Source organism: Streptomyces sp. NPDC087859, assembly GCF_044742595.1.
Classification (GTDB): Bacteria; Actinomycetota; Actinomycetes; order Streptomycetales; family Streptomycetaceae; genus Streptomyces; species Streptomyces canus_F.
The window spans coordinates 112,573-570,420 of sequence record NZ_JBIUUU010000001.1 but is presented as its reverse complement, the minus strand read 5'-3'; the positions used below and the strand labels follow the sequence as shown (position 1 = coordinate 570,420).

414 protein-coding genes, 7 pseudogenes and 2 riboswitches (1 of these 423 only partly in view) are annotated in these 457,848 nt (G+C 70.3%); of the genes and pseudogenes, 226 read left to right on the top strand and 195 right to left on the bottom strand.

The annotated features are described in order from the left end of the window. Positions 1-18 precede the first annotated feature (18 nt). Positions 19-573 (bottom strand): hypothetical protein, encoded by a 555-nt coding sequence (locus ACIOHP_RS02610; protein WP_401882656.1) that lies wholly within the window; start codon positions 571-573, stop codon positions 19-21. Between the two features lie 108 nt (positions 574-681). Here ACIOHP_RS02610 and tsaB point away from each other — a divergent pair, with 108 nt between their 5' ends. The 4 genes from tsaB to ACIOHP_RS02590 are packed head-to-tail and all read left to right on the top strand — an operon-like array spanning position 682 to position 3,185. Then, on the top strand, positions 682-1,338 hold the full coding sequence (tsaB, locus tag ACIOHP_RS02605; RefSeq protein ID WP_361550740.1) for a tRNA (adenosine(37)-N6)-threonylcarbamoyltransferase complex dimerization subunit type 1 TsaB: 657 nt from the start codon (positions 682-684) through the stop codon (positions 1,336-1,338). A gap of 17 nt (positions 1,339-1,355) precedes the next feature. Next, on the top strand, positions 1,356-1,853 hold the full coding sequence (gene rimI, locus ACIOHP_RS02600; protein WP_361551069.1) for a ribosomal protein S18-alanine N-acetyltransferase: 498 nt from the start codon (positions 1,356-1,358) through the stop codon (positions 1,851-1,853). Next, entirely contained in the window at positions 1,846-2,931 is a 1,086-nt protein-coding gene (gene tsaD, locus ACIOHP_RS02595; protein WP_401882653.1) for a tRNA (adenosine(37)-N6)-threonylcarbamoyltransferase complex transferase subunit TsaD, read from the top strand. The genes rimI and tsaD overlap by 8 nt, the downstream gene beginning before the upstream one ends. After that, the gene (locus tag ACIOHP_RS02590; protein WP_401882651.1) at positions 2,928-3,185 is read left to right on the top strand and encodes a hypothetical protein; all 258 of its coding nucleotides are present in this window, start codon (positions 2,928-2,930) and stop codon (positions 3,183-3,185) included. Before tsaD ends, ACIOHP_RS02590 begins: the two co-directional genes overlap by 4 nt. Before the next feature lie 25 nt (positions 3,186-3,210). On the opposite strand, the gene ACIOHP_RS02585 is transcribed toward ACIOHP_RS02590, so the two are convergent. Beyond that, positions 3,211-3,732: a hypothetical protein gene (locus ACIOHP_RS02585; protein ID WP_401882648.1), complete on the bottom strand. Its 522-nt coding sequence runs from the start codon at positions 3,730-3,732 to the stop codon at positions 3,211-3,213. A 25-nt stretch (positions 3,733-3,757) separates the two neighbouring features. Beyond that, a complete protein-coding gene (locus tag ACIOHP_RS02580) occupies positions 3,758-6,070 on the bottom strand; it encodes a glycoside hydrolase family 3 N-terminal domain-containing protein (RefSeq protein ID WP_401882646.1) in 2,313 nt (770 codons plus the stop codon). A gap of 146 nt (positions 6,071-6,216) precedes the next feature. Between ACIOHP_RS02580 and ACIOHP_RS02575 the strand changes: the two genes are divergently transcribed. From ACIOHP_RS02575 to ACIOHP_RS02550, 6 genes are all read left to right on the top strand, one after another. Continuing rightward, positions 6,217-7,287: a LacI family DNA-binding transcriptional regulator gene (locus ACIOHP_RS02575; protein WP_361480958.1), complete on the top strand. Its 1,071-nt coding sequence runs from the start codon at positions 6,217-6,219 to the stop codon at positions 7,285-7,287. An 82-nt stretch (positions 7,288-7,369) separates the two neighbouring features. Next, positions 7,370-8,731, top strand: a complete 1,362-nt coding sequence (locus ACIOHP_RS02570; RefSeq protein ID WP_361550757.1) for an endo-1,4-beta-xylanase — start codon at positions 7,370-7,372, stop codon at positions 8,729-8,731. 73 nt (positions 8,732-8,804) lie between these two features. Next, the gene (locus tag ACIOHP_RS02565; protein WP_401882642.1) at positions 8,805-9,848 is read left to right on the top strand and encodes an LCP family protein; all 1,044 of its coding nucleotides are present in this window, start codon (positions 8,805-8,807) and stop codon (positions 9,846-9,848) included. Positions 9,849-9,950: 102 nt separating this feature from the next. Next, positions 9,951-11,336, top strand: a complete 1,386-nt coding sequence (locus ACIOHP_RS02560) for an FG-GAP-like repeat-containing protein (protein ID WP_401882639.1) — start codon at positions 9,951-9,953, stop codon at positions 11,334-11,336. A 156-nt stretch (positions 11,337-11,492) separates the two neighbouring features. Next, positions 11,493-11,849, top strand: a complete 357-nt coding sequence (locus ACIOHP_RS02555) for a YciI family protein (protein ID WP_307026991.1) — start codon at positions 11,493-11,495, stop codon at positions 11,847-11,849. 125 nt (positions 11,850-11,974) lie between these two features. Further along, positions 11,975-13,186 (top strand): RNA polymerase sigma factor, encoded by a 1,212-nt coding sequence (locus tag ACIOHP_RS02550; protein WP_401883127.1) that lies wholly within the window; start codon positions 11,975-11,977, stop codon positions 13,184-13,186. Positions 13,187-13,237: 51 nt separating this feature from the next. Here the strand turns inward: ACIOHP_RS02550 and ACIOHP_RS02545 are convergent, their stop codons facing one another. Then, a complete protein-coding gene (locus ACIOHP_RS02545; protein ID WP_401882636.1) occupies positions 13,238-14,422 on the bottom strand; it encodes a methyltransferase domain-containing protein in 1,185 nt (394 codons plus the stop codon). Positions 14,423-14,548: 126 nt separating this feature from the next. Between ACIOHP_RS02545 and ACIOHP_RS02540 the strand changes: the two genes are divergently transcribed. The 4 genes from ACIOHP_RS02540 (at position 14,549) to groL (ending at position 18,492) form a co-directional block, all read left to right on the top strand. Then, positions 14,549-15,436 carry a polysaccharide deacetylase family protein gene (locus tag ACIOHP_RS02540; protein WP_401882634.1) on the top strand — a complete coding sequence of 296 codons (888 nt, stop codon included), beginning with the start codon at positions 14,549-14,551 and terminating at the stop codon, positions 15,434-15,436. Continuing rightward, positions 15,433-16,167 (top strand): polysaccharide deacetylase family protein, encoded by a 735-nt coding sequence (locus ACIOHP_RS02535; RefSeq protein ID WP_401882631.1) that lies wholly within the window; start codon positions 15,433-15,435, stop codon positions 16,165-16,167. The genes ACIOHP_RS02540 and ACIOHP_RS02535 overlap by 4 nt, the downstream gene beginning before the upstream one ends. 261 nt (positions 16,168-16,428) lie before the next feature. Beyond that, the gene (gene groES, locus ACIOHP_RS02530) at positions 16,429-16,737 is read left to right on the top strand and encodes a co-chaperone GroES (protein ID WP_003998759.1); all 309 of its coding nucleotides are present in this window, start codon (positions 16,429-16,431) and stop codon (positions 16,735-16,737) included. A 129-nt stretch (positions 16,738-16,866) separates the two neighbouring features. Continuing rightward, positions 16,867-18,492, top strand: a complete 1,626-nt coding sequence (gene groL / locus ACIOHP_RS02525) for a chaperonin GroEL (protein ID WP_351679633.1) — start codon at positions 16,867-16,869, stop codon at positions 18,490-18,492. 57 nt (positions 18,493-18,549) lie between these two features. Here groL and ACIOHP_RS02520 read toward each other — a convergent pair whose 3' ends face one another. Further along, positions 18,550-19,257: an ester cyclase gene (locus ACIOHP_RS02520; RefSeq protein ID WP_361550779.1), complete on the bottom strand. Its 708-nt coding sequence runs from the start codon at positions 19,255-19,257 to the stop codon at positions 18,550-18,552. A 71-nt stretch (positions 19,258-19,328) separates the two neighbouring features. Between ACIOHP_RS02520 and ACIOHP_RS02515 the strand changes: the two genes are divergently transcribed. After that, positions 19,329-22,814, top strand: coding sequence for a hypothetical protein (locus ACIOHP_RS02515; protein WP_401882627.1), 3,486 nt, complete (start codon positions 19,329-19,331; stop codon positions 22,812-22,814). 18 nt (positions 22,815-22,832) lie between these two features. On the opposite strand, the gene ACIOHP_RS02510 is transcribed toward ACIOHP_RS02515, so the two are convergent. Then, positions 22,833-23,606, bottom strand: a complete 774-nt coding sequence (locus tag ACIOHP_RS02510) for an SDR family NAD(P)-dependent oxidoreductase (protein ID WP_401882624.1) — start codon at positions 23,604-23,606, stop codon at positions 22,833-22,835. A 50-nt stretch (positions 23,607-23,656) separates the two neighbouring features. Further along, positions 23,657-24,325, bottom strand: coding sequence for an MOSC domain-containing protein (locus ACIOHP_RS02505; protein WP_361550785.1), 669 nt, complete (start codon positions 24,323-24,325; stop codon positions 23,657-23,659). Between the two features lie 80 nt (positions 24,326-24,405). Between ACIOHP_RS02505 and ACIOHP_RS02500 the strand changes: the two genes are divergently transcribed. Next, a complete protein-coding gene (locus tag ACIOHP_RS02500) occupies positions 24,406-25,305 on the top strand; it encodes a LysR family transcriptional regulator (RefSeq protein WP_361550788.1) in 900 nt (299 codons plus the stop codon). Between the two features lie 43 nt (positions 25,306-25,348). Here the strand turns inward: ACIOHP_RS02500 and ACIOHP_RS02495 are convergent, their stop codons facing one another. Beyond that, on the bottom strand, positions 25,349-25,678 hold the full coding sequence (locus ACIOHP_RS02495; protein WP_046261616.1) for a WhiB family transcriptional regulator: 330 nt from the start codon (positions 25,676-25,678) through the stop codon (positions 25,349-25,351). A 382-nt stretch (positions 25,679-26,060) separates the two neighbouring features. Between ACIOHP_RS02495 and ACIOHP_RS02490 the strand changes: the two genes are divergently transcribed. The 4 genes from ACIOHP_RS02490 (at position 26,061) to ACIOHP_RS02475 (ending at position 30,478) form a co-directional block, all read left to right on the top strand. Further along, a complete protein-coding gene (locus tag ACIOHP_RS02490) occupies positions 26,061-26,672 on the top strand; it encodes a response regulator transcription factor (protein WP_003948568.1) in 612 nt (203 codons plus the stop codon). A gap of 305 nt (positions 26,673-26,977) precedes the next feature. Continuing rightward, on the top strand, positions 26,978-27,553 hold the full coding sequence (locus tag ACIOHP_RS02485; protein ID WP_059192858.1) for a sigma-70 family RNA polymerase sigma factor: 576 nt from the start codon (positions 26,978-26,980) through the stop codon (positions 27,551-27,553). 177 nt (positions 27,554-27,730) lie between these two features. Then, positions 27,731-29,236, top strand: coding sequence for an IMP dehydrogenase (guaB, locus tag ACIOHP_RS02480; RefSeq protein ID WP_361550792.1), 1,506 nt, complete (start codon positions 27,731-27,733; stop codon positions 29,234-29,236). A gap of 117 nt (positions 29,237-29,353) precedes the next feature. Next, the gene (locus tag ACIOHP_RS02475) at positions 29,354-30,478 is read left to right on the top strand and encodes a GuaB3 family IMP dehydrogenase-related protein (protein ID WP_327718868.1); all 1,125 of its coding nucleotides are present in this window, start codon (positions 29,354-29,356) and stop codon (positions 30,476-30,478) included. A gap of 55 nt (positions 30,479-30,533) precedes the next feature. Here ACIOHP_RS02475 and ACIOHP_RS02470 read toward each other — a convergent pair whose 3' ends face one another. Continuing rightward, positions 30,534-31,745, bottom strand: coding sequence for a nucleotide sugar dehydrogenase (locus ACIOHP_RS02470; protein ID WP_361550794.1), 1,212 nt, complete (start codon positions 31,743-31,745; stop codon positions 30,534-30,536). A gap of 296 nt (positions 31,746-32,041) precedes the next feature. On the opposite strand from ACIOHP_RS02470, the gene ACIOHP_RS02465 reads away from it, so the two are divergent. Continuing rightward, positions 32,042-33,748, top strand: a complete 1,707-nt coding sequence (locus tag ACIOHP_RS02465; protein WP_361550797.1) for a glycerol-3-phosphate dehydrogenase/oxidase — start codon at positions 32,042-32,044, stop codon at positions 33,746-33,748. 84 nt (positions 33,749-33,832) lie between these two features. Here the strand turns inward: ACIOHP_RS02465 and ACIOHP_RS02460 are convergent, their stop codons facing one another. After that, the gene (locus tag ACIOHP_RS02460; RefSeq protein WP_401882616.1) at positions 33,833-34,876 is read right to left on the bottom strand and encodes a serine hydrolase domain-containing protein; all 1,044 of its coding nucleotides are present in this window, start codon (positions 34,874-34,876) and stop codon (positions 33,833-33,835) included. Positions 34,877-35,177: 301 nt separating this feature from the next. On the opposite strand from ACIOHP_RS02460, the gene ACIOHP_RS02455 reads away from it, so the two are divergent. From ACIOHP_RS02455 to ACIOHP_RS02445, 3 genes are all read left to right on the top strand, one after another. Further along, entirely contained in the window at positions 35,178-37,283 is a 2,106-nt protein-coding gene (locus tag ACIOHP_RS02455) for a serine/threonine-protein kinase (protein ID WP_401882613.1), read from the top strand. A 162-nt stretch (positions 37,284-37,445) separates the two neighbouring features. Then, a complete protein-coding gene (locus ACIOHP_RS02450; RefSeq protein ID WP_401882610.1) occupies positions 37,446-40,136 on the top strand; it encodes a protein kinase in 2,691 nt (896 codons plus the stop codon). A gap of 153 nt (positions 40,137-40,289) precedes the next feature. After that, entirely contained in the window at positions 40,290-41,924 is a 1,635-nt protein-coding gene (locus ACIOHP_RS02445) for a protein kinase (RefSeq protein ID WP_401882607.1), read from the top strand. Positions 41,925-42,142: 218 nt separating this feature from the next. Here ACIOHP_RS02445 and ACIOHP_RS02440 read toward each other — a convergent pair whose 3' ends face one another. Continuing rightward, positions 42,143-42,559 (bottom strand): hypothetical protein, encoded by a 417-nt coding sequence (locus ACIOHP_RS02440; protein ID WP_401882604.1) that lies wholly within the window; start codon positions 42,557-42,559, stop codon positions 42,143-42,145. 252 nt (positions 42,560-42,811) lie between these two features. Here ACIOHP_RS02440 and ACIOHP_RS02435 point away from each other — a divergent pair, with 252 nt between their 5' ends. The 5 genes from ACIOHP_RS02435 to ACIOHP_RS02415 all read left to right on the top strand — a co-directional run bounded on the left by ACIOHP_RS02435 (position 42,812) and on the right by ACIOHP_RS02415 (position 50,897). Further along, positions 42,812-43,903, top strand: coding sequence for a serine/threonine-protein kinase (locus ACIOHP_RS02435; protein WP_401882601.1), 1,092 nt, complete (start codon positions 42,812-42,814; stop codon positions 43,901-43,903). A gap of 81 nt (positions 43,904-43,984) precedes the next feature. After that, on the top strand, positions 43,985-45,637 hold the full coding sequence (locus ACIOHP_RS02430; RefSeq protein ID WP_401882599.1) for a serine/threonine-protein kinase: 1,653 nt from the start codon (positions 43,985-43,987) through the stop codon (positions 45,635-45,637). A 42-nt stretch (positions 45,638-45,679) separates the two neighbouring features. After that, positions 45,680-47,317 (top strand): serine/threonine-protein kinase, encoded by a 1,638-nt coding sequence (locus ACIOHP_RS02425; protein ID WP_401882596.1) that lies wholly within the window; start codon positions 45,680-45,682, stop codon positions 47,315-47,317. Between the two features lie 137 nt (positions 47,318-47,454). Next, on the top strand, positions 47,455-49,065 hold the full coding sequence (locus ACIOHP_RS02420) for a succinic semialdehyde dehydrogenase (protein ID WP_401882593.1): 1,611 nt from the start codon (positions 47,455-47,457) through the stop codon (positions 49,063-49,065). Positions 49,066-49,118: 53 nt separating this feature from the next. Beyond that, positions 49,119-50,897 carry a GMC family oxidoreductase gene (locus ACIOHP_RS02415; protein WP_361550821.1) on the top strand — a complete coding sequence of 593 codons (1,779 nt, stop codon included), beginning with the start codon at positions 49,119-49,121 and terminating at the stop codon, positions 50,895-50,897. Between the two features lie 94 nt (positions 50,898-50,991). Here the strand turns inward: ACIOHP_RS02415 and ACIOHP_RS02410 are convergent, their stop codons facing one another. Then, positions 50,992-52,026, bottom strand: a complete 1,035-nt coding sequence (locus ACIOHP_RS02410; RefSeq protein ID WP_401882589.1) for an LPXTG cell wall anchor domain-containing protein — start codon at positions 52,024-52,026, stop codon at positions 50,992-50,994. Between the two features lie 217 nt (positions 52,027-52,243). Here ACIOHP_RS02410 and ACIOHP_RS02405 point away from each other — a divergent pair, with 217 nt between their 5' ends. Then, positions 52,244-53,350, top strand: coding sequence for a hypothetical protein (locus ACIOHP_RS02405; protein ID WP_401882586.1), 1,107 nt, complete (start codon positions 52,244-52,246; stop codon positions 53,348-53,350). A gap of 593 nt (positions 53,351-53,943) precedes the next feature. On the opposite strand, the gene ACIOHP_RS02400 is transcribed toward ACIOHP_RS02405, so the two are convergent. Continuing rightward, positions 53,944-54,225, bottom strand: coding sequence for a chorismate mutase (locus tag ACIOHP_RS02400; protein ID WP_046261633.1), 282 nt, complete (start codon positions 54,223-54,225; stop codon positions 53,944-53,946). 325 nt (positions 54,226-54,550) lie between these two features. Between ACIOHP_RS02400 and guaA the strand changes: the two genes are divergently transcribed. Next, a complete protein-coding gene (gene guaA, locus ACIOHP_RS02395; RefSeq protein WP_361550830.1) occupies positions 54,551-56,128 on the top strand; it encodes a glutamine-hydrolyzing GMP synthase in 1,578 nt (525 codons plus the stop codon). Positions 56,129-56,148: 20 nt separating this feature from the next. Here the strand turns inward: guaA and ACIOHP_RS02390 are convergent, their stop codons facing one another. Then, complete coding sequence (locus tag ACIOHP_RS02390; RefSeq protein WP_401882583.1) at positions 56,149-56,622, bottom strand: pyridoxamine 5'-phosphate oxidase family protein; 474 nt, start codon at positions 56,620-56,622, stop codon at positions 56,149-56,151. 162 nt (positions 56,623-56,784) lie between these two features. Between ACIOHP_RS02390 and ACIOHP_RS02385 the strand changes: the two genes are divergently transcribed. Then, a complete protein-coding gene (locus tag ACIOHP_RS02385) occupies positions 56,785-57,588 on the top strand; it encodes a class II aldolase/adducin family protein (RefSeq protein WP_401882581.1) in 804 nt (267 codons plus the stop codon). Positions 57,589-57,606: 18 nt separating this feature from the next. On the opposite strand, the gene ACIOHP_RS02380 is transcribed toward ACIOHP_RS02385, so the two are convergent. Next, positions 57,607-58,497 (bottom strand): DUF4429 domain-containing protein, encoded by an 891-nt coding sequence (locus ACIOHP_RS02380; RefSeq protein WP_401882578.1) that lies wholly within the window; start codon positions 58,495-58,497, stop codon positions 57,607-57,609. Positions 58,498-58,684: 187 nt separating this feature from the next. Here ACIOHP_RS02380 and ACIOHP_RS02375 point away from each other — a divergent pair, with 187 nt between their 5' ends. Both ACIOHP_RS02375 and ACIOHP_RS02370 read left to right on the top strand, forming a co-directional pair. Then, the gene (locus tag ACIOHP_RS02375; RefSeq protein WP_327718893.1) at positions 58,685-59,962 is read left to right on the top strand and encodes a hypothetical protein; all 1,278 of its coding nucleotides are present in this window, start codon (positions 58,685-58,687) and stop codon (positions 59,960-59,962) included. A 188-nt stretch (positions 59,963-60,150) separates the two neighbouring features. Continuing rightward, positions 60,151-60,678, top strand: a complete 528-nt coding sequence (locus ACIOHP_RS02370; RefSeq protein ID WP_361550843.1) for a DoxX family membrane protein — start codon at positions 60,151-60,153, stop codon at positions 60,676-60,678. A gap of 48 nt (positions 60,679-60,726) precedes the next feature. Here the strand turns inward: ACIOHP_RS02370 and ACIOHP_RS02365 are convergent, their stop codons facing one another. Together ACIOHP_RS02365 and ACIOHP_RS02360 are read right to left on the bottom strand one after the other, a co-directional pair. Continuing rightward, the gene (locus ACIOHP_RS02365; protein WP_401882574.1) at positions 60,727-60,972 is read right to left on the bottom strand and encodes a hypothetical protein; all 246 of its coding nucleotides are present in this window, start codon (positions 60,970-60,972) and stop codon (positions 60,727-60,729) included. Beyond that, entirely contained in the window at positions 60,959-62,440 is a 1,482-nt protein-coding gene (locus ACIOHP_RS02360; RefSeq protein WP_401882572.1) for a PspC domain-containing protein, read from the bottom strand. Before ACIOHP_RS02360 ends, ACIOHP_RS02365 begins: the two co-directional genes overlap by 14 nt. A 189-nt stretch (positions 62,441-62,629) precedes the next feature. On the opposite strand from ACIOHP_RS02360, the gene ACIOHP_RS02355 reads away from it, so the two are divergent. The 3 genes from ACIOHP_RS02355 (at position 62,630) to ACIOHP_RS02345 (ending at position 65,493) form a co-directional block, all read left to right on the top strand. Beyond that, positions 62,630-63,922 carry an ATP-binding protein gene (locus ACIOHP_RS02355; protein ID WP_307026931.1) on the top strand — a complete coding sequence of 431 codons (1,293 nt, stop codon included), beginning with the start codon at positions 62,630-62,632 and terminating at the stop codon, positions 63,920-63,922. Further along, positions 63,919-64,629, top strand: coding sequence for a response regulator transcription factor (locus ACIOHP_RS02350; RefSeq protein ID WP_361480853.1), 711 nt, complete (start codon positions 63,919-63,921; stop codon positions 64,627-64,629). Before ACIOHP_RS02355 ends, ACIOHP_RS02350 begins: the two co-directional genes overlap by 4 nt. A gap of 189 nt (positions 64,630-64,818) precedes the next feature. Further along, entirely contained in the window at positions 64,819-65,493 is a 675-nt protein-coding gene (locus ACIOHP_RS02345) for a DUF4232 domain-containing protein (RefSeq protein ID WP_401882569.1), read from the top strand. A gap of 10 nt (positions 65,494-65,503) precedes the next feature. Here ACIOHP_RS02345 and ACIOHP_RS02340 read toward each other — a convergent pair whose 3' ends face one another. Then, positions 65,504-66,553, bottom strand: coding sequence for an NlpC/P60 family protein (locus tag ACIOHP_RS02340; protein ID WP_401882566.1), 1,050 nt, complete (start codon positions 66,551-66,553; stop codon positions 65,504-65,506). Positions 66,554-66,997: 444 nt separating this feature from the next. Here ACIOHP_RS02340 and ACIOHP_RS02335 point away from each other — a divergent pair, with 444 nt between their 5' ends. Beyond that, positions 66,998-67,351, top strand: a complete 354-nt coding sequence (locus ACIOHP_RS02335; protein WP_307026923.1) for a hypothetical protein — start codon at positions 66,998-67,000, stop codon at positions 67,349-67,351. Here ACIOHP_RS02335 and ACIOHP_RS02330 read toward each other — a convergent pair. After that, positions 67,329-68,312, bottom strand: a complete 984-nt coding sequence (locus tag ACIOHP_RS02330) for a tellurite resistance/C4-dicarboxylate transporter family protein (RefSeq protein WP_401882563.1) — start codon at positions 68,310-68,312, stop codon at positions 67,329-67,331. The genes ACIOHP_RS02335 and ACIOHP_RS02330 overlap by 23 nt on opposite strands. 261 nt (positions 68,313-68,573) lie before the next feature. Here ACIOHP_RS02330 and ACIOHP_RS02325 point away from each other — a divergent pair, with 261 nt between their 5' ends. Next, entirely contained in the window at positions 68,574-69,170 is a 597-nt protein-coding gene (locus tag ACIOHP_RS02325) for a hypothetical protein (RefSeq protein WP_401882560.1), read from the top strand. A gap of 20 nt (positions 69,171-69,190) precedes the next feature. On the opposite strand, the gene ACIOHP_RS02320 is transcribed toward ACIOHP_RS02325, so the two are convergent. After that, complete coding sequence (locus ACIOHP_RS02320) at positions 69,191-70,354, bottom strand: NlpC/P60 family protein (RefSeq protein ID WP_361550869.1); 1,164 nt, start codon at positions 70,352-70,354, stop codon at positions 69,191-69,193. Positions 70,355-70,361: 7 nt separating this feature from the next. Beyond that, a riboswitch (cyclic di-AMP (ydaO/yuaA leader) is annotated at positions 70,362-70,530 on the bottom strand. 284 nt (positions 70,531-70,814) lie between these two features. Between ACIOHP_RS02320 and pcrA the strand changes: the two genes are divergently transcribed. Next, positions 70,815-73,316, top strand: a complete 2,502-nt coding sequence (gene pcrA / locus ACIOHP_RS02315; RefSeq protein ID WP_401882556.1) for a DNA helicase PcrA — start codon at positions 70,815-70,817, stop codon at positions 73,314-73,316. A gap of 81 nt (positions 73,317-73,397) precedes the next feature. Here the strand turns inward: pcrA and ACIOHP_RS02310 are convergent, their stop codons facing one another. Then, on the bottom strand, positions 73,398-74,825 hold the full coding sequence (locus ACIOHP_RS02310) for a peptidoglycan DD-metalloendopeptidase family protein (protein WP_401883125.1): 1,428 nt from the start codon (positions 74,823-74,825) through the stop codon (positions 73,398-73,400). A 225-nt stretch (positions 74,826-75,050) separates the two neighbouring features. Further along, complete coding sequence (locus ACIOHP_RS02305) at positions 75,051-75,917, bottom strand: lipase family alpha/beta hydrolase (protein WP_401882553.1); 867 nt, start codon at positions 75,915-75,917, stop codon at positions 75,051-75,053. 581 nt (positions 75,918-76,498) lie between these two features. On the opposite strand from ACIOHP_RS02305, the gene ACIOHP_RS02300 reads away from it, so the two are divergent. Further along, the gene (locus ACIOHP_RS02300) at positions 76,499-76,915 is read left to right on the top strand and encodes a cobalamin B12-binding domain-containing protein (protein ID WP_401882551.1); all 417 of its coding nucleotides are present in this window, start codon (positions 76,499-76,501) and stop codon (positions 76,913-76,915) included. A gap of 47 nt (positions 76,916-76,962) precedes the next feature. On the opposite strand, the gene ACIOHP_RS02295 is transcribed toward ACIOHP_RS02300, so the two are convergent. Next, positions 76,963-78,585: a DUF5691 domain-containing protein gene (locus tag ACIOHP_RS02295; RefSeq protein WP_361550878.1), complete on the bottom strand. Its 1,623-nt coding sequence runs from the start codon at positions 78,583-78,585 to the stop codon at positions 76,963-76,965. Positions 78,586-79,033: 448 nt separating this feature from the next. Beyond that, complete coding sequence (locus ACIOHP_RS02290) at positions 79,034-80,383, bottom strand: SWIM zinc finger family protein (RefSeq protein ID WP_401882547.1); 1,350 nt, start codon at positions 80,381-80,383, stop codon at positions 79,034-79,036. Between the two features lie 146 nt (positions 80,384-80,529). Here ACIOHP_RS02290 and ACIOHP_RS02285 point away from each other — a divergent pair, with 146 nt between their 5' ends. From ACIOHP_RS02285 to sucD, 7 genes are all read left to right on the top strand, one after another. Beyond that, positions 80,530-81,669 (top strand): AAA family ATPase, encoded by a 1,140-nt coding sequence (locus tag ACIOHP_RS02285; protein ID WP_361550887.1) that lies wholly within the window; start codon positions 80,530-80,532, stop codon positions 81,667-81,669. Between the two features lie 246 nt (positions 81,670-81,915). After that, positions 81,916-84,462, top strand: coding sequence for a DUF5682 family protein (locus ACIOHP_RS02280; protein ID WP_401882544.1), 2,547 nt, complete (start codon positions 81,916-81,918; stop codon positions 84,460-84,462). Between the two features lie 499 nt (positions 84,463-84,961). Beyond that, positions 84,962-86,128 carry a VWA domain-containing protein gene (locus ACIOHP_RS02275; protein WP_361551081.1) on the top strand — a complete coding sequence of 389 codons (1,167 nt, stop codon included), beginning with the start codon at positions 84,962-84,964 and terminating at the stop codon, positions 86,126-86,128. A gap of 259 nt (positions 86,129-86,387) precedes the next feature. Further along, positions 86,388-87,335, top strand: a complete 948-nt coding sequence (locus ACIOHP_RS02270) for a hypothetical protein (protein ID WP_401882541.1) — start codon at positions 86,388-86,390, stop codon at positions 87,333-87,335. A 294-nt stretch (positions 87,336-87,629) separates the two neighbouring features. Next, entirely contained in the window at positions 87,630-89,594 is a 1,965-nt protein-coding gene (locus tag ACIOHP_RS02265; RefSeq protein WP_401882539.1) for a hypothetical protein, read from the top strand. A gap of 465 nt (positions 89,595-90,059) precedes the next feature. Continuing rightward, on the top strand, positions 90,060-91,238 hold the full coding sequence (gene sucC, locus ACIOHP_RS02260) for an ADP-forming succinate--CoA ligase subunit beta (RefSeq protein WP_361550900.1): 1,179 nt from the start codon (positions 90,060-90,062) through the stop codon (positions 91,236-91,238). 21 nt (positions 91,239-91,259) lie between these two features. Continuing rightward, a complete protein-coding gene (gene sucD / locus ACIOHP_RS02255; protein ID WP_067438133.1) occupies positions 91,260-92,144 on the top strand; it encodes a succinate--CoA ligase subunit alpha in 885 nt (294 codons plus the stop codon). Positions 92,145-92,351: 207 nt separating this feature from the next. On the opposite strand, the gene ACIOHP_RS02250 is transcribed toward sucD, so the two are convergent. Then, positions 92,352-93,407 carry a helix-turn-helix domain-containing protein gene (locus ACIOHP_RS02250; RefSeq protein WP_401882536.1) on the bottom strand — a complete coding sequence of 352 codons (1,056 nt, stop codon included), beginning with the start codon at positions 93,405-93,407 and terminating at the stop codon, positions 92,352-92,354. 96 nt (positions 93,408-93,503) lie between these two features. Between ACIOHP_RS02250 and ACIOHP_RS02245 the strand changes: the two genes are divergently transcribed. After that, positions 93,504-95,525 (top strand): DUF6350 family protein, encoded by a 2,022-nt coding sequence (locus tag ACIOHP_RS02245; RefSeq protein WP_401882534.1) that lies wholly within the window; start codon positions 93,504-93,506, stop codon positions 95,523-95,525. A 31-nt stretch (positions 95,526-95,556) separates the two neighbouring features. On the opposite strand, the gene ACIOHP_RS02240 is transcribed toward ACIOHP_RS02245, so the two are convergent. Continuing rightward, positions 95,557-96,324 (bottom strand): hypothetical protein, encoded by a 768-nt coding sequence (locus ACIOHP_RS02240; protein WP_361550909.1) that lies wholly within the window; start codon positions 96,322-96,324, stop codon positions 95,557-95,559. A gap of 283 nt (positions 96,325-96,607) precedes the next feature. Here ACIOHP_RS02240 and purN point away from each other — a divergent pair, with 283 nt between their 5' ends. From purN to ACIOHP_RS02225, 3 genes are all read left to right on the top strand, one after another. After that, positions 96,608-97,237, top strand: a complete 630-nt coding sequence (gene purN / locus ACIOHP_RS02235; protein WP_361550912.1) for a phosphoribosylglycinamide formyltransferase — start codon at positions 96,608-96,610, stop codon at positions 97,235-97,237. Next, the gene (gene purH, locus ACIOHP_RS02230) at positions 97,234-98,799 is read left to right on the top strand and encodes a bifunctional phosphoribosylaminoimidazolecarboxamide formyltransferase/IMP cyclohydrolase (RefSeq protein ID WP_307026895.1); all 1,566 of its coding nucleotides are present in this window, start codon (positions 97,234-97,236) and stop codon (positions 98,797-98,799) included. The genes purN and purH overlap by 4 nt, the downstream gene beginning before the upstream one ends. Before the next feature lie 84 nt (positions 98,800-98,883). After that, a complete protein-coding gene (locus tag ACIOHP_RS02225) occupies positions 98,884-99,627 on the top strand; it encodes an AAA family ATPase (RefSeq protein WP_401882531.1) in 744 nt (247 codons plus the stop codon). Positions 99,628-99,656: 29 nt separating this feature from the next. On the opposite strand, the gene ACIOHP_RS02220 is transcribed toward ACIOHP_RS02225, so the two are convergent. The 7 genes and pseudogenes from ACIOHP_RS02220 to ACIOHP_RS02190 all read right to left on the bottom strand — a co-directional run bounded on the left by ACIOHP_RS02220 (position 99,657) and on the right by ACIOHP_RS02190 (position 107,401). Further along, on the bottom strand, positions 99,657-101,456 hold the full coding sequence (locus ACIOHP_RS02220; RefSeq protein WP_401882528.1) for a protein kinase: 1,800 nt from the start codon (positions 101,454-101,456) through the stop codon (positions 99,657-99,659). 398 nt (positions 101,457-101,854) lie between these two features. Beyond that, positions 101,855-102,905, bottom strand: a pseudogene (locus ACIOHP_RS02215) (protein kinase); the annotation flags it as partial. Continuing rightward, positions 102,902-103,642: an FHA domain-containing protein gene (locus ACIOHP_RS02210; RefSeq protein ID WP_401882525.1), complete on the bottom strand. Its 741-nt coding sequence runs from the start codon at positions 103,640-103,642 to the stop codon at positions 102,902-102,904. The pseudogene ACIOHP_RS02215 and the gene ACIOHP_RS02210, both read right to left, overlap by 4 nt. 133 nt (positions 103,643-103,775) lie before the next feature. Continuing rightward, positions 103,776-104,267 (bottom strand): hypothetical protein, encoded by a 492-nt coding sequence (locus ACIOHP_RS02205; RefSeq protein ID WP_401882522.1) that lies wholly within the window; start codon positions 104,265-104,267, stop codon positions 103,776-103,778. Between the two features lie 89 nt (positions 104,268-104,356). Next, positions 104,357-105,856: a protein kinase gene (locus tag ACIOHP_RS02200; RefSeq protein ID WP_401882519.1), complete on the bottom strand. Its 1,500-nt coding sequence runs from the start codon at positions 105,854-105,856 to the stop codon at positions 104,357-104,359. Beyond that, on the bottom strand, positions 105,853-106,599 hold the full coding sequence (locus ACIOHP_RS02195; protein ID WP_361550922.1) for an FHA domain-containing protein: 747 nt from the start codon (positions 106,597-106,599) through the stop codon (positions 105,853-105,855). Before ACIOHP_RS02195 ends, ACIOHP_RS02200 begins: the two co-directional genes overlap by 4 nt. Before the next feature lie 160 nt (positions 106,600-106,759). Continuing rightward, entirely contained in the window at positions 106,760-107,401 is a 642-nt protein-coding gene (locus tag ACIOHP_RS02190; RefSeq protein WP_361550925.1) for a hypothetical protein, read from the bottom strand. Positions 107,402-107,663: 262 nt separating this feature from the next. Here ACIOHP_RS02190 and ACIOHP_RS02185 point away from each other — a divergent pair, with 262 nt between their 5' ends. From ACIOHP_RS02185 to ACIOHP_RS02160, 6 genes are all read left to right on the top strand, one after another. Next, positions 107,664-108,518, top strand: coding sequence for a bifunctional methylenetetrahydrofolate dehydrogenase/methenyltetrahydrofolate cyclohydrolase (locus ACIOHP_RS02185; protein ID WP_266888854.1), 855 nt, complete (start codon positions 107,664-107,666; stop codon positions 108,516-108,518). Beyond that, positions 108,508-109,002, top strand: coding sequence for a DUF3017 domain-containing protein (locus ACIOHP_RS02180; protein WP_401882515.1), 495 nt, complete (start codon positions 108,508-108,510; stop codon positions 109,000-109,002). Before ACIOHP_RS02185 ends, ACIOHP_RS02180 begins: the two co-directional genes overlap by 11 nt. Positions 109,003-109,216: 214 nt before the next feature. Next, positions 109,217-109,690, top strand: a complete 474-nt coding sequence (locus ACIOHP_RS02175; protein WP_361550929.1) for a helix-turn-helix transcriptional regulator — start codon at positions 109,217-109,219, stop codon at positions 109,688-109,690. Positions 109,691-110,030: 340 nt separating this feature from the next. Continuing rightward, positions 110,031-111,179 (top strand): DUF2690 domain-containing protein, encoded by a 1,149-nt coding sequence (locus ACIOHP_RS02170; protein WP_401882512.1) that lies wholly within the window; start codon positions 110,031-110,033, stop codon positions 111,177-111,179. A 336-nt stretch (positions 111,180-111,515) separates the two neighbouring features. Beyond that, positions 111,516-112,505, top strand: a complete 990-nt coding sequence (locus tag ACIOHP_RS02165) for a malate dehydrogenase (RefSeq protein WP_361550935.1) — start codon at positions 111,516-111,518, stop codon at positions 112,503-112,505. A 143-nt stretch (positions 112,506-112,648) separates the two neighbouring features. Next, positions 112,649-113,626, top strand: a complete 978-nt coding sequence (locus tag ACIOHP_RS02160; protein ID WP_401882510.1) for a hypothetical protein — start codon at positions 112,649-112,651, stop codon at positions 113,624-113,626. Positions 113,627-113,631: 5 nt separating this feature from the next. On the opposite strand, the gene ACIOHP_RS02155 is transcribed toward ACIOHP_RS02160, so the two are convergent. Then, on the bottom strand, positions 113,632-114,540 hold the full coding sequence (locus ACIOHP_RS02155; RefSeq protein WP_401882507.1) for a GNAT family N-acetyltransferase: 909 nt from the start codon (positions 114,538-114,540) through the stop codon (positions 113,632-113,634). Positions 114,541-114,584: 44 nt separating this feature from the next. After that, complete coding sequence (locus ACIOHP_RS02150) at positions 114,585-115,334, bottom strand: hypothetical protein (protein WP_401882504.1); 750 nt, start codon at positions 115,332-115,334, stop codon at positions 114,585-114,587. Between the two features lie 187 nt (positions 115,335-115,521). Here ACIOHP_RS02150 and ACIOHP_RS02145 point away from each other — a divergent pair, with 187 nt between their 5' ends. The 6 genes from ACIOHP_RS02145 to ACIOHP_RS02120 all read left to right on the top strand — a co-directional run bounded on the left by ACIOHP_RS02145 (position 115,522) and on the right by ACIOHP_RS02120 (position 123,022). Further along, positions 115,522-117,030, top strand: coding sequence for an aldehyde dehydrogenase family protein (locus tag ACIOHP_RS02145; protein WP_361550947.1), 1,509 nt, complete (start codon positions 115,522-115,524; stop codon positions 117,028-117,030). Positions 117,031-117,065: 35 nt separating this feature from the next. Further along, on the top strand, positions 117,066-118,589 hold the full coding sequence (locus tag ACIOHP_RS02140) for a GMC family oxidoreductase (RefSeq protein ID WP_401882501.1): 1,524 nt from the start codon (positions 117,066-117,068) through the stop codon (positions 118,587-118,589). Beyond that, on the top strand, positions 118,589-119,668 hold the full coding sequence (locus ACIOHP_RS02135) for a glycine betaine/L-proline ABC transporter ATP-binding protein (RefSeq protein ID WP_401882498.1): 1,080 nt from the start codon (positions 118,589-118,591) through the stop codon (positions 119,666-119,668). Before ACIOHP_RS02140 ends, ACIOHP_RS02135 begins: the two co-directional genes overlap by 1 nt. Then, positions 119,668-121,602 carry an ABC transporter permease gene (locus ACIOHP_RS02130; RefSeq protein ID WP_401882495.1) on the top strand — a complete coding sequence of 645 codons (1,935 nt, stop codon included), beginning with the start codon at positions 119,668-119,670 and terminating at the stop codon, positions 121,600-121,602. Before ACIOHP_RS02135 ends, ACIOHP_RS02130 begins: the two co-directional genes overlap by 1 nt. Position 121,603: 1 nt before the next feature. Continuing rightward, the gene (locus ACIOHP_RS02125) at positions 121,604-122,560 is read left to right on the top strand and encodes an ABC transporter substrate-binding protein (protein WP_401882492.1); all 957 of its coding nucleotides are present in this window, start codon (positions 121,604-121,606) and stop codon (positions 122,558-122,560) included. A gap of 87 nt (positions 122,561-122,647) precedes the next feature. Then, positions 122,648-123,022: a hypothetical protein gene (locus ACIOHP_RS02120; RefSeq protein ID WP_401882489.1), complete on the top strand. Its 375-nt coding sequence runs from the start codon at positions 122,648-122,650 to the stop codon at positions 123,020-123,022. A gap of 33 nt (positions 123,023-123,055) precedes the next feature. Here ACIOHP_RS02120 and ACIOHP_RS02115 read toward each other — a convergent pair whose 3' ends face one another. The 3 genes from ACIOHP_RS02115 to ACIOHP_RS02105 are packed head-to-tail and all read right to left on the bottom strand — an operon-like array spanning position 123,056 to position 124,721. Further along, the gene (locus ACIOHP_RS02115) at positions 123,056-123,772 is read right to left on the bottom strand and encodes an isocitrate lyase/phosphoenolpyruvate mutase family protein (protein WP_401882486.1); all 717 of its coding nucleotides are present in this window, start codon (positions 123,770-123,772) and stop codon (positions 123,056-123,058) included. After that, a complete protein-coding gene (locus ACIOHP_RS02110) occupies positions 123,769-124,215 on the bottom strand; it encodes a carboxymuconolactone decarboxylase family protein (protein WP_401882483.1) in 447 nt (148 codons plus the stop codon). The genes ACIOHP_RS02115 and ACIOHP_RS02110 overlap by 4 nt, the downstream gene beginning before the upstream one ends. Further along, positions 124,212-124,721, bottom strand: a complete 510-nt coding sequence (locus ACIOHP_RS02105; RefSeq protein ID WP_401882480.1) for a carboxymuconolactone decarboxylase family protein — start codon at positions 124,719-124,721, stop codon at positions 124,212-124,214. Before ACIOHP_RS02105 ends, ACIOHP_RS02110 begins: the two co-directional genes overlap by 4 nt. A gap of 47 nt (positions 124,722-124,768) precedes the next feature. Here ACIOHP_RS02105 and ACIOHP_RS02100 point away from each other — a divergent pair, with 47 nt between their 5' ends. Beyond that, complete coding sequence (locus tag ACIOHP_RS02100; RefSeq protein WP_401882478.1) at positions 124,769-126,154, top strand: PLP-dependent aminotransferase family protein; 1,386 nt, start codon at positions 124,769-124,771, stop codon at positions 126,152-126,154. Between the two features lie 94 nt (positions 126,155-126,248). Here the strand turns inward: ACIOHP_RS02100 and ACIOHP_RS02095 are convergent, their stop codons facing one another. Further along, positions 126,249-127,082, bottom strand: a complete 834-nt coding sequence (locus ACIOHP_RS02095; RefSeq protein WP_401883122.1) for a DMT family transporter — start codon at positions 127,080-127,082, stop codon at positions 126,249-126,251. Between the two features lie 139 nt (positions 127,083-127,221). Here ACIOHP_RS02095 and ACIOHP_RS02090 point away from each other — a divergent pair, with 139 nt between their 5' ends. The 4 genes from ACIOHP_RS02090 to ACIOHP_RS02075 all read left to right on the top strand — a co-directional run bounded on the left by ACIOHP_RS02090 (position 127,222) and on the right by ACIOHP_RS02075 (position 131,366). Then, positions 127,222-127,581: a hypothetical protein gene (locus ACIOHP_RS02090; RefSeq protein WP_401882475.1), complete on the top strand. Its 360-nt coding sequence runs from the start codon at positions 127,222-127,224 to the stop codon at positions 127,579-127,581. 31 nt (positions 127,582-127,612) lie between these two features. Beyond that, positions 127,613-128,797, top strand: a complete 1,185-nt coding sequence (locus ACIOHP_RS02085) for a glutathionylspermidine synthase family protein (RefSeq protein WP_401882472.1) — start codon at positions 127,613-127,615, stop codon at positions 128,795-128,797. A 44-nt stretch (positions 128,798-128,841) separates the two neighbouring features. Next, positions 128,842-129,657: a methyltransferase domain-containing protein gene (locus ACIOHP_RS02080; protein ID WP_401882469.1), complete on the top strand. Its 816-nt coding sequence runs from the start codon at positions 128,842-128,844 to the stop codon at positions 129,655-129,657. A 126-nt stretch (positions 129,658-129,783) separates the two neighbouring features. Then, positions 129,784-129,873, top strand: a riboswitch (ZMP/ZTP riboswitch). A gap of 41 nt (positions 129,874-129,914) precedes the next feature. Next, a complete protein-coding gene (locus ACIOHP_RS02075) occupies positions 129,915-131,366 on the top strand; it encodes a glycine hydroxymethyltransferase (protein WP_401882466.1) in 1,452 nt (483 codons plus the stop codon). Between the two features lie 190 nt (positions 131,367-131,556). Here ACIOHP_RS02075 and ACIOHP_RS02070 read toward each other — a convergent pair whose 3' ends face one another. The 3 genes from ACIOHP_RS02070 to ACIOHP_RS02060 form a co-directional block, all read right to left on the bottom strand. After that, complete coding sequence (locus ACIOHP_RS02070; protein WP_401882464.1) at positions 131,557-132,291, bottom strand: hypothetical protein; 735 nt, start codon at positions 132,289-132,291, stop codon at positions 131,557-131,559. A gap of 117 nt (positions 132,292-132,408) precedes the next feature. After that, positions 132,409-133,413: a hypothetical protein gene (locus tag ACIOHP_RS02065; protein ID WP_401882461.1), complete on the bottom strand. Its 1,005-nt coding sequence runs from the start codon at positions 133,411-133,413 to the stop codon at positions 132,409-132,411. After that, positions 133,400-133,960 (bottom strand): RNA polymerase sigma factor, encoded by a 561-nt coding sequence (locus ACIOHP_RS02060; protein ID WP_267015047.1) that lies wholly within the window; start codon positions 133,958-133,960, stop codon positions 133,400-133,402. The genes ACIOHP_RS02065 and ACIOHP_RS02060 overlap by 14 nt, the downstream gene beginning before the upstream one ends. Positions 133,961-134,091: 131 nt before the next feature. Between ACIOHP_RS02060 and trpS the strand changes: the two genes are divergently transcribed. Together trpS and ACIOHP_RS02050 are read left to right on the top strand one after the other, a co-directional pair. Next, positions 134,092-135,105: a tryptophan--tRNA ligase gene (gene trpS, locus ACIOHP_RS02055; RefSeq protein ID WP_361550996.1), complete on the top strand. Its 1,014-nt coding sequence runs from the start codon at positions 134,092-134,094 to the stop codon at positions 135,103-135,105. Between the two features lie 138 nt (positions 135,106-135,243). Then, positions 135,244-135,819: a 2'-5' RNA ligase family protein gene (locus ACIOHP_RS02050; protein WP_401882457.1), complete on the top strand. Its 576-nt coding sequence runs from the start codon at positions 135,244-135,246 to the stop codon at positions 135,817-135,819. Positions 135,820-135,913: 94 nt separating this feature from the next. Here the strand turns inward: ACIOHP_RS02050 and ACIOHP_RS02045 are convergent, their stop codons facing one another. Both ACIOHP_RS02045 and ACIOHP_RS02040 read right to left on the bottom strand, forming a co-directional pair. Beyond that, on the bottom strand, positions 135,914-136,669 hold the full coding sequence (locus tag ACIOHP_RS02045) for a decaprenylphospho-beta-D-erythro-pentofuranosid-2-ulose 2-reductase (RefSeq protein ID WP_361551002.1): 756 nt from the start codon (positions 136,667-136,669) through the stop codon (positions 135,914-135,916). Between the two features lie 51 nt (positions 136,670-136,720). Then, positions 136,721-138,070, bottom strand: coding sequence for an FAD-binding protein (locus ACIOHP_RS02040; RefSeq protein WP_401882454.1), 1,350 nt, complete (start codon positions 138,068-138,070; stop codon positions 136,721-136,723). Positions 138,071-138,213: 143 nt separating this feature from the next. Here ACIOHP_RS02040 and ACIOHP_RS02035 point away from each other — a divergent pair, with 143 nt between their 5' ends. From ACIOHP_RS02035 to ACIOHP_RS02025, 3 genes are all read left to right on the top strand, one after another. Continuing rightward, positions 138,214-138,750, top strand: a complete 537-nt coding sequence (locus ACIOHP_RS02035; protein ID WP_401882452.1) for a phosphatase PAP2 family protein — start codon at positions 138,214-138,216, stop codon at positions 138,748-138,750. Continuing rightward, positions 138,743-139,720, top strand: a complete 978-nt coding sequence (locus tag ACIOHP_RS02030; protein ID WP_401882449.1) for a decaprenyl-phosphate phosphoribosyltransferase — start codon at positions 138,743-138,745, stop codon at positions 139,718-139,720. The genes ACIOHP_RS02035 and ACIOHP_RS02030 overlap by 8 nt, the downstream gene beginning before the upstream one ends. Before the next feature lie 103 nt (positions 139,721-139,823). Further along, a complete protein-coding gene (locus ACIOHP_RS02025) occupies positions 139,824-140,729 on the top strand; it encodes a YihY/virulence factor BrkB family protein (protein WP_401882446.1) in 906 nt (301 codons plus the stop codon). Here the strand turns inward: ACIOHP_RS02025 and ACIOHP_RS02020 are convergent. Then, a complete protein-coding gene (locus ACIOHP_RS02020; RefSeq protein ID WP_401882443.1) occupies positions 140,683-141,990 on the bottom strand; it encodes a D-alanyl-D-alanine carboxypeptidase family protein in 1,308 nt (435 codons plus the stop codon). The genes ACIOHP_RS02025 and ACIOHP_RS02020 overlap by 47 nt on opposite strands. Before the next feature lie 91 nt (positions 141,991-142,081). On the opposite strand from ACIOHP_RS02020, the gene ACIOHP_RS02015 reads away from it, so the two are divergent. The 4 genes from ACIOHP_RS02015 (at position 142,082) to ACIOHP_RS02000 (ending at position 145,946) form a co-directional block, all read left to right on the top strand. After that, complete coding sequence (locus tag ACIOHP_RS02015; protein ID WP_266888822.1) at positions 142,082-142,324, top strand: SCO4848 family membrane protein; 243 nt, start codon at positions 142,082-142,084, stop codon at positions 142,322-142,324. Positions 142,325-142,348: 24 nt separating this feature from the next. Then, positions 142,349-143,695, top strand: a complete 1,347-nt coding sequence (locus tag ACIOHP_RS02010; RefSeq protein WP_401882440.1) for a metallophosphoesterase — start codon at positions 142,349-142,351, stop codon at positions 143,693-143,695. A gap of 196 nt (positions 143,696-143,891) precedes the next feature. Further along, positions 143,892-145,448 (top strand): ABC transporter substrate-binding protein, encoded by a 1,557-nt coding sequence (locus ACIOHP_RS02005; RefSeq protein ID WP_401882437.1) that lies wholly within the window; start codon positions 143,892-143,894, stop codon positions 145,446-145,448. Positions 145,449-145,544: 96 nt separating this feature from the next. After that, positions 145,545-145,946, top strand: a complete 402-nt coding sequence (locus ACIOHP_RS02000) for an ATP-binding protein (RefSeq protein ID WP_361551027.1) — start codon at positions 145,545-145,547, stop codon at positions 145,944-145,946. Here ACIOHP_RS02000 and ACIOHP_RS01995 read toward each other — a convergent pair whose 3' ends face one another. Beyond that, a complete protein-coding gene (locus ACIOHP_RS01995; protein ID WP_401882434.1) occupies positions 145,947-147,377 on the bottom strand; it encodes an ATP-binding protein in 1,431 nt (476 codons plus the stop codon). After that, entirely contained in the window at positions 147,374-148,063 is a 690-nt protein-coding gene (locus ACIOHP_RS01990) for a response regulator transcription factor (protein ID WP_361480666.1), read from the bottom strand. Before ACIOHP_RS01990 ends, ACIOHP_RS01995 begins: the two co-directional genes overlap by 4 nt. Before the next feature lie 168 nt (positions 148,064-148,231). Here ACIOHP_RS01990 and ACIOHP_RS01985 point away from each other — a divergent pair, with 168 nt between their 5' ends. Continuing rightward, a complete protein-coding gene (locus ACIOHP_RS01985) occupies positions 148,232-150,640 on the top strand; it encodes an MMPL family transporter (protein WP_401883119.1) in 2,409 nt (802 codons plus the stop codon). A gap of 10 nt (positions 150,641-150,650) precedes the next feature. Here ACIOHP_RS01985 and ACIOHP_RS01980 read toward each other — a convergent pair whose 3' ends face one another. Further along, complete coding sequence (locus ACIOHP_RS01980; protein WP_361480663.1) at positions 150,651-151,373, bottom strand: TetR family transcriptional regulator; 723 nt, start codon at positions 151,371-151,373, stop codon at positions 150,651-150,653. A gap of 32 nt (positions 151,374-151,405) precedes the next feature. Further along, entirely contained in the window at positions 151,406-151,816 is a 411-nt protein-coding gene (locus ACIOHP_RS01975) for a VOC family protein (protein ID WP_361480660.1), read from the bottom strand. A gap of 131 nt (positions 151,817-151,947) precedes the next feature. On the opposite strand from ACIOHP_RS01975, the gene ACIOHP_RS01970 reads away from it, so the two are divergent. Genes ACIOHP_RS01970 through ACIOHP_RS01960 form a run of 3 tightly spaced genes read left to right on the top strand, consistent with a single transcriptional unit; the run spans position 151,948 to position 155,305 of the window. Next, on the top strand, positions 151,948-152,382 hold the full coding sequence (locus tag ACIOHP_RS01970; protein ID WP_361551039.1) for a hypothetical protein: 435 nt from the start codon (positions 151,948-151,950) through the stop codon (positions 152,380-152,382). 41 nt (positions 152,383-152,423) lie between these two features. Continuing rightward, positions 152,424-152,816: a hypothetical protein gene (locus tag ACIOHP_RS01965; RefSeq protein ID WP_361551042.1), complete on the top strand. Its 393-nt coding sequence runs from the start codon at positions 152,424-152,426 to the stop codon at positions 152,814-152,816. Further along, entirely contained in the window at positions 152,816-155,305 is a 2,490-nt protein-coding gene (locus tag ACIOHP_RS01960; RefSeq protein ID WP_401882430.1) for a DUF4132 domain-containing protein, read from the top strand. Before ACIOHP_RS01965 ends, ACIOHP_RS01960 begins: the two co-directional genes overlap by 1 nt. Positions 155,306-155,314: 9 nt before the next feature. On the opposite strand, the gene ACIOHP_RS01955 is transcribed toward ACIOHP_RS01960, so the two are convergent. From ACIOHP_RS01955 to ACIOHP_RS01920, 8 genes are all read right to left on the bottom strand, one after another. Further along, positions 155,315-156,595: a M48 family metallopeptidase gene (locus ACIOHP_RS01955; protein WP_401882427.1), complete on the bottom strand. Its 1,281-nt coding sequence runs from the start codon at positions 156,593-156,595 to the stop codon at positions 155,315-155,317. Positions 156,596-156,713: 118 nt separating this feature from the next. After that, positions 156,714-157,487, bottom strand: coding sequence for a hypothetical protein (locus tag ACIOHP_RS01950; protein WP_401882424.1), 774 nt, complete (start codon positions 157,485-157,487; stop codon positions 156,714-156,716). A gap of 61 nt (positions 157,488-157,548) precedes the next feature. Continuing rightward, positions 157,549-158,157 carry a Uma2 family endonuclease gene (locus ACIOHP_RS01945; protein WP_401882421.1) on the bottom strand — a complete coding sequence of 203 codons (609 nt, stop codon included), beginning with the start codon at positions 158,155-158,157 and terminating at the stop codon, positions 157,549-157,551. A gap of 167 nt (positions 158,158-158,324) precedes the next feature. After that, a complete protein-coding gene (locus ACIOHP_RS01940) occupies positions 158,325-159,104 on the bottom strand; it encodes a succinate dehydrogenase iron-sulfur subunit (RefSeq protein ID WP_307026789.1) in 780 nt (259 codons plus the stop codon). Beyond that, positions 159,104-160,858, bottom strand: a complete 1,755-nt coding sequence (sdhA, locus tag ACIOHP_RS01935; RefSeq protein WP_361551056.1) for a succinate dehydrogenase flavoprotein subunit — start codon at positions 160,856-160,858, stop codon at positions 159,104-159,106. Before sdhA ends, ACIOHP_RS01940 begins: the two co-directional genes overlap by 1 nt. Positions 160,859-160,880: 22 nt before the next feature. Beyond that, positions 160,881-161,363, bottom strand: a complete 483-nt coding sequence (locus tag ACIOHP_RS01930; RefSeq protein ID WP_361480633.1) for a succinate dehydrogenase hydrophobic membrane anchor subunit — start codon at positions 161,361-161,363, stop codon at positions 160,881-160,883. A gap of 5 nt (positions 161,364-161,368) precedes the next feature. After that, the gene (gene sdhC / locus ACIOHP_RS01925; RefSeq protein WP_361480630.1) at positions 161,369-161,749 is read right to left on the bottom strand and encodes a succinate dehydrogenase, cytochrome b556 subunit; all 381 of its coding nucleotides are present in this window, start codon (positions 161,747-161,749) and stop codon (positions 161,369-161,371) included. Positions 161,750-161,998: 249 nt separating this feature from the next. After that, the gene (locus ACIOHP_RS01920) at positions 161,999-162,538 is read right to left on the bottom strand and encodes a 2-oxo-4-hydroxy-4-carboxy-5-ureidoimidazoline decarboxylase (protein ID WP_401882416.1); all 540 of its coding nucleotides are present in this window, start codon (positions 162,536-162,538) and stop codon (positions 161,999-162,001) included. A 209-nt stretch (positions 162,539-162,747) separates the two neighbouring features. Between ACIOHP_RS01920 and ACIOHP_RS01915 the strand changes: the two genes are divergently transcribed. The 4 genes from ACIOHP_RS01915 (at position 162,748) to ACIOHP_RS01900 (ending at position 166,951) form a co-directional block, all read left to right on the top strand. Further along, positions 162,748-164,370 (top strand): glycoside hydrolase family 20 protein, encoded by a 1,623-nt coding sequence (locus ACIOHP_RS01915; RefSeq protein WP_401882414.1) that lies wholly within the window; start codon positions 162,748-162,750, stop codon positions 164,368-164,370. Positions 164,371-164,488: 118 nt separating this feature from the next. Next, positions 164,489-165,175, top strand: a complete 687-nt coding sequence (locus ACIOHP_RS01910; RefSeq protein ID WP_401882411.1) for a DUF4328 domain-containing protein — start codon at positions 164,489-164,491, stop codon at positions 165,173-165,175. A gap of 649 nt (positions 165,176-165,824) precedes the next feature. Next, a complete protein-coding gene (locus tag ACIOHP_RS01905; protein ID WP_401882408.1) occupies positions 165,825-166,328 on the top strand; it encodes a hypothetical protein in 504 nt (167 codons plus the stop codon). A 74-nt stretch (positions 166,329-166,402) separates the two neighbouring features. Beyond that, complete coding sequence (locus ACIOHP_RS01900) at positions 166,403-166,951, top strand: hypothetical protein (protein WP_361548302.1); 549 nt, start codon at positions 166,403-166,405, stop codon at positions 166,949-166,951. Positions 166,952-167,043: 92 nt separating this feature from the next. Here ACIOHP_RS01900 and ACIOHP_RS01895 read toward each other — a convergent pair whose 3' ends face one another. Then, positions 167,044-167,529: a DUF1877 family protein gene (locus tag ACIOHP_RS01895; RefSeq protein WP_361480615.1), complete on the bottom strand. Its 486-nt coding sequence runs from the start codon at positions 167,527-167,529 to the stop codon at positions 167,044-167,046. Between the two features lie 224 nt (positions 167,530-167,753). Here ACIOHP_RS01895 and ACIOHP_RS01890 point away from each other — a divergent pair, with 224 nt between their 5' ends. Next, positions 167,754-168,101, top strand: coding sequence for a hypothetical protein (locus ACIOHP_RS01890; protein ID WP_401883116.1), 348 nt, complete (start codon positions 167,754-167,756; stop codon positions 168,099-168,101). 87 nt (positions 168,102-168,188) lie between these two features. On the opposite strand, the gene ACIOHP_RS01885 is transcribed toward ACIOHP_RS01890, so the two are convergent. Continuing rightward, positions 168,189-170,852 carry an N-acetylmuramoyl-L-alanine amidase gene (locus tag ACIOHP_RS01885; protein WP_401882405.1) on the bottom strand — a complete coding sequence of 888 codons (2,664 nt, stop codon included), beginning with the start codon at positions 170,850-170,852 and terminating at the stop codon, positions 168,189-168,191. 243 nt (positions 170,853-171,095) lie between these two features. On the opposite strand from ACIOHP_RS01885, the gene ACIOHP_RS01880 reads away from it, so the two are divergent. From ACIOHP_RS01880 to ACIOHP_RS01855, 6 genes are all read left to right on the top strand, one after another. Beyond that, a complete protein-coding gene (locus tag ACIOHP_RS01880) occupies positions 171,096-171,530 on the top strand; it encodes a hypothetical protein (protein WP_307026764.1) in 435 nt (144 codons plus the stop codon). Then, positions 171,527-172,747 (top strand): DUF4241 domain-containing protein, encoded by a 1,221-nt coding sequence (locus ACIOHP_RS01875; protein WP_401882401.1) that lies wholly within the window; start codon positions 171,527-171,529, stop codon positions 172,745-172,747. Before ACIOHP_RS01880 ends, ACIOHP_RS01875 begins: the two co-directional genes overlap by 4 nt. A gap of 181 nt (positions 172,748-172,928) precedes the next feature. After that, positions 172,929-173,546, top strand: a complete 618-nt coding sequence (locus ACIOHP_RS01870; protein ID WP_361548314.1) for an RNA polymerase sigma factor — start codon at positions 172,929-172,931, stop codon at positions 173,544-173,546. Positions 173,547-173,597: 51 nt separating this feature from the next. Further along, positions 173,598-174,305, top strand: a complete 708-nt coding sequence (locus tag ACIOHP_RS01865; protein WP_401882398.1) for a hypothetical protein — start codon at positions 173,598-173,600, stop codon at positions 174,303-174,305. Positions 174,306-174,601: 296 nt separating this feature from the next. Then, positions 174,602-175,264, top strand: coding sequence for an RNA polymerase sigma factor (locus ACIOHP_RS01860; protein ID WP_361548320.1), 663 nt, complete (start codon positions 174,602-174,604; stop codon positions 175,262-175,264). Then, a complete protein-coding gene (locus ACIOHP_RS01855) occupies positions 175,264-176,277 on the top strand; it encodes a hypothetical protein (RefSeq protein WP_361548323.1) in 1,014 nt (337 codons plus the stop codon). The genes ACIOHP_RS01860 and ACIOHP_RS01855 overlap by 1 nt, the downstream gene beginning before the upstream one ends. 189 nt (positions 176,278-176,466) lie before the next feature. Here the strand turns inward: ACIOHP_RS01855 and ACIOHP_RS01850 are convergent, their stop codons facing one another. Continuing rightward, positions 176,467-177,288 (bottom strand): L,D-transpeptidase family protein, encoded by an 822-nt coding sequence (locus tag ACIOHP_RS01850; RefSeq protein ID WP_401882394.1) that lies wholly within the window; start codon positions 177,286-177,288, stop codon positions 176,467-176,469. A 124-nt stretch (positions 177,289-177,412) separates the two neighbouring features. Here ACIOHP_RS01850 and ACIOHP_RS01845 point away from each other — a divergent pair, with 124 nt between their 5' ends. Beyond that, positions 177,413-178,993, top strand: a complete 1,581-nt coding sequence (locus tag ACIOHP_RS01845; protein ID WP_401882391.1) for a methylmalonyl-CoA mutase — start codon at positions 177,413-177,415, stop codon at positions 178,991-178,993. An 18-nt stretch (positions 178,994-179,011) separates the two neighbouring features. Beyond that, a complete protein-coding gene (gene leuE / locus ACIOHP_RS01840) occupies positions 179,012-179,656 on the top strand; it encodes a leucine efflux protein LeuE (protein ID WP_401882388.1) in 645 nt (214 codons plus the stop codon). 47 nt (positions 179,657-179,703) lie between these two features. Here the strand turns inward: leuE and ACIOHP_RS01835 are convergent, their stop codons facing one another. Further along, complete coding sequence (locus tag ACIOHP_RS01835) at positions 179,704-181,107, bottom strand: FAD-dependent oxidoreductase (RefSeq protein ID WP_401883113.1); 1,404 nt, start codon at positions 181,105-181,107, stop codon at positions 179,704-179,706. Positions 181,108-181,192: 85 nt separating this feature from the next. Between ACIOHP_RS01835 and ACIOHP_RS01830 the strand changes: the two genes are divergently transcribed. Next, positions 181,193-181,834 carry a TetR/AcrR family transcriptional regulator C-terminal domain-containing protein gene (locus ACIOHP_RS01830; RefSeq protein ID WP_401882385.1) on the top strand — a complete coding sequence of 214 codons (642 nt, stop codon included), beginning with the start codon at positions 181,193-181,195 and terminating at the stop codon, positions 181,832-181,834. Between the two features lie 50 nt (positions 181,835-181,884). On the opposite strand, the gene ACIOHP_RS01825 is transcribed toward ACIOHP_RS01830, so the two are convergent. Beyond that, positions 181,885-182,772 carry a class I SAM-dependent methyltransferase gene (locus ACIOHP_RS01825; protein WP_401882382.1) on the bottom strand — a complete coding sequence of 296 codons (888 nt, stop codon included), beginning with the start codon at positions 182,770-182,772 and terminating at the stop codon, positions 181,885-181,887. 64 nt (positions 182,773-182,836) lie between these two features. Beyond that, complete coding sequence (locus ACIOHP_RS01820; RefSeq protein WP_401882379.1) at positions 182,837-183,955, bottom strand: acyltransferase family protein; 1,119 nt, start codon at positions 183,953-183,955, stop codon at positions 182,837-182,839. A gap of 219 nt (positions 183,956-184,174) precedes the next feature. Between ACIOHP_RS01820 and ACIOHP_RS01815 the strand changes: the two genes are divergently transcribed. Both ACIOHP_RS01815 and ACIOHP_RS01810 read left to right on the top strand, forming a co-directional pair. Beyond that, positions 184,175-185,638 (top strand): glycosyltransferase family 29 protein, encoded by a 1,464-nt coding sequence (locus ACIOHP_RS01815; RefSeq protein WP_401882376.1) that lies wholly within the window; start codon positions 184,175-184,177, stop codon positions 185,636-185,638. Further along, on the top strand, positions 185,635-187,956 hold the full coding sequence (locus tag ACIOHP_RS01810) for a glycosyltransferase (protein ID WP_401882374.1): 2,322 nt from the start codon (positions 185,635-185,637) through the stop codon (positions 187,954-187,956). The genes ACIOHP_RS01815 and ACIOHP_RS01810 overlap by 4 nt, the downstream gene beginning before the upstream one ends. Before the next feature lie 37 nt (positions 187,957-187,993). Here ACIOHP_RS01810 and ACIOHP_RS01805 read toward each other — a convergent pair whose 3' ends face one another. The 4 genes from ACIOHP_RS01805 to ACIOHP_RS01790 form a co-directional block, all read right to left on the bottom strand. After that, positions 187,994-188,302 carry a DUF6193 family natural product biosynthesis protein gene (locus ACIOHP_RS01805; protein ID WP_401882372.1) on the bottom strand — a complete coding sequence of 103 codons (309 nt, stop codon included), beginning with the start codon at positions 188,300-188,302 and terminating at the stop codon, positions 187,994-187,996. Between the two features lie 19 nt (positions 188,303-188,321). Beyond that, the gene (locus ACIOHP_RS01800; protein ID WP_401882369.1) at positions 188,322-189,299 is read right to left on the bottom strand and encodes a hypothetical protein; all 978 of its coding nucleotides are present in this window, start codon (positions 189,297-189,299) and stop codon (positions 188,322-188,324) included. 138 nt (positions 189,300-189,437) lie between these two features. Further along, the gene (locus ACIOHP_RS01795) at positions 189,438-190,781 is read right to left on the bottom strand and encodes an alpha-2,8-polysialyltransferase family protein (RefSeq protein WP_401882366.1); all 1,344 of its coding nucleotides are present in this window, start codon (positions 190,779-190,781) and stop codon (positions 189,438-189,440) included. Beyond that, positions 190,781-191,767: a glycosyltransferase family 2 protein gene (locus tag ACIOHP_RS01790; protein WP_361548355.1), complete on the bottom strand. Its 987-nt coding sequence runs from the start codon at positions 191,765-191,767 to the stop codon at positions 190,781-190,783. Before ACIOHP_RS01790 ends, ACIOHP_RS01795 begins: the two co-directional genes overlap by 1 nt. A 198-nt stretch (positions 191,768-191,965) precedes the next feature. Here ACIOHP_RS01790 and ACIOHP_RS01785 point away from each other — a divergent pair, with 198 nt between their 5' ends. The 4 genes from ACIOHP_RS01785 (at position 191,966) to ACIOHP_RS01770 (ending at position 196,720) form a co-directional block, all read left to right on the top strand. Then, the gene (locus ACIOHP_RS01785; protein WP_361548358.1) at positions 191,966-193,288 is read left to right on the top strand and encodes a DUF6716 putative glycosyltransferase; all 1,323 of its coding nucleotides are present in this window, start codon (positions 191,966-191,968) and stop codon (positions 193,286-193,288) included. A 131-nt stretch (positions 193,289-193,419) separates the two neighbouring features. Further along, positions 193,420-194,634, top strand: a complete 1,215-nt coding sequence (locus ACIOHP_RS01780; RefSeq protein WP_401882363.1) for a cytidylyltransferase domain-containing protein — start codon at positions 193,420-193,422, stop codon at positions 194,632-194,634. A gap of 14 nt (positions 194,635-194,648) precedes the next feature. Beyond that, the gene (locus ACIOHP_RS01775) at positions 194,649-195,590 is read left to right on the top strand and encodes an N-acetylneuraminate synthase family protein (RefSeq protein WP_266521501.1); all 942 of its coding nucleotides are present in this window, start codon (positions 194,649-194,651) and stop codon (positions 195,588-195,590) included. 59 nt (positions 195,591-195,649) lie between these two features. Beyond that, a complete protein-coding gene (locus ACIOHP_RS01770; RefSeq protein ID WP_401882359.1) occupies positions 195,650-196,720 on the top strand; it encodes a hypothetical protein in 1,071 nt (356 codons plus the stop codon). A gap of 26 nt (positions 196,721-196,746) precedes the next feature. Here ACIOHP_RS01770 and ACIOHP_RS01765 read toward each other — a convergent pair whose 3' ends face one another. Together ACIOHP_RS01765 and ACIOHP_RS01760 are read right to left on the bottom strand one after the other, a co-directional pair. Next, complete coding sequence (locus tag ACIOHP_RS01765) at positions 196,747-197,424, bottom strand: class I SAM-dependent methyltransferase (protein WP_361548366.1); 678 nt, start codon at positions 197,422-197,424, stop codon at positions 196,747-196,749. 10 nt (positions 197,425-197,434) lie between these two features. Beyond that, on the bottom strand, positions 197,435-197,707 hold the full coding sequence (locus tag ACIOHP_RS01760) for a hypothetical protein (RefSeq protein ID WP_401882356.1): 273 nt from the start codon (positions 197,705-197,707) through the stop codon (positions 197,435-197,437). Positions 197,708-198,109: 402 nt separating this feature from the next. Between ACIOHP_RS01760 and ACIOHP_RS01755 the strand changes: the two genes are divergently transcribed. The 8 genes from ACIOHP_RS01755 to ACIOHP_RS01720 all read left to right on the top strand — a co-directional run bounded on the left by ACIOHP_RS01755 (position 198,110) and on the right by ACIOHP_RS01720 (position 207,942). Further along, complete coding sequence (locus ACIOHP_RS01755; protein WP_361548372.1) at positions 198,110-199,330, top strand: M20 family metallopeptidase; 1,221 nt, start codon at positions 198,110-198,112, stop codon at positions 199,328-199,330. Positions 199,331-199,615: 285 nt separating this feature from the next. Then, entirely contained in the window at positions 199,616-200,656 is a 1,041-nt protein-coding gene (locus ACIOHP_RS01750; protein WP_361548375.1) for a BMP family ABC transporter substrate-binding protein, read from the top strand. A 231-nt stretch (positions 200,657-200,887) separates the two neighbouring features. Further along, the gene (locus tag ACIOHP_RS01745; RefSeq protein ID WP_401882353.1) at positions 200,888-201,937 is read left to right on the top strand and encodes a BMP family protein; all 1,050 of its coding nucleotides are present in this window, start codon (positions 200,888-200,890) and stop codon (positions 201,935-201,937) included. Between the two features lie 214 nt (positions 201,938-202,151). Next, entirely contained in the window at positions 202,152-203,798 is a 1,647-nt protein-coding gene (locus tag ACIOHP_RS01740; RefSeq protein WP_401883110.1) for an ABC transporter ATP-binding protein, read from the top strand. Beyond that, positions 203,795-204,913 (top strand): ABC transporter permease, encoded by a 1,119-nt coding sequence (locus ACIOHP_RS01735; protein WP_361548381.1) that lies wholly within the window; start codon positions 203,795-203,797, stop codon positions 204,911-204,913. The genes ACIOHP_RS01740 and ACIOHP_RS01735 overlap by 4 nt, the downstream gene beginning before the upstream one ends. Next, positions 204,913-206,172, top strand: coding sequence for an ABC transporter permease (locus ACIOHP_RS01730; RefSeq protein ID WP_361548383.1), 1,260 nt, complete (start codon positions 204,913-204,915; stop codon positions 206,170-206,172). The genes ACIOHP_RS01735 and ACIOHP_RS01730 overlap by 1 nt, the downstream gene beginning before the upstream one ends. Continuing rightward, the gene (locus ACIOHP_RS01725) at positions 206,169-206,567 is read left to right on the top strand and encodes a cytidine deaminase (RefSeq protein WP_307026713.1); all 399 of its coding nucleotides are present in this window, start codon (positions 206,169-206,171) and stop codon (positions 206,565-206,567) included. The genes ACIOHP_RS01730 and ACIOHP_RS01725 overlap by 4 nt, the downstream gene beginning before the upstream one ends. Positions 206,568-206,649: 82 nt before the next feature. Next, the gene (locus ACIOHP_RS01720) at positions 206,650-207,942 is read left to right on the top strand and encodes a thymidine phosphorylase (RefSeq protein WP_401882348.1); all 1,293 of its coding nucleotides are present in this window, start codon (positions 206,650-206,652) and stop codon (positions 207,940-207,942) included. 63 nt (positions 207,943-208,005) lie between these two features. Here the strand turns inward: ACIOHP_RS01720 and ACIOHP_RS01715 are convergent, their stop codons facing one another. After that, positions 208,006-208,926 carry an AEC family transporter gene (locus ACIOHP_RS01715; protein ID WP_401882345.1) on the bottom strand — a complete coding sequence of 307 codons (921 nt, stop codon included), beginning with the start codon at positions 208,924-208,926 and terminating at the stop codon, positions 208,006-208,008. Between the two features lie 143 nt (positions 208,927-209,069). On the opposite strand from ACIOHP_RS01715, the pseudogene ACIOHP_RS01710 reads away from it, so the two are divergent. Then, a pseudogene (locus ACIOHP_RS01710) lies at positions 209,070-209,309 on the top strand (hypothetical protein); the annotation flags it as partial. Between the two features lie 30 nt (positions 209,310-209,339). Here ACIOHP_RS01710 and ACIOHP_RS01705 read toward each other — a convergent pair. Both ACIOHP_RS01705 and ACIOHP_RS01700 read right to left on the bottom strand, forming a co-directional pair. Continuing rightward, entirely contained in the window at positions 209,340-210,362 is a 1,023-nt protein-coding gene (locus tag ACIOHP_RS01705) for a sigma-70 family RNA polymerase sigma factor (RefSeq protein ID WP_384172424.1), read from the bottom strand. A gap of 392 nt (positions 210,363-210,754) precedes the next feature. Then, positions 210,755-212,020 (bottom strand): MFS transporter, encoded by a 1,266-nt coding sequence (locus ACIOHP_RS01700; protein WP_401882341.1) that lies wholly within the window; start codon positions 212,018-212,020, stop codon positions 210,755-210,757. 63 nt (positions 212,021-212,083) lie between these two features. Here ACIOHP_RS01700 and ACIOHP_RS01695 point away from each other — a divergent pair, with 63 nt between their 5' ends. Beyond that, positions 212,084-213,046, top strand: a complete 963-nt coding sequence (locus ACIOHP_RS01695; protein WP_361480514.1) for a LysR family transcriptional regulator — start codon at positions 212,084-212,086, stop codon at positions 213,044-213,046. Here the strand turns inward: ACIOHP_RS01695 and ACIOHP_RS01690 are convergent. From ACIOHP_RS01690 to ACIOHP_RS01660, 7 genes are all read right to left on the bottom strand, one after another. Continuing rightward, positions 213,000-213,908, bottom strand: coding sequence for an anchored repeat-type ABC transporter permease subunit (locus ACIOHP_RS01690; RefSeq protein WP_401882338.1), 909 nt, complete (start codon positions 213,906-213,908; stop codon positions 213,000-213,002). The two genes, ACIOHP_RS01695 and ACIOHP_RS01690, sit on opposite strands and share 47 nt — an antisense overlap. Beyond that, a complete protein-coding gene (locus ACIOHP_RS01685) occupies positions 213,905-214,648 on the bottom strand; it encodes an anchored repeat-type ABC transporter ATP-binding subunit (RefSeq protein ID WP_401882335.1) in 744 nt (247 codons plus the stop codon). Before ACIOHP_RS01685 ends, ACIOHP_RS01690 begins: the two co-directional genes overlap by 4 nt. Then, positions 214,615-216,000, bottom strand: coding sequence for a choice-of-anchor M domain-containing protein (locus ACIOHP_RS01680; RefSeq protein ID WP_401882332.1), 1,386 nt, complete (start codon positions 215,998-216,000; stop codon positions 214,615-214,617). Before ACIOHP_RS01680 ends, ACIOHP_RS01685 begins: the two co-directional genes overlap by 34 nt. Next, positions 215,997-217,523, bottom strand: a complete 1,527-nt coding sequence (locus ACIOHP_RS01675) for an anchored repeat ABC transporter, substrate-binding protein (protein ID WP_401882329.1) — start codon at positions 217,521-217,523, stop codon at positions 215,997-215,999. The genes ACIOHP_RS01680 and ACIOHP_RS01675 overlap by 4 nt, the downstream gene beginning before the upstream one ends. Further along, positions 217,520-219,163, bottom strand: coding sequence for a choice-of-anchor M domain-containing protein (locus ACIOHP_RS01670; protein WP_401882326.1), 1,644 nt, complete (start codon positions 219,161-219,163; stop codon positions 217,520-217,522). Before ACIOHP_RS01670 ends, ACIOHP_RS01675 begins: the two co-directional genes overlap by 4 nt. Beyond that, positions 219,160-219,804: a choice-of-anchor M domain-containing protein gene (locus ACIOHP_RS01665; RefSeq protein ID WP_401882323.1), complete on the bottom strand. Its 645-nt coding sequence runs from the start codon at positions 219,802-219,804 to the stop codon at positions 219,160-219,162. Before ACIOHP_RS01665 ends, ACIOHP_RS01670 begins: the two co-directional genes overlap by 4 nt. 152 nt (positions 219,805-219,956) lie before the next feature. Continuing rightward, a complete protein-coding gene (locus ACIOHP_RS01660; protein WP_401882321.1) occupies positions 219,957-220,718 on the bottom strand; it encodes an alpha/beta hydrolase in 762 nt (253 codons plus the stop codon). Between the two features lie 113 nt (positions 220,719-220,831). Here ACIOHP_RS01660 and ACIOHP_RS01655 point away from each other — a divergent pair, with 113 nt between their 5' ends. Beyond that, positions 220,832-221,995 (top strand): adenosine deaminase, encoded by a 1,164-nt coding sequence (locus ACIOHP_RS01655; protein ID WP_361548416.1) that lies wholly within the window; start codon positions 220,832-220,834, stop codon positions 221,993-221,995. A 138-nt stretch (positions 221,996-222,133) separates the two neighbouring features. Continuing rightward, positions 222,134-222,493, top strand: a complete 360-nt coding sequence (locus ACIOHP_RS01650; protein WP_361480490.1) for an ATP-binding protein — start codon at positions 222,134-222,136, stop codon at positions 222,491-222,493. 72 nt (positions 222,494-222,565) lie between these two features. Here the strand turns inward: ACIOHP_RS01650 and ACIOHP_RS01645 are convergent, their stop codons facing one another. From ACIOHP_RS01645 to afsQ1, 5 genes are all read right to left on the bottom strand, one after another. Then, on the bottom strand, positions 222,566-222,775 hold the full coding sequence (locus tag ACIOHP_RS01645; protein WP_361548419.1) for a PspC domain-containing protein: 210 nt from the start codon (positions 222,773-222,775) through the stop codon (positions 222,566-222,568). A 90-nt stretch (positions 222,776-222,865) separates the two neighbouring features. Then, entirely contained in the window at positions 222,866-223,417 is a 552-nt protein-coding gene (locus tag ACIOHP_RS01640) for a VanZ family protein (protein ID WP_361548422.1), read from the bottom strand. 71 nt (positions 223,418-223,488) lie between these two features. After that, positions 223,489-224,133 (bottom strand): hypothetical protein, encoded by a 645-nt coding sequence (locus ACIOHP_RS01635; protein WP_401882316.1) that lies wholly within the window; start codon positions 224,131-224,133, stop codon positions 223,489-223,491. Beyond that, entirely contained in the window at positions 224,130-225,680 is a 1,551-nt protein-coding gene (locus ACIOHP_RS01630; protein WP_401882313.1) for an ATP-binding protein, read from the bottom strand. The genes ACIOHP_RS01635 and ACIOHP_RS01630 overlap by 4 nt, the downstream gene beginning before the upstream one ends. Then, positions 225,677-226,354 (bottom strand): two-component system response regulator AfsQ1, encoded by a 678-nt coding sequence (gene afsQ1 / locus ACIOHP_RS01625; protein ID WP_037718821.1) that lies wholly within the window; start codon positions 226,352-226,354, stop codon positions 225,677-225,679. The genes ACIOHP_RS01630 and afsQ1 overlap by 4 nt, the downstream gene beginning before the upstream one ends. Positions 226,355-226,585: 231 nt before the next feature. Between afsQ1 and ACIOHP_RS01620 the strand changes: the two genes are divergently transcribed. Then, complete coding sequence (locus tag ACIOHP_RS01620) at positions 226,586-227,329, top strand: SigE family RNA polymerase sigma factor (protein ID WP_361548432.1); 744 nt, start codon at positions 226,586-226,588, stop codon at positions 227,327-227,329. A gap of 161 nt (positions 227,330-227,490) precedes the next feature. Here ACIOHP_RS01620 and ACIOHP_RS01615 read toward each other — a convergent pair whose 3' ends face one another. Together ACIOHP_RS01615 and ACIOHP_RS01610 are read right to left on the bottom strand one after the other, a co-directional pair. Continuing rightward, positions 227,491-227,820 carry a DUF6281 family protein gene (locus ACIOHP_RS01615; protein WP_401882309.1) on the bottom strand — a complete coding sequence of 110 codons (330 nt, stop codon included), beginning with the start codon at positions 227,818-227,820 and terminating at the stop codon, positions 227,491-227,493. 31 nt (positions 227,821-227,851) lie between these two features. After that, positions 227,852-228,559 carry a uridine kinase gene (locus tag ACIOHP_RS01610; protein ID WP_401882306.1) on the bottom strand — a complete coding sequence of 236 codons (708 nt, stop codon included), beginning with the start codon at positions 228,557-228,559 and terminating at the stop codon, positions 227,852-227,854. 152 nt (positions 228,560-228,711) lie between these two features. Between ACIOHP_RS01610 and ACIOHP_RS01605 the strand changes: the two genes are divergently transcribed. Beyond that, positions 228,712-229,119: a hypothetical protein gene (locus tag ACIOHP_RS01605; RefSeq protein WP_351680017.1), complete on the top strand. Its 408-nt coding sequence runs from the start codon at positions 228,712-228,714 to the stop codon at positions 229,117-229,119. Positions 229,120-229,186: 67 nt separating this feature from the next. On the opposite strand, the gene ACIOHP_RS01600 is transcribed toward ACIOHP_RS01605, so the two are convergent. From ACIOHP_RS01600 to deoC, 3 genes are read right to left on the bottom strand one after another with little or no spacing between them, the layout of a single operon-like run. Beyond that, entirely contained in the window at positions 229,187-230,098 is a 912-nt protein-coding gene (locus tag ACIOHP_RS01600; RefSeq protein WP_361548438.1) for an aldehyde dehydrogenase family protein, read from the bottom strand. Then, positions 230,091-231,527, bottom strand: a complete 1,437-nt coding sequence (locus tag ACIOHP_RS01595; RefSeq protein WP_361548441.1) for an aldehyde dehydrogenase family protein — start codon at positions 231,525-231,527, stop codon at positions 230,091-230,093. The genes ACIOHP_RS01600 and ACIOHP_RS01595 overlap by 8 nt, the downstream gene beginning before the upstream one ends. 5 nt (positions 231,528-231,532) lie before the next feature. Beyond that, positions 231,533-232,492 carry a deoxyribose-phosphate aldolase gene (deoC, locus tag ACIOHP_RS01590; protein ID WP_361548444.1) on the bottom strand — a complete coding sequence of 320 codons (960 nt, stop codon included), beginning with the start codon at positions 232,490-232,492 and terminating at the stop codon, positions 231,533-231,535. Positions 232,493-232,683: 191 nt separating this feature from the next. Here deoC and ACIOHP_RS01585 point away from each other — a divergent pair, with 191 nt between their 5' ends. Next, the gene (locus tag ACIOHP_RS01585) at positions 232,684-233,313 is read left to right on the top strand and encodes a PH domain-containing protein (protein WP_361548447.1); all 630 of its coding nucleotides are present in this window, start codon (positions 232,684-232,686) and stop codon (positions 233,311-233,313) included. Between the two features lie 116 nt (positions 233,314-233,429). Beyond that, positions 233,430-235,091 carry a hypothetical protein gene (locus tag ACIOHP_RS01580; RefSeq protein ID WP_401882302.1) on the top strand — a complete coding sequence of 554 codons (1,662 nt, stop codon included), beginning with the start codon at positions 233,430-233,432 and terminating at the stop codon, positions 235,089-235,091. A gap of 31 nt (positions 235,092-235,122) precedes the next feature. On the opposite strand, the gene ACIOHP_RS01575 is transcribed toward ACIOHP_RS01580, so the two are convergent. The 4 genes from ACIOHP_RS01575 to ACIOHP_RS01560 form a co-directional block, all read right to left on the bottom strand. Continuing rightward, a complete protein-coding gene (locus tag ACIOHP_RS01575; protein WP_401882299.1) occupies positions 235,123-236,304 on the bottom strand; it encodes a hypothetical protein in 1,182 nt (393 codons plus the stop codon). A gap of 141 nt (positions 236,305-236,445) precedes the next feature. Further along, on the bottom strand, positions 236,446-238,077 hold the full coding sequence (locus ACIOHP_RS01570; RefSeq protein WP_401882296.1) for a phospho-sugar mutase: 1,632 nt from the start codon (positions 238,075-238,077) through the stop codon (positions 236,446-236,448). A gap of 216 nt (positions 238,078-238,293) precedes the next feature. After that, entirely contained in the window at positions 238,294-239,118 is an 825-nt protein-coding gene (locus tag ACIOHP_RS01565; RefSeq protein ID WP_307026632.1) for a purine-nucleoside phosphorylase, read from the bottom strand. A gap of 112 nt (positions 239,119-239,230) precedes the next feature. Further along, positions 239,231-239,668: a gamma-glutamylcyclotransferase gene (locus ACIOHP_RS01560; protein ID WP_361548456.1), complete on the bottom strand. Its 438-nt coding sequence runs from the start codon at positions 239,666-239,668 to the stop codon at positions 239,231-239,233. A 106-nt stretch (positions 239,669-239,774) separates the two neighbouring features. On the opposite strand from ACIOHP_RS01560, the gene ACIOHP_RS01555 reads away from it, so the two are divergent. Both ACIOHP_RS01555 and ACIOHP_RS01550 read left to right on the top strand, forming a co-directional pair. Continuing rightward, positions 239,775-241,223 (top strand): NAD(P)H-quinone dehydrogenase, encoded by a 1,449-nt coding sequence (locus tag ACIOHP_RS01555; RefSeq protein WP_361480443.1) that lies wholly within the window; start codon positions 239,775-239,777, stop codon positions 241,221-241,223. Positions 241,224-241,437: 214 nt separating this feature from the next. Further along, positions 241,438-242,355 (top strand): DeoR/GlpR family DNA-binding transcription regulator, encoded by a 918-nt coding sequence (locus tag ACIOHP_RS01550; RefSeq protein WP_389962714.1) that lies wholly within the window; start codon positions 241,438-241,440, stop codon positions 242,353-242,355. A gap of 126 nt (positions 242,356-242,481) precedes the next feature. On the opposite strand, the gene ACIOHP_RS01545 is transcribed toward ACIOHP_RS01550, so the two are convergent. Together ACIOHP_RS01545 and ACIOHP_RS01540 are read right to left on the bottom strand one after the other, a co-directional pair. Then, on the bottom strand, positions 242,482-243,063 hold the full coding sequence (locus ACIOHP_RS01545) for a TetR family transcriptional regulator (RefSeq protein WP_361548459.1): 582 nt from the start codon (positions 243,061-243,063) through the stop codon (positions 242,482-242,484). 128 nt (positions 243,064-243,191) lie between these two features. Then, complete coding sequence (locus ACIOHP_RS01540) at positions 243,192-244,964, bottom strand: biotin carboxylase N-terminal domain-containing protein (RefSeq protein WP_361548462.1); 1,773 nt, start codon at positions 244,962-244,964, stop codon at positions 243,192-243,194. A 363-nt stretch (positions 244,965-245,327) separates the two neighbouring features. Here ACIOHP_RS01540 and ACIOHP_RS01535 point away from each other — a divergent pair, with 363 nt between their 5' ends. Beyond that, entirely contained in the window at positions 245,328-245,846 is a 519-nt protein-coding gene (locus tag ACIOHP_RS01535) for a hypothetical protein (protein WP_401882290.1), read from the top strand. Here the strand turns inward: ACIOHP_RS01535 and ACIOHP_RS01530 are convergent. Together ACIOHP_RS01530 and mmpB are read right to left on the bottom strand one after the other, a co-directional pair. Next, a complete protein-coding gene (locus ACIOHP_RS01530; protein WP_401882287.1) occupies positions 245,815-246,435 on the bottom strand; it encodes a Maf family protein in 621 nt (206 codons plus the stop codon). The genes ACIOHP_RS01535 and ACIOHP_RS01530 overlap by 32 nt on opposite strands. A gap of 22 nt (positions 246,436-246,457) precedes the next feature. Then, positions 246,458-246,586, bottom strand: coding sequence for a morphogenic membrane protein MmpB (mmpB, locus tag ACIOHP_RS01525; protein WP_327719049.1), 129 nt, complete (start codon positions 246,584-246,586; stop codon positions 246,458-246,460). Between the two features lie 127 nt (positions 246,587-246,713). Between mmpB and ACIOHP_RS01520 the strand changes: the two genes are divergently transcribed. Then, on the top strand, positions 246,714-247,820 hold the full coding sequence (locus ACIOHP_RS01520) for an SGNH/GDSL hydrolase family protein (protein ID WP_401882284.1): 1,107 nt from the start codon (positions 246,714-246,716) through the stop codon (positions 247,818-247,820). On the opposite strand, the gene ACIOHP_RS01515 is transcribed toward ACIOHP_RS01520, so the two are convergent. Then, positions 247,817-248,026: an acyl-CoA carboxylase epsilon subunit gene (locus ACIOHP_RS01515; protein ID WP_361548474.1), complete on the bottom strand. Its 210-nt coding sequence runs from the start codon at positions 248,024-248,026 to the stop codon at positions 247,817-247,819. The two genes, ACIOHP_RS01520 and ACIOHP_RS01515, sit on opposite strands and share 4 nt — an antisense overlap. A gap of 10 nt (positions 248,027-248,036) precedes the next feature. Further along, on the bottom strand, positions 248,037-249,632 hold the full coding sequence (locus tag ACIOHP_RS01510) for an acyl-CoA carboxylase subunit beta (RefSeq protein WP_401882281.1): 1,596 nt from the start codon (positions 249,630-249,632) through the stop codon (positions 248,037-248,039). A gap of 110 nt (positions 249,633-249,742) precedes the next feature. Here ACIOHP_RS01510 and ACIOHP_RS01505 point away from each other — a divergent pair, with 110 nt between their 5' ends. Beyond that, positions 249,743-250,612 carry a biotin--[acetyl-CoA-carboxylase] ligase gene (locus tag ACIOHP_RS01505; protein ID WP_401882278.1) on the top strand — a complete coding sequence of 290 codons (870 nt, stop codon included), beginning with the start codon at positions 249,743-249,745 and terminating at the stop codon, positions 250,610-250,612. Positions 250,613-250,716: 104 nt separating this feature from the next. Further along, complete coding sequence (locus ACIOHP_RS01500; protein WP_327719054.1) at positions 250,717-251,832, top strand: adenylate/guanylate cyclase domain-containing protein; 1,116 nt, start codon at positions 250,717-250,719, stop codon at positions 251,830-251,832. Between the two features lie 7 nt (positions 251,833-251,839). On the opposite strand, the gene ACIOHP_RS01495 is transcribed toward ACIOHP_RS01500, so the two are convergent. Next, positions 251,840-252,472, bottom strand: coding sequence for a hypothetical protein (locus ACIOHP_RS01495; protein WP_361548484.1), 633 nt, complete (start codon positions 252,470-252,472; stop codon positions 251,840-251,842). Positions 252,473-252,690: 218 nt separating this feature from the next. Between ACIOHP_RS01495 and ACIOHP_RS01490 the strand changes: the two genes are divergently transcribed. The 3 genes from ACIOHP_RS01490 to hutH all read left to right on the top strand — a co-directional run bounded on the left by ACIOHP_RS01490 (position 252,691) and on the right by hutH (position 256,492). Further along, positions 252,691-253,485: an enoyl-CoA hydratase/isomerase family protein gene (locus ACIOHP_RS01490; protein ID WP_401882274.1), complete on the top strand. Its 795-nt coding sequence runs from the start codon at positions 252,691-252,693 to the stop codon at positions 253,483-253,485. 240 nt (positions 253,486-253,725) lie between these two features. Further along, positions 253,726-254,874, top strand: a complete 1,149-nt coding sequence (locus tag ACIOHP_RS01485; protein WP_361480411.1) for a sensor domain-containing diguanylate cyclase — start codon at positions 253,726-253,728, stop codon at positions 254,872-254,874. Between the two features lie 79 nt (positions 254,875-254,953). Next, positions 254,954-256,492, top strand: coding sequence for a histidine ammonia-lyase (gene hutH / locus ACIOHP_RS01480; protein ID WP_361548753.1), 1,539 nt, complete (start codon positions 254,954-254,956; stop codon positions 256,490-256,492). A 48-nt stretch (positions 256,493-256,540) separates the two neighbouring features. Here hutH and ACIOHP_RS01475 read toward each other — a convergent pair whose 3' ends face one another. Both ACIOHP_RS01475 and ACIOHP_RS01470 read right to left on the bottom strand, forming a co-directional pair. Then, a complete protein-coding gene (locus tag ACIOHP_RS01475) occupies positions 256,541-257,341 on the bottom strand; it encodes a hypothetical protein (protein ID WP_361548494.1) in 801 nt (266 codons plus the stop codon). A gap of 42 nt (positions 257,342-257,383) precedes the next feature. Continuing rightward, positions 257,384-257,662, bottom strand: coding sequence for an LPXTG cell wall anchor domain-containing protein (locus ACIOHP_RS01470; RefSeq protein ID WP_307037232.1), 279 nt, complete (start codon positions 257,660-257,662; stop codon positions 257,384-257,386). Between the two features lie 131 nt (positions 257,663-257,793). Between ACIOHP_RS01470 and ACIOHP_RS01465 the strand changes: the two genes are divergently transcribed. From ACIOHP_RS01465 to ACIOHP_RS01435, 7 genes are all read left to right on the top strand, one after another. Further along, positions 257,794-258,147: a hypothetical protein gene (locus ACIOHP_RS01465; RefSeq protein WP_361548497.1), complete on the top strand. Its 354-nt coding sequence runs from the start codon at positions 257,794-257,796 to the stop codon at positions 258,145-258,147. A gap of 206 nt (positions 258,148-258,353) precedes the next feature. After that, positions 258,354-259,616 (top strand): Ig-like domain-containing protein, encoded by a 1,263-nt coding sequence (locus tag ACIOHP_RS01460; RefSeq protein WP_401882269.1) that lies wholly within the window; start codon positions 258,354-258,356, stop codon positions 259,614-259,616. Positions 259,617-259,752: 136 nt separating this feature from the next. Then, positions 259,753-261,228: an ABC transporter permease gene (locus ACIOHP_RS01455; protein WP_401882266.1), complete on the top strand. Its 1,476-nt coding sequence runs from the start codon at positions 259,753-259,755 to the stop codon at positions 261,226-261,228. A 130-nt stretch (positions 261,229-261,358) separates the two neighbouring features. After that, on the top strand, positions 261,359-262,042 hold the full coding sequence (locus tag ACIOHP_RS01450; RefSeq protein ID WP_327719062.1) for an ABC transporter ATP-binding protein: 684 nt from the start codon (positions 261,359-261,361) through the stop codon (positions 262,040-262,042). 236 nt (positions 262,043-262,278) lie between these two features. After that, positions 262,279-265,527, top strand: a complete 3,249-nt coding sequence (locus ACIOHP_RS01445) for a S8 family peptidase (RefSeq protein ID WP_401883106.1) — start codon at positions 262,279-262,281, stop codon at positions 265,525-265,527. A gap of 78 nt (positions 265,528-265,605) precedes the next feature. Beyond that, the gene (locus tag ACIOHP_RS01440; RefSeq protein WP_361480394.1) at positions 265,606-266,376 is read left to right on the top strand and encodes an antibiotic biosynthesis monooxygenase; all 771 of its coding nucleotides are present in this window, start codon (positions 265,606-265,608) and stop codon (positions 266,374-266,376) included. Between the two features lie 14 nt (positions 266,377-266,390). After that, on the top strand, positions 266,391-266,903 hold the full coding sequence (locus ACIOHP_RS01435) for a hypothetical protein (RefSeq protein ID WP_361548507.1): 513 nt from the start codon (positions 266,391-266,393) through the stop codon (positions 266,901-266,903). Positions 266,904-266,912: 9 nt separating this feature from the next. Here the strand turns inward: ACIOHP_RS01435 and ACIOHP_RS01430 are convergent, their stop codons facing one another. Next, complete coding sequence (locus ACIOHP_RS01430) at positions 266,913-267,833, bottom strand: helix-turn-helix transcriptional regulator (protein ID WP_361548510.1); 921 nt, start codon at positions 267,831-267,833, stop codon at positions 266,913-266,915. Positions 267,834-268,002: 169 nt separating this feature from the next. Between ACIOHP_RS01430 and ACIOHP_RS01425 the strand changes: the two genes are divergently transcribed. Beyond that, positions 268,003-269,043, top strand: coding sequence for an NAD(P)-dependent alcohol dehydrogenase (locus tag ACIOHP_RS01425; protein WP_307026586.1), 1,041 nt, complete (start codon positions 268,003-268,005; stop codon positions 269,041-269,043). A gap of 48 nt (positions 269,044-269,091) precedes the next feature. Here ACIOHP_RS01425 and ACIOHP_RS01420 read toward each other — a convergent pair whose 3' ends face one another. Genes ACIOHP_RS01420 through ACIOHP_RS01410 form a run of 3 tightly spaced genes read right to left on the bottom strand, consistent with a single transcriptional unit; the run spans position 269,092 to position 272,143 of the window. Beyond that, the gene (locus ACIOHP_RS01420) at positions 269,092-270,111 is read right to left on the bottom strand and encodes a FecCD family ABC transporter permease (RefSeq protein ID WP_401882260.1); all 1,020 of its coding nucleotides are present in this window, start codon (positions 270,109-270,111) and stop codon (positions 269,092-269,094) included. Then, complete coding sequence (locus tag ACIOHP_RS01415) at positions 270,108-271,094, bottom strand: FecCD family ABC transporter permease (protein WP_401882257.1); 987 nt, start codon at positions 271,092-271,094, stop codon at positions 270,108-270,110. The genes ACIOHP_RS01420 and ACIOHP_RS01415 overlap by 4 nt, the downstream gene beginning before the upstream one ends. Next, positions 271,091-272,143 (bottom strand): ABC transporter substrate-binding protein, encoded by a 1,053-nt coding sequence (locus tag ACIOHP_RS01410; RefSeq protein WP_401882254.1) that lies wholly within the window; start codon positions 272,141-272,143, stop codon positions 271,091-271,093. Before ACIOHP_RS01410 ends, ACIOHP_RS01415 begins: the two co-directional genes overlap by 4 nt. Positions 272,144-272,330: 187 nt before the next feature. On the opposite strand from ACIOHP_RS01410, the gene ACIOHP_RS01405 reads away from it, so the two are divergent. Further along, positions 272,331-273,101 carry an SDR family oxidoreductase gene (locus ACIOHP_RS01405; RefSeq protein ID WP_401882251.1) on the top strand — a complete coding sequence of 257 codons (771 nt, stop codon included), beginning with the start codon at positions 272,331-272,333 and terminating at the stop codon, positions 273,099-273,101. A gap of 1 nt (position 273,102) precedes the next feature. Here ACIOHP_RS01405 and ACIOHP_RS01400 read toward each other — a convergent pair whose 3' ends face one another. Further along, entirely contained in the window at positions 273,103-273,747 is a 645-nt protein-coding gene (locus ACIOHP_RS01400) for a hypothetical protein (RefSeq protein WP_401882248.1), read from the bottom strand. Continuing rightward, on the bottom strand, positions 273,744-274,223 hold the full coding sequence (locus ACIOHP_RS01395; RefSeq protein ID WP_361548531.1) for a GNAT family N-acetyltransferase: 480 nt from the start codon (positions 274,221-274,223) through the stop codon (positions 273,744-273,746). Before ACIOHP_RS01395 ends, ACIOHP_RS01400 begins: the two co-directional genes overlap by 4 nt. Positions 274,224-274,418: 195 nt before the next feature. On the opposite strand from ACIOHP_RS01395, the gene ACIOHP_RS01390 reads away from it, so the two are divergent. Beyond that, positions 274,419-275,090: a hypothetical protein gene (locus ACIOHP_RS01390; RefSeq protein ID WP_401882245.1), complete on the top strand. Its 672-nt coding sequence runs from the start codon at positions 274,419-274,421 to the stop codon at positions 275,088-275,090. A gap of 19 nt (positions 275,091-275,109) precedes the next feature. Here the strand turns inward: ACIOHP_RS01390 and ACIOHP_RS01385 are convergent, their stop codons facing one another. Further along, on the bottom strand, positions 275,110-275,997 hold the full coding sequence (locus ACIOHP_RS01385) for a DUF3152 domain-containing protein (protein ID WP_401882242.1): 888 nt from the start codon (positions 275,995-275,997) through the stop codon (positions 275,110-275,112). 139 nt (positions 275,998-276,136) lie between these two features. On the opposite strand from ACIOHP_RS01385, the gene ACIOHP_RS01380 reads away from it, so the two are divergent. From ACIOHP_RS01380 to ACIOHP_RS01370, 3 genes are all read left to right on the top strand, one after another. Beyond that, positions 276,137-276,835 (top strand): response regulator, encoded by a 699-nt coding sequence (locus tag ACIOHP_RS01380; RefSeq protein WP_401882239.1) that lies wholly within the window; start codon positions 276,137-276,139, stop codon positions 276,833-276,835. 107 nt (positions 276,836-276,942) lie between these two features. After that, complete coding sequence (locus tag ACIOHP_RS01375; RefSeq protein ID WP_401883104.1) at positions 276,943-278,415, top strand: sensor histidine kinase; 1,473 nt, start codon at positions 276,943-276,945, stop codon at positions 278,413-278,415. Beyond that, complete coding sequence (locus tag ACIOHP_RS01370; RefSeq protein WP_401882236.1) at positions 278,412-278,972, top strand: hypothetical protein; 561 nt, start codon at positions 278,412-278,414, stop codon at positions 278,970-278,972. The genes ACIOHP_RS01375 and ACIOHP_RS01370 overlap by 4 nt, the downstream gene beginning before the upstream one ends. Positions 278,973-278,990: 18 nt before the next feature. On the opposite strand, the gene ACIOHP_RS01365 is transcribed toward ACIOHP_RS01370, so the two are convergent. From ACIOHP_RS01365 to ACIOHP_RS01345, 5 genes and pseudogenes are all read right to left on the bottom strand, one after another. Continuing rightward, positions 278,991-279,524, bottom strand: a complete 534-nt coding sequence (locus tag ACIOHP_RS01365; protein ID WP_401883102.1) for a DUF4291 domain-containing protein — start codon at positions 279,522-279,524, stop codon at positions 278,991-278,993. Then, positions 279,484-280,056: a hypothetical protein gene (locus ACIOHP_RS01360; protein WP_401883145.1), complete on the bottom strand. Its 573-nt coding sequence runs from the start codon at positions 280,054-280,056 to the stop codon at positions 279,484-279,486. Before ACIOHP_RS01360 ends, ACIOHP_RS01365 begins: the two co-directional genes overlap by 41 nt. Positions 280,057-280,430: 374 nt before the next feature. Next, positions 280,431-281,225, bottom strand: coding sequence for a hypothetical protein (locus ACIOHP_RS01355; protein ID WP_401882233.1), 795 nt, complete (start codon positions 281,223-281,225; stop codon positions 280,431-280,433). Between the two features lie 306 nt (positions 281,226-281,531). Next, the gene (locus ACIOHP_RS01350; RefSeq protein ID WP_401882230.1) at positions 281,532-283,004 is read right to left on the bottom strand and encodes a hypothetical protein; all 1,473 of its coding nucleotides are present in this window, start codon (positions 283,002-283,004) and stop codon (positions 281,532-281,534) included. 132 nt (positions 283,005-283,136) lie between these two features. Beyond that, positions 283,137-283,277 (bottom strand): annotated as a pseudogene (locus tag ACIOHP_RS01345) (DUF4291 family protein); the annotation flags it as partial. A 212-nt stretch (positions 283,278-283,489) separates the two neighbouring features. Between ACIOHP_RS01345 and msrA (ACIOHP_RS01340) the strand changes: the two are divergent. Beyond that, a complete protein-coding gene (gene msrA, locus ACIOHP_RS01340) occupies positions 283,490-284,002 on the top strand; it encodes a peptide-methionine (S)-S-oxide reductase MsrA (protein ID WP_351680108.1) in 513 nt (170 codons plus the stop codon). A gap of 68 nt (positions 284,003-284,070) precedes the next feature. Here msrA (ACIOHP_RS01340) and ACIOHP_RS01335 read toward each other — a convergent pair whose 3' ends face one another. From ACIOHP_RS01335 to ACIOHP_RS01320, 4 genes and pseudogenes are all read right to left on the bottom strand, one after another. After that, positions 284,071-285,069 (bottom strand): MerR family transcriptional regulator, encoded by a 999-nt coding sequence (locus ACIOHP_RS01335; RefSeq protein ID WP_401882227.1) that lies wholly within the window; start codon positions 285,067-285,069, stop codon positions 284,071-284,073. 3 nt (positions 285,070-285,072) lie between these two features. After that, positions 285,073-285,738, bottom strand: a complete 666-nt coding sequence (locus ACIOHP_RS01330) for a HEAT repeat domain-containing protein (protein ID WP_401883099.1) — start codon at positions 285,736-285,738, stop codon at positions 285,073-285,075. Between the two features lie 75 nt (positions 285,739-285,813). Continuing rightward, complete coding sequence (locus tag ACIOHP_RS01325) at positions 285,814-286,935, bottom strand: AI-2E family transporter (RefSeq protein WP_401882224.1); 1,122 nt, start codon at positions 286,933-286,935, stop codon at positions 285,814-285,816. A gap of 84 nt (positions 286,936-287,019) precedes the next feature. Next, positions 287,020-287,121, bottom strand: a pseudogene (locus ACIOHP_RS01320) (peptide-methionine (S)-S-oxide reductase); the annotation flags it as partial. Between the two features lie 49 nt (positions 287,122-287,170). On the opposite strand from ACIOHP_RS01320, the gene ACIOHP_RS01315 reads away from it, so the two are divergent. After that, positions 287,171-288,655: a recombinase family protein gene (locus tag ACIOHP_RS01315; RefSeq protein ID WP_401882221.1), complete on the top strand. Its 1,485-nt coding sequence runs from the start codon at positions 287,171-287,173 to the stop codon at positions 288,653-288,655. Here the strand turns inward: ACIOHP_RS01315 and ACIOHP_RS01310 are convergent. From ACIOHP_RS01310 to ACIOHP_RS01290, 5 genes are all read right to left on the bottom strand, one after another. Further along, positions 288,652-290,451: an NACHT domain-containing protein gene (locus ACIOHP_RS01310; RefSeq protein WP_401883096.1), complete on the bottom strand. Its 1,800-nt coding sequence runs from the start codon at positions 290,449-290,451 to the stop codon at positions 288,652-288,654. The genes ACIOHP_RS01315 and ACIOHP_RS01310 overlap by 4 nt on opposite strands. Before the next feature lie 711 nt (positions 290,452-291,162). Beyond that, positions 291,163-292,521, bottom strand: coding sequence for a replication initiator (locus ACIOHP_RS01305; RefSeq protein WP_401883094.1), 1,359 nt, complete (start codon positions 292,519-292,521; stop codon positions 291,163-291,165). 295 nt (positions 292,522-292,816) lie between these two features. Continuing rightward, complete coding sequence (locus tag ACIOHP_RS01300) at positions 292,817-293,014, bottom strand: hypothetical protein (RefSeq protein ID WP_401882219.1); 198 nt, start codon at positions 293,012-293,014, stop codon at positions 292,817-292,819. Continuing rightward, positions 293,011-294,312: an FtsK/SpoIIIE domain-containing protein gene (locus ACIOHP_RS01295; RefSeq protein ID WP_401883091.1), complete on the bottom strand. Its 1,302-nt coding sequence runs from the start codon at positions 294,310-294,312 to the stop codon at positions 293,011-293,013. The genes ACIOHP_RS01300 and ACIOHP_RS01295 overlap by 4 nt, the downstream gene beginning before the upstream one ends. Further along, positions 294,312-294,659 (bottom strand): hypothetical protein, encoded by a 348-nt coding sequence (locus tag ACIOHP_RS01290; RefSeq protein ID WP_388629130.1) that lies wholly within the window; start codon positions 294,657-294,659, stop codon positions 294,312-294,314. Before ACIOHP_RS01290 ends, ACIOHP_RS01295 begins: the two co-directional genes overlap by 1 nt. Positions 294,660-294,824: 165 nt before the next feature. Between ACIOHP_RS01290 and ACIOHP_RS01285 the strand changes: the two genes are divergently transcribed. After that, positions 294,825-295,604, top strand: coding sequence for a GntR family transcriptional regulator (locus tag ACIOHP_RS01285; RefSeq protein WP_401882215.1), 780 nt, complete (start codon positions 294,825-294,827; stop codon positions 295,602-295,604). A 407-nt stretch (positions 295,605-296,011) separates the two neighbouring features. Here ACIOHP_RS01285 and ACIOHP_RS01280 read toward each other — a convergent pair whose 3' ends face one another. Then, the gene (locus ACIOHP_RS01280; RefSeq protein WP_388629135.1) at positions 296,012-296,317 is read right to left on the bottom strand and encodes a hypothetical protein; all 306 of its coding nucleotides are present in this window, start codon (positions 296,315-296,317) and stop codon (positions 296,012-296,014) included. A gap of 309 nt (positions 296,318-296,626) precedes the next feature. Next, entirely contained in the window at positions 296,627-297,181 is a 555-nt protein-coding gene (locus ACIOHP_RS01275) for an ATP-binding protein (RefSeq protein ID WP_401882211.1), read from the bottom strand. A gap of 207 nt (positions 297,182-297,388) precedes the next feature. Here ACIOHP_RS01275 and ACIOHP_RS01270 point away from each other — a divergent pair, with 207 nt between their 5' ends. Then, complete coding sequence (locus ACIOHP_RS01270) at positions 297,389-298,762, top strand: sporulation protein (protein ID WP_401882209.1); 1,374 nt, start codon at positions 297,389-297,391, stop codon at positions 298,760-298,762. A 3-nt stretch (positions 298,763-298,765) separates the two neighbouring features. On the opposite strand, the gene ACIOHP_RS01265 is transcribed toward ACIOHP_RS01270, so the two are convergent. From ACIOHP_RS01265 to ACIOHP_RS01240, 6 genes are all read right to left on the bottom strand, one after another. Beyond that, entirely contained in the window at positions 298,766-299,680 is a 915-nt protein-coding gene (locus ACIOHP_RS01265; RefSeq protein ID WP_401882206.1) for a phosphotransferase enzyme family protein, read from the bottom strand. 223 nt (positions 299,681-299,903) lie between these two features. Beyond that, a complete protein-coding gene (locus ACIOHP_RS01260; RefSeq protein ID WP_401882203.1) occupies positions 299,904-300,479 on the bottom strand; it encodes a hypothetical protein in 576 nt (191 codons plus the stop codon). Then, on the bottom strand, positions 300,476-302,032 hold the full coding sequence (locus ACIOHP_RS01255; protein ID WP_401882200.1) for a reverse transcriptase domain-containing protein: 1,557 nt from the start codon (positions 302,030-302,032) through the stop codon (positions 300,476-300,478). Before ACIOHP_RS01255 ends, ACIOHP_RS01260 begins: the two co-directional genes overlap by 4 nt. A 299-nt stretch (positions 302,033-302,331) precedes the next feature. After that, the gene (locus ACIOHP_RS01250) at positions 302,332-303,591 is read right to left on the bottom strand and encodes a hypothetical protein (protein ID WP_401882197.1); all 1,260 of its coding nucleotides are present in this window, start codon (positions 303,589-303,591) and stop codon (positions 302,332-302,334) included. 408 nt (positions 303,592-303,999) lie between these two features. Next, on the bottom strand, positions 304,000-304,758 hold the full coding sequence (gene msrA, locus ACIOHP_RS01245; protein ID WP_401882194.1) for a peptide-methionine (S)-S-oxide reductase MsrA: 759 nt from the start codon (positions 304,756-304,758) through the stop codon (positions 304,000-304,002). A 125-nt stretch (positions 304,759-304,883) separates the two neighbouring features. Continuing rightward, complete coding sequence (locus tag ACIOHP_RS01240; protein WP_361548559.1) at positions 304,884-306,002, bottom strand: hypothetical protein; 1,119 nt, start codon at positions 306,000-306,002, stop codon at positions 304,884-304,886. Between the two features lie 183 nt (positions 306,003-306,185). On the opposite strand from ACIOHP_RS01240, the gene ACIOHP_RS01235 reads away from it, so the two are divergent. Beyond that, the gene (locus tag ACIOHP_RS01235; RefSeq protein WP_361548562.1) at positions 306,186-307,340 is read left to right on the top strand and encodes a cystathionine gamma-synthase; all 1,155 of its coding nucleotides are present in this window, start codon (positions 306,186-306,188) and stop codon (positions 307,338-307,340) included. Positions 307,341-307,377: 37 nt separating this feature from the next. Here the strand turns inward: ACIOHP_RS01235 and ACIOHP_RS01230 are convergent, their stop codons facing one another. The 3 genes from ACIOHP_RS01230 to ACIOHP_RS01220 all read right to left on the bottom strand — a co-directional run bounded on the left by ACIOHP_RS01230 (position 307,378) and on the right by ACIOHP_RS01220 (position 308,857). Next, positions 307,378-307,626: a hypothetical protein gene (locus tag ACIOHP_RS01230; protein ID WP_351680126.1), complete on the bottom strand. Its 249-nt coding sequence runs from the start codon at positions 307,624-307,626 to the stop codon at positions 307,378-307,380. 31 nt (positions 307,627-307,657) lie between these two features. After that, positions 307,658-308,161 (bottom strand): sigma factor-like helix-turn-helix DNA-binding protein, encoded by a 504-nt coding sequence (locus ACIOHP_RS01225; RefSeq protein ID WP_361480333.1) that lies wholly within the window; start codon positions 308,159-308,161, stop codon positions 307,658-307,660. 189 nt (positions 308,162-308,350) lie between these two features. Further along, a complete protein-coding gene (locus ACIOHP_RS01220) occupies positions 308,351-308,857 on the bottom strand; it encodes a MarR family winged helix-turn-helix transcriptional regulator (RefSeq protein WP_307037223.1) in 507 nt (168 codons plus the stop codon). A gap of 163 nt (positions 308,858-309,020) precedes the next feature. Here ACIOHP_RS01220 and ilvA point away from each other — a divergent pair, with 163 nt between their 5' ends. From ilvA to ACIOHP_RS01205, 3 genes are all read left to right on the top strand, one after another. Then, positions 309,021-310,259: a threonine ammonia-lyase gene (gene ilvA / locus ACIOHP_RS01215; protein WP_361548567.1), complete on the top strand. Its 1,239-nt coding sequence runs from the start codon at positions 309,021-309,023 to the stop codon at positions 310,257-310,259. Between the two features lie 194 nt (positions 310,260-310,453). Further along, positions 310,454-311,473 carry an ATP-binding cassette domain-containing protein gene (locus ACIOHP_RS01210; protein WP_401882189.1) on the top strand — a complete coding sequence of 340 codons (1,020 nt, stop codon included), beginning with the start codon at positions 310,454-310,456 and terminating at the stop codon, positions 311,471-311,473. Further along, entirely contained in the window at positions 311,470-312,315 is an 846-nt protein-coding gene (locus ACIOHP_RS01205; RefSeq protein ID WP_361548573.1) for an ABC transporter permease, read from the top strand. The genes ACIOHP_RS01210 and ACIOHP_RS01205 overlap by 4 nt, the downstream gene beginning before the upstream one ends. 80 nt (positions 312,316-312,395) lie before the next feature. Here ACIOHP_RS01205 and greA read toward each other — a convergent pair whose 3' ends face one another. Both greA and ACIOHP_RS01195 read right to left on the bottom strand, forming a co-directional pair. Further along, a complete protein-coding gene (gene greA, locus ACIOHP_RS01200) occupies positions 312,396-312,896 on the bottom strand; it encodes a transcription elongation factor GreA (RefSeq protein WP_401882186.1) in 501 nt (166 codons plus the stop codon). A 168-nt stretch (positions 312,897-313,064) separates the two neighbouring features. Then, entirely contained in the window at positions 313,065-313,463 is a 399-nt protein-coding gene (locus ACIOHP_RS01195) for a DUF4307 domain-containing protein (protein WP_361548579.1), read from the bottom strand. A gap of 127 nt (positions 313,464-313,590) precedes the next feature. Between ACIOHP_RS01195 and mca the strand changes: the two genes are divergently transcribed. Together mca and ACIOHP_RS01185 are read left to right on the top strand one after the other, a co-directional pair. Further along, positions 313,591-314,451, top strand: a complete 861-nt coding sequence (gene mca, locus ACIOHP_RS01190; RefSeq protein WP_361481339.1) for a mycothiol conjugate amidase Mca — start codon at positions 313,591-313,593, stop codon at positions 314,449-314,451. Then, entirely contained in the window at positions 314,444-314,692 is a 249-nt protein-coding gene (locus tag ACIOHP_RS01185; RefSeq protein ID WP_361548582.1) for a hypothetical protein, read from the top strand. Before mca ends, ACIOHP_RS01185 begins: the two co-directional genes overlap by 8 nt. Positions 314,693-314,720: 28 nt before the next feature. On the opposite strand, the gene ACIOHP_RS01180 is transcribed toward ACIOHP_RS01185, so the two are convergent. Then, a complete protein-coding gene (locus ACIOHP_RS01180) occupies positions 314,721-317,921 on the bottom strand; it encodes a tetratricopeptide repeat protein (RefSeq protein WP_401882182.1) in 3,201 nt (1,066 codons plus the stop codon). Between the two features lie 32 nt (positions 317,922-317,953). Next, positions 317,954-318,352 (bottom strand): hypothetical protein, encoded by a 399-nt coding sequence (locus ACIOHP_RS01175; protein ID WP_361548588.1) that lies wholly within the window; start codon positions 318,350-318,352, stop codon positions 317,954-317,956. Positions 318,353-318,442: 90 nt separating this feature from the next. On the opposite strand from ACIOHP_RS01175, the gene ACIOHP_RS01170 reads away from it, so the two are divergent. From ACIOHP_RS01170 to ACIOHP_RS01145, 6 genes are all read left to right on the top strand, one after another. Then, complete coding sequence (locus ACIOHP_RS01170; RefSeq protein WP_401882179.1) at positions 318,443-319,033, top strand: ArsR/SmtB family transcription factor; 591 nt, start codon at positions 318,443-318,445, stop codon at positions 319,031-319,033. After that, positions 319,014-321,044 carry a thioredoxin domain-containing protein gene (locus tag ACIOHP_RS01165; RefSeq protein ID WP_401882176.1) on the top strand — a complete coding sequence of 677 codons (2,031 nt, stop codon included), beginning with the start codon at positions 319,014-319,016 and terminating at the stop codon, positions 321,042-321,044. Before ACIOHP_RS01170 ends, ACIOHP_RS01165 begins: the two co-directional genes overlap by 20 nt. A gap of 183 nt (positions 321,045-321,227) precedes the next feature. Next, positions 321,228-322,496 carry a glycosyltransferase gene (locus ACIOHP_RS01160; protein WP_361548597.1) on the top strand — a complete coding sequence of 423 codons (1,269 nt, stop codon included), beginning with the start codon at positions 321,228-321,230 and terminating at the stop codon, positions 322,494-322,496. Then, positions 322,493-324,112: a phospholipid carrier-dependent glycosyltransferase gene (locus ACIOHP_RS01155; protein WP_401882174.1), complete on the top strand. Its 1,620-nt coding sequence runs from the start codon at positions 322,493-322,495 to the stop codon at positions 324,110-324,112. The genes ACIOHP_RS01160 and ACIOHP_RS01155 overlap by 4 nt, the downstream gene beginning before the upstream one ends. Beyond that, entirely contained in the window at positions 324,109-325,272 is a 1,164-nt protein-coding gene (locus ACIOHP_RS01150; protein ID WP_401882171.1) for a glycosyltransferase, read from the top strand. The genes ACIOHP_RS01155 and ACIOHP_RS01150 overlap by 4 nt, the downstream gene beginning before the upstream one ends. Further along, the gene (locus ACIOHP_RS01145) at positions 325,269-327,668 is read left to right on the top strand and encodes a galactose oxidase-like domain-containing protein (protein ID WP_401882168.1); all 2,400 of its coding nucleotides are present in this window, start codon (positions 325,269-325,271) and stop codon (positions 327,666-327,668) included. The genes ACIOHP_RS01150 and ACIOHP_RS01145 overlap by 4 nt, the downstream gene beginning before the upstream one ends. Here the strand turns inward: ACIOHP_RS01145 and ACIOHP_RS01140 are convergent. The 6 genes and pseudogenes from ACIOHP_RS01140 to ACIOHP_RS01115 form a co-directional block, all read right to left on the bottom strand. Next, positions 327,655-328,386: a Mut7-C RNAse domain-containing protein gene (locus ACIOHP_RS01140; protein ID WP_267014979.1), complete on the bottom strand. Its 732-nt coding sequence runs from the start codon at positions 328,384-328,386 to the stop codon at positions 327,655-327,657. The two genes, ACIOHP_RS01145 and ACIOHP_RS01140, sit on opposite strands and share 14 nt — an antisense overlap. A gap of 33 nt (positions 328,387-328,419) precedes the next feature. Then, the gene (locus tag ACIOHP_RS01135) at positions 328,420-329,049 is read right to left on the bottom strand and encodes a TetR/AcrR family transcriptional regulator (RefSeq protein WP_401882164.1); all 630 of its coding nucleotides are present in this window, start codon (positions 329,047-329,049) and stop codon (positions 328,420-328,422) included. Positions 329,050-329,053: 4 nt separating this feature from the next. Beyond that, complete coding sequence (locus tag ACIOHP_RS01130; protein WP_401882161.1) at positions 329,054-329,326, bottom strand: hypothetical protein; 273 nt, start codon at positions 329,324-329,326, stop codon at positions 329,054-329,056. Continuing rightward, positions 329,326-330,142 (bottom strand): annotated as a pseudogene (locus ACIOHP_RS01125) (MFS transporter). Before ACIOHP_RS01125 ends, ACIOHP_RS01130 begins: the two are co-directional and overlap by 1 nt. Before the next feature lie 48 nt (positions 330,143-330,190). Then, entirely contained in the window at positions 330,191-330,361 is a 171-nt protein-coding gene (locus ACIOHP_RS01120) for a hypothetical protein (RefSeq protein ID WP_401882158.1), read from the bottom strand. 89 nt (positions 330,362-330,450) lie between these two features. Then, positions 330,451-331,164, bottom strand: coding sequence for a hemolysin III family protein (locus tag ACIOHP_RS01115; RefSeq protein WP_361480289.1), 714 nt, complete (start codon positions 331,162-331,164; stop codon positions 330,451-330,453). Between the two features lie 329 nt (positions 331,165-331,493). Between ACIOHP_RS01115 and ACIOHP_RS01110 the strand changes: the two genes are divergently transcribed. The 7 genes from ACIOHP_RS01110 to ACIOHP_RS01080 all read left to right on the top strand — a co-directional run bounded on the left by ACIOHP_RS01110 (position 331,494) and on the right by ACIOHP_RS01080 (position 338,793). Beyond that, the gene (locus tag ACIOHP_RS01110) at positions 331,494-333,317 is read left to right on the top strand and encodes a phosphoenolpyruvate carboxykinase (GTP) (protein WP_401882154.1); all 1,824 of its coding nucleotides are present in this window, start codon (positions 331,494-331,496) and stop codon (positions 333,315-333,317) included. A 253-nt stretch (positions 333,318-333,570) separates the two neighbouring features. After that, positions 333,571-334,557, top strand: coding sequence for a serine/threonine-protein kinase (locus tag ACIOHP_RS01105; RefSeq protein ID WP_361548623.1), 987 nt, complete (start codon positions 333,571-333,573; stop codon positions 334,555-334,557). An 85-nt stretch (positions 334,558-334,642) separates the two neighbouring features. After that, entirely contained in the window at positions 334,643-334,999 is a 357-nt protein-coding gene (locus ACIOHP_RS01100; protein WP_307026517.1) for a hypothetical protein, read from the top strand. Positions 335,000-335,114: 115 nt separating this feature from the next. Then, positions 335,115-336,032: a hypothetical protein gene (locus ACIOHP_RS01095; protein WP_401882150.1), complete on the top strand. Its 918-nt coding sequence runs from the start codon at positions 335,115-335,117 to the stop codon at positions 336,030-336,032. A 26-nt stretch (positions 336,033-336,058) separates the two neighbouring features. Beyond that, positions 336,059-336,820 carry a hypothetical protein gene (locus tag ACIOHP_RS01090; RefSeq protein WP_361480277.1) on the top strand — a complete coding sequence of 254 codons (762 nt, stop codon included), beginning with the start codon at positions 336,059-336,061 and terminating at the stop codon, positions 336,818-336,820. A gap of 3 nt (positions 336,821-336,823) precedes the next feature. Continuing rightward, positions 336,824-337,615 (top strand): PP2C family serine/threonine-protein phosphatase, encoded by a 792-nt coding sequence (locus ACIOHP_RS01085; RefSeq protein ID WP_401882148.1) that lies wholly within the window; start codon positions 336,824-336,826, stop codon positions 337,613-337,615. Then, complete coding sequence (locus ACIOHP_RS01080) at positions 337,612-338,793, top strand: hypothetical protein (RefSeq protein ID WP_401882145.1); 1,182 nt, start codon at positions 337,612-337,614, stop codon at positions 338,791-338,793. The genes ACIOHP_RS01085 and ACIOHP_RS01080 overlap by 4 nt, the downstream gene beginning before the upstream one ends. On the opposite strand, the gene ACIOHP_RS01075 is transcribed toward ACIOHP_RS01080, so the two are convergent. From ACIOHP_RS01075 to ACIOHP_RS01050, 6 genes are all read right to left on the bottom strand, one after another. Beyond that, positions 338,790-339,383 (bottom strand): hypothetical protein, encoded by a 594-nt coding sequence (locus ACIOHP_RS01075; RefSeq protein WP_361548635.1) that lies wholly within the window; start codon positions 339,381-339,383, stop codon positions 338,790-338,792. The two genes, ACIOHP_RS01080 and ACIOHP_RS01075, sit on opposite strands and share 4 nt — an antisense overlap. Then, a complete protein-coding gene (locus ACIOHP_RS01070; RefSeq protein ID WP_401882142.1) occupies positions 339,370-340,929 on the bottom strand; it encodes a substrate-binding domain-containing protein in 1,560 nt (519 codons plus the stop codon). The genes ACIOHP_RS01075 and ACIOHP_RS01070 overlap by 14 nt, the downstream gene beginning before the upstream one ends. Further along, positions 340,926-342,140, bottom strand: a complete 1,215-nt coding sequence (locus ACIOHP_RS01065) for a toxic anion resistance protein (RefSeq protein ID WP_401882139.1) — start codon at positions 342,138-342,140, stop codon at positions 340,926-340,928. Before ACIOHP_RS01065 ends, ACIOHP_RS01070 begins: the two co-directional genes overlap by 4 nt. A gap of 13 nt (positions 342,141-342,153) precedes the next feature. Then, complete coding sequence (locus ACIOHP_RS01060) at positions 342,154-343,218, bottom strand: hypothetical protein (protein WP_401882136.1); 1,065 nt, start codon at positions 343,216-343,218, stop codon at positions 342,154-342,156. Between the two features lie 246 nt (positions 343,219-343,464). Next, entirely contained in the window at positions 343,465-343,884 is a 420-nt protein-coding gene (locus ACIOHP_RS01055; protein ID WP_401882133.1) for a hypothetical protein, read from the bottom strand. A gap of 76 nt (positions 343,885-343,960) precedes the next feature. Then, on the bottom strand, positions 343,961-345,172 hold the full coding sequence (locus ACIOHP_RS01050; RefSeq protein WP_361548645.1) for a pyridoxal phosphate-dependent aminotransferase: 1,212 nt from the start codon (positions 345,170-345,172) through the stop codon (positions 343,961-343,963). Between the two features lie 126 nt (positions 345,173-345,298). Here ACIOHP_RS01050 and ACIOHP_RS01045 point away from each other — a divergent pair, with 126 nt between their 5' ends. Next, positions 345,299-345,928: a hypothetical protein gene (locus ACIOHP_RS01045; protein ID WP_401882130.1), complete on the top strand. Its 630-nt coding sequence runs from the start codon at positions 345,299-345,301 to the stop codon at positions 345,926-345,928. A gap of 177 nt (positions 345,929-346,105) precedes the next feature. Then, positions 346,106-347,038 carry a serine protease gene (locus ACIOHP_RS01040; protein WP_401882128.1) on the top strand — a complete coding sequence of 311 codons (933 nt, stop codon included), beginning with the start codon at positions 346,106-346,108 and terminating at the stop codon, positions 347,036-347,038. 28 nt (positions 347,039-347,066) lie between these two features. On the opposite strand, the gene ACIOHP_RS01035 is transcribed toward ACIOHP_RS01040, so the two are convergent. Further along, positions 347,067-348,692 (bottom strand): amidohydrolase family protein, encoded by a 1,626-nt coding sequence (locus tag ACIOHP_RS01035; protein ID WP_401882125.1) that lies wholly within the window; start codon positions 348,690-348,692, stop codon positions 347,067-347,069. Positions 348,693-348,706: 14 nt separating this feature from the next. Further along, entirely contained in the window at positions 348,707-349,984 is a 1,278-nt protein-coding gene (locus tag ACIOHP_RS01030) for an amino acid deaminase (protein ID WP_401882122.1), read from the bottom strand. 92 nt (positions 349,985-350,076) lie between these two features. On the opposite strand from ACIOHP_RS01030, the gene ACIOHP_RS01025 reads away from it, so the two are divergent. The 5 genes from ACIOHP_RS01025 (at position 350,077) to ACIOHP_RS01005 (ending at position 354,857) form a co-directional block, all read left to right on the top strand. Then, entirely contained in the window at positions 350,077-351,390 is a 1,314-nt protein-coding gene (locus ACIOHP_RS01025; RefSeq protein WP_401882119.1) for a sugar kinase, read from the top strand. Then, positions 351,387-352,151 (top strand): IclR family transcriptional regulator, encoded by a 765-nt coding sequence (locus ACIOHP_RS01020; RefSeq protein WP_266888636.1) that lies wholly within the window; start codon positions 351,387-351,389, stop codon positions 352,149-352,151. Before ACIOHP_RS01025 ends, ACIOHP_RS01020 begins: the two co-directional genes overlap by 4 nt. Next, the gene (locus ACIOHP_RS01015; RefSeq protein WP_401882116.1) at positions 352,148-352,567 is read left to right on the top strand and encodes a RidA family protein; all 420 of its coding nucleotides are present in this window, start codon (positions 352,148-352,150) and stop codon (positions 352,565-352,567) included. Before ACIOHP_RS01020 ends, ACIOHP_RS01015 begins: the two co-directional genes overlap by 4 nt. Before the next feature lie 113 nt (positions 352,568-352,680). Further along, positions 352,681-354,153 (top strand): GntP family permease, encoded by a 1,473-nt coding sequence (locus ACIOHP_RS01010; protein ID WP_401882113.1) that lies wholly within the window; start codon positions 352,681-352,683, stop codon positions 354,151-354,153. A gap of 164 nt (positions 354,154-354,317) precedes the next feature. Beyond that, a complete protein-coding gene (locus ACIOHP_RS01005) occupies positions 354,318-354,857 on the top strand; it encodes a hypothetical protein (protein WP_401882111.1) in 540 nt (179 codons plus the stop codon). Positions 354,858-354,930: 73 nt separating this feature from the next. Here ACIOHP_RS01005 and ACIOHP_RS01000 read toward each other — a convergent pair whose 3' ends face one another. Further along, on the bottom strand, positions 354,931-356,280 hold the full coding sequence (locus ACIOHP_RS01000) for a M14 family metallopeptidase (protein ID WP_401882108.1): 1,350 nt from the start codon (positions 356,278-356,280) through the stop codon (positions 354,931-354,933). Between the two features lie 244 nt (positions 356,281-356,524). On the opposite strand from ACIOHP_RS01000, the gene ACIOHP_RS00995 reads away from it, so the two are divergent. Beyond that, a complete protein-coding gene (locus ACIOHP_RS00995; protein ID WP_401882105.1) occupies positions 356,525-357,010 on the top strand; it encodes an ATP-binding protein in 486 nt (161 codons plus the stop codon). Positions 357,011-357,179: 169 nt separating this feature from the next. Continuing rightward, entirely contained in the window at positions 357,180-358,505 is a 1,326-nt protein-coding gene (locus ACIOHP_RS00990; RefSeq protein WP_401882103.1) for an Nramp family divalent metal transporter, read from the top strand. Here ACIOHP_RS00990 and ACIOHP_RS00985 read toward each other — a convergent pair. Next, positions 358,481-359,752: a hypothetical protein gene (locus ACIOHP_RS00985; RefSeq protein WP_401882100.1), complete on the bottom strand. Its 1,272-nt coding sequence runs from the start codon at positions 359,750-359,752 to the stop codon at positions 358,481-358,483. The two genes, ACIOHP_RS00990 and ACIOHP_RS00985, sit on opposite strands and share 25 nt — an antisense overlap. An 84-nt stretch (positions 359,753-359,836) precedes the next feature. After that, positions 359,837-360,346: a SigE family RNA polymerase sigma factor gene (locus ACIOHP_RS00980; protein WP_307026465.1), complete on the bottom strand. Its 510-nt coding sequence runs from the start codon at positions 360,344-360,346 to the stop codon at positions 359,837-359,839. Positions 360,347-360,639: 293 nt separating this feature from the next. Between ACIOHP_RS00980 and ACIOHP_RS00975 the strand changes: the two genes are divergently transcribed. The 3 genes from ACIOHP_RS00975 (at position 360,640) to ACIOHP_RS00965 (ending at position 362,847) form a co-directional block, all read left to right on the top strand. Further along, on the top strand, positions 360,640-361,800 hold the full coding sequence (locus tag ACIOHP_RS00975) for an RNA-guided endonuclease InsQ/TnpB family protein (RefSeq protein ID WP_401883087.1): 1,161 nt from the start codon (positions 360,640-360,642) through the stop codon (positions 361,798-361,800). A gap of 207 nt (positions 361,801-362,007) precedes the next feature. Beyond that, the gene (locus ACIOHP_RS00970) at positions 362,008-362,298 is read left to right on the top strand and encodes a hypothetical protein (protein WP_401882098.1); all 291 of its coding nucleotides are present in this window, start codon (positions 362,008-362,010) and stop codon (positions 362,296-362,298) included. 3 nt (positions 362,299-362,301) lie between these two features. Then, a complete protein-coding gene (locus ACIOHP_RS00965; RefSeq protein ID WP_401882096.1) occupies positions 362,302-362,847 on the top strand; it encodes a hypothetical protein in 546 nt (181 codons plus the stop codon). Positions 362,848-362,889: 42 nt separating this feature from the next. Here the strand turns inward: ACIOHP_RS00965 and ACIOHP_RS00960 are convergent, their stop codons facing one another. Continuing rightward, the gene (locus ACIOHP_RS00960) at positions 362,890-364,578 is read right to left on the bottom strand and encodes a chitinase (protein ID WP_401882094.1); all 1,689 of its coding nucleotides are present in this window, start codon (positions 364,576-364,578) and stop codon (positions 362,890-362,892) included. Positions 364,579-364,870: 292 nt separating this feature from the next. On the opposite strand from ACIOHP_RS00960, the gene ACIOHP_RS00955 reads away from it, so the two are divergent. The 14 genes from ACIOHP_RS00955 to ACIOHP_RS00890 all read left to right on the top strand — a co-directional run bounded on the left by ACIOHP_RS00955 (position 364,871) and on the right by ACIOHP_RS00890 (position 376,252). After that, on the top strand, positions 364,871-365,722 hold the full coding sequence (locus tag ACIOHP_RS00955; RefSeq protein ID WP_361548679.1) for a hypothetical protein: 852 nt from the start codon (positions 364,871-364,873) through the stop codon (positions 365,720-365,722). Positions 365,723-365,762: 40 nt separating this feature from the next. Next, positions 365,763-366,470: a Flp pilus assembly protein CpaB gene (cpaB, locus tag ACIOHP_RS00950; RefSeq protein WP_361480207.1), complete on the top strand. Its 708-nt coding sequence runs from the start codon at positions 365,763-365,765 to the stop codon at positions 366,468-366,470. Between the two features lie 7 nt (positions 366,471-366,477). Next, entirely contained in the window at positions 366,478-367,731 is a 1,254-nt protein-coding gene (locus ACIOHP_RS00945) for an AAA family ATPase (protein ID WP_361548683.1), read from the top strand. A gap of 14 nt (positions 367,732-367,745) precedes the next feature. Beyond that, entirely contained in the window at positions 367,746-368,132 is a 387-nt protein-coding gene (locus ACIOHP_RS00940; RefSeq protein WP_401883084.1) for a TadE/TadG family type IV pilus assembly protein, read from the top strand. Between the two features lies 1 nt (position 368,133). Beyond that, entirely contained in the window at positions 368,134-368,499 is a 366-nt protein-coding gene (locus ACIOHP_RS00935; protein WP_361548685.1) for a TadE/TadG family type IV pilus assembly protein, read from the top strand. A 62-nt stretch (positions 368,500-368,561) separates the two neighbouring features. Next, positions 368,562-369,899 carry a CpaF family protein gene (locus tag ACIOHP_RS00930; protein WP_327719136.1) on the top strand — a complete coding sequence of 446 codons (1,338 nt, stop codon included), beginning with the start codon at positions 368,562-368,564 and terminating at the stop codon, positions 369,897-369,899. Positions 369,900-369,909: 10 nt separating this feature from the next. After that, complete coding sequence (locus tag ACIOHP_RS00925) at positions 369,910-370,854, top strand: type II secretion system F family protein (protein WP_401882090.1); 945 nt, start codon at positions 369,910-369,912, stop codon at positions 370,852-370,854. A gap of 14 nt (positions 370,855-370,868) precedes the next feature. After that, a complete protein-coding gene (locus ACIOHP_RS00920; protein ID WP_361548690.1) occupies positions 370,869-371,756 on the top strand; it encodes a DUF5936 domain-containing protein in 888 nt (295 codons plus the stop codon). Positions 371,757-371,772: 16 nt separating this feature from the next. Further along, complete coding sequence (locus tag ACIOHP_RS00915; protein WP_401882088.1) at positions 371,773-373,260, top strand: histidine kinase; 1,488 nt, start codon at positions 371,773-371,775, stop codon at positions 373,258-373,260. A gap of 64 nt (positions 373,261-373,324) precedes the next feature. Further along, entirely contained in the window at positions 373,325-374,131 is an 807-nt protein-coding gene (locus ACIOHP_RS00910) for a response regulator (protein ID WP_401882085.1), read from the top strand. A gap of 119 nt (positions 374,132-374,250) precedes the next feature. Continuing rightward, positions 374,251-374,403, top strand: coding sequence for a hypothetical protein (locus ACIOHP_RS00905; RefSeq protein ID WP_365391909.1), 153 nt, complete (start codon positions 374,251-374,253; stop codon positions 374,401-374,403). Next, positions 374,400-374,999, top strand: coding sequence for a pilus assembly protein TadG-related protein (locus tag ACIOHP_RS00900; protein ID WP_401882082.1), 600 nt, complete (start codon positions 374,400-374,402; stop codon positions 374,997-374,999). Before ACIOHP_RS00905 ends, ACIOHP_RS00900 begins: the two co-directional genes overlap by 4 nt. Before the next feature lie 34 nt (positions 375,000-375,033). Beyond that, positions 375,034-375,612, top strand: a complete 579-nt coding sequence (locus ACIOHP_RS00895) for a hypothetical protein (RefSeq protein ID WP_401882079.1) — start codon at positions 375,034-375,036, stop codon at positions 375,610-375,612. Positions 375,613-375,619: 7 nt separating this feature from the next. Continuing rightward, positions 375,620-376,252, top strand: a complete 633-nt coding sequence (locus ACIOHP_RS00890; protein ID WP_361548697.1) for an OmpA family protein — start codon at positions 375,620-375,622, stop codon at positions 376,250-376,252. Positions 376,253-376,313: 61 nt separating this feature from the next. Here the strand turns inward: ACIOHP_RS00890 and ACIOHP_RS00885 are convergent, their stop codons facing one another. Together ACIOHP_RS00885 and ACIOHP_RS00880 are read right to left on the bottom strand one after the other, a co-directional pair. After that, positions 376,314-376,787: a carboxymuconolactone decarboxylase family protein gene (locus ACIOHP_RS00885; protein ID WP_361548699.1), complete on the bottom strand. Its 474-nt coding sequence runs from the start codon at positions 376,785-376,787 to the stop codon at positions 376,314-376,316. A gap of 376 nt (positions 376,788-377,163) precedes the next feature. Continuing rightward, the gene (locus ACIOHP_RS00880; protein WP_401882074.1) at positions 377,164-377,529 is read right to left on the bottom strand and encodes a DUF192 domain-containing protein; all 366 of its coding nucleotides are present in this window, start codon (positions 377,527-377,529) and stop codon (positions 377,164-377,166) included. 298 nt (positions 377,530-377,827) lie between these two features. Here ACIOHP_RS00880 and ACIOHP_RS00875 point away from each other — a divergent pair, with 298 nt between their 5' ends. Together ACIOHP_RS00875 and ACIOHP_RS00870 are read left to right on the top strand one after the other, a co-directional pair. Beyond that, positions 377,828-378,481, top strand: coding sequence for a hypothetical protein (locus ACIOHP_RS00875; protein WP_401882071.1), 654 nt, complete (start codon positions 377,828-377,830; stop codon positions 378,479-378,481). 8 nt (positions 378,482-378,489) lie between these two features. Beyond that, on the top strand, positions 378,490-379,521 hold the full coding sequence (locus ACIOHP_RS00870; protein ID WP_401882069.1) for a hypothetical protein: 1,032 nt from the start codon (positions 378,490-378,492) through the stop codon (positions 379,519-379,521). 80 nt (positions 379,522-379,601) lie between these two features. Here ACIOHP_RS00870 and ACIOHP_RS00865 read toward each other — a convergent pair whose 3' ends face one another. The 5 genes from ACIOHP_RS00865 to ACIOHP_RS00845 are packed head-to-tail and all read right to left on the bottom strand — an operon-like array spanning position 379,602 to position 382,993. Further along, positions 379,602-380,255, bottom strand: a complete 654-nt coding sequence (locus tag ACIOHP_RS00865; protein ID WP_401882066.1) for a hypothetical protein — start codon at positions 380,253-380,255, stop codon at positions 379,602-379,604. Next, positions 380,252-380,899 carry a hypothetical protein gene (locus ACIOHP_RS00860; RefSeq protein WP_401882063.1) on the bottom strand — a complete coding sequence of 216 codons (648 nt, stop codon included), beginning with the start codon at positions 380,897-380,899 and terminating at the stop codon, positions 380,252-380,254. The genes ACIOHP_RS00865 and ACIOHP_RS00860 overlap by 4 nt, the downstream gene beginning before the upstream one ends. After that, positions 380,896-381,384 carry a hypothetical protein gene (locus tag ACIOHP_RS00855; RefSeq protein WP_401882061.1) on the bottom strand — a complete coding sequence of 163 codons (489 nt, stop codon included), beginning with the start codon at positions 381,382-381,384 and terminating at the stop codon, positions 380,896-380,898. The genes ACIOHP_RS00860 and ACIOHP_RS00855 overlap by 4 nt, the downstream gene beginning before the upstream one ends. Then, the gene (locus ACIOHP_RS00850; RefSeq protein ID WP_401882059.1) at positions 381,362-382,675 is read right to left on the bottom strand and encodes a putative T7SS-secreted protein; all 1,314 of its coding nucleotides are present in this window, start codon (positions 382,673-382,675) and stop codon (positions 381,362-381,364) included. Before ACIOHP_RS00850 ends, ACIOHP_RS00855 begins: the two co-directional genes overlap by 23 nt. Positions 382,676-382,678: 3 nt before the next feature. Continuing rightward, positions 382,679-382,993, bottom strand: coding sequence for a hypothetical protein (locus ACIOHP_RS00845; RefSeq protein ID WP_401882056.1), 315 nt, complete (start codon positions 382,991-382,993; stop codon positions 382,679-382,681). Between the two features lie 569 nt (positions 382,994-383,562). Between ACIOHP_RS00845 and ACIOHP_RS00840 the strand changes: the two genes are divergently transcribed. Both ACIOHP_RS00840 and ACIOHP_RS00835 read left to right on the top strand, forming a co-directional pair. Then, positions 383,563-384,435 carry an LLM class flavin-dependent oxidoreductase gene (locus ACIOHP_RS00840; RefSeq protein WP_401882053.1) on the top strand — a complete coding sequence of 291 codons (873 nt, stop codon included), beginning with the start codon at positions 383,563-383,565 and terminating at the stop codon, positions 384,433-384,435. Between the two features lie 145 nt (positions 384,436-384,580). Next, entirely contained in the window at positions 384,581-385,387 is an 807-nt protein-coding gene (locus ACIOHP_RS00835) for a class I SAM-dependent methyltransferase (RefSeq protein ID WP_401882050.1), read from the top strand. Here ACIOHP_RS00835 and ACIOHP_RS00830 read toward each other — a convergent pair. Then, the gene (locus tag ACIOHP_RS00830) at positions 385,378-386,538 is read right to left on the bottom strand and encodes a winged helix DNA-binding domain-containing protein (RefSeq protein WP_401882047.1); all 1,161 of its coding nucleotides are present in this window, start codon (positions 386,536-386,538) and stop codon (positions 385,378-385,380) included. The two genes, ACIOHP_RS00835 and ACIOHP_RS00830, sit on opposite strands and share 10 nt — an antisense overlap. A gap of 741 nt (positions 386,539-387,279) precedes the next feature. Between ACIOHP_RS00830 and ACIOHP_RS00825 the strand changes: the two genes are divergently transcribed. The 7 genes from ACIOHP_RS00825 (at position 387,280) to ACIOHP_RS00795 (ending at position 394,206) form a co-directional block, all read left to right on the top strand. Then, positions 387,280-388,053 (top strand): isoprenyl transferase, encoded by a 774-nt coding sequence (locus ACIOHP_RS00825; RefSeq protein ID WP_307026412.1) that lies wholly within the window; start codon positions 387,280-387,282, stop codon positions 388,051-388,053. Positions 388,054-388,374: 321 nt separating this feature from the next. Continuing rightward, the gene (locus ACIOHP_RS00820; RefSeq protein ID WP_351680323.1) at positions 388,375-389,700 is read left to right on the top strand and encodes a PhoH family protein; all 1,326 of its coding nucleotides are present in this window, start codon (positions 388,375-388,377) and stop codon (positions 389,698-389,700) included. Positions 389,701-390,101: 401 nt separating this feature from the next. Then, entirely contained in the window at positions 390,102-390,806 is a 705-nt protein-coding gene (locus ACIOHP_RS00815; RefSeq protein ID WP_361548721.1) for a transglycosylase SLT domain-containing protein, read from the top strand. A 152-nt stretch (positions 390,807-390,958) separates the two neighbouring features. Beyond that, the gene (locus ACIOHP_RS00810; RefSeq protein WP_401882043.1) at positions 390,959-392,284 is read left to right on the top strand and encodes an AI-2E family transporter; all 1,326 of its coding nucleotides are present in this window, start codon (positions 390,959-390,961) and stop codon (positions 392,282-392,284) included. Positions 392,285-392,453: 169 nt separating this feature from the next. Next, positions 392,454-393,308, top strand: a complete 855-nt coding sequence (locus tag ACIOHP_RS00805) for a MarR family transcriptional regulator (RefSeq protein ID WP_401882040.1) — start codon at positions 392,454-392,456, stop codon at positions 393,306-393,308. Between the two features lie 78 nt (positions 393,309-393,386). After that, positions 393,387-393,773, top strand: a complete 387-nt coding sequence (locus ACIOHP_RS00800; RefSeq protein ID WP_046262351.1) for a roadblock/LC7 domain-containing protein — start codon at positions 393,387-393,389, stop codon at positions 393,771-393,773. A gap of 4 nt (positions 393,774-393,777) precedes the next feature. After that, positions 393,778-394,206: a hypothetical protein gene (locus ACIOHP_RS00795; RefSeq protein ID WP_401882037.1), complete on the top strand. Its 429-nt coding sequence runs from the start codon at positions 393,778-393,780 to the stop codon at positions 394,204-394,206. A 51-nt stretch (positions 394,207-394,257) separates the two neighbouring features. Here the strand turns inward: ACIOHP_RS00795 and ACIOHP_RS00790 are convergent, their stop codons facing one another. From ACIOHP_RS00790 to ACIOHP_RS00770, 5 genes are all read right to left on the bottom strand, one after another. Further along, positions 394,258-396,582 (bottom strand): ABC transporter permease, encoded by a 2,325-nt coding sequence (locus ACIOHP_RS00790; RefSeq protein ID WP_401882034.1) that lies wholly within the window; start codon positions 396,580-396,582, stop codon positions 394,258-394,260. After that, positions 396,579-397,265 carry an ABC transporter ATP-binding protein gene (locus ACIOHP_RS00785; RefSeq protein ID WP_361480118.1) on the bottom strand — a complete coding sequence of 229 codons (687 nt, stop codon included), beginning with the start codon at positions 397,263-397,265 and terminating at the stop codon, positions 396,579-396,581. The genes ACIOHP_RS00790 and ACIOHP_RS00785 overlap by 4 nt, the downstream gene beginning before the upstream one ends. After that, entirely contained in the window at positions 397,262-397,786 is a 525-nt protein-coding gene (locus ACIOHP_RS00780) for a PadR family transcriptional regulator (RefSeq protein ID WP_361548730.1), read from the bottom strand. Before ACIOHP_RS00780 ends, ACIOHP_RS00785 begins: the two co-directional genes overlap by 4 nt. A 116-nt stretch (positions 397,787-397,902) precedes the next feature. After that, positions 397,903-398,136: a hypothetical protein gene (locus ACIOHP_RS00775; protein ID WP_384158985.1), complete on the bottom strand. Its 234-nt coding sequence runs from the start codon at positions 398,134-398,136 to the stop codon at positions 397,903-397,905. Beyond that, a complete protein-coding gene (locus ACIOHP_RS00770) occupies positions 398,133-399,065 on the bottom strand; it encodes an SPFH domain-containing protein (RefSeq protein ID WP_046262357.1) in 933 nt (310 codons plus the stop codon). The genes ACIOHP_RS00775 and ACIOHP_RS00770 overlap by 4 nt, the downstream gene beginning before the upstream one ends. A gap of 259 nt (positions 399,066-399,324) precedes the next feature. Here ACIOHP_RS00770 and ACIOHP_RS00765 point away from each other — a divergent pair, with 259 nt between their 5' ends. Further along, entirely contained in the window at positions 399,325-401,631 is a 2,307-nt protein-coding gene (locus tag ACIOHP_RS00765; protein WP_401882029.1) for a transglycosylase domain-containing protein, read from the top strand. 46 nt (positions 401,632-401,677) lie between these two features. On the opposite strand, the gene ACIOHP_RS00760 is transcribed toward ACIOHP_RS00765, so the two are convergent. The 4 genes from ACIOHP_RS00760 to ACIOHP_RS00745 form a co-directional block, all read right to left on the bottom strand. Beyond that, positions 401,678-403,723: a SpoIIE family protein phosphatase gene (locus tag ACIOHP_RS00760; protein WP_401882026.1), complete on the bottom strand. Its 2,046-nt coding sequence runs from the start codon at positions 403,721-403,723 to the stop codon at positions 401,678-401,680. A gap of 295 nt (positions 403,724-404,018) precedes the next feature. Beyond that, on the bottom strand, positions 404,019-404,711 hold the full coding sequence (locus tag ACIOHP_RS00755) for a DUF402 domain-containing protein (RefSeq protein WP_361548737.1): 693 nt from the start codon (positions 404,709-404,711) through the stop codon (positions 404,019-404,021). A 72-nt stretch (positions 404,712-404,783) separates the two neighbouring features. Further along, positions 404,784-406,169, bottom strand: a complete 1,386-nt coding sequence (locus tag ACIOHP_RS00750) for a class II fumarate hydratase (protein ID WP_361548739.1) — start codon at positions 406,167-406,169, stop codon at positions 404,784-404,786. 345 nt (positions 406,170-406,514) lie between these two features. After that, a complete protein-coding gene (locus ACIOHP_RS00745) occupies positions 406,515-408,182 on the bottom strand; it encodes a fumarate hydratase (protein WP_266822505.1) in 1,668 nt (555 codons plus the stop codon). 155 nt (positions 408,183-408,337) lie between these two features. On the opposite strand from ACIOHP_RS00745, the gene ACIOHP_RS00740 reads away from it, so the two are divergent. After that, positions 408,338-409,021 carry a DUF1707 domain-containing protein gene (locus tag ACIOHP_RS00740; RefSeq protein WP_401882022.1) on the top strand — a complete coding sequence of 228 codons (684 nt, stop codon included), beginning with the start codon at positions 408,338-408,340 and terminating at the stop codon, positions 409,019-409,021. Between the two features lie 163 nt (positions 409,022-409,184). Then, on the top strand, positions 409,185-409,559 hold the full coding sequence (locus tag ACIOHP_RS00735; RefSeq protein WP_307026377.1) for a WhiB family transcriptional regulator: 375 nt from the start codon (positions 409,185-409,187) through the stop codon (positions 409,557-409,559). Positions 409,560-409,716: 157 nt separating this feature from the next. Here ACIOHP_RS00735 and glpX read toward each other — a convergent pair whose 3' ends face one another. Beyond that, positions 409,717-410,751 carry a class II fructose-bisphosphatase gene (gene glpX / locus ACIOHP_RS00730; protein ID WP_401882019.1) on the bottom strand — a complete coding sequence of 345 codons (1,035 nt, stop codon included), beginning with the start codon at positions 410,749-410,751 and terminating at the stop codon, positions 409,717-409,719. Between the two features lie 127 nt (positions 410,752-410,878). On the opposite strand from glpX, the gene ACIOHP_RS00725 reads away from it, so the two are divergent. After that, positions 410,879-411,403: a DUF4245 domain-containing protein gene (locus tag ACIOHP_RS00725; RefSeq protein WP_401882016.1), complete on the top strand. Its 525-nt coding sequence runs from the start codon at positions 410,879-410,881 to the stop codon at positions 411,401-411,403. Between the two features lie 102 nt (positions 411,404-411,505). Here ACIOHP_RS00725 and ACIOHP_RS00720 read toward each other — a convergent pair whose 3' ends face one another. From ACIOHP_RS00720 to ACIOHP_RS00705, 4 genes are all read right to left on the bottom strand, one after another. After that, entirely contained in the window at positions 411,506-412,096 is a 591-nt protein-coding gene (locus ACIOHP_RS00720; protein WP_361480088.1) for a malonic semialdehyde reductase, read from the bottom strand. Positions 412,097-412,230: 134 nt separating this feature from the next. After that, positions 412,231-412,464 (bottom strand): exodeoxyribonuclease VII small subunit, encoded by a 234-nt coding sequence (locus ACIOHP_RS00715; protein ID WP_307026367.1) that lies wholly within the window; start codon positions 412,462-412,464, stop codon positions 412,231-412,233. A gap of 9 nt (positions 412,465-412,473) precedes the next feature. After that, the gene (gene xseA, locus ACIOHP_RS00710; RefSeq protein WP_401882012.1) at positions 412,474-413,682 is read right to left on the bottom strand and encodes an exodeoxyribonuclease VII large subunit; all 1,209 of its coding nucleotides are present in this window, start codon (positions 413,680-413,682) and stop codon (positions 412,474-412,476) included. A 48-nt stretch (positions 413,683-413,730) separates the two neighbouring features. Continuing rightward, on the bottom strand, positions 413,731-415,101 hold the full coding sequence (locus ACIOHP_RS00705; protein WP_401882010.1) for an APC family permease: 1,371 nt from the start codon (positions 415,099-415,101) through the stop codon (positions 413,731-413,733). Between the two features lie 116 nt (positions 415,102-415,217). Between ACIOHP_RS00705 and ACIOHP_RS00700 the strand changes: the two genes are divergently transcribed. Beyond that, a complete protein-coding gene (locus ACIOHP_RS00700) occupies positions 415,218-416,228 on the top strand; it encodes a 4-hydroxy-3-methylbut-2-enyl diphosphate reductase (protein ID WP_361542784.1) in 1,011 nt (336 codons plus the stop codon). A 29-nt stretch (positions 416,229-416,257) separates the two neighbouring features. After that, on the top strand, positions 416,258-417,001 hold the full coding sequence (ppgK, locus tag ACIOHP_RS00695; protein WP_401882007.1) for a polyphosphate--glucose phosphotransferase: 744 nt from the start codon (positions 416,258-416,260) through the stop codon (positions 416,999-417,001). Position 417,002: 1 nt separating this feature from the next. Here the strand turns inward: ppgK and ACIOHP_RS00690 are convergent, their stop codons facing one another. Continuing rightward, entirely contained in the window at positions 417,003-417,533 is a 531-nt protein-coding gene (locus ACIOHP_RS00690) for a DUF6542 domain-containing protein (RefSeq protein ID WP_401882005.1), read from the bottom strand. Between the two features lie 168 nt (positions 417,534-417,701). Here ACIOHP_RS00690 and ychF point away from each other — a divergent pair, with 168 nt between their 5' ends. Next, the gene (gene ychF / locus ACIOHP_RS00685) at positions 417,702-418,790 is read left to right on the top strand and encodes a redox-regulated ATPase YchF (protein WP_361542775.1); all 1,089 of its coding nucleotides are present in this window, start codon (positions 417,702-417,704) and stop codon (positions 418,788-418,790) included. A 75-nt stretch (positions 418,791-418,865) separates the two neighbouring features. On the opposite strand, the pseudogene ACIOHP_RS00680 reads toward ychF, so the two are convergent. From ACIOHP_RS00680 to ACIOHP_RS00670, 3 genes and pseudogenes are all read right to left on the bottom strand, one after another. Further along, positions 418,866-419,431 (bottom strand): annotated as a pseudogene (locus ACIOHP_RS00680) (Uma2 family endonuclease); the annotation flags it as partial. Positions 419,432-419,515: 84 nt separating this feature from the next. After that, positions 419,516-420,424, bottom strand: coding sequence for a phytoene/squalene synthase family protein (locus ACIOHP_RS00675; RefSeq protein WP_401882002.1), 909 nt, complete (start codon positions 420,422-420,424; stop codon positions 419,516-419,518). 46 nt (positions 420,425-420,470) lie between these two features. After that, positions 420,471-421,376 carry a LysR family transcriptional regulator gene (locus ACIOHP_RS00670; RefSeq protein ID WP_401881999.1) on the bottom strand — a complete coding sequence of 302 codons (906 nt, stop codon included), beginning with the start codon at positions 421,374-421,376 and terminating at the stop codon, positions 420,471-420,473. An 82-nt stretch (positions 421,377-421,458) separates the two neighbouring features. Between ACIOHP_RS00670 and ACIOHP_RS00665 the strand changes: the two genes are divergently transcribed. Continuing rightward, the gene (locus ACIOHP_RS00665) at positions 421,459-422,289 is read left to right on the top strand and encodes an oxidoreductase (RefSeq protein WP_361542763.1); all 831 of its coding nucleotides are present in this window, start codon (positions 421,459-421,461) and stop codon (positions 422,287-422,289) included. A 16-nt stretch (positions 422,290-422,305) separates the two neighbouring features. Here ACIOHP_RS00665 and ACIOHP_RS00660 read toward each other — a convergent pair whose 3' ends face one another. After that, positions 422,306-423,277 carry an SMP-30/gluconolactonase/LRE family protein gene (locus tag ACIOHP_RS00660; protein ID WP_401881996.1) on the bottom strand — a complete coding sequence of 324 codons (972 nt, stop codon included), beginning with the start codon at positions 423,275-423,277 and terminating at the stop codon, positions 422,306-422,308. A gap of 128 nt (positions 423,278-423,405) precedes the next feature. Here ACIOHP_RS00660 and ACIOHP_RS00655 point away from each other — a divergent pair, with 128 nt between their 5' ends. Then, on the top strand, positions 423,406-423,846 hold the full coding sequence (locus ACIOHP_RS00655; protein ID WP_401881993.1) for a MarR family winged helix-turn-helix transcriptional regulator: 441 nt from the start codon (positions 423,406-423,408) through the stop codon (positions 423,844-423,846). On the opposite strand, the gene ACIOHP_RS00650 is transcribed toward ACIOHP_RS00655, so the two are convergent. After that, on the bottom strand, positions 423,847-424,953 hold the full coding sequence (locus ACIOHP_RS00650; protein ID WP_401881990.1) for a pyridoxal-phosphate dependent enzyme: 1,107 nt from the start codon (positions 424,951-424,953) through the stop codon (positions 423,847-423,849). It abuts the gene before it with no gap. 138 nt (positions 424,954-425,091) lie between these two features. Between ACIOHP_RS00650 and ACIOHP_RS00645 the strand changes: the two genes are divergently transcribed. Next, the gene (locus ACIOHP_RS00645) at positions 425,092-426,648 is read left to right on the top strand and encodes a S8 family peptidase (RefSeq protein WP_401881988.1); all 1,557 of its coding nucleotides are present in this window, start codon (positions 425,092-425,094) and stop codon (positions 426,646-426,648) included. Between the two features lie 21 nt (positions 426,649-426,669). On the opposite strand, the gene ACIOHP_RS00640 is transcribed toward ACIOHP_RS00645, so the two are convergent. Then, positions 426,670-427,842 (bottom strand): serpin family protein, encoded by a 1,173-nt coding sequence (locus ACIOHP_RS00640; protein ID WP_401881985.1) that lies wholly within the window; start codon positions 427,840-427,842, stop codon positions 426,670-426,672. Between the two features lie 90 nt (positions 427,843-427,932). On the opposite strand from ACIOHP_RS00640, the gene ACIOHP_RS00635 reads away from it, so the two are divergent. From ACIOHP_RS00635 to ACIOHP_RS00610, 6 genes and pseudogenes are all read left to right on the top strand, one after another. Next, positions 427,933-429,087 carry a DUF4190 domain-containing protein gene (locus ACIOHP_RS00635; RefSeq protein ID WP_401881982.1) on the top strand — a complete coding sequence of 385 codons (1,155 nt, stop codon included), beginning with the start codon at positions 427,933-427,935 and terminating at the stop codon, positions 429,085-429,087. Between the two features lie 147 nt (positions 429,088-429,234). Continuing rightward, entirely contained in the window at positions 429,235-429,987 is a 753-nt protein-coding gene (locus tag ACIOHP_RS00630; RefSeq protein WP_361480035.1) for a GntR family transcriptional regulator, read from the top strand. Positions 429,988-430,245: 258 nt separating this feature from the next. Further along, positions 430,246-430,491: pseudogene (locus ACIOHP_RS00625) on the top strand (SPOR domain-containing protein); the annotation flags it as partial. Positions 430,492-430,521: 30 nt separating this feature from the next. Then, on the top strand, positions 430,522-430,926 hold the full coding sequence (locus ACIOHP_RS00620) for a (deoxy)nucleoside triphosphate pyrophosphohydrolase (RefSeq protein ID WP_401881979.1): 405 nt from the start codon (positions 430,522-430,524) through the stop codon (positions 430,924-430,926). A gap of 159 nt (positions 430,927-431,085) precedes the next feature. Then, on the top strand, positions 431,086-431,523 hold the full coding sequence (locus ACIOHP_RS00615; protein WP_401881976.1) for an ATP-binding protein: 438 nt from the start codon (positions 431,086-431,088) through the stop codon (positions 431,521-431,523). 261 nt (positions 431,524-431,784) lie between these two features. Beyond that, positions 431,785-434,460 (top strand): SpoIIE family protein phosphatase, encoded by a 2,676-nt coding sequence (locus tag ACIOHP_RS00610; RefSeq protein WP_401881974.1) that lies wholly within the window; start codon positions 431,785-431,787, stop codon positions 434,458-434,460. Between the two features lie 13 nt (positions 434,461-434,473). On the opposite strand, the gene ACIOHP_RS00605 is transcribed toward ACIOHP_RS00610, so the two are convergent. After that, positions 434,474-436,018, bottom strand: coding sequence for a hypothetical protein (locus ACIOHP_RS00605; protein WP_401881972.1), 1,545 nt, complete (start codon positions 436,016-436,018; stop codon positions 434,474-434,476). Between the two features lie 122 nt (positions 436,019-436,140). Between ACIOHP_RS00605 and ACIOHP_RS00600 the strand changes: the two genes are divergently transcribed. Further along, a complete protein-coding gene (locus ACIOHP_RS00600; protein WP_401881969.1) occupies positions 436,141-437,130 on the top strand; it encodes a phosphotransferase family protein in 990 nt (329 codons plus the stop codon). A 5-nt stretch (positions 437,131-437,135) separates the two neighbouring features. Continuing rightward, positions 437,136-437,456 (top strand): hypothetical protein, encoded by a 321-nt coding sequence (locus ACIOHP_RS00595; protein ID WP_361542730.1) that lies wholly within the window; start codon positions 437,136-437,138, stop codon positions 437,454-437,456. Here ACIOHP_RS00595 and ACIOHP_RS00590 read toward each other — a convergent pair. The 4 genes from ACIOHP_RS00590 to ACIOHP_RS00575 are packed head-to-tail and all read right to left on the bottom strand — an operon-like array spanning position 437,437 to position 441,296. After that, the gene (locus ACIOHP_RS00590) at positions 437,437-438,207 is read right to left on the bottom strand and encodes a succinate dehydrogenase/fumarate reductase iron-sulfur subunit (RefSeq protein ID WP_361542727.1); all 771 of its coding nucleotides are present in this window, start codon (positions 438,205-438,207) and stop codon (positions 437,437-437,439) included. The genes ACIOHP_RS00595 and ACIOHP_RS00590 overlap by 20 nt on opposite strands. After that, positions 438,204-440,147: a fumarate reductase/succinate dehydrogenase flavoprotein subunit gene (locus ACIOHP_RS00585; protein WP_401881965.1), complete on the bottom strand. Its 1,944-nt coding sequence runs from the start codon at positions 440,145-440,147 to the stop codon at positions 438,204-438,206. The genes ACIOHP_RS00590 and ACIOHP_RS00585 overlap by 4 nt, the downstream gene beginning before the upstream one ends. Before the next feature lie 17 nt (positions 440,148-440,164). Continuing rightward, on the bottom strand, positions 440,165-440,986 hold the full coding sequence (locus ACIOHP_RS00580; RefSeq protein WP_361542721.1) for a hypothetical protein: 822 nt from the start codon (positions 440,984-440,986) through the stop codon (positions 440,165-440,167). A 19-nt stretch (positions 440,987-441,005) separates the two neighbouring features. Next, on the bottom strand, positions 441,006-441,296 hold the full coding sequence (locus ACIOHP_RS00575) for a hypothetical protein (RefSeq protein WP_361480008.1): 291 nt from the start codon (positions 441,294-441,296) through the stop codon (positions 441,006-441,008). A 283-nt stretch (positions 441,297-441,579) separates the two neighbouring features. On the opposite strand from ACIOHP_RS00575, the gene ACIOHP_RS00570 reads away from it, so the two are divergent. The 8 genes from ACIOHP_RS00570 (at position 441,580) to ACIOHP_RS00535 (ending at position 453,388) form a co-directional block, all read left to right on the top strand. After that, positions 441,580-443,772, top strand: coding sequence for an ABC transporter family substrate-binding protein (locus ACIOHP_RS00570; RefSeq protein ID WP_401881960.1), 2,193 nt, complete (start codon positions 441,580-441,582; stop codon positions 443,770-443,772). A gap of 89 nt (positions 443,773-443,861) precedes the next feature. Further along, positions 443,862-444,461, top strand: a complete 600-nt coding sequence (locus ACIOHP_RS00565) for a hypothetical protein (RefSeq protein ID WP_401881957.1) — start codon at positions 443,862-443,864, stop codon at positions 444,459-444,461. 134 nt (positions 444,462-444,595) lie between these two features. Beyond that, positions 444,596-446,503 (top strand): translational GTPase TypA, encoded by a 1,908-nt coding sequence (gene typA / locus ACIOHP_RS00560; protein WP_361542712.1) that lies wholly within the window; start codon positions 444,596-444,598, stop codon positions 446,501-446,503. A gap of 643 nt (positions 446,504-447,146) precedes the next feature. Beyond that, a complete protein-coding gene (locus ACIOHP_RS00555; RefSeq protein ID WP_361542709.1) occupies positions 447,147-448,184 on the top strand; it encodes an ABC transporter permease in 1,038 nt (345 codons plus the stop codon). 122 nt (positions 448,185-448,306) lie between these two features. Then, positions 448,307-450,115, top strand: a complete 1,809-nt coding sequence (locus ACIOHP_RS00550; protein ID WP_361542706.1) for an ABC transporter substrate-binding protein — start codon at positions 448,307-448,309, stop codon at positions 450,113-450,115. A gap of 87 nt (positions 450,116-450,202) precedes the next feature. Beyond that, the gene (locus ACIOHP_RS00545; protein ID WP_327719201.1) at positions 450,203-451,183 is read left to right on the top strand and encodes an ABC transporter permease; all 981 of its coding nucleotides are present in this window, start codon (positions 450,203-450,205) and stop codon (positions 451,181-451,183) included. A gap of 10 nt (positions 451,184-451,193) precedes the next feature. Further along, positions 451,194-452,255, top strand: coding sequence for an ABC transporter ATP-binding protein (locus tag ACIOHP_RS00540; RefSeq protein ID WP_401881952.1), 1,062 nt, complete (start codon positions 451,194-451,196; stop codon positions 452,253-452,255). Positions 452,256-452,266: 11 nt separating this feature from the next. Further along, a complete protein-coding gene (locus tag ACIOHP_RS00535; RefSeq protein ID WP_401881949.1) occupies positions 452,267-453,388 on the top strand; it encodes an ABC transporter ATP-binding protein in 1,122 nt (373 codons plus the stop codon). A 73-nt stretch (positions 453,389-453,461) separates the two neighbouring features. Here the strand turns inward: ACIOHP_RS00535 and ACIOHP_RS00530 are convergent, their stop codons facing one another. The 5 genes from ACIOHP_RS00530 to ACIOHP_RS00510 all read right to left on the bottom strand — a co-directional run. After that, entirely contained in the window at positions 453,462-454,202 is a 741-nt protein-coding gene (locus tag ACIOHP_RS00530) for a class I SAM-dependent methyltransferase (RefSeq protein WP_401881946.1), read from the bottom strand. A 174-nt stretch (positions 454,203-454,376) separates the two neighbouring features. Beyond that, positions 454,377-455,423 carry a dipeptide ABC transporter ATP-binding protein gene (locus tag ACIOHP_RS00525; protein WP_361542694.1) on the bottom strand — a complete coding sequence of 349 codons (1,047 nt, stop codon included), beginning with the start codon at positions 455,421-455,423 and terminating at the stop codon, positions 454,377-454,379. A gap of 23 nt (positions 455,424-455,446) precedes the next feature. Next, complete coding sequence (locus ACIOHP_RS00520) at positions 455,447-456,472, bottom strand: ABC transporter ATP-binding protein (protein WP_361542691.1); 1,026 nt, start codon at positions 456,470-456,472, stop codon at positions 455,447-455,449. 9 nt (positions 456,473-456,481) lie between these two features. After that, positions 456,482-457,462, bottom strand: a complete 981-nt coding sequence (locus ACIOHP_RS00515; protein ID WP_307026277.1) for an ABC transporter permease — start codon at positions 457,460-457,462, stop codon at positions 456,482-456,484. Between the two features lie 82 nt (positions 457,463-457,544). Continuing rightward, a protein-coding gene (locus ACIOHP_RS00510; RefSeq protein WP_361479978.1) for an ABC transporter substrate-binding protein crosses the window boundary here: on the bottom strand, positions 457,545-457,848 show its 3' portion. 1,475 nt of this gene lie beyond the right edge of the window; the window shows 304 of its 1,779 coding nt (coding positions 1,476-1,779); its start codon lies off the right edge, out of view — the gene reads right to left on this strand; it ends in the stop codon at positions 457,545-457,547.

The following is a 457,848-nucleotide window of genomic DNA, read 5'->3' as shown; positions in this document are numbered from 1 at the left end:
GAAGGGGCGCGCCCTCGCTCAGCGGATCACTACGACCCGTTGGCCGATCGTCGCGAAGTCCCACATCGCGTCGCCGTCCCGGCGGGACTCGCGGATGCCGCCCGTTTTCGCCGTGGGGTCGTTCTCCGGTACCGAGCCGTCGACTGCCGCGCTGAAGCCGATCGTGACGCTGTCGACGCTGGTGAAGCGGACGACGTGCTCGATGGGGATGCCGTCGGTGCCGGTGACCGAGTTCGAGCGGGACGTGACGGAGTAGGAGCCCGGGGGCGGGTCGACCGTGCCCGCGGTGACCTTGAAGGTGCGCTGGACCCTGCCGTCCTTGCGGACCAGCCAGACCCGGTCGTCGTCCACCGAGTACACGACCCGTTCACCCTTGCCGGAGCCGGCCGGCAGGGCGGTGGGGTGCACGGTGTCGCGGGGCGCCTTCGAGGCGGCGGCCGCGGGCTCACCGCTCCGGTGCGCGGTGCCGAGCGCGACCGGGACGCCCGCCGAGGCCTGGTAGGCGAGGACACCCACTGTGAGCAGGGCCGCCGTGGTGAGCCCGGTCACAATCCCGGCGCTGGTGCTTGACACGGTCGTCCACCTCGTTGTCGTACGGCGTGATCGTCGGCGACGTTAGCAGTCGGGGGGCCCGCGACCGGGGCGGCGATACGCGCGGCGCGGGAGCCGTAGGCTGTTTGCGTGCTCTTGCTCGCTCTGGATACCGCCACCCCCGCCGTGACCGTCGCGCTGCATGACGGTACGGACGTCGTCACCTCCTCGAGTCAGGTGGACGCGCGCCGGCACGGCGAGCTGCTGCTGCCGGCCGTCGACCGTGTCCTCGCCGAGGCCGGGCTGAAACTCGACGCCGTCACCGGCATCGTCGTAGGCATCGGGCCCGGCCCCTACACCGGACTGCGCGTCGGACTGATGACCGCCGACACCTTCGGGCTCGCGCTCGGCGTCCCCGTGCACGGTGTGTGCACGCTCGACGGGCTCGCCTACGCCGCCGACATCGAGGAGGGCCCCTTCGTCGTGGCGACCGACGCCCGGCGCAAGGAGGTCTACTGGGCGCGCTACGCCGACTCCCGTACGCGGCTGACCGACCCGGCCGTCGACCGGCCCGCCGACATCGCCGAGCAGGTCGCGGGTCTGCCCGCGGTCGGAGCCGGGGCGCTGCTCTACCCGGACACCTTCCCGGTCGCGCGCGAGCCCGAGCATGTCTCCGCCGCCGCGCTCGCCGCGCTCGCCGCCGAGAGACTCGCCGCCGGTACGGAACTCCCCGCCCCGCGGCCGCTGTATCTGCGCCGGCCCGACGCCCAGGTGCCGAAGAACTACAAGGTGGTCACCCCCAAGTGACCTCCGTGCTGCGCGAGATGCGCTGGTGGGACATCGATCCCGTACTGGTGCTGGAGAAGGACCTCTTTCCCGAGGACGCCTGGTCGCGGGGCATGTTCTGGTCCGAGCTCGCCCATGCGCGCGGCGCCTCGGCGACCCGGCGCTATGTCGTCGCCGAGGACGGTGGGCGGCTCGTCGGATACGCCGGGCTCGCCGCGTCCGGTGATCTCGCCGACGTGCAGACCATCGCCGTCGCCCGCGATTACTGGGGCACCGGACTCGGCGGGCGGCTGCTGACCGAACTCCTGCGTGCCGCCACCGCCTTCGAGTGCGCCGAAGTGATGCTGGAGTGCCGGATCGACAACGTGCGCGCGCAGAAGCTCTACGAGCGGTACGGCTTCGAGGCGATCGGCTTCCGGCGCGGCTACTACCAGCCCGGCAGCGTCGACGCCCTGGTCATGCGACTGACCACGGAATCCAAGGGCGGCTCCGCCGCGGGTTCCACCTCCGAACAAGGAACCGAGATCAATGACTGACGAACCTCTCGTCCTCGGCATCGAGACCTCCTGCGACGAGACCGGCGTCGGCATCGTCCGCGGCACCACCCTGCTCGCGGACGCGATCGCCTCCAGCGTCGACGAGCACGCCCGTTTCGGCGGGGTCGTGCCCGAGGTCGCCTCGCGTGCGCACCTGGAGGCGATGGTGCCGACCATCGAGCGCGCGCTGAAGGAAGCCGGTGTCACGGCGAAGGACCTGGACGGCATCGCGGTGACCGCCGGTCCCGGGCTGGCGGGCGCGCTGCTGGTCGGCGTGTCGGCGGCGAAGGCGTACGCCTACGCGCTCGGCAAGCCGCTGTACGGCGTCAACCACCTCGCCTCCCACATCTGCGTGGACCAGCTGGAGCACGGGGCGCTGCCCGAGCCGACGATGGCGCTGCTGGTGTCCGGGGGCCATTCGTCCCTGCTGTTGTCGAGTGACATCACCTCCGATGTGCGGTCCATGGGCGCGACCATCGACGACGCGGCGGGCGAGGCCTTCGACAAGATCGCGCGCGTGCTGAACCTCGGCTTCCCCGGCGGTCCGGTCATCGACCGGTACGCGAAGGAGGGCGACCCGAGCGCGATCGCGTTCCCGCGCGGGCTGACCGGGCCTCGCGACCCGGCGTACGACTTCTCCTTCTCCGGTCTGAAGACCGCCGTGGCCCGCTGGATCGAGGCCAAGCGGGCCGCCGGTGAGGAGGTGCCGGTGCGGGACGTGGCGGCGTCCTTCCAGGAGGCGGTCGTGGACGTGCTGACCCGCAAGGCCGTCCGCGCCTGCAAGGACGAGGGCGTCGACCATCTGATGATCGGCGGCGGTGTCGCCGCCAACTCCCGGCTGCGGGTGCTGGCCCAGGAGCGGTGCGAGGCGGCCGGGATCCGGCTGCGGGTGCCGCGGCCGAAGCTGTGCACGGACAACGGGGCGATGGTGGCCGCGCTGGGGGCGGAGATGGTCGCCCGGAACCGGTCCGCCTCCAGCTGGGACCTGTCGGCGGACTCCTCGCTGCCGGTGACGGACCCGCATGTCCCCGGCCACGACCATGTGCACGAGGTCAGCAAGGAGAACCTCTACTCGTGACGGTCGCGCTGATGTGGGAGGCCCGGGCGGTCGACGGGCGGGGCGAGGAACTGCTCGCCTGGGCGCGGGCGCAGGAGCTGCCCCGCGTTCCGCTGCGCCGGGAGACCTTCCGGGCACCGCAGGACCGGGTGCTCGTCATCACGTGGTGGGACGCGGGGCTGGACGCCGAGCTGCCGGAACTTCCCGAGCCGGACGCGGAGTTGGCGAGCCGGGCCGTGCACCGGTGGCGGTTCGAGTCGGTGGGCTCGGGCTGACGGACGCCGGTACGGGCGACGGGTCCTATACCGACGCGGTCCCCGCGGGGGCCTCGCGGCGGGATCCGCCGGGGGAGTACGACAGCTTCCACGGTGCGTCCGTGTCGTATCCCCGCCACAGCACCTTGCCGTTCCTGCGCTCCCAGTCGGCGGCCACCCAGGCCTGGCCCAGCCAGGCGAGGGCCGGCCACAGGGGGAGCAGGGCGATCCACGGTTCCCAGGCGATGGCGAGGACGGGCGTGGAGACCGACATCACCGTGAAGAGCCACCAGTTGAGGGGGTGGCGGCGCAGGGAGACGACGTCCGCCGGGGCCGTCTCCAGGGGGACCGCGGCTTCGAAGTCCCGTATCTCGCCGACCCACTTGAGCCGGGTCGCGCCCAGCAGCGTGAACACCACCGTGAAAGCGATCATGCCGAGGGCGAACCGTCCCGCCCCATAGGCCGTCATCGGCGCACCGCGCACGCCGCCCGTCACCGCCAGAGCGACGGCGAGAGCGGCCAACGCGGTGTACACGGACCGCAGTTCATGGTGGACGTATCTGTCCATGGTGAGCCTCCCCCAGGCGCGGAGGTCAGGCCGGTCCCGACACCTCCGTCTCGCAGCGCAGTACACGGTCCGGGCCCAGCACCCTTACCGGCCCCGTGAGGTTCAGCCGGGTCGTGTGCCGTACGTCCGTACTGGACGCCGCCAACCGCATCTCCAGGATGCCCGGTTCGACGACCCTCCGGAGTGAACGATCTGTGAAGGAGGACAGGTCGGTGTGGAAGCGGAAGGAGACCCGGGCCGCCGCTCCCGGGGCCAGCTCCACGCGCTGGTAGCCGACCAGGCGGACGTCCGGCCGGGTCACCGAGGCCACCGGGTCGTGCAGATACAGCTGGACGACCTCGGAGCCCTCGCGGTCACCGGTGTTGCGGACGGTCACGGTCATGTCGTAGGAGCCGTCCGTGCCGATCTCCGTGTCGGCGGCATCGGATTCCCAGGCGAACGACGTGTACGACCTTCCGTGCCCGAACGCGTACAGCGGCGTCGGGTCCAGATTGCTGACCTCGCCCGCGAGACCCAGCGGCGGCTGGAGGTAGGTCCAGGGCTGGCCGCCCGGCAGCTGCGGGACGCTCACCGGGAGGCGGCCCGAGGGGTTGACGCGGCCGGACAGCACCCCCGCGACCGCCGGACCGCCCTCCTCGCCCGGGAAGAACGCCTGCACCGCGGCGGCCAGTTGCCCGTTCCAGCGGCCGAGCGCGTACGGCCGGCCGGTCAGCAGCACCAGGACGACGGGTACGCCGGTGGCGACCAGGGTGTCCAGCAGTTCGCCCTGTACGCCGGGGAGCCGTAGGTCCGTCACATCGCAGCCCTCGCCCGATGTGCCCCGGCCGAACAGGCCCGCCCGGTCGCCCAGGACCGCCACGCACACGTCCGCCTCGGACGTCCGCGCCACCGCCTCCGCGAAGCCGGACCTGTCGGGGTCCGAGGTGTCGCAGCCCTCCGCGAACGTCACCTTGGCGTCGGGGAGTTCGGCGCGCAGGGCCTCCAGGACGGTCGGGATCTCGATGCCCATCGGGATGTCCGGGTGCTGGGTCAGGACATGGGACGGGAAGGAGTAGCAGCCGAGCATCGCCAGGGCGTCGGCCGCCCTTGGGCCCACCACCGCGATCCTCGTGTCCGGGGACAGCGGGAGGACACCGTCCGGGTTGTCCAGCAGGACCACCGACTCCTCGGCGAGGCGGCGGGCCAGGGCGCGGTTCGCCGTCGAGTCGAGGTCGATCCGGCCGGTCGGCTCGGGGGTCCAGTCCTCGTCCAGGAGGCCCAGCTCGCACTTCTGGAGCAGGACCCGGCGGACCGCCCGGTCGATCAGCTCCTCGGGGATCGCGCCCGCCCGTACGGCGTCCAGGAGCGGTTTTCCGTAGCACTTCAGGGTGGGCAGTTCGACGTCCAGGCCGGCCGCGAGCGCCGCGTGGGCGGCCTCCGCCTCCGAGCCGGCGACCCGGTGCTGGCTCTGGAGGAAGCCGATGCCGAAGTAGTCGGCGACGACCGTGCCGGTGAAGCCCCATTCCTCGCGCAGCAGTCCGGTCAGCAGGCCCGGGTCCGCCGAGGCCGGGACGCCGTCCGTCTCGTTGTACGCCGCCATCACCGAGCGCGCCCCGCCCTCGCGCAGCGCCATCTGGAACGGCGGCAGGGTCACGTCCGCGAGCTCCCGGACGCCGGCCCGTACCGGTGCCTGGTTGCGGGCGCCCGCCGAGGACGCGTACCCGGCGAAGTGCTTGAGCGTGGCGACGATCCCGGCCGACTCCAGGCCCCGGACGTAGGCGGCGCCGATCGTGCCGACGAGGTACGGGTCCTCGCCGACGGTCTCCTCGACCCGTCCCCAGCGCGGGTCGCGGACGACGTCCAGGACCGGGGCGAGGCCCTGGTGGACGCCGACGGCGCGCAGGTCCCGGCCGATGCCCCGGGCCATTTCCTCGACGAGCGGCGGGTCGAAGCTCGCACCCCAGGCGAGCGGGACCGGGTAGGCGGTGGCCTGCCAGGCTGTGAAGCCGGCCAGGCACTCCTCGTGGGCGAGGGCCGGGATGCCGAAGCGGCCCGCCGCCGTGATACGGCGCTGGGCGCGGGCCAGTGCCTGCGCGCCCAGCGCCGGGTCCACGGGGGCGGTGCCGAAGGGGCGGGTCAGCTGGCCGAGACCGTGGGAGATCAGCTCGGACCAGTCATCGTCATTGAAGTCGGCCGTCATCTCTCGCTGGAGCGGCGCGACTCCCTCGCCGTCCGTGCTGGCGCCCACCCACACGCCGTACAGCTGGGCGGTCTTCTCCTGAAGGGTCATCCGGGAGAGGAGGTCGTCGACGCGGGCGGCGGCGGGCAGGGCGCGGTCACGCCAGGGGGCGGTGGTCATGAAACTCCTGTCAGGGTGAAGGCCCTCACGAATGTCCCTAATCGAATGCGCCTAACGAATGTTTCGATATGCATGCCGAATGTTTTGGGAACCTAGGCGGGTCGGAAGGGTTCGTCAAGAGGTCGTGCAGGGATACGATCGCCGCCATGACACCCCCGGAGCCCGCTGAATCCCGGGCGACAGCCCCAGCAACCGGCCGCTCGTCGCAGACCGCGACGCTCGCCGAGATCGCCCGCGAGGCCGGCGTCTCGGCGCCGACTGTTTCGAAGGTGCTGAACGGCCGCGCCGACGTCGCCCCGGCGACCCGCACCCGCGTGGAGGAACTGCTGCGCGCCCACGGCTACCGGCGCCGCCGGGCCGAGGCGAGCCGTTCGCCCCTGATCGACCTGGTCTTCCACGAACTGGAGAGCGCCTGGGCCATGGAGGTCATCCGGGGCGTGGAGAACGTCGCCCGGGACTCCGGGCTGAGCGTGGTGCTCAGCGAGAGCGCGGGGCGGCTCACGCCCGGGCGGACCTGGGCCGACCAGGTCGCCGCCCGACGCCCGCACGGGGTGATCCTCGTGCTGTCCGGGCTCGACGAGTCCCAGCGCGCCCTGCTCACCAGCCGGGCGATCCCGTTCGTCGTCATGGACCCGGCCGGCGACCCCGGTGCCGACGTGCCTTCCATCGGCGCCACCAACTGGCAGGGCGGGCTCGCCGCCACCCGGCATCTCGTCGACCTCGGGCACACCCGGATCGGCGCGATCAGTGGGCCCTCCCGGATGATGTGCAGCCGCGCCCGCATCGACGGCTACCGGGCCGCCCTGGAGACCGCCGGGCTGCCGGTCGACCCCGCGCTCATCAAGAACGGTGACTTCCATCACGAGGCCGGCTACCGGCAGGGTCTGGAGCTGCTGCGCCGCCCGGACCGGCCGACCGCCGTCTTCGCCGGCAACGACCTCCAGGCGCTCGGACTGTACGAGGCCGCGCGCGAGCTGGGGCTCAGGATCCCGGAGGACCTGAGCGTGGTCGGCTTCGACGATCTGCCCGTCGCGCCCTGGGTGGGGCCGCCGCTGACGACCGTGCGGCAGCCGCTGACCGAGATGGCCGAGGCGGCGGCCAAGCTGGTGCTCGATCTGGCACGTGAGGAGGGGACTCCGGCGGCCACGCGGGTGGAGCTGGCGACGAGCCTGGTGGTGCGCAGCAGTACCGCCGGGCCGCCGTTGGCCGGAAGTTGACGTATTGACGGGTGGGGCCGTCGCCTCCACACTCCTCCGAAGTCAATCGGCTGCACGACCGAAACTTTCGGAGGCACCCGCAGTGAGATCCTCCAGAACTTCGCTCCGTGTACGACTCGCCGCTCTGCTGGCCGGAGCGGCCGCCGTCGGCACCCTGGTGACCGCCGGCACGACCACCGCGCACGCCGCCGACACCCCGCTGCGCGACCTCGCGGCCGCCAAGGGAAAGGCCATGGGTACGGCGGTCACCGGCTCCAAGCTGACCGGGACCTACGGTGACATCGCCGGGGCTCAGTTCAACTGGCTGACCCCCGGCAACGCCATGAAGTGGGGCTCGGTCGAGCCGACCCGGGGGACCTTCGACTGGACGGAGGCGGACCAGATCGTCGCCTTCGCCGAGGCCCACGACCAGGAGGTGCGCGGTCACACCCTGGTCTGGCACAGCCAGAACCCGGGCTGGCTGACGAACGGCACCTGGACCCCGGCCCAGCTGAGCACGCTGCTGAACGACCACATCGCCACCGAGGTCGGCCGGTACAAGGGGCGGCTCGCCGCCTGGGACGTCGTCAACGAACCCTTCAACGAGGACGGCACCTACCGCCAGACCCTCTGGTACAACGGCCTCGGCACCGGCTACATCGCCCAGGCCCTCACCGCCGCCCGCGCCGCCGACCCGGCCGCGAAGCTGTACATCAACGACTACAACGTCGAGGGCGTCAACGCGAAGAGCACCGCCCTCTACAACCTGGTCAAGTCGCTGAAGGAGCAGGGCGTCCCGATCGACGGCGTCGGCCTTCAGGCCCACCTCATCCTCGGCCAGGTGCCGTCCACGCTCCAGCAGAACATCCAGCGCTTCGCCGACCTCGGCGTCGACGTGGCCATCACCGAGCTGGACATCCGGATGACGCTGCCCTCCGACAGCGCCAAGCTCACCCAGCAGGCCGCCGACTACAAGGCCGTCATGAACGCCTGTGTGGCCGTCGCCCGCTGCACCGGCGTCACCGTCTGGGGCTTCACCGACTCCGACTCCTGGATCCCGAGCACCTTCCCGGGACAGGGCGCGGCGACGCCGTACGACGAGAACTACGCGCCGAAACCGGCGTACCACGCGATCGCGGAGGCGCTCGGCGGCACGACCACGCCCCCGACCGGGGCCTGCACCGCGACCTACAGCGTGGCCAGCCAGTGGAACACCGGGTTCACGGGCCAGGTGCGGATCGCCTGCTCGGGTGCCGCGCTGTCGTCCTGGAAGGTGAGCTGGACGTACGGGGCGGGCCAGCAGGTCACGCAGGCCTGGAACGCGACTTGCACCCAGTCCGGCGCGGCGGTCAGCTGCGCCAACGCCACCTACAACGGGACGGTGCCGGACGGCGGCTCGGTGACCTTCGGGTTCAACGGGTCATGGAGCGGGAGCAACCCGGTGCCGACCCTGACGCTGGGCTGAGAAAGGTGAGATTTTCCGAAGAAAGGCGGCCCGGACGCGCTCCTCGTAATAATTCGGACTTACGTTCCTCCCCGTGAGCGGAGACGACGAAGACAGACGAGTGGGCCGGCGGTCGCGTGTCCTGAAGGCCGCCGGCCTCACTCTCGCGGGTGTGCTGGTGGTGGGCGTCGCGACGGGGGGCTGGCTGTACTGGCACCTCAACGACAACATCAAGAGCGTCGACATCGACAACGCGCTCGGCGACGACCGTCCGGCGAAGGCGGTGACGACACCTTCGCCGTCGGCGTCCGCTTCCGCCTCCCCGCTGCCCTCCGAGGCCCTGAACATCCTCGTCCTCGGTTCCGACTCGCGCAGCGGCAAGGAGAACCAGGAACTCGGCGGCGGTGACAGCTCCGGCGCCCGGTCCGACACGGCGATGGTCGTGCACATCGACGCCGGCCGCACGGAGGCGACGGTGGTCAGCATCCCGCGCGACACGCTCGTCACCCGCCCGTCGTGTCCCCTGGACGACGGGGGCACGACGGCGGCGGCCTACCAGGCGATGTTCAACAGCGCGTACTCCGTCGGCGGTCCCGTCTGCGCGGTCAAGACCGTCGAGTCGATCACGGACGTCCGCATGGACCACTACATCGAGATCGACTTCTCGGGCTTCGCCAAGCTGGTGAACGCCCTCGGCGGCGTGACCGTGACGACGGACGAGGACATCGACGACTCCAGCAGCCATCTGACGCTGAAGGCGGGCACCCACCACCTCGACGGCAAGCAGGCCCTCGCGCTCGCCCGCACCCGGCACGGCATAGGCGACGGCAGCGACCTCGGCCGGATAGGCCTCCAGCAGAAGCTGGTGAAGGCGCTCCTGGAGCAGATCTCCTCGACCGACCTGCTCACCAGCCCCACCAAGCTCTACGAGGTCGCCGACGCGATCACCGGCAGCCTCACCACCGACACCGGGCTCGACTCGCTGAGCGAGCTGATGAGCCTGGGGCAGAGCCTCAAAGGGCTGTCGGCGGACCGGGTGAAGACGGTGACGATGCCGGTCGTGCGGGCCCCGTCGGACGCCAACCGGGTGGTCGCGGACGAGCCCGAGGCGAGCGAACTGTGGAAGTCTCTGCGCTGAGCGGTCGGTTGCCGCGGCCGTCGCGCTGAGCGACGTACAACTTCCCAGCCCGCCGGGGGGTCTTGTGCGGTGACGGTGCCGCCGTGACGAGAGGCTCTCCCTGTGTTCTCCCCGCGTACGTTGCTCCCCTGGGCCGTTCCGGTCGTGGCCGGTGTGCTCGCGCTCGGTGCGCTGCCGTCCGGTCTGACGGACCGCGCCGAGGCCGCCGTCCCCGCCCCCGTCCGGGACGACTTCGACGGCGACGGCTACCAGGACCTCGCCGTCGGCGCCCCGAGAGCCACGGTGGGCGGGCAGGACCGGGCGGGGTACGTCGTCGTCCTGTACGGCGGCCCGCACGGGCTGACCAAGGACCGGCGGACCGTCATCAGCCGCGCCACGAGCGGGATTCCGGGCGGCCCGGCCAAGAGCGAGCAGTTCGGCGTCCAGCTGACCAAGGGCGACCTCGACGGCGACGGGCGCACGGACCTGGTCGTCGGACACGCGTCCACGACGAAGGACGCGGTGGTCGTCTGGGGCGGGAAGGGTGGCCTGTCCGGCGGTACGTCCGTCCCCGCAGCGAGCGCTCAGGCAGGGGACTTCGACGGCGACGGGCGCACGGACCTGACCCTGTTCAGGGGCGGCCGCGCGCAGGGCGACGACCCCTACGGCACCGCCCCCACGGTCTGGACCGGCCCGCTCACCCGTGCCGGGAAGCCGGCCGCCACGAGGGCCTTCGGCCCCGACGACCTGCGCTACCACGACGTGTGGGACGGCGCGGTCGGGGACGTGAACGGCGACGGCCGCGACGACCTCGCGCTGACCGTCTACACCGGCGACGGCGGCTTCGGTTCGGCCTTCTACCTCGCGAACGCCTCCGGGGCCGCCTTCACCTCCGCCACCGCGCCCGCGGGAACCGGCGGCGTCGCCTTCGGTGACGTCAACGGCGACGGCTACGACGACCTCGTCCGGGGCCTCCCGGAGGAGTCGAGGATCGTCGTGGGCCTCGGTTCGGCCGGCGGGGTGGGCGCCGGTACGACGTACGGCCAGGACACGCCCGGAGTCCCCGGCGCGTGGGAGGACGTGGACTACTTCGGCGGCGCGGTGTCCGTCGGCGACGTCAACGGCGACGGCTTCGACGACGTGGCCGTCGGCGCGGCCGGCGAGGAACTGGGGTACGAGGACGGCGCGGGCACCGTGGACGTCCTGTACGGCAGCGGCACCGGCCTGACCGGCAGGGGCGCCCAGGGCTTCACCCAGGACACGGCCGGTGTCCCCGGCGCCGCGGAGGCGGGCGACGGCTTCGGCGGTGCCGTACGCCTGCTCGACATCAACGGCAACGGCTACGCCGACCTCGCGGCCGCCGCGCCCGGCGAGAACTCCCGGGCGGGCTCCGTGTGGTCCCTGCGGGGGCGGCCGACCGGGGTCGTGACCGACGCCGCGTTCGTGTTCGGCGGGCGCACGGTGGGGGCGCCGTACGCGAAGGCGGCGTTCGGGACGGAGCTCGGCTAGGGCGAACGCGCCCGGAAGTGCGCCCGTGACCTGCGCAGACGTATGACACGAAAAATTCTTCGAAGAAATCTCGCGAGCCTGTCGATCCGGGTGTCTCCCGATCGACGCAGGGGTGAGAGGCCGGAAAGCACCGGCCCCCCGAACCGAGGAGTCACCATGCCGCGTTACCTGTCGCTCGTGCAGATCGACGAGTCCACCGCCCCCGCCGAGGGCCCCAGCGACGAGCTGATGCAGCGCATGGGGGAGCTGATCGAGGAGATGACCAAGGCCGGGGTGCTGCTGGACACCGCCGGGCTCACGCCCTCGGCGCAGGGCACCCGGGTGCACTGGAGCGGTGGTCAGGCATCCGTCACGGACGGGCCGTTCACCGAGTCCAAGGAGGTCGTCGGGGGGTACGCGATCGTGCAGTGCAAGGACAAGGCCGAGGCCATCGAGTGGACCAAGCGTTTCCTTCAGGTGCACGAGCCGCACTGGACGGTGACCTGCGAGGTGCGGGAGATCGCGGAGGGCTGAGCGGAGGGCTGAACCGCGGGCTGCGCGGGCGTCCTTGGCCGTACGCCGGGAGGGGTGTTGCATGGGGGACTGTGAGCCCACAGTCCTCCAGCGACCCCCGCGCCACCGTCGAGACGGTGTTCCGCATGGAGTCCCCGCGCATCATCGCCGGCGTCACCCGCATCGTCCGGGACGTCGGCATCGCCGAGGAACTGGCCCAGGACGCCCTCGTCGCGGCTCTGGAGCAGTGGCCGCGCGACGGTGTCCCCGGCAACCCGGGCGCCTGGCTCATGACCACCGCCCGGCGCCGCGCCGTCGACCTGGTCCGGCGCCGCGAGAACTACGCCCGCAAGCTCCAGGAGATCGGCCGCTCGCTGGAGACGACGCTCCCGCCCGAGGAGCCGGCCGACCCCGAGGACATCGACGACGACCTGCTGCGCCTGGTCTTCACCACCTGCCACCCGGTGCTCTCCGCCGAGGCGCGTATCGCCCTGACCCTGCGGCTGCTCGGCGGCCTCACCACGGCCGAGATCGCCCGCGCGTTCCTCGTCCCGGAGCCGACGATCGCCCAGCGCATCGTCCGGGCCAAACGCACCCTCGCGACGAAGAACGTCGCCTTCGAAGTGCCCTACGGTGCCGAGCGCGAGGCCCGCCTGGGAGACGTCCTCGACGTCATCTACCTCGTCTTCAACGAGGGGTACGCCGCCACCGCGGGCGACGACTGGGTGCGCCCGGGGCTGTGCGAGGACGCCCTGCGCCTGGCCCGCGTCCTGTCCGGGCTGATGCCGAAGGAACCGGAGGTCCACGCGCTGGTCTCGCTCCTGGAGTTCCAGGCGTCCCGCACCGCCGCCCGCACCGGCCCGTCCGGCGAGCCGGTCCTCCTGGAGGACCAGAACCGCCGCCGCTGGAACCGCATGCTCATCGCCCGCGGCATCAACGCCCTCGCCCGCGCCGACGCCACCCGCACGGGCGCCCCCGGCCCCTACGCCCTCCAGGCCGCGATCGCCGCCTGCCACGCGCACGCCTACACCTACGAGGAGACCGACTGGGCGAGCATCGCGACCCTGTACGGGCTGCTCGCCGTCCGCGCCCCGTCCCCGGTCGTCGAGCTCAACCGCGCGGTCGCCGTGTCGAGGGCCGAGGGCCCGGAACCGGCCCTGGAGATCGTCGACGCGCTCATCGGCGAACCCGCCCTGCGCGACTACCACCTGCTCCCCAGCGTCCGCGGCGACCTGCTGGCCCGCCTCGGGCGCACCGCGGAGGCGAGGACGGAGTTCGAGCGGGCGACGGGCCTGGCGCGCAACGCACGGGAACGGGAGCTGCTGACGGCGCGACTGAGGTCACTGCCCACGCCGTGACCGACGTGCCGTATGCGGCGCCGCCGCGGACGACGGCCGCCCGCCGGCCGGTCACGCGGGGGCGCCGATCAGCATCGTCGGCGCCCCCGCCACCCGGGTCAGGAACACGGTCGCCGACTTGCTCCCGAACGGCTTCGGAAGCACCTTCCTGCGCAGCTCCTCCGGCTCCACGGCCGACCCGCGCTTCTTCACGGTCAGGATCCCGACCTCGCGCTCGCGCAGCAGCGCCTTCAACTTCTTGACGCTGAAGGGGAGTTGGTCAGTGATCTCGTACGCCGTCGCATACGGGGTCGTGTGCAGCTCGTCGGCGGTGATGTAGGCGATGGTCGCGTCGATCAGCCCGCCCTCCAGGTCCTGGGCCACCTCGGCGACCAGGTGGGCGCGGATGACGGCGCCGTCGGGTTCGTACAAGTACCGTCCGACGGGGCGGACTTCGGGGTCGGGCAGCATGGTGTCGGGGGAGGCCCGGACGCCGGCCTCCGAGGGCAGCAGGACCGCCCGCCGCGCTCCCGGGGTTCCGTTCGGGCGGAACCACAGCACGGCTTCCTTCACATCTCCGCTGTCCGAGATCCACTCGGCCTCGGCCTCGGCGGGGATCGCCTCGTGCGGGATGCCGGGCGCGATCTTCAGCGCGCCGAGCGGGGCCTTGAGCGCGGCGGACACGGCCCAGGACAGGGGTGGGGAGTAGGCCTCGGGGTCGAAGATGCGGCCGCGCTTGGAGGAACGTCGGGCCGGGTCGACGAACACCGCGTCGTAGCCGGCCGTGTCGACCTCCGTCACATCCGCCTCGCGCACCTCGATGAGATCGGCGAGGCCGAGCGCGTCGGCGTTGGCGCGGGCCACGGCACAGGTCAGCGGGTCCCGGTCGACGGCGAGGACTCGGATACCGGCGCGGGCGAACGCGATGGCGTCCCCGCCGATGCCGCAGCACAGGTCGGCGACGGACCGCACGCCCGCCGCCCCGAAGCACTCCGCGCGGTACGTCGCCACACTCGCCCGCGTCGACTGCTCCACCCCGTTCGGCGTGAAGAACATCCGTCCCGCGTCCTCGGCCCCGAACTTCACCGCCGCCCGCTGCCGCAGCCGGGCCTGGCCGAGCGCGGCCGACACCAGCTCCGCGGGGTGCTCGCGGCGCAGCCGGGTGGCGACGGCGAGTTCGTCGGCGGGGGCGGTGTCGCGCACGGTGTCGAGGAGGGCGCGGCCCTCGGGGGTCAGGAGGGGGGCGAGGTCGTTCACCGGGACATTGTGGGCCAGTCGGTGGACGGTCCGCTTCCGGCGGCGGTGTCGGCCCGGGAGCAGGGCGGTGACCTGCGAGGATCCGGCGCCATGGGATCAGTAGTACAAAATGACAAAAGTCGGGCCATGTGCGCTTCCCGGGCCCGCGCCGGGATCGCGGTGCTCGCCGTCGCCGTCATCGCCTCGGGCTGCGCACCGGGCGAGCGCGAGGTGCGTCCGGTGCGCCCGGCGCCCGGCCAGCAGGCCCTGCACGGGGCTCCGGCCCGGGCCCTGGACTCGTACGCCACGAAGCTCCGCGCCGCGGCGAGGATCGCGAAACGCTGGGGCCTGGCCGGAGTCCCGCTGGCGCCCCCCGCGCCGCCGGTGAAGAAGCCGAGGATCACGACCCGCAAGGGCTTCGAGGTGGACGGCCACGAGGAGAAGGGCCTCCCGCCGGTCTTCACCACGATCCCGACCGAGCAGAAGATCGTCTTCCTCACCATCGACGACGGCGCCGAGAAGGACCCGGCGTTCCTGCGGATGATGAGCGAGCTGAAGATCCCGTACACCGCATTCCTGAGCAACTACCTGGTCAAGGGCGACTACGACTACTTCAAGAAGATGCAGGGCACGGGGGTCGGGCTGAACAACCACACGCTTCACCACCCCTACCTGCCGGGACTGTCCTACGCCCGCCAGAGGCACGAGATCTGCGGCATGCAGGACATCATCGAGAAGCGCTACGGCAAGCGCCCCACCCTCTTCCGCCCGCCCTTCGGCAACTACAACGAGGCCACGCTGCGCGCCGCGAAGTCCTGCGGGGTGAAGTACGCGCCGATCTGGAACGAGGAGGTCTTCGTCGACCGCTGGGACTACCGCGAGTGGGACCGGAAGATCCGCCCGGGCGACATCGTGCTGAGTCACTTCCGCGGCCGCGGCGAGTGGAAGGGCACGATGCCCGACATGATCCGGCGGTTCCTGAACAAGGTCACGGCCGAGGGGTACGCGGTGGCCCGCCTCGAGGACTACCTGTGAGTTCGCGTGGACCGGCCGCAGCGGCGCTCGCGGCGGTCGTGCTGCTCGCCGGCTGCGCCCGGTCCGCCGATCCCGTCGAACGGCTGGGCAACAGGGCGGCGCCGCGGGCGGGGTCGTACGGCGCTGCGGCGACGGAGGCCGGGGCGCGTCCGCCGTCCGTCGTGAGGCGGGCCCCCACCTCCGACAAGGTCGTCTTCCTGACCTACGACGACGGTGCCGAGAAGGACCCGCGCTTCGTCGAACTGGTCCGTGAACGGCGGCTGCCCGTCAGCATGTTCCTCACCGACAGCGTCGTCGGGCCCGGGTACGGGCACTTCGCCCGTCTCCAGTCGGTGGGCGCCTCGATCCAGAACCACACCCTCGACCACACCGCCCTGCGCGGTCTGCCGTACGCCGGCCAGCGCGCCGAGATCTGCGGCCAGCAGGACAAACTCAAGTCCCGCTTCGGGATCCGCCCCCGCCTCTTCCGCCCGCCCTACGGCACGTACGACACGACCACCCTGCGCGCCGCCGCCGACTGCGGGGTCGCGGCGGTCGTGCTGTGGCGCGCGTCGATGGGGGAGGAGCGCCTGACCTACCCGACGGGGGAGCGCCGCCTGCTCCCCGGCGACATCATCTCCGTGGCCTCGATCGGGACGACGGGGCTGACGCTGGTGGAGCGCACCGAGCGGCTGCTGGGGGAGATCCGGAGGGCGGGGTTGAGGGTGGGGCGGCTGGAGGACTACCTGTAGGGACATCCGTGGGAGGCCCGTGGGGACGCCTGTGGGGGTGCCCGGGAGGGTTCCCGTGCCGGTGTCCCCGGGCCGCCGCGCCGCAGCGAATTGGCACTCCGCTTGACCGAGTGCTAATCGCAGTCATAGTCTCGGGTCTGGCACTCCCCCCTGGAGAGTGCCAATAGCGACGGGCAGGTCCGGCACCCGCGACGACGGATCCACCTGGTCGCCACCTCAGACAGTTAACCCCGTGAGATCTCCGAAGGGGGAGGTCGGATCGTGACGACCACCAGCTCCAAGGTTGCCATCAAGCCGCTCGAGGACCGCATTGTGGTCCAGCCGCTCGACGCCGAGCAGACCACCGCCTCTGGCCTGGTCATTCCGGACACCGCCAAGGAGAAGCCCCAGGAGGGCGTCGTCCTGGCCGTGGGCCCGGGCCGCTTCGAGAACGGCGAGCGCCTGCCGCTCGACGTCAAGACCGGCGACATCGTGCTGTACAGCAAGTACGGCGGCACCGAGGTGAAGTACAACGGCGAGGAGTACCTCGTCCTCTCGGCTCGCGACGTGCTCGCGATCATCGAGAAGTAATTCACCCGCTTCCTCACCGAAGCACATTGCATGTGAGCTGCGCCCCTGGCCCCCGCGACCATTAATCAGCCGGGCGTCGGGGGCGCAGTTCGTTTCACCCACGTTTTCCGAGAGGGCTGAACCGCTCCCATGGCGAAGATCCTGAAGTTCGACGAGGACGCCCGTCGCGCCCTCGAGCGCGGCGTCAACAAGCTTGCCGACACGGTCAAGGTGACGATCGGCCCCAAGGGCCGCAACGTCGTCATCGACAAGAAGTTCGGCGCCCCCACCATCACCAACGACGGTGTCACCATCGCCCGCGAGGTCGAGCTCGACGACCCGTACGAGAACCTCGGCGCCCAGCTGGTGAAGGAGGTGGCGACCAAGACCAACGACATCGCGGGTGACGGTACGACCACCGCCACCGTGCTGGCCCAGGCGCTCGTCCGCGAGGGCCTGAAGAACGTCGCCGCGGGTGCCTCCCCGGCGCTGCTGAAGAAGGGCATCGACGCGGCCGTCGCCGCGGTCTCCGAGGAGCTCCTCGCGACCGCCCGCCCGATCGAGGACAAGGCGGACATCGCCGCCGTCGCCGCGCTGTCCGCCCAGGACACCCAGGTCGGCGAGCTCATCGCCGAGGCGATGGACAAGGTCGGCAAGGACGGTGTCATCACCGTCGAGGAGTCCAACACCTTCGGTCTGGAGCTGGACTTCACCGAGGGCATGGCCTTCGACAAGGGTTACCTGTCGCCGTACTTCGTGACGGACCAGGAGCGTATGGAGGCCGTCCTCGACGACCCGTACATCCTGATCAACCAGGGCAAGATCTCCTCGATCCAGGACCTGCTGCCGCTCCTTGAGAAGGTCATCCAGGGCGGTTCCTCCAAGCCGCTGCTGATCATCGCCGAGGACGTCGAGGGCGAGGCGCTCTCCACCCTGGTCGTCAACAAGATCCGCGGCACCTTCAACGCGGTCGCGGTCAAGGCCCCCGGCTTCGGCGACCGCCGCAAGGCGATGCTGCAGGACCTCGCGGTCCTCACCGGCGCCACGGTCATCTCCGAGGAGGTCGGCCTCAAGCTCGACCAGGCCGGTCTGGACGTGCTGGGCTCCGCCCGCCGCGTGACGATCACCAAGGACGACACCACGGTCGTCGACGGTGCCGGTGACTCCGCGGACGTCACGGGCCGCGTCGCCCAGATCAAGGCCGAGATCGAGAACACGGACTCCGACTGGGACCGCGAGAAGCTCCAGGAGCGCCTCGCGAAGCTGGCCGGCGGCGTGTGCGTGATCAAGGTCGGCGCCGCCACCGAGGTGGAGCTGAAGGAGAAGAAGCACCGTCTGGAGGACGCCATCTCCGCGACCCGCGCCGCGGTCGAGGAGGGCATCGTCTCCGGTGGTGGCTCCGCTCTGGTCCACGCCGCCAAGGTCCTCGAGGGCGGTCTGGGCAAGACCGGCGACGAGGCCACCGGTGTCGCCGTCGTGCGCCGCGCGGTCGTCGAGCCGCTGCGCTGGATCGCCGAGAACGCCGGCCTGGAGGGTTACGTCATCACCTCCAAGGTCGCCGAGCTCGACAAGGGCCAGGGCTTCAACGCCGCGACCGGCGAGTACGGCGACCTGGTCAAGGCCGGCGTCATCGACCCGGTCAAGGTCACCCGCTCCGCCCTGGAGAACGCCGCCTCCATCGCCTCCCTCCTCCTCACGACCGAGACCCTGGTCGTCGAGAAGAAGGAAGAGGAGGAGCCGGCCGCCGGTGGTCACAGCCACGGCCACTCCCACTGAGCTCACCAGCTCGTAGAAGGCCCGGCACCCGAGGTGCCGGGCCTTCGCCCTGCCGCCCTACTGCTCCAGCGCGTCCAGCGCACCCAACTGCGCCATCAGCCCGAGCCGGTCGTACTGCCACCACCCCTCGGCGATCCGCCCGTCGGGGGCGCACCGGTGAATGGTGGTCCCGGTCATGGTGACCCGCTTCCCGCTGGCCGCGATCCCGAAGAAGTCCCCGACATGGGTCCCGTTCCAGGTCCACCGGGTACACACCCGGTCGCCCTGCGCGATCTGCTCATGGATCGTGAACCCGAAGTCGAAAGCCCCCCGCCATGTCTCGACCTCCTGCCGCATGGCATCGAGCCCGACGGCGTCCTGTTCATTGGCGGGATCGTGATCGTGATACTCCTCGGCGACCAGTTCCCCGAGCGCCGACAGCTCCCCGCTCCCGGCCAGGGTCTCGAAGAACCGTCGAGCGGTGTGCGCGTACAGCTGCTCGTCCCGCACCACGTCCAGATCGGTGAAGGTCGGCATCTCGTCGCACAGAGAGACCATCTCCCGGAAGATCTTGTCGGTCTCCGGCAGCTCGGAGTTCCGCATCGCCTCCTCGAACGACGGAAACTCCACGATCTCGACGAAGTGCGACGCATCCCCCCGGTCCTTCGCGATGGTGGTGTGCGTCGCCGTCCGTCTCCCCTTGGTCTGCTCGACCCACGTGTCCATCAGCCGGTTCATCTCGTCGAAGCGGCTGGTCCTGCAGTCGATGAGCTGTACGAAGGTCATGACACCGTCGCCTCCGGCCCCCCTGGGTTTGGGTCCGGTCGTACGGGTCCATTCTCCTCCTGTTTGGCATCATGAGCGTCATGGAGGCGCGGGGGGAGCGGTCCGTCTCGGCGGGCGGGGCCGTGGGTGTGGCTGTCACGGGGGACAACAACCGGGTCCTGTTGGCGCCCGGAGTGCGGTCTGCGTACTGGGAGCAGGTGCTCCGGATCGCTCCCCCGGAAATCATGGGCAGAGAAAGCGAGTTGGAGGAACTCGCCACATTCTGCGCCCCGGACAGGACCGAAGGCCCCTCATATGGATGGTGGCGGGCTGAGGCATGGGCGGGCAAGACGGCGCTGATGGCGTGGTTCGCACTGCATCCGCCTCCGCGCGTGCGCATCGTGCCGTTTTTCGTCACCGCCCGATGGCGGGCACAGAACGACGTGGTGGCCTTCGGAGATGTCGTCCTGGAGCAGCTCGCCGAGCTGGCCGAGGACAGTTTGCCGGCGCATCTGACGGAGGCGACACGGGATGCTCATCTGCTGCGTCTGTACGAACAGGCAGCCCGGATCTGTCGTGAGCGCGGCGAGCAATTGGTGCTGTTGGTAGACGGTCTGGACGAGGACCGGGGCGTCACCACCGGACCCGACGCCCACAGCATCGCGGGCGTCCTTCCGCCTCGTGAGGAGAGCGGTATCCGTGTCATCGTCTCCGGACGCCTCAACCCGCCGCTGCCCACCGACGTACCGGAGAACCATCCGCTCCGTGATCCGCGATGTGCCCGTCGGCTGGTCCCCTCGCAGTACGCCCAAGCGGTTCGTACCGAAGCGGAGCGGGAACTCAAGACGTTTCTGGCAGAGAGCCGGGTCTCGCGTGACCTGCTGGGTTTCGTGGTCGCAGCGGAAAGCGGTCTGACCACGGCGGAGCTCGCCCACCTGTCCGATGAGACCGACTACGGCATCAAGGACATCCTCAGGACCAGAGCGGGAAGAACCTTCGCGATCCGCGAGATCCAACCGCTCAGCACCCCCGGCCGGCCTGTTCATCTGCTCGCGCACGAAGAGCTGCAGAGGCAGGCGGCGGACATGCTGGGGCCGGCGGCGGTCGAGTCCTACCGGCAGCGCCTGCACGACTGGGGCGACGAATACCGTGACCGAGGCTGGCCTCCCGACACTCCTGCCTATTTGCTCCGGGGTTACTTCCAGATGCTGCGCGCCCGCCGGGATGTCGAGCGGGTGATTCTGTGTGCCGCGGACAGTGAGCGGCACGACCGCCTTCTCCATGCGTCCGGCAGTGATTCCCTCGCGCTTGCCGAGATCAGGGACGCGAGCAACCTGATCATCGAGGAAGGCGCCGGACGGCTCAGTCAGGCGTTGGAATTGGCCATTCACCGAAACGCGCTCGAGGAACGGACTTCGGGAGTCACGCTCGCCATCCCCGCGGCATGGGTGTGCGCGGGGGAACCGAGCCGTGGGGAAGCGGTCGCTCGGAGCTTCCCGGGCAGGCGTGAGCGTGCGCTCGCGCTTGCCGAGGTCGGGGAGCGGCTGACGGGAACCGAAGCCCTACGAGTGCTGGACGAGGCAGTGGCGATGGCCCGCCAGGAGCCGGACGAGGCGACACGTGAGCGCGTACTCGTGCGCGTGTTGGTGGCGCTGCTATGGGTGGGCCAGTACGAACGTGCCGAAGCACTGGCGGCCGGCTCGGAGAAGGTCCGGGTGCATTCCCGGACCGCCCATTGGATCGTCGACCGGCTGGTCCGAGCGGGAGAACGCGCGCGTGTGGACAGAATGGCCACGGCGCTGGGGTTCGCCGCGGAGGCACCGATCTACTTGGCTGCGGCCTTGGCCGAGTGCGGCCATGCCGCCGAGGCCGAGGACATCGCCCGTGCCACCGCCTCACCGGGCAACAGGAAACTGGCGCTCATCCGGCTCGCGGCAGTCCAGCGTCGGATGAAGCAGGAAGAGCACGCACGACTGCTGATCGAAGAAGCGCTCTCCATCCGTGCCTATGTCCGCCTCACGGAGCTTGTCCCTCTGCTGGCAGCGGCGGGGGAAGTGGAAACGGGGCTGGAGCTCGTTCGCAAGGACGCGATGGCCGAATGGCGCTTCGAACTGATAGTGAAAATGATTGCCGAGAGTGCGCAGTCAGGGCACATGGACGACGTCAAGTCGCTGCTTCGTCTGTTACCTGTAGGGCCGCACCTCTCCGCGGGCGCTGCCGCCGCTGTCACTCAGCTTTGCCGCGCCGGAGACATGGATGAGGCGTTTCGAGTGGCTCGCCTCATCACGGAGGACCTGAGTCTGTCCGAGGCACTCCTCGAGATCTCTCTGGCCAAGATCAGAGAAGGTCAGGTGGAGGATGCCCTCAGGATCGGCGGAATGCTGGCCGAAGAGGACGGTTCCATCGATCCGTTGGTCCGGATCTCCGTCGAACTGTCCTTGAGCGGTTCACCCGAGCGGGCCCGCGACATCCTCGTCGAAAGCGAAAGCCTGGCACGCCGGTCGGTGAGCACTCCAGCGAGGCTGCGGGCCGCCTTCGTGGTCGCGTCAGTGCTGGCCGGAGCCGGGCTTGCCGAGGCATCCAGATCGCTCCTGGACGGCGCCGAGCATGACCTTGCCACGCTGCCGGCCCGGTGGGCGGCTGTCGAACCCGCGCGTAGGGAACTGACGGTCTTGTTGGCACGTGCACTGGCCGATGCGGACTATCTCACCCGTGCCGAATCTCTTGCGGCGCGCGCCGGGAGCGCACGCGAGCAGGAGCGGATCTGGGTGGAGATCACACAAGCGATGGTCGTTCTCGGCAGGTTCGACGACGCGGAGAGAGCCGCGCGCGTCCCAGTGAGTCTCAGCCGAAGCAGGCTCCCTTTCCTCACAGCCGTGGCTCTCGCCGAAGCGGGAGAGTTCGAGCGCGCTGTCGATCTGGCTCGCGGACCGGAGCAACTTCGGCCGGACGCATGGGCCCTGGCGGAGATTGGGCACGAACTGCTGTCGACCGGGCGGCCGGGAGAAGCAGGGCCGCACATCGCAGAAGCCGAAGGGCACGCGAGCAGGGCGCCTTCCGTGCGGGCCGCCGCCGCGTTGGCGCGGGTGCTGGCCCGCAGTGGAGACGCCAGTCGCGCCCAGGTCCAGATGGACCAGGCCGAGCTCCTCGCTGAAACGGGGCGTATCACCGGTACGGAGATACACGACCTGGCTCAGGCCATGGTGGCGCTCGGAAATTTCTCGCGAGCGGCAAGTCTTGTGGACAGGGTGCCCAGCCCGTCGGCCAAGGCCGCGGCCCAGGCCGACTTGGTGGAGGCCTACGTACGCCATGACCAACGGGAACGGGCCGAACTGCTGACCCTGAACATCAGAGCAGGCCGGGAAGCCGCTCAGGCGCACCTGGCCCTTGCTCGGACTGCGACCGCGTCCGGGGCACGGACTCACCTCGCGCAGGCTCTTCACCACGGTTGGTGGCCGCATTGCCTCCCGGAGTTATTGAAGTTCGATCCGGGCCTCGCGTCCATCGCCATCGATGCGATCGAAGGATGGCACAGGCGACAGGACGGGGAGGCCGACGGAACGAACGCCGCTCCCTGACCCCTGAGACGGGCCGACCTACTGCGGCCCGTACTTCCGCCCCGTCCTGGAGCTGATCCCCCCGAGCAACCCCCGGGGCACCACCTTCACCACACCCATCAACGCCTTGTACCGGGGATCCGGAATCGACAGCGTCTTGCCCCGCGCGAGGTCGTGCAGCGCGGCCGCCACGAGCTTGTCGGCGTCGAGCCACATCCAGCCGGGAATGTTGTCCGTGCCCATGCCCGCCCGCTCGTGGAACTCGGTGCGTACGAAGCCGGGGCACAGGGCCATCAAGCGCACCCCGCTCCCCGCGAGGTCCTTGGCCGCGCCCTGGGTGAACTGCACGACCCACGCCTTGGACGCCCCGTACGTGCCGCGGGGGAGGAAGGCCGCCACCGAGGCGACGTTGACCACGCCACCGCGGCCCCGCTCGCGCATCCCCTCCGTCGCCGCCGACGTCAGTCGGAGCACCGCCTCGCAGTGGACCTTGAGCATCTTCAGCTCGTCGGCCATGGAGACGTCGAGGTAGCGGCCCTTGTTGCCGAAGCCCGCGTTGTTGACCAGCAGGTCGACCGGGTTTTTGCGGTCGGAGAGGCGGGCGGCCACCGTCTCGATGCCGGAGTCCTCCGCGAGGTCCGCCGTGAGGACCTCCGCCTCGATGCCGTGGCGGTCGTGGAGTTCGGTGGCCTGTTCGCGCAGCCGCTTGGTGTCGCGGGCCACCAGGACGAGGTTGTGGCCGTCGGCGGCGAGGCGCCGTGCGAACGCGGCACCGATGCCCGCGGTCGATCCCGTAATCAATGCCGTTGTCATGGCGCAAGGTTAATGACCGGGACGGACAGCGTCCGCTTGCGAGGACGCCGTCAGGCGCCGTGCTTCTCCACATAGTCGAGCGCCCACTGCCGCACTTCCGGATGGAGCGCCTCGCCCGCCGCCAACAGCCGCGGCTGGAGGGGCCGTTCGGTGGTCATCGCCCGGAACGCCAGGGCGACCGTCACCTCGTGGTCCGGCCGGTGCACGATCTCGACCGGGTCCCCGGAACGGATCTCGCCGGGCCGGATCACCCGCAGGTACGCCCCCGGCGCGCCCTTCCGGGTGAATCGCTTCACCCACCGCTTCTCCTCCATATGGCCCTGGAAGGTGCCGCACGGGATGCGCGCGCTGGTGACCTCCAGCACCACCTCGGACCCGATGCGCCAGCGTTCGCCGATCAGCGCGCCGGAGACGTCGATGCCCTGTGTCGTGAGGTTCTCGCCGAAGGCGCCGGCGGCCAGGGAACGGCCGAGCTCGCGCTCCCAGTCGTCCAGGTCCTCGCGCGCCATCGCGTACACGGCCTGGTCGTCGCCGCCGTGGTGCTGTCTCTTGCACACCGCGTCCCCGGCGAGCCCACTCCCGCCGATGCCCTTGGGGCCGGGCGCGGCCACCCGCACCGGTGTGTCGACCGGCCGCTTGTCGATACCGGTGACGCCCTCGGGGTTGTCCGTGTACGAAACGGCCTTCTCGCGGCCCAGATTCACCGACAGAAGCTTCATAGCGGCACGGTAGGCCACCGGCACCCAAAGGCGCCACGCACTATTCGCCGTCGTACCAAAGCCCGGCTTATCCTCGGAGAGTGATCGAGGCCCGTCATCTCCGTGTCCTGCGCGCCGTCGCCGCCACCGGCTCCTTCTCCGCCGCCGGGCGCGAACTGGGCTGCACCCAGCCCGCCGTGAGCCAGCAGATGAAGGCCCTGGAGGGGTCCGTCGGCACCCCGCTGCTCATCCGCACCGGCCGCGAGATGCGGCTGACCCAGGCGGGGGAGGCGCTCGTGCGGCACGCCGCCGGGATCCTCGCCGGACTGACGGCGGCGGAGGAAGAGGTCGCCGCCATCGCCGGACTGCGGGCCGGGCGCGTGCGGCTCGTCTCCTTTCCCAGCGGCAGCTCCACCCTCGTACCGACCGCCCTCGCGGCGCTGCGTGCCGCGCACCCGGGCACCCGGGTCTCCCTGGAGGAGGCCGAACCCCCGCAGTCCGTCGCGATGCTGAGGGAGGGCGACTGCGACGTCGCCCTCGCCTTCCGGTATGAGGGGGCCGCCCAGGAGGGCGAGTGGGACGACCTCGTCGTACGGCCGCTGCTGCGGGACCGTCTCGTCGCCCTCGTGCCGGAGCGGCACCGGCTCGCGTCCGCCGGGTCCGTGGCCATCGGGGAGCTGGCGCGGGAGCCCTGGATCGCCGGATGTCCGCGCTGCCGTGGGCAGTTGGTCGAGGTGTGCGAGGGCGCCGGGTTCACGCCCCGCATCGACTTCGCGACCGACGACTATCCGGCGGTGGTGGGACTGGTGGGCGCCGGCCTCGGCGTGGCCGTGCTGCCGCAGCTGGCCATCGAGTCCGTACGGCCGCGGGGCGCGCGCACCGTCACGCTGGAACCGGCCGTGCGGCGGGAGATCGTCGCGCTGACCCTGCCCGATCTGGCCCAGGTGCCCGCGGTGGCGGCGACCCTGGACCGGCTCGCCGAGGCGGCGGGCCGGAAGTAAGGAAGGGCACGCGTACGCGTGCCCTTCCGGAAGAAACGTTCCTTCAGTTGTTCGAGACGGCATGCCCACCGACCGACGACGCCGTCACCAGCCGGTTCCGCGCCCGTCCCATGAGCTCCTCGCGCTCGTCCTCGGTCAATCCGCCCCACACGCCGTACGGCTCTCTCACCGCCAACGCGTGCGCCGCGCACTGGGCGCGGACCGGGCATCTCATGCAGACCTCCTTGGCCGAGTTCTCACGAGCGCTCCGGGCCGCTCCTCGCTCGCCCTCCGGATGAAAGAAGAGCGAGCTGTCCACCCCGCGACAGGCGGCCAGGAGCTGCCAGTCCCACAGGTCCGCGTTCGGTCCGGGAAGGCGGGAGAAATCTGCCATTGCGTGACCCCTTGTAGCCGTTCTGTGGCGGATTCGGTGTCTACGACCGTACATCTGCGATCTAAGGAGATGAAAATATGACTCATTGCGAATCTAGCCTCAGACACCAGGAAATGGGAAGAAATGGAGCTAAATGGGGCACTGGTTGTGATGAAACGTTGTGGGTCCGTCGTGCATGTCTGCACCGTGTCCGCGCCCTCACGTAGAGTGCCGAAGATGGCACACGGCCCCGTAACTCTTTCGAGTGACCGTCGTTGAGAGTGCGGAGGCGGTTGAAACACAAAGCGCTCGGGCAAGCGTCCGAGACGGTCGACCGCACAGGTGACGATTTCGTACCAGCCTGGAGGCTCAAGGTGACGTGCATCAGCTGCGGAGGGCGGCCATGACATCCGTCCTCGTCTGCGACGACTCCCCGCTTGCCCGAGAGGCGCTCCGCCGCGCGGTCGCGACCGTGCCCGGCGTCGAGCGCGTGACGACCGCGGCCAACGGCGAGGAAGTCCTCCGCCGCTGGGGCGCCGACCGCTCGGACCTGATTCTGATGGACGTACGCATGCCCGGTCTGGGCGGCGTCGAGACCGTCCGGCGGCTGCTGTCCGCCGACCCCGGTGCGCGCATCATCATGCTCACCGTCGCGGAGGACCTGGACGGGGTCGCGCTCGCGGTCGCCGCCGGCGCGCGGGGCTATCTGCACAAGGACGCGTCGCGCGCGGAGCTGCGGGCGACCGTGACGCAGGCCCTCGCCGACCCGACATGGCGGCTCGCTCCCCGTCGGCTGCGGTCCGCCGAGATGGGGGCGGCGCCGACGCTCACCGCGCGTGAGATCCAGGTGCTCGAGGGGATGAGCCACGGTCGGTCCAACGCGGAGATCGGGCGGGAGCTCTTCCTGTCCGAGGACACCGTGAAGACGCACGCGCGTCGGCTGTTCAAGAAGCTCGGTGCGTCCGACCGGGCGCATGCGGTCGCGCTCGGGTTCCGGTGGGGCCTGGTTCGCTAGGCAGTCGTATGGCTGCGGGTCGTTCGTGGCTGGTCGTGCCCATGCGGCGGTAGCCGCATGGTGATGCAGCTCCGCGCCCCGTCGGGGCGCGGAAGGCGGCGCCGGTCAAGTGGCCCTCACGGTGTCCGCTGCTTGTTTCGGCGCCGATGCCGCATCCTTGAGGTGTGGAGTCTCTCGGGGACGAGTCGGTCGAGCGGAAGGGGAGGGCGCAGGGTATGAGTTCCGGCGCACCTGCTCATAACGCTTCGGTGCACAACATCGGACGTGGTGCCGCGGATGAAACGGCCGCAAGGCACCATGGACCGATGCGCGAGGACGAGACGACGGTGATCGGTGGGCTCGTCCACCGCGCCGTCGACGGGGATGAGCAGGCGACACACGACCTGCTCGCCCATGTCCACCCACTGGCGCTGCGCTACTGCCGCACCCGTCTGTCACGGCTGCCCGGCGACGCACGTCACTTCGTGGAGGACCTGGCGCAGGAGGTCTGTGTCGCGGTTCTCCTCGCCCTGCCGCGCTACCGGGACACCGGCCGGCCCTTCGAGGCCTTCGTCTTCGCCATCGCCGCCCACAAGGTCGCCGACCTGCAGCGTGCGGCGATGCGCGGCCCCGGCTCGACGGCGGTCCCGTCCGACGAGATGCCCGAGCGGCCGGACGACTCCCTCGGCCCCGAGGAGCGGGCGCTGCTCAGCAGCGACGCCGAATGGGCCAAGAAGCTGCTGGCCAACCTCCCCGAGAACCAGCGGGAGCTGTTGCTGCTGCGGATCGCGGTGGGGCTGACGGCGGAGGAGACGGGACAGATGTTGGGAATGTCACCCGGGGCGGTGCGGGTGGCTCAGCACCGGGCGTTGAGCCGGCTGCGGGCCCTTGCCGAGCAGTAGTTCCCGGAGCTCGTTCCCCGCGGTTGCCCCTTGTCTTTGTTCCTTCGGTGAACAGGCCGTACCTCAGTTCCGTACGAACATACGAAGCCGGTAGCCGGACGGAACCGTGGAATTCGGGACCCTTCCTTCCCGTTAGCATGGACATCCGCACCGATCAAGGCCATTGGGGAAGGTGTCATGACTGCAAACGTCGACGGAGTGCCTGACAAATTCGCGACACTCGGGCTGACCTACGACGACGTGCTGCTGCTGCCGGGCGCGTCGGACATGGCGCCCGACGAGATCGACACCGCCTCGTACGTCTCCAGGAACGTGCGGGTGAACATCCCGCTGCTGTCCGCCGCCATGGACAAGGTCACCGAGTCGCGCATGGCGATCGCGATGGCCCGTCAGGGCGGCGTCGGTGTTCTGCACCGCAATCTCTCCATCGAGGACCAGGCCAACCAGGTCGACCTGGTGAAGCGCTCCGAGTCCGGCATGGTGGCCGACCCGATCACCGTGCACCCGGACGCCACGCTCGCCGAGGCCGACGCGCTGTGCGCCAAGTTCCGCATCAGCGGCGTCCCGGTCACCGACCCCGGCAAGAAGCTCCTCGGCATCGTCACCAACCGCGACATGGCCTTCGAGAGCGACCGCTCCCGCCGGGTCCGCGAGGTCATGACGCCGATGCCGCTGGTCACCGGCAAGGTCGGCATCTCCGGCGTCGAGGCCATGGAGCTGCTGCGCAAGCACAAGATCGAGAAGCTTCCGCTGGTCGACGACGCGGGCGTCCTCAAGGGCCTCATCACCGTCAAGGACTTCGTCAAGGCGGAGAAGTACCCGAACGCCGCGAAGGACGCCGAGGGCCGGCTGCTCGTCGGTGCCGCGGTCGGTGTCGCCGGTGACGCCTTCGAGCGCGCCCAGGCCCTGATCGAGGTCGGCGTCGACTTCATCGTCGTGGACACCGCGCACGGCCACTCCCGGCTCGTCGGCGACATGGTCGCCAAGATCAAGTCGAACTCCGCGGGCGTCGACGTCATCGGCGGCAACATCGCCACCCGTGACGGCGCCCAGTCGCTCATCGACGCCGGCGTGGACGGCATCAAGGTCGGCGTCGGTCCCGGCTCCATCTGTACGACCCGTGTCGTCGCCGGCATCGGCGTCCCGCAGGTCACGGCGATCTACGAGGCCGCGCTGGCCGCCAAGGAGGCCGGAATCCCGGTCATCGGCGACGGTGGCCTCCAGTACTCCGGCGACATCGCCAAGGCCCTGGTCGCGGGCGCCGACACCGTGATGCTGGGCTCGCTGCTCGCGGGCTGCGAGGAGTCCCCGGGCGAGCTGCTGTTCATCAACGGCAAGCAGTTCAAGTCGTACCGCGGCATGGGCTCGCTCGGCGCCATGCAGACGCGCGGCGAGCGCAAGTCGTTCTCCAAGGACCGCTACTTCCAGGAGGGCGTCGCCTCCGACGAGCAGCTGGTCCCCGAGGGCATCGAGGGCCAGGTGCCCTACCGCGGCCCGCTGCACTCGGTCGTCCACCAGCTGGTCGGCGGACTGCGCCAGTCGATGTTCTACGTCGGCGGCCGCACGGTGCCGGATCTGCAGGCCAACGGCCGCTTCGTACGGATCACCTCGGCGGGTCTGAAGGAGTCGCACCCGCACGACATCCAGATGACGGTCGAGGCGCCGAACTACAGCCGTAAGTGACCGCCACGCGCGCGTGAGTGTCGATCGAGGGCGGCCCCGGGGACTCCGGGGCCGCCCTCGGCGTATCCGTCGGGGATACTGGAAGGCGCTGCAACGCATCAGGGAAAGGCCACACACGTGACTGAGATCGAGATCGGGCGCGGCAAGCGCGGCCGCCGGGCGTACGCCTTCGACGACATCGCCGTCGTCCCGAGCCGTCGTACGCGCGACCCGAAGGAGGTCTCGATCGCCTGGCAGATCGACGCCTACCGCTTCGAGCTGCCGTTCCTGGCCGCCCCCATGGACTCGGTCGTCTCCCCGGCCACCGCGATCCGCATCGGCGAGCTCGGCGGCCTCGGCGTGCTGAACCTCGAGGGCCTGTGGACGCGGTACGAGGACCCGCAGCCGCTGCTCGACGAAATCGTCGGCATGGACTCGGAGACGGCGACCCGGCGGCTCCAGGAGATCTACTCCGCCCCCATCAAGGAGGAGCTGATCGGCCAGCGCATCAAGGAGGTGCGCGACTCGGGCGTGGTCACCGCGGCCGCGCTCTCCCCGCAGCGCACGGCGCAGTTCTCCAAGGCCGTCGTCGACGCGGGCGTGGACATCTTCGTCATTCGCGGTACGACGGTGTCGGCCGAGCACGTGTCGGGTTCGCACGAGCCGCTGAACCTGAAGCAGTTCATCTACGAGCTCGACGTCCCGGTGATCGTGGGCGGCTGCGCCACCTACACCGCCGCCCTGCACCTGATGCGCACCGGCGCCGCGGGCGTCCTGGTCGGCTTCGGCGGCGGCGCGGCGCACACCACGCGCAACGTGCTGGGCATCCAGGTCCCGATGGCGACCGCGGTGGCCGATGTCGCCGCCGCTCGCCGGGACTACATGGACGAGTCCGGCGGCCGGTACGCGCACGTGATCGCGGACGGCGGTGTGGGCTGGTCCGGCGACCTCTCCAAGGCGATCGCCTGCGGCGCGGACGCCGTGATGATGGGCTCCCCGCTGGCCCGCGCGACGGACGCGCCGGGCCAGGGCAACCACTGGGGCATGGAGGCCGTCAACGAGGAGCTGCCGCGCGGCAAGAAGGTCGACCTGGGCACGGTCGGCACGATCGAGGAGGTCCTGACGGGCCCGTCGCACATCCCGGACGGCTCGATGAACTTCTTCGGCGCGCTGCGGCGGGCGATGGCCACGACCGGATACAGCGAGCTGAAGGAATTCCAGCGCGTCGAGGTCACGGTGGCTGACTCGCAGCACAAGCGGTAGGCAGGTCGTACGACGGGAAGGGGGCCGGTCGCCTGGTGGGGCGACCGGCCCCCTTTCACAGCCTGTGCGCCGCCCCCGTGGGCGTGGCGCCCCGCGTGTCCAGCAGCAGCTGTGCCTTCACCGACAGGCCCTGGAGGTCGTACGTCCGGTGCTGCTGGAGCAGGATTGTGAGGTCCGCGTCGGCGGCGGCCTCGTAGAGGGAGTCCGCGCGGGGGACCGGGCGGTCGAGGACGTTCCAGGAGGGGACGTGGGGGTCGTGGTAGCTCACCGAGGCGCCCAGTTCCATCAGGCGGATCGCGATCTCGCGGGCGGGGGTGCCCTGTTGGTCGGCGAGGTCGGGCTTGTACGTCACGCCGAGGAGCAGGATGCGGGCGCCCCGGGCCGACTTGCCGTGCTCGTTGAGGAGGGCGGCGGCGCGCTGGACGACGTAGCGCGGCATCTGGCTGTTGACCTGTTGGGCCAGTTCGACCATGCGCAGGGCGCGGCCGGTGGGGGCGCCGGTCAGGTCCTGGGGGACCCCGTGGCCGCCGACGCCGGGGCCGGGGCGGAAGGACTGGAAGCCGAACGGCTTGGTCTCCGCGCACCGGACGACGTCCCACAGGTCGACGCCCAGGTCGTGGCAGAGGACGGCCATCTCGTTGACGAGGGCGATGTTGACGTGGCGGTAGTTGGTCTCCAGGAGCTGGACCGTCTCCGCCTCTCGCGGGCCACGCGCGCGTACCACCTTGTCGGTGAGGCGTGAGTAGAAGGCGGCCGCCGACTCGGTGCAGGCGGGGGTCAGGCCGCCGATCACCTTGGGGGTGTTGGCGGGCGTGAAGTCGCGGTTGCCGGGGTCGACGCGGCTGGGGGAGTAGGCGAGGTGGAAGTCACGGCCCGCGCGGAGGCCGGAGCCCTCTTCGAGGAGGGGGCGCAGGCGGTCCTCGGTGGTGCCCGGGGGGACCGGGGACTCCAGGATGACCGTGGTGTGCGGGCGCAGGTGGGCGGCCAGGGTACGGGCCGCGGACTCCACCTGGGTGAGGTCGAGCCCGCCGTCCGCCCCGCGCGGGGTGGGCGCGCAGATGACCGCGGTGCGCACCCGGCCGAGCTCGGCGGGGGAGGTGGTCGGCCGGAAGCCCCCCGAGAGCATCCGGCGCAGTTCGGCGGGGCTGAGGGAGCCGGCCTCGGGTCCGGTGCGGTAACCGAGCGTGGGGATGCCGGCGGCGACGGCGGCCTGGGCCAGGGGCAGTCCGTAGGGGCCGAGTCCGATGACGGCGAGATCTGCGGGCATGGCGTTGGACCGTCCTTCCCAGTAGCCGAAGCGGGACAGGTGCGCAAGCCCTGTGGACTGGACGAGCGAGCGCAATGTCAGACTAAGAGTAAATCTGACCGAAATACGAGATTGATTCCTTGTGTCTTCCCGCAGGAGTCCCTGGAGCTTTGGCCTACGTCTTGTGGAAGTTGTCCACAGGCTGGGGGTGACTGGTGGCTGAAGTCGGGCAAGGCGGTCAGAATTTGGGCATGAGGGATACGGACCGGGTCACTCCTCACGGGTGAGACCGGCGTGACCGACAGCGGGAGGCAGCGGTGAGGACAGCGACACTGGGGCCGGCGCAGCGAGCCGAGGCGCTCGCATCCATGGCCGAGCGCGAGCTGGACCTACTGGTGGTGGGCGCCGGTGTGGTCGGTGCCGGGACCGCCCTCGACGCGGTGACGCGCGGGCTGTCCGTCGGCCTGGTCGAGGCACGTGACTGGGCGTCGGGCACCTCGAGCCGGTCGAGCAAGCTCATCCATGGCGGCCTGCGCTACCTGGAGATGCTCGACTTCACCCTCGTCCGGGAGGCGTTGAAGGAGCGCGGGCTGTTGCTGGAACGGCTCGCTCCGCACCTCGTGAAACCGGTGCCGTTCCTGTACCCGCTCCAGCACAAGGGCTGGGAGCGGCTGTACGCCGGCTCCGGCGTCGCGCTCTACGACGCCATGTCCATGGCCCGCGGACACGGGCGAGGCCTGCCCACGCACCGGCATCTGAGCCGCCGTCACGCACTGCGCATCGCACCCGCCTTGAAGAAGGACGCCCTGGTCGGCGCCCTCCAGTACTACGACGCCCAGATGGACGACGCCCGCTTCGTGGCCACCCTCGTGCGCACGGCGGCGGCGTACGGCGCGCAGGTCGCCAACCGCGCCCGGGTGACCGGCTTCCTCCGCGAGGGCGAACGCGTCGTCGGCGCCCGGGTGCAGGACGTCGAGGCGGGCGGGGAGTACGAGGTCCGCGCCAAGCAGATCGTCAACGCCACGGGCGTGTGGACCGACGACACCCAGGCCATGGTGGGCGAGCGGGGACAGTTCCACGTACGGGCGTCCAAGGGCATCCACCTCGTCGTGCCCAAGGACCGCATCCACGCGACGACCGGGCTGATCCTGCGCACCGAGAAGTCCGTGCTGTTCGTCATTCCCTGGGGCCGGCACTGGATCATCGGCACGACCGACACCGACTGGGACCTCGACAAGGCACATCCCGCCGCCTCCAGCGCGGACATCGACTATCTGCTGGAACACGTGAACTCGGTGCTCGCGGTGCCGCTCACGCGCGACGACGTCGAGGGCGTGTACGCCGGTCTGCGGCCACTGCTGGCCGGGGAGTCGGACGCCACCAGCAAGCTGTCCCGCGAGCACACCGTGGCGCATCCCGTGCCGGGGCTGGTGGTCGTGGCGGGCGGCAAGTACACGACGTACCGGGTCATGGCCAAGGACGCCGTGGACGAAGCCGTGCACGCGCTCGATCTGCGGGTCGCCGAGTGCGTCACCGAGGACGTGCCGCTGCTGGGCGCCGAGGGGTACCGGGCGCTGTGGAACGCGCGAGCGCGGATCGCCGCCCGGACGGGGCTGCACGTGGTGCGGGTGGAGCATCTGCTGAACCGATTCGGTTCGCTGGCGGAGGAGGTCCTGGACCTCATCGCGGCGGACGCCTCACTCGGGGAGCCGTTGTCGGCGGCCGAGGACTATCTGCGCGCCGAGGTCGTGTACGCCGCCTCGCACGAAGGGGCGCGGCACCTGGACGACGTGCTGACCCGGCGGACGCGGATCTCCATCGAGACCTTCGACCGGGGGACGCGGAGCGCGCGGGAGGCCGCCGAGCTGATGGCGCCGGTGCTGGGCTGGGACAAGGACCACATCGAGCGGGAGATCCAGCACTACGAGAAGCGGGTGGAGGCGGAGCGGGAGTCGCAGCGGCAGCCCGACGACCTGACGGCCGACGCGGCTCGGCTGGGGGCGCCGGACATCGCGCCGCTGTAGGGCTTCCGCACGGCCTGGGATCCCGGTTCGACATCACTCGAACGAGTGTCGCGAGCCGGGATCTTCGTTCGGAACCCGCTCGTTCTACGAGGTGCGGGGGCAGAACTCGGCGGCGAGCAGGGCCGGTTCGAGGCCGGGGTCCGCGAGCGCGGCGGTGTTCACGCGGAAGGTGAGGACGCGACGGCCGTCGGCGGTGGCCGCGGTGCGCACATAACTGCCGGAGATCCGGCCGTTGTGCCCCCACACGGTCGTGCCGCACGGCAGCTTCACCGGGAACAGCCCCATGCCGTACCGGCCGTGTGCGGCGCGGGTGTCGCGCATCTCGCGCAGCCGGTGCGGGGGCAGCAGTTCACCGCCGAGCAGCGCCGCGTAGAAGCGGTCCAGGTCGGCGAGTGTGGTCACCAACTCGCCGGCGGCCCCGGCGACCCGCGGATCCAGATCGGTGACGTCCGATCCGTCGGTGTCGTAGGCGCGGCCGTGCGGGGTGGGGAGCGAGGTGCGGGATCCGGGGAAGGAGGTGTGCGCCAGACCCAGCGGAGCGATGATGCGGCGCTCGGCCTCGGTCGCGTAGGAGTCGCCGGTGACCTGTGCGATGACCATGCCGAGCAGGACGTAGTTGGTGTTCGAGTAGGAGTAGCGGCCCGGGTCGGCCGGAGGGTGGGTGAGTGCGATCCGTACGGCTTGAAGAGGAGTGAGGGGGACCAGGCCCCCGGTGTCCGAGGTGAAGTCGTTCAGGCCGCTGGTGTGGGTGAGCAGGGCGCGCAGGGTGACCGTGCGGCCGTCGTTGCCGGCTCCGCGGACCAGGCCGGGCAGATGCCGCTCCACGGTGTCGGACAGGGACAGCCGGTTTTCTTCGGCCAGTTGGAGGACGACCGTCGCGAGGAAGGTCTTCGTGATGCTGCCGGCCCGGAAGTGGTCGGCGCGGGCGATGCCCGGGCCGGCCTCGGTGTAGCGGGTGCCGGTCTCCTCGCGGGCCAGCAGGGCGGCGGCGGGCGCTCCGCCCTCGCTGACCAGCAGCGGGAGGACCGCGTCCGTCGGGGGTGTCGCGGGTGCGGAGGAGGCGGCCGGGGCCAGGGCGAGGAGCGCGAGGCACACAGGTACGGCCAGTAGTGTCCGCAACGGCGGCATTGTGGTCCCTCCTGGTTCCTCGTGCGGCGATCGGGGTCCTGCGGCTGTTCCTTGGGTGCCGCCCATCATGCAGGGTGGCGGAATCCGGTCGTCCGGCGGTCTTCGGGTGGGGCGGGCTTCGTGGTGCGGGGCGTGTGTTCGTCACCCTGGTGTGAGGGGTCGTGGCGCGCCGTGTTCATGGGGGTGCGGGCGTTCGGCCCTCATGACGGGCGGCTGGTCCGCAGAGGCACCCTGGGCGTCGGGCACTTGTCGGGTGAGGGACAATGGAGGCTCTGTCAGGGCGGGTTGTATGAGGGGACGCATGTCGGAGGCGGAGCGGGCGGGGGCATCCCGTCAGGGCAAGAGCGAACGTCTCCTCGCCGGGCGGTACCGGTTGGGAGCAGTGCTCGGCCGCGGCGGCATGGGCACGGTGTGGCGTGCCGAGGACGAGACCCTGGGTCGGATCGTCGCGGTGAAGGAGCTGAGGTTCCCCTCCAATATCGACGAGGAGGAGAAGCGGCGGCTGATCACGCGGACGTTGCGTGAGGCCAAGGCGATCGCGCGGATCCGGAACAACAGCGCGGTGACCGTCTTCGACGTGGTCGAGGAGGACGACCGGCCGTGGATCGTGATGGAGCTCGTCGAGGGCAAGTCGCTCGCCGAGGCCATCCGGGAGGACGGCCTGCTGGAGCCGAAGCGCGCGGCGGAGGTCGGGCTCGCGGTGCTCGACGTGCTGCGTTCGGCGCACCGTCAGGGCATCCTGCACCGTGATGTGAAGCCGTCCAATGTGCTGATCTCCGAGGACGGCCGGGTCGTGCTCACCGACTTCGGCATCGCCCAGGTGGAGGGCGATCCGTCGATCACCTCGACCGGCATGCTGGTCGGTGCCCCGTCCTACATCTCCCCGGAGCGCGCCCGCGGGCACAAGCCGGGTCCGGCCGCTGACCTGTGGTCGCTGGGCGGGCTGTTGTACGCGTCGGTCGAGGGGGTGCCGCCGTACGACAAGGGCTCGGCGATCGCCACTCTGACCGCGGTGATGACCGAGCCGCTGGAGGAGCCGAAGAACGCGGGTCCGCTGAAGGACGTCATCTACGGGCTGCTCACCAAGGATCCCGAGAAGCGGCTCGACGACACCGGTGCGCGCGTGATGCTCAACGCGGTGATCCACGCGCCCGAGCCCAAGGCGGAGCCGGAGCCGGCGCCGGACGCGACGAAGGTCGTGCCGTTGCCTCCGCAGCCCGACCGGGGTGAGGGCGGGGAGCGGTTGCGTGGGGCGTTTCGTTCCGTGCGCAAGGCGGCGGTGGCTGCGGGAGCGGCCGGTACGGCGGCTGCGGCTCGGGCCAAGCCCGGGAGCGGGACGGGTACTTCGGGCTCGTCCGGTGCCTCGGGTTCGCCTGGTGCCTCGGGTTCGTCCACCACCTCGGGTTCGTCGGGTGGCGCGGCGGCTTCGGCGCCGGGCGCTGCTGGGACGGGTGCGAAGGCGAAGCCGACTTCTTCGTCCGGGACGGCTGTCTCGGGGTCCGGCAGCGTGGGCGTCACCGGTGCCGGTGCCGCCGCCGGGTCCGGTGCTGGTGCCGGTTCGGGAGCCGGGGGCAACGCGGCCGGTGGTGGGCGGAGTTCGGGGTGGCCCGTGATGACGCCGCCGGATCTGCCGCCGCGGCCCGTGCCGAGGGCGCCGCTCACCGATGTGGTGCCGAAGCGGACGCTGGTGGTCATCGCGGTGGTCGTGGTGCTCGCCGTGGTCGCGGTCGTGCTGGCCGTCGTGCTCAACGGTGACGGCGACTCCTCCTCCAAGAGTTCGGCGGGCGGCGGCGCCAAGACCTCCGCCGGCGCGAGCCCGAGCGCCTCCACCAAGGAGGACGAGAGCGGCGGCGCCCAGACGGACGGCAAGGCGACCGAGTCCGCGGGGTCCGGCGCGGCGGCGGAGAAGACGCCGAGCGGCAGCCCGACCGCGACCGGCGGTGGCGAGGCCGGCGGTTCCGCCGACGGCGACAGCACGGCGGAGACGACGTACAAGGGCGGTCAGGGGTACTCGATCGGGCTGCCCAAGGGGTGGAAGTTCCAGACGTCGGGTTCGGCGGGGGATCGTTTCACCGGGCCTGACGGGCAGAAGCTGTTGGTGGCCTGGACGTCCACGCCGAAGGGTGACCCGGTGGCGGACTGGAAGAGCCAGGAGCAGTACATGACGCGTTCCCAGTACGACCGGGTCCGCATAGCGAAGGTGAACTACCGGGGCTGGCTCGCGGCCGACTGGGAGTTCACCTATGCCGAGGGCGGGACGAAGTACCGGACCATCGACCGGGGGTTCGTCGTCAACGACCATCTCGGATATGCCTTGATGTACACGGCGAAAGCGGCCAATTGGGGCAGTGAGCTGCGCAAGGACACCTGGCAGACCCTCGCGCAGACATTCGAACCGAAATCGTGAAGTGACCCGACCCGCGTTTGAGGGCGAGATCTGGAATCCCCTCTTTGCGGGTTGCCTCCGGCACGTATCGTGAAGGCTCGCGGACCGTACGCATCCGACTATGGGCGGAACGGCACGCGGGGCGAACGGAATTGACCGATCCGGAGGGCCGGGGGAGGCAACGTGGACGACTATGCGGGACGGGTACTCGCCGACCGCTACCGCCTGCCGCTGCCGCCCTCCGACGAGTACGAACTGACCGAGTCCCGGGCCTTCGACACCTACAGCGGTCAGGAAGTCCTCGTCCGGCAGGTGCCGTTGCCCGAGGTCGTCGAGGCGGAGGTGCTCGACGCGGAGGGGCTGCCCGACGGCTTCACCGCAAGGGACCCCCGGGACAGGGGAGTTCGGCGGTCGGCCTCGGCGCGTGCGAGCACCCGGCGCCCTGCCGACCCGGCCGTGCGGCGGGCCGTGGAGGCGGCGCAGGCCGCGGCCTCGATACCCGACCATCCCCGGCTCGACCAGGTCTTCGACGTGTTCGCCGAGGGCGGGTCGCTGTGGATAGTGAGCGAGTTGGTGGCCGCGCGGTCACTGGCGGCGCTGCTGGTGGAGAAGCCGCTGACGCCGTACCGGGCGGCCGAGGTCGCCTCCGACGTCCTCATGGCCCTGCGGGTGCTGCACGCGCACGGCTGGGTGCACCGGAACATCACCGCCCGCACGGTCCTCGTCTGCGACGACGGCCGTGTGATGCTGACCGGCCTCGCGGTCGGAGCGGCGGAGGAGGCACTGTGCGGGTACGACCCGGTGCCGGCCCAGGACGGCGACCTGGAGCTCGGTGACCGGCGCGGGGCGGATGCCCCGGGGACTTTCGGCGGGCCGGGTGGTGGCGGTCCTGTGAGCGGTGCGGCGACCGGTCTCGGCGGTGCCTCTGCCCAGGCGAGTGCCGTCGACCCCGAGGCCGCGCGGCGGGCCGCCATCGAGGCGCGGGAGGCCGGAGGGCTGCCGGGGCTCGGCGGGGACGCGGTGAACGGTACGGGTGCGCCATCGGCCGCGATCGAGCGCAGGGCCGTGGAGACCGGCGGGGACGTCCGGGCCGCGCGCGCCGGGGCGATCGCCGCGTATCGCGCCGGTGCCCGGGCCGCCGCCCGGGTCCAGGAGGCCCAGCAGAACGGCCGCGCGGCCCTGCCCGGAGCCCGGCCGGCACCCGAGAGCGACCCCGCGACGACGGCCGGGGGACCGACATCGCCGTACGACACGGGCAGCGGCGGGCTTCAGGCGCCGTACCCCATGGGCAACGGCGTCGAGCTTCCGCCGGGCGGCGAGGGGCAGTCGGCGTACGGCCCTGGCCACGGCGTCGCGTATCCGCCGGGTTCCGCTCCCCCCGGTGATGTGCAGCCCGGCCGGGGCGATCATCTCCGTTCCGGCGGCATGCCCCAGGGGCAGATAGCCGATCCGTACGGTGTGCGCGCCGACTGGCAGGGAACCGTGCCGCGGGGTGGAGCCTCGGGCACGGCGCTGCCGGCGGCAGGGCATGGACGTGGCGCCGCCCTTCCGCCCGGTGGGCCCACCCCCGCTCCTGCCCCCAGCCGTTGGGACGAGCTCGCCGCCGCGGCCCCCGCTCCCCGCGGCCCCGCCACCGCGCTCGCCGCCGAGCGGGCGCGGCAGGCCAGGATGGCCGTGGTCGGACCGGTGACCGAGCGATGGGCGCCGGAGCAGGCCGGGCCGGTGCACGAGAACTGGCAGTTGGCCGCGCCGATCGGGCCCGCCACCGACCTGTGGGCGCTCGGGGCGCTGCTCTTCAGGGCCGTACAGGGGCACGCGCCCTACCCGGAGGAGTCGACGGCCGAGCTGGTGCAGATGGTGTGCGCCGAGCCGCCCGCCTTCGCCGAGGAGTGCGGGCCGCTGCGGCCGGTCGTGGAGTCGCTGCTGCGCCAGGACCCCACCGAGCGGCTCGACTTCGAGGAGCTGCGGGGCTGGCTGCGGTCGCTGGTGCGGTCCGCGCCCGAGCCCGAAGCCGGCGCGCACGTCGTCGCCGCGCCGCCCCTCGACTCCACCCGGCTGCCCGTCGTACGACGGCGGGGCGAGCTGGTGCGCCGACGGCGCGCCGGGCTGCCCGCGACCAGTGCGCACGGACGGCACAAGCGGGCCAAGCAGGGCAGGCAGGAGGTGGAGCGTTCGCCGCGCCGCCTCGGGCGTACGTTGCTTCTGCTGGTGCTGCTGCTGATGGCCGCGGTGATCGCGTACGCCGTGCTGTTCATGCCCAAGGCCGCCGACTCGACGGACGGCGCGGGTGACACCGGCCGGACCGGTTCGGCCGGCGAGGTCAGCGAGGCGCCCGCCAGCAGTGAGCCGCGGCCCGACCAGAACTCCCCGAAGGCCAGCCCTTCCGAGTCCGTGGAGCCCCAGACCACCAGCCCGGACGTCGCCGACGGCTTCACCCTGCGTACGGACTCCGCCGGCTTCCGTGTCGCCGTCGCGAGCGGCTGGGACCACACCCCCAAGAACGGCCGCGGTCAGGTCGTGTACACGCACGGCGACTTCGACCTGATCGTCGTACCCGGAAGGGACGGCGCCGACGAGTACGGCGAGGACCCCATGGCGTACCAGCGGGAGGACGAGCGCGAGTTGCAGCCGTACCGCGACTCCAGCTGGGCCAGCGCCAGCGGGCTGAAGACGATCCAGGTGGGCGGGCGGACCATGGCCGAGGGGCAGTTCACCTGGACCGACGACGCGGGGCGCGAGCTGTTCGTGCGCAATCTCGCGATGCTCGTCGACGGGAAGTACCACGTGCTCCAGGTGCGCGGGCCGGAGGCCGAACGGGACGAGGTGACGCGGCTGTTCGAGCAGGCGTCGGCGACATACGAGGTCACCGGCTGAGGGGAGCCCGGTCACGCCGGGTGACGGTTGCTTCCGGTCGTCGAAAGCGACAACTGTCACAACCGCGAAACCTTGGCACCCCCGTGGTTCCCCGCACCCGGCCCGGTCCCTAATCTGACCCTGTCAAGAGCATTGCGGGGCAACGTGAATCAGATGCAGGGCCTGCTTCTCGCGGGCCGTTACCGGCTTGCCGACCCCATCGGCAGCGGCGGTATGGGCCGCGTATGGCGTGCGCATGACGAAGTGCTGCACCGGGCCGTCGCCATCAAAGAGCTGACCGCTGCCCTGTACGTCTCCGAGAGCGACCAGGAGCGGCTGCTGCACCGCACCCGCGCCGAGGCCCGCGCGGCCGCCCGGATCAACCACTCCGCCGTCGTCACCGTGCACGACGTACTCGATCATGACGCCCGCCCGTGGATCGTGATGGAGCTGATCGAGGGGCGTTCGCTGGCCGACGCGGTCAAGGCACAGGGGCGTATCGACCCGGCCGAGACCGCGCGGATCGGACTGTGGGTCCTGCGTGCGCTGCGCGCCGCGCACTCCGCCGGGGTGCTGCACCGTGACGTGAAGCCCGGCAATGTCCTCCTCTCCCATGACGGGCGTGTCCTGCTGACCGACTTCGGTATCGCGCAGATCGAGGGCGATACGACGATCACCCGCACCGGAGAGGTCGTCGGCTCCGTCGACTATCTCGCCCCCGAGCGGGTCCGCGGCCATGATCCGGGCCCGGCCTCCGACCTGTGGGCGCTCGGCGCGACGCTGTACACGGCGGTGGAGGGCCGGTCGCCGTTCCGCCGCACCTCGCCGATCGGCACGATGCAGGCCGTCGTCGAGGAGCAGCCCGCCGAGCCGGTCAACGCCGGTGTGCTGGAGCCCGTCCTCGCCGCGCTGCTGCGCAAGGATCCGGCCGACCGGCCGAGCGCCGCGGAGGCCGAGCGGATGCTCGCCGAGGCGGCGGAGGGGCGGGTGCCGGGTGCGGCGCGGGCGTATGCGCCGACGGGGCAGCCGGGGCACGACACCTCGGGGACGGGGTTCGGCACCGGTACCCGCGCGCAGACGGCCGCCGCCACGCCGTATCCGCCGGTGACGATCGGTCCCGCGCCCGTGCCCGCCCCGCCGAAGCGGCACCGCCTGCGAACGTTTTCCCTGGTTGTAGCCCTCGCGGCGATCGTCGGCGGGGGCGTGGCGGTCGCCTTGCAGCAGTTCGGTGGGGCAAACCCCGGCACCTCCGCCTCTTCCTCGTCGCCTCCGAGCGCCAGCGCCAGCGCCAGTGCCACGCCGAGCGAGGAGGGCGGTCAGGGGGAGGTTCCCGCGGGATGGGAGCGGCGCAACGACCCGGTGGGCTTCAGCATCTCCCTGCCCAAGGGGTGGAAGCGGTCCGTCTCCATCGACCAGGACGGCCTCCAGCAGGTCGACTACTCACCCGACGGCGGCAAGCACCTCGTGCGGGTCGCCGTCGACATCGCGCCGGACTACAACGACCCGTACTTGCACGAAGTCGAACTGGAACAGCAGTTGAAACGGCAGCTGGCGGACTACGAAGGCGTGAGCCTACAGCGCCAGGTCTACCGTGACCGCCAAGGCTCCCGCCTGGAGTACACGTGGACGGAACAGGCGCAGGTTTCACGCCCCCCTGGGGCGTATCAAGCCGTCGACCTGATGTACATCGCCCAGAGCGGGGTCGAGTACGCGATCTGCATGGCCTCTCCCGTGGAAGACTGGGACACCACGCGCAAGCAGTTTGAGGCTGTGCTGCAGAGCTGGAGAGAGCGCGCAGTCGAGCGGTGAGAACATCAAGGGGTGCTTAGTCTTTCGTTCAGTTTTTCTGCCGGTGTGGGCTAGTTCCGAGAACTGGACCATCGAAGTACGCTCGGGACTAGGCGCCTTTATTGACGGTCAGGTCGCCCCTCCATGGTTGGGTGCCGCCCGATACGCGTCCGGCGGAACTCCCTACAAGAGTTCCGCCGAACAGGCTGTAGAGGTGGCTCAGATTGTTGTGCCGAGGCTCAGGCCCAATCGGCGCAGGTGAGACCGCCGACTATCCTGTCCCCTTCCCAGACCGCCACATGCACACCGATGTAGCGGAGCCAATTGTCGGTGCTCGACGCGTGAGTGGTGAAGGAGAGAGTTGATCCCTTTCCATCATATTCGTGGCGCCAGGTCCAATCCTTAAGGTTTTCGCCGCCGTTCGAGGATATGAGTTGAATGGCCACATGGTGACCATCGGCGGCGGTGTCCTTGACCCATCCGCTTATGTCCACGTAATTGTCTGACCAGTTGGTGAACGTAAGGCTCCCCGTGGCGCCGGTCGTGGAGCACGAGGCGCCGCCACTCGCCGCGCTGGCGTTGGTCACTGTGGTCGCGGCGAAAATGGCCACCGCCGCGACACTCGTGACGGAAAGGCGCTTCCATGTGTTTCCCATGGTCAAACGTTAAGGCTTTCATGATTCACATGGCAGCACGATTCCGGCCACCCGTTTTGTCTCTTATGGTGTATATTTCATAGTAATTAACCGTGTTGTATGCCTGCTCAGAGCTCAGTCATGGCTGAAAATAATTGTCCCTTAGTGTGAGCTGGAGCTCGGCAAGGTGGTGAACTGTCTCCGTGAGAGCAATTCCTACTTGGCCGGTCACCACCCCGGAGGGGATCCGTCCGGCGCGGCATCATGGGGCGCATGGGGACCCCGGGAGACAACTTCCGTGTCATAGCGGGCCGTTATCGCCTGGAGGTCAGGCTCGGGCGAGGCGGCATGGGTGTCGTGTGGCGGGCGACCGATCTGCTGCTCGGGCGACGGGTGGCGGTCAAGGAGATCTCCCTCGACGAGACGCTGTCCGAGGCCGAGGCCCGGTGGCAGCGGGAGCGGACCCTGCGCGAGGCGCGGGCCGTCGCACAGCTCAGGCATCCGCACATCATCGTCGTCCATGACATCGTCGAACAGGACGAACGGCCCTATCTCGTCATGGAGTTGATCGACGGCGGCTCCCTCGCCGACCGGATCGCCGGGCACGGGCCGGTGGTGCCCGCCGAGGCCGCCCGGATCGGCGTCGACCTGCTCGGCGCGTTGCGCGCGGCGCACGCGGCCGGCGTCCTGCACCGGGACATCAAGCCCGCGAACGTCCTGATGGAGGCGGGCACCGGCCGGGTCGTCCTCACCGACTTCGGCGTCGCGCAGGTCGCGGGTGCCACCACGCTCACCGAGACCGGGTCCTTCGTCGGCTCGCCCGAGTACACCGCGCCGGAGCGGATGACCGGGATGGGGACCGGGCCCGCGTCCGACCTGTGGTCGCTGGGGGCACTGCTGTGCACGGCGGTGAGCGGTGAATCGCCGTTCCGGCGGGACTCGTTGAGCGGCGTCCTGCACGCGGTCCTCGCGGGTGAGATACGGCCGCCCGCGCAGGCCGCGCCGATCCTGCCCGTCGTACGAGGGCTGCTGGAGCGCGATCCGGCACGGCGGCTGGACGCGGAGTCGGCCGAGCGGATGCTGCGGGCCTTCCTGGAGACGGGGCGACTGCCCGTCTCCGAGCGGCGCTCCCTGCGGGGTGTGCTGACGGCCGTGGTGCTGGTCGCCGCGATGGCGGGGGCGGGGGTGTCGGGGGCGGCGCTGATCATGCATCAGGAGGGCAGCGGGGACGGGCCTTCACCGTCACCTTCGCCCCCGTCCGTCAGTGTCTCCGTCAGCGAGACTCCCTCGGTGCCGAAACCTTCCTTCTCGCGGACCGGCACCGCGTCCGCGAGCTCACAGCGAGCTCACATAAAAGGGAGATAAGCGACCTCCTGAGTCACGGGTCTGTGACCGCGACGCCTTCTGAGTGGATGCGGACACCTCTGGCGCGATATGAACGGACCCATGAGCAGCAACGGGGGAGCCCCTTACGGGTCCGACGAGCCGACGAGTTTTGGTCTGCAACCGCCGAACCCGCCCGCGGCCGTGCCGCACCCGGACAACCCGTACGCGGCGCCCACCCAGGTCGTACCGCACCAGACGGCACCCCCCGCGCCCGAACCGGAGCCGGGTACCGGCCGGTTGATCGGTGGTCGTTACCGTCTGCTCGGCAAGCTCGGGCACGGCGGCATGGGTACGGTCTGGCGCGCCAAGGACGAGACGGTGGACCGCGAGGTCGCCGTCAAGGAGCCCCGCGTACCCGACCATCTTCCCGAGCGCGAACGCGCCAACGCGTTCGAGCGGATGCGCCGCGAGGCGCGTGCCGCGGCCCGGCTCGACCATCCCGCTGTCGTGAACGTGCATGACGTCGCCGTCGTCGACGGCCAGCCGTGGATCGTCATGGAGCTGGTGCACGGGCGCTCGCTGGGCGACGCGTTGCAGGAGGGCACCCTCGGGGCGAGGGAAGCGGCGAGAATCGGCCTGGAGGTGCTCGGCGCGCTGGAGGCCGCGCACGCGGCGGGCATCCTTCACCGGGACGTCAAGCCGGACAACGTGCTGCTCGGCCGCCATGACCGCGTCGTCCTCACCGACTTCGGCATCGCCCAGATCGAGGGCGAGACCAGTCTCACCGACACGGGGGGCTTCGTCGGTTCGCCCGAGTACATCGCGCCGGAGCGGGTGCTGGGGCAGCGGCCGGGACCGGCGTCGGACCTGTGGTCGCTCGGTGTCGTCCTGTACGCGGCCACCGAGGGCGTCTCGCCGTTCCGCCGCAGCAACACTCCGGCCACGCTCCAGTCGGTCCTCAACGCCACGCCCGCCGTTCCGGCCTCCGCCTCCGGTCCGCTGGCCGACGTCATCACCGGCCTCCTCCAGAAGGACCCCGCGCGTCGCCCGAACGCGGCCCAGGTGCGGGCGCTGCTGGAGACGGCCGCCCATCCGCCGGCTCCGGCGGCGACGCAGGTCGCGCGGCTCGCGGAGGGTGCTCCGAAGGGCGGTGTGCGGCTGGGCCGCAAGTCGCTGATCGGGCTCGGTGCCGCGGTCGTCGCGGCCGCGGTGGCGGCGTATCTGGTGATCGCGGACCCGTTCGCCGGGCCGCTGCCGGACGGCTGGACGACGAAGGAGGTGAAGGACGTCGCCGCGACGCTGGCGGTGCCCGCGGGGTATCAGAAGGGCCTGCCCGACCGGAAGTCGGACGAGGACCACTGGGTGACGTACACCGACTGGAGCGGCAGCATCTCGATCGGGCTGAGGCTCGACAAGAAGGCCGAGGACTCGGGCAACACCATCGCGGGCTCGGCGGCCGCCGAGATGTACGAGGACGACAAGAAGTTCAAGGAGTACGGCGAGTACGAGATCAGCATGCCGGAGAACCCTGAGACGGACACCGATGACGAGGTCACGTACCAGGGGAAGCAGGCCGCCAAGAACACGATCACGTACATCACCGACGACAGCCAGAACCCCCGCCCCCGTGAGATGCAGATCTTCTACTACAAGACCTCCAAGGGCGACATGTACAAGCTCACCGTCAGCTACCCGGGCAAGGGCGACTTCACGAAGCGCGGGCAAGAGGTGGCGAGGACGACGATCGCGAACCTCGACGTGGACGTGCTCTGACCCGCGTCGACAAGCAACCGCCCCACAAGGTACTGATGGGGCATGAGCAACGACCGGGGCGGCACCAGCCCGAAGGGCCGACTGATAGGCGGCCGTTACCGTCTGGCCGAGCGCATCGGGTCGGGCGGCATGGGCACCGTCTGGCGGGCGCACGACGAGCTGGTGGACCGCGAAGTCGCCGTGAAGCAGCCGAGGTTGCCCGGTGACCCGGAGGACGAGGTCCATCAGCGGGCCTCTCACCGGCTCTACCGGGAGGCCCGTGCCGCCGCCCGGGTCGACCATCCCGCCGCCGTGTCCATCCATGACGTGGTCGTCGAGGACGGACTGCCCTGGATCGTCATGGAGTGGGTGCGCGGGGAGTCCCTGCACGAGGTGCTCCGGCGTGGCCCGGTCGCCCCGGCCGAGACCGCCCGGATCGGCCTGGCCGTCCTCGGCGCCCTGCGCGCCGCGCACGCCGTCGGGATCGTGCACCGCGATGTGAAGCCCGCCAACGTGCTGCTCGGCCCGCACCGCCGGGTCGTCCTCACCGACTTCGGCATCGCCCATGTCCAGGGCGAGGAATCCCTCACCGTCAGCGGCGAGTTCGTCGGCTCCATCGAGTTCATCGCCCCCGAGCGGATGTCCGGGCGGGGCGCCGGTCCGCCCTCCGATCTGTGGTCCCTGGGCGTCCTGCTGTACGCCGCCGTGGAGGGCGAACCGCCTTTCCGGCGTACGACGCTGGAGTCCACCCTCGCCGCGATCCTCTCCTTCGACCCGCCCGAGCCCAAGCGGGCCGGTCCGCTGAGCCCCCTGATCAGCGGGCTGCTGGGGAAGGACCCCGATCTGCGGCCGGACGCCGAGGAAGCCGCCAAGATCCTGGAGGCGGCGGCGGAGGGGTGGCCGGTGCCGCCGCTGCACGCCACGCCGGTGGCCCAAGTACCGGACCGAATAACGGAGTTGGATGAGGACTCCGGAACCGTACGCCTGCGGGGACCGCGACCCGAGCCCGTACCGGAGCAGCCGGAGCAGTCGGAGCAGCCGGACACCACCGTCGTACCGACGACGTCGCCGCGGAAGCCCCACCTCCTGCGCCGCCCCCTCCCGGCCGCCCTGCTCGGGGTCGCTCTGGTCGGCGGCGCCTGGCTCGGCACGTCCTACTTCCTCGCCGAGCCCGAGCCCGCCGGTGTGACCGAACCGACGTACACCTCGGCCCCCCTCGCGCCCGCCGCCACCGACCTCGCCGACGAGCCCTGGGAGAAGCACCCCGAGAAGGCCATGAAGGCCACGCTCTCGGTCCCGAGCCGGTACGGGGAGACCCACCGGCAGGGCAGCGCCACCGACCAGCCGCGGATGGTGATCTACGGGGAGGGCGGCATCGACCTCCGCCTCAGCCTGTGGGACCAGCCCAGCACCACGGCCATGGGCCGGGCGGACCAGCAGAAGAGATCCTGGGCGACGCACCCGGAGGCCGAGACCCGGCTCACCGAGACCAGTTTCGGGGGCGATTACGCCGTACAGGCCGACACGACCTACGACGACCAGGGCGACGACCCGACCCGGGTCATGCAGCTGTCCGTCATGACCGACGACGGCCGTCTCTACGAGCTCCGGGTCGACATGCCGAAGGGGACGGCGGCCGAGAAGGAGGGCATGGCGTTGTACAAGGCGGTCCGTGACCGGCTCGTGATCGAAAAAGAGTGAGCGGCTGGTGATCGACACCGAACAACGCGCTGATCAGCGGCTTTTGCGCCAGTGATCACTGGCGCCGTGTGAGTACTCCGTGAATCCCGATTACCGACGGGTACCCAAAGCCCCCGCTCCGGCATACTCTGCGCCTCATGACGGACTCGAAGGCTTCGGCTCAGGCCACCAACCCCCTCGCCCCCGCCCCTGAGGGCGCCCGGACCGCCGCCGACGTGGTCACCCCGGAGCTGGTCGCCCAGCTCACCAAGGGTGTGGTCGGCTCCGGTCGGACCGCCAACCACACGCCGTTCACCGGCGAGAAGCTGGCCGACCTGCCCGAGTCGACGCCGCAGGACGTCGAGAAGGCCTACGCGGCGGCCCGCAAGGCGCAGGCCGTGTGGGAGCGGACGCCCGTACGGCAGCGGGCCGCCGTGCTGCTCCGCTTCCACGACCTGGTGCTCGCCCGCCAGGCCGAGGTCCTCGACCTGATCCAGCTGGAGACCGGCAAGGCCCGTCTGCACGCCCACGAGGAGGTGCAGGCCGTCGCGGTCGCCGCCCGCCACTACGGCCGCCGGGCACCCTCCTATCTGCGGCCCAAGCGGCACGCGGGCGCCATGCCGACCCTCACCAAGGTCACCGAGCTGCGCCACCCGCGGGGCGTGGTCGGCCAGATCGCCCCCTGGAACTACCCCCTGGAGCTGTCCGTCGGCGACGCGCTCCCCGCCTTCGTCGCGGGCAACGCGGTCGTGATGAAGCCCGACACCGAGACCTGCCTGACCGCCCTGTGGGCGCGCGACCTGCTGATCGAGGCCGGGCTGCCCGCGGACGTCTTCCAGGTCGTCCTCGGCGAGGGCCCCGTCGTCGGCCCCGAGGTCGTCCGGCACGCCGACTACGTCTCCTTCACCGGCTCCACCCGCACCGGCCGCGAGGTCGCCCAGGGCGCCGCCGCCCGCCTGGTCGGCGTCTCGCTCGAACTCGGCGGCAAGAACGCGATGTTGGTCCTCGAGGACGCCGACATCGAGAAGGCGGCGGCGGGAGCCGTCCGTGCCTGCTTCTCCTCCGCCGGCCAACTCTGCATCTCCATAGAGCGGTTGTACGTCCACGAGTCGGTCGCCGACGCCTTCCTGGAGCGCTTCGCCGCCCGCACCAAGGCCATGCGGCTCGGCAAGTCCCTCGCCTACGGCGCCGACATGGGCTCCCTCGTCGGCGAGCGCCAGCTGGAGACCGTCACCCGGCACGTCGAGGAGGCCGTCTCCAAGGGCGCCACGGTCGTCGCCGGCGGTGTCGCCCGCCCGGACATCGGCCCGTACTTCTTCGAGCCGACGATCCTGGACGGCGTCACCGAGCCCATGGCGATCTGCGCGGAGGAGACCTTCGGCCCGGTCGTCTCCATCTACCGCTTCAAGACCGACGACGAGGCCGTCGCACAGGCCAACTCCACGTCGTACGGCCTCAATTCCTCGGTCTGGACGAAGGACGGCAAGCGCGGCCGCGAGGTCGCCTCCCGGCTGCGCACCGGCACGGTCAACGTCAACGAGGGCTACGCGCCCGCCTACGGCAGCGTCCAGTCCCCGATGGGCGGCATGAAGGACTCCGGCCTCGGCCGCCGCCATGGCTCCGAGGGCATCCTCAAGTACACGGAGGCCCAGACGGTGGCCCAGCAGCGGCTGCTGCCGATGGCGCCGTCGCTGGGCATGAGCGACGAGGCGTACGCCCAGTTCATGAGCCGCAGCCTGCGCCTGATGAAGGCGTTCCGGTTCCGCTAGACCGACCCGCACCGCACGCTCACAGCACTGCACGCTCAAAGGAGAGAACGCACGTGCCTCAGGACGCTTACGACTACGACGTGATCGTCGTCGGATCCGGCTTCGGAGGATCCGTCACCGCCCTCCGCCTCACCGAAAAGGGCTACCGCGTAGGCGTCCTGGAGGCCGGCCGCCGCTTCACCCCGGGCACCCTCCCCAAGAACTCCTGGGACATCAAGAACTACCTCTGGGCACCCAGGCTCGGTATGTACGGGCTCCAGCGCATCCATCTGCTGGGCAACGTGATGGTGCTCGCCGGTGCGGGGGTCGGCGGCGGCTCGCTCAACTACGCCAACACGCTCTACGTGCCGCCGAAGCCGTTCTTCGAGGACCCGCAGTGGCGTGACATCACGGACTGGGAAGAGGAGTTGAAGCCGTACTACGACCAGGCGCAGCGCATGCTCGGCGTACGGCTCAACCCGACGATGACCCCGTCCGACGTCCATCTGAAGGCGGCGGCCCAGCGGATGGGCGTCGGGGACACCTTCCACATGGCGCCCGTCGGGGTGTTCTTCGGTGACGGGCAGGACGCCGACGGCGCGGTGAAGGCGAAACCCGGCGAGCGGGTCGCGGACCCGTACTTCGGTGGCGCGGGACCGGACCGCAAGGCGTGCGCCGAGTGCGGTGAGTGCATGACCGGCTGCCGTCACGGTGCGAAGAACACCCTCAACGAGAACTACCTGTACCTCGCCGAGAAGGCGGGCGCGGTGGTGTTCCCCATGACGACGGTCGTCTCGGTCACGGACGACTCCCAGGGCGGGTACGCGATCGCCACCCTGCCGACGGACCAGCAGCGCAAGGGCAAGGGCCGGACCTTCAAGGCCCGCCGTGTCGTCCTCGCCGCCGGCACCTACGGGACCCAGACCCTGCTGCACCGCATGAAGGCGGGCGGCCAGCTGCCGCACCTGTCCGAAAAGCTGGGCGAGCTGACCCGCACCAACTCCGAGGCACTGGTCGGCGCGCAGACCAGCGACCGGCGCTACCGCAAGGCGACCGGCGACAAGAGGGCCGACTTCACCCGGGGCGTGGCCATCACCTCGTCCATCCACCCGGACGCGAACACCCACATCGAGCCGGTCCGCTACGGCAAGGGCTCCAACTCGATGGGCGGCCTGTCCATTCTCCAGGTCCCGTACACCGAGGGCTCCTCGCGGGTCCTGGCCTGGATGGCGAACGCGGCCCGGCACCCCCTGCTGGTGATGCGCTCCCTCTCCAACCGCCGCTGGTCGGAGCGGACCATCATCGGCCTGGTGATGCAGTCGCTGGACAACTCCCTGACGACGTACCTGAAGCCGGACGGCGTGGGGAAGGGCCTGCTCACCGCCCGCCAGGGCCACGGAGCCCCCAACCCCAAGCAGATCAGGGCCGCTTCGGAGGGCGCGTCGGCGATCGCGGCCGAGATCAACGGCTTCGCGGGCTCCAACGTCGGCGAGCTGATGGGCACCCCGCTCACCGCCCACTTCCTCGGCGGCTGCCCCATCGGCGCCACCGCCGAGGACGGTGTGATCGACCCGTACCACCGCCTCTACGGCCACCCCGGCATCTCGGTCGTCGACGGCGCCGCGGTCTCGGCGAACCTCGGGGTGAACCCGTCCCTGACGATCACCGCACAGGCCGAGCGGGCGATGTCGTACTGGCCCAACAAGGGCGAGGCGGACCCGCGTCCGGCGCAGGGCGCGGCGTACGAACGTCTGAAGCCGGTCGAGCCGCGGACGGCGGCGGTTCCGGCGGAGGCGTTCGGCGCGCTGCGGCTGCCGTTCCTGGGGATACCGGCGGTGCCGCCGAAGAAGTAGCTCCGCCGTAGCCCCTGCGCACATGAAGAGAAGGACCTGCACCCCCCTCCGAGCGCAGGTCCTTCTCTTTGTCTTGCAGCCTTGCGGCCGGGCTCTAGCCCTCCGCGCCCGCCTTGCGGCGACGCATCGCGAAGACGGCGCCGGCACCGGCGACGATCGCGGCACCGCCGACGAGACCGATGGTCGGCAGCGCCGAGCTGGAACCGGTGTCGGCGAGGTTGCCCGTCGGCAGCTCGGAGACGTCACCCTGCGGCTTCTTCACCGAGTCCTTGCCGTTGTCGCTCGGGTCGGCCGTGCCCGGGTCCGGGTTGGGCGAGCCGGCCTTCAGGACCTCGAAGTCGTACTGGGCCCAGCCCTCGGCGATGCAGTCCTGGCCGTCGACGTTGTCCAGGTAGGCGCCGGAGCCGAAGGAGTAGGCGTCGCCGGCCGGGGCCTTGGAGCCGATGCTGACGCGCAGGTCGACCGACTTGGTCTTGCCGGCCTTCAGCGAGTCGACGTAGAAGAAGTAGTCACCGGCGAAGGTTTCGTCGCCGATGCGGTCCCAGGTGCCGGTCTCGGTGTTCTTGAACTCCAGGTCGACGTACGGGCTGAGCCACTTGGACTCGTCGAGCTCGTAGTTCTCGACCTCGGCGTAGAACGCGACGCCGTCGACCGTGGTGCCGGAGTCGTTGGTGACGGTCAGCTTGAAGTTGTGGAAGCCGTCACCGGCGACGATCTTGCCGGGCAGGCCCTTGATGTCCGCGGACACCTTGGCGTCCGCGAAGTCCTTGTCGACGTCCTCGCAGTACGGGACGTCCGGGTCGGTCGGCTCCTCGCTCGGCTCGGCCGAGTCGGAGGGCTCGGGCTCGTCCGACTCCGTGGCCGTGGCGGTGGCCGTCGCGGTGTCGGTCGCCGTGGCGGTGGCGGTCGTCGTCGCCGTGTCGGTCGGGAGCGCGGTGTCGGTGGGCAGCGTGGTGTCCGTCGGGGTCGGCTCGGCCGTGTCGGTCGGCTCCTCCGTCGGCGTGCTGGTGACCGTCTCGGTGGGAGTCGGAGTCGTCTCGTCCGCGAACGCGACAGGCGCGGACAGCAGCGCGAGCGGGGCTATGACAGCCGTCGCGGCCGCTGCGGCCATGGCACGGCGAAGCTTCATGAATGACCTCAGGAAGTCCGGTGTGCTGCGTGTCGCAGCACATGAGTGGGGCTTGGTGGGCCCCGCCTGTGGGGTGCGGGTGTGGCCCGTGGTTCGCCTGGTTTGATTCGTGAAGCCTGTGAATGGTTGCCCCCGCATTCACAGAAACCTTATGTGGCCTGAGTCACATTCCGATTGCGCTTGTGAAAGTGCTTTCTCAGCCCATAGAACTGCCGTCGTGTCTGACAAGCCGTCCGAGGACTCCTCCTCGACCCCCGAAGTCCCCGACGACGTCTGGGAACAGTTCACCCGCGCCGGCGAGCGGGAGGCCCCGAAGGAGCCCTCCGCGCGCGCCCGCATGGTGACCGAGCGTCTGCGGCAGCAGGAGGCCCGCGGTGAGACGCCCGAAAGCTGGCGTCCGGGTCCGCCGCTCCAGGACAAGAGGCGCGGCCGGCGGGTGTGGACGGCCCTCGGTCTGCTCCTCGCCCTCGTCGTGGCCGTCGTGGCGCTGAAGCCCTCGCTGCTGCCGGGCGACCCCTTCGGCAGCGGGACCTCCGACTCCGGGGCACCGCTCCCCGAGGAGACCGCGGCCCCCACCGCCCCGCCCTCCGCCGCGGCCCCCGCGACACCCACCCTGGACGATCCGTTCGCCGGCTCCCCGGCCAAGCGCTGGGCCGACGGCAAGGCCGGCATCCTCGCACCGAAGGCGGAAGCGGTCGGCGGACGGTCGAAGGCGGAGGTCGCCCAGGCCCTTCGGCTGACCAGGGAACTGCTGATCTCCTCGAACCTCGACCCGGCGACACTGCGCGGCGAACGCCCCGAGGCGGCGCTGGACATATTGGACCCGAAGCAGAAGGACGTCCTCTCGCGGCTGAAGACCGCCCTGAGCGATCCGGACGAGAAGCACGACCCGCTGTCGATGTTCACCCGTTTCGACCCGGACGAGGTCCGGCCGGTCGGCGACGTAGTGAAGGTCCGCGGCCGGATGACGTTCGAGGCGGGCGAGGGCGCCGCCGTCGCCGTCCACGCCGACTACACCTTCGTCTACCCGGTGGTCCGCGCCGACGGCTCGCCCGAGGTGACCCGCATCATCGTCCGCCGCGTCCTCGACGTCGAACTCTCCGACCCGGCCAGGTACGACATCACCCCCGGCAAGCTCACCGTCCTGCGGCACGACCGGGACGCCGGCAACTCGGCCTGTGACGCCCACGACGGCTGGTTCCACCCGCAGTTCCCCTCGGACAATCCGACGAGCGAGCCCCCGACCGGCCCGACGTCGGACCCGTACGACCGCAGCAAGGACATCCGTCAGGGGCAGGACTGCGGGACGGTCTCCCGCGTCTGACGCACAGCGGTCCGAGGTGGGGAGGACCGGGGCACGGCGAAGGGCCCCGCGGGACGGAGCCGCGGGGCCCTTCTTTCGTCAGCACCGGCGTCAGGGCAGCACCGGTGCCTGGGAGCGGCGCCGGGGGGTTGCGCCGCTTGCCTCACGTGCCTGGGTCGGCGCCCCGGCGCAGTCGGGGCGTGCGGTTGGTCTCGACCTCTGGCAGTGCGGGAGGACAAAGGCAATGTGGTTGTCTGCGAGGGGACTTGGGCTTTGTAGGCATCGTGCTGGATGGACCCGGCCACCGCAACCGTTCGGTCCGGTCTTGTACGTGTTCCGGCACTTTGCCTGTACTCGTTGTGCACTTTTCCGTCGGTCGGCCCCGGGCGTCCCCGGAGCCGGCCGTTCTCTTGGGTGACCGGGCTGCTGTCCCCTGCCGTCCGGTCACTTACCTGGAGCGAGGTCCCACGACGTACGGCACGATCCGTACGTCTCATCGCCCCAGCGAGCCACGCGTGGTTCTTTCGGGCCCGCCCCTGGCTGGCGCGGACACCCCACCAACGAAGCGGTCCGCGTCCCGGTCACGCGCCGTACGGGTGAGGCGGGGCCCGAACTCAGATGCGACCGCGGCACAGTTCGAGAAGGGTCATCGCGAGGGAGGTGCCCGGCCTGCCCAGCGCCTCGCTGTAGTGGTTGAGAACCTCCATCTCGCGGGAGAGGTTCACGCGCCGGCCGCCGGAGGTGATCCGCGCCTCCTGGATGACAGCGGACACGGCCATCCGTTCCTGGATCAGACCGATGATCCGGTCGTCGAGCGCGTCGATGCGCTCACGGGCGCCGGTGATCACATCCGCGGCCTCGGAGGTACGGGCGCCGGTCACGTCGATGGCGGTCATGGGGAGCTCCTCGTCTGGAAGGGGGTCGAGGTGCCCCGGAGCGGCAGGGTCCGGAGAAAACGACAGGCGCCCCGGACCTTGTCGGCCCGGGGCGCCTGGGAAGTCGCTTGTCAGTAGCTCAAGCAGCACGACCATGGCAGCCGGCGGGCCGGGTGCCATAGGTAAAGAGGAAGGTCGGGTGCGTGAGCATGGGAGCAGTATGCCGCGCCTCGCGGGGGCGTCCAACCCGGTTCGTATCGTGAGACAGGGCTTGCCCCGGGAGCGGCCCCGCCGCGCCCGGTAGACTCGGCCCCACACACACCTCGCTCACGCCGGAAGGCAACCCGTGTCATCAGCGACCCCCGCCGCCGCCCCCGACACCGTCCTGGTCGTCGACTTCGGCGCGCAGTACGCCCAGCTCATCGCCCGCCGTGTCCGCGAGGCCCGGGTCTACAGCGAGATCGTGCCGAGCACCATGCCGGTCGCGGAGATGCTCGCCAAGAACCCGGCGGCGATCATCCTCTCCGGCGGCCCTTCCTCGGTCTACGCGGAGGGCGCCCCGCGCCTGGACCGCGAGCTCTTCGAGGCCGGCGTCCCGATCTTCGGCATGTGCTACGGCTTCCAGCTGATGGCCACGACCCTCGGCGGCACGGTCGACAACACCGGCGCCCGTGAGTACGGCCGTACGCCGCTCCATGTGTCGCGGTCCGGCTCGACGCTCTTCGAGGGCACCCCCGACGAGCAGTCCGTCTGGATGTCCCACGGCGACGCCTGCTCCGCCGCCCCCGAGGGCTTCTCCGTCACGGCCGCCACGGACGTCGTCCCGGTCGCCGCCTTCGAGAACGACGAGAAGAAGCTCTACGGCGTCCAGTACCACCCCGAGGTCATGCACTCCACGCACGGCCAGCAGGTCCTGGAGCACTTCCTGTACCGGGGCGCGGGCCTGACCCCGTCCTGGACCACGGGCAATGTGATCGAGGAGCAGGTCACGGCCATCCGTGAGCAGGTCGGCGACAAGCGCGCCATCTGCGGTCTGTCCGGCGGCGTCGACTCCGCGGTGGCCGCGGCCCTCGTCGCACGCGCCATCGGCGACCAGCTGACCTGCGTGTACGTCGACCACGGTCTGATGCGCAAGGGCGAGACCGAGCAGGTCGAGAAGGACTTCGTGGCCGCGACCGGCGTCAAGCTGGTCGTCGTCGACGCGGAGGAGCGCTTCCTGACCGCGCTCAAGGGTGTCTCGGACCCCGAGGAGAAGCGGAAGATCATCGGCCGGGAGTTCATCCGGGTCTTCGAGCAGGCGCAGGCGGAGATCATCGCGGACGAGGGTCCGGCGGTGGAGTTCCTCGTCCAGGGCACCCTCTACCCCGACGTGGTCGAGTCCGGTGGCGGTACCGGCACCGCCAACATCAAGTCCCACCACAACGTCGGCGGCCTCCCCGAGGACCTCGAGTTCCAGCTGATCGAGCCGCTGCGCAAGCTGTTCAAGGACGAGGTCCGGATGGTCGGCCAGGAGCTGGGCCTGCCGGAGGAGATCGTCCAGCGCCAGCCGTTCCCCGGCCCGGGTCTCGGCATCCGGATCGTCGGCGAGGTCACCAAGGAGCGGCTCGACCTGCTCCGCGACGCGGACGCCATCGCCCGCGAGGAGCTGACCGCGGCCGGCCTCGACCGGGACATCTGGCAGTGCCCGGTGGTGCTGCTCGCGGACGTCCGCAGCGTCGGCGTCCAGGGCGACGGCCGCACCTACGGCCACCCGATCGTGCTGCGCCCGGTGTCCTCCGAGGACGCCATGACCGCCGACTGGTCGCGACTGCCGTACGAGGTGCTGGCGAAGATCTCGACGCGGATCACGAACGAGGTGGCCGACGTCAACCGCGTGGTCCTCGACGTGACGTCGAAGCCGCCGGGCACCATCGAGTGGGAGTAGGCCCCCTCTTGTGAAGGGGCTCAGGTGCGCTTGATCGTGCGCACGGGCTCACCGGGCTTCCAGGCCTGGACGACCAGGTACTTGTCGTCCTCGACGTAGGTCCGTACGACCTCCGTCAGCTCGGTGCGGAAGAGGTGGAACGGCTCCGGCGGTTCCACCTCTTCGCCGTATCCGGCCTTCGTCCCGGCGTCCACCACCTCGATCGCCCGCCCGCTGATCCGGACGTCCCCGCCGCCCATGCTCTGCCCCTCGCCGGGATTCGCCTGGAGTGCGAAGCGCGGGTCGCGGAGCAGGTCGAGCGCCTTGAGCGAGTCCGGCATCATGCCGAGCCAGAGCTCGCCGTTCAGGAAACGGACCTCCAGACCGCTCGTGCGCGGGGAGCCGTCCTTGCGGAGCGTCGCGAGGGTGTGGTGGGTGAAGGCGCCGAAGCGTTCCTCGACGCGCTGGGCGAAGTCGGGTTCGGCGGTGGTGAAGGCCGCCCAGTTTGCTGTCATACGGCGAGTCTGGCGCTCATACCCGACATCTGCTGTCCGTATTGCGCGAAGTGGCGCGGGCCGGATCGATTGCGCACGTCATCTTTTCATAACGGCTCTGTTCTCCTGCGCTGACCGGCGGTAACTTCCGCCCCGTAAAGCAACCCCAGTGCTGGAGGACAGATGCACGGGACGTATGGGCCCAAGCCGCCGACACCCCTGCCCACGGACAGCCTCCAGTTCGCGATGCCGCCGATGCACGACGCGGTCGAGGACGAGCGCCGGCACCGCAAGGAACGGCTCGCGGGGGCGCTGCGGATCTTCGGGAGGATGGGCTTCGAGGACGGGGTGTCCGGGCACATCACCGCGCGCGACCCGGAATTCAGCGACTGCTTCTGGGTCAACCCCTTCGGGATGCCCTTCCGGCATGTGACGGTGAGCGATCTGGTCCTCGCCAACTCCGAGGGGCAGGTCATCGAGGGCCGCTACCACGTCAACCAGGCCGCGTTCACCGTCCACGCCCAGGTCCACGCCGCCCGCCCCGACGTCGTCGCGGTCGCCCACTGCCACTCCGTGCACGGCCGCGCGCTGGCCGCCCTGGGGGAGCTCCTGGACCCGATCACCCAGGAGAGCTGCGCGTTCTACGAGGACCACGCCGTCTACGACGCCTACTCGGGCGTCGCCGTCGACGCCGCCGAGGGCCGGCGGATCGCCGCCGCGCTCGACTGCCGCAAGGGCCTGGTGCTGCGCAACCACGGCCTGCTGACCGTGGGGGACTCGGTGGACGCGGCGGCCTGGTGGTTCCTGTCCATGGAACGGTCCTCGCAGGTCCAGCTGACGGCCAGGGCGGCCGGCCGGCCGGTTCTCATCGAGCACAAGGCGGCGGTGGCGACACGGGAGCAACTGGGCGGGGACCTGGTGGCGTGGATCAACTATCAGCCGTTGTGGCAGGACATCAGCCGCAGCGAGCCGGATCTGCTGAGCTGAGCCCCCTGCCGAGGGGGCTCAGAAACCCCGCAGCACCGCGGCCTTGGTCATCGCGAACTCCTCGTCGGTGAGAACCCCGTCGCGGTGCAGCTCGCCCAGCTCCCGGAGCCTGCGCAGGAGGACGTCGTGGTGATCGGCCTGGGGCGGTACAGCCAGCGGGAGCCGCGCGGGGCGGCCCTCCGCGAGGTCGTTGCCGGTGCGGGTGGAGGGATGCGGGAGACGGGCGGTGACCGCGGTGGCGACCAGGGCCGTGAGCAGGTCGCGGCGGGCGCTGCCCCACAGATCGAGGGCGTACGGGTCCTTCTCCGGCGGCAGCTTCGAGAACGCCGTCTCACGGGTCACGAAGCGCAGGAAGCCGTCCTCGTAGCCGGAGTTGGGCAGCCATTCGACCCCCACGACGTCGTCGATGGCGATGATCCGCGGCCCGGTCGCGCGTTTGACCCGGTCGGAGGTGTCCGACCAGTCGATACGGACCTGGAGACCGTCGAAGGAGACCGTGCCGTCGGAGGAGCGCACCGAGACCGGGACCGGCGGACCGGCCAGCAGATACGTCTTCGTCGGGTCCTTGGGGACCTGGTCGAGCAGCAGCGCCCGGCGGATCTCCTCCGCCATGTACTCGGCGACCCCCGAGCGGTCGATGTCCACCAACAGCCGGTAGGGGTCCGCGGGGTCCGGCAGCCGTCCGCCCGTCGCGTGGAGCAGCGGATCCGCCCCCTCGCGCAGCCGCATCCGCAGCCGCCCGCGCTTGCGTTCGGGTTCGTAGACCACGCCCGAGACAGCCTCCAGGGGCACGGCGATCTCGCCGTACGTCTGCCGGAACAGTGGCACGGAGCGGTGGAGTCCCGGCGTGATCCTGACAGTTGTGCCGTCGAAGGCCCAGGTCCCGTCGCGCTGGATGATCTCGGCCATAGGGAAATTCTCGCAGCCGGGTCAACACGGCGGTCCGGTCTTCACCCGCCCTGACCAGACCTGCCGGACGGGCACCCAGTGGCGTAGGGCACAATTCGCTGTCATCGCACGGGAGTTGCAGAGCGGTCCGCCGAGGCTTCGGCGGGGCCGCAGCGCGTGGGAATCGCGGGGAAGGCAGGCGTCGGACGTGGCGGTGCAGGAGGCGAGACAGAGCGTGGAGGCTGGCGCTCACGGGGGTGGCTGCACCTGCGGGGACTGTCCGCACGGGGCGCGGGCGGGGCATCGGCGGGCGGTCGCCGAATTCGTGCTGAAACGGGACGAGTTCGCCGCCGGACAGGGGTTGCCGGCCGCCGTGGCCCACTCGGCCTCTGCCTCCCGCCAGTGGGTGTCGGAGGAGCTGACCCAGTCCGCGGAGGTCGTCGCCGAGCGCGGCCGCGCCGAGGGCGAGGCCTGGCTGGCCCGGATGTGGAGCCGGACCGCGTGCACGGTGTGGGCCGGTGTGGTCGTCCTGCTGCTGGTCCAGGCACTGACGGCGATCGGCGCGGGCTGGACCTCGGCCCGGACCGCCGGTCTGCTGGCCGCGCTGCTGACGGCCGGCGCGCTGACCGCCGCGTCCTGGTTCCACCGGGCCCGGGGCGGCGCGCTCGCGCCCGTGATCGGCGAGGACAACCGCCTGTCCACCTCGCGCGCGGTGGCCGTGGCCTGGGTGCTGTTCGTGGCGTACGCCGTGCTGGTCCTGGTCGGCCGTCTCGCCGCCGCCTCCGACCCCGCCGAGCGCGACACGCTGATCTCCGGCTTCGACCTCGACCGCGGGGCGGGCGTGGTGACGGTCCTCGCCGTGGTGTGCGCCATCGCGGTCCTGGTGCGGCGCGTGGTCGGCCTGCGCGTTCTGGGGCAGCGGCTGCAGAAGGTACGCGCCGACCGCCCGCGCGCCGCCGACCTCCTGACGGACGACGCGGGCCGGGGCACCTTCGCCGACATCCAGTACGTCGTGATCAGCACCGTCGCCCTGCTGTTCGCGGCGGTCCGCCTCGCCCGCCGCCCCGACCAGCTCCCCGACCTCCCCTGGGGCCTGGCGGTGGTCGTCCTCATCTCGGCGGCGACCTACGTGGCCGGCAAGTACGCCGAGGGCGGCCGCCCGGTCATCCTCTCCGTCGTCCGCGCCCGCGAGGCCGGCGACCTCGACGCGCCGATCCGCACGGGCGACGACATCGAGATCCGCGGCGCCGGTTTCGTCCCCCCGGGGGCGCAGGGCGCGGAGCGCTTGTCCCGTATGACGGTCCGCGTCGGCACCGTCCACGTCCATGTCCCCCTCGTCCCGGTGAACGGAGGCTTCAGCAACCCGACGGACGCGGTCCTGACGGTGCCGGTGCCGGCGGATGTGGAGCCTGGGCGGGTGGAGGTGCAGGTGGTCACCGCGGCGGGGGTGGAGACGAATCGGTACGGGATCGATGTGACGGACTGAGGAGTGGGCGGGGGGCCGGGCCGCGGCCGTGGGCAGTGGCCTGGCGGATGGTCCCCTGCCGCGACGCCACCACCTCCTTGGGCCCGAGCCGCGGAAAACGGTCGCGTCAGCATTGAGCGGCTTCTCCCGTTCCTGCGTATCGTCTTTTGAGGGGTCACGGCACGCTGGGTGAGAGGCGGCTCGGAGCGATGACGCACAGCTTCCGTACGGACACGCACACCCCCTACTACGACGGCGACCGGAGCTGGCGGGACACCGCCACCCGTTACGCCCTGCTCCCGCTACGCCTCTTCCTCGGCGTCACCTTCATCTACGCCGGCCTGGACAAACTCACCGACAGCGCCTTCATGAAGGCCTCCGGGACCGGCTCCATCGGCGACCAGATGCGCAACGTCCGGGACTCCGCGGCGATCCCCGACATGATCGACATGGCGCTGAAGAGTCCCGTCGGCTTCGGCTACGCCATCGCCCTCGGCGAACTGGCCGTCGGCATCGGCACCCTCCTCGGCCTCCTCGCCCGTCTGGCCGCCCTCGGCGGAGCCCTGATCTCCCTGAGCCTCTGGCTGACGATGAGCTGGGCCTCGGACCCGTACTACTACGGCAACGACCTCGCCTACCTGATGGCCTGGCTCCCCCTGGTCCTCGCAGGCGCCCCGAACTTCTCACTCGACGCGGCCTGGCGATCCCGACGACGGGGACGGGCCGCGGCGTACTAGCCGGACGACGGCGAAGGGGGCCGCGGCCCGACCGCGCCGCCCCCTCGGTCAGCCCGCCCCCTCCGACTCGCCCACCGCACCCGCGCTCGCCCCACCCCTCGCACGCCGTCGACGGACCGCGCGAGTCGCGAGGCCCGTCGCGGCCGCCAGGCAGAGGCCGCCCGTGACGATGGGGATGGCCGCGAACCACGGGGTCTCCCAGGCGCCGCCCGCGTCGCCGGCGTAGATGATGCCGGCCAGGGCCAGGAACAGACCGGCGAGCAGTTTGCCGGGGCGGAACTCATGACGTAGCACGGCTCACCTCCGCTTGGCCGGCGCCGACCTGTAGGTCGAGATCGAGAGTGCCGGAGGATCTGGTGCCCTTGGGCGGTGTCAGGGTGACCTCCTGGTGCTTGCCCGGTTCCACGTCCACGTCCTCCTGGTCGTCGCCCGGGAGCTGGATGTCGCCCACGCCCACGTCGATGCTGACCTTCACGGTCACGTCCTTCGGTACGACCACCTTCAGCTTGCCCACGCCCACCTCGGCCCGGGCGGTCACCGTCTTTCCCCCGGCGAGGTCCAGCCCCGTCAGATCCAGCGTGCCGACGCCGGTGCCGAGGTCGTACACGGGCTGGACGTCCGCGACCGCGGCGGGGCGCCAGGTCTTCTCGATCCAGTGCGTGCCGATGTCCTTGGGCAGCGCCGCCGAACCGGCGAGGAGTCCCGCCGTGATCACCGCCAGGAAGATCGAGCCCGCCCCGGTACGCCCGAGGAAGGAACTGATCGCAATGCCGAGGCCGATGACGATGAGGGCGCAGGACAGGCCGGTCTGGAGGCTGGTGCCGAGCGGGTGCTCATCCCACGTCAGAGTGGTGCCGAGACCGCCCGCGAGCAGGGCGAACAGGAAGACCCAGCCGCCGATCCAGCGCGGGCCACGCGGTCTTGGTGGCTGCGGGCGGGCGGTGCGGGTGGCGGCGCGTGCCCCGTCGTATCTGCCGAGGCCGATGTTGACGGCCGCCGCGATGTCCCGGTCGCGGGAGTCGCGGGGGCCCCACAGATAGCCGGTGCCGCCCTCGTGCGTGCCGTCCTTGACGATGGGTTCGCGCCACCAGGACGGGTATCCGGGGCCCACCGGCGGTGCCTGGGCCTCCGGAGGGGCGTCGGCGACGGCCTGCGCGGCCAGCGGATCGGTGTCGGGGGCGCCGCGGTGGCGGGCCCAGTACCCGGCGCCGGCGAGGAGGAGGGAGAGGATGACGGCGAAGGTGAGCACCCCGCCGTTGTTCAGCATCGTCAGGAACACCCCGCAGCCGACCAGCGCGAACAGCACGGCCGTCAGGGCCTGGCCGTCGACACGGCCGGTCAGCAGCTTGCGGACCTCGTTCTCCTCCTCGTCCTCGTACGGGACGAGGAGCCAGGCGAAGCCGTAGAAGATGAGGCCGATGCCGCCGGTCGCGGAGAGCACGGCGAGCGTGATGCGGAAGATCACCGGGTCCATGTCGCACTGCCGCCCGAGCCCCGCGCACACCCCGGCGAGCACCTTGAACCGCCGGTCGCGCCGGAACCTCGCGGGCGGCGCGGCGGCCCCGGCCTCGCCGGGTCCCTCGACGCCTCCGCCGGCCGGGCCGCCGGGAGCCGGGCCCGGCCGGTCGGCCGCACCCGCTTCCGTCCGCGCATCCGCCCGCACATGCGCGCGCGAATCCTCACCCGCGGCGGCCACGGGAGGCGCGGCGGACGAGGCACCCTCGTCGGGCGCCGGGTCCGCGGCGTGCTGGTGATCTGTCATGTGTCCATGGTGACGGGCGAGCCGCCCCGGCGGGAGTCGGAACGACCCTGGCCGGACCCTGATATCGCCCCTGAGCCGGCGCCGGGGGAGCGTTCGACGGCCCGACGTTTTTGCACATGTCGAAGATCAGGGGCGTCTAGGGGGACGACCCTGATGCCCCCGCCCGCCCGCCGTGTGAACATCGATGGCATGCCGGAAGCCGCAGCAGCGCCACTCGTCGAACCGCGGCCGCCGCGCAAGCTCTACCGCAGCAGCGACGGACGCTGGCTCGGTGGTGTGGCGCGGGGGCTCGCCGGGCATCTCGGGCTGCCCGTCATCTGGGTGCGGCTCGTCTTCGTGGGCCTGTTCATGGCGGACGGGCTCGGTGCCCTGCTGTACGCGGCGTTCTGGTTCTTCGTGCCGCTCGGCGTGGGCGGGGTCGGCGGGCAGCGGACGCCGTCCCTCGTCTCCACCGAGACCTCGCCGGACGGCCGCCGCAGACTCGTCGCCCGCAGGCCCGACAAGGGCCAGATCGTCGCCCTGCTCCTCATGGTCGTCGTGGCCATGGTCTTCGTGGGCAACGTCAATCTCGGCACCGGCGCCAAGGCCTACCTCTGGCCCGCCGTGCTGGTCGGCGCCGGCGTGGCCCTGGTCTGGCGCCAGGCCGACAACGCCCGCCGGGCCCGCTGGGTCGAGGTCGGCCGCCGCAAGCGCACCCTCAGCCTGCTGCGCGCCGCGGGCGGCGTCCTGCTGGTCACCGCCGGTGTCTCCGGCATCTTCGTCCTCCAGGGCTCCGCGGCCCACCTCGGCTCGGTTCTGCAGGCGGCCCTCGCGGTCCTCGTCGGCATAACGCTCCTCGCCGGCCCCTACCTCGTGCGCATGACCCAGGACCTCTCCGAGGAGCGCCTGATGCGCATCCGCGCCCAGGAGCGCGCCGAGGTCGCCGCCCACGTCCACGACTCCGTGCTGCACACCCTCACCCTGATCCAGCGCAACGCGGAGAACGCGAGCGAGGTGCGCCGCCTCGCCCGCGCCCAGGAGCGCGACCTGCGCACCTGGCTCTACAAACCCGAGGGCACCGGCAAGGACGAGGCCGACGAACCCACGACCCTCGCCGACGCGGTGCGGCGCAATGCCGCCGAGGTCGAGGACAAGCACGGCGTCCCGATAGAGGTCGTCATAGTCGGCGACTGCCCCCTCGACGAGAGGATCGGCCCGCAGATGCAGGCCGCGCGCGAGGCGATGGTGAACGCCGCCAAGTACGGTGGCGAGGGCGGCGCGGTTCAGGTCTTCGCCGAAGTCGAGGGACGGACGGTCTTCGTGTCGGTCCGGGACCGCGGTCCGGGCTTCGACCTCGACTCGATACCCGCCGACCGCATGGGTGTCAGAGAATCGATCATCGGCCGCATGGAGCGCAACGGCGGCACGGCGCGGCTGCGCGCGGTGCCGGACGGCGGCACGGAGGTCGAGCTGGAGATGGAGAGGGCGGAGAAGACGTCATGAGCGACGAGGCGAACGGTACGGCGGAGGCCACCGACAGCGCGGAGGAGCGCAGGGTGCGCGTGGTCCTCGTCGACGACCACCGCATGTTCCGAACGGGCGTACAGGCCGAGATCGGGCGGACCGAGGAGACCGGTGTCGAGGTCGTCGGCGAGGCCGCGGACGTCGACCAGGCGGTCACGGTCATCACCGCGACCCGGCCCGAGGTGGTCCTTCTCGACGTCCACCTCCCGGGCGGCGGCGGTGTCGAAGTCCTGCGCCGCTGCGCCCCGTTGATGGCCGACGCCGAACAGCCGGTCCGGTTCCTCGCCCTGTCCGTCTCGGACGCGGCGGAGGACGTGATCGGTGTGATCCGGGGCGGTGCGCGGGGGTACGTCACCAAGACGATCACCGGTACGGATCTGGTCGACTCCGTGTTCCGTGTCCAGGACGGCGACGCGGTGTTCTCGCCGAGGCTGGCCGGATTCGTGCTGGACGCCTTCGCGTCCACGGACGCGCCGCCGGTGGACGAGGACCTCGACCGTCTGACGCAGCGGGAGCGGGAGGTGCTGCGGCTGATCGCGCGGGGGTACGCGTACAAGGAGATCGCCAAGCAGCTCTTCATCTCGGTGAAGACGGTCGAGTCCCATGTGTCGGCGGTGCTGCGGAAGTTGCAGCTGTCGAACCGGCATGAGCTGACTCGCTGGGCCACGGCGCGACGGCTGGTGTGAGGCCGGGGCCGGCGCGGGCTCTCGGCCGGCGGACCGTGGGCGATGCCGTGGCAGCGGAACGGAACGGTGCCGTCCATGTCCATGATCCGTAACGACAACGCGGGGGAGGTGGCCCACAGCTCCGGCCTGTGCAGAATCGTGTCGTCAGTCGGACCGTTCGAGTCCTGAGACGACACACGGGGGATCACCATGGGCGCTGCCCGCAAGAGTTGGAAGACGTACACCCTGGGGGCAGTGGCCGTCGCCGCGCTCCTGGCGTCCACGGCGTGCGAGCCGGGCGGCGGCACCGACGACAAGGCGGACACCACCCCGTCCGCGAGCCCGACCGCGGCCGACTCCGCCACGCCCGGCGGCTCGGCCTCCCCCAGCGGCTCCGCCGGTGCGGGCGGCAGCGGCGACACCGGTGGCAGCGGTGAGGACGCCACCCGGGCGTGCGCCGACCCCGACCTCTCCGTCGCCACGTCGGTCTACCCGCACGACGAGGTCAGGCACCTCCTCATCACGGCCACCAACGCCGCAGACACGGCCTGCACTCTCTACCACTACCCGCGGGTGTACCTCGGCGACGAGACCGAGAACCCGCTCGGCCCGATGGAGTCGAAGCCGCAGGCGGTCGCCACGATCGAGCCCGGCGAGAAGGCGTACGCGGGCCTGTTCCTCTTCCGGGCGGGCGAGAAGACCACCACCGTGGAGTCGCTGGGCCTCGGTTACATGGAGCGCGTGCCCCACAGCGACGAGGAAGGGGCGCCGCTCGACATCAGGCTGCCCGGCGGCACCGACTTCCTCACGCCCGGCCCCAACCCCGGCGTCACGTACTGGAACACCGACCTCGACGCGGTCGAGAAGTTCACGTTCGCCAGGTGACGGCAGCCGCTCACACCACCCGCGTGGCCCCCGCGAAGGGCATCTCGTCGATCGGCGCGACACGCACCGGTGCCGAGGGGTTCGGGGCGTGGATCATCTGGCCGTTGCCGATGTAGATGCCCACGTGGCTGATGGCGGAGTAGAAGAACACCAGGTCGCCCGGGAGGAGTTCGGAGCGGGCGACGCGGCGGCCGGTGTCGATCTGGGCGTACGTCGTGCGCGGGAGGGAGATGCCGGCGGAGCGGTAGGCCGCCTGCATCAGCCCCGAGCAGTCGAAGGCGTCGGGGCCGGTGGCGCCCCAGACATAGGGGCTGCCGAGCTTCGAGGAGGCGTACGAAACGGCGGCCGCGGCACGGGAGTTGGGGGCCTGCATGGCTCCCGCGGCGGTCAGTCCGTCGCGGGCGCCGGAGCCGGCGGAGCGCGAGGCGCGCTCCACATCGCCGGTGCGTTCCTCGGTCGGCAGCTGCGTCAGCAGCCGGCGCGCCGCGTCCAGCTTTCCGGTGATCGTCTTCTTGTGCCGCTTCAGCTCCGCCTGCCGCGACCGGAGCGAGGCCAGCTCGATATGGGCGGCACCACGCAACTGCTCGATCTCCCGCAGCTGCCCGCGCACGCTCGTGACGGAGGCCGCCTGTCGGGTGCCCGCGCGCTCGACGAACTCGGCGCCCTCGAGATAGCGGTCGGGGTCGCCGGAGAGCACCAGTTGCAGCGCGGGGTCGAGGCCTCCGTCGCGGTACTGTGCCGCCGCCATCGAACCCAGCGCGTCCCGCGCCGAGTTGAGTTTGTCCGCCTTGCGCGCTGCCTCGTCCCGCAGCGCCCTCAGCCGCTCCTCGGCCCCCTCCGCCTTCTCCTTCGCGCCGTTGTACTTCTCGGTGGCGACCTCCGCCTCCTGGTACAGCTTGTCCACCTTCGCCTTGACCTGCGCCGGTGTCAGATTCGGCTCGGCATACCCGGTCCCGTCCAAGCCGGTCGCGGTCGCCGCGCCCGCCAGGGCGATCGTCGCCGCCGTACGGACCGTATTGCCGCCGGCCGAGCGCTGCCTGGGCTTGCGGTGCGCTGCCACGTGGACTGCACGTCCTTTCGTACGACCGCCTGGTCCGCGGTACGACCGCCCGGGACGGTTCACGCGTCCGGCGGCGGCCCGCACAGGGGGAGCGGGCCGCCGCCGGACCTTCTCGGCGGTGGTGTCCGACTGCCGCCCCTGGCCCGGGCGGCGGTGGGGAGCCGGTCACCTGGTGGAGGACGCTAAACCTCGCGGTGTCGTGGGGGTAACGGGTTGCGCGGAACTGGTCTCAGGGGACCGCCGGGTGACCGTATGCGACCGTGATTCCGTTCTCACGCCGTCGACTTCACGCAGGGTGATGACCGAAGTGCGGATTCCGGAACGGGGGGAGGTGACGGGGTGCTATGGCCCGCATATATGCAAGATCACGTATGTGCGGGATCGTGGCGGAAGAGGCAGGGCGGTGTAGGGCGACTCAAGTGCCTCTGATTAGGCTCCGGCCTCATGGACGTACTCATCCACCTCTTCGTGGGCCTGCACATCATCGGCATCGCCTCGTTGCTCGGCGGATTCCTCACCCAGATGAAGGCCATGGGTCAGGGCACCGCCCGCTTCGTCCCGGCGATGCTGCACGGCGCGCTCACCATGCTGGTCACCGGGGTGATCCTGGTCGGCCTCAACCAGGCGGACGACCAGTCCGTCAACAACGTCAAGATCGGCATCAAGCTGGCCCTGCTGGTGGTGATCCTCGGCCTCGTCTATGTGAAGCGGGACGACGAGAAGGTGGAGAAGGGGCTGTTCGGACTGGTGGGCGCGCTGACCGTCGCGGACATCTTCATCGCGGTGCTGTGGACCTGAGTCCGGCGCGCGCCGACGCGACGGCGCCCGCGGCGACGGCGAGCCAGGCGGCCACCGCGATCCACAGCAGCACCTGACCGGGTGTCCTGAGCCAGGACACGTCGAGGGCGGCGGCGACGGACAGCGTCGCCGCCGCTGTCATGCCCATCGGGAACACGGTCGCCCAGCGGCGCACGTCGTAGCGCGGCCGGGGCTTCAGCGCCTCCGCGGCGAGCAGGACGACGTACCAGGCCAGGTCGAGCACGAGCAGTGCGACCGTCACGGCCCGCAGGACGCCGCTGTCGTCGTCGTTCCACAGGTACAGCGGGGCGCTGTCGGCCGCGACGAGCTTCGACCCGGCGAGCGCCGAGATCGCGAGCGCCCCGCCGGCCACCCAGTGGTCCCCGGCGCCCGCGGTCACCTGCCGCAGGTCGAAGCGGGCCAGGGCGAGGCCGTAGAGGACGAGGCCGAGCCAGAACAGCACGAGCGCCGCGTGGGCGAGCCACGCCGTCGACTCGGCCGCGGCGAGCGTGGCGCCGAGCACCGCGAGACCCTGCGTGGCGACGCAGCCCAGGAACACCGACCCCGGCATCCGCCGCGTCCAGTGCGTCACGACCAGCGCGATCAGCACCGGCCACAACAGCGCCGCGAGCGCGAGCAGCGCCTCGGCGAGCTGCTGCCGGCCGAGCGCCGAGACCCGGGTACCGAGCACGGCCGTAGCGGCTACGGCGGTGAGCGCGCCCGGCGTCTCGGCCTCCGCCACCCACCTCGCCCGGTCCCACAACAGCCGTACGGCGAAGTCGGCGGCCAACGCGACCCACGCGACGCCGGCCAGCGTGAGGGTGATCCGCGACAGGGTCTCGTACCTCGTCAGATGCAGAGCGACGGACACGATGCCGGTCGCCATCACGGCGGCCCCGGCGGCGGGCGGCCGCTGGGACCACCAGGCGTGGAGGGGGGAGCGGGGGGAGGCGCCGGACATGGGGCGATGCTAAGGAGCGCGGCCCGGCTCGGGGGCGGGGCGCGCGAGCGGGCGCGGGCAAATACGCGCGGGCGCAGTCATGGGAGGGGGGCGCGGCCCGGTGGGCAGGTGTGCGGAGTGATGGGCAGATGGGTCCCACGCCCGGATCGCACCGGAACCACCCCACCTGGACTTTTATCGCCCGATGCCGGCACGGACCTGCCCGTCGTCTGAGTAGTTCCGCTCATGACAAACCCCGTCGTCGGGCGCCAGACTCTGGCCATGGCTCTCAGACGATCAGTTGCCCTCGCCCTCGTGGCGGTCGCCCTCACCGCATGCGGGAGTCAGAAAGGCGGGGCGGCCGATGGGGCCGGCGCCGCTCGGCCGGCCTCGCCGACCTCCTCCTATCCGCCCCCGCCGAAGTGCGCGCAGTCCTCGGCGACGCCCACCGCCCTGCCTCCCTCCCCCTCCGCATCGGACACGGCCGGAGAACAGCAGGACGGACCCGGGGACGCTCCCCCCAACTACGCCGACAACCACGCGTACCGCATGCAGGCGTCCTTGAGTGCCGAGCAGCAGGCCGGCGGGCAGGCGTCGGCCGAGCTGATCCTGGCGGAGCTGGAGAAGGTCCGGAAGGAGGGCGGATCGGGGGAGTTCGGTGTCTTCGGCGACGAGCGGGTCGAGGCGGCGCTGCGGCGGGTCGGGTGCGGTGAGAAGCACGGGGTCTTCGTCGGGAACGGGTACTACGCCGTCTACACGGGCGTCGTGTGCGTCTCCGGACGGGTGACGAAGGACGAGCTGACCGGCGAGGTGCACGGCGTCTATGTCGAGCCCCAGCCCGGCGAGGGGCCCTGCGTCGAGAACCGGGGAGGTCACTGACGCCAGGGCCCTGCCGCGCGTCAGGCCGGCCGTACGACGCTGTGGATCGCCGACTCGCCGTCGTAGTAGATGGACTCCTCGCGCACGTACGCCCCCGGCTTCGGCGCGTGGATCATCTTGCCGTTGCCGATGTAGATGCCGACGTGGGTGACATCGTCGTAGAAGAAGACGAGGTCGCCGGGCTGGGCGTTGGCGAGGGTGACCGTGGTGCCGGCGTTCACCTGGTCGTAGGTGGTGCGGGGGAGAGAGATTCCGGCGGCGTTCCAGGCGGCCTGGGTGAGGCCGGAGCAGTCGTAGGAGTCGGGGCCGGTGGCGCCCCAGACGTACGGCTTGCCCACCTGGGAGCGGGCGAAGGCGAGGGCCTTCTCGGCCTTCGTGGCGTACGAGGAGTCCGAGGTCTCCGCGGTCTCCGTGGACGACGAGGAGCTGCCCGCCGACTCCTCGGCCGCGGCGGCCTCCGCCGCCGCCTTCTGCTCGGCCGCCTGCTGCTTCGCCAGCTCGGCGGCCTTGCGGGCGGCCTCTTCCTGCTTCTTCTTCTCGATCGCCGCGAGGCGCGCCTTCTCCTCGGCGGTCAGCTGCGACAGCAGCTCGCGCGCGGCGGACAGCTTCCGCTGAACGGTCGCCTTGGCGGTCTTCAGGTCGCCCTGCGCGTCGGAGAGCGTCTCGAGGCTGTCGGTGGCCTCCTGGCGCTTCTTCATCGTCGCGGACTGCTCGGTGACGTAGTCGTCGACCGCGTCCTTCTGACGGGACGTCATACGGCCCATCAGCTGCGTCTGGTCGAAGTAGTCCTGCGGGGAGTCCGCGAGCAGGAAGGTCGCGGTGTCGGGCGCGGAGGCGCCGGTGCGGTACTGGGCCGCGGCGAAGGAACCGAGCTCCTCGCGGGCCTCGTTGAGCTTCTGGGTGCGCTGGGCGACGTCGTCGAGGAGGGTGTCGACCTCCTTGCGCTGCTTGGAGGTCTTCTCCTTGGCCGAGTTGTACTTCTCGGTCGCCGACTCCGCCTGGCGGTAGAGGTCGTCGACCTTCTTCTCGACTTCCTCGATGCTCGGCTTGTCATCGGTCGAGGGCGCGGCGGTGGCCGTCTGGGAGAGCAGGGCCACGGAGGTGAGGGCGGCCGTGGCGAGAGCGGGTGTGCGTATGCCGGCTACGCGCGTACCCGGGGGAGGCGGCTTGCGGTGCGACGCCAAGGTCGGCGACTCCTTCCATACTCCGCCTACCGAGTTAGCTGTCGGGTTCGGGCGGGTGGTTCGGAAGGGTTGCCCTACGGCTGTTCCCGGTGCGGGAGTCGGCCGATTCACCCCAAGTTCGGTGGGTCCCCGGTTCCGGGTGCGCGGCGGCGCTCCGGATTCGGCGGAGGCCGCGCGGCCCGGCGACGTTCGCCGGTGGGGGTCGTACGGCCTTCCGGCACGGTAGCCAACGGGTGTGGCCCCTGTGAAGGTTGATGTCCGATAGGCCCGATACATTTTCGTGACCTTAGGTCAGGACGTTGCTCGCGGTGGTACATACGGAGTGATCTGCAATGACTTGTGCGCATTGCGGTCGATCCGTCGCGGAACGTGTCGGGACGGTGATGGAGGGTGATGAGGTCGGCCCATGTTCTCGGGGCGGCGGCGGGGTGTCAGTGGGGAGCCCTAGACTCGGAGAGCGATGAGCAGCCTCTTTGACGACAGCTTCCTGGCGGACCTCCAAGCCTCTAAGGGCCGCGAGGAGGAGCCCCCGCCACCGCCCGAGGACGAGCACGTACCGGAACCCGTTCCGGACGACCTGTTCGGCGGCAGGTTCGACGTGCCGCCGGACCGGGACGCGTACTACCGCGACGGCGCCCCGCGCCCCGTGCTGGACGCGGCCGCGCTCATCGACGGACTCAACGAGAACCAGCGCGCGGCCGTCGTGCACTCCGACACCCCGCTGCTCATCGTGGCCGGCGCCGGCTCCGGCAAGACGCGGGTGCTCACCCACCGCATCGCCTACCTGCTGGCCGAGCGGAATGTCCACCCGGGCCAGATCCTCGCGATCACCTTCACCAACAAGGCCGCGGGCGAGATGAAGGAGCGCGTCGAGCAGCTCGTCGGCCCGCGCGCCAACGCGATGTGGGTGATGACGTTCCACAGCGCGTGCGTGCGGATCCTGCGGAGGGAATCCAAGAAGCTCGGCTTCACGTCGTCGTTCTCGATCTACGACGCGGCCGACTCCAAGCGTCTGATGGCCCTGGTCTGCCGTGACCTCGACCTCGACCCCAAGCGCTTCCCGCCCAAGTCCTTCAGCGCCAAGATCAGCAACCTCAAGAACGAGCTGATCGACGAGGAGGACTTCGCCGCCCAGGCCACCGACGGCTTCGAGAAGACCCTCGCCCAGGCCTACGCCATGTACCAGGCGCGGCTGCGGGAGGCCAACGCGCTCGACTTCGACGACCTGATCATGACCACGGTCAATCTGCTGCGCGCCTTCCCGGACGTCGCCGAGCACTACCACCGGCGCTTCCGGCATGTCCTCGTCGACGAGTACCAGGACACCAACCACGCCCAGTACACGCTGGTCCGCGAGCTCGTGGGGACGAGCGAGCACCCCGTCGACGTCCCTCCGGCCGAGTTCGACCTCCCGCCCGCCGAACTGTGTGTCGTGGGCGACGCCGACCAGTCGATCTACGCCTTCCGCGGCGCGACGATCCGCAACATCCTCCAGTTCGAGGAGGACTACCCGAACGCGACGACGATCCTGCTGGAGCAGAACTACCGCTCCACACAGACGATCCTGTCCGCCGCCAACGCGGTCATCGAGCGCAACGAGTCCCGCCGCCCCAAGAACCTGTGGACCAACGCGGGCGCGGGCGCGCGCATCACCGGATATGTCGCCGACACCGAGCACGACGAGGCGCAGTTCGTCGCCGAGGAGATAGACCGACTGACGGACTCGGGCGACGCCAAGGCCGGCGACGTCGCCGTCTTCTACCGGACCAACGCCCAGTCCCGTGTCTTCGAAGAGATCTTCATCCGCGTCGGCCTGCCCTACAAGGTCGTCGGCGGTGTCCGCTTCTACGAGCGCAAGGAGGTCCGGGACGTCCTGGCCTACCTGCGTGTCCTCGCCAACCCCGAGGACTCGGTGCCGCTGCGCCGCATCCTCAACGTCCCCAAGCGCGGTATCGGCGAGCGCGCCGAGGCGATGATCGACGCCCTGTCCCAGCGCGAGAAGATCAGCTTCCCGCAGGCGCTGAAGCGGGTCGACGAGGCGTACGGCATGGCCGCGCGGTCGACGAACGCCGTGAAGCGGTTCAACGTGCTGATGGAGGAGCTCCGTACGATCGTCGAGTCCGGCGCGGGCCCGGCGACCGTCCTGGAGGCGGTGCTCGAACGCACCGGCTATCTGGCCGAGTTGCAGGCCTCCACCGACCCGCAGGACGAGACCCGGATCGAGAACCTCCAGGAACTCGCCGCCGTGGCCCTGGAGTTCGAGCAGGAGTCCGGGGAAGCCGCGGAAGGCGAGGCGGCGGCTCCGGTCGGTCTCGCCGCGTTCCTCGAGCGGGTCGCGCTCGTCGCCGACTCCGACCAGATCCCCGACGAGGACGAGGACGGCTCCGGCGTCATCACCCTGATGACCCTGCACACCGCCAAGGGACTGGAGTTCCCGGTCGTCTTCCTGACCGGCATGGAGGACGGCGTCTTCCCGCACATGCGCTCCCTCGGCCAGACCAAGGAGCTGGAGGAGGAGCGGCGCCTGGCGTACGTCGGCATCACGCGCGCGCGGGAACGGCTGTATCTGACGCGGTCGGCGCTGCGCAGCGCGTGGGGCCAGCCGTCCTACAACCCGCCCTCGCGCTTCCTGTCGGAGATCCCGGAGCAGCACGTGGACTGGAAGCGGACGGGTGCCACCACGCCGGTCTCCTCCGGGCCCGCGTCGGGAGTGGCCGCCTCCCTGTCCTCGTCCCGCTCCCGCTCCTCGGCGAGGGGAGCGTCCGGCTTCGCCACGAGCCGCGCCTCCGACAAGCCGGTCGTCTCGCTGGCCGTCGGGGACCGCGTCACACACGACCAGTTCGGGCTCGGCACGGTGACATCGGTGAAGGGCACGGGCGCGAACACCGAGGCGACGATCGACTTCGGTGACACCAAGCCGAAGCGGCTGCTGCTGCGGTACGCGCCGGTGGAGAAGCTGTAAGGGCGGTTCCAGGCGGTTCCATGAGTGAGCCCCCGCTGCCGTGAAGTGCGGGGGCTCACAGGGAAGTTGTCGCCTGACGTCTTACGTCGGGTCCAGCCCGTGGCTGCGCAGCCACGGAAGCGGGTCGATCGCCGAGCCACCGGCCGGGCGCACCTCGAAGTGCAGGTGCGGTCCCGTGGAGTTGCCGGAGTTGCCGGAGTACGCGATCGGGTCGCCGGCCTTGACGGTCGTACCGGAGGCGACACGGTAGCTGGAGAGGTGGCAGTACCACGTCTCCGTGCCGTCCATCGCGGTCACGATCATCATGTTGCCGTAGGCGCTGTTCCACTGCGTCCGCACGGTGCCGTCGGTCGCGGCCATCACCGTCGTGCCGTAGGAGACCGGGAAGTCGATGCCGGTGTGCACGGACATCCAGTTGACGCCGGCCTGACCGTAGTAGGCGCTGAGGCCGTGCCGGGCCACCGGGAGCGCGAACTTGGGGCGCAGCCGCTCCTTGCGGGCCGCCTCCTCCGCCGCCTTCTTCTTCTCGGCCACCTGCTGGGCCTTGAGGTCGATGCGCTCCTGCGTACGGCTGGCCCGGTCGGCGAAGTCGTCGGCGCCCGCGGAGAGGCTCGCGAGCTGGGTGTCCAGCTTGTTGTTCGCGGCGGACGGCTTGACGGACTTGGTCGTCACGTCGGACGCGGTCGTCGAGGTGTTCTTGTCGTCGCTCAGGCCGCCGACGGAAGCGGCGGCGATCCCGGTGACACCCATGACGCACGCGGAGGGCACGGCGATCTTCATCAGCGCGGAGCGCTTGGGGGGCGGACGGCGGCGGGAACGGCCCGCGTTACGGGCGGCCATGCGTGAGCCCGGGGCCGGGGCGGCGTCTTCCTGATCGTCCAGGAGCGGGGCGTCGTCGTCCTCGGAGAGGGCGGGCAGCTCACCGGTGGCGCTCAACTCGGCGTCGTGCGCGGCCGGTTCCTCGTACGCCACCTGCTCGAACATCGCGGTCGACTGATGGTCGACGGGCTCCTCGTGGGCCGGCGTGGTGCCGTCGGAGTTCCACTGCGTGGCGTCGTACGCGCCGGTGTCGAAGGCCTGCGTGCCCCATTCCCAGTGCTGGGTCTGGTCGGCGGTGCCCCCGGACTGGTCGGGCTGAAGCCAGGCGTTCGCGTCCCACTGGCCGCTCGCGTCGGGCGCGCCGGCCTGCGGGGGGATCACGGAGAGCTGCTGGTGCTCGCCGGCCCAGGCCGTCGCGTCGTACGCGCCGGTGTCGTAGGCGGCGTGGTGCTGGGCCGCGTACGCGTCGTAGTTCAGGGTCTGATGACTGTCCGTGGCCCACTGACCGGCGTCGTACGACCCGGTGTTGTCACCGGGGAGACTGCCGAACAGGGGGTCCGCGTCGAAGTGCGCGGTGGTGTGGGCGCCCGTGTCGTAACCGTACGTGGCGTGGTCACCGTACTGGGCTTCCTGCGTGCCGTACGACGTGTAGTGCGCCGAGGCGTCGGAAGCGGGGGCCGGGGTGGTCATGGTCCCCGACGGGTACGGATCGTTCACCAACTTCTCTTTCGCCTCGACAACAGGGGCTGCCAGAGCAGTGCGGTGACTGTACCCGCCGGTATGCGGGCGCGACAATCTTCAACGGGTTTCGCGCCTTCAGGAAACGGGCATTCGGCCGTGTTTCGGGGGACTGCGGGCGCGAGTTTGGCCTTGTGTTCGAAGATTGTTCGATGTTGGACGGCTGTCCTGCGGCTGTCAGGCCACTGTCAGACCGCCGGCATCGGCTGCGGCCGTGGCTCCTGTCGGTGGAGTGTCGAGGGCCTGCCGTATCCCGGTCGCGACGGCCGGGTGCACCGGGAGTGCGAGATGCCCGACCCCGCTCACCCGGACGTTCTGCGCCATCAGGTCGGGATGGTCGATGCAGGCGGTCTCCAGCGGTTCCATCAGATGGTCGAGGTCGCTCCAGAAGCTCACGAAGTGCGTACGGCAGCCGGGCGCCGGGTGGGTCAGCTCCTCGAGGACGTCCGAGCCGGGGCGCATCTGCCGCACGATCGGGTGCGCGTCCGCCAGCGGCACCACCCGGGTCCCGGAATGCGGGGTACCGAGCGTGACCAGGGTGCGTACCCGCAGGTCACCGCCGAGACACTGTACGTAGTACCGCGCTATCAGTCCGCCCAGGCTGTGCCCGACGACATCGACCTGGCTGCTGCCCGTGCGCTCGCAGATCTCCGCTATGTGCCGGCCGAGCAGCTCGGCCGCGGTGCGGATGTCGCACGTCAGCGGGGAGTAGTTGAGCGACTCGACCTGACGGTGGCCGTGCTGGAGGAGGCTGCGGCGCAGCAGGACGAAGACCGATCGGTTGTCGATGAAGCCGTGCAGCAGGACGACCGGCGGTTTGGCCTCCGTCGGCAGCTGGGCGGGGCCGTCCGGGGAAGGGAGCGGGACGGCCGGCGCCCGGCGCTCCTGCAGGACACCGGAGGGATAGAGGAGGAGGTGTCCGGCGAGGATCGCGATCTCCAGGGCTGTCGCCTTCAGGAGAGCCACGGACAGGCCCGCGATTCTGCTCGGGAGCAGCCGCTGGCAGAGCGGAAGAAAGGGCGCCGCTGCCCTGGTGACCTTCATGGCCGACCTCCTGTCGGCGCACGGGAAGACAGCTCCGTCCCCCGTGTGCCCTCGTGGGAGGCCGCGGCGGAGGTGACCGAGGAGGCATGAGGAGGGCGCGTGGGGTGAGCTCGGCGAGCGGCGCGAATGGAGCGTGGTGCGCCGATGACCTGACGAGCCTCCCTGCCGGTGTGGCGACGAGGCTCCCCGCTGTCGTGCCTTACCTGCCCTACGTGCCCTTCATGCCACCGTCGGAACGCCGCACCGCCCCGGCGCGCGGCCCGCGGCGCGGTGGCACGGCGACCTCGTTGCGGCTCCCGTTGCGCTTGCTCCCGCTGCGGTACGAGGGCCGCGTACCGCTGCGGCCCGTGTGCCGCAAAGACTCGGAACGGTGCGCGGCGAACGTGTCCCACCGTGTGATTTCCCCCTCGGTCTCCACCGCGAAACTGCCGGTTACGGGATGGTGGAGATAACGTTCGTTCACTTCCTCGCACAAGGTGGTGTGAGGACGTCCGTGTCGTATCGGCGCCGTCGCGGTGACATACATGGCATGTTCGGTACTTGTCGGTACGGATGGATGTAGTCGCTTCATGGAGGCAGTGATGGGTGTGGCAGCCGGTCCGATCCGCGTCGTGGTGGCCAAGCCGGGGCTCGACGGACACGATCGCGGGGCCAAGGTGATCGCGCGGGCGCTGCGCGACGCCGGTATGGAGGTCATCTACACCGGGCTCCACCAGACGCCCGAGCAGATCGTCGACACCGCGATCCAGGAGGACGCCGACGCGATCGGCCTCTCCATCCTCTCCGGCGCCCACAACACGCTGTTCGCCGCCGTCATCGACCTGCTCAAGGAGCAGGACGCGGCGGACATCCTCGTCTTCGGCGGCGGGATCATTCCCGAGGCGGACATCGCCCCGCTGAAGGAGAAGGGCGTCGCGGAGATCTTCACCCCGGGAGCGACCACCCAGGCGATCGTGGACTGGGTCCGGGCCAACGTGCAGCAGCCGGCGGGTGCCTAGACCGCTCCGGGACAGCGGGCCGGCGTGACCGACGCCGGCCGGCTCCGTCAGACCGCCCCCAACTCCCGCGCCATCGCCGCCCGCAACCGCAACGTCGTCACCAGCCGCTGGAACGCCTCCGCCCAGTACCCGCCGGCCCCGGGGCTCGCGTCCTCCGACTCGTCCGGCACCGCCAGCAGCCCGTCGAGCCGCCCCGCCTCGGACGGATCGAGACACCGCTCCGCCAGCCCCATCACTCCGCTGAAACTCCATGGGTAACTCCCCGCGTCCCGCGCGATGTTGAGCGCGTCCACCACGGCCCGCCCGAGCGGCCCCGCCCACGGAACCGCACACCCCCCGAGCAGCTGAAACGCCTCCGACAGTCCGTGCGCCGCGATGAACCCGGCGACCCAGTCGGCCCGCTCGGCGGAGCCCAGCGTGCCGAGCAGCTTGGCCCGCTCGGCCAGGGACACCGCCCCGGGACCCCCGGCCTCGGGCGCCCCGGGTGCTCCCAGCAGCGCACGCGCCCAGGCCGCGTCCCGCTGCCGTACGGCCGCCCGGCACCACGCCGCGTGCAACTCGGACCGCCAGTCGTCCGTCACCGGCAGCGCCACGATCTCCTGCGGCGAACGCCCACCGAGCCGCGCCGCCCACGTCCCCAGCGGTGCCGCCTCCACCAACTGGCCGAACCACCACGACCGTTCACCCCGTCCCGCCGGAGCCTTGAGCACTACACCGTCCCGCTCCATGCTCGCGTCGCACTCGAACGGCGCCTCGACGGTGATCGTCGGCGTCTCCCGTGTACGGTCCAGGGCCACGCACGCCGTCGCCCTGACCGCCATCCGCGCGGCGAGCGCGGAACCCGGCAGCGCGGAGAGCAACTCGGCCGCGGTCGACCGGACGTTACGGCTCCGGTCGGCCAGCGCCTGCTCCAGGAACGGCTCGTCGTCGGCGCCGAGACCCGTCCGCAGCGAGTCCAGGAACATCAGACGGTCCTCGGCCCGCTCCGTCGCCCACGTCGTCGCCAGCAGCTCCCGCGCGGCGGCGGGCTCACGGGCGCGTATCGCGGCGAGCAGCGCGACCCGCTCCGCGAACAGGCCCTCCTGCCACAGCTGCCGGACCCGGTCCGTGTCCCGCGGGTGCGGCAGCGCCGGATCCCCGCCCGGTGCCGCGCGCAGGGCGAACCGCCAGTCCGGGTTCAGCCGGGCCAGCCACACGGCACGCGGGCCCGCGAACGCCAGCGCCGCCGGCCGCAGGTCCGTACGTCCCCGGGCCGCGTCCAGCAGCGCGGGCAGCATCTCGGGGGGTGCCGCGAAGCCGCGGGCGTTCGCCGTCGCCAGCCACTGGGGCAGCAGTTCCATGAGGTCCGGGGCCGTGCCGCGACGGCCTCCACCGCCCGTGCCCGGACGGTCGGCCAGCAGCATCGAGAGCCTGCGGGCCGCGGCGGCGGGCAGGGCGGGACGGGGATCCGCGGGCGCCGGTTCCGGCCGCGCCGCCGCCGGGGCGGGCCGCAGCCCGGCCCGCCGCCGTACGGTCTGCGTCGCCGCCGCGTCCAGCAGGGCGACGGGTGCCGCCCGGCCGGGCGTCGCGCCCGGCGGGGTGCGCCGGTCCGTCCCGAGCAGGGCGGTGGTGACGAGTTCCTCCCAGACGTCCTGCGCGGGTGAATCCACAGGTGTGGACGTGCTGTTCATGCGGGTCCTTTCCGTGGGATGCCGTGGCGTGTGGGGGCGGTGGGGCGATGGGTGCGCCTGGTGGGGCGGGAGTGGGATCGGGAGGGGACGCGGGCGCTGGTGCGGGCCCTGGTGACGGTGCCGGTGTGGGCCGTGCGACGGCCGCGGGTGACGTGGGTGTTGTCGTCCGAGTCCGTGTGAGCCGTGCGGCTGGTGCGCGTGGCGTGGACGTTGGTGTCCGTATGTCCTCCGAGGTCGGTGCGGATGGAATCGGCGTCGGTGTGCGCGGGGGCCGCGGGGCCGGTGCCGGTGGTGCTGTGCTGGTGGTGTCGGTGATCGCGTACGTCTGTCGCGTCGCGTCGGCGCGGGTGCGTCACGCGGCTCGGTGCGGGCGCCTCGGGGGCCGCCGCACGCTCGGCCTGGGACACGCGGGCGGCTGCGCGGCAGCGCGTCCCACGCGCCGGCCGGCTCAGTACAGCGCCACCCCTTCGCCCGCCCCCTCGGGCCAGGCCGTCAGCGGGGTGAAGCCGCGGTGGCCGCACTCGCCGAAGACCTTGACCGGGGCGCCGCCCGAGAGGGCGACCAGGCGCCACAGGCCCGGGCGGGAGCGGGCGGTGGGGGTGAGCGGCAGGGCCGTGTCCCCGTCGGCGTCCGCCAGTTGCCATGTGTCGCCGTCCGGGGTCGGGACGACCCGGTCCAGCGTCACCGGGACCGAGTCCAGCCACGGGTCGTCGCGCAGCGCCTCGCCGTAACGGACTGCCGCCTGGGCCGTGGTCGTCCCCGGCGGGCGTATCTCCGCGGGCACCGGTGGTGCGAACTGCTCGCCCAGCGCCGCCCGCACCTGCCCGGCACCCGGATACGCGGACACCTCCGCCTCCAGGACCAGGCCCACCGGCAGGGCCAGTTCGGGGGCGCGGCCGGCGGCGCCGAAGGAGAGGAGCAGGGCCATGCGCCCGGACTCGGCGCCGTGCAGCCAGATCCGGCGGGTCGTCAGCCGGGCGTCCGCCGTGTCGTACTGGGCGAGCACCAGCCAGCGGTCCCGCACCGCCGGCCCGTCCGCCGAGGCGGGCAGACCGATACGGGAGCGGACCGTCGCCGCCAGCCCCTCGGGCAGCCGCTCGCGCCGCAGCCAGCCCTGGTCCAGGAGGTGGAGGAGCGCGCACTCCTCCAGCAGCCGCACCGGCCAGCCCGGACCGGACGACGGAATCGCCCCCAACTCCCGCACCCGGGCAGCGAGTCCGGGCGCCTGGGCGTCGACCATGCGGGCCGCGGTCTCCTCCCACATCCCGTACCCCGCCTGCTCCGCACCGGCGAGCCCGCCGCGCAGCAGATCCGCGAGACGCTGCTCCAGCTCCGTCGCCCCCGCGGTGACCAGCGTGGCCCGGCGCTCCGCCCTGCGCCTGGCCGCCTCCGGATCAGCACCGCCCCCGGCGGACGCCGTCGCCTCCTTCTTCTCCTCCGCCCGCTTCCTTCTCCCCTCCAGCCACTGCTCCGCCCAGTCCGGCGCCTGCCCCCGCGGCACCGCGCCGTCCTCGCCCGCCCAGAGCAGCAGCAGCCCGAGGGCGTGTTTGCACGGGAACTTGCGGCTCGGACAACTGCACTTGTACGCCGGCCCGGACACGTCCGCGATGTCGACGACCGTCTGATACGGCTTGCTGCCACTGCCCTTGCACTGCCCCCACACCGTCCCCTCGTCGGAACTCCCCGCCTCGGACCACGGCCCCGCCGCCCCGAGTTTGCTTCCCGCTTTGCGTGATGCGGCGTCAGGCGCCAGTGCCAGCACCTGGTCCGCGCTCCAGCGCACCCCCTGCTGAGTCATGTCATCGAAGGTAGATCCCACCACTGACAATCGGTCCGGCGAGCGGCCCCGCCAGCACGTTTCCGCAGGTCAGATCGCGTTGTCAGTGACGTGGTGCAACGTGGGTGCCAGATCCGAACCGGCCGAGCTGGAGGGGGCTCTCAGCCATGTCTGTGTCCGTGGACGCGATGTCTGTCGAAGCATCCGCATCACCTGAGAACGAGCCGACCGAGGAGTTGCGTCCGCACGCCGAGGACGCCTTCGCCGCCGAACTCACCGCGCTGGCAGCCCAGGACGACCGCCCGCGCCCGGCCCGCTGGAAGCTGTCCCCGTGGGCGGTGGCGACGTATCTGCTCGGCGGCACGCTTCCCGACGGCACGGTCATCACACCGAAGTACGTGGGGCCGCGCCGCCTCGTCGAGGTCGCGGTCACCACACTCGCCACCGACCGCGCCCTGCTTCTGCTCGGTGTGCCCGGCACCGCGAAGACCTGGGTGTCCGAGCACCTGGCCGCGGCGGTCAGCGGCGACTCGACCCTGCTGGTGCAGGGCACGGCCGGCACACCGGAGGAGGCGATCCGGTACGGCTGGAACTACGCGCAGCTGCTCGCCAACGGGCCCAGCCGTGACGCCCTGGTGCCCAGCCCGGTGATGCGGGCCATGGCGCAGGGGATGACGGCGCGGGTGGAGGAGCTGACGCGCATCCCCGCCGACGTGCAGGACACGCTCATCACGATCCTCTCCGAGAAGACGCTGCCGATACCGGAGTTGGGCCAGGAGGTGCAGGCCGTCCGCGGCTTCAACCTCATCGCCACGGCCAACGACCGCGACCGCGGGGTCAACGACCTCTCCAGCGCCCTGCGCCGCCGTTTCAACACGGTCGTGCTGCCGCTGCCGGACAGCGTCGAGGCCGAGGTCGACATCGTCTCGCGGCGCGTCGACCAGATCGGCCGCTCCCTCGACCTGCCGGCGGTGCCCGAGGGGGTCGACGAGATCCGCCGGGTGGTGACCGTCTTCCGTGAACTGCGCGACGGGATCACGTCGGACGGCCGTACGAAGGTCAAGTCGCCCAGCGGCACCCTGTCGACGGCGGAAGCGATCTCCGTCGTCACCAACGGGCTTGCCCTCGCTGCCCACTTCGGCGACGGCGTACTCCGGGCCGGCGATGTCGCCGCGGGCATCCTCGGCGCCGTGGTCCGCGATCCGGCGGCCGACCGTGTGATCTGGCAGGAGTACCTGGAGGCGGTCGTCCGGGAGCGCGACGACTGGAAGGACTTCTACCGCGCCTGTCGGGAGGTGAGCGCGTGAGCCGGGACGACCTGGGGTGGGGCCGCCCCGGCGGAGGCCAGGGCCCGGGCGGCTCCGGGGGATCGGGAGGCCCGGGCGGGAGCCAGGGGGCGTCGCGCGGCTCGGTGTTCATGACGTGCGGGGGCGTCGGGGGTGTGGTGCGGCGGTCAGGAACTGGTGGCCGGTGATCGGTGCTCGGTGATCGGTGGTTCTGGAGGGGAGGGGGACGGTGTGACAGGAAGTGAGAGGGACGGGAGTGGGGCGGCCGTGAGCGACGGGAGCGAGCCGGCAGCAGGCGGCGGGAGCGGGGCGGTCGCGGGTGATGGGGGAGGAACGACCGGCGGCAAGGACCCGCTGCTGCTCGGCGTACGGCATCACGGACCCGGTTCCGCGCGGGCCGTGCGGGCGGCGCTGGAGGCGGCCCGGCCGCGGGTCGTCCTGATCGAGGGTCCGCCCGAGGCCGACGCCCTGATCCCGCTGGCCGCCGACGAGGACATGCGGCCACCGGTCGCTCTCCTCGCCCACGCCGTCGACGAGCCGGGACGCTCGGCGTTCTGGCCGCTCGCCGAGTTCTCCCCGGAGTGGGTGGCGATCCGCTGGGCCCTGGAGCACGAGGTCCCGGCGAGGTTCATCGACCTGCCGGCGACGCACTCGTTGGCGTGGGAGGCGGAGCGGGCCGACGAGGCGGTGGGGGAGACGGCCGACCCTCCCGGCCCCGGAACGGCTCCTGGCTCCCGGGCGGAAGCGGGTGACGGTGCCCCCGATCCGGTCGCCCGCACCGGTCTCCGGATCGACCCCCTCGCCGTGCTCGCCGAGACCGCCGGCTACGACGACCCCGAGCGGTGGTGGGAGGACGTCGTCGAGCACCGGGGGGCCGGTGCCGGGGATGTGTTCGCGCCGTTCGTCGTGGTCGAGGAGGCCATGGGGGCGCTGCGGGAGGCGTACGGGAGCGGGGGGCATGACCGGGATCTCGTGCGGGAGGCGTACATGCGGCTCCAAGTGCGGTCGGCGCAACGGGAGTTCGGGGGCGGGGTGGCCGTGGTGTGCGGGGCGTGGCACGTGCCCGCGCTGCGGGAGAGGACCGCCGTCGCCGCCGACCGGGCACTGTTGAAGGGGCTGCCCAAGGTCAAGGCGGACATGACGTGGGTGCCGTGGACGTACCGGCGGCTGGCCCGGGTCAGCGGATACGGGGCCGGTATCGACTCGCCGGGTTGGTACGGGCATCTGTTCGGCGCCGCGGACCGTCCGGTGGAGCGGTGGATGACCAAGGTGGCGGGGCTGCTGCGGGAGGAGGACCGGATCGTCTCGTCGGCCCATGTCATCGAGGCGGTGCGGCTCGCGCAGACCCTCGCGGCGATGCGCGGCCGCCCACTGGCGGGGCTGAACGAGACGACCGACGCGGTGCGCGCGGTGATGTGCGAGGGCTCGGACGTGCCGCTGTCGCTGGTGCACGACCGGCTGGTCGTGGGGGACGTGCTGGGGGAGGTGCCGCAGGGGGCGCCCGCGGTGCCGTTGCAGCGGGATCTCGACCGGACGCAGCGTCGGCTGCGGCTCAAGCCGGAGGCGCTGGAGCGGGAGCTGGAGCTCGACCTGCGCAAGGAGACCGACGCGGGGCGCAGCAGGCTGCTGCACCGGCTGCGGCTGCTGGGCATCGGGTGGGGCGAGCCGATGGCGTCGCGGGGGAGCACGGGGACGTTCCGGGAGACGTGGCGGCTGCGGTGGGAGCCCGAGCTGTCCGTGCGGGTCGCGGAGGCCGGCGTGTGGGGGACGACCGTGCTCGCCGCGGCGACCGCCAAGGCGCAGGCGGACGCCGTCACGGCGCAGAGCCTTGCCGATGTCACCGCACTCGCCGAGCGCTGCCTCCTGGCCGAACTGCCCGAGGCGCTCCCGGTGGTGATGCGGGTCCTCGCCGACCGCGCCGCGCTCGACGCCGACGTCGGCCACCTCGCCCAGGCCCTGCCCGCCCTGGTCCGCTCCCTGCGCTACGGCGACGTGCGCGGCACCGACACCCACGCCCTGACAGAGGTCGCCGCGGGCCTCGCCGAACGGGTCTTCGTCGGTCTCCCCCCGGCTTGCGCCGCGCTCGACGCGGACGCGGCCGAGGAGATGCGGCGGCATGTGGACGCGGTGCACGGGGCGGTGGGGTTGCTGGCGGATGTGCTGGCGGCGGAGGGAACACCCGAAGACAGTGAGCCCGCACGTGCCGCCGTGCCGCCCGTGGAGAACCCCCAGCGGGGCGCCCCCGGCTCACCCCACCGTGACCTCCGCCTGCGCTGGCGGTCCGTGCTGCGCGTGCTGTCGGGCCGGGACACCGTGCCCGGCGTCGTCCGAGGGCGCGCTGTGCGGTTGCTGCTGGACGACGGGGAGTTGGGGCAGGACGAGGCGGCGCGGCTCATGGGGCTCGTGCTGTCGCCGGGGACGCCGCCCGCGGACGCGGCCGCGTGGATCGAGGGGTTCGTCGGCGGTGGTGCCGGGGGCGGGCTGCTGCTCGTGCACGACGAGCGGTTGCTCGGGCTGGTCGACGCCTGGCTGACCGGGGTGCCGGCGGAGGCGTTCACGGATGTGCTGCCGTTGCTGCGGCGGACCTTCTCGGCGTACGAGCCGGGGGTGCGGCGGACGCTCGGCGAGCTGGTCCGACGGGGGCCGGGCGAGCGGGGGAGCGCGGCGGGCGGCGGCGCCGGCATACCCGGTTTCGGGGCCGATCTCGATACCGCGCGTGCGGATGCGGTGCTGCCGGTGGTGCGGCTGCTGCTGGGGCTGGACGGCGACCTCGCGGGCGCCGACGACAACGACCTTGTGGGGGTGGGGCGATGACGACCGACGGACCGGGCGAGCCGGGGAGGCCCGCGGAGGCGGTGGCAGTCCGCAGCGACGGGGAAGGGGCCCTGGCGACAGATGCCTCGACGACGATCGTGCGGGTGATGCCGCTCTGGGCACGGCCCCGGACGGCAGGGCCCGCGACGGGACGGCTGGTGGCTGCGGTGCCTGTGACAGAGAGGGTCATGGCTGGGCGGCCGCCGACTGAGCCGCCCGCAACAGCGCCTCCTTCCGCGGCGCGGCCTGCGGCAGGAAATCCCGCGGCGACGGCTCCCTCCACGACGCGGCCGGTGACAGGACGACCTGCCGCGACGGCTTGCGCGGCGGCGCGACCCACGACCGGGCGCGTCGGCGCGGCGCCTGCTCCGGCAGCGCGGCCCGCAGCGGTCTCTCCTTCGGCGCGGCCTGCGACGGGGCTGCCTTCCGCAACGCGCTCAGCGGCGACGCGTTCCGCTGCGGCGCGTCCGGTGGCGAAGTCTCTCGTGGGGGTGTCCGGATGACGGTCGACGTGGTGGACCCGGCGCAGGAGCGGCTGCGGCGTTGGCGGCTGGTGCTCGGGGGTGATGCCGCCGACGGGACCGGGTGTGCGCTCGGGGGGCGGGATGCCGCGATGGACGGGGCGCTCGCCGCGCTGTACGGGAAGGGGGACAGGCAGGGGCAGTCGGGGCGGGAGCGTGCCGCGGGGCTGGGGGCTTCGGCGCCCTCCGTGGCGCGGTGGCTCGGCGACATCCGGACGTACTTCCCGTCCTCCGTCGTGCAGGTGATGCAGCGTGACGCGATCGAGCGGCTCGGTCTCGCCACCCTGCTGCTCGAGCCGGAGATGCTGGAGGCGGTGGAGGCCGATGTGCATCTCGTCGGCACATTGCTCTCGCTCAACAAGGCGATGCCGGAGACGACGAAGGAGACGGCACGGGCCGTGGTCCGCAAGGTCGTCGAGGATCTGGAGAAGCGGCTCGCCACACGCACGCGGGCGACCCTCACCGGCGCCCTCGACCGCAGCGCCCGTATCAGCCGGCCCCGCCACCACGACATCGACTGGAACCGCACGATCGCGGCCAACCTCAAGCACTACCTGCCGGAGTACCGGACGATCGTGCCGGAGCGGCTCATCGGGTACGGGCGGGCGTCGCAGTCGGTGAAGAAGGAGGTCATCCTCTGTATCGACCAGTCGGGGTCGATGGCGGCGTCGGTCGTCTACGCGTCCGTGTTCGGGGCGGTGCTCGCCTCCATGCGGTCCATCAACACCCGGCTCGTCGTCTTCGACACCGCGGTGGTCGACCTCACCGACCAGCTCGACGATCCGGTCGACGTCCTGTTCGGCACCCAGCTCGGCGGCGGTACGGACATCAACCGGGCGCTCGCGTACTGCCAGTCGCAGATCACCCGCCCCGCCGAGACGGTGGTCGTGCTGATCAGCGACCTGTACGAGGGCGGCATACGGAACGAGATGCTGAAGCGGGTGGCGGCGATGAAGGCGTCGGGGGTGCAGTTCGTGACGCTGCTCGCGCTGTCCGACGAAGGGGCTCCCGCGTACGACAGGGAGCACGCGGCCGCGCTCGCCGCGCTGGGCGCACCGGCCTTCGCCTGTACCCCCGACCTGTTCCCGGAGGTGATGGCGGCGGCGATCGAGAAGCGGCCGATCCCCGTCCCGGACACGGCATGACGGGGACCGGACCGGCGGCCGGAGGGAGAGGAACGACGGTGAATCGGTGGTGATTTGTCGACCCAGCGACATCCGAATTGAGATGGCAAAACGGACATGAGTCGCATCGGTAACGGGGGGCTTGCGTAACCTCCGCACTCCCGTGCGACTATCTGTGCCTTGTCAGCGGTGCGTCGCGCACCGCTCGTCCGTACCGCGTCGTACCGACTTCGTCGCTCGTCACGCGTGATTCGTTCCGCCGCACGGGAGGACCACCCTCTTGACCTGGCCGGCCGCACTGCCCGGTGCCGCTCTGCGCAGCCTGCGCACGGCGGCCGGGCGGCGTGCGCTGCAAGTGGCGCTGCTGGTGGGCGGGTTGTTCGTGCTCGGGTTCCTCTGCGGAGGACGGGCCAACGCGGCGGAGGGCATACCGACCACGACGGCGACATCCGGGGCCGTTCCGGCGAAGACGGCGGACGGCGTCCGGTCGTTGACGAGCGGCGCGGTGGGGCGGTCGGCGAAGCCGCCGGCCGAACCCGAGGTCCCTCACACGGCACCCCGGACGGACACCCTCCCGACGTCGGTCGACGACAAGGTCCTGCGCCCGGTGACCGAGCAGGTCGTCGATGTCGTGGACGGCAAGGTCCTTCAGCCGGTCGGCGACCTGGTGGACACGGTGACCGGACAACTGGCGCAGGCGCGGCCGCAGATGCCGCTGCCGAGCCTGCCGTCCCCGCCCGTGACCGAGCCGCCCGGCCTGCCCGAGCTTCCGGAGCTGCCGACCCTCCCGGGCCTGCCCGCGCTCCCGGGTCAGACGCTCCCGGGACAGACACCGCCGGCGACGACGCCCCAGCCGGAGTCCCCGGTGGCCGACTCGCCGCAGGGCGACGCCGTCGGAAGGCGCTCAGCCGAGACAGCGGCCGCGGCCGCCTTCTACGGTCCGCCGTCCGTCGCCGGTGCCTCCACGACGGGGGCGGCGGCGAAGACCGGCGGGCACCGTGCCGTGCAGGGCGCCCACGCGCCCGTACCGCAGACGCCCGGCGATGACCAGAGCGGTGCGCTAGGCAGCCGGCCGACGGCGGACAGCGGTTCGTCGCGGCACGGGGACGCACACGCCGTGTCCCTGAACCACCGGGCAGTGGTGCGGCTCGTGGCCGGAGCCGCTGTGCGTGCCGACGCGTTCGAGACCCGGGACCGGCACCGGGACATTCCGGTTTCTCCGGCATAGGGCAGGACTCCCCGCCGTAGACCTGCCGCCGCAGGGGCGGCACAGGTCCGCCCGTTGTCCGGACCCCCTCGGGGCCACCGGACGGAAACCGTCGAAGCCGAATCCGGCCCCGCAGAACCCCGCCCCCGGGGCATCGCGGCCGGAACCGGCACCGAGTGTCCCCAGCCATCCGAAGCACCGGAGCTCCGCCACGGACCTCCTCCTGCAAGGCCGCCCGCGGCGTTCAGGAGCCCGTCCGTCCCAGGCCTCCGGGGAGCTTCGGACCTCCCAGGATCTAAAGGATCTGACGCACGCATGAACAAGAACATCCGCCGCTCCATCGTCATAGCCGCCGGCGTCACCGGCGCGTGGGCGCTCGGCTCATCCGTGGCCGGCGCCGACGAACTGCCCGCCTCCTCGCTGTCCGTGTCCGACACGACGACCGACGTCACGGACGCCCTGACCGGCACGGTCGACGGCGTCGGCACCGAGGTGCAGGACACCGTCTCCGGCGTGACCTCGACGGTCGAGAACACCGCCGCGACGGTCACGCCCAAGGCGGACATGCCCGAGGCGACCGACACGGTCTCCGACACGGCGGGCATCGCCACCACCGACCAGGCCCGCCGATACGTGGACGCGAAGGTCACCGTCCCGCAGACCACCGCGACCTCGAACAAGGCCTCGAAGATCAAGGGCGCCGCGGCCATCCAGGGCGCGAAGGCAGCCCGTGCCGCGCAGGCGAAGGCCAAGGCCGCAGGGGACGAGACCGTCACCACCGTCCGGGCCACCGTCTCCGACGCGAGCGCCCCGCAGGACGAGGTCGACTACCTCTTCGGTCCCCTCGCCGCCTTCGCCCCGGAGCTCGAGCGGGCTCTGGCCGGCGCCCAGACCAAGCTCCAGGGTGTCCAGTCGGCGGCCCGTGCCCACGCGCAGGGCGTCGACGGCGTCGTGCGGACCAAGGCGCGCCAGACCGTCGCGGGCGCGGGCCGCACCGCCACCGGCGTGACCGGCGCCGCGCGGGCCACGGTCACCGGGACCGAGGGCCGTGCCGCCGACGCGCTCACCGTCGCCCGGGGCGAGGCCGGAACCGTCACGACGGCCGCCGGGGCGAGTGTCTCCTCCGTCCCGAGCCACATCACGGGCACCGTGGACGGGGTCCGGCAGCAGGTGGTCGGCACCGTGGCCGCCGTTCCCGGCATCGTCGCCCCGATCGTCGACGAGACGGTCGCGGCGGCCGTGCCCCCGCTGGCCACCTCCGCCGTGGACGGAGTGGTCCCGGTCGCCGGACAGACGGTCGCCGGTGTCGTCCCGACCGCCGAGCACGCCGTCGCCGGGGTCGTTCCGGTCACCACCGGCACGGTGGAGGGTGTGAGCCCGGTCGCCCACGGCGTGGTCAACGGCGTCACCCCGGTCGTAGGCCACACGGTCGGTGAGGTCACCCCGGTCGTCGGCGGCACGGTCGCCGGTGTCGCGTACACCGCCCACCACACCGTCGGCGCCGCGACCGCGCTCGCCCACGGCGTCGTGGCCGACGTCCAGCCGGTCGCCGCCGGTGCCGTCCAGGGCGTGGGGCAGACCGCCGGGGCCGCCGTCCACGGCGTCCGGCCCGTCGCCACCGCCACCGTCGGCGACGTCCACCACCTCGCGGGTGCGGCCGTCCACGGCGTCGCCCCCGTCGCCACCGGCGCGGTCGCCGACCTCCACCCCGTCGTGGACGGTGTCGTCACCGACGTACCCGCCTACGCCACCGGTCTCGTCGGTCAGGTCGCCGTCGACGCCACCGGTGCCGTGCTGCCGCCGGTCGCGAACGCGGCCGTGCACGGCGTGGTCCCGGTCGCGGAGCAGGCCGTCGCGGACGCGGACGGGCTGGCGTACGGCGTGGCCGGCGACGTCCGGCCCGTCGTGGGCGGCGTCGCGCCGCTCGCGTACGGCGTGGCCGGGCACACCGCCGATCTGGCGTACGGCGTGACGGCACAGGCCCACTCCTTCGCGCAGGGAGTCGTGCAGCCCGTCGTCGGTCTCGTCCAGCCCGTCGTGCAGGGCGTCACGGGCAGCGCCGGGAACCTCGCGTACAACGTCACCGGTGACGTCGCCCCCTTCGCGTACGGCGTCGTCGGTGACGTGGCGCCCGTCGTCGGCGGTGTCGCACCCGCCGTCGGTCACACGGCCCACGGAGTGACCCCGCTCGCCGGGAACGCCGTCGCCGGTGTCCAGGGCGTCGCCGAGTCGCTCACGCCGGGATACGCGCGGCAGTACGGCGGCACGTACAACGCCTGACCGTCCCCCGCCGCCGATCAGAGCGGCGGACCGACCGACTCCGTGAGGACGCAGGACCCGGACGGCCGAAAGCCGTCGGTCCGTCCGGCCGACACCTCACGGACGGGGCGGAGCGGTCCCCATTGGGGTGGGGATCGACTGCCCCGTGCCCCCTCAGGGGCTGCTCAAGGGGCCTCACCGGGTCAACCCCAGCCCGGTGAGGCCCTTCCCCATGACCCCCTCGGCCCCTCACATCTGGCACAGCGTGCCAGTGAGGGCGGCATCATGTGACAGGTATCACCGCTCAGGTGTGACCCTCGATTTAGAGGCCTCCCGCAAGCAGCGATAACCTGCGAGACGGACATGCCGCGCGCTCGGACACCGTGTGCGCCTCCCTTGTGACAGACACGGTCGGACGTCACGTTGCCCTCGCGGCACGCCCACGCAGACAACGAACCGCGAGATCACTGATAGGGACGGAAGCGCGTGGACCTGTTCGAGTACCAGGCGAGGGACCTCTTCGCCAAGCACGATGTACCGGTGCTGGCCGGTGAAGTCATCGACACGCCTGAGGCGGCCCGCGCAGCCACCGAGCGCCTCGGTGGCAAGTCCGTCGTCAAGGCTCAGGTGAAGGTCGGTGGCCGCGGCAAGGCCGGCGGCGTGAAGCTGGCGGCGACCGCCGACGAGGCGGTCGAGCACGCGACCAACATCCTCGGCATGGACATCAAGGGCCACACGGTCCACAAGGTGATGATCGCCGAGACGGCCCCGGAGATCCTGGAGGAGTACTACGTCTCCTTCCTCCTGGACCGTGCCAACCGCACCTTCCTCTCCATCGCGTCCGTCGAGGGCGGCATGGAGATCGAGGAGGTGGCGGAGACCCGCCCCGAGGCCGTCGCCAAGACGCCGATCGACGCCAACGTCGGTGTGACCCCCGAGGTCGCCCGCCAGATCGTCGAGGCCGCGAACTTCCCGGCCGAGGTCGCCGACAAGGTCGAGAACGTCCTGGTCACCCTGTGGAAGACCTTCATCGAGGAGGACGCCCTCCTCGTCGAGGTCAACCCGCTGGCCAAGGTCGCCTCCGGTGACGTCATCGCCCTGGACGGCAAGGTCTCCCTCGACGAGAACGCCGAGTTCCGTCAGCCGGGACACGAGGCCCTCCAGGACAAGGACGCGGCCAACCCCCTCGAGGCCGCCGCCAAGGAGAAGAACCTCAACTACGTCAAGCTCGACGGCGAGGTCGGCATCATCGGCAACGGCGCGGGTCTCGTCATGAGCACCCTGGACGTCGTCGCGTACGCCGGTGAGGCGCACGGTGGCGTCAAGCCCGCCAACTTCCTCGACATCGGCGGCGGCGCGTCCGCGGCCGTGATGGCGAACGGCCTGGAGATCATCCTGGGCGACCCCGACGTCAAGTCGGTCTTCGTCAACGTCTTCGGCGGCATCACCGCGTGCGACGAGGTCGCCAACGGCATCGTGCAGGCGCTGCAGCTGCTCGCGGACAAGGGCGAGGAAGTCACCAAGCCCCTCGTCGTCCGCCTCGACGGCAACAACGCCGAGCTGGGTCGCAAGATCCTCTCCGACGCCAACCACCCGCTGGTGCAGCGCGTGGACACCATGGACGGCGCGGCCGACAAGGCCGCCGAGCTCGCGGCTGCGAAGTAAGGAAGAGGGACAGATACAGCCATGGCTATCTTCCTCAACAAGGACAGCAAGGTCATCGTCCAGGGCATGACCGGTGCCACGGGCATGAAGCACACCAAGCTCATGCTGGCCGACGGCACGAACATCGTCGGTGGCGTGAACCCGCGCAAGGCGGGCACGTCCGTCGACATCGACGGCAACGAGATCCCGGTCTTCGGCACGGTCGCCGAGGCGATCGAGAAGACGGGCGCGAACGTATCCGTCCTCTTCGTACCGCCGGCCTTCGCCAAGGCCGCCGTGGTCGAGGCGATCGACGCCGAGATCCCCCTCGCGGTCGTCATCACCGAGGGCATCGCGGTCCACGACTCGGCCGCGTTCTACGCGTACGCCGTGTCGCAGGGCAACAAGACCCGGATCATCGGCCCGAACTGCCCCGGTCTCATCACGCCGGGCCAGTCGAACGCCGGCATCATCCCGGGCGACATCACCAAGCCGGGCCGTATCGGTCTGGTCTCGAAGTCCGGCACGCTGACCTACCAGATGATGTACGAGCTGCGTGACATCGGCTTCTCGTCCGCCGTCGGCATCGGTGGCGACCCGGTCATCGGCACCACGCACATCGACGCGCTCGCCGCGTTCGAGGCCGACCCCGACACCGACCTGATCGTCATGATCGGTGAGATCGGCGGCGACGCCGAGGAGCGTGCGGCCGCGTTCATCGCGGAGAACGTGAAGAAGCCGGTCGTCGGCTACGTCGCGGGCTTCACCGCGCCCGAGGGCAAGACCATGGGCCACGCCGGCGCCATCGTCTCCGGCTCCTCCGGCACGGCCGCCGCGAAGAAGGAGGCCCTCGAGGCCGCCGGCGTCAAGGTCGGCAAGACGCCGACCGAGACGGCCAAGCTGGCGCGGGAGATCCTCGCCGGCTGAGCATCTGCCTGGCTGAGCGTTGTGGGCCCGTTCCCCGGGTGGGGGCGGGCCCACAGTGCGCTCAAGGATGTGCCTCGCGTTGTGGTCTGGCGGCTGCGGGCGCGTCGTGGCCGTTCGCGCAGTTCCCCGCGCCCCTGAGGTACCTGCGCTGACCCCACGCTTTCAGGGGCGCGGGGAACTGCGCGACCAGCCCCCACCGGCCCGCGGCTAACGACTGAGCGGGAACAGCCTCTCCGGCCCGCTCGTCATCCCGCCCCGCAGCTTCTCCCGCAGCTCCGCCTCCGCCGCCGACAACGCGCCCTGCGCGACCCGCGGCGGCACCCCCTGGATCTCCGCGCCCGGCGCGACCGGCGGCTCGTAGTGGGTCGGAGCCGTCCGTACCGTCAGTGCCGTCGTCCCGATCAGCGCCACCGTGAAGGCGATGGCAGCCCGCGTCCAGAACCGCGCCCTGCGCTCGCTCCCCGTCCGCACCGTCGGCGGCTTCGCGGCCCGCAGACGTTCCGTCGAGGCGAGTTCGGCAAGTCGCCGGTGCAGCTCGACGGGGTCGGCCAGCGCGGGCAGCCTCGTGGCGACCGCCTCGCGCGCGTGCAGCAGCCGGTTCGCCGCCGCCGGCGTGCTCGCCTCGGTCTCCGCCGCGGTCTCGGGCAGGTCGAGGCCCACGCCGTCGTACAACAACAGCGTGCGGCGGTGCGGCGGGGGGAGCTTGAGGAGTACGTCCATCAGGGCGCGGTCCGACGCGTCGGCGGGCGGTGGCTCCGGGTGCCGGAATCGAGGGCGGAAGCGGTGCCAGGGGGAGAGGGCGTACTCGTACGCCGTGGCGCGTACCCAGCCGGCGGGGTCGCGGTCGACGGCCACCTCGGGCCAGCGCTGCCAGGCGAGTTGAAAGGCCCGCTCGACCGATTCGCGGGCGAGTTCACGGCGCCCGGTGAGCAGGTAGGACTGGCGCACGAGGGCCGGGGCGCAGAAGGCGTACAGCGCGTCGAAGGCCTGAGCGGGGGTCAGGGGGGCGACGGCTTCCTCGGGTTCGGGAGTCGGCTCCCCCTGAGGGGCCGTCACCTCGACCTCCGCCAAGGAGTCCAGCAGCTTCGCGTACGCCTCCCGCTTCCGGCCCCGCGGGTTCGTACGGCCGGACTCCCACGCGCGGACCGTCTCGCGGGTGGCTCCCACCCGTTCGGCGACCTGAGCCTGCGTCAAGGACCCGGCCTCGCGCAGGCGTCGGCGTTCCTCGGGCGGGGGGAGTGGGGTCGCAGGGCTCTGTGTCACAGGGCGCCCCTTCGTACGAAAAAGTACATAGTCGTATATTGAGCGACACTTCGGGGGTTCGCCTGTTACGACGAGAAAGCGCGTGTCGTTGGGACCATGGCGGGCGTGATCCAGATGACCGTTCGCCGAGCCCCCAAGTCGTCCCCGCTCACCCGGTTGCGGGACCGGTCGCCCGGACTGGCCGCGAGCCTTCTGGCCGGCACGCTCGCGGCGGGGCTCGGGCTCGGTTCGCTCGCCGTGCTGGTGATGGTGCTGTGGATCAGTTCGCCGTATCCGGACAGCGGGCCGGGTGGTGCGCTGCATGTCGCGGCGGCGCTGTGGCTGTTGGCGCACGGTGCGGAACTGGTGCGCACCGACACGCTGTCCGGGGTTCCGGCGCCGATGGGGGTGACGCCGTTGCTGCTGGTCGTGCTGCCGGTGTGGTTGGTGCACCGGGCGGCGCGGGACGCGGTGGACGACTCCACGGAGGCTTCGGGATGGGCGGCGTTCACGGGGGTGGTCCTCGGCTATCTCGCCGTCGGGACGGGGGTCGCGCTGTATGCGGCGGGCGGTGAGCTGCGGCCGGCGTGGGTGTGGACGGCGGTGTGCGTGCCGGTGGTCGTGACGCTGGCGGCGGGTGCGGGGGTCTGGACGGCGTACGGTCGTCCGCGCGAACCGGTGGACGCCGCGCTGCTGTCGCTTCCCGCGGGGGTACGGCGTCTGCTCCTCGGCCCCGACGCCCGCCGCCGTCTCGGCACGGCGGCGCGGGCCGCGGGCGCGGGGGTGGCGGTCCTGGTGGGCGGTGGTGCGCTGCTCCTGGGCACGTCCCTGGTGTGGCACGGCGACGCGACGCGGCTCTCCTTCCTCCAGCTGACGGAGGGCTGGTCGGGCCGGTTCGCGGTGCTGCTGCTGTGCGTGGCGCTGGTGCCGAACGCGGCGGTCTGGTCGGCGTCGTACGCACTGGGGCCGGGCTTCGTCCTGGGGGCGGGGCATGTGGTGGGGCCCCTGTCCGCCGCCCCCGCACCCCTCCTGCCACCGTTCCCGCTGCTGGCGGCGGTTCCGGGGCCGGGGACGGCGACGTGGGTGAACTGGGCGGCCGCGGGAGTGCCGGTGGTCGCCGGGATGACGGTGGGGTGGTTCGTGGGGCGGGCGGGGAGCCGGAGTGCGGATGAGGGGAGCGGGGTGCCTGCCGGAGGGCGGGGCGGGGGTGCCGCCGGAGCGACGGTCGGGGGGTCTGTCGTGGCGCCGGGCAAGGGTGTCGGCGTACAGGTGACGGGTGCGAGGGGCGCCGGGCAGGGGGGTGAGCGGCCGGGGCACGGGCCCGCCGCACCCTGGTCGCGGGGCCGGACCGCCGGTACCGCCGGGCTCGCGGCCCTGCTGTGCGCGGCCGCCGTAGCGACGCTCGCCGCACTAGCGGGCGGACCGCTCGGAGTCGCCGCGCTCGCCTGGTTCGGCCCGGTGTGGTGGCTGACGGGAGCGGCGGCGCTGGCGTGGACCTCGGTGGTGGCGATCCCCACGGCCCTGGGGCTACGGGCATGGCGGTGCCGGGAACGGCGGGTGCGCAAGCCGAAGAGCGGGAAGGCGCAGGCGCGCGGGACGGGCACGGACGTGTCCGAGCCGGGGCACGGTGCGGTGCGCCCGGAGGCGGCGGCGCGGCCGTCGGAGATCGGTGGGGGACACGAATCCGGGGCCGGTGAGCCTCAGGCATCGGCATCCGGTGGCCGCGCGCGCGGCTGGTTCCGGCGGAAGAGGGACGCCGGTCAGACCGCTCCGAACCTCTCGGCGGCGGCCGGGACCCCGGAGGCCCCCTCGGACGACCGGCCCTCCCCGGGCCACGGGGCCGGCCCGTCCGCCCCGACGTCCTCGCCTCGCCGCTGGTTCTCCCGAGGCAAGCCCGCCGGCCGACCGACCCCGGCGCCCGACACGTTCTACGTCTCCGGCGACGACGACCCCGCCTTCGAGCCGTACGACTTCCTGCCCGCCGACCCCTACCCGGCCCCGGCGGCCCTCCCCCACCCTCCGGGCGGGGGGACCCCCACCTCGCTTCGCTCGCCCTGGCACGACGACGCCTCCCGCGAGACCCGCTGGGCGGCACTCAAGGAGGCGTCGACACCGTTGGACCCGCCGGAGACCCCGTGATCGCGAGGTGCGCCGGGCGTCGCTCCCCGCGTCAGCCGGGGGCCAGGATGTCCCGGAGCTTCTCCGGTACGAGCTGGCTGCAGGACTGCTTGGCCTCGTTGGTGAGGGCGTCGCTCGTGCAGGTGTAGTAGTCGCTGTAGACCAGGTGCAGGACGAACGTCGCCGTCACCACCGCGATCGCCAGGGACGAGGTGACCAGGCCGCTGATGGCGGCCGTCCGCTGGGGGCGGCCGCCCGATTCGGAGGCCGGGGTGTCCGGGTCGGGGGTGCGCGGCTTGGCGCGCAGCGCGCTGATGCCCCAGTACAGGGCGAGCGAGCCGAGCAGCAGGGCGACGTACGGCCAGCTGAAGAGGGCGAAGAAGAACGCCCACATACCGCTCAGGAGCGAGTAACGCGCACGGCGCTGGCCCGGGTCGGTCGGGTCCCACCGCATGCCCGTGCCGGGGCCGGGGCCGGGGCCGCCCTGGCCCTCGGGTCCGGGACCGCCGCCGGGGCGCTCGCCGAAGCCGCCGGAGGAACGGCCCGGCTGACGGTCGCTCCACTGGCCGCCCCACGGGGAGCGGGCGCCGTCGTCGTCGGAGGAGGAGTCGTCCGCCGGGCGCCGCGGCTGCCACGGACGGTCCGGGGTGCCCTCCGGCGGCGGCGCGAAGGGGTTGTCCTCCTCCGCCTTCCGGTCCGGCTTGTCGGAGGGCGCGTCGGGCGGAGAGGCGGGGCGCTCCCGCAGCAGCACGCCGCGGTGCTCCCCTCCCTGCACCGACTGCGGGGGGAGCGTGAGGAGTCGCAGGCTGCGGTCCGGCATCAAGTGAGCGTCTTCCCCTAGGTGATACGACGTCTTACGGCGGTCTGGCGTGAGCCTTCACTTCGGAAACGCACCGCACGACGACCACGTTCCCGACTCGGGCCCTCCCAGACGCTACCTTCCGGCCACGCCCCCGTCCCGTGGGGGCCGCCCGGAGTGCCGGTATCGTTGCTGGCGTTCGGCCGCTTCGTAGACTTCCCCGTATCCCGGGGCGCGAAGCATTCGTACGAACGTACATACGGTCGACCGTACGGAAAACGCTCCCCCGAGAAAGGGCCCCACCGTGGCCGCCAAGCCCGTGGCCAAGCGCCTCGTCGTGCTGGTCTCCGGATCCGGCACCAACCTCCAGGCGCTCCTCGACACCATCGGCCAGGCAGGCGCGGAGGCCTACGGCGCCGAGATCGTGGCCGTAGGAGCCGACCGCGACGGCATCGAGGGGCTCGCCCGTGCCGAGCGCGCCGGGATCCCCACCTTCGTGTGCAAGGTCAGGGACTACGGGACCCGCGAGGAGTGGGACACCGCGCTCGCCGAGGCGACGGCCGCGTACGAGCCCGACCTGGTGGTGTCCGCCGGGTTCATGAAGATCGTGGGCAAGGAGTTCCTCGCGCGCTACGGCGGGCGGTTCGTGAACACCCACCCCGCGCTGCTGCCCAGTTTTCCCGGCGCCCACGGCGTCCGTGACGCGCTCGCGTACGGCGCCCGGGTCACCGGCTGCACCGTCCACTTCGTCGACGACGGCGTCGACACCGGACCGATCATCGCGCAGGGCGTGGTGGAGATCCGGGACGAGGACGACGAGAGCGCTCTGCACGAGCGCATCAAGGAAGTCGAGCGAAGGCTGCTCGTCGATGTCGTGGGGCGGCTAGCCCGCAACGGCTATCGCATTGAGGGACGAAAGGTAGTTATCCAGTGACCGCCGAGAGCAACAAGCGGGCCATCCGACGGGCGCTCGTCAGCGTCTACGACAAGACGGGTCTGGAAGACCTCGCGCGCGGCCTGCACGAGGCGGGCGTGGAGCTCGTCTCCACCGGGTCCACCGCGGGCCGGATCGCCGCCGCCGGCGTCCCCGTCACCAAGGTCGAGGAGCTCACCGGCTTCCCCGAGTGCCTGGACGGCCGCGTCAAGACGCTGCACCCGCGCGTGCACGCCGGCATCCTCGCCGACCTGCGCCTGGAGGACCACCAGCGGCAGCTGGCCGAGCTGGGTGTCGAGCCGTTCGACCTGGTTGTCGTCAACCTCTACCCGTTCCGCGAGACCGTCGCCTCGGGCGCCTCGCCTGACGAGTGCGTGGAGCAGATCGACATCGGCGGTCCGTCGATGGTCCGCGCCGCCGCCAAGAACCACCCCTCGGTGGCCGTGGTCACCAGCCCCGCGCGGTACGCCGACGTCCTGAGCGCCGTCCAGGACGGCGGCTTCGACCTCGCCACCCGCAAGCGGCTCGCGGCCGAGGCCTTCCAGCACACCGCGTCCTACGACGTGGCGGTCGCCTCCTGGTTCGCGTCCTCCTACGCGCCCGTGGACGAGTCGCAGTTCCCCGACTTCCTGGGCGCCACCTGGGAGCGCAACAACACCCTCCGCTACGGCGAGAACCCGCACCAGCCCGCCGCGCTCTACGTCGACGGCAGCGGTGGCGGCCTGGCCGAGGCCGAGCAGCTGCACGGCAAGGAGATGTCGTACAACAACTACACGGACACGGACGCCGCCCGCCGTGCCGCGTACGACCACGACGAGCCCGCCGTCGCGATCATCAAGCACGCCAACCCCTGCGGTATCGCGGTCGGCGCGGACGTCGCCGAGGCGCACCGCAAGGCACACGCGTGTGACCCGCTGTCGGCGTTCGGCGGCGTGATCGCGGTCAACCGACCGGTGTCCAAGGAGATGGCCGAGCAGGTCGCCGAGATCTTCACCGAGGTCATCGTCGCGCCGGACTACGAGGAGGGGGCCCTGGAGGCCCTCGCCAAGAAGAAGAACATCCGCGTCCTGAAGGCCCCGGCGGCCCCCGCGAACCCGGTCGAGCTCAAGCTCGTCGACGGCGGCGCGCTGCTCCAGGTCACCGACCGCCTCCAGGCGGACGGCGACGACCCGGCGAACTGGACGCTGGCCACGGGCGAAGCGCTGAGCGCGTCCGAGCTCGCCGAGCTGTCCTTCGCCTGGAAGGCCTGCCGCGCGGTGAAGTCCAACGCGATCCTCCTCGCCAAGGACGGCGCCTCGGTCGGCGTCGGCATGGGCCAGGTCAACCGCGTCGACTCCGCGAAGCTGGCCGTGGAGCGGGCCGGCGCCGAGCGCGCACAGGGCTCCTACGCCGCCTCCGACGCCTTCTTCCCCTTCCCCGACGGTCTGGAGATCCTCGTCGAGGCCGGCGTGAAGGCGGTCGTCCAGCCCGGCGGTTCGGTCCGTGACGAGCTGGTCGTCGAGGCCGCGAAGAAGGCCGGCGTGACGATGTACTTCACGGGGACGCGGCACTTCTTCCACTGAGTCGCGGGCGGTACTCGGGCGGCGGCGGGGCTCTCACCCCGTCGCCGCCCTGCCGTTGTCAGTGCCGGGTGAGAGCCTGGCGGCATGATCGTGGAACGCGCGTACGCCCATGTGGCCGAGGACGAACTGGCGCCCGGCGGCGGCCCGGTGTGGCCGTGGTCGGTGCCGTGCGTGCGGCAGTTGCTCGACGACGGACTGCGGTTCACCGCGCCGGTCACCTTCCTGGTCGGGGAGAACGGCTCGGGCAAGTCGACCCTCGTCGAAGCGCTGGCGGAGGCCTTCGGCCTCGATCCCTGGGGCGGGTCGGCGGGCCATCGCTACGCCGGTCCGCGGGAGCCGTCGGTGCTCGGCGGCCGGATGCGGTTCGAGGCGACCGTGGCCGGGCGCCGGATGCTGCGGGGCCCCCACACCCGCCGCCGGGGTTTCTTCCTGCGGGCCGAGACCGCGCTCGACGCCCTCGGCCGCGAACGGAACACGGGCCGCCTGTCCGGCATCCCGGACGAGATGAGCCACGGCGAGGGCTTTCTGATGGCGTTCCGCGAGCGCTTCCTCGACCCCGGCCTGTACGTCCTGGACGAGCCGGAGTCCGCGCTGTCCTTCGCCTCCTGCCTCGAACTCGTGGGCGTGCTCGACGACCTCTCCCGGACGGGCGCCCAGATCATCTGCGCCACCCACTCACCCCTGCTCACCGCACTGCCCGGCGCCGAGATCATCGAGGTCGGCGAGCACGGGATGCGCTCCGTCGAGTGGCACGAACTGGAGCTGGTCGAGCACTGGCGGCGTTATCTGAACGACCCGCGGGCGTATCTGCGCCACATAGTCGGCTAGGCGGCGGCTGGACGTCGGCCAGGTGGCGGCTAGGTCGAACTCCGCAGCGCCGCCCACGTCTGGGGACCCACCCGCCCGTCGACCTCCAGCCCCTTCGCACCCTGGAACTGCTTGACCGCGGCCAGGGTGGAGTTGCCGAACCGGCCGTCCACGCCCGCGTCTCCGACGCTGTAGCCGCGTTTGGTGAGCATGCACTGGACCTGGACGACGCGTTGGCCCTTGTCGCCGTGTTTGGTGAGCTCGGTGCCGGAGTAGTAGGTGCAGTCGGAGATCCAGGCCGGGTCGGTGGGGGTGGGCGCGGTCTCGGTGACGGTGGCGGTCGGGGTGGGGGCGGCGCCGCCCGAGGTGCCGCCGGTGCCGCCCTGGGTGGCCGTCGCGGAGGGCGTACCGGTGATGCCGTCGCCGGAGCCGGAGGTGCCGCCGTCCGGCTCCGTGTGCTTCTCTTCCTCCTCCGCCTGCTCCTTCCTCTCCTCCGCCGTGCTCGGGAAGGGGGAGGCGGACGTGCCGGGCAGGGCCGAGGCCGCCTCGGCGTCCGCGGCGGGGCCGGTGCTGGTGCTCGTGGTCGGTGCGTCCGAGGCCGTCGAGTCGTGGGACGGTCGGGTGAGGAAGAACGCGCCCGCGGCCACGGCGACCGCGGCGAGGCACGCCACGAGGGCGAGGGCCGGCTTCTTCCGGCTGCGTCGGGTCTCGTTCTCACCGGGGGCGTACTGGCCGGGCGGTGTGGCGGGTCCGTACGCTCCGGGCGGTGTGGCCCCGAACGCCCCGGGCGGCGTCGCGGGGCCGAAACCCGGCCCGGGAACGGGAGTTACCGCCGGAGTCGCGGGAGTCGCCGGTGCGCGGAGGTGGACGGTCTGCTCGGCCGAGGCCTCTTCCAGTAAGTCGCAGCCTTCCTGGCGGTCGAGCAGGCGGCCGGCCAGGGGCTCCTGCCAGTCGGGTGCCTCACCGTTCAGCGCGGTCGCGGCGGCCGCGATCAGTTCCCGCGGGGTGGGGCGGCCGGCCGGGTCCTTGGCGAGGCAGGCGGTCAGCAGGGTGGCCAACGGGCCGTCCACGGGACCGAGTTCGGACATCACCTCCGCCTTCGGCTCCTCGAAGGCCACCCGGTGCATGACATCGACCCCGGTCCCGTCGCCGAACGGGGCGTGCCCGGTGGCGGCGTAGATCAGCGTGCCCGCGAGGGAGAAGACGTCGGAGGCACCGTCGCAGCGGCCCTCCCGCAGATACTCGGGGGACATGAACGCGGGCGTGCCGACCCGGCTGCCGGTGCCGGTGATCGCGCTGCTGTCGACGGCCTGCGAGATACCGAAGTCGATGACGTGCACGCCCCGCGTGGACAGCAGCACGTTGGACGGCTTGAGATCCCGGTGTACGACCCCGGCGGCGGCCAGCGCCGAGAGGGCCTGTCCGAGCTCCGCCACCAGCCTCCACACACCGGTCGGCTCCAGCCTGCCGCCATGGCGCACGGCGTCGGCGAGGTTGATGCCGGGGACGTACTGGGTGGCCATCCAGAGCAGTTCGTGCTCGAACCCGGTGCCGAGCAGCCGCGGCGCGTGCGGGGTGTCGACCCGCCCGTGCACGGCGGCCTCCCGCTCGAACCGCCGCCGGAACTCGGGGTCCTCGGCATACTCGGGCCGGATCACCTTCACCGCGGCGAGCCCCGCGGTGTCGTCGGCGGGCCGTGCCAGATAGACGCGCCCCATCCCGCCGCTGCCGAGCCGCCCGAGCGGTACGTACGGTCCGATCCGGGCGGGGTCGGCGGGCTGCAGTGGATCGGCGCCCGCCTGTATGAGCGCGGCGCGGTACGGCGGCGTGGGGTGCCGCTGGTCCGTCATGTGTCCCCCGAGTGCTGTTCTGCCTCAACGTGCCCAGGCGTCGCGCCAGTTGATGTGAGGCTAGCGTGCCGAACACGGGGGGATCGGGCGTATGTGCGAGAAGGCTGCGGCGCGCCAGAGCGGGAGCGCCGCAGCCGGTTCGCGAAGGCTACTCGCAGGTGCGCTCGGTGTGGGACGGCCGGGCGTCCACCGGCACCTTCTGGACCGTCTCCGAAGCCGAGGCCATGGAGCGAGCGCTGTCCGCGGAAGTGACCGGAGGCAGGACTCCCGAGCGGCAGGACGCCCCGGCCTCGCTCGCCCGGCTGTCCTGGCGCGGCCCGCGCCCACGGGTTCGTGGGCGCGGTTCACTGAAGCGGCCGACGCGGTCCGTCCGGCAGCGGTGACCCGCACGACCGGGACGCCGATGCGACCAGTACGGGCCGGCGCTCCGGCGTTCCCTCGCCCGTCATGGCCGACCGGCGGGTGACGTCCGCCGTGCCCCCGGGCCCCGACACGGTCAGGAGCGCGGTGGCGACGGCGCCCGCCAGGACGGGGCGCCGGCGCGGACGGGGCGGGCGGGGGCAGCGGGCGATCCCGACCGCGGCCTCCACCCGTGTCAGGAGTGCCTCGGTACCGAGGCGTTCGGCGTGCGCGGCAGCCAGACAGCCACGGATGATCTCCCGCCAGTCATCCGGGAGCCCGGGGGAGAGCCGCAGCTTCCGCGCTCCCCGGGCGTGCCGCAGCGCCGCGTCGGAACGCGCCTCCGGTGTGGCGCCCGGCAGCGGGAAGGCGCCGGTCAGCAGGACGTGGGCGAGGACACCGAAGGCCCAGACGTCGACGGAGGGCCGGACCCGGGCGCCTCGCTCGTCGACCTCGGCCCAGAGCAGCTCGGGCGGTGTGTAGTCCGGGGTGGCGAAGACGGGGGCGTAGGCGTGCGTGCCCTCCATCTCGGCGGCCATGCCGAAGTCGGCCAGCCGGACCGAACCGTCCCGCATCAGCAGCACGTTGGCGGGCTTCAGATCCCCGTGCACCCACCCGGCGCGATGCAGTTCCACGAGCCCCTCGCAGAGCTGCGCGAGCAGTGGCCCGGGATCACCGGGATCCGGCAGGGCGTCGATGGACCCCTCCGCCTTCTCCAGCACGAGGACGGTGGCGCCGTCGAGTTCGAGGTTGTCCGGGTCCTCGACGACGAGGGTCTCGTACATCCGGATCAGCCGCGGTGACCGCAGCCGGGCCAGGAACTCGACTTCCCGCTCGGCCAGTTCACGCAGATGGCGAACGCCGCACGTCGTGCGGGCGCCGGTGGGCAGGAACTTCAGGGCGGCCGTGCGCGGGGCGTCCTCGCTCACGTCGGCGCGGAGGGCCCCGTACACGGTGGCGAACGCCCCCGACGCGATCGGCTCGCGCAACCTCCCAGCGGCCCACCCGGTAGCCCCTCGGCACCGATACGGCCTGCCGTTCTCGGTTCACCGGAACACCTCGCCCGCCGGCGCGGCCAGTACCACCAGATCGTCCTCGCACACCAGGTCGAAACGGAGGGCGAGCGAGACCAGTGACTCCTTCTTGCCGTTGACGCGCCGGCCGGGCTCCGCCGTGTCCGGGCCGGGCCGCAGCCGCAGCTTCAGGGCGAGGTAGTCGATGTTCCAGTAGACGGCCGAGCGGCTGACCGAAGGCCACACCGGGCGCAGCCGTTCCACCAGTTGCTCGACCGCCGGCAGCGAGGCGTGCGGTTCGCCGCGCAGCCGGGGTTCGCACAGGGCGGCCAGCACCGCGAAGTACCGCTTGGTGCGGTCGAGGGTGAACGCCGGTGCGGTGAGGGCTCCGGAGAGCCCGTGCCGGGCGACACTGCGGAAGACGTGCCGTGGCGCCCAGACGTCGAAGGTGAGCAGGTCGCCCGCGGCGGGCAGGACGATCCGCGAGAACTCGAAGGGCACCGGCGCGTCCACGCGCCCCGGGCCGACCTTGATGTGCTCCCCGGCCCCTTCCGGGTTCTCCACCACGTAGGTCTGGTGCTCGCTGCGGTTGCTCAGCAGCCAGAAGGTGCCCTGTGCGGAGATCTCCCCGGCGATCCGGGGCACTCCCTGGTGCGTGATGGTGAGGCCGTCGCCCTCCCCGGCCCTCCCGAACGTGAGCCGCTCACCCGTGGCGATCCTGATCTGGTCGTCCGGCCGCGCGCATGCCGGAGGTACGACGATGACGCTGTACATGGATTCGTCCCCTCGCCCGATTCCATGAGGGCCACCCTCCCCCAGTCCAACGAGGGGGAGGGTAGGGGACGTTCCTCGAAGAGTCCGAAGCTCCTCCGTGATACGGCGTGTCAGGTGGAGGGTTCGGGGAGAATCAGCAGGGACGCAGCGAGTAGATCGGGTCCCAGGTCGCCGTGCCGGCCTGGTACGCCGTCGACGACCAGCGCTCGCTGCCGTCCTTGTTGTAGAACCTGGCGACCGTGCCGGGCGTCTGGTTGTTGGTGAACGGGCCGTCGCCGGTCCAGTTGGAGACGGTCCACGTCTGGCACTTGTAGAAGTCGAACTTGGTGCCCTTGACGATCATGCACAGGTGACCGTAGCCGCAGGCCAGGTCCTGGGCGCTGAAGTCACCCTTCGGGGCCTTGGTGACGTCGAGGCCCTCGTAGGCGATCTTGTCGGCGGAGGCGGACAGCACCTTCTGGTCCTTGCCGAGCACCTCGTCGGCGGTCTGCTGGAGGCTGGTCACCCGGGTGCCGTCCGGGTGGTATCCGCCGGTCGGTCCGGTCGCGGCGGTGGCCGCGACCGTGGAGCCGGCGAACAGGGCGGTGGCCGCGACGAGCAGTGCGGCGGGCTTGACGATGTTCATGATGGTTCCCCCATGAATGAACGTGGTCGGTGTTTCCGGGACCACCGTTCCAGGGGGCGTCGCGGGCAGGTACCTCAGAACTCTCAGGGTCACTGCCCGCCGGACGGCGTGTACTCCTTGAGCCAGTGAGCGACGCGGGCGGCGTAGGCACGCTGGTTCGGGGGAACGCCGCCCGCGGCGTTCACCTTCTTGTACGAGGTCCGGTAGGAGGCCGCGAGCAGCACCCGGCGGTCACCGGGCAGCGAGGTCTTCAGACGCGGCTCGATGAAGCAGAGGTAGCGGCTCATCGCCGGGATGGACTGCGCGGGGGTCAGGGGTGGCGCGGGAGTCTCCTTCGCCGGTACGCCGTCCGCCCGGATCCACCAGCGCAGGACGCTCGGGGTCCAGCGGGCGATGCCGAACTCGTTGTTGGCGGGATCCGACAGCTCCGGATCGAAGCCGCTCTCCGTCTTGAGCATCGCGGCGAGCAACGCCGGTGTGACCTCCGCCTGTTGGCAGTCATGGGCGGAGTCGACGATGAGACGGCGGTAGGCCACGGGAACACCTTTGCCGGTACGCAGTTCGGCGGCGCCGTAGGAGGCCGCGGCGTCGGTGTTCTTGGCGTCGGAACCGTCGTCCTGCCCCGCCCAGACGCCGAACCCCAGCGCGATCACAGCGACGGCGGCCGACACGGCGGCAGTTGTCCGACGGGAGAGGCGCCGCCGCAGCCGGGGCGAGCGGTCCGTGCCCGCCGCGGCCTCCACCTGCCGTAACAGCGCCTGGGTGCCGATGCGCTCGGCGTGCGTCCGGGCCAGGCACTCCCGCACGATCTCCCGCCAGGCGCCGGGCAGTTCGGGCGACAGACGCAGCTCGTCGGTGCCCCGGGCGTACGCGGAGGCCGCGTCCCGGCGGGCCGACGGGGTACCGCCGGGCAGCGGGAAGGAACCGGTGAGCAGCAGATGGGCCAGGACGCCGAACGCCCAGACGTCGGCGGAGGGGCGGATACGGCGGCCCCGTTCGCCGATCTCCGACCACAGCAGCTCCGGCGGTGTGTAGTCGGGCGTGGAGAAGGCGGGCGTGTACGCGTGCGTGCCCTCCAGCTCCGCCGCCATGTTGAAGTCGGCCAGTCGCGCCGAACCGTCCGCCATGAGCAGCACATTGGCCGGTTTCAGGTCCCCGTGCACCCACCCGGCATGGTGCAGCTGGGCCAGGCCCTCGCAGATCTGCGCGAGAAGGGGACCGGGCGCCGGGAGCCGTACGGCGTTCAGGGAGCCTTCCGCCTTCTCCAGGACGAGGACGGTGGCACCGTCGAGTTCGGGGCGCTCAGGGTCGTCGACGACGAGCGTCTCGTACATCCGGATCAGCCGCGGCTGCTTCAGCCGGCGGTACAACTCGACCTCACGCTCGACGAGTTCGCGCAGATGGGCCAGTTGCCGGGGTGTTCCGGTGCCGGTCGGCAGGAATTTCAGGGCGGCCGTGCGCGGGTCGCCGTCGCCGGTCCGGCGGCCCTCGTACACGCTGCCGAAGGCGCCCGTGGCGAGGGGCTCGCGCACCTCCCAGCCGCCCACCCGATACCCCTTCGGCACCGGGACGGCGTAGGGCTCGGTCACCGGGCGACCCGGCCGGACGGCTCCGTCAGGACGACGAGGTCGTCCTCGCGCACGAGATCGAAGCGGAGTGCCAGGGAGACCAGCGACTCCTTCTTGCCGTTGAGACGCGGGCCGGTGTCGGCCTCGTCCGGGCCGGGCTTGAGGCGCAGCTTCACGGCGAGGTAGTCGATGTTCCACTGCACCGAAGTGCGCGACGCCGCAGGCCAGTTGGGGCGCAGCCGGTCCACGACCTGGTCGACGGTGGGCAGCGGGGCGTGCGGTGCGCCGCGCAGCCGGGGTTCGCACAGGGCGGCGAGGACCGCGAAGTAGCGTTTGGAGGCGTCCAGCGAGAACGCGGCGGCCGTGGTGTCGCCGTCCCGCTCGCTCTCGCCGTCCCGGTAGTCGTGGCGCGGCGCCCACACCTCGACGGGCAGCAGATCACCGGCCGCGGGCAGCACGATCCGCGAGAACTCGAAGGGGACGGGGGCGTCCAGGCGCCCCGGGCCGACCTTGATGTGCTCGCCGGCGCCCTCCGGGTTCTCGACGACGTACGTCTGTTCCCGGCTGAGGTTGCTGAGGATCCAGAAGGCGCCCTGCGCGGTGATCTCACCGGCTCTGCGGGACACCCCGTCATGGGCGATCCGCAGGTCGTTCTCCCGGGCGGACCGGCCGAAGGTGAGGCGCTCGCCGGGGGCGAGCCTGATCTGGGTGCGGTTTCGCTCGTCCTCCGTGGTCGGCGGAGGTACCACGATGATGCTGTACAAGGTGCGTCTCCCCGTGCCTGACGGCTACCCGCATCAGCCTAGGGCGACGCACCAGGGCCGTGTCTCCCCTCGTACGGGTGAGACACGGCCCTTGGACGGGAATGGCGCGAACTGTTCAGTCGCGAACGGGGTGTTCGCAGCCGGTTCGGTCACGCACCGTTCAGTAGCGCGGGCGCGCGAACCAGGCGGTGCCGCTCGGCGTGACCGGGGCGGCCGCGATGATGCCGCCGAAGATGAGCCACAGCAGCGGGCCGATGACCGCCGAGGCGAACCCGGAGTCGAGGCCGACGAACAGGCTGACGAGTCCGACGATGGCACCGAGCGCGCCGTAGATCACCGTGGTGATCCGGATGCCCTGGCCGCCGCGGCCGAACTTGACGCCGAGGGTGATGGACAGGGTCGCCAGCGCGGCGGCGAGCAGGGCGAAGACGCCGAAGACGCCGGCCGCCATGTCGGCGCCGTCGCTGCCCGTGCTGAACCCGAGCTCGTCGGCGCCGTCCGACACATCGCTGGCGAACGCGGCGAAGTAGAGGAAGGCCAGCGCGCCGATGATCTGCACCGCCGAGATGATGAACAGGAAGACACGGGCCGTCACCAGGAGACCCGGCATCGACTGCGGCACCATGTTGTTGACGCCCGGGTAGCCGGGGTAGGCCGGCTGCTGCGGGTAACCGGGGTACGCCTGGTGCTGCGGCGGGATGCCGGGCGGCGGCGGGGCCTGCTGCGGGTAGCCGTAACCGGGAGCGGGGGGCGGCTGCTGGGGCGGGGGCCCGTAGGGGTTGTTCGGATCGCCGAAACTCATGGCGGTGTTTCCTCCGTTTACCGAATGTGCGGGGACGACGAGCGGCACGGTTCGGAGGAATGTTCAACAGATGCGGTTCGTCCCCCCGGTACAGCCCGCGGCACTGTGGCCACAATCGTTCTTCAGTGGCCGGTTCGTTGTCCAGCCGCAATCCGCATGTGTTGTGCAAGTGCAACATGGCTGATCATGAGCGGATACGGCGGGACAGGCGCCCGGGGACCCGGATTGGAACCGGGACCCGGTCATCCGCGAGGATGGGGTCATGACCGCCCAGATTCTCGATGGCAAGGCCACCGCAGCCGCGATCAAGTCCGATCTGACCGCCCGCGTGGCGGCGCTGAAGGAGAAGGGCATCACGCCCGGCCTCGGCACGATCCTCGTCGGGTCCGACCCCGGCAGCCAGAAGTACGTCGCCGGCAAGCACCGCGACTGCGCCCAGGTCGGCATCGCCTCCATCCAGCGCGAACTGCCGGAGACGGCGACGCAGGAGGAGATCGAGGCGGCGGTGCGGGAGTTGAACGAGGACCCCGCCTGCACGGGCTACATCGTCCAGCTGCCCCTCCCCAAGGGCATCGACGAGAACCGCATCCTGGAGCTGATGGACCCGGACAAGGACGCCGACGGCCTCCACCCGATGAACCTCGGCCGCCTGGTGCTCAACGAGCCGGCCCCGCTGCCCTGCACCCCCAACGGCGTCCTCACCCTGCTCCGTCAGTACGGCGTGGAGATCAAGGGCGCCGAGGTCGTGGTCGTCGGCCGCGGTGTCACCATCGGCCGCCCGATGCCGCTGCTGCTCACCCGCCGCAGCGAGAACGCGACCGTGACCCAGTGCCACACCGGCACCCGCGACCTGTCCTCGCACCTCAAGCGCGCGGACATCATCGTCGCCGCCGCCGGCTCCGCCCATCTGATCCGGCCCGAGGACGTGAAGCCGGGCGCCGCCGTTCTCGACGTCGGCGTCTCGCGCAGCGCCGAGGGCAAGATCGTGGGCGATGTCCACCCCGGCGTCGCCGAGGTCGCCGGCTGGATCTCCCCGAACCCCGGCGGTGTCGGCCCGATGACCCGGGCCCAGCTGCTCGTCAACGTGGTCGAGGCGGCGGAGCGCAGTGCAGGCTGACACGACTCCCCCGGAGGGGCAGGGCGCCGCGGAAGACGCGGACATCGAGGTGCGGGACGCGATCAGCGCCCCCGACGCCGCGGGCAGGCCGCGTCGCACCACCCGCCGCTTCCCGCTGTTCACCAAGGACACCGCACGCCCCGAGGGCGGCGGCCGGGCCGCGCCGAGTGACGCCCCCGCGCCCGCACGGCAGTGGCCGATCCTCCTCGTGCTGAGCGCGGTCGCGGTCGGCCTGCTGATGACCGCGCTCGACGTCTTCCGCTACGGCACGATGCTGATCGGCGCCGCGCTGGTGGCCGGAGCCGTGCTGCGCTGGCTGGTGCGGGACGTCGGCATGCTCGCGGTGCGCTCCCGCTTCACGGACATCGTCACCTACGGCCTGCTGGGCGCGGTGATCGTCCTGCTGTCGATGATGGCCCAGCCGAACCCCTGGCTGGAGATCCCGTTCCTGAAGGACACCCTGCACTTCACGGTCGACAGCTAGGTGTACCCCGCGTGCGACGACGGCGGCCCGTCCTCTCCCCCGAGTAAGGACGGGCCGCTGTCTGCGTCCACCTTCTTGCACGGCGAACACCCCGTTCAACGGCTGTCAGTGCGCTGTGCCACGGAAGTGACCGTTCCGCTACGGTGTCCGGTCCCTGCCACAAGGGGAACCGTTCGCCTCCCTGACGTCGTCCGACACCGTGGAGGTGAGCTGGATGGGTGCCTGGCAGTCACTGCCGGACGATCTGCCGCCGGAGGTGCGGCACTTCGTGGAGCAGCTGCGGCGGCTCAAGGACCGCACGGGTCTCAGCCTGGCCTCGCTCGGTGCGCGCACCGCGTACAGCAAGTCCTCCTGGCACCGCTATCTCAACGCCACGCAGCCGCCGCCGCGGCAGGCGGTGACCGCCCTGTGCCGGATCGTCGGTCTCGCCGACGCCGACATCGAGCGCGTCAAGGTCCGCTGGGAGCTCGCCGTCCAGGCCTGGCCCCGCGCGGCGGCCGTCCCGGACCGGACGCCGGGTGCGGAGCGGGCGGGGGAGTACGAGGACGACCCCACGCTGCCGTGGTGGGACACACCGCCGGAAGAGAAGGCGGAGAAACGGGACGGCGGCCGTCTGCTCCGGTACGCGGGACTGCTGCTGCTCCTGCTGCTCGTCGTCGCGATGGGCGGCATCGTGGCTTTTGGGTGAGCTTCATACTGAAGTGGCAAGTGTTAACAAATGTGTGCCTTCCGTGTGTCGATGTATTGACAAGTTCGCGGATATGGAACGAAGTCGTTCAAGGTCCGAGTTAGCGTGGCCAATCGGGACGGTCCGGGACGTCCCGCCGCTGGAGGACTGGACCGCGGCGTGGTGGGCGTGCAACGGTGCATGCCCACAGCCCCGACGCACCCGTGCGCCCCCACCCCGGGAACTGAGATCCTTGGCGGGCGCATCCCTGTGGGTAGCCAGACGGGGACTCGGCAGAGGGCGCCACACGCGCGGGAAGCGCAGCAACAGCCAGCACGACCGGGGGGAAGAGGGGGAAGCAATGCCTCGTTGGAGGGCCTTGCCCGATGAACTGGATCCGCAGGTCAGGGAGTTCGCCAGCCAGTTGCGGCGGCTCGTGGACCGCAGCGGACTGAGCGTCGCGGCGCTGGCCGACCGCACGGGCTACAGCAAGACGTCCTGGGAGCGTTATCTCAACGGCCGGCTGCTCGCGCCCAAGGGCGCGATCGTCGCCCTGGCCGAGGTCACCGGCACCAATCCCATCCATCTGACGACGATGTGGGAGCTCGCCGAGCGCGCCTGGAGCCGCTCCGAGATGCGCCACGACATGACCATGGAGGCCATCCGTATCTCCCAGGCGCGTGCCGCGCTCGGCGAGTTCGGGGCGCCCCCGGCGAACGCCAAGGGCGGCAAGACCGCCCGCAAGAGCACCAGCGCCACGGCGACCCCGGGGGTGGCCGGGCCCGCGGGCGTGGTCCCGTCGGTGCCGCCGCAGCCGACGTCGCCCGAGGTCCGGGACTCGACGCCGGACGTCCGGGAAGGCCCCAACTCCTGGGGAATGGCCGGATACAACGGACCCTCGCCGTCGGGCGGACGCGCCCCGGAGAGCCCGGCCCGCCCGGTGTCGACGCCGTCCCCGAGCCCGTCGTACGGCGAGCCCCCGCAGGGCCCCCGTCCCGCCGCGCACGCCGGTGGCGGCGGCAGGCGGCGGCTGACGATGTTCCTCGCGGGCGTCGTCGGGGTGCTCGTGGTGATCGGCGCCGCGTACTTCCTCACGAACGGCGACGACAAGAAGAAGAACGAGGGCTCGGGCGCCTCGCCCTCCCCGAGTGTCACCGCCTCCGTCGACCTCCCGCCCGGCGTCGAGTGCAGCGGTGCCTCCTGCACCGGCAAGGACGCGGAGAGCATGGGGTGCAGCGGGGACCTGGTGACCACCGCCCAGACCGCCACCGTCGGCACGACGGTCGTGGAGGTCCGCTACAGCAAGACCTGCGGTGCCGCGTGGGGCCGTATCACGCAGGCCGCGCAGGGCGACAAGGTCGCGGTGACGGCCGGCAAGTCCGAGCAGACCGGTTCGATCGGCACGGCCGGGGACACCATCGCGTACACACCGATGGTCGCGGTGAAGGACGCCGGCGACGCCACCGCCTGCGTGACGCTGGCGGCGGGGGAGAAGGGGTGCACCCAGTAGACGCCGCGTAGTCGGCGAGGCCGGGAACAATTTCGGGGCCGCAGGCATGGCCGGACGAATCGTGGGCACGCGAACCGTACCCCCACGGGAGTCCGGCCACGTCGGTACCCCCATACGGCGGCCGCCTTCGTCCCCCCTCTCCCGGACGGGCGGCCGCCTCTTCTTGTCTCCGGGGCCGTTCTGTGGGGTGGGCCACAGGGACCCGGCGGTCCGGCATCCCGGATGCGCGATAGCCTGACCGGTGGATCTCTTGATACCAAGAGATCGATCATTTGTACGTCCCACCCGGGCCCGGGGCAGTGCCGCCCCACCGCCAGCTGTCATACGGAGAACGCCATGACCCGCACTCCCGTGAACGTCACCGTCACCGGCGCGGCCGGCCAGATCGGTTACGCCCTGCTCTTCCGCATCGCCTCCGGCCAGCTGCTCGGCGCGGACGTGCCGGTCAAGCTGCGCCTCCTGGAGATCACCCCGGCGCTCAAGGCCGCCGAGGGCACCGCCATGGAGCTGGACGACTGCGCGTTCCCGCTGCTCCAGGGCATCGACATCTCGGACGACCCGAACGTCGCGTTCGACGGCGCCAACGTAGCCCTCCTGGTAGGCGCCCGCCCGCGCACCAAGGGCATGGAGCGCGGTGACCTCCTCGAGGCCAACGGCGGCATCTTCAAGCCGCAGGGCAAGGCCATCAACGACAACGCCGCGGACGACATCAAGGTCCTCGTCGTCGGCAACCCGGCCAACACCAACGCCCTGATCGCCCAGGCCGCCGCCCCGGACGTGCCGGCCGAGCGCTTCACCGCGATGACCCGCCTCGACCACAACCGCGCGCTGACCCAGCTCGCGAAGAAGACGGGCACCACGGTCGCCGACATCAAGCGCCTGACCATCTGGGGCAACCACTCCGCCACCCAGTACCCCGACATCTTCCACGCGGAGATCGCCGGCAAGAACGCCGCCGAGGTCGTCAACGACGAGCAGTGGCTGGCCGACACCTTCATCCCGACCGTCGCCAAGCGCGGCGCCGCGATCATCGAGGCCCGTGGCGCGTCCTCCGCCGCGTCGGCCGCCAACGCCGCCGTCGACCACGTCCACACCTGGGTCAACGGCACCGCGGACGGCGACTGGACCTCCATGGGCATCCCGTCGGACGGCTCCTACGGCGTCCCGGAGGGCCTGATCTCCTCCTTCCCGGTCACCACCAAGGACGGCAAGTACGAGATCGTCCAGGGCCTGGACATCAACGAGTTCTCCCGCGCCCGGATCGACGCCTCCGTCGCCGAGCTTGCGGAGGAGCGCGAGGCGGTCCGCGCCCTCGGCCTCATCTGAGCCGAACGCTCCGCGGAGGCCACACGGCTTCTGTCACGAGCCTGCACGGGCCCTGTTCCGGTTTCTCACGGAGCGGGGCCCGCGCCCGTTTTCACCGCTACCGTCAAGAACGTTACCCGCCAAGGTGATTCGGGGGGTTCGCGATGAGCGGATGGAACGGCTACAGCTCAGGCTCCGACGAGCACGAGCCGAGCGAGGACAGCGGCCAGGCGGCCTGGGGCACGCGGGGGCAGGGCTCCCCGCCGCCATGGGCGTCGGCGGAGACGCAGACGTCACACACACCGCCGCCCTGGGCCTCGGCGGAGACACGGTCGTCGATGACCCCGCCGCCCTGGGCCGCGCCCCCGCCGCAGTCCGGCGGAACACCGTACCCGCCGCCGCCCCCGACGTATGTGCCGCAGCCGCCTCCTCCCCCTCCTTCGCCCGGCCCCCGCCGGCTGCTGGTGATCCTCACCGCGATGGCCGTGCTGGGCGCGGGCATCGGCGCGGGTGCCTGGTTCCTGACCCGTGAGGGCTCGACGAGCCCCGGGGCCACCCCGGGAACGAGCGTCGCCGTCACGACCTCGCCCCCTGTGACCTCGGCCCCTGTGACCACCCCCGCGCAGACCACCGCCCCGCAGTCCACGCCTCCGGTCTCGCCCCTGAATTCCCCGGCGCCGACGCCCGCTCCCGGTTACCGCAGCGTCGCGGATCCCGTCGGGTACACGCTCTTCGTCCCGGAGGACTGGACCCGCAGACAGAAGGACGGCGAGAAGGCGCCCGTGGTCTACTACGACGCCCCTGGCGACGGCCGCCAGCTCCAGATCTTCCGGCTCTCGGAGGACAGCCCCGCCGACTCCCTGCGCCTGGCCGAGAACGACCCCGGCTACGGCTTCGCCCGCCAGCGCGGCTACCAGGCCCTCGAACGCGACGAGGGCGAGACCTGGTCCGAGCTGACCTACCGCTACGACGACGAGGACAAAGGCGCGCGCCAGGTCGTCGACCACCGCTTCGAGGCGGCCGACGGAGAGTTCTACGCGATCCGGGCGAGCGGCCCCGAGACCACGTCCGTGGCGCAGATCCGCGAACCGTTGACGGCGGCCCTGAGCTCGTTCTGTCCGACGACGGGTATGTGCCTGTAAGCGGGTCAGGGGATGACGGGCAGGCGTTTCTCGAACCAGTGGCTGGCGTAGACGTGGTCGACGTACGCCGGGATCTCCGTGTATCCGGCCGCCCGGTACATCGCCTGCGCCTCGGTGAGCGCGGCATGCGTGTCGAGGCGTACGACGGTCAACCCCCTTGCCGACGCGGCCTGTTCGAGTGCCGCGAGGATGCGTCGGGCGAGCCCGAGCCGGCGGGCCTCCGGGTGCACCCACACATGGCGGACCTCCCCGACGCCGGGCTTCAGACGGCGCAGCGCCCCGCAGCCGACCGGCCGGCCCTCCTCGTGGGCGACGAAGAACGCCCCGGTGTCCCCGGAGACCTCCTCCGGCCGGACGAGGTCGGACTTGTCGAAGCCCTCCGGGAAGCGTGCGTCGATGTCGGCGGCGTAGGCGTCGAGGCAGGCGCGGGCGTCGGGGCTGTGGCCGTCGACGAGGTCGACCGTGATGGCGGCGAGGCGCAGCAGGCGGCGGGTGGTGGCCAGGGCGTTGGTCAGGTCGGCGCGCTGGCCGGCGGTGAGGCCGCACAGCAGGCCCGCCGCGAGGGCGTCGGCCCGGCGGTTCTGCTCCTTGACCTCGGTGCGGCCGGCCGGGGTCGGCTCGATCCTGCGCAGCCGGTTGTCCTCGGGGTGCACGCTGATCCGGACCATGCCCTGGGACTCCAGGGTCTTCGCCATCCTGCTCAGATACCCGGCGTCCAGTCCGAGACGGCTCCTGAGCTCGCGCAGGGACGCGCCCTCGCCGATCTCGAACAGCAGCCGTGCCGCGCCGAGCGGGCGGTCCTGGCCGAGGTAGTGGTCGTCGAGCGCTCCGATGCGGCGCGTGTAGTAGCGGTTGAACCGGCGGAGGGCGGCCACGTCGTCCGTCGACACGGGCTCGGGGTGTCCTGGGCTCATAGTCTTTGACTTTAGTCAAAGACTTCGGCCGGGTCCATGGGTTCTCAGGTCTTCTGGAGCTCCTCCTGCAACTTGCCCACGTCGACCGACTCGTCCGCCGAGGGGGTCGCGGTCGGCACCGGCTTGTCGTAGTCCGTGAAGGTCAGCGTCGTGTTGGTGCCGTCGCCGCGCTGGACCGCCCTGACCAGCTGGTGCGGGGAGTCCGAGGTGACGTAGAGGATCGCCTTCTTGCCGTCCTCCGTGCCGGTCAGCGGGATCACCTTCTTGTCGTCGACGGTGGTCTCCTCGCCCTTCTTCAACGGCGTCTTCTCGGAACTGTCGTCGCCCTCGACGTCCTGCTGGAAGGAGGTCAGATCGCAGGTGTCGGCCAGGCCCTTGAGCATGGCGTCGTTCGTGGAGCCGTGGATGTAGCGGTTCTCGAAGAGCTCGGCCACCTCCTCGCCCTGACTGCCGGGCACCTGGGCCTTCCAGAAGGTCCGGTCCGGTTTCATCCACACCTCGTCGCCCCGTTTGACGATCTCGACGCTGCCGCCGCCCGAGCCCATCCGCATCGACCCCACGCAGTTGCCGTCCTGGTCGAGGGAGAGATCCATCGACGTCGGCTGCGTTCTGCTGGTCGTCGCGCTCGCGCCGCGGTCCGTCAGCTTCAGACGGACGGACTCGGCGTCGAGGAGATTGTCCTTCGCCTGGTCGGCCAGTTGCCGGGCGGTCAGATCGTCGCCGTCGTCCGCGGCGATCAGGACCGGTGAGAGCAGCAGTGCCGCCGTCGCGCAGATCAACGCTTTCCCTGGCATGCGTCACCTCCGTGGACCATTACTCAGCGTACGATTCACCCCTATTTGTCCGCATGTTCAGTGATGCGGCGCACTTTCAGGCATCGATTGCGCATGCAATGCGAGGCCGAGGGCAGGCGGTGACGGTCCCCGTGAGTGACACCCGTGTGACTCAGGGGAACTGAACAGGAACGGAGCGACAGCGATCATGGCCGGACAGCACGCGCGACAGGCGCGGCAGACGATCCACGCGGGCGGCGAGTGGCGCGAAGCCGCCTCCGGGGCGACCCGCGACATCCTCGACCCCGCGGACGCGCAGCCGTTCACCGTCGTCGCCGAGGGTGACGAGAAGGACACCGACCTGGCCGTCGCCGCCGCACGGCAGGCCTTCGACCACGGCGACTGGCCGCGCACCCCCGTCTCCGAGCGCGCCGCGCTGCTGTACCGCGTCGCCGATCTGCTGGTTCGCGATCGCGAGCGACTGGGGCTGATGGAGAGCCGGGACGCGGGCAAGACGCTCGAAGAGGGCCGCGTCGACATCGACTGTGTCGCCGACGCCTTCCGCTACTTCGCCGGCCTCGTCGCCGCCGAATCCTCCGGCCGGGTCGTCGACGCGGGCTCGCCCGACATCCACAGCGTCGTGGTGCACGAGCCGGTCGGCGTGTGCGCGCTGATCACGCCCTGGAACTACCCCCTGCTCCAGGCCAGTTGGAAGATCGCCCCCGCACTCGCGGCCGGCAACACCTTCGTCGTCAAGCCGAGCGAGATCACACCGCTGACGACGATCGCGCTGATCGAGCTGCTCGTCGAGGCGGGTCTCCCGGCCGGCGTCGCCAACATCGTCACCGGGCCCGGCCACTCGGTCGGCGCCCGGCTCGCCGAGCACCCCGACGTCGACCTCGTCTCCTTCACCGGCGGCCTGGCCAGCGGCACCAAGGTGGCACAGGCCGCGGCCCCTTCGGTCAAGAAGGTCGCCCTCGAACTCGGTGGCAAGAACCCCAACGTGGTCTTCGCCGACGCCTGCGCCACGGAGGAGGGCTTCGACACCGCCGTCGACCAGGCCCTGAACGCCGCGTTCATCCACAGCGGCCAGGTCTGCTCGGCGGGCGGACGGCTCATCATCGAGGAGTCCGTCCGCGAGCGCTTCGTCGCCGAACTCGCCCGGCGGGCCGGGCGGATCCGGCTCGGGCGCGGCACGGACGACGGGGTCGAGTGCGGGCCGCTCGTCTCCGAGCAGCAGCGCGCCAAGGTCGACGGGTACGTGGCCTCGGCGCTGGCGGAGGGCGCCGTGCTGCGAACCGGCGGAAAGCGGCCGGAGGGCCTGGGCGACGGCTACTTCTACGAGCCGACCGTCCTGGACGCCTGCCACCGCGAGATGACGGTCGTCCGCGAAGAGGTCTTCGGTCCCGTCCTCACCGTCGAGACCTTCCGCACCGAGGACGAGGCGGTCGCGCTCGCCAACGACACCGAGTACGGCCTCGCGGGCGCCGTCTGGACCAGCGACGCCGGACGCGCCCGCAGGGTCGCGGGCCGTCTGCGCCACGGCACCGTCTGGATCAACGACTTCCACCCCTACCTTCCCCAGGCGGAGTGGGGCGGCTTCGGCAAGAGCGGCACCGGCCGCGAGCTGGGCCCGGCCGGCCTCGCCGAGTACCGCGAGACCAAGCACATCTACCAGAACCTCGCGCCGCGGCCCGTCCGCTGGTTCGCCGGCTGAAGCAATTGCTCACCGCACGTCCCTGGAGTACCCCCATGCACCAACATGAATACGACTATGTGATCGTCGGCGGTGGTACCGCCGGCTCCGTCATAGCCTCCCGCCTCACCGAGAACCCCGATGTCACCGTCGCCGTCATCGAGGGCGGCCCCAGCGACGTGGGCCGCGACGACGTCCTCACCCTGCGCCGCTGGATGGGCCTGCTCGGCGGCGACCTGGACTACGACTACCCGACAGTGGAACAGCCACGCGGCAATTCCCACATCCGGCACAGCCGGGCCCGCGTCCTCGGCGGCTGCTCCTCCCACAACACGCTGATCGCCTTCAAGCCGCTGCCGTCCGACTTCGACGAGTGGGAGGCGAACGGCGCCAAGGGCTGGGGCGCGGTACCCATGGAGGCGTACTACGCGCGCCTCCTCAACAACATCGTCCCGGTCGACGAGAAGGACCGGAACGCCATCGCCCGCGACTTCGTCGACGCGGCCCAGGCCGCCACCGGTGTCCCGCGCGTCGAGGGCTTCAACCGCAAGCCCTTCGACGACGGCGTCGGCTTCTTCGACCTCGCCTACCACCCCGAGAACAACAAGCGGTCCTCGGCGTCCGTGGCGTATCTGCACCCGGTGATGGACGAGCGCCCCAACCTGACGATCCTGCTGGAGACCTGGGCGTACAGGCTCGACCTGGACGGCACGCGCGCACAGGGTGTCCACGTGCGGGCCGCGGACGGCGAGGAGTTCGTCGTACGGGCCCGTCGCGAGGTCGTGCTGTGCGCGGGCGCCGTCGACTCGCCGCGCCTGCTGCTGCACTCCGGCATCGGCCCCCGCGAGGACCTCGAAGCGCTCGGCATCCCCGTCGTCCAGGACCTGCCCGGTGTCGGCGAGAACCTCCTCGACCACCCCGAGTCGGTGATCGTCTGGGAGACCCACGGGCCCATCCCGGAGAACTCCGCGATGGACTCCGACGCGGGCCTGTTCGTCCGCCGCGACCCCGACCACGCGGGCCCGGACCTGATGTTCCACTTCTACCAGGTCCCCTTCACGGACAACCCGGAGCGACTGGGCTACGAACGGCCCGCGTACGGCGTCTCGATGACCCCGAACATCCCCAAGCCCAAGAGCCGTGGACGCCTCTACCTGACCAGCGCCGACCCGTCCGAGAAGCCCGCCCTCGACTTCCGCTACTTCACCGACGAGGACGACTACGACGGCCGCACGCTGGTCGACGGCATCCGCATCGCCCGTGAGATCGCCCGGACCGAGCCGCTGGCGGGCTGGCTCAAGCGAGAGGTGTGCCCGGGCCCCTCCGTCACCGGTGACGAGGAGCTCAGCGAGTACGCCCGCAAGGTCGCCCACACCGTGTACCACCCGGCGGGAACGTGCCGTATGGGCGCCGCCGACGACGAACTAGCCGTGGTGGACCCGGAGTTGCGGATCCGCGGCCTGGACGGCATCCGCATCGCGGATGCCTCGGTCTTCCCGACGATGACCGCAGTGAACCCGATGATCGGGGTGCTGATGGTCGGCGAGAGGGCCGTGGACCTGATCGGAGGCGGTGCGTGATGAGTACGGCTACGAGTACGACTGAGACGTCGAGCACGACGGCCGAGAACCCGGTGTTCTCCGTCGACGGCCTGTGGAAGGTCTTCGGCCCGAAGGCGGACCGGATCCCCGAGGACCCGGAGCTCATGGGGCTGGCCCCCGCCGAGCTCCGCGCCCGCACCGGCTGCACGGCCGCCGTCCAGGACGTCTCCTTCGACGTCCGCAAGGGCGAGGTCTTCGTGGTGATGGGGCTGTCGGGCTCCGGCAAGTCCACGCTGGTCCGCTGTCTGACCCGCCTCATCGAACCGACGGCCGGCACCATCGCCATCGACGGCGAGGACGTCCGCGCCATGGACAAGTCCCGCCTGCGCGAACTGCGCCGCCATCGTGCCGCGATGGTCTTCCAGCACTTCGGCCTGCTCCCGCACCGCACGGTCCTCGACAACGTGGCCTACGGCCTGGAGATCCAGGGCGTCGGCAAGGCGGAGCGCCGGGCCCGCGCGGCGGACGTCGTGGCCAAGGTCGGCCTGGAGGGAATGGAACAGCGCCGGCCGAGCCAGCTCTCGGGCGGTCAGCAGCAACGCGTCGGGCTGGCCCGCGCTCTCGCCGCCGACCCCCAGGTCCTGCTGTTCGACGAGCCGTTCAGCGCCCTCGACCCCCTGATCCGCCGGGACATGCAGGAGGAGGTCGTCCGCCTCCACCGCGAGGAGGGCCGCACGATGGTCTTCATCACGCACGACCTGAACGAGGCGCTGAAGCTGGGCGACCGCATCGCGTTGATGCGCGACGGCCGCGTCGTCCAGCTCGGCACCCCGGAGGAGATCGTGGGGTCACCGGCCGACGACTACGTCCGCGAGTTCGTCCGTGACGTGCCGCGCGAGCAGGTGATGACGGTCCGTACGGCGATGCGGACCGCGTCGGCCGCGGAGCAGGGCAACGGCCCGGCCGTCGCGCCCGACGCCACGGTCTCCGAGGCCATCGAGGCGGTCGCACGGGCAGGGGCTCCGGCCAGGGTCGTCGACGAGGGCCGATGTGTCGGGGTGGTGGACTCGGACGCACTGCTCGGGGTGGTGGCCGGGACCGCCAAGGAGGCGGTCTGATGGCTACGGTCACCGCTCCCGTCCCCCGTACGGTCCCCGCCGTCCTCCGGCACCGCGCGGTCCACAAGCTCGTGCTGCTCGCCGCGGTCGCCGCGATCCTCGTCCCGCTGGCGAACGCCCGCTGGGCGAGCGGCACCTGGCCCGACGCCCTCACCGTCGACTTCTCCGGCCCGCTGACCACGGCCAGCGACTGGATCGTCGACAACCGGGACAGCCATCCGCTGTTCCTCTACTTCTTCGGCCACGTCAGCAACGCGGTCGTCCTCGGCGTCCGTGCCGTGTACCTGGTGCTGCTGGCGGCGGGCTGGGCCGGCGTCACGGCGATCGGCGCCCTCGTCGCCTGGCGGGTCGCCGGCATCAGGCTCGCCCTCGGCACCGCCGCCGCGTTCCTCGCCTGCGGTCTGCTCGGCATGTGGGTGCCGACGATGCAGACCCTCGCCCTGATGGTCGTGGCCGTCCTGGCCTCGGTCGTCGTGGGCGCGTTCCTCGGACTCGCCGCGGGCCTCTCCGACCGCATGGACCGCGCCCTGCGCCCGGTCCTGGACACCATGCAGGTGCTCCCCGCCTACGCCTATCTCCTCCCCGTCGTCATGGTCTTCGGCATGGGCGTTCCCGCGGCCGTCCTCGCCACCGTCGTCTACGCCGCCCCACCCATGGCCCGCCTCACCGCCCTCGGCCTGCGCGGCGCGGACAAGGAGGTCCTGGAAGCGGTCGACTCGCTCGGCGCCACCGCACGGCAGCGCCTGCTGACCGCCCGTATCCCGCTGGCCCGCAAGGAGCTCCTCCTCGGCCTCAACCAGACGATCATGATGGCCCTGTCGATGGCGGTCATCGCGTCGGTCATCGGCGCCGGCGGCCTCGGTGACCGCGTCTACCAGGCGCTCGCGTCGGTCGACGTCGGTGCGGCGCTCGCGGCGGGCATCCCGATCGTGCTGCTCGCCGTCGTACTGGACCGGGTGACGGCGGCCGCCGGAGACGGCACCGAGGGCTCCGGCCGCAGGGGCTGGGCGTACGCCTTCGCCGCCGCCCTCGCCGTGGCCGTGGCCGGACGTCTCATGGGCCGCCTCGACTGGCCCGACGCCTGGGTCGTCCAGATCGCCCAGCCCGTCAACCGTGGCGTCGACTGGATGACCGCCCACCTCTACTCCGGCGTCCCCGTCGTCGGCGGCACCGCAGACTGGGCCGCCCACTTCACCACCTGGGTCCTGAACCCGCTCCGGGAAGGCCTGCAGTGGCTGCCCTGGTGGTCGGTGCTGCTCGTGGTCGCCACCCTGGCCTGGCTGATCGGCACCTGGCGCACCGCGCTCACCGCGGTCCTCGCCATGGCCGCGATCGGCGTGCTCGGCGTGTGGGAGCCGTCCCTGGACACGCTCTCCCAGGTCCTCGCCGCCGTCGCCGTCACACTCGTCATCGGCTTCGCGACCGGCATCGCGGCCGCCCGCAGCGACCGTGTCGAACGGCTGCTCCGGCCCGTCCTGGACGTCTTCCAGACGATGCCGCAGTTCGTCTACCTGATCCCGGTGGTGGCCCTCTTCGGCGTGGGCCGCGCACCCGCGGTCGCCGCGGCCGTCGTCTACGCGCTGCCCGCCGTCGTCCGCATCACCACGCAGGGGCTGCGGCAGGTCGACCCGGCCGCGCTGGAGTCCTCGAGTTCGCTCGGCGCCACCGCCTGGCAGCAACTCCGCCAGGTCCAACTCCCGCTCGCCCGCCCGGCGTTGCTGCTCGCCGTCAACCAGGGCGTGGTCCTGGTCCTCGCCGTCGTCATCATCGGCGGCCTGGTCGGTGGCGGTGCGCTCGGCTACGACGCCGTCTTCGGCCTCGCCCAGGGCGACCTGGCGACCGGCCTGGTGGCCGGCGCAGCCATCGTCTGCCTCGGCCTGATGCTCGACCGGGTGACCCAGCCGACGGAACGCCGCGCGAAGAAGGGAGCGTGACATGCGCGTACGTACGACTGCCGTAGTGGCCGGTGCCGCTTCCCTGCTGTTGCTCACCGGCTGCGGTGCCGCCGACATGACCCAGCAGGCCTCGCCCTTCGCCAACGCGCAGGGCGCCAAGACCGTGACCCTGTCCGTGCAGTCCTGGGTGGGCGCGCAGGCCAACGTGGCCGTCGCGCAGTACCTGCTGGAGCACGAGCTCGGCTACCGCGTCGACACCGTGCAGGTCGACGAGGTCCCCGCCTGGGACGCGCTCAGCCAGGGCCGCGTCGACGCGATCATGGAGGACTGGGGCCACCCCGAACAGGAACAGCGCTACGTCAAGGACAAGAAGACGATCGTCAACGGCGGTGGCCTCGGGGTCACCGGGCACATCGGCTGGTACGTCCCGACGTACTTCGCCAAGGCGCACCCGGACGTCACCGACTGGAAGAACCTGAACAAGTACGCCGCGCAGATGCGCACCGCGGAGAGCGGCGGCAAGGGCCAGCTGATGGACGGCTCGCCCTCCTACGTCACCAACGACAAGGCGCTGGTGAACAACCTGAAGCTGGACTACCAGGTCGTGTTCGCCGGTTCCGAGGCCGCGCAGATCACCCAGATCAGGCAGTTCGCCAAGGAGAAGAAGCCCTTCCTCACCTACTGGTACTCACCGCAGTGGCTCTTCAAGAAGGTCCCCATGACCGAGGTGAAGCTGCCCGCCTACAAGGAGGGCTGTGACGCCGACCCGGAGAAGGTCGCCTGCGCCTATCCGCACACCCCGCTGCAGAAGTACCTCAACGCGGACTTCGCCCGGAGCAGCGGCAAGGCGGCGGCCTTCCTGAAGAAGTTCAAGTGGACGACCGAGGACCAGAACGAGGTCTCCCTGATGATCGCCGACCAGAAACTGACGCCCGAGGAGGCGGCGAAGAAGTGGGTGGCCGGCCATGAGTCCACCTGGCAGGCATGGATCGCGTAAGAAGATCCACTGGGAATGGTGGTGAAGCGCCCCTTACGGGCGAAAGCGATTTTGTCGCTTCCCGCGCCGTCTGGTGGGCTGAGGCGCATGAAGAAGATCACGCACCTCACCCTGGCGGCGCTCACCACCCTCTCGCTCGTCGGACTGGCCGCGCCGTCCGCGGATGCCGCCACCAGGTGGACCTGCAGCGGCAAGCTGACGGCGCGGTGCATCACCAAGTCGGGCACCAAGGCCAAGGTCAAGTTCTCGAACACGACCTCCAGGTCGGCCAAGGGCTCGTTCGGCATCACGTGCTACGGCCCCGACGGCCAGAGCGCCAAGGTCTACAAGGACGGCACGATCCCCGGCTACGACACCTTCACCACGGCGTGGCGCCAGTGCCCGAAAGGGCTGCGCACCGGCGCCTTCGGCTGGCAGATGAGCAACGGCAAGGTCTACTACACGGCGTCGCTCACCTTCTAGCCGCCGGACGCGTCGGGGCGTGCCCCCGCCTGGTCACCTCAACTCGGCGGCCAGCTCCGCGAGGATCTCGGACGAGCGCCGCTGCAGGCCCGGCCCGAACGTGACCCGGGTGGCGCCCCGCTCGCCGAGTTCGGCGGGGGAGAGGCCGCTGCCGACCAGCGCGATCACATTGACCGGCCCGTGGATCCCGGCCCGCAGCAACGGCAGCACCTTCGCCGGGGCGCCGATCGGATACACGCAGTCGGCACCCGCCGCGGTGTACAACGCCGCCCGCTCGATGGTCGGTTCGGGATCCTCGACCCCGCGCACGAACGTATCGATCCGGGCGTTGACGAACAGCGCGTCCCCGGCCGCGTACCGCACCTCGGCGAGCCACTCGGCGTGCTGGTGCGGGTCCTTGAGGACACCCCCGTTGGAGTCCTCAAGGTTGCAGCCCACGGCACCCGCCTCCAGCAGCCGCTCCACCAGCTCCTTCGGAGCCATCCCGTACCCGCCCTCGACGTCAGCGGACACCGGAACGTCCACGGCCCGGGCGATCCGCGCGACCGCCGCGAACATCTCGTCGGCCGGCGTCGCCCCGTCCTCGTATCCGAGGGCGGCGGCGACCCCCGCGCTGGGCGTCGCGAGCGCCGGATGACCGGCTTCGGCGAAGACGCGGGCGCTGGCGGCGTCCCAGGGGCCCGGCAGGACGAGCGGATCGTCCTGGGCCGGGCGGCGGTGCAGCCTGCGGAAGATCTCGACCTTGCTCATGGTGTGTGGCCTCCCGGCGGGATACGGCGGCTCACCATCACCCGGTTCCAGTTGTTGATGGCGACGATCAGGCCCATGAGATGGGCGAGCCCGCTGTCGTCGAAGTGCTTGGTGGCCCGCTCGTAGACCTCGTCCGGCACGAAGCCCTCCTCGAGAACGGTCACCGCCTCCGTCAGCGCCAGCGCGGCCCGCTCCCGCTCGTCGTAGAGGTCCCCGGCCTCCTCCCACGCCGCCAACAGGTCCAACTTGCGCTCGCCCACCCCGTGTTCACGAGCGATCCGCAGATGCATGTCGAGACAGAACGCGCAGTGGTTGAGCTGCGAGGCCCGGATCACCACCAGCTCGGCCAGCGCGGGATCCCCGAGCCCCTTCTTCGCGGCGGCGCTGAGCGCGGACATGGCCTGCCCGACGGCCGGGTCCAACAGCCGCGTACGCCCCGTCACTTGTGCCCCGGCTGGTAGTGCCCCGGAACCAGCCGGCAGGTCACCCCGAAACGGTTCCACGCGTTGATGACGGCGATCGCCGCGATCAACTGCGCCAGCTCGGCCTCCGTGAAGTGCTCGGCGGCCCGCTCGTACACCGCGTCCGGCACGAACCCGTCCGTCAGGACGGTCACCGCCTCCGTCAGCGCCAGCGCGGCGAGCTCCTGCCCGGTGTAGAAGTGCTCCGACTCCTCCCACGCGCTCAGCTGGACGATCCGCTCGACGCTCTCGCCCGCCGCGAACGCCTCCTTGCTGTGCATGTCGACACAGAGCGCGCAGTGGTTGATCTGAGAGGCGCGGACCTTCACCAGCTCCAGCAGCTTCGGTTCCAGGCCCTTCCGCGCGGCGGCGTCGAGGCGGACCATCGCCTTGAAGACCTCGGGAGCCTGCTCGGCCCAGTTCAGCCGGGGGGTGTGTTCAGGGGCGTACTCCACGGTGGTCGGACCGTCGTCGGTGTGCGTCGTCATGGTGTCGACGCTATGCGTGAGGCTGCCCACGGGTATGGTCCATTTCCATGCCGAAATCCTGGGCCACTCTGGGCGTCGACCTTCACCTCGAACCCACCGGCCCCGGCCTGCGCCGCGGCCTGACCGACGCCCTGCGCGAGGCCGTCCGCACCGGCCGTCTCGCCCCGGGCACCCGTCTGCCCTCCTCCCGCTCCCTCGCCGCCGACCTCGGCATCGCCCGCAACACGGTCGCCGACGCCTACACCGACCTGGTCGCCGAAGGCTGGCTCACCTCGAAGCAGGGCTCCGGCACCCGGGTGGCGGACCGCGCGGTGATCCCGCCGTCGGGCACGGGCCCCGGCCGCCGGGCATCGCACCGCCCCGCCCACGACTTCCGCCCCGGCACCCCCGACCTCACCGCCTTCCCCCGCGGCGAGTGGCTCAAGGCCGCCCGCCGCGCCCTCCTCGCGGCCCCCCACCACACCCTCGGCTACGGCGACCCGCGCGGCAGCGTCGCACTGCGCACCGCCCTCGCCGGCTACCTCGCCCGCGTGCGAGGCGTACGCACGGACCCCGACCGCATCCTCATCACCGCCGGCTGCGCCCACGGCCTCCGCATCCTCGGCGCGGTCCTGCGGGCACGCGGCGTCCGGTCGGTCGCGGTGGAGTCCTACGGCCTGGACGTGCACTGGAACCAGCTGACGGCGGCGGACCTGCGCGTCGAGGCGCTCCCCTACGACGACCTGGGCACGGACCCGGGCGGGTCGGCCGGGGCCGGGGCCGTCCTCCTCACCCCCGCCCACCAGTTCCCGATGGGCGTGCCCCTGCACCGGGACCGGCGGACCGCGGTCGTCGACTGGGCGCGGCACACCGGAGGCCTGGTCCTGGAGGACGACTACGACGGGGAGTTCCGCTACGACCGCCAGCCGGTCGGCGCGCTCCAGGGCCTGGACCCGGACCACGTCGTCTACCTCGGCACGGCCAGCAAGTCCCTGGCCCCCGGCCTCCGGCTGGCCTGGATGGTCCTCCCGCCGGCACTGGCGGAGGCGGCCGCCGAGGCGAAGGGCAAGGTCGACACCTGCGGAGTGCTGGACCAGCTGACCCTGGCCGAGTTCATCGTCTCCGGCGCCTATGACCGCCACGTCCGCGCCTCCCGCCTGCGCTACCGCCGCCGCCGGGACGCCCTGGTCGCGGCCCTGGCCCTGCACGCCCCCGACGTCCACGTCACCGGCATCGCGGCCGGCCTCCACGCCGTCCTCCGCCTCCCGCCCGGCACCGAACAGTCCGTCGTCCAGTCCGCCGCCTGGCAGGGCGTCGCCCTCCACGGCCTGTCCTACTTCCGCCACCCGAAAGCGGTGACAGAGCGACTGGACGCCCTGGTGGTGGGATACGGGGCACCGTCGGACCGGGCATGGGCGGGGGCGCTGGAGGCGTTGTGCAGGGTCATGCCATAGCCGTGAGCTCCAGCCCTCGGCCTTCGGCCCCGTCCGGCGTTCGAGCAAGGGCGGCGGGGGCGACACTCCGGCCCACCGCGACGACAACGAACCGTCACACGCCGACCGACTCCTCCTCCACCGGCGCCTCCCCGAAACGCGCCAACCCCAACGCCCCCACCACCGCCACCAAGAACCCCAGCACCGCCAGCCATCCCAGCCCTTCCCGCGTCCGGTCGCCCAGCCACACCACCCCCACCAGCGCGGGCCACACCGTCTCCCCGATCACCATCGCGGCGGTCGCCGCCGTCACCGACCCCCGCTGCAGCGCCGACGTCAGACACAGGAACGCCGCGCCCCCGCCCAGGAGAAGGGCGTACGCCGCCGGATTCACAAGCAGCTCCGACAGCGAGAGCGAGTCGATCAGCCGCACCGCCACCTCGACCACCCCGAACCCGAACCCGGCCCCCAGCCCGAGCAGCGACGCCCGCCCCCGCTCCGGCAGCCGCCCGCCGCAGAGCCCGAGCAGCAGCACGCCCACGGCGACAGCGAGCATCACGTACTTCAACGCGTCCGGCCCGTCCAGATCCCCCTCCGTCCCCGACGCGACCCCCAGCATCGCGAGCCCGGCACACACCACCCCCACCGCACCCCACTCCGCCCGGCTCAACCGCACCCGCAGCAATCGCGCCGCGACCACCGCGGTCACGGCGAGACTCGACGCCAACGCCGCCCCGACCGCGTAGATCGGCACCGACCGCAGCGCCGCGATCTGCAGCAGGAACCCCACCCCGTCCAGCCCCAGCCCCGCCAGGTACCGCCACTGCCGCACCGCCCGCAGCAGCAGCGCCGCCTCCCCACCGCCCCCGCTGGCCGCCGCCCGAGCGGCAACCGCCTGCAACACCGTCGCGGTACCGAAACAGACCGCCGCACCAAGCGCACACACCATCCCAAAGAGCACAAAGCGACTGTAGGGGAGGGGATGTGACGGGCGGGGTGCCTGCGCGGCGCTTATTACCGATCTCTAGGCTGACCGCCGGACAACCCAGAGACGAACCACCAGCGACGAACAACGGGGAGACGCGAAAATGGCGGAGACACGGCGCCGGCTGCGCTCGAGCACGGTCGTGCTCGGCGGCATGGGAGTCGTCGCGGCGGCACTCACGTCCTGCGGCTCGGACCCCGACCGCCGCTGCGTCGACCGCGACAGCTACACCTACGAGGGCTACAAGGTCGTCGCCGACAAGAACTGCGACTCCGGCAGCTCCAGTTCCGCCTCGTACGGCAAGAACGGCAAGAAGAAGACCGGCAAGAACGGCACCGCCGACGCCGCCTGGTACTACGACGCCGACGTCAGCTCCGGCTACGCCGACTACGGCACCTTCAGCAAGAGCGAGGCCGTGGACCGCGGCGGCTTCGGCTGCTCCGGCGGCAGCGGCGGCGGCTGAGCGGCCGCGGGACGACGAGCGGACGCACACCATGGAACGCCGCACCACCGAACCCCGCCCCGGCTGGCAGCGGACCGTCGAGGAGCAGGGACTCATCTATCCCCTCACCCGCTACCCCGACGACTCGCTGCGCCCCTACTGGGACGAGAGCGCGTACTACGTCTTCTCCCTCGACGAGGTCGAGGCGCTGGAGGAGGTCGTCGAGGAACTCCACCTCATGTGCCTGCGGGCGGCGGACCACATCGTCACGACCGGCCGCTTCGCCGATCTCGGCATCACCGACCCGCGCGTCGCGGACGCGGTCGCCGAGGCCTGGCGCCGCCGCGCCGAACTCCCCTCCGTCTACGGCCGCTTCGACCTCCGCTACGACGGCACCGGCCCGGCCAAGCTCCTGGAGTACAACGCCGACACCCCCACCTCCCTCGTCGAGGCCGCCTCCCCCCAGTGGTTCTGGATGGAGGAGCGCTTCCCCGGCGCCGACCAGTGGAACTCCCTCCACGAGCGCCTCATCGCCGCATGGAAGAAGCAGGCCACGCTGCTCCCGCCCGGCAGCCCCCTGTACTTCGCGTACTCCTCGGCCGACGAACTCGGCGAGGACCTCATGACGGTCGCCTACCTCCAGGAGACCGCCGAGCAGGCCGGCCTGGACACCGCCTGGATCTCCATGGAGGAGATCGGCTGGGACCCCCTGTCCCGCCGCTTCGTCGACAAGCAACTCCGGTTCATCCGCAGCTGCTTCAAGCTCTACCCCTGGGAGTGGCTGACCACCGACCGCTTCGCCGACCACGTCCTCGACACCCTCGACAACGGCGGCGGTACGGGCAGCACCCTGTGGATCGAGCCCGCCTGGAAGATGCTGCTGAGCAACAAGGCGCTCCTGGCGATCCTCTGGGAGCTGTACCCGGGCCACCCCAACCTCCTCCCCGCCTATCTGGACGGGCCACGGGAGTTGGCCGATTCGAAGGGGTACGTCGCCAAGCCGCTGCTGGGCCGCGAGGGCGCCGGTGTGACGATCCACGAACCCGGCTCCGCGCCCCTGTTGCGCGAAGAACCCTGCTGCTACCAGGAGTTGTCCCTCCTGCCGGACTTCGACGGCAACCGTGTCGTCCTCGGCGCCTGGGTCGTCGAGGACGAGTCCGCGGGCCTCGGCATCCGCGAGTCGTCCGGACCGGTGACTGACGCATACGCGCGCTTCCTGCCCCACGTGATCCTCTGACGCGACAGAATGATCGACCCGTGACGAACGGAGAGGGGCGATCGGTGAGCGACACGGCCACGGTGGAGAACGGATACGTCTTCGACCCGTCCTGGGAGCGCGAGCACAGCCGGCTCAGCGCGCTGGAGGAGATCTACGACGGCCAGAGCCGACACCGGCTCACCGAGCTGGGGGTCGCCGAGGGCTGGCGATGCCTGGAGGTGGGCTGCGGCGCCGGCAGCATCGCCCGCTGGCTGGCCCAGCAGGTCGGCGCAGCGGGGCGGGTGCTCGCCGTCGACCTCGACACGCGCTTCGCCGCGGCCCACACACGGTCCAACCTCGAGGTGCGCCGGCACGACATCCTCACGGACCGGCTCCCCGACGCCTCCTTCGACCTCGTGCACGCACGGGCCGTGGTGGAACACCTCTCCGACCGCGACGAGGCGCTGCGGCGCATGGCCGCCGCGACCCGGCCCGGAGGCTGGGTGCTCGTGGAGGACTTCGACATCGACGGGCCGATGTCCCCGGCCGCCGCCCGCTATTACCCGCCCCAGTACATGGAGGTGGCCGAGCGCCTCGGCCGCGCGCTGCGAGCCGCCTTCGGCGCCGCGGGGGTGGACCCCGGCACCGGCCGCCGCCTGCCGCAGGCGCTGACGGACGCCGGACTGACCGAGGTCGGGGCGGAGGTCTACGCGCCCGTCCTGACCGGCGGCTCCGCGGCCTTCTTCCCTCTCACCCTGCGATCCCTGCGGCCACGCCTCCTGGAGACGGGCGAGGTGAGCGACGCGGACATCGAGGAGGTGATCACCCTGACGAAGCTCCAGGGAAGCACCTACATCCCCAACTTCATGGTCCTCGCCTGGGGCCGCAAACCGTCCTGACCCGGACCGCCGCACAGGGACGCCCCCATGCCGACCGCGGACGGCGACCCGGGCCCGGAGCAGGGTGATTCCTCGCTCGCATGGTGGACGCGAGGCCTCCCGCGTCCGGGCTGCCCGGTAGGGTGGCCGACGGGCCGTGACTGGCGCGCTGGGATGGGACGGACCATCGGGGAGCGGCCTGTGAGTGACCGAGTGCCGTGCGCCTGGGCCGAACCGTGAATCGTGACCGCAACCGCCACGCCATCCGGAGGCCGCACATGTCGGACCAGCAGCCCCTCTCCACCGAGTCCACCGCCTTCCGCGCCGCCCTCGACGTGATCCGCGCCGTCGAGCCGCGCGTCGCCGACGCCATCAGCCAGGAGGTCCACGATCAGCGCGAGATGCTCAAGCTGATCGCCTCCGAGAACTACGCCTCCCCGGCCACCCTCCTCGCGATGGGCAACTGGTTCAGCGACAAGTACGCCGAGGGCACCATCGGCCGCCGCTTCTACGCCGGCTGCCGCAACGTCGACACCGTGGAATCGCTCGCCGCCGAGCATGCCAGGGAGCTCTTCGGCGCCCGCCACGCCTACGTCCAGCCGCACTCCGGCATCGACGCCAACCTCGTCGCCTTCTGGTCCGTCCTCGCCGACCGCGTAGAGGTCCCCTTCCTGGAGAAGGCGGGCGCCCGCCAGGTCAACGACCTCACCGACGCCGACTGGGCCGAACTCCGTCAGGCCTTCGGCAACCAGCGCATGCTCGGCATGTCCCTGGACGCCGGCGGCCACCTCACCCACGGCTTCCGCCCCAACATCTCCGGCAAGATGTTCGACCAGCGCTCCTACGGCACGGACCCGGCCACCGGGCTGATCGACTACGAGGCGCTGCGGGTGTCCGCCCGTGAGTTCAAGCCGCTCATCATCGTCGCCGGCTACTCCGCCTACCCCCGGCTGGTGAACTTCCGCATCATGCGCGAGATCGCCGACGAGGTCGGGGCGACCCTGATGGTGGACATGGCGCACTTCGCCGGCCTGGTGGCGGGCAAGGTGCTGACCGGCGACTTCGACCCGGTCCCGCACGCCCAGATCGTCACCACCACCACCCACAAGTCGCTGCGTGGCCCGCGCGGCGGCATGGTCCTGTGCGACGACTCCCTCAAGGACCAGGTCGACCGCGGCTGCCCGATGGTCCTCGGCGGCCCGCTCCCGCACGTCATGGCCGCGAAGGCGGTGGCGCTGGCCGAGGCCCGTCAGCCCTCCTTCCAGGACTACGCCCAGCGCATCGTCGACAACTCCCGCGCCCTCGCCGACGGCCTGATGCGACGCGGCGCCACCCTCGTCACCGGCGGCACCGACAACCACCTCAACCTGATCGACGTCGCCTCCTCCTACGGCCTCACCGGCCGCCAGGCCGAGGCCGCCCTCCTCGACTCCGGCATCGTCACCAACCGCAACGCGATCCCGGCCGACCCCAACGGCGCCTGGTACACCTCCGGCATCCGCATCGGCACCCCCGCCCTCACCACCCGTGGCCTGGGCACCGCCGAGATGGACGAGGTCGCCGGCCTCATCGACCGCGTCCTCACCACCACCGAGCCGGGTACCACCAAGTCGGGCGCCCCCTCCAAGGCCGCCCACATCCTCGACGCCAAGGTCGCGGACGAGATCTCCCGCCGCGCCACCGACCTCGTGGCCGGCTTCCCGCTCTACCCCGAGATCGACCTGGGCTGACCAACGCTCTGTTGAGTTGTCAAAGACCGGCGACTCTCACAGGCCGATCAGATCGATGAGTTCCTGACGTGGCTCCCCCCGCAGCGGTCCGGCTCCCCGCCGGCCCGCCGCGCGGCGTATCAGCAGTCCCCGTCGATCCCGGTCGCGACCCCGACGACCGGCCCGACGCCGGGGCCCCGGAAGCAAGCCCTCACACATCCCTCAGCTCCTGCCGACGTCCCGGCTCCCGCACCCTCCGCCGCCGCAGCGCCGGCACCTCCGGCAGTCGCGTGGCGAAAGGCCGCAGCACCAGAGCCAGCACCGCCCCGGCCGCGAGGCCCGGCAGCGCCCACCACCAGCCGGCGCCGTCACCCGACCCGGACCGCTGGTCCGGGGCCGCCGCGGGCGCCGACTCGGTGGCCTCCGCCGGCTCCGTGCCGTACATGTCCCAGGGCGGTGGGTACTCCAACGAGTAGTCACCGCCGGAGGCCTCACCCATCACGCCCAGGCTCTCGAGGAGGCCGCGGAGGGCGGCCGGCTGTTCGGCGCGGTGCCAGGTGCCGTTCGTCGACGCCTCCAGATTCGCCGCCGTGTGTATCCAGACCGCCTCGGAGTCCGCCGCCGGATGGACCCGGTCGACCCGCCACGGCGTCACGTCGTGCAGCATCCAGGTGACATTGATCTGGGGGCCGGCGGCCAGGTCGGCCTCGGGCGGCTTGTCCGCCGTGCCCGCGCCCGGTTCGCCGAGGAGCCGCTGCAACTCGCCGTACTTCTTGTCGGAGTGGTAGAGCGAAGCCGTCTCCGTACTCTCCGGCGAGACGATCAGCACGCTCGTCGGCCCGCCCGCCGAAGCGGCACCAGCACCCCACAGGGTCAGCCCGAGCGCGGCCGCCAACACCCCTGCCAGCGCCCCCAGTCGACGCCGCCCGTCCCTCCAGCCGCTCATCCGCCTGTGCATCAGAACCCCCCACCAGCCGATGCCGTACGGCCCGCCCCGTCTCCGCGAGCCGTGTGTCACTTCTGGTACACCGCCCGACCCGCCGGGGTTCCCACCCCGACGCCACTATTTCGGGGACTTCTCCAGCGACTCCAGCGACTTCGCGATCTCCACCGCCCGCGCCCGCGACGCCGCGCCCTCCAGCCGCAGCGTCACGTCCTCGGTGCCCGTCCCATGGCTCCACAGCAGGGTCGGCCCGGCGGTCCGCCCGGTGCGGGTGTAGCGCTCCCCGTCCGTGTCCACCAGCCAGAAGCTCAGCAGGTGGGGTCGCGGAAACCACAGGGCCGTGTCGTTCGCCCCGCCGACGTCCTCGGGGTCGGCGCCCAGGGAGATCCACTCCGGCTGCTCGCGCACGGTCTTCGTGAAGGCGATGTCCAGACCGGCCGCGAACTGGTCGAGCCGGATCGTCCTCCCCCGCTCACGCCAGCACAGGGTGACCACGGTCCGCCCCCGCGGCTCCGCGCTCACCGCCACCGCGTCCGGGCTGCCGAGCGCGTCCGGAACCAGCGGCGCGAATCCGGCCCGCCGCTCGGCCTGCGCGAGGGAGACCGAGCGGCCGCAGCCGGGCACCTCGGCGCCGGGCGAGGGCGTCGCCGACGGGTCGTACCGCACCTCGACCCCGGCGAAACCGAACCAGTCGTAGACCGCGGCCCGCACAGGCGGGGTGAGCACGAGCACCGTCAGCAGACCGCACAGCGCCGCGCTCAGGGAGCGCCACCGCGTCCGCGTCCAGCGCCGCACCGCGGCCAGCCGCTCACGGGCGGGTGGCGGCTCGGCCACCGGGACCGGCACCTGGTCGGCGAGTATCTGCCCGAGCACCCGCTCGACCATGGTCTCGGAGCCGACGGACCCGTCGTCCTCCTCGCCCCCGGGCGGGTCCAGCGACCTGCCCAGCGCCCGCAGCTCCTCCGGCAGCCGGGAGGCACCGCCCCGCGACGCCCGCCCACGGCCACGCCCCCACGGACCCGGACCCCGGTCACCGCCACGCCCGCGCGGGCCCCGGCCACCGGCGCCCCCGGGCCCGCGGCCGCCCTCACCGCCGTACGGCTCTCGCCCCTCACTCACGCTCATCACCCCCTTCCCGAGGCTCGAAATCCGGCAGCAGCCGGCTCAGTTTCCGCAGCGCGCGGTTCAGCCGGGACTTCACCGTGCCCCGGGGCCAGCCCAGCGCCTGGGCGGTCTCGGACTCGTCCATCTCCAGCAGATAGCGGTAGGTGACGACCAGGCGATGCTCCTCGCTCAGCTTCTCCAGAGCGGACAGCAGCGCCGCGCGGCGCTCCGTCTCCAGGGTCGCCACCGCCGGGTCCGCCGCCTCCGGTATCAGCGGCTCGGCCTCCACGAACGCCGCCTCGCGGCCGGCGAGCGTGCGCTGGCGGGCCGCCGTACGCACTGTGTTCCTCGTCTCATTGGTCACGATCGACAGCAGCCACGGCCTGAACGACGCGCCGTCCTTGAACCGGCCCAGCGCGCAGTACGCCTTGACGAAAGCCTGCTGCACCACGTCCTCCGCGTCCGCACCCGCCCCGAGTGCCGCGGCCGCCCGCAGCGCGATGCCCGTGTGGGCGCGCACCAGCTCCGCGTACGCCTCCGGCTCCCCGGCGCGTACCCGTGCGATCACCGCGGCCTCATCGACGATGCGGCCCCCCTCCCGCGTTCTCACACCTTTGTTACACCGCGGGAGACGGATCGGTTCCCATCTGTTTCCGACCAGTCCCGGATCGGGGGCCGACACCTGAGAGAATGGTGAGCATGGCCTCTGATCGTCCCCGCGTGCTCTCCGGAATCCAGCCCACCGCAGGCTCGTTCCACCTCGGCAACTACCTCGGCGCCGTCCGCCAGTGGGTGGCCCTGCAGGAGTCCCACGACGCGTTCTACATGGTCGTCGACCTGCACGCGATCACGATTCCGCAGGACCCGGCGGAGCTGCGGGCGAACACCCGCCTGGCCGCCGCCCAGCTGCTGGCCGCCGGCCTCGACCCCGAGCGCTGCACGCTGTTCGTCCAGAGCCATGTCCCCGAGCACGCCCAGCTCGCCTGGGTCATGAACTGCTTCACCGGCTTCGGTGAGGCCTCCCGCATGACCCAGTTCAAGGACAAGTCCGCCAAGCAGGGCGCGGAGCGGGCCTCCGTCGGCCTCTTCACGTACCCGATCCTCCAGGTCGCGGACATCCTGCTCTACCAGGCCAACGAGGTCCCGGTCGGCGAGGACCAGCGCCAGCACATCGAGCTCACCCGCGACCTCGCCACGCGCTTCAACGGCCGCTTCGGCGAGACCTTCACGCTTCCGAAGCCGTACATCCTCAAGGAGACGGCGAAGATCTACGACCTTCAGGACCCGTCGATCAAGATGAGCAAGTCGGCGTCCACGCCGAAGGGCCTGATCAACCTCCTCGACGAGCCGAAGACCACCGCCAAGAAGGTCAAGAGCGCGGTCACCGACACCGACACCGTCATCCGCTACGACGCCGAGAACAAGCCCGGTGTCAGCAATCTGCTCAGCATCTACTCGACCCTGACGGGTACGGGAATCGCGGAACTGGAGCAGAAGTACGAGGGCAAGGGCTACGGTGCGCTCAAGACGGACCTCGCCGAGGTCATGGTCGAGTTCGTGACGCCGTTCCGGGAGCGCACCCAGCAGTATCTGGACGACCCGGAGACGCTGGACTCGATCCTGGCCAAGGGTGCCGAGAAGGCGCGCGCCGTGGCCGCGGAGACGCTGGCACAGGCCTACGACCGGGTCGGCTTTCTGCCCGCCAAGCACTGAGGCGTAGGCCCGCACACACGTACCACTGGACAGAGCGCTGCACATCACTACGGTTGCGCCTGCCCACAACACAGCCATGGCCGTACAGTCGATAGCCGTACGGCCGGGACGAACCCGACAGGAAGACAGGGAGACGACGTGGGGACCGTAACGATCGGTGTGTCGATCGCGGTCCCGGAGCCTCACGGCAGCCTGCTCCAACAGCTGCGCGCGGGCTTCGGTGACGCCGCGGCTCACGGTATCCCCACGCATGTCACGCTGGTGCCGCCGACCGAGGTCGACGACAGCGCGCTCCCGGCCATCGAGGCACATCTGACCGAGGTCGCCGCGGCGGGCCGGCCGTTCCCGATGAAGCTGTCCGGCACGGGTACATTCCGGCCCGTGTCGCCGGTGGTGTTCGTCCAGGTCGCGGAGGGCGCCGAGGCCTGCACCTGGCTGCAGAAGCAGGTGCGTGACGCGTCCGGGCCGGTGGCCCGTGAGCTGCAGTTCCCGTATCACCCGCATGTGACCGTCGCCCACGGCATCGACGACGAGGCGATGGACCGGGCGTACGAGGAGCTCGGCGACTTCACCGCCGAGTGGCCGTGCACCGGGTTCGCGCTCTACGAGCAGGGTTCGGACGGGGTGTGGCGCAAGCTGCACGAGTACCCGTTCGGCGGGGCCGTGGTGCCGCCCCAGGGTTCGGCGCCTGTGGAGCAACGCACCAAGGCGTAGCGGGTCGCCCACGCGGCGGAGCCGCCCGTCGGCACAGCACCGCGCCCCTGGGGGAAGGGGCGCGACCAGCCGGACCCGTGTGAGACGGCGCCGCTCAGATCGGCAGCCTCCGGAACAGCTCTCGCGGTACGTGCCGCAGCGCCGACATCACCACGCGCAGCACCCCCGGTACCCACACCGTCTCCGAACGGCGCCTCAGGCCCAGTTCGATCGCCGTCGCCACCGCCTCCGGCGTCGTCGCCAGGGGTGCCTCCGGGAGGCCCGCCGTCATCTTCGAGCGCACGAACCCGGGGCGTACGACCATGACGTGCACGCCGGTGCCGTGCAGCGCGTCGCCCAGGCCCTGGGTGAAGGCGTCGAGGCCGGCCTTGCTGGAGCCGTAGATGAAGTTGGAGCGGCGGGCGCGTTCGCCGGCGACCGAGGAGAGGACCACCAGGGAGCCGTGGCCCTGGGCCTGCAACGCGCGCGCGGAGACCAGGGCGGCCGACACCGCGCCCGTGTAGTTGGTCTGCGCGACCCGCACCGCGCTCACCGGCTCGCGCTCGTCGTGCGCCTGGTCGCCGAGGATCCCGAAGGCGAGCAGCACCATGTCGATGTCGCCCTCCGTGAAGACCTTGCCGAGGACCGTCTCGTGGGACTCGGGGGCCAGCGCGTCGAAGGCGACGGTGTGCACGTCGGCCCCCAGTGCGCGCAGCTCGGCGGCGGCCCGTTCCAGCGCGGGGGAGGGGCGTCCCGCCAGCCACACCGTGCGGCAGCGACGGGCGACGAGGCGGCGCGCGGTGGCCAGCGCGATCTCGGACGTGCCGCCGAGGACGAGCAGGGACTGGGGGATGCCGAAGGCGTCCTTCACTACAGCGGCTCCTAGAGGTTGCCTGGGGTGAGCGGAAGTTGCCGGGATTGCCTAGAGGGACAGACGGCGCGACAGGTCCGAGACGAACACCGCGCGCGGGTCCAGCTCGGCGCGCAGCGCCCGGAAGTCGTCGAGGCGCGGATACATCGCCGCGAGCAGTTCGGGCCGCAGCCGGGAGTCCTTGGCGAGGTAGACGCGGCCCTCGGCGGCGGCCACCTCCTCGTCCAGTTCGTCCAGGAGGGCGCCGAGGCCCGGCAGGCCCGCCGGGATGTCGAGGGCGAGCGTCCAGCCGGGCACCGGGAAGGAGAGCCAGCCCGGGTCGGCGTCGCCGAAGCGCTTGAGGACGGCCAGGAAGGACGGGCAGCGGCGCTCCGAGACGCGGCCCACGATCCGGCGCAGGGTCTCCTCCTGGCCGTACCCGACGACGAACTGGTACTGCACGAGGCCGCCGCGGCCGTAGACGCGGTTCCAGTGGGGCACTCCGTCCAGGGGGTGGAAGAAGGCGGAGATGCTCTGGAGCCGGCCGGTACGCGCGCGTGGCGCCTTGCGGTACCAGAGCTCGTTGAACAGGCCCACGGTCGTCCGGGTGAGCAGGCCCTCCGGGAGGTGGGCGGGCACCGCCGGGAGCCGGGAGGTGCGGAAGGCCGGCGGCTCTCTGCGCGCGCGTGTGCCGAGCGCCTCCAAGGGCGCGTGGTCGCCGCGGGTCAGCACCGCGCGCCCCGTCGCCGCACCGCGCGCGAGCAGGTCGATCCAGGCGACCGAGTAGCGGTACTGGTGGTCGGAGGCCGACAGACGGGCCATCAGGTCGTCGAGGTCCCGTGCCCGTTCGGTGTCCACCGACATCAGCGCCGTCTCGACCGGCTGGAGCTGGACCGTCGCGGTCAGGATCACTCCGGTCAGGCCCATGCCGCCCGTGGTCGCGTCGAACAGGGGCGTGCCGCGGCTCACGGTGCGGATCTCGCCGTCGGCGGTGAGGAGTTCGAAGGACAGGACGTGCCGCGAGAAGGCACCGCAGACGTGGTGGTTCTTGCCGTGGATGTCGGCGCCGATCGCTCCGCCGACCGTGACCTGGCGGGTGCCGGGTGTCACCGGCACGAACCAGCCCAGCGGCAGCAGCACCCGCATCAGCCGGTGCAGGGAGACGCCCGCGTCGCACAGCACGATGCCGTTGGCGGCGTCGATCACGTGGACACGGTCCAGGCCCGTCATGTCGAGGACCGCTCCGCCGGCGTTCTGCGCGGCGTCCCCGTACGCCCGCCCCAGGCCTCTGGCGATGCCTCCACGGGGTCCGCAGTCCCGGACGGCGGCCGCGGCCTCCTCGTAGGTCCGTGGACGGATCAGGCGGGCCGTGGTGGGTGCCGTGCGGCCCCATCCCGTGACGGAAACGGTCTCGGCAGACATGTCGGTGACCGTATCGCCCTTGAGTGGGCGATTGATTCCTAAACATCCAGAGACATTCATCCTCTCCCCGAAATGGGTGATTAATGGGATGTCGCTCAATATTGCCGGAGTTATCGCGGTGCCGACGTGAACAGTGACTCCCCATGGACCGATTCGACGACCGCGCCCACCCCGACGCCCTCGAAGGCATGGATCACCGGATCCTTGCGGCGTTCCGGATGTGCGGTGCCGACCCGCGCGTCGGTGGTGCCGCGCGTGCCCTGTCCTGGGCCGGCGAGCACGGGGCGCTGTGGCTCGCGGCGGGTCTCGCGGGGGCCGCCGTGGACGGCGCGCGGCGCGGCGCCTGGTTGCGCGGAACAGCGCTCGTCGCCGGCGCGCACGTCGTCAGCATGGGCGTGAAAAGGGTGGTGCGGCGCCCGCGCCCCGCGCACGTCGAACCCCTCGTCCGCACCGCCGGCCGACACTCCTTCCCGAGCTCGCACGCGACCTCCGCGACGGCCGCCGCGGTCGCCTTCGGCGTGCTGGGGGCACGCGCCGTCCCGCCCCTCGCCGCCGCGATGTGCCTCTCGCGCCTGGTCGTCGGAGTCCACCACCCCTCGGACGTCGCGGCGGGCGCGGCCCTGGGGGCACTCACGGCGCGCGCCGGAGCCCGCTGGATGAGAGGCGGCGCCTGTGACTGAGACAGCGCCCCTCACCAACAGCGCACCCTCCAAGAGCACGGCGCTTCTGGAGCAGCGCACGCCTCCACGCCGCACCCCACCACCCCGTGAGGGCTCCCTCCTGGGCGGCCTCGTCAGGACCGCGCGCCCCAAGCAGTGGGTCAAGAACATCCTCGTCATCGCCGCCCCGGCCGCGGCGGGGGAGCTCTTCACCGCACACTCCCTCACCCGACTCGCCCTGGTCTTCGCGCTGTTCACGGCCTGCGCCGCCGCCGTCTATCTGATCAACGACGCCCGCGACGCCGAGGCCGACCGCGCCCACCCCACCAAACGCCACCGCCCGGTCGCCGCCGGACGGGTCCCCGTGCCCCTCGCGTACGCCGTCGGAGGCGTCCTCGCCGCCCTCGCGCTCGCCGGAGCCGTCTGGCTCACCCCGCCCCTCGTCCCGGCCCTGCTGACCGCCTACCTGGGCATGCAACTGGCCTACTGCGTCAGCCTCAAGCACGTCCTCGTCGTCGACCTCGTCCTGGTCGCGACCGGGTTCCTGATGCGGGCCATGGTCGGCGGGCTGGCGCTGGGCATCCCGCTGTCACGCTGGTTCCTGATCACGACCGGCTTCGGGGCCCTGTTCATGGTGGCGGCCAAGCGCTACTCGGAGGCGGTGCAGATGGCCGGGGAAGCGGGCGCCACGCGCGCGTTGCTGACCGAGTACACCACCGGATACCTGCGGTTCGTCTGGCAGTTGGCGGCCGGGGTCGCCGTCCTCGGGTACTGCCTGTGGGCGCTGGAGGAAGGCGGCACACACAGCAGCGTGCTGCCCTGGCGTCAGCTGTCCGTGGTCGCCTTCATCCTCGCCGTCCTGCGCTACGCCGTCTTCGCCGACCGCGGCACGGCGGGCGAACCCGAGGAGGTCGTCCTGGGCGACCGCGCACTCGCCCTCATCGGTCTGGTGTGGCTCGCGATGTACGGGCTGGCGGTGACCCATTGGTAGACGCCCGCACAGAACTCCTCGGCATCGGCACGCCGCCCGCCACTGTCCTGCGCTTTCGGGGTACCCGCACATGGGTGTCCCGCGCCGAGGGGAGAGTCGGATCATGGACTGGCTGAAGAAACTCCCTGTGGTCGGGCCGGCGGTGGCCCGGCTGATGGCCACGCACGCGTGGCGGTCGTACGAACGTCTGGACCGGGTGAAGTGGACCCGGCTGGCCGCCGCGATGACGTTCATCAGCTTCATCGCGCTGTTCCCCCTGCTGACGGTGGCCGCCGCGGTCGCCGCCGCGACCCTCAGCACGTCGCAGCAGAAGGAACTGCAGGACAAGATCGCCGACCAGGTGCCCGGCATCTCCGACCAGCTGGACATCGAGAGCCTGGTCGCGAACGCCGGCACCATCGGCCTCATCGCCGGCGCCATCCTGCTGTTCACCGGCATCGGCTGGGTCGGCAACATGCGCGAGTGTCTGCGCGCGGTGTGGGAACTGCCCGACGAGGAGGAGAACCCGCTCCTGCGCAAGGCCAAGGATGCGGGCGTGCTGTTCGGCCTCGGTGGCGCCGTGCTCGTCACGATCGCCGCGTCCACCGTGGGCTCCGCCATGGTCGGCTGGATCAGCGACGAGATCGGCATCGACCGGGAGGGCTGGGGCGCGGTCCTGCTGCGGACCGCCGCGCTCCTGATCGCCGTACTCGCCGACTTCCTGATGCTGCTCTACGTCCTCACCCTGCTGCCCGGCGTCCAGCCGACGCGCCGCCGGCTGCTGGTGGCGGCGCTGATCGGCGCGGTCGGGTTCGAACTGCTGAAGCTGCTGCTCAGCGGCTATATGCAGGGCGTGGCGTCGAAGAGCATGTACGGCGCCTTCGGCGTCCCCATCGCGCTGCTGCTGTGGATCAACTTCACGTCGAAACTGGTGCTGTTCTGCGCCGCCTGGACGGCGACGCAGAGCAAGGAGGACGCGGACGTCAGTGCCGCCGACGTACCAGATCCGGCAGCGGCCACCGCCGGTTGACCAGGAACGCGCCGGCCGCCAGCAGCACCAGCACGCCACCGGTGATCGCCAGCGCGATACCGATGCCGCCCGAGCCGTGCTCGACGGCGGCCGCCACCGGCTTGCCGGAAGCCGGACCCGAAGCCGAGGCGGAGGCCCCGCCCGCCTGGCCGGCGTCGTTCGCCCCGGGCTGGGCGCTCGCTTCCGCGCCCTTCGGCGGCACCAGCTCACCCACCGGCTCGACCTTGCCCACGGCCTTGAAGCCCCAGTCGAAGAGCTTGGCGGTCTCCTTGTAGACCTCGTTGTGCTCGTCCTTCTCCGGGTTCATGACGGTGACCAGCAGCACCTTGCCGCCCTGCTCGACGACGCCGGTGAAGGTGGCGCCGGCGTTGGTGGTGTTGCCGTTCTTCACGCCCGCGATGCCCGGGTAGACATCGACGTCGGAGTCACCGGACAGCAGCCGGTTGGTGTTCTGGATCTCGAAGGTCCCGCGGACCTTCTTGCCCTTCTTGTTCTTCTTGGTCTCGCCGGGGAACTTCGCGGTGACGGTCGAGGAGTACTCGCGGAAGTCCTTCTTCTGCAGTCCGGAGCGGGCGAACAGCGTCAGGTCGTACGCGCTCGACACCTGCCGCGGGGCGTCGTAGCCGTCCGGGCTGACCACGTTCGTGTCGAGGGCCTGGAGCTCCTCGGCGTGCTCGTTCATCTCCGCGACGGTGTTCTTCACGCCGCCGTTCATCGCGGACAGCACATGGACCGCGTCGTTGCCCGAGCGCAGGAAGACACCGAGCCACAGATCGTGGACCGTGTACGTCTCGTCCTCCTTTATCCCGACCATGCTGGAGCCGGCGCCGACGCCCGCCAGGTCCGCGGGGACGACCTTGTGCTCGGTGGTGCTGGGGAACTTCGGCAGGAGCGTGTCGGCGAACAGCATCTTCAGGGTGCTCGCCGGGGCCAGCCGCCAGTGCGCGTTGTGCGCGGCCAGCACCTCGCCCGACTCCGCGTCGGCCACGATCCACGACCGCGCGCTGATGTCCTTCGGCAGCACCGGCACCCCGCTCGCCAGATTGACCTGTGTCCCGGCCTGCCCGAGCCGGGCGCCGCCGACGGTCGACATCTTCGCGGGGGGAGTGGCCGACGCACTGGCCGACGCCGAGGACGAAGCCGAGGCCGACGGCTTCGGACCGGGGGCCGCGAAGGCGGGCGCGGCGGCCAGTGCGAAGGACGTCAGGGCGGCGGAAGTGACCAGCAGGGAGCGCCTGGTGGTCTTCTGAGGTGCGGACACGGTCGGAAACGTACATGCCGGGGGCCGGGAAGTCCCGCCGCCCGCCCCACCCCGGACGCGGAACCGGACACCCGGCGGAGATACTGGGCGTATGAAGCTCAGCCGCCCCGTCTCCTGGTTCCTGCTCGCCTTCGGGGTGTGGAGCTGGATCATCTGGATCACTTTCGTCAAGAATCTCGTCAAGGACGGCAGCGGGCTGGCGTTCGACGACGCGGGCGACCCGACCGCGTACTTCTGGGTGCACCTGCTGCTCGCCGTCGTTTCCTTCGTATTGGGGACGGTCGTCGGGGCCATCGGGTTGCGCGGAGTGCGCGCACTGCGCCAGACGTCATAAAAGAGAACTGAGGGATACGACTCCGTGGTCATCGTCTTCGCGCTGCTCGCCCTGGGCGTCCTGGTGACGGGCAACTGGTACCTGTGGCGCCGGTTGTTCCGCGACACCACCGAGCGCCCGGGCCGGATGCGCCGCGCGGGCGCCGCGCTGATCGCCGGCGGCTGGCTGCTGGCGGTCGGCGCCCTCGTGGCCGAGCGCACCGGCGCGCCCTTCTGGCTGCAACGCGTGCTGGCGTGGCCCGGTTTCCTGTGGCTCGCGCTGTCGATCTACCTGCTGCTCGGTGTGGTGGCGGGTGAAGTCGTACGACCCCTGCTGCGGCGATTCCTCGAGCGGCGGGACCGGCGACGGGCGCCCGCCGAGGCCCTCCTGCCGCGGCCGGAATCCGTACCGCGGCCGGAATCCGTGCCGGCGGGCGCGCCGCCCGAGGAGTCACGGGAGGCCGAGCCGCAGCCGATCACCGCGGACGCGGCCCCGGACGCAGGCCAGGAAAGAGCCCCGGAAACTGAGCCGGAGGCCGCCCCTGATGCCGCCCCGGGACCGCCGCTTCCCTCCCGCCGTCTCTTCGTCTCCCGTGTCGCCGCCGGCGCCGCGGCCGCCGCGGCGGTCGGGACCGTCGGGTACGGCACGTACGGCGTTCTGCGCGGACCGAAGGTCAAGCGGGTCACTGTGCCGCTGGCCAAGCTGCCGCGCGCGGCGCACGGTTACCGCATCGCCGTGGTCAGCGACATCCATCTCAGTCCGGTCCTCGGCCGCGGCTTCGCGCAGACGGTCGTCGACACGATCAACTCCACACAGCCCGACCTGATCGCGGTCGTCGGCGACCTGGTGGACGGCAGCGTGAAGGACCTCGGTCCCGCGGCGGCGCCCCTGGCCCGACTCCGCGCGAAGCACGGCACGTTCTTCGTCACCGGCAACCACGAGTACTTCTCCGGCGCCGAGCAGTGGGTGCGGGAGGTACGGCGGCTCGGTATGCGCCCGCTGGAGAACGACCGTACGGAACTGCCGTACTTCGACCTCGCCGGCGTCAACGACATCGCGGGAGAGGGCGAGGGCCAGGGCCCCGACTTCACCAAGGCGCTCGGCGACCGCGACAGGGCACGCGCGTGCGTGCTCCTCGCCCACCAGCCGATCCAGATCCACGACGCCGTCGACCACGGCGTGGACCTCCAGCTCTCCGGCCACACCCACGGCGGCCAGCTCTGGCCCGGCAACCTCGTCGCCGAGCTCGCGAACCCGACCGTCGCGGGGCTGGAACGTTACGGCGACACCCAGCTCTACGTCAGCCGCGGCGCCGGCGCCTGGGGTCCGCCGACCCGGGTGGGCGCCCCGTCGGACATCACGGTGATCGAACTGGCGTCGAAACAAGCCTGAGGAGCAGTCCGGTGACCCCTCCGGGCGAACGCTGTGAGGGCCCTGTGAAACCGGGCGGTAACACCTTGCGGCAATGACTTTCTCAACTCTCAAGATCCCTCTTCCCCGAGGTGAAACGCGTGTGGTTAGGTGAGCCGCGCCGCCAGGGGAGGCGGCGCTTGTGCTGGGGGCCGAGAGGGCCCCGGGGAGGGCACCGATGCGATCGGTTCGCATACGGATTCTCGCGACGCTGCTGGTGTTGGCGGCCGTCGGAGTGGGCGGCTGGCAACTGATGCCGTCGCAGGAGGATTCGGGCAAGACCATCAAGGTGGGCACGTCGGACGTCGTCACGTCACTCGACCCGGCCGGCGCCTACGACGCCGGGTCCTGGGCCCTGTTCAGCAATGTCTTCCAGTCCTTGCTGACCTTCGAGGCGGGCGGCACGAAGCCGGTGCCCGACGCGGCGAAGAGCTGTGAGTTCGACGGCGGCGATCTGCGCGTCTACCGGTGCACGCTGCGCAAGGGGCTCGCCTTCCCGAGCGGGCGCGAGATGACCGGCGAGGACGTGAAGTACTCCTTCGACCGCGTCAAGAAGATCAACTCGGACGTCGGTCCCTCCGCGCTGCTGGACACCCTCAAGTCGGTGTCCGCGAGCGGCCGTACCGTCACCTTCCGTCTGTCCACCCCGGACGCCACCTTCCCGTTCAAGGTGGCCACCGGAGCGGGCTCGATCGTCGACCGCACCAAGTACCCGGCAGACGGCCTGCGCACCGACAACGGCGTGGACGGCACCGGCCCGTACGAGCTGACGGCGTATACGAAGAACAAGAGGGCGGACCTCTCGCCCAACGGGCGCTACGAGGGCGCGGTCAAGGGCGCCGGACGCCCCGTCGAACTGCGCTACTACAAGGACGCCGACGCCCTCGACAGCGCCTGGGAGAAGAAGCAGGTCGACGCCGCCACCCGGCAGCTGCCGCCGAAGACGCTCGCCGAGCTGAACCCGAGCGACCCGACCATGCGGGTCTCCGAGGCCGACAGCTCCGAGGTCCGCAACCTCTACCTCAACACCCGCGCCTCCTCGCCGCTGCACGACACCAAGGTCCGCCAGGCGATGGCCTGGCTGATCGACCGAGAGCGGCTGGCGGCCACGGTGTACGAGGGGACCGTGGACCCGCTGTACTCGCTGATCCCGACGGGCATCACCGGCCACACCACGGCATTCTTCGACGCCTACCCGAAACAGAGCGCCGAGAAGGCCCGCGCCCTGCTCACCGAGGCCGGAGTGAGCCTGCCGGTCCGCTTCACCTACGGCTACGGCATCGGCCGCGCCTCCGCCGCCGGGGAGGCGAAGGAACTCAAGCGGCAGCTGGAGGCGAGCGGTCTGTTCAAGGTGACCGTCAAGGGCTACGAGTGGACCGACTTCCAGAAGCGCTGGGTCGGCGGCAAGCTCGACGCGTACGCGGTCGGCTGGGTCGCGGACTACCCCGACCCGGACACCTATGGCGGCCCGCTCGTCGGCACCGACGGAACCATGAGCACCGGCTACAGCAGCGGCCGGGTCGACGATCTGATTCGGGCCAGTCAGCGGTTCGAGGACCGCGGTGAGGCCACGGACGACTTCCGGTCGCTGCAGGACGCCGTCGCCCGGGATGTTCCGGTCATTCCGCTCTGGCAGGCCAAGGAGTACGTGGTGACCAGCGAGGACGTCGGCGGTGGCCAGTATCTTTCGGACGGCACCGGTGTCTTCCGGCTCTGGCGGCTCAACTGGATCTGACGCGATCTCGCGGCTTTGACATTCGCCGGAGTGACGCGGGGTAACAGCCCTACGCAGCACCATGTGGCGGAGGTGTGGGCGGGGTGAGGAGCAAACGTGTTGAGACGCAACTCCTTCCGGCTGCCCCGGCATCCGGCTTCCGTCGGTCTCGCCCGGCGCCGGGTGCGGGACCACCTGACCGACTGGGGGCACGGGTCCGACGACGCGGCGCTGGCGGACGCCGTACTGCTGGTGTCCGAGCTGGCGACGAACGTCGTACGCCACGGTCCCTTGCTGGAACGCGAGTTCGAGGTGGCGGTGACCGCGCTCGCCGACGGCTCCTGCCTCATAGAGGTGTCCGACGAAGGCCAGATGGAGCCCCGGCTCAGGGCGGTCGGGGAGTGGGAGGAGACCGGCCGCGGGCTGCACCTGGTGGAGACCGTCGCCGCCGCGTGGGGGGTGTGGAGCCGAGGGCGGCACGGCAAGACCGTATGGGCCCTCGTGTCGGCGAACACCTGACTACGTCCGCGCCGGCAGGATGACCGTCACCGTCAGCCCCTCGCCGGGCGCCGTCCGCACCGCCACCCGCCCGCCGTGCGCCTGGACGACCCCCTGCACGATCGCCATGCCGAGCCCGCTCCCCGCGCCGCCGCCGGCCCGGAAGAACCGGTCGAAGACACGCGCCGCGTCCTCGTCGCAGAGTCCGGGACCCTCGTCCTCGACGCACAGCCGTACGACCCCGTCCGCCCGCTCCACCGCGAGCCGCACCGGCACGTCGGCGGGCGTGTGGGTGCGCACATTGACCACCAGGTTGCCCAGCACCTGGCGCAGCCCCGACTCGTCGGCGTGCACCAGCAGCGCGCCCTCGGCGCCGACGCTGACGGGCCGGTCCGGCTGCTGCACCCGCAGGTCCTCGGCGGCGTCCCGCACCAGACGGCTCAGATCGACGTTGCGGAACCGCAGTTCGGGCTGCTGGTCCAGGCGGGCGAGCGTGAGCAGCTCGTCCACCAGCCGCCCCATCCGGTCCGCCTCCGCCATCACCCGCGCCCAGGCCCGCTTGCGCTCGGCCTCCTCCCGCAGCATGCCCTTGTCGTACAGCTGGAGATAGCCGCGTATCGCCGACAGCGGGGTGCGCAGCTCGTGCGAGGCGTCGGCGACGAACCGGCGCAGCTGGGACGCGCTGTGCTCGCGCGTGCGGTACGCCGACTCCACCTGCTGGAGCATGGAGTTGAGGGCGACGCGCAGCTGCTCGACCTCCAGCGTGGCCTCCCGGCTGGACGGCACCCGCCGGGTCAGATCCCCCTCGGCGATCGCCGACGAGGTCTCCACCATGTCCTCCAGCGGCCGCATCCGGCGCCGCACGCTGAACATCGTCAGACAGGCCAGCAGCGCCAGCAGCAGGGTGCCTATGGCGAGATCGAGCTTGACGGCCTTGCCGACGCTTCTGTGGACGGCCTCGGTGGAGGTGGCGAGCAGGACGTACGTGCCGTCGGCGAGGCGGGTCGCGGTCGCCCGGTAGGCGTCGCCGCCCACCCGGATGTCGTGCGGTTCGGTGTCGGTGGCCAGCACGCGCGGATCGCCCACGGCGGCCGCGAAGTCCCGCTGGACCTCGCTCGGCGTGTATCCGGCCAGGGAGAGCGTGCCGCCCCGCTCGTCGACGAGCGTGAGGAGTTCGTCCGGCCGGGTCTCCTCCACGCTCTGCCGCATGAACTGCTCGCGCACGATCGCCAGGTCGGTGAGGCCCTCGATCATCTCCAGCGTGAGCTGGGAACCGCCCAGCGACTGTCGCGTCTGGTCGAGTTCGCCGTCGATCTGGTCGAGCAGGTAGTACCGCATGCCCATCACGCTCACCACGGTCGCCGCGACGATGCCGAGCGCCAGCAGCGCCACGTTCGCCAGCGTGAGCCGGGCGCGCAGCGAGTGCCGGGACAGGGTGCGGGGAAACCTCATGCGAGCCCGTATCCGACGCCGCGCCGGGTCGTGATGACCGGCGGCCCCAGCGCGTCCAGCTTGCGCCGCAGATAGCTGATGTAGGTCTCCACGATCGTCGACTCGGGCGGGGTGTGCTCGTACTGCCAGACGTGGCGCAGGAGTTGCTCCTTCGGCACGATCCGCCCTCCGTTGCGCACCAGGAAGCGCAGCAGCGCGTACTCGGTGGGGGTCAGCTCGACGGAGCGTCCCGCGCGGTGGACGCTGTACGTCGTCTCGTCCAGCTCCAGATCGCCGTACGTCAGCGGCGGCCGCTGCGGCAGCACGTCGGCGTGGCGCGTCCGCCGCAGTACCGCGGTGACACGGGCGATGACCTCGTCGATGTTGAACGGCTTGGTGATGTAGTCGTCGCCGAAGCCGAGGGCGCCGACGATCTCACCGGGCGAGTCGCGCGCGGTGAGGAACACCAGCGCCATGTCGGGGCGTTCGGCGCGCAGCCGGCGTCCCAGGGCGCGTCCGTCGCCGTCGGGCAGCATGACGTCGAGCAGCGCCACGTCGGGCCGGGTGCGCTCGGTGAGCGCCAGGGCCTCGCGGACGGTGCCCGCGATCATCACCTCGAACCGGTGGTAGCGCAGCGCGATGGCGAGGACGTCCGCGATGCTCTCCTCGTCCTCCACTACCAGCACGGTGCCTGGGGCCGTCGTCATGCCCCCAGTATCGGCGGAGCCACTGACAGCCGGGCCGGTTCGGTGCTTTGGAGTTCCTTGAGAGTCGGTCGTATCCGGTGTCCACGCGCGTGTGCCGGCACCAATCCTGTTGCCCAGGACCTGGGGGACCAACCGACCGACAAATAGGGAGCGTTGATCGTGGCGGCATTGGCACGGTGGTGCTATCGGCACCGGCTGGTGGTCCTGTTGCTGTGGGTGGGGACGGTGTTCGGTGTGGGCTTCGCGGGTTCCGCCGCGGGCACGGACTACGCGAACACGTTCTCGCTCCCGAACACGGACTCCACGCGCGCGTACGACCTGATGGAGAAGGCCTTCCCGCAGAGCGCCGGCGACACCGACACGGTGGTGTGGAAGGTCGACGAGGGCTCGGTGCGGGACGAGTCCGTACGGTCGCGGATCGAGCCCGCGCTGAAGGAGATCGGCGCGATGAAGGGGGTCGGCGAGGTCACCGACCCCTACGCGGCCGACGGCGCGGCGCAGATCAGTGAGAACGGGCGGATCGCGTACGCCCAGGTCACCTTCGTCGAGCAGGCCAACGCGGTGCCCAAGGAGCTCGTCGAGGACGTCGTCGACACCGCGCAGGCAGCCGAACGTGACGGACTCCAGGTCGAGTTGGGCGGCCAGGCGATCACCCGGACCCAGGAGCCGCCGACCGGCATCGCCGAGATGGTCGGCATCGTGGCCGCGGCGGTCGTGCTCTTCCTGGCCTTCGGCTCGCTCTTCGCGATGCTGCTGCCCCTGGTGGTCGCCATCGCGGCCCTCGGCACCGGCCTGATGGCGACGTCGCTGCTCAGCCATGTCACCGACGTGCCCGAGGTCGCCCCGCTGCTCGGCTCGCTGATCGGTCTCGGCGTCGGCATCGACTACGCCCTGTTCATCGTGACCCGGCACCGCCGCGGCATCCTGCGGGGCATGAAGCCCGAGGAGTCGGCGGTCGTCGCGCTCAACACCTCCGGGCGCGCGGTGCTGTTCGCGGGCGGCACGGTGTGCATCGCGCTCGCCGGCATGCTCGTGATGAACATGCGGTTCCTGGACGGCGTGGTCATCGCGACCTCGCTGACGGTGGTGCTGAGCGTGCTGGCCGCGATCACCCTGCTGCCCGCGCTCCTCGGCCTCCTCGGCATGCGCGTCCTCAGCCGCCGCCAGCGGCGCAGGCTCGCCGCCACGGGACCGGAGCCGGAGCTCACGAGCGGACTCGCGGCGCGCTGGTCGGCGTACGTCCAAAAGCGCCCGCGCGCGGTCGCCGGGCTGGCCCTCGTGGTCATGGTGATCCTGGCGCTGCCCGTGCTCTCCATCCGGCTCGGCGCCACCGACCAGGGCAACCACCAGGAGTCGACGACGACCCGGCAGGCCTACGACCTGCTCGCCGAGGGCTTCGGGCCCGGCTTCAACGGCCCGCTCCAGGTGGTCGTCTCCGAAGGCGACGCACAGGGGCTGGTCTCCCGTATCGAGTCCACCGAGGGCGTGGCTCAGGTGGCCGCCGTACCGCCCGCGAACGGTGTCACGCTGATCCAGGTCGTCCCGACGACCTCACCGCAGTCGGAGAAGACCGACCAGCTCATCGACCGGCTGCGCGACGACGTGATCCCCGCCTCCGGCGCCGAGGCCCATGTCGGCGGTGTCACGGCCGTCTTCAAGGACTTCGCGGCCGTGACCGGGGAGCGGCTGCCGTACTTCGTCGCGGCGATCATCTCGCTGGGCTTCCTGCTGCTGCTCGTGGCGTTCCGCTCGCTGGTGGTCCCGCTGACCGCCGCCCTGATGAACCTGATCGCGGCGGCCGCGTCCTTCGGCGTGCTGGTGGCGATCTTCCAGTGGGGCTGGGGGACCGAGCTCATCGGCATCGGCAAGGAGGGCCCGATCACGGCGTTCCTGCCGGTCATCATGCTCTCCCTGCTCTTCGGCCTCTCGATGGACTACCAGGTCTTCCTGGTGAGCCGGATGCACGAGGAGTGGGTGCACACGAAGGACAACGCGCGCGCGGTCCGGGTGGGCCTGGCGGAGACCAGCCGGGTCATCAACTGCGCTGCCCTGATCATGATCTGCGTCTTCTCCGCGTTCGTCCTCAGCGGCGACATGGAGGGCGCCATGGCGGGCATCGGCCTCGCGGCCGCGGTCGCCCTGGACGCGTTCATCCTGCGTACGGCGCTGGTGCCGGCCGCGATGCATCTGCTCGGCAAGTCCAACTGGTGGCTGCCGGAGGGGCTGGAGAAGCGGCTGCCGCATCTGGCGGTGGAGCCCAGGGAGGAGGCGGTCGCGGAGGCTCCCGTGGCGGACGACGGTCCGGCGTCCGTCGTCCACGGCATCGTCCGGGACACCGACGGCGAGCCGGTCGCGGGGGCCGCGGTGACGCTGCTGTCGAGGGGCGGCCGCCAGCTGGACCGGGTGGTGTCCCTGGCGGACGGCTCGTACATCGTGTCGGTGCCCGCGCCGGGCACGTATCTGCTGTCGGTCTCGGCGTCCTCGTACGGCTCGCGCGCGAGTCAGGTGGTCGTCAGCGAGGGGCCGCTGGTGTACGACGTGGAGCTGGCCGAGGGAGAGCTGGACTCGGTGAACTGACCCGGGGTTCCTAGGGCTTCCTGCCGGGGTCGGGCATCATCTTCGTCATCCCCGGCAGGAAGTCCGTGAACAGCTCGTGCACCTCGCGCACGAGCGGCCGCAGCACCCGGAACCGGGCGAGCGCGACCCCGCGCGCGGTGAGCCGGGCGCCGCGCTCGGCGAGCCGGTAGCTCCGCTCGCGCCCCTCGGTCCGGTCGAAGATCCAATAGAGCACGAGCCCCATCTGCGAGAGCCACATCAGCTCGGGCAGCACATCCCGCAGATCCTCCGGCACCTTGGTCCTCGTACCGGCCAGCACGTCGCGGTGGACGCTGATGGCCTCCACGCGTGCGTGCTCCGACTCGGGGGAGAACGGGCTGAGCGGGCTGTCCGGGTCGGCGGCGTTCTTGAAGAACTGCACCGCGAACTCGTGGTACGGCGTGGCGATGTCCAGCCACGCCCGCAGCACACCGGCGAGCCGCGCCTCCAGGTCGGTCTCCCGCTCCAGGACCTCCCGGACCGCCACCTGGTGCTCGGCGGCGATCCGGTCGTAGAAGCCCTGGATCAGGTGCTCCTTGCCCTCGAAGTAGTAGTAGGCGTTCCCGACGGAGACGCCGGCCTCCTTGGCGATGGCCCGCATCGTCGTCTTGTCGTAGCCGCGTTCCTGGAACAACCGCATGGCCGTCTCCAGGATCAGGGCGCGGGTCTGCTCGGACTTGCTGGGCGTACCGCCCTCTTCGCTGTTCGCGGGCACGACGCAGAGCCTAACCAGTGGGGCGGGTGCGCTCAGGGGCGGCGTCCCAGCTCCGGCCGCTTGGTGTAGTCCGTGAAGCCGAGGACGTTGCCCCACGGATCGGCGATCTCGACGGTCCAGCCGGTGGCCGTGGAGAAGGGCCCGTCGAGCAGCTCGAGGTCAGCGCTCCGCAGCTCCCGTGCCGCCACGCGCGCGTCCGGCACCTCCAGCCACAGGCGCGGGGCGGGCCACGGCGGCGGACGGTGCCCGATCCCCTCCTCCTGCCGGAGCAGGATCCCCGGAATCTCGCCGCCGGCCTTCAGTACCGCGATCCCGGCCTCGTCGTGCCGGACCGCCACCGCGAACCCGGCGCGCTCGTAGAAGCCGACGGCCTCGCCGAGGTCACCCACGGGCAGCAGGACGTTGTCGAAACCGAGCAGCTCGTACGACTCTTCATCTGACATGCCATCAGATTAGGTGCGGGGCCGGCGGTTGCCCCGCGGGCTTTCCGCGGGGTCACTCATTGGGCCGAGACAAGGGCCCTCGCGTCGGTACGCTGAGCCGTCTTCAGTGCCGTGCGGCGGAGGGGGCGGGAATGGTTCCGGGGACAGAGGCCTTCCTCGACGAAGTGCGAGTGGCCTTCACGGACGTCGCCGAGAGACTGGGCCTGAGCGGCCCCGGCGAGGGGGAGCGGGACCGGCACCTCGCCGTCGCGACCTACACGGGCTCCGGCGTGCGGTACCGCATCGTGCTCGGTCTGTGGGACGGCGACGTCGAGACACACGCCTGCCGCGAGACGGGGCTGACCGAGTGCAAGGTCGGCATCGGCAAGCTGGCACGCGCCGCGGGAGTGGCCGACAGCCGGGTCTCCTTCGACGCCCGCAGTCTGCGGCAGCTGAGGAAGTCCCTGGCCGGACAGGTCCGTTGCGTCGAGCTGGTGCACCCGCTGGTCTCCGGGGAACCGGAGGCGGCCGTCGCGCTCATGCGGGCCGCGGGGGCGCGGGAGTGGAGCAGGCCTGCGCTGCGCTGACGCCGGGCCCGTTGTCAGTGGCGGGTCGTACTGTCGGCGGCATGGGAATCGTGATGTTCGTCGACGAGACGACAAGCGGGAGCCGTAGCGACGGCTGGGGCCTGGAGATCGCCGAGGAGCGGCTCAGCGTGCGCGAGTTGATCCGGCGCCGGGTCTTCCAGGAGGTCGCCGAGTACAACGCCCGTACGCCGGAGGTCTTCCAGGGCCTGGTCCAGCCCGAGGACACCGAGCGCGTGCTGAACGGCTACGCCCTGCGTACCCCCCGCCGGATAGACCCCGAGAAGCAGACCGAGCTGGCACTCAGGGCCTTCGCGGGCAACGGCTTCCTGGTGCTCGTCGGCGACCGTCAGGTCACCGAACTCGACGAGGAGATCGAGCTGGTGCTCGGCACGGAGGTCACGTTCCTGAAGCTCGTCGCGCTGGTGGGTGGCTGATGATCGAGTCGCCCGCCGAGTACGCCCGGCTGGTCCGGGAGATCCTCGCCCTGATCAGTGCTGAGGACGCGGATCGCCTGGTGCCGGAACTGCTGGCGCTCGCCGAGATGGTCGACGACCACTGGGGCTGGGAGCACCGCAAGGTGATCGACGCCGTGCGGGGCGCCGACGAACGGTTCCAGGGACGGCTGGTGCATGCCCTCGCCGCCCGGTACCACGCGCTGGAGCCCGGCACGGGCGGGCGGCGCAGCATCGTCGCCCTGCTCGGCCGTCTCGGGGACGTGCGGATGCCAGCCGAGGACAAGCCCCTCGACACCCGGGCCGCGCTGCTGAGCCTGTCGGCCGAACAGGACGTGCACTACGAGTGCGAGCAGCTGATCCGGCTCGCCGAACTGGAGCTGGCGGACGGCCGGGAGCTGCCCGGCGAGTTCGTCGCCGTGGTCCGCCGCACCCACCTGACGCTGTGGAACGGCAAGGCGAAGCTGGGGGCGTTGGCTGCGCGGCTCAATCGCCCCGTCGTGAACCCCGGTGAGGCGTGGGCGGACCTGGCCCTGGCCGAGCTGCTCGAACTCTCCCCGGCATGGGAGCAGTTGCTGGCCCACGCCGCCACCGCCAACGCCGCCCGCCCCTCCGCGAAGTGGGAGAAGGCCGGGCGGGCGCTGATCGAGGCCGTCGGCCCGGAGGAGGCGCGCTCGCGACTGGTGCCCTGGCTGCGACTGGTGGGCCGTCCCCGCACCCGCCCGCTCCTCAACCGGGGGTGGAGCGCCGACCCCAACGCGACCTTCGACCCGTTCAACGCCGATGCCCTGCGCGGCCTGGCCTGGCTCCTGTCCTTCCTGCCGCCGCACCCCGAGACCGCCCGCACCCTCGGCACCCTCGTCGAGACCTCCCTCAAGAAGGTCGCAGGGCTCGGCCCGCGCAACCCCAAGGTTGCCAACGCCGGTGTCACCGCCCTCGCCCGTATCGACAGCGAGGCCGCCCTCGCCGAACTGGCCCGGCTCGCCACCCGCGTCACCTTCAAGGGCACGCTCAAGCTGCTCGACGGGGCCCTGGACGCGCGGGCCGAGGCGATGGGCCTCGGCCGGGAGGAGATCGAGGAACTGGCGGTCCCCGCCTACGGACTGACGGAGGTGGGACGGGCCGAGTACCGGTTCGGGGACGCTACGGCCCTTGTCGAGGTCCGCGGCTCCAAGGCGGTGCTGAGCTGGCGCAACGCGACCGGCAAGGACGTCCGGAGCGTGCCGGCCGCCGTCCGCCGGGACCACGCCGAGGACCTCAAGGACCTCAAGGCGGCCGTCAAGGACATCGACAAGATGCTCTCGGCCCAGAGCGAGCGCCTGGACCGCCAGTTCCTGGCCCGCCGCACCTGGCCCTACGCCGCCTGGCGCGAGCGCTGCCTCGACCACCCGCTGGTGGGCACCCTCGCCCGCCGCCTCCTGTGGAAGGTGGACGGCAGGACGGCCGGCTACGCCCAGGGCGCCCTGCGCACGCTCTCGGACGACCCGGTGGACAGCGGCACCGAGGTCTCCCTCTGGCACCCGGTGGACCACGAGCCCGCCGAGATCGTCGCCTGGCGCGACTGGCTGGAACGGCACGGCATCACCCAGCCGTTCAAGCAGGCCCACCGCGAGGTGTACCTGCTGACGGACGCCGAACGCGCGACGGGCACCTACTCCAACCGCTTCGCCGCGCACTTCCTGCGCCAGCACCAGTTCCACTCCCTGGCGGCCGTCCGCGGCTGGCGCAACAAGCTCCGCCTCAGCGTCGACGACGAGGCGCCGCCGGCCGTCCGTGAGCTGCCCCAGTGGGGCCTGCGCGCCGAGTACTGGATCGAGGGCGACGGCGGCGAGCACTACGAGGACGTCACCGAGTCCGGCAGCTTCCTGCGCCTGCGCACCGACCAGGTCCGCTTCTACCCGATCGACGCCCCGGAGAACTCGGCGCACTGCTGCGGCGGCGAGTACCGCATGTGGCTGCGCGACGGCCAGGACCCGGTCGAGGCCCTGCCCCTGGACTCGATCCCCCCTCTCGTCCTGTCCGAAGTCCTGCGCGACGTCGACCTGTTCGTCGGCGTGGCCAGCGTCGGCAACGACCCCACCTGGCAGGACGGCGGCCCCGACGGCCGCTTCCAGGAGTACTGGACGTCGTACGGCTTCGGTGAGCTCGGCCAGAGCGCGGAGACACGGCGTGTGCTGCTGGAACGCCTGATACCCCGCCTGGCCATCGCCGACCGCTGCACCCTGGAGGGCCGCTTCCTGCACGTGAAGGGCGACCGCCACACGTACAAGATCCACCTCGGCTCGGGCAACATCCTCCGCACCCCGAACGACCAGTACCTCTGCATCGTCCCGAAGTCCAACGCGGCGGCCCCGCAGGCGGGTTACCTCCCTTACGAGGGAGATCGCATGCTGGCGGTCATCCTGAGCAAGGCGATGATGCTGGCGGCCGACACGAAGATCACGGACCCGACGATCCTGAGCCAGCTGTAGCAGGGGCCTTCACCCGTCGATACCGTCCCTGACGAGCTCCCGCGCCACCTCCGCCCGCGGACCCGAGAGTTCGGCGGCGATGCGGCGGGCCCGTTCGGCGTCGGCCTTCACCGAGGCGGGCAGGGACGGACCGGCGAGCAGCAGGCCGCGTCGCAGATGCGTCGGCGGGTGCGTCGCGTCGACGCTGTGGCCGCGGCGGGCACCCGCGCGGCGCTGGCGTTCGACCTCCGACTCGGGGACCGAGTCCATATGACGGGTCAACGCCTCCCACAACCCCTCGGCGTCGGCCGAGGTGGTCCGGCCCGACCCGCGCATACGCCTGCCGTTGGCCTCGCGGTACAGCGTCGTCTCCACCGACTCGGTGACATGGAGGCGGTCCATCAGCCCGACCGCGGCCTCGGTGGATCCGGCGCGGGCGGCCGCGGCGTCGGCGAGGTACTCACTGCGGCGGGCGGAGCTGGAGGTCAGCAGGTCGAGGAGCAGCACGAGACCCCCGATCAGCGCGCGAGGCACGACGTACAGCAGGTTGACGAGCGCTTCCACCAACGTCGGCTCCTGGATGGGCGACAGGTAGTAGTGCCATGTCGTCAGCGACCTGTAGGCCGTTCCCACGACCATCCCGTGCCGGGTGTCCCCGTTGGTGAAGTGGCCGAGTTCATGGCCCAGGAGAGCGATCCGCTGCTGTGGGGTCAGGACCTCCCACAACGGCAGCCCCAGCGTCAGCATCCGACGGCGCAGACCGAGGTGCGTCACGCTCGCGTTGGCCTGTGCGTCGACGACGACGATGTCCACGCTCCGGGTGCCCGACAGCGCGGCGACTTCGTCGATCAGCGCATACAGTTCGGGCGCGTCGTCCCGGGCCAGGACGCGGGCGTGACCGGGCAGTCGGTTCAGACGCGGCCGGAGCGTCCAGGCCAGCGTCAGCAGGAGCAAGCCGGGCACCATGCCGATGCCGCCCCAGCCACCGACCAGGAACCAGATACCGCCCCCGGCCAGCGCGGCGGTCACCGCGTGCACCGAGAGCGCGATCGCGTACGCCAGCACCCCTGCCGCCGTACGTCCGTTCCAGTGCCGCTCGTCCCCTGTGCTCAGATCGTCGACCAGCCGCTCACCGTGGCGCTGCGCCAGCCGGCGGCGCAGCCGCCCCAGCCCGCCCTTCTCCTCGTCCGCCCCCTGCGGATCCACGTTCCAGTCACAGGCCGCGCACCACACGGTGAACCGGCGGTCGGCACGGATCTCCACCCCGCACTGCGGGCACGGCTGGACTGTCTGTTCCCCGGCGGTACGCATCGGCGCACCCTCCCCCTCCCGGCAGCCCCTCCCCAGAGGCTGCTGTGTACATGGCGAGGGCAGTGGATCACAGTCGCGCGGACCCGGCCAACTCGTGTGGCGCAGACGCCGCCTCGGTTCAGCAGCCGCCCGCCCGACGCGTGGTCACGGCGATGTCGTCGAGACGGATGTCGTACGAGGACGGGGTCGGGTCGGCCTGGTAGAGCTGCCAGCCGAGCTTCAGCTTGTCGAAGGCCGGGAACGCGAAGTCGTCGGCTGTGCCGCCGTGTTCCTTCGTGGACACGGTCAGGTCGGACTGCTCGACGCCGTCGAAGTAGACCGTGACCCGGTTGTCCGTCGCGTCCAGATGGAACTCGACGCACTGCCACGCGCCGCCCGCCGCCGGCGCGGAGGTCTTCCACGACGTCCAGTCGCCGGTGGGGCCGAGGTCGGAGCCGACGCCCCAGAAGTTGCCCCGGTCGGTGGGGGCGTACTGCCCGCCGAGCGGCCGGACGAGTGTGGGGGAGCCGGACCCGGAGGCCTCGGCGATCGTCCAGTGCGCCCAGTCCGGGGCCGTCGGGAAGGCGTCCACCCGGACGCGCAGACGGGCCCAGTAGCTGTTGCCGGGGGCGGTCAGGCCGGGGAAGACGAGGAAGGCGCGGCCGTTGCCCTCGGTGTGGATCCGGAGTTCACGGCCGTGGCCCGTGCTGCTGGCGGCGACCGTCAGGGTCCCGTCGGCGGTGTCGGTGGTCCAGCCGTGGCCCTTCGTCACCGGGCCCAGGGGGAGGCGGTCGAAGCTCTCCCGGGCGAGGGTGCCGTGCGGGGTGGGGGTCGCCGAGGAGGAGGCAGGGAGCGCGATCAGTACGGCCGCTGCGGCGGAGAGGGAAGCGGCGGCTTTCTTCAGGAGGGGCATGGGGTCAGTGTGCAACTGACGTCACATAACTCCCAGGTGCCACAGGGGAGTTGGCTGGATCTCAGCCGCTCTTCGGCTGGCCTGCCTTCAAGAGCTCCGCCACGTCCAGAGTTACTTCGGCACCGATGGATTTGGGCAGGGTGACCATCTCTCCGGGGGAATGAGGGCGGTGGCTCTCGTAATCGTCCCCGACGGGATTGGTCAGGACGTGCAGGCGCTGATGCCTGCGGTCGATGATCACGTAGACCGGGATCTTGGCGGCGGCGTACGCCTTCACCTTGTCTCGCAGGTCGGTCCGATAGTTGCTGGAGGTGACCTCCAGGACCAGGCGGAAGCAGACGGGGTCATAGCAGTTGTTCTCGACGAGGTGTTCCTCGATGTCGGCATCGACGAGCACCAGATCCGGGATGGCGTAGTCCTCGGTGCCGCTGGGGAGCCAGAGGCCTACTCCCTGGAGCACCTCTGTCTCGCCATCGGCGAGACCGGCTGCGATGAAGGGGCTCATGAGCCTGCTCAGAGCGCGGGCATGGGCGGCGTCCGGCGGCGGGGACACGAGGATCTGGCCTCCGATGATCTCGACGCGGTAGCCCGGGAGGCGGTCCATGATCCGGTTCGCCTCCGCGATCAACGGACGGTCCCCATGCGGCCGCTCGACAGCTGCTGCGGACATCAGGTGCCTCCTGTGGACTGGTGTCGAGAGCCTCATCGTAGGCCGACCACCACCGGTATGTCCTTAACGATCACGTTCACCCAAACGGGTGTCCGCACGCCAGAGGGCCCCGCTCCCAACGGAAACGGGGCCCTCACAGCCGTACGGGAAGCCGTACCGAAACGACCTCAGAACCGGCGCGTGATCAGCGCCTTCTTCACCTCGGCGATCGCCTTCGTGACCTCGATGCCACGCGGGCAGGCGTCCGTGCAGTTGAAGGTGGTGCGGCAGCGCCACACACCGTCACGGTCGTTGAGGATCTCCAGCCGCTGCTCCCCGGCCTCGTCGCGCGAGTCGAAGATGAAGCGGTGGGCGTTGACGATGGCCGCCGGGCCGAAGTACTGGCCGTCGTTCCAGAAGACCGGGCACGATGACGTGCACGCCGCGCACAGGATGCACTTGGTCGTGTCGTCGAAGCGCTCGCGGTCCTCGGCGGTCTGGAGGCGCTCACGGGTCGGCTCGTTCGTGTCCTTCGTGATGAGGAAGGGCATGACGTCGCGGTACGCCTGGAAGAACGGCTCCATGTCGACCACGAGGTCCTTGAGCACCGTCAGGCCCTTGATGGGCTCGACCGTGATCGGCTTCGCGGGGTTGATGTCCTTGATGAGGGTCTTGCAGGCAAGACGGTTCTTGCCGTTGATCCGCATCGCGTCCGAGCCGCAGATGCCGTGGGCACAGGAGCGGCGGAACGTCAGCGAGCCGTCCTGGTCCCACTTGATCTTGTGCAGGGCGTCGAGGACGCGTTCCTTCGGGTCGATCTCCAGCTGGAAGTCTTCCCAGACCGCTTCCGCCGAGACCTCGGAGTTGAAGCGGCGGATGCGGAAGGTGACCGTGATGTACGGAGAGTCGGCGAAGCCGGGCTCGGGTGCGCCGGCCGCGTCCGCCTTGTCCAGGGTCGGGGTTGCCATCAGTACTTACGCTCCATCGGCTGGTAGCGGGTCTGGACGACCGGCTTGTAGTCGAGACGAATGGACTCGGTGCCGTCGTCGCCCACCTCGCGGTACGCCATGGTGTGGCGCATGAAGTTGACGTCGTCGCGGTTCGGGTAGTCCTCGCGGTAGTGACCGCCGCGGGACTCCTTGCGGGCCAGCGCCGAGACCGCCATGACCTCGGCGAGGTCGAGCAGGTTGCCCAGCTCGATGGCCTCCAGCAGGTCCGTGTTGAACCGCTTGCCCTTGTCCTGGATCGCGACGTTCGTGTAGCGCTCGCGCAGCTCCGCGATCTTCTCGACCGCCGTCTTGATCGTCTGCTCGGTGCGGAACACCATGACGTTGGCGTCCATGGTCTCCTGCAGCTCACGCCGGAGCACGGACACCCGCTCGGTGCCCGTCGACGCGCGCAGCCGCTCGACCTGCCCGACCACGAGCGACGCCGGGTCCTCCGGCAGCTCGACGAAGTCCGCCGTCTGGCTGTACTCCGCCGCCGCGATACCGGCCCGACGGCCGAACACGTTGATGTCCAGGAGCGAGTTCGTGCCCAGCCGGTTGGCGCCGTGCACCGACACACAGGCCACCTCGCCGGCCGCGTACAGGCCCGGGACGACCGTGGTGTTGTCCGACAGGACCTCACCCTCGACGTTGGTCGGGATGCCGCCCATGGCGTAGTGCGCGGTGGGCTGGATCGGGATCGGGTCCGTGTACGGCTCGATGCCCAGGTAGGTGCGCGCGAACTCGGTGATGTCCGGGAGCTTCGCGTCCAGCTGCTCCGGCGGGAGGTGGGTGAGGTCGAGGTAGACGTGGTCGCCCTCGGGACCGCAGCCGCGGCCCTCACGGATCTCCGTGTAGATGGAGCGGGACACGACGTCACGGGACGCGAGGTCCTTCATGACCGGCGCGTACTTCTCCATGAAGCGCTCGCCGTCCTTGTTGCGGAGGATGCCGCCCTCACCACGGGCGCCCTCCGTCAGCAGGATGCCCATGCGCCAGATGCCGGTCGGGTGGAACTGGAAGAACTCCATGTCCTCCAGCGGCAGACCACGGCGGTAGACCGCCGCCTGGCCGTCGCCCGTCAGCGTGTGCGCGTTCGACGTCACCTTGAAGAACTTGCCGGTGCCGCCGGACGCGTAGATCACGGCCTTCGCCTGGAAGACGTGGATCTCACCGGTCGCGAGCTCGTACGCCACGACGCCCGCCGACCGCTTGACGCCGTCGACCTCGGTGATCAGCTGGTCCAGGACGTAGAACTCGTTGAAGAACTCCACGCCCTCCTTGACGCAGTTCTGGTACAGCGTCTGGAGGATCATGTGGCCGGTGCGGTCCGCGGCGTAGCAGGACCGGCGGACCGGGGCCTCGCCGTGGTTGCGGGAGTGACCGCCGAAACGGCGCTGGTCGATCGTCCCGTCGGGCGTCCGGTTGAACGGCAGGCCCATCTTCTCCAGGTCGAGGACGGCGTCGATGGCCTCCTTCGCCAGGATCTCGGCGGCGTCCTGGTCGACCAGGTAGTCACCGCCCTTGACCGTGTCGAAGGTGTGCCACTCCCAGTTGTCCTCCTCCACGTTGGCCAGCGCGGCGGCCATGCCGCCCTGCGCGGCGCCCGTGTGGGAGCGGGTGGGGTAGAGCTTGGTGAGCACGGCGGTACGGCTGCGCTTCGTCGACTCGATCGCGGCGCGCATGCCGGCGCCGCCCGCGCCGACGATGACGGTGTCGTACTTGTGGATCTTCATCAGGAATTCCTCAGCCCCGCGCCTAGCGGATGTTCGGGTCGAAGGTGAAGATCACCAGCGTGCCCAGCAGGATGGTGAACACCGTGGCGGTGTAGAGCAGGCCCTTGAGCCAGAGTCGGGTGTTCGCGCGCTCCGCGTAGTCGTTGATGACCGTGCGCAGGCCGTTGGCGCCGTGCAGCATCGCGAGCCACAGCATCAGCAGGTCCCAGACCTGCCAGAACGGGGACGCCCAGCGGCCGGCCACGAAGGCGAAGCCGATCTTGGAGACGCCGCCGTCGAGCACCAGCTGGATCAGCAGGTGGCCGAGGACCAGGACGACCAGCACGATGCCGGACAGGCGCATGAACAGCCAGGCGACCATCTCGAAGTTGCCCCGCGTGGACTTGGGGGTCTTCTTGGTGCGCTTGCGCGGGGCCTCGATGAGGGGGGCCGGGTTGTCGACGTCGTAGAGGGACTCGCCCTCGACGGGGCCGATACCGGACGCGGTCTTCTCGGTGATGGACATGCGCGTCAGCTCCCGAACAGTTCACGAGCGGCGTGACCGAGGACGGGGTAGATCGCCCCGGCCATCAGCACGACCCACAGGCCTACGACCGTCCAGAGCATCTGCTTCTGGTAGCGCGGGCCCTTCGACCAGAAGTCGACGGCGATGACGCGCAGGCCGTTGAGCGCGTGGAAGAGGACGGCGGCGACGAGGCCGTACTCCAGACACGCGACGAGCGGGGTCTTGTAAGTGGCTACGACCCTGTCGTAGTCCTCGGGGGAGACACGGACGAGAGCGGTGTCCAGCACGTGAACGAACAGGAAGAAGAAGATGAGGACGCCGGTGACTCGATGAGCCACCCAGGACCACATTCCTTCCCGGCCGCGGTACAGCGTTCCAGCCGGCACGGAAGTCCCTCCGGGAGCGGGGATTGGGGCCGCCGGCTTGTGCTGTCGGTCTGGCCCGGCCGGGTACGGTCCACCGGCCCCCAGCATCGTAGCCATGCGCTGGCGCTGGGCTCAGCCGGGGTATCGCGGTGTGATCAAAGTGGCACGCGTTTGGGTGAGTGTCGGCGGGGGTCTGGGGTGGTGTGTGGGGTTATCTGCCGGGTGCGGTGTCGTTGTGGCTTGTCGCGTCCCGTGGCGGAGCCGCTGATGTCACAGCCCCGCGACCCCGGCGGCCTGCGCCAGACGTCCCCTCGCCAGGCGCCGCAGCTCCTCTGCCGCCACCACCCGCTCGTCCTCCGGATCGTTCGTCAAACGTGACCGGATGCCCGCCAGTACGTGGTTCAAGGCCTCGTTCGGAGGCAACCCGTCCAGGCAGATGACGAACGAATGGCCGAACTTCGCCTCGTATGCCGCGTGTGCCGCGCTCAGGGCCATATGGGCGGCTTCGTACATTCCGTCCGGCAGTGCCGGCAGCGTCTCTCCCGCCAGGGCCTCCGACAGGTCGCCCGGCGACAGGTCGTACGCCGCCTCGTCGGACGCGGCCTGCAAGGAGTCCAGGTCCGGGTACGGGCGGTGGTCTGCCACTCGGCGGGCCCAGCGGAGGCTGCGGAGGCAGGTGAGAAGGAGGTGGTGGGCTTCTTCGGGGGACGCGGTGTTGAAGGCGTCCAGCAGAGTCGGCGACCGTGGGGTGCGGGTCTGCTCGGGCAGGGCCGGTATGGCGACTCGGCCGGGAAGGTGTGTGGGCGTCACGTGTGTTTCGGCAGGGGAAGCTGTGTGAGGTGTGGCGTTACGTTATCGAGAGTGGGCATCACGTGTCCGACGGACAACCGAATTTCACCCGAACGGCAGAGTTTCGGAACGCCGGGTGGACACTTCCGGCCACCCTTCCTGTCTAGGTTGGCGTAGTGAGCCAGCACAGGCGCCGGCCGTCGGCGGAGAAGGCACGGCAGACACGGCAGATGAGGACACGGGTGGTCGTCGTCGCGGCGGTGGCCGCGACCGTCGGCGCGGGGGTGGGGCTCGGACTGTGGGCTTCCGGGGACGACGGTGACGGCGGGCCGGCGGGATCCGCGCGGCCGACGTCGTCCGTCGGGGCCTCGGCGGCCCCGCCCAGCGCTTCCCGGGAGACGCCGAGTCCGTCTCCCACCCGCTCCTATCCCCTCTCGCGGAGCCCGCGCACGATTCCCGCGGTCCAGGCGCACACCCCGGCGCGGGGCCCCGGCTGGCGACCGCAGCGCGGGGCGCGGGTCGTGGTGAGCGACGCGGAACTGGCCGGGGAGGGGCGGCTGGTCGCGGGTGAGCTGGGCATGACATACGCGGGGGAGCGGGAGGACGACCGGGCCGGGGACCTGCGGCTGGCCCTCGACGACGGCGGAGCGGACGGCCCGGAGTCGTACACCATGACCGTGCGCGGCGGGCGGGTCAGCATCAGCGGGCCCGCCGACTCCGGGGTCTTCTACGGGACCCGGACTCTCAAGCAGGAGGTGCACGGCGGCGGTACGGCACCGGAGGGCGTCGTACGGGACGCGCCGGCCAAGGCGGTACGCGGGTTCTCCCTCGACATCGCGCGCAAGCACTTCACGGCGGGCTGGATCGAGGACCGGGTCCGGGAGCTGGGCGATCTCAAGTTCAACCAGCTTCAGCTGCACTTCTCCGACGACCAGGGATTCCGGATCGAGTCCGACTCGCACCCCGAGATCGTGTCCGCCCAGCACCTCACCAAGGCCCAGGTGCGGAAGATCGTCGAGCTCGCCGCCCAGCGGCACATCACCGTCGTACCCGAGATCGATTCGCCCGGGCACCTGGGTGCCGTGCTCGCCGCGCACCCCGAACTGCAACTGCGCAACGTCTCCGGCGTCGCCACCCGTGGCGCGATCGACATCTCCAAGGACGCGTCCGCCGCGATCGTCGACGATCTGCTCGACGAGTACGCCGGCCTGTTCCCCGGCGTGCCCTGGCACCTCGGTGGCGACGAGTACCAGGCACTGGTGGTGAGCGACCCGGAGGCGTCCTACCCGCAGCTGGCCGCCGCCGCGAAGGAGGCCTACGGGTCCGGCGGGACCGTCGCCGACCTCACCACCGGGTGGCTCAACGACCGCGCCGACACCGTGCGCGCCCACGACAGGACCCCGCAGGCCTGGAACGACGGCTTCTTCCGGGGTACGTCCGTGCGGCCCGACGCCGGCATCCAGGTCGCCTACTGGACCGGCAAGGAGATCGGGGCGCGAGAGCCCGTGGAGTATCTGAGCGCCGGGCGCGAACTGATCAACTACAACGACGAGTTCCTGTACTACGTCCTCGGGCAGCCCAACAACTTCGTGTATCCGACGGGGCAGCGGATCTACGAACTGTGGACGCCCCGGGTGGTGCGCGGCACGCTCGCGGTCCCGGCGAAGTACGACGACCGGATCCGCGGCGGGTACTTCGCGGTCTGGTGCGACCTCGCGGACTCCCAGACCCAGGACCAGGTCGCGGCCGGAGTCCGGCTGCCGCTGAGGGCCCTGGTCCAGAAGCTGTGGGACGCGGAGAAACCGGCTCTGTCCTGGACGGACTTCAAGGCACTGGCCGATCGGCTGGGCTGAGCGTAACGAGTGGACTTACGGCGCCGGTGAACCGTATCTTCCGCTTGCCGTGCGTAAGGCTCTGGGGAGGGCCGGGTGCGGCGTTCCGTTTTCTCAGTACTCGGGGGACAGCCTCACCATGATCGAAAATCCGCAGGGCCGGCTCGACGCCGTACCGACCGCCTGGTTGCGGTCGCCGATCGGGCTCGGGTGGGCCGCCGTCGCGGGGCTCGGCGTCGTGATCGCCACCGATCTGTTCGCGGTCTGGGCGGACGTCGTCATGCGCGACGTGACCGGTGACCTCGCGAGCGGCGTGGCGGTCGGCGACCGCGCCGACCGTGCGGACCGGCTCTACTCCGTCGCCGGCACCGTCCAGACGGCCGCGCTGCTCACGACCGCCGTCCTGTTCGTGTGCTGGTTCCTCCGGGTGCGGGTCAACGCCGAGGTGTTCCGGCCGGACGGGCACAGCAAGACGCGGAGCTGGGCCATCTGGGGCTGGATCGTGCCGATCGTCAACCTCTGGTTCCCGCGCCGGATCACGCTGGACATCTGGGACGCCAGCAGCCCCTGGGGCGCACCCCGGCCGCACGGGCTCGTCAACACCTGGTGGACGTTCTGGGTCGTCTCGCTGCTCTCCGGGCGGGCCGCGTCCCGCGCGTACACCAAGGCCGACAGCGCCGAGGAGATCCAGGACGCGGCGGGACAGATGCTGTTCGCGGACGTTGTCGACATCGTGGCCGCCGCGCTCGCCATCGCCGTCGTGCTGCGGCTGACACGGATGCAGAACGAGAAGGTGCGGCAGGGGCCCGCCCCCGTCTTCGCCTGAGGGACCGGCGGCTGCACGGGCCGGCCCCTGTCCCGGATCGAGGGACCGGTTCGGTTCCCGCGTTGCCGGGGCGGGTTCGCGTCTTCGGCCGAGGGGTTCGCCTCGTGTCGGCCTGGTGATCGGCCGCTGCCTCCGCCTGATGCGTGGGCCTTCGTCGCTGCCGGGGGGCCCGCCCCCGTCTTCGTCTGAGGGACCGGCGGCTGTACGGGCCGGCTCCTGTCCCGGGCCGAGGGACCGGTTCGGTTCCCGCGTTGCCGGGGCGGGTTCGCGTCTTCGGCCGAGGGGTTCGCCTCGTGTCGGCCTGGTGAATCGGCCGCTGCCTCCGCCTGATGCGTGGGCCTTCGTCGCTGCCGGGGGGCGGGCCCGAGTCGCCGTCTGAGGGGCTCGCCCCGGTCTCCGCCTGGGGATTCGGCCGCTGCCTCCACCCGAGGGGCGCTTCCGTTCTCACCTGAGCCATCGGCCTTCGTCCCGGCCAGACCGGAGGGACCTGCTTCCGTTCCCGCGCGACGGGCCCGCTCCCGTTCCCGACTGATGGGTCGGCCCTTGTGCACGTCTGATGGGGCGGATTGTCCGATACGGCTGCGAACTGCCGTGCGACTGTGGTGTATTCGGCCCCGAGCCGCAGCCGAGACGCCGGGGGGAGCCGGGAATGGGCTACTGGGGGTATTTCGTCGTGGGCCGCAGTGAGCGGCCGCTCGGGGAGTTGGACGCGCTGGCGGGGGCCGAGGGGCTGACCCTGCGGGCGGAGGCGTCCGGGGGATGGCAGGTGTGGGAGTACCCGAGCGGGGAGGGGGACGTCGGGTCCATGAACTCCCTGGCCCGGGAGACCGGGGCGCCCGCGCTCTTCGGGTACGTGATGGACAGCGACTGTGTGGTCGTGGAGGCGGCCGGGCCGGAGAGCGGGGCGTGGACGACCTGTCTGGCGCGGGCCGCGATGGCCAAGTACATCGGCGCCGACAAGGAGGGCCTCACGCTGGAGGACTACTTTCTGGAGCCGCGGGACGCCGCCGAACGGGCCGTCTCCTGGGCCGAGGAGGCCGGGCACGCCGTCGAGGCCGAGGCGGTGGTGGAGGTGCTGACCGCGGACCCCGACCCGTTGGCCGAAAACCTGTTCTTCCGGCTGCTCGACCGACTCGCCGTGGTGCCCCTGTGACACTCCGGCGCCGTCGCACGCAGTAAGGGGAAGTGCGGGCTCCGTCAGGGAAACCGCAGGCGAGGGAGGCGTGGATGAGTCTGGTGGAGCTGATCGCTCAGGCCGACGAACGCGGACTGGCCGCCAGCGGGTTGGCTTGTTTGGACCGGTGCGTACCCCTGCTGGGCGGTGACGACGAGCTCCTGAGACCGCTGTGGGCGAGTCTCGCCGACACCGGCGACTGGGGTGCGGGCCTGGAGGTCGCGCGCGGCAAGCTCGGGGGCGGGGAGGACGCCGTCGAGGACGAGGCCGCCCTGCTCGCCCGCCGGATGCTCGACGCCGCGCCCGCCACGCCGGACGCCGCCGAGGTGCGGATGTGGGCCGACGCCTGCTCCGTGGCCTCGCTCCAGATCCACCGGCTCCTCGACCCCGCCGCCGACGACGCCCCGCTCGACGCCCGTCGCGAAGGCCGCACGGAGGGCATGCCCCCGCTGGTCGCCGCCGAACTGCGCCGCCAGGTCACCGTCCTGGAGGTACTCGCCGGGCACGGCACGGCGGGGTTGCGGCGGGCGCTGGAGGTGTCGGTGGAGGGGCGGCGCGTGTTGCGGGCGGTGGTGTCACGACGGGCCCGGGGGCGGAGTTGACGGCCTGAAGGGTGAGTGGGTCGGCCACTCGGCCACCGGGACACTCGGCCACCGGGCCACCCGGCCACTCAGCCACCCGACCACAACGGGGCTCAGAGGACCAGCCACTTCACCACCGCGTCGCCGTACTGCGCCGTCTGCCCGTAGAACGCCGTGAGATCCCGATGGGCCGCCGCGAACGCGCCGCGCAGTTCCGGCTCCGCGTCCTGCCCGTCGTAGGGCTTCAGCAGGTCGACGCGCGCGTTCCGCCACAGGTCCCCGAAGTCGGCGGTGGCGAGGTAGGCGGCGACGCGGTTCGTCTGCGCCGCGGTGAGCAGCAGGAACGGCGGTGACGACGGGTCGGGGTGCGCTATCGGCCGGCCCCCCGTGACCACCTGCGTGTGCGGGCCGTCGCCGGTCAGGGCGTCGGCGTACAGGCGCTCCTGGTCGAGGTAGCCGCCGTCCAGCACCTCCTCCCGGTGGCGGCCGATCCGCCCCCGTACGGCGTCCCAGTCGTCGTCGAAGAGCTTCTCCAGCCAGGCCGGGCTGTTGCGCAGTGCGGCGGGCGGAATGGCGCGGAAGTGGAAGTACATGCTCATCAGTGACAGGAGCGCACGGGGACGGCGAACCGTCACTCCCGGGCAAAACGCGCACTTGAGAGCGGACTGTGCCCGTCGTGGGGCGGAGGTGGGGCGGTCCTGCGCCGGTATCGGGGATCGGGCCGAAAGCGGGTGACGAACCGGCCGCCCCGCACGCTCTTGGGGATGTGACGACCCATGTGACGACACAGCAGGTGACCAGGCCCCCGGCGGCGGCGAAGCCGATGCGGTGGGCGGCGGACGCGGTGGCGACGATGCGCGAGGGCGCGCGGGTGCGGCTCGACTACTCGGCGCAGAGTCTGTGGCGCGTCGACCGGATGGTCGAGGATCTGCGGCGCGAGGACACGCCGTACGACGCCGTCGAGGCGGTGCTCCGCGGATTCGGCGCGTACGCGGGTGAGGTGATCGCCCGTCAGTCCGGTGCCGAGTGGTGGACGAGCGGGGGTGACCACTGGATCCGTACGCCCGACGGGCTGCTGTGGGATCCGATGGACGAGGCCCGGCGGTGTTTCGCCGGGCACGGGTCGCTGCGGCTGCTGTGCCGGGACGCGACGGGTGCCGCCCGGCCGTGAGGGCCGGTTCCCCAGCGGTTTCCTGAGACGGCCGGGGCCCCGGGCAGTGGGCGGGACCCCGGCCGTCGTTCGGGTGGTTCCGGTGCCCTACGGCGCCAGCACCTGGCCCAGCCGTGCGTCCGTCGGTGTCGCCAGCGTGGTCTTGCTGTAGATCACCGCGTCCGCGTACCCGAGGCCCGTGCCGTTGCTCGGCAGGTGCAGGAGGATGCCGTCGCCGGTGTCCTCGTCGTCGGCGCCGAAGGTGAGGTCGGCGCGGCCGTAGCCGGAGAGGTCGGTCAGGGAGACCGAGGAGCCGAAGCGGTCGTCGGTCTCCGTGGACCCGGGGACGCCCGCGGTGTCCTGCGAGACCGCCACCGAGCCGGCGCCCGTGAGCCCCGACGTCGTGCCCCTGACCAGGATCGCGTTGCCCGCGTTGGTGCGGTTCACCCCGTCGCGGACCAGGTCCTCGCCCGGGGCGCCCGCGAGGACGTCCGCGTAGCCGTCGGCGTCGTAGTCGCTGACGGAGACCGAGCTGCCGAGCGCGTCGCCGGACTCGTTGCCGCCGGGGACGGACGCCGTGTCCTGGTGGATCACCGTCATGCCCGTGGTCGTGAAGCCGGTCGACGTGCCCGGCACCATCGTGATCTGGCCGCCCGACACCCCGCCGGACTCGGAGGCGACCGGCTGGCCGATGACGATGTCGTCGTAGCCGTTGCCGTTGACATCACCGGCGGCGATGGACCGGCCGCCCTTGACGGAGATCACACCGGCCCTGGTCAGCCCGGTCGCCGAGCCCGCGAAGCGGACCACGCGGCCGACGCCGCCGCTGTCGCGGTAGTTGAGGGCGACGTCCGCGTAGCCGTCCCGGTTGAAGTCGCCGGTCGCGGCGTCCAGGTAGGCGACCGCGCCGGTGGCCGAGGTGAGCGTGCCGTACGTGTACTTTCCGGCGCCCAGCCGCGCGTTCCAGTTGCCGCCCTTGCCGGCGCCCGCCGAGAAGACGTCGGCCTTGCCGTCGCCGTCGAAGTCCCCGACGGCGACCGTCGAACCGAGCTTGGCACCGGCCGCCGTGACGCCCGAAGTGGTGTACGAGAAGCCGGTGTTCAGCGCCGGTCCGTACATCACCGTGACGTTGCCCCGGTCGGCGTTGCCGCTGGTGTCGTCCTCGCCGGGGGAGCCGACGGCGAGGTCGGCGTAGCCGTCGCCGTTGACGTCGCCCCAGGCGGTCGAGGCGCCGAAGGCGTCACCGGTCTCGGAGGAACCGGGGACGCCCGCGCTGTTCTGGGTGAGGGTCACCTTCGACGCCGTGACGGGTCCGTCGACACTGCCCGGGATCACCTTCACCGCGTTCGCCTTCGGTACGCCCGCGACCAGGTCGGTGACACCGTCCCGGTTGTAGTCGGAGGTGGGGAGGGCGTGCGAGATGCCCGCCGTCTTCGCGAGCGTGGCGATCCTCGACAGCTTCGAGTAGAGGTTGGCGCCCGGGCATGCCGTGGCGTTGGTGTCCCGGTGCCCGAAGACCCGGGGCAGGGTGATCGAGGAGCCCTTGGCGACCTTGTTGCCGTCGACGCCCGCGTCGCTGCCGGAGACCAGGGTGACCTTGCCGGTCGGGTCGATGCCGTACATCCCGAACTTCCACGCCACGATCCGCGCGATGGCGTCGAGCGCGGCCTTGCTCGGCTTGGCGCTCTCGTAGTTGCCGATGTACGAGATGCCGACCGTGTTCGTGTTGAACCCGATGTCGTGCGCGCCGGTCACCGGCAGGTCCATGCCGCCGCTGCGGCCCTCGAAGATCTGGCCGCACTTGTCGACGACGAAGTTGTAGCCGATGTCGTAGTAGCCGCGCGCGAAGTGCTCCTGCTGGATGGAGCGCAGCCGGGCCCGGGAGTCGGCGCAGGACAGGGTGTTGTCGCTGTCCATGCCGGTGTGGTGGATGACGGCGGCCTTGATCTCGGTGCCGTATCCGGGTGTGCCGTCGTAGTCCGTGGACGCGCCCCACTCGGCCTGGGTGATCACCGGGGGCTTCACGACCGTGGAGGGACGCGGGGCCGGGACGGTGGGAGTGGGGGAGGGGGACGCGGAGGGGGAGGCCGACTCGGAGGGAGTGCCGCTCGGCGTCTCCGTGACCGTCTCCGTCGGGTCGGCCGTGGGGCTGTCGGTCGCCGTCGCCGTCGGCGTGCTCGTCGTCACGGCCACGGGCGTCTGGGTCTCCGCCACGAACGCCGCCGGCTCCACCCCGCCGCCCTCGGGATCCGTACCGGGGTCGAGGAGTCTGACGTCCATCCCGGCCGGCTGCCCGCCCGCCTCCGTGCCGTCCGCGTTCACGACCCGCACCTCGACACCGTCGGAGTCACCGGTCCACAACGACTCCGTACCGCCCCGCAGCGCGGCCCGCTCGCCCTCGGCGCCGTCGGCCTGGCTCGGGTCGTCCTGGAGCTTCTGCCAGCCCGACCACGTGCCCGACTCGGCGTCCCGGGTGCGCACTTCGGCCGTGCCGGGGGACTTCGCGTCGGGGTTGTCCCAGGTGACGAGGACCGCGCTGAACCGGTCCGTCTCCCGCCGGTCGAGCCCCTTGCGGCCCGTGCCCTCGCTCTGGAGCCTGAGCGTGTGGACGGCCGGCTCACGGCCCCCGGCCCCGCTGTCGGACTGTGCTCCCGGATCGGCCATGGCGTACGTGGCGATGCCCGCACCGCTCAGCAGAACGGCCCCGGCGGTCAGCCAGGCCCGTCTTCTGAGGCTGAGCGATCTGTACGCACGGCTGCTGCGAGGACTCAAGAATCCCACCCCTGAAAGATGAACACGGTCGTATCGGCCGCCACTTGGGCAGCACCTACAGACAGCGCGCAGCTTTGGCCAAACATCACGCGTTGCGTGACGGCGACGTACGAGAAAAGAAAAGGTTGCACGGGGCCTGTGAGACATCTGTGTGGGAAGGGCCACGCCCGTGACCCGTGATGTTCCCGGGGCGGCATCCGCTGGGACAGCGGGGAGTGCAAGCCGAACGAAGGGGTGGGGCCCATGGAGAAGCAGGCCGAGCGGGTGCCGTGCGCGAGCGGGATGCGGGCGCGGGCGGCGGAGTTCGTCGCCCGGGTCACCGCCCGCAACCGGCTGCCGCTGGACTACTCCGTGGCCAGCCTGCGGGTCGTCGACTTCCTGGTCGACGGGTTGCGCAAGGGGGGTGCCGACCGGGAGCGGGTGAGCGGGCCGCTGCTCGCGCTGGGCGCCTACGTCGGTGAGGTGCTGGTGCGCCGGGCGGGCGCGGTGTGGGTCGATCTGGACGAGGCGCAGCGCGGGTACTTCGGTCAGCCGGTCGGCGTCCGGATGCCCGACGGCCGGGTCTGGAACCCCCTCGGCAAGGTCCTCAACCGCTTCGAGGCGGGCGGCCCCGAGGAGTCCCTGCAGACCTTCTATCTGACGCTGCACGGGCGGGCCCGGCGAAGGAGCGCGGCGTGAGCCGGACCATCGACGTCGCGTACGGCACGGGCTGGGACGCCGGGTCCGTCCTCGGGCCGATCGGTCCCGAGGAGGCGGCGGCGCGGGACGCGGCGGGGCAGCCGTACGCCGTCGTACTGCGGCAGACCGGCAGCGCCGAGGCCGTTGTCGCGCAGGTGGCGCGGGCGCGGAACTACCTCGGCATAGCGGTGTACGACGCCCGCGGGCGGCGCTTCCTGGAGGTCGACCTGCGGCAGCTGGACGCGGACCGGCTCTTCCTGCGGCGCCGGAGTGCGTGGGCCTACCCGGACGACCTGGCGCCCGAGTTCGCGCCGGACGCGGGGCGGGTCACGGTGTCGCTGTGGCCGGACGGGCGGGGCTCCGAGGTCGTCGAGCCACAGGGCGACAAGGGTGGCGCGCGGCACACGACCGCCAAGGTGCCCGAGGAGCAGCGGTGGTTCGAGGTACCCGGGTTCGGGTGCTGGGAGCGGCTGTTCGCGCCGCTGGGCATCGAGGGCGCGGACCGCGTCGAGCTGCGGGAGATCACGGACGTACCGCGGGGCGGGACCGTCGAGCCCGACTGGCGGGCGCCCGAAGGGATGCGGCCCCGGCATCTGGCCGAACTGTTCGTCCCGGGCACCCGGTTCTCCTCGCCCGACGGCGAGTACACCGTGCGTGAGCCGATCGAGGCGGGGACGCTGCTGCTGCCCAGTGGGCGGCTGGTGGCGAAGGACCCCACGTACGGGGCGGGCGACGAGGCCGCCGGGTTCACCGCGACGGTGGCGCCCGGGAGTTACCGGGTGCAGATCGCCCGCGCCGCCGCGAGGTTCGAGGAGTACGTCGCCGCCCGTGTCCTGGTCTCCGGCCGGCCGGCCGTGCGCTGGGAGGCCGCGCTGCTCGACGGGCAGGACGAACGGCTGCTGGGCGAGGGCGAGTTCTACGGCTTCGGGGTCGACGCCGGTACGGCCGCCTTCACCGACGCCACCGCCGACCCCGACCTCGGGCGCCGGTACTGGGACGGCCTGGTCGCCGGTACGCAGGAGGAGGACGTCCACGGTGTCGCGGTCGTCGACGACCCGGCGAACGGCACCAACCTCGTCGCCTACCCGAGCGGCCGGGGCGACGGCACCTACCCGGTGTGGGTGGGCCGGGACCGGGAGGGCGAGGTCACGTGTTTCGTGGCGGACATGCTGATCCTGCACCGGGCGGAGCCGAGCACGGCGGAGGCCGTCACCTGACCAGGCTGTGGACGCGGTGGACCGGGGAAGCCCGCCGCGTCCACGGCCGTCCCCGCGACACGCGGGGCGCAGTGACACATTTGTGGCGTCCGGCGCTGTTGACCGTGGGGGTACTCCCCGCAGGGGCGGTCGTGCAGAACGGTGCCGGACCGCCGCGAACCGGTACGAACAAGGACAGTTCTTGGGTCGAGGAGGGGAACCCCGGCGCGTGCAGGCGTACGACGGGGAGCTTGGCGCGGCTGTCGCGCGGGCCCAGGAAGGCGACGAGGCCGCCTTCGCGGTCGCGTACCGGCTCGTGCAGCCCGGTCTGCTCGGCTATCTCCGCGGGATCGTCGGCGACGACGCCGAGGACGTGGCGTCCGACGCCTGGCTGGAGATCGCCCGCGACCTCGGCCGGTTCAGGGGCGACGGGGCCGGCTTCCGCGGCTGGACCGCCACCATCGGCCGGCACCGGGCGCTGGACCATCTGCGTCGGCTGAAGGTGCGGCCCCGGTCGGCGGCGCTGGAGCAGGACGTACTGGATCTGCCGGGCCCGCACAGCACCCACGACCAGGCGCTGGAGTCCATCTCCACGGACCACGCCCTGGAGCTGGTCCGGGGCCTGCCCCGCGATCAGGCGGAGGCCGTGCTGCTGCGGGTGGTCGTCGGTCTCGACGGTCCCGCCGCCGCCCGTGTCCTCGGCAAGCGGCCGGGCGCGGTGCGTACCGCCGCCTACCGGGGGCTGAAGCGGCTGGCCCAGCAGCTGGGCGTCGAGAGTGTGACGGATGACGATCCCCGGACGCTGGGGGAGTCGAAGTAGTGAAGGACGACGACGGCGACAGGCCGGACAGGGACAGGGACGGGAACGGGCATGGGTGAAGGGCGGAGCGGCGGCGGGGTCCCCGGCCGTCGGCATGTGCACCCTGGCGGTACCGGTTCCCCGGGCGCCGACGGGGCCGACGGCCTGGAGACGCTGCTCGCCGCCGCCATGCGCGAGGACGCCGGCCCGCGCGAGAACCGCGCCGGTGCCGAGGGCGAGCGGCAGGCCGTCGCCGCGTTCCGGGCCGCCCGCGACGCCGGGGCGCACCGGGCCCGCACCCGCCGCCGGGACGACTGGCGGCCCCGGGAACAGCGCCGGCTGTCCCGTTCGCTGCGCACCACGCTCTCCGTGTTCCTGGCGAGTCTCACGCTCGGTGGCGTCGCGTTCGCCACGATCGGCACGGACGGTACGGGCGGCTCGTCGCCCGAGGCCGACAAGAAGGACCCGCCCCGGCCGCGGACGTCGGCCCCCGTGCGGCAGCCGGCCACCACCGCACCCGCCACCGAAAGCCCTTCCGCGCAGCCCGACCGCCCGGTCACCGCCCAGGACACCGAGGCCCACTGCCGCGCCTACGAGAAGGTGCGGGGCCGCGGCAACGCACTGAACTCCACGGCCTGGCAGCGGCTCGTGGAGGCGGCGGGAGGCGAGGGGAACGTGGCGCGGTACTGCGCCGACCGGCTGGCGCGGGACAAGACGGCGGACGAGCCCGGCAAGAGCGAGAAGAACGCCGGCGACACGCCCGGCAAGAAGAAGCAGTAGCCCGGCAGGGCCCCGCTGCCAAGGCAACGGCCGGGGCCGCCACCCCCCACAGGAGAGGCCCCGGCCGTCGCGCGGCACGGGCCGCGCGGCGACCCGTACTTCCTACAGCGCCATGGATGCGTTTTCTGTCACACCCGGGGAGTACCCGCCCCGTCCGGAGGTAGTTGCATCCTGTACGGACATGGACGAGCAGCGGTTTCAGGTCGTAACGTGCCTTTCGCGCCGAGCGCGGAAGCGAGAGACCACCGCGATCGCAGGCGGCCTCGGGGTCGCGACCATCTACTGAGGAACCATGCGTGCTGGGGGATGACGCGGAGCTGACCGCCGCGGTGCTTGCGGCACAGGACGGGAACGAGACCGCGTTCCGGACTGTGTACCGCACCGTGCACCCACGGCTGCTCGGATACGTCCGGACGCTGGTCGGCGACCCGGACGCCGAGGACGTCGCCTCCGAGGCGTGGCTGCAGATCGCCCGGGACCTCGAGCGGTTCAGCGGGGACGCGGACCGGTTTCGCGGCTGGGCCGCCCGTATCGCGCGCAACCGCGCCCTGGACCACATACGTATGCGCGGCCGCCGCCCCGCCATCGGCGGCGACGAGACCGAGCTGACCGGGAAGGCCGGCGAGTCCGACACCGCGGGCGAGGCCATGGAGGCCCTGGCCACCGACAGCACCCTCTCGCTCATCGCCCGTCTTCCGCAGGACCAGGCCGAGGCCGTCGTGCTGCGGGTGGTGGTGGGCCTCGACGCCAAGACCGCCGCGGAGACGCTGGGCAAGCGGCCGGGAGCCGTACGGACCGCCGCGCACCGGGGTCTGAAGCGGCTCGCCGAACTGCTCGGCGCCGATCCGGAAGCGGACGGCGTGCTCGACGCGCTCCCGCCCCAGCGAGAACCGCACACTCGTGCGGTGACGTCCGCGAGTGTGACGCATACGCGTCCGCGGACGCAGAAGGACATGTGATGGCCGACAAGCAGTACGGGTGGCTGGACCGCGAAACGGCGGAGCGTTTGCTGCGCGGCGAGTCACTGGACAACGCTGTCGACCCCGCCGACCGCGACGAGGCCGAGCGCCTCGCCAAGACCCTCGGCACGCTCTCCGTCGAACCCCCGATGAGCAGCGCCGAACTCCCCGGCGAGGCCGCCGCCCTGGCCGCCTTCCGCAAGGCGCACGCGAACCGCGCGACGGCTGCCGCCACCCCCGGCCACGTCCCGTCCGCCGACGCCGGGCTCATCCGCATCGGCGCCCCCGGCCACCGCGCCCCGGGTGCCCGTCACCGGCGGCGGACCGTGCGGGTCGGACTGGCCGCCGTGGTGGCGTTCGGGATGGTCGGCGGAGTGGTCGCCGCGGCCGCGACCGGAATGCTGCCGACGCCGTTCGGGAAGGACGAACCGCGGCCCGGAGCCTCGGTGTCGGCCGCCGTCACGCCGGACCGTCCGCTGGTGTCGCCGTCGCCGGACGGCACCGCGAAGGACGAGCCGACGCCCGACGGCTCCGCCGGCGCCTCCCCCCGTCAAGGCACCCCGCGTAACGACGCGGGCGGCGCTCCGAGCGCCGACCCCGACGGACACGGCCGGACGGGCGACTTCGGCTCCTCATGGGACGGGGCCCGGTCGGCCTGCCGCGACATCCGCGACGGCAGGCGGCTGTCCACCGACCGCAGACGCGCCCTGGAAGGGCTGGCCGGCGGCTCCACACGCGTGTGGAAGTACTGCAACGACGTCCTGAAGACCTCCGACGGCCCGGCCGGCCGGGAAGACGACCGCAGGGACTCGGACAAGGACCAGGACGGTCCGGGCGGTGACGACGAGAGCCACCACGGGGCCCCCGGCGGCCACGGCCACGGCAACGACCACCACCAGGACGGCGGCCTCGCCACCCCCTCGCCGGCCTCGTCGGACGATGCCACGCTTCAGCCGAAACGGGCCGCCGCCGTTCCCGAACCGTCGCCCAACCCGTCGTACTCCGCCCTGTGACCTGCGCTTCCCCAGGGTGTTGAACTTTTTTCGCGACCGGTGTGACATTTTCGGCCGCGGTGGCGCTGAGATGAGTGAGCCGACTGGTCATCGGCCGTCGCACAGAGCCGGGGTTCCCCCCGTACTCACGGCTCGTGCACCTCGGCGCGGGCGGGACACGTTCCCCCGGTCCCGCCCGCGCCCCACAGGTCACCAGTGCACGACGACCTTGTCGCCGTCGCGCACCTCGTCGAACAGCTCCGCGATCACCGCCTCGTCCCGTACGTTGACGCAGCCGTGCGAGGCGCCCGCGTAACCCCGGGCCGCGAAGTCGGACGAGTAGTGCACCGCCTGGCCGCCGCTGAAGAACATCGCGTACGGCATCGGTGAGTCGTAGAGCGTCGAGACGTGGTGGCGCGACTTCCAGTAGACGCTGAACACGCCTTCCCTGGTCGGTGTGTACTCCGAGCCGAACCGCACCGGCACCGTGGTGACGGTCCGCCCGTCCACCATCCAGCGCAAGGTGCGGCTCGACTTGCTGATGCACAGCACCCGGCCGGTCAGACAGCGCGCGTCCGGCTTGTCGGCCGGCTGCCCGCCCATCAGATACAGCTCCCACTTGCCGGGCTCATGCGTCATTTTCAGCAGCCGCTGCCAGGTGACGGCGTCGGTCTCGCCGGTCTTCGGCAGACCGCGCTTGCCCTGGAACCCCTTGACGGCCTCCTCGGTCGTCCCGTCGTACGTCCCGGTCGGCCCCTCGAAGATCCAGGCCACCTGTCGCAGCCGGGCCTGCAGCTCACGGACGTCCCGGCCGGTGTCGCCGGGGGAGAGGAGCACCTTCGGCGGGGTCTTCGTCGGCTCGGCGTCGGGCTTGTCGTCCTCCGCGCCGGCCGAGGACGAGGGGGAGCTCTTGGGCAGTTCGACCCGCACCGGGCCCTTCCCGTCGCCCTCGGACGCCTGCACGGTGCAGCCGCCCACGGCCGCCACCGCCACCAGCGCGGCGATCACTCTCCTCATGCCCTCTGTACGCATGTGCGCCCCCGCCTTCTCACCACTGGTGTCACCAGAGATGGCTTCCCGCGGATGACTGGTTGCGAACGGCACGGCATTGTTGTGAGGAACCGGCGAGTGATTTCTCAGCGGGAGGCGGCACACCATGGCGCGCGAGTCGGAGTCCGGACTGCCCATCGAACCGGTCTACGGTCCCGGGGCCCTGGACGGCTGGGACCCCGCGGAGAAGCTGGGCGAGCCGGGCGCGTACCCCTTCACCCGCGGCGTCTACCCGTCGATGTACACGGGCCGCCCCTGGACCATGCGCCAGTACGCCGGCTTCGGTACGGCGACGGAGTCCAACGCCCGCTACCGGCAGCTGATCGCCCACGGCACGACGGGCCTGTCGGTCGCCTTCGACCTGCCGACCCAGATGGGCCACGACTCGGACGCCCCGATCGCGCACGGCGAGGTCGGCAAGGTGGGTGTGGCGATCGACTCGGTCGACGACATGCGGGTGCTGTTCGACGGGATCCCGCTGGACCAGGTCTCGACGTCGATGACGATCAACGCGCCCGCGGCCCTGTTGCTGCTGATGTACCAGCTGGTGGCGGAGGAACAGGGCGTACCGGCGCGGCAGCTGACGGGCACGATCCAGAACGACGTGCTGAAGGAGTACATCGCGCGGGGGACGTACATCTTCCCGCCCAAGCCCTCCCTCCGGCTCATCGCCGACATCTTCAAGTACTGCCGGACCGAGATCCCGAAGTGGAACACCATCTCGATCTCCGGCTACCACATGGCGGAGGCCGGGGCCTCGCCCGCGCAGGAGATCGCCTTCACGCTGGCCGACGGCATCGAGTACGTCCGCACGGCGGTGGCGGCCGGAATGGACGTCGACGACTTCGCCCCGCGCCTCTCCTTCTTCTTCGTGGCCCGTACGACGATCCTGGAGGAGGTCGCCAAGTTCCGTGCGGCCAGGCGTATCTGGGCCCGTGTGATGCGGGACGAGTTCGGCGCGGAGAACCCCAAGTCCCTCATGCTGCGCTTCCACACCCAGACCGCCGGGGTCCAGCTGACGGCCCAGCAGCCGGAGGTGAACCTCGTCCGGGTCGCCGTCCAGGGCCTCGCGGCGGTTCTGGGCGGCACGCAGTCCCTGCACACGAACTCCTTCGACGAGGCGATCGCGCTGCCGACCGACAAGTCGGCGAGGCTGGCCCTGCGGACACAGCAGGTCCTGGCGTACGAGACGGACGTGACGGCGACGGTCGACCCGTTCGCCGGGTCGTACGTGGTCGAGAGGATGACGGACGACGTGGAGACGGCCGCCCTCGGCCTCATGCGCAGGGTCGAGGACCTCGGCGGCGCGGTGGCGGCCATCGAGCACGGCTTCCAGAAGAACGAGATCGAGCACAGCGCGTACCGCATCGCGCAGGAGACGGACTCGGGCGAGCGGGTCGTCGTGGGCGTCAACCGCTTCCGGCTCGACGAGGAGGAGCCGTACGAGCCGCTGCGCGTCGACCCGGCCATCGAGGCCCAGCAGGCCGAGCGGCTGGCCCGGCTGCGTGCCGAGCGCGACCAGCGGGCGGTGGACTCGGCCCTGGTGGCCCTGAAGAAGGCCGCCGAGGGCGAGGACAACGTCCTGTATCCGATGAAGGAGGCGCTGCGGGCCCGGGCCACGGTCGGCGAGGTGTGCAACGCGCTGCGGGAGGTCTGGGGGACATACGTTCCGGCGGACGCGTTCTAGCGTGCGACACTCGCTTTCATGTTCGGTGTCATCGACCTCCCCACCTATCTCGCAGGCCTTGTCCTGATCGTTCTCCTCCCCGGGCCCAACTCCCTGTACGTGCTCTCCGTCGCCGCCCGGCGCGGGGTGCGGGCGGGGTACACGGCGGCGGCCGGGGTGTGGTGCGGGGACGCCGTGCTGATGACACTGTCGGCCGCGGGGGTCGCCTCGCTGCTCCAGGCCAACGCCGTGCTGTTCGGGATCGTGAAGTACGCCGGCGCCGGATATCTGACCTGGCTGGCGGTCGGGATGCTGCGGGCCGCGTGGGGGATGTGGCGGGCGCGAGGGGAGGCGGCCGCGGTCGCGGAACCCGGTGCCGCCGATGAGCGTCCCTACCGCCGTGCCCTGGTCATCAGCCTGTTCAACCCCAAGGCGATCCTGTTCTTCGTCGCCTTCTTCGTGCAGTTCGTCGACCCCGGGTACGCGTACCCGGCCCTGTCCTTCGTCGTGCTCGGTGTGCTCGCGCAGTTCGCGAGCTTCCTGTATCTCACTGCGCTGATATTCAGCGGGACGAGGCTGGCGGACGCGTTCCGTCGCCGGAGGCGGTTGTCGGCGGGGGTGACGTCGGCGGCGGGGGCGCTGTTTCTCGGGTTCGCGGTGAAGTTGTCCCTGGCCAGTGCGTGATGGCGGCTGCGGGCCGGTAGGGGCTGGTCGCGCAGTTCCCCGCGCCTCTAAAGAAGGCCGACTGTGGTGACGTACTCCTTCAAGCCGCCCGGTGTCTCTCCCGCCCAACCCACATAGCCGTCCGGCCTCACCAGGAACAGGCCCGTTCCGTACGACGTCTGCGCTTCCCCCTGTACGACTCGCACCGAATCCGGCAGCTCGGCGGGCGCCTCCGTGCCCACTGCCACCAGCGTCCAGTGCGGTCCCCGGAACGCGTCGAAGAGCCGGGTCCCGCCCAGCAGCCCGTCCGGTGCGCGGTCGCCCGCCCGTACCCCGGTCGCCGTGGCCCTCGTCTCCCGGGTGAGGGAGGAGTCCCGGTACCCCAGCCCCAGCTGACGGGTCGCGTCACCGCGCCGGGTCTCCCCGCGGTGGACGCTCGCCGACAGGCCGAGCATGTCCGCGGCGATGGGGCGCCGCTCCTCCTCGTAGGTGGCCAGCAGCGTCGCCGAGGCGCCGCCCCGCAGTACCGCGCCCAGCTTCCAGCCCAGGTTGTAGGCGTCCTGGACGCTGGTGTTGAGGCCCTGGCCGCCCGCCGGGGAGTGGATGTGGGCCGCGTCTCCGGCGAGGAAGACCCTGCCCGAGCGGAAGCGGTCCGCGAGGGCCATGCGGGGGCGGAAGTCCGAGGCCCAGCGCACCTCCGTCACATCCGAGGGGTCGAGGTGGGAGCGGGCGGCGACCACCTTGCGGACCCCGTCCGGTGACACGTCCACCGCGGTGTCCGCCGGGAACTGGGCCGCCACCTGGAAGTCCTCCGTGCCCGCGAGCGGGCAGATCGCCAGGAAGCCGTCGCCCTCCCCGCTCGGCGGGAAGACATGCCAGTAGTCGCGGTCCAGGCCGGTCAGGCGTACGTCCGCCACCAGCATCGGCTGCGGGTCCACCGTCTCGCCCGTCATCCCGATGCCGAGCGCACGCCGCACCGCCGAGCGGCCGCCGTCCGCCGCCACCAGATACCGGGCCCGGATGTCCTCGCCGTCCGTGAAGCGGGCCGTCACTCCTTCCTCGGCCTGGGTGAGACCGGTCAGCTCGCGTCCGAAGGCGACCTCGCCGCCGAGCTCCGTCAGCCGCGCCGCCAGGATCTGCTGGGTCCGCCACTGCGGCACCATCCACGGCGCGTTGTACGGGGAGTCCTCCGTCGCCTCGGCCGGGTCGAACATCTGGTGCTCGCCGACCTGCTTCCCGTCCTGCCAGACCATCCCGACCGGGTAACTGCCGCCCGCGGCGTGGATCGCGTCCAGGACGCCGAGGTCGTCGAAGACCTCCATGGTGCGCGGCTGGATGCCCTTGCCCCGCGAGCCGGGGAAGAGCTTCCCGGCCTTCTCCACCACCAGCGCGTCCACCCCGCGCCGGGCCAGGTCGATCCCGAGGGCGAGGCCGGTCGGGCCCGCGCCCACGATCAGTACATCGGTGTGCATATCGGTATGCATGTGACCACTCTCCTTAACGCTGTTAAGTGCCGTCGGTCATCAGCGTGCCCTTAACGCCGTTAAGCTGTCAAGCGTGACTACGGAACGACGCGCGCCCCTCGACCGCACCCGGGTCGCGGCCACCGCCCTGAAGCTCCTGAACGAGGTGGGCCTGGACGGGCTGACCCTGCGTGCCATCGCCAAGGAACTCGACGTCAAGGCACCCGCCCTGTACTGGCACTTCAAGGACAAGCAGGCACTGCTCGACGAGATGGCGACGGAGATGTTCCGGCGCATGCTCGCCGGCACCGCACTCGACGCCGGCGACACCTGGCAGGAGCGGCTGCTGAAGTCCAATCGCGGGCTGCGTGCCGCCCTGCTCGGTTACCGCGACGGCGCGAGGGTCTTCAGCGGCTCACGCTTCACGAGCCTCGTGCACGTGGAGGCGATGGAGGACAACCTGCGCCTGTTCATGTCCGCGGGCTTCACCCTCGCCCAGGCGGTCAGGGCCTATTCGACGATGTACCTCTACACCCTCGGTTTCGTCATCGAGGAACAGGGCGTCGAGCCGCTGCCGGGCGAACGCCGCGAGGGCTACGACATCGACGAACGCGCCCGCCGGATGGCCGACTTCCCCTTGTCGGCCGCGGCGGGCGCGGAGATCTTCGCGGATTACGAAAGGCACTTCGAGGAGGGGCTGGTCCTGATCATCAAGGGCATCGAGAGCGCCCCCTAAGGGGCGCGGGGAGCTGCGCGACCAGCCACAACGACCCCGCGGCAGACCACTCAGGCGCGGTTCGTCATAGCCTTCCGCACGGCCCGCGTAATGACCGGCGGCAGCAGATCCACGGCGATACGCCTGGCCGGAGAGCGTCGGGGCTTCGGCGCCGGAACCACCTCCACCACCGGTTCCACGTAATGCCGCGACTTGGGAAACTCCGGCCCCCGCACCCCCGCGGAGCGAGCCCGGACCAACCGGTGCCCCGCCGCATGCTGCACACTCACCCCGCAGTCCGCCCGCCCCCGCAGCATCTCCAGCAACTCCTCCTGCACCGCCGACGGATCACCCCACGTCCCGTACAGCTTCTGCGTACTGAGACAGATCGGCCGCAACCCACGGTTCAGCACCGCCTCCCACGCCGCCACCGACACCCCCGGCGTGTGCTCGGACCGGAAGTCGTCGAGGACCACCACACCCTCCGGCAGCAGGATCTCCCGAGCCGCACCGATGTCGTCGCGGACATGCTCGTACAGATGCGAGGCGTCGATGTGGACGAACCGGCAGCTCTCCGCCGCGACCTCGGAGGAGATCACCGAGCTCGGCGCCTCGATCACCCTCGGGAGGGTGTCGTGGAAGGAGAGGTAGTTCCGCTCGAAGGCCTGCCGGGTGAGGGAGGCGTACGACTTCGCGGTCTCGGCCTTGTTCGCCCCGTCCGGGGCGTCCCCGCCGAAGAGGTCGCAGACCGTGAACCGCTCGCCCTCCTCAAGGTGCCGGCCGAGCAGGATCGCGCTCTTGCCCATGTAGGCGCCGAGCTCCAGGAGGTCGCCGGCGAAGCCCCGCGTCCGCTGCCGGTCGAGGAACCAGGTGAACAGGACCTGGTCGAGAGGAGGGAACCAGCCGGGTACGTCGCCTAGTTCACCGGGGTACGTGTACGTCTGCTGTGCGTTGGCCATGGAGCATGTCTGCTCGCTGGAGCCCGCCCCAGCTTTCCCCGCGCTGAACGTCCGGTGAACAAGCTCAGCGAGCCTTGGCCAAGGCCGAACGCAGCTTCGGGGTCAGCGGCTTCTCGACGTACCGGTTCATCAGCCAGGCCAGCAGCAGCATCGAGGCGACCGTCAGCGCGAACGTCTGCGCCGACGGCAGCCCCAGCCCGATGTGCAGCCCGTGGATCACCACCCAGCCGAGGTGCTCGTGGACCAGGTAGAAGGGGTACGTCAGCGCCCCGGCCACCGTCAGCCAGCGCCAGTTCACCCGGTTCAGCCATCCCAGCGCGATCGCGGTGACGGCGAGGAAACCGAAGGCGACGACGAGGACGATGCCGAGGGTGGTGCGGTGTGCGAAGGCGTTCGGGTCGGCCGCGTTCCACAGGCTGCGGACCGCGTAGTGCTGGCCGATCAGGAAGCTGACGGCGACGATGCCCCACGCGTAGACGTCCCGCCGGTCGCGGTGGACGAGGTAGAGACCGACACCGCCGATGAAGAAGGGGGCGTACTCGGGCATCAGCACGATGTCGAGCAGCGGCTCCTTGGCGGCCTGCGCGATCGCCGCGGCGAGCGTCCAGCCCGCACAGAACATGATCACCCGGCGCCGGGAGGCTCCGGGCAGGACCACGCACAGGGCGAACAGGGCGTAGAAGCGGACCTCCGCCCACAGCGTCCAGCACACGCCCAGCACCCGGTCGACGCCCAAGGGCTGCTGAAGCATCGTCATGTTGACCAGGGCGTCGCTCGGCGCCACCGCCTTGAAGGCGACCATCGGCAACGCGAACACCGCCGTGACGAGCACGACCGCCACCCAGTACGCGGGCAGCAGCCGGGACGCGCGGGACGCGAAGAACGACTTCAGCGGTCTGCCCCAGCCGCTCATGCAGATCACGAATCCGCTGATCACGAAAAAGACCTGTACGCCGAGACAGCCGTATGCGAAATACCCGCTCAGCGTCGGGAACTGGTCTTTCGGGGAACTTCCCCAGGCCGTCGTGACCTCGCCGCCCCGGCCGCCGTAGTGGTAGGCCGCCACCATCAGCGCGGCCACCAGACGCAGTCCGTCCAGGGCCCGCAGACGGGTCTCACGGGGGGCCGTCCGGTCCGGCCGCCGGGGTGTCTCGATCACCTGGCGGACCGTCGTCGTGGTCACGGATATCCCCTCGATACAGCTGTTCCTACGGGTACACACAGGCACATTAGTCCGAATCACAGGGATGTCTTGGCCGGCGATCCAACGATTGGCCGCACGGTCCCGGTGAGTTCACCTGGATGTCGTTTTGGCTTCCTAAATTCCCTCAGAATCCCCCCACACAAGCGGTAAAGCCCAAGAACTCGTCTGAGCTTTGGTAAGAAGACAAACAGGAGTGCCATGACGACGGTCCAGAAGAGACGTGCACGGGCGCGTGGAGGGGAGCTGGACGACTGCCTGCGCGCCTGCGCGGTGCACAGCGGAAAGGTCGTCGGCAGCATCGACCGGCGCCGCGTCGAACTCGCGGAGCAGCTGCGCAAGCTGCTCGTGGTGTGGGGCACGACGGCCACCTCCGCCCCCGTGCCCGCCCCGGCCGGCGGCGCCACCGCGCTGCTCAAGCGGGCCGTCAAGGGCGCCGCCACCCCGGCCTCCGCCATCCCGGGCGAGCTCCTCGACGCGCTGCTCGCCGTCGCCAACAAGGCGCTCGAGTGCGGCTACGACGACGAGCTGGACCTCGCCCTCGTCATCAGCGACACCGTCCTCGCCCAGCGCAAGAACTCCCGCGCCGGATGGCGGCTGCGCGCCCGGCTCCTGGAGGCCCTCGGCGAGGAGACCGAGGCCGTCGAGGCGTACGAGAAGTACCTCGCCCTCACCGACGACGACGGCTTCGGCGTCCGCGCCAAGATCGCCGGTCTGCGCGTCGCGGCCGACAAGGAGCGGGAGCTGCTGGCGCTGCTGAAGCGGCAGAGTCCGCGCGCCGCGGAGTTCACCCGCCGTGCCGCCACCGACGTCTGGGCCGAGGGCCTGGCCGCCCACGCGGTAGGGGACTGGACCGAGGCCGAACCGCGCCTCGTGGGAGCGCTCCTCACGCTGGCCGCCGAGGAAGCCCCGGTCGCCGACCGGCAGGAACTCCTCAGCCAGTACCTGGACTTGCGCACCACCGAGTCGACGGACCTCGCCTCCCTCACCGAGGCCCTCGCCCTCTACGCCGAGCAGCGCCGCAACCGGATGCGCGGCCCCGTCGCCGACCCCACCGTCGGCGGAGTGCAGTGGATCAGCCTCGGCGAGTTCCGCAACCGGATCGCCGGCAAGTCGATCTGCCTGATCGCCAACTCCGGCCGGGTCGGCGCCAGTTCGATGGGTGCCGAGATCGACGCGTACGACCTCGTCGTCCGCTTCAACTCGTACCGGATCGACCCGAGGCACACCGGCAGCCGCACCGACATCCACGCCACCATCCACAAGCACGGCTTCAACTGGGACCAACCGGTCGACACCCGGCTCGTGTTCGGCGGCATCTCCGGCGACTGGAAGTACTCGCTGCGCAACCGGCTCGTCCCCGGCGCCCAGACCTTCCTCGGCGACGAGTCGCTGCGCTGGCCCGTGCGCAACATCGGCAGGCTCGGCACCGACGTCTGGTCCGGCATTCCGACCACCGGCTTCAACATGCTGTACCTGCTGGACTTCCTGGACGTCAGCCCGACCCTCGACCTGATCGGCTTCGACTTCTACGAGAGCGGCGCCTACCGCGTCCAGGAGGCGATGAAGCTCGCGATCACGTCCGTGCACGAGTACACCAGCGAGAAGGCATGGGTCATGCAGCGGGCCCAGAGCGTGACCGACATGAGGATCTCCCTGCGATGACCACTGCCCTGCCTGCGACACAGGCCCCCGCCACCGACGCCCACGCCCTCACCGGCAAGCGCCGTATCGCCTTCGCGTCCTACGTCGACGAGAACTACCTGCCCGGGTTCCTGACCCTCCTGCGCAGCCTCGCGCTCTCCAACCCCGGCGTGTGCGAGGACTTCGTCGTCCTCTACGACGATCTGCGCCCCGGCTCGATCGCGAAGATCCGCGCCCTGCACCCGCGGATCGTCCTCCGGCGCGTGGGCGACACGCACTACGACTCGTACAAGAAGGGCGACCAGGACAACTACCTGGTCCGCAAGGCGTACTTCATCCTCGACGTGTTCAGGATCCGCGAGTACGACACGATCATCACCCTCGACACCGACATGGTGGTCCTGAGTGACCTGAGTGAACTCCTGAAGCTGCGCGAGGGGCTGGCGGCCGTCCCGCAGTTCTTCTACGGGCAGCACAAGCTCAACTCGGGGCTTCTGGTCATCCAGCGCGATTATCTGAGCGACGAGTTCTGCGCCCGGCTCGACCGGTGCGGCCGCAGCGGCGACTACGAGCTCGACAAGCACGACCAGGGCATCCTCAACGCCGTCCTCGACGGCGACTTCGTGCGCCTGGACCCGCGCTACAACTTCGTCAAGCGGCGGCTGTCCGGAGACCTGCCGGTCCCCGAGGACACCGCGATCCTGCACTTCACCGGCCGCCACAAGCCCTGGCAGGGCGGCGAGGCCGGGTACAGCCAGGCGGAGGAGCGCTGGCGCGAGTTCGAGCTGTCGGACGCCGACTTCCAGAGCGCCTACCTCGCCTCGAGCGGCGGCCTCCACCACGACCTGGTCGTCCACTTCGGCACCCCGCACGTCCGGCGCACCGGCGACGTCGAGGTGGCCCGCAAGGTCGCCGCCGCGCACATCGCGAACGGCGACTATCAGGACGCCGTCGACGTGCTGTCCGGCGTCCGGATCCCGCTCGACGAGGCCTGGCCGCACGAGGTCCTCGGCCACGCCCTGATGAGCGTCTCCCGCTACGAGGAGGCCAAGGCCCAGCTGCTGCTGGCCACCGCCGCCCCCAACCGGGCCGCCACCGCGTACGCCCGACTGGCCCAGATGGCGTGGGTGCACGGCGACAACACGGAGTCCCTGCGGTACGCCACCGCCGGTATCACCGTCGACCCGACCCACCGCTCCAGCCGGCTGTGGGCGCAGCGCGCGGGCGCCGTCCCCTCGCAGGAGCGGGGCAGCGCGGAGGACCAGCTCGCCCACGTCGCCTTCTACATGGACCGGCAGGGCAACGCGGGCGACAAGCTCCTCCCGGAGACCGTCCGGCTCGCCTTCGACCCCGACGTCACCTCGCGGCGCTGGCACTCGGTCCACGCCCACCGCCTCTTCGACGAGGCCGCGCTGGAGCGGGTCAACGCCCGCCGGGGCCTGGTCATCGGCGGCGGCGGGCTCTTCATCCCGGACACCATGCCCAACGGCAACAGCGCCTGGCAGTGGAACGTCCCGGACGAGCTCCTGAACCGCATCGACGTGCCGATCGCGGTCTTCGCCGTGGGCTTCAACGCCTTCGACGGCCAGTCGTACCGGGCGAACCGCTTCCGCGACTCGCTCCTCCAACTGGTCGAGCGGTCCTCCTTCTTCGGTCTGCGCAACCACGGCTCGATCGAGAAGGTCCGCGCGATGCTGCCGTCGCGCCTGCACGACAAGGTCCGCTTCCAGCCCTGCCCCACCACGGTCATGCGCCAGCTGGTCGCGGGCTGGCAGGACCCGGTGCAGCGCGAGAACACGATCCTCGTCAACGCGGCGTACGACCGCGCGGGGCTGCGCTTCGGCCATGACTACGGCTACTTCCTGGCCCAAATGGCGCAGGCTGTGCGGGACTTGGGTCAGCTCGCCGAGGTGCAGTGCGTGGCGCACTCGCTCGACGACGAGAAGATCGCCTTCGATCTGCGCCGCGAACACGGCATCTCGCTGCCGGTGATTCCGATGTACGACTTCGAGAACGACCAGATCCGCGAGCTGTACGCCCGCACCAAGCTGGTGATCGGCATGCGCGGCCACGCCGGGATGATCCCGTTCGGCGTCGGCACGCCCGTCATCAGTCTGATCTCGCACCCGAAGATGGCGTACTTCCTGCGGGACATCGAGCGCCCGGAGTGGGGCGTCTCGGTCCACGACCGCCATCTCGCGGCCCGGCTGGTCGAGCGCGCGAGCGACCTGCTCGCCGACCACGCCAAGACGGTCGCCGACGTCCACGGCCGCCAGCAGGAGCTGTGGAAGGTCACCGAGGCCAACGCGGCCGACCTCCGGGTGATCCTGGGGAGTTGAGAGACGGCGGGCCCCCACGGCACAGGGGGCCCGCACCTCACTCGTCCGGCAGGTGCTCCAGCACCAGGTCGATGGCCTCCCGCGCCGTCGTCACCCGGCCGAAGGACTCCTGCCGGGACGGGCCCATGACGAAGTAGGTGCCCCCGTACTCGGACAGGACGAAGGGGATGTCCCAGGTCCAGGGCTGCTCCGCGGTGCGGCTGAAGTGCAGCTCCCCCATCCCGACCCAGGGGAACCGGCGCCGCAGGCGGGGATCCGCGTAGGCCAGGTCCAGCAACTCCGGCCGTACGCGCCCGTCGTCCCGCGCCTTCTGCCAGCCCGCCTCTGTCGCCGCGTCCGCGTCCATGGACCTATCATGCGACAGCTCAGCGGCCGACGGCCTTGTGCAGCAGCCGGGTGAGCTTCGAACCGCTCTGCGGCTCCTTCTCGTACGCCTTCCGCAGCTGCTCGAAGTGGTCCGCGCGGGTGCGGCTCAGGTACGCGTCGGAGGTCAGCGGCCTGGCGATCGACCAGGCCCGCCGGTGCTGGCCGTCGTAGTGGGCGACGTAGGCCTTGGACAGCTCCAGCACGGACTTGAAGGGGATGCCGCCGGTGTGGTCGCGGTCGATCCTCTCCTGGACGGCGGAGATCAGGGCGAGCTTCTCGTCGACCGTGTAGTCGTCCTCCGTGATGCGCTCGAGGACGTCCGCAGGGATCGGCTTCGTCACCTCGAAGGCGAGGGTGGAGCGGATCGGCGGACCGGCGATCTCGATGTACGGCAGCAGCGCGCCGGTGCTGTGGTGCAGCCACGGCAGCCGGGGCCCGGCGAAGTCCTGGTGCAGGACGACCGTCCCGGGCCGCATCCGGGTCAGGAACCGCTCCGACACACACCGGAACACCCGGGCCGTCTTGGCGATGTCGATGTGCAGGAACTCCACCGGGCTGGTGTCCTCGGGGTCCGAGGTCTGCCACAGGTCACCGGCGTGGATCTCCAGGAACGGCAGGAAGGGCTCCAGGCGTCCCTTGAAGTCGTCCAGGAAGGAGTTGTCGTCCGCGGGCCGGTGACCGGAGTCGAAGAACTTCTCCGAGGCGAAGGTGCCCTTGCCGACCCGGAAGAAGTCGTACGCGTGCAGCCGCCCGGTCTTCGGGTCGAACACGGGGCTCTGACTCAGGCCGAGCGCGAGCGCGTACGTCGATCCGCCGCCCCCCGAGCCCAGTTCGACGATCCGGTCCCGGCCCGTGAGGTGGTGCCGGCCCACCAGGTACAGGAACTGCAGCTCCCAGGCGCTGCACTGGGTGTAGGGCAGGTTCTCCGGCAGGGTGACGGTGTCGAAGAGGGAGTAGAGCCGGCCGAGCTTCGTCATGAGTGCCTCACGGGATTCGGATAGGCGGTGCCCGTGATCCTAGGGACCCGGACACCGCTTCACCATTGAATCAACGGAGTAGCTCGATAGTTGGGCTGTATTTCCACGGCCTTTCCGGGAAGTTCATCCCTCATTCGCTCAGCGCTTCACGGCCTTCCGCAACGCCTTGGCCCGCCGGACCACCCGGCGTGCGGTGGAGTTGCGCGGCAGGAACGACAGCCGCTCCGGGATGCCGCCGGGCAGCCCCAGCGAGGTCAGGCGCTTGCGCTTGAAGTAGCGCTGGGTACGCGGGCCGAAGTGCTGGGAGAGGTAGCGCTCGGCGGCCGGCCGCAGACCCGGGTGCAGCTGCGGCTGCATGGTGAAGCCGACCGCGGTGACCAGACCGTTCAGGTCCTCCTCGGGCACGGCGTCCTCGCCCTTGCGGGACTCCAGGTCCGCCAGCACGGCGTCGGCCAGCACCGCCGGGACCCGGTTGCTGTTCTGGTACGGCGTGAGCCGGTCCAGGAGCGGCTCGGTGCCGATGCGGGCGACGGGAAGGCCGTAGAAGACGGACGCCGTGAACAGCGCCGTCGAGAAGCAGCCCACGACCAGCCCCGGCCGGGCCCTCTCGAACAGCACCTCGGCGAGGACGGGGGTGTCCAGGACGGTCAGGTCGACGCCCAGCTTCCCGGCCTCGGTCTCCAGGACGCGGCTGAAGCGGGCCGGCGCGGTGGGGTGCGGCTTGAAGACGACGCTGCGATGCCCGCGCTCGACCGCGCCGCGCATCATCCGTACGTGCAGGTCCTCCTCCTCCTTGACGGAGAGGATGTTCAGCGCGGACAGATACTGGCCGAGGAGCAGCGCAGAGTTCTCCGGCAGCTCGGGCAACTCCGGTACGGCCTCGCCGAGTTCGCTCAGCACCTTCAGGAACGCGCCCGTCGGCACCACCTGCCCGGGCACGCCGAACTCGGTCAGCAGCATCGGCGTGAGGCCCGGCACCAGGTCCAGGTGGAGCAGCCGGCGCACGCGCGTGCCGACCAGCGGGTCGAGCTTGTTGCGGGTGGGGCCGTAGCTCATCAGGCCGTCCGCGTAGACATGCACGGGGGCGCCGGTGAACAGCTGGGCCACGGTGAGCGCGGGGGTGACCTGGATGGACTCCAGGACCAGCTCGACGCGATCGTCACCGAGGTCCCAGAGCAGCCGCAGATAACGCTCGAAGAGCGGGATGTCGTCGGCGCGCGGTGTCCAGGAGCCGGGGTGGAAGGGGCGGATGGCCTCGTTCCAGGACAGCACGTCGTCGAAGTGGTCGCGGAGCGGCTCGAAGCCCGGCATGGCGTCGACCGCCAAAGTGGTCTCCGGGTTCGCCGAGTTGTTGAACACCAGCAGCACCCGCCGCTCCGCCTCCTCGAAGAGGTCGGAGTCGATCGCGGCGGCCAGGGTGGCGGCCCCGTACAGCGTGGAGGCGCAGAAGATCTGGGTCGTACGACGGGGGTGGGGGGACATCAGGCAGCCGCCTTCGCTGTGGTGACCCGGCGCCGCAGTCGCCGCAGCTTGGACGAGCGGCGCAGGTCCATCGTGTCGAGTACGTCGCCGAGGGCGTCCTGCGGCATCCGCTTTATGGCCGCCGCGCTCATCGCCTGGAGCTGCCTGGCCACGCCCGGCTCCCACTTGGCCTCGTCGGAGAGGTGGTGGGCGATGATCGCGCAGTAGGTGCGCACCGCCTTCGGGAGCAGCCGGGCGGCGTCCCGGTCCGTCGCCGTCTCCTCGACGACCTGGTCGAAGGCGCGGATGAAGTCCAGCTGGCGGGCGTCGCCGATCTGGGTGAGCGAGGAGGCGACCCCGCGCCGGTAGAACACGCCGAGCAGGCTCACCACGGCGAACGACTCCGCCTCGCGGTGCAGCTTCCAGATCCACGGCCGGTCCTCGGCCGTGCGCAGCCCGTCGGTGAAGTGCAGCAGGCCCTTGTCCAGGAGCCGGCGGTGGTAGGCGCCGGCCCACGCGTACGCGTAGTCGACGGAGGTCGTCCGGTCGGCGGGCAGGATCGCCTCGCGCGGGTTCAGCACCTCCCCGCGCAGCCCGACCGGCGCCCGGTGGACGGACCGGGCGCGGGCGGTCGCCTGGACATGGTCGGTGCGGATGAAGTCGCAGCCCAGGTCCTCGATGGCCGCCACCAGCTCGGCGAGATAGCCCGGCGCGAGCCAGTCGTCGCCGTCGAGGAAGGTGAGGTACTCGCCCGTCGCCGCGTCCAGTCCGGTGTTGCGGGCGGTGGCGAGACCTCCGTTCTCCTCATGGCGGATATATCTCACCTGCGCGACATCCGAAAGCGACTCGGCCGCCCGTTCGAGAATGGCCGGCGTTTCATCCCTGGATTTGTCGTCGACCAGGATGAACTCGAAGTCGCTCCGGGCGTTGAGCCGCAGAGTTCTGAGGGTGTCCGGGGCGTATTGCTGCACGTTGTAGAACGGCACGATCACGGAAAGCTTTGGCACCTGCGAAACGGTAGAAGGCCGCCCGGCAGGGGAACTGGACGCTGATCGTACGGGGGGTGAACTGAATGTGTCGGAACGGTGCATCCCCTGTACTTCCCGGTCTTCGGCGGGCCAGTTCGGCTCTCGGTGGGCTGTTGTTAACTTTTCGTTGATTCGTGGTTGGGCCATTCCTGGGAATTGCTTTCTAGCGTCTTGGACGTGCCAGCAAGTACAACGAAGCCGACGCGAATCGCGGTCCTAGCGGACTCGGACACCCGCTGGAAATGGGGTGCCCTCACCTCCCACCGCATCGCCCCGCGCGAGGACGCGCAAGGGCCCCTCGCCCTGAGCGGGTTCCTGCTGCGCGGACGCGCCACCCCCACCCCGCGCCAGCTGGCGGAGGTCGGCGTGCCCGCCGACTCGCTGCGGGAGGTCACGGCCGTCGAGTTCCTGCGCGCCATGGCCGAGGAGGAGTACGACGTGGTCGTCGTCGCCCTCGTCGGCGGCGGCGTCCAGGCCGTGCTGCACGGCCTCAAGCGGGTGTGGGAGGGCCGCGAGAAGCGTCCCGTCGTCGTCACCGGCTACGTCGGTGTCGTCTACGAGAAGCTCGCCGACGGCCTCCTCCTGCGCCACGGCGCCGACCTGGTCCTCGCCAACTCCCGCCAGGACGCGGACCGTTTCCGGGCCGTCTACGAAGGGGTGGGCGCCGACGCCTCGTCGGTGACGGAGGTGGCGCTGCCGTTCCTCGGCGGGTCCGCCTACGAGGGCGAGCACGACCCGTACACCGTGGTGTTCGCCGTGCAGCCCTCCGTCCCGGACAGCCGCAAGGACCGGACGTACCTGCTGAACCGGCTGATCCGGCACGCCCGGCTGCACCCCGAGCGCGAGGTCCTGCTGAAGCTGCGCTCCAAGCCGGGCGAACACACCACGCACATCGAGGAGCAGCCCTACCAGAAGCTGGTCCAGCGGCTCGATCCACCGGCCAACTTCCGCCTGGTGTACGGGAACATGGGCGAGGTCCTCGACCGCACCGACCTGCTGGTCACGATCAGCTCCACGGCCGCGCTCGAGTCCCTGCACCGCCGGATCCCGACGGTCGTCCTGACCGACCTCGGCGTCCGCGAGGTCCTCGGCAACCACCACTTCGTCGGCTCCGGCTGCCTCGCCTCCTGGGACCAGCTGGACGCGGGGCACCGGCCGGTGGCCGACGCGGAGTGGGTGGCCCGGCAGGGCGTGGTGGCGGACGGCTCGTACGAGACCGCCTTCGACGCGGCGCGGGAGCGGATCGCCAAGCTCCTGGCCCGTCCCGGGGGGCCGGCGCCGCTGACCCCGTACTACACACCCGCCACTGCCCCCGGTTACCTGCCCGGCATTCTGGCCCGCCATCACCTCGGTCCCGACGGGAGTCCGCTGCCGGGTGCGCCCGCGCATGACCGGGAGCCGGGGCCGGTGCGGCAGATCGTGCGGCGGGCCGCGCGGGGGGCCTATCGGCACGGGGTGCAGCGGGTGGCGCCTGTCATTCGGCGGATGGGGGAGTTGTGAGCGCCTTCCAGAGTGCCTCCTCGGGTCGTCTCGCGGCTGCTGCGCCGTCCGGGCCGGTCGCGCAGTTCCCCGCGCCCCTTGAAGGCGGCTTCGCCGCCCCCCTCCAGACCTCTGCACAAGGAGTGCAACCCATGTCCGACTCCCCGGCGGTGCGTCGCGTGCTCGCCGTCATTCCCGCGCGCGGCGGCTCCAAGGGTGTGCCCGCGAAGAACCTCGCCCCGGTCGGGGGCGTGCCGCTGGTCTCCCGTGCGGTACGCGAGTGCCTCGCCACCCGGTTCGTGACGGATGTCGTCGTCTCCACCGACGACCAGGCCATCGCCGCCGCGGCCCGCGAGGCCGGTGCCGAGGTCGTGCTGCGGCCCGCCGCGATCGCCGGGGACACGGCGACCTCCGAGGCTGCCGTGCTGCACGCCATGGACACCCACGAGGCGCTGCACGGCGCGGCGGTCGACGTGGTGGTGTTCGTGCAGTGCACCAGCCCGTTCCTGGTGCGCGAGGACATCGACGGAGTGGCGGGCGCGGTCGTCGAGGACGGTGCCGACACCGCCGTCACCGTGGCAGCCTTCCATGGGTTCATCTGGCGCGACGCGGACGACGAGGCCACCGGCGGCCACGGCGTCAACCACGACAAGTCCTACCGCCCCCGCCGCCAGGACCGCCCCCAGGACCTCCTGGAGACCGGCGCCGCCTACGCGATGGACGCGGTCGGCTTCCGCAAGCACCAGCACCGCTTCTTCGGCCGCACGGAGCTCGTCCGCACCGACGCCGCGCGCGTGCTGGAGATCGACGACCCGCACGACCTCGCCAGGGCGCGGGCGCTCGCCCCCCTGTTCGACGCGGACCGCCCCGGTTCGCTGCCGACCGCAGACGACATCGACGCGGTCGTACTGGACTTCGACGGCACCCAGACGGATGACCGGGTGCTGATCGACGCCGATGGAAAGGAGTTCGTCTCCGTGCACCGCGGGGACGGCCTCGGCATCGCGGCCCTGCGCGACAGCGGCCTGAACATGCTGATCCTCTCCACGGAGCAGAACCCGGTCGTCGCCGCCCGGGCCCGGAAGCTCAGGCTCCCGGTCCTGCACGGCATCGACCGGAAGGACCTCGCACTCAAGCAGTGGTGCGAGGAGCAGGGCATCGCGCCCGAGCGCGTGCTCTACGTCGGCAACGACGTCAACGACCTCCCGTGCTTCGCCCTCGTGGGCTGGCCCGTGGCGGTCGCGAGCGCCCACGACGTGGTACGCGGCGCCGCCCGTGCGGTCACCACCGTCCCCGGTGGCGACGGCGCGATCCGAGAGATCGCCAGCTGGATCCTCGGCCCCTCTCTCGACTCCCTCGACAGTTAAGGAACGTTCCCGTCATGTCTGTTAACTCCCGCCTCCGCACGTTCGGTACCGAGCGCATCGCCGGTCCCGGCCAGCCCGTCTACATCTGCGGCGAGATCGGCATCAACCACAACGGCGAGCTGGAGAACGCCTTCAAGCTCATCGACGTGGCCGCCGAGGCCGGCTGCGACGCCGTCAAGTTCCAGAAGCGCACGCCCGAGATCTGCACCCCGCGCGACCAGTGGGACATCGAGCGCGACACCCCCTGGGGCCGGATGACCTACATCGACTACCGCCACCGCGTGGAGTTCGGCGAGGACGAGTACCGCCAGATCGACGAGTACTGCAAGGAGAAGGGGATCGCCTGGTTCGCCTCCCCGTGGGACACCGAGGCCGTCGCCTTCCTGGAGAAGTTCGACGTCCCGGCGCACAAGGTGGCGAGCGCCTCCCTCACGGACGACGAGCTGCTGCGCGCCCTGCGCGCCACCGGCCGCACGATCATCCTGTCCTCCGGCATGTCGACCCCGAAGCAGATCCGCCACGCGGTCGAGGTCCTCGGCTCGGAGAACATCCTTCTCTGCCACGCCACTTCGACCTACCCGGCCAAGGCCGAGGAGCTCAACCTGCGCGTGATCAACACCCTGCAGGAGGAGTACCCGAACGTCCCGATCGGCTACTCCGGCCACGAGACGGGCCTGCAGACCACCCTCGCGGCGGTCGCCCTCGGCGCCACCTTCGTCGAGCGTCACATCACCCTCGACCGCGCGATGTGGGGCTCCGACCAGGCCGCCTCCGTCGAGCCCCAGGGCCTGACCCGCCTGGTCCGCGACATCCGCACCATCGAGGCCTCCCTCGGCGACGGCGTCAAGAAGGTCTACGACTCCGAGCTCGGCCCGATGAAGAAGCTCCGCCGCGTCTCGGGCGTCGTCGCCGAGGCGGAGATCGCCGCCGCCGCGGGCGAGCCGGTCTCGGTCTGAGGCTGAAGTTCCGAGGCTGAAGTTCTGAGTTGAATCACTTAGGGGACGGTCGTACGTCGATGAGCCGCCGCGCCGGATCAGCCGGCAGCAACTCCACTCTCGCGTTCGTCGAGAGCCCGGTACAGCTCCTGAACGTGCTGGAGTGGGCGCACGCCCACGCACCCGGCGCGGGGCTCACCCTCGTCGTGCTGTCCCCGACCGACCCCATGACCCGCGGCCAGCTCCGCCGGATGGCCGAGCTGGCCCGCGACGAGGGTCACGCGGTCCGCTGGGAGGAGGCCCGGGGCGGCCCCGCGGCCCCCTTCCAGACCATCGGGGGCCTGGCGGGCACGCTCCGCAGGGCGGACCGGGTCGTCCTCGGCGACCCGTTCTCCCGCTACGTACAACTCCTGCTGACCATCACGCGCGCGGCCGAGCTGGTCGTCGTCGACGACGGCACGGCCACGATGGAGTTCGTGGCCCAACTCGCCCGTGGGGAAAAGCTGGTCCGCTGGCACCGCAAGGGCGGCCGCCCGGGCCCCCGGGACCTGATCTTCGCTCCGGTGTCGGCCTCGGCCCGCAAACGGCTGACCCCGAGCGAGCGCCGGCGGGTGCAGATCTTCTCGTCGATGCCGATGGAGGAGACCCCGGCGGGCGTGACGGTCTCGGCCAACACCTTCGCCTGGACCCGCGCCCGCTTCGGCCCGCCCCGCATCACCAAGGGCGCCGACATGGTGGGCACGTCGCTGGTGGAGACGGGGGTGGTGGACGGCGAGCGGTACCTGGAGGCGGTCCGCACCCTCGCCAAGGCTCACGGCACCACCCGTTACTTCGCCCACCGCCGCGAGAGCACGGAGAAACTCCACCGTCTGGCGGTCGAGACCGGCCTGGAAATAGTCCGCCCGGACCTCCCCCTGGAACTGATCGCCCGCCGGGGCCCGATCGGCCGCACCATCCTGAGCTTCCCCTCGACGGTCGTCCACACCCTGCCCCTGGCCCTGGTCGGCACCGACGTGCGGGTCTCGGTCTGCGACATCGACCCGAGCTGGCTGACGGAGAACGCCTCACCCCGGGCGCAGGGGTTCCTGTCGGGAGTGACGGGGACGGCGCGGGATGTGCACCGGCTGTCGTCGGTGGTCGCGGCGGTGTGAAGGCGGGGCGGGGCGTATCCGGCGGCCTAACCGTCCTTGCGCGCCAGGAGAAAGGCGCGCGGGCGCACCTCGCCCTCCTGTGGCTCGCGCAGCACCCGGGTGTGCGGACGCAGGCCCGCCTTGCCGAGCTGCTCGGCCACGGCGTCCGGGTCGCGCCAGTAGTAGTCGAGCGAGATCTCGTGTCCGAAGCGCTCGGCGAGGTGCAGGTGCTCGGTGTCCGTATCCGCATCCGACCCGGCCTGGAAGGCGAGGAGTACGTATCCGCCGGGCACCAGGACCCGGCGGAACTCGGCGAGCGTCGCGGGCAGGTGCTCGTCCGGGACGTGGATGACCGAGTACAGGGCGGTGATCCCGCCCAGCGTCGCGTCCGGCAGGTCCAGGGACGTCATCGAACCCACGTGGAACCGGAGTTCCGGATACCCCCGGCGGGCCAGCGCCACCATCCGGGGCGAGACGTCGACCCCGAAGACCGGCAGGCCCAGGCCCCGCAGATGCGCGGTGACGTGCCCGGGGCCGCTGCCCAGGTCGGCGACGGGGGCGGCTCCTCCGGTCGCTCTCACCAGCTCGGCGAAGGCGCCGAAGAGGGCGCGCTCCACGTGCAGGCCCGCCAGTCCGTCGGCGGGGAACCGCTCGCTGTATGCGTCGGCGATCGTGTCGTACGAGGTGCGGGTGTCCCGTATGTAGTCCGGGTGCTCGGCGCTCACGGGGGCGACCCTAGCGAGGCTCGTCCGGCCCCGGGCGAAGATCTCGGAGGAGGCCGGGGTCCCCGGTCGTCCAGGTGAATCCGTCCAGGGTGCCCGGCGCGTGCTCCTCGACCGTCAGCGGAGGGTGGCGCCACCGCTGGAACAGCAGCACCGCCGACACCAGCAGCCAGCCCGCCAGCGTCATGATCACCAGGATCGCCAGGACCAGGCCCGCCACCCCCAGAACGCCGAATTCCGCCAGCATCCGTGGGATCTGGTCCTCACCGCAGCCGCATGCCTCCATAGGGGAAGGGTGCTCCCGTCCGGTCCGGCCGTCACGTCGCGTGGCGGAAACGTCGCGCGGCGGTGATGATTCCGGGACCGGAACAAGCGTCTCAGTGGAGGCAGGGTGGATTTACGGGGCGGCGCGGTCCCGACAGGTGAACAGAGCCGACGGGGCGGCACCGGGCGTGGTATCCGTGGAGGGAGGAGTGGATGAGTGACGGATGTGGCCGGATGTCCTCTGCCGGGCCTCTCTCCGGGGATTTCATGATCCACTCGGCCGAAAGTCGGGCGAGTTTACCCATCCCAGCCGATACGTATGCGTCGAGCGGCCGGATTTTCTTCCCCTAACGGGTTGAACTTTTGTTGATCGAGGGGCAGTTGGTCGGCCCGGCGTCCTACCCTTCAGAGGGTGAAGCAATTGATGTCCCTAGAGTCCGAGGCCGATCTTCCCGCGGAAGCTCCGCTTCCCGGCACGCTGCCGGAGTCGCTGCGTGCCGAACTTGTCGCGTTCCGACGTGACTTGCACATGCACCCGGAGCTCGGCAACCAGGAGTTCCGTACGACCGCCGCCATCAAGGCGCGGCTCGAGAAGGCCGGACTGCGGCCGCGTGTGCTCGCGGTAGGTACCGGACTCGTCTGTGACATCGGGGACTGGAGCGGCGGGCGTCCCGCGCTCGCACTGCGCGCCGACATCGACGCGCTGCCCATTCCGGACACGAAGAGTGACTGCCCGTACCGCTCGACCGTGCCGGACCGGGCCCATGCCTGTGGGCACGACGTGCATACGACGGTCGTGCTCGGGGCCGGCCTCGTGCTGGCCGACCTGCATCGGCAGGGACTGCTGCCGCGGCCCGTGCGACTGGTCTTCCAGCCCGCCGAGGAAGTGCTGCCCGGCGGCGCCGCCGACGCCATCGAGTGCGGGGTGCTGGAAGGCGTCGGGCGGATCATCGCCGTGCACTGTGACCCGCGGGTGGACGCCGGGCGGATCGGGCTGCGGGCCGGTGCCATCACCTCCGCGTGCGACCGGCTGGAGATCTCCCTCGGCGGACCCGGCGGTCACACCGCGCGGCCTCATCTGACGACGGACCTGGTGACCGCGGCCGCGCGTGTCGTCGTCGACGTGCCCGCGATCGTCGCGCGGCGGATCGACACCCGTGCCGGGCTCGCCGTGACCTGGGGGCGGATCGAGTCCGGGCACGCGCCCAATGTCATTCCGCAGCACGCCGAGCTCTCCGGCACCGTGCGCTGCCTGGACATCGAGGCCTGGCGCCAGGCGCCCGACGTCGTGGTCGCCGCGATCGACGAAGTCGCCAACCTGCATCGCGCCAAGTCGGAGATCAACTACGTGCGCGGCGTGCCGCCCGTGGTCAACGACCCGGCCGTCACCGATCTGTTGCGGGACGCCATGACCGCCCGGCGCGGCGCCGCCTCGGTCGAGGGCACCGAGCAGAGCCTCGGCGGCGAGGACTTCTCCTGGTATCTGGAGCATGTGCCGGGAGCCATGGCCCGGCTCGGTGTCCGCACCCCGGGGGAGCGGACCGTACGGGATCTCCACCAGGGTGACTTCGACGCCGACGAGTCGGCGATCACGGCGGGCGTGGAGCTGTTCACCGCCGCCGCGCTGCTCGATGGGGTTTCCTGAGAGGTCCGTAGAAGATCTTGTGAAGGGGTGGCCGGTTTGGCACCCCTTCGTCCCCTCGTGTCACCCGGGTGTAACCGGCGGACGGCGAACGTAACCCGATGGCGGCACGGTTCGATAACGGCCACGAGAAACCCCGTTCCCCTCCTCGTCTACGCGCGTTACTGTGCGCCGAAATGGCCACCATCGGCGGCGCATTGGGGAAGCGGGCCGTTCGACGGGCCGTGGGATGAAGGGGTGCTTGCTGTGCGTTCCATATCTCGGAGGACCAGGTTCTCCCAAGCAGTGGTGGCCGTTTCGGTCATCGCGCTCGCGGCCGTCGGCTGTGGCGAGTCCAGCACGAAGGCCGGCAGCGACGACGCGTCCGAGTCGTCCTCGTCCGGCACGTACTCGGGCAAGGGCATCGGCCTGGCGTACGACATCGGCGGCCGTGGCGACCAGTCGTTCAACGACGCCGCCTACGCCGGCTTCCAGCAGGCCGACAAGGAATTCAAGATGGGCGGCCGGGACGTCCAGCCGAGCGACGGCGAGTCGGAGGCGGACAAGGTCCAGCGTCTGACCGAGCTCGCCAAGGCCGGCTACAACCCGGTGATCGGCGTCGGCTACATCTACGCGCCGGCCGTCAAGGAGGTCGCCGCCAAGTTCCCGAAGACCACCTTCGGGATCATCGACGACGAGCAGACCAAGGCCGCCAACGTGGCCGACATGGTCTTCTCCGAGGAGCAGGCCTCCTACCTCGCGGGCGTCGCCGCCGCCAAGACCTCCAAGGCCAAGCACGTCGGCTTCATCGGCGGCGTGGACATCCCGCTGATCCACAAGTTCGGCGCGGGCTTCGTCCAGGGCGTCAAGTCCGTCGACCCGAGCATCAAGATCGAGTCGCAGTACCTGACCGAGACGCCCGCGGAAGGTGGCTTCTCCAGCCCTGACAAGGGCAAGGAGGCTGCCAGCGGTCAGATCGAGAAGGGTGCCGACGTCATCTACCACGCCGCCGGTCTCTCCGGTCAGGGCGTGATCTCCGAGGCCGCCGCCAAGAAGGTCTGGGCGATCGGTGTCGACTCCGACCAGTACAACCAGGACGCGCTGAAGAGCTACAAGGACTACATCCTCGGCTCGGCGCTGAAGAACGTCGGCGGCGCGGTCTACGAGCTCGCCAAGTCGGTCCACGAGGGCAAGCCGCTCACCGGTGTCGTCCGCGGTGACCTGAAGTCCGGCGGCGTGGGCTTCGCCGACTCCAACCCGAAGTACAAGGCCATGACGGAGGTCGTCGCGGCGGTCGACAAGGCCAAGCAGGACATCATCGACGGCAAGGTGACGGTGAAGACTTCGTAAGGCCCGACGCGGGGCCGAAAGGCCCCTTCGTTCGCCCGCCCGGGCAGCGTTGCAGCTCGTACGCCCCTTGCCTCCCGCAAGGGGCGTACTGCTGTCCGTAGTCTGTCCACCAACTGTGGCCACAGCTCGGTAACGGACCGGACAGAAGGGGTTTTCCGTCTGGTCTACGCGCGTTACGCTGCGGCGGAACCAGCGCCTGGTTTGGGCGCTTGCACAAAGGAGTCTCGTTCCATGCGCCGGGTGTCCCGAATCACGATTGCAGGCGTTGCAACCGCAGCGCTGGCCCTCACCGCGTCCGCCTGTGGCAGCTCGTCCAGCGAGTCCAGCAGCAGCAGCGACAGCAAGAACCTGGGTCTGGCCCTGGCGTACGACGTCGGCGGCAAGGGCGACCAGTCCTTCAACGACGCCGCCACCGCCGGCCTGGACAAGGCCGACAAGGAGTTCGGCTACAAGTCCACGGCCGTCGAGCCGCAGGACGGCGAGTCGGAGGCGGACAAGGTCCAGCGCCTGGAGACCCTCGCCAAGCAGGGCTACAACCCGGTCATCGGCGTCGGCTTCGCCTACGCGCCGGCCGTCAAGGAGGCCTCGGCCAAGTTCCCGAAGACCACCTTCGGCATCGTCGACGACGAGCAGACCAAGGCCGACAATGTCGCCGACCTCGTCTTCTCCGAGGAGCAGGCCTCCTACCTGGCCGGTGTCGCGGCCGCCCTGTCCACCAAGTCGAACACCGTCGGCTTCATCGGTGGCGTGGACGTCCCGCTGATCCACAAGTTCGCGGCCGGCTACAAGCAGGGCGTCGAGGACACCAAGAAGGGCGTCACGGTCAAGGTGCAGTACCTGACCGAGACCGCCGCCGAGGGTGGCTTCTCCAGCCCCGACAAGGGTGAGAGCGCCGCCGAGGGCCAGATCGACGACGGCGCCGACGTCGTCTACGCCGCCGCGGGCCTGTCCGGCCAGGGTGTCATCAAGGCCGCCAACGCCAACAAGATCTGGGCGATCGGCGTCGACTCCGACCAGTACAAGCAGGACGCGCTGAAGGCGTACAAGGCCTCGATCCTCACCTCCGCCATGAAGAACGTCGAGGGCGCGGTCTACGAGCTCGCCAAGTCCGTCCACGACGGCAAGCCGGAGACCGGCGTCGTCCGCGGCAGCCTCTCCAACGGCGGCGTGAGCGTCTCCAACTCCAACCCGGAGTTCGCGGACAACGCCAAGATCCAGGACGCGATCAAGAAGGCGTCCGAGGGCATCAAGGACGGCACCATCAAGGTGAAGACCTCCTGACCCTTCCGGGTAGAGGCCTTGGCCAAAGAAACGCTGTAATGACAGCGTTACGGCCGCGGAACGGGGCGCGGAGAGGATGGCTCCTCGCGCCCCGTTCGCGCGGCAGAATGCTCGGAACGGATCGTCCGTCAGAAAAGAACGATCAGGTCCGGGCACTATTTAAAGCAGGGGCGCTACGCGCGTAGAGCGGCCCCTTTCCCAAGGAGAGTGCGCCATCGACGCGTCCAGCAGCCCTCCGCTCACCGCACCGTCGACGATCGCGGTAGAGCTGGCGGGGATCACCAAGCGCTTCCCCGGTGTCGTCGCCAACCACGACATCCACCTGACTGTCCGAAAAGGCACCGTGCACGCCCTCGTCGGTGAGAACGGCGCCGGCAAGTCGACCCTGATGAAGATCCTCTACGGCATGCAGAAGCCGGACGAGGGCACCATCTCGGTCGGCGGCACCCAGGTGAGCTTCGGCAGTCCCGCCGACGCCATCGCCCGCGGCATCGGCATGGTCCACCAGCACTTCATGCTCGCCGACAACCTCACGGTCCTGGAGAACGTGGTGCTGGGCAGCGAGAAGCTGTACGGCATCGGCGGCACCGCCCGCAAGAAGGTCAAGGAGATCTCCGACCGCTACGGCCTCGGCGTCCGCCCCGACGTCCTGGTCGAGGACCTCGGTGTCGCCGAGCGTCAGCGCGTGGAGATCCTCAAGGTCCTCTTCCGCGGCGCCGACACCCTGATCCTCGACGAGCCGACCGCGGTCCTCGTGCCGCAGGAGGTCGACGCGCTCTTCGCCAACCTGCGCGAGCTGAAGTCCGAGGGCCTGTCGGTCATCTTCATCTCCCACAAGCTGGGCGAGGTCCTCTCCGTCGCCGACGAGATCACCGTCATCCGCCGCGGCACGACGGTCGGCACCGCCGTACCGTCCGAGACCTCTCCGCGCCAGCTCGCCGAGATGATGGTCGGCAGCGAGCTCCCCACCCCGGAGACCGCCGAGTCCACGGTCACCGACCGGGCCGTCGTGGAGGTCAGGGACCTCACCGTGTACTCCTCGGGCGCGCTCACGCTCGGCGAGTCGTCCGCCTCCCTGCTCATGGACGAGGCGGGCGGCGCCGAGGTCAAGAAGGTCCTCGACGACGTCTCCTTCACCATCCACGCCGGTGAGGTCATGGGCATCGCCGGTGTCGAGGGCAACGGCCAGACCGAGCTCATCGACGCCCTGATCGGCACCAAGAACGCCGACTCCGGAGCCATCTTCTTCGAGGGCGAGGACGTCACCTCCTGGGCCACCCGCAAGCGCCGCGAGTCCGGCGTCGGCTACATCCCCGAGGACCGCCACCGCCAGGGCCTGCTCCTGGAGGCCCCCCTCTGGGAGAACCGCATCCTCGGCCATGTCACCGAGACGCCCAACGCCAAGGGCTTCTGGCTGACCCCGAAGGCCGCCCAGGCCGACACCCGCCGCATCGTCGAGGAGTTCGACGTCCGTACCCCCGGTATCGACGTCACCGCGGCCTCCCTCTCCGGCGGCAACCAGCAGAAGCTGATCGTCGGCCGCGAGATGAGCCACAACCCCAAGTTCCTGATCGCCGCCCACCCCACCCGCGGTGTGGACGTCGGCGCACAGGCCCAGATCTGGGACCGCATCCGCGACGCCCGCCGCGAGGGCCTGGCCGTGCTGCTGATCTCCGCCGACCTGGACGAGCTCATCGGCCTGTCGGACACCCTGCGCGTGATCTACAACGGCAGGCTGGTCGCCGACGCCGACCCGGCCACCGTCACCCCGGAGGAACTCGGTTCCGCCATGACGGGTGCCGCCACCGGACACCTTGAGCACGTCGAGGACGAGAGCGCCCCGGAGGACGAGGCCCGATGAAGAAGTTCGACAAGGAGCGACTGCTCCTCGCCGTGGCCGGACCGGCCCTGGCGCTCGTCGCGGCGATCCTGCTGACCTCGGTCGTGCTGATCGCCTCGGGCAAGAGCCCGATCGAGCCGTACACGCTCATGCTGGAGCAGGCCGGCTACTCCGACGTACAGGTACTGATCATCAACCAGGCGTCGATGTACTACATCGCCGCCCTCGCGGTCGCCCTCGGCTTCCGGATGAACCTGTTCAACATCGGCGTCGACGGCCAGTACCGCCTCGGCGCGATGATGACCGCGGTGGTCGGCGCCCACGTGGCGCTGCCGTCGGCCCTCCAGGTCCCGCTGCTGATCCTGGTCGGCGCGCTCACCGGCGCCATGTGGGCCGGCATCGCGGGCCTGCTGAAGGTGACCCGAGGGGTCAGCGAGGTCGTCTCGACGATCATGCTCAACTCGATCGCCACCAGCCTCATCGGCTACCTCACCCTCACCGAGAACTTCGGCGTGCTGGTCGGGGACAACGTCACGACCGGCATCATGAAGGACTCCGGCTGGGTGCCCGGCATCAACCTCGGCTCGGACGTCGGCGAGATCTACGGCCTGGTCTTCCTCGCGATCGCCATGGGCATCGGCTACTGGGCCGTCCTGAACCGCACCCGCTTCGGCTTCGACCTCAGGGCCACCGGTGAGTCCGAGTCCGCCGCCGCGGCCTCCGGCGTCAACGCCAAGCGCATGGTGCTCACCGCGATGCTGATCTCCGGCGCGGTCGCCGGCATCTCGGGCCTGCCGCTGCTGCTCGGCGACGCCCACACCTACAGCCTCAGCTTCCCGGCCGGCCTCGGCTTCACCGCCATCGGCATCGCCCTGCTCGGCCGCAACAACCCCGGCGGCATCGCACTCGCCGCCCTGCTGTGGGCCTTCCTCGACAAGGCGTCCCCCGCTCTCGACTACGCGACTCCCGAGCCGTACGAGAAGGAGATCGCCACGATCATGCAGGGCCTGATCGTCTTCGCGGTCGTCATCTCCTACGAGGTCGTCCGCACCTGGGGTCTGCGCCGCCAGCAGAAGCGCGTCGGTGAGGAGCTCGCCGCGGCCGCCGCCAACACGAAGAAGGAGGTGGCGGTCTGATGAGCACCGCGACCATCGCCAAGGCGCCGGCGAAGCCCGGAAAGGGCGGCCGCCGCATCTCGCTGCCTGTCGTCCTCCTGATCATCTCGGGCGTTCTCATCCTGACGTCCGTCGTCCGCCTGATCACCGGCGCGGACGGCATCACCTCGACCGGCCAGATGTCCACCGCGCTGCGCTCCGCCGTGCCGATCGGCCTCGCGGGCCTCGGCGGTCTGTGGGCCGAGCGCGCGGGCGTCGTCAACATCGGCCTCGAGGGCATGATGATCCTCGGCACCTGGTTCGGTGCCTGGGCCGGCTACCAGTGGGGCCCCTGGACCGGCGTGATCGTCGGCATCATCGGCGGCGCGCTCGGCGCCGTGCTGCACGCCATCGCCACCGTGACGTTCAACGTCAACCACATCGTCTCCGGTGTGGCCCTGAACATCCTGGCCCTGGGCACCACCCGCTATCTGTCGAAGTACACCTTCGAGGAGGCCGCGCAGGGCTCCTCCAAGCAGTCCCCGCCGATCGAGTCGCTGGGTACCTTCGACGTCCCAGGGCTGTCCAGCTGGCTGGAGACCCTCAACCAGAAGCACTGGTTCCTGGTCTCCGACATCGCCGGCCTGGTCGGCGGCCTGATCACCGACCTGTCGCCGCTCACCGTGGTGGCGGTCGCCCTCGTCCCCACCACCTGGTACGTGCTGTGGCGCACGTCCTTCGGTCTGCGGCTGCGGTCCTGCGGCGAGAACCCGATCGCCGCCGAGTCCCTCGGCGTCAACGTCTACAAGTACAAGTACATCGCCGTGATCATCTCCGGCGGCTTCGCCGGCCTCGGCGGTGCCTTCCTGTCGATCGTGTCGTCCAACGTGTACCTCGACGGCCAGACGGCGGGGCGCGGCTACATCGGTCTCGCCGCGATGATCTTCGGCAACTGGATGCCGGGCGGACTCGCCCTCGGCGCGGGTCTGTTCGGCTACACCGACAGCCTCAAGCTGCGCGGCGGCACGACCAACGTCCACGCGCTGATCCTGCTCCTGGCGATTCTGCTGGTGTTCGGCGTCGCGTACCTCGTCTGGAAGAAGAAGTACGTCCCCGCCGCCATCACCGCCGTGATCTCGGCCCTGATGTTCGTCTGGTACACCACCACGAACGAGGTCCCGAACCAGGTCGTGACGGCCAGCCCGTACGTCATCACCCTGCTGGTGCTCTCGCTGTCCGCACAGCGCCTGAGGATGCCGAAGGCGGACGGACTGCCCTATCGGAAGGGGCAGGGGAAGTGACCTCCGCCGACTTCGACTGGGACGCCCTGCGGGAGGTGGCGCGCGAGGCGATGACCCACGCGTACGCCCCCTACTCGGGCTACCCGGTCGGCGTCTCGGCCCTCGTCGACGACGGCCGTACGGTCTCCGGCTGCAATGTCGAGAACGCCTCCTACGGACTCGGCCTGTGCGCCGAGTGCGGGCTGGTCTCGGAGCTGCAGCGCACCGGCGGCGGCCGGCTGACGCACTTCACCTGCGTCGACGGCCGCGGAGAGATCCTCGTTCCCTGCGGGCGCTGCCGTCAGCTGCTGTACGAGTTCGGCGGCCCGGATCTCCTCCTGGAGACCCCGGCGGGGATCCTGCCGCTGTCCGAGATGCTGCCGCAGGCCTTCGGGCCGGGCCATCTCACCAAGTAACTCCCGCGCGGCCCCTCCGAGTTGATGATCCATCGGGCTCGGAGGGGCCGCGCACTTTCTGATTGTCCGGAAGGAATGCTTCATGGCCGTTTTCTCGACGGATGCCGTCTCCGTCATCCGCACCAAGCGGGACCGCGGTGAGCTCAGCGACGAACAGATCGACTGGGTCATCGACGCGTACACCCGCGGGGAGGTCGCCGACTACCAGATGGCCGCGCTGAACATGGCCATCCTCCTCAACGGCATGAACCGCCGCGAGATCTCCCGCTGGACCGCCGCGATGATCGCGAGCGGCGAGCGCATGGACTTCTCGGCGCTGTCCCTCCCGACCGCCGACAAGCACTCCACCGGCGGAGTGGGCGACAAGATCACGCTGCCCCTCGCCCCGCTGGTCGCGGCGTGCGGCGCGGCCGTCCCGCAGCTGTCCGGCCGCGGCCTCGGCCACACCGGCGGCACGCTGGACAAGCTGGAGTCGATCCCGGGCTGGCGCGCGCTCCTGTCGAACGAGGAGATGCTGCACGTCCTCGACACCACGGGTGCGGTGATCTGCGCGGCCGGCGACGGTCTCGCCCCGGCCGACAAGAAGCTGTACGCCCTGCGCGATGTCACCGGCACCGTGGAGGCGATCCCCCTCATCGCCTCGTCGATCATGTCGAAGAAGATCGCGGAGGGCACGGGCTCCCTGGTCCTGGACGTGAAGGTCGGCACCGGCGCCTTCATGAAGACGATCGAGGACGCCCGCGAACTGGCCTCCACGATGGTCGGTCTGGGCACCGACCACGGCGTGAGGACGGTGGCCCTGCTGACGGACATGTCGACGCCGCTGGGCCTGACGGCGGGCAACGCCCTCGAGGTCCGCGAGTCGGTCGAGGTGCTGGCGGGCGGCGGCCCGTCGGACGTCGTGGAACTCACCATCGCCCTGGCTCGCGAGATGCTCGCCGCGGCGGGCGTGAAGGACGCCGACCCGGCGAAGGCGCTGGCCGACGGCTCGGCCATGGACGTCTGGCGCCGCATGATCGCGGCCCAGGGCGGCGACCCGGACGCGGAGCTGCCGGTCGCCAAGGAGCAGCACGTGGTCAAGGCCGCCGCCTCCGGCGTCCTGACCCGCCTCGACGCCTACGACATCGGCATCGCCGCCTGGCGCCTCGGCGCGGGCCGCGCCCGCAAGGAGGACCCGGTCCAGGCGGGCGCGGGCGTCGAGATGCACGCCAAGCCGGGCGACACGGTCACCGAGGGCCAGCCCCTGCTGACCCTCCACACGGACACCCCGGAGCGCTTCGCGTACGCGCTGGAGGCGGTCGACGGCTCCTACGACATCGCCGCCGCGGGCACGGACTTCACGCCGTCGCCGGTGGTGCTGGAGCGAATCGCCTGATGTGAGGTGACAGGAAAAGGGGGCCGGCGCCTTCGGGCGCCGGCCCCCTTTGTGTGCCCGCGGTCAGCCCAGCAGCGCCGCGACCACCACCAGGACCGGCACCGACAGCACGGTCGACACCAGGATCGCGTCCCGCGCCAGGCGCTCGCCCACCCGGTAACTCGACGCATACGTATAGAGGTTCTGCGCCGCGGGCAGCGCCGATGTCACCACCACGTCCAGGAGCTGGTGCCCGCGCAGCCCGAACACCCCCACCGCCAGCGCCCAGGCGGCCGCGGGCTGGCCCACCGACTTCAGCGCGACCGAGAGCAGCACCAGGTGGCGGTCCGGGCCCCGGCCCGGCATCGTGCTGCCGCACAGGGAGATGCCGAACGCCAACAGCACCGCCGGGACGGACATGTTGCCGATCAGCGTCACCGGGTCCATGACCGCCGAGGGGATGCGCAGGCCGGTCGCCGAGACCGCGACCCCCGCCAGCGAACCCACCGCGATCGGGTTGCGCAGCGGAGTCAGCAGCCGTAGCCACAGGGGGTCCTTGCCGTCCCGGCCCGACAGGTCCAGGACGGTCAGCGCGATCGGGGTCACCAGGAGCAGCTGGAACAGCAGCACCGGGGCCACCAGCGAGGCGTCGCCCAGGACGTACACGGCGATCGGGATGCCGAGGTTGCCGGAGTTGACGTAGCTGGAGCACAGCGCCCCGATCGTCGTACGGCCCACGCCCCAGCCGCGTACGACACCCACCGTCACGAAGACGCCCGCCACCGCCGCCGTGCTCAGCGCGGTCACGACCAGGCGGCTGGAGAAGACCATCGACAGGTCGGCCCGCGCGAGGGTGGTGAAGAGCAGGGCCGGGGAGGCGACGTGGAAGGCGAGCTTGGTCAGGACCTCGCGGCCGTTGTCACCCAGGTAGCCGCGGCGTCCGATCAGATACCCGACGGCGATGACCACGGCGATGACGGCGAAGCCGGTCAGCACCCCCTGCACGGAACCTCCTCGTCGGTGAGGAGGGCGTGGGATATCCAGGGCGGTGCTGATCCGTGGGGCATACAGCCAACCCTCTGGGGAAGAGGATGCCCAGGTCAATGTGATCCCGGTCGGTGGACTGCCGCACGGCCCTCACAGCGACGATGAGTTCTGCCCGCCCGCCCGGTCTACAGATCGTGGACGCCATGACACCCGCCGTGCTCGTACTGGCCGGCCCCGTCACCCGGGACGAGGTGGCGGGGCTGTGTGACGACGTGCGGGCACTGCTGGACACGACCGGGGCCGGGGTCGTCGTCTGTGATGTGGCCGGGCTCGGACCGCCGGGGCTCGGGACCGTCGATCTGCTGGCGCGGCTCCAGCTCGCCGCCCGGCGGGCCGGCGGACGGATACGGCTCAGAGACCCCGACCCGGCCCTACACGCCCTCCTCGACCTGGTCGGACTCCGCTTCGAGAGCGTCGAGATGGAGGGGGAGCCCGAACAGCGGGAACCACCTCTTGGTGTCGAGGAAGAAGTGGAACCCGGTGAGCCGGCCCTCTGAGATCTCCAGGACCTGCACCGCCCACGGTGTGTAGCCGCCCGCCTCGGGGTCCGGCTTGTACTGCGCGAACCCCGGCAGACCGTTGACCTGCACCGGCACCAGGCGGGAGCCCTCGCAGGCCGAGCCCAGGGTCGTCATGAAGCCCGTGATGTCGTCATGGCCCGTCAGCCACAGGTCGAACGGCGGCATCGTCATGATGGCGTCCTCGTGCAGCAGGGCCGTCAGCGCCGTCATGTCGTACCCCTCGAACGCCGCCATGTAGCGGTCCAGGAGCTTCTGCTGCTCCTCGTCCAGGGGGTCGGACACCGTCGCGTCCGCGCCGTGCCCTTCCCGCTCGGCGAGGGTCGCGCGGGCCCGCTGGAGGGCGCTGTTGACCGATGCGACCGTGGTGTCGAGCAACTCGGCGACCTCGCTCGCCTTCCAGGCCAGCACCTCGCGCAGGATCAGCACCGCGCGCTGCTTGGGCGGGAGTTGCTGCAGGGCCGCCATGAAGGCGAGCCGCACGGACTCCTTGGCCACGGCCGCCTCCGCCGGGTCCTCGACGGTGGGCAGGATGCGGGCGTCCGGCATCGGCTCCAGCCAGGTGTGGTCCGGGCGGGGGGAGAGGGCGGCCTGGGCGAGCGGCGTGGAGTCGGTGAGGTCCATGGGCCTCGCGCGTTTGTTGCCGGCCGTCAGCATGTCCAGGCAGACGTTGGTCGCGATGCGGTAGAGCCAGGAGCGGAGGCTGGAACGGCCCTCGAACTTCTCGTAGTTGCGCCAGGCGCGGACCATCGTGTCCTGCACCGCGTCCTCCGCCTCGAAGGACGAGCCGAGCATGCGGTAGCAGTACCCGGTCAGCTCGACCCGGTGCTTCTCCAGCCTGACGTCGAGGTCCGCTGTCATCGTGCTGTCCGTCATCGTCCACCCACCCCTGTGGCCGTTCTGTGTCGCGCCTTTGCGCCCACCACGTTCGAAGCTATCGCAGGGCACTGACAATGGCGTGCCGAGTGATCGAACGTGCAGGTGGGACGCTTCTCGCCCCCGCCGCCCCTACCCGTCCCATCCTCCCGGGGCGCTGCCCCCTGACCCCCGCTCCTCAAACGCCGGAGGGGCTGGATTTGCCGACGCCGGTCTCTGTCTTTGTTTTCAGCCCGTCCGGCGTTTGAGGACGAGGCCCCTTCAGGGCCGAAGCGGGGGGCTGGGGGCGCAGCCCCCAGGGATGGGACGGGTAGGGGCGGCGGGGGCGAGAAAAGGCAGTCCCCCTGGCCGACCGACCTCGACCAGGGGGAAGAAAAGGGGGGACGTGCGGCTCAGGCCGCCAGGAGCCGCTGCTGGGCCCGGGCCGCGCGCGTTCCGAGGACGGTGATCGTGACGACGCCGAGCACCGCCAGCAGACCGACCCCGACCGTCCCGGCCCAGCCACCCGCGTGGAAGGCGAGCGCACCGACCGTGCTGCCCACACTGGAGCCGATGTAGTACGCCGACTGGTACAGCGCCGAGGCCTGCGCCCGCCCCTCGGTCGCCGTCTTGCTGACCGCCGAGGACGCGCAGGCGTGCCCCGCGAAGAACCCACCCGTGATCAGCACAAGACCCAGCAGGACCAGCACCAGGGAGTCCGCCAGCGACAGCACCAGACCCGCCGCCGTCGTCGCGCCCGCCGCGTACAGCGCACCCCGCCGCCCGAGGCGCCCCACCAGCCGCCCGGCCGTGGACGCCGACACCGTGCCCACCAGGTACACCAGGAAGATCGAGCCGACGACGCCCTGCGGCAGATCGAACGGTGCCTCCGTCAGCCGGTACCCGATCACCGTGTACACACCGCCGAACACCGTCATGAACAGCGCGCCGATCGCGTACAGCCGGCACATCAGCGGGTCGGACAGGTGATCACGGACCGTCCGCACCAGCACCCGCGGCTTCAGCGACCCGGCGACGAAGTGCTTCGGCGCCGGCAGCAGCAGCCGGAACGCCACCGCGCACCCGACCGCGATCGCGCCGATCACGCCCAGGGCGACCCGCCAGCCCCACTCCTGCGCGACCCAGCCGGTGATGACACGGCCGCTCATCCCGCCGACACTGTTGCCCGCGACGAACAGTCCGATCGCCGTGACCAGCGCCTTCGGCCGGACCTCCTCCGCCAGATAGGCCGTGGCGGAAGCCGGAAGGCCGGCCAGCGCCGCGCCCTGCAACGCCCGCAGCGCCACCAGCACCGGCAGCGAGGGAGCCAGCGGGACCAGGAGACCGACGATCACCGCGACCGCCAGCGAGCCCGTCATGACCGTGCGCCGTCCGTACCGCTCCGACAGCGCGCTCATCGGGAGGACGAACAGGGCCAGTCCGCCCGTCGCCGCCGCCACCGTCCAGCTCGCGTCGCTCGCCGCCACCCCGAAGTCGCCGGAGATCAGCGGCAGAAGGGCCTGCGTGGAGTACAGAAGGGCGAAGGTCGCCACCCCGGCGAGGAAGAGGGCGAAGCTCATCCGGCGGTAGCCGGGGCCGCCCGGGGCCATACGGGAGTCGACGACAGGAACAGCGGATACGGCGCCCATGGTCATGGACGCCTCGGTACTGGCAGGCATGCCTCGAAGTTACGTACACCTCGGTTCATGCGTCCAATGCACGGACTCGCCATAATCGTTCCCATGGTGCATCAACACAGCTCACAGCCTCGGCTGTCACCGTCCAGTGACACACAAGACATGTCGGAGATGTCGATGGTGCTGGCCCCGCGGCTGGCGTACTTCGCCGGCGTGGCCCGCACCGAGCACGTCACCCGGGCCGCCCAGGAGATGAACGTCCCGCAGTCCACGCTCTCCCGCGCGATGGTCCGCCTCGAACAGGACCTGGGCGTCGACCTGTTCGCCCGCATCGGCCGCACCGTCTCCCTCACCCCGGCCGGCCGCGCCTTCCTCGGCCACGTCGAACGCGCCCTCGCCGAGATCGACCGCGCCGCCGAGGAGGTCCGCGCCGACGCCGACCCGGCCACCGGCAAGGTCGCCTTCGGTTTTCTGCACACCATGGGCTCGGAGACGGTCCCCGGCCTGATCCGCGCCTTCCGCGCCGACCACCCCCGCGTCCGCTTCAGCCTCGTCCAGAACTACGGCGAGGCGATGATCGAGCGCCTGCGCGCAGGGGAACTGGACCTGTGTCTGACCTCCCCGGTCCCGGACGCCCCGGACCTGGTCGGCCGCCGTCTCGACGAGCAGAAGCTGCGCCTGGTCGTCCCCGCCGACCACCGCCTCGCCTCCCGCAAGCGGGTACGCCTCGCCGAGGCCGCCGACGAGACCTTCGTGACCCTGGAACCCAACTACGGCATGCGCCGCATCACCGACGACCTGTGCCAGGAGGCCGGTTTCAAGCCGCGGATCGCCTTCGAGGGGGAGGAGGCCGAAACGCTGCGGGGGCTCGTCGCCGCCGGTCTCGGGGTCGCCCTCCTCCCGCCGCCCGCCGTGGCCCGCCCCGGTGTCGTCGAGCTGACGGTCACCGCCCCGCGCGCGGTGCGCGAGATCGGTGTCGCCTGGCTCGACGGCCACCCGGACACGCCACCGGTGGCGGCCTTCAAGAAGTTCCTGCTCGCACAGCGCGGCCGTCTCCTCCCGGACTGACCGGACCGACCGGAGGGGCCACCGTCTTCTTCGCAGCACGCGCGAGCAGCCCGTGCCTGGGCGCCAGGCACCACGTCACCACGAACACCCCGGTCAGGACTACGACGATGGAGCCGCCGGCCGCCAAGTCGTACGCGTACGACACATACAGCCCGGCCAGGCTTCCCGCGCAGCCGATCGCCGACGCGAGCAGCGTCATGGTCCACAGCCGCTCGGACAGCAGCCGGGCGGTCGCGGCGGGCGTGATGAGCAGGGCGAGGACGAGGACGTTGCCGACGGCCTCCAGCGACATCACGATCGTGGAGGTCACGACCACGTACAGCGTCAGATCGAGCCGGAACACCGGAAGCCCGGCCGCCCGTGCCGTCTCCCGGTCCAGGCTGACCGCCACCAGTTCCTTGCGCAGGGCGAGCACGACGGCCACCAGCACCGCCCCGATCCCGGCGACCGTCCAGACGTCCTGCGGCGACACCGCCAGCACCTGCCCGAACAGGAACGAGGACAGGTCGGTCGTCCAGCTGTCCCGCGTCGACACCAGCACGATCCCGAGGCCGAACGCGAAGGCGAAGAAGACGCCGATGACGGTGTCCTCCTTCAGCCGCCGGTTCTGCGACACGTACGCGATGAGCACCGAGGTGACGATCCCGGCCGCCGCGCCGCCGAGGAGGAGATTCCCCCCGAAGGTGTAGGCCAGCGCCACCCCGGGGAACGCCGAGTGGGCCACCGCGTCCCCGATGAACGCCATGCCGCGCAGCACGACGTACACCCCGACCACCCCGCACACCAGCCCCACCACGGCGGCGACGGCGAACGCCCGCTGCATGAAGGGCAGTTCCCAGGGGTCGAGCAGGAAGTCGATCACGTCATCGTCTCCGTGGGCATGGCCCGGTCGAGCCCGAAGGCCCGCAGCATCCGGTCCGGTTCGGTCAGCAGCTCGGGCCCGCCCTCGGCGACGACCGTCCGGTTGATCAGCACCACGCGGTCGCAGGTGCGGGCGGCGCCCGCCAGGTCGTGGGTGGTCATCAGCAGGGCCCGGCCGTCGGCGGCGAGCTGCCGGAAGAGCTGATTGAGGAGCCCCTGGGTGGGGACGTCCACGCCGGTGAACGGTTCGTCGAGCAGCAGGAGCCGGGGTTCCGCCGCCAACGCCCTGGCCACGAGGACGCGTTGGCGCTGCCCGCCGGACAGCTCACCGATGGGGCGGCGGGCCAGCCCGGTGAGCCCGGTGAGCTCCAGGGCACGTTCCGCGGCCTCCCGGTCGGCCTGCCGGGGCCGCCGAAGCCACCCGATCGTCCTCGTGCGCCCGGTCAGCACGGCCCCCGCGACGTCGATCGGGAAGTCCCAGGCGAACTCGTGCCGTTGGGGCACGTACCCGGGCCGGGACGTCACCGACACGGCCCCCGAGACGAGCGGCACGAGCCCGAGCGCCGCCCGCAGCAGCGTCGTCTTCCCCGCCCCGTTGGGCCCGATCAGCCCGACCAGCTCACCCGCCGCCACGGTGAGCGAGGCGTCCTCCAGCGCGAGCCGCCCCCCGAGCACGACGGACGCGGCCTCGACCCGCAGCACCCCGTTCACGCGCCCCGCCGCCGACGCCGTACGCCCCACACCGCACCCCCGCCGGCGAGCGCGAGACCGGCGGCCGCGGTGGCGAGGAGGGTGGGATCGCCGGCGCCGGTTCTGGCCATGGAGCCGGATGCAGTGCCCTGATCAGCACCAGCCTTGGCCGAGTCCGAGGCGGAAGGGGACGGCGAGGACGACGACCCGGCAGCGGAGGAACCGCCCCCGGGGTTCGCGGCGTCCGCCTTCCCGTCCCCGACCACGAACGCCACGGTCTCCGTGTCGCTCGCGGCCGTCCCGTCGGCGAGTTTCCCGCTCATCCTGAAGGTCAGCCGGTAGGTGCCCTCCTTTGTGAACGCCCATCCGCCGTGCGCATGCGTGTTCGCGGGGACCTCGAAGGAGTCCGGGACGCCGTCCTTGCTGTTGAACAGCACGTCGGCGCCGGACATCGCGTCGTACGTGTAGAGCGCGTACGCGCCCGGTCCCGCGACGTCGGTCAGCGTGAACGTCACGCCGCCCTTCATCGCCCCGGCCGCGACATGGTCCGTCGACCAGCCGGGCCACAGCAGCCCTTCCTGCTGCACCTGGTCGAGCAGCCAGACATCGGTTCCGGGCCTGCCCAGGAAGGCGAAGGCGTCGTTGTCGGGCAGGGTGTTCCTCGCGGCCGCTCCCACGCGCAGGACCAGGGAGGACGGGTCGCGCCAGGTGGTCCTCCCGGAGACCGTGCCGTCCTTGACGTGGATCTGGAGCCTGTCGTCGAGTATGCGGGCGGCGAAGTCGATGTGGCCCTCGTCGAGGACCTTCCGGGTCGAGACGACCTCGGACGTGGTGGCGGCCGTGCGCGGCATCTCCACCGGAGCGGCGAGCGCGCGCGCCTGGGCCGCAGGTGTGGGGATGGCGGTCGGCTCCACCGGTTGCTCCTCACCCCCGACCACCACCGTGTACACGGTCCCCACGGACAGCTTCCGCCCGTCCGCCGCCGCCGTACCCGCCGCCTCGAAGATGAGCCGGTAGGTCCCCTCCTCGCTGAACTCCCAGTGCCCGTAGGCCTGTTCACCCACCGGCACCTCGACCCGGTCCGGCACGTCGTCCGCGCTGTCGAAGAGCACGGAGTCGTCCCCGTACACCCTGACGTCACCCGGCCCGTCCACCCCGGTCAGCGCCCAGGTCACGGTGTCCCCGGCAAGGGCGCCCGACGGCACCCCCGTCGTGTCCCACCCCGGCGCGGCCGCGTCCGCCTCGACGACATGGGCGCTGTCCGCGGGATCGAGCGTCAACTCCCCGTCGGCGTAGGTGATCCTCCCGATCCCGCTCGACGGCTCGTCCGCGACGGCGACCCCGCCCCCCGCGAGTGCGGCCGCCAGTACCACGGCGACCGCGACCCGTTCACTGCCCCTCATCCGGCTTTCCCTCCAAGGCACTTGGCGAGCTCCGTCGCGTTGTGCCGCATCATCGATACGTAGTCGTGGACCTTGTCGTCGAACGAGTCGCCGTAGATCGTGCAGACGTCGACCCCCTCGTCCTGGGCGACCCGTTCCAGCACGTTCGCCCGCGCGGCGAGGTTCGGTTCCACGAACACGGCCGGGACCCGCTTCTCGCGGATGGTGTCGCCGAGCCTCTCCACCTCGGCCGCGCTGGGCTCCTGGTTGGGCACCGGCACGACGAAACCGGCGACCTCCATGCCGTACGCCTTGGCGAGATAGCCGAAGGCGTCATGGGTGGTGATCAGCTTGCGGTTCCGTTCGGGGATGGTCGCGAGCGTCCGCCCGACCTCCTCGTCCAGCGCTCCGAGCCGCTTCAGACAGGCCGAGGCGTTCTTCGCGTAGGTCTTCGCGCCGGCGGGGTCCGCCTTCGTCAACTCGGCCTGGATCCGCCGCACATACGCCTCGGCGTTGGAGACGTCCTCCCAGGCGTGCGGGTCCAGGTCGCCGTGCACGTGCTTGCCGAGCACGGCCTGCGGCAGCACCCACAGCGGGTCGCCTGCCTCCCCGAGGAACGAGTACGCGCTCTCCCCGGGCACAGACTCCCGCGCCCGGTCGGGCACGTTCAGCACGACCTCGTCCGGTGCGAACCTCCTGCGCTCGCCGCTCTTCTCGTCGTCGGCGCGGACGTACACCTTCCCGGTCCCGGCGTTGAGCGCCAGGTCGGCGTGTCCTCCGTCGAGGACCGTGGCGCCCTCGGGGGCGTCGGTGCCGACGGCGAAGGTGAAGGTGCCGCTGCCGAATTCCTCGGTCCTCCCGTCGAGCGTCTCGGTCCGCCCCTCGACCGTCAGCCGGTACGTCCCCGGCTCGCTGAACGCCCAGTTGACGTGCGTGTGCGCCTCGGGCGGCAGGGTGAAGGAGTCCGCGTCGTCTAAACCGTCACGGGAGTCGACATACACCTTGGGGCGCCCGAGTGTGTCGGTCAGGTAGACCCGCAGATCCCCAGGCCCCTCCAACCCGGTGGCGGTGGTGCGGACTTGGGAGCCGTCCCCGGCGACCTCGCCCTCCACCGCCCAGCCGAGCCACAGGACGTCGAGCCCGAGGTCCTCCTCCAGCTTCATCACCGTGCCGCCGTACCGCTCCAGCTCCTCGGCGATCTCGATCTTCGGCGTGGACTTCCGGGCGTTGCTGTGGACCATCTTCATGATCCCGGGCTCCTCCAGCAGCAGCCCGTTGCCGAACACGAGGTCGGCGCGCGCGACCTTCGCCGCGTCCCCCGGGCTCGGCTCGTAGGAGTGCGGGTCGCCGTGGTGCGGCACGATCGACGTCACGTCGACCCGGTCACCGCCGACCTGCCGGACCAGGTCGGCGATGATCGCGGTGGTCGTGGAGACCTTCAACTCGGCGTCGGACGCGCCGGATTCACCCTGGCCGCACCCGGTGATCAGCACACAGGCGGCGGTGAGCAGCACGGCCGCGACACGCGTGGGACGGCCCCTCACAGGGTTCCCTCCTCCCGGTCGGTCGTACGGCGTCGTCGTACGAGGAACACCGCGCCGCCACCCATCAGCAGGGCGGCCACCGCGATCCCCGCGACCGTCGACACCTGGGCACCCGTGGAGGCCAACGAGCCGGACGCCCCCTCGACGCTCACCGCCGCCCCGGAGGCCGCCGCACCCGGGGACCCGGAAGCGGCAGCCGATGCCGACGCCGACGCGGAAGCGGTGGCCGTGGGTGTCGCCGAGCCCGTCCCGCTCGCGCTGGCCGTCGGTGTCGTCGTGGGCGTGGCCGTCGGTTCGTCGCCCGTCCCCGGTGTCACCGTCGACGGATCGGTGTCGTCCCCGACCACCCAGACGAGGGTCTCCGTGTCATCGACCCGGGTGCCGTCGGCGAGTGTGGCGCTGACGGTGAACGTGGTGCGGTAGACGCCCTCGGCGGAGAAGGCCCAGTCGAAGTGGGCGTGGGTGCCTCCGGCGAGGGTGTGGGTGTCGGGCAGTCCGTCGCCGCTGTTGAGCGGGACGACCGGGGTGCCCGTCGAGTCGCTGTAGAACATCGCGACGTTCCCGGGACCCTGGACGGAGTCCAGCCGGAAGGAGACCTTGCCGTCGAGGTCGGTCCGGGGGAACTCCCCGGTATTCCAGCCGGGCCACACGATCCCGGCGTTCTGCTGCAACGGAAGCCACCACACCGCGTCGCCCGGGGTGCCGAGGAAGTCGTATCCCGCGGGGATCTTCCGCTTGGCGGCGGGCCGTACGTGCAGGACGACCCCGCCCGGCTCGTGCCACGTGTGGTCGAGTTCGGAGCCCTCCTTGAGCTGGAACTCCAATGCGCCCTCCACCTTCCGGGCGGCCATGTCGACGTGCCCCTCGGAGATGACGTGCGTCGTGGCGGTGGGGGTCGCGGTGGGGCTAGCGGACGGTGTCGGTGTGGTCCCGTCGCCGGGCGGCACGGTGGAGGGATCGACGTCGTCGCCCACCACCACGGTCAGCGTCTCGGTGTCGGTGGCGCCGCCCGCCTTCACGGTGAAGGTGAGCCGGTAGACACCTTCCGCGGTGAACTGCCAGACGGGCAACAGCCGTTGCGTGTCCCCGGCCAGGGTGAAGGACCGCGGTACGCCCTCCGCGCTGCCGAGATGGGCGATGGCAGGGCCGTTCACACTGTCGATCTCACGCGTGTAGGTGGCCAGGCCGAAGACCCCGGGCCCCTCGAACCCGGACAGCGTGATCTCGGTGTCCCCGCCCGCCTCGGTGCCCTTCCAGCCCGGCTCGGCCGCGAAGATGTTCGCCGCCTCCCAGCCGCCCAGCTGCCAGGAGTCCATGTTCGTGGTCCCCAGCGCCGTGGCCACCGGGTCCGGCGTGAACTGGAGGGCGGACGGGACGACGTGCAGGACGACCTCGGACGGTTCGCGTACGACCGTGGAGCCGGCTCCGCGGTCGTCGATCTGCAACCGCAGCCCGCCGTCCACCTGCCGGGGCGTGAAGTCGAGCTCGCCCTCGTCCAGCACGACGGCACCGCCGGCGGCGCGGGCGTTCCCGCTGCCGCCGGCGACGACCAGCCCTGCCGCGCACAGGAGCACCGCGGCCGTCGTGGTGAGAGCGGCGGCCGTGAAGGCGCGCCCGCCGCGCGTCAGGGCTTCCCTCATGAGCTGACGACGACGGTGTAGGTCCCGGTGGCGGTCTTGGCGACCCCGCCGACGGTGCCGGAGACCCGGAACGTCAGCTGGTAGGTGCCGGCCTCCTCGAAGGCCCAGTTGGCGTGGTTGTGGGTGGCGACGGCGAAGGTTCTGGACTTGAAGCCGCTGGTGGCGGTGTCACTGTCGAACCAGCGGCTGCCGCTGCCCGCGTAGACGCTGAAGTCCTCGGTCGCGGCACCGTTGCGGGTGGCGCTGACAAGGGTGAACGTGACGTTGTTGTTGGCGAAGACCCCCGTGGTGAGGTGCTCGGTGGAGACGCCGGGGAAGAGCACTCCGGCGGCGGTCGCCTCGGCCTCGGTGTCCGGCAGCAGCCAGACCTGGCTGCCCGAACCGAGGAAGGCGTAGCCCGGGTTGGTGACCTTCGCGGCGGCCGGGACGGCCAGCGTCAGGTCCGCGGGGTCGTACTCGGTGTCGTTCTCCTCGTCATGGGCGTGCAGGCTCAGCGTGGAGCCGTCCCAGTCGGCGTCGAGGACGTCGACATGGCCGGACGACAGCGTCGTCGCGGCGAACGCCGAGGAGTTGAGACCGGCGGTGGCGAGCGTGGCGGCGGCGAGGCCGGCGACGGTCAGCAGACGGTTGCGGGTACGCAAAAGAGGACCCCCCTTAGGTCATGGACATGCCCCCATGGGCACGTAAAGACGATAATCATTTTCAGTAAAGGGTTGCAAGGGGGTCATGAGAGGGACGTGGGGACGCGGTGAAGCGCGTGACGGTGCCGGTCACCGCCGGGCGGTGCTGACGGCTACCGCCGCAGCGACCGCCCGAAGCCCGCCGCCAGCGGCATCCGCAGTCCCAGCGGCGGCGGAGCGGCCAGGGCGTCCTCGACCGGGCGGGAGAACGCGCGGCCGAACAGCGAGCCCATGACGAAGTCCTCGGCCAGCGCGTGGACTTCGTCGCGGTGCTGACGCAACGCGTGGCCGTCCGAGTGGACTTCGAACCGGCAGACGTCCCGGTTCGCCTTCTTCGCCCGCGCCGCGAGCCGGAACGACAGCTCCGGGTCCGTGCGCGCGTCGTTCGTGCCGTGCACCATCAGCACCCGTCGGCCCGCGAGCTGCTTCACCGGTTCGGGGGGCGCCGCCACGTCCTCCTCGGGCAGCCAAGGGGCGATGGCCAGCACGGAGTTGACGGCCTCGTGGCCGCCCGCGTGCAGCGCGGCCCGGGCGCCCATGTCGACACCGGCCAGGCACACGGCGACGTCGCCGTAACGCCGTACGACCTCTTCCGTGGCCCAGTCGGCGTCCCGGGCGAGATGTGCCTCCGCGCCGTTCCAGCCGCGGTAGCGGTAGTGGACGACATGGGTGACCAGGCCGTCCTCCCGGCCCGCACGCGCCAGCCGGCGGCCGAGGGTGCGGACGGACGCGTTCGCCATCATGGAGGACGGTCTGCGGCCGGAGCTCTCCTCGCCGCCGGGGAGCAGCAGCACCACCCCGCTCACCGCCGTCGGTTCCGGACCGAGCGCCCGTCCCAGCCGGGCCGTGCGAACCGGCGTCGCTTGCTGTGCCATGACAGAACAGTGTCAGAAGCGTTGGTGTACTCCACCCGTCGGGGCGGTCACCGTTACGTATCGACGGAGTTGTACAGCGAGCGATCTACGCGCGTAGGAGTTAGAGTGCGGAAATGACGAGCCAGACTGACCGGACGGGAACCACCCCGAGCTCGGACCAGATCCGCCGGGCACCCAAGGTTCTGCTGCACGACCACCTCGACGGCGGGCTGCGCCCCGGCACCGTCGTCGAGCTCGCCCGGGCCACCGGGTACGCCCAACTCCCCGAGAACGACGCCGACAAGCTCGGCATCTGGTTCCGTGAGGCCGCCGACTCCGGTTCGCTGGAACGGTACTTGGAGACCTTCTCCCACACCGTCGGTGTGATGCAGACCCGCGAGGCCCTGGTCCGGGTCGCCGCCGAGTGCGCCGAGGATCTCGCCGCCGACGGGGTCGTCTACGCCGAGGTGCGGTACGCCCCCGAGCAGCACCTCGAGGGCGGGCTCAGCCTCGAAGAGGTCGTCGAAGCCGTCAACGAGGGCTTCCGGGAAGGGGAGCGGATCGCCCGCGAGAACGGCCGGCGCATCCGCGTCGGCGCCCTGCTCACCGCGATGCGGCACGCCGCCCGTGCCCTGGAGATCGCCGAACTCGCCAACCGCTACCGCGATCTGGGCGTGGTGGGCTTCGACATCGCGGGCGCCGAGGCCGGCTACCCGCCCACCCGGCACCTCGACGCGTTCGAGTACCTCAAGCGCGAGAACAACCACTTCACCATCCACGCCGGCGAAGCCTTCGGGCTCCCCTCCATCTGGCAGGCCCTGCAGTGGTGCGGCGCCGACCGGCTCGGCCACGGCGTGCGCATCATCGACGACATCCAGGTCCACCAGGACGGCTCGGTCAAGCTCGGCCGGCTCGCCTCCTACGTCCGGGACAAGCGCATCCCGCTGGAGCTGTGCCCGAGCTCCAACCTCCAGACCGGGGCCGCCGACTCCTATGCCGAGCACCCGATCGGGCTGCTGCGCCGGCTGCACTTCCGGGCCACCGTGAACACCGACAACCGGCTGATGTCCGGGACGAGCATGAGCCGGGAATTCGAGCACCTGGTCGGAGCATTCGGTTACACGCTCGACGACATGCAGTGGTTCTCTGTCAATGCGATGAAATCAGCGTTCATTCCTTTCGATGAACGACTGGCCATGATCAATGACGTCATCAAGCCCGGTTATGCCGAGCTGAAGTCCGAATGGCTGTTCCAGCAGACCGCCTCCACCAGCGGTTCTGTGGCCGAAGAGGGCTGATCGGGAATCTCGCGGGAATCGAAATGCGGACGGGTATTCACCATCCGTCCGCATTTCGATGTTTGCGGTGGATGCCGATGCGTGTTTACGGTCGTGGACCGCTCACATCACCGTCATCCCATTCGAGGACGCACTTTCATGAAGCAGTCTGCTGCCAAGACCCTCGGTGTCGCCGCCCTCGGTGCCGCCTTCGCCGCCGTCGGCGCGGGTGCCGCGAACGCCGCCCCGGCCGTTCCGGACGCCTCCCAGGCGCTGGACACCGTCACCAAGACGCTCCCGGCGGAGAACGTCGCCAAGGCGCTGCCCGGAGCAGGTGAGGCGCTGTCGCAGGCGCAGCCGGCGGTCGCCGCGGGTCTGGCCGCCGTGACGCCCGCCGCCCAGGGCGCGCTCGCCGACGGCCCGACCAAGCCGGTCGCCGGTCTGCTCGGCGGTCTGCCGATCGGCCAGACCGGGCTGCCCACCCAGGGTCTGCCGCTGAACGGGATCCCGCTCGGCTGAACCCGCCGAACGTCCCGATGGGGCGCACCCCTGGTACGGGGTGCGCCCCATCGGCGTACGGGCGAAAGGCGGTTACCAGGCCGCTTGCGTCTTGTTCACCTTGCCCTCGGAGGGGAACAGGATCCACAGGGCGATGTAGAGCAGGAACTGCGGGCCGGGCAGCAGGCACGAGAGCAGGAAGATCACCCGCATCGTGGTGGCGGAGGTGCCGAAGCGCCGTGCCAGCGCGGCACACACTCCGCCGATCATGCGGCCGTTGGTGGGGCGGGCAAGGCGGGACATTGCGGCTCCTTCGCGAGCGTCGTCGGGCTGCCTTTCCGGCTGCCTCGTCTGACGTCAACGCTACGGAGACGAAGGGGGCAAAGCGTCGCTCTACGGTGCGATGCCGACCCTGGGAATTGTCGGGGTGCGACCCTGAGAGGGCTCCTCCGCGAGGACGGCCGTCCGCTGGGGGGACCGGGACCGGCGACGGAACCAGGCGCGGCCCGCGGGGATGAACGCGGCGTGCGCGAGGGCGACGCCCACGGTGTTCAGGAGGACCGAGTCGATGTCGACTACCTGACCGGGGACGCCGGTCTGGAGCAGTTCGATGCCGAGGGAGATCAGGGCGCCCGCGGCGACCGTACGGATCAGGGACGCCAGCGGGGAGACGTAGAGCCTGCCGTGCGCCAGCGGGAACAGCACCCCCAGCGGGGCCAGCAGCGCGACCGCCTCACCGATCCGCCGGGCGGCCTGCGGCCAGCCGAGGGCCAGGTCGGCCCGGATGCCGGCGAACGGGGTGAGATTCGGTGGCGTCATCCACGGGACGTCCAGCGGTCGCAGGGTGAGCCAGGCCACGAACGCGAGATGCGCGACGAGGAGGAACCCCCCCGCCGCCCGCATGCGGATCACGGCGCTGCTGCCGATCGAGCCTTGACGCTGCACGACCCCCTAGACGCGGGGTGCGGCGGGATCGGTTCCGGGCGTACGGGTGAGGCGTCCGACACACCCGTGCATCAGCCGTCCGTGACCTCCGTCGACGGCGGTTTCGCGCTGTTCGGTTCGGCGCGGACCTCGTCGGTGCACTCGTAGCGGCGCGGGGCGGCGCCGTCCGGGCCGCCGAGGATGACCGACCCGTCGCCCTCGGCTGCGGCCGAGTCGGAGAACGTGCAGACGATCTGGGCGAGGGAGGACTTGGCGAGGGCACCCGGCGGGAAGCTCAGCCGGAGGGTGTCCTCGGGGTCCTCGGGGCGCGGCCCGGTCACCGTCATGCCGTCGCGCACGGTCGTGCGGTACCCGGCATCCGCCTCGCCGGCCGACGGCGCCGCGGCGAGCTGGTTGAGCAGCTCCTGCGCCACCAGCACCCGCCGCCGGGAGTCCGCCGTGCTGTCCTCGACGCTCACGGTCCGGTCGACGGCCACCAGCGACGAACCGCACAGCAGGAACACCTGCACCGCCAGCCCGCGCGAGGACTGCGCGGAGACGTCCGGCTCCGAGACGGAGCAGTGCACCCGTGAGGGCGCGGGGCCGAAGTCCGTCGGGACCTCGGTGGCCCGGATACCGCACCCGGTGGCCAGTGCCGCCAGCACGGGCAGCGCCAGCAGCCGTCGTACGGTCACGGTGCGCATGGCCCGCCGTCCCCGCCCTCGCGTCGCGCTCATGAGTTCTTCTCCCCCTCGCACTCCTGCGCCAGCTCCGACGCGTCCCTGGGCAGCCGCAGTGTGAAGACCGCGCCGCCCTCGGGGGAGTTCGCGGCGGTGATCTCGCCGCCGTGGATGTGGGCGCTCTCCAGGGCGATGGAGAGGCCGAGTCCGCTGCCCTCGGAGCGGGGGCGCGACGCGCTCGCCTTGTAGAACCGGTCGAAGACGTGCGGCAGGACGTCCTCGGGGATGCCGGGCCCGTGGTCCCGTACCTCGATGACGACCGAATCGTCCGCCGCACGCACCGCCACCCGCACCGGCGAACCGCCGTGCTTGAGCGCGTTGCCGACCAGGTTCGCCATGATCACGTCCAGGCGGCGCGGGTCGAGCCGGGCGTGGATGCCGCGTTCGGCGTCCAGGTCCACCGCGTCCAGCCAGGCCCGCACGTCGATGCAGGCGGTGATCTGGTCGGCGACGTCGACATCGTCCAGGACGAGACGGGCGGTGCCCGCGTCGAAGCGGGTGACCTCCATCAGGTTCTCGACGAGGTCGTTGAGGCGCCGTGTCTCGCTGACCACCAGCCGTACCGCCGGCTCGATCATCGGGTCCATCGAACCCGACTCCGCCTCCAGCTCCTCCTCCAGGATCTCCGTCACGGCGGTGATCGCGGTGAGCGGCGTGCGCAGTTCATGGCTCATGTCGGCGACGAACCGCCGGGACGCCTCGTCCCGCGCGGCCATGTCGTCGACCCGTTTCTCCAGGGCCTCGGCCGCGTCGTTGAACGTCCGTGACAGATCCGCGAGTTCATCGGTGCCGGACACCCTCAGCCGGGTGTCCAGCTTGCCCTCGCCGAGCCGGCGGGCGGCGACACCGAGCCGGTGCACCGGCTTCAGTACGGTCGTGGCGGCGGCCTGCGCGAGCAGCGCCGAGCCGATCAGCGCGAGACCGGTGGCGATACCCAGCGACCAGGCAAGGGAGTTGAGGTCCTTGGCCTCCGGCTCCAGCGACTTGAGCATGTAGCCGGTGGTGCCGCCGTTGATGACCTTGGTGCCGGCCACGAGATACGGGGTGCCGTCGTCGACGATCCGCTGCCAGTACAGGTGGTACGCGTACTTGTTGGAGGAGTCGACCTCCTGCGTCTCGTTCACCGCGGCCCGCAGCGACTCGGGGACGTCCTGGACCGAGAAGCCGTTCAGGGCGCCGGAGTTGGCGTACAGCGCCTCGCCGTCGGAGCCCTTCGCGACGAGCAGCACGCTGAAGCGCTGGCTGCTGTTGGCCATGTTCTGCGCGGTGCGCTGGAGTTCGTACCGCTCGGGGAGCTCGGGCAGCAGACCCGCGTGGTTCTGCATCTCCTGCTGGAAGTCGCGCAGCACCGCGTCCTGGGTGCGGGTGAGCACCGCCTCGCGGTTGAGCCAGTAGGCGATCCCGGACGCGGACACCGCGGCGGTGAGCGCCACGAGCCCGAAGACCACCACGAGCCGCAGCCGCAGACTGGTGAAGCGCAGTCGTGTCAGATGTCCCTTGCGAGCCGCGGCCCAGCCGCGGATCCCCCCTTGCGCTTGGGTCACTGAGGCGTGTCCAGCCGGTAGCCGACGCCACGGACCGTGCGGATCAGCGTCGGGGACGACGGAACGTCCTCGACCTTGGCGCGCAGCCGCTGGACACAGGCGTCCACCAGGCGCGAGTCACCGAGGTAGTCGTGCTCCCAGACCAGCCGCAGCAACTGCTGCCGCGACAGGGCCTGGCCGGGCCGCCGGCTCAGCTCCAGGAGCAGCCTGAGCTCGGTGGGCGTGAGCTGGAGATCCTCGCCGTTCTTCGTGACGGTCATCGCCGCGCGGTCGATGACCAGGGAGCCGAAGCTCGCCGCGTCGGTCGACTCGCGTTCCCCGCGCCGCAGCACGGCCCGGATCCGGGCGTCCAGCACCCGCCCCTGGATCGGCTTGACCACATAGTCGTCGGCGCCGGACTCCAGTCCGACGACGATGTCGATGTCGTCGTTGCGCGCGGTCAGCAGAATGATCGGCAGCTGGTCCGTGCGCCGGATACGCCGGCACACCTCGAACCCGTCGATGCCGGGCAGCATGACATCCAGCACGATCAGGTCCGGCCGCTGCTCACGCAGCAGCTTCAGGCCGTCCTCGCCGGTGGCAGCGGTGGCAACCCGGTGACCCTGGCGCGTGAGGCTCAGCTCCAGGGCCGTACGGATGGCGTCGTCGTCCTCGATCAGCAACAGGGAAGGCACGGGGCTCATTCTGGCCCATGGCGGGGTGCGGTTTCGACACCTGTACAGGTACGTACGCGTAGCGCTGCTCTCTGTGACCCTGCTGTGTCTTCCCTGAGGCGTGCCCCTGTGACAGGTCTGTGACAGTCGGCGGACACGGTCATGAAGGTGCGAGGGCAAGCTTCTCGGCACAGGCAAGGAAGCACAGCCTGGGCGAGCAGAACACCGGAAGTCCACGACGGGGGGCGCGAGATGAACACGCTGCACAGCAACAGCACCAGCGCAGTGATCACGCGTCTGCACGACGTGAACGGGGGCCGGGGTTCCGAGAAGTCCGGCGCCGTGAGCGGGCGGGGGTGCGCTCGCGGCGCTGGGCGTCAGCACACCGCGTACATGACGGTGGTTGACGGTTTCACGGGGGAAGCACACGGGGGAAGCGCGTACAGGGAGGGCTCGGGGGAGCGTCGTTCGCTGTCGGAGGCGGAGTTCACCGCCTACGTCCAGGAGCGCCGTGCCTCCCTGTACGCAACCGCCTACCACCTGACCGGTGACCGCTTCGAGGCCGAGGACCTGCTCCAGAGCGCGCTGTTCTCGACGTACCGGGCATGGGACCGGATCAGCGACAAGGCGGCCGTCGGGGGATACCTCCGCCGGACGATGACGAATCTGCACATCAGCGCGTGGCGCCGCCGCAAGCTGAACGAGTACCCGACCGAGGAACTGCCGGAGACGCCCGGCGACACGGACGCGATGCGCGGCACCGAACTGCGCGCGGTCCTGTGGCAGGCGCTGGCCCGGCTGCCCGAACTCCAGCGGACGATGCTGGTCCTTCGTTACTACGAGGGCCGCACCGACCCGGAGATCGCGGACATCCTCGACATCAGTGTCGGCACGGTGAAGTCCAGCATCTGGCGGTCGCTCCGCCGGCTGCGCGAGGACGAGGTCCTCAGCTTCGGCCGTGACGAGGAAGACGCCTTCGGGGAGCTTGTCGCCTGAGGGTTGGGGGGAGCACCACCACGGGGGAGCACCGCGGGGGAGCGGTAGCGCGGTGGTGCGGGTAACACGGGGGAGTGGTACCGGGGGGTTCCACGGGGGAAGCACCAAAAAGCGGGACTGGAGGGCCGGGGGGCCCGTCCGGTTCCGCTTTTGGTGTGTGGTCAGCGGTGGACTCGCACGAGCTCCGTCCCGGCCGCGCCGTCCCCGACGGCGATGGCCTCCGCCGGATCGACGCCGCGCACGACGTACGCGCCCGTCCTGCTCCCGGGACTGCCGTTGTCCACGCCGTCGCCGGTGTCGTCGCAGGCCTCGACCGTGGCGGTGCCCAGCCGCTCGCCGACGGTGAAGCCGCTCTCCCCGGTGGGCAGATAGCCGCGGCCGTCATAGGTCACCAGGCCCGAGCAGGAGGCCGCGGCCTCGCCGTCCGCGCATCCGGTGGCGGCCAGCAGCACCGCGGCCGCCACGACCAGGGTTCCACGTGTGATCGTCATGGTCCTACGACGCGGAAGGCGCCGAGGACGTTCAGCCCGCCGGTGTCGAAGCCGCCGGACGGCGTCCCGCCGCGGCCGCGGCCAGTCGGCCCAGCGCCTCGTCCTTGTCGCAGGCGTGGGCGCCGAGCGCGGTCTGCCGGGAGATGATCGTGCGTTCCTGCCGCATCAGCCGCCAGCCGCGGCGCAGCAGGAACGGCACCGACTTGCGGCCCTCCTTGAGGTCCCGCAGGAACCGGCGCCGGAACGTCTGCACGGGACCGCGGCTCAGGCACAGGGCGTCGGCCAGCACGCCCAGCTCCTGGCAGCGCGTGACGATCTCCGCGGCGAAGATGCCCTCCGCGATGAACAGCGGGGTCCGGCCGATGTCGACGGTCTCCGCGCCGGTGCGGGCGCTCAGCGAGATGTCGTACTGGGGGACGTCCGTACGGCCCGTGCCGCACAGCTCGACGATCGCCGCGACGGCCACGTCCGCGTCCCAGGACTCCGGGTGGTCCCAGTCGATGTCGGAGCTCCCCGCCACCAGCGGCAGAGTCGGGTCGTCGCCCTCCTTGTAGAAGTCGTCGAGCCGGAGAACCGGAAGACCGGAACGGGCCGCGAGAAGGGACTTGCCGGAGCCGGAGGGGCCGCAGAGCAGCACGACTCGCGTCGGTATGGACGAAGGGGAGCTCACGGGACACCAGTGTGCGGCATTCACCTGCTGTTCATCGACCCCGCGGACCGGCTTTGCAGTGCGCGTCACACGGGGACCACCGTCGGTGCGGCCCCGGTCACCCTGGGCGAGTCGCCGGTTCGCATGCGGAGTCTGCGGGTCGGCGGTGGAGTGTGCGCCGAACCTCAACTACCCTTCGTGTCGACCCGATTACCTTGCGCAAGATGAAGGTGGTAGCAGCAATGGCCCGACACGCGTCCTCCTCCACCCCCACCGCCCAGCGTGCGCTGGCCGCCCTCGCGACCGCGGGCGTGGCCCTGGGCGCAGGCGCGGCGACGGCCTCCGCGGACACCGACCCGGTCGTCGACGTGATGCGCACCCGCCCCACCTCGCTGGGCAACATCGACCCGCAGGCCGGCCTCCAGGGCCTGACCAGCACGGTCGGCTATGTCACCGGCCCGGTCAGCGGCCTCAAGCCCAACCCGCTCGCCGGCACCGGCGTCGACCCCCTCGACAACGGCCTGGGCACCCAGCTCGCCGACTTCCAGCCCCTGGCCACCCAGGCGCTCACCGGCCCGGTGGCACAGGCCCAGTCCATCGGCAGCATCCCGGTGGTCGGCCAGGTCGCGGGACTCCTCAACAACGGCTGACGGTACGCAGAGAGCCGCGTCTTCCCAGGACGGTGGGAAGGCGCGGCTCTCCGGTCTGTGGCGGCCGTCAGTAGGACGAGCCGGACGCGCCCAGCGAGCCCGTCGGGTGCCAGACCGTCTTCGTCTCCAGGAACGCCGTCATCCGGTCGATCCCCGGACCCGCCGAATAATCCACAGCCTGTGGACGAAGAACCCGCTTCAGGTTGTCCGCGGCCGCGATCTCCAGCTCCTTCGCCAGTACGTCGTCGGCGCCCGCCAGATCGATCGCGTTGACGTCCTGGTGCGCGGCCAGCGGCGCCGCGATCTCCGCCGTGCGGCCGGACAGGACGTTGACGACACCGCCGGGCAGGTCGGAGGTGGCCAGCACCTCGCCCAGGGACAGGGCGGGCAGCGGGGACTTCTCGGACGCGATCACGATCGCCGTGTTGCCGGTCGCGATCACCGGGGCGACGACCGAGACCAGGCCCAGGAAGGACGACTCCTGCGGGGCCAGGACCGCGACCACGCCGGTCGGCTCCGGGGTGGACAGGTTGAAGAACGGACCCGCCACCGGGTTGCCGCCACCGACCACCTGGGCGATCTTGTCGGTCCAGCCCGCGTACCAGACCCAGCGGTCGATCGTCGCGTCGACGACAGCGGCCGCCTTCGCCTTCGACAGCCCCTCGGCGTCGGCCACTTCGCGCACGAACTGCTCGCGGCGGCCCTCCAGCATCTCCGCGACGCGGTAGAGGATCTGCCCCCGGTTGTACGCCGTCGCGCCCGACCAGCCGCCGAACGCCTTGCGCGCGGCGACCACCGCGTCACGGGCGTCCTTACGGGACGAAAGCGGCGCGTTCGCCAGCCAGTTGCCCTTCGCGTCGCTCACCTCGTACACCCGGCCGCTCTCGGAACGCGGGAACTTCCCGCCGACGTACAGCTTGTAGGTCTTGAAGACCGACAGCCGATCAAAACGGTCCGTCTTCTCGTTCTTCTCAGACATCGAGGTACGCCTCCAGGCCGTGGCGACCGCCCTCGCGGCCGAAGCCCGACTCCTTGTAACCGCCGAACGGCGAGGTCGGGTCGAACTTGTTGAACGTGTTGGACCAGATCACGCCCGCGCGCAGCTTGCCCGCGACGGCGAGGATCCGCGAACCCTTCTCCGTCCAGATGCCCGCCGACAGGCCGTACTGGCTGTTGTTGGCCTTGGCGACGGCCTCGTCCGGCGTACGGAAGCTCAGGACCGAGAGGACCGGGCCGAAGATCTCGTCGCGGGCGATGGTGTGCGCCTGGGTGACGTTCGTGAAGAGCGTCGGGGCGAACCAGTAGCCGGAGGACGGGAGTTCGCAGGCCGGGGACCAGCGCTCGGCGCCCTCCGCCTCGCCCGCCTCGACGAGCGCGGTGATCCGGGAGAGCTGCTCCTCGGAGTTGATCGCGCCGATGTCGGTGTTCTTGTCCAGCGGATCGCCGAGCCGGAGGGTGGAGAGCCTGCGCTTCAGCGAGTCCAGCAGCTCGTCCTGGATCGACTCCTGGACCAGCAGCCGGGAGCCCGCGCAGCAGACCTGGCCCTGGTTGAAGAAGATGCCGGTGACGATGCCCTCGACGGCCTGGTCGATCGGGGCGTCGTCGAAGACGATGTTGGCGCCCTTGCCGCCCAGTTCGAGGGTGACCTTCTTGTCCGTGCCCGCCACCTGGCGCGCGATCGCCTTGCCGACCGCGGTGGAGCCGGTGAAGGCCACCTTGTTCACATCGGGGTGCTCGACGAGGGCCGCGCCCGCGTCGCCGTACCCGGGAAGGATGTTGACGACGCCCTTCGGCAGGCCCGCCTGGCGGCAGATGTCCGCGAAGAAGAGAGCGCTCAACGGCGTGGTCTCGGCCGGCTTCAGGACGACCGTGTTGCCGGTCGCGAGCGCCGGGGCGATCTTCCACGCCAGCATCAGCAGCGGGAAGTTCCACGGGATGACCTGACCGGCGACACCCAGCGGACGCGGATCGGCACCGAAGCCCGCGTGGTCGAGCTTGTCGGCCCAGCCCGCGTAGTAGAAGAAGTGCGCGGCGACCAGGGGGAGGTCGGCGTCGCGGGTCTCCTTGATGGGCTTACCGTTGTCCAGGGTCTCCAGGACGGCCAGCTCGCGGCTGCGCTCCTGGATGATCCGGGCGATGCGGAACAGGTACTTGGCGCGCTCGGCGCCGGGCAGCGCCGACCACTTCCCGAAGGCCTTGCGGGCGGCCCGCACCGCGCGGTCGACGTCCGCCTCGCCCGCCTGGGCGATCTCGGAGAGGACCTCCTCGGTGGCGGGGGAGACGGTCTTGAAGACCTTGCCGTCCGCCGCCTCCACGAACTCACCGTCGATGAACAGCCCGTAGGAGGGCGCGATGTCGACGACCGAGCGGGACTCGGGTGCCGGTGCGTACTCGAATGCAGATGCCATGTGGATCAGTCCACCGTCACGTAGTCGGGGCCGGAGTAACGGCCGGTGGCAAGCTTCTGACGCTGCATCAGCAGGTCGTTGAGGAGCGAGGAGGCGCCGAAGCGGAACCAGTGGTTGTCCAGCCAGTCCTCGCCGACGGTCTCGTTGACCAGGACCAGGAACTTGATGGCGTCCTTGGTGGTGCGGATGCCGCCGGCCGGCTTCACACCGATCTGGACGCCGGTCTGGGCGCGGAAGTCGCGGACGGCCTCCAGCATGAGGAGGGTGTTCGCGGGGGTCGCGTTCACCGCCACCTTGCCGGTCGACGTCTTGATGAAGTCGGCCCCGGCCAGCATGCCGAGCCAGCTCGCGCGGCGGATGTTGTCGTACGTAGAGAGCTCGCCGGTCTCGAAGATGACCTTCAGACGGGCGCTGGTCCCGCAGGCCTCCTTCACGGCGGTGATCTCGTCGTACACCTTCAGGTAGTGGCCCGCGAGGAACGCCCCGCGGTCGATGACCATGTCGATCTCGTCCGCGCCCGCGGCGACGGCGTCGCGCACGTCGGCGAGCTTCACCGCCAGGGCGGCGCGGCCCGCCGGGAAGGCGGTGGCGACCGAGGCGACCTTCACGGAGGAGCCGGCGACGGCCTCCTTCGCGGGGGCCACCATGTCGGGATAGACACAGACGGCCGCGGTCGCGGGGGTCGTACGGTCGGTCGGGTCGGGGCGGACCGCCTTGGCGCCGAGCGCCCGGACCTTGCCCGGGGTGTCCGCGCCTTCCAGCGTCGTCAGGTCGACCATCGAAATGGCGAGGTCGATGGCGTACGCCTTGGCGGTCGTCTTGATGGAACGGGTGCCGAGAGAGGCGGCGCGCGCCTCCAGGCCGACCGCGTCGACGCCGGGCAGCCCGTGGAGGAAGCGACGCAGCGTGCTGTCGGACGCGGCGACATCCGTAAGCGGGTGTGCGGGAGATGCAGTGGTGGGCATGGTCACCAGCCGAGCATATCTACGCGCGTAGCGGCTGTACACCCCGAAAGAACGGTTCCTCTGGACGAGGGGTGCCCGGTCCGGCCTGAAGGGGCGCGGGGAACCGCGCGACCAGCCACGGACGACCCGCACTCGCCCACGCACGAGGTCCCCCACGGCGAGAAGGCGAACCACTGAGGCACAATCGCCGCATGACGACCAAGGACCGCATCTACCGCTCACCCGCAGGCATCGCCGGAGGCGCCCTGCTGCTCGCCATCGTCCTCTGGCTCGGCATCGACGCCCTGGTCCAGGGCGAGGACCGCACCCCCTGGCTGGCGCTCGCCTCGATGATCCTCGCGCTCCCGCTGATCGTCGCCTTCACCGTCCGCCCCGCCGTCTACGCCAACGAGGACCGCCTGCGCATCCGCAACCCGTTCCGGGTGATCGTGCTGCCCTGGGGACAGGCCGCCGCGCTGCGGTCCGGTTACTCCAATGAGGTCGTCGCCGAGTCCGGCGACAAGTTCCAGCTGTGGGCCGTCCCGGTGTCGCTGCGCGCCCGCAAGAGGGCGGCGCGCAAGGACGCGCGCGCCGAGCGCGGCGGCGGCACCGGCCTGCGGCTCGGCTTCGGCGGCGGTGGCGCCGCCCCCGCTCCCGCCCCCGACGCGGGACCGGCCCGGGCCGAGACCGACAAGATCATGGACGACCTGCGCGAGCTCATGGAGACCCGCGGGACGGCGGAGAGCGCCCAGGGCGAGGTGACAGTGCGCTGGGCGTACGAGATCTTCGCGCCGGCGGTCGCGGGAGCGGTACTGCTGGTGATCTTGATCGCAACGGGCTGAGAGGCCTGTTCCTTTCACGGCTTCCGGGGTGATGATGCGGCCTCGCCTCGGCGTGCCGCCGCGAACAAGGACCCGAGGACCGCAACCACACCTGTGGTCCGAGTGTCTGGAAGACAGTGAGCACGAACCTCCAGCGGCCGCTGCCGCTGACCGCCTCCGCGATACCCGACGGCTGCCTCCCCTGGGACGGGGAGCAGACCCGGCGGTGGACACAGGCCCTGCCGGCCCGGTGGGTGCCGGTGCGGCTCGGCATGGGCGTGCTCGTCGGGGTGGCACTGGCCGGTCTGCTCGGCTCCGGCGCCCTGGCGCTGTCCACCGACCTGAGCCCGTGGGCCGCGGCCGTCCTCGCGCTCCACGCGATCTGGCCGGCGGTACGGCCCGAGGTCGTACGGGTCTCGGTGCCGGTTCTGCTCTTCGTGGGCCCCGCCCAGCAGCCGCTGCCGTGGCCGGTGACCCTGCCCGTGCTCGCGTTCCTGCTGCTGGCCTGGGCGCTCGCCATGCTCCGGCTGGTCGCGCGCGGACGGCAGCGGGCGGCGGCCCTGGCGGCGGCCGGCGGGGCGACGGCCGTACCGCCGGATGAGGGCAAAACGTTCCGGCGGGGCAAACTCCTGACCTGGTTCGGGCTGGCCGTGACGGCGGCCGGTGCCGCGGGGGTCGCGACGTTCGGGCCCGGGGACGACCACGTGCTCGCGGCGACGGGCCTCTACGTGACCGGGCTCGGCCTCACCGCCGTCCTCTCCGGCCTCCTCGGCCGCCGCCGCGCCGCCGTCCTGCGCGGCGCCCCCGTCCCCGTCCTCCGCGTGCTCGTACGCGAGAACGCCGACGTGGACACCGAGGTCTACGCGGCCGACGACCTGGGCGCGCTGCGCCCCCTGTTCACCGTCTCGATGTCGGAGCCCGACGACGAGGGCGAACCCTTCTTCGAGGAAGCGGACGACGACTTCGACGAGGAGGCGGCCGAGGCGGAGATGCGGGAGGCCCTCGACCGGATCGACGACGAGGAGCCCGGCCCCCTGCGCGAGGCCGTCCTGTACGGCGCGCCCTACGACGGCGCCGAGATCCTCCTCGTCAGCGCCGACGAGGAGCCCGGCGAGCCGCCGCTGTTCGAACGGTCGCAAGGGCCCGTACGGCCCCTGTCGGACCGGTTCGGACGCGGCCGCATCGTGGGCGAGAAGCGGGCGGGGACCCGTAAGGCGGCGTACCAGGAACTGGGCCGGCTGGCCGCCGGGGCGGCCATCGCCCCGCTCGGCTCGGGGGCCGTGCGACGGTGGCGCGCGGGGTGGACGGACCGGATCATCGCCGTGGTGGTGATCCTGTGGTTCGTCCCGATCGCCCTGGACGAGTCCGGCTGGTTCTGGCGCTACGTCCTCGTCGGCAGCGTGGCGCTGGGCGGCGCCCTGCTGCTGTCCGAGCGGCTCGGCTGGACCGTCACCGCCGACCGCGAGGGCCTCTGGTTCAACGGGCTCCGCCGCGTCCGCCACATCGCCTGGGACGACATCCGCGTCGTCCGCTGCAAGGGAGCCGAGCTGAAGATCGACAGCCGCCGGGCCGGCTTCCCCACCTGGACGATGCAGGGTGTCCGCTGGCCGAAGCTGGAGCTGCGGCGGGGCTGGATCCACCCCTACGAACGCACCGCCGCGGAGATCACCGCGATGTGGGAGGACCCCGCGCTGCGGCCGACCGCCTCGGCGACCGAGCGGGAGCGGGGACGCCCGCTGTGGCCCCTCGCCCTCGCCCAGGCGGTGGTCTTCACGGCGGTCCTGGTGCTGCTGCCGTGACGGGCGGGCCGGACCGGCCCGCCCCGGGGCGTCACGGCGCCCCCGGCCACACCAGGGCCATGTACGCGCCCCAGTACACCGAGCCCGCCACCGCCGCCGTCAGGACGAGGACACGGTGGCGCCGGGCGGCACTGGAGAGCCGCAGGGCCAGGGGCAACAGGAGCGGGAAGGCCGGCAGGAGGTAGCGGGCGCGCGGGAAGTAGACTCCGCCGCTGGTCAGGACGATGAGCAGCGTCACACCCGTGAAGACCAGCAGGGACACGGGCTGACGGTCGCGCACCGACAGTGCGAACAGCGCCACCGAGACCACCAGCACCAGCGTCACCAGCACCAGGAACAGATGCGGCGTCGAGTCCCGCACCAGCAGCTGACGGATCTCCCGCAGGGTCCGCCGGCCGCCGTCCATCTCGTTGCTCCACACCCGCTGTTCGGCGAAGTAGCCGTCCCAGCGGCCCACCCGCAGGCCCACCCAGGCGATGTACCCGCACCAGCCGAGCGGGGCCAGGAGAGCGGCCGTGAGCGCACGCACGGAGAAGCCGCGGCGCAGGGACAGCAGGGCCGTCACGGTGACCGCGGCCGCCAGCGCGACACCGGTCGGGCGGGTCAGACCCGCGAGCACGGCCAGCGTGCCCGCCCACAGCCAGCGGTGGGAGAGCAGCGCGTACAGCGACCAGGCCGCGCACGCGGTGAACAGGGACTCGGTGTAGCCCATCCACTGCACCAGGCCGACCGGGAACGCCGCCCACAGAACCGTGGCCAGCACCCCGACCCGGCGGCCGTACAGCCGGTCGCCCACCGCGAACACCCCCCACGCCGCGACGAAGGACGCGGCGACGGCGAGGCACAGACCGGTGGTGGCCCGGGTGCCGGGGGTGACGGCCGCGACCGCCTTGACCAGGACCGGGTAGAGCGGGAAGAACGCCAGGTTGCTTCCCTCGGTGCCGACCTCCCGGGCGTAGCCGTGGTCGGCGATGCCGAGATACCACTTCGCGTCCCACTGCCGCGCCAGGATCGGCCAGACACCGTGGTCCTGGTGGTGGGCCCACAGTGCGAGGAACAGCAGACCCGCGAGTCGTACGGCGACGAAGGCGCCGAGGGCCGGGGCCGCGTGGGCGAGGGCGCGGACGGCGGGGTGCGGGCGGGGCGTGGTCTCGGGTCGCCGGCTGCCCGGGATGCTGCCGCCGGGGGCGGTTTCGGGGGCGGTCGAGGACACGGGGCGGCTCCGGGGCTCGGCGGACGGGATACCCGTCACCGTTTCCCGGGGTGGGCGCCGAGGCGTGGAGCGCGCTTCGACCGGCGCGGTGAAATCACCCGTTGGGGTGCCCCGGTCGGTCAGGGCACCCCAGCGGGTGGGTCAGATGCCGGCCGCCGCCGACAGGTCCCGCTTGATCGTCGCCAGCAGGTCCGTCGCCTTCGCGTGGGCCGCGGGCAGGTCGGTGTGGGCGGCGACCGGGACGACGACCTCCAGGTAGCACTTGAGCTTGGGCTCGGTGCCACTGGGCCGGACGATGACGCGGGCGCCGTCGAGGGTGTACCGCAGGCCGTCGGTGGGCGGCAGCCTGTCGGTGCCCCGCGTGAGGTCCTCGGCCTTGGTGATCGCCAGCCCGGCCAGCTCGGTCGGCGGCCGCTCCCGCAGCCGCCGCATGGCGTCCGCGATGACCGACAGGTCCTCGACACGGACCGACAGCTGGTCGGTGGCGTGCAGACCGTGCTCGACGGCGAGGTCGTCGAGGAGATCGAGCAGCGTGCGCCCCTGCTCCTTGAGCTCGGACGCCAGCTCGGTGATCAGGAGGGCGGCGGTGATGCCGTCCTTGTCCCGTACGCCGTCGGGGTCGACGCAGTAGCCGAGGGCCTCCTCGTAGCCGTAGCGCAGGCCCTCGACACGGGCGATCCACTTGAAGCCGGTGAGGGTCTCCTCGTACGGCAGACCCGCCTTCTCGGCGATCCGGCCGAGGAGGGAGGAGGAGACGATGGACTCGGCGAAGGTCCCCTGCGCGCCGCGTCGGACGAGGTGCGCGGCGAGGAGCGCGCCGACCTCGTCGCCGCGCAGCATCCGCCACTCGCCGCTCTCCTTGACGGCCACGGCGCAGCGGTCGGCGTCCGGGTCGTTGGCGATGATCAGGTCCGGGTCCGTCTCGCGGGCCACGGCGAAGGCGAGGTCCATCGCGCCGGGCTCTTCCGGGTTGGGGAAGGCCACGGTCGGGAAGTCGGGGTCGGGCTCGGCCTGCTCGGCGACGAGCACCGGCTCCGGGAAGCCGGCCCGCGCGAAGGCGGCGAGGAGGACGTCCTTGCCGACGCCGTGCATCGCCGTGTAGACGGTGCGGGCGGTGCGGGGGGACCCGTCCGACAGGACGGCGTCCGTGCGGGCCAGGTAGGCGTCGAGGACGGCTCCGTCGAGGATCTCCCAGCCGGCGTCCGGGCGGACGACGTCGTCCAGGGACCGCACGGCGTCGATCTCGGCGGCGATCTCCGCGTCGGCCGGGGGCACGATCTGCGATCCGTCGCCGAGGTAGACCTTGTAGCCGTTGTCGCGGGGCGGGTTGTGGCTGGCGGTGACCTCCACGCCGGCGACCGCGCCGAGGTGCCTTATGGCGTACGCCAGGACGGGGGTCGGGAGGGGGTGGGGGAGGACCGCGGCCCTGAGGCCGGCGCCGGTCATCACGGCCGCGGTGTCGCGGGCGAAGTCGGCGGACTTGTGGCGGGCGTCGTAGCCGATGACGACGAGGCCGTCCGACTGGCCCTTCCCCTTGAGGTACGCGGCGAGACCGGCGGCGGCGCGGATGACCACGCTGCGGTTCATGCGCATCGGTCCGGCGCCGAGCTCGCCCCTAAGGCCCGCCGTGCCGAACTGGAGGGTGCCGCTGAAGCGTGCGGTGAGTTCGGTGACGTCTCCGGCCTCGATGAGCTTGGCGAGCTCGTCACGGGTCTCCGTGTCGGGGTCCTCGGCCAGCCATGCGGTGGCTCGTGCGATGAGATCGTCGTGCACGTCGGGTCAACCTCTCGTGTCGGTGTGCGGGTGAGCAGGGACTCCCAGGGGGCGCTGCCCCTGGACCCCCGCTACTCAAACGCAGGAGGGGCTGACCAACCAGCCCGTCCGGCGTTTGAGGACGAGGCCCTTTCGGGGCCGACGCGGGGGTCTGGGGGCGCAGCCCCCAGGGATGGGACGGGTGGGGGCGGCGGGGGCGAGGAAAGCCCCCGTCGGCTACAGCCGGCTCAGAACCTGGCCCAGCAGCGCGCCCATCTGCGTCGCCGAGTCACGGCCCGCCTGGAGGACCTCCTCGTGGTTCAGCGGCTCGCCCGTCATGCCCGCGGCGAGGTTGGTCACCAGGGAGATACCCAGAACCTCCGCACCCGCCTCGCGCGCGGCGATCGCCTCGAGGACCGTCGACATACCCACCAGGTCCGCACCGATGACACGGGCCATACGGATCTCGGCCGGTGTCTCGTAGTGCGGGCCGGGGAACTGGGCGTAGACACCCTCCTCCAGCGTGGGGTCGATCTCCTTGCACAGGGCGCGCAGCCGGGGGGAGTACAGATCCGTCAGGTCCACGAAGTTCGCGCCGACGATGGGAGACGTCGCCGTGAGGTTGATGTGGTCGCTGATCAGCACCGGCTGCCCGGGACGCATGCCCTCGCGCAGCCCTCCGCAGCCGTTGGTCAGCACGATCGTCTTGCAGCCGGCCGCCACGGCCGTACGGACGCCGTGCGCGACGGCGGCCACACCACGGCCCTCGTAGTAGTGCGTGCGGCCCAGGAAGACCAGGGCCCGCTTCTCGCCGATCTTGTACGAGCGGATCTTGCCGCCGTGGCCCTCGACCGCCGGCGGCGGGAACCCGGGCAGCTCGGTGACCTGGAACTCGGCGTCGGGAACGCCGAGCGCGTCCACGGCCGGAGCCCAGCCGGAGCCCATCACGAGGGCGACGTCGTGGGTCTCGGCGCCGGTCAGTTCGCGCAGGCGCGCGGCGGCGGCGTCGGCGGCGCCATGCGGGTCGCCCTGGATGTCGTCCGGAAGAAGAGATGCGTTCACGCGGATGAGCGTAGCCTCTTCCGGCCTACGCGCGTAGATGACAGAGCGAACGGGTTGCCGATCGTTGTCTTGTCGTTTCCAACGAATTCCGGTGAAAGGCGGGGCGCGAGGGTCAGCAGGGGCGCTTGCGGAGTTCCATCACATAGTCGTGGGGCGCCCCCGCCGATTCCGCCGCGTCCGCGATCTCGCCGAGGTAGCGCGCCGACGGCAGGCCCCCCTCGTACGCGTCGAGGACGTACAGCCACGCCGACTCCTCGGTCTCCATGGTGTGCACCCGCACCCGCATCCGGCGGTAGATGCCGAGGCCGACACCCTCCCAGCGGTCCATCGAGTCCTCGTCCGGCGGCGCGATGTCGTACAGCGCGACGAAGACCTGGGACTCGGGGTCCTCGACGAGCGTCACGAGCGCGCCCTCCCAGCCCATCTGCTCGCCGCCGAAGGTCAGCCGCCATCCGTTCAGCCAGCCGGTCGCGCGCATCGGTGAGTGCGGTGCGCGGCGCGTCATCAGCCGCGCGTCGAGGTTGCCGGCGTACGCGGCGTAGAGCGACATGGGGAGAGGGTACGGCAGTCGAAACGGCCGACCCGCCCGTCCCGTAGGTAACAACATGGACCGTCCCGCGGCCCCCGGGCAGTAGCACCTTGAAGCGTGCGGGACAATGGAGTACGTGACTCGGATCGTGATCATCGGTGGCGGACCCGGCGGATACGAAGCGGCGCTGGTAGCAGCGCAGCTCGGCGCGGAGGTGACCGTCGTCGACTGCGACGGTCTGGGCGGAGCGTCGGTGCTGACCGACTGCGTGCCGTCGAAGACTCTTATCGCTACGGCCGAGGTGATGACCACCTTCGACTCGTCGTACGAAGAGCTCGGCATCATCGTCGCCGACGACACCCCACCCCTGGAGCAGGCCGCCCGTGTGGTCGGCGTGGACCTCGGGAAGGTCAACCGTCGTGTGAAGCGGCTCGCGCTCGCGCAGTCCCACGACATCACCGCCTCCGTCACCCGCGCCGGCGCCCGGGTGCTGCGCGGCCGTGGCCGTCTCGAGGGCATGCAGTCCCTCGACGGCTCCCGCAAGGTCGTCGTCCAGGCCGCCGACGGCACCGAGGAGACCCTCGTCGCCGACGCCGTCCTCATCGCGACCGGCGGCCACCCCCGCGAGCTGCCCGACGCCCAGCCCGACGGCGAGCGCATCCTCAACTGGACGCAGGTCTACGACCTCACCGAGCTGCCGGAAGAGCTCATCGTGGTCGGTTCCGGTGTGACCGGTGCCGAGTTCGCCGGTGCCTACCAGGCCCTCGGCTCGAAGGTCACCCTCGTCTCGTCCCGTGACCGGGTCCTGCCCGGTGAGGACCCGGACGCCGCCGCCGTGCTGGAGGACGTCTTCCGGCGCCGCGGCATGAACGTCATGGCCCGCTCCCGCGCCGCCGCCGCCAAACGGGTGGGCGACCGGGTCGAGGTCACCCTCTCCGACGGCCGCGTCATCACCGGCAGCCACTGCCTCATGGCGGTCGGCGCCATCCCCAACAGCGCGGGCCTCGGTCTGGAGGAGGCCGGCGTCAAGGTGCGCGAGTCCGGGCACATCTGGACCGACAAGGTGTCCAGGACGACGGCTCCCGGTGTGTACGCCGCCGGTGACGTGACCGGGGTCTTCGCCCTCGCGTCCGTGGCCGCCATGCAGGGCCGTATCGCCATGTACCACTTCCTCGGCGACGCGGTGGCCCCGCTCAACCTCAAGACCGTCTCCTCCAACGTCTTCACCGACCCGGAGATCGCCACCGTCGGCTACACGCAGGCGGACGTGGACGGGGGCAAGATCGACGCCCGGGTCGTGAAGCTCCCGCTGCTGCGCAACCCGCGCGCCAAGATGCAGGGCATCCGCGACGGCTTCGTCAAGATCTTCTGCCGCCCCGGCACGGGCATCGTCGTCGGCGGTGTGGTCGTGTCGCCGCGCGCCTCGGAACTGATCCATCCGATCTCGATCGCCGTCGACAACAACCTGACCGTCGAGCAGATCGCGAACGCCTTCACCGTGTACCCGTCTCTTTCGGGCTCGATCGCCGAGGTAGCACGCCAGCTCCACACCCGTAAGGAGACGGGCGAGAGCTAGGGCGGTCACTGACGGCCGAAACCGACTCCCCGCTGGTCACAGGGAGTTGTCGACCATTCGTGCGGCATAGTCGGGGGGCGTAGGCCCTATACCACTCCCGACCCTTCTGTGCGAACAACTTCTGTTATTCGGCGCATACTGCTGAAAGCAGACGGTCGTTGGGGTTACTGTCAGTTTCGTGTTCGCTGCAGAACGTCGCCAATTGATCCTCGAAATGGTGCGAGCGAACGGGGCCGTATCGCTCCGTGAGCTCGCCCGCGTCGTCCAGACCTCCGAAGTGACCGTACGGCGGGACGTGCGCGCACTGGAGGCAGAAGGACTCCTCGACCGCCGACATGGCGGTGCGGTATTGCCGGGCGGGTTCACGCGGGAGTCCGGCTTTCCGCAGAAATCACATCTCGCGACCGCCGAGAAGACGGCCATCGCCGACCTCGCCGCGAGCTTCGTCGAAGAGGGCGAAGCGATCGTGGTCGGGGCGGGTACGACGACACAGGAGCTGGCCCGCCGGCTCGCTCGCGTACCCGGGCTGACCGTCGTCACCAACTCCCTGCTGGTGGCTCAGGCGTTGGCCCATGCCAACCGGGTGGAAGTCGTGATGACCGGCGGCACTCTGCGCGGTTCCAACTACGCCCTGGTGGGCTCCGGTGCCGAGCAGTCCCTTCAGGGGCTGCGGGTCTCGCGGGCCTTCCTGTCCGGGAGCGGCCTCACCGCCGAGCGCGGGCTGTCCACGTCCAACATGCTGTCGGCATCCGTCGACCGGGCGCTGGTGCAGGCCGCCGCGGAGGTCGTCGTCCTCGCCGATCACACCAAGCTCGGTTCGGACACGATGTTCCAGACCGTGCCCACGGATGTGATCACCCGGCTGGTGACCGACGAGCCCCCGGCGCACGACGATCGTGCGGCCACGGAGTTGCAGGCGCTGGCCGACCAGGGTGTTCAGATCGCTGTCGCCGGGGGCTCGGGGAGTGATGCGGTCCCCCCGCGCCAACCTCGCCGGGACGTGTCCCTCCCGGGACCTCGCCGGGTGCCGGCCGGCTCCGCAGGGGCGGGGCTCCGGGCGACGTCGGTTCTCAGTGAGCCGGCGGGGGCGGAGCAGCGGGCGGCTCGGGTTGCGGATATGCGGCGGCGGTAGGTTCGGGTTCGCCTGTTCGCCGTAGGGGTTCGTGTGCGCTGCGCGGGTGCCGGTCGGGTGTGGCTGATCGCGCCCCGCGGCGGAGCCGCTGATGTCACAGCCCCGCGCCCCTTGGGTGCGTTCCCGTCAGGCGGGTTTCAAGCCCCGTAGCGTCAGCATCAGCAATCGGTCCGCCAAGTCCGAGTCTCCCGGACTCTCCTCCGCCGCCAGCGCGATCGCGTGGGTGAGTTGGAGCAGGTCGCCGATCACCACGTCCTCGCGGACCGCACCCGCCTGCTGCGCGCGGGTCAGGAGTGCGCCGCCGGCTTCCCGGATGGGGTCGCTGCACCGCGCGAGGGCCGAGGTGTCGTCGTGGGAGACGGACATCAACGCCCTTGCCAGACCCCGGTACTCGCTCGCCTGGGTGATCATCTCGCGGAGCCAGGTCACCAGGGCCGCGCAGGGTTCCGGTGACCGGCGCAGTTCGCTCGCGCGCGCCAGCAGGTCGTTCACCGCGTCCTCGAAGACCGCGCTCAACAGGGCGTTGCGGTTGGGGAAGTGGCGGTAGAGGGTGCCGATGCCCACGCCCGCGCGGCGGGCCACGTCCTCCAGGGACGCTTCGGAGCCGTGGGCGGCGAAGGCGGTGCGGGCCTCGGCGAGGAGACGGTCGTGGTTGCGACGGGCGTCCGCGCGCATGGCACGCGTCGCCGTGGCCTCCTGGTTCCCCATGGCTCCCCCTGCCCTCTCTCCTGCCCGCGTGTGCCTCCAGGATGCCGGAAAAAGGAAGCGCCCGGCGGACTGACGATCAGTCCGCCGGGCGCTCCCGGGATGTCCTACGGCCTTCCGGAGAAGGTGTGTCAGTCCTTGATCTCGCAGATCGCCGCACCCGAGGTGAGCGAGGCGCCGACCTCCGCGGACAGGCCCTTGATGGTGCCGGACTTGTGCGCGTTGAGCGGCTGCTCCATCTTCATGGCCTCCAGGACGACGACCAGGTCGCCCTCCTTGACCTCCTGGCCCTCCTCGACGGCGATCTTGACGATCGTGCCCTGCATCGGGGAGGCGAGGGTGTCGCCCGAGGCGACGGGGCCGGACTTCTTGGCCGCGCGGCGCTTGGGCTTGGCGCCCGCCGCGAGGCCGGTGCGGGCCAGGGACATGCCGAGCGAGGACGGCAGGGAGACCTCGAGGCGCTTGCCGCCGACCTCGACGACGACCGTCTCGCGGTCCGGCTCCTCGTCCGTCTCCGCGTCGGCGGGGGCGGCGAAGGGCTTGATCTCGTTGACGAACTCGGTCTCGATCCAGCGGGTGTGGACCGTGAAGGGGTCCTCGCTGCCGGTCAGCTCCGGAGCGAACGCCGGGTCCTTGACGACCGCGCGGTGGAACGGGATGGCCGTCGCCATGCCCTCCACCTGGAACTCCTCCAGGGCACGCGCGGCACGCTGCAGGGCCTGCTCACGGGTGGCACCGGTGACGATCAGCTTGGCCAGCAGGGAGTCCCAGGCCGGGCCGATGACCGAGCCGGACTCGACGCCGGCGTCCAGCCGGACGCCCGGGCCGGACGGGCCGTTGAACACGGTGACCGTGCCGGGGGCCGGGAGGAAGTTGCGCCCCGGGTCCTCGCCGTTGATGCGGAACTCGAAGGAGTGACCGCGCAGCTCCGGGTCGCCGTAGCCGAGCGCCTCGCCGTCGGCGATGCGGAACATCTCGCGGACGAGGTCGATACCGGCGACCTCCTCGGTGACCGGGTGCTCCACCTGGAGACGGGTGTTGACCTCGAGGAAGGAGATTGTGCCGTCGAGGCCGACGAGGAACTCCACGGTGCCGGCGCCGACGTAGCCGGCCTCCTTGAGGATGGCCTTCGAGGAGGCGTACAGCTCGGCGACCTGGGCGTCGGAGAGGAAGGGCGCGGGGGCCTCCTCGACCAGCTTCTGGTGGCGGCGCTGGAGCGAGCAGTCACGCGTCGACACGACGACCACGTTGCCGTGGGAGTCGGCCAGGCACTGCGTCTCCACGTGCCGCGGCTTGTCCAGGTAGCGCTCGACGAAGCACTCGCCGCGGCCGAACGCGGCGACGGCCTCACGGACCGCCGAGTCGTAGAGCTCCGGCACCTCCTCGAGGGTGCGGGCGACCTTCAGACCGCGACCGCCGCCACCGAAGGCGGCCTTGATGGCGATCGGCAGACCGTGCTCCTCGGCGAAGGCGACGACCTCCTCCGCACCGGAGACCGGGTCCGGCGTACCGGCGACCAGCGGGGCGCCCGCGCGCTGCGCGATGTGCCGGGCGGCCACCTTGTCGCCGAGGTCGCGGATGGCCTGCGGGGGCGGGCCGATCCAGATCAGGTCCGCGTCCAGGACCGCCTGAGCGAACTCGGCGTTCTCGGACAGGAATCCGTAGCCCGGATGGATGGCGTCCGCACCCGACTCGCGCGCCGCGTTCAGGACCTTCTCGATGTCCAGGTAGCTCGTCGCCGGGGTGTCACCACCCAGGGCGAACGCCTCATCCGCGGCGCGGACATGCAGAGCGTCCCGATCCGGGTCGGCGTAGACGGCCACGCTCGCGATGCCGGCATCCCGGCAGGCCCGGGCAACGCGGACAGCGATTTCGCCACGGTTGGCGATGAGCACCTTGCGCACGATTGAGGCTCCCTCCTTGAAACAAGCCGAGTTTAGGGACTGCCGACACGGCACTTCGACCCGTCCCCAATGGTGAGCTTGCCCACACGGAGCGTGATTCGAGGCTCGCTCGACCCGCGAAATCCCTTGTCGCACCTCGGTACGCAGGACTCCTCCGGGAAACCCTAGCCCTCCTCTGTGGCCAAGGTCTCTGTGAGAGCGTGCTGCGGACCACTCGCATTCTTTGTGGAGTCCCTACGAATGGCCCAATGATTCTTTGCCCTCCGTAGAACCCTTGTCCCGCGGTTTACCCGTTAGTAGCGTTCGCGTGTATCGAACGTACTTGAGGTAACAAGAGCTCGGCTTGAGAGTGGGTGGGGGCCGGTGGTGCGTAGACCGGTGGCGTGGGTTGTGGCGGTCGTGCTCTTCGTCGAGGCGCTCGGTATCGCGGCGGTGCAGTGGTTCATGGGTGTCGTCGTGGACCGGCAGGACATGTCCCTGGCGGGACTGGACCCGGACGTGATGTCGCTGTCGTCGAAGATCGGCGGCATCGTCTTCGGTCTCTACTTCGCGCTGTGCGGCGTGGTCGCGCTGCTCGTGGCGTTGCGGAACCGTCCGCCGGCCGGCCTCGGCCGTGTCCTGCTGATCAGCGCGGCCGTGGTGCACGCGCTGCTGGGCGCGTTCGCGTGGGGGCTGCTGGGCTGGCCCGAGTTCGTGTTCATGGTGGCCGTGCTCGGCCTCATCGTGCTGCTCCTGATGACGTACGACCGTCCTCAGGAGCCCGCCGACGCGAAGCCGGACGTCCCCCAGGGGGACCCGGAGGGGCCCAGGGCGGGCCCGGAGACCCCCGAGGGGGACGACGTGAGCCCGGTCAGGCCTGCACCGGCGCCCACAACTCCGTGATGCCGACGCCCAGTCGGGCCAGCAGCTTGCGTACGAGGGGCAGGCTGATGCCGATCACGTTGCCGTGGTCGCCGTCGATGCCCTCGATGAACGGCGCCGAGCGGCCGTCCAGGGTGAACGCCCCGGCGACGTAGAGGGGTTCGCCGGAGGCGACGTACGCGGCGATCTCCTCGTCGGTCGGTTCGCCGAAGCGGACGACGGTCGAGGCGACGCCGGAGACATACCGTCCGGTGACCGTGTCGTAGATGCAGTGCCCGGTCTGCAGCGTGCCCGTGCGGCCGCGCATGGCCTTCCAGCGGGCGGTGGCCTCCTCCTGGTCGGCGGGCTTGCCGAGCGCCTCGCCGTCCAGGTCGAGCACCGAGTCGCAGCCGATCACCAGCGCACCCTTGACCTCGGGCTTCGCCGAGACGACGGAGGCCTTCGCCTCGGCCAGGGCGAGCGCCAGATCGGCGGGGGTGGGGGCGGTGACGGCGTCCTCGTCGACCCCGCTCACCAGCACCTCGGGGGCCAGTCCGGCCTGCCTCAGCAGGTTGAGCCGGGCGGGGGACTGCGAGGCGAGAACGAGTCGGCGGCGCGGCTGATCAGTCATGCGGTCAGGGTATCGGCGTCGGTCAGCCGATGCCGAGCACGATCATCGCGAGCACCATGGCCAACGCCAGGAAGAGTCCCAGTCTCCGCAACATGTCCTGCATGTCGCGCAGTTCCTTGGGCGGCTCGTTCTCGGGGTCGGACCACAGCATGCCTCCAGGGTGCGGGGAGGTAGGGGGCGGCGCCTGAGTACGCGTACTCAAATTCACCAAAAGGGTCTGGAGTTCCGTTAGTCTGACGCTGCTAAAGGAACCCTGGTCCCGTTTGGAAGGCTGTGCCATGTTCACCACCGTCTGGACCGCGTCACCTCAACTGCCGAGCGAGGGCTTCACGCCCAACTGGTCCCGGGAGGGCTTCTGGCGGCAGTCGCTGCGTCAGGTCGTCCGGCTGAGCGGAGGCGGGGACCGGGTGCGGGTGCGGCTGTCCCACGCGTACGGCACCTCGCCGGTGCGGATCGCGGGCGCGAGCGCCGGGTGCGCGGGATCGTCGACGCGGCTCACCTTCGGGGGCGGGCCGGACACCGAGATCCCCGCACGCGGGGAGGTCGTCAGCGACGCCGTCCGACTCGCCGTCGCGGCGGGGGAGGCGCTGACGGTCACGCTGTACTTCGATACGGCGACCGGGCCCGCGACCTTCCACGCCCAGGCCTTCGCGACCAGCCGGCGGGGAGAGGGGGACCTGCTGGACGACGTGGACGGGGAGGGGTTCGACGCGGAGAGCGAGTCCTGGTACTTCCTGAGCGCGGTGGAGGCGGACGCCGGCCGGACGGACGGGGTCGCGCTGTTCGGGGACTCCCTCACGGACGGGTTCGGATCCACCCCGGGTGCGGACCGACGCTGGTCGGACGCGCTGGCCCGGCTCACCGGGCGGCCCGTCCTGAACGCGGGGATCGGCGGGAACCTGCTGCTCAACGACTCCGCGTGGTACGGGGAGAAGGGGGTGCGCCGGCTGCGGCGGGACGTCCTGGACCGGCCGGGCACGGACACGCTGGTCGTGCTGCTCGGGCTCAACGACATCGGGTTCAGCGAGACGGACGAGCAGCCGACGTACAAGCCGGCGCCGGTGGTGGAGGCGGACGAGATCGTCGCCGGGTACCGGGAGTTGATACGGCAGGCGAGGGGGCGCGGATTGCGGGTGGTGGGTGTGACCCTGCTGCCCTTCGGCGGGTCCGACCACTGGGGCGAGCACGCGGCCAAGGTGAGTCACGAGGTCAACGAGTGGATCCGTTGCTCAGGGGAGTACGACGCCGTCGTGGACCTGCAACGGCTGATGGCCGATCCGCAGGACCCGGACCGGCTCAATCCCGCCTACGACTTCGGCGATCACCTGCACCCGAACGACGCGGGATACGAGGTGATGGCCGAAGCCGTGTCGGCGGTCCTCTAACCGGGCCAGTAGGTACGTGCCCAGGTCGTCGGCCCCGGCTGGGGCAGACGGTGTGCCGCGATGCGGGACGGGTCCGACCACCCGTCCCGCTGCTCGGGTGCGCCGGGCGGAGCGGCTGCCGCCGCCGCGGCGCGGGCTCGGACCACCGCCAGAGCGGCGGCCAGCTCCTCGGGGGTGGGGTTGCCCCGTACGACTCTGATCGTCACAGCGGCTCCTTCACAGGGGGATGTTGCCGTGCTTCTTCGGGGGCAGGGACTCCCGCTTGGTGCGCAGCTGGCGCAGGCCGCGGACGATGTGGCGGCGGGTCTCGGACGGCATGACGACCGAGTCGACGTAGCCGCGCTCGGCCGCGACGTAGGGGTTGAGGAGGGCGTCCTCGTACTCCCGGATCAGCCGGGCGCGGACCACCTCAAGATCCTCCCCGTTCGCCTCCGCCTCGGCGATCGTGCGCCGGTGCAGGATGTTGACCGCGCCCTGGGCGCCCATGACGGCGATCTGGGCGGTCGGCCAGGCGAGGTTGAGGTCGGCGCCCAGGTGCTTGGAGCCCATGACGTCGTAGGCGCCGCCGAAGGCCTTGCGGGTGATCACCGTGATCAGCGGGACCGTGGCCTCCGCGTACGCGTAGATCAGCTTGGCGCCGCGGCGGATGATGCCGTCGTGCTCCTGGTCGACGCCAGGGAGGAACCCGGGCACGTCCACGAAGGTGATGACCGGGACGTTGAAGGCGTCGCAGGTACGCACGAAGCGCGCCGCCTTCTCGCTCGCCGTGATGTCGAGGCAACCGGCGAACTGCATCGGCTGGTTGGCGACGATGCCGACCGGGCGCCCCTCCACGCGGCCGAAACCGGTGAGGATGTTCGGCGCGAACAGGGCCTGCGTCTCGAAGAACTCGGCGTCGTCCAGGACGTGCTCGATCACCGTGTGCATGTCGTACGGCTGGTTCGCGCTGTCCGGCACGATCGTGTCCAGCTCACGGTCCTCGTCGGTGAGGGCGAGGTCCGCCTCCTCCGGGAAGGCCGGTGCCTCGGAGAGGTTGTTGGACGGCAGGTACGACAGCAGCTGCTTGACGTACTCGATGGCGTCCTTCTCGTCCCCGGCCATGTGATGCGCCACGCCGGACACCGAGTTGTGGGTGCGGGCGCCGCCCAGCTCCTCGAAGCCGACGTCCTCACCGGTGACCGTCTTGATGACGTCCGGGCCGGTGATGAACATGTGCGAGGTCTGGTCGACCATCACCGTGAAGTCGGTGATGGCGGGGGAGTACACGGCGCCGCCCGCGCACGGCCCGACGACCAGGCTGATCTGCGGGATCACCCCCGACGCGTGGGTGTTGCGGCGGAAGATCTCGCCGTACGCGCCGAGCGAGGCGACCCCCTCCTGGATCCGGGCGCCCCCCGAGTCGTTGATGCCGATGACCGGACAGCCGGTCTTCAGCGCGAAGTCCATGACCTTGACGATCTTCTGGCCGTAGACCTCGCCCAGGGCGCCGCCGAAGACGGTGAAGTCCTGCGAGAACACGGCGACGGGACGCCCGTCGACGGTCCCGTACCCGGTGACGACTCCGTCGCCGTACGGGCGGTTGTTCTCCAGGCCGAAGTTGGTGGAGCGGTGCCGCGCGAACTCGTCCAACTCCACGAAGGAGTCCTCGTCGAGCAGCAGCTCGATCCGCTCACGGGCCGTCAACTTGCCCTTGGCGTGCTGCTTCTCGACGGCGCGTGCGGAGCCGGCGTGCGTCGCCTCATCGGTACGGCGCTGGAGATCCGCGAGCTTGCCCGCGGTGGTGTGGATGTCGATCTCTTCCGGCTCGGACATCGGGGGTCGGCTCCCTGCCTGCTCAAAAGGGGGGACGGTTACTCATCCGTAGAGTAGTGGTGGCACTACCAATCAGCAGTGCGGCGTTTCACACACCTAGGGTGGCTTGCATGACGCCGCGAGATGCTTCAGACGACAGCCGTTGGTCCGACCTCGATCGTCCGCCCCTCAACGGGACCGCGCTGCGGCGGGGGCTGGTGCGGGACGGGGGGCACGGGGGCCTGTACTGCGATGTGGACGTCGTGCAGCGCACCGGGTCCACCAACAACGACCTGGTGGGCCTCGCCGTGAAGGGGGAGGCCGAGGAGGGCGCGGTGCTCGTCGCCGAGGAGCAGACGGCCGGGCGGGGCCGGCTGGACCGGCAGTGGACGGCACCGGCCCGCTCGGGTCTCTTCTTCTCCGTCCTGCTGAAGCCGGCCGGGGTACCGGTGGCGCGCTGGGGCTGGCTGCCGTTGCTGACGGGCGTGGCCGTCGCGACGGGCCTGACCCGGGCGGCGGGCATCGACACGGCACTCAAGTGGCCCAACGACCTGCTGGTTTCCATCGGCGGCGAGGAACGCAAGGTCGGCGGGATCCTCGCGGAGCGGGCCGGGGCAGACGGGGTCGTCGTCGGCGTCGGCATCAATGTCACGTTGCGTGAGCAGGAACTTCCGGTGCCGCAGGCGGGTTCGCTGCTGCTGGCCGGGGCGATCACCACGGACCGTGACCCGCTGCTGCGGGCCGTGCTGCGGTCGCTGGAGGAGTGGTACGGCCGCTGGCGCGAGGCGGGCGGAGACCCGGCGGCGAGCGGTTTGCAGGAGACGTACGCGGCGGGCTGCGCGACCCTGGGACGGACGGTACGCGCGGAGCTGCCGGGCGACCGCTCGATCACAGGCGAGGCGGTGGCGGTGGACGGCGACGGGCGCCTGGTGATCGCGACGGAGGAGGGCGTACAGGAGCCGGTGGGAGCGGGAGACATCGTCCACTTGCGACCTGCGTGACCGCATGCCCTTGTCTCGGCTCCTCGGGAGTGAGCTACGGCACACCTGACGTAAAGTAAAGGCCGGTCGATACCTGACCGCGGCAGATCGGAAGGGCAGCAGGCGTGACCGTCGACGACACGGGTTCCGGCGCGGACACGAACGGCGCCACCCCCGGAGGGGACCCGCACCCGCTCGCCGTGCGTCTGGAGGCGCTGATCCTCGGCGCCGAGCGGCGCTACACGCCCTTTCAGGCGGCCCGCACGGCCGGTGTCTCGATGGAGCTCGCCACCCGTTTCTGGCGGGCGATGGGCTTCGCCGACGTCGGACAGGCCAAGGCGTTCACGGAGGCCGACGTCCTCGCGCTGCGCCGTCTCGCCGGTCTGGTCGAGGCGGGGCTGCTGAGCGAGGCGATGGCCGTGCAGGTGGCCAGGTCCACCGGGCAGACCACCGCCCGGCTCGCGGAGTGGCAGATCGACTCCTTCCTGGAGGGCCTGACCGAGCCGCCCGAGCCCGGGATGACCCGTACCGAGGTGACGTACCCGATCATCGAGCTGCTTTTGCCCGAGCTGGAGGAGTTCCTCGTCTACGTCTGGCGGCGCCAGCTCGCCGCCTCGGCGGGCCGGGTCGTGCAGGCCGCCGACGACGAGGAGATGGTGGACCGGCGGCTCGCGGTCGGGTTCGCCGACCTCGTCGGGTTCACACGGCTGACCCGTCGTATGGAGGAGGAGGAACTCGGCGAGCTCGTCGAGGCCTTCGAGACCACCGCCGCCGACCTGGTCGCCGCACACGGCGGGCGGCTCATCAAGACCCTCGGCGACGAGGTGCTGTACGCCGCCGACGACGCGGGCGTCGCCGCCGAGATCGCGCTGCGGCTCATCGAGACGATGGCCAACGACGAGACCATGCCGGAGCTGCGGGTCGGCATCGCCTTCGGCACGGTGACCACCCGCATGGGGGATGTCTTCGGTACGACGGTGAACCTCGCCTCCCGGCTGACCTCGATAGCTCCCCGGGACGCCGTGCTCGTCGACGCCGCGTTCGCCGAGGAGCTGATCCGCACCACCGAGGCCCCCGCCTCCGAGGCGGAGGCCGCCGAGGCCGCGGCCACCGCCGAGAAGGAGGGCGAGGAGCCGCCGACGTATCGCTTCGCGCTCCAGCCGATGTGGCAGCGGCCGGTGCGTGGTCTGGGCGTGGTGGAGCCCTGGCTGCTGACGCGGCGCGCGGGCGGGCCCGCGTAACCGCTGCTCAGCGGCCCAGCGGGCCCACGCACAGCCCGATGACGGGCACGCACACTCCGCCGGGCTGCTGCGGTTCGGGGGACGGCGTGGTCTGGCTCGGTGCCGGAGTGGGCGCGGGCTGCGGGGCCGCGCTGCTCGGGGCCGCTGCCGGGGGTGTGGTCGCGGGTGCCGGGGTGTTCGGGGCGTCGGGGATCGTCGTGGCGACGGCCGCGGGGACCGCGGAGCCCGCGGGGACGACGGTCGTCGCGGACGGGAGCGGTACGAGGGTGTCGGCCGCCGTCGGTGTCGCGCCGGCCCCGCCCATCGCGGCGGTCGCCGACGGGCTCACCTTGGGTACCGAACCGACGGTCGCGGCGGCGTTGGTCGCCCGGTCCGTGCCGGTCCCCGGGTCGTCGAAGCGGGGTTCGGCCTCCGTGCTGCCGGTGCCCGGGCCGCCGCCGAGGCCCGGCTCGGACGCCAGTCGTACGAGGCCCAGTGCCCCGGCGGCCAGGGCGAGGCCGCCGGCGGCGAGGAGGATCTTGCGGGGCCGGGGGCGGCGGTGCCGGCCACGGGGGGCCGCGAAGAGCCGGGTCGGTGCGATCTCCGGAGCCTGGACGAAGGCCGCGTCCAGCCGTGGTGCGGTGTCCGTCATCGTCGTCATCCCGATCCCTCCCCATGCGCTCGCGCCCCCGGTGCGCCGCGGCGGAGCGCACGCTATGCGCTCCCGTGGGCGGTGGGACCCGAGTTGGGCGGGATGTCACTCGAACGGGGAGTCGGACGGGGATGCGGGAACCCCCGCGCCTGCTGCCCTTTCGCGCCGGGGGCCGGGCTGCGATGATCGGGGCGAATGTTGTTAACCCGCGTTAACCGGAGGGTGTCATGAGCGAGGAACGGTTCGGGGAGTTCGTGCTGGTGCGGCGGCACGGGCACGTCGCGGAACTGGCCCTCGACCGGCCGAAGGCCATGAACGCCGTGTCGACCGGGATGGCCCGGTCGCTGGCGGCGGCCTGTGCGGCGCTGGGGGACGACCAGGACGTACGGGCGGTCGTGCTGACGTCGACGCACGAGCGGGCGTTCTGCGTCGGGGCGGACCTGAAGGAACGGAACTCCTTCAGCGACGCCGACCTGGTGCGCCAGCGGCCGGTGGCCCGCGGTGCGTACACCGGGGTCCTGGAACTGCCGGTGCCGACCATCGCCGCGGTGCACGGGTTCGCTCTCGGCGGCGGCTTCGAGCTGGCCCTGTCGTGCGACGTGATCGTGGCGGACCGTACCGCCGTGGTGGGGCTGCCGGAGGTCTCGGTCGGGGTGATTCCGGGCGGCGGGGGCACGCAGTTGCTGCCGCGTCGGGTGGGGGCCGCCCGGGCCGCCGAACTGATCTTCACGGCGCGCCGGGTGGAGGCCGGGGAGGCCCGGGAGCTGGGGCTCGTGGATCTGCTCGTGGAGGAGGGGCGGGACCGGGAGGAGGCGCTGGACCTGGGGGCGCGGATGGCCGCGAATTCCCCGGTGGGACTGAGGGCCGCGAAGAAGGCGTTGCGGCTCGGGCACGGGCTGGACCTGAGGGCGGGCCTCGAGGTCGAGGACGCGGCGTGGAGGTCGGTGGCGTTCTCGGGGGACCGGGCGGAGGGGGTCCGGGCGTTCAACGAGAAGCGGACGCCCGAGTGGCCGGGGGAGTAGTGGGCTGAGGGTGTGGGGGCTGGGCGGGGGCGGGTGCGCGGCCCGGCGCGACGGGGTGCCGGGTTCACGACCGTTCGCGGGCTCCGCCGAGCCACCCAGGGGCGCGGGGAACTGCGCGACCAGCCCCCACGCGCCCGCACCCCGCCGAACCGCTCAGCCGCCCCCCACCTTTCCGGCTCCCCCACACCTGTTCGGCGCATCAATGTCCCTGTTCGTCCCAAACCTCCCTAGCCTGGAGTGATGGGTGAGGACAAGCGGCTCGCGGCCGTCGTCGCGTTGGCTCAGGGCATGGCGGCAGCCCATGGTTCACGCGAGGCGTGGCGTGCCGCGGCGGCCGGTGCCTGCCGTGCCCTCGGCGGGAGCTTCGCCGCGCTGTCCGTATGGGAGCGGGAGCTCGGACGGCTCAGGGTCCTCGTCAATGTCGGGGAGCGGGCGCCCGACGAGGAGGAGTTCCCCGACGGCGAGGCGTACCCCGTCCATCAGTTCCCCGAGATCACCGAGTTCCTGCACGAGCGGTGGGCCGGGGGCGGCGAGCCCAACGCCTGGGTGGAGACGGCCGAGGGTCCCGCGGCCGGGCGCCGGCCCGGATACGTCCATCAGCGCGTCGCCGCCCTCCGCAGAAGGGGCCGCGGCTGCTGCGTCGTCGCCCCCATCGTGCTCAACGGCCGCGCCTGGGGCGAGCTCTACGTCGCCCGCCCCGCCGGGCACCCCGTCTTCGACCGCGCCGACGCCGACTTCGCCACCGTCCTCGCCTCCGTCGTCGCCGCCGGGATCGCCCAGACCGAGCGGCTGGAGGAGGCGAGACGGCTGGCGTTCACCGACGCGCTCACCGGTCTCGCCAACCGTCGCGCCGTCGACGTACGCCTTGACGAAGCGGTGGAGCGGCACAAGCGGGAGGGCGTCGTCGTCAGCCTCGTCGTCTGCGATCTGAACGGGCTCAAGCGCGTCAACGACACCCAGGGGCACGCCGTGGGCGACCGGCTTCTGGAGCGGTTCGGGTCCGTGCTCTCCCTCTGTGGCGCCATGCTGCCGGGGGCGCTCGCCGCGCGGCTCGGCGGGGACGAGTTCTGTCTGCTCGTCGTCGGGCCCGGTGCCGACGAGGTGGTCAAGGCCGCCGACGAACTGTGCCGCCGGGCCGCCGAGCTGGAGCTGGGGGACGGTGTGGCCTGCGGTGTCGCGTCGACCGAGGATCCCATCGGGCCCGTCCGTTCCGCCCGTCGGCTGTTCCGGCTCGCCGACGCCGCCCAGTACCGGGCGAAGGCCGAACGCGCCGCCAAGCCGGTCGTCGCGGGGCGGGAGGGGCCCGACGACCCCGTCGTCCGACTGGCCGACGAGCCCTCCGGGGAGGGGCGAGCGGAGCGTCGGCGGTTCCGGGGGCGGCGTCTGTGACGTACGCACGGGTAAGGGGCAAACCCCTACCCCACTCGTGACATCCTCGTCTTCAGTGCGTACGCTCCTGAATATGGATATGCACACTGTGGTGGTGGGGACGTCCGGGGTGACCGCGTCCGACGTTCTCGCCGTGGCGCGCGACGGCGCCCGGATCGAGCTCTCCGCCGAGGCGGTCACGGCACTCGCCGCCGCCCGCGAGATCGTGGAGGCGCTGGCCGCCAAGCCCGACCCCGTCTACGGCGTGAGCACCGGCTTCGGCGCACTGGCGACCCGGCACATCAGCACCGAGCTCCGCGCCCAGCTACAGCGCAACATCGTCCGCTCGCACGCCGCCGGCATGGGTCCGCGCGTCGAGCGGGAGGTCGTACGGGCCCTGATGTTCCTGCGGCTGAAGACCGTCTGCTCGGGGCACACCGGTGTCCGTCCCGAGGTCGCACAGACCATGGCCGACGTGCTCAACGCCGGGATCACCCCGGTCGTCCACGAGTACGGCTCCCTCGGCTGCTCCGGAGACCTCGCGCCCCTGTCCCACTGTGCCCTCACCCTCATGGGCGAGGGAGACGCCGAGGGGCCCGACGGGGTCGTACGGCCCGCCGGTGAACTGCTCGCCACGCACGGCATCGCCCCCGTCGAGCTGCGGGAGAAGGAGGGCCTCGCCCTTCTCAACGGCACCGACGGCATGCTCGGCATGCTGGTGATGGCACTCGCCGACCTCGACATGCTCTACAAGTCGGCCGATATCACGGCCGCCCTGTCGATGGAGGGCCTCCTCGGCACCGACAAGGTCCTCGCCCCCGAACTGCACGCCATCCGCCCCCACCCGGGGCAGGGCGCCAGCGCCGCCAACATGCTGGCCGTGCTGAAGGGTTCGCAGCTCACCGGGCACCACCAGGACGACGCGCCGCGCGTCCAGGACGCCTACTCGGTGCGCTGCGCCCCGCAGGTCGCGGGCGCCGGGCGGGACACGATGGCGCATGCGCGGCTGGTCGCCGAGCGAGAGCTGGCGTCCGCCGTCGACAACCCCGTCGTGCTGCCCGACGGGCGTGTCGAGTCCAACGGCAACTTCCATGGCGCACCCGTCGCCTACGTCCTGGACTTCCTGGCCATCGCCGCCGCCGACCTCGCGTCCATCACGGAACGGCGTACCGACCGGCTGCTCGACAAGAACCGCAGCCACGGTCTGCCGCCGTTCCTCGCGGACGACGCGGGCGTCGACTCGGGTCTGATGATCGCCCAGTACACCCAGGCCGCGCTGGTGAGCGAGATGAAGCGGCTGGCCGTGCCCGCGTCGGCGGACTCGATCCCGTCCTCCGCGATGCAGGAGGACCACGTCTCCATGGGCTGGTCGGCGGCGCGCAAGCTGCGGACGGCCGTCGACAACCTCACCCGGGTCGTCGCCGTCGAGCTGTACGCCGCCACGCGCGCGGTGGAGCTGCGCGAGGGGCTCTCCCCGGCGCCGGCCTCGCAGGCGGTCATCGAGGCCGTACGGAAGGCGGGCGTCCAGGGTCCGGGCCCGGACCGGTTCCTCGCGCCCGACCTGGCCGCGGCGGACGCGTTCGTGCGCGGCGGGCAGCTGGTGGCGGCGGCCGAGACGGTCACCGGTCCGCTTCGCTAGACGGCATGAAGGGGCCCTGTCATGCGACAGGGCCCCTTGCGGCGGTGCTTACTTGAGCTTCTTGGCCTGCGCGTCGACGACGGTGCCGTCGATCGTGTACGCCTTGCCGGTCATCAGCGAGCCGATGTTGATCGTGTAGTACGTGGCGATGGTGTTGCCGTGCCGGACGACCTCGGCGTGGACGGTGCCCGTGTCGGCCGAGCCCTCCATCTCGCCCTCGGAGGCGAAGGCGATCGACTCGTCGCCGGCGCCCGAGCCCTTCTCGGCGGAGATCTTGGTGAGCTTCTGCTTCTCACCCTCCGAGGTGACCGTGAAGCCGCCGGAGCAGCTCTCGACGGCGTCCGAGACGGACTTGAAGGTCTTCGCCGCGCCGTCGCCCTCGTAGGAGGAGAGGCCGACGATCGTCACGTTGACGCTCATCGCGTCCGTGAGGGTGTCCTCCACCTCGCCCTCCGCCAGGTCCTCCACGGACTTGGAGGCGGTGTCGGTGGGGTTCTTCTCCTGCGTGGCCTGGACGCTGGCCTCCGCGGCCGCGTCACCGGGCGCCTGGGCCGACATGGCGAAGGCGAGCGGCCGGCACTTCTCGTCGGAGGTCGTGACCTCGTCCTTGGTCTCCGGAGCCCCGAGGGTCTTGGCGACCTTGTAGCCGTCCACATCGCCCTGGGCGAGGATCAGCTTCTTCAGTTCGGCCGCGGTGTACGTCTTCCCGGCCGGGGCCGACGAGGAGGAACCCGACCCCGTTTCCTTGGAGTCGTCCGAACCCTCGTCCGAACAGCCCGTGATGAGGGCGAGTGACAGCGCGCTCACGGCGAGCGTGGCGCCTATGCGCGCCCCCGATGATCTCTTCATGAGCGGACTATGAGGTTTTGGTCAAACGCGCGTCAAGTCGATTCAAAACCCGAGACGTTCCCGGCGCACCGAATAGACGACGAAACCGGCGCCGAGCCCGAGGAAGGCCGTGCCGCCGACGACGTACGGCGTGGTGTCGAAGCTGCCGGTGTCGGCGAGCCGGGCGCCGTCCTGGGTGTCCTGGTCCTGGGCCGCCTCGGCGGTCGTGGCCCTGGCCTGCTGCGTGACCTGCGTTCTCGCCGGTTCGTCCTGGGACGCGTTGGCGGAAGGGACGAACCACAGGGCGCCCAGGAGGGTGCCCGCGGCGGTGGCGGTCAGCAACGAACGGCGAGCGGGTGACACGGAATATCGATCCCCTTGTGGCGCTGGCGAATTGGCCGTGTGGGGCGATGTTAATGAAAGGGGCGGGTCACAGGAAAGTCACGGGGACGAAGGGCCGTACTCTCCGGGACATGAGCACTTCAGAGACATCACGTTTTGTCCGCCTTCGCGTGGAACTCGTCGTCGAGATCGGCGACGAGGAGGTCGTGACGAGGGCCGCGCTGGAGCGGATCGCCGACGATTCCGAGATGCCGGCCGACGAGCAGACCCACGCCGAGAGCGCTGTGACGGAAGACACCGCGGAGGCCCTCGCGTATCTCGTCGATCCGTTCGACCTGGTCAGCGAGGTACCCGGGGTCGAACTCGTCCAGGCCTCCTGGTCCAGCGAGCAGATCGACTACGACCCGGATTCGCCGGAGTGGGACCTCGACGAGGATGATGTGACCGAGGACGAGGAAGAAGAAGCGGCAGCGGCGGCCGGCTGAGCAGTCTTGGGGAAATCGTGACCCCGGGCGGCAACCGCCGCCCGGGGTTTGCTCGTCTCAGGGGGCGCACGGACCGAGATCCGCACCACCCGCCACGGCGGACGTGGTGTGCCCCACACCTTCGAAGAATGTGGAACGGGACGAACCGGTCGTAGCGTTGAAGATTCATTAACGGGGACTCTCGGGGTTTTGGGGATTTGGCAACGATGGAGAAGCGTGTGATGACGGTCAGTAAGCGGCGCAGGGGCCTGACGGTCGCGTCCGCACTGCTCGGCGGTGTGCTCGTGCTGTCGGCCTGTTCCAGCGGCGACGACGATGCCTCTGGCAGCAGCAGCGACACCTCGCAGGCCAAGGCCGACGAGGCGGCGGCCAAGAAGACGTCCGAGGCCGACATCAAGATCACGCCCAAGGACGGCTCGGACAACGCCTCCATCAACAACTCGGCCGCCGTCACCGTGAGCAAGGGCACGCTCACGGACGTCTCCATGACGACCGCCGACGGCACCGAGGTCGCGGGCGCGCTGTCCGCCGACAAGACCAGCTGGAAGCCGAGCGCCCAGCTGGAGCGCTCGACCACCTACAAGCTGGCCGCCGAGGCCAAGGACTCCGACGGCCGCGTGGCCCACGAGAACGCCTCGTTCACCACGGTCTCCCCGACCAACAGCTTCATAGGCAACTTCACGCCGGAGGACGGTTCCACCGTCGGCGTGGGCATGCCGGTGTCGATCAACTTCGACAAGGCGATCACCAACAAGTCGGCCGTCCAGAAGGGCATCACCGTCTCCTCGTCCAGCGGCCAGGAGGTCGTCGGGCACTGGTTCAACGCCAACCGCATCGACTTCCGCCCGGACGACTACTGGACCGAGAACTCCACCGTCACGCTGAAGCTCGCGCTCGACGGTGTCGAGGGCGCGGACGGTGTCTACGGCGTCCAGCAGAAGACGGTCACCTTCAAGATCGGCCGTAACCAGATCACGTACGTCGACGCGAAGACCAAGCAGATGAAGGTCACGCAGGACGGCAAGACGGTCAAGACGATCCCGATCTCGGCCGGCTCCCCGGAGAACAAGACGTACGAAGGCATCATGGTGATGTCCGAGAAGTTCAAGGAGACGCGCATGAACGGCGCGACCGTGGGCTTCACCGACGACGACGGCAAGGGCGAGTACGACATCAAGGACGTGCCGCACGCCATCCGCCTCACCAACTCCGGCACCTTCGTGCACGGCAACTACTGGGGCGCGAAGTCCATCTTCGGCAGCGTGAACACCAGCCACGGCTGCGTCGGCCTCTCGGACACCAAGGGCGCCAACGACAAGGGCACCGCGGGCTACTGGTTCTACAACAACTCGATCGTCGGCGACGTCGTGATCGTCCAGAACACCGGCGACAAGACGGTCTCCCCGGACAACGGCCTCAACGGCTGGAACCTCAGCTGGGCCGACTGGAAGGCCGGCTCGGCCGTCTGATCCAGGGTCAGTTCACAGTTTCCCGATGCCGCCCCCAGGGGCGGCATCGGTGTTTCCGGGCTTCGCCACAGCCTTCTCATGCATCTCTTATTTGGGCCTTATCCAGTCATCACGCGCCGTACCTAGCTTGCGGCGCATGTTCTTCACCTACCTGAGGCGCGAACTGCGCCGCCGCAGAAAGGCGGCCCTCGTCGTCGCCTCCGGGCTCGCGCTCGGTATCGCGCTGGTCATCGTGGTCAACTCCGTGTCCTCCGGCATGGGCAAGGCCCAGGACAAGGTCCTGGAGTCGCTCTACGGTCTCGGCACGGACATGACGGTCACCAAGGCCGCCCCGGCGCAGTCGGGCGACAACGCCCAGCAGCGCCCGCGTTTCCAGTTCGACGCGCAGGACGGCGACTCCGACGCGGAACAGAGCAGCGACATCGTCATGCCGCAGGGCTTCCAGACGCTGGCCGCCACCACCGTCACCAAGGTCGGCTCGCAGAACGGTGTCGCGGACGCGGTCGGCGGTCTGAGCCTCCAGGTCATCAAGGTCGACGGTCAGTTCACCCGCGGCCAGTTCCAGCAGAACGACAACGGCGGGCAGCAGCAAAACCGCCCCGGTGGGAACGGCGGCGGCACCGGCCAGCCGCAGGGCGAAGTGCGCGGCGGCGGCGCCGACTTCGACGTCAACAACTACTCCGTCTACGGCACCGACGTCACGCAGTCCGGCGCCGGCCCGCTGACCTCCTCCAAGATCACCAGTGGCCGTACCTTCAAGACGACGGAGACCGACGCCAAGGTCGCCGTCGTCGACTCGGCCTACGCCAAGGAGAAGGAACTCAAAGTCGGCTCCATGGTCACCATCAAGAAGATCAAGTTCAAGGTGATCGGCGTCGCGACCGCGGACAGCGGTGACGCGGCGGCCAACCTGTACATCCCGCTCAAGCAGGCGCAGACGATCAGCGACCAGAAGAACAAGGTCACCACGATCTACGTCAAGGCGACGGACTCCCAGCGGATCGACGCCGTCAAGTCGACCATCCAGAAGAACATCTCGGGCACGACCGTGACGACCTCCGCCGACCTCGCGGACACCGTCTCCGGCTCCCTCTCCACCGCCTCCGACCTCGCCACCAGCGTCGGCAAGTGGCTGTCCATCGCGGTCCTCATCGCCGCGTTCCTGGTCGCCGGTCTGCTGACCTCCTCGGCGGTCTCCCGCCGGGTCCGCGAGTTCGGCACGCTCAAGGCCCTGGGCTGGCGCTCGGGCCGGGTGACCCGGCAGGTCGTCGGCGAGGCGATGGTCAACGGGCTGCTCGGCGGCGCGCTGGGGATCGCCCTGGGCCTGGCGGGCGCGTATGTCGTCACGGCCATCAGCCCCACGCTGGAAGCCCAGTTGGGCGGTGGCGGTAACACCGGTGGCGGCCCCGGCGGAGGCGGCGGCTTCGGCGGCGGCCCCGGCCGGCAGACCGCGTCCCGGACCCTGGACGTCGCCCTGACCGCCCCGGTGAGCGTGACGACCGTGGCCATAGCGGTGGGCCTCGCGGTGGCCGGCGGCCTGATCGCGGGCGCGTTCGGCGGCTGGCGCGCGTCGCGGCTGCGCCCGGCGGATGCACTACGGCGCGTCGAGTAGCGCGGGGCCCGGTTGTGGCTGGGGCGAGTCGACCCACCCAAGGGGCGCGGGGAACTGCGCGACCAGCCCCCACGCACCCGCAGCCAAACGCATCCGCACCACCCCCGAACCCCACCAGGAGCCACCCACCATGTACGAACTCAGAAGCGTCACCAAGCGCTACACCCGCGGCAAGGAATCCGTGGACGCCCTCGCCGGCATCGACCTCACCATCGCCGACGGCGACCGCCTCGTCATCCAGGGCCCCACCGGCGGCGGCAAGTCCACCCTCCTCCAGATGCTCGGCGGCCTCGACCGCCCCACGGCGGGCGAGGTCGTCCTCGACGGCACCGACCTGGCCAAGCTCTCCGAGGCCAAACTCACCAGGGTCCGCAGCGAGAACATCGGTTTCGTCTTCCAGTCCTTCAACCTGATCCCCACGCTCACCGCACAGGAGAACGTGGAAACCGCCCTCGTCCCCCTCGGCACCAAGGTGAAGGAACGCCGCGAACGGGCCGCCGAGGCGCTGAAATCCGTAGGCCTCGGGGAACGCCTCGGACATCTGCCCGGCGAGATGTCCGGAGGACAGCAGCAGCGCGTCGCGATCGCCCGCGCCCTCGTCAAGAACCCCAAGGTGCTGCTCGCCGACGAACCCACCGGCAACCTCGACGAGTCGATGCGCGACGAGATCATGGACGTACTCGAACGCATGTGGAAGGAGCTCGGGCTCACTTTCATCATGGTCACGCATGACTCGGCCCTCGCGAAGAAGGCCCCGCGGATCGCGACCATTCGCAAGGGCAAGATCACGGTGAAGGAGAACGCGGGCGCGTGAATATGAGCAACACGTAACAGTGCCTCCTGTGGGGTTCCTGTCTATTGAGGTGCCTGATCACCCCCCGGCATACTGCGTATTCCGGGGGGCGACGCGCATGCGTACGGGACCACCCCCGGCTGGGTGAACGGGGAATTCACCCGGTTCTTCTGCAAGGGGGAAACTTGCGCAGACAAGTGAAAAGAGTGTGTGCCGCCACCGTGGCCACGGGAGCGGCGGTCGCCCTCGCGGCGGGCATGACCAGCCCCGCGGCGGCGCAGCCGGAACAGGCGGCGCCCTCGCCGGCCGCCTCCTCTTCGCTCAAGGCACACCACCGCATCACCCTCATCACGGGTGACCGGGTCTCCGTGACCGCCAAGGGGCAGGTCGTCAGCGTCGAGCGGGGGGAGGGGCGCGAGCACATACCCTTCCAGGTCCGCAAGGCCGACGGGCACACCCTGGTCATACCCGGCGACGCGGCCCGTCTGGTCGCCGCCGGCAAGCTCGACCAGCGGCTGTTCGACATCACCGAGCTCAACAAGTCCGCGACCCGCAAGTCGCAGGCCAAGGGCCTGAAGGTGATCGTCGGCTACAAGGGCGCCGCCACCGCCGCCAAGGACGACGTCCGCGACGCCGGCACCCTCCGCCAGACCCTCAAGGCACTGAACGCGGACGCGGTGCAGACCCCGACCGCCGACGCGCCCGAGCTCTGGGACGCCGTCACCAACGGCGACAAGACGGCCTCCGGCATCGCGCACGTCTGGCTCGACGGCGTCCGCAAGGCCAGCCTCGACAAGTCCGTGCCGCAGATCGGCGCCCCGAAGGCGTGGGCCGCCGGTTACGACGGCAAGGGCGTCAAGATCGCCGTCCTGGACACCGGTGTCGACGCCACTCACCCGGACCTCAAGGACCAGGTGATCGAGGCCAAGAACTTCTCCGCGGCCACCGACGCCACCGACCACTTCGGCCACGGCACGCACGTCGCGTCCATCGCGGCGGGCACCGGCGCCAAGTCGGGCGGCAAGTTCAAGGGTGTGGCGCCCGGCGCCAAGATCCTCAACGGCAAGGTCCTCGACGACTTCGGTTCGGGCGACGACTCCGGCATCCTCGCCGGCATGGAGTGGGCCGTCGCGCAGGGCGCCGACGTCGTCAACCTCAGCCTCGGCGGCATGGACACCCCGGAGGTCGACCCGCTGGAAGCGGCGGTCAACAAGTTCTCCGCCGAGAAGGGCACGCTCTTCGCGATCGCGGCGGGCAACTCCGGTCCGCAGTCGGTCGGTTCGCCGGGCAGCGCGGACGCCGCGCTCACCGTCGGCGCCGTCGACGACAAGGACGTCCTGGCACCCTTCTCCAGCACCGGCCCGCGGGTCGGCGACAGCGCCATCAAGCCGGACGTGACCGCGCCGGGCGTGGACATCACGGCCGCCTCGGCCAAGGGCAGCGTCATCGAGCAGGAAGTCGGCGAGAAGCCGGCCGGCTACCTGACCATCTCCGGTACGTCGATGGCGACCCCGCATGTCGCGGGTGCCGCGGCGATCCTCAAGCAGGAGCACCCGGAGTGGACGTACGCCGAGCTGAAGGGCGCGCTGACCGCCTCCACCAAGGGCGGCAAGTACACCCCGTTCGAGCAGGGTTCGGGCCGGATCCAGGTCGACAAGGCCATCAAGCAGACCGTGATCGCCGAACCGGTGTCGGTGAGCTTCGGTACGCAGCAGTGGCCGCACACCGACGACAAGCCGGTCACCAAGAAGCTGACGTACCGCAACCTCGGTGACAAGGACGTCACGCTGACGCTCTCGTCGAAGGCCACCAACCCCAAGGGCGCGGCGGCTCCGGCGGGCTTCTTCAAGCTCGCCAAGACGAAGGTGACCGTCCCGGCGGGCGGCACGGCCTCCGTCGACTTCACCGTCAACACCAAGCTGGGCGGCACGGTCGACGGCGCGTACTCCGCGTACGTGACCGCGACGGGCGGCGGCCAGACGGTCCGTACGGGCGCGGCCGTGGAGCGTGAGGTGCAGTCGTACGACCTCACCATCAAGCACATCGGCAAGGACGGCCAGCCCACCAAGGACTACGACAGCGTCCTCGTCGGCTACACCGGCCTGGCCAAGGACCGCGGCTACCGGGTGACGGTCGACGAGTCCGGCACCACGAAGATGCGGCTGCCCAAGGGCGACTACCTGCTGGACGCGTGGATCGCCAAGGACTGGGTCACCTTCGAGGGCGGCCTCGACTGGGTGGTCCAGCCGAAGCTGAGCATGACCAAGAACCGCTCGGTGACGATCGACGCCCGCAAGACCAAGACATCCGACATCACGGTCCCGGACGCCTCGGCCAAGCCGGTGTCCGCGATGATCAGTTACTTCTACGAGCCCGCGATGCTCCCCATCGGGGTCGGCATGGACTCCTTCGAGAACATCCGGATCGCGGCGCTCGGTGCCGATGTCCCCAGCGGTCTGACCCAGACCTGGTTCGGGCAGTGGGCCAAGGGCGCGAACACCGAGTACGACGTGGCGACCAGTGCCAACGTGAAGCACCTCGTCGGCGACAAGGTCCGGCACTACAAGCAGAGCGAGCTCGCCACGGTCAAGGCCGCCATGGGTGCCGCGGCGAGTGGCAAGACCGGCGCGATCAGCCCGTGGGGCCTGCTGCCGAACGACTTCGTCTTCGGCGCGCCCGTCGAGCAGCCGCTGCCCGGCACCCGCACCGTCCACCTGTCCACGGGTGACCAGATCAAGTGGGGCCTGGACTTCCTGCAGTACGGCGGAGTCAAGGACCCGGACGGCCTCTCCATCCCGGAGGCCGGCTACACGCTGGGTGAGCCGCAGACGTTCAAGCCGGGCACCACGTCCACGAAGACCTTCAACACCGCGGTCTTCGGCCCGCACATCAACAAGGCCAACGGCGTCTTCCGCGAGGGCAACTACCTCTACGGGGCCATGTCGCTGTTCGCCGACGGTGCCCAGCACTCGGGCTCGTCCGACTTCACCTCGGTGAAGACCGAGCTGTACCGCAACGGCACGAAGATCGGTTCCAACCAGGACCCGCTCTTCGGGGAGGCGTTCACGGTTCCCGCCGCCGACGCCGAGTACAAGCTGACGTCCTCCGTGAAGCGGAGCGTCAAGCTGGCGGCGGCCTCGACGCGGATCGACGTGAGCTTCACGTTCCGCTCGAAGAAGGCCGCCGGCGACGACGCCGTCACGCTGCCGGCCTCCACGGTCCGCTTCAACGCCAAGACCGGGCTGGACAGCCGCGTCAAGGCCGGCGAGACGGTGAAGATCCCGGTCACCGTCGAGGGCGCGGCCAAGGGTTCCAACCTGAAGTCGCTGTCGGTGTACGTGTCGTACGACTACGGCAAGACCTGGAAGAAGGTCACCGTCACGGGCGGCAAGATCACCGTGAAGAACCCGGAGAAGGGGAAGGGCATCTCCTTCCACGCCAAGATCGCCGACAAGAAGAACAACAAGTCGACGATCTCGATCTACAACGCGTACTACGGAAAGTAGTCCGCCGCAGTAGGCCATGAGCGAAAGCCCCACCGGAGGTGCAGCCTCCGGTGGGGCTTCCGTGTTTGTGTGGTGCCCATGACCGCCCACACCGTGGAATACGTCCGATACCACATCCCGGAAGACCGTTCGGCGGAGTTCCTGGCCGCCTACACCCGCGCCGCGGCCCAGCTGGCGGCGGCGCCGCAGTGCGTGGACTACGAACTGGCGCGCTGCGAGGAGGACTTCGCGCACTTCGTCCTGCGCATCACATGGACCTCGACGGAGGACCACATCGAGGGCTTCCGCAAGTCGGAACTCTTCCCCGACTTCCTTGCCGAGATCCGCCCGTACATCGCCGACATCGAGGAGATGCGGCACTACAAACCGACGACGGTACGCGGCGCGGGCTCGGCCGTGCCCACGCTGTACGAGTGGGCGGGCGGCGCGGAGGCCTTCGCCCGGCTGACGTCGGTCTTCTACGGCAAGGTCCTCAAGGACGACCTGCTGGCCCCGGTGTTCGACGGACTGGCCCCCGAGCACGCCGAGCACGTGTCCCTGTGGCTGGCGGAGGTCTTCGGCGGCCCGCCCGGCTACTCCGAGACCCAGGGCGGCCACGGCCACATGGTCGCCAAGCACCTGGGCCGGGGCATCACCGAGCCCCAGCGCCGCCGCTGGGTCAGCCTCATCCAGGACGCCGCCGACGAGGCCGGCCTGCCGACCGACGCCGAGTTCCGCTCGGCCTTCCTCGCCTACGTCGAGTGGGGCACCCGGCTCGCGGTGTACTTCTCCGGACCGGACGCCAAGCCGCCGGCGGAGCAGCCGGTGCCGAAGTGGGGGTGGGGGGTGATGCCGCCGTACCAGGGGTGACGTAGGGTCCGCGCATGACCGCTGCCGTGACCGCCATGATCACCGCCGTGGTCGGTGTCCTCGGCACTCTCTTCGCCCCTGTCCTCAGCCAGCGGCTGACCTCGCGACAGCGGGCGGAGGAGGCCGAAGTCGCCGAACGCAGGCGGCTGTTCGAGGACCGGCGGACCGCCTACACGGCGATGAACCGGGCCTCGCGTCAGTTCCACACCCTCCTCAAGGACGCCCTGCACCGGCTGCGCGACGACGTCTACACGGACCACGACCGCGAACAGCTGGAGGAGGTGCGGCGGGAGTACCGGGACCGGTACGCCGAGGCGCAGATGGTCGTGCCGGAGCGGATCCTCCAGGCCTCGCGGGCCGTGAACGAGGTGCTCGCGGGCATCGACGCCGTGGTGAAGCGGCTCGACCGGGGGCGGGCCCGGGACGGGGAGAGCGCCGTGCGGGCGTTGCTGGACCTGAAGGAGGCCGAGCCCCGGCTGTCCGAGATGCGGCGGCTGATGCGCGAGGACCTCGGCGTCGCGGACTGAGGGGTCCGGTCAGGTCCGCGGGGCCGTCGAGTCCTTGCCCGCGCGGGTCGCGTCCGTGCCCCAGCTGGCCAGCAGGCGCAGGGCCTCCGCCGAGGGCGAGCCGGGTTCCGCGTGGTAGGTGATCAGCATCTGTTCGCTGTCGTCGGAGAGACGGAACGACTCGAAGGAGAGGGAGAGGTCGCCCACCAGGGGGTGGCGGAAGTGCTTGACGCCGTAGCCCTTCTCCTTGACGTCATGGGTGGCCCACAGACGTCTGAACACCTCGCTCTTGACGGAGAGTTCACCGACCAGGGCGGACAGGCGCGGATCGTCGGGGTGGCAGCCGGCGTCCATGCGCAGATAGCTGACGATGTCGGTCGCCTTCGATTCCCACTCCACGAACAGGTCGCGGTACTCGGGCCGCAGGAACACCATCCGGGCCCAGTTGCGGTCCTGCGGCGGCAGTGCGGACCAGTCGCCGAAGACCGCCGCGGCCATCCGGTTCCAGGCGAGGATGTCGGAGCGCCGGCCCGAGATGTAGGCAGGGACCCCCTCGATCGAGTCGAGCAGCTGGAGCAGCGCTCCGCGCACCTGCTGGGTCCGCCCGGTCTGCTTCTTCTTGTGCTGCTTCGGCTTCGCGAGATGCGTGAGATGGGCGTGCTCGGCGTCGGTGAGCCGCAGGGCACGGGAGATCGCGTCCAGGACCTCCGCCGACACGTTCCGTCCGTTGCCCTGCTCCAGGCGCGTGTAGTACGCCACCGACACCCCGGCCAGCTGCGCCAGCTCCTCGCGCCGCAGTCCCGGCACCCGCCGGTGCCGTCCGAAGTCCGGCAGGCCCACGTCCTCCGGCTTCAGCCGGGCCCGCCGGGTGCGCAGGAACTCGCTCAGCTCGGCACGCCGGTCCAGCGCGCCGCCGGAGGGCTCCTGTACGGGTTCGGGGCGTTCGTCCATGCCTCAAGTATTCACGGTCGTACGCTCATCATCCTGACCCCGCCAGTAGTAGGAACAGCGAACGTAGGCAGAGCGGTGACCTGGGTGAACGTCCTCCGCTCGGGCAGGGTGGTGTCGTACCCGGTCAGAAGGCGGCCGGGTGCGACACCACTGCTAGGAGAACCCCGGCATGACCACCGTTGCTGCGTACGCCGCCCCCGCCGCGAAGGCTCCGCTGGAGCGCACCACCATCGAACGGCGCGCGGTCCGCGAGTTCGACGTCCTGATCGACATCAAGTTCGCCGGCATCTGCCACTCCGACATCCACCAGGCCCGCGAGGGCTGGGGCGAGGCCATCTTCCCGATGGTCCCCGGCCACGAGATCGCCGGCGTCGTGTCCGAGGTGGGACCCGGCGTCACCAAGTTCCGGGTCGGCGACCGGGTGGGTGTGGGCTGTCTCGTCGACTCCTGCCGCGAGTGCGAGAGCTGCAAGGCCGGTGAGGAGCAGTACTGCACCGGCGGGAACGTGGGCACCTACAACGCGGTCGGCAAGGACGGCGAGCCCACTTACGGCGGCTACTCCGAGAAGGTCGTCGTCGACGAGAACTTCGTCGTCGGTATCCCCGAGGGCATCGCCCTCGACGAGGCCGCGCCGCTGCTCTGCGCCGGCATCACTCTGTACTCCCCGCTCAAGCACTGGAACGCCGGCCCCGGCAAGAAGGTCGCGATCGTCGGTCTGGGCGGCCTCGGCCACATGGGCGTCAAGATCGCCCACGCGCTCGGCGCCGAGGTCACCGTCCTCTCTCAGTCCCTGCGCAAGCAGGAGGACGGCCTCAAGCTGGGCGCCGACCACTACTACGCCACCAGCGACCCGAAGACCTTCGAGGAGCTGGCCGGCACCTTCGACCTGATCGTCTCCACGGTCTCGGCTCCGCTCGACTTCAGCGCGTACCTCTCCCTGCTCAAGCGGGACGGCGCCCTGGTGAACGTCGGCGCCCCCGAGGAGCCGATCTCCCTCAACCTCTTCTCCGTGATCGGCGGCCGCAAGACGCTCGCCGGCTCCATGATCGGCGGTATCGCCGAGACCCAGGAGATGCTGGACTTCTGCGCGGAGCACGGCTTCGGCGCGGAGATCGAGCTGATCCGCGCCGACGAGATCAACGAGGCGTACGAGCGGGTGCTGGCGAGCGACGTCCGGTACCGCTTCGTCATCGACACGGCGACGATCTGACGCCTGCCGCAGGACCGAGGGCCCCGGAGCCGCACTGCTCCGGGGCCCTCACCGCTTCCCCAGCAGCCACAGCAGATACGGCCCGCCGACCAGCGCGGTGAGCGCGCCGACCGGGATCTCCAGCGGGGGCACGAGGGTGCGGGCCGCGAGATCGGCCGCGACCAGAATCACGGCACCCGTCAACGCGGCGTTGAGCAGGGGGAGGTGGGGCGTGCGGGTGAGGCGGCGGGCCAGCTGGGGCGCGGTGAGGGCGACGAAGCCGATGGGCCCGGCCGCCCCGGTCGCCGTCGCGGCGAGCACGACCCCGAGGACGGTGAGCCCGAGCCGTACCCGGCCTACCCGCACCCCGAGCGCGGCCGCCGTGTCGGGGTCCAGCCCGAGCGGCAGCGACGCCCGGCCCGCCCACCCGAGCGCGGGCAGCGAGAGCAGCAGGACGAAGGCCAGCGGCCCAGCCTGCTCATAGCCCCGCCCGTTGAGGCTCCCGGTCAGCCACAGCTTGATCTGCTCGGCCGCCTCCAGCTCGCTGTCCGTGAGATACAGCTGCACGACGGCGGAGAGCGCGACCCCGATCCCGACGCCGGTGAGCACGAACCGGCTCGGCTGCATCCCGTGCCGCCAGGCGAGGACATAGACCAGCGCGGCGGCCGCGAGCCCGCCGGTGACCGCGACGACGGGCATCGCCCCGGGCGCGGTGATGGTCCCGGTGGCCAGCGCGAGGACGGTCGCGGCGGCGGCTCCGTGTCCGACACCGATGACGTCGGGGCTGGCGAGGGGATTGCGGGTGACGGTCTGCACGAGCGCCCCGGCCAGCCCCAGGGCGGCGCCGACGAGCGCGCCGAGCACGATGCGGGGTACGCGGAGCTCGCCAACGACGAGCGCGTGGGGGCCGTCCCCGGTGCGCAGCGTGTGCCAGACCTCGGCGGGGGAGATGTACGTCCGGCCGAGGCAGGCGGAGGCCAGCATGACGGCGGCCAGGAGGCCGAGGAGGGCGACGGCCACCGCGGCGGAACGGCGATGCAGGACGAGCGAGGTGGTGGGCGTGGGGCGCAGGACGGTCCGCGTCTTCACGAGGCCACGCCTCTCCGGCGTACGAGAACCACCAGCACGGGCACTCCGACCAGCGCGGTCATGACCCCGGCCGGCACCTCCGCGGGAGCCCGCACCACCCGGCCCGCCACATCGGCGCCGAGCAGCAGCGCGGCTCCCAGCAGCGCCGACAGCGGCAGCACCGCCCGGTGCCCGCCGCGGACCAGCCGCCGGGCCAGATGAGGCACCGCGAGCCCCACGAAGGCGATGGGTCCCGCCGCGGCCACCGCGGCGGCGGTCAGCAGCGTCGCGCCGAGCGCCGCGGAACCCCGTACGAGATGCACCCGATGCCCCAGCGCCCGAGCCGTCTCGTCGCCGAGCGCCAGCGCGTCCAGTCCTCGCGCACAGGCCAGCACCAGCACGGCCCCGGCACACAGGAACGGCAGCATCCGTACGACCGTCCCGGCGTCCCGGCCGCTCAACGCGCCCACCTGCCAGAACCGGAACTGGTCGAGCGTCGCCGAACTCGACGTCAGGACCACCGTCGTCCCGCCGGCCGTCATCGCCGAGAACGCCGTCCCCGCCAGCGCCAGCTTCACCGGCGAGGCACCGCCCCGGCCGCGCGCGGCGATGGCGTACACCAGGCACGCGGCGACGACGGCACCGGCGAAGGCGTACCGGACGTAACCGGCGAAGCCGTTCGCGAGGCCCAGGGCGATGGCCAGGACGACCCCTGCCGCCGCGCCCTGGCTCAGTCCGAGGATGCCCGGGTCGGCGAGCGGGTTGCGGGTGACGCCCTGGAGCGCGGCGCCCGCGAGCCCGAGCGCGGCCCCGGCGGTGAGTCCGACCTCGGTGCGGGGCAGCCGCAGGGACCGTACGACGAGCGCGTCGGGTGAACCTCCGCCGTGCAGCAGCGCGTCGAGGACGGCCGAGGGCGGGACGGGACGGGTGCCGACGGCGAGGCTGAGCAGCGCCGCGGCGGCCACCGCGAGGACGGCCGCCGGCCAGGCGAGACGTGCGGTCACTCGCCGATGTGCTCGGTGAGCTGTCGTACGACCAGACGCGCGGCGGTGGGACCGGCGTTGAGGTACCAGGGGTCGTCGTCGACCTTCACCGCGTGCCCGGCCCGGACGGCCTTCATGGACTTCCACAGCGGTCCGGCGAGGACGCTCGAGGCGTCGGTCTTCTTCGCGTCGCCCTGTACGGAGTAGAAGATCCAGTCCCCGTCGGCGCTGTCGACGCTCTCCGGCCCGATGTCCTCGGAAATGGCGTGGAACCGCTGGGACTCGGGGCGCTCGAGGCCCATGTCCACGGCGAGGGAGCCGGTGAAGGAGGAGACGCCGAACATACGGGTGCGGTCGGGGGTGAAGCGGACCATGGAGACGCTGGGGCCGGTGCCGAGGGCCGCGCCCTTCTCCTTGGCGTCGGCGACGATGCCGTCGAGCAGTTCCTGGGCCTGCTGCCCCTTGCCGACGGCCGCGCCGACGAGCAGGAGGTCGCGCTTCCAGTTGATGCCGTTGCCCGCGGTGATCACGGTGGGCGCGATCTTCGACAGCTTGGGGTAGAGGTCGCCGAGGGAGTCGTTGGCGAGGATCAGGTCCGGCTTCGCGGCGGCGAGCGACTCGAGGTTGGGGGCCTGGCGGGTGCCCGCGTCGGTCATGCCGGCGAGTTCGGCCTTGTCCTCGGGGAAGGCGTCGGCGAGGTAGCCGGGGACGAGTCCGGCGTTGTCGGCGCGGGTGGTCGCGGTGGGGACGAGGCCCAGGGACAGCAGGTCGTCGAGCTGGCCGGTGCTGAGCACGGCTATCTTCTTCGGCTCGGTCTTCAGGGTCGTCCCGCCCTTGAAGTGGGTGACCGTGCGGGGGAAGGTGCCGTCGGTGACCTGGTCGGAGCCCATGCCGGCGGCGAGGGTGCTGGGGGCTGCGGAGGGGCCTTCCGAAGCGCCCGCGGAGGCGCCGATGACGTTGCTGCGGGAGCCCTCGTCCTTCTTCGCGCCCTCGTCCGTCGACGAACAGCCGACGAGCAGCCCTCCGATGGCGACCGCGGCCAGGACGGCCTTCAATCTCACTGCGCGCACGACTTGCTCCGGCAATCTTGTGGGGGGATTTGCTTAGGCAAGCCTTACCTTAAGCGGTGTCGCTGTGTGCTCCTCGCGCGGGACGAGAAAGCAATACGAGAAAAAATCCGCCGCCGTCTGTCACATCGCCCCGACGCCGGGGGTCAGTCCGGTGAAGGCAGTCGAACCTCGCGGAACTGGAGCAGACATGACGAAGACGGCACCCCTCCTGGTCACCGGCGGCACGGGCACCCTGGGCGGTCATGTGGTTCCGCTGCTGCGGGCGGCCGGTCACGAGGTGCGGGTCCTGAGCCGCGGTGCCCGCGAGGGCGGGGACGGCGTCGAGTACGTCACCGGCGATCTCCTGACGGGGGAGGGCGTGGCGGCGGCGGTGGACGGTGTCGAGACGGTCCTGCATCTGGCGGGCGGGCCGAAGGGGGACGACGAGGCGACCCGGAATCTGGTGCGGGCCTGCGTCGGCGCCGAGGTGCGCCACCTCGTCCACATCTCGGTCATCGGCGCCGACCGCGTCCCGCTGGCCTGGCTGCGGACCAAGCTCGACGCGGAGCGGGCCGTCGCCGGCTCGGGCATCCCCTGGACGACCCTGCGGGCGGCCCAGTTCCATGACCTGACCCTCACGATGATCGAGAAGATGACCAGGCTTCCGGTGCTCCCGGTGCCCGGAGGCCTGCGCCTTCAGCCGGTGGACTCGGCCGAAGTGGCCGCGCGACTGGTCGAGTTGACGCTGGGGGAGCCCCAGGGGCTGGTCCCCGACATCGCGGGTCCACACACGTACGACATCGCCGAGCTGGCCCGTCCCTACCTCGAACTCCACGGAAAGCGGGGCCGGTTGAGGATGCCGGTGCGGATACCGGGCAAGGCGGGGAAGGCGTACCGGGCGGGGGCGAACCTCACGCTGCGGGGGGCGGAGACGGGGAAGCGGACGTGGGAGGAGTTCCTGGCGGGGCGCGTGGGGTGACTCAGCCGGCGGGGGCGCGGGTCCACAGGGTCACGTCGCTGCTGGTCGCCACGGCGAGAGTGCGGCCGGAGGGGGAGAAGCCGACGGCTCGCAACTCGGAGTACGAGGAGTGGAAGATGTGCCACCACCCCTCTCCGTGCGGTGCGCGGTGCGGCATGCTGCTGCCGCGGGAGAGCAGGACCCGGTCGTGCGGCCAGTCGGGACTCACGACCTCCAGGACCCAGCCGTCCCCGCTGCTGGTGTGCAGAGCGCCGCCGAGGAGCCCGGCGACGTGCACCCGGCGACCGGCGATCGGCCCGAGCCCCGTGCACGACAGCCCGGGAGGCGCGTCGCGACCGCACTCCTCGGCATCGGGACCGGGGTCGCGGTCCCGGGCGATCCGCTCTCCCGTGACGGCGTCGAACAGCCCGTGCCCGTCCGCGGAGACGACCATCACCAGGTCCCGCCCGTTCCCCGGATGCGTGGCGAAACCGATGCCGAGCAGCCCCCCGACAAGGGCGCACCCCTCGAAGACCGGCCGCCAGGGCTCGGGCGCGGGCACGACCGGGGCGGCGAGCATACGGTCCCGCAACTGCGCCTGATAGGCGGTCAGTCCACCGCGGCCACCGGTCTGTCGGTGGCGGTCGCCGTCAGTCGCGTCGGTCATGAGCCGGTCGCTCCGGTGGTCCGGCCCTCCAGTGGGAAGCGGTAGACCGTGGACTCCCGGGCCCGGAATCCGAGTCGTTCGTAGAGGCGGTTCGCCGGGCCGCGGTCCGGGCGCGAGGTCAGGTCGGCCGTGCGGGCTCCGGTCTCGTGGGCGATGCGGAGGGCCTCCTCGATGAGCAGGCCGGCGACTCCCCGGCCGCGGGCGGCGGTGTCCACGACGACGTCCTCGACGCGGGCCCGCAGACCGGACGGCAGGGGCAGCACCGCGAGGGTCAGCATGCCGACGATCCCGGCCGGGGTGCGGGCGAGGAGGACGGTGTTCGCGTCGTGCGTCAGCATGCGCTCGACGGCCTCATGGTCGAGGGGCTTCGCCGTCGACGACAGTTGGGGCAGCAGGCGGGCAAAGGCGTCGACGAGTTCCTGGCTCGCCGCACGGGCGATCTCCACACGGACGTTCATGCCGGGAGCTTCGGTCATGGGCTGAGGGCTCCGCAACTTCGACGGCGGTCCGCGGGGCCGACCGCACGGTCACGGATCTCGGTTCGGGCTTTCGGGCCTTCGGGAACGGGACTGACGTTCTACTCTGCTGATCGATGCTCCGGTGGGGAGCGGGGTGGGGAACGGGTGGGGACGACGATGGTTCGGCAGTCACGGGCGGGTGTTTGCCTGGCGGTGCTCACGTTGTGCGTGACGCTCGCCGGGTGCGGTTCCGGCGCGGACGCCTCGGCGGACGTGGCCGTCGTGGAAGCGGAACCGCTGAACGCGGCGGAGCTCGAACAGGCGGTGCTCGCGGGGGCGGACCTCGGCGGTTACGACATCGAGAAGGTGGTGACCGACACGTCCGCGTCGCGGCGTACGGCCGATCCCGACGAATGTGCCCCCGTCGCGCGGGCGTTGGGGGGAAGCAGCGGGTTCGGCGCCGTCGCGCGTGCCGGCCGGATGATCCACTCGAAGAAGAACAGCGCGACCGGCGCGACCGTGATCCTGTCGTCGCACAGCGGCCAGGACGCCGCGCGGGTGATCGCCGAACTCCGCACCGCCGCCGAGGAGTGCGAGACCTTCGAGGACGTCACGGCGGACTTCCCCTACGAGGACACCGAACTGCGGCCCGACCCCGGGTACGGCGACGAGTCCGTGTCCCTGCGGCTCACTCAGGTCGTGGCCGACGCCGAGGGCGAGGAGCCCGTCCGGGTGCCCTTCGCGGTGGTGGCCGTCCGGCAAGGAGCCACGGTCGCCGTGTTCTACGACTTCGACCGGCCCCGCGCGTCGGGGGATTCGCCCCCGGCCGCCGTGCCGGACGCGATCGTCGAGGCGCAGCTGAAGAAGCTGACGGCTTCCGGGTGAGCGTGACCCGGCCACGGCGTCAGGGCACGGCCGGTCCGGTGATGAGCCGTCCCTGGGCGTCGTAGGGCCAGACGTTGGGGACACAGCCCTTCAGGCCCTTGATCTGCTGCATCATCGCCGGGGCGGGTTGGCCGGGGCCGGGGCAGGTGACGTGGCCGTGGTGCAGGAAGTGGCCGACCTCGTGGTTGATGATCAGGGCCCGGTAGGACCGTACGTCGTCGGCGTAGTACTGGGTGGCCAGCTCCCAGCGCCTGAGGTTGACCATGACGTCGTCGTTCACGCTGCAGTTGTACTCGCCCCCGGTGTCCAGGCCCTGCGTCGCGCAGATCTTGTCGACGGTGCCCGGGGTCGCGACCTTCACGACGAAGTCGGCGGCCCCCGACGAGATCCGCTGGAAGGCGGAGGTGCCGTCCGCCGTCCAGCCCCGGGGGTCGGCCAGGACGCGGTCCACCTGCTCGGCCACGTCCGCCGTGGACAGGTCGAGTCCCGTCTCGACCTCGACGCGGTAGCGCAGGGCTCTTCCGCTGCCGGCCTTGGGGCTGCCGCCGGATGCGGTGACGAAGGTTCCGGGGCCGGTCGCGGGGATCGTGGGGGTCGAGGACCGGGTGGGGGTGGTGCGGGACGGGGCGGGGGCGGGTTTGGCCCGCTGGGTGGAGCCCGCATCGGTCGTCGATGTCGGTGTCGGCATCGCATGACGGTCGGGGGCTGTCTTCCGCCCGGCGTCCGTCCGTGCCTTCCCGTCTCCGGGCGGCGCCCACTGGGCGGCGGCGAACCCTGCGGCACCGAGGACGGCCAGGGCGACCAGACCCGCCCACGCGCGTCCCGTTCTGCGCCGCCGTCCGGAGGCGTGCGTGGCGCCGCGCCGGCGGCGTCGGGAACGGGAGGGCGTGGTGGTGTGGGCGGTCATGGTTGGCCAGGTTGTGGGCGCCATGTGATCGGATCTGGCCCGAATGGTCACGAAACAATAACGAACGATCCAACGCGGGCTGTGTGATCATCCGGTAACAGAGTCCAGGCGTGCGCCCGACGGTCCCGATACTGAGCCCATGCCACGAGTTCTGCTGATCGAAGACGACCGCGCCGTCCGCGAGGGGGTCGCCCTGGCACTGCGCCGCCAGGGACACGACGTCGCCGCCGCCGCGACCGGCGAGGACGGCATGGCGCACCTCACGTCCTTCCGCCCCGACGTCGTGGTCCTCGATCTGATGCTGCCCGGCATGACCGGCCTGGACGTGTGCCGGGGCATCCGTTCCGTCGACCAGACCCTGCCGATCGTCATGGCGACCGCGCGGGGCGACGACGTGGACATCGTCGTGGGCCTGGAGGCGGGCGCCGACGACTATGTCGTCAAGCCGGTGCAGGCCGGTGTGCTGAACGCCCGTATCCGCGCGGTACTTCGCCGGGCGGGCGGCACCACGGCCGACGGCGGCGGCGGCCTGCCGAGGATCGACACCCACGGCGACCTGGCCATCGACCGGGCCGGTCTCACCGTCACCGTCGCCGGGACCCCGGTCGCCCTCGCCCCCTCCGAACTCCGCCTCCTCCTCACCCTCTCCGCCTCGCCCGGACAGGTCTTCAGCAGACAGCAGCTGCTGGAGGCGGTCTGGGAGCACAGCTACCACGGTGACGCCCGCCTGGTGGACGCCTGCGTGAAACGGCTGCGCGCCAAGATGGGCGAACCGCCGCGGGACCCGCGCTACATACAGACGGTGCGTGGCTTCGGCTATCGGTTCGCGGCCAAGTGAGACGTCGTGCGGGAGGTGGGGGCCGTACGGCGGTGAGTGGTCGTACGGCGGTGGGCGGCCGTACCGGCACGGGGTTCCCGGCGTGGATCGCGCGCGGCGGTCTGCGGATGCGGCTGGTCGTGGCGTTCGGGCTCGTCGCCGCCCTGGCCACCATGACGACCGGCGCCCTGGCCTTCCGGGAGGCCCGCAACGGGGTCCTCAAACAGAGCCAGGACACGGTGATCGCGCAACTGCGCGCCCAAGTCGGGCGTCTGGCACCGGACTTGACGTATCCACCCTCCCGGCAGTCACTGCGACAGTTCGCCGTGGACGTGGCCCGCGCCGAACCGGCGGCCACCTGGCGGGTGTTGGTCCGATACAAGGGGATCTCCGAGACCTCGGCCCCGGGCGACCCCTTCGACGCGCTGACGCCGGCCGTGCGCGAGGCCGTCGACGCGAGCCAGGCCACGGTGTTCCAGCGGGTGCGCGACGGTGGACGCACCTCTCTGCTCGTCGGCATGTCGGTCGTCTTCGCCGGTCCGACCGGGGGCATTCCGGTGCTCTCCGGTGTCCAGGTCTTCCTCACCGTGCCCCAGACCGGCGAGCAGGCGTCCGTCGACGCCCTGGTCACCGCCGTGGAGCGGGCGATGGTTCCGGCCCTCGGTGCCGCCGTACTCCTCGCCCTGTTCGCCGCACGCGGCGTACTGCGCCCGGTCCGGGCCCTGCGCCGCGCCACCCGCAGCATCGCCGAGGGCCATCTCGACACCCGCCTCGACGTCAACGGCTCCGACGAACTCGCCGACCTGTCCCACACGTTCAACGAGACCGCGGCGGCCCTGGAGCAGTCCGTCGCCGAACTGCGCGCCATGGAGGCGCGGGCCCGCCGTTTCGTGGCGGACGTCTCCCACGAACTGCGCACCCCGCTGGCCGCGATGTCGGCGGTCACCGACCTCCTCGACGAGGAGGCCGGCCACCTCGATCCCGACACGGCCACCGCGGTACGGCTGATCAGCGAGGAGACGGTCAAACTCGCCCGTCTGGTCGAGGACTTGATGGAGGTCTCCCGTTTCGACGCGGGCGCGGCGGTCCTCCACCTGGACGAGATCGACCTCGCCGAGTCCATCCGCCGCACCCTCGCCTCCCGCGGCTGGTCGGACGAGGTGGAGACGGCACTGCCGGGCCCCGACGCGCTGCGCGGAAGGGTCGACCCGCGGCGGCTGGACGTGGTCGTGGCCAACCTGGTCGGGAACGCGCTGCGCCACGGGGCGCGGCCGGTGCGGATCGGATTGTCGGCGGGCGTACCGGCGGAGGGGGCACCGGCGGCGGATGTACCGGCGGTCGCCTCGGTGATCGTCGAGGTGACGGACAGCGGCCCCGGAATCCCGGCCGACGTACTGCCGTACGTCTTCGAGCGCTTCTACAAGTCGGACAGTGCGCGCACCCGTACGGAGGGCAGTGGGCTGGGTCTCTCGATCACGGAGGAGAACGTACGGATGCACGGCGGCACGATCCGCGCGGCGAACCGTCCCGAGGGCGGCGCGGTCTTCACCGTGGAACTCCCGCTGCGGCGGGACGAGCCGGGGAGCGGGGGTGCTTCATGAAGACGAGGTCACTCCTGAAGCCGGCCCGCGCCGCCGCGCTGCTCGTCGCGGCGTCGGTCCTCCTGCTCTCCGCCTGCGACATTCCCACGACCGGCGTGGTGGAGGCGGGCGGACCCGCGAGCGGAATCCCCCCGACCGTGTCGATCTACCTGATCCGGGACGGCGCCCTGGTCGCCGTGGACCGCACGATCGCCGACGCCGGCGAACCCGTGGCGGCCGTCGACTCCCTCCTCAAGGGCCCGACCCCGCAGGAACAACGCCAACACCTGACCACTGAACTGGCCCGGCTACTCCCCGCCACCACCCTCCCGACCCCCTCACCCGCCGAGCCGGCCCCCGAGGAGTCGGTACGGCTGATGACGGAGACCGACCGAGTCCGCCTCGAACTACCGGGCTACGCAGGCAAGTTGACCCCCCTCGCGGCGGACCAGGTCATCTGTACCGCCGCCCGCGCGTATCTGCTCACCCGCCAGGATCTGGACTCGACGAGGGTGACGGTGACGGACGCGGCGGGCAGGACCTTCGAAGGGGGCGTGGAGCGCTGTCCTGAGCCGTAGCGGCGGGGCGTCCTCGCTTCATCCCCGCAGGTGGGCGAGGAGTCCGTCGCCCTCGGGGAAGGGGAGTTCCTCGGGCAGCAGCCGGGCGGCGGAGTCCAGATCGCCGTCGCGGACTCGTGCGTGTATCTCGCGGGCGAGCGGGGTCACGTCACGGATGCCGACCGTCCACTCGTCGGCGTATCGCCGAACCGCCTCACCGGAGAGGCCGAGTTGGAGGGCGCGGTGGGGCAGGGGCCGCAGGTGCAGGTCGCGCTCGGGATCCCACTGCACCCGAGCGGGCGCCCGCTTCAACCGGCGCTGCCAGGCGGCCCGGTCGGGGTGCAGGCCGCGGACGTAGGCGGACAGGCATGCGTGGCGCAGCGCCCACTCGAAGCCGTCACGGGTGATCTCGACGGCGAGCACGGTCTCCTGCCCCTCCTTCGTGGCCCAGCCGCAGCGGTACATCATCCAGAGAAAGCTGGGCTTGATCCACGTCAAGCCGCGTTCACAGCCCCTTCTTCGCGACGCCTGTTCAGTGACTCTGAGCTCTGCGGAGTGCGGCGACCTGAGAATTGAGCATGTCGGGGTCCACCTTCGGTATGAACGCACGCTTCTTCGATGCCGAAAGCTGGCTGCCGACACTGGCGTCCGCCACGTCGGTGACGGTCGCCTCACCCACGCGGACCGTGGTGACCAGGACGAACGTGTCCGACTTGAAGCCGTCCTGATCGAATTTCCAGTGCATCCGGAAGCTCACGGAAGCGTCTCCCAACGCGACCTGGTTCTTGACTCGTTCGACGTCCCCCGTAGCGCGAGTGCCGTCGCTGGCGAGGAAGGACAGGGACGAGCAAGCGTCCACAGCCTTGTCGAGGGAAGCCAGGTACGTCTCCGCACCTCCAGAGCCATAGCTGGTGAAGGTGAGGGATTGGCTTGGAGGAGCGAACACGGAACGGGCTATCGGTATCCAGGCACTGGCAACTGACGTGGTGGAAGCGCGGGCACGAGCGTCCCAGAGCGAACGGCATGCCTTCGGTCTCACGTCAGCATGGGACGTACCGCCGTCGGTGCTCGACCTGGGCGTGCCGGTGACGATGTAGCCCGGCATGGCTCCCTCTGTGGGAAGTGCCGCTACCAACTCGTCGCCGCTCAGCGGCTGCACACTCGCAGACGACGCCTTTGAAGGAGCCGGGGTCTTGGGCTCGGCACTCACCTCGCCCGTCGCTGGGGAACACCCTCCGGCAAGAACCAGCACGGCACCGACGGCAACCACCGTCAGGGAACAACGGCCTAGTTCTAACGACATGCAGACCCCCGTCACAGAACGTCGAATGGCACGCAGTGTAAGTGGCTGGGGGCTCGCGTCGGCTTCGGAACCCGAGAGATCGGCTGACCAGCGCCTGCCACGTTCACCTGGCCCCTTCCGTCAAAGGTGTTCGGGCTGGTCGTCCATGGTCGTACCCCTGACGGCGCTGGGCAGCGTCAGCCGCGTCGCTGCCACCAGCGCCGCTTCGGCTCGGCCTGCCGAGGATGGTCTGCGATCTCACCAAAGGCTGGCGGGGTATCAGAGGGGAGGGAGTTCAGGGCGGCGCGGATGCGGTCGAAGGAAGCAATCGTGTGGTGACCGTCGGCGGGCAGCGCCACCCCCAGACAGACCAACTTGAAACTGTCACCGCTGAGGCGAGCGCTGATGAACACCGGTGCCCCTACGCACCCCAGCGGCAGGTCTCCGTTCCAACGGATGCCGTTGCCGCTGGTGCGCGTAACCTGGCCGACCACCACAGCCTGCTCTCGGGCACCGTCCTCGGTGACGTGCCCCAGCACGTAGGCCGCGATCGGGTGCTCACCGAGGCCGGCGATGTCCTCTTCCGTGGCGGCGATGCCTTCGGTGATCTCGTCGGTCGTCCAACTCCACCCCTTGCGAGCGCCGTGCGCGTGCAATCCGGTGGTGGGCATGACCGCCACTCCCAGGTCGCCGAGATGAATCCACCCCTCCGCGAAGTCGATCATCATTAGCTTCTCTGCGCTCATCGCGGGTGTGCACAAGTCTGGACGCAGGGTGAATTCGGCCGACTCGACTCTCGCCGGCTCGCTGGCAGTCACGAGGTACTGGCAAATGACCTCGTCTTCGGCGGTCGTCTCCACGAGTTCGTTGAACCAGAAGGACGTGGCGTGTTGTTCCTCCCGGTGGGCTCGCTGGAAGGGAAGTGTCGATCGGCCGACGTGATCGACTATCGCTTCGATGGTCGCACTATGAAGATCGGGTAGCGCGGACATAGCCCGAGAGGCTAGTGCCTGCTCCGAGACGGCTGCCGAGACGGCTGCCGAGAGGGCTGACGGTCCAAGAGGCGCCATCGACCTCGGGGTGGTCCCGGCTCCTCGAGAGTTCCACGATCACCGGGCAAGATCGGCGCCGTGATCAAGGCAGGCCCCGCCCACGCGCCACCACTCCTCAGTCTTCGTCGTCGGCAACGCGCAAGCCTCCATCAAAGCGACTTGATGGTCCATGCCAAGGCGCGCTCACAGCCTTTGCGACGTTCGATCACCGACGGTTGTGGGGCCGCTGCTCAGAGCGCGCTGGTGTCACAGGCCCGCCAGGGCGAGGATGCGGTGCATGTGTCGGGGCGGCAGGTCGGGATTGCCGGCTGCGGCGGTAGCGACCGATTCCGATGAGTCGGCCAACAGGTTCGTCAGGTCGCGGGCCGGAAGCCGGGGATGGGCCGCGATCGCGCGGCGCACCATCTGATCGGGATCGCCAGCCAGGCGACGTACGAGGTCCACCGGCAGGTCGAGGTCGCGTGGCGCCAGCTGCCGCATCCTTGGGTCGGGATCGCTGGCCAAACGCCGAAGGACGTCCGAGGGGAGGGGGAAGTCATCGGCCGGACGCCACCGGGTCCTCTTCACCGGGCGGTAGGTGCGATCGATTCGTTCGGCGGTGGCGGGGTCGATCCGGTCACGGGCGTGCAGAGCCATCGTCGTGCGGACGTTGCTCTCCTCGTCGTTGAGCAGCCGGGTCACGACCGGCGCGGGCAGCCGGCCGGACATCGCGGCGGAGGCGCGGAAGCAGGCGTAGGGCGAGTCCACATACGGCGAGGGATCAGCGGTCACCCATGGCAGACGCAACATGCGCAGCTCCAGACGCGCCAGCTTGTTCACGAGCTGCCGTTCAAGCGTGTCGTCGTCCAGGATCTGGGGATCGGTGAGCCAGTCCGCCAGAGGCATGTCGGACAGGATCTGCGTGTGGATCGCGGCGCGTGTCGACTCGGGGGTGTCCTGACGGGCGAAGATGCGGAGCGCGACCCGCAGGCTGGGATCCTCGGCAAGCAGTTCGCGCAGCGTCGGTGGAAGGTCGGGGTGCTCGGCGAGTTCCTGACGCACCGCCTCGTCCGGATCATCAGCCAGCCGACGGGCTGTGCCGGCATCCAGCGCGCAGTGGCGCACCGCCCCGGCGCGTGTGATCGGATCGGCCAGCAGCGCCGGAAGCAGGTCGGAGGGTGGCACGGGATGGGGAAGCCGTCGATAGTAGGTCGCATAGGCTCCTGCGCGCACCGTGTCCTCGGGATCCGTCAGCAGGAGCCGGCGCACCGGTTCCGGGGCCCGCGTCCACCATTGGGCAAGCGTCGCCCGGATTTTCGGCTCCGGGTCGGCCGCCAGCCGTGCGCGCAGATCCGCCGGCACATGATCGCTCTCCGCCAGGTACTCACGCACCCGTACGTCGAGGTCGCAGAGCAGCCGTTCGAACAGCTCTCGCGGTGCGCCGCCCGAGCTGACCACCAGGGCCGCGCGTACCCCCGCATCGGGGTGCTCGGCAAGGCGCATCCGGAAGGCATGCGGGAGGCTGGGGTTGAGCGCGAGCGAATGCGTGAGCCAGTGATCCTCAACAGCGATGATCTCGGCGATCATGTCGTCGGTCAGGTCCGGGCGCTTGGCAACGCTGCCGAAGCCTCGCCGGTAGGCGAAGAGGCGGCGGATGAGCTCGGGCGGTAACGCCGGGTTCCCCGCGAGTCCCTCCACCACCTTGTCGAGGTGAACCGGTACCGGCATGACATCCGACAAGGCAAGCGGCCCTTCTGGCTCGGCGAGTTGACCGCCGAGTCTCTCATAGGAGGTCGGCCTCGCCCGAGGCGTTGACGCAGGCAAGGGTTCAGGTGCTGCTTCTGGAGGCTGTGAACTCGGCTTGGTGACTCATGTCATCCGGTCGCGCTTCCACGCCGCCGGGAAACGGCCCTCGCGGGCCGCCGGCAGGCCGAGGGCGGGGGAGTACGCCTGGTAGACGGTGATCGTGGATGCCGTGTGGGCCGCGCGGATCTGGTGGTGGGGGTGTTCCATGGCGTACAGGGTGGGGTCGGTCCGGGTGGTGGGACCAGTGGTTTTCGACCGGTCCGGACCTGTCCTGGCGAGTCGTGCCGGTGGGCGTGCCGTGCGTCCGGCACGGAATCGTCGGGAGCCCTCGTGCGTTGAGGGGGGTGGGTCAGGGATGCCGACGGCGTGCGAGCCGAGCGGCCCGAGTGACCGAGATGGCAGACAGGGAAGGAGCGGGAATGGCTGCGCAGACGCAGAGGGCCGTGCTGGCGGGCGGATGCTTCTGGGGGATGGAGGAGCTGATCCGCCGACTTCCGGGCGTGACGGCGACCCGGGTGGGATACACCGGGGGTGACGTGCCGAACGCGACGTACCGCAACCACGGCACGCACGCGGAGGCCATCGAGATCGTCTTCGACCCCGCGAAGACCGACTTCCGCGCGCTCCTGGAGTTCTTCTTCCAGATCCACGACCCGAGCACCAAGAACCGGCAGGGCAACGACATCGGTCTGAGCTACCGCTCGGCGATCTACTACGTGGACGACGAGCAGAAGCGGATCGCCGAGGACACGATCGCGGACGTGGACGCCTCGGGCCTGTGGCCGGGCAAGGTCGTCACCGAGGTGGAGCCGGTGGGCCCCTTCTGGGAGGCCGAGCCGGAGCACCAGGACTACCTGCAGCGTTACCCGGACGGCTACACCTGCCACTTCCCGCGCCCGGGATGGCGGCTGCCCGCCCGCGCCGAGGGCTGACCGAACCGAGGGGCGGCCCGGCCGCGGGCCCCGCGGCCGGGCCCAGTACGCGGTACCGAGAAGAGCCGTCACCCCGCCTCGCGCAGCCGAACAAGGTACGCGGCGGTCAGGGCGACGGCACGGTCCCCGTCGCCGGACAGCTCCATGAGGGCGTCCGAAGCCGTGCGCCCCGGGATGTCCGCCAGCGCCTGCGTCAGCCGTACGCGTGCGGGCGCCTCGGTGGTGTCCTGGGCGAGGTGGTCGACGAGCCTGGTGGCGATGCGGGCCGCCGTCGCGGTGTCGCCTGCCAGCATGCTCAGCGCGTCGGCCGCCTCGGTGTCGTTGCGGCCCCGCACGATCAGGTCGACGAGGGCCGGGACCGCGTCGGCCACTCCCCGCGTCCCGAGCGCCAGAGCCGCGTGGCCGCGGACCACGGCATCGGGGTCCGTGAGGGCGTCCCGCAGCCGGGCGGTGGCCTCGTCGCCGGGCAGCTCGGCGAGTGACCGGACGGCACGTTCCCGCACGGCGGCCACCGGTGAGCCGAGGCCCTGAGCCAGCAGTGCCGTGGCGCCGTCGCCCGATCGCGCCAGCGCCCAGCGAAGGGCCCCGGCGACGTTCGGCTCCGTCTCCCTGAGCACCGCCTCGACCAGGGCCTCCACCGGAATCTCGGCGGCCGGGGAGAGGGCCGCGCGCTGGCGGGCGGCAGCGCTCTTCGACCCCAGCGCCTGGAGGGATACGACGACCTGGAGGACGTCCTCCCAGGCAGCGGGCTCGGCGGCGTCGATCCGGCGGAGCCGTGTGAGCAGCTCGGTCTCGGCCGTGATGCGCTCGCGCGTCTGCCGGATGAGGTCGTCGACGAGCGCCGAGGGCGTGAAACCGGGATCGTCCAGCGCCCGCCCGATCTCCCGCAGCGACAGCCCCAGCGACCGAAGGCTCTCGATGTGGAAGATCCGCCGGATGTCGTCGCCGGAGTACTCCCGGTAGCCGGAGCCCGTACGAGCGGAGGGCCGCAGCAGTCCGAGCGACTCGTAGTGCCTGAGCATGCGGGCACTGACCCCGGACCGTCGCGCCACCTCACCGATCAGCACGCCCTATTGTCCCGCCTCGCCCGAACCGCCGAGGGCCACCACGCGCTTCGCCTCCTCGATCGCGAACTCGAAACCGGCGTCCGGGTCGCGCAGCAGCCGTTGCGTGGCGAGGGCGTGGGTGCGCGCCTGCCGGTCAGCGGCCGTCGCCGCGGCACGCAGGGCGGGCAGCGCGACCTCACCCAGCCCGACCAGCGCCCGGCTGAGGCTCAGCTGCGTCTCGCGCTCACCGCGCCCGAGCTGTGTCGCCAGTACCGCGGCCAACGCTGACTCCTCGCCTTCCGGTACGAGCACGACCGCGGCCCGCCAGGCGCTCCGCGCCACCTCGTCGTCGGCGTCGCACAGCAGCGTCCGTGTGATCGCCGGCCACGCCTGCCGGTCCCCGATCTTGGACAGCGTGTGCAACGCCTGGCTCCGTGCCTGCGCCCGCTCCGAACGGACTTCGCGGAGCAGCACGGGGAGTGTCACGGACACCGGGTGGCGGGCGAGCGCCCACGTCAGCATGTCGCGGACGAAGAACTCGGGCTCGATCGCGCATCGCTCGACGAGCCTGTCGACGAAGCGCGGCTCGGGCGCCGTGCCGACCGCCATGGCCGCCCGCAGCCGCACGGACGAACGGTCGTCCTCCAGCTGCTGGAGCGCCGCCGACGCGTCCGTGTCCTGTCCCGTCATGGTCACCGTGACCACCTCCTCGGCAAGGAGTGAAGGCCTTGTCACCGTGTCAAGGTCAAACGCTCGTCGATCTCCCTAGGACGGGACGGGGGCGTCGGTGTCCAGCCCGTCGGTCGCCGGCCCCGGGCCTTCAGACGGTTCGCTGAGCTGCTCACGCACATAGTCCCAGCACACCGCGATCAGCGCGGTGACCGGCACCGCGAGCAGACTCCCCACGATGCCGAACAGACTGCCGCCCAAGGTCACCGCCAGCAGGATCACGGCCGCGTGGAGGCCGAGCCCACGACTCTGGATCATGGGCTGGAGCACGTTGCCCTCGAGCTGCTGCACCGCCACGATGATCGCCAGCACGATCAGCGCGTCCGTCAGACCGTTGGAGACCAGCGCGATGAGAACCGCGACGAAACCGGCGAACAGGGCACCGACGATCGGTACGAACGCGGAGACGAAGGTCAGCACCGCCAGGGGAAGCACGAGGGGCACGTCCAGGATCCACAACCCCAGCCCGATCAGGACGGCGTCGATCAGGCCGACAGCCGCCTGCGAACGCACGAACGCACCCAGGGTGTTCCAGGCGCGCGCGGCCACGGTCGGGACGTCGGTGGCGAGCCGACCGGGCAGCTGCCGGGCCAGCCACGGCAGGAACCGTGGTCCGTCCTTGAGGAAGAAGAACATCAGGAAGAGGGCCACGACACCGGTGACCAGACCGTTCAGCACGGTGCTCACTCCCGTGACGACAGCGCCCGCCACGTTGCCCAGACTGTCCTGCGCGCGGGAGACCGCGGTGTCGAAGGCCTTGTTGATCTGCGCGTCATCGATGTTCAACGGCGGCCCGGCGGCCCACTCGCGCAACTCCTGAACGCCCTTGAACACCCCGTCGCCCAGTTCCCCGGACTGCGACGCCACCGGTACCGCGATCAGCGCCACGACACCCATGGCGACCAGGAGGAACAGCACCGTCACGACCGACGCGGCGACCGCGGGCTTCCACCCGCGACGCCGCAGGAACCGAGTGGGCGGCCAGGTCAGCGTGGTCAGCAGCAGGCCGATCAGCAGCGGCCAGACGACCGACCACATCCGGCCCAGGAGCCACAGAGCCACCGCGAGCATCAGGAGTACGAGCAGCAACTCCCCGGAGGTCCGCGCAGACGTGCGCAGTGCGGCCCGGGCTCGCGTGGAACTCAACGTCGCAGTCACGGAGGCACCTTATGGCGACCCAAGGCACTTGGGCATCACTCCTGCCAGCTTGTATGCCTGGTGGTGCGGGCCCGTGAACCCGGCTCAGCCGTCCGCCCGGGCCACGCCGATCGGGCAGGAGACACCGGTCCCGCCGATCCCGCAGTAACCCGCCGGGTTCTTGTCCAGGTACTGCTGGTGATAGCTCTGAACTTCGTGCACCATTAGAACTCCTGGATGGTGTAAGGGAGTTGGAGTGAGCGGCAACGATCACTTAGTCCCGGTGGTGGCGTACGCGAGGATCTCGGCTGACCTCGCCAGGGACGCTCATGGGGTGGACGACCAGCACAAGGTCAACGACGGGACGGCAGCCGCGGTGGGATGCCGGATTGTGCACTACTACACGGACAACGACCTCTCTGCGGCGAAGGCGGACCTTGTCCGGCCGGACTTCGAAGCGATGCTGAAGGTTCTCAAGGCCGGCCGCATGCCGGACGGCCAGGCGGTACGTGGTGTCGTCGTCGTAGCGGATGACCGTCTTGTGAGGCGCGTGGGCGACTACGAGCGCTTCGTGGACGCCCTGACCTTCGAAGACGGGCGGGTGTACGCGGATGCCAAGGGGCTCAAGGATCTCTACAACGAAGATGTTGAGTCCATGGGTTTGTTCGGCGTCGTCATCTCCAAGGCCGAGGTGCGCAAGATCCGGCGACGCACACGGCGTTCGCACCGTCGTCGGGCAGAGCAAGGCATCCCTGTCGGCGGCACGCGTCCTTTCGGATGGGAGGACGACAAGCGGACCCTTCGGCCCGATGAAGCCGAGAAGCTCGCCCAGGCCGCACGCGACGTGATCGCAGGGAAGTCGCTGCACTCGATCTTGCTGCAATGGCGAGACGAGGGCCTCCGGACGGTCCATGGCAATCCCTGGGCTGCTCGGTCGCTGAAACTCGCGCTGTGGAACCCACGATTGTGTGGATGGCGGCGCCACAACGGGCAGTTGGTGCGGAATGCCGACGGACCTGTGGTCGGCCAGTGGGAGCCCATCATCACGCCGGCGGAGTGGATGGCCATCGACGCACTTTTCTCGGCAAGGATCAGGCCCAACGTCAAGGCCGACGGGACTGTGACGGACTACCGCACGCCTTCCCACTTGCTCACGGGCATCCTCCGCTGCGGGAAGCCTGGGGCGGATGGCCAGATCTGCAATGCCCCCATGCGGGTCAGTACTCGGCCGGACCTGTCAGGCGGGTTCATCTACCAGTGTCCGAGTCGATCCATGGGGGGATGCGGGGGCAGTGGGCGGAACGGTGTGAAGGTCGACGAGTACGTGACCGAAGCCGTTCTGGCGAAGCTGGAGGAGCGTGCCGCTGTCAGGACACGGGGCGACGCTCCGTGGGATGGGACCGAAGAGCTGGAACGTCTCACGAAGAAGCAGCGGACGATGCTCCAGAAGTGGCAGGAGGACCTTGTCTCAGACGAGTTGTTCTTCCCTGAGAACCAGAAGATGGAGGTCCGCATCAAGCACCTTCGTAGAGAGCGTACGGAGCACGCATTGCGTGTTCAGCGTGCGTCTAAGGTGACGGTGGACGTCCGGGAGCGATGGTTTTCTGGTGATCTAGATATGGCTCAGAAGCGTGCACTTATTCGGGAGGCGCTGCATGCGGTGTTGATTCTTCCCGTAGGCGGAGGCGGCAGGCGTCCATTCAATCCTGATTTGTTGATTCTCAAATGGGTTAACGGCTAGGCGTGAGAATCGGGACTATGTTGATGTGATCCTGCCTGTTGGGCCAGCCAATCCTGTAGCTCAAGATGCCTAAACTGATAGGCGACGCCAGAGGCGCGCAGGATTCCGACATTATAGGACCATCTAAGGAAGCGATTGAGGCGCCACGGCAGTCGCCCTCGCATGCATATCAAGAAGGACAAATAGCGGCGCGACGCTCGCGCTAAGATCACGAAACCAACTAGAAGCGCAAATGCTGGGGCAGACAAGAAAGCCGTCAGGTCTCCCGATACCTGATCTGATGTGTATGTCTGAGATATGCCGCTTGCCAGGCCTGAGAATAGGCCAAAAATCACTGCGATCCTAGGGCTGCGGAAAAGAGCTCCTGCTGTCGCGCCATTCGCTATACCAACGGTCATGCTAAAGGTGGCCCAAAAAATTAGACTATCTGCAGAGGCGGCCACAGATAGGCCGTAAAGAGGGCCGCTGGTCAGTCCGAATAGTAGGGCTGAGAGGGCGTCGTGGCGAAGTGGCCCTTCGGGTCCCTCTATTTCCACTCGATCATCCTTTATGTCGCCCGTTAGTCCAAAGGATCCGCCATAGGTGACCCAGTAAAGAAGGCCTCCGACGAGCCCTATTGCGGGCCCAAATAGGAGCGCGGCGACGAACCCCATAGAAACTCCGCCTAACAGTCCGGTAATCACTGATCGGAAGCCACTTCGACTACCCATGCGGCGGAAATTTAAGCGTTGTGGATGGGGCCACCAGCGAGAATAGAATATCGATGCAAAGATTATGTTGGCAGCCATCGTGTAGGCCAGGATAGTTATCCCTTGACGTCCCGAGTGGGGTGACAATGCATAAACAATAATGCAGCAAGGGACTGCGGCCAGCACGGCTAGCGTTGCGTCTACCAAACGCGGAATTCTGTGACCGCCCAGCGGCCATAAATGATGCAATACTATATCGGTGCCTGACATGACGCGGCCGCCTAGAGTGTTCCCTGCGTTCAGGTTGAGATAGTTAGCCAACTCGGCCAGCCAGCGTGTTACGTCATCCGACTCATATGGGGCCTTTTTATTTCTCCTGGAGCTTAACTGCGTAACAGCGGGTATAAATCGTTCGACTAGATGTTCGGACAGGGCCCTATCCCCGGTTATACTAAGCAAATCGTCAGGATCCCCCATTGTGTCGTATGCTGCGATAGCTAGAGTCAACTGCCAAGGCGTGCTGAGCGTACGCGTGAGGGTTTCCGAAGAGTTTTCCGCAATGGCATTTGTAACGGCCTGCCACCGGTGTGGATACTTTACTCGGCGAATCAGGAACGCGCATATTTGATCGGAGCTGGGAGGGTGCACCTCGATTCTGGCAGCATCCAAAATCCGCTGTCCGGCATTTGCTAGTTCCTCATAGTAATCTGCTCGGCATGTCAACACTAGTGACGATCCTGCACGGCCGTCCTGATAGGAATTGCACCATTCCAATGCGGCTGCCGCTCGCGACTCTGCGAGGGGTGTGTCTTCCGTATCCATCTCGTCCAGCCCATCCAGAACTGGCAATACGTGGCGTGTCTCTACCATATGCCTCGCAGTGACGCCTGATAGTCCATACGCATCGACCAACTGGTCAATGAGCAATTTCTCTAGCGACAGGTTCGTGTTCCAGCTGGCGGCTGAGATACGTATCGGAATCGGATCATCTTCGCGTCGACTATCCAGGAGTGCGAGAAGTAGCTCAAGTGCAAGTACGGTCTTCCCGGCCCCAGGGCTACCCGTGACAACTAATCGATGTGGGCGTATTTCCTGATAGAACTCCATTACGTCTGATAGGCTACCTCGCCACCTTGGAACGTCAACATTTCTGGATTCCTCAGGGAGGAATGTGAAATTGATTTCTATCTTCTCTGTATCCCCTCCAAGTAGCTGTCTCCATTGAGCGGTTTCTGTGCGTTTTACCTGTGTGGCAAGGCGCCCTGCGATCGCAATTGGGTCGGTTTCGTCTGAGGTGCGGAGACTTTGGAGGGAGGCCCAGAGGGAGACTGCACCAACAATCATCCCAGTGACCCCGGCAACATCTGTAGGGCCCATCCCTTTCTGTGTTACCAGGGCCCACACTGCATACCCGATGCTGCCCACCAGGAAGATGGCACCAGCTGTCGCGCTCGCGATCCACCAGTACTTCCTGCGGAACCTTTCGCGGATCATTCACTTCGCCTCTCTTCCCGCTACTGGAATAGCATTGAGTAAGAAGCTTCTCAATCCCCTCAGGCATCTCTTCTGGAGGCGTTGATTAAACGGTGGATCCGATTCCGAATAACATCGTCTCCTGGGCGGAGGCGGAGTGGCCGCTTTAAGGCGTGACGCGAGACCGACCGCGCCTCCCAGATCGGTCGGTGTGACTCTTCTTCTCATGACGCTCTTCGAGTAGGTCGATGCCAAGGATCACCGAGATCCGACGCCAGCGTTCTTCGGTCCATGCCGGAGCTCTGGCAGCTTGGATGCGCCCCCACTCACGTGCGCTCAGCGGCGTCACGTATAGCTCCTTTGCGCTGCCAAAGCATCCCGCAGTGCTTCGCGCACGGAGTGAAGATCTTCCGAGACACCGGCTGCCAGTAGGGCGGCTCCGGGGGAGTGGCCGGAGCCGACATAGCGCCAGTGGACATCCGTGACAGCGCCAGGGATGTAGGAATGGCCAAGGTGTTGAGCGCGTTCGGCGCGCAGTGCCGCGTATGTCGTCGAGTAGGCGCGGGACTTGGTGAGGATGTGCCCGCGGTAGCCGAGGGTGTGTGTCCAGGTACGCAGGTGCAGCGGCGCGTATTCGGGGAGGCCGCCGAAGCGCCAGCAGGTGTGCATGAGGGTGCGGACATGCGCGCTCACGGGTGAGGCGTCGATGTCTTCGCAGGTGTTGACCTTGTGGTCGAGGCCGGCGCCTGTCTCGCTCGCTCCCTTGGAGACGTACTTTGCGACATACGCTGCTACCGCTTCGTCGTCCAGCCCAGCGCTGCTGACACGGAGCGGTCGGGCGTCGAGCTGGCCGCCCCAGCGGAGCGCCAGTTCACCTACGGCGGGGCTGTAGGGCGTCAGAACCAGGGTCCGTCGAGCAGAGGCACGCACGGCGGCGACGAGCCGGTGAGTGGTACCCCAGGGCGGAGGGTCGTCTTCGGGTCCGGTAGGACCGTCGAGACGGATGACGGCGTGTACGTGGATGGCCGCCCGCTTCTGGTACTCCGCTACGCGAGCGAACGACAGGCGAGCGTGTCTGGCGAAGGAGGACTGAACGAGGCCTGCGGAGGAGGCGAGTTGGCGCCGGAGGCTGATGACGAAGCGGTCCCACAGCTTGCCTGCGTGGGCGTGCCAGAGCACGTGTCCTGCGTAGTCGTAGCAGTGGGGGCAGAGGGGTTGGCCGATGAGTGGATTGGCCGAGTCGTGCACGGCACCACAGCCGAGTGGACGACCGTGATCGCAGGTGCCACCGTCACGGCGAGGACGGCACAGTTCCCCGGCCCGATGGACAGCGCCGAAGGACGGAGCGGTGAGGGTGACGAACAGCCGGGGCCGGTCGCGGACTGCGGCAGGGACGCTCTTGCCTCCGAGGAGGCCTGCACGGACGAGATGGAAGGTGTCCCCAGCGTGAAGGCGGGAGCACGCCGGACAGACCGTTGCGCGTCTGTTGCGGCAGCGGACGAGGAGACGTTCGCCGGGTTCGTCGAGGGTGTCGTAATGGTGCAGGATCTCGCCGGTATCCGCGTCCAACGCGGTCGTCGAGCCGGACAGGTGGACGGGGTGAGCACAGCCGCCCGTGGCAGTGATCTGCTCTAGCCAGCGGGGGAACTTGGGATCTTGGGCGATGCGGATTGCATCGCGGTCTGCTTCAGGGAGCTGACGCAGGCGCGCCGCGCGATCAAGGACGGCGCGCCTGTCAGCCGGAGTGAGTTCCGGGGTGATGGTGGTGACCTTCCGGGGTGGGCCGCCGTAGCGGCACGAGTGATGGTTGATGGCGCGTTGTGTGTCATGGGGATCACTCCCTTGCGTGGTCCGGCGGGTGGGTCGCTCAGCGGATGGTGCCGGTACCCCGGCAGACGCGGCAGCGGTGAAGCCGTCCCGTCCAGGTCCTACGGGCTCCGTCGCCCTTGCAGTGGGGGCACCTCACGCGAGGCATGGGCATGGCGTACGTCCTTCCTGCCTAGAAGTGGGAGAAGCCGCTGAGAAGCCAGGTCATGAAGCCGTTGACCGTGAGGCTGACGGGGGTCTGGCCGAGGTACATGCCGAACAGGGCGATGCAGATCGCTTCCCAGGCCCGGACGTCACGGGAGCGGACGAGAAGAACGGTGATGATCCCGAAGAGCAACACGAGCGACACGGCTGCACCGGCGTTGATCATGCGGAGTCCCCCTCGGGCGTCGCGAACGCACTGGTGAGAAAGGTCAGTTCGGGAGTCATGGCCGCGTACTTCCTTGTGAGGGATACGGCTTCCTCGGTCGACGTGAGGTGCGAGCGGGCACGACTCCAGCCGCCGTCCGGTCCAGTGCAGACGGCCACGCCCCGTTCCTGCGCAGTGATCGCTTGGGCCACAGCCACGGCGTCCTTGTTCAAGTCGCCCAAGGTCATCTCGGCCGTGCCGGGGTCGTTGACCCGATGGCAGATCCGGCCGCCGAGCTGGGCCCGGAGCGCGGTGACCCCGGAACCGAGGTCGGAGCCGACGCGTTGGCCGGCGACGACCAGGTGCAGGCCGAGCGCGGCCCCGAGCTGGGCAAGCCGGAGCAGGAGGGTGGAGCACTGTTCGGCTTCCGCCTTGCTCTCGCGGGTGCCGTCGGACAGGTACAGCTCTGCGATCTCGTCGACGATCACGACGACGGGTATCGGCCGGAGCTTGTCGGGCAGCTCCCAGATCGAGCGGACGCCGGCCGCCCGGCATGCGCTCATCCGGTCCTGCATGTCGACGACGAGTGCGGTGAGGATGGCTACCGCTTCGCGTCGGCACGTGGCCAGCGCGCTCAGCCGCCCGGAGAACAGGCCGAGTTCCATGCCTCCCTTGCAGTCGATGCCGACCAGGGCGACGGGTTGCGGCGCGAGTTGGGTGATGAGCCGGGCCAGCAGGGTGGACTTGCCGGACCGGGTCGCCCCGGCGATGAGCCAGTGCGGCACGAGTCGCAGGTTCATGACCCATGCGCCGCCGCTCTCCAATGCGCCGATGAGAGCGGAGAGCAGTTCGGTGGGTGCCGTGGCCAGGCCGGGCCGTTCCAGGGGGTCACCGGCCATGGCCGTCAGTAAGACGACGCCGCGTTCCGGAGAGGTGACCCGCACCGCGTGCATCTTCCACGCGTGCACCAGGGCATCGGCCGCCTTCATGTACGTCGCCGGAGTCTGGCCCGCGTGCAGCCGCACAGTCACGGTCAGCCCCACGCGGGTAGCACGCGGGAACGACGCCCGCGGGGGTATCGGCCGTACCGGATCGCCCTTGACCAGCAGATGGCCCACCAGCGTGCGCGCCGGGAGGCGGGACACGGACAGGTCGTTGAGCAGGGCGACTCTGCGCCAGGTGAACAGCACTCGGCAGGCGGTCGCCGGGTAGCCGACGACGTACCAGTGCCAGGCCGGACGATGCCGCCGTACCAGGTCGCCGACGACCATCACCCAGGCCAGCGCGGCCAAGGCGAAGGCGAGGAGGATCGGCCCCATCACGCCTCACCACCCTTGGTGCGCGCGACAGCACCGTGCACGGGCGTGATCGCGTCGGCGCGGAAGCTGATGCCGTGCCGGTCACCCATCGACCAGGCGAACGCGGTCAACCCGGTGACCCTGACGATCTGGCCTTCCTCGATGCCCTTCGGCTCACCGCTCACGGCGATCTCGATGACGGAGATACGCCGCCCGTCCTGCCGCACGGTGACGGCCACGGTGTAGACGGGGTTGCCGTCCCGGTCCTTCTTCACCTCCTGTGTCTCGAAGTTGCTGATCTTCACTTCGGGCGCGATGGCGCACCGCAGTACGCCGAGTCGCTCCGCGTCCACGGGAATGGACTGCATTGGTGTTGGCCTCCTTGGCCAGTCAGAGCGTCAACCACATGCTGACGTCACTTGTCCTTACGAGTTACGACTATGGAGTTCTGTACGGCGAGAGTGCAACTACTTATGCTGACGAGTGATGTCGCGCGTGCGACGTGCCTACGACCTCAACCCGGAGATGCCGAGATGACGGAGATCCAGCGCCCCGGAGCCCTCTATCAGCAGGTGGCCGCCGCAATCCGCGAAGCGATCTTGTCCGGGGAGTTCGCCCCGGAATCGCTCCTGCCATCGGAAGCCCAGCTCATGGCCCGCTACCAGGTCTCCCGACCCACGGTCCGCAACGCCATCGCCGCACTGCGCGCGGAAGGTCTCATCGATGTCCGGCACGGCAAGGGCAGCTTCGTCCGCGCCGACCGCGGCCCCGCCACCGACATCTCCCGCTACGTCGGCAAGACGCCGGCCGGACACTTCACGCTGTACGGCGTAGCCGCCTGGCAGCAGACGGAAGAACCGACCACCTACCGCACCCGCGCCACCGAAGCCACCGCCCACGAGCTGGAACTCAAAGTGGAGGATGCCCTGTTCGGCTGTGACCGGCTGCTCGCCGACCCAGCGACCGGGGCCCGAGCGATGCACCGCACGCTGATCCCCTTCACCACCGCCAACGCCGTGCCCGCTCTCGCCGAGGCACCGGACACCGATCCCGCGACGGTGTACGCGATGCTGACGAAGGCCGGCCACGAGCTGTGGTGGTCCGAGGCGGTCCGCGCCCGCATGCCGCTGCCCGACGAGCGCACCGCGCTGCGCCTGCCTGACGCGACCCCGGTCCTGCACGTCTCCCGGGTGACCTGCGGCACCGACGGCGACGCCCTGATCCTTGAAGAGCTCCGCATCGGAGCAGACCGCGCCGCACTCGTCTACCGGATCACCGCCGACGAGGACCCCACCCGACCCGGCAAGGCGTGATCGCCAACGGCAATCGGTCGAAACCGTCTTCACTTCCTCAAGGGCGCGCCTGCGGCGCGCCGGGTCGCCCGGCCGCCCCGGCCGGGCGTGCGGCGTGACCGCCGGTCCCGGCCGGTCGCCGGACGCCCCACACCGCAGCCGGCCAGACGAGTCGAAGCGTCGACCGGCCGTCGAGGGACGGGGCGTGGGTGGCTGGGGGTCGCCGGCCTCCGAGACTTTAGGCAGCTCCCATGGGGCGAGCCTCGAAGAACAGGGGGCCGATCGGGCTCTTGCGGGCAGGTCCAAGGACTGCCCGATCCGCTGGCGAGCGTAAGGCCCCCTGTTCACTCGCCCCATGGCAGCTACCGCCCAAAGTCTCTGCGGTCGGCGACGTGCCCATGTGCTCCGCTCACCAGGGGAAAGGCGCCTCATGCCGCACCACCATTGCCGTCGGCGAGCGTCTCCAGGAGTACGGCGAGCCGGTCCACGGCGTCCGGCCAGCCCGCCAGGCGTACGACCCCGCGCCCGTCCTCGTTCGTCGAGGCGACGGCACGCACGTCCGACAACTCGAAGCCCGCGCCCAAAAGAGCCCGGTTCAACCGGTCGGCCGACGCGCGAGCCACACGCCATCCCGCGATGTAGTCGACCCCAGACACCCACAGCGCTGAGTCCACGCCTGCGATGTCCAGACCGTCGCCCAGTCCACCCTCATCTGCGCCAGACACCTTGCCCACCTCTGTCCCGATCGAGGTAACGGATCGTCAACTTCCTTACTCCGGGGCAGAAATGCAGCACGACGGCCCCGGTACCATCAGGCACCGGGAACCGTCGTGTTCCCAGCCGGGCCACCCTTCGCTTTCCAGGGCTGATGGGGTGGCCCGGCGTCGGTTTTAGGTTGTCGAGCGCGGCCCCTCCGGGAGGGGAGCCCCCGGTTGTACGAGAGGCCGCGCCCCTAGCCGGAGTGGTCAGGCTCCAGCCGGTGACCGGATCGCCGCCCACTCCTGATCGCGAAGGAGTCGATCAGGGCGACAACCCGGCTTCTGTCAGGCCGAGTTCTCGACCCACAGCCGGTCGAGGTCCAGACGGCACCACACCGTCTTTCCTCCGTTCGTCCCCGGCGACCACCACACCGCGTCGGACAGCCGCTGAATGATCAGCAGGCCGCGCCCGCGGTCCGGCAAGAGCGCCTCGGAGAAATCGCCCGCGAGCTCAGGCGATACGAACTCACCCACCGCAAGCTCAGGCGGTGTCGAGTCCTCATCCGACACCCCGATCACGAGCACCTCGGGCCACGTCATCAAGGCCACATCGATTCGCCGTCCGGCACCGGGCCGCGCAAGGCAGCCATCGGGCACTGCGTGATGTACGACGTTCCCGACCAACTCCGACACGACGAGCTGCGTGACATCGACCGCGTGACCCAGCCCCCAGGTATGGAGGTACGAGCCGGCCAAGTCCCGCGCGGCCTTCGCGCAGTCCGGCGACTCGGCGAAGAGCGTCAGCGCCCGGAAGTGCCCGTTGGCCGGGTCATGCACCGAACGGCGCGGAGCAGCCGCCGTCGAGACGTTAGCCGTGCGTTTGCTGTGCTGCGTTTCCACCGCGTTCCCTCCCGAGCACTGTCGGGCCGTGCAGCCCGTCGACCAGTGCCGAACAGTGAACGACGCGGGAGGTCCAGCCGGGAGTGTCCACCAGGGGGTTCACGTGAACACCGGCAAATGCAAAGGGGGTTCACCGATGAACCCCCTAGCGCGATACTCCTGTGACAGGATGAACACTCGCCGTCATTCTCGGGTTGGCAGGGGAGCATGAGCCGAGAGCCGAACGCGAAGTTAATCGCCGCCATGAACGAAGCGCAGGTCTCCAACAAGGGCCTTGCGAAGCGGATGAAGGACGCCGGCGCCCAGCGCGGCATGAACCTCGGAACGACGCACGTCGCCGTGCAGCGATGGCGAGACGGCGCAGGCATCCAGCCCCAGACGGCGGCGATCATGGCGGAGGTCCTGAGCGCCAAACTGGCCCGCAGGATCACCCCCGGCGATCTCGGATTCTTCGATCACGCAGAGCGGGCAACGCCTCAGCCAATCGGCTACCCAGGCACAGTGGCCGACGTGCTGTCCACGCTGGAACACCTTGCCGACCAGCGTGCCGATGCTCCAGCCTCCGACCAGCTGACCATTGCGGACGGCGACCTCAGCGCAGCAGTTCTGTCCTGGATGATCACCCGCCCCGATGGCGTCCAGGTGGACAGACCCAGCAACCAGCGCATCGGCATGCGCGACGTCCGGGCAATCAAGGACGCGGCCGGGATGTTCATGCAGCTCGACTTCAAGTACGGCGGAGGCCACGGCCACAAGGCATTGCGCCACTACTTCCGCCACGAGGTCCTGCCCCTGCTGGACGCCAGCTACAGCGAGAGGGTGGGCACCGCGTTATTCGGCGCAGCCGCCGAGGTCTCCCAATTGCTCGCATGGACCGCGTACGACACCGGAAACCACCAGCTAGCCCACCGCTACCTGACCTCCACGCTGCGCCTGTCGCAGGTCATCGACGACCGCATGTTCGGCGCCCGCATCCTCGGCAACCTCAGCCACCAGGCCAACTACCTCGGAAACCACGCCCAGGCCATCCAGCTTGCCCGCGCCGCCGTCGAGGGCGCCAAGGGTCGTGCCACCCCGCGTGCCATGGCGAACTACTCGGCCATGGAGGCCCGCGCCCTGTCCAACGCCGACGACCGCATCGCAGCGGGCCGCGCCATGAACGAGGCAGAGCGCCACTTTGAGCACGCCGACACAGGCGAGGATCCCGCATGGCTGGGCTACTTCGACTCGGCCGAGCTCATGGGCGAGCTCTGCCACTGCTTCCGCGACCTCAAGATGCGCCGCGAAGCCGTCGAGCAGGCCCAGCGTGCCGTGGACAGCACCGACCCGAAGTACGCCCGCACGTTGGGCTTCTGCCGCATGGTGCTTGCCCAAAGCCAGCTACTCAGCGGCGAGTTGGAAGCCGCCGTCACAACAGCCAGCCTCGCCATGGACGGCGGCGACACACTCCAGTCGACACGCTTCCAGCGCTACGTGGCCGACTTCCAGGTCGAGGTGAGCATCCACGCAACGAACCCCACCGTGGCCGCCTTCAACGACCAGGTGCACGACGCACTCGCCCGCCTGGAGGACGACGAGTAGCCCCTACCAGGGCCGCCAGTCCCGAGGCGCATCATCGTTACGCAGACCGGCGATGCGCCGGCGGTACTCGGCCGCCGTCTCCTCATCCTCCTGCACGTTCTGCATCAGCCACGTCGTCATGCCGAACTCCTGGATGCCACGCAGCGCCTCGTACCCGTGCCAGTCGTACAGATCCCGCCCGTACGCGGCCACGAAGTCGGCGTACTGCTCGTCGGTCTGCCACCCAAGACTGTGGTGCTCCACGGCCGTGACCATCAGGTCCCACTCAGGGTGGTCGTAGCAGAAGGCCTCGAAGTCGATCAGGATCACTTGCCCGCGGTCGTCGACCATGAGGTTCTGCACATGGGCATCCCCATGCACGGGCCCCTTCGGCGTCTCGAACCGCAGCTCCGCGTACTTGCCTTGCAGCTCCCACCACCGCTTCCGCAGGAAGACCTTGTCATCCTGCGGGATGACGGCCCGCTCCATCCGCAGCTCCTGCTTGTCGAAAGGCTCGAACGGCGGCAGTTCGAGCCCTTCCGGCACTGTCAGGGAGTGCAGCTCCCGCAGGACACCACCCAGCTCTTCATAGGTGGCCTTGCGATCGCCCTCGACGATCAGATGCCAGAACGTCACCGGGTGACCATCGACCAAGAGCGGCTGCTCAAGATCCTCAACGATCCGAGCGGCGGGGAACCTTTCCTCCGCCAGCCACCGCGAGACGTCGACTTCCGTGCGCGCCTTCGGCAGCCACTCTTCCCCTCGGGCCACGCGCACGATCACTGGAGCCGAGGCCAGCCGGAACAACGCGTTCTCCCCGAGCCGGATCAACTCCGCGCCTCTGTCATCAAGCCCCGCAGCCCGGCACGCGGCCACCATCACCCGCGTAGCCCCCGCCGACGTGAACCCCTCTTCCGATCGAGCAGCGTCAACCGCCATGCCCGTACCAGCTCCCCTAGTCGCGCGCGATCAACCAGCGCACGCCCACAGGTGACCAACCCGACGTGCACCGGACACAACCATGACCGTACCCAGCAACAGCCGATCGAGGCGAGTGGCGGCATTCAGGGATGCTATGCACACCCCAGTCGGCCACCGGCTTCGGCCGGCCTCCCTGCCGATCGGGACATTGAGAGGCACCGACGGGTGCCCCTCGAAATCGTCAGGAAGCGCGAACCGTGAGAGTCGGATACTCGGTTAGCAATTCTCTATCGAAATGTAGGACGAAATCTCGCGACACAGTGGCGGCCCTAACTGCTACCTCAGGTGACAAGATTATGAGTCGCCCATTCACCTGCGCGGAAAGTACGCGCGCATACTGCTCTTTGAGTCGAAAAAGATCCTTAATTTTACTTAGCTGTAGATCAGTGAGTTGACTATCTCCATGCACAATGCTGTTTCGTAGGTCGATGACTGCATCAAAGTCCTGAGAGGCTTTGTCTCCGGATACGTTGATATCGAAAGCTATGGATAGCCATTTGCGCCTGGCTTCCCACGTCCTGAAGATTGAGTCCTCCACCTCTGAATGCAGTACGCGTGCCAGCCGGAAAGACATGGCGGTATCAGCTGCAAACAGGCTCTTGACTACTTTGTCAACGTGAGCTTCAACCAGCGTAGCGCAGGAAACAACTGCCGCTTGAATTCCGTCTTGATCAGTATCCGCATACGGCATGGTGCCCAGGATGCCGACTCTTCGCAGCACGCCTTCACCGCTTTCTGTAAGCTGCCACGTAGTCAATTCTGCTCCCCCCAGGAGAAGGCTTCCCTATTCAAGGAGCCTGCATTTATGACAGACTTCCTAAGGGAAGCATTTAGATCTCCTTGGCGTCCCATGGCTGCTGCGATAGCGTGTTCTGAGATTTTCGTGGAAGCCTTTAGAAGTTCCACAGTCATGTCATCAGTTAGGGCGCTGAACTTGGCTGATACCCATGCGGCTTCCGCTCTTACCATTTCATGACGATCGCTACACTGTTCCTTCGCCCAGGCGAGTACCCAATTGCAGTCTACTGAGCTTCCCTTCGGAAGCCTTCCAGTAACATGGAGTAGCCAGATTCGCCCTGATGGTCCGATTCTCCCCGCCTCGATCACCTTACGCACGAGGGACCAGTTTTCTTCAGGTTCCGAAAAAGAATCCATGCGACTGAGGATATATTTGCAGACCCGCTCTAGGCGTATCGGCTCCCGAAAGATTAGATTTGTGAAGACTTCTGAATCAATTCTTCGACTGTCCTTTTGCAGAACCGTAATAGCGAGGGGCAACATGCGACGGAGTTCCCTTGCCTTGTAGGTCTCCGTATCTGGCTGACGTCCTGCAACAGATGCCTGCCAGTCGGCAATGATGCGCCGCATTGATTCCTTCAACGCATTCTCGTCATCCGGTGGAATTTCCACGAATTCTACGTCGTCATAGTCGCGCTGTACCAGTTGAATCAGAGTAAGGCGAGATTTCGCGCTGTCGAAGTACTTCTTTTGTAGAACATCTCTGTTCTTGGCCCGCGCTCTGTGAGCCTCGGCTCGCATGATACCTGTCTTATCTGAGGACAGGATAAGTCCAAGTTCGCGCGCATACTCCGCTGCGTACTCGATTACTCCATTAGCCATCTCCCAATTTTCTACCCTGATACGAAAGTCATCTGCATAGCGGACAACAGGAAGCTTGTGACGCAGTAGCTGGCGTTCCAACACGCTCAAGTAGAGGTCGGCCAAACGGTCGCTAGGTGTCGAAAGTTGAGGTAGACCGCGGCCATTGAAAGAGCACCTTTTCAGGAAGGATCGAATCGCATCGGCTTTGCCGTAATCCATAGTTCGCATCAGAAGTTCACGATGCAATATTTCGTGATCGATAAACTCGTAGCAGGCGGCAATGTCAATATCGACGATGTATTCGCTCGGGGATTCTTCGGCAAACTTCTCGAAGATGCCCCAGTTCCCCTCGCTGCGACTGTCCGGCTCCAGTTGCTTATCGATAGAGTCCACTAGGGCTACGTAGAGACATCTGGACGCCACGTCTGAAATTACGATCGGCCTGTGGCCGAACTTCTTCTTTGGCATGGTGATGGTTTCTACAGCGATGCCAGCGTTAGGCAGCAATGCAATTTCTGCAAGACTAGTCAAAGTTTGGTGTGAATTCGCCAGTGATCGATCAGTAATGAGGGCAGGAAGCCGATCGAGTGGTTTCGCGAGCACGGCCTTGACTGCTTTAGGGATGTTCAAGTTCTGCACATCGTTGGTCGCCATGTGCTCCGCTTCCTGCCGGTCATAGGTTGAGGTAAGCATGATGGCAGTGAGCAAGGGCCTAGGCATACGCTTTGATCGGAGCAACGTGAGGGCGTCCTCCTTGCTCGTCCCGGCCAGGTAGTCTCAGTGGACGGTGGAAGAGCCCTCAGAGAGCGGCAAGGGCGTCGGCGGCGTGTCCTGCATGATCCCCTGCTACTCGCCCTGGGAACCAAGCGCCTTCCGGACGGCAGTCACTGCCCCTCGCCGCCGTCCCGCCTCGACGAGTGGGATGGCGCCCGCTGCCAAGAAGTTCGCTGCGAACGCTGGCGGTGTCGGGTTCCCGGACGCAGGGGACGATTCAGCGCCGCTCGTGTTTACGTTGCATAGAGTGTTTTTCGTGCTCGTTGACCAGCCATATGGAATGAGAACACGAACTCGCAATGATCGAATCCATCGAGGTCTAAACGGCCTTCAAGGCTGTAGATGGCCCCGAGAGATCCCTCTTGACTCACTGTTGCCATCCGGCCAACGGCTGAAACACCGCTCACGCTTACCGGGACGCACGTATCGGCGATCACTGCAACGGATTCCTTGTCCTGGGAGTCCATAAACTCACGCGCAGGAAGTGTCATAAAGGCTTCGCCGTTGGGAGACAGTTCCGAATCTGAAGCATCCGCAGGTGTGGGGTCGCCGGTGAAAGCGATGTTCCATCCCCGGGTGAGCACCCCGAGAATACGGCGCGCCGCCTCCTTTGTGAGACCTGAACCTCCGACGGGGAATTGCGCACTGAAGATCTTCTCCGCCAGAGCGAGGTACAGCCGGCCATATCGCTCCTTCGCCCTTGCGACCTGTGCACGTTCGGCAATCCTCTGCGGGAGCATCGGCTGCGTACCCTTTGCCTTCGCGCTAGAGAGACCATCCTTGGCATGGAAGATACGATTGCGAATCTGGTTGTGCAGTTCGTCGTAGATGTCATGCACGGCATTGCCGCTCGAAGGAACCGAGAAGCTCCGCAGATCTACTGACCGCCCCTCGGCCGCTAGCGCTCGCTTGAACCAATCTTCGTCACGCTCAGGTTTGCCATTGCTCTTCAGCAGCTTTGGCTGCCGCCAACTCAGCAGAGATTCAAGAGCAAGGTAGATGTTTCGGAAGGCGTCAAAGAGGTCGTCTGTCAGTTCTGACATTCGGTAGTAACGCATGCTTTCTTGCCAATGCGGAGTCTTTTCGGCATCGGGAGGCCTCAGTCGACCGTCAGGTCCGCGTACCTCTGCCGTGGCTCTGATCGCTGCTGTGATGGTAGCCGAGCACCAGAACCGGATTACGACCTCCTGCCCTGCGATCCACCAAACAGCATGCGCACGCTCCACATCTTCAAGGGCCAGTGGTGTGCGCCCCTTGAGAGCGAAGATATCAAGTCCTTGGTTTGCCAACTCTGGCGCGACAGCAGTTACTGCTTCATATCTCGAAGCGGCTATTCCGCGGACGACAACGGCTTTCACGCCTTCGCGTACCTCGACCTCTACATTCGTCGAGAGCTTCGCTACGTCACCGAATTCTGGTGCTGCTCTGAGGGGATAAAGACTCCCAGAACTTGCCACATCTCCAAAAAGAGGAATTCCCTCGAAGTCGGCCATGTGGACACTTTAGTCTTGATGGTCCGAAAAAGCATCGTTGTTTGGCCTGCTGAAGCTTCGGCAGGGGTGCATGACCCGTTCGCGATGGATCGGACATCTCTGCGGCTGCTGATGCGCATGGCGGCACAGTTCACACGAAGCCTTGCCCCGAGAACGCCCCAAGAGACCGCCAGAGCGTCCCCGAAGGGCGGTAGGGCCTCATCCCACTCCACCTCGGAGCGGACCTCGTTGAGCCTCAAGGAAGCGGCAGAGGCGTTCTAGCCGCCTCCCGCACGATCCCACGCCGCCACGCTGTGCATCGAGCGCCCGCAGGACGGCAGCCTCTTCCTCACGGCCGTCCCCCAAGCCTCCACGATGCGCCGCACGCCTCACTCACGTCAGTGAGCGTGACCGCTGGTCGGAGAGTCCTTACTTGCCGTCGGCGGCTGCAACTTCTCTGCCCCTGTTGCTTACTGGCCAAGTTTCCATCTGCGGCCGGATGGTGCAGTCGAGACGCTCAGGCGCCCCCTTGGCTACACCGATCGGACAGGACACTCCGGTTCCACCCAGCCCGCAGTACCCGCCCGGGTTTTTGCTGCCCGAAAGGTACTGCTGGTGATACCCCTCGGCCGGATAGAAGGCACGCCCCGCCGCCGGCAGGATCTCCGTGGTGATCGTGCCGTGGCCCGTGCCGGTGAGGCGCCTCTGGTAGGTCTCGCGGGAGGCTTCGGCGGCGGTGGCCTGGGCGGGGGTGTGGGTGTGGATCGCGGAGCGGTACTGGGTGCCGACGTCGTTGCCCTGGCGGAAGCCCTGGGTGGGGTCGTGGGACTCCCAGAAGGTCTTCAGGAGGCGCTCGTAGGAGATGAGCGAGGGGTCGTACACGACACGGACGACCTCGGTGTGGCCGGTCAGGCCGGAGCAGACCTCTTCGTAGGTGGGGTTCTCGGTATGGCCGCCCTGGTAGCCGACCAGGGTCGTCCAGACGCCGCCGGGGAGCTGCCAGAACGTGCGCTCGGCGCCCCAGAAGCAGCCCAGGGCGAAGTCGGCGATCTCATGGCCCTCGGGGTAGGGGCCGAGCAGCGGGGTGCCGAGGACGGTGTGCCGGTCGGGCGCCGTGAACACCGGGGTGGGGCGGCCCTTCAGCGCCTGCTCGGCGGTGGGCAGGACGGGCGTACGGCCGAACAGCATGGGCGCGGGCTCCTTCTCGTCTCCTCGCCGGTCCCCGCGGTGGTGGCCGGAACCGGCATCACGCACAACGGCCCGGCGCCGCCCCGCATTCCGTCGGGGCGGGGCGACGCCGGTCCCGGTGCCCGTCAGTGCGGCAGCGTCGCCGGGCTGCCGCCGTTCGCCTCGTAGCCCGCCACCGCCAGCGCCCGGTAGACCGCGAACTCGGCCGCCGGATCGGGGGACAGGGTCCACGGCAGGGCGCCCACGTGGCCGTCGATGTGTATGAACTGGTTCATGGCCTCCTGCCAGCGCTCGCCGCGGACCAGGAAGAAGACCAGCATGTGCCGCACATGCGCCAGCATCGGGTCGTCCGCGCGGGCCGAGTGCACGGCGTGCAGTGCCCCGTGCATCGCCTTGGTGACGGTCTCGCTCTGGTAGAAGCCGCTGACCAGGTTCACCTCGGGCAGGTGCTCGAAGACCGCGAACAGGGGCATGGCGGCCAGGAGGGAGCCCCGCGGGGCGCGGGCCGCGGCCGCCTCCGCGAAGGACATCGCCAGCTCACGCGAGCCGTGCCACTTCTCGCACCAGTAGTGCAGCGCCGCCAGATGCGCGCCCATGTGCGCCGGGGCACGGTCCAGGATCTTCAGCCACAGCTGCTCGAACTCCGCCCGCGGATAGGCGAGGCCACGGGCCACCGACAGCTCGACGATGTACGGGATCGGGTCACCCGGCGCCAGCAGCGCCGCCTCGCCGCACGCCGCCTTCGCCTCCTCCATGATGATCCGGAACGAGTCCGTGCCGGGCGTCGCCGTCCGCCACGCCTGCTGCACCAGGAACTCCGCGTGGATGGCCGCACCGCCCGCGTCCTTGGGCTGCTCGGACCGCCACACCCGCAGCCACTGGCCGCCCGGCGACTCGCTCACCCCGCCCGGCCGCTGCGACAGCTCCAGGGAGGCCGCGCCAGCGAAGGCCTGCACACGCTGCCAGCGCAGCTCGCCCGTCGCCTCGGTGCCCGCCAGCAGCTGGGAGGCCGCCCGGTAGTCCTGGGTGCGCTGCACCAGGTCCAGGACGTCCAGCAGGTCCTGGTCGGGGCCGGGCATGCGGACGTCCAGCTCTTCCTGCCGCACGAAGCCGTAGTCCGCGGGGTCCGCGGCGTCCGGGTGGCCCGGCGGGACCTGCTCGATCATGCCCCGGCGGCGCCGCAGGACCGGCAGCAGCACGAAGCCGAGCATGACCACCGCCATCAGGACCCAGAGAATTTCCATGCCTCAAGCGTTCCAGACGCCGCCGACAATTGGCCAACCCGGTCCCGGGCCTGTGGAAAACCCCCTGTCCCTGCCCCGAAAGCCTGGGGAAAACCTCCCGTCCAGGCTCCGCGACCTGGGGAAAACCCTTCTCCAGCCTCGCTGTGCGACGCCTGCCCCGCGAGCGGACTACGCTCGGTGCCCATGAGCGACAGGCACATCAGTCAGCACTTCGAGACGCTCGCCATCCACGCGGGCAACACGGCGGACCCCCTCACCGGTGCGGTCGTCCCGCCGATCTACCAGGTCTCGACCTACAAGCAGGACGGCGTCGGCGGCCTGCGCGGCGGCTACGAGTACAGCCGCAGCGCCAACCCGACACGCACCGCCCTGGAGGAGAACCTCGCCGCCCTCGAGGGCGGCCGGCGGGGCCTCGCGTTCGCGTCCGGACTGGCGGCCGAGGACTGCCTGCTGCGTACGCTGCTCAGTCCCGGCGACCACGTGGTCATCCCCAACGACGCGTACGGCGGCACGTTCCGGCTCTTCGCGAAGGTCGTCGCCCGCTGGGGCGTCGAATGGTCGGTCGCCGACACCAGCGACCCGGCCGCCGTCCGGGCCGCCATCACCCCGAAGACCAAGGCCGTGTGGGTGGAGACCCCCTCCAACCCGCTGCTCGGCATCACCGACATCGCCGCCGTCGCGCAGATCGCCCGGGACGCCGGCGCGAAGCTCGTCGTCGACAACACCTTCGCCACGCCGTATCTGCAGCAGCCGCTGTCACTCGGCGCCGACGTCGTCGTGCACTCCCTGACCAAGTACATGGGCGGCCACTCGGACGTCGTCGGCGGCGCGCTGGTCACGGCCGACGAGGCGCTCGGTGAGGAACTGGCGTACCACCAGAACGCGATGGGCGCGGTCGCCGGGCCCTTCGACTCCTGGCTGGTGCTGCGCGGGGCCAAGACGCTGTCGGTGCGCATGGACCGGCACAGCGAGAACGCGACCAAGGTCGCCGACATGCTGACCCGGCACGCGCGCGTGACGAAGGTGCTCTACCCCGGTCTGGAGGACCACCCCGGTCACGAGGTCGCCGCCAAGCAGATGCGGTCCTTCGGCGGCATGGTCTCCTTCCGGGTCACGGGCGGCGAGGAGGCGGCCGTCGAGGTCTGCAACCGCGCCAAGGTGTTCACGCTGGGCGAGTCCCTGGGCGGCGTCGAGTCCCTGATCGAGCACCCCGGCCGTATGACGCACGCGTCGGTCGCCGGCTCGGCCCTCGAGGTCCCCGCCGACCTCGTACGCCTCTCGGTGGGCATCGAGAACGTCGACGACCTGCTGGAAGACCTTCAGCAGGCTCTGGGCTAGTCCCTTCGACGGTGCACGAGCCGGGCGTTCCGGCCGGTCACCAGCCGGTCAGCGGTGGAGTCGTCTCCGACGGCGGCTCCACCCAGGGCCGGGCCGTCACCGCCCACACGGCGAACGCGACGCTCGCCGCGAACATCAGGAACCACATCAGCCGCAGGGCTGCCCGCCTGCGCCGCAGCATGCGGCCGCCCCGGCGCACCACCTCGGCATGAAGCTCCGGCGGCACGGGCGGATGCGCCTGCTCCATGATGCGGCGTACGGCGGCTTCGCGTTCGGGCCGGTTCATGGCCGCTCCCTTCCCGGGCGGCGCCCCGCCCTCATGACGCCGCCACCTTCGCGCCTCCCACCGCCGGAGCGGGCCCCCGCGGGGGATGCAGCAGTGTCGCCGTCGCCCGGTCGCAGATCGTGCGGACGCGTTCCGTGGCGAGTCCGAGCAGGGCGGCCGTCTGTTCCTCGGCGACGCCCTCGTAGAGCCGCAGAACGAGAACGAGGCGCTCCTGCGGGGCCAGCGCGGCCAACGGGCTCGCGGGGTGCGGTCGGTGACCGCCCAGGCCGCCGTACTGGTGCCAGGCGCCGCGGGCGAAGCGGGTGGCCAGGTACTGGCGGGTGCGGTCGTAGGGGTCCTCGCCGCGCAGTCCGTCCCAGCACGCGTACGTGTGGGCGAGCGCCAGCGTCAGCAGGCGCCGCGCGCGGGGGTTGTCGTCCGGAGCCTCGGCCGTCAGAAGCGTCGCGGCATGCAGCAGCCGCCCGGAGGCGCCCGCGACGAACGCCTTGAACTCCCGGGCCCGGCGGGCGTCTTGGGACGCATGCCGTTGTCGCACCGCGCGCCTCCCGCCTGAGGGCGACCTGTGAGGGAACGGGACCCGCGCCATGTTCCGCATACGGAACCGTGTGCGAGTCGAGGACCCGGTCTCATATGAGGCCAGGGGTGGCCTTTCGGTCAAGGGCCGCGCACCCCTCGAGAGCCCCGCACCCGGGAAACGGGTGCGCCACGCGCGCGTGAAGGGCGGTCAGGAAGCTGACGGCGCGTCCGCGCCCGGCAGGCCCTGGGCCGCCATCCGGGAGGAGAGCGCGGTGTTGAAGCGCGTGAGGAGCGTGCAGAACGCCTCGCGCTCCTCCGGTGACCAGTCGTGTGTCAGCTCCGCCATCAACTGACGCCGCGAGGAACGTACTTCCTCCAGCCGCGACAGCCCGCGCGGGGACAGCTGGAGCACCACCGCCCGGCCGTCCTCCGGGTGCGAGGTGCGCTTGACGAGCCCGGTGTCCACGAGCGGCGCCACCTGCCGGGTGACCGTCGACGAGTCGATGCCCATGCTCGCGGCGAGCGCCTTGACGCCCATCGGGCCTTCCTTGTCGAGCCGGTTGAGCAGCAGATATGCGGCGCGGTCCATGGAGTTGCGCACCTGCCCGACCCCGCCGAGCCGGGTCTGTTCGGCACGACGGGCGAAGACCGCCACCTCGTGCTGCAGCGTGTCGAGGAGACCGGTGTCACCGACGGTCGTCATGTCCATCGACATTTCAGGTGTTGTGGGCATGGCCGGGGGCTCACTTCAGATAAGGGGTGCTGGGTTGGGGGACAGGGTACGCGGCCGGAAGGCGGGCCGTACCGGCGCTGCGGAAACCGGTCTCGGAGGTTGGTCACAGCGGCCGCTTGCGCCTGTGAACTGCGATGCTTGTGTCATGAGCTATGGCACGGCTGACTCCTTGCACTCCCTGCGGTCCGTCACCCTGGACGATGTGCGCGGCGCCCGGAAGATGCTCCTGGGGGTGGCGCGGGTGACCGCGATGGAGGGCAGCCGGCACCTGTCCCAGCTGGTGGGTTCGCCGGTGCACTTCAAGTGCGAGAACCTCCAGCGGACGGGCTCGTTCAAGCTGCGCGGCGCATACGTCCGGATCGCCGGGCTGCTGCCCGAGGAGCGGGCCGCCGGGGTCGTCGCCGCGAGCGCCGGCAACCACGCGCAGGGCGTCGCGCTGGCGTCGGCCCTGCTCGGCGTGCGGTCCACGGTGTTCATGCCGAAGGGCGCCCCGCTGCCGAAGATCAGCGCGACCCGGGAGTACGGCGCCGAGGTCCGGCTGCACGGGCAGGTGGTCGACGAGACGCTGGCCGCCGCGCAGGAGTACGCGGAGCGGACCGGCGCGGTGTTCATCCACCCCTTCGACCATCCCGACATCATCGCCGGTCAGGGCACCGTCGGTCTGGAGATCCTGGAGCAGTGCCCGGAGGTGCGCACGATCGTCCTCGGCATCGGCGGCGGCGGTCTCGCGGCCGGTGTCGCGGTCGCGGTGAAGTCGATCAGGCCCGATGTGCGGATCGTCGGCGTCCAGGCCGCGGGCGCGGCCGCGTACCCGCCCTCGCTGGCGGCCGGGCGCCCGGTGTCGATCGAGAACCCGGCGACGATGGCCGACGGCATGAAGGTGGGTCGGCCCGGCGATGTGCCGTTCGAAATCATCGGCGAGCTGGTCGACGAAGTGCGTACGGTGTCGGAGGACGAGCTGTCCGCCGCGCTGCTGCTGAGTCTGGAGCGGGCCAAGCTGGTCGTCGAGCCCGCCGGGGCGAGCCCGGTCGCGGCGCTGCTGAGCGACCCCGGTGCCTTCGAGGGGCCGGTCGTGGCGGTGTTGTCCGGCGGCAACGTCGACCCGGTGCTCCTGCAACGCGTGCTGCGCCACGGTATGTCCGCGCAGGGCCGCTATCTGGCCGTACGGCTCAGGCTGACGGACCGGCCGGGCGCCCTCGCGACACTTCTCGGGGCGTTGTCAGTGGCGGACGCTAACGTCCTCGACGTGAGTCACGTACGGACCGATCCGCGGCTCGGGCTCACGGAGGCGGAGGTGGAGCTGCACCTGGAGACGAAGGGTCCGGAGCACTGCGCCGAGGTCGGCCAGGCCCTGCGGGACGCGGGCTACACGGTCATCGACTGAGCCGCCGGAGCACCGAACTCCCAGCTCAGGAGCTTCTCCATCACTCGTCCGGGTAAGTCCATTGAGAGACGCGATACATCGCGTTATGGTGTGTCTCATGGCCGGATCACCGCCATCGCTCCGCCACCCATCCGGCGGAGAAAAACGCACAAACCTAGGCTTCTCGAAGAATCCCCGACGACGTGGAGACTCATATGCCAGGCGCCATCTATGCCGAAGGCCTGGTGAAGACCTTCGGTGACGTAAGGGCTCTGGACGGCGTCGACCTCGACGTGCCGGAGGGCACCGTCCTGGGCCTGCTCGGGCCGAACGGCGCGGGCAAGACGACGACCGTCCGCTGTCTGACGACCCTGCTGCGACCCGACAGCGGCAAGGCGGTCGTCGCGGGCCTCGACGTGCTCAAGCATCCCAACGAGGTGCGGCGCTCGATCGGTCTGTCCGGCCAGTTCGCCGCCGTCGACGAGTATCTGACCGGCCGCGAGAACCTCCAGATGGTCGGCCAGCTCTACCAGATGAAGGCCAAGGCCGCGAAGGTCCGGGCCGGTGAGCTGCTCGACCAGTTCCACCTCGCGGACGCCGCCGACCGTCCCGCGAAGACCTACTCCGGAGGCATGCGCCGCCGCCTCGACCTCGCGGCCGCCCTGGTCGTCTCCCCGCCCGTGATGTTCATGGACGAACCGACGACCGGCCTCGACCCGCGCAACCGCCAGCAGCTGTGGGAGGTCATCAAGCAGCTCGTCTCCGGCGGTACGACCCTGCTGCTGACCACGCAGTACCTGGAAGAGGCCGACCACCTCGCGCACGACATCGCGGTCGTCGACCAGGGCCGCGTCATCGCCCGCGGCACCTCCGACCAGCTCAAGGCCCGCACCGGCGGCGAGCGCGTCGAGGTCGTGGTGCACGAGCGCGAGCACATCCCGACCGCCCGGGAGGTGCTCGCCGGCTTCGGCAAGGGCGACACCACCGTCGAGGACCACACCCGCAAGCTCACCGTGCCCGTCACCGGCGGCGCGAAGCTCCTCGCCGAAGTCATCCGCGAACTCGACGCGCGCGGCATCGAGATAGACGACATCGGCCTGCGCCGCCCCACCCTCGACGACGTCTTCCTCTCCCTGACCGGCCACCACGCGGAGGCCGAGACGGAGGAGAACGGCGCGAGCGGAGCCGCCCAGGACGCCAAGGACCGGGGCCACAAGAAGGAGGCCGGCCAGTGAGCGCCGTCACCGACGCCGTACGCGTCACGCCCGCCACGAACCCGATCAGCCAGTCGATCCGGGACTCGCTGGTCGTCGCGAAACGCAACCTGATCCGCATGTCCCGGATCCCCGAGATGGTCATCTTCGGGCTCATCCAGCCGATCATGTTCGTGGTGCTGTTCAGCTATGTGTTCGGCGGCTCCATGAACATCGGCGGCACCACGGACCCCGCGGTCTACCGCGAGTTCCTGATGGCCGGCATCTTCGCCCAGACCGTCACCTTCGCCACCGCGGGCGCGGGCGCCGGGATCGCCGACGACATGCACAAGGGGCTCATCGACCGCTTCCGCTCGCTGCCCATGGCGCGCGGCGCGGTGCTGACCGGGCGGACCCTCGCCGACCTGGTGCAGACGGCGCTCACGCTGTTCGTGCTGGCGATGGTCGCCCTGCTGGTCGGCTGGCGCACCCACACCAGCGCCGGTGAGGTGCTCGGCGCCTTCGGTCTGCTGCTCTTGCTCGGGTACGCCTTCACCTGGGTCGGCGCCCTGATCGGACTCTCCGTGCGGACCCCGGAGGCGGCCACCTCGGGCGGGCTGATCTGGCTCTTCCCGGTCACCTTCGTCTCGAACGCGTTCGTGGACTCCAGCCAGATGACGCCCTGGCTGCGCCATGTCGCCGACTGGAACCCGTTCAGCGCCACGGTTCAGGCCTCCCGGGAGCTCTTCGGCAACCCGGGGGTCTCGACCTCCGACGCCTGGCCCATGCAGCATCCGGTGTGGGCGTCGCTGATCTACTCCATCCTGATCGTCGTCCTGTTCAGGACGCTGGCGGTGCGGAAGTACCGGTCCGCGACCGCGTGAAAAGACTCCGGGCGGTATGACGAAACCCCCGGCGTCGGTAAGACGCCGGGGGTCTGCCGGGGCAATGCGGGGTAAGGGAATCAGGCGCTGTAGGGCTCGGCCTTGAGAATCCTCACGGAGGCCTTCCTGCCGTTCGGCAGTTCGTACTCCGCGTCCTCGCCGACCTTGTGGCCGAGCACGCCGGAGCCCAGCGGCGACTGCGGCGAGTAGGTCTCGATGTCGGCGCTGGCGTATTCGCGGGAGGCGAGCAGGAAGGTCGTCGTATCGTCCTCGTCGCCGTCGAAGGCGATCGTGACGACCATGCCGGGCGCCACCGCGCCGTCAGCGGACGCCGGAGCCTCGCCGACCTTCGCCTTCTCCAGGAGCTGGGTCAGCTGGCGGATGCGGAGCTCCTGCTTGCCCTGCTCTTCCTTGGCCGCGTGGTACCCGCCGTTCTCGCGCAGGTCGCCCTCCTCGCGTGCGGCCGCGATCTTCGCGGTGACTTCCTCGCGCGCGGGACCAGACAGGTACGCCAGCTCTTCCTTGAGCTTGGTGTACGCCTCCTGCGTAAGCCAGGTGACGTCTTCGCTGGTCTGGGTCACAGGTGCTCCTCGTAGGTACTGGGAATACAAAGCATCGCCCTACCCAGAAGAATGTTCCTTCACGGATGGGCGAAACCACGAGCCTAACAATTCAGCGGCCCAAGGGGGAGGACATAAGCCATCAGAATCACATCGAAGCAGGTCAGCAAGTACGTAATGCGGACGAGGTCAGTCGGCGTGACAGCCGAGCAGCTCCGCGGTCGTGCCCGGTGACGTCGTACGCAGTGTGACGACCCTGTCGATGCGGGTGGCGTCCCCGTCGAAGCGGAAGTCGGCCCGGCCGACCTCGGCACCGCTCTCGGCCTGGGAACGCAGCGTGCAGTAGCCGCTCGCACCGGAGTCCTTGCGGACCTCCAGATGCACCTTCACGGCGTCCTTCTCCTGCTCGAAGCTGATCACCTCGGCGCTGATCTTGTTCTGGCCGACGTAGTGGTAGGCGAAATAACCCATCAGCGCGAGCAGCAGCGCCCCGAGAACGGCACCGGCGATCTTGAGCTTGCGGTCGGCGCGCTCGTCCGAGGAACGGCCGTAACGGCCCTCGGGCAGTCGCGTGCTCGCCGTGCTCATGATCGTCCTCCGGACACCGGAATTATTCGCCCCCCGATTCGGTCACTATAGAAGCGCCGATCGCCCCGGTTCACATCAGGGGCGCCGACTTACCAAGGATTGAGTCTTGACTGACCAGCTGCGACTGATGGCCGTCCACGCCCACCCCGACGACGAGTCGAGCAAGGGCGCGGCGACCATGGCGAAGTACGTGTCCGAGGGGGTGGACGTGCTGGTCGTGACCTGCACGGGCGGGGAGCGCGGCTCCATCCTCAATCCGAAGCTGCAGGGCGACAAGTACATCGAGGAGCACATCCACGAGGTACGCAAGAAGGAGATGGACGAGGCCCGCGAGATCCTCGGCGTCAAGCAGGAGTGGCTCGGCTTCGTCGACTCCGGCCTGCCCGAGGGCGACCCGCTGCCCCCGCTCCCCGAGGGCTGCTTCGCCCTGGAGGACGTCGACAAGGCGGCCGGCGAGTTGGTGCGCAAGATCCGCTCGTTCCGTCCGCAGGTGATCACGACGTACGACGAGAACGGCGGCTACCCGCACCCCGACCACATCATGACCCACAAGATCTCGATGGTGGCGTTCGAGGGCGCGGCGGACACCGAGAAGTACCCGGAGGGGGAGTTCGGCCCGGCGTACCAGCCGCGGAAGCTCTACTACAACCAGGGCTTCAACCGGCAGCGCACCGAGGCGCTGCACAACGCGATGCTGGAGCGCGGACTGGAGTCGCCGTACGGGGAGTGGCTCAAGCGCTGGAGCGAGATCGAGCGCACCGAGCGCACGCTGACCACGCACATCCCGTGCGCCGACTTCTACGAGATCCGTGACAAGGCGCTGATCGCGCACGCCACGCAGATCGACCCCGACGGCGGCTGGTTCCGCGTTCCGATGGAGGTCCAGAAGGAGGTCTGGCCGACCGAGGAGTACGAGCTCGCGAAGTCCCTCGTCGATACCTCCCTCCCCGAGGACGACCTCTTCGCGGGCATCCGGGACAATGCCTGACATGAGCGCAAGCGTGAGCCTGGCAATGACCCACTTCGCGACCTTCGCCAAGGAGGTCGACGAGGACAAGGTCACCCCCGGCGTCCTCGGTTTCATCGTCTTCGCGGCGATGGCCCTGGCCGTGTGGGTGCTGATGAAGTCGATGAGCAAGCACATGGGCAAGGTCGACTTCAAGGAGACCCCGGACCCGGAGGCCGGGTCCGAGGAGCCCTCGGCCGAGCCCAGGGCCCGCCAGAGCTGACGCCCGCGGGCGTGGGGGTGTGCGGCGGTCAGTTCCCGGCCGGTACCGCCACCCCCATCACCTCGCGGGCATGCCGGTTCGGGACCATGCCCAGGCGCCACGCCTGCCAGCCGGCTTCCAGATTCACTCCGCGTTCCAGCAGGAGCTGGTACGCCTCGACGTAGTCGTCGAGCTTCTCGTCCCGCAGCGGGTGGCCGCTCCGGCCCAGTTGCGACAGGTCCTCCTGAGCCACCGCCGTGCCGACCTCGACGCCGCCCGGCGCCGCGTACGGCAGCAGCGTGCAGCGCAGGAAGCGGGCCCAGTCCTCGCCGCGGCGGTCTCCGTAGGACGTGAACAGGCCGATCGCCTCGTCGCACAGCGACAGGGCCTGCTGGGTGCGGGTGTTGCCGGCGTCGACCACGGCCAGTTCCAGGCACGTCCATGCCTCGCCGTGGGCGACGCCGATGCGCTGGAAGTCCGCACGCGCGTCGACCAGGAGCTGGCGCGCGAAGCCGGAGTTCCGCAGCGAGCCGGTCTGTGCCGCGCGCTGGTCGCGCGTCACCCGGGCCGAGTGGTGGCGGGCGCAGGCCAGGCCGTACACGTCCCGCATCCGCGAGAACATGGTTCTCGACCTCTCCAGCTCCCGTACCGCCAGGTCCAGGTTGCCCGTCTCCTCCAGCGCCTGGCCCAGGTAGTACACCGTCCACGCCTCGCCACGGGCGTCCTCGTTGTCGCGATGCCGGGACGCCGCCTGGCGCAGGCCGTCCACCGCGGGGGAGGGGTCGCCGGCGACCAGACGGGCGCGGGCCAGCTGGGTCAGGGCCCAGGCCTCGCCACGGGCGTCGCGGGTGCGGCCGTACAGGTCCAGGGCGGTGCGCAGCTCGGTCTCCGCGCGGGGGACGTCGCCCATGCGCAGGCCCAGCTGGCCGAGCTGGAAGTGGGCCCAGGCCTCGCCGTGCACGGACTCGCCCGCGCGGTGCAGGACCAGCGATTGGGTGAGCAGCTCCATGGCCTCGCCCACCCGCGCCCGGTCGCGTTCCACCGCCGCCAGCGCGTGCATGGTCCAGGCCCGGTCGGTGGCCAGTGCGGGGGCCGCCTGGAGATCGAGGGCCTCGTGGAGCTTCGCCGCGGCCTCCGTCAGGTTGCCCTGGTGGTGCAGGGTGATGCCGAGGGAGCACAGGGCACGGGCCGCGCCCGCGTCGTGGTGGGCCTCCATGTAGAGGTCGACCACCGAGGTCAGGGTCGTGCGGGCCTTGTCCAGCTCGCCGAGCTGGCGGGCCGCGATGCCCGTACGCCACTGGACCGACCTCAGCAGCAGACCCTGGTCCACCGCCTGCGCCAGCTCGCTGATCTCGCCCAGGCGGTAGAGGTCGCCGCGCAGGAGGCAGTAGTCGCACAGGGCGCCCAGGAGGTTGAGCACCGCCCCCTGGTTCACGCCCTCCGCATGGCGCAGGGTCGAGGTGATGAAGCTCGACTCGTCGTCCAGCCAGCGCAGCGCCTCGTCCAGGGAGGTGAAGCCGTGCGGGCTGAAGCGGTCCGAGCGGGTCGACATGTTGCCGTCGACCAGGCGCAGGACCGAGTCGGCCAGCTCGGCGTAGTTCACGATGAGACGTTCCTGCGCAGAGTTGCGCTCGGCCGGTTCCTCCTCGTCCAGGAGGCGGGCCTGGGCGAAGGCGCGGACCAGATCGTGCAGGCGGTAGCGGTCGCCGCGGACGTGGTCGATCAGGCCCGCCCGGGACAGCGTGACCAACTGGCGGGTCGCCTCCGCCTGGTCGGTGGCCAGCAGCGCCGCGGCCGCCGCCGCGCCCAGGGACGCCCGGCCGGCCAGGGCCAGCCGTCGCAGCAGTCGCCGGGCGGTGTCCGACTGATCGGTGTAGCGCAGCCACAGCACCCGCTCGACCGGCTCCACCGGACCGTACGCCCCCAGGTCGGAGGCGAGCGCGCGCGGTGAGCGCGGGCCGAGGGACGAACCCGCGACACGCAGCGCCAGCGGCAGGCCCCCGCACAACTCCCGCACCCGGTCGGTCGCATCGGCGTCGTACGGACCCGACGCGTCCTGCGCCGCCGCCCCCAGCAACTCCTCCGCGCCCGCCGCGTCCAGCGCCTCGACCGGCAACTGGTGCACCCAGGCCGGCAGTTCGGCGGGCAGGTCCAGGGAGGTACGGGCGGTGACCAGGACCAGGCTGTCGGAGCGCTCGGGGACGAGGGTGCGGACCTGTTCGGGGTCCGAGGCGTCGTCCAGGACGATCGTCACCGGCAGCCCCGTCAGATGCTGGTGGTACAGCTCGCCCAGCCGCTTGACCTGCTGGTCCGGTGAGGAGCGCTCACGGAAGAGGAGTTGCTCGCGGGGCGCGCCCAGCCGGTTCAGCAGATGCAACAGGGCGTCCCGCGTCGACAGCGGCGGTTCCTCCGGGCTGTCGCCGCGCAGGTCCACGACGCACGCGCCGCGGAAGTAGTCCTTGAGATCGTGGGCCGCCTGCAACGCGAGGGCCGAACGACCGCTGCCCGAGGACCCGTGCAGCACCACCACCGTCGGCCGGGTCTCCGTGCTCGCCCGGGCCGCCTGCACCCACTGCCGGATCCGCCCCAGCTCCTGCCGCCGGCCCGCGAACGCGGCCACCGGTTCCGGGAGTTGACCGAACGACTGCTGCAGCACGTTCCGGCCGCGCGCCGCCGCGCTCTTGTCGGCGCCCTTCAGCCGGGGCCCCGTCTTCTTCGGCCCCGTCGAGGCGCTCAGCACCCGCTGCTGGTCGAGGAAGGGCCGGATGCCCCGCACCTCCAGCGCCGTCAGCCACGCCAGCCGCAACTGCTCGGGACCGCCCGGCTGTCCCACCGCGCCCGCCTGATGGTGCGCGGCCGGCAGATGGGTACCGGCGACCTTCACCACGGTCGCCGCGGCACCCACGACGCCGACGGCCGCGCCCGCACCGAGCGCCGTACCCGCGCCGGTACCGAGCGCCAGGTCCGTGACGACGGCCGCGAGTGCCGCGACGCCCGCCACCATCAGCGGAGTTCCGCCGCCCTCCTTCGCGTACCGCTGCCCGAAGGTGAGCCGGCCGGCCGCGGCCTCGTCCAGCGCGCGCGTGTAGGCCTCGTACTCCTCCGCGGCGCTCTGCGCCATGGCGTCCAGCGCCCCACGCCCTCGCGCCATCAGCACCGGCCCGTCGGTACGCCCGCCGGAGCGCCGCACCTCCTCCTCCACGGCCCGTGCCAACAGCCGCTCGGCGTCCGCCCGATGGCTGTCCCGCATGTCACGTCCCCCTCCGGTGACAACTTCCTTGTCTATGAGTGTCCTTCGGGGGAGCCGTCAATGCGAGAGGGCCGACGATCACCGAGTGCGAGAAAGACACAGGCGCCGGCGAGCGCGGCCTCCGCCACCGCACACGCCAGTGCCTGGGCGAGGGCGGAGCCCGGCGGTGCGGTGGTGATGTCGAACCAGGCGTCCAGTGCGGCGGTGGCGGCGGTCGCGGACGCCGTGAGATGTGCGCGTGGGTCACCGCGCAGGCCCAGCAACGCCGTGGCCGCACAGCCCGTGGCCATCAGGACGTCGAGGCCGATCCAGGCCAGCGACCAGTTCCTGACCTCCGTACGACTCGGCAGGGTCAGGGCGAGGACGACCATCCACGGCACGAGCAGGACGGCGGCGGAACCGAGCAGGACAAGCAGCCATTTGCTTCGCATGCGCCCACCGTAGATCGCAGAGAAAGTTCTGCAAAGAAAAGTCGGCAGACATCAGGGATGGCTCAGGGTTCTCAGGGTTACCGTGACTGCATGACCGACGGCCCGCCCGAGCTGACCAGCCTCGAACGCACCGCCCTCTACAAGTCCCTCGGCAACCCGCTGCGCCGCCGGATCCTCGAGTTCCTCGGCGAGCACGGCGAGGCGAACTCCACCGTGCTCGCCAGGGAGCTCGGCGAGAGCTCGGGCACGACCAGCTACCACCTGCGCAAACTCGCCGAGCAGCGGCTCATCGAGGAGATCCCGGAGAAGTCCGGCGGCCGCGAACGCTGGTGGCGGACCCTGCCCTTCCGCCACACCACCCCCGACCCGGCGACGATGACGGCCGAGGAGTACGCCGCCGCCGAGCACCTCGCCCTGCTGAAGATCGACGTGGACACGGAGCTCTTCCGCCGCGCCCACCAGGAGTACCGGGGCCCGGAGGGATGGGCCCAGGTCCAACGGCACGGCGGCTGGATGACCCAGGACGAACTCCACGCCTTCCTGCGCGACTACAACGCCCTCCTGGAGAGCTACAGCCACGCGCGCGAGGACGCCCCCGAGGGGGCGCGCCCGGTCTCCCTGCGCTTCTACGCCGTACCGGACGGCGTGGGAGAGTGGAACGGTGAACCGACTGGCCCATGAGACGTCCCCGTATCTGCTCCAGCACGCCGACAACCCCGTCGACTGGTGGCCCTGGTCCGACGAGGCCTTCGAGGAGGCCCGCAAGAGCAACAAGCCGGTCCTGCTCAGCGTCGGATACAGCAGCTGCCACTGGTGTCACGTCATGGCTCACGAGTCCTTCGAGGACCAGGAGACCGCCGACTACCTCAACGCCCATTTCGTGAGCGTCAAGGTCGACCGGGAAGAACGCCCCGACGTCGACGCCGTCTACATGGAGGCCGTCCAGGCCGCCACCGGGCAGGGCGGCTGGCCCATGACCGTGTTCCTCACCCCGGACGCCGAACCCTTCTACTTCGGCACGTACTTCCCGCCCGCGCCCCGGCACGGCATGCCGTCCTTCCGGCAGGTCCTGGAGGGCGTGCGGAGTGCCTGGAGCGACAAGCGGGACGAGGTCGCGGAGGTGGCCGGGAAGATCGTGCGGGATCTCGCCGGACGGGAGATCAGTTACGGCGACACCCAGGCACCCGGTGAGGAGGAGCTCGCCAAGGCGCTGCTCGGGCTGACCCGGGAGTACGACCCGCAGCGCGGCGGATTCGGCGGCGCGCCGAAGTTCCCGCCGTCCATGGTCCTCGAGTTCCTGCTGCGGCATCACGCCCGGACCGGCTCCGAGGGCGCGCTCCAGATGGCGCGGGACACCTGTGAGCGGATGGCCCGCGGGGGAATCTACGACCAGCTCGGGGGCGGGTTCGCGCGCTACTCCGTCGACCGCGAGTGGGTCGTGCCGCACTTCGAGAAGATGCTCTACGACAACGCCCTGCTCTGCCGCGTCTACGCCCATCTCTGGCGCTCCACCGGTTCCGAGCTCGCCCGCCGGGTCGCCCTGGAGACCGCCGACTTCATGGTGCGCGAACTGCGCACCGCGGAAGGCGGGTTCGCCTCCGCGCTCGACGCGGACAGCGATGACGGCAGCGGCAGGCATGTCGAGGGGGCCTATTACGTCTGGACGCCCGAGCAGCTCACCGAGGTCCTCGGGGCCCAGGACGCCGAACTCGCCGCCCAGTACTTCGGCGTCACCGAGGAGGGGACCTTCGAAGAGGGTGCCTCCGTCCTCCAGCTTCCGCAGCACGAGGGCGTGTTCGACGCCGGGCACATCGAGTCCGTGAAGGGCCGGCTGCTGGAGGCGCGGGGCCGGCGTCCCGCTCCCGGCCGGGACGACAAGGTGGTGGCCGCCTGGAACGGGCTGGCGATCGCCGCGCTCGCCGAGACCGGCGCCTACTTCGACCGGCCCGACCTCGTCGACGCCGCGGTCGGGGCCGCCGACCTCCTCGTACGGCTGCATCTCGACGAGCAGGCGCGGCTCTCGCGTACCAGCAAGGACGGTCACGCGGGCGCCAACGCGGGGGTGTTGGAGGACTACGCCGATGTCGCCGAGGGTTTCCTCGCGCTGGCCTCGGTCACCGGTGAAGGGGTCTGGCTGGAGTTCGCCGGCTTCCTGCTCGACCACGTCCTGGCACGGTTCGTCGACGAGGAGTCCGGCGCGCTGTTCGACACCGCCTCCGACGCCGAGCGGTTGATCCGGCGCCCTCAGGACCCGACCGACAACGCGGCTCCCTCGGGATGGACGGCTGCCGCCGGTGCCCTGCTCGGCTATGCCGCCCAGACCGGTGCCGAGCCCCATCGCACGGCCGCCGGGAAGGCCCTCGGGGTCGTCAAGGCGCTCGGTCCGCGGGTGCCGCGGTTCATCGGGTGGGGGCTCGCCGTCGCCGAGGCGCTGCTCGACGGGCCGCGGGAGGTCGCCGTCGTCGGGCCCGCGCTCGACGACCCGGGCACAAAGGCCCTGCACCGTACGGCACTTCTCGGCACCGCCCCCGGGGCCGTCGTCGCCGTCGGGGCGACGGGGAGTGACGAACTGCCCCTGCTCGCGGACCGACCTCTCGTGGGCGGTGAACCAACCGCGTACGTCTGCCGTAACTTCACCTGTGACGCTCCGACGACCGACCCGGACCGGCTGCGCGCGGCGCTGAACGGCTGAAACGCCGTTACCCGGCAGTCATCCGGTGTTCGGATTCGCCCCTAAGGCACCACACTTCTCCGAAACACACTATTTATGGGAACAGATCCGTCTGTTCACAGATCACCCATAACCTCTCCACAGTGATCGCGGCGGATGTAACTGACCGTCGTGACAGGGGGTTTGGGGATCTGGGGGGATCTGTTGCTTACGTCTGTCTTCATCGCTGCCGTCTCGCTCGCCTTGTTCTGGATGGCAGCGTTCACCTTGTGGTGGCAGATGCACGCGTGGCGCACGCCCGAGGTGCTCGCCTCCACCCGGTTCAGCAGACCGGACGGGGGCGAGCAGGTGTCGTTCTCGCTGCTGCTGCCCGCGCGGCACGAACAGGCCGTGCTGGACCACACCATCCAGCGGCTGCTGGAGTCCAGCCACACCGACTTCGAGATCATCGTCATCGTCGGGCACGACGACCCGGAGACCACGGCAGTGGCCGAGAAGGCGGCGGCGCGTGATCCGCGCGTCCGCGTCGTCGTCGACACCCACGAGAAGAAGAACAAGCCGAAGGCCATGAACACGGCGCTTCCACACTGCCGCGGCGACGTCGTCGGAGTCTTCGACGCCGAGGACCAGGTCCACCCCGAGCTCCTCGCCCATGTCGACCACGCCTTCAGGACCACCGGGGCCGATGTCGTCCAGGGCGGTGTGCAGCTCATCAACTTCCACTCCAGCTGGTACAGCCTGCGCAACTGCCTGGAGTACTTCTTCTGGTTCCGCTCCCGGCTGCACCTGCACGCGCAGAAGGGGTTCATCCCGCTCGGCGGCAACACCGTCTTCGTGCGGACCGACACCCTCAAGGAGGCCGGGGGCTGGGATCCCGACTGTCTCGCCGAGGACTGCGACCTGGGCGTACGGCTCTCCAGCGTCGGCAAGAAGGTCGTCGTCGCCTACGACTCCGACATGGTGACCCGGGAGGAGACCCCCGGCTCGCTCATGTCGCTGCTCAAGCAGCGCACCCGCTGGAACCAGGGTTTCCTCCAGGTCTACCGGAAGCAGGACTGGAAGCAACTCCCCGGTCTCGGACAGCGGTTGCTCGCCCGCTACACCCTCATGACGCCGTTCCTTCAGGCCTTCTCCGGCGTCGTCATCCCGCTCAACGTGGCGATCGCGCTCTTCCTCGACGTGCCGGTCGGCGTCGCCTTCATCACCTTCCTGCCGGCGGTCACCGCACTGGTCACCTTCGTCTTCGAGGTCGTCGGACTGCATGACTTCGGCAAGCAGTACGGCCTGCGCGTCCGCTCCGTCCACTACCTCAAGCTCGTCGTGGGCGGCCCCTTCTACCAGGTGCTCCTCGCCGGGGCCGCCGTCCGCGCCGTATGGCGTGAGCAACGCGGCCGGAACGACTGGGAGTTGACCACTCATGTCGGTGCGCATCTGAACCAGGCGCCGGCGCTCCGAGAGGACGTCCCCGCGTGACCTCCACCCTTCCCGCGGTGACCGCTCCCCAGGTCCCCGCGCAGCGGCAGCCTGCGCCTGATGTGCGTCCGGCCGGCCGAACGGCACCGTCGAAACGCCCCGACCTCCTCCTGTGCGGTGCGCTCCTCGTGGCGATCCTCACCGTCCAGGGCTGGAACATCGCCGACTACCCGACCCTCAGCGATGACGAGGGCACCTACCTCGCCCAGGCCTGGGCCGTCCAGGAGGGCAAGGGCCTCGCCCACTACACCTACTGGTACGACCACCCGCCGCTCGGTTGGATCCAGATAGCGGTGCTCACCTGGATACCGAAGATGCTGAGCCCGGAGTCGATGACCGTCGGCTCGATGCGGGTGATGATGCTGCTGATCAGCGCGGTCAGCGCGGCCCTGGTGTACGTCCTCGGGCGCCGGCTCGCCCTGCCGCGCTGGGCCGCCGGGCTCGGCATGGCCCTGTTCGGGCTCTCCCCGCTCTCCGTCGTCCTCCAGCGGGAGATCTTCCTGGACAACCTCGCGGTGATGTGGACGCTCCTCGCGTTCACCCTCGCCGCGTCCCCGAGCCGCCACCTCTGGCACCACTTCGGTGCGGGCATCGCCGCCGCGACGGCCGTCCTCACCAAGGAGACGATGCTCGTCGTCCTGCCGGCGCTGCTGCTCACCATGTGGCGCCACAGCCACCGGGACACCCGCAAGTTCGCCCTCACCGGCGCGATCACCGCATGCACGCTGCTCGGCCTCGCATACCCCCTGTTCGCCCTGCTCAAGGGGGAGTTGCTGTCCGGCGGCGGTCACGTGTCGTTGTGGGACGGGGTCAAGTACCAGATGACCAGGCCCGGTTCGGGCTTCATCCTCGACCAGGGGTCCGGTTCCCACGGGGTGCTGCGGTCGTGGCTCTACTACGACCGTGTCCTGCCGCTGGGCGGTCTCGTCGGCGCGCTCCTGCTGCTGGCCACCTGGCGCTGGTCGGTCACCGCCCGCGCACTGGCCGGACCGGCGCTGACGGTCGCGATCCTCGCCGGGCTCGCCCTGCGCCCCAACGGCTATCTGCCCGCGATGTACGTCATCCAGGCGCTGCCGTTCCTCGCGCTCGTGCTGGCCGGGGGCACCGCCTCCGTCGCCCATGCCGTCCTGCGCAGAAGCCACCGGCTGCCCCGCGGCGGCCGGTACGCCCTCGCCGCCGTCCTCGCGATCGCCGCCGGCGCCTACGTCGTCCCGCGCTGGTACGACGGTGACCGCACCGCCGTCACCGCCGACGCCAACGCCCCCTACCGGGCCGCCTCCAAGTGGCTGGCGACCGAGGTGGATCAGCCGGAGAAGACGCGGGTGCTCGTGGACGACGCGCTCTGGCTGGACCTGGTGCACGCCGGGTACCGGCCCGGGCTCGGCGCCATCTGGTTCTACAAGGCCGACCTCGACCCGGCGGTGACCAAGACGATGCCGCACGGCTGGAAGGACCTCGACTACGTCGTCGCCTCCCCGACCGTGCGGCGTGACGCGGCGGACCTGCCCAATGTGAAGGCCGCCATCCAGCACTCGACGCCGGTCGCCGTCTTCGGCGCCGGTGCGGACCGGATCGAGATCCGGCAGATCCAGACCGTCTCCGGAGGCGTTCGATGACCCACGAGTACACGACTCCCGTCCCGGCCGTACGGATCACCGAGATCCCCGAGCCCGGTGCCGTCACCATCGTCGTACCGACGTACAACGAGTCCGCGAACATCCGCCAACTGCTCCATCAGATCACCGAGTCGGTGCCGGCCAGACTCCCCTGCGAGGTCGTCTTCGTGGACGACTCCACCGACGACACCCCCGAGGTGATCCACGAGGCCGCCAAGGACTGCCCGTTCCCGGTGACCGTGCTGCACCGCGACGAGCCGGTCGGCGGGCTCGGCGGGGCGGTCGTGGAGGGGATGAAGGCGGCCGGGTCGGACTGGGTCGTCGTGATGGACGGCGACTGCCAGCATCCGCCGTCCCTGGTCCCGGAGCTGGTCGCGACGGGGGAGCGGGCGAACGCCGGTCTCGTCGTCGCCTCCCGGTACATCAAGGGCGGCAGCCGCGCCGGGCTCGCGGGCAACTACCGCGTGGCCGTGTCCAGGGCGGCGACCTGGCTGACCAAGTCCCTCTTCCCGCGCCGGCTGCACGGCATCAGCGACCCGATGAGCGGCTTCTTCGCCATCCGCCGCAGCGACATCACGGCCGACGTCCTGAAGCCCCTCGGCTACAAGATCCTCCTCGAACTCGCCGTCCGCAGCCGCCCCCGCGCGGTCACCGAGGTGCCCTTCGTCTTCCAGGACCGGTACGCGGGCGAGTCCAAGTCCAGCGCCCAGGAGGGCCTGCGCTTCCTGCGTCACCTGGTCGGTCTGCGCACCGCCTCGCCGGTCGCCCGCATGGTCGGCTTCGGCCTGATCGGCGCGACCGGCTTCGTGCCCAACCTGCTCGGGCTGTACGCCCTCACCGTCCTCGGCATGCACTACGTACCGGCCGAGATCCTCGCCAACCAGCTCGGCGTCGCCTGGAACTTCCTGCTCATCGAGCATCTGCTGTTCCGCGACCGCCGCCGGCACCGGCGCTGGTGGGACCGCGCCGGCCGGTTCGCCCTGATCGCCAACGCCGACCTGGTGCTGCGCATCCCCCTGATCGCCCTGTTCGTGCACCGGTTCGGGATGGGCGCGCTGTCCGCCACCGCGCTGGCGCTGGTGACGACGTTCGTCCTGCGCTTCGCCGGGACCGAGGCGCTGGTCTATCTCCCGCGCAGAAACCGGAGCCGCACCGCATGAACCACAGACGGAGAACCGCCCTGCTCGCCGTGGGCGTTCTGACCGCGGGGCTGCTCCTGACCGCCCCGCAGCCCGCCTCCGCCGCCAACCTCATCAAGAACCCCGGCTTCGAGACCGCCGGCACCGGCGGCATGCCGTACTGCTGGGAGAAGTCCGGCTGGGGCGACAACGACTTCACCTTCACCACCACGTCCGACGCCCACTCCGGCTCGAAAGCCATGAAGGTCGAGCTGACCCGCCGGACCGAAGGCGACCGCAAGGCGCTGATCACCGAGTCGGCGGAGTGCGCCCCCGTCGTCAGCGTGGGCAAGCAGTACGACCTGAACCTCTGGTACAAGTCGACGACCCCGGACGCGTCGGTCACCCTGTTCCGGCACGACACGACGGCCGGCTGGCAGTACTGGACGGACCTGAAGACCCTGGAGATGGCCGGCGGCTGGACCGAGGCGAGCGTCCGTACGCCCGCGGTCCCCACCGGCACCGACCGCATCACCTGGGGTGTCTCCGTCTACGGCACCGGATCCGCCACCACCGACGACTACACCATGGAGCAGGTCGCCGACCCCGTCCCCGTACCGCAGTGCACGGGCACCGCCGAGCAGTGCGCCAACGGCCGCTGGGACGTGCTGCCCACCCAGAACCCGGTGCGCTCCATGCACTCCGTCGTCCTCAACAACGGCAAGGTGCTGCTGATCGCGGGCTCCGGCAACAGCGAGGAGCAGTTCAACGCGGGCACCTTCACCTCGGCCGTGTACGACCCGGTCAACGGCACGTACAAGGTGATCCCCACGCCCAAGGACATGTTCTGCTCCGGGCACGTCCAGCTCCAGGACGGGCGCGTGCTGGTGATGAGCGGGAACAAGGCGTACCCGGTCGCGGGCGGGCACGGCTACGAGGGGTTCAAGGACTCGTACGTCTTCGATCCGGTCAGCGAGACGTACAGCAAGACCAACGACATGAACGACGGCCACTGGTACCCGTCGGCGACGATCCTCGGCAACGGTGACGTCATCTCCTTCGGCGGGCTGCGCGAGGACTCCACCGGTTCGGTGACCGCCGAGCTGTGGTCGGACGCCGAGCAGAAGTGGCTGGAGCTCTGGAAGGTCAACCAGACCTGGTCGTACTGGGGCCTGTACCCGTCGATGATCCTGATGCAGGACGGCCGCCTCTTCTACTCGGGCAGCCATGTCTTCGGCAACAACATCCCGGGCACCGGCAGCGCGATCTACGACTACGACGCCAACACGGTCACCCAGGTCCCGGGGCTCCAGAACAAGGACCAGCGGGACCAGTCGGCGAGCGTGCTGCTGCCTCCCGCCCAGGACCAGAAGGTCCTCACGATCGGTGGCGGCAACATCGACTCCAACCCGGACGCCAACCGCCTGACCGACGTCATCGACCTCAAGCAGGCCAACCCGGCCTACACCGCCGGTCCGCCGCTCCCGCAGGGCACGGTCGACCTCGGCAACGGCAAGCAGGCCCAGACCGGCAACCAGGGCAAGATGTACGTCTCCGCCGTCCTGCTGCCCGACGGCAAGGTGCTGGAGACGGGCGGCGCGCTGCACAACCGTGCCGATCCGGTGTACGAGTCGTCGCTCTACGACCCGGCCACCGGCACCTTCGACCCGGTGGCCGCCGACCCCGAGGCCCGCGGCTACCACTCCTCGGCGTTCCTGCTCCCCGACGGCCGGGTGATGACGACCGGCGACAACCCGGGCAACGGCAGCTGGAACCACAACGTGTCGATCTACACGCCGCCCTATCTCCTCAAGGGCCCGCGTCCGGCGATCACTTCGGTCATCGACACCGAGTGGACCTACGGCGACACCCAGCGGATCACCGTCGACCGGCCCATCGTCAAGGCCGAGTTGATCCGTCCGGCCGCGGTGACGCACTCCTCCGACCCGAACCAGCGGTTCGTCGATCTGCCGCTGTCGGTGGACGGCAACAACGTCGACCTCAATGTGACGAGCAATCCCGATCTGGCCCCGCCCGGCTGGTACATGCTCTTCGCGGTCGACGCCAACGGGGTGCCGTCGGTGGCCAAGTGGGTTCATCTGCAAGGGCCTTCGGCGCTCGGTGCGACGGACGCCTCGGCGCATGTGCACTCCTTCGCGGACTCACTCGAAGGCAAGGTCACCGAGCCCGGCAAGAAGCGCACCTCGCAGAAGGTGCCGGTCACCGTCTCCGGCTGCGACCGGCACTACGGCTCGATCAACGTCTGTGTGCCGACCGACTTCCCGCCGAGCGTGAAGGCCACCGCCAAGGCCCGCTGCGACTGGCTGAAGAAGAACGACTACGGCCGGCTGAAGGTCAACGGCAAGGACGACCCGCTGCGGCTCGACCGCGACGGGGACGGGGTCGCCTGCGGGAAGGCCGACCTCAGGAAGCGTTAGGGAAGTCCGCCAGGGCGCGCGCCACGATGGCCTCCAGCTGTTCGTGGTGCGCGCCCTTCCAGTAGGCGCGCCCGCACTGGGTGCACTGCGCGAACACGTCGTACGACCGGTGTGTGCCGCCGGCCAGCTGGTCCGCCACCTCCTCCTTGGTGGCCTCCCTGAGCAGGCCGTTGCAGGCGGTGCAGCGCGTCCAGGGCCGTAGCTCGGGGCGGAACCGGTCGAGGATGTCGCGGAGCTGCTCCTCGGGGCGGGTGCTGTAGACGTAGGCGCCGGCCCACAGTTCGCGGCGGCGCAGCAGGCCCCGGTCGCGGCTGAGCATGACCCGCTGCTGGACGGCGGAGCGGGTGGCGAGGGCCGGATCGCCGATGTCCGTCGACTCGTACGCCGTGTCCACGCCGAGCAGGCGCAGCCGGCGGGCGAGGGTGCCGAGGTGGACGTCGAGGAGGAAGCGCAGCGGAGCGCCGGGCACTCGCTGGGGGCGCTCGACGTCCCGTACGGCCACGGAGTCGCCGACGGCGGGGACGTACGACCTGGGTACCTCGCGGCCGTCCACGAGGAGGGTGCCGACCTCGGTCAGCGGGACGCCGAGGGACTCGACGACATGGCCGAGGGTCGAGACGCCGTCGGTGGTGACCGTGGTGGAGCCGTGGCGGCGTTCGTGCGGGACGAACAGGGCCAGCCTGGGGGCGAATTCGACGTGGATCTCCGGTCCGTTCACCTGGTCAGGATGTCATGTCAGGCGTCGGCGGCCTCAGGTTTTCCGGACCGGCAGGCCGTTCACGAGGACCTCCACGGTGCGGTCGACGAGGTCGACGAGGTCGTCCTGGAAGCCGCTCTCGGCCCAGTACTGGGCGATCTCCCCGAAGCCGCTGATGAGGGACATCGTGTAGACCCGTACCTCCAGGGCGTCCTTGTCCCAGCCAGTGCGCTCGGCGACGGCCTCGGCGAGCATGCGGCTGGTGACCGCGATGTGCTCGCGCATCCGGGACCGCACCGCGGGGACCTGGACCAGCAGATGGGACCGCATACGGGTGATCTCGGGTTCCCGCTCGAGCCCGAAGCTGATGGCCTTCTTCATGACGTACCGCATCGAGTCGACCCACGCCTCGTCCGCCGGCCGGTTGCGCAGCTCGCCCAGGATGATCGGGTCGTACTCGTCCGTGAGGACGATGTCCTCCTTGGTGGGGAAGTAGCGGAAGACCGTGGACGGCGACACCTCGGCCCGCTCGGCGATCTGCTCGACGGTGGTGGCGTCGTAGCCCTGTTCCTTGATCAGGGCGTACGTCGCGTCGCGGATCGCCGTCCGGGTCTTGATCTTCTTCCGCTCGCGAAGTCCCAGCTGGGGGGCGTCGGTGAGCGGGAGGGAGCGTGCGGGTGACATGGGTTCATTGTCGGGCATCGGCCTGCGGGGCCACCATGTCCGGGGTGCCGGCGCTCTCGTCGGCCTTCCGCGCCCCCGGCAGGAACGCCGCCGCGAGGAGTGCCGCTCCGGGGCTCGCCTTCCCGGCGACGAGGTGTGCCGCGACCACGGACTCCCCGGCGGTGTCGGCCGCCCGCGCCGGCAGCCCGGTGACGTCGAGCCGGTCCCGGTAGGTGTCGGCCAACAGGCTGCCGAGCAGGCCGATACCGATCGCGCCGCCGACCTGGCGCAGGGTCATCAGGAGCCCGGAGCCGAAGCCGAGGCCGGTGACGGTGAGCCACAACGCGGTGAAGCCGAGCCGGAGTCGACCGTCGTACGGGTGGCGAGGAGCGCGGCGAAGGACAGCACCACCAGGCCGGCGCTGACCGTGGCGCGGGCGCCGAAGCGGGTGGCGGCCTGCGGGGCCGTGCGGGAGGCGACCAGGATGCCGCCCATCATCGGCAGCAGACGTACGCCGGTGCCGAGGGCGTCGTTGCCGAGGACGGCCTGGAGGTAGGGCGGCAGCACGAACAGGAGGCCGGACAGGACGAACATGACCAGGGTCGCGGCGATCGTGTTGAAGAGGAAGCCTCGGTGGGCGAGCAGGGTCATGTCGAGCATGGGCCGCTCCATCCGGCGTTCGCGCAGGACCAGCGGGTCGCCCCAGCCGTGGGTGGGCGCCTCGATGATCGCGTAGACCAGGGCGCCCAGGCCGGCCGCGGTGAACGCGGTGGAGACGGGGTCGACCCTGGGGGAGCCGGGGTCACGGGTATCGGGGAGCAGGAAGACGCAGGCGGCGATGCCGATCGCGGCCATCGGGACGTTGACGAGGAAGACCGAGCCCCACCAGAAGTGGTTGAGCAGCCAGCCGCCGATGATCGGGCCGAGCGGCAGTCCGAGCGCCGAGGCGGCGGAGATGATGGCGGTGGCCTTGGGCTGTTCCTTGGGCGGCGATGACCCAGTGCACGTCCCCCGCCAGGGCGCCCACGAGTGAACCGGCGAGGAAGACGCCGAGTCCGGCGATCAGCATCCGCCGCCGTCCGAAGCGGTCGCCGAGCAGTCCGGCGGGGAGCATCAGCGCCGCGAACACGATCACGTACGCGTCCGCCATCCTCCCCCAGTGCTAGACGCCTGGGGGGACCCCCGGGTGCTCGCCGGTCGAGGCGCCGAGGTCGGCGGCCATGGTCGGGAGCGCCACATCGAGGATCGTCGTGTCGAAGCCGAGGGTCAGCATGCTCGTGACGAGGGCGGCGAGGGCCCACCAGCGCCGTGGGTCAGAAGTGGAAGCGCCCATGAAATGAGAGTGGCTCTCAAAAAGTAGCCTCTGTCAATGAAAAAAGGGGCCACGGCTTGAAGCCGTGGCCCTGAAGAGGGGTGACGCCGCTACGCGTGCTGGTACGCCACCAGCGAGATTCCGACGTAGTGGACGGCGAACGCCGCCAGGGTGAGCGAGTGGAAGACCTCGTGGAAGCCGAAGAAGCGCGGGGAGGGGTCGGGGCGCTTGAGGCCGTAGATCACACCGCCCGCGCTGTAGAGCAGGCCGCCGACGATCACCAGGACCAGGACCGCGATGCCGCCGGTGCGCATGAAGTCGGGCAGGAAGAAGACCGCCGCCCAGCCCATCGCGATGTAGCACGGGGTGTAGAGCCAGCGCGGAGCGCCCACCCAGAAGACACGGAAGATGATTCCGGCCAGGGCGGCACCCCAGATGCCCCAGAGCAGCCACTGCCCCTTCGTGCCGGGCAGGAGCAGCATCGTCAGCGGGGTGTAGGTGCCCGCGATGATCAGGAAGATGTTGGCGTGATCCAGTCTGCGCAGGACGCCGTCCATGCGCGGGCTCCAGTTGCCCCGGTGGTACAGGGCGCTGACGCCGAACAGCAGGCAGGCGGTCAGGGCGAAGATCCCGCAGGCGATACGGCCCCGCGTCGAGTCCGCGAGGGCGGTGAGCACCAGGCCCGAGATGAGCACGGCCGGGAACATGCCGAGATGCAGCCAGCCCCGGAGCTTTGGCTTGATCTCTTGCGGCAGGGAGAGCGCCACGGGGTTGCGGCCGGCGGCCGGCGAGTCCAGGGGCGCGTCGGAGGCGGACGCAGTCATGCACTGCATCGTACCTACGGAACCGTAAGTTGCGGATGAGTGCGAGCCCCGCAAGGGCCGAGAGTGGCCATCATCTCATGGCAGTTGACGCCGTGAGGGCGCGGTCAAGGAAGTGTCAAGTGAACCCAAAGTGCACGGTTGGCAACACTCCGACACGTGGCAATCCTCACTCCGCTCAAGTGTGAGGCCTTCTGGACAGATGGGCACTCGAGACGGATGATCAGATGAGTGCGGTCGGCACCGGATGAGCGCCAGGGCACCACCAGAAGCATCCGGGTCGCAGCCCCCACGGGGCCTCCAAACAAAAAATCCCTCATTTAGGAGCAATCGTGGCGCGCGACATCGCGGCTCCCCCCGTCATCCCCACCCAGCACAAGGAACTGGTCTCGTGGGTGAACGAGATCGCAGAACTGACGCAGCCGGACAGCGTGGTCTGGTGTGACGGATCAGAGGCCGAGTACGAGCGCCTGTGCGAGGAGCTCGTCGAGAAGGGCACCTTCAGGAAGCTCGACCCGATCAAGCGCCCGAACTCCTACTACGCGGCCTCCGACCCGACCGACGTCGCGCGCGTCGAGGACCGCACCTTCATCTGCTCCGAGAAGGAAGAGGACGCCGGCCCGACCAACCACTGGAAGGCCCCCGCCGACATGCGGGAGATCTTCGCCGGCGACAAGGGCGTCTTCCGCGGCTCCATGAAGGGCCGGACGATGTACGTCGTCCCGTTCTGCATGGGCCCCCTCGGCTCGGACCTCTCCGCCATCGGCGTCGAGATCACCGACTCGGCCTACGTCGCCGTCTCCATGCGCACCATGACCCGGATGGGGCAGCCGGTCCTGGACGAGCTCGGCTCCGACGGCTTCTTCGTGAAGGCCGTCCACACCCTCGGCGCCCCCCTCGCGGAGGGCGAGGCGGACGTCCCGTGGCCCTGCAACTCCACCAAGTACATCTCGCACTTCCCCGAGAGCCGCGAGATCTGGTCCTACGGCTCCGGCTACGGCGGCAACGCCCTGCTCGGCAAGAAGTGCTACGCCCTGCGCATCGCGTCGGTGATGGCCCGCGACGAGGGCTGGCTCGCCGAGCACATGCTGATCCTCAAGCTCACGCCCCCGCAGGGTGAGTCGAAGTACGTCGCCGCCGCCTTCCCGAGCGCCTGCGGCAAGACCAACCTCGCCATGCTGGAGCCCACGATCTCCGGCTGGACGGTCGAGACGATCGGCGACGACATCGCCTGGATGCGGTTCGGCGAGGACGGCCGCCTCTACGCCATTAACCCCGAGGCCGGCTTCTTCGGCGTCGCGCCCGGCACCGGCGAGCACACCAACGCCAACGCCATGAAGACGCTGTGGGGCAACTCCGTCTTCACCAACGTGGCACTCACCGACGACAACGACATCTGGTGGGAGGGCATGACGGAGGAGACTCCGGCCCACCTCACCGACTGGAAGGGCAACGACTGGACGCCGGATTCCGGTGTCCCCGCCGCCCACCCCAACGCCCGCTTCACCACCCCCGCCGCCCAGTGCCCGATCATCGCGCCCGAGTGGGAGGACCCCAAGGGCGTGCCGATCTCGGCGATCCTCTTCGGCGGACGGCGCGCCACCGCCGTACCGCTGGTGACCGAGTCCTTCGACTGGAACCACGGTGTGTTCCTGGGCGCCAACGTGGCCTCCGAGAAGACCGCGGCCGCCGAGGGCAAGGTCGGCGAGCTGCGCCGCGACCCCTTCGCCATGCTGCCGTTCTGCGGCTACAACATGGGCGACTACATGGGGCACTGGATCGACGTCGCCAAGGACAAGGACCAGTCGAAGCTCCCGAAGATCTACTACGTCAACTGGTTCCGCAAGAACGACGAGGGCAAGTTCGTCTGGCCCGGCTTCGGCGAGAACAGCCGTGTCCTGAAGTGGATCGTCGATCGTCTCGACGGCAGGGCCGAGGGCGTCGAGACCCCGATCGGCGTGCTGCCGGCCAAGGGCGCGCTGGACACCAAGGGCCTCGCACTCTCCGAGTCCGACCTGGACTTCCTCCTCACCGTCGACAAGGAGGTCTGGCGCGAGGAGGCCGCCCTGGTCCCCGAGCACCTCAACACCTTCGGCGAGCACACCCCGAAGGAACTGTGGGACGAGTACCGGGCGCTGGTGCAGCGCCTGGGCTGAGTCCCGCCCCGAAGACTCCGCGGCCGGCCCGGATGTTGCCCTGACCAGTGATCGTCACGGCCGGCCGCGGTGACAGCCGACGAGGTTCCGTACAACGGCGTGCGGGGCTTGAGGCCTGTCGTCGGTCTCCCGTCCGCCCCGACGGGAGACCGACGACAGGCCTTCGTCTTTTTCCTCATCACCTCTGTGCGGACGAGGATTTCGCGGGACACTCGGGACATCCTGCAACGAACCCCGAAATGAGGTGAGCGGGGTGCGCACACCGGTCAGCGATCCCTTGAAGGTGGGGCCGTACCGCATCGTCGGACGGCTCGGGTCCGGCGGCATGGGCTGGGTCTATCTCGGACGGTCGCCCGCCGGGCGCGAGGTGGCGGTGAAGGTGGTGCGCCCGGAGCTGGCGGCCGAACCCGAGTTCCGGGAACGCTTCGCGCGCGAGGTCGCCGCCGCCCGGATCGTCAGCGGCGCCTACACCGCGGCGGTGATCGACGCCGACACCGAGGCCGAACTGCCCTGGCTCGCCACGATGTACGTCCCCGGCCCCTCGCTCGCCGAGGCGGTCCGCACGGACGGGCCGCTGCCCGAGGACCAGGTGCGCCGCCTCGGCGCGTTCCTCGTCGAGGCGCTCCAGGCGGTGCACGCGGCCGGAGTCGTGCACCGCGACCTCAAGCCGTCCAACGTGCTCCTCGCCTCCGACGGGCCGCGCGTCATCGACTTCGGGATCTCCCGTGTCGACGGGGCACCCGGCCTCACCAAGGTCGGACTCATCGTCGGCACACCGCCGTTCATGTCGCCCGAGCAGATGAAGGGAGCGCGGGTCGGACCGGAGAGCGATGTGTTCTCCCTCGGCGGAGTGCTGGTGTACGCGCTGTCGGGCCGCCCGCCGCACGGGGCGGGGGAGTCGGTGCGCTACCAGGTGGTCTTCGGCGACCCCGACCTCGACGGCGTACCGCATGCCCTGCGTCCGCTGATAGCGCGCTGCCTGGCCAAACGGCCCGAGGAACGGCCGCGGCTGGAGGCACTGCTGACCGAACTGCTGGAGGAGGCCCCGCAGGCGCCCTCGTGGCCGCCGCCCAAGGTACGCCGGACCATCGAGATCCGCGTCGGCGAGCTGGCCGCGCGCCGCGCCGCCGGTACGAGCGTGTCCGTGCCCTCCTGTCTGATGCTGCACGCCCAGGCACTGCTGGACGCGGGGCTGACCGACGCGATGGTCGCCCGGGCGGTGGGCCGTGGCACCGTCTGAGCCCTCGACCGGCCCGGCCCTTGAAATCGGCACGCACTGGCGGCAGTTGGTGCGGAACTGGGGTGCCGGCCGGAATTTCCACGCCGTGACCGACACCGATTCCGTGTCCCTGAAATTCGACCTCGAGGACACGGGACGCACGCTCACGGTCAGATTCATGACCACCAAGCGGCTGCTCGTCGCCTTTGTCACGGACGGGAATTTCCTGCGTCACGACCAACTGGCGGTCGCCGCGGCGGCATCGAACGCCTGGAATACCGAACAGTTGAATCCCATGCTCTCCGTGTGGGACGTCCGGGGGCCGCGGCCGTGTCTCGCAGGGGTGTGCGATCTGCCGCTGACCTGCCGGGTCACCCAAGCGGACTTCGATGCTTTGGCCAGTGATTGGGTGGAACGGGCGCGGCAGATGTTCACCCGTTGTCATGAGGTGTTCCAGTTGTAGAAGAGAAACGTGGGAAAGCGTAAACCCCTATCGGGAACAGGCCTGTTGGCTCCAATATGAGCGAGGGTCAATTCGGGCCACGGGGGTGCCCATGAGGCGTTCGTTCTGTTTCACCGTGCTTCTTGGGCTGTTCGCCGCCCTGGTCTCCGCGGTGCCCGCGCATGCCGACGGGGCATGCGACGGGGTCTTCGCGGAAAGGCTGCGCTGCTGGACCCGGGAGATCAAGGATCACGCCGTCACGGTCACCGTGGACCGGAAGCTGCCGTTCGACGGTGACCAGCGGGACCGGAACGCCGTCGCCACCACCATGCTGGGCAGCCGCCACAACCTCGAAGTACAGGTGCCGGACGGGGTGACGACCGGCGAGGGCGGCACCGCGCTGCTCGTGCTGGCGGGCCGCCGGCTCGTCCACCCGAATGCCCTTGTCACCCGGCTGACCTCGACACAGGTCACGGAACTGGAGGGCGTCGGCGCCTGCGCCAAGGGGCCCGGCGACCTGTGCGACCTGGTCGGTCCAGGGTCCGCCAAGCCGGTGTCCGGCGCCGAGCTGATCAGTGAGCAGGGCATCGCGGGCCTCCCCGAGTCCGAGTACTTCCTGGACTCGCCCGAGGGCTCCGGCCTGGGCTACGAGGACTGGCTCCTGATCGTCGTAGCCACTCTTCTCGTCCTCCTCCTCATCGCCTTCTACTTCGCCGTACGCCGCACCCGCACGGCCCCCGCCCCCGCCACCGGCCCGGCGCCGGCCGCCCGCAGCGCCGACGAGCCCACCCGTGCCCTGCGCACGACGCCCGCCCGCCCCGGCCGGCACCGCGGCCCGAGCGGCCCCACCCGCCCCGCCGTCGTCCGCACCGACCTGCACCCCCAGGGATACGTCGAACTCGACCGCGTCCTGTACCGGGCCGTGTGGGCGGAGCCCGGGCAGGTGCCGCCCGCGCCCGGCTCCCGAGTCGACGTCACCGACGCGCCCGAGCCGGACTCCGACGTCCTGCACGCCTACCCGCCCGCCGCCGGGCGCCACGCCCACGCCCGTTAGACGTACCGCTCCACCAGGAGAAGCCCATGTCCAGCGAATACCCGCCCACGCTGCCGGCGGAGTACGCCGACATCGAGTTCGAGAACAACGCGCAGCGGCTGCCGCTGGTGCTGTGTCTCGACACGTCCAGTTCCATGGCGGGCCCGCCGATCCAGACGCTCAACAACGCGCTCCTGGAGTGGACGCGTGAACTGCACGACGACGTGGCCCTCAGCTACAGCGTCGAGGTCGCCGTCGTCACCTTCGGCGGACAGGGGGTCGCCGCCTGGCGGGGTCCGCAACCCCTCGCCCCCGGCGCCCCCGTGAGCCCTTTCGTGCCCGCGCACATGTTCCGCCCGCCGCAGCTCGGCGCCGCGGGCGTGACCCTGATGACGGAGGCACTGGAGCTGTCGATGCACATCGTCGCCGCCCGCAAGGCCGAACTGCGCGCCTCCGGACTCCAGTACTACCGCCCGCAGATCTGCCTGGTCACCGACGGCATCCCGACCGACGCCACCGGCCGCCGCACCGACTCCTGGCACCGGCTGGTCCCCGTACTCGCCGAGGAACAGCAGGCCCGCCGCTTCCGGCTGTACGCGATCGGCGTCGGCGGCATCACCGACACCGGCGAGCAGGTCCTGCGGGCGTTCGCCCCGAAGTTCAACGCCACCATCCACGGCTTCCCGTTCCGCGAACTGCTCCAGATGATGTCCGCCAGCGCCAACGCCGAACAGAAGGGCGCCGGCGACGAGGTCTTCGAGAAGATCTTCAGCCAGTTCAAGACCCAGCGCCCCGCCTGGGAGAGCTGAGCGATGGGCCGGGCCGACTGGCGGATCCACGGCATGAGCGTCGAGGGCTACCGGCACCGCCGGGACGGTCTGCCCTGCCAGGACGCCTGCGCCCATGTCACGGAGGGACCGGTCGCCGTGCTCGCCGTCGCGGACGGCGCCGGCAGCCGGCCGCGCTCCGACGAGGGCTCGCGGCTCGCTGTGGAGCTGGCCGCCGAACACTTGGTACGACGGGCCGGCGAGGTCGTCCACAGTCCGCCCGGCAAGGCCGTGCACGACCTGCTCGCGGACGCCTTCCACGAGATCACCGTGGCGTTCCTGGACACCACGGGCGCGGCGGCCGCGGACTTCGCGACCACCCTCACTGTCGTCGTGCTGGCCCCGGACTGGCTCGGCCATCTCACCGTCGGCGACGGTTTCGTCGTCCTGCGCGCCGGAGCCGAGGACGGCGAACCGCAGTTCCATGTGCTGCCGCAGGCCGCGGACGCCAGCGAGTACAGCAACGAGACGGTCTTCCTCACCTCGCCCGACGCGGCCCGCTGGATGCGCACCGACTGTGTGTGCGACCCGGGCATCGACGGCGTCCTGCTCTCCACCGACGGACTCGCCCAGGCCGCCCTCTCCCGCACCGGCGGCGGCACCCCGGCCCCCAACGCCTCCTTCGCCGACGCCGTCTTCCGCTCCCTCGACGGCCCCGGACCGGTGACCGACTCCGCGCACGACAACCTGGCCGCACTGCTCAGGTCGGACCGGCTGACCGCGCTCAACGCCGACGACAAGACCCTGCTGCGAGCCGTACGCAAGGCGCGGCCATGAGCGGCCGCGTCGTCCACCTGGACGGGAAACCGGTCGTCCTCGCCGAGCAGCCCCTGAAGGGCGGCGGACAGGCGGCCGTCTTCCCCGTCGAGGGCGACCACGGGACCGTCGTCAAGCTCTACCGCGACCCGCCGGGCCCCGACCAGGAGCGCCGACTGGCCCGCATGCTGACCATGTCCCCCCTCGCCGCCCGCCCCACCGACCGCTCCCAGCCGCCCGAACTGGCCTGGCCCACCGCGATGGCCCGCAGCCCCGAGGGCGCGTTCCTCGGCTACGCCATGCACCGGTTCGGCGAGCCCGAACACGTCCAGCTGGTCGGGCTGTTCACCCGCGCCCAGCGCCTCAGGCTCTTCCCCCAGGCGGACTGGCGCTTCCTGGTCGGCGTCTCCTGGAACCTCGCCTTCATGACCGCGCGCATGCACCACGACCACCTCGTCATCGGCGACTTCTCCAGCAGCAACGTCGTCGTCGACGCCAACGGCTTCGTGACCTTCCTCGACTGCGACTCCATCGCCTTCACCGACCCCGTCACCGGCGAGCCGTTCCCGTGCCTGATGCACACCACCGACTACTCGGCCCCGGAGCGGCAGGCAGGCGGCCCCGCCACCCGCTCCAGCGACGACTTCGCCCTCGCCGTCCTCGTCTACCAGCTCCTCACCGCCGGCAACCACCCCTTCGGGGGCGTCCCGCACGAGAGCACCTCCGAGTCGACCGTCAAGGACAACATCGCCGCCAGCTGCTCCTACGTCGTCCGCCCCGAGCAGGTCGTCATCCCGCGCGGCACCATCGACCCGTCCGTCCTCCCGCCCGACCTGCTCACCCTCTCCCGCGCCGCCTTCGGCCCCGGCGTCCACGCCCCCGCCGCCCGCCCGCCGGCGGAGGCATGGCTGCGCGCCCTCGACCGGCAGCGCGCACAGATACGGGTGTGCCAGGCGCGGCCGCTGCACGCGTACGGCGCCCATCTGCCGGACTGCCCATGGTGCGTACGGGCGGTCGGCACCGGCCACGACGTGTTCAACGGCCCCCGGCCGCTACCGCTGCCGCCCCCGCCGCCTCCGATGGTGCCGCAGGAGGTGCCTTCGGGCTCCGGGTTCGGTGCGCTGAAGGTGGTGTTCCTGCTGATCGCGCTGGTGGTGTTCCTCGTGATCGCGGCCATCGCCCTGAACAACGGGGGCTAGTTCGCCCGGTCCTCCAGATACCGCGTGTGCGACTCCTGCCGCCGCGCCTCCGTCTCGCGCAGCGCCGCCGCCAGCCCCTCGGCCTCCTCCTGGAGGAGCGTGAGCTGCCGCTCCAGGTGCCGTTCCGGTGCCTCCTGGCCCGGTGCGAGACGCGTCCACCACCGGGTGCGTACGAAGGTGTCGACGGCCTCGGGAACGTCCTGCCGTACCGCCCGGGAGAGCGTGTGCACGCCCTCGGGATCGTGCGCGAGGAGCTCTGCCGACCAGCCGGGATCGAGCAACGCGCCCAGCAGCCCGGTGAGTTCGGTGAGCCGGCCGGCCGCGGCGGGCGGCAGCTCGATCCCCGCCAGATACGTCTGGAGGGTCTCGAAGTCACCGCGCAGGGCGTCCAGCCGGGCGGAGGCGTCCGGGAAGTCCGGCAGCGGCGGCCGTTCCGGCGGGGCGATCAGCGCGCCCGCGCCGTACAGCCCCACGACGACGACGGGCCAGTACGGGCCCGCCACCCCCGCGAAGGTCAGCCCCAGCCCGGCGATCCCGCACACGCTGCCCGTGATGTTCTTCCGGGACTCGAGGTACTCACTGATAGCCACGGATCTCCTCGAAGGCGCCGTCCAGCGAGCCCTGCCGGGCGTCGAAGAGGCGGCCGCCGGTCAGTTCGGCGATGTGTTCCAGTTCCCCCCGGTCGGAGTCGCCGAAGAGGATGGGGAAGACCGGGATCTGCTGCTGGGGGCCGCTGAGTCCGCGGTAGAAGTCGTCGAACTCCCCGGCGTCCGCCCCGGTCGTGTTCTCGCCGTCCGTCATCAGCACGATCGACGTGAACGCGTCCTTGTCGACGCGCAGTTGCTCGTATGCCTTCTGCACCGAGGTGTAGATCGCGGTGTCGCCGTCGGCTTCCAGCCCGTCGGTGTCCTTGCGGATCCCGTCGAGCCCGGACCGCGGATCGGCCGGGTCCACCACATGCGTCCGCACACTCTTCACGTCCGACCCGAACGGCATCAGCGTGACCTCCTCGCGCTCCCGGAAGTCACCGGTGAGCCCGGTCAGGGCCGTCTTCAGCCGCGCCAGCCGGTCGCCCTCCATCGAGCCCGAGGTGTCCAGGACGTACACGGTCCGCGAAGGGCGGCGCAGTTCGTTCTCGTACGAGTCGAGCAGCCCGTCGGCGACGGAACGGCTGCCCGGGAAGGGCAGTTCGCGCCGTCGGTCGGTGTCGAGGCCGGACGCGGGGGACACCGAGGGGACCACCGGGCGGCGGTGGGTGCGCTCGGTGATCTCGCGCTGGATCTCCGGAGTGCGCAGAGCCTCGGCGAGCCGGCGGACGTCCTCGCGAACCGCTGTGTCGGTGGCGGCGAGGGAGGAGAGCGGGTAGTCGGCCGTGACCACGCCGTCCCGGGGGCGGATCACGGTGAGGCCCGGGATGCCCTTGAGGACGGACTCGTAGTTGAGGAGCGCGTCGACGGTCCCGCGCCGCTCGTACGCCGCCGCCAGCCAGCCCGACGAGCCCGACGTCAGCTTCTGGCCCCGGAAGAACTCCTTCAGCCGCGGGGTCGCCTTCGTGACGTCCGCGTCGGTGAGCGCCGACTGGGCGCCGGAGAGGGCCGAGGCGACGGCGACCAGGGTGGAGAAGCCGGAGTTGGAGCGGGACGGATCGGTCATGCCGTACGTCAGCCGGCCGTCCCGGACGGCCTGCTCGACCTGGGCCCAGGTCACCTGCCCGGGCTTCCAGCCGAGGGACTTCAGCGAGGCGCTCCTGATCCCGATCGCCACCGGGCTGGACATCACCGGTGTCTCGGAGACCACCTTCCTCGCCACGTCGGGGCGCAGCCGCAGATAGTCGTTGGAGGACAGCCACAGCGCGTCGTACGTCCCGTCCGCCTTGCCCTCGGCGAGCAGGTCGACCGCGTCCAGGGTGCCCAGATAGACGGGGCGGACCTTGATACCGGTGTCCTTCTCGACGCGGTCGAGGACCGGCGTCATGTCGCCGAGCTCGCTGGAGGCGAGGACACGCAGGGTGCCGGGCTCGTAGGAGCCGACGACACCGGGCGTGCTCACGCCGTCCCCGTGCCGTGGCGACCCCGTCGACGTGCACGCGGTCAGGAGGGCGAGCGCCGCGACGGCCAGTGCGAGGGGTCGTCTCATCCGAGCCCCCCTTCCAGCGCGCTCCGCGACCGGCTGCGCTCCAGGTACGCGGAGGCGTGCTGGAGTTCGGAGGTCAGGGACTCCACGGTCGAGGCCATCACCTCGGTCGCCTGCACCTTGTAGGTGTCGATGGCGTCCAGGGTCCGGTAGATCTGCTGGAACGCCGACCGCAGGGTCTCCGCGCCCACGGCCGGGTCGGCGGCGATGCGCTGGATCTCCCCGCTCTGCGTGGCGAGCATCTCCGCGTTGCCCCGGATGAGGTCCTCGGTCGTGCCGCGCAACGCGTTGACCTGCTCGATGACCTTCTTCTGGTTGTCGAGCGCGGAGGCCAGCATCACGGAGATCCGCAACGCCGACACGGTGGTCGTGGCCGCCCGGTCGACGCCCTTGATCAGCTCCTCGTTGTTGCGGCGTACGACGTCCATGGCGAGGTAGCCCTGGGCGCACACCGCGAGCTGGGTGAGTAGGTCCTGGTGCTTCTGCCGGACCGGGAAGAGCACGTCGGCGCGGAGCGAGTCGGCCGCCTCGGGGTCGCCGACCGCGGCGATGTGCCGCTCGACGGCCGTGTCCAGGGCCTCGGTGAGGACGACGTACTCCTGGAGCTTGCCCATGCTCTCCCAGAGCCGGACCCGCTCGGTCTGCAACGCGGCGTTGTCCCGGCGCAGTTCGTCCTGTCCGCCGCGCAGCGAGCCCACGATCCTGTTGAGGGTCCCCTGTGCGGAGGAGTACTTGGCGACGTAGTCGCGCACCTTGTTGCCCCCGGGCAGCCGGGACAGGAACTTCCGGCCCTTGGCGGCCGGCAGGTCGCGCGGGTCCAGGTCCTCCACCACCCGCCGCAGTTCCACGAGCGAGCCCGCGACCTGCGACTGGGCGTCCCCGCCCGTGTCGGGCAGGCTGCGGATGGTCCGCTCCAGCATCCGGTTGGACTGCGCGGCCGCGGTACGCATCTCGCCGGCGCCGAGCCCGGTGATCTCACCGACCTTGCCCGCGAACTCGGGCGAGCGGGCGTCCAGGGCGGCGAGCCCCGCGACATAGTCGGCGGCCTTCTGCGCCATGCCGGCACGGACGCTCTCGTCGACGGGGACGAGCCCGCCGGCCTTCTCCCGCGGCACGGGTGCCACGGCCTCGGGCGGGGTGAGCGTGAAGACGTCGTCCCCGCTGAGGGTGTGCTGCCGACTGCTGTTCTGGCTGGTGTTGTTGAAGCCGCTCATTCGATCCCCCCGTTCATCCCCGCGCCCGTCGCGCCAGCTCGTGCAGCACCGTGGAGGTGGGCACGGGCGCCTGGCGGACGCCGGTCAGTTCCTGCTTGAGATAGGTGCCGGCCGAGGCGAACCCGGCGGCCGCGCCCTGCGGACGGAACCCGTGGCGGACCTCCAGCCCGCGCAACCCGGGGTCCGAGGAGAGGAGTTCGGCGAGCGCCCGGCCGTTCTCGGTCAGCGGTACGACGGTGTGGTCGCTGTTGACCGTGGTGTCCGGGTAGAGGACGACCAGGTCGTCCGGCTGCTGTCCGTCCGCCAGGAGCGAGGCGACCTGCGACTCGTAGACGAGGACGAGCGGGTTGCCGGCCCCGCTGACGAAGTCCCGGAACGCCGCGTCCGTGCTGGTCTGCTGGGCGCCCTGCACGCTGATCAGCTTGCGCAGCAGGGGAGTCGCCTTCCCGACCTCGGCGTCGCTCGCGACGACCTTGCCGCCGTTGCCGACGTAGGACGCGGCGGCCAGATAGAGGGCGCCGGAGTTGGAGGACTCCGGATCGGTGCTGGCGAGGTAGAGCGTGCCGCTCAACTCCCCGTACTTCGCCGCCCCCTTGAGCTGCTGCCAGGTGCGGTCCTCGCGGGCCGCGTCGAGATAGGCGGTCATCCTGAGGGTGCCGCGGTGTTCGGCGTCCAGCGTGGCGAGCCCGTTGCCCGCGAGCACCTCGGCGGCGCTCTTGTGCGCCACGACGACGAGGGGCGAGTAGAAGGGGCGGGGGAGTGTCCCCGGCACCTTGTACTTTGCGGCGAGTTCGACGGCCGGCGCCTGACTGGAGGGAAGGGCGAAGTCGTACCCCTCGAGGTCGAGCCCTTCCATGGCCCAGGACCCGGAGGTCTCGGCCTTCACGGTGAACCCCTTGGCGGCCAGGGCCTTCACCACATCAGGATCGGCGAAGAACTCCGCCTTCTCCGATCCGATCACTCCTCGCACGGTCTTCGTTGCCGTGCTCTTGTCCCCGCTGTCCCGGCCCGCTGCGACGGCTGCCACCACTCCGCCGATCAGCAACACCGCGAGGACGATTCCGATGATTCGTCTCACACAGGCAGAGTGCTCGCGGAACCCAACATTCCCCGGCGGCGGGCATGAACGGGAGGTGTCATACCGACCCCAGTACTGCAACGCGCCCCGAAGGGGCGCGCCCGAAGGGGCGCGGGGAACTGCGCGAGCAACCACAACGAGCCCGCGGCCGCGAGACGACACGAACCCCTACGGCGAAACGCACTGTGTGTGGCGCCCGGTCCGCGCGTCGCTGCGGGTGCACGCGGACCGGGGCCGTTCCGGGGATCAGCCGGCCGCGGTCAACTCACGCGGCTCAGCCAGCGCAGCGGCGTGCGCGTCCATGCGTTCCGCGGCCAGAATCGCCGCCGCCGTGTCCGCACGCGATGCCGCCACCACCAGCGCCCGCCCCGCCAGGGCATGCGCCCGTCGGTGCAGAGGCGCGAGCCGGCCGTCGCCCCCGCCGGAGGCGCGGGCCGGCGTGCTGCCGTTCCGCAGCCGCGTCACCTGCTCGGCCAGCCGGTCCGCGGCCGCGTCGAGGTCGGCCGACGGCGAAGCCGCACGCAGTTCGTCCGTCACCGCCAGCAGGGCCGCCAGATGCCCCGCGAGCTGGAACTCCAGCTCCTCCTCGCGGGTCCGGTGCGGAAAGTCGGACGTGGTGCCGGCCATCGTGCTGTGGACCGACTTGGTGCGGATCGGTTCGTACATGGGATGGCCTCCTGTGCTGTCAGGAAATCATCCTAGCTTAGATTCAGTCTAAAGTTGAGCGGTGAGGCGGATTCGCCTACGGCTGGCTGTAGCCGTCCAGGAAGTTCCCGATCCGCGTCACCGCGTCCCGCAGATCACGGGCGGTGGGCAGCGTCACGACCCGGAAGTGATCGGGCTCGCTCCAGTTGAAGCCGGTGCCCTGGACGACCATGATCTTCTCGCGCCGCAGCAGGTCGAGGACCATCTGCCGGTCGTCCTTGATCTTGAAGACCTTGGGGTCGAGCCGCGGGAAGAGATAGAGCGCGCCCTTCGGCTTCACACAGCTCACGCCCGGGATCTGGGTCAGCAGCTCGTACGCCACGTCCCGCTGCTCGCGCAGCCGCCCGCCCGGCAGCACCAGGTCGTTGATCGTCTGGCGCCCGCTGAGCGCGGCCACGACCCCGTGCTGACCCGGCATGTTCGCGCACAGGCGCATGTTCGCGAGGATGGTGAGGCCCTCGATGTAGGAGTCCGCGTGCGCGCGCGGACCGGAGATCGACATCCAGCCGACCCGGTAGCCCGCGACCCGGTACGCCTTCGACATGCCGTTGAAGGTGAGAGTGAGCAGGTCCGGGGCGACGGCCGAGGTCGGGGTGTGTGTGGCGCCGTCGTAGAGGATCTTGTCGTAGATCTCGTCCGAGCAGACCAGCAGGTTGTGGCGGCGGGCGATGTCGGTCAGGCCCTGGAGCATCGCCTCGTCGTAGACCGCGCCCGTGGGGTTGTTCGGGTTGATGATCACGATCGCCTTGGTGCGGTCGGTGACCTTCCGCTCGATGTCCGCGAGGTCCGGCATCCAGTCGGACTGCTCGTCGCAGCGGTAGTGGACTGCGGTGCCGCCGGAGAGGGAGACCGCGGCGGTCCACAGCGGGTAGTCCGGGGACGGGACGAGGACCTCGTCGCCGTCGTCCAGCAGGGCCTGCATCGCCATCACGATCAGCTCGGAGACGCCGTTGCCGACGAAGACGTGCTCCACGTCGGTCTCGATGCCGAGGGTCTGGTTGTGCATGACGACGGCGCGGCGCGCGGCGAGCAGGCCCTTCGCATCGCCGTACCCATGGGCCGAGGACACGTTGCGGAGGATGTCCTCGAGGATCTCCGGCGGGCAGTCGAAGCCGAAGGCGGCCGGGTTTCCGGTGTTCAGCTTGAGGATGCGGTGGCCCGCCGCCTCAAGCCGCATGGCCTCCTCGAGAACCGGGCCCCGGATCTCGTAACAGACGTTGGCGAGCTTGGTCGACTGGATCACCTGCATGTCTGGGAGCTTACGGCGGGGTAACGCTGCGTGGGTCGTGTTTTCCGCCACGCGAGACGGTGCGGTTTGGTCGGTTATCGCCGGTAGCTGTCACAGGGGCCCCGCCCGTCCCTACAATGCGCGGCCATGTCCAGCCCAGACGAGTACGGAAACGGGACACACGGCGCGCGCGACCCCCAGGGTCCGCCGAACGTGTACCACCCGCAGATCGAGCCGCCCCCGCCGTACGAGGAGTACGCGGACCCGGCCGTCGCGCACGGCTGGCAGAACGCGTACGACGAGACGGCCGAGCTGCCGCGGGTCCCGTCCCGGCGCTCCCGTTCCGGCTCCCGCCGCAAGCCGAGCCCCTGGCGCTCGCGGCGGGTGGCGGTCGCGGCCGGTGCGGTGGGTGCCGTGTCGGCGGCGGCGCTGATCGCCGGGTTCGCCTTCTCGGGAGGCGGGTCGGCGCCGGGTGACGCCGAGGGCAAGCACAGCCGTACGGGGCCGTCGGCGGCCGACGGCTCCACGGAGCCCGGCGAGGGCGGCACCGCGACCGGCTCGGACGGGACCGGGTCGCCGGACGCCGGCGTGTCCTCCTCCCCGGCCTCCAGCGCCTCCCCGTCGCCGACCGCGGAGAAGCCGAAGGAGGCGACGGAGTCGGGGCAGCCCTCGGGCGCCTCCACCACCCCGTCGCCGACCGCGACCGCGAGCCAGTCCGCCCCGGGCAACGCCAACGGCAAGGGACGCGGACAGGGGAGCACGAAAGGGCCCAAGTAACCGTCGTACTGGGTAGGTTGCCCTCGCCGTACGCGCAGTGCCCGTTCCGGCCGGGTTCCGTGATCAGGCTTGTCACAACTTCTTGCCCGATTGCCCACCCCTCTTCACAATGCGCATGACAAACTCACGACGGCCGGAAGATTTCCGGTCGTCCAAGTCGCAAGAGGGGACCCCCACATGAGAAAGCCTCTCGTCGCCGCACTCAGTGTCCTGGCGCTCGCCGGGATGGGTACGGCACCCGCGGTCGCCGCCGAACCCCCGGCCGCGGGCGTCGGCAAGAGCGTGGACACGGACACGGTCACGTCGGTCGTGCACGACCTGGTCACGTCGACCACGTCGGCGGTCGACCAGGCCACGTCGCCGTCGCCCACGCTCCAGGCCGTGACGCTCGCCGGGACCGTCTCGCTCAGCAACTGTTCCGGTTCGGTCATCCGCTTCCCGAACTCCCTGGACACCGACCCGGCCCTGGTGCTCAGCAACGGCCACTGCCTGACCTCCGGCTTCCCGGCGCCCGGCCAGGTCATCACCAACCAGGCCTCCACCCGGACCTTCGGTCTGCTCAACTCCTCCGGCTCCCGGGTCGCGACGCTGCGCGCGAGCAAGCTCGCCTACGCGACGATGACCGACACGGACGTCTCGATCTACCAGCTCACCAGCACGTACGCGACGATCAAGAGCTCGTACAACATCTCCCCGCTGACCGTCCAGGACACCCACCCGACCGCCGGCACCGCCATCACCGTGGCCTCCGGCTACTGGAAGACGCTCTACAACTGCAACATCGACGGGTTCGCGTACCGTCTGAAGGAGGGTGACTGGACCTGGAAGGACTCGGTCCGTTACACCTCCGCCTGCAACACCATCGGGGGCACCTCCGGCTCGCCGGTGATCGACCAGGCCACCGGCAAGGTCGTCGCCGTCAACAACACCGGCAACGAGGACGGCGAGTCCTGCACGGTCAACAACCCGTGCGAGGTCAGCGAGAGCGGCGCCGTCACCGTCCGCCAGGGCATCAACTACGCCCAGGAGATCTACAACATCCCGGCCTGCTTCACGACCCGCAACCAGCTCAACCTGAGCGCGAGCACCTGCACGCTGCCCAAGCCGTAGCGCTCTGGGGGTTGAGGTGGGCGTTCCGTCACACGGGACTGTGACGGATCGCCTTGCCCGCCAGCACGTCCGTCCGTCGGCCGTCCTCGATCACGAACCGGCCGTCGATCAGGACGTGCGGGATGCCCACCGGGAGCGTGCGGGGATTCTCGTACGTCGACCCCGCCGCCACCGTCCCCGGATCGAAGAGCACCAGGTCGGCCCGGTACCCCTCACGCACCAGCCCGCGGTCCGGCAGGCGCAGTCGTGCCGCCGGGCGGCCGGTCAGATGGCCCACGCACTCCTCCAGGGACAGCACCCCCAACTCCCTGACGTACCGGCCGAGATAGTGCGGGAAGGTGCCGTACGCGCGGGGGTGCGGCTTCGTTCCCTGGAGGATGCCGTCCGAGCCGCCGGTGTGGGCCGGGTGGCGCATGATCTGCCGGACGTTCTCCTCGTGGCCCACGTGTTGGAGGATCGTCGTCCCGAGCCGGTCCCGCACGAGCAGTCGGCGCGCGGTCGTCCAGGGGGTCTCGCCGCGCGACTCGGCGGACTGCTGGACCGTACGGCCGACGAAGTCGCCCAGTGACGGATCGCCGACCCCCGAGATCTCGATCGTGTCCCACTCGATGGGCACCCCGTGGCAGCCGTCCGCGCCGACGACCTCCAGGTGGTGCCGGATCCGCTCGGCCGTTCCCTCGTCCGCGAGCCGCTCCAGGATCCGCTCCGGCCCGCCCTCGCTCGCCCAACTCGGCAGCATCGCCACGAGGGTGGTGCAGCCGGGTGTGTAGGGGTACGTGTCGAGGCTGATGTCGGCGCCCTGTGCGAGCGCGTCGTCGAGCAGGGCCAGCAGCTCGGGCGCCCGGCCCTTGTTCACGCCGAAGTTCATGGTGGCGTGGGCGAGATGGAGGGGGCAGCCCGCCTCCCGGGTCAGGGCGACCATCTCCTCGTACGCCTCGAGGGCCCCGGCCCCGTACGAGCGGTGGTGCGGGCAGTAGTAGCCGCCGTACGCCGCCACCACCCGGCACAGCTCGGTGAGTTCGGCGTTCTTGGCGTACATGCCGGGCGTGTAGGTGAGCCCCGACGACATGCCGACCGCGCCCTGCTCCATGCCCTCGGCGACCAACTGCCGCATCCGCTCCAGCTCCTGAGGGGTCGCCTCCCGGTCCTCCCAGCCGACGGCCAGCATGCGGACGGTCCCCTGGGGGATCAGATAGGCCGCGTTGACGGCGATGCCCCGGCCTTCGAAACCGAAGTCAAGGCGGTCGAGGTACTCGCCCACCGACCGCCAGTCGAAGTCGATGTCGTCGCCGTACCCGTTCCAGCCGGTGATGGCGCGGCGGACCTCCGCGAGGGTGCGGTCGTCGACGGGGGCGTACGACAGCCCGTCCTGGCCCAGGACTTCGAGCGTGACCCCCTGCGCGGCCTTGGCGCTGTGGTCGGGGTCGCGCAGGAGGGCGAGGTCGCTGTGGGCGTGCATGTCGATGAAGCCGGGGGAGAGGACGAGGCCCTCCGCGTCCAGCTCACGTCGGGCCGTGGGACGTTGGCAGCCCGCGTCGGCCGCCTCCTTGACGATCGAGACGATCCGGCCGCCGTCGACCACGACGTCCGCGCGGTACGACGGCGCACCGCTGCCGTCCACGACGTCCGCGTCCCGGATGACGAGTTCCTCCATCGGCGACAGCCCCCTCAGAAGTAGGTGCGGATGTAGTCGACGACCGTGCCGTCCGCCTCGGCCACCGGGATCAGCTGCCACTTGTCGAAGGACGTGCACGGATGGGACAGCCCCAGGCCGAGCCAGTCACCGACCTCCAGATCGGCCTCGGGCCCGGTGCGCAGCCAGGCGTGCTGGTCGGACAGGCCGGTCACCTCGATGCCGTCCGCCGGGCGCTCCACCCCTTCCCGCCGTACGACCTGGGCGAACGGCAGATGGAGGTCGTAGGCCGCGTCCCGCTTGCCCGCGTTGGCGAAGGCCTGCTCGGGTGAGGGCCGGGAGACGACCTGCGTCCACAGCCGGAACGCCGGTTCGAGGGCACCCTCCTCCGGGACCCGGTTGAAGGGGGTGATCTTCCGGTAGTGGCCGTCGTCGTGCGAGACGTACGCGCCGGAGCGGAGCAGCTTCAGTACGGGAAGGGACAGTTCGGGGATCTCCGCGAACACGTCGGCGACGGCGTCGAACCAGGCGCTGCCGCCCGCGCTGACGACGATCTCGTCCGTCCCGCCGAACCGCCCGTCCTTGTCGAACGCGACCGCGAGGGAGACGAGCCGCCGCAGCCAGGCGTGCACACGCTCGGGGTCGGCGTCCGGGACCTCCCCCTCGTACCCGGCGACACCGACGAGCCGCAGGGTCGGTACGGCGGCCACGGCGTCGGCGACGGCGGCACACTCGGCCTCCGTGCGGACCCCGGTACGGGCGCCGTCGCCGGCGGCGAGCTCGACGACCACGTCGAGGGGGCGGCCGGCTCCGCGCAGGGCCGCGTCCATGAGCTCGACCCCGCGTACGGAGTCGACGTAGCAGATGAGACGGAAGCCGGGGTCGGAGTCGAGTTCGGCGGAGATCCAGCGGAGCGCGGCCGGGTCGACGAGTTCGTTGGCGAGGAAGACGCGTCGCGTGCCGAAAGCCCGGGCGACGCGGACCTGGTGCGGTACGGCGAGGGTGATGCCCCACGCCCCGTGTTCGATCTGCCGCTGGAACAGCTGGGGTGCCATGGAGGTCTTGCCGTGCGGGGCGAACGCGAGTCCGTGCCGTTCGGAGTACGTCTCCATGAGCCGCAGATTGTGCTCCAGGCGCTCGGCGGAGAGGGCCAGTACGGGGGTCGTGAAGCCGTCGGTGAAGAGGTTGCGGCGCTGGGCGGCGAGCTCGGCGACGGTGAGGCCGTCGGCGTCCGGGGGGAGGCCCTTGAAGCGGTGGTCGACACGGTCCTCTGCGAGGCGGGCGAGCGCTTCGGAGGGGCTGTCGGCTGTCATGGAGCCTCCCTGATCTGGTGCGTTGCGCTCAGTGCAACGTCCATTGCGTATATCGCTTACTGCTGTCTAACATCTCGGCCAACGCAGGGTCAATGGACCCCCATGACCGAGACCGAGGAGCTACGACCATCGTGACCAACGCCCCCGACATCGTGGATGTCGTCGCGCTCGGCGAGTCCATGGTCACGTTCCTGCCCACACGGCCCGGCCGTCTCGCCGATGTGCCGTCGTTCGAGCGGGGGATCGGCGGGGCGGAGTCGAACCTGGCCTGCGGGCTGGCCGCCGCGGGGCACTCCGTGCGGTGGGTGAGCCGGGTGGGCGCGGACGGCTTCGGTGACCATCTGGTGGCGACGATCGGTTCGTACGGCGTGGACGTGTCGGCCGTACGCCGTGATCCGGCGCGGCCGACCGGGGTGTACTTCCGTACGGCGGGGGACCGGGGCACGGATGCGCACGAGGTCGCCTACTACCGGGCGGGGTCGGCGGCATCGGCGATGTCGGCGGAGAACGTGGATCTGGGCGCGGTGCGGGCCGGGCGAGTGCTGCATCTGACGGGGATCACTGCGGCGTTGTCCGGGGGCTGCGTGGATCTGCTGCGCGAGCTGACGGCTCCGGGTGAGGGACGTCCGCTGATCTCCTTCGACGTGAACCACCGGCCCGACCTGTGGCGGGACGCCGAGGGGGCGGGAGTGGTGCTGGAACTGGCCCGCCGGGCGGATGTGGTGTTCGTGGGGGAGGACGAGGCGGAGGAGACGTGGGGGGTGACCGGTGGCCCCTCCGCGGTCCGGGAGTTCTTGCCCGAGCCGGGCGTGCTGGTGGTGAAGCAAGGGGGAAGGGGAGCTACGGCATTCGTGTCGGCTCCGGGCCGGAGGGGGCTGGTCGCGCAGTTCCCCGCGCCCCTTGGGTCGGGTGGCGGCTCGGCGTCACAAGGTGCGGCTTCCTTGCCTGCGCCGGCTGCGGGTGAGCCGGAGCTGCGCAGCCTGCGGGCATGCGTGCCGCCTAGGGCGGCACGGGTGGGCGCAGGCGGCACCCGGCCGGCGCCGGCTAGCGAAACGCCCCCTACAACAACGCCCGCGGCGGGCACTGTTCAGTCGGCCACCCCCGACGCCGTCACCTTCGTCCCCGCCCTCGACGTCGACGTCGTAGCCACCACCGGCGCCGGAGACGCCTTTGCCGCCGGGTTTCTCTCCGCCACCCTCCGAGGGCTCCCCGCGAAGTCCGCCCTCCGTCACGCCCACCTCCACGCCGCCGCCACCCTCACCACCCCCGGCGACCTCGCCGTACCCCCTGCCCGCGACACCGCCGACCGCCTGGCAGCCGTGGACGACGGCACCTGGGAGACACTTCGACTCGGCCCCGGCTGGACGCAAGCCGTGCAGGCCCCGGAGGAGGTACGCATTCCATGAGCCAGACCGTCGACCGCGCGCTCAGCATCCTGCCGCTGCTCGCAGAAGGTCCCGCAGACCTGGGACAGGTCGCCGACCGCCTCGGCGTCCACAAGTCCACGGCACTGCGGCTCCTGCGCACGCTCCACGAACACGGCATGGTCTACCGCCAGTCCGACCAGCGCTACCGCCTCGGCGCCCGCCTCATCGCGCTGGCCCAGGAGGCGATGGAGAACCTGGACATCCGCGAGATCGCCCACCCCCACCTCGTACGCCTCAACGAGCAGTGCGGCCACACCGTCCACCTCGCCGTGTACGAGGAGGCCGAGGTCCTCTACATCGACAAGGTCGAGAGCCGCTACCCGGTCAGGATGTACTCCCGGATCGGCAAGCCCGTCGCGATCACCGTCGCGGCCGTGGCCAAGCTGCTCCTCGCCGATCTCCACGAGTCCGAGCGCCGCACCCTCGCGGACAAGCTCGAGTACCCCATGTACACGTCCCGTTCGACCCCCAACGCACCGGCTTTCCTGAAGGAGTTGGAGCGCGTGCGCGAACAGGGCTGGGCCACCGACCTCGGTGGCCACGAGGAGTCCATCAACTGCGTCGCCGCACCGATCCGCGGCGCCGACGGCAGGGTCGTGGCCGCGATGTCGGTCTCCGCCCCCAACGTGGTCGTCACCGCCGACGAACTCCTCACCCTCCTCCCGCTGGTCCGCCGTACCGCGGACACCGTCAGCGGCGAGTACTCCGGCAGAACCCCCGTCAAGGAAGCCACCTCATGACCGAGAAGACCGAGAAGATCGCGCTCACCCCCAAGACCCACACCACCCCGCCCGCGAAGTTCTCGCACGGCGTGCGCAAGGGCAACATCCTCCAGGTGGCCGGCCAGGTCGGCTTCCTCCCCGCGCAGGACGGCAAGCCGCCGACGCCCGCCGGCCCCACCCTGCGCGAGCAGACCCTGCAGACCCTCGCCAACGTCAAGGCGATCCTGGAGGAGGGCGGCGCGAACTGGGACGACGTGATGATGATCCGCGTCTACCTCACGGACGTCGACCACTTCGCCGAGATGAACGGCATCTACAACACCTACTTCGAGGAACAGGGCCTCACCGCGCCCCCGGCCGCCCGCACGACGGTCTACGTCGGCCTCCCCGCCGGACTCCTCATCGAGATCGACGCGCTCGCCGTACTCGGCTGAGCCCGCACCCCCTCAACTCCCGCACGCCGTAACCAGTCGGCATGGCCCCCACGGGTGGCCATGCCGCGATTCGCCCTGCCCGAAAGCTGCATGTACTTACGCAGAGGACCCCCATGTCCCAACCGCTCGCCGCAGTCACCGAAGCTCCCCCGCACACAGGTGGTCTGCTCCTCCTCATCGACGGCACGGCCGGTCTCCTGACCGTCGCCGCCATCGGTATCGCCCTCCTCCTCTTCCTGATCATCAAGGTCAGACTCCAGCCGTTCGTCGCCCTCCTCGCCGTCTCCATAGCCGTCGGCCTCCTCGCGGGCCTCTCGGTCACCGAACTCTTCGGCACGGTCCAGCGCTCCGACGCCGTCTCCACCATCGAGTCCGGCATGGGCGGCATCCTCGGCCATGTCGCGATCATCATCGGCCTGGGCACGATGCTCGGCGCGATCCTCGAAGTCAGCGGTGGCGCCGAGGTGTTGGCGTCCCGCCTCCTCAACCTCTTCGGTGAGAAGAGGGCACCCCTCGCGATGGGCCTCACCGGCCTCATCTTCGGCATCCCGGTCTTCTTCGACGTGGGCATCTTCGTCCTCGCCCCGATCGTGTACGCGGCGGCGAAGCGCAGCGGCCGGTCGATCCTGCTCTACTGCCTCCCCCTCCTGGCCGGTCTGTCGATGACCCACGCCTTCCTGCCCCCGCACCCCGGCCCGGTGGCCGCCGCCGGACTGCTCCACGTGGACCTCGGCTGGGTCATCCTGATGGGCGTGGTCTGCGGCATCCCGGCGGTCCTGGCCGCCTGGGCGTACTCCGCGTGGATCGGCCGGCGCATCTTCGTGGCCGTACCGCAGGACATGGTGGAAGCGGCCGCGGAGGCCAGGCTCGCGGTCGTCAACGAGCAGCGCGAGCAGGGCGTGGAGCCCCGCGAGGACCCGGTCCCGCTGGGCACGGTCCTCGGCATCATCGGCACCCCGCTGGTCCTGATCCTCGCCGCCACCTTCTCCTCGATCGCCCTGGACCCCTCCACGGGCCGCTCGGTGATCGAGTTCTTCGGCAGCCCCTTCGTCGCCCTGACGATCGCGCTGCTCCTCGCCTACTACCTCCTGGGCCTCCGGCGCGGCTGGTCCCGCAAGTCCCTGGAGACCGTCTCGACGGCCTCGCTCAAGCCGGTCGGCAACATCCTGCTCGTCGTGGGCGCGGGCGGGGTCTTCGGCGCGATCCTCAAGGCGAGCGGCGTGGCCCAGGCGCTCTCGGACACCTTCAACGACGTGGGCCTCCCGGTGATCGTCCTGTCGTACCTGATCTCGGTGGTCCTGCGGGTGGCCCAGGGCTCGGCGACGGTGGCGATCGTGACGACGGCGGGCATCGTGGCGCCCCTGCTCTCGGCGGGCGACCACTCCCAGGCCTTCGTGGCCCTGGTCATCATGGCCATCTCGGCGGGCTCGATCTTCGCCTCGCACGTGAACGACGGCGGCTTCTGGATGGTGGCCAAGTACTTCGGCATCAGCGAGCGGGACACGCTGAAGACCTGGACGGTCCTGGAGACGGTCCTGTCGGTGGTCGGCTTCGTGATGGCGGCGGTGCTGAGCCTGTTCGTGTAGGCGGCGGGCGGCCGTGATGGACGGATCTGTTCCCACACCGGAGGTGAACCCGCGCGAGGCCGGTGCGTCGGTGGGGGGGACAGATCCGCCGATTCGTCGTACCCGGCAGGCGACCTCGGCCCCCGGCGCCCCACGGCACAGCTTCGTCCGCCATACTTCCCGCTGTGGAGCAGCGCATAGGTTCGAGCAGCAAGCCCCTGGAAGGCGCCGGGTTCGACCCGGCCTTCATCCCCGGGCTGACCTCACCCGTGTCCGGCGAGCCCGAGGACGTCGAGCCGGAGGACGCCGAGGAGCCCCTCGCGGAGGAGGTGTCCCTCACGAAGAAGGAGGCCGCCGACACCGAGGAGGAACCCACTCCCGACGAGCCGGAGGCGGACGCGGCGGACGGCCCTGTCTTCGAGGCGTCCGACCGCCGCGCGAAGATCGTCGCCGACGCGAAGGGCGTACGCCTGAGCCTCGACGAGGAGCGGTGCGAGTTCCGCTGGGACGAGATCGGCGCGATCGAGACCGAGACGCCGCGCTTCGGCAAGCGGTACACGATCACCGTGCACACCCCGGACCGGCGCTGGTACCCGATCGAGATCGAGGCCACGTCGCGGGCGCGCTTCGAGGAGTGGGACGAGCAGCTGGACGCCGTCCTCGACGCCTACTTCGAAGACGACGCCGCCGCCGACGACGTCGATGACAGGACCGAGGACGACTAGTCCCGCCCAGGGGCGCGGGGAACTGCGCGACCGGCCATCACCGGCCCGCAGCTCCCCGCCGACCTGACCACCTCTAACTGCAGTACTGCGTCTCCTTGCCGATGGACCGGTACATACAGTCGGAGTTCTCCAGCAGCTGGAGCACGGCGTCCCGGTTGCGCGCGGTCTCCGCCGCGATCACCTCGTCGGGCGGGTAGAAGCCGCCCCCGGAGCTCGACGACGGGTACATCTCGAAGGTGTACCCGAAGATCTTCTGGCTGCCCCACAGCCAGTCGTCGATCGATCCGTCGGTGATGTACAGGTCGCTGGACTGCTCGGGCGTGTAGCCGTTGCTCGCGGCCATCTTCCCGCCGACCGTCGCGAAGGCGTTGCGGTCGTCGGCCGTCATGCCGGTGGCCGTGTTCGCCGTCGTGTACCCGTAGGGCCACAGGACCAGTTCGCTGTACGTGTGGAAGTCGATGCCGGCCTTGATCTGCTGCACGCCGCCGACGACCCGGCTGCGGACGAAGTTGGCGACGACCTTGACCTCGGGCGCCGACTCGGCCGCCGTGCCGCGGTACGTCTCCGAGGACGTCGACCCGGACGAGCCCCCGCAGCAGCCGAACCGGTAGGCCCAGTTGCGGTTGAGGTCGGTACCGACGTACGAGGAACCGGAGTTGGGCTGCCGGTTCTTGCGCCACGAGCGGTAGGAGCCGGTCGCGACGTCGTACTCGCCGCCGTCGGGGTTGAGGTCCGGGACGATCCAGATCTCGCGGCTGTTGACCATGTTGGTCACGCGGGAGTCGGTGCCGTAGTCCGAGGTCAGCTCGTTGAGCAGGTACAGCGCCATCTCGACGGTGAGGTGCTCACGGGCGTGCTGGTGGTGGGTGAACAGCACCTCGGGCTCGGACTCGTCGGTCGCCACGTTGTCGCTGATCTTGATGGCCACGATGTTCCGGCCCTGGTACGAGGTGCCGATCACGCGGGTGCTCGCGATGGACGAGTGGGCGGAGACGACCGAGTTGATCTCGCTCGTCATCTCCGCGTAGTTGTGGTACCTCGAGTCGGCCGAGGGGAAGTCGAGGATTCCGACCTCGCCGTCCGCGGCGGAGGACCGGTCGGGGACCGCGCCGAGGGCCGTGATCTCGTAGCCCTGTGCGCGCAGTTTCTTGATCTGGTCGGCACGGCCGGAGATCACGACACCGTGGTCGTCCACCTCGTCGATGGCCACGCCGGCCTGCTGGAGGGCCGAGCGTTCCTTGACCGTCGCGTGGGTGTGGACCTCGTACTGGCGGATGTCGTCCGCCGAGGGAGCCGCCTTGGTGGTGCTGTCGGCGCTCGCGCCCGGGGAGAGGGGTGCCGCGAGCGCGAGGGCGAGGAGGGCGGCGAACACGGCGGTACGTCTTCCGCCGTGGGCGCCTGAGCCTCGTATGCGAAGTCGCATGAAGTCTCCTAGTTTCTCCAGGGGTTCCGGGGTCGCCGGGCCTGAAGCAAGTGGGGATACAGGTGACTCACAGGTGCGGGTGCGGCGCTCATCGTGCGCCTATGGCATGAGCAGGTCAAGAGTCAATAAAGGCGCGGTGGCCGGAACCCGGCGGCCGTGGCCCGATCCCGAACTGACGCACGTAGGTCGTGAATCGGGTATTCCTCCCCGTGTGTGTCACGGTCGCGGCGGACATCCTGCTCCCATGCTGCAACTCTCCGGGGCCCGCCCCCCGGACCCCGATCCTCGGTACGCCTCGTATCCCCAACCCCCTTTGGGGGCAGGCCATCTGAGCGTCGAGTACGCCCCCCGTCCCGCCGCCGTCCGCGAGGCCCGCGCCACGGTCCGCCGACAGCTGGAGAGGTGGGGGCTCGCGGACCGGGAGGACCTGCTGGACACGGCCGAGCTGCTCGTCAGCGAACTCGCCACCAACGCCCTCCTCCACTCGGCGAGCGGCTTCCGACTCACCCTCTCCGCCTCGCACGGCGTGCTGCGCTGCGAGGTCGCCGATGTCGGCCGCCGCACTCCCCGGGTGCTCCGGGCGGGCACCGCGGAGAGCGGCCGGGGGATGTTCCTGGTGGATGCGCTTGCCCGGCGCTGGGGCTGCCACCAGGACGGGCCGGGCAAGACCGTGTGGTTCGAGCTCGGCACGTGCGGGTCCGACGACTGTGGTCGGCGACAGTCGTTCTGACCCGAGAGTTCCGGATACGCCGCCTCAGGCTCCCCGGAACCACAGCCCGGGCCCCGGTGCGCTCGCCCAGCCGCCGGGGCCCGACCCTTTTCCCCCGAGTACGGGCATCGGGTGAAGATCCACGCAGGCCCTCTTGCCGGGCAGGCCGCTTTGGGCTTTCTTGACCTGCATGGCGGACACCACGGGCAACCCCACGGACACCCAGGCATCATCCGGCGACTCCCGACCTCGTAAGTCCAGTTGGAAGTACATCGGCCCCGGCATCGTCGTCGCGGCCACCGGCGTCGGCGCCGGAGACCTGGTCGCGACCCTCATCGCGGGCAGCAACTTCGGCTACACGCTCCTGTGGGCCGCCGTCATCGGCTGCCTCGTCAAGATCTCCCTCGCCGAAGCCGCCGGCCGCTGGCATCTGTCCACCGGCCGCACCCTCTTCGACGGCTGGGCGAGCCTGGGCCGCTGGACCTCGTGGTTCTTCGTCACCTACGTGGTGATCTGGGGATTCGTCTACGGCGCCGCCGCGATGTCGTCCAGCGCGCTCCCGCTCCAGGCGCTGTTCCCGGACGTGATGGACCTCAAGTGGTGGGCCGTCGCCTGCGGTCTGACCGGCCTCGTCTTCGTCTGGTTCAACAAGTACGCGGTCTTCGAGAAGGTCATGACGGTCCTGGTGGGCGTCATGTTCGTGGTGACGGTCTACCTGGCCATCCGCGTCACCCCGAACCTGGGGGACGCCTTCGCGGGCCTGCTGCCCGTCCTCCCCGACGAGAAGGACTCGATCCTCAACACCCTCGGCCTCATCGGGGGCGTCGGCGGCACCATCACCCTCGCCGCGTACGGCTACTGGGTCAACGCCAAGGGCTGGACCAACACCGGCTGGATGAAGGTCATGCGGCTCGACAACCGCGTCGCCTACGCCACCACCGGCATCTTCGTCATCTCCATGCTGTTCGTCGGCGCCGAGATGCTGCACTCGGCGAACATCGCCATCGCCAGCGGCGACAAGGGGCTCATCCAGCTCAGCGACATCCTGGAGGACAAGTACGGCTCGGCGACCGCCAAGTTCTTCCTCATCGGCTTCTTCGCCACCTCGTACACCTCCCTGATCGGCGTCTGGCACGGCGTGAGCCTGATGTTCGCCGACTTCGTCGCCCGCTTCCGCGACAAGGGCGAGAGCAAGGTGACGGGCGAGGAGGTCGCCTCCGGCGCGCGCGAACGCTCCTGGCCCTTCCGCGCGTACCTGCTGTGGCTGACCTTCCCGCCCATCGTCCTGCTCTTCCAGGGCCAGCCCTTCCGCCTGATCATCCTCTACGGCGTTCTGGGCGCGGCCTTCCTTCCCTTCCTGGCCGGCACGCTGATCTGGCTGCTCAACTCCTCGCGCACACCGGCCGAATGGCGCAACGGCCTGATCAGCAACGGGATGCTGGTGATCGCCGGACTGCTGTTCCTGGTGCTGTGCGTGAAGCAGATCTGGGATCAGCCCTGGTCGGAGTTCTTCTGACCGGTCTGCGACTCCTCGCGGCCCGGCCCCCACTTCGAGCTGAGCGCGATCTTCTTGAGCTGCTCCATCGTCAGGGCGGGCTTGTCACGGCTCGGCGCGTCGTGCGGCCCGCCCGCGTTGAGGGCGCTGATCACCACCCGCAGACCGTTGATCCGCACCGTGTCGACGGTCCACCTGACGGTGCCCGAGACATCCTTGTCACCGGCGTCCTCGCGGGTGACGAGCATCGTGCCGTCGGGAAGGGATTCGGCGCCTTCGAAGATGCTCTCGCCGGTGAGGTCGCCCATGTTCGGCTGGACGTTGATCTCGACGAGGCTCTTGCCCTTGCCGTCGTCGACGACGACATAGCCCCACCCGGACGCGTCACCGCCCCTCGAGACCACCTCGACGTCGTCGGGCATGAGATAAGCGAGATCCTTGCGGATGTCGCCGCTGCCGGGGGACGTCTCCTCCGGCTTCGCCAGCGAGGACCTGTCCTCCTCGGGGATGGCGTCGACCGCCGTCAGCCACGCCGGCGCGGTCACCAGCTTCTTCAACTCGGCGGCGTCCAGCGGCGGGTTCTCGCGGGTGACCGGCGAACCCTTCTCGGCCTCGGCGTTCCACTCGTACACCGCGACATGCTGGCCCTTCGGCGTGACCAGGTCGGCAGTCCAGTGCTTGGTCGGCTCCCGCTTGTCGGGATACTCGTACCCCTGGAAGATCCGCAGCACGGAGCCGTTGTCCAGCCGGCTCGTCCGGCAACTGTCGTACGGCGTGAACGTCTTGTCCGGGCACTCGGTCCACTGCCGGGCCTGCTCGGTGCCCGGCTCGACCCGGTCCATGCTCACGGAGACGACGGAACCCCCGTCCCCGTCGTCCCACACGAGCCACGCGTACGGCGCGTCCTCGGTACCGCGACCGGTCTCCTGGCTGAACTTGCCGTACCCGAGCTGCTCCTTGAGCGTGCTGATCAGCTCCTGGCCGGAGACGGGCGGCACGGTCGCCGTGGCGCTCGGCTTCGAGGCCACCGAGGACGGGTCCGGGTCCGAACCGCCACCGGGCAGGAGCAGCGCCCCGCCCACCCCGACGAGCGCGAGGGAGGCCGCGCCGCCCACGACGGCGGCCCGGCGCCGCAACCGCAGCCGTCGGCCACGGGCGAGGCCCGCGGTGGTGAGCGCGTGCGGGTCGGCGTCGAACTGGCCCCCGACATCGCGCAGTTCGGCGGCGACACGGTCCTCGAAGGGATCACTTTGCTGTTGAGCGGGCATGGCTAACCACCGTTTCCCCGAGGTGTGAAGGATGAGAAGTCACAGGTGTGGATGAGTCGAGGGGGGCAGGGACGGGTGGGGCCGTCAGAAGCGGGCGTACTCGCCGAGGTCCTCGCCCAGCAGCTCCCGCAGCCGGCCGAGGGCGCGGGTACAGCGGGTGCGGACCGCGGAGGAGCTGGCGTTCATCGCGTCGGCGGTCTCCTCGATCGAGCGGTCCTCCCAGTAGCGCAGCACGACCACCGCCCGGTCCTTGGCGGGCAGCCGGGCCAGCGCCTGGAGCAGCGTGAGGCGCAGCGGGACGTCGCCGTGGTCGGCGTAGGCCTGCTCCGGGAACTCGGCGGTGGCGCGCTCCTTGCTGCTGCGCCGCCGCTGGTGGGCGAGGAATGCCCGGGTGAGGACGGTCTGCGCGTACCCGGCGGGGTTGCCGACCCGGGCCACCCGGTGCCAGCTGATGTACAGCCGGCCCAGGGTCTCCTGCACCAGGTCCTCGGCGAGATACGTGTCCCCGGCGGTGAGCAGGCACGCGGAGCGGTACAGATGCCCCGCGCGTGCCGCCGCGAACTCCGCGTACTGGTCCGCAAGGACCTGTCTCATGTGTTCCCCCTGCTCGTGGGTGCCCGGCGTGCATCCCCTTCGCTCTATTGATGCAGTGGCCCCGGGGAAATGTTTCATCCGTTTCTGGCGAGACTGCGAACGTGCGTGTCGCCGATCACTGGATCGGGTGATGATCGCGCGAACGAGGTATGAGTGTGCGGTGATCGTACGTACGGTCTCATTGGCAGGTTCGGGCGATCACAGCGTCCCGGACGGGACGCGGCGGGGAGGGCGCGGGACAGGTGGGGGCAGTTGGTGAGGTCGGATACGCGCGTTACACGTACCGGCTGCGCATGTCGTCGACCGCCTGTGCGGCGCTGCTGGCCGAGTGGGACCGCTGCCGATGGCTCTGGAACGAGTGTGTAGCCAAGTCCAAGGCCATCTACCTGTACAACAAGGCCACTGGGGAGAAACTGACCTGTGGTCCGGCGCAACTGGACAGGATGCTGACCAAGGCGCGGATGGATACTTCGTGGCTGCGTCAGGGCAGCTCGGTGCCGCAGCAGCAGATCATCCGCGACTTCGGCAAGTCCCGTGCGAAGGCGCAGAAGGACATCCGGGAGCGGCTGCCGCTGCGACAGCGGGCTGGGATGCCGAAACACAAGAAGAAGCGCGAGGCGCTCCCGAGCCTGAACTACACCCGACGCGGCTTCCGGCTCAAGGACGGGCGCCTGCACCTGGCGGGCGGGATCGCGCTGACCGTTGTGTGGTCGCGGGACCTGCCCGCCGACCCGTCCTCGGTACGGATCTACCAGGACGGTCCCGGCCACTGGTACGCCTCCTTCGTCGTCCCTGCCGAAGTCCAGCCGCTCCCTGCCACCGGTGCGGTGATCGGCATCGACCGGGGCGTGAAGGAGACCGCGACCACCACCTCCGACGCCCACGACCTCCCGCACGCCCAGCACGGGAAGAAGGCCCGGGCGAAACTGTCGCGGTACGACCGGATGATGGCCCGCAGGAAGCCCAAGAAGGGCCAGTGCGGCTCGCAGGGCTACCGCGAGGCGAAGAAGTGGCGGGCGAAGACCTACGCGCAGATCGCCCGCCAACGGCAGGACACCGGCCGCAAGTGGGCCAAGAGAGTCGTCCGGGACCACGACGCGATCGCGGTGGAGGACTTCCGCCCGAAGTTCCTCAGCCGAACCACCATGGCCCGCAAGGCGGCCGACGCCGCCATCGGCGCCACCAAGACGGCCCTGCTGGAGATGGGTCGCAGGCACGGGCGGGACGTCCGTCTTGTCCACCCCGCGCACACCACCATGGACTGCGCGCAGTGCGGAGCGAGAACCAAGCACGCATTGCCGCTGTCAGAACGTACCTACACCTGCACCGCGTGCGGGCTCGTCTCACCTCGGGACAAAAACTCCGCGCGCGTGATGCTCGTCCGGGCAGGTTTGAACCCGGCTGGTGTCGAGGGCGTAAGACCCTCTGGAGCGCCGCTCCAGGGGGCCGCCTGAGCCAGGAATCCCCTCCCACCGGGGAGGAGGGGAGCCTTCAATTCATTGATGCGGTGGTTTGGGTGGAGGCAGCTCACGGCCAGGTAGGTTTCCCTACCGAAACCGATGCATCAGCCGCCCACCGGGGGACTCGTTGTGACGCACCCGCCGTACCATCACCAGCCACCCCAGGGCTTCGGCCCACCGCCACCTCTGTATGCCCCTCAGTTGATACCGGCGGGCCCGGAATTCCTCGCCGTCGACCGCCGCAGCTCGGTGGCCATCGACTCCTCCGGAGTCACCCTGGAACTCAACGGCGTCGAGGCCGAGTTCGACTGGCCGGAGATCCGCAGCGTCCACTACAAAACGAGCCCCAACGGCAAGTCGCTGATGCTCGCGGTCGTCCACGTCGACGGCAACTTCTACGAGTGCGTGGTGGAGGCGAAGCCGCGGGAACGTATGGGGGAGTGGTTCGCGGGGTTGGCCGCGGTGTTGGGGTACTACAGGCCGAGGGGTTGAGGCGTGGCAGTCACCCATCGCATCGCCGTCAGGATCGCGGAACAGTACGGGTCCGACGCGGATACGGTCATCTGGTTGCTGAAGGAGGCCGAGGCCGGAAGATTTCGCAAGGTCGCGTCGGAGAGAGTGACGGCCGCCGTCGTCATCCGGGCGAATGGCGATGCGGACAGGCTTTTCCGTGCGATCGAGGAGATGCAGATCGATTGGCGGGACCTGTTCATGTCGGCGCAGCTGGGGCATGCCGACTGGCGGGCGGATCTGGATGACGCCTTCGGCCCGCGAGACTGGCTCGATCGGCTGCTGTTTCTCCCGTGCGACTACATTTCGGGGTACGGCAGCCTGGGAGAGCTGATCGAGGAGGTCGATCCACCGCAGCTGGATCCGGCGGAATTCGCCCGAGCGGTCACGCAGCGCCTTCGGTGCTCCCCTGAGCTGATCGACGAATGGCAGCGCTTCTGCCACGACAACCCGGTGGGCGGACATGCCGACTTCGTGATCCGGGAGGCCGAGGACGTGCTGAAGCCCATCGGTGAGCTGCTCCGGCGGTGAGCGTGGAGGTGGTCTGCCCACCTCCACGCTCCGCCCCTTCCGCTACGGCAGCGCGTGCACGTGCGGTCCGACCGCGTTGGACCACGCGTTGCCCGCCGACGCGTCCCAGTTCGTCGACCAGGTCATCGCGCCGCGCAGGTCTGGGTAGGTCTTGGACGGCTTGAAGGAGCCGCAACCCGTTCCCTTGGTCAGGCAGTCGAGGGCGTTGTTGACGACCGTGGGGGATACGTAGCCGCTGCCCGCGCCGCTCGTCGAGGCCGGGAGGCCCAGGCCTACCTGGGACGGGGAGAGGCCGCCCTCAAGCTGGATGCAGGCCAGGGCCGTCAGGAAGTCCACCGAGCCCTGCGAGTACACCTTGCCGTCGCAGCCGAGCATCGAACCGCTGTTGTAGTACTGCATGTTGACGACCGTGAGGATGTCCTTCACATTCAGCGCGGTCTGGAAGTACGCGTTGGACGTCGACTGCATGTCGATCGTCTGCGGGGCCATCGTGATGATGAGGGACGAGCCCGCCTTTGACGAGAGCGACCGCAGCGCCTGTGTCATGTACGTCGCGTTGAGGCCGTTCTCGAGGTCGATGTCCACGCCGTCGAAGCCGTACGTCTGCATCAGCGAGTACACCGAGTTCGCGAAGTTCGCCGCCGAGGTGGAGTCGTTGACCGCGACCGTCCCCCGCTCACCGCCGACCGAGACGATGACCTTCTTCCCGGCAGCCTTCTTCGCCGCGATGTCCGCCTTGAACTGGTCGACGGTGTAACCGCCCAGCCCCGCTGAGTCGAGGTTGAACGTCACCGCGCCCGGAGTGGTCGTGGCGTCCGCGAAGGCCACCGCGATGATGTCGTACTGGGACTGGACGTCGGAGATCTTCTGGACCTTGGCCCCGTTGTTGAAGTTCTGCCAGTAGCCGGTGACGGCGTGCTTGGGCAGCGCGGGACCGGTCGGGGTGGCCGTCGTCGTCCCCGTCACCGCCGCCGACTTCGCGGACTCACCCGCCGAGTTGGTCGCGGTGACCTGGAAGGAGTACGACGTCGACGCCGCGAGCCCGGTCACGGTCGCCGACGTGCCGGTCACCGCCGTCACCTTCGTACCGCCGCGGTAGACGTTGTACCCGGTCGCGCCGGAGACCGTGTTCCAGGACAGCGACACCGACGAGGACGACGTACCGGAGACCGCGAGGCCGCCCGGCGCCCCCGGGATCGTCGGCGCCGGGTCGGTGCCACCGCCGCCGTCGGGGCCGTACACCGAGACGTCGTCCGCGAAGTACGCCGACTGCCCGTACCAGCCGTGCGTGTAGACCGTCACCGAGGTCGTCGCGGCGCCGGTGGTGAAGGTCGTCGACAGCTGCTTCCAGGACGTGGAGTCGGGTGTCCACGTCGACACGTCCGTCGTACCGGTGCCGGTCACACCGAGGTAGGAGTACCCGCCCTGCACCCACGCGCTGAGCGTGTACGTCGACCCGGGCTTCACCGCCACCGTCTGCGTGCACTTCGCGTTGTCCTGCCCGGCCGGCGTCGCCTTCAGCGCTGCCGCGCCGCCGTGCACCGGCGAGGAGACGGCCGCCCCGCTCCCCGCCGTACAGGTCCAGTTCGTCAGGCCGGACTCGAAGCCGGCGTTCTTGGCATTGTTGACATCCGCGGCGGAGGCCTGGCCTGTGCCGGACACACCGAGGGCGAGGGCTGCGAGAACCGCTGCCGACCAGAAGCGAGCAGAGCGTCGTCTGAGTATGGCCATGACAAGCAGACTGGTCCAGACCAATCGTGTCCGTCAATAGGTCCAGACCATCTTTGCGGTTTCGCGGCGGGTTCACCGCGGGTCCGCGGGCCCTCCCGCGGGTCATCGGCATATGCAATCCGCCCTGATTTGGGGAGCCTTGCGCAAAAACAGTTGCCATCAGCTGAAGAAACGCTGTTCTCCGGTCACATGGGCGTGGCTAGAGTGCTGACGTAGTCACGCAGTGAAGTCGACTGGGTGTGCCGGAGTAACGCCGGTCGGGCCGGCGGGGCATGGGAACGGGGAGCTGCGCGTGCCAACTGCCATTGCCGTGACCGGTGCCGACATGGCGCTGCCGCCGCAGGACGAGCGAACCGTGCCCGCCGTCGTGCTCAAGGGCCTGGACAAGGAACCGCTGGAACGCACGCTGCTGGGCCTCCAGGCGCTCATCGACCAGCACGGCCATGTGATCGTCGTCTGCTCCCAGGCGGTGCCGAAGGCGGTCGAGCGGCGCCTGCACACCGTACGGTCCCTCCTGGAGAGCGACCGTATCGCCCTGTTCCGCCCCGATCTGCCGCCCCTCGGGCTGGCCGTCCTGGCCCGCCAGTTGCGGCAGCTCGCCTCCTGCGACCTCGGCCCCGGCGTGCTCGCCTCCGCGGGCCGGCTGCTCACCCACTACATCCACGCCGGGGCGGTCCTCGGCTCCGTCACCAAGCTCGACCGCGTTCCCGTGGACCTCAAGGCGCATGCCAAGTCATGGGTCCCGGGAAGTCAGTTCGGTGTGATCGCCCACCCCGAACCGCAAATGGTCCGCATCGGCCCCGAAGCCGCCCTGAAGGGCCCCGAGTTCGCCACCGCCCTGCTGGTCGCCAAGGGACAGTTCCAGTCCGACTGGGTCACCACCACCCTCGCCCCGTCCTGGAACGTGCAGGGGCTGCGCGAGGTCCCGCTCCCCGCCGAGTCGGCGTCGTGGTGGGGCACCCCGAAAGTGATCGAGTTCTGTTCGTTCCTGCCCGACCTCTCGGTCCTCTACCAACTGGTCACCTCGGTCCGCCAAAGCGCCTGCCACTGGTGCGGCATCGATGTGATCGGCGACCGCTGTGTGTTCTGTTCCGCCACATCACCGCTCACCGATAACCAGCAGAACCAACTCACCGCCGGGTGAGCCCTGTCGACCGATATCCCCCAATGAGGTTGTCCGGTTCATGAACTCCCGTCAGCGCCGCGGCGTCATACTCCTGATCCTGTCGGCCGTCTGCGCCCTCGCGGCCTTCGCCGGCGTCCTGTCCGTCATCGACGACGCCGAGTCCAAGGTCGGACCCGAGGTCACCGCCTACCGGCTCAAGACGAACGTGGAGCCCTACAAACCGCTGAGTACGGCCCAGTTCGAGAAGATCGAGATGCCCGAGCGATGGCTGTCCGACAACGCGGTCCGCAATCTCCGCGAGATCGACGGCAAGATCGCGGTCACCGCCCTGAAGAAGGGCTCCCTGCTGCAGAGCGACATGATCGTGGCACAGCCGGCTCTGCAGCCCGGGCAGCAGGAGGTCGCCATCATGATCGACGCGGCGACCGGTGTGGCCGGCAAGATCACGCCGAACTCCACAGTCAATGTGTACGCCACCTTCGAGGGTGAGCGGGAGGGTGCTCCCGACCAGTCCAAGATCATCGTAACGAACGCCAAGGTCCTCGACGTAGGCGACCTCACCCCGCTCCAGCCCGACGCCGACGACCGCACCCGCGAGGCCACCGAGGCCGTCCCCATCACCTTCGCGCTCTCCGCCATCGACGCCCAGCGCATCACGTACGCCGAGTCCTTCGCCAAGCGCGTCCGGCTCGCACTGGTCGCGCCGGGCGAGACCGGCACCGTCCCCGACCAGGACCGCACGTACGAACTCGCGAAGGACAAGTGAGAGCCGTATGCCCACGAGGATCCTGCCGGCGGTAGGCGACGCGGACGCGGTCCGCTCCATCACCACCCTGCTCAGCCAGCTCCCGGACGCCGAACCGGTGGCCCCGGTCGTCGACTCCACCCAGCTCGTCGACACCCTCGCGCGCCTGGCCGCCGAGTCCTTCGACGAGCTGCCCGAGGTCGTGATCGTCCACGAACGCATCGGACCGGTCCCGGCGTTGGAACTGATCCGCGAGGTCGCCCTGCGCTTCCCCGCGGTCGGCGTCATCCTCGTCACCTCCGACGCGAGCCCCGGCCTCTTCCAGGCCGCCATGGACTACGGGGCACGGGGCCTGGTGGCACTGCCGCTCAGCTACGAGGAACTGGCCATCCGGGTCCAGGCGGTCGCCCAGTGGTCGGTGGGCGTACGGCGTCATCTGGGCGGCACCGTCGACGTGTTCACCGGAGTCGGCGGCACGGTCGTCACGGTCAGCGGCGCGAAAGGCGGAGTGGGGACCACCCTCACCGCCATCCAGCTCGCCCTCGCCGCCCAGGCGTCCGGCCGCAGCACGGCCCTGGTCGACCTCGACCTCCAGACCGGGGACATCGCCTCCTTCCTGGACGTCCAGTTCCGCCGCTCGGTGGCCGACCTGGCCACCATCACCGACATCTCCCCCCGCGTGCTGGCCGACGCCGTCTTCCGCCACGACACCGGGCTCGCCCTGCTGCTCGCCCCCGGCGAGGGCGAACGCGGCGAGGAGGTCACCGACCGGGCCGTCCGCCAGATCGTCAGCGCCCTGCGCTCCCGCTACGAGATCGTCGTCATCGACTGCGGCGCCCAGATCGGCGGCGCCGGCGCGGCGGCCGTCGAGATGGCGGACACGGCCCTGCTCGTCACCACGCCCGACGTGATCGCGGTACGCGGCGCCAAACGGACCGTCCGCATGTGGGACCGGCTCCAGATCCGCAAGGCCGAGGAGACGACGGTCGTCGTCAACCGGCACACCCGCGGAACCGAGATCCAGCCCTCCCTGGTCCGGAAGATCACCGGCACGCCGGTCGCGGGCGTGGCGATCCCCGCCAACTTCAAGGAACTGCAATCGGTGGTGGACGCCGGACGCGTCCACGAGCTCGACAACAAGAGCGTCGTGAAGCAGGCGATGTGGGGGCTCGCGGGGGAACTGGGACTGGTCAAGCCGGCCGAGGGAGCACACAAGGGCGGACGGTCCAGGGGCGACCGGGCCGCGGTGGGCTTCCGCCGACGCAAGGAGCTGGGGCCGTGAGGCGGCTCGGGGTCATGAGGCGGCTCGGGGTCATGGGGCGCCGGGACTCCGGCCAGGTCACCATCGAGTTCCTCGGCATGACCCCGCTGATCATCATCACCCTGGTGCTGCTGTGGCAGTTCGTGCTGGTGGGGTACACCTTCACGCTCGCGGGGAATGCTGCGGACGAGGCGGTACGGGCGGGAACGGCGGCGAGCCCGGGGGAGCGGCAGGGCGCGTGCGAGGCGGCGGGCCTGGAGAAGCTGCCGGACGCGTGGGACGGCACGGTGACCTGTGGCACCGGCGGCGGTTATGTCACGGCCGACGTCGAACTCCGGGTCCCCGTCCTCTTCCCGGGCGCGATCGGCTTCCCGTTCACGGTCGAGGGCCACGCGGGAGCGGTGGAGGAGGAGAAGGACTGAGATGTCGTACGACAGGAAAGTCCGCGACCGCCGACGTGCCGACCTCGGCCAGGTCGCCATCGAGTACCTCGGCTTCATCCCGATCCTGATCCTCGTCGCGATGGCGGGCGTACAGATCGGGCTCATCGCCTACACGGCACAGCAGGCGGGTACGGCGGCGCGGGCCGGCGCGCGGGCGGCCTCGCTGGAGAACAGCGCCCAGGAGGGCTGCACGACCGCGGTCAGCGACTGGCTGTCCGTCGCCTGCTCCGCCGCGCAGGGCGGCGACGAGGTCACCGTCACCGCCACCGTCGACATCCCCTCCATCGTCCCCGGCTGGGACTTCGGCGACGCGAACAAGACGGCGACGATGCCGCTCGACCACTGAACCCGGCTGAAACCGGGCGGACTTGCATCAACTCGGCTGAACTCGGCTGAACGAGGAGCACCATGAGCTTGCGGGCACGCATCAGCACCCCCGAGGAGAACGGCAGCCGGGGCGAGGACGGCCACCTGGTCGCCTCGTACCGCGCCAAGCTCCTGGAGGAGATCGACCTCGCGGAGATGAGCTCGCTGGCGGCCGCCGAGCGCAGGGCCCGCCTGGAGCGGGTGCTCGGGCACATCATCAGCCGCGAGGGCCCGGTGCTGTCGACGGTCGAGCGCTCGCAGCTCATCCGCAGGGTCGTGGACGAGGCGCTGGGGCTCGGCATCCTGGAGCCGCTCCTCGAGGACGCGTCCATCACCGAGATCATGGTCAACGGCCCGGACGCGATCTTCGTCGAACGCGGCGGCCGGGTGGAGCAGTTGCCGCTCCGCTTCCCCTCCCACGACCAGCTGATGCAGACGATCGAGCGGATCGTCTCGACGGTCAACCGGCGCGTGGACGAGTCGAATCCCATGGTGGACGCGCGCCTCCCGTCCGGTGAGCGCGTGAACGTCATCATCCCGCCCCTGTCGCTGACGGGCGCGACCCTGACGATCCGCCGCTTCCCGCGCTCCTTCACCCTCCAGGAGATGATCGGCCTCGGCTCGCTGGACGAGCACATGCTGTACCTGCTCGCGGGCCTGGTGCAGGCCAAGTTCAACATCATCGTGTCGGGCGCGACGGGCACCGGGAAGACGACCCTGCTCAACGCCCTGTCGGGGCTGATCCCGGAGCGCGAACGCATCATCACCATCGAGGACTCCGCGGAACTCCAGCTCCAGCAGGCGCATGTGATCCGTCTGGAGTCCCGCCCGCCGAACGTCGAGGGCAAGGGTCAGGTGACCATCCGCGACCTGGTCCGCAACTCCCTGCGGATGCGCCCCGACCGCATCGTCGTCGGTGAGGTCCGCGGCGGCGAGTCCCTGGACATGCTCCAGGCGATGTCGACCGGCCACGACGGCTCACTGGCCACGGTCCACGCCAACAGCACGGAGGACGCTCTGATGCGTCTGAAGACCCTGGCGTCGATGTCCGAGGTCGGGGTCCCCTTCGAAGCGCTGCACGACCAGATCAACAGCGCGCTCGACGTGATCATCCAGCTGACCCGGTTCCCCGACGGAGCCCGCCGCATCACGGAGATCGCCCTCCTCGACAGCCACGGCGCCGAGCCCTACCGCCTGACCACGGCGGCCCGCTTCCACGCCCAGCCCATGTCGGCGGACGGCCGCGTCCACGGCGCCTTCGAGTACTTCCCGCTGCCACGCCGTACGGCGGACCGCCTCTACATGGCGAGCCAGCCGATCCCCCAGGCCTTCGGCGTGGCCCAGTCCGCGCTCGAACTGACGACCCGAGAAGCCAGGTAGGTACCGCCCGATGGAACTCGACTCGCTGATCACGCTCACCACGGGCATCGCCCTGCTGACCTGTGTCCTCGCCGTGGCGGGCCTGCACGCGTACGCCATGGGCAAGGCCCAGCGCCAGGCCCTGGTCGACCGCCTCTCGGCGTCGGGCCAGATACAGGCGGGCGGCCGCCGGCGCCGCTTCCCGTCCCTGGACCGCCGGCTGCGCCGCACCAAGCTCGGCAGGAAACTGGAACTGAGGCTGGCGGCGACGGGCCTGGACATCACCCCGGGCGAGTTCTTCGTCTACATGCTGGCCACGGCGGCCGGCCTGTGGCTGATCAGCCAGGCGGCCCTGGCCCCCTTCTTCGGCCCCCTCGCCGGTCTGCTGGGCATCTGGGTGGCAGTGCAGTTCCTGAACTGGCAGCGCCAGAAACGCATCGAGAAGTTCATCAACCAACTCCCCGAAATGTCCCGGATCCTGGCCAACGCCACCCAGGCGGGCCTCGCCCTGCGCACGGCGATCGGCATGGCGGCGGAGGAACTGGAGGCACCGGCCGGGGAGGAGCTGGGCAAGGTCGCCAACCAGCTGGCGCTGGGCGCCTCCCTGGACGACGCGCTGGGGGAGATGGCGGAGCGCCTGCCGTCGCGCGAACTGGTGGTCCTGGTGACGACGTTGGTGCTCTCCAACCGGGCGGGCGGCCAAGTGGTGGGTGCGCTGCGCAACTTGACGGAGACGCTGGAGGAGCGCAAGGAGACCCGTCGGGAGGTCCGCACCCAACTGGCGCAGGTCAACATGACGTCGTACGCCGTCCCGGTCCTCGGAGTGGGTTCCCTCTTCCTGATGAACGGCGTGAAGGACGGCGCCCTGGACCGTATGACCGGCTCCCCGGCCGGCCAGGCCGCGGTGATCATCGCCTTCGCGCTCTACGCGGTGGGGTTCGTCCTGATCCGCCGCATGTCCCGTATCGACGTCTGAGGGGGCGTACACAGATGGCACTTCTTCTCGCCCTGCTGATGGGCCTCGGGGTCTGGGGCGTCTTCGCCGGGATCCGCATGTACCGGGCGGACGCGAAACTCCCCGGCGACCTGCTCCTCGCCCTGGAGGTCGGCGCCACGCGGACCGGCGCGGTGGACTCGCTGATCGACCGTCTCGGCATGCGCTACGCGCCCGCCGTCCTGCGCCTGATGGGCCCCAAGCAGGTCGCGAAGTACCGCCGCAGGATCGACCTGGCCGGCAACCCCGGCGGCCTGACCATCGACCGCTACGCGGCCCGCCGCGCGGTCTATGGTTTCCTGGGCGGTTTCGGCGGCCTGGTCTTCCTGATGCGGGGACAGTTCCTCGTGGCCCTCCTGCTGTTCGCCTTCGGGGCGTTCTGGACGGAGGTCGGCATCTGGTCGGCGATCCGGATCCGCAAGGACGTGATCGAGCGGACCCTGCCGGACTTCCTCGACGTCCTGGCGGTCGTGGTGAGCGCGGGCCTGGGCTTCAGGCAGGCGCTGGACCGGGTGGCGATGAAGTACGAGGGGCCCTGGGCGGACGAACTCCGCATCACCCTCCGCCAGATGGACCTCGGCATGGGCCGCCGCCAGGCCTTCCAGGAACTGCGCCGCCGCAACGACTCCGAACAGGTGGCCATGTTCGTCACGGCGCTCCAGCAGGGCGAGGAACTGGGCGCCCCGATCGTCGACACCCTGGTCGCCCTCGCCAAGGACATGCGCCGCACGGACGCCCAGAACGCCCGCCGCAAGGCCGCCCGCGCGGTCCCCAAGGCCACGATGATGATCACCACGTTCATGGTCCCGGCCACGATGATCCTCCTGGGCGCGGGCCTGGTGCTGGGCTCGGGGACCGACTTCGGTTCGATCACGGGCGACTAGGGGGCGGGTGACGAGGATGTCGATGACCGGGGAACGCCGGGGGGTGTGGCGGCGACGGCCAGTGGAGCCGCTGGAGGGGCCGCTGCCGGGTGTGCCGAGGCAGCCACGGACGGCGGCAGCCGGTGGAGGCACCCCACAGGGGCCAGTCCCTCCGGCTGAAGCTCCCGCAGGGGTTGGCGCCCGCGCTCGGGCTGAGGCTCCCGCATGGGCTGACGCTCCCGCTCGGACTGATGCTCCCGCAGGGGTTGGCGCTCCCGCACAGGCGGACGCACCCGTTCAGGCCGCCGCACCCGCAATCCCCATCCAGGTCAACGCCCTACAGGCCCTGGCCCGCCAAGTCTTCGGCTTCCGTCTGGCCATGATCGCCCTGGCCGCCCCCGCCGCCCTCCTCAACGCCAACCCGGGCCTGGGCGCCCGCCTGGTGGGCGCCGCGGTGGTCGCCACCTTCATGGGCTCGTACGTCCTCTTCAGGGACTGGGAACGCTTCGGCCCCCTCCTCCTCCGGCACCCCACCCTCCTCGCCGCGGACACCCTCTTCGGCTCCCTGCTCCTCATCTCCGCGGGCCCCGACACCACGCTTGCCTACGTCAGCGTCTGCACCCCCCTCCTCGCCGGCATCGTCTACGGCTGGCGAGGCGCCGCGGTCTTCGCGAGCCTTCAGTCCCTGATCTTCCTCCTGGTCTACGCGACGACACAGAACCCGGCCACCACCGTCGCCGAGCGACTGCTCCTCCCCGGCCTCTGCGTCATCGCCGGAGCGGTCGGCTCGGCCCTGCGCAACCTGATGTTCCGCTTCGGCGCCGCCACCCAGGCCCTGACCGAGGTCCAGGCCCGCCTGGCCGTCACGGAGGCGATCGCCGAGGAACGGGCCCGCCTGGCAAGGGAGATGCACGACTCGGTCGCCAAGACCCTGTACGGCGTGGCCCTGGCGGCGGACGGCCTGGCAGCCTCGGCCGACCGCATGGACCCCACGCTGGTCAAGGAACAGGCGGAGCTGGTGGCCCGCTCGGCCCGCCGGGCAGCCGCCGAATCCCGCGAACTCCTGACAGACCTGCGCCGGGAGGCGGACGCCACCGACGTACTGAGGGAACTGGCGGACCGCACAAGGGACTTCGGCACCCGCACGAACCTCGCGGCCACCTACCACCCCACCGGCGAGGAGGACACGCCGCTCATCCCGCCGGCCGTCGCCCGCCAACTCCTCACCATCGCCGCGGAAGCGATGGACAACGCCCACCGCCACGCGGACCCGACCCGGGTCGACGTGAGCGCGGGAGTCCACGGCGACCTGCTCTGCCTGTCGGTCTACGACGACGGCCGGGGCCTGCCCCAGGGCACCACCCTCGAACAACTCCGCAGCACAGGCCACTTCGGCCTGGTGGGCATGGTCGAACGAGCCGCCTCGCTCGGCGCCCGCATCCGCATCGGCCGCGGCACCCACACCAAGGGCACGGAGGTCCGCCTGGAACTCCCGCTGACGACACCGTCCCCAGGCAGCGCTTGACCACCCGCACGACGCCGCCGCACAGTCCCCCACGCACCGCGAGACGACGAGAGGAGGCCGCAGAATGCCGGACCAGACGACTCCCCACCCCGGCGCGAAGCAGCCACCGCCCCACGACCCGTTCGAGGACTTCCCGCCCCCCGCGCCGACGACCGCCCTACGCGTCGTGGTGGCGGACGACAACCCGGTGGTCCGCGCGGGCCTCACCGCCCTCCTCTCCGGCCGCGAGGACATCACGGTCGTCGCGGAAGCCGCGGACGGCCGCCAGGCCTACGAGGCGGCACTGGCCCACCACCCCGACGTGATCCTCCTGGACGTCCGCATGCCGGGTGTCGACGGCCTCTCGGCCCTCCCGCACCTGGTCCAGATCTCCCCGGTGGTGATGCTCACCTACAGCAGGGAGTCGGAGATCGTCCACGAGGCCCTGCGCCTGGGCGCCGGCGGCTACCTGGTCCACGGCGAGTTCACGGCGGACCAACTGGTCGACGCCGTGCGGAACATCAAGAACGGCCGGGCCCACTTCACGCCGACGGCGGCGGACGCCCTGGTGGCCAGGCTACGGCAGACGAAAGAGGGCAGTGCGACTGCACACAATCACGCTCCCCATCAACCCAAGTCCCCATTGATTTCTGCGAAACACCTTTCGCAACTGCAACCAGTTGTGGCACAGTCTGACAAGTCGCGGTTCCATCTGAGTGCAAGGGAGGCGGAGATCATGGACCTCATCGCATCCGGCATGAACAACCAACAGATCGCCGCCACCTGCTTCATCAGCGAGAAGACCGTCAAGAACCACATCAACCGCATCTTCGCCAAACTCCACAGCACCAGCCGCGCCGAAGCCGCCGCGAAATGGCTAGGGGTGACCTGAGATGAGGGCTGGGGGGAAGAGGAAGGCGAATTGGGCCCGTAGTTGGGCCCAGGGACCCTCCGCGAAGGCGGGCGCCACCTCGTACGTTGCCCACACCACGGACAACGGAGGGCAACGCCATGCGGAACTGGAACGACGAGGGACAGACCGCGGTCGAGTACCTGGGGATCATCGCGGTGGTTGTGGCGATCGTGTTGGCGATTACGGGGACGGACATTGGTGCGCAGATCTACGAGGCGATCGTGAACAAGATCGACGAGGTTATCGGTTGATCAGCCGCCGCAAGTGCGGCGATGCAGGGCAGGCCTTCCCCATCTACATCATGGTGGTGGCGGGCCTGCTTTTTCTTGCGTTCGCTTATCTTGCGGTCGGCCAGGCCGCGGCAAACCGGAACGGCGCCCAGACGGCCGCTGACGCTGCGGCGCTCGCGGCTGCCCAGGACACCAGGGAGCAACTCGCGGGCAAGTGGGTGGAGGTCGTACTCGACCCGACGAAGTGGCAGGACATTTTCGACGGCAACGTGGCGGGCCTGGCTCCCTCTTGCGGTCGGGCCAATGAGCTGGCGGCGCAGAACGACGCGCACGTAGAGGTTTGCCAGCCGACGGGGCTTCTGGCCTACGACGTCGATGTGCAGACGGACGAACCGGTGGGGGACTCCATCGTTCCTGGCACGGAGAGCAAGTATGCGAGGGCCTCAGCCCGGGCAGTGATCGAACCTCTCTGTACGTTCGAGCTCCCTGGTGCAGACGCCGGGGACGACGTTCTGCCGCAGCTCACCTGCAAGGACAGGGACTGGGACTTGGACCCGGACGATCTCGCCATCCTTCCGGAACCCGAGGACCTCTTCGACGTCCATCTGGCCGACTGACTGGCGAACGACGAGGGATGAAGGAAGAAGAGGCATGAGTATTCGGATCACAGCCAAGGCGCGCAGGGGGATGGTCGCACTGACCGTCGCGGCCGGACTGGCCGTCGGCGTGGCAGGCTGCGGCGGCGGAGGCGACGACGACAAGAAGCCAACGGCATCGGCTTCCACCTCCAAGGGCGGGTCCGACCCGAGTGCTCAGGAGGGTACGGACGAGGAGCCTCTTGCTGAACTCAAGGGCGAGAGCGGTCTGATCCTCACGATCGACAGTGCGGCGCGGGACGCGGGTGGCTTCGTCACGGTCAGCGGCGAGATCAAGAATGACGGCGATGAGGCGACACGTGTCCCAGTCGAGACGCGAGGTAACGAGACTGAGATCATCCGGCACGGCACATCGCTCGGTGGGGCCACTCTCGTGGATTCCGGCAGCAAGAAGCGCTACTACGTTCTGCGCGACACCGACGGCCGCCCCCTGACGACCACGGACCTGCCGAGGATCAAGGCAGGTGACACCGTCCCCGTCTTCATGCAGTTCCCCGCACCGCCCACCGACGCGGGCGAAGTCACCTTCCAGCTGCCCACCTTCGCCGCCGCCACGATCACCATCTCCGGGTGAGGCCCCGATGACCCTCACCCCACCCCGCCTCGCCCTGACCCTCACCGCCGCGTCGGTCATGCTCGCCACGAACCTCTTCGTCGCGACGGCAGCTGAGGCCGACGAAACCCCCAGCGTCCCCCCGGGCACCGAGGCCACCGCCGCAGCCCCCGTGAAGGTGGACGCCAACGACCCGGACCTCAAGCTCCCCGAGGGCGCCACTCTCGCCGAACCCAAGGTCCTGGACATCAAGCAGGTCGTGGAGGACCAGTCCGGCGAGGAACGCCGTGAAGACACGAACGCCGACGTCAAGTTCGCCCTCCAGGCGGAGGTCCTGTTCGGCAAGGACAGCGCGAAGCTCAGCGGCCAGTCGAAGGCCCGTATTGCGGCGATCGCGGATGAGATCAAGAAGCAGAACGCGACGAAGATCCGCGTCTTCGGCTTCACGGACAACCTGGGCACCTCCGCCCACGGCGACGTCCTGTCGAAGCAGCGGGCCAACGCCGTACAGGACGTCCTGGAATCTGAACTGAACGACGCGAACGTCACGTACGAGGTACGCGGATACGGCGAGCAGTACCCGATCTCCGACAACTCGACGGAGGCCGGCCGCAAGAAGAACCGACGGGTCGAGGTCTCTTTCCCGCGCACGGAGAGCTGAACGACGAGGCGCCGGGGAGGAGAACTCCCCGGCGCCGATGGAGCGGTCGATCGTCGTTCGGTCAGCCGAACATGCCGGGCTGGTAGTCACCGGCGGGCTGCTGGATGATGACGTTGAAGCGGTTGTAGAGGTTGATGAGGGCGATGGTGGCGATCAGCGCGGCCAGCTGCTCCTCGTCGTAGTGCTTCTGGGCGTTGGCCCAGACCTCGTCGCTGACGCCGCCGGCCCCGTCGGCGATGCGGGTGCCTTCCTCGGCCAGTTCCAGCGCGGCACGCTCGGCCTCGGTGAACACCTTGGCCTCACGCCAGGCGGCGACGAGGTGGAGACGTTCGTGGGTCTCGCCGGCGGCGACCGCGTCCTTGGTGTGCATGTCGGTGCAGAACCCGCAGCCGTTGATCTGGCTGGCGCGGAGCTTGACGAGCTCCGCCGTCGAGTGCGGCAGGGTCGAGTCCGCGACCGCCTTGCCCGCCGAGTTGACGTACCGGATGATCTTGCCGGCGAGCGGGTTTCCGAAGAGGTCGAGGCGGGCTTCCATGGTGAGCTCCTGTGGCGTTGGTGTCGATGCCTACACCCCCTAGACGGAACGACCCCACCGAGATGTGACACCCCTGGATGTGACGCGCGTCTCGTGGGGTGCCGACGTACCTGGCGGCCCGCCGTGGAGAGGTGCGCCCCGTGGAGGATCAAGCCGGCAGGGCGGCAGGCGGCGCGTTCTGCCCGTTCCTGATCATGTCCCGCGCGGAAGTGGAGTCGGCGCGGGACCGCATGTGCGGCCGGCTGACGCCGGGCGGCCACCTGGTAATGGTCAGCACCTGCTACGCCCACCGCCCCCGAACACGCACGCGGCACCCTCAGACGACCAGGCCCAGTGATGGGCAGATGGGCGCTCCTCGGCCAGGGTCCGGCCCGTGTCACCCGTCGGTGGTCACGGCCACCCGTACCCCGGCCCGCAGTCCCCACCCGGCCATGGCGCCGGCCTCCGCCTCCAGCACATGCCGCGAACGGAGCCGGGGCATCCCCAGACGGCCGGGCTTCATGGTGCGTACGGCGGTGACGACGAGGTGGCGATCGAGGTAGGCGACATCGATGGGGATGCGCATACGAAAGGTGTGCACACCGCTGGCAGGCGACAGCAGGATCGCCCCGTCCACGGAGTCCCGCCCCAACAGCCCTTTGCTACGGGCCCGATAGGACGCGGCGATCTCCAACGGAACGGAAACACCGGCCGGCTCCCCATGGACGACCAGCGTCCCCCGCCCGTCCCGCAACCGCCCCATACCCGAACCGCCCCCTTCGCCCACCACAACCTGCCCCTCCGCCACTCCCGCGAACCGAACACATCGCCGCCGGACAACAGGAGCAGGCCTCGCCGACCACCCGTCAGCTTTGCGAGTTCATAACTGGAACCACCCGCTCACCACGCGTTATCCAACCGTTACGGCTCAAGTGGGGTCACGCAAGGCCGATTTGGCCGCATTTACCCCGCCCCTCGACAACGGCAACCCTGGTGTCACCGCTGCCCCCTGGATAGCGTTGCTTCGCTCAAGAGAAGCCTCGCCTCACCGGGAGCCGACCGTGAACCGCCGCCCCACGCTGCTCGCAGCGCTAGCCCTGACCGCCACCGCGGCCCTGACGCTGTCCGCGTGCGGAAGCGACGACAGCTCCAAGGACAAGGACAACGACAAGATCGCGGGAGCCGACACAGGCAAGACGTCGTCCCCCAGCCCGAGTGCGTCGACCTCCAGCGACCGTCCGAAGATCGAGATGCCGTCCGATCTGGCCTACACCTTCGATTGGCCGAAGACGGGTGACGAGGACAAGGACGCGGTCCTGGCCGACGGGGAGCAGTCCATCAAGGCTGTGGACCTGGCCATCGTGAACCAGGACGCGCTCGACAAGGCGTACCTCTACTACTACGAGGGCGAAGCCGCCGTCGGCGTGGAGAAGTTCGTCAAGGAGTACGTGGACGCCAAGGTCGGCATCACGGGGGCCTACCGCTTCTACAACCCCGAAGTGGCCGTGGACAAGGACGGTACCGCTTCCCTCAGCTACTGCGAGGACCAGGGGAAGGCGTACGCGAAGGACCTCAAGAACGGCAAGGTCAGGAAGACCAAGGTCACTTCCGACAGTTACGTGATCTACCACACGTCTCTGAAGAAGAACAGCAAGGGGGTGTGGGCGATCCAGAAGATCGTCTCGCAGAGGGGGAGCGCGAAGTGCCAGCCCTGACACGCGCAATGAAGAAGATACCGAGCGCGGTCGCCGTCGGTGTGTGCCTGTCGCTCTTCGCGGTGCCGGGTGTGGCCCACGCCGATGACTCGCCCACCGGAGGCGGTGGCACCCTCGACTCGAGCAACCCGACTCAGGACGCCAACGCCGACGACAAGGGCAATCTCTCCGTCACTGTCGGCACCGTCAGATTCGACCGTTCGAAGAATGGCAGCGGCGCCTCCACCGGCGCCCTGACGTCCAGTACCTCCTGGACGCCGCCCGCCTGCTGGTACGCCCCCATGTACTCCCCCGAAGAGCTGCAGAAGAAGTTGGAGCCGATCTGGGAGGCCGAGTCGACGGGCTACGAGTGGGATGCCGAGCAGCGGGAGAAGTACAACGCCAAGGATGAAGAGAAGGGCTTCAACAAGGACAAGTCCGGCAAGGGCTACTGGTGGGGCTCGTACGTCAACAAGGACTTCCCGCCCGGCTGGGACGCCTGCGACGAGGACTATTTCTGGGTGGACACGGGTGACGCCCCGCCGGCCAACATCCCGAACGCCGTCACTCCGGAGATCCTCGCCGGGCTCGCCTACAACGAGATCCGCGTCCCCGGTACCGAAGTGACCCTGGCCCCCGCGAACAACACCAAGGTCAACCTCCCGACCTGGGCCTGGCTCGACGGCGCCGAGTTCAAGCCGGTCTCCGTCACGGCCTCCATCGACGCCATCGGCCTGACCGCGACCGCCACCGCGGAACCGATCTCCCTCGAGATCAAGCCCGGCACGGCCGACGCCGTGACCTACCCGGCATCCGGTGTGTGCGAGATCAACAACGGCCGGATCGGTGAGCCCTACGCGAAGGGCAAGGCCGACCAGACGCCGCCCTGTGGCGTGAAGTACCTGCGCTCCTCGGGCGACGGCTCGTACCCGCTCCAGGCCACGGTCACCTGGAAGATCACCTGGACCGGCACCGCCGGTGCCGGCGGCGACCTGCCCGACGGCAGCTTCGGCGCCACGCAGGACGTCGTCGTACAGGAGATCCAGGCCATCAACCGCTGACCACCGCGAGATCCCGCGTTCGGGCGATCACTCCCCTCGGGAGAGTGGTCGCCCGACGTGCTGTGGCGACCTGAGCGGGATCATGAGGACGTCCAGGTGGCCGCTTCCTCATCCGGGCTGATCCGGACCGTGCGGGCGAACTCGTCGACATCGTCGAGAGCCTTGAGGATCCGGCCGGCGTCGGGATCGGCCAGGATGATCAGTACGTCCGCGGCTTCCGTGCCCATCTCGTAGCGCCAGGCGTAACGGAGGCCGACGTGCACCTCGTTGCTGTCCTCGTCCTGGTAGTAGCGCAGCACCCGCAGACCGGCTCCCAGGTGCGGGGAGCGGAAGTCCTCGACGATAGGGGGCTCGACGGTGTAGCCCACATCGGCGTGGGTCAGTTCACGCAGGGCCGTTTCCCGGTCCTCGCCCTCCTCGATCTCCACCAGGTCGACATACGCGGGAAGCGGGATCTCCCGCGGGTGGGGGAGATGGAGGAAGACCTCGAAGTCCGGGTAGGCCGCGGGTGCCCTGAGGGCGTACATCGACAGGATGTCGGTCAGCAGGTCGACTTCGCCCGGTTCCGGCTTCTCCGGCGCGAAGTCCTCCCAGAGACCCTCAGCGAAGTAACGTGCCCACGCCTCAGGCGTCTGTGCCTCCTCGACGTCCTCAAGGCCCGGCTCCGGCCACATGAGCGGGATGCGGATCCAGGGGGACAGATCCATGGCGTGCTTGACGTTGAGCCAACTCACTCGTAACTCCACTTGAACGTGCCGACCACCGCGTCGAACAACTCGACCAGCACGTCGGTGAATTCACTGTCGACATCCCCGTCACCCGGGGTGGAGAAGTTGACGCTGATCCAGCGACCGGAGTCGTCCGCCACGGGGATCACATAGTCGACCCGACGTGTCGGCAGCTCCTCCTCATCAGGGGTGCAGCGGTAGGCACGGCGGAGTGCGGGCGCCCCGGCCACGTCGACCGTTGCCGCCGTTCCGCCGGGCACCTTCTCGTCGGCCAGTTGTGCGAGCACCGCCTGTGGGGGAACCGTACGGTCTCGGCCGATCGGCAGCTCGGCAACGATGAACGAAGCCATCAGGAAGATGCCCCCGCGCGGCAGGACCGGAAGGTAGAGGTCGAGGCCACCGTTCCTTCTGGCCGCACGGGCTTGCTTCTCCAACTGGCGACGCATCTCCAACCGGAACCGCATCGCGTCGTCCCGCGGGATGCCCTCAGAGACTTGCTCCATATGCGAGAAGAGGATCCTCTCGAGCGCTTCCTTCATCCCCTCGCGCAGGGGGATACGGACCCAGCCGGGCGGCAGGACGAGCTCGTAGCGGCGGGGAACATTCACCTTGACGGGGGACGGGTGTTGCTCCAGACCGGAGGCGCTCACACGCGGGCCTGCTTCTTGAGCTGACGGTCGGCCACGAGGATCGTCAGGATGGAGAGCACCGAAATCCAGGCCAGCCAGCTGTAGCCGAGGGCCGCGAATACGTTCGGGATCAGGAAAAGAAAGGAAACCATCTTGACCACCTGGGAGAAATTGGCACCCCTCTGTTGGTCACGGATCAGCTCTCGGTGCTTGATGAACAGGAGCAGCATCAGGACAGGCCCAATCATCATAGGCCAAGCCGCGTATCCGTAGGTGAGCCAGTCAATTCCTCCATATTTTCTTCCGAGATCTTGGAAGGCGAAGCAGAAGATCGGCGTCAAAGTGAATACGGCAAGGTATTTCATGGCCCGAGCCTCTTCTGGGCTTTTCGCTGGGACTGTTGCCACTATCTCCCACTCCAGAAAACTTGGCTGCGAATTCAATGTGACTGATTGCTTTCGGTCGAACCCAGTGCAGGGTTCTTCACCAGCGACTTCCGACTTCACGCGTCAGGACATCCTTGGCATCACCGTACTGGTTCGCGTAAGGGCTCTTTTCCCCGGCCTTATCTCCGAGGTCTACGACGCTGGCTGCCAGGTAATTCGATCGGAATTTCCGCACGGCCTTTCCCAATGCGTCAGCGGCCCTGACCACCTCGGGATTACCGCCAAACTCAGCCCGCATCGCCTTGGCAAACTTACTCGCGCTGATGACCTCCCCGTCGCCCCCCAACAACCGCTCCACCCGGGTCACCACAGGACGTGTCTCCCGCGCCCCGATCTGTCGCAAGGACCGCAGCGCCCGTTCCGCTTTCGAGCCCCGGACCGAGTCGGGACCGTACCGCGAGAGATTCTTGTTGAGCAGCTTGCGCAGATTCGCGTACCGCTGGAACCGTTCCACCCTGCTGGCGTTCTTGAGCGCTGTTGTCGCGGCCTTCACGCCCTTCATCGCGACGCTGCCGAATCCCAGCGTCGCCAGCGCGAAAACGTCCATGGCGACATCCGCCCAGTTCCCGTCTCCGGAAAGCGCCAGCAGCGTGTGCCCGATGCCGACGAGCGCCGTGAGACTGATGGCGGTCACCGTGATGAGGGTCGCCAGCCATCCGACCGGAGTGAAGAGGAGGGCGATGATCCCGATGGCGGTCGCGGCCCAACTCAGGACTTCGATGACGGATTTGATGGTGTCCGCGTGCTCGTGCACCCCGTCCTTGAAGTTCTCCCAAGTGCTGTCCTTGATGATGTCCGAGATGTCGTCGCCGATATTGTCGGCGTAGTGCTGGGCGCGGGAGTCGCGCTCGGAGACGATCTGGTTGAGCTGCTTGTGGTACGCCGCCAAGTGGCTGTTGGGGTCGGACTCCTCTGACGACTTCCTGCCGCCGTCCTTGCCGACCTTGCTGTCATCCTTGGCCTCGGCTTCCTTCTTCTTCACCTCGGCAGCGTGTTCCTCATCCGCCCGCTTCGCGGCTCGGAGGACGCCGTCGGCCCGTTCCTGGAAGTCCTCCAGCTCATTGGCCCAATGGCCGAGGTCGCCGACCACACGTTCGTAGCGGCCCGCCGTCTCGCGAAAGTGCTTTTCGAGGTCGCCGGACTTGTCGCGGATCTTGTCGGCGTACTTGCCTTTCAGCGCTTCGCCGTCGGCGGCCTTGCGAAGGATGCGGGCCTGGTCGCGGAGGGTTGAGGCGAGGTTCTTCATTCTGCCGACCTCGTCGCGGATGTCCTCCGGGTCGCCGGGAATCGGGTCCTTCTCCGCCAGCGGATGCCAGTCGAGCGGCCGGCGCCTGCCCTTGCCCGTACCCATCGGTCAATTGCCCCCGTCTTTCCCGTGCTTCTTCTCGCTCGCGTTCTTGAGATCGAGATCCAGCTTCTCGAAGCTCTTGAGCGAGGTCTCTACTTGCTTGCCCAAGTCCTGGACGCTTTCAAGGAGTTCACGCCGATAGTTGTCCCAGTTGCTGACGAAATCGTCCATCTTGTCGGCGATACTGCTGTGGCCCCAGATGTCATGGATGTCGGCGCGGTGCTTGTCGATGCCGTCGAGGGCTTTCTTGATATCCCTCAGATTCGTCTTCGAAGACGCCAGGAGTGTGTAGTCGACTACCAGGCGGTCGTGCTCCCCCATCGGCCTCTCCGTTTGCACTTACGTGGTCAGCACACTCCCGGTGGGCTCAACCCGTCGGCACAGTCAGCGCACACGTCCATCCGCTCCGGGATCGATGATCGTGAGCGGCCATGTTTGCGGCCGCATCTTCCCCCATCCCTGCCGTGCCGGTGAAGCTCGGTTTGCTGGGGACGGTCACCCAGACGTGGCCGAGGCCACCACGCCGCTCCGGCCGCGCGGCGTGGTGTCGTGGCGTCCGGCGAGGCACCACGCCGGAAGCCACGGCGCTGCTTTTCCAGGCGGAACGCCCCCGCGCCCAACGCGTCGGGTCGTCACAGCACTTGCCGTCTCCTCGAAGGCCGCTGGCCAAAATGCTGACCCCACCCACCCGGTCGGCCAAGTCAACCGAGCGAACTCCGCATCCCCTCGCACGTGTGACGCCCGACCGTCACTTCTCCGATCGCCAACTCCGCCCGCCCGTTCCGGCTTACCCGCCACACGCCCCCCCCGGACGGCGCCGCGGCGGAGCAGGTCAACGGCCCCCCGTAAACAGGTTGTCCGCCGCTGCCCGCTTGGGTAGTAAGGCCCCCATGACCCAACTCGGCGCCGTCTTCCGCCCCCAACTACCCCCCGAGCGACTCCGCGACATCGCCCGCCTCGCCGACGACGCCGGCCTCGAGCAGCTCTGGCTCTGGGAGGACTGTTTCCGAGAGGGAGGTGTCTCGACGGCCGCTGCCGCGCTGGCGTGGAGTGAGCGGGTGCGGATCGGGGTCGGTCTGTTGCCTGTGCCGTTGCGGAACGTCGCCATCACCGCGATGGAGGTCGCCTCGCTGCACCGGATGTTTCCGGGCCGGGCGATCGTCGGGGTCGGGCACGGTGTGCAGGACTGGATGGGGCAGGTCGGGGCGCGGGTCGAGTCGCCGGTGACTCTCCTGCGGGAGTACCTCGACGCGCTGCGGGCGCTGCTGCGGGGGGAGAGGGTGAGCGTCGAGGGGCGGTACGTCCGTCTCGACGACGTCGCGCTCGACTGGCCGCCGGCCGAGGCGGTGCCCGTGTTCGCGGGGGCGACCGGGCCGCGTTCGCTGCGGCTGGCGGGGGAGGCGGCGGACGGGACCATTCTCACCGCGGGCACCCCGGCCGACGGCGTACGACGGGCTCGGCGACTCGTCGACGAGGGGCGGGAGTCGGCCGGCCGTACCGATCCGCACCAGGTCGTCGTCTACCTCCTCGCCGCCACCGGAGTCGACGCCGCCGCCCGTCTCCGGGCCGAGCTGGCCGACGAGGGACTCGCCGATGTTCCGGACCTCGGTGTCGCCGGAGACGCGGGTGCCGTCGCCAAGGCCGTGGAGCGGCTCGCGGAGGCCGGGGCGGACACGGTGATCCTGCAACCGACGGGAGACGAGCCGGACCCGGAGGGCTTCGTGCGGTTCGTCGCGGAGGAAGTCCGGCCGTTGGTGTCCTGACAGTCCGGGCGTGAGGGCGGTCCTTCCAGTGGTCCGGCCGCGCCGTTGGTCTCGTGACAGTCCGGGCGCGAGCGGGGGCCGTCCGGCGGTCCGCCCATGAAAAAACCAGCGGCGTCCCCCGGCCCGGCCCTGCGACGATCACCCCATGCCGATCGACCACCCCCACCGCAGCTACGAAGCCCTCGTTGCCGAAGGTGCCTCCGTGCCCACCGAAGGCTGGGACTTCTCCTGGTTCGAGGGGCGGGCCAGCGAGGAGCGGCCCTCGTGGGGATACGCCGTGGCCAAGGCCGGGCGGCTCTCCCGGGCCACCGCCGCGCTGGACGTCCAGACCGGGGGAGGGGAGGTCCTGGACTTCGCGCTCGGCAAGGCGGCGGAGGGCTCGAAGGTGCCCACCCTCGTCGTCGCCACCGAGGGCTGGCCGCCCAACGTGGCCAAGGCCACCGCGCTGCTCCGCCGCCGCGGCGTCGCCGTCGTCGCCTCGCCCGAGGACGCCCCGCTGCCCTTCGCGGACGCGGCCTTCGACCTCGTCACCAGCCGCCACCCCGTCGCCCCCGACTGGCCGGAGATCGCGCGCGTGCTCCAGCCGGGCGGCACCTACTTCGCCCAGCACGTGGGCCCGCGCAGCGTCTTCGAGCTCGTCGAGCACTTCCTCGGGCCCCTCCCCGCCGAACAGAGCGCGGATCGGCACCCCGACCGCGAACGCGCCGGCGCCGAGGCCGCCGGGCTGGAGGTCGTCGATCTGCGTGCGGAGCGGCTGCGGGTCGAGTTCCACGACATCGGTGCCGTGGTCCACTTCCTGCGCAAGGTGGTGTGGATGGTGCCGGGCTTCACCGTCGAGACGTACCAGCCCCAACTCCGCGCCCTGCACGAGCGGATCGAGTCCGAGGGCCCGTTCGTCGCCCACAGCACCCGCCATCTTTTCGACGTCCGGAAACCCGCGCCTCACGCATGAGGCCCGACCGTCACCTCCCCGACCACCAACTCCGCCTCCGCCTCCAGTACTTCACCCACCCGCTCCACCCGCTCTCCCAACTCCCGCTCCTGCCACGCCGTGAGCGGCCGCAGCGGCTCCACCGTGACGGTCGTCCGACGGCCCCGGCGCCGCTGATGCCAGACCCCGGCCACCACACCGTCGACCAGCAGCAGCGGAAAGTTGCCGGCCTGGCCGCCCGCCAGCGCCCGCCGGTACGCGGCACCGGGGAACAGCAACTCACGAGGCTGGGCGGCGATGCCGTACGCGTCGAAGTACGGCAGCAGCCGCACACCCCGTACCCGGTCCCGGCCCCCGTCCCCGGGGAACTCCGTGTCGCCCGCCACCACCCAGGCCGCCGCCCCCTCGAAGTCCACCTCCTCGATCTCCCCGGCCTCCGCCATCCGCCCGAACACCGCGCTCGACCAACCGCCGGGCGCCGCGAGCCACTTGGCGAACCACGCCGGGGTCCCGGGCCCGTAGGCGTGCAGATAGCGGCGTACGAGAGTCCGTACGGCGTCTTCCGCCGGGAGCGGGTCGAAGTGCGGTGGGCGGGTGTACGTCACCTTGCGGCCCCGGTTGGGGCCGAAGCACAGCGCACCGGACCAGCCCGCCCGGTGCAGTACCTGCCGCCAGCGGGGCCACAGGGTCTGGAAGGCGGGCATCACCAGGTCACCGGCCCAGGCGCCGGTGCGCGCCACGACCTCCTCGCTCAGCTCGTCCACGGTCAGGCACACCCCGTCCAGGGCGTCCCCGATCGCCGCCACGATCTGCCCGGCCTGCTCCTCGGTGACCCGTACGTCCGCCGCGAACCCCGACCCGGCCGGGACGGCCGGCAACGCGGCGCACCACAGCGGGAGTTCGGCCGTGGGAAGCAGATGTACGGTTCCGCGCGGGCCGTGCGTCTTCACCAGTGACCGGTCCTCCCAGAGCGCCTCGCGCACGTGCGACCGTGTCGTCCCCTCGGTCCGCACCCCGACCGACAACTCGGCCGCGGACAGCACCTGCGCATGCGCCCCGAGCATCGTGGCGACCACATCGGCGACCGGGACGCCCGGCTTCGCGGAAGTGGCCAGGAACTGCCGTTCGAGTCGGCGTGCGCTCGCCTGGGTCCATGTGATCCTCACCGTCATGAGGCGACGCTAAGCCCGAATGAGGTCACTTCCTGTCCTCTATGGAGATGCGCGAGGAGCTGTAGTCATTTCCATTGGGCAAATCGGGCAATCGCCGCATCCGCGCCTCATTCCCCCTTCGTATCCATGGGATTCACGAGGTTTCCACATCGTTATCACCGTCAACTCGCTTCTTACCTTGATCTCACGTAACTTCGGAGCAAGGTAATTCGCGTGAGCAAAGCTGCGCGGGCGGCACCGCGCGGCGGAGGGGGCTGCGCGGTGCGCTGCCTTCGCAGCTCACCGGCCTCCTCGCGGGATCGGCGCCCGGCGTCAAGGGGAGGTTCGCGGCCGGGTCACCCACCTGGGGGATGCGAGAACAAGTCGCCGTGCATCCGGCAAGTCGCCCCAAAGCCTCCGGATCTCCGCGGAACTCACCCGATTGCCCTGGGAATCCGCTGCGATTCGGCCATGAATCCTCCGTGAGTGCGGCCCTTCCAGGCCATCGGCCCGTCGCCGCCCGACTCCGGAGAGTAGTTGTGGCACGCCGATGCACGCAGCATCACTTACGAAGGGTTATGGTGGAAACCCCCCCTCGGGCCGGTCCGTCTCCCCCCCACGGACCGGCCCGTTTTTTGTGTGTCGATGTGCGGCTCCGCAGTGTCGGCGTGACCGGCAACTCGACCCGCGCTCAAGTCTTCCTCCACCACAGCGGTAGGCTTCCGCCCGCGGGGACCGCCGTACGGAGGGGCTGACAAGAACGTGAACCTGCGCGACAAGCTGCGCGGCCTGCTGGTCAGGCTGTACGCGCGCCGGGTGGAAGGCCACCTGGACCACGCTCAGGTGCCCAAGCACATCGGCGTCATCATGGATGGCAACCGCCGCTGGGCGAAGGCCGCCGGCTCCACCACCGTGCACGGTCACCGCGCTGGAGCCGAGAAAATCGAGGAGTTCCTCGGCTGGTGCTCCGAGACCGATGTCGAGGTCGTCACCCTCTGGCTGCTGTCGACGGACAACTTCGACCGGCCCCAGGACGAACTCGGCCCGCTGCTGGGCATCATCGAGGACGTCGTGCGCACCCTTGCCGCGGACGGCCGCTGGCGGGTCCACCACGTCGGCACCCCCGACCTGCTGCCCTCCCAGATGCAGCTGGCGCTGAAGGAGGCGGCGGAGGCGACGGCGCACGTCGACGGGATACTCGTCAACCTCGCCATCGGCTACGGCGGTCGCCAGGAGATCGTGGACGCCATGCGGTCGATGATGCTCGACGCCGCCGACAAGGGGACCTCGCTCGAGGACCTCGCCGAGTCCGTCACCATCGACGCGATCGGCCGTCACCTCTACACCGGCGACCAGCCCCACCCCGACCTGGTGATCCGCACCAGCGGCGAGCAGCGGCTGTCCGGATTCATGCTGTGGCAGACGGCCCACTCCGAGTACTACTTCTGTGACGTCTTCTGGCCGGCCTTCCGCAAGGTCGACTTCCTGCGCGCCCTGCGCGACTACGCGGCGCGGCACCGCCGCTACGGCGGTTAGAAGGCGCGGCAAGCGCCCGGCCTACCCCGTTTGGGGCGGAAGTAACAAGGAGTTCACCAGCGCGCCGTCATCCGCACCGGCATGGCGGCGCATGTTCGAGGGCATAAGCCAAGCAGGTCGACACCCGAACCACGGGTGTCGGATCTCAGCGGACGGCACCGGAGCCGTTCGCCCGGGAGGCCCTTTGCACCAGCTCGACCGTGCGGTTTCTGCACGGAAGAAGCAGTGGAGGGCCGGTCTCCGGCCCGTGCATCGCGGCCGTCGATCGGTCCAGCTCCACTCCGTCGCTCCCCGACCTCATCCGAGGGGGTACGTCCTTCCGTGGTGACCAGCACAAAGCGCCGTATGCCAGACCGGCGCACCTATGTTCTCGACACCAGCGTTCTGCTGGCCGACCCGAGCGCCATGACCCGCTTCGACGAGCATGAAGTCGTGCTCCCGATTGTCGTGGTCACGGAACTGGAGGCCAAGAGGCACCATCCCGAACTCGGCTACTTCGCTCGGCAGGCACTTCGCCTGCTCGACGATTTCCGGGTGCGGCACGGCCGCCTCGACGCCCCCATCCCGGTCGGGGACCTGGGCGGAACCGTCCGTGTCGAGCTCAATCACTCGGACCCCAGCGTGCTGCCCAGCGGCTACCGCCTGGGGGACAACGACTCCCGCATCCTCGCGGTCGCCCGCAATCTGCAGGCCGAGGGATTCGACGTCACCGTCGTCTCGAAGGACCTCCCGCTCAGGATCAAGGCGTCCTCGGTCGGGCTCCTCGCCGAGGAGTACCGCGCCGAACTCGCCATCACGGGCTCCTCCGGCTGGACCGGAATGTCCGAACTGACCCTGCCGGGCGAACAGGTGGACATCCTCTTCGAGGAAGGCCATGTGTACGTCCCCGAGGCCGCCGACCTGCCCGTGCACACGGGTCTGACGATCCAGTCCGAGCGCGGCAAGGCGCTGGGGCGGGTCAGTCCCGAGGGCAACATCCGCCTGGTGCGCGGTGACCGGGAGGCGTTCGGGATCAAGGGGCGGAGCGCGGAGCAGCGCATCGCGCTGGACATCCTGCTCGACCCGGACATCGGGATCGTGTCGATGGGCGGCCGCGCCGGCACCGGCAAGTCGGCACTCGCGCTGTGCGCGGGTCTGGAGGCGGTCCTGGAGCGCCGCCAGCACCAGAAGGTCATGGTCTTCCGGCCGCTGTACGCGGTGGGCGGGCAGGAACTGGGTTATCTGCCGGGCTCCGAGTCCGAGAAGATGAGCCCCTGGGCGCAGGCGGTCTTCGACACGCTGTCCGCGGTCGCCAGCCGTGAGGTCATCGAGGAGGTCACCGCACGCGGGATGCTCGAGGTCCTGCCCCTCACCCACATCCGCGGACGCTCGCTGCACGACGCGTTCGTGATCGTGGACGAGGCGCAGTCGCTGGAACGGAATGTGCTTCTCACCGTTCTGTCCCGAATCGGTGCCAATTCACGGGTGGTGCTCACCCATGACGTGGCCCAGCGGGACAACCTGAGGGTGGGTCGCTACGACGGTGTCGTCGCCGTCGTGGAGAAGCTGAAGGGGCATCCGCTCTTCGCCCACGTCACGCTGACGCGGTCCGAGAGGTCCCAGATCGCCGCCCTTGTGACCGAAATGCTGGAGGACGGGCAGATCTGACCCTGTCGTACAACTTCACAAGGGTTACGCAGTAGTTGGCGCCGTCCGGAAAGGCAGTGAGCCTAGCCGGGCGGCGCCTCGGTGTGTGCGGCTTTCCTGAAATCCCTAGGGGCAAACGAGGTGTGAGCTTTCACACGCAACTCAGAATTGCCACCCGGCGTCCGGTTGCGGCAGAGTCTCATTCCTGTCAGGCCCCGCATACGACACACCTGTACCCCCAGCGGTACGGCACCACAGCACCACCAGCTTCAACTCCATAGCCGACGTCGTATGCCGCCCGAGCACCATGCGGCGCCTCCCTCACGGGAGTTGCCCACCGGGCCCGAACCTCCCGTGACCCAGCAGTTGGGAGGGCAGCGCCAGGGGCAAGATTGCGTCCGCCAGGGTCACCGAAGCGGGCGATGCTGGAAGGAAACCGTGTGAGTCCGATTTCGGTCCGGGGATTCGCAGTGGCCTCTGCCACCGCGGTCACCGCTGTCGGAAGCGTCGTCGGCGTTGCCTCGGGCAGCACCGCGCAGACGAACGACGCCGAGGCGGCAGTAGCCGATTCGACGCTCCTCGCGGACATACCCGCGGGCCAGCAGGCCCAGGTGCAGACCGCGTCCCTGACGCAGCAGGCCAATGTCCAGGCCATCGCCGCCGACGCGAGCGCCAAGAAGGACGCCGAGGCATCGGCTCGCAAGGCTGCTGCCAAGTCCGCTGTAGAGAAGAAGGAAGCCGCCGAGAAGGCGGCGAAGGAAGCCAAGGAGCGGGCCGAGGTCAAGGCCGCCGCCGCCTCCCGGGACTCCTCCAGCTTCCCCGTCCAGAGCTCGTACTCCACCGCGCAGATCCAGGCGATGGCGCGGCAGATGGTGCCGAGCGGTCAGTGGACGTGCTTCAGCAACATCGTGGACCACGAGTCCAGCTGGAACTACACGGCGGTCAACGCCTCCTCCGGCGCCTACGGTCTCTTCCAGGCACTGCCCGGCTCCAAGATGTCCTCCGTCGGCGACGACTGGCGGACCAACCCGGCCACCCAGATCAAGTGGGGCCTCAACTACATGGACAGCCGCTACGGCAGCCCGTGCGAGGCCTGGTCCTTCTGGCAGGCCAACAACTGGTACTAGAGCCGCCCGGCCCCGGCCGACGCTCAACCCCGCGCAGCCCCTCACCGTCCTACGGTGGGGGGCTTTCGCCCTGTTGTACGGTCTGACGGACGACTCACGGGCTCCAGGGGGGAGTGGTGGGCAAAGACGGGGGAAAGGGACGGACACGGATCATGTCGCGAGTGCCTGGGTGGCTCGGTCGGCTCGGCCACGGACTGACCGAGATGGGTGACCGCTTGGACGAGCGCCGCGCGGAGGCGGAGCGCGAGGAGGAGGTCTCGCCCCCCGACGAGCCCCCGCCGCCCCTCGACGAAGCACCCCCCGCCCCGGTCTCCCGTCCCGATCCCGCGCAGGCGGTCCCGTGGGGCATGCGCGTCGCCGCCGAGGCCGGCTGGCGACTGCTCGTCCTGGCGGGCACGGTCTGGGTCCTCATGCGGGTCATCAGCGCCGTACAACTCGTCGTCCTCGCCTTCGTGGCCGCGCTGCTGATCACCGCGCTGCTCCAGCCGACGGTGGCGTGGCTGCGGCGCTACGGCGTCCCGCGCGGCCTCGCGACCGCGCTCACCGCGATCCTCGGCTTCGTCGTGATGGGCCTGATCGGGTGGTTCGTGACCTGGCAGGTCATGGAGAACATCGACAACGTCTCCGACCAGGTCCAGGACGGCATCGACGAGTTGCGCAACTGGCTGCTCAACAGCCCGTTCCATGTCACGGACAAGCAGATCAACGACATCGCCGAGAACCTGCGGGAGGCGGTCGGCGCCAACACGGACCAGATCACGTCGGCCGGTCTGGAAGGGGTGACGGTCGTCGTCGAGGCGCTGACGGGCATCCTGCTCGCCGCCTTCTCGACGCTCTTCCTGCTCTACGACGGAAAGCGTATCTGGGAGTGGACGCTGAAGCTGGTGCCGGCGGCGGCGCGGCCAGGCGTCGCGGGTGCGGGCCCGCGCGCGTGGCGCACGCTGACGGCCTATGTGCGCGGCACGGTGATAGTGGCTCTGATCGACGCCATCTTCATCGGCCTCGGCATCTACTTCCTGGGTGTCCCGATGGCCGTTCCGCTGGCGGTCTTCATCTTCCTGTTCGCGTTCATCCCGCTGGTGGGCGCGGTCGTCTCGGGTGCGCTGGCGGTGGTCGTCGCGCTGGTGACACAGGGCGTCTTCACGGCGGTCATGTCCCTCGCCGTCGTGCTGGCGGTGCAGCAGATCGAGGGGCACATCCTGCAGCCGTTCATCCTGGGCCGCGCGGTCCGGGTCCACCCGCTGGCCGTGGTCCTGTCCGTCGCCGCGGGCGGCATGATCGCCGGGATCGGCGGTGCGGTGGTCGCGGTGCCGTTGGTCGCGGTCACGAACACGGTGGTCGGCTATCTGCGGTCGTACTCCCTGGAACAGACCCTGAAGCAGTCCCCCCGACCGAGGGGCGCCACGGCGGTGGAAGTCGCCCCCGTGACCCCCAAGGACGACCCCGCCCCCAAGGACGGCCCCGCCGATCTGGGATGAGAATCGTTCAAATGAGCGCCGAACAAAGCGAATTGAACGGCTCTAGGCTTCATTTTCCGTCAGCTGGGAGCAGCTCGGAATAACCCGGCCGAAATATGCCTCGCGGCTGATACACATACCCCCCTCAGCGCTACGCGCCAGGCGTATGTGCGAAAGGCCAGGGGGAGTGATGTCGGGCCTCCGCGACCCCCTCGACCTCGACCAGGCCGGTCACGACCTGCTGGCACACGCCCTGACGCTGTGCGGGCGCGAGGAGTTCACCGGGGAACTGAGAGTGGCCGGTGCGCCCGGCGGCACCCTCCATCTGCGCCGCGGGCTCGTCGTGGGCGCGCACAGCCCCGGCGCCCCCGGCCCGGAGGCGCTGCTGCTGCGCTCGGGCCGGGTCAGCGGGGAGGAATGGGCCGCGCTGGTGCGGGAGTCGGGCGGCGCGCGCTGGCCGGCGGCCCGGCTGATCGCGCGCGGCTACGCCGGGGCCGCCCAGCTCAAGGTCATGTGTGTGATGGCGCTGCACGACGCCGTCTTCGCCGTCCTCGCCGGCCGGGTGCACGGCTGTGAACGGGTCGCCGAGACCGAGCCGTTCGCCACGATCGCCGTCGGCGAGATGTCGAACCGGCTGCTCCAGGAGGGCACCCGCAGGCTCGCCGCCCTGTCCGCGCTTCCCCACCCCGTGCACCCGGAGCGGGAGCGCCCGCATCCGGTCCCGGGCAGGGACGCCGGCCCCCTCAGCGCGCTGCAACGCGAGCTGCTCACCCACGCCGACGGCCGCAGCACCGCCCGTGACCTGGCCTTCCGCACCGGACGCGGCGTCTACACCGTCACCGTCGAGATGGCCCGGATGCTCGGCGAGGGACTCCTGGAGCTGGCCGCGGCACCCACCCCGATCCCGGTGCGCCCCGTCCCCGACGGCCAGGGGGTGCGGCAGCGCGATCCGTCGCCTCCCACGGCCCCGCCGCTCGTCCCCGGCACCCTGCCCCGCCGTAAACCCGGCGGATTCTTCCGGCTGCGAAACGGAGCCCCCCAATGAGCCCCCGAATAGGCCCCAGAGAGAGCCCTTGAATGAAGAAGCCGAACAGATCCGAACAGAAATAGGGGAGTTGAATACATGGATCACGAAGCACTGGCACTGGAAATGCGTGGACTGCGCGAACAGGTGACCGGCATCACCGACACGGCGGTCGCCGCCGCCGACGGACTGCTCATCGCGGCGGACACCGCCGACTCCATCGATCCGGAGGGCCTCGCCGCCCTCGCCGCGGCCGGCCTGGGGCTCGCCCGCCGCACCGCCCAGGCGACCGCCCGGGGCACCCTGCGCCAGACCGTGACCTACGGCAGTCACGGCTGTGCGGCGTTCTACGCGGTCGGCGACACCGCCCTGATGGTCGTCCTCGGCGACGAGGGCATGGACGTGGACCGACTGCACCGGGCGACCCAGCCGGCTCTCGACCGGATCGGCTCGATCCTCACGCACAAGGCAGCTGAAGGAGTCTGAAGGGATGGCGACGAAGCGTATGACCCCTGGTTTCTCCGATCAGGTGATGGGCCTGGTCAAGTCACTGCGTACCGATGCCCCCGACTGTGTCGCCTCGGGCGTGGTCGACATGTCCACCGGCATGCTCCTTTCGTACGAGACCGTCGAGAACCATCCGCCGGAGGTCCTGGACCTGCTGGCGGGTGCGACGCTCGACCTGTTCCAGGGCCGCACGGTCGTGATGATCGAGGACGTCTTCAAGGAACGCCGCGGCGTGGGCGGTGACAGCCACTTCTTCCAGGAGATCCTGGTCAACAGCGAGAACCTCACCCACCTGTTCATCCGGCTGAACGAGCAGCAGGACGTGGTGGCCGTGGTGGTCTGCCGGAAGTCGGTGAACGTGGGCATGCTCTTCGCCCAGGTGCGGCGGGTGGTACGGGAGTACAGCCTCTGAACACACGGAAAGGGCCCCTCCGAACCGGAGGGGCCCTCGTCGTCGTACCGGCTACTCCGTGCGCAGCCCGTCCGGGCGCATCAGCCGCAGCAGCGGCGGCAGGCTGAGCAGCGTCACCACCAGGACGACCGCGGCGCCCGCGCCCGTCATCGACAGCACGCTCGCCCAGTCCACGGACACCGGGGTGTCCGTCATCTTCAGCAGGACCACGCCGAGCGTCAGCCCCACCGTCGAGGCCAGCACCAGTCCGAGGCCGACCGGGATCGCCGTCTGCCACAGCACCGACAGGCTCAGCGTGGAGCGCTTGGTGCCGAAGGCGATCAGGGCGGACAGCAGCTTCTTGCGTTCACGGAGCTGCTCCAGCTGGGAGACCAGCAGACTCGCGCCGATCAGCATCAGGACGCAGGTGGCGCCGACGAACAGGCCACCGCGGATGGAGGCGTAGTTCTCGTCGCGCACGGAGGACGTGAACTGGATGGGCTCCTGGTACGGGTCGATGGCCGCCGTCGTGTTGCGGACGTACTCGATGGCGTCCGGCACCGCGTTGTCGAGCCCCAGATACACCTCGGGGGTGAGCATCGGGCCGGCTCCCGAGGGCAGCGCCGCCGGTGTCAGCAGCACGCCGGCGCGCCCGACGCGGGCCGAGTCCTCGGTGCCCTGGACGACCTTGAAGTCCTTCGGAACGGTCCAGGCGACCGACTTCGTCGTCGCGCTGTCGTCGGAGTCGTCGAACCAGAGCTTGTTGCCGCCCTTGACCATCTTGCCCGTGTCGTACGCGTAGTCGCCGGCCCTCAGGACGAACACGTCGCCGTCACGGCAGGAAGGGAGCTTCGCGACCTCGCGCAGGGCCGCACAGGTGCCGACGGACACGGGGGCGAAGTTCTGGGGGTCGACGCGGCTGCTTCCGAGGTATCCGTCGGACAGGTGGTAGACGTGCTTGACGCCCCGGGTCGCCGCGAGCTTCTCCTTGGCCTCGGCGACCGGACTCCCCGTGGACAGCTGTACGGCCACCTGCGCGCCGGTCACGTTCTCGTCCTTGCGGTCCGTGTACTGGCCGTCGACTCCGGCGAACAGCATCTGCAGGGCGATCGCGCCGGCCACCGCCACCGCGATGCCGTTCACCATGCGGGCCGCTGTGCCGCTGCTCAACTGGAGTCTGCGGACCGCAAGTTGCCAGGCCACCGGGCCCGCTCCGAGCCGGGAGACGACCGCTTCGACAGCCCAGGGCAGCAGCGCGGTCACGCCGACCAGCAGCAGCATGACGCCACCGATGGTGAGGTACTGGTTGAAGTTCCCGCCGTCGCGTCCCTGGCCGATCATCGGGTACAGCATCGCGAGCCCGCCGAGCGGCAGCAGCAGCCGCCACCACAGCCGGCGCCGCGAGGGCTTCGTCGTACGCACCACGCCCAGCGGCTCGATGACGACACCGCGCAGCGCCAGCTGGGTGACCAGCACGGCGGCCGCGGGCACCGCGACGGCGACCAGCAGGGCCAGCAGGGGCGAGGGGTTGAGATAGCTCGGGAAGAAGCTGTAGTCGAAGAGCTCCACGGAGCCCGCGATCTGACGCCCGATCATGAAGAAGCCGGCGCCCAGGACCAGGCCCACCATGGCTCCGGCCATCGCCTCGCCCGCCGCGACCCGCCGGGTCATCCGCGCGTCGGAGCCCACCAGCCTCAGGGCCGCGAGCCGCCGGTCGCGTCGCTCGCCGCCGAACCGCACGGCCGCCGCGATGAAGACGGCGACGGGCGTCAGCAGTACCGCGAAGACGACGAGGATCAGCAGGAGCAGTACGGGATCCAGCGGATCCTTGGACTGCTGCGGGGCCCCGAACCGCTCGATGCGGTCCACCATGCCGCCGTTGATCTTGGGTGCGAGTCCCTCGGCGCCGCGGTAGAAGGCGAGTTCGGCCGAGCCGATCAGACCGCTCTCCCCGATGGTCCCGACGATCCGGTCCGGCAGCCGCTCCCGCAGCACCTTCCCGTCGCCGGACTCCAGGAGCTTCTTCAGCGCGGGGGAGACCACCATCTCGCCCGCCGCGGGGAAGGCGGAGACCCCCGGCGGCAGCGGCGACTTGGGCCCCTCCGGCTCCAACTCCCGGCCCCGCACGCTCTTGTCGTGATAGGTCGTGGTGATGTATCCGACGACCAGGGTGTCGTCGGCCTTCTTGATCCGGGTCCCGCTGAACGACATGTCGGTCCGCGCGGCCTCCCGGTCCTCCCGTGCCGACATCGCGCTCGGGATCGCGGTGGTCAGCAGCAGCAGCGCCACCCCGAGCCCCACCCCGACCGCCGTCAGCAGCACCCGGATCCAGCCTTCGCGTCCCCCCGCGAACGCGAATCTGACCCCCATCCCCAGGTCCCGCGTCCACTGCCTCATACGACTCGCTCCATGTCCCGGGACTTCCCGTCCCGTACGACGATCTCGCGGTCGGAGTAGGCCGCCACCCGCGCCTCGTGCGTGACCAGGACGACGGCCGCGTTGGTGGACCGCGCGGCGTCGGTGAGCAGTTCCATCACGCGCTCGCCGTTGAGCGAGTCGAGCGCGCCGGTGGGCTCGTCGGCGAACAGGACGCGCGGGCTGGTCACCAACGACCGTGCCACGGCGACACGTTGGCCCTGCCCGCCGGAGACCTCACCCGGCCGCTTCTTCCTCAGGTCGTCGACCTCCAGCCGTTCCATCCACGTCAGGGCGGTCCGCTCGGCCTCCTTGCGGGAGGTGCCGTTGAGCCGCAGCGGCAGGGCGACGTTCTCCACACAGGTCAGCTCGGGGACGAGCTGGCCGAACTGGAAGACGAACCCGAACTGGGAGCGCCGCAGCTCGCTGCGCTGGGCGTCGTTCATCGTCGCCATCTCGCGCCCGCCGTACATGATCGAGCCCGAGTCGGGCGTCACGATCCCGGCGAGACAGTGCAGCAGCGTGGACTTGCCGGACCCGGAGGGGCCCATCACGGCGACGACCTCGCCCGGGTGGATGGAGAACTCGGCGCCGTCGAGCGCCAGGGTCGGGCCGTACGCCTTGCGCAGGTCGTCGGCCACGAGCAGGGAACCAGCGGGAGTCATTCGGCCACCACCTGTGCGAGCTTGTCGAGACGCGCGGCGGTCAGTTCCAGCCAGCGCAGATCTGCTTCGAGATGGAACAGGGCGTGGTCGCAGATGAGCTGATCGGCGAGGTCCCCCTTCCGCTTCCGGTCGGTGAGGATCCGCATCATGCGCAGATGCTCCGAGCGCTGCGTGTCGAGGATGTCGGCGGCGTCGCGGTGTGTCAGCAGCGCCAGGACGACCTTCGTGTACAGCGTCGACTGCAGATACGGTTCGGGCTTCTCCGGCGTGGCCAGCCATTGCTGTACGTCGGTGATGCCGGCCTCGGTGATCGCGTACCGCTTGCGCTCGGGCCCGCCGCCGGCCTCTATGCCGTCGACCTCGACGAGCCCGTTCTTCAGCAGGCGGGACATCGTCGAATAGACCTGGCCGTAGTGCAGGGGCCGGTCGTGACCGAACTTTTCGTCGAAGGCCCGCTTCAGGTCGTAGCCGTGGCGGGGTCCGGACTCCAGGAGTCCCAAAAGGGTGTGACCGATGGACATGCGGAGGACTGTACACGCGGCGTATACACGGCATGTATACGTCGAGTGTGTAGATGGCGTGGACGGGTGCCGAACCGCAGGTGAGGGCCGATTGTCACGGTTCTGCTACACGGATCTCAGGCCTCCGGATCCGCCGGTGGCCGCCCCCGACGCGGGATGGGCCCGGCCTCGCCCGGCAGTCGCCCGGCGTCCGCCAGGGCCTTGCGCAACAGGAACTCGATCTGCGCGTTCGCCGACCGCAGCTCGTCCCCGGCCCACCGGGCCAGTGCCTCGTACACCGACGGGTCCAGCCGCAGCAGCACCTGCTTGCGCTGCTGCGGCCGCCGCTTGGGCGCGGACTCCTCCGTCACTGGTAGAGGGTCCCCGTGTTCAGGACGGGCTGCGCCGCGCGGTCCCCGCACAACACCACCATCAGATTCGACACCATCGCCGCCTTGCGTTCGTCGTCCAGCTCCACGATGCCCTGCTCGCTGATCCGGGCGAGCGCCGCCTCGACCATCCCGACCGCCCCGTCCACGATCTGCCGCCGCGCCGCGACGATCGCCCCGGCCTGCTGTCGCTGGAGCATCGCCGAGGCGATCTCGGGAGCGTAGGCGAGGTGGGTGAAGCGGGACTCGATGATCTCGACGCCGGCCGCCTCCACGCGCGCGTGCAGTTCGAGGGCGAGCTTCTCGGTGATCTCCTCGGCGTTGCCGCGCAGGGAGAGGCCGCTCTCCTCGTGGGCGTCGTAGGGGTACTCGATGGCGATGTGCCGGACGGCCGCCTCGGTCTGGGTGGAGACGAACTCGATGTAGTCGTCCACCTCGAAGGTGGCCTGCGCGGTGTCCTCGATCCGCCACACCACGACCGCGGCGAGCTCGATCGGGTTGCCGTAGGCGTCGTTGACCTTCAGGACGGCCGTCTCGTGGTTGCGCACCCGCGTCGAGATCTTGGTGCGCGAGGTGAAGGGGTTCACCCAGCGCAGCCCGTCCTGCCGGATCGTCCCCCGGTAGCGCCCGAAGAGCTGCACGACCCGCGCCTCGCCCGGCGCCACCGTGTTCAGCCCGCACATGGCGAGAAACGCGGCGAGACCGACCAGGATCCCGCCGACGATCAGCGCGGCCTTCCCGCCGGTCGCCGAGACCGCCGTAGCGCCCGCAATCATTCCGGCGCCCGCGAACAGCCCTAGCAGCCCGAGGAGCAGCGCCAGTCCGCCGCCGATGCTGTGGGCGGTGAACTCCCGCACGCGTGGGGCGGGCATGTCGGGTACGTCGACGGTGGTGTCGTCGTGGGTGGTCATGGTTGGTCCCCCGGTTCTCGAAGTTCGCGTACGGCTAGCTATGTGCTCACTAAGTGATAACACTTTTACGGCCGAAGGCAACCCTTCACACCCCTCGCTCGTCAGTTCCGTAAGGAACGGGTGCTGATTGTCACGTCCGCAAAAGACCGGATCGGGCGCCCTTTGTCGCATCTCCCGGTGTTAGCTTTCTGAGCTGACCTGAGCGGCGAACCTGTGTGACGCATGCGCACACACGAGCGAATCGGAGCAGAACGGACCCATGGGACGAGCGGAAGAAAGACGAGCGCGACAGCGCGGCGGTCACCGCGCCGCGCCCAAGGGCCGTTCGTCGAGGGCGGCCAGCGCTTCGACCGGCGCTTCGACCCGGGCTTCCGGCAGCGGCGACAAGAGCCTCATACGCCGGATCTTCACCTGGAAGAAGATCCTCGGCACGTTCCTCGGCTTCTGCCTGCTCGGCATCGGCGCCTTCATCGTCCTGTACATGATGGTGCAGGTCCCCGAGGGGAACGCGCAGGCCGAGCTCCAGAGCAACACCATCAGGTACAGCAACGGCGACGTCCTGGTCCGGGACGGCAAGGTGAACCGCGAGACCGTCGACCTCGCCAAGATCTCCAAGGAGGTCCAGCTCACCTTTGTCGCGGCCGAGAACAAGTCCTTCTACCAGGACTCCGGCGTCGACCTGAAGGGCACCGCCCGCGGTCTGCTCAACACGCTGTCCGGCAAGGGCAAGCAGGGTGGTTCGACGATCACCCAGCAGTACGTCAAGAACTACTACCTCACCCAGGACCAGACGGTCACCCGCAAGCTCAGGGAGCTGGTGATCTCGCTCAAGGTGGACCGCCAGAAGTCCAAGGACGAGATCCTCGCGGGCTACATCAACACCAGCTACTACGGCCGTACCGCCTACGGCATCCAGGCCGCCGCGCAGGCCTACTACCGCGTCGACGCCGAGGACCTGAGCGTCGAGCAGGGCGCCTATCTCGCCGCGCTGCTCCAGGCGCCGAGCCAGTACGACTGGGCCACCGCCTCGGACTTCAGCAAGAAGCTGGTCAAGCAGCGCTGGAACTACGTCCTGGACAACATGGTCGAGGAAGGCTGGCTGGACGCCTCGAAGCGCGCGGAGATGGAGTTCCCGACCCCGAAGGAGCCCAAGGCCGAGTCCGGGCTCAAGGGGCAGAAGGGCTACTTCGTCAAGCTCGCCAAGCAGCAGCTCGTCAAGCAGCTGATGAGCAAGGACGGCCTCACCCAGGACGAGGCGGAGGCCCAGTACGACCGGGGTGGCTGGACCATCACCCTGAACATCGACAGGAAGAAGCAGGCGCAGCTGGAGAAGGCCGTCAAGGCCCAGCTGACCGACAAGCTGGACCCGGACAAGCGCAAGGTCGACAAGAACATCCAGGCCGGCGCCGCCTCCGTCGACCCGAAGACCGGGAAGATCGTCGCCCTGTACGGCGGCGAGGACTACACCACGCACTTCTTCAGCAACGCCAACCGCACCGACTACCAGCCCGCGTCGACGTTCAAGCCGGTCATCCTGGCCGCCGCCCTGGAGAACGGCGCGGTGACCCAGGACGACAAGAAGATCACCGCGAGCACGGTCTACGACGGCACCAGCAAGCGTCCCGTCAAGGGCAGCGACATCGCCTTCGCCCCGGAGAACGAGGACGACCGGGACTACGGCGACGTCACCGTCCAGACGGCGATGAACAAGTCCATCAACTCCGTCTTCGCGCAGATGGGCGTCGACGTCGGCATGGACAAGGTCCTCGAGACCGCCGCCGACCTCGGCATGGGCACCGACGGCCTGAAGGCGCTGCCCGCCTACACCCTGGGCACGATGGGCGCGAGCCCGATCCAGATGGCCGGGGTCTACGCCACCCTCGACAACCACGGCAAGAAGGTCACCCCGACCATCATCAAGTCGGCCGAGCGCAACGGCAGCGAGGTCGAGATGCCCGACCCGGTCGGCGAGCAGGTCATCAGCCGTGAGACCGCCGACACGGTGACCTCGATCCTGACCGGCGTGGTCGACGACGGTACGGCCCAGCGGGCCGTCCGCGACAACAGCGAGCGCGACGGCCAGGACGTCGCGGGCAAGACCGGTACGTCCGACGACAACAAGTCGGCCTGGTTCACCGGTTACACCCCGGACCTGGTCACCTCGGTGGGTCTGTTCGGCGAGGACTACAAGACCAACGCCCAGGCGAAGATGTACGGCGCAGGCGGCGAGGACCGCGTCAACGGCGGTGGCTTCCCGGCGCAGATCTGGGCGGCGTACATGTTCGGTGTGACGTCCACGTCCGCCGAGTTCGACCTGGACACCGACCAGGGCGCGGCGGTCGAGCCGACGTGGACGCCGACGCCGACGCCCACGCAGACCCCGACCCAGAAGCCCACGCAGACCCCGACCCAGACTCCGACGCAGACGCCCACGCAGACGCCGACCCAGACTCCGACGCAGACGCCGACCCAGACTCCGACGCAGACGCCCACGCAGACGCCGACGACGAAGCCACCGACGGACGGCATCCCGGAGGATCCGGTGGACCCGGGGGACGATCTGTAGCGCAACACGAAGGGCGCCCGGCATCCGCCGGGCGCCCTTCGTCCTCTCAGCTTCGGTTCAACTCGAACCAGACGACCTTGCCGGTGCTCAGCCGGGTCGCTCCCCACCGGCGCGCCAGCTTGTTGACGAGGTACAGACCCCGCCCGCCCTCGTCGGTGGCCCGGGCCTGCCGCAGCCGCGGCAGCTGAGGCACGTCGTCGCCGACTTCGCAGCGCAGCACATCGGTCCGCAGCAACCGCAAGGTCACCGGCCGCGAGGCGTACCGCACGGCGTTGGTCACGACCTCGCTGACGAGCAGCTCCACCGAGTCGGACATGTCCTCGAGCCCCCAGCGGGACAAGGCACGTCGGGCCAGCCGCCGGGCACGCCCCGGTGCCGCGTCCTCAGGCTCCAGGAACCAGTACGCCACATCGCTCGGCGCGATCCCCTCGAAGCGGGCGGCGAGCAGCGCGATGTCGTCGTCCCGGTCGCCAGGGCCGAGCATGTCGAGCACCTCGTCGCACAGCGCCTCCAGCGGCGGCGGATGATCCGGCCCGGTCAACTGCGCGGTCGCGGCGAGCTTCTCGCGCAGTTGCTCTATGCCGCTCCACACGTCCCGCAGGCGCGATTCGACCAGCCCGTCCGTGTACAGGAGCAGGGTCGCCCCGGCCGGGGCGTCCAGCTCCACCGCTTCGAAGTCGACGCCGCCGACACCGATCGGGGCGCCCGGCGGCACCCGCAGCACCTCCGCCCGGCCGCCCAGGTGGAGCAGGACGGGCGGCGGATGGCCGGCGTTGGCGATGGTGATGCGATGCGACACCGGGTCGTAGACGGCGTAGAGGCAGGTCGCCATGCGGTCCGTGCCGAGCCGCTGGGCCTGTTCGTCGAGATGGTGCAGCACCTCCTGCGGCGGCAGGTCGAGACCCGCGAGTGTCTGCGCCGTCGTCCGCAGCTGGCCCATGATCGCGGCCGAGGTCATGGAGTGCCCCATGACGTCACCGACGACCAGCGCGACGCGGCTGCCCGGCAGGGGGATCGCGTCGTACCAGTCGCCGCCCACGCGGGCGGTCTCGGCGGCCGGCAGATAGCGCGAGGCCAGCCGGACCCCCGTCGGCCGCGGGAGCGTCTCCGGCAGCATGGTGCGCTGGAGTTCGTCGGCGATGTACGCCTCACGGCCGTACAGCACGGCCTTGTCGATGCCGAGCGCGCTGTGGGTGGCGAGCTGGGCGGCGACCAGGAGGTCGTCCGGCTCGAAGGCGATGCGATCCGGGCGGCGCAGGAACAGCGCGGCGCCGATGACCCGGCGCCGGCCGCGCAGCGGGGCGAGGATGGCGCGCCGGCTGCCGGGGACGATCAACTCACCGCCCTCGCCGAGAAGTTCCGGCAGCGCGGCGCGGGCCGCCGCGGAGTCCGTGAAGACGGGCCGTACGCCCCGCAGCACCTCGGCGAGCGCGCCGCCGGTGCGCACCTCGCACAGCTCGGCGGTGACGGCCGACAGCTCGGTCAGCTCGGTCGGCTCCGGCTGGGGCGCGGGCACGGTGAAACCGCCCTCGGTGTCCCGTTCCTCCGGTATGCGGTCGGTGCGGCGCAGCCGCAGCACCAGCGGGCCGGTGGGCCGCTCGTCGCCGACCGGCAGCGGGTCGCGCAGATAGACCAGGATCGCGTCCGAGAAGGTCGGCACGGTCGCGCGGCACAGCCCCATCACGATCTCGTCGAGGTCGATGCCGCGGGCGATCCGCCGGGTCGCGGCACCCACGAACCGCAGCCGGTCGCCATCCCGCCGCATCGGCGTGGGCCGGCCGAGCGCCTGACTCTGTCCGGTGCGCCGCTCAGGGCCGTCGGACGAGGCTTCCGACGGGGAGGGGACGCCCTCGGGCGCCGGTCGCGGACGGTGGGTGTCCGGCTCGGCGGCCAGGGTGGGCTGCGAGTGCTCGGGGTCGCCGCCGGGCACCGGTGCCGCGATGTCGGACCCCGGGGGCGGCGTCTCGCCCGCCCGGGCCTGTGCCGGTAAGGCGCTGTGCGGGGGCGTGGAGGCACGCAGGAGCGCCCCGCGAGGGTCCGCGGGGTCGGCGCCCGGCTGGGGGCGCTCGAAGGAGGTGGGCTGCTCCGTCACGCGTGTCGAATCCGTCCGTCGGTGGCTGCGCGCCGCGCGCTCAGTTCGTCCCGCCGAAATGCCGATACCCGGTATACGTGCCCCAGGAACGGAATTCCCGCGTGGTCAGAGGATGTTCCTGTGCCACCGGCGGAGCGTCTGGCCTCCGTACCGGTGTTGCCCTCGTACCCCTCGCTCACGTCCTGCCGCCCCTCGGTGACGAATGGTCAAGCTCGATGCACGCTCCGGTAGTTGCCGCCGCGCGCTCTTGCGGAGGACGATCCTACGTTTGTTGCCCGGGGGCGCATCAAGGGTCTCATGAGGACATGTGCGCGGGCGTGCGGTCCCAGTCTTCCGGCAGCAACGGTACCGACCAGGACGGATCCGGGCGCCAGTGCTGCCACCCGTCCGAGTACGGGGTGCCCCAGGAGCGGATCTTCTCCACCGCCGAGCGCCCGGCCCGACGCACCTGTTCGGCCTGCGCCGAGTCCATCAGCCCGTCCCGCTGGGCCTGCGCGAACTCGTCCTCGTCACGCCAGTGCCAACTGCGGTCCGGGTGCACGGAGATGTCCAGGAAGTGGTCCTCGGAGTCGACCCCGCCGTCCCAACGGACCAGTGGATCCTCCAGGTTCACGTACCAGTTCTTGAACAGCCAGCCCGGCTCCCAGAACAGCCACACCGACCACGGCTCACCCGGCCGCGCCAGCTTCAGCACACCGGTGCCGAACCAGCGGCCGCGCTGCACGGTACGAGGCTTGGTGTACCGGGTCTCCAGCGGCTCGGCGTGCACCGAGGTGCCGTCGGCGAGCACGGGCTTCACACACTCGGTGCCGGGGGCCATCCACACGGCCAGCAGATCGTGATCGTCGCGGACGACGGTCACAGGGCGTGCGATGTGAAAACGCGCGGCGCCGTTCTCCCGGTACCGCCACAGGATCTGACTCCCGGGCTTCCAGAAGGACGTCGTTCTACCCGCTTCCGCCGCTCTCACCGCTCCACCGTCTGCCATGAACAGATATTAGGTGCCATGGCCATACGACGCTGCGGTGCGCGTCACGGTTCGCGTCCGGGGCGCCAATGGTTACGGACGCGTCATACGCAGGACATCCAGCGCTTCGTCTAGCTGTTCGACCGTCAGGTCGCCACGCTCGATGTACTCGCCTTCCACGACGACTTGACGAATGGTCTTCCGCTCCGCGAGCGCCTTCTTGGCGACCTTGGCGGCTTCCTCGTACCCGATGTACTTGTTCAGCGGCGTGACCACGGAGGGTGACGACTCGGCGTACTCTCGGGCGCGTTCGCGGTGCGCGACGATCCCGTCGACGGTGCGGTCGGCGAGGAGCCGGGAGACGTTGGCGAGCAGCCGGACGGACTCCAGGACGTTCTTGGCGATGACCGGCAGCATGACGTTGAGCTCGAAGTTGCCGGCGGCCCCGGCGGTGGCGACGGTGGCGTCGTTGCCGATGACCTGGGCCGCGACCATGAGCACGGCCTCGGGAATGACCGGGTTGACCTTGCCGGGCATGATCGAGGATCCGGGCTGAAGATCGGGCAGGGAGATCTCGGCGAGCCCGGTGCGCGGCCCGGAAGCCATCCACCGCAGATCGTTCGCGATCTTCGTCAGTCCGACGGCGATGGTCCTGAGCTGCCCGCTCGTCTCCACGATCCCGTCCCGGGCCCCCTGCGCCTCGAAGTGGTCGCGCGCCTCGGTCAGCGGCAGCCCGGTGACGCGGGCCACCTCCTCGATGACGGCGGCGGAGAAGCCGGGCGGGGTGTTGATGCCGGTGCCGACGGCGGTACCGCCCAGCGGGAGCTCGGCCAGGCGGGGGAGGGAGGCGTGCAGCCGCTCGACGCCGTAGCGGATCTGGGCGGCGTACCCGCCGAATTCCTGCCCCAGGGTGACCGGGGTGGCGTCCATGAGATGGGTTCGCCCGGACTTCACGACGTCGGCGAACTCCTCGGACTTGGCCTCCAGGGAGGCCGCGAGGTGCTCCAGTGCCGGGATGAGATCCCGGGTGACGGCGGCGGTGGCGGCGATGTGGATGGAGGACGGGAAGACGTCGTTGGAGGACTGGGAGGCGTTGACGTGATCGTTGGGGTGCACGGGCCGGCCGAGCCGCTCGGTGGCCAGCGTGGCGATGACCTCGTTGGTGTTCATGTTGGACGAGGTCCCGGACCCGGTCTGGAACACGTCGATCGGGAAGTGCTCGTCCCACCGCCCCTCGGCGACCTCACCGGCCGCCTCCCGCACGGCCTCGGCGATGTCCTTGTCGAGCACCCCCAGCTCGGCGTTGACCTTCGCGGCGGCACCCTTGATCCGTGCGAGCGCCTCGATGTGGGCACGCTCGATCCGCTGCCCGGAGATGGGAAAGTTCTCCACGGCCCGCTGCGTCTGCGCCCGCCACTTGGCCTCGGCCGGAACGCGTACTTCGCCCATGGAGTCGTGCTCGATGCGGTAGTCGCTCATACCGGGTACAGCGATCGGGGACGCCACGATGTTCCGGAACTGCGCCGAACGACGACTCGTCACCGCATCTTTCAGCCCGTCCGGCGTCCGAGGGCGAGGGTCTGCCGTCCCGATCCCCCGCCCACCCTGTCCTTCAGCCCGTCCGGCGTCCGAGGACGAGTGCCTGCCGTCCCCCCTCCCACCCTGTCCTTCAGCCCGTCCGGCGTTTGAGGACGAGGCCCTTCGGGCCGATGGGGTCCAGGGGGCGGAGCCCCCTGGGAGCGGGGTCGAAGGGGCGGCAGCCCCTGGAGGATGGGACGGGTAGGGGCGGCGGGGGCGAAGAACAGTCCGGCCGCCCCGAGGGCGCTACGCCAGCCCGGGCCCGCGGACCGGGATCGACGTGAATGTCGGGGCAGGCGCCGGGTCCTGGAAGAAGTCGTTGCCCTTGTCGTCCACCACGATGAACGCCGGGAAGTCCTCGACCTCGATCTTCCAGACCGCCTCCATGCCGAGCTCCTCGTATTCGACGACCTCGACCTTCTTGATGCAGTCCTGGGCGAGACGGGCGGCCGGCCCGCCGATGGAGCCGAGGTAGAAGCCGCCGTAGGCGTCGCACGCCTTGGTGACCTGGGCGGAACGGTTGCCCTTCGCCAGCATCACCTTGGAGCCGCCCGCCGCCTGGAACTGCTCGACGTAGGAGTCCATACGTCCGGCCGTCGTCGGCCCGAAGGAGCCGGACGCGTAACCCTCGGGCGTCTTCGCGGGACCGGCGTAGTACACCGGGTGGTCCTTGAGGTACTGCGGCATCTCCTCGCCCGCGTCGAGGCGCTCCTTGATCTTGGCGTGCGCGATGTCCCGGGCCACGACCAGGGGACCGGAGAGCGACAGCCGGGTCTTCACCGGGTACTTCGTCAGCTCGGCGAGGATCGACTCCATCGGCTGGTTGAGGTCGATACGCACGACGTCACCGGCCTCGTCGAGGTGCTCGTCGGTCGTCTCCGGCAGGAACCGCGCCGGGTCCGTCTCCAGCTGCTCCAGGAACACACCCTCGGCGGTGATCTTCGCGACGGCCTGCCGGTCCGCGGAACAGGACACGGCGATCGCGACGGGGCAGGACGCACCGTGCCGCGGAAGGCGCACCACGCGCACGTCGTGGCAGAAGTACTTGCCACCGAACTGCGCGCCGATGCCGATCTTCTGCGTCAGCTCGAAGACCTTCTCCTCCAGCTCCTTGTCCCGGAAGCCGTGGCCCAGCTCCGAGCCCTCGGCGGGGATCTCGTCGAGGTAGTGCGCGGAGGCGTACTTCGCGGTCTTCAGCGCGTACTCGGCCGACGTACCGCCGACCACGATCGCCAGGTGGTACGGCGGGCAGGCGGCCGTACCGAGCGAACGGATCTTCTCCTCCAGGAACTTCATCATGGAGGCCTCGTTCAGGACGGCCTTCGTCTCCTGGTAGAGGAAGGACTTGTTGGCCGAGCCACCGCCCTTGGCCATGAAGAGGAACTTGTAGGCGCCGCCGTCGGTGGCGTACAGCTCGATCTGCGCGGGGAGGTTGGAGCCGGTGTTCTTCTCGTCCCACATGGTCAGCGGGGCCATCTGCGAGTAGCGCAGGTTGAGGTTCAGGTACGCGTCGTAGATGCCCTTCGACAGCGCCGACTCGTCACCGCCCTCGGTCAGGACGTTCTGCCCGCGCTTGCCCATGACGATCGCCGTACCGGTGTCCTGGCACATCGGGAGGACCCCCGCCGCCGCGATGTTCGCGTTCTTCAGCAGGTCGAGGGCGACGAACTTGTCGTTGCCCGACGCCTCGGGGTCGTCGATGATGCGCCGCAGCTGCGCCAGGTGCGCGGGGCGCAGGTAGTGCTGGATGTCGTGGATGGCCTCTTCGGCGAGCTTGCGCAGCGCCTCCGGCTCGACCTTGAGGAACGTGCGCCCGTCGGCCTCGAAGGTGGAGACACCCTCGGAGGTCACCAGCCGGTAGGGGGTGGTGTCCTCTCCCATGGGGAGCAGATCGGTGTACGCGAACTCAGGCATCTCAGCCCATTCCTCACTCGGCAGACGGCGACCCGCCTCCGTTGGCGAGCCTCACCAGCGTAGAACCTGCCTGAGGCCCGAAGCTTGTGAGGTAAGGCTCAGTTGGTCGTCCACAGGCCTAGTCGCGATCTATCGCGTTTGGGTACGCTGCTGCCGTGGACCTTGAGAAGCAGACTTCGCCCGCTGCCACCACCGACCTGCGCGCCTCCGACGCCGACCGCGACCGCATCGCCGACATCCTGCGCGAGGCCCTGGCCGAGGGCCGGCTCACCGCGGACGAGCACGCCGAGCGGGTCGAGGGCGCGCTGGCCGCCAAGACGGTCGGTGAGCTGGACGCCTTCATCCAGGACCTGCCCGCCGCCCACCAGCGGCGCACGACACCGGTCGCCGCCCCCAACCGCCCCACGGTCGGCGCCGTCCCGATCGAGCCCGACGAGAACGTGGTGGCGGTGTTCAGCAGCGCCGTCCGCAAGGGCCGCTGGCGCGCGGGCCGCCGTATCCATGCGTACGCGATCTTCGGCAGCGTCGAGATAGACCTCAGCGAGGCCCTGTTCGAGTACCAGCAGGTCGTTATCAAGGCGATCTCGGTCTTCGGCAACGTCGAGGTCCGGGTCCCGGAGAACGTGTCGCTGCGCGGCACCGGCGGCGGGGTCCTGGGCAACTTCGAGGTGCACACCCTGGATGCGGACGACCCCGAGGCACCCGTGGTCTACGTCGACGGGTGGGCCGTGCTCGGCAACATCGAGGGGAGGCCCCGGCGGGGCAAGCTCGTCGCGGACATTCTCGATCGGGTGCAGCACAAGGTCGACAAGAGTTTGCGCAAGCATCTGGATCGTTGACGGTTGTGAATCGGGCCGACTGCGAAACGATCGGTTCCACTCACACCCCAGCACGGGACCACCCGGAATCCAGCGGTTCGGAACTCAGTGCATAGGCACGCGCACAGCGGGTAGGCCTTGCTGCATCGTCGCTCGCTCGCGAAGCCGTCGTCAGGAGTAGACCGTGCTGCAACCGCCGCATTCGTCCCTGCAGGTAGCTGCCGTTCCGGCTCAGCGGGTGCCAGTGCGAGACAGGGACCAAGACGCGCCTTGGCACACCGAGGCGGTGTGCCGGCGCGACGAGGCCGGCCTGTTCTTCGCCCCCTCGAAGGAACCCACCGCCGCCCGGCTCTCCCGCGAGGAGGCCGCGAAGCGGGTCTGCGCCCGCTGCCCGGTCATGGTCGAGTGCCGCGAACACGCACTCCTGCAACCCGAGCCCTACGGCGTCTGGGGCGGCCTCACCGCGGCGGAACGCCGCGTGGTCCTGGCCCGCCGCAGGCGCCGTGACATGGAACTGAAGAAGGCGGCCGGAACCTCCCGCATAGCGCAGGCGGGCTGACCGGTCACAGGGCAGCGAAAGGGCGCCCCCACCGCACCGGGGGCGCCCTTTCGGTTGTTCGTTGACTGCCGGGTGGCTGTACCCACCTCAGGGGCGCGGGGAACTGCGCGACAAGCCACGCGGCATCCGCGGCCGCCAATGCTCCATAGCCCTAGAGCTATTTGGCGCGATCGAAGTCAATCGCGCTGTAAGCCCGCAGCTTGCTCAAGCGGTGCTCGGAGTCGATCTTCCGCACCGTCCCCGACTTCGACCGCATCACGATCGAGTCGGTCGTCGCGGTCTCCGACCGGTACCGCACGCCCCGCAGCAACTCACCGTCGGTGATCCCGGTCGCGACGAAGAACACGTTCTCGCCCGACACCAGGTCGTCGGTGGTCAGGACCCGGTCCAGATCGTGCCCGGCGTCGATCGCCCGCTGGCGCTCCTCCGCGTCCTTGGGCCACAGCTTGCCCTGGATGGTGCCGCCGAGACACTTCACGGCGCAGGCGGAGATGATCCCCTCCGGCGTACCGCCGATGCCCAGCAGCATGTCGACGCCGGTGCCTTCGCGCAGCGCGTAGATGGAGCCCGCCACGTCACCGTCGGAGATCAGCTTGATGCGCGCACCCGCCTCCCGGATCTCCTTGATGATCCCCTCGTGCCGGGGCCGGTCGAGGATGACGACGGTGACGTCCTCCGGGGTGGACCGCTTCGCCTTCGCGACCCGCCGGATGTTCACGGACACGGGCGCGTTGATGTCGACGAAGTCCGCGGCATCGGGGCCGGTGACCAGCTTGTCCATGTAGAACACGGCGGACGGGTCGAACATCGACCCGCGGTCCGCGGCCGCCAGCACGGAGATCGCGTTCGGCATGCCCTTGGCGGCCAGGGTGGTGCCGTCGATCGGGTCGACGGCGATGTCGCACTCGGGCCCGGTCCCGTCGCCGACGCGCTCCCCGTTGAAGAGCATCGGGGCCTCGTCCTTCTCGCCCTCGCCGATGACGACCACGCCGTTCATCGACACGGTGGAGACGAGGGTCCGCATGGCGCGCACCGCGACACCGTCGGCGCCGTTCTTGTCGCCGCGACCGACCCAGCGGCCCGCGGCCATGGCGGCGGCTTCGGTCACCCGGACGAGTTCCAGGGCGAGGTTGCGGTCGGGGGCCTCGGAGGGTACTTCGAGCTCGGAGGGCAGATGATGATGCTCGGTCATCGGAGCGCACCTTTCTGATACGACGACGGCCGGATGAGGGTGATGCCGTCGACTCTATCGTTAGGCAGACAAAATGAGCAGGGGACCCCACGGATGAGCGGACCAGGGCACCTGCGACGATAGAGCCGTGGCAGGTTCGAGCGGCAAGCAGAAGACGGTCCGGGACATGGTTCTCTCCCTGGGCCTGATCAGTCTCATGGCGGGGGTCGTCTACCTCTTCATCCCGCACGACGACTCTCCGCAGGAGGTCAAGCGGGTCGACTACCGCGTCGAGCTGCTCACGGCCCGGCGCGCGGCGCCCTACCCCGTGCTGGCGCCGACGGGTCTGCCCGCCACCTGGAAGGCCACCTCCGTGCGGTACGACGGCGCGGACTCCGACGCCTGGCACCTGGGTTTCCACACCCCCGGCGACGGCTACGTCCAGATCGAGCAGTCGACCCATGAGCCGGCCGCCGAGTTCATCGACGAGGCCAGCCAGGGCGGCGAGAAGACGGACACCACGGAGAAGATCGGCGGCCGGACCTGGACGCGCTACACCGGCGGTCGCTACGACGCGCTCGTCCACCAGGCCGACGGCGCGACGACCGTGGTGGCGGGCGCGGGGTCGCACGCCGAGCTGACGCAGATGGTGAAGGCCCTCAAGTCGGAGTGAGCGCCCCCGAGGCGTGAGGCGTCCGGAACACGCGGACACAGGAGAGCGGACACAGGAGAAGGGCCCCCGGAACCGGGGGCCCTTCTCCTGTGTCCGGGTCGCTCAGACCGTGGTGACGACCTCGTCGTAGGCGAGGCGCGGGGAGCGCGGGTAGGAGGCGTCCTCGCCCGGCTTGCCGATGTTGACGACCATCAGCGGGGTGTGGTCGCCGTCGAGGAACTCCTTGCGGACGCCCTCGAAGTCGACGCCGGTCATCGGGCCGGCGGCGAGGCCGGCGGCGCGGACGCCGATGATGAAGTAGGCGGCCTGGAGGGCGGCGTTCAGCGCGGCCGCGCTCTCACGGGCCGGGCGCTCGCTGAAGAAGAGGTCCTTGGCCTGCGGGAAGTGCGGGAGCAGCGTGGGCAGCTCCTCGTGGAACTCGTTGTCCGCGGAGAGGATCGCGACCAGCGGGGCGGTGGCCGTCTTGGGCTGGTTGCCCTCGGCCATGTGCCGCACCAGACGCTCACGGGCCTCGGGGGAGCGGACCAGGGTGATGCGCAGCGGGGTCTGGTTGAAGGCGGTCGGGCCGAACTTGACCAGGTCGTAGATCGCCTGCACCTGCTCGTCGGTCACCGGCTCGTCGGTGAACGTGTTCGCCGTGCGGGCCTCGCGGAACAGCAGGTCCTGGGCGGTGGGGTCAAGGACGAGAGACATGCGTGAACCTTCTCGGGGACGTACGTCGGATCCGGGTTCCGGATCGGCTGACGCGTATGACTGTACGCGACATCAGTTGAACCTTCAACAAAAACCGGAGCGTGGTGACCCGCTTCACAGATCACCGAGGCCCGTTACTCGGAGCCGGCCTCTTCCTCCGCCGTCTCCCCCTCGGCGAGGGCCGCGTCCAGCCGCGCCCGCGCCCCGTCCAGCCACCGCCGGCACACCTTGGCCAGCTCCTCGCCCCGCTCCCAGAGCGCGAGGGACTCCTCCAACGTCGTACCGCCCGCCTCGAGGCGTCGTACGACGTCGATCAGCTCGTCCCGCGCCTGCTCGTACCCGAGCGCCTCATCCACCTTGCTGGTCATGCGCCCACCCTAAGCATCGACTCGGACACTGAACTCACCCTCGGACACCCGCGCCCGCAGCACCTCGTCGGCGGTGACCTCCTCCGGGTCCCGTACGACATGCCCGTCGGCCTTCTGCAGCACCGCGTACCCCCGCTTCAGCGTCGCGGCGGGGGAGAGGGCCACCACGCGTGCGTGCGTGTGCGTGAGTTCGGAGTCGGCGCGGTCGAGGAGATGCCCGAGAGTGCGCCGCGACCGCTCCACGAGCGCGGCCACGTGATCGGCGCGCTCGTCGATCATCCGGTGCGGATCCTCTATCGACGGCCGGGCGAGCGCCTGGGCGAGCCCGCGCTCCTCCCGCTGGATGAACCCCTCGACGCACCGCCGCGCCCGGTCCCGCAACATCCGCACGCGCTCGTACTCCTCGCCCACGTCCGGTACGACCTTCTTGGCGGCGTCGGTCGGGGTGGAGGCGCGCACGTCGGCGACATGGTCCAGGAGCGGGTTGTCCGGCTCGTGCCCGATGGCGGAGACGACCGGCGTACGGCAGGCGGCGACGGTCCGCACCAACTGCTCGTCGGAGAAGGGCAGCAGGTCCTCCACACTGCCCCCGCCCCGGGCCACGATGATCACGTCGACGTCGTCGTTCTCGTCGAGCTCCTTGACCGCCTGCACCACCTGCGGCACCGCGTGCACGCCCTGCACGGCGACGTTGCGCACCTCGAAGCGGACGGCGGGCCAGCGGTGCCGGGCGTTCTCCAGCACGTCCCGCTCGGCCGCCGACGCCCGCCCGCACACCAGCCCGACGAGCTGCGGAAGGAAGGGCAGCGCCTTCTTGCGCTCGGATGCGAAGAGCCCCTCGGCGGCGAGTGACTTCTTCAACTGCTCAAGGCGCGCGAGCAGTTCCCCGACCCCGACCGGCCTTATCTCGGCGGCCCGCAACGACAGCTGCCCCCGCGGCGCGTACCACTCCGGCTTGGCGAGCACGACGACCCGCGCCCCCTCGCTCACCACATCGGCGACGTCGTCGAACACCTGCCGGAAACAGGTGACGCTGACCGAGATGTCGTACGACGGATCGCGCAACGTCAGAAACACCACACCGGCACCGGGACGCCGGGACAGCTGAGTGATCTGCCCCTCCACCCAGACGGCGCCGAGCCGGTCGATCCATCCCCCGATCAGCCGGGAGACCTCACCGACGGGCAGCGGCGTTTCCGCGGACGTGTTGAGAGCCATGCGCCGAGCGTAGTGGCCGGTTGTGACAACGCGGCCCACGTGGGCCGGTCACTGTGCGGCCCCCGCCCGCCCCCGCTGCCCCAGCAGGACCGCGAGTCCGATCACGAACCACACCGTCCCCACCACCTGTGCCGCTCCCGACGCCTCCACGATCACCGCGACGGTGATGGCCGCGCCGGCCACCGGCACCAGCACATGCCGCCACCAACTCACCGCCCCGCCCCGCCGCCGTACCGCGAACCACCCCACCACGCTCGCGTGCAGCAAGGTGAAGGCCGTGAGCGCGCCGATGTCGACGACCGACACCAGATGGTCCATCCCGTCGTCCCGCCGGGCCGCCCACACCGCCGCCACCAGGGTGATGGCGGCCGCGCACAGCAGCGCCACCCGCGGCACCCCCGCATCCGTCCTCGACAGCACCCGCGGCAGCCGCCGGTCCCGCCCCATCGCGAACAGCAGCCGTCCCGCGGCCGCCTGCCCGGCCAGCGCCGCGAACGCCGCCCCGATCGCCTTGCTCACCGCCACCAGATCGTGCAGCCAGGTCCCGACGGACACATCCACGGCGTCGTAGAAGGCGGACCCCTGCTTCCCCGGCCGGGCCGCCAGTTCCGCCGACGACATCGGCTCCAGCAGCGCCACCAGGTACGCCTGCGCCACGAACAGCACACCCGCCAGCGCCAGACAGAACAGCACCGCCCGCGCCACCTTCGCCGACCCGCCGGTGACCTCCTCCGCGAAGGAGGCGATCGCGTCGAAGCCGAGATACGACAGCACCGCGATCGACACCGCCCCGAGCACCGCCGACAGCGCGAACGCCCCCTGCGAGCCGTCCCCCGACAGCGGCGACAGCCACCCCCGCTCGGCACCGTCACGCGCGAGGACGACGGTCGCGGAGACCATGAACACCAGCAGGACCACGATCTCCATGGCCAGCACCAGGAAGCCGACCCGGGCCGCGGCCCGTACGCCCCACAGGTTCAGCAGCGTCGTCACGACCACCGCCACCGCCGTCCACACCCACCGCGAGACCTCCGGGACCAGCGCGTTCATCGCGATGCCGGAGAAGAGATAGGCGACCGCCGGGATCAGCAGGTAGTCCAGCATCGCCATCCAGCCCGCGATGAACCCGGCCTCCTTTCCGAGCGCCACGCGCGCGTAGGCGTACACGGAGCCCGCGCGCGGGACCACCCGCACCATCTGCGCGTAGCTGAACGCGGTGAAAGCCATCGCGACCGTGGCGACGACATAGACCAGCGCCACCGCCCCGTGCGACCTGGCGTCGAGCGTGCCGAACACGCCGACGGGCGCCATGGGGGCGATGAAAAGCAGCCCGTAGACCACCAGATCCCGGAATCCGAGGCTGCGCCGCAGGTCATGGCCGGGATCGCCGCTACGGGTCGTCGTCTGGGTCTCGGACATCGATGCCTCCGCCGGTGCTTCATCTGTCGACTGCCGTCGCCGGTTCCCCGCCCTTCACACTTCCCGGCCAGTCTCGCCAACAACGCGATCTTCGACCCGTCCGGCGCGGCCTTACGATGGGACGCATGACTGCTTCGCCTGGCCGCCGTGTCCTGCTCGCCGCCCCCCGGGGCTACTGCGCGGGTGTGGACCGCGCCGTGATCGCCGTCGAGAAAGCCCTGGAGCAGTACGGCGCTCCGGTGTACGTCCGACACGAGATCGTCCACAACAAGTACGTCGTGCAGACCCTGGAGAAGAAGGGCGCCATCTTCGTCGAGCGGACGGAGGAGGTCCCCGAGGGGAACATCGTCATGTTCTCCGCGCACGGTGTCGCGCCCGTCGTCCACGAGGAGGCCGCGCGCGGCCGGCTCGCCACCATCGACGCGACCTGCCCGCTGGTCACCAAGGTCCACAAGGAAGCCGTCCGCTTCGCCAAGGAGGACTACGACATCCTCCTGATCGGGCACGAGGGCCACGAGGAGGTCATCGGCACCTCCGGCGAGGCGCCCGACCACATCACCCTCGTCGACGGCCCGGAAGACGTCGCCAAGGTCGAGGTGCGCGACCCGTCCAAGGTCGTCTGGCTCTCCCAGACCACGCTTTCCGTGGACGAGACCATGGAGACCGTCGACGCTCTCAAGACCAAGTTCCCCGGCCTGATCTCGCCGCCCAGCGACGACATCTGCTACGCCACGCAGAACCGCCAGATCGCGGTGAAGAAGCTGGCCGAGGACGCCCAGCTGGTCATCGTCGTCGGCTCCAAGAACTCCTCCAACTCGATCCGCATGGTCGAGGTCGCCCTGGACGCCGGCGCCCCCGCCGCCCACCTGGTCGACTTCGCCGACGAGATCGACGAGGCCTGGCTGGAGGGCGTCACCACGGTCGGCCTGACCTCCGGCGCCTCGGTCCCGGACGTCCTGGTCGAAGGCGTCCTGGAGTGGCTCGCCGAGCGCGGCTACGGCGACGTCGAGACCGTGAAGACGGCCGAGGAGTCCATCACCTTCTCGCTGCCCAAGGAGCTCCGCCGCGATCTGCGCGAGGAGGCCGCGGCGCTGGTCGCGGAGCGTACGGGCACCTCGAAGGAGTGACTGTCGGTCGCCCGTCGTAACGTAGGGCCATGCAGATCTTCGGTGTGGACATCGGCGGATCCGGGATCAAGGGCGCCCCGGTGGACCTGGCCAGAGGCGACCTCGCCCAGGAGCGCTGCAAGGTGCTCACCCCGCACCCGGCGACGCCGGACGCGGTGGCGGACGGTGTGAAGGAGGTCATCGACCACTTCGGCTGGTCGGGGCCGGTCGGGCTGACCTTCCCCGGCGTGGTCACCGGCGGGGCCACGATCCGTACGGCGGCCAATGTCGACAAGGACTGGATCGACACGGACGCGCGCGCGTTGTTCAGCGAGCGGCTCGGCGGTCTGCCGGTGACGGTGGTCAACGACGCGGACGCGGCGGGCGTCGCTGAGATGGAGTTCGGTGCCGGTCACGGCCGCAAGGGCACCGTCTTCCTGCTGACCTTCGGCACCGGCATCGGCAGCGCCCTGTTCGTCAACGGCGTCCTGGTCCCCAACACCGAGCTGGGCCACCTGGAGCTGCACGGGCACGACGCGGAGACGCGCGCCTCCAGCAAGGCCAAGGAGGACGGCGAGTTGACGTGGGAGCACTGGGCGCGCCGCGTCCAGAAGTACCTCGCCCATCTCGAGATGCTCTTCTCGCCCGAGCTCTTCATCATCGGCGGCGGCGTCAGCCGCAAGTCCCAGAAGTTCCTGCACTACATCGAGGGCATCAAGGCGGAGATCGTCCCGGCGCAGCTGCAGAACAACGCGGGGATCGTGGGGGCGGCGATGCGCGCCGCGCAGGAGTAGCTCACAAGGGCCGGCGGTTCGCCTGCCGCCGGCGGTTCATCAGCCGGATCTTCCGTACGGTCACGATCAGACCGACGAGGAGCGTCCCGCCGTACAGCCATCCCGCCTCGGTGGCCAGGGCCGTCACGAGGCCCATCAGCCGGGCGCCGAGCCCGTCGCCTCCCTGGGCGACGGGCACGAGCCCCGCGGCGAAGGCGATCGGCACCACGATGGGTGCGGTGACCAGGTCGTTGCGCCGCACCCAGACGGCCGTCAGCACGCACACCGGCAGGAACAGCACGCCGTACAGCGTCAGCGAATCGAACGTCAGCGCGTCGAGGCAGCCGAGCACCACCATCACCGCGATGCAGAACAGACCACCCCCGAGCCCGGTGAGCCGGGGGTTGGGGAAGCGCCGCACCGCCTGCACGACCGGGGGAGCGGGCCGTCGCACGGGTGCCGGACGGCGCCCGCCGCGGGCCGCCTGCGGGGGCAGGGATGGCGTCTCGCGTCGTGCTCGGATGTGCGGGGGTCGCGTCCTGTGTTGCTCCACCGGACCAACTTAGGACGGTTTATATGCAGAATCGCCCTTCAGACACGCCGAGGGATCGACCTTGGCCAAGTGTTCGACGCCTCGAAGGGGGCGGGGCCCGGTACGCCGTAGACTGGTGGATCGGCCCCAGCCCTCAGTCCTCTCCTCTCACGTACGGGAAGTCGCAACGTGTCGCTCACGATCGGAATCGTCGGTCTGCCGAATGTCGGCAAGTCGACCCTGTTCAACGCCCTGACCAAGAACGACGTGCTCGCGGCCAACTACCCGTTCGCCACGATCGAGCCCAACGTCGGTGTCGTGGGCGTCCCGGACGCGCGGCTGACGAAGCTGGCCGAAATCTTCTCCTCGCAGAAGATCCTCCCGGCGACCGTCGACTTCGTGGACATCGCGGGCATCGTGAAGGGCGCGTCGGAGGGTGAGGGCCTGGGCAACAAGTTCCTCGCCAACATCCGTGAGTCCGACGCGATCTGCCAGGTCATCCGCGCCTTCAAGGACGAGAACGTCGTCCATGTCGACGGCAAGGTCTCGCCCAAGGACGACATCGAGACGATCAACACCGAGCTGATCCTCGCCGACCTCCAGACCATCGAGAAGGTCCTGCCGCGTCTCCAGAAGGACTCGCGCATCAAGAAGGACATCGCGCCGAAGGTCGCGGCGGTCGAGGCGGCGAAGGAGATCCTGGAGCGGGGCGACACCCTCTTCTCGCAGGGCATCGTCCAGGGCTCGGGCAACGAGGAACTCCTCCACGACCTGCACCTCCTGACGACCAAGCCCTTCCTCTACGTCTTCAACGTGGACGAGGACGAGCTGGTCGACGAGACCTTCAAGGACGAGCAGCGCGCCCTGGTCGCCCCCGCCGAGGCGATCTTCCTCAACGCCAAGCTGGAGCAGGACCTCGCCGAGCTCGACGAGGAGGACGCCATGGAGCTCCTGGAGTCCGTCGGCGCCGACGAGCCCGGCCTGGCGACGCTGGCCCGCGTCGGCTTCGACACCCTCGGCCTCCAGACCTACCTCACGGCAGGCCCCAAGGAATCCCGCGCCTGGACGATCAAGAAGGGCGCCACCGCTCCCGAGGCCGCCGGCGTGATCCACACGGACTTCCAGAAGGGCTTCATCAAGGCGGAGGTCATCTCCTTCGCCGACCTCGTCGAGACCGGTTCGGTCGCCGAGGCCCGCGCCAAGGGCAAGGCGCGCATGGAGGGCAAGGAGTACGTCATGCAGGACGGGGATGTCGTGGAGTTCCGCTTCAACGTCTGATCAGCCGTGAGGGAGGGGGGCGGGGGCGGGTGTGGCCCGCCCCCCCCCCGGTGCGGTCCCCCCCACCGAGTTTGCGCGCGGGGGGGGGTGCGTGGCGCGATCACGGCGGCTCTCGCAGGGGCCCGGGGGGGGGCGGGTGCCCCGGAAGATGCCCGCGGGCGCGTGGCGGCCGGTCGGTTCGTCGAGTTCGTAGACGTGGACGACGGGTGCCCCGTCCTCGTCCTCGACGCACCAGTAGTGCGGGATGCCGGCCTCCGCGTACTTGCGGAGCTTGACCGTGCGGTCGCGGTGGGCGGACTCGGGGGAGACGACCTCGATGACGAGTTTCACGTCCTCGGGGGCGTACCAGGTGCGGTTGGGGTCGTAGGGCAGGTCTGTCAGCAAGAGGTCCGGCTCGGGGTTCCGGTCGTCGAGGCGTATCGTCATCTCCCGCTCGACTTCGAAGCCGGCCGGTGCCTGCGCCATGAGCGTGGTGGTCAGGGCGGTGACGAGCCGTGCCAGGCTCGCTGGGGCGACAGCACGAAGACGAGAGCCCCGTCGATCAGCTCGGTATGGCGGGGTGCCTCGGGGAGGCGGTCCAGGTCCTCCGCGAACCAGCCTTCCGCGCGCGGCGGGCGCATCCCGTCGGGCAGTGCGGTCATGGCTCAACCGTAGCGACTCGACGGGGACCGGGCCACGAGATCGTCAACGAGGGCGACCGCCTTCACGTCGACGGGAGCTCCCGGTCAGGACGTCGTTCGGCGCAGCCTGCGGGCGTTCCACAGCACCCGCAGCGTGCCCGGCAGCGGCGGGCTCGCGGAGCCGTGCAGCAGCCCCGTTCCGCGCGCCGCCACCGCGTCCGCGGTCAGGAGTTCGATCTCGATCACCGCGCTCAGCAGCGCCCGGCCCGGGGGCGCCGCCAGGGCGGGCAGTTCGCGTGCCGCCTTCAGGGCGGTCCGGGCGGCGTCGACCTGGTCGTGCACCAAGTCGCGCAGGCCCGGTGACGCTCGGCCCGCCGCGAGGTCCTCCACCGCGAGCGAGTAGCGCCGCAGCGTCTCGGCCGGAATGCCGAGGCGGCCTTCCGGGAGGTCCTCGGCGAGGTCGTTGACGAAGTCCAGCCGCTGGCTGCCCTCGATGAGGGTGCGGCACAGGGTCCGGTAGCGCCCGTCGTCGGTCTCCGGTCCCAGCAGTGTGCCGACCAGCATGAAGGCGGGCAGCGAGTAGGCGTCCACGTAAGCCTGGAAGTCGGCCTCCGTCGTGAAGCCGGTGAACTCCAACTCGGCCGTGGCGGTGGCCAGATACTCCTCCACCACCTCCCGCAGCCGCGGATACGCGGTCACGGTGTGCAGGAACGCGCGGATCGGCGGATCGTCGGCCACGCCCTTCTCCAGCGCCTCGCGCACCCGCTGCTCCCAGGACGCCCACGCCGCCACCCGCAGGTGCTTGGGGCCGGTGTCCAGGAGGTCGTCCCCGTGGTGCATCACGGCTGTCGCGGCCATCACGTGCGGCAGCATCGGCCGCGGCAGCAGTACCCGGGCCGCGAGATACGAACTGCGCCGCTCGCGCGCCACCAGCCGCCGCTGGGCGTCGTAGTCGCTCCGCAGCTCCGGCTCCCGGATCCCCGCCGCGTCCAGGGCCCTCTTCCACGCGCTCATGCGGTGATCGTAGACAGCCCCGGCCCGCCGCGAAGCAGCCGCCCTGTCAGGCTTCCGCGACCGACCGGCACGCCTCCGCGTACGCCCGTACCAGCGGTCTGCGGTCCCCCTCCCGCCAGGCGAGGACGTACCGGCTCGGGCTCACCCCGCGCACCGCCCGCGTCACCACCCCGCCCAGCGTGATCAGCGGGGCGTTGCCCTCGGCGACCAGGCAGATGCCGAGGCCGGCGACCAGGGCCTCGTACGTCTCCTCCGTGCCGGCGATCTCCGCGCCGACGCGGGCCGGGCGGCCGGCGCGTTCGTCGAGGGCGAGCCAGTGGGCACGCAGCGGGCCCGCGCTCTCGGGGAGGGCGAGGAACGGTTCGTCGGCGAGGTCGGCGAAGTCGAGTTCCGGGCGGGACGCCAGGGGGTGGCTCTCCGGGAGGGCGATCAGGCGGGGCTCCTCGGCGACCACCGTCCACGCGTAGCGGTCGGCGTCCGGCAGGGGCAGCCAGACGAACGCGACGTCCGCGTCCCCGTCCGCCAGGCCCGCGGTGGGGTCCTCCCAGCTCACCTGGCGCACCCGCAGTGCCGCGTTCGGATGAGCCGCGGTGAAACGGGACCGGATCGCCGGCAGCAGTCCGCCGCGGCCCGGGCTGGTGCTCATCCCCACGACCAGCGTGCTGCGCTGGGCCGAGCGTGCCGCCGCCACCGCCGCCGCGCCCTCCGCCCAGTCGGCCAGCACCCGCCGGGCATGCGGCAGCAGCGCCTCGCCCGCCGCGGTGAGCGTCACGCCGTGCCGATCGCGGCGGAACAGCTCGACGCCCAACTGCCGCTCCAGGGAACGTACTTGCTTGCTCAGGGCGGGCTGGGACACATACAGCCGTTCGGCCGCGCGGGTGAAGTGCAGGTCCTCGGCCACCGCGAGGAAGTAGCGCAGATCCCTCAGGTGCACGTCCGTTGTCATAGCCATCGGTTATCACCGTGGGTCTTGGACGGGCAACGGACTTTCGCAGCAAGGTGGTTCACGAACCACTCGGATGAAGGGGATCGAGATGAACAAGGTCTGGCTGATCACGGGAGCGAGCAGCGGATTCGGGCGGGAGATCGCGCAGGCGGCCCTCGCCGACGGCGACGTCGTCGTCGGCGCCGTCCGCCGGCCCGAGGCGCTGGACGACCTCGTGGCCGCCCACCCCGACCAGGTGGAGGCGCTGCGCCTGGACGTCGCCGACACGGCGGCCGCCGAGGCGGCGGTACGGGACGTGGTGGCGCGGCACGGCCGGATCGACGTCCTCGTCAACAACGCGGGCCGTACCCATGTCGGCGCCTTCGAGGAGACCGGCGAGGACGAGCTGCGCGCGCTGTTCGACGTGCACGTCTTCGGGCCCGCGGCGCTCGTGCGGGCCGTGCTGCCGTCGATGCGGGAGCGGCGTTCCGGGGCGATCGTGCAGATGAGCAGCATGGGCGGGCAGATGTCCTTCGCGGGCTTCGGCGCCTACAGCGGGACGAAGTTCGCCCTGGAGGGCATGTCCGAGGCGCTCGCGGACGAGGTCGAGGAGTTCGGCATCAAGGTGCTGATCGTGGAGCCGGGTGCCTTCCGGACCTCGCTGTTCGAGGCGGACCGGGCCGGCGCGAGCCCGGACAGCGGGGTGTACGCCAAGGTCAGCGGCACCCGTGGCTTTGTCGCCGGCGGCGACGGCTCCCAGCCCGGCGACCCGGCCAAGGCGGCCGCGGTGATCCTGGCCGCCCTCCAGGCGGAGCACACGCCCCTGCGCCTCCCGCTCGGCGACGACGGCGTCACCGCGGTCCTGGGCCACCTCGACCACATCCGCGAGGACGTCACGGCGTGGGAGAAGACCACCCGGGCGACCGGCTTCGACGACTGACCGCCCGAGCGGCCCCTCAGATCCCGTCCACCCGAGCCACCGTGAACGGGGTCTGCGGCACCCCCGGCCCGAACGGCCCGCCCTTGTCGAACTGGGCGCGCACGACCAGCAGTTGCCCCCGGCTGTGCACCAGCGTGGTCGGGATCTGCAGTGCGGGATCGCTGAACCGCCGCTCCAGCCGGGCCGATCCGGCACCCCGGTCCAGCCGCCACCTGCTGATCGTGTTCGACGCGTTGTGCGCGACCCACAGCGTCCCGCGCACCAGCTCCAGCCCGTCCCCGTGCGCCATGTCCCCGCCGCGCAGCTCGACCTGGCGTACGGCACCGGTGGCCAGGTCCATCCGGAACAGGTCGCCCACGACCATGTCGACGACGAACAGGTGCCGCCCGTCGGTCGCGATGCCGTTCAGGGTGTACGCCTCGCGCGGCACGCCGACCCCGCTCACGTCGGCGTACGGGCTCAGCGTCGCCCGGCCGCCGCGGGCACGGTCCAGGTCGGCCGGGGTGACGCGGTACACCAGCGGCCGGAGGCTGTCGGTCACATAGGCCGTGCCGTCCGGGGTGATCACCAGGTCGTTGATCAGGAACGGGGTGTCACCGGGCGGTGCGAAGCGGGCCAGCAGGGCACGGCTGCTGATGTCGTACACATCGACCCCGGCCGTCGAGTCGGTGACCCACAGCCGGCCCGCGCGGTCGGCCTTGATGCCGTTGGCAGTGGTCCGGCCGTCGGCTCCGGCGGGCAGGAAGACCTCGGCCCTGCGGCGGCCGGGTGTCGCCCGGTACACGGTGCCGGTGCCGTACGAGCCGACGTACACGTCGTCCTTGCGCGGGTCGACGGCGATGCCCTCGGGGTAGACGCGGTCGCCGGGCAGTTCGAAGGCGGTGGTGATCCGGGGTGCGGACGCGGCGGGCGTCGCGGGGAGCGCCGCGGTGGTGGTGAGGGCGGCGGCGCTGGTCAGGAAGGTGCGGCGGGGCATCGTACGGGACACGGCGGAGCCTCTCGGTTCGGCTGCTCACTGGATGATGAATGTGAACGTAGATTAGAGCCCTAATGCTCGTCAATGCATTAATGGATGAGTGAGGGCTAATCGATGGTCGAGGCCGCTACCATGCGCAGATGACGTCCATGCCCGCCTCCGAGCGCCTCGGCTTCCATATCAAGCGGGCCGAACAGGCTCTCAACGCGACGAAGACCGCGGTCCTGAGGCCCGCGGGACTGACGGTCGCGCAGTACGCGGCGCTGCTGAACCTCGCCGAGAACCCCGGGATCTCCGCCGCGGCCCTGGCCCGGCTGTGCGGCGTCACGCCGCCGACGATGAACACCGTCCTGAAGAACCTCCAGGACCGCGCCCTCATCGAGCGCACCCCCCACGAGTGGCACCGCAATGTGCTGGAGACCCGGCTCACCGACGAGGGCCGCGCCGTCATGACCGACGCGGACGCCCGCGCCGTGCGGGTGGAGCGGGCCCTGGCCGCCGAGTTCACGGACGAGGAACGCGAGGCCCTGACGGGGCTGTTGGGGCGGTGCGTCGAGATCCTGGAGAGGGAACGGCCGTAACTAGGCCTCCGCCGGCCCCGACTTCATCCCCGCCCCGCACAGCGGCACCACCCCGCTCCGCTCCCCGAGCACGCCCTCCCGCACGGCCGCCCAGCACGCCACCCCCGTCGACTCCACGAACAGTCCCATCGACGCCAGGTCCCGCTGGGCGTGCCGGATCCGGTCCTCGGTCACCGTCACGAAGGTGCCCCCGGACTCCCGCACCGCCCGCAGGATCTGCCGTGCCCGCGGCGGCCGGGGGATCGCGATGCCCTCGGCGAGCGTCGGCGCCGCCGCGGTCGTGCCGACGAGGTCCTCCGCCCCCTCCTGCCAGGCCTGGGCGAGCGGAGCCACCGCCGCCGCCTGGACGGCGTACAGGGCGGGCCGGCGGTCGATCAGCCCGGCGCCGTGCAGCTCGGCGACGGCCAGGGCGGCGCCCAGCAGCAGCGTGCCGTTGCCGACGGGGAGGACGAGGACGTCCGGGAGGCGGCCGCCGAGGTCCTCCCAGAGTTCATGGACGTAGGTCTTCGTGCCGTGCAGGAAGTACGGGTTGAAGACATGGGAGGCGTAGAAGGTGCCCGCCGAGTCCGCCGCCTCCCGGGCCGCCGCCGCGGCCGCCTCACGGTCACCGGCGACCACCTCCAGGCGGGCCCCGTGCGCCCCGATCTGCTCCAGCTTCTTCGCCGACGTGCCCTCGGGGACGTACACCGTGCAGGGCAGCCGCGCCCGGGCGCAGTACGCGGCGATGGCCGTGCCCGCGTTGCCGCTGCTGTCCGCGACCACCCGGCGCGGCTCCAGTCGCAGTGCCAGTTCGGCGAGCAGCACCGCGCCCCGGTCCTTGAAGGACAGCGTCGGCATCAGGAAGTCCAGCTTGGCCGAGACGCCGTCGCGCAGGGGGACCAGCGGGGTGCGGCCCTCCCCGAGGGAGACCGAGGGGGTCGCCAGTGGGAGTGTCTCGGCGTACCGCCACAGGGAATTCACCCGTCCGGTGAGGGACTTGAGCGACGCCGGGGTGGGGTGGAAGTCGAGGTCGAGGGGGCCGCGGCAGACCGGGCAGCACCAGACGAGCGAACCGCCCGGGACACGGGTGCCGTCGACGGGGCAGTAACAGTCCGGCAGTGGGGTCATGTGCGCAGCGTAGATGGGCCCCGCAGGGCCCTTGTGCAATTCCTGTGGAGGCCTCAATCTTTCGGCGGACGCACAGCAACCCCACAGCAAATTGACATGAACATATCAGCGCACCAGCGATCGAGGAGGATCCCTCAGATGGCAGCGATGCGTCACCGAAGATGTGCGGTGCTCGGCGCGGCGATGACCGCCGCACTCACCGCGAGCCTCGTCTCCGCCCTCCCGGCCACGGCCGCTCCCGAGGGCCGTGTCCAGTACGAGGGCGCGGCGAACGCCGTGGCCGACAGCTACATCGTGACCCTGAAGTCGGGCACCAGGGCGGGCTCCGCCCAGGGCAAGGCCGTGGCCAGGCAGTACGGCGCCGACATCGAACGCACCTACACCAAGGCGCTCAACGGCTATGCGATCGAGGCCTCCGCGTCCGAGGCGAAACGTCTCGCCGCCGACCCGGCCGTCGCCTCCGTGGTCCAGAACCGCACCTTCACCATCGCGGCGACACAGACCAACCCGCCGTCCTGGGGCCTGGACCGCATCGACCAGAAGACGCTCCCGCTGAACAGCTCGTACACCTACCCGGACTCGGCCGGCACGGGTGTCACGGCGTACATCATCGACACGGGCGTCCGCATCACCCACAGCGACTTCGGCGGCCGGGCCCGCTACGGCTACGACGCCATCGACAACGACAACACCGCCCAGGACGGCAACGGCCACGGCACCCACGTCGCCGGCACGGTCGCCGGAACCGCCTACGGCGTCGCCAAGAAGGCGAGCATCGTCGGCGTCCGCGTCCTCAACAACTCCGGCTCCGGCACCACCGCCCAGGTCGTCGCCGGCATCGACTGGGTCACCCGGAACGCGGTCAAGCCGGCCGTCGCCAACATGTCCCTCGGCGGTACCGCCGACACCGCGCTGGACACGGCGGTCCGCAACGCCGTCGCCTCCGGTGTCACCTTCGCCGTCGCGGCCGGCAACGAGTCGACCAACGCCTCCACCCGGTCGCCCGCCCGCGTGACGGAGGCCATCACGGTCGGCGCCACCACCTCGACCGACGCCAGGGCGAGCTACTCCAACTACGGCACGGTGCTCGACCTGTTCGCCCCCGGCTCGTCCATCACCTCGACGTGGAACACCAGCGACTCCGCCACGAACACCATCTCCGGTACGTCCATGGCGACCCCGCACGTGGCGGGCGCGGCGGCGCTGTACCTGGCGGACAACCCGGCCTCGACGCCCGCGCAGGTCTCCTCCGCACTGGTGAGCCTCGCCTCCACCGGCGTCGTCACCAGCCCCGGCACCGGCTCGCCCAACCGTCTCCTGAACGTCCCCGGAGGCACCGTCACCCCGCCGGGGCCGCGCTTCGAGAACACCGCGGACTACGCGATCGCCGACAACTCCACCGCCGAGTCCCCGGTGACCGTCTCCGGCGTCACGGGCAACGCGCCCTCGGCCCTGCCCGTCGAGGTGCACATCGTCCACACGTACATCGGCGACCTCCAGGTCCAGCTGATCGCCCCCGACGGCACGGCGTACACCCTCAAGGCGTACGGCACCGGCGGCAGCGCGGACAACATCAACACCACGTACTCCGTGAACGCCTCCTCCGAGGCCGCGGCCGGCACGTGGCGGCTGAGGGTCAGTGACAACGCGGCGCAGGACACCGGGCGGATCGACGCCTGGGCGCTGCAGTTCTAGTACGTCAACGGTCCGTCGGTTTCAGGTCGTCCTCGCGGAGGGCTTCGGGTCGGTGACCCAGCCCGCCGCGAGGACGAGCCGTGTGTCGCGGTGGACGGCGAGGAAGCCGAAGGGGCGGTCGAAGCCGGCGTGGGCCCGCCTGGACTCGTACGGCTCGGGTTCCCAGCTCATCCAGTCCATGACGTACGCGGTCACGGCCGCCGCCCGGAACCCCTCCGCGCCGAACGTCGCCGTCGCCGACTGCCGTCCCTTTGCGAGGGCGAGCGGCGCCGGGCTGATGCCGGGGAAGTGGCCGGGGGCGCGGTCGGACGCCGTGGCCAGACCGAACAGCCCGGGGTGCGCCAGCAGGTCGTGATCCGCGTCGAGCGTGAACTCGACGGTGCTCAGCGTGAGGCTCGGCGGCTCGGGGCTCCTGGTGCGGACCGTCTCGATCCTGAGCCCGGGCCCGACCGCGCCGAGCGGCAGACGGCTCCCGCGTACGGCCGGCACCGCGCCCGTCAGGATGTCCACCCCGGTGCCGAGCACCTGCCCGGGTGTCAACTCCTCGTCCCCGAGCAGCAGATGCACATCGACGCCGTCGGTCCCCCGCACCCGCGCCTCGGTCACCGCCCCGACCGCCGTCCGCGCCACCGCCACGCCGTCCAGGTCCGCGTCGGTGCGGCTGAGCCCGGACCGGTCCTGGCCGCACCACGGCACCAGATCGCCCTGGAACGGCACCTCCCAGTCCGTCCGCAACGTCAGCGCGGTCGCCAGCACCAGCGAGGAGTCCGGCCCCGGCGTCACCGGCATCCGCCCGATCGCCCCGCCGGTGCGCTTGGCGGCCCAGGCGTCCAGGGCTTCCTGATCGGCGTCGGGGTCGCCGGTGAGCACGCCGTGCGCCTCGGCCGGCAGCCCCGCCTCCCACTCCTCCCGGAGCTCCACGAACCGCCTGGTCCACAGCCCGAGCGCCGAGTCCAGCCCTCGCATCCGCCCCATGGCGGCCAGCAACTCCCGCGCCGCGCCCGCCGCTTCCTCCGCGGGCATCCCCACGGCCTCCGCGAGCTCACCCCGCGCCGTACCGCCCGCCCCGTCCGCCAGGAACGCCAGCAGCGGCCACACGCCCGCGGCCGAGAAGACCGTCCCGCCCTCCGAGGCCTTCGCCCACCGCGCGGTCAGGTCGTTGACCGCCCGGATCGTCGCATTCGTGACCGCCATTCCGCCCCCACTCACCTCGCGCTTACCATGCGCCCAGTCGCACGTGAGTTCTCCCGAGAAACCCCAGCCCGAACCAGGAGCACGGTACCCGTGTCCATACCACCCCCTCCCGGCCCCCATCAGCCCCCAGGGCCGTACCCGCCGGGCCCCTACGCCCCGCCCGGCCCCTGGGGCTACGGCTACGGCGGATACGCGCAGCCGGTGCCCGTCAACGGCCTCGCCATCGCCGCCCTGGTCCTCGGCATCCTCTGCTTCCTGCCGGCCGTCGGGCTGGTCCTGGGGCTCATCGCGCTGAGCCAGATCAAGAGGAAGGGCGAGCGCGGCAAGGGCATGGCGGTCGCGGGTTCCGTGCTGTCCTCGGTGGGCCTGGTCCTGTGGACCGTGTCGCTCACCACCGGCGCCGCCGCCGACTTCTGGGACGGCTTCAGGGACGCCGCGAGCGGCGAGGGCAGCGCCTACTCGCTCAAGAAGGGCGACTGCTTCGACTCGGGCTCCGATGCCCTGACGGGCGAGACCTACGACGTCGACGAAGTGCCCTGCGCCCAGGCGCACCAGGGCGAGGTGTTCGCCGTCGTCAAGCTCCCCGGCGGCGACTTCCCGGGCGACAGCGTGATCGAGGACACCGCCGACGACAAGTGCTACGCGCTCCAGGAGACGTACGCCATGGACGCCTGGGCCGTACCGGAGGACGTGGACGTCTACTACCTGGTGCCGTCCGACGACAGCTGGGCCTTCGGGGATCGCGAGATCACCTGCCTGTTCGGGAACGTCGACGAGGACAAGAGCCTGACCGGCTCGCTGCGCAACGACGAGACGACCCTCGACGCCGACCAGGTGGCCTTCCTCAAGGCGGCCAACGCCCTGGACACGGTGCTCTACGAGGAGCCCGAGGACTACGCCGAGGACGACCTCCCGGCGAACACGGAGTGGGCCGCCGACGTCGACATCGCGCTCGGCGAGCAGTCCGAGGCGCTGGGCGGCCGCTCCTGGTCCGCCGGGGCCGCGCGGCCCGTCGCCGACTTCGTGAAGGACATGAAGGACGCCCGCGGGGAGTGGGCGAAGGCGGCGGACGCGGAGGAAGTCGACACGTACTACGAGCACTACGACGCCGGCTACGACTTCATCGACGGCAAGACCACCGTCACCGCCCGCGAAGCTCTGGGCCTGGCCACCACGGTGCCGACGTACGACGAGGACGACGGCAGCGGGAGCGGCGGCGGGGGTGCCGGGGAACTCGATGTGTGATCGCCCTTATAGCGGGGAGAAAGTGCCTGCGTAAAGCCCGAGGCGGGCACATGTCACTACATCGAGTGATTCTCTGGCCTTTGCTTGCATGGCGGAACCCACGGTTGCCACGCTGTTGCTGTCTGTACAACCTGATGGGAGCGGCCAGTGACATTCGGTGAGCAGCCGGCGTATCTGCGCGTCGCGGGCGATCTCCGCAAGAAGATCGCCGACGGATCGCTGCCACCGCACACCCGGCTGCCCTCCCAGGCCAGAATCCGCGAGGAGTACGGCGTCTCGGACACCGTCGCCCTGGAGGCACGCAAGGTGCTGATGGCCGAGGGGCTGGTCGAGGGCCGCTCCGGCTCCGGGACGTATGTGCGCGAGCGCCCGGTGCCCCGTCGGGTGGCCCGCACCGGCTTCCGTCCGGACGGCGGGGCCACGCCCTTCCGGCAGGAGCAGGCCGACATCGAGACGCGCGGCACCTGGGAGTCCCGCAGCGCGCAGGCCGAGGCGAGCGTCGCCGTCGCCGAGCGACTCGGCATCCGGCCGGGCGACCGCGTGATGTGCACCAAGTACGTCTACCGGGACAACGGCGAGCCGATGATGCTCTCCACCTCCTGGGAGCCCCTCGCCGTCACCGGCCGCACCCCCGTGATGCTCCCCGAGGAGGGACCGCTGGGCGGCATGGGCGTCGTCGAGCGCATGGCCGCCATCGACGTGATCGTGGACAACGTCACCGAGGAGGTCGGCGCCCGCCCCGGCCTCGCCGAGGAACTCCTCGCGCTGGGCGGCGTCCCCGGCCATGTCGTCGTGGTCGTCCATCGCACCTTCTACGCCTCCGGCCGCCCCGTGGAGACGGCCGACGTGGTCATCCCGGCGGACCGCTACCGGGTCGCCTACCACCTTCCGGTGAAGTAGCGCACGCCGCTACGGCAGTTGCCACCAGTACCCGTCCAACCGGGGGCCATGCGAGCGGCGTTGGAATCTGGCCGTTCTCGCAGGTGGCCATGGGCGCGCGCACACCGCTCTGACCGGATGCATTCCTGCGTGCGCACGGCGCGTTCGGCGTCGCACGCCCTCTGCGTTCTGGCTGGTTGCGTACCTCTTTGTGAGAATCCGTGTTCGCTCCGTAAAGGTTAGGCGTAGGGTCGGGCATATGCGGATTGCGGTTTCCTTAGCGGGCGGGGCAGGGCGAGAACCGCGAGCGGGAAGGGGCGGTGGGGCGGGATGAACGACGGCACGATCACTCTTCCCTGGCTCGTCATACGACAGGACGACAACGGCAATCGCTACCGCGTGGGCCGCTACGCCACCCGCGCCGAAGCGCAGAAGATCGCGGACAGCCTCGACAGCCGCGGCCACAAGCAGCTGTACTGGGTCGAACGCATCGGCCAGAACGGCGGCACCGCGACGGCGAACTGACCGGTCGACGCCTCCCGTAGGCTCCGGCACATGACGGAACCGATCGTGGTGGTGGGCGCGGCCCTGCTCGACGCCGACCACCTCCTCGCCGCCCGCCGCAGCGCACCCCCCGAACTGGCCGGCCGCTGGGAACTCCCCGGCGGAAAGGTCGAACCGGGCGAGACCCCACAGGCGGCGCTGGCGCGCGAGCTGCGCGAGGAGCTGGGCGTAGAGGTGGAGGTGGGGGAGCGCATCCCGGGGGAGTGGCCCCTGAGAGCCCCGTACGTCCTCCAGGTCTGGACGGCGCAACTGCTCCCGGGCTCACCGGACCCCAAGCCCCTCCAGGACCACGACGACCTGCGCTGGCTGACACGGGAGCAGCTCTGGGACGTGCCCTGGCTGGACCAGGACGTGGATGCGGTCCGGAAAATCGCCGCCCGGTTGGATGCGCCCTAGGGACGCGGGGAACCGCGCGAGCGGCCACGAATCACCCGCAGCCGCCGAACAGGCACACCTCCCGATCTCATAGGCGCCCCGGCATACGCCGTTCGCACCACAACGCGCCCTTCCACGCGGTACCACGCCCCGGATATCGGGTATGTGCCCATTAACCCCATGAAACCGGACATGGGCGTGGCCGGGGAAGTGATCGGCGTGATCGACACCGAAGGCGACCGCGCCGACTGGACCTTCCCCGCGGACCCCGGCGCCGTACGCGCCGCCCGCACCGCCGTCCGCGGCCGGCTGCGCGACTGGAACCTCGACAGCGTCGCCGACATCACGACCCTGCTGGTCAGCGAGCTGGTGACCAACGCGCTGCGACACGCCACCGGCCCCATCGGCGTCCGCCTCGTCCGCCCCGCCGGCCTCGGTGACGTCCTGCTGGTCGAGGTCTCCGACCCGCTTCCGGACCCACCGCGGAAGCGGGTCGCCCACCCCGATGACGAGAGCGGCCGGGGTCTGCAACTCGTCGCCCACTCCTCGCGCCGCTGGGGTACCAGACCAGGGGAGACGGGCAAGACGGTGTGGTTCGAGCTGGCGGTCCCGGGATGAACCGGGGCCGTCGCGGCTGTACGACCCCGCCGGTGCTGTCCAGCGAATGGTTCAGGCCACTGACGGTTGCCGGAGTAGGTGGTTCGACAGTGTGTTGGCTGGTTAGAAGACTGGAAGTGTTGTCGCGGTGCGGTCCAAAAAACGCTGGGACCGTGCTGTGATCGTGAACACCGTGTTGTGCGGCGCCGTAGTGCTGGATACTGCGGGCAGCCGCTGCCGGTGACCGGTGCCGGACGCGGTGAGCTGGAGGGGACGGTTCGCGTGAGCGAGATACCAGCGAAGGCCACGGAGTCCGAGGACCCGTCGGACGGCGCGAGGTCGGAGGCCGCGGGTGACACCGCGGCGGACGTGACGCGTGGTGCCATGGGCGGGACAGGCCTGGAACCCACCGGTGGACCCGGCGGGGTCGCTGGCGCCCCCCGGGGCGACGCGATGTGGCAGAGCAGTCCACCCGGCTCCATCTACGACTACATCAAGGTCGCGTCCTTCTCCATCGGCCCCGACGGGCTCGTGGACCAGTGGAGTGTGCGCGCCGAGCAGCTCTTCGGGATCCCCGCCGACCGGGCCGTCGGCATGGACCCCATCGAGGCGTTCATCGACGCCGACCGGCGCGAGGTCGGTCAGCGCAAGATGGCCGAGATACTCGACGGGCGCGAGTGGACCGGGGTGGTCCCCTTCCGGGTGCCGGAGTCGGCCGACCAGGAGGCGGGCGAGGAAGGGCTGGCAGAGGTCTACGTCATGCCGACGCAGACCGCGGAGGGTGAGCGGGCCGCCGTCTGTATCGTCGTGGACGTCCGCACCCTGCGTCGGATCGAGACCGACCTTGCCGCCTCGCAGTCGATATTCGGCCAATCTCCCTTCGGCTTCCTGCTGATCGACCCCGATCTGCGGGTCCGGCGCGCCAACCACCGCTTCGCCTCCCTCTTCGGCGGCACCCCGGACGACCACCGTGGCAAGGGGGTCGGCGACTACCTGCCCCGCCCCGAGGCCGAGCGGGTGGCGGCCACCCTGCGCCGCGTCCTGGAGACCGGCGAATCCATCACGGACATGCACGTCACCGGCTTCCTGCCGGGCTCCGACGAGCGCCGCCACTGGTCGGTCAACCTCTACCGCGTGCGCAGCGGCTCCGGGCGCCCCATCGGCATCGCCTGGCTCGCCACCGACATCACGGCCCGCCGCGCGGCAGCCCGGGAAGCGGCCGCGGCGCGGCGCAATCTCGCCCTTCTGAACGAGGCCGGCGCCCGGATAGGCAACTCCCTCGACCTGGAGACCACCGCCCGCGAACTCCTGGACGTCGTCGTCCCCGGCTTCTGCGACCTGGCCACGGTCGACCTCTACCAAGGCCTCCTGGCGGGCGACGAGACCCCGCCGGGACTCGCCGACGGCAGCGCGGAACTGCGCCGCGTCGCCTTCGCCAGCGCCGTCTCCGACGCCCCCTTCATCAGCTCGGGCCCGCCCGTCTCGGTCGGCGCCGTCCACCACTTCCCCTTCAACTCGCCCTGCGCGGACGCCCTGCGCACCGCCCGCCCGCTGTTCATCCCGGCCGAGGAGGGCGGACTGGTGCAGTCCACGCTCGCCGTGCCGATGGTCGCCCACGACACCGTCGTAGGACTGGCGCAGTTCGCCCGTACGAAGGGCAGCGAGCCGTTCGGGGACCGGGACCGGGATCTGGCGGTGGAGCTGGCGGCGCGGGCGGCGGTCTGTATCGACAACGCGCGGCTGTACCGGCGTGAGCACGAGCGGGCGTTGATGCTGCAGCGGTCCCTGCTGCCCCCGGGCGACCCGGTCGCCTCCGGCCTCGACATCGCCTGTCGCTATCTGCCGGGCAACTCCTCCTCCGACCGGCCCAGCGAGGTCGGCGGCGACTGGTTCGACGTCATCGAACTGCCCGGTCACCGAACGGCGTTGGTGGTCGGCGACGTGATGGGCCGCGGACTGCGGGCGGCGGTCGCGATGGGTGAACTGCGCTCCGCCGTAAGAACACTGGCGCTGCTGGACCTCGAACCGGCCGAAGTGCTGAGCGCGCTGGACGAGATCGCGCGCGGTCTCGGTGCGCCGGGCGGTGTCCAGCAGGCCACCCGCGCGGCCCGCCGCCCCCGTGAGGCGGACCTCTCCGAGGTGTACCTGGCGACCTGTGTCTACGCGGTCTACGACTCCGTGACCCGCCGCTGCACCTTCGCCAACGCGGGTCATCTGCCGCCGGTCCTCGTGGAGCCCGGCGAGGCCGCCCTCATGCTCGACGTGCCGCCGGGCATGCCGCTCGGCGTCGGGGGCGAGCCCTTCGAGGAGGTAGAGGTCGAACTACCCGAAGGCGCGCTGTTGGCGCTCTACACGGATGGACTGGTCGAAAGCCGCGATCACCCCCTCGACGAGGGGCTCCAGGCCTTCGTGGGCGCGCTGACGGATCCCGCCCAGCCGCTGGAGGACGTCTGCGACCACGTCCTCAACACCCTCGACAGCCACCACGGCGAGGACGACATCGCCCTGCTGATGGCACGCGTCCAGGGCCTGCCCGAGGACTCCGTGGGCGACTGGACGCTGCCGCGGGAACCGCGGAGTGTGGGGCGGGCTCGGGAGTACGCCCGTACGCGGTTGCTGGCATGGGATCTGGAGCCGCTGGTCGACACGACGGAGCTGCTGGTCAGCGAGCTGGTGACGAACGCTCTGCGGTACGGCGAGGGCGAGATCAGGTTGCGGTTGCTGCTGGACCGGACCCTGGTGTGCGAGGTGTGGGACTCCGGGCTGGTGCAGCCGCGGCGGCGGCGGGCGCGTGACACGGACGAAGGCGGGCGGGGGTTGCAGCTGGTCGGGCTGCTGAGCGCGGCGTGGGGGTCGCGCCGGACGCCTCGGGGCAAAACGGTGTGGTTCGAGCTGCCGTTGCCGGACGGGGAGACGGGGTTGACGGACCCGGCGGAGGCCTTGCTCAGCTTGTTCTGAGTTCGCCCTGTCTCTAAAGGGGCGCGTTCGCGCCCATGCCGCGTGCTCGTGTCCGTGGGCCGCCGAAGGTCGTGGGTGTTTCGGCGTCCAGCAGTACGCCGCCCAGGATCGCCCCCGCCACACCGCTCTCGTGCTCTGTCGCCGGGTTGCCGTGCACCCGTACGTCCTGTTCGGCGAGATCGCGGGCCTGCGCGGCGTACGCGTCCGCGGCTGCCGGGTCCTCGGTGAGCAGCCGTGCCGCCTCCGCCAGCCGGGTGCGGGCCACCGCGCCCACCGCGCCCCGGTGGGTCGCGACGACATCGTCCGCGGCGGATATCGCGGTACGGCCGACCAGCAGCGCGGCCGCCCCCAGTACCCCGGCCGTCGGCTCCGTCGTCAGCGGGCCGGCCGACCGCACGATCCGGCGCAGGGCGCCGAGGGGGTCGTACGGTCCGGTGGTCCGTTCGTCCCGTACGGCGGCCAGGGCACCGTCGGCGTGCAGGATCCGGGCCCACAGCTCACCGGCGGGCACACCGGTCGGCCGTTCCCGTGCCCTCATGAGTTCCGCCTCCGCGCCGGTCAGTGCCGCCGGTACCAGGGCCTCGGCGTTCGTCAGGGCCGCGCCGAGCCGTTCGACGCCGTCCAGGAGGACGGCGGCCTGGGCGATCGCGCCCTCGGCGGCGCAGAGGTGCTGGGCTGCCTTCCCGGTGTCCGCGCGGTCGGCGCACTGGCGGGACTGGTTGAGGCGGAGGGTGGCGAACACCAGGCGGTCCTTGGCCTGTTCGGTGTGGCCGGTGACGGGGGCGGTGGCCGAGGGGGCGTACCGCTCGTGCCAGTCGGCGAGGAGCGCCTCGACGGTCCCGGTGCGCCCGGCCAGTGCCCGGAAGCGGCCCTCGGCGATCTCCAGGGCCTCGCCCAGGCCCTTCTCCAGCGCCCGCAGCCGGTCGAACCCGGCCGCCTCCGCGTCCAGCCGCCGCCCGACCTCCTCGCACCGTCCGACGACTCCGGCGAGCGCGTGCCGCCGGGCCGCGGGCTCCTCCGGTACGCCGTCGTCGTACTGCTGCCGCATCCGGAAGGCTGCCCTCAGTTCGCCCTCCGCGTCCCGCAGGGCCGCCGTGAGGGGCGCCACGGCACTCTTCCCGAACCGTGCCTCGACGAAGGCGAGTTCCGCACGGCTGGTGCGGACGCAGTCGTCGGCCGTGACGAGCAGGGACTGTGCCTGTGCGTCGAGTTCACCGGCGGACGGTGTCCACGGGGCGGCGAGGGCGCCGCCGGGAGTGGTGCGGGTCCGGGCCCGCCGCGTACGCCGTACGTAGGTGTATCCCGCGACCGCACCCGCGGCACCCACCATGAGGAGCGGAAGGACGAGGTCGGCGGCCGAGGATCCGTCATCCTGAGCCTGCATCTGCTGCCCGGTCTCCACCCGGGTCCCCGCGACCGCGGCACTGTCGTCGAACGTCATCCCCGGCAGCACCAGCCACACCACCCCGGCCAGCCCGCCCAGCACGGTGTGCGCCACCCGCACGGATATGTGCGAGGTCGCGCGCCGCGGTCGGCCCCGGAACAAGGATGACGTCACATTTCGGAGCGTATGAGCAGGAATGCGGCGGCGCGACCGGGATGGGGCAGGGGTGGCGCAGGGGTGGGGGGCCTGAGAAAAATGAAGGCGGTCCGCCCCGTACGGCTGCGACGATCTGCCGGATGACCGCGACCCGGAAGTTCCTCACGCGCGACGACCTCGCACCGTTCGCCCGCACCGCCCTGGGCCCCCACCGCACCCTGGCCGCCGTGACCCGGCTGCGCGGCGGCTCCAAGAAGGGCGTCTACCGGCTCACCCTCGAGGACGGGAGCACGGCGGTCGCCTATGTCTGGTCCGCCGACGAGGACTACTGGGACTCCGGCCCCTCCGACCTGCGCGACCCCTTCTCGGCGGGCTCGAGCCTCGACGTGTTCACGGCCGCGCACGACCGCCTCGTCGCGGCCGGCGTCCGCACACCCCGTCTCCTGCACGCCGACGCCACGCACACGCATGTCCCGGCGGATGTGGCGATCATGGAGGACATCACGGGCGGCAGCCTGGAGGAGGCCCTGGAGAGGGAACCGATCGCGGCCCGCGCCTCCCTGGAGCGGCTGGCCGGCGAGCTCGCGCTGCTGCACGCGCACGAGGGCCGGGACTTCGGGAAGGTCGTGGTCGTCGACAACGGCGGTGACTCGGGGACGAGTTCCTGCGCGCGGCGGATCACCGAGGGCGCGCTGCGCGACATCGCCGCCACCGCCGCACGAGACGCCCGGATCGCCGCCGTGGCGGACCGGCTGACGGACAGGATCGGGGAGTTGGCCGCCGCCGTCCGCCCGCGCGCCCGCCACACCCTGATCCACGGTGAACTCGGCCCCGACCACGTCCTGCTGGACACCGACGGCCGTCCCGCCCTCATCGACATCGAAGGGCTCATGTACTTCGACGTGGAGTGGGAGCACGTCTTCCTGCGGATCCGCTTCGGGCCGCGCTACGACGCGCTGCGCGTGCCCGGCCTGGACGAGGACCGGCTGCGCCTCTACCGGCTCGCCATGCACCTGTCCCTGGTCGCGGGCCCGCTCCGGCTCCTGGACGGTGATTTCCCAAACCCTGGTCCCATGCGGGCCATCGCCGAGTCAAATCTCTTGTGCGTGCTGGAACTCGTGGAAGCATGATCGGTATGAACGAGGTGCTGGGGATCGTGGGCGCCGTGGTGATCACCGTCGGCCTGGCGATCGGTACGGCCGCCGTCACCAAGGGCTGGCTGCTCCCGGGCCGGGGAAGCGCGAAGATCCTCCGGCCCAGGGTGTGGGGATACGGCACGCTGCTGAACCAGGCCGGGACGGGCGCGTTCCTCTTCCTGGGCCCGCTCGACGCGTCGCGTCACCCCGGCTTCTTCCCGTTCGCGCTGACCGGCGCGGCCGTGGCCGTGCTCGGTCTGTACGTGCAGCGCCGGGCCCAGTTCCCGGCGGGCGCCGGAGCTACGAGGACCTCCTCCTGATCTTCGACCCCAGCCACACCAGCGGGTCGTACTTGCGGTCCACCGCCCGCTCCTTCAGCGGGATCAGCGCATTGTCCGTGATCTTGATGCCCTCGGGGCAGACCTCCGTGCAGCACTTGGTGATGTTGCAGTAGCCGAGGCCGTGGTCGTCCTGGGCCGTCTTCTTGCGGTCCAGGCCGCTCTCCTCCGCCGCGTCCAGCGGATGCATGTCCAGCTCGGCGACCCGCATCAGGAAGCGGGGCCCGGCGAACGCCGGTTTGTTCTCCTCGTGGTCACGGACCACATGGCAGGTGTCCTGGCACAGGAAGCACTCGATGCACTTCCGGAACTCCTGCGAGCGGTCCACGTCCTCCTGCATCATCCGGTACTCGCCGGGACCCAGGTCCGCCGGCGGCACGAACGCCGGGACCTCGCGCGCCTTCTCGTAGTTGAAGCCGACGTCCGTCACCAGGTCGCGGACGACCGGGAAGGCACGCAGGGGAGTGACGGTGATCGTCTCCTCCCGGGTGAAGACCGACATCCGGGTCATGCACAGCAGCCGCGGCCGGCCGTTGATCTCCGCCGAGCACGAACCGCACTTGCCCGCCTTACAGTTCCAGCGGACGGCGAGGTCGGGGGCCTGGGTGGCCTGGAGGCGGTGGATGATGTCCAGGACCACTTCGCCGTCATTGACCTCGACCGCGAAGTCCTCCAGGCCGCCGCCCTGCACATCGCCGCGCCACACCTTGAAGCGGGCCTTGTAGCTGCTCACTCGTACAGCTCCTCTTCGGCGAGGTACTTGACCAGCTCCTCCTTGTCGAAGAGGGCGAGCAGGTCGGAACGGATGGGGTCGGTGGTCTCACGGGTGAGCTCGATCTGGCCGCGGACCGGGTCCGTGGCCGCCAGTCCGCCGGTGGGATCGGTGAGTTGGCACAGCAGGTTGATACGGCGCCACTTGCGGTCCATCGTCGGATGGTCCTCGCGGGTGTGGCCGCCGCGCGACTCCGTGCGCTCCAGCGCGGCCCGCGCCACGCACTCGCTGACCAGCAGCATGTTCCTGAGGTCCAGGGCGAGATGCCAGCCGGGGTTGAACTGGCGGTGGCCCTCGACGCCGGCCCGCCGGGCCCGTACCCGCAGCTCGGCGAGCTTCTCCAGGGCCTGCTTCATCTCGGGCTCGCGGCGGATGATGCCGACGAGGTCGTTCATGGCCTGCTGGAGCTCCTGGTGGAGGGTGTACGGGTTCTCCGGCGGACGTGCGTCCTGCGCGCCCGTCTCCGGGTACTCCGCCGAGTAGGGGCGCAGCGCCTCCGCGGCCGCCGCGTCGACCTGGAGCTCGTCCACCGCGGGGCGTTCGAACGCCTGGGCCGCCGCGTACTCGGCCGCGTGCAGACCCGCCCGGCGGCCGAACACCAGCAGATCGGACAGGGAGTTGCCGCCGAGCCGGTTCGAGCCGTGCATGCCGCCCGCGACCTCGCCGGCCGCGTACAGCCCCGGCACCCCGCGTGCGGCGGCCGTGTCGGACTCGACCGCGATGCCGCCCATCACGTAGTGACAGGTGGGCCCGACCTCCATCGCCTCCGCGGTGATGTCGACGTCCGCCAGCTCCTTGAACTGGTGGTACATGGACGGCAGCCGGCGCTTGATGACCTCGGCGGGCATCCGCGTCGACACGTCCAGGAAGACCCCGCCGTGCGGGGAGCCTCGGCCCGCCTTCACCTCGGAGTTGATGGCCCGGGCGACCTCGTCGCGGGGGAGGAGTTCGGGGGGACGCCGGTTGTTGTCCGGGTCCTCGTACCAGCGGTCGCCCTCGGCCTCCGACTCGGCGTACTTCTCCTTGAAGACGTCCGGGACGTAGTCGAACATGAACCGCTTGCCCTCGGAGTTGCGCAGCACGCCGCCGTCACCGCGGACGGACTCCGTGACGAGGATGCCCTTCACCGACGGCGGCCAGACCATGCCCGTCGGGTGGAACTGCACGAACTCCATGTTCAGCAGGGGCGCACCCGCCAGCAGCGCCAGCGCGTGGCCGTCGCCGGTGTACTCCCACGAGTTCGACGTCACCTTGAAGGACTTGCCGATACCACCCGTCGCGATGACCACGGACGGGGCTTGCAGGACGAAGAAACGGCCGGATTCCCGCTCATAGGCGAAGACTCCGGAGACCCGGTTCCCGTCCTTGAGGACGCGGGTGACCGTGCACTCCTGGAAGACCTTCAGACGGGACTCGTAGTCGCCGGTCTCCTTCTTGTCCTGCTGCTGAAGGGAGACGATCTTCTGCTGGAGGGTCCGGATGAGTTCGAGCCCCGTGCGGTCGCCGACATGGGCGAGGCGCGGGTATTCGTGGCCGCCGAAGTTGCGCTGGGATATCCGGCCGTCCTTGGTGCGGTCGAAGAGGGCACCCCAGGTCTCCAGCTCCCACACCCGGTCGGGGGCCTCCTGCGCGTGCAGTTCGGCCATCCGCCACTGGTTGAGGAACTTGCCGCCGCGCATGGTGTCGCGGAAGTGGACCTGCCAGCTGTCGTGCTCGTTGGCGTTGGCCATCGCCGCCGCGATGCCGCCCTCGGCCATCACCGTGTGCGCCTTGCCGAACAGCGACTTGCAGATCACGGCCGTACGGGCGCCGCGCTCGCGAGCCTCGATGGCGGCGCGGAGACCCGCGCCCCCGGCGCCCACCACGACGACGTCCCACTCCTGGTGGTCGACCACGGACATCAGAACGCCCCATCCATTTAAAAGAACCTCGGATCGTCGAAGACACCGGACGCGACGAGAAAGACATAGACGTCGGCGAGGGTCACGCTCGCCAAGGACGCCCAGGCCAGCTGCATGTGACGGGCGGTCAGCTTTCCGACCCACCGCCACATCCGGTAGCGCGCCGGGTGCTTGGAGAAGTGTTTGAGCTGGCCGCCGATGATGTGCCGACAGGAGTGGCAGGAGAGGGTGTACGCCCAGATCAGCACGATGTTGAGCAGGAACACGAGGGTGCCCAGACCCATGTGGCCCCACTCGTAGTGCTCGTCGCGGAAGGCGAGCACGGTGTCGTACGTGAGGACGCCGGCGACCAGGAACGCGGCGTAGAAGAAGTACCGGTGGATGTTCTGCAGGATCAGCGGGAAGCGGGTCTCGCCGGTGTACTTCTTGTGCGGCTCGGCCACCGCGCAGGCCGGCGGGGACGCCCAGAAGCCCCGGTAGTAGGCCTTGCGGTAGTAGTAGCAGGTCAGGCGGAAGCCGAGCGGGAAGATCAGGATGATGATCGCGGGGGACAGGCCCCACCAGCTGCCGAAGATCTCCCAGTTGGGGCCGGCGTGCATGGGCTCGCAGCGTTCCGCCAGACACGGTGAGTAGAACGGCGAGACATAGGGGGCCGCGTAGTAGTTCGTGTCGACGAAGGCCCGCCACGTCGTGTACACGATGAACGCGAGCAGCCCGGCGGTGGTGGTGGCGGGAGCCAGCCACCAGCGGTCGGTCCGCAGATGCGGGGCGTCGATCGCGGCGCGCGTACCCGTTCGTACACCGCCGCTGTTCGGATGGGGTTCCGTACCAGTGGCCAACGCATGACTCCGGTCGGGTTCAGGGGGCGTGGCGGTCGCGGGCGCCGAGTCCCTCGTCGTCCGAGTCCGTCCAGAGGGTGTTGTCGTACGGGGTGTCGGGGATGGAGACCAGATCGGGGCGCTTGGCTTTCGCGAGCGCCGGGTCGGCGTCCTTCAGCAGCGCGAGGCTCTCGCGGAGACGGTCGGCGTCCATGCGGACGCGGCGCATCTCCAGACCACCGCTGCCCAACTGCTGTTCCAGGCGTTTCACGTACCGGTGCAACTCGTCGAGGCAGCGCTGTGCCGATGCCAGTTCGTCGTGCAGGGCCATGACGTGACCTCACTTAGGGCGGCAACGTTCATGTGCGCCTGCGAGTGTTGCGCGTCACACCTGCCGATGTGAAGGGACGTGCACGGATTGGCGGATCGTGAGCCTCCGTGCGCGCCCCCTGTACGCCCTGGATTGCGCCGCATGGGTGGGCTTCGGCGCCGCCTCGGCCGTGTCGCCGCCTTCTGCCGAACCCTTTCCTCTTCAGTGGCCGCATACATCTGATCAACTCCATATACCGCCAAACGTGATCCAAACCGGCGGTGCACCCCCGGAGGTATGTGGCATGTCCCACGACGGCGTCGGCCTGCGCGCGGTCATGCGCTCGGTCGCCTTCCTCACCGCGGGTGCGCTGGCCGTGCCCGCGCTCGCCGGCTGCAGTACGAAGGATCCGGCCGGCAGGCCGCTCGCCGAGCCGGACGTCGCGTCCGTCGCCCGGGCGATGGTCGCCGACGGCGGCAGTCTCAGCTGGGCCGTGGACTCCGTGCCGGAGACCCTGAACACGTTCCAGGCGGACGCCGACGGCACCACCACGCGTGTCGCCCAGGCAGTCCTGCCCTCGATGTACCGGCTCGACGCCAACGGGCGTCCGCAGGTCAACCCCGACTACCTGGAGAAGGCCGAGGTCGTCGAGACCGAGCCCAAGCAGGTCGTGCTGTACAAGCTCAACCAGCAGGCGGTGTGGAGCGACGGCCGGGAGATCGGCGCCGCCGACTTCGCCGCGCAGTGGCGAGCCCTGTCCGGCAAGGACACCGCGTACTGGACGGCCCGCAACGCCGGCTACGACCGCATCGAGCGGATCGAGCGCGGGAAGAACGACCTGGAGGTCAAGGTCACCTTCGGGCGGCCGTACGCCGACTGGAAGTCGCTGTTCTCGCCGCTGTACCCCAAGGACGTCATGGGCACCCCGGACTCCTTCAACGACGGGGCGCGCAAGAAGCTCAAGGTCAGCGCGGGGCCGTACCGGGTCAAGGAGGTCGACCGCAAGGGCGACGAGGTCACCCTCGACCGCAACCCGCGCTGGTGGGGCCACCCCGCCAAGCTGGACGAGATCGTGCTGCGGGCCGTGCCGCGCGAAGAGCGCGCCGCCGCACTGGCCGCCGGCAAGCTCGACCTGGCCGAGATCGACCCGGAGTCCGTCAAGCGGATCACCGGCGCCGCCGGTCCCCGGCGCGGCACGACCAGCACCCCGCTGATGGGCCCCGGCAGCAACCTCGGCGCCGCCGACTCCCTGCGCTCCTGGGCCGTAGCCAACGGCTCCGACGAGGAGGCCGCCGACGACGAGATCAGCGCCCGCGAGAAGCAGCGCACGGCGGCCACGACGTACGCCCGTCAGCAGCAGGCGCTGCGCGGCTTCGAGGTCCGCCGCTCCCTGGAGCCCGCCTACACCCAGCTCGCCCTCAACGGCGCCGACGGGCCCCTCGCTGATGAGCGGGTGCGCCGTGCCGTGGCCCGCGCCCTGGACCGGGAGGCCCTCGCCGCGGTGGTCCTCACGCCGCTGGGCCTGCCCGCCGAGCCGGTCGGCAGCCACCTCGCGCTCTCCGGCCAGGCCGCGTACGCCGACAACAGCGGCGCGCTCGGCGGCCAGGACACCGCGGAGGCCCAGGCCCTGCTCACGGACGCCGGATGGGTGCGGGGCGGCCCGCTCAAGGAGGAGAGGAAGAAGGGGGAGAAGGCGGCCGGGGCCGAGGGCGAGAAGGCCGGGGAGAAGTCGGAGGACGGCGACGACGACACGTACATCGTCGGCGAGGACGACAAGGCGCGCCGCGAGGCCGACCGGGAGAAGAAGAAGGACCCCGAGCACCTCGCGCAGGACGGCAAGCAGTACACGAACACGCTGAAGCAGGGCGGGGCGCCGGGTGCGTACGCCCCGCGGGGCACCGCCGCGCCGGCGGGCACCGCGGCGGGCGCGCTGGCCAAGGACGGCAAGCCGCTCACGCTCCGCTTCGTACTGCCGTCGGGTCCGGGCTCGCAGACCCTGGTCACCGTGGCCGACCGGATCGCGGGGATGCTGCGGAAGGTCGGTATCCGCACCGAGATCTCCAAGGTCAAGGACGAGAGCTACTTCAAGGACCACATCGCGTCGGGCCAGTACGACCTCGCGCTGTACTCCTGGCCCGCCTCCGCCTTCCCCGCCACCGACGGCCGCCCGATCTACGCCAAGCCGGTTCCGGCGGCCGACGGCTCCCTGAACGTCGAGCAGAACTACACCCGGGTCGGCACCGACCAGGTCGACCAGCTCTTCGACCAGGCGATGACGACGCTGGACGAGCGCGAGAGCCGGGGCCTGATCCGCAAGGCCGACTCCCGCATCTGGGCGGCGGCGGGATCCATCCCGCTGTACCAGCGGCCCCAGCTGACGGCCGCGAGGAAGAACGTGGTGAACGCCGGGGCCTTCGGCTTCCGGACCCCGGTCTACGAGGACATGGGCTTCCTGAAGAAGGGCGAGAGGCCGGTGGCGAGCCCCACAGCCGAGTAGGAGATCATTCCCTCCAGCACACGATCGGCCGCCACCCCGCGACGAGCGGGGTGGCGGCCGTCGTACGGCCACAGAGAGGGACGACGGGGATGCGTACGTGGGTGGCGGGGGCGGCGCTGGTGGCCCTCGGGGCGGGGCTGACGGGCTGCGGCGGTGACACGGAGGACCGGGCCGGATCCTGCCCGGACGGGACGTACACCTGGTCGGACGTCACCCGCACGGAGAAGCTGATCCGGCTGGCCGACCCCATCGTGATCAAGAAGAGGACGGCGTCCTACAAGGCCCGGCTCAAGTCCTACGACACCCTGAGGTACCAGCCCACGGTGAGCCCCGTGCCGGACGGGACGAACGCCGGGGCCGTGATCCTCGCGCTGGGCAGACACCTGAAGGTCGAGAAGCCGCTCGCCGACCCCTCCCAGGACGAGGACACCCGGTACGACACGTACTACGAGACGGAGACGGAACTCACGAAGGGCACGTACTACTCCTGGGACGCCCTCAAAATGATCGACGCCGACTTCACGTACACCTGCGACGGCGGCGAGCCGGTCAAAGGGCACGTACGCAGCTGGGACACCGTCGGCATCGGCTTCCTCTCCTGCGCCGACGAGGCCCGCGAGGACACGGCCGCGCACGAGGCCGCGGTGCGGAGCTGCCCGGCCGGATCCCGGGCCCTCGAGGGGGCCTGAGTCCCCTGCGGAGGCCGTGCCCGTCAACGCCACGTACCATGGGGTGAGGCCGTGGCATGTACAGCCCGGCAGGGTCCGCGTAACACCAGACGTACGCGACGCCCCTTCCTAAGACTCCGGGAGTACGCCGCAATATGGCCACGCGCCACGACATCCGCAATGTCGCCATCGTCGCCCACGTCGACCACGGCAAGACGACTCTTGTCGACGCCATGCTGAAGCAGGCCGGCGCCTTCGCCGCGCACGCCGCCGAGTCGCTCGACGACCGCATGATGGACTCGAACGACCTGGAGCGTGAGAAGGGCATCACGATCCTGGCCAAGAACACGGCCGTGAAGTACCACCCCAAGGACGGGGGGGACGTCATCACCATCAACATCATCGACACCCCGGGCCACGCCGACTTCGGTGGCGAGGTCGAGCGCGGTCTGTCGATGGTGGACGCGGTGGTCCTGCTGGTCGACGCCTCCGAGGGGCCGCTGCCGCAGACCCGGTTCGTGCTGCGCAAGGCGCTCCAGGCCCGGCTGCCCGTCATCCTGTGCATCAACAAGACGGACCGCCCCGACTCGCGCATCGACGAGGTCGTGAACGAGGCGTACGACCTCTTCCTCGACCTCGACGCCGACGAGGACCAGATCGAGTTCCCGATCGTCTACGCGTGCGCGCGGGACGGCGTGGCCTCGCTGACCAAGCCCGAGGACGGCACCGTCCCGCAGGACAGCGACAGCCTGGAGCCGTTCTTCTCCACGATCCTCTCGCACGTCCCGGCCCCGGAGTTCGACACCGAGGCCCCGCTCCAGGCGCACGTCACCAACCTGGACGCCGACAACTTCCTCGGCCGTATCGCGCTGCTCCGCGTCGAGCAGGGCGAGCTGCGCAAGGGCCAGACCGTCACGTGGATCAAGCGCGACGGCACGATGTCCAACGTCCGCATCACCGAGCTGCTGATGACCGAGGCGCTCACCCGCAAGCCCGCCGAGATGGCGGGACCCGGTGACATCTGTGCCGTCGCCGGCATCCCGGACATCATGATCGGTGAGACCCTCGCCGACCCCGAGAACCCGATCCCGCTGCCGCTCATCACGGTCGACGAGCCGGCCATCTCGATGACCATCGGTACGAACACCTCGCCGTTGGTCGGCCGCGGTGGCACCGGCAAGGGCGCGGAGAACAAGGCCGCGGTCAAGGACCGCAAGGTCACGGCCCGTCAGGTCAAGGACCGTCTGGACCGCGAGCTGGTCGGCAACGTCTCGCTGCGGGTGCTCGACACCGAGCGCCCGGACGCCTGGGAGGTCCAGGGCCGTGGTGAGCTCGCGCTGGCCATCCTGGTCGAGCAGATGCGCCGTGAGGGCTTCGAGCTGACGATCGGCAAGCCGCAGGTCGTCACCAAGATCGTCGACGGCAAGGTGTACGAGCCCGTCGAGCGCATGACGATCGACGTCCCCGAGGAGCACATGGGCGCGGTCACCCAGCTCATGGGCGTCCGCAAGGGCCGTATGGACAACATGTCGAACCACGGCTCCGGCTGGGTCCGTATGGAGTTCGTCGTGCCGTCCCGTGGCCTGATCGGCTTCCGTACGGAGTTCCTGACCGGCACGCGCGGCACGGGCATCGCCCACTCCATCCACGAGGGCCACGAGCCGTGGTTCGGCACCCTGACGACCCGTAACAACGGTTCGCTGGTCGCCGACCGCTCCGGTGCCGTCACCGCCTTCGCGATGACGAACCTCCAGGAGCGCGGTGTGCTCTTCACCGACCCCGGCACCGAGGTGTACGAGGGCATGATCGTCGGCGAGAACTCGCGCTCCGACGACATGGACGTGAACATCACCAAGGAGAAGAAGCTCACGAACATGCGGTCGTCCTCGGCCGACTCGTTCGAGGCGATCGTGCCGCCGCGCAAGCTCTCCCTGGAGCAGTCCCTGGAGTTCTGCCGCGACGACGAGTGCGTGGAGGTCACCCCGGAGGCCGTTCGCATCCGCAAGGTGAACCTGGACGCCCGCGAGCGCGCCCGCGCCGCGAGCCGCGCCAAGCACGGCTGACAATCGGTCGCTTGAAGCCCGGGTGCCCCCATCTTGGGGGTGCCCGGGCTTTTTGCAACTCATTTTCAGGCGGGTTCGCGTCGGCCGATGTCCGTAATGCGGAGATCCTCGCCCGATACGCATGTAACACGTCCGTTTCGCGGCCTTATCCTGCCAGACGGTTTGTCCAAATTTCGGAAGATGTACGCGTCAGCTGTGACTGAATCGAGATTTAAAGACAGTGGTCGCCGGTTGGCTCATGGCAGATAGTTAGCCGCGTAGCGCTCGGGTCAATGGGTCTCGCGCCGTGGGGACGGCGCCGACTCTCGAGCACCAGGGGGTGTCTGACCCTCCGTCAGGGGTGTCGGAGGAAAGACATGAACCCCCTCCTGTTGGTGAACACGTGGAGTCATGAGGAGGAGTCCCATGCGCGGTGTCACAAGCACCAAGTGGGTCACAGCGTCCGCAGTAGTCGGCAACTGCGCCCCGGCGCACGGCGATCGGCTCTGAAGGGCCACGCCCTTACCACTACGCGCGTCCGGCTGCGGGTTCTCCCGTGGGCCGTACGTCGCCGCTGACGCTTCTTCATGATTCGAACCGCGATCGCGCGCCACTCGCGCCGGTCGCCGGTTCGGCACACCCACACCTGTGAAATGGGCGAACTGTGACAAGTCCTATCGACATCGAGGGCGGCGGTACGTCGGTCGTCGTCGACGGCGAGAAAGAGCCGACGACGAAGCCGGAGGAGGCCAAGCAGCTCGAGGGCCGCTCTCCCGGTCAGCTGATGTGGATCCGCTTCAAGCGCGACCGCACCGGAGTGATCTCGGCGTACGTCGTGATCTTCTTCTTCGTGGTCGGCCTCGCGGCCCCGCTGATCGCCAAGCTGTACGGCAAGGACCCGTACACGGTGTTCGCGGACGAGCGCCCCGAACTCTTCGACAGCGCCGGTGTGCCGATCCAGCCCAACGGTGGCATCAGCGGCGAGTTCTGGTTCGGACTGGAGCCCGGCAACGGCTACGACGTCTTCACCAAGCTGATCTACGGCATCCGCAACTCCCTGATGATCTCGCTGGCGGTCACCGTCGCGACGGTGCTGACCGGCATCCTCCTCGGGGTCGCGGCCGGCTATCTCGGCGGCCGGACGGACTACTGGATCAGCCGGGTCATCGACTTCCTCCTCGCCTTCCCGGCCCAGCTGTTCTTCATCGCGAGCATGCCGGTCGTGGTCTCGCTGTTCGTGAGCCCGCGCGACGAGACACCGGTGTACGTCCGGGTCGTCGCCCTGATCACGGTGCAGTGGTTCCTGGGCTGGATGAGTCTGGCGCGCATCCTGCGCGGCACCACACTCGCCCTGCGAGAACGGGAGTTCATCGAGGCCGCCAAGGTCAGCGGGGCATCCCCGACGCGGATCATCCGCAGGGAGATCCTGCCCAACGTGGTCACACCGATCCTGGTGCAGTCGACCTACATGCTCCCCAACTTCGTGACCGCCGAGGCCGGTCTGTCCTTCCTCGGAGTCGGAATCGTCGAGCCGACGCCGGACTGGGGACAGATGTTCTCCAAGGCGTCGACCGAACTCGTGATGCAGAACGACATCACCTACATGTTCTTCCCGGGCATCTCGATGATCATCTTCATCGTGGCGTTCAACCTGCTCGGGGACTCGGTCAGGGACGCCTTCGATCCCAAGACGGCGCGCTGACCGCGGAGTTGTGGGCAATCCTCGCCCGACACCGACCGGATGGCACTTCTGATGCCGGTCCGCACTTCAATTCGCACTGGTGACAGGCACACCGGTGACACAAGATGGGTGGAATCTGAGTGATGGGTAAGGGTGGACGCCGCGCGTACGCCGCGCTCTCACTGCTCGCGGCGGGGGCTCTCGTGCTCACCGGCTGCAGCGAGGGTGGCAGCAAAGGCAGTGACAACGACAAGCAGGACAAGGAGAACGCCGAGCGGCAGCAGTCCGGCATCACCTTCGGCGACGCCAAGGCCTCGACCGGCCCGGCCGCCGAGATCAGTGGCGCCAAGCCGGGCGGCACGATCACCGTGCTGCAGCGCGACAGCTTCGCGCACCTCGACCCCGGACAGATCTACGTCTCGGACGAGATGGCCCTGTCGCAGCTGATACACCGCGGTCTGACCAGCTACAAGGCGACCAGCGACGACGGCCAGAAGCACGAGGTCGTCGGCGACCTGGCCACCGACAGCGGTACCACCACGGACGGCGGCAAGACCTGGAAGTTCGAGCTCAAGGACGGGATCAAGTGGGCCGACGGCTCCCCGATCACCGCCAAGGACGTGCGCCAGACCTTCGAGCGGCTCTTCGCACCGTTCGTCTCCAACGGCCCGACGTTCATCCAGCAGTGGATGGCCAACACCCCGGGCGCGGAGTACCGCAAGCTTCTCCCGGACGGTCCGTACAAGGGCAAGCACCTGCCGGACAGCGTCCTTGAGACGCCGGACGACAAAACGATCGTCTTCAAGTTCGAGACGGCCAAGCCCGACCTGCCGTACGCGCTCGCCATGGCGGGCTACTCCATCGTGTCGCAGGCGAAGGACACCAAGGAGAAGTACGACAAGGCCCCGATGACCTCGGGCCCGTACAAGATCTCCGAGTTCAAGTCCGGCAAGTCGATGACGCTGGTCAAGAACACGAACTGGGACCCGAAGACCGACGCGGTCCGCCACCAGTACGCCGACCAGTTCAGCTTCGAGTTCAACAAGCAGTACGAGGACTCCACCAAGGCGATCCTCGACGACTCGGGCGCGAACGCGACCGCGATCAGCTTCAGCAACCAGGTCGACGCGGGCAACCTGACCAAGGTCCTGAACGACGCGGCGCTGAAGCCCCGCACGGTCTCCGGCTACCAGCCGTACGTGGGTCAGATGAACATCAACCTGTCCCAGCCGGAGATGAAGTCGAAGGAGGTCCGCGAGGCCATCGCCTACGCCCTCCCGATCACGCCGTTCGTGCGTGCCTTCGGCGGCAGCGACGCGATGGAGGTCGCCGGCGGTCTGATCAGCCCGACCGTGACCGGCTACGACCCGAAGTTCGACCCCTTCGGCAAGAAGGCCAAGCCCGCGGGCGACCCGGCCAAGGCCAAGCAGCTCCTTGAGAAGGCCGGCAAGGTCGGTCTGAAGCTGACCTTCGGTTACATCAACACCCCCGAGGGCCAGCAGTACTCCACCGCCATGGCGGCGGGCCTGGAGAAGGCCGGCTTCGACGTCCAGCGCCAGGAGATCCCGGCCGAGACGTACTACGACCAGGTCAGCAAGGTCAAGAACAACTACGACATCTACCACACCGCGTGGGGTGCCGACTGGCCGAGCGCGTCCACCGTGATCCCGCCGCTGTACGACGGCCGCCAGATCCAGGACGGCGCGTCCAACTACTCGCACATCAACGACCCGAAGGTGAACGCCGACATCGACGCGGCCGCAGCCCTCACCGACCCGGTCAAGGCGGCCGAGGCCTGGAACAAGATCAACGAGTACATCGTGAAGGACGTCGTCTCCAACATCCCGACGGCGTACTACAAGCAGACCCAGATCGCCGGGTCCAAGATCGGCGGCCTTGTGTACGACGACGTCATCGGCGGCGTCGACCCGCGCAGGCTGTACGTGAAGTAACCCGTCCAAGCGGCGCCGGTCGCGCCCCCTCCCGTGACGGGACGCGACCGGCGCCGCCAGGCCTGAAGCCCGAAAGCTGCCACTGAGATGCTGCGCTTCCTCCTCCGCCGGATCCTCGGCTCACTCGTGATCCTGGTCCTGCTGACCGTGGTCGCCTTCCTGCTCTTCTTCGGCATGCCCCGCGACCCGGCGCTGCTGATGTGCGGCAAGACGTGCACGCCCGACGCCCTGGCGAACATCCACCAGACGCTCGGACTCGACAAGTCGATCCCGGAGCAGTTCTGGATCTTCCTGTCGGGACTCGTGGCCGGTCGCGACAACTTCCCGCAAGGGCCCTGCCCCGCCCCGTGCTTCGGGTACTCGTACCACACCAACGAGGCAGTCTGGACAACCCTGTTGGACCGGCTGCCGCTCACGCTCTCCCTCGCGTTCGGCGCCACGATCATGTTCCTGTTCGTCGGTCTCGGCACCGGACTGCTCGCCGCCTGGAAGCGCGGCTCCCTCGTCGACAAGACGTTCACCGCGGGCTCCATGGCGCTCAGCTCGATGCAGATCTACTTCCTGGGCCCGCTCGCTCTCGCCATCCTCGTGTACCAGACGCACGCGTTCGATGAGCCCAAGTACACCCCCCTCACAGACAATCCGGCCGCCTGGTTCACCGGACTGATGATCCCCTGGGTCGTCCTGTCGACGATCTTCGCCGCGCAGTACACCCGTATGGCGCGCTCCGCGATGATCGAGCAGCTCCAGGAGGAGCACGTCCGCACGGCCAAGGCCAAGGGCATGAGCGGTCGCTACGTCTTCTTCCGGTACGCCTGGCGCGGCTCCCTCATCCCCATCATCACCATCCTCGGCATCGACCTCAGCTCGCTGCTCGGCGGCGCGATCATCACCGAGTACACCTTCGGGCTGCCCGGACTCGGCCGACTCGCGGTGGACTCGGTGCAGTTCAGTGATCTGCCGCTGCTGCTGGGCGTGATGCTGTTCTCGGCCGCCGTGATCCTGCTGTGCAACGTCGTCGTCGACGCCTGCTACGCCATCATCGACCCGCGCGTGCGGCTGTCCTAGGAGTTCTGTCGTGACCACTCTGACCAAGGAGGCCGGGGCGCCCGTCCCGTCCGACGCGGGCGCCTTCCTCTCGGTGCGGGACCTGCACGTCAGCTTCAAGACCGAGGACGGCATCGTCCGGGCCGTCGACGGGCTCTCCTTCGACCTGGAGCGCGGCAAGACGCTGGGCATCGTCGGTGAGTCGGGCTCCGGCAAGTCCGTGACCAACCTGACCATCCTGGGGCTGCACAACCCGAAGTTCACCACCGTCGAGGGCGAGATCCTGCTGGAGGGGCAGGAGTTGACCACCGCCCGCGAATCCGAGCTGGAGAAGCTGCGCGGCAACAAGGTCGCCATGATCTTCCAGGACCCGCTGACCGCGCTGTCGCCGTACTACACGGTGGGCCGGCAGATCGCCGAGCCCTTCATGAAGCACACCGGTGCCTCCAAGAAGGTGGCCTGGGCGCGTGCGGTGGAGATGCTCGGCAAGGTCGGCATCCCCAACCCCAAGGAGCGGGCGAAGGACTATCCGCACCAGTTCTCCGGCGGTATGCGGCAGCGCGCGATGATCGCGATGGCGCTGGTGTGCGACCCGGACCTGCTGATCGCCGACGAGCCGACGACCGCGCTGGACGTGACGGTCCAGGCGCAGATCCTGGACCTTCTGAAGGACCTCCAGCAGGAGTTCGGTTCGGCGATCGTCTTCATCACGCACGACCTCGGTGTCATCGCCGACATGGCCGACGACATCATGGTGATGTACGCGGGCGGCGCCATCGAGCGCGGCACGACGAACGAGGTGCTGCGCTCGCCGCAACACCCCTACACCTGGGGCCTGCTGAACTCGATGCCGCGCATCGACTCCGACCTCGACGCCCCCCTCGCGCCCATCCCGGGCGCCCCGCCCTCACTGCTCAACCCGCCCTCGGGCTGCCGCTTCCACCCACGCTGCACCTTCCAGGACCGGGTCGGCGGCACCCGCTGCGTCGACGAACGCCCCCTGCTGGCCCCGGACCGCGCCTCCGCCTGTCATCTCACGGCGGATCAGAAGCGGACCGTCTTCATCGAAGAGATCAAGCCCAGCCTGGGCTAGGAGGACCCGTCATGAAAGAGGACCTCGTCCTCCCCGCCCCGCGAGGGGCCACCACCGACTCGGCCGGAGACCCGCTGCTGGTCGTGGAGGGGCTCACCAAGCACTTCCCGGTCAAGGGCGGCTTCCCGATCCGCCGCACGGTCGGTGCCGTGCAGGCCGTCGACGGCATCGACCTGACCGTGAACGTCGGCGAGAGCTTCGGCCTGGTCGGCGAGTCGGGCTGCGGCAAGTCGACCACGGGCCGGCTGATCACGCGGCTCATGGAGCCGACGGCCGGCAGCATCTCGTACCGGGGCAAGGACATCTCGCACGCGTCCCGCAGGGAGCTGGCGCCGATCCGCTCCGAGATCCAGATGATCTTCCAGGACCCGTACTCCTCGCTGAACCCGAGGCAGACGGTCGGCAAGATCATCTCCGGACCCATGGAGATCAACGAGATCGAGCCGGAGGGCGGCCGCGAGAAGCGCGTACGCGAACTGCTCGAGATCGTCGGTCTCAACCCCGAGCACTACAACCGCTTCCCGCACGAGTTCTCCGGCGGACAGCGTCAGCGCATCGGTGTGGCAAGGGCGTTGGCCCTGGAACCGAAGCTGATCGTCGCCGACGAGCCGGTGTCGGCACTGGACGTCTCCATCCAGGCCCAGGTCGTGAACCTGCTGAAGCAGGTCCAGCAGGAGCTGGGCATCGCGTTCCTGTTCATCGCCCACGACCTCGCCGTCGTACGGCACTTCTCGCATCGTGTCGCGGTCATGTACCTCGGCAAGATCATCGAGGTCGGCGACCGCAACTCCATCTACACCCGGCCTCGCCACCCCTACACCCACGCCCTGCTGTCCGCGGTGCCCGAGGTGAACCTGTCGGACGAGGGCGCGCCCAACCGTGAGCGGATCCGCCTTGCCGGTGATGTGCCGTCGCCGATCTCGCCGCCGTCCGGGTGCCGGTTCCGTACGCGGTGCTGGAAGGCGCAGGACAAGTGCGCGGCCGAGGAGCCGCCGCTGGTCCAGATCTCCGGTAACCGGGAAGGGCATCTGACGGCGTGCCACTTTCCGGAGGATCCGACGATCGAGGGGCGCGAGGAGGACATCGTGCTGGATCCGGCGTTGGCTGCGCTGGAGGAGGAGCTGGGCGACTAAGGGGGTGGTGGGGGCTGTTGTGTGTCGGCTGCGGGCGCGTAGTGGCTGGTCGCGCAGTTCCCCGCGCCCCTGATCAGGTGGCGCTTCGCGCCACCGTGATCAGCTCTGGGCTTGCCGACGTTACCGGGCCCCTTGCCCAGTCGCCGTACTGTTCCTCGATCACCAGGCCTGCCTCCGCCAGGAACTTCTCCAGGTCCGGTGTGTCGAGGAAGCGCAGTGTGGTGGTGCTGACCTGCGGGTGGTCCCAGCGGACGCCCTCGTAGGTTTCGGTGAAGGTCACTCGGTCGCCACCGACGGGGCCGACCACCTCCCGCCACATCCACGCGACGGAACCGTTCTCGTCGGCGGCCTCGTGCACCCGGTCCGGTGTCCAGGACTCCCAGGCGCGGGCCGCCGGATTGCGGGTCTCGAAGACGAAGCGTCCGCCGTCCGCGAGGGCGGTCCGGACGGCTCGCAGGCCGGTGCGCAGTTCCTCGTCGCCGACGAGGGTCTGGAAGGCGTGGCCGGTCATCGTGACGAGGTCGAACTCCCCGTACCAGGCACGTGAGCGCAGATCCCCGAGCACCCACTCCACACCGGGCTCCCGGCGCCGTGCCTGGACCAGCATCGCGGCGGCGGGGTCGAGCCCCGTGAGCTGACCCGGGTGTCCGGTCCGGCGGGCCGCGGCGAGCAGGCGTCCGGTGCCGCAGCCGACGTCCAGCACGGTGGGTGCGGACATCACGCGACCGAGGTAGAAGTCGTCGCCCGGACCCCACGGGTTGAGGGAGTCGTACAGCGCGGCGAGCGAGAGATCCGCGAACGAGCGATCGACCATCGCGGCAGTCTGTCACAGGTGCCGGAGCCATATGACGGGATCCCGTATGACGAAGGCCCGTACCTGGGGAGGTACGGGCCTTCGTTCCCCTGGAGCGGACGTTCATGGGCTCGGGTCAATGGGCCGAGAAAGTCCGTTCCGCCAAGGGCGGCGGCTGACGAAAAAGGGGTGTTGTCAGACCGCTGCCTCGGGGTCCTTGGAGAGACGCGGGGCCGGAATGGTTCCCTCCGTCTCGGGGTAGTGACACGCGGTCAGGTGGCCGGGCTTGTTGCCCTCGACCTGGACCAGCGGGGGCGCCTCGGTCGCGCACTTCTCCGTCGCCTTCCAGCAGCGGGTCCGGAAGCGGCAGCCCGAGGGCGGGTTCAGGGGAGACGGTACATCGCCGGTGAGACGGATGCGCTCGCGGGTCGGTGTGTCGTCCACCGTCGCCTCCGGCACGGCGGACAGCAGGGCCCGCGTGTAGGGGTGGCGCGGGTTGCCGTACAGGTCGTCGCGGTCCGCGATCTCGACGATCTTGCCGAGGTACATGACCGCCACGCGCTGCGAGAAGTGCCGTACGACCGCGAGGTCGTGGGCGATGAACACGAAGGCGATGCCCAGCTCCTGCTGCACCTTCTGCAGCAGGTTCACGACCTGGGCCTGGATCGAGACGTCGAGGGCCGACACCGGTTCGTCGGCGACGATCAGCTTCGGCTCCAGAGCCAACGCCCGTGCCACACCGATGCGCTGGCGCTGTCCGCCGGAGAACTCGTGCGGGAAGCGGTTGTAGTGCTCGGGGTTGAGACCGACGATCTCCAGGAGCTCACGGACCCGCTTCTCGCGGCCGCCCTCCGGGATGATGTCGTTGATCTCCATGGGACCCGAGATGATCTTGCCGACCGTCTGGCGCGGGTTCAGCGACGCGTAGGGGTCCTGGAAGATCATCTGGATCTCGGAGCGGATCGGCGCCAGCTCCCTGCGGGACGCGTGCGTGATGTCCTTGCCCCGGTACGAGATGCTGCCGGCCGTCGGCTCCATGAGCCGGGTGATCAGCCGGCCGGTGGTCGACTTGCCGCAGCCCGACTCGCCGACCAGGCCGAGGGCCTCGCCCTCGGCCACCTGGAAGTCCAGGCCGTCGACGGCCTGCACGGCACCGACCGTGCGGCGGATCGGGAAGCCGCCCTTGACCGGGAAGTGCTTGGTCAGGCCCGAGACGTCCAGGAGGGGGGTGGTGTTGCTCATGGTGGTGAATCCCGTCTTGTACGTCAGTGGGTCCGGGCCGCGACGTGCTCGGTGAAGAGCTCGTGCTTCTGGTCCGCCGTCAGGTGGCACGCCGAGCCCCGCCCGTCGAGGACCTTCAGACCCGGCCGCTCACTGGAGCAGAGCCCGCCGGCGACCTTCTCCGCGAAGGCGCACCGGGGGTGGAAGCGGCAGCCCGACGGCGGGTTGAGCAGCGAGGGCGGCGAGCCCGGGATCGGGGCGAGCGGTACGTCGACCGGCCCGGTCAGGCTCGGCATCGAACCCAGCAGCCCCAGCGTGTAGGGGTGGTCGGGGGTGCGCAGCACCTCCTCCTTGGTGCCCCGCTCCACACAGCGCCCGCCGTACATCACCAACACGTCGTCCGCGATGTCGGCGATGACACCGAGGTCGTGCGTGATGAAGATGATGGCCGTGCCGAACTCCTGCTGGAGGTCCTTGAGCAGGTCCATGATCTGGGCCTGGACCGTCACGTCGAGAGCCGTGGTCGGCTCGTCGGCGATCAGCAGCTCCGGGTCGCAGACCAGGGCCATCGCGATCATCGCGCGCTGGCGCATACCGCCGGAGAACTGGTGCGGGTAGTCGTCCACCCGCATGTCCGGCTGCGGGATGCCGACCCGGCGCAGCATCTCGATCGACCGCGCCCGGGCCTCCTTGCGGGAGGCGCCGGTGTGCTTGCGGTACGTCTCGCCGATCTGCGCGCCGATGGTGTGGTACGGCGACAGGGAGGCGAGCGCGTCCTGGAAGATCATGGACATCTTGTTGCCGCGCAGCTTCTCCAGCTCGCGCTCGGAGGCGGTGATCAGCTCCTTGCCGTCGAGCAGGATCTCGCCGTCGAGCCTGGTGTTGCGCGGGTCGTGCAGGCCCAGGACCGCCATGTTGGTGACGGACTTGCCGGAGCCCGACTCACCGACGATGCCGAGGGTCTGGCCCTTCTCCACGTCGAAGGAGAGCCCGTCGACGGCTTTGACGACACCGTCCTCGGTGGAGAAGTGGACTTTGAGGTCGCGGACGGAGAGGAAGGGGGTGCTCATGGTCTCTCCTTAAGCGAGGCGCACGCGCGGGTCGATGAGGGCGTACAGGGCGTCGACCACGATGTTGAAGACGACGATCGCGCCGGCGGCGACCAGCACGACACCGAGCAGCATCGGCAGGTCGTTGGTGCTGACCGCCTTGACGGAGAGCATGCCGAGGCCCTGGAGGCTGAACGTCGACTCGGTGATGATCGCGCCGCCGAGCAGCACACCGAGGTCGAGGCCGAAGATGGTCACGATCGGCCCCATCGCACCGCGCCAGGCGAAGCGGAAGAAGACCGTGCGGCGGGACATGCCCTTGGCGCGGGCGGTGCGGACGTAGTCCTCGCTGAGCGACTCCACCATCTGGGAGCGCGTCATCCGGGTGTAGTTGGCGGTCCAGATCAGGGACAGCACGATCCAGGGCACCAGCAGACCCTTGGCCCAGGCCGCCGGGTCGTCCGTGAAGGGCGTGTAGCTGGCCCGGTCCAGCACCTGCCACTGGTCGACCAGCAGATAGGTGGCGAGGACGCCGACGACGTAGATCTGCATCGAGGACGCGACCAGCGAGGCGGAGCTCGCGATCTTGTCCAGGGCCTTGCCCTGCTTCACGGCGGCCAGCATGCCCGCGCCGATGCCGAAGGTCAGGTAGATGACCGAGCTGCCGAGCGACAGCGACAGGGTGGTCGGGAAGCGGTCCATGATGGTGCCGAGGACCGGCTCGCGGTTCTGGAACGAGTAGCCGAGGCAGGGCGCGTTGCAGTTGCCGAACGACGTGTAGTCGCGGCCCACGAAGATGCCCTTGAGCCAGTCCCAGTACTGCACAGGCAGTGGATCGGCGATCCCCAGGTTCTTCCGCACCAGCTCCAGAGTCTCAGGGGTGCAGGCCTTGCCGCAGGCGATGCGGGCGGGGTCGCGCGGGGCGGCGTAGAACAGGACGAACACGATGGCGCTGATGATCAGCAGGATCACCGCGGCGCCGAGAATTCGTCGGACAAGGAAGCGGAGCATGGCAGTTGGGATTTCCTGACGGATGCCGAAGGGGGGAAGGAGGCGGGGCGGCCCAGGGCCGCCCCGCCACGAGGGCCGGTCGTCAGGCCTTCACGAACGTCTTGTAGAGCAGCGTCGCGGAGAAGTTCGGGTCGAACATCGCTCCGCCGACCTTGTTGCCGTAGACGTAGTAACGGCGCTGGTACATCTCGGGGATGATCGGCGCGACTTCTTCCATGATCCGCTTGTCGAGCGCGGCCCAGGCTTCACCGGCCTTCTTCTGGTCGGTGATGACCACGTTCTTCTGGATGGTCTCGTCGATCCAGGAGACCTTCGTCTGGGAGACGTTGTAGAGACCGTCGCCGACGCTGGCGCTGTCGAACAGCGGCTGCATCATCGTGTAGGCG

Coding starts and splice junctions, on each gene's coding strand:
- ACIOHP_RS00930 (WP_327719136.1), top strand. CDS start 368,562: ATGAGCTTGCGGGCACGCATCAGCACCCCCGAGGAGAACGGCAGCCGG.
- ilvA (WP_361548567.1), top strand. CDS start 309,021: ATGAGCTATGGCACGGCTGACTCCTTGCACTCCCTGCGGTCCGTCACC.
- ACIOHP_RS01010 (WP_401882113.1), top strand. CDS start 352,681: ATGTCCCAACCGCTCGCCGCAGTCACCGAAGCTCCCCCGCACACAGGT.
- ACIOHP_RS00600 (WP_401881969.1), top strand. CDS start 436,141: ATGACCGCGACCCGGAAGTTCCTCACGCGCGACGACCTCGCACCGTTC.
- ACIOHP_RS01030 (WP_401882122.1), bottom strand. CDS start 349,984: ATGACAGCCGACAGCCCCTCCGAAGCGCTCGCCCGCCTCGCAGAGGAC.
- ACIOHP_RS01660 (WP_401882321.1), bottom strand. CDS start 220,718: ATGGCACAGCAAGCGACGCCGGTTCGCACGGCCCGGCTGGGACGGGCG.
- ACIOHP_RS00745 (WP_266822505.1), bottom strand. CDS start 408,182: ATGCCTGAGTTCGCGTACACCGATCTGCTCCCCATGGGAGAGGACACC.
- ACIOHP_RS00515 (WP_307026277.1), bottom strand. CDS start 457,462: ATGCTCCGCTTCCTTGTCCGACGAATTCTCGGCGCCGCGGTGATCCTG.
- ACIOHP_RS01435 (WP_361548507.1), top strand. CDS start 266,391: ATGACCGCTGCCGTGACCGCCATGATCACCGCCGTGGTCGGTGTCCTC.
- ACIOHP_RS00920 (WP_361548690.1), top strand. CDS start 370,869: ATGGCACTTCTTCTCGCCCTGCTGATGGGCCTCGGGGTCTGGGGCGTC.
- ACIOHP_RS01130 (WP_401882161.1), bottom strand. CDS start 329,326: ATGACCCTGCGCCAGGTCGGCGGCGCGATCGGTATCGGCCTGCTCGGC.
- ACIOHP_RS01460 (WP_401882269.1), top strand. CDS start 258,354: ATGGAGAAGCGTGTGATGACGGTCAGTAAGCGGCGCAGGGGCCTGACG.
- ACIOHP_RS01025 (WP_401882119.1), top strand. CDS start 350,077: ATGGACCCCCATGACCGAGACCGAGGAGCTACGACCATCGTGACCAAC.
- ACIOHP_RS00645 (WP_401881988.1), top strand. CDS start 425,092: ATGGCAGCGATGCGTCACCGAAGATGTGCGGTGCTCGGCGCGGCGATG.
- ACIOHP_RS01440 (WP_361480394.1), top strand. CDS start 265,606: ATGACCGCCCACACCGTGGAATACGTCCGATACCACATCCCGGAAGAC.
- ACIOHP_RS01965 (WP_361551042.1), top strand. CDS start 152,424: ATGGGAATCGTGATGTTCGTCGACGAGACGACAAGCGGGAGCCGTAGC.
- ACIOHP_RS01150 (WP_401882171.1), top strand. CDS start 324,109: ATGACCCACGAGTACACGACTCCCGTCCCGGCCGTACGGATCACCGAG.
- ACIOHP_RS02240 (WP_361550909.1), bottom strand. CDS start 96,324: ATGCCGGACCGCAGCCTGCGACTCCTCACGCTCCCCCCGCAGTCGGTG.
- ppgK (WP_401882007.1), top strand. CDS start 416,258: ATGCAGATCTTCGGTGTGGACATCGGCGGATCCGGGATCAAGGGCGCC.
- ACIOHP_RS00910 (WP_401882085.1), top strand. CDS start 373,325: ATGCCGGACCAGACGACTCCCCACCCCGGCGCGAAGCAGCCACCGCCC.
- ACIOHP_RS01955 (WP_401882427.1), bottom strand. CDS start 156,595: ATGCGTACCGCCGGGGAACAGACAGTCCAGCCGTGCCCGCAGTGCGGG.
- ACIOHP_RS01445 (WP_401883106.1), top strand. CDS start 262,279: ATGACCAGCCCCGCGGCGGCGCAGCCGGAACAGGCGGCGCCCTCGCCG.
- ACIOHP_RS01760 (WP_401882356.1), bottom strand. CDS start 197,707: ATGGAGGCATGCGGCTGCGGTGAGGACCAGATCCCACGGATGCTGGCG.
- ACIOHP_RS02040 (WP_401882454.1), bottom strand. CDS start 138,070: ATGTCTGCCGAGACCGTTTCCGTCACGGGATGGGGCCGCACGGCACCC.
- ACIOHP_RS02370 (WP_361550843.1), top strand. CDS start 60,151: ATGACGCACAGCTTCCGTACGGACACGCACACCCCCTACTACGACGGC.
- ACIOHP_RS00530 (WP_401881946.1), bottom strand. CDS start 454,202: ATGGTCGATCGCTCGTTCGCGGATCTCTCGCTCGCCGCGCTGTACGAC.
- ACIOHP_RS01495 (WP_361548484.1), bottom strand. CDS start 252,472: ATGACGACGATGACGGACACCGCACCACGGCTGGACGCGGCCTTCGTC.
- ACIOHP_RS02350 (WP_361480853.1), top strand. CDS start 63,919: ATGAGCGACGAGGCGAACGGTACGGCGGAGGCCACCGACAGCGCGGAG.
- ACIOHP_RS01285 (WP_401882215.1), top strand. CDS start 294,825: ATGACGGAGATCCAGCGCCCCGGAGCCCTCTATCAGCAGGTGGCCGCC.
- ACIOHP_RS01000 (WP_401882108.1), bottom strand. CDS start 356,280: ATGCGACTTCGCATACGAGGCTCAGGCGCCCACGGCGGAAGACGTACC.
- ACIOHP_RS02400 (WP_046261633.1), bottom strand. CDS start 54,225: ATGACCGCCATCGACGTGACCGGCGCCCGTACCTCCGAGGCCGCGGAT.
- ACIOHP_RS02325 (WP_401882560.1), top strand. CDS start 68,574: ATGGCTCTCAGACGATCAGTTGCCCTCGCCCTCGTGGCGGTCGCCCTC.
- ACIOHP_RS01735 (WP_361548381.1), top strand. CDS start 203,795: ATGAAGAAGTTCGACAAGGAGCGACTGCTCCTCGCCGTGGCCGGACCG.
- ACIOHP_RS00975 (WP_401883087.1), top strand. CDS start 360,640: ATGTCGTCGACCGCCTGTGCGGCGCTGCTGGCCGAGTGGGACCGCTGC.
- ACIOHP_RS01805 (WP_401882372.1), bottom strand. CDS start 188,302: ATGGACGCGGACGCGGCGACAGAGGCGGGCTGGCAGAAGGCGCGGGAC.
- ACIOHP_RS01065 (WP_401882139.1), bottom strand. CDS start 342,140: ATGAGCGGCTTCAACAACACCAGCCAGAACAGCAGTCGGCAGCACACC.
- ACIOHP_RS01475 (WP_361548494.1), bottom strand. CDS start 257,341: ATGAAGAGATCATCGGGGGCGCGCATAGGCGCCACGCTCGCCGTGAGC.
- ACIOHP_RS02165 (WP_361550935.1), top strand. CDS start 111,516: ATGACCCGCACTCCCGTGAACGTCACCGTCACCGGCGCGGCCGGCCAG.
- ACIOHP_RS00905 (WP_365391909.1), top strand. CDS start 374,251: ATGCGGAACTGGAACGACGAGGGACAGACCGCGGTCGAGTACCTGGGG.
- ACIOHP_RS01835 (WP_401883113.1), bottom strand. CDS start 181,107: ATGCACACCGATGTACTGATCGTGGGCGCGGGCCCGACCGGCCTCGCC.
- ACIOHP_RS02245 (WP_401882534.1), top strand. CDS start 93,504: ATGGCGGGCGTGATCCAGATGACCGTTCGCCGAGCCCCCAAGTCGTCC.
- ACIOHP_RS00620 (WP_401881979.1), top strand. CDS start 430,522: ATGACGGAACCGATCGTGGTGGTGGGCGCGGCCCTGCTCGACGCCGAC.
- ACIOHP_RS00705 (WP_401882010.1), bottom strand. CDS start 415,101: ATGTCCGAGACCCAGACGACGACCCGTAGCGGCGATCCCGGCCATGAC.
- ACIOHP_RS01795 (WP_401882366.1), bottom strand. CDS start 190,781: ATGTCCCCCCACCCCCGTCGTACGACCCAGATCTTCTGCGCCTCCACG.
- ACIOHP_RS01995 (WP_401882434.1), bottom strand. CDS start 147,377: ATGAGGTTTCCCCGCACCCTGTCCCGGCACTCGCTGCGCGCCCGGCTC.
- ACIOHP_RS01230 (WP_351680126.1), bottom strand. CDS start 307,626: ATGAACCGGCCCGAACGCGAAGCCGCCGTACGCCGCATCATGGAGCAG.
- ACIOHP_RS00995 (WP_401882105.1), top strand. CDS start 356,525: ATGCTGCAACTCTCCGGGGCCCGCCCCCCGGACCCCGATCCTCGGTAC.
- ACIOHP_RS01930 (WP_361480633.1), bottom strand. CDS start 161,363: ATGTCCATCACCGAGAAGACCGCGTCCGGTATCGGCCCCGTCGAGGGC.
- ACIOHP_RS00830 (WP_401882047.1), bottom strand. CDS start 386,538: ATGACGGTGAGGATCACATGGACCCAGGCGAGCGCACGCCGACTCGAA.
- ACIOHP_RS01645 (WP_361548419.1), bottom strand. CDS start 222,775: ATGTCCCGCCTTGCCCGCCCCACCAACGGCCGCATGATCGGCGGAGTG.
- ACIOHP_RS01465 (WP_361548497.1), top strand. CDS start 257,794: ATGAGCACTTCAGAGACATCACGTTTTGTCCGCCTTCGCGTGGAACTC.
- glpX (WP_401882019.1), bottom strand. CDS start 410,751: ATGACCGAGCATCATCATCTGCCCTCCGAGCTCGAAGTACCCTCCGAG.
- ACIOHP_RS00880 (WP_401882074.1), bottom strand. CDS start 377,529: ATGGGGCGGTTGCGGGACGGGCGGGGGACGCTGGTCGTCCATGGGGAG.
- ACIOHP_RS02425 (WP_401882596.1), top strand. CDS start 45,680: ATGAGCAACGACCGGGGCGGCACCAGCCCGAAGGGCCGACTGATAGGC.
- ACIOHP_RS02510 (WP_401882624.1), bottom strand. CDS start 23,606: ATGACAACGGCATTGATTACGGGATCGACCGCGGGCATCGGTGCCGCG.
- ACIOHP_RS01085 (WP_401882148.1), top strand. CDS start 336,824: ATGGGCCGGGCCGACTGGCGGATCCACGGCATGAGCGTCGAGGGCTAC.
- ACIOHP_RS02145 (WP_361550947.1), top strand. CDS start 115,522: ATGGCCGGACAGCACGCGCGACAGGCGCGGCAGACGATCCACGCGGGC.
- ACIOHP_RS00845 (WP_401882056.1), bottom strand. CDS start 382,993: ATGGGGGAGCACGACCGCCTGGTAGTCGACTACACACTCCTGGCGTCT.
- ACIOHP_RS01135 (WP_401882164.1), bottom strand. CDS start 329,049: ATGTCACCCGCACGCTCCCTCCCGCTCACCGACGCCCCCCAGCTGGGA.
- ACIOHP_RS00915 (WP_401882088.1), top strand. CDS start 371,773: ATGTCGATGACCGGGGAACGCCGGGGGGTGTGGCGGCGACGGCCAGTG.
- ACIOHP_RS01375 (WP_401883104.1), top strand. CDS start 276,943: ATGCGGCTGGTCGTGGCGTTCGGGCTCGTCGCCGCCCTGGCCACCATG.
- ACIOHP_RS00615 (WP_401881976.1), top strand. CDS start 431,086: ATGAAACCGGACATGGGCGTGGCCGGGGAAGTGATCGGCGTGATCGAC.
- ACIOHP_RS01370 (WP_401882236.1), top strand. CDS start 278,412: ATGAAGACGAGGTCACTCCTGAAGCCGGCCCGCGCCGCCGCGCTGCTC.
- ACIOHP_RS02225 (WP_401882531.1), top strand. CDS start 98,884: ATGATCGTGGAACGCGCGTACGCCCATGTGGCCGAGGACGAACTGGCG.
- ACIOHP_RS02495 (WP_046261616.1), bottom strand. CDS start 25,678: ATGGCAGATTTCTCCCGCCTTCCCGGACCGAACGCGGACCTGTGGGAC.
- ACIOHP_RS01940 (WP_307026789.1), bottom strand. CDS start 159,104: ATGGCAACCCCGACCCTGGACAAGGCGGACGCGGCCGGCGCACCCGAG.
- trpS (WP_361550996.1), top strand. CDS start 134,092: ATGGCCTCTGATCGTCCCCGCGTGCTCTCCGGAATCCAGCCCACCGCA.
- ACIOHP_RS02130 (WP_401882495.1), top strand. CDS start 119,668: ATGGCTACGGTCACCGCTCCCGTCCCCCGTACGGTCCCCGCCGTCCTC.
- ACIOHP_RS01605 (WP_351680017.1), top strand. CDS start 228,712: ATGGCCCGACACGCGTCCTCCTCCACCCCCACCGCCCAGCGTGCGCTG.
- ACIOHP_RS02185 (WP_266888854.1), top strand. CDS start 107,664: ATGACCGCCCAGATTCTCGATGGCAAGGCCACCGCAGCCGCGATCAAG.
- ACIOHP_RS01845 (WP_401882391.1), top strand. CDS start 177,413: ATGGCGCGCGAGTCGGAGTCCGGACTGCCCATCGAACCGGTCTACGGT.
- ACIOHP_RS01780 (WP_401882363.1), top strand. CDS start 193,420: ATGTCCGACTCCCCGGCGGTGCGTCGCGTGCTCGCCGTCATTCCCGCG.
- ACIOHP_RS02355 (WP_307026931.1), top strand. CDS start 62,630: ATGCCGGAAGCCGCAGCAGCGCCACTCGTCGAACCGCGGCCGCCGCGC.
- ACIOHP_RS01240 (WP_361548559.1), bottom strand. CDS start 306,002: ATGGAAATTCTCTGGGTCCTGATGGCGGTGGTCATGCTCGGCTTCGTG.
- ACIOHP_RS02420 (WP_401882593.1), top strand. CDS start 47,455: ATGACGGACTCGAAGGCTTCGGCTCAGGCCACCAACCCCCTCGCCCCC.
- ACIOHP_RS02550 (WP_401883127.1), top strand. CDS start 11,975: ATGGAGTCCCCGCGCATCATCGCCGGCGTCACCCGCATCGTCCGGGAC.
- ACIOHP_RS00790 (WP_401882034.1), bottom strand. CDS start 396,582: ATGAGGCAGTGGACGCGGGACCTGGGGATGGGGGTCAGATTCGCGTTC.
- ACIOHP_RS02065 (WP_401882461.1), bottom strand. CDS start 133,413: ATGAGCGTGAGTGAGGGGCGAGAGCCGTACGGCGGTGAGGGCGGCCGC.
- ACIOHP_RS01915 (WP_401882414.1), top strand. CDS start 162,748: ATGAGGACACGGGTGGTCGTCGTCGCGGCGGTGGCCGCGACCGTCGGC.
- ACIOHP_RS01745 (WP_401882353.1), top strand. CDS start 200,888: ATGCGCCGGGTGTCCCGAATCACGATTGCAGGCGTTGCAACCGCAGCG.
- ACIOHP_RS00595 (WP_361542730.1), top strand. CDS start 437,136: ATGAACGAGGTGCTGGGGATCGTGGGCGCCGTGGTGATCACCGTCGGC.
- ACIOHP_RS01015 (WP_401882116.1), top strand. CDS start 352,148: ATGACCGAGAAGACCGAGAAGATCGCGCTCACCCCCAAGACCCACACC.
- ACIOHP_RS01770 (WP_401882359.1), top strand. CDS start 195,650: ATGAGCCGCCGCGCCGGATCAGCCGGCAGCAACTCCACTCTCGCGTTC.
- ACIOHP_RS01035 (WP_401882125.1), bottom strand. CDS start 348,692: ATGGAGGAACTCGTCATCCGGGACGCGGACGTCGTGGACGGCAGCGGT.
- ACIOHP_RS02580 (WP_401882646.1), bottom strand. CDS start 6,070: ATGACCACCGCCCCCTGGCGTGACCGCGCCCTGCCCGCCGCCGCCCGC.
- ACIOHP_RS01210 (WP_401882189.1), top strand. CDS start 310,454: ATGCCAGGCGCCATCTATGCCGAAGGCCTGGTGAAGACCTTCGGTGAC.
- ACIOHP_RS00650 (WP_401881990.1), bottom strand. CDS start 424,953: ATGACCCCACTGCCGGACTGTTACTGCCCCGTCGACGGCACCCGTGTC.
- ACIOHP_RS02015 (WP_266888822.1), top strand. CDS start 142,082: ATGAAGCTCAGCCGCCCCGTCTCCTGGTTCCTGCTCGCCTTCGGGGTG.
- ACIOHP_RS00565 (WP_401881957.1), top strand. CDS start 443,862: ATGCGTACGTGGGTGGCGGGGGCGGCGCTGGTGGCCCTCGGGGCGGGG.
- ACIOHP_RS01265 (WP_401882206.1), bottom strand. CDS start 299,680: ATGGCGGTTGACGCTGCTCGATCGGAAGAGGGGTTCACGTCGGCGGGG.
- ACIOHP_RS00850 (WP_401882059.1), bottom strand. CDS start 382,675: ATGGGTACGGGCAAGGGCAGGCGCCGGCCGCTCGACTGGCATCCGCTG.
- sdhA (WP_361551056.1), bottom strand. CDS start 160,858: ATGAAGATCCACAAGTACGACACCGTCATCGTCGGCGCGGGCGGCGCC.
- hutH (WP_361548753.1), top strand. CDS start 254,954: ATGCACACTGTGGTGGTGGGGACGTCCGGGGTGACCGCGTCCGACGTT.
- ACIOHP_RS02125 (WP_401882492.1), top strand. CDS start 121,604: ATGCGCGTACGTACGACTGCCGTAGTGGCCGGTGCCGCTTCCCTGCTG.
- ACIOHP_RS02485 (WP_059192858.1), top strand. CDS start 26,978: ATGCGCGAGGACGAGACGACGGTGATCGGTGGGCTCGTCCACCGCGCC.
- ACIOHP_RS01170 (WP_401882179.1), top strand. CDS start 318,443: ATGACCGACGGCCCGCCCGAGCTGACCAGCCTCGAACGCACCGCCCTC.
- ACIOHP_RS02305 (WP_401882553.1), bottom strand. CDS start 75,917: ATGAAGGTCACCAGGGCAGCGGCGCCCTTTCTTCCGCTCTGCCAGCGG.
- ACIOHP_RS01695 (WP_361480514.1), top strand. CDS start 212,084: ATGGTGCATCAACACAGCTCACAGCCTCGGCTGTCACCGTCCAGTGAC.
- ACIOHP_RS02100 (WP_401882478.1), top strand. CDS start 124,769: ATGCCGAAATCCTGGGCCACTCTGGGCGTCGACCTTCACCTCGAACCC.
- ACIOHP_RS01865 (WP_401882398.1), top strand. CDS start 173,598: ATGGGTGAAGGGCGGAGCGGCGGCGGGGTCCCCGGCCGTCGGCATGTG.
- ACIOHP_RS02120 (WP_401882489.1), top strand. CDS start 122,648: ATGAAGAAGATCACGCACCTCACCCTGGCGGCGCTCACCACCCTCTCG.
- ACIOHP_RS00840 (WP_401882053.1), top strand. CDS start 383,563: ATGACCCAACTCGGCGCCGTCTTCCGCCCCCAACTACCCCCCGAGCGA.
- ACIOHP_RS01295 (WP_401883091.1), bottom strand. CDS start 294,312: ATGGGGCCGATCCTCCTCGCCTTCGCCTTGGCCGCGCTGGCCTGGGTG.
- ACIOHP_RS00675 (WP_401882002.1), bottom strand. CDS start 420,424: ATGAGCGCGTGGAAGAGGGCCCTGGACGCGGCGGGGATCCGGGAGCCG.
- ACIOHP_RS00870 (WP_401882069.1), top strand. CDS start 378,490: ATGAAGAAGATACCGAGCGCGGTCGCCGTCGGTGTGTGCCTGTCGCTC.
- ACIOHP_RS00940 (WP_401883084.1), top strand. CDS start 367,746: ATGAGGCGGCTCGGGGTCATGGGGCGCCGGGACTCCGGCCAGGTCACC.
- ACIOHP_RS01250 (WP_401882197.1), bottom strand. CDS start 303,591: ATGGCCGACTTCGAGGGAATTCCTCTTTTTGGAGATGTGGCAAGTTCT.
- ACIOHP_RS01080 (WP_401882145.1), top strand. CDS start 337,612: ATGAGCGGCCGCGTCGTCCACCTGGACGGGAAACCGGTCGTCCTCGCC.
- pcrA (WP_401882556.1), top strand. CDS start 70,815: ATGAGCAGCCTCTTTGACGACAGCTTCCTGGCGGACCTCCAAGCCTCT.
- ACIOHP_RS01810 (WP_401882374.1), top strand. CDS start 185,635: ATGACCACTGCCCTGCCTGCGACACAGGCCCCCGCCACCGACGCCCAC.
- ACIOHP_RS02275 (WP_361551081.1), top strand. CDS start 84,962: ATGACGGTCGACGTGGTGGACCCGGCGCAGGAGCGGCTGCGGCGTTGG.
- ACIOHP_RS01090 (WP_361480277.1), top strand. CDS start 336,059: ATGTCCAGCGAATACCCGCCCACGCTGCCGGCGGAGTACGCCGACATC.
- sucD (WP_067438133.1), top strand. CDS start 91,260: ATGGCTATCTTCCTCAACAAGGACAGCAAGGTCATCGTCCAGGGCATG.
- ACIOHP_RS02505 (WP_361550785.1), bottom strand. CDS start 24,325: ATGAAGCTTCTGTCGGTGAATCTGGGCCGCGAGAAGGCCGTTTCGTAC.
- ACIOHP_RS00935 (WP_361548685.1), top strand. CDS start 368,134: ATGTCGTACGACAGGAAAGTCCGCGACCGCCGACGTGCCGACCTCGGC.
- ACIOHP_RS02300 (WP_401882551.1), top strand. CDS start 76,499: ATGGGTGTGGCAGCCGGTCCGATCCGCGTCGTGGTGGCCAAGCCGGGG.
- ACIOHP_RS01185 (WP_361548582.1), top strand. CDS start 314,444: ATGCCTGACATGAGCGCAAGCGTGAGCCTGGCAATGACCCACTTCGCG.
- ACIOHP_RS01020 (WP_266888636.1), top strand. CDS start 351,387: ATGAGCCAGACCGTCGACCGCGCGCTCAGCATCCTGCCGCTGCTCGCA.
- ACIOHP_RS01855 (WP_361548323.1), top strand. CDS start 175,264: ATGGCCGACAAGCAGTACGGGTGGCTGGACCGCGAAACGGCGGAGCGT.
- ACIOHP_RS00535 (WP_401881949.1), top strand. CDS start 452,267: ATGAAAGAGGACCTCGTCCTCCCCGCCCCGCGAGGGGCCACCACCGAC.
- ACIOHP_RS00785 (WP_361480118.1), bottom strand. CDS start 397,265: ATGACTCCCGCTGGTTCCCTGCTCGTGGCCGACGACCTGCGCAAGGCG.
- ACIOHP_RS02035 (WP_401882452.1), top strand. CDS start 138,214: ATGGACCGATTCGACGACCGCGCCCACCCCGACGCCCTCGAAGGCATG.
- ACIOHP_RS02385 (WP_401882581.1), top strand. CDS start 56,785: ATGCACGGGACGTATGGGCCCAAGCCGCCGACACCCCTGCCCACGGAC.
- ACIOHP_RS02345 (WP_401882569.1), top strand. CDS start 64,819: ATGGGCGCTGCCCGCAAGAGTTGGAAGACGTACACCCTGGGGGCAGTG.
- ACIOHP_RS00570 (WP_401881960.1), top strand. CDS start 441,580: ATGTCCCACGACGGCGTCGGCCTGCGCGCGGTCATGCGCTCGGTCGCC.
- ACIOHP_RS02220 (WP_401882528.1), bottom strand. CDS start 101,456: ATGACGGACCAGCGGCACCCCACGCCGCCGTACCGCGCCGCGCTCATA.
- ACIOHP_RS01040 (WP_401882128.1), top strand. CDS start 346,106: ATGAGAAAGCCTCTCGTCGCCGCACTCAGTGTCCTGGCGCTCGCCGGG.
- ACIOHP_RS00520 (WP_361542691.1), bottom strand. CDS start 456,472: ATGAGCACCCCCTTCCTCTCCGTCCGCGACCTCAAAGTCCACTTCTCC.
- ACIOHP_RS01115 (WP_361480289.1), bottom strand. CDS start 331,164: ATGACTGCGTCCGCCTCCGACGCGCCCCTGGACTCGCCGGCCGCCGGC.
- ACIOHP_RS00525 (WP_361542694.1), bottom strand. CDS start 455,423: ATGAGCAACACCACCCCCCTCCTGGACGTCTCGGGCCTGACCAAGCAC.
- ACIOHP_RS00720 (WP_361480088.1), bottom strand. CDS start 412,096: ATGTCTCTCGTCCTTGACCCCACCGCCCAGGACCTGCTGTTCCGCGAG.
- ACIOHP_RS01905 (WP_401882408.1), top strand. CDS start 165,825: ATGGGCTACTGGGGGTATTTCGTCGTGGGCCGCAGTGAGCGGCCGCTC.
- ACIOHP_RS01380 (WP_401882239.1), top strand. CDS start 276,137: ATGCCACGAGTTCTGCTGATCGAAGACGACCGCGCCGTCCGCGAGGGG.
- ACIOHP_RS00800 (WP_046262351.1), top strand. CDS start 393,387: ATGGATCACGAAGCACTGGCACTGGAAATGCGTGGACTGCGCGAACAG.
- msrA (WP_401882194.1), bottom strand. CDS start 304,758: ATGCTGTTCGGCCGTACGCCCGTCCTGCCCACCGCCGAGCAGGCGCTG.
- ACIOHP_RS02085 (WP_401882472.1), top strand. CDS start 127,613: ATGGAACGCCGCACCACCGAACCCCGCCCCGGCTGGCAGCGGACCGTC.
- ACIOHP_RS01485 (WP_361480411.1), top strand. CDS start 253,726: ATGGGTGAGGACAAGCGGCTCGCGGCCGTCGTCGCGTTGGCTCAGGGC.
- ACIOHP_RS01555 (WP_361480443.1), top strand. CDS start 239,775: ATGGAGTACGTGACTCGGATCGTGATCATCGGTGGCGGACCCGGCGGA.
- ACIOHP_RS00770 (WP_046262357.1), bottom strand. CDS start 399,065: ATGACCACCCACGACGACACCACCGTCGACGTACCCGACATGCCCGCC.
- ACIOHP_RS00945 (WP_361548683.1), top strand. CDS start 366,478: ATGCCCACGAGGATCCTGCCGGCGGTAGGCGACGCGGACGCGGTCCGC.
- groL (WP_351679633.1), top strand. CDS start 16,867: ATGGCGAAGATCCTGAAGTTCGACGAGGACGCCCGTCGCGCCCTCGAG.
- ACIOHP_RS01425 (WP_307026586.1), top strand. CDS start 268,003: ATGACCACCGTTGCTGCGTACGCCGCCCCCGCCGCGAAGGCTCCGCTG.
- ACIOHP_RS02585 (WP_401882648.1), bottom strand. CDS start 3,732: ATGGACAGATACGTCCACCATGAACTGCGGTCCGTGTACACCGCGTTG.
- ACIOHP_RS01700 (WP_401882341.1), bottom strand. CDS start 212,020: ATGCCTGCCAGTACCGAGGCGTCCATGACCATGGGCGCCGTATCCGCT.
- ACIOHP_RS01800 (WP_401882369.1), bottom strand. CDS start 189,299: ATGACGAAGCTCGGCCGGCTCTACTCCCTCTTCGACACCGTCACCCTG.
- ACIOHP_RS02520 (WP_361550779.1), bottom strand. CDS start 19,257: ATGACCTTCGTACAGCTCATCGACTGCAGGACCAGCCGCTTCGACGAG.
- ACIOHP_RS01720 (WP_401882348.1), top strand. CDS start 206,650: ATGGCCGTTTTCTCGACGGATGCCGTCTCCGTCATCCGCACCAAGCGG.
- ACIOHP_RS01050 (WP_361548645.1), bottom strand. CDS start 345,172: ATGCAGGTGATCCAGTCGACCAAGCTCGCCAACGTCTGTTACGAGATC.
- ACIOHP_RS02075 (WP_401882466.1), top strand. CDS start 129,915: ATGTCGGACCAGCAGCCCCTCTCCACCGAGTCCACCGCCTTCCGCGCC.
- ACIOHP_RS00640 (WP_401881985.1), bottom strand. CDS start 427,842: ATGGCGGTCACGAATGCGACGATCCGGGCGGTCAACGACCTGACCGCG.
- ACIOHP_RS00835 (WP_401882050.1), top strand. CDS start 384,581: ATGCCGATCGACCACCCCCACCGCAGCTACGAAGCCCTCGTTGCCGAA.
- mca (WP_361481339.1), top strand. CDS start 313,591: ATGGCCGTCCACGCCCACCCCGACGACGAGTCGAGCAAGGGCGCGGCG.
- ACIOHP_RS01220 (WP_307037223.1), bottom strand. CDS start 308,857: ATGTCGATGGACATGACGACCGTCGGTGACACCGGTCTCCTCGACACG.
- ACIOHP_RS01455 (WP_401882266.1), top strand. CDS start 259,753: ATGTTCTTCACCTACCTGAGGCGCGAACTGCGCCGCCGCAGAAAGGCG.
- ACIOHP_RS02095 (WP_401883122.1), bottom strand. CDS start 127,082: ATGGTGTGTGCGCTTGGTGCGGCGGTCTGTTTCGGTACCGCGACGGTG.
- ACIOHP_RS00895 (WP_401882079.1), top strand. CDS start 375,034: ATGAGTATTCGGATCACAGCCAAGGCGCGCAGGGGGATGGTCGCACTG.
- ACIOHP_RS01300 (WP_401882219.1), bottom strand. CDS start 293,014: ATGATCAACGCCGGTGCAGCCGTGTCGCTCGTGTTGCTCTTCGGGATC.
- ACIOHP_RS00990 (WP_401882103.1), top strand. CDS start 357,180: ATGGCGGACACCACGGGCAACCCCACGGACACCCAGGCATCATCCGGC.
- typA (WP_361542712.1), top strand. CDS start 444,596: ATGGCCACGCGCCACGACATCCGCAATGTCGCCATCGTCGCCCACGTC.
- ACIOHP_RS02285 (WP_361550887.1), top strand. CDS start 80,530: ATGTCTGTGTCCGTGGACGCGATGTCTGTCGAAGCATCCGCATCACCT.
- ACIOHP_RS02070 (WP_401882464.1), bottom strand. CDS start 132,291: ATGAGCGGCTGGAGGGACGGGCGGCGTCGACTGGGGGCGCTGGCAGGG.
- ACIOHP_RS00665 (WP_361542763.1), top strand. CDS start 421,459: ATGAACAAGGTCTGGCTGATCACGGGAGCGAGCAGCGGATTCGGGCGG.
- ACIOHP_RS01510 (WP_401882281.1), bottom strand. CDS start 249,632: ATGTCCGAGCCGGAAGAGATCGACATCCACACCACCGCGGGCAAGCTC.
- msrA (WP_351680108.1), top strand. CDS start 283,490: ATGGCTGCGCAGACGCAGAGGGCCGTGCTGGCGGGCGGATGCTTCTGG.
- ACIOHP_RS00700 (WP_361542784.1), top strand. CDS start 415,218: ATGGGACGCATGACTGCTTCGCCTGGCCGCCGTGTCCTGCTCGCCGCC.
- ACIOHP_RS00750 (WP_361548739.1), bottom strand. CDS start 406,169: ATGAGCGACTACCGCATCGAGCACGACTCCATGGGCGAAGTACGCGTT.
- ACIOHP_RS02005 (WP_401882437.1), top strand. CDS start 143,892: ATGCGATCGGTTCGCATACGGATTCTCGCGACGCTGCTGGTGTTGGCG.
- ACIOHP_RS02515 (WP_401882627.1), top strand. CDS start 19,329: ATGAGCGTCATGGAGGCGCGGGGGGAGCGGTCCGTCTCGGCGGGCGGG.
- ACIOHP_RS01145 (WP_401882168.1), top strand. CDS start 325,269: ATGAACCACAGACGGAGAACCGCCCTGCTCGCCGTGGGCGTTCTGACC.
- ACIOHP_RS01615 (WP_401882309.1), bottom strand. CDS start 227,820: ATGACGATCACACGTGGAACCCTGGTCGTGGCGGCCGCGGTGCTGCTG.
- ACIOHP_RS01730 (WP_361548383.1), top strand. CDS start 204,913: ATGAGCACCGCGACCATCGCCAAGGCGCCGGCGAAGCCCGGAAAGGGC.
- ACIOHP_RS02025 (WP_401882446.1), top strand. CDS start 139,824: ATGGACTGGCTGAAGAAACTCCCTGTGGTCGGGCCGGCGGTGGCCCGG.
- cpaB (WP_361480207.1), top strand. CDS start 365,763: ATGAACTCCCGTCAGCGCCGCGGCGTCATACTCCTGATCCTGTCGGCC.
- ACIOHP_RS01895 (WP_361480615.1), bottom strand. CDS start 167,529: ATGAGCATGTACTTCCACTTCCGCGCCATTCCGCCCGCCGCACTGCGC.
- ACIOHP_RS00655 (WP_401881993.1), top strand. CDS start 423,406: ATGACGTCCATGCCCGCCTCCGAGCGCCTCGGCTTCCATATCAAGCGG.
- ACIOHP_RS01705 (WP_384172424.1), bottom strand. CDS start 210,362: ATGACGGACAGCACGATGACAGCGGACCTCGACGTCAGGCTGGAGAAG.
- ACIOHP_RS01070 (WP_401882142.1), bottom strand. CDS start 340,929: ATGAGACGACCCCTCGCACTGGCCGTCGCGGCGCTCGCCCTCCTGACC.
- ACIOHP_RS02390 (WP_401882583.1), bottom strand. CDS start 56,622: ATGACAGCAAACTGGGCGGCCTTCACCACCGCCGAACCCGACTTCGCC.
- ACIOHP_RS01120 (WP_401882158.1), bottom strand. CDS start 330,361: ATGGGCGCTTCCACTTCTGACCCACGGCGCTGGTGGGCCCTCGCCGCC.
- ACIOHP_RS02430 (WP_401882599.1), top strand. CDS start 43,985: ATGAGCAGCAACGGGGGAGCCCCTTACGGGTCCGACGAGCCGACGAGT.
- ACIOHP_RS01290 (WP_388629130.1), bottom strand. CDS start 294,659: ATGCAGTCCATTCCCGTGGACGCGGAGCGACTCGGCGTACTGCGGTGC.
- ACIOHP_RS02575 (WP_361480958.1), top strand. CDS start 6,217: ATGACACCCCCGGAGCCCGCTGAATCCCGGGCGACAGCCCCAGCAACC.
- ACIOHP_RS00805 (WP_401882040.1), top strand. CDS start 392,454: ATGTCGGGCCTCCGCGACCCCCTCGACCTCGACCAGGCCGGTCACGAC.
- ACIOHP_RS02115 (WP_401882486.1), bottom strand. CDS start 123,772: ATGAGCAAGGTCGAGATCTTCCGCAGGCTGCACCGCCGCCCGGCCCAG.
- ACIOHP_RS01395 (WP_361548531.1), bottom strand. CDS start 274,223: ATGACCGAAGCTCCCGGCATGAACGTCCGTGTGGAGATCGCCCGTGCG.
- ACIOHP_RS00715 (WP_307026367.1), bottom strand. CDS start 412,464: ATGACCAGCAAGGTGGATGAGGCGCTCGGGTACGAGCAGGCGCGGGAC.
- ACIOHP_RS01330 (WP_401883099.1), bottom strand. CDS start 285,738: ATGACGGGACAGGACACGGACGCGTCGGCGGCGCTCCAGCAGCTGGAG.
- xseA (WP_401882012.1), bottom strand. CDS start 413,682: ATGGCTCTCAACACGTCCGCGGAAACGCCGCTGCCCGTCGGTGAGGTC.
- ACIOHP_RS01755 (WP_361548372.1), top strand. CDS start 198,110: ATGTCCCTAGAGTCCGAGGCCGATCTTCCCGCGGAAGCTCCGCTTCCC.
- ACIOHP_RS01505 (WP_401882278.1), top strand. CDS start 249,743: ATGACGCCGCGAGATGCTTCAGACGACAGCCGTTGGTCCGACCTCGAT.
- ACIOHP_RS01960 (WP_401882430.1), top strand. CDS start 152,816: ATGATCGAGTCGCCCGCCGAGTACGCCCGGCTGGTCCGGGAGATCCTC.
- ACIOHP_RS01400 (WP_401882248.1), bottom strand. CDS start 273,747: ATGACCGACGCGACTGACGGCGACCGCCACCGACAGACCGGTGGCCGC.
- rimI (WP_361551069.1), top strand. CDS start 1,356: ATGCGCTGGTGGGACATCGATCCCGTACTGGTGCTGGAGAAGGACCTC.
- ACIOHP_RS01850 (WP_401882394.1), bottom strand. CDS start 177,288: ATGCGTACAGAGGGCATGAGGAGAGTGATCGCCGCGCTGGTGGCGGTG.
- ACIOHP_RS00885 (WP_361548699.1), bottom strand. CDS start 376,787: ATGGAAGCCCGCCTCGACCTCTTCGGAAACCCGCTCGCCGGCAAGATC.
- ACIOHP_RS00670 (WP_401881999.1), bottom strand. CDS start 421,376: ATGGCTATGACAACGGACGTGCACCTGAGGGATCTGCGCTACTTCCTC.
- ACIOHP_RS02150 (WP_401882504.1), bottom strand. CDS start 115,334: ATGCCAGGGAAAGCGTTGATCTGCGCGACGGCGGCACTGCTGCTCTCA.
- ACIOHP_RS02555 (WP_307026991.1), top strand. CDS start 11,493: ATGCCGCGTTACCTGTCGCTCGTGCAGATCGACGAGTCCACCGCCCCC.
- ACIOHP_RS02440 (WP_401882604.1), bottom strand. CDS start 42,559: ATGGGAAACACATGGAAGCGCCTTTCCGTCACGAGTGTCGCGGCGGTG.
- ACIOHP_RS01490 (WP_401882274.1), top strand. CDS start 252,691: ATGAGCGAGGAACGGTTCGGGGAGTTCGTGCTGGTGCGGCGGCACGGG.
- ACIOHP_RS01235 (WP_361548562.1), top strand. CDS start 306,186: ATGAGCGACAGGCACATCAGTCAGCACTTCGAGACGCTCGCCATCCAC.
- ACIOHP_RS02470 (WP_361550794.1), bottom strand. CDS start 31,745: ATGCCCGCAGATCTCGCCGTCATCGGACTCGGCCCCTACGGACTGCCC.
- ACIOHP_RS00980 (WP_307026465.1), bottom strand. CDS start 360,346: ATGAGACAGGTCCTTGCGGACCAGTACGCGGAGTTCGCGGCGGCACGC.
- ACIOHP_RS02540 (WP_401882634.1), top strand. CDS start 14,549: ATGTGCGCTTCCCGGGCCCGCGCCGGGATCGCGGTGCTCGCCGTCGCC.
- ACIOHP_RS00755 (WP_361548737.1), bottom strand. CDS start 404,711: ATGGCAGACGGTGGAGCGGTGAGAGCGGCGGAAGCGGGTAGAACGACG.
- ACIOHP_RS01310 (WP_401883096.1), bottom strand. CDS start 290,451: ATGGAGTTCTATCAGGAAATACGCCCACATCGATTAGTTGTCACGGGT.
- ACIOHP_RS01670 (WP_401882326.1), bottom strand. CDS start 219,163: ATGAGGGAAGCCCTGACGCGCGGCGGGCGCGCCTTCACGGCCGCCGCT.
- ACIOHP_RS01880 (WP_307026764.1), top strand. CDS start 171,096: ATGGAGAAGCAGGCCGAGCGGGTGCCGTGCGCGAGCGGGATGCGGGCG.
- ACIOHP_RS02290 (WP_401882547.1), bottom strand. CDS start 80,383: ATGACTCAGCAGGGGGTGCGCTGGAGCGCGGACCAGGTGCTGGCACTG.
- ACIOHP_RS02460 (WP_401882616.1), bottom strand. CDS start 34,876: ATGCCGCCGTTGCGGACACTACTGGCCGTACCTGTGTGCCTCGCGCTC.
- ACIOHP_RS01950 (WP_401882424.1), bottom strand. CDS start 157,487: ATGCCCCTCCTGAAGAAAGCCGCCGCTTCCCTCTCCGCCGCAGCGGCC.
- ACIOHP_RS01045 (WP_401882130.1), top strand. CDS start 345,299: ATGTCCAGCCCAGACGAGTACGGAAACGGGACACACGGCGCGCGCGAC.
- ACIOHP_RS01180 (WP_401882182.1), bottom strand. CDS start 317,921: ATGCGGGACAGCCATCGGGCGGACGCCGAGCGGCTGTTGGCACGGGCC.
- ACIOHP_RS01360 (WP_401883145.1), bottom strand. CDS start 280,056: ATGCCGGGCTACATCGTCACCGGCACGCCCAGGTCGAGCACCGACGGC.
- ACIOHP_RS01945 (WP_401882421.1), bottom strand. CDS start 158,157: ATGTCCGCAGCAGCTGTCGAGCGGCCGCATGGGGACCGTCCGTTGATC.
- ACIOHP_RS00925 (WP_401882090.1), top strand. CDS start 369,910: ATGGAACTCGACTCGCTGATCACGCTCACCACGGGCATCGCCCTGCTG.
- ACIOHP_RS01990 (WP_361480666.1), bottom strand. CDS start 148,063: ATGACGACGGCCCCAGGCACCGTGCTGGTAGTGGAGGACGAGGAGAGC.
- ACIOHP_RS01890 (WP_401883116.1), top strand. CDS start 167,754: ATGCGGTGGGCGGCGGACGCGGTGGCGACGATGCGCGAGGGCGCGCGG.
- leuE (WP_401882388.1), top strand. CDS start 179,012: ATGTTCGGTGTCATCGACCTCCCCACCTATCTCGCAGGCCTTGTCCTG.
- ACIOHP_RS02455 (WP_401882613.1), top strand. CDS start 35,178: ATGTCGGAGGCGGAGCGGGCGGGGGCATCCCGTCAGGGCAAGAGCGAA.
- ACIOHP_RS01450 (WP_327719062.1), top strand. CDS start 261,359: ATGTACGAACTCAGAAGCGTCACCAAGCGCTACACCCGCGGCAAGGAA.
- ACIOHP_RS02175 (WP_361550929.1), top strand. CDS start 109,217: ATGGGTGCCTGGCAGTCACTGCCGGACGATCTGCCGCCGGAGGTGCGG.
- ACIOHP_RS01175 (WP_361548588.1), bottom strand. CDS start 318,352: ATGCGAAGCAAATGGCTGCTTGTCCTGCTCGGTTCCGCCGCCGTCCTG.
- ACIOHP_RS02090 (WP_401882475.1), top strand. CDS start 127,222: ATGGCGGAGACACGGCGCCGGCTGCGCTCGAGCACGGTCGTGCTCGGC.
- ACIOHP_RS01405 (WP_401882251.1), top strand. CDS start 272,331: ATGACGAAGACGGCACCCCTCCTGGTCACCGGCGGCACGGGCACCCTG.
- ACIOHP_RS00985 (WP_401882100.1), bottom strand. CDS start 359,752: ATGCCCGCTCAACAGCAAAGTGATCCCTTCGAGGACCGTGTCGCCGCC.
- ACIOHP_RS02410 (WP_401882589.1), bottom strand. CDS start 52,026: ATGAAGCTTCGCCGTGCCATGGCCGCAGCGGCCGCGACGGCTGTCATA.
- ACIOHP_RS01355 (WP_401882233.1), bottom strand. CDS start 281,225: ATGTCCGCGCTACCCGATCTTCATAGTGCGACCATCGAAGCGATAGTC.
- ACIOHP_RS01815 (WP_401882376.1), top strand. CDS start 184,175: ATGACGACGGTCCAGAAGAGACGTGCACGGGCGCGTGGAGGGGAGCTG.
- ACIOHP_RS01900 (WP_361548302.1), top strand. CDS start 166,403: ATGAGTCTGGTGGAGCTGATCGCTCAGGCCGACGAACGCGGACTGGCC.
- ACIOHP_RS00960 (WP_401882094.1), bottom strand. CDS start 364,578: ATGGCCATACTCAGACGACGCTCTGCTCGCTTCTGGTCGGCAGCGGTT.
- tsaD (WP_401882653.1), top strand. CDS start 1,846: ATGACTGACGAACCTCTCGTCCTCGGCATCGAGACCTCCTGCGACGAG.
- mmpB (WP_327719049.1), bottom strand. CDS start 246,586: ATGCTGTGGTCCGACCCCGAGAACGAGCCGCCCAAGGAACTGCGCGAC.
- ACIOHP_RS02190 (WP_361550925.1), bottom strand. CDS start 107,401: ATGAGTTTCGGCGATCCGAACAACCCCTACGGGCCCCCGCCCCAGCAG.
- ACIOHP_RS01385 (WP_401882242.1), bottom strand. CDS start 275,997: ATGACCGCCCACACCACCACGCCCTCCCGTTCCCGACGCCGCCGGCGC.
- ACIOHP_RS01595 (WP_361548441.1), bottom strand. CDS start 231,527: ATGGCATCTGCATTCGAGTACGCACCGGCACCCGAGTCCCGCTCGGTC.
- ACIOHP_RS01650 (WP_361480490.1), top strand. CDS start 222,134: ATGAAGCAGTCTGCTGCCAAGACCCTCGGTGTCGCCGCCCTCGGTGCC.
- deoC (WP_361548444.1), bottom strand. CDS start 232,492: ATGCCCACCACTGCATCTCCCGCACACCCGCTTACGGATGTCGCCGCG.
- ACIOHP_RS01520 (WP_401882284.1), top strand. CDS start 246,714: ATGTTCACCACCGTCTGGACCGCGTCACCTCAACTGCCGAGCGAGGGC.
- ACIOHP_RS02135 (WP_401882498.1), top strand. CDS start 118,589: ATGAGTACGGCTACGAGTACGACTGAGACGTCGAGCACGACGGCCGAG.
- ACIOHP_RS02490 (WP_003948568.1), top strand. CDS start 26,061: ATGACATCCGTCCTCGTCTGCGACGACTCCCCGCTTGCCCGAGAGGCG.
- ACIOHP_RS01680 (WP_401882332.1), bottom strand. CDS start 216,000: ATGAGGGGCAGTGAACGGGTCGCGGTCGCCGTGGTACTGGCGGCCGCA.
- ACIOHP_RS02445 (WP_401882607.1), top strand. CDS start 40,290: ATGCAGGGCCTGCTTCTCGCGGGCCGTTACCGGCTTGCCGACCCCATC.
- ACIOHP_RS02205 (WP_401882522.1), bottom strand. CDS start 104,267: ATGAACATCGTCAAGCCCGCCGCACTGCTCGTCGCGGCCACCGCCCTG.
- ACIOHP_RS01195 (WP_361548579.1), bottom strand. CDS start 313,463: ATGAGCACGGCGAGCACGCGACTGCCCGAGGGCCGTTACGGCCGTTCC.
- ACIOHP_RS02380 (WP_401882578.1), bottom strand. CDS start 58,497: ATGGCCGAGATCATCCAGCGCGACGGGACCTGGGCCTTCGACGGCACA.
- ACIOHP_RS01825 (WP_401882382.1), bottom strand. CDS start 182,772: ATGGCCAACGCACAGCAGACGTACACGTACCCCGGTGAACTAGGCGAC.
- ACIOHP_RS02210 (WP_401882525.1), bottom strand. CDS start 103,642: ATGTACAGCGTCATCGTCGTACCTCCGGCATGCGCGCGGCCGGACGAC.
- ACIOHP_RS00815 (WP_361548721.1), top strand. CDS start 390,102: ATGCTGGAAGGAAACCGTGTGAGTCCGATTTCGGTCCGGGGATTCGCA.
- ACIOHP_RS01910 (WP_401882411.1), top strand. CDS start 164,489: ATGATCGAAAATCCGCAGGGCCGGCTCGACGCCGTACCGACCGCCTGG.
- ACIOHP_RS01585 (WP_361548447.1), top strand. CDS start 232,684: ATGACGACCAAGGACCGCATCTACCGCTCACCCGCAGGCATCGCCGGA.
- ACIOHP_RS02140 (WP_401882501.1), top strand. CDS start 117,066: ATGCACCAACATGAATACGACTATGTGATCGTCGGCGGTGGTACCGCC.
- ACIOHP_RS02310 (WP_401883125.1), bottom strand. CDS start 74,825: ATGACCACCCCGGCCCCCGCTTCCGACGCCTCGGCGCACTACACGTCG.
- ACIOHP_RS01430 (WP_361548510.1), bottom strand. CDS start 267,833: ATGGACGAACGCCCCGAACCCGTACAGGAGCCCTCCGGCGGCGCGCTG.
- ACIOHP_RS02335 (WP_307026923.1), top strand. CDS start 66,998: ATGGACGTACTCATCCACCTCTTCGTGGGCCTGCACATCATCGGCATC.
- ACIOHP_RS01530 (WP_401882287.1), bottom strand. CDS start 246,435: ATGACTGATCAGCCGCGCCGCCGACTCGTTCTCGCCTCGCAGTCCCCC.
- ACIOHP_RS01055 (WP_401882133.1), bottom strand. CDS start 343,884: ATGTACGAACCGATCCGCACCAAGTCGGTCCACAGCACGATGGCCGGC.
- ACIOHP_RS02295 (WP_361550878.1), bottom strand. CDS start 78,585: ATGAACAGCACGTCCACACCTGTGGATTCACCCGCGCAGGACGTCTGG.
- ACIOHP_RS02330 (WP_401882563.1), bottom strand. CDS start 68,312: ATGTCCGGCGCCTCCCCCCGCTCCCCCCTCCACGCCTGGTGGTCCCAG.
- ACIOHP_RS01775 (WP_266521501.1), top strand. CDS start 194,649: ATGTCTGTTAACTCCCGCCTCCGCACGTTCGGTACCGAGCGCATCGCC.
- ACIOHP_RS01600 (WP_361548438.1), bottom strand. CDS start 230,098: ATGTCTGAGAAGAACGAGAAGACGGACCGTTTTGATCGGCTGTCGGTC.
- ACIOHP_RS02170 (WP_401882512.1), top strand. CDS start 110,031: ATGCCTCGTTGGAGGGCCTTGCCCGATGAACTGGATCCGCAGGTCAGG.
- ACIOHP_RS00795 (WP_401882037.1), top strand. CDS start 393,778: ATGGCGACGAAGCGTATGACCCCTGGTTTCTCCGATCAGGTGATGGGC.
- ACIOHP_RS02160 (WP_401882510.1), top strand. CDS start 112,649: ATGAGCGGATGGAACGGCTACAGCTCAGGCTCCGACGAGCACGAGCCG.
- ACIOHP_RS01635 (WP_401882316.1), bottom strand. CDS start 224,133: ATGAGCGCGACGCGAGGGCGGGGACGGCGGGCCATGCGCACCGTGACC.
- ACIOHP_RS02155 (WP_401882507.1), bottom strand. CDS start 114,540: ATGAGCCCAGGACACCCCGAGCCCGTGTCGACGGACGACGTGGCCGCC.
- ACIOHP_RS01545 (WP_361548459.1), bottom strand. CDS start 243,063: ATGGGGAACCAGGAGGCCACGGCGACGCGTGCCATGCGCGCGGACGCC.
- ACIOHP_RS00765 (WP_401882029.1), top strand. CDS start 399,325: ATGGGACGAGCGGAAGAAAGACGAGCGCGACAGCGCGGCGGTCACCGC.
- ACIOHP_RS02265 (WP_401882539.1), top strand. CDS start 87,630: ATGAACAAGAACATCCGCCGCTCCATCGTCATAGCCGCCGGCGTCACC.
- ACIOHP_RS00780 (WP_361548730.1), bottom strand. CDS start 397,786: ATGTCCATCGGTCACACCCTTTTGGGACTCCTGGAGTCCGGACCCCGC.
- ACIOHP_RS01560 (WP_361548456.1), bottom strand. CDS start 239,668: ATGTCGCTCTACGCCGCGTACGCCGGCAACCTCGACGCGCGGCTGATG.
- ACIOHP_RS01620 (WP_361548432.1), top strand. CDS start 226,586: ATGAACACGCTGCACAGCAACAGCACCAGCGCAGTGATCACGCGTCTG.
- ACIOHP_RS01975 (WP_361480660.1), bottom strand. CDS start 151,816: ATGTCAGATGAAGAGTCGTACGAGCTGCTCGGTTTCGACAACGTCCTG.
- ACIOHP_RS02435 (WP_401882601.1), top strand. CDS start 42,812: ATGGGGACCCCGGGAGACAACTTCCGTGTCATAGCGGGCCGTTATCGC.
- ACIOHP_RS02360 (WP_401882572.1), bottom strand. CDS start 62,440: ATGACAGATCACCAGCACGCCGCGGACCCGGCGCCCGACGAGGGTGCC.
- ACIOHP_RS00890 (WP_361548697.1), top strand. CDS start 375,620: ATGACCCTCACCCCACCCCGCCTCGCCCTGACCCTCACCGCCGCGTCG.
- ACIOHP_RS00575 (WP_361480008.1), bottom strand. CDS start 441,296: ATGGCCCTGCACGACGAACTGGCATCGGCACAGCGCTGCCTCGACGAG.
- ACIOHP_RS00545 (WP_327719201.1), top strand. CDS start 450,203: ATGCTGCGCTTCCTCCTCCGCCGGATCCTCGGCTCACTCGTGATCCTG.
- ACIOHP_RS01550 (WP_389962714.1), top strand. CDS start 241,438: ATGGTGCGAGCGAACGGGGCCGTATCGCTCCGTGAGCTCGCCCGCGTC.
- ACIOHP_RS00550 (WP_361542706.1), top strand. CDS start 448,307: ATGGGTAAGGGTGGACGCCGCGCGTACGCCGCGCTCTCACTGCTCGCG.
- guaB (WP_361550792.1), top strand. CDS start 27,731: ATGACTGCAAACGTCGACGGAGTGCCTGACAAATTCGCGACACTCGGG.
- ACIOHP_RS01655 (WP_361548416.1), top strand. CDS start 220,832: ATGACGAGCCAGACTGACCGGACGGGAACCACCCCGAGCTCGGACCAG.
- ACIOHP_RS01270 (WP_401882209.1), top strand. CDS start 297,389: ATGAGCCGAGAGCCGAACGCGAAGTTAATCGCCGCCATGAACGAAGCG.
- ACIOHP_RS00810 (WP_401882043.1), top strand. CDS start 390,959: ATGTCGCGAGTGCCTGGGTGGCTCGGTCGGCTCGGCCACGGACTGACC.
- ACIOHP_RS02105 (WP_401882480.1), bottom strand. CDS start 124,721: ATGACGACGCACACCGACGACGGTCCGACCACCGTGGAGTACGCCCCT.
- ACIOHP_RS01970 (WP_361551039.1), top strand. CDS start 151,948: ATGGTTCCGGGGACAGAGGCCTTCCTCGACGAAGTGCGAGTGGCCTTC.
- ACIOHP_RS00585 (WP_401881965.1), bottom strand. CDS start 440,147: ATGTCCGTGGTCGACCACCAGGAGTGGGACGTCGTCGTGGTGGGCGCC.